405 protein-coding genes, 4 tRNA genes, 1 pseudogene and 1 riboswitch are annotated in these 422,714 nt (G+C 55.1%); of the genes and pseudogenes, 184 read left to right on the top strand and 226 right to left on the bottom strand.

Annotation, left to right across the window (positions count from 1 at the left end; translation table 11 throughout):
* Positions 1–107 precede the first annotated feature (107 nt).
* From ROA7450_RS05340 to ROA7450_RS05350, 3 genes are all read right to left on the bottom strand, one after another.
* Entirely contained in the window at positions 108–722 is a 615-nt protein-coding gene (locus tag ROA7450_RS05340) for a hypothetical protein (RefSeq protein WP_085804666.1), read from the bottom strand.
* 282 nt (positions 723–1,004) lie between these two features.
* Positions 1,005–1,080, bottom strand: a tRNA-Ala gene (locus ROA7450_RS05345).
* 84 nt (positions 1,081–1,164) lie between these two features.
* Positions 1,165–1,491, bottom strand: coding sequence for a TIGR02300 family protein (locus ROA7450_RS05350; RefSeq protein WP_085804667.1), 327 nt, complete (start codon positions 1,489–1,491; stop codon positions 1,165–1,167).
* A gap of 109 nt (positions 1,492–1,600) precedes the next feature.
* Here ROA7450_RS05350 and ROA7450_RS05355 point away from each other — a divergent pair, with 109 nt between their 5' ends.
* On the top strand, positions 1,601–2,293 hold the full coding sequence (locus tag ROA7450_RS05355; protein WP_085804668.1) for a M48 family metallopeptidase: 693 nt from the start codon (positions 1,601–1,603) through the stop codon (positions 2,291–2,293).
* Positions 2,294–2,324: 31 nt separating this feature from the next.
* Positions 2,325–2,972: a GntR family transcriptional regulator gene (locus ROA7450_RS05360; RefSeq protein ID WP_085804669.1), complete on the top strand. Its 648-nt coding sequence runs from the start codon at positions 2,325–2,327 to the stop codon at positions 2,970–2,972.
* Here the strand turns inward: ROA7450_RS05360 and lipB are convergent.
* A complete protein-coding gene (lipB, locus tag ROA7450_RS05365) occupies positions 2,969–3,619 on the bottom strand; it encodes a lipoyl(octanoyl) transferase LipB (protein WP_085804670.1) in 651 nt (216 codons plus the stop codon). The two genes, ROA7450_RS05360 and lipB, sit on opposite strands and share 4 nt — an antisense overlap.
* A 172-nt stretch (positions 3,620–3,791) precedes the next feature.
* Between lipB and ROA7450_RS05370 the strand changes: the two genes are divergently transcribed.
* Positions 3,792–3,877 (top strand) — tRNA-Leu (locus tag ROA7450_RS05370).
* A 263-nt stretch (positions 3,878–4,140) separates the two neighbouring features.
* Here the strand turns inward: ROA7450_RS05370 and ROA7450_RS05375 are convergent.
* The 8 genes from ROA7450_RS05375 to ROA7450_RS05410 form a co-directional block, all read right to left on the bottom strand.
* A complete protein-coding gene (locus tag ROA7450_RS05375; protein WP_085804671.1) occupies positions 4,141–5,175 on the bottom strand; it encodes a succinylglutamate desuccinylase/aspartoacylase family protein in 1,035 nt (344 codons plus the stop codon).
* A gap of 89 nt (positions 5,176–5,264) precedes the next feature.
* Entirely contained in the window at positions 5,265–5,615 is a 351-nt protein-coding gene (locus tag ROA7450_RS05380; RefSeq protein WP_085804672.1) for an H-type lectin domain-containing protein, read from the bottom strand.
* Between the two features lie 161 nt (positions 5,616–5,776).
* On the bottom strand, positions 5,777–6,202 hold the full coding sequence (locus ROA7450_RS05385) for a F0F1 ATP synthase subunit epsilon (RefSeq protein WP_085804673.1): 426 nt from the start codon (positions 6,200–6,202) through the stop codon (positions 5,777–5,779).
* Positions 6,203–6,263: 61 nt separating this feature from the next.
* Positions 6,264–7,688 carry a F0F1 ATP synthase subunit beta gene (gene atpD, locus ROA7450_RS05390; RefSeq protein ID WP_085804674.1) on the bottom strand — a complete coding sequence of 475 codons (1,425 nt, stop codon included), beginning with the start codon at positions 7,686–7,688 and terminating at the stop codon, positions 6,264–6,266.
* 17 nt (positions 7,689–7,705) lie between these two features.
* Positions 7,706–8,584 (bottom strand): F0F1 ATP synthase subunit gamma, encoded by an 879-nt coding sequence (locus tag ROA7450_RS05395; RefSeq protein WP_085804675.1) that lies wholly within the window; start codon positions 8,582–8,584, stop codon positions 7,706–7,708.
* 12 nt (positions 8,585–8,596) lie between these two features.
* Entirely contained in the window at positions 8,597–10,135 is a 1,539-nt protein-coding gene (gene atpA, locus ROA7450_RS05400; protein WP_085804676.1) for a F0F1 ATP synthase subunit alpha, read from the bottom strand.
* Complete coding sequence (locus tag ROA7450_RS05405) at positions 10,136–10,702, bottom strand: F0F1 ATP synthase subunit delta (protein ID WP_234999460.1); 567 nt, start codon at positions 10,700–10,702, stop codon at positions 10,136–10,138. It abuts the gene before it with no gap.
* A 361-nt stretch (positions 10,703–11,063) separates the two neighbouring features.
* The gene (locus ROA7450_RS05410) at positions 11,064–11,528 is read right to left on the bottom strand and encodes an NUDIX hydrolase (protein WP_085804677.1); all 465 of its coding nucleotides are present in this window, start codon (positions 11,526–11,528) and stop codon (positions 11,064–11,066) included.
* A gap of 126 nt (positions 11,529–11,654) precedes the next feature.
* Between ROA7450_RS05410 and ROA7450_RS05415 the strand changes: the two genes are divergently transcribed.
* Positions 11,655–12,005: a VanZ family protein gene (locus ROA7450_RS05415; RefSeq protein WP_085804678.1), complete on the top strand. Its 351-nt coding sequence runs from the start codon at positions 11,655–11,657 to the stop codon at positions 12,003–12,005.
* 7 nt (positions 12,006–12,012) lie between these two features.
* Here ROA7450_RS05415 and aroA read toward each other — a convergent pair whose 3' ends face one another.
* From aroA to ROA7450_RS05435, 4 genes are all read right to left on the bottom strand, one after another.
* Positions 12,013–13,359, bottom strand: a complete 1,347-nt coding sequence (gene aroA, locus ROA7450_RS05420; protein ID WP_085804679.1) for a 3-phosphoshikimate 1-carboxyvinyltransferase — start codon at positions 13,357–13,359, stop codon at positions 12,013–12,015.
* A gap of 81 nt (positions 13,360–13,440) precedes the next feature.
* Positions 13,441–13,815 (bottom strand): RidA family protein, encoded by a 375-nt coding sequence (locus ROA7450_RS05425; protein WP_085804680.1) that lies wholly within the window; start codon positions 13,813–13,815, stop codon positions 13,441–13,443.
* Between the two features lie 75 nt (positions 13,816–13,890).
* Positions 13,891–14,535: an RluA family pseudouridine synthase gene (locus tag ROA7450_RS05430; protein ID WP_085804681.1), complete on the bottom strand. Its 645-nt coding sequence runs from the start codon at positions 14,533–14,535 to the stop codon at positions 13,891–13,893.
* A gap of 78 nt (positions 14,536–14,613) precedes the next feature.
* The gene (locus tag ROA7450_RS05435) at positions 14,614–15,048 is read right to left on the bottom strand and encodes an ester cyclase (RefSeq protein WP_159454005.1); all 435 of its coding nucleotides are present in this window, start codon (positions 15,046–15,048) and stop codon (positions 14,614–14,616) included.
* Positions 15,049–15,271: 223 nt separating this feature from the next.
* On the opposite strand from ROA7450_RS05435, the gene aroC reads away from it, so the two are divergent.
* Positions 15,272–16,375, top strand: a complete 1,104-nt coding sequence (gene aroC / locus ROA7450_RS05440; protein ID WP_085804683.1) for a chorismate synthase — start codon at positions 15,272–15,274, stop codon at positions 16,373–16,375.
* A 12-nt stretch (positions 16,376–16,387) separates the two neighbouring features.
* Positions 16,388–17,233: an EamA family transporter gene (locus ROA7450_RS05445; RefSeq protein ID WP_085804684.1), complete on the top strand. Its 846-nt coding sequence runs from the start codon at positions 16,388–16,390 to the stop codon at positions 17,231–17,233.
* A 3-nt stretch (positions 17,234–17,236) separates the two neighbouring features.
* On the opposite strand, the gene ROA7450_RS05450 is transcribed toward ROA7450_RS05445, so the two are convergent.
* Together ROA7450_RS05450 and ROA7450_RS05455 are read right to left on the bottom strand one after the other, a co-directional pair.
* Positions 17,237–17,938: a response regulator gene (locus ROA7450_RS05450; RefSeq protein WP_085804685.1), complete on the bottom strand. Its 702-nt coding sequence runs from the start codon at positions 17,936–17,938 to the stop codon at positions 17,237–17,239.
* Positions 17,935–18,432: a MarR family winged helix-turn-helix transcriptional regulator gene (locus ROA7450_RS05455; RefSeq protein WP_085804686.1), complete on the bottom strand. Its 498-nt coding sequence runs from the start codon at positions 18,430–18,432 to the stop codon at positions 17,935–17,937. Before ROA7450_RS05455 ends, ROA7450_RS05450 begins: the two co-directional genes overlap by 4 nt.
* 159 nt (positions 18,433–18,591) lie before the next feature.
* Here ROA7450_RS05455 and ROA7450_RS05460 point away from each other — a divergent pair, with 159 nt between their 5' ends.
* Positions 18,592–19,458: a branched-chain amino acid aminotransferase gene (locus tag ROA7450_RS05460; RefSeq protein ID WP_085804687.1), complete on the top strand. Its 867-nt coding sequence runs from the start codon at positions 18,592–18,594 to the stop codon at positions 19,456–19,458.
* A 65-nt stretch (positions 19,459–19,523) separates the two neighbouring features.
* On the opposite strand, the gene ROA7450_RS05465 is transcribed toward ROA7450_RS05460, so the two are convergent.
* From ROA7450_RS05465 to ROA7450_RS05490, 6 genes are all read right to left on the bottom strand, one after another.
* Positions 19,524–20,735 carry an ABC transporter permease gene (locus ROA7450_RS05465; protein WP_085804688.1) on the bottom strand — a complete coding sequence of 404 codons (1,212 nt, stop codon included), beginning with the start codon at positions 20,733–20,735 and terminating at the stop codon, positions 19,524–19,526.
* Positions 20,736–20,740: 5 nt separating this feature from the next.
* Positions 20,741–22,012, bottom strand: a complete 1,272-nt coding sequence (locus tag ROA7450_RS05470; RefSeq protein WP_085804689.1) for an ABC transporter permease — start codon at positions 22,010–22,012, stop codon at positions 20,741–20,743.
* Between the two features lie 100 nt (positions 22,013–22,112).
* Positions 22,113–23,204, bottom strand: a complete 1,092-nt coding sequence (locus ROA7450_RS05475; protein WP_085804690.1) for an extracellular solute-binding protein — start codon at positions 23,202–23,204, stop codon at positions 22,113–22,115.
* A 115-nt stretch (positions 23,205–23,319) separates the two neighbouring features.
* Positions 23,320–24,420: an ABC transporter ATP-binding protein gene (locus ROA7450_RS05480; protein ID WP_085804691.1), complete on the bottom strand. Its 1,101-nt coding sequence runs from the start codon at positions 24,418–24,420 to the stop codon at positions 23,320–23,322.
* Positions 24,421–24,735: 315 nt separating this feature from the next.
* Positions 24,736–26,133: an aspartate aminotransferase family protein gene (locus tag ROA7450_RS05485; RefSeq protein ID WP_085804692.1), complete on the bottom strand. Its 1,398-nt coding sequence runs from the start codon at positions 26,131–26,133 to the stop codon at positions 24,736–24,738.
* A 102-nt stretch (positions 26,134–26,235) separates the two neighbouring features.
* Positions 26,236–26,931, bottom strand: coding sequence for a GntR family transcriptional regulator (locus tag ROA7450_RS05490; RefSeq protein ID WP_085804693.1), 696 nt, complete (start codon positions 26,929–26,931; stop codon positions 26,236–26,238).
* Positions 26,932–27,078: 147 nt separating this feature from the next.
* On the opposite strand from ROA7450_RS05490, the gene ROA7450_RS05495 reads away from it, so the two are divergent.
* The 5 genes from ROA7450_RS05495 (at position 27,079) to ROA7450_RS05515 (ending at position 32,388) form a co-directional block, all read left to right on the top strand.
* Positions 27,079–28,164: a polyamine ABC transporter substrate-binding protein gene (locus ROA7450_RS05495; RefSeq protein ID WP_085804694.1), complete on the top strand. Its 1,086-nt coding sequence runs from the start codon at positions 27,079–27,081 to the stop codon at positions 28,162–28,164.
* A 62-nt stretch (positions 28,165–28,226) separates the two neighbouring features.
* Positions 28,227–29,348 (top strand): ABC transporter ATP-binding protein, encoded by a 1,122-nt coding sequence (locus ROA7450_RS05500; protein ID WP_085804695.1) that lies wholly within the window; start codon positions 28,227–28,229, stop codon positions 29,346–29,348.
* 2 nt (positions 29,349–29,350) lie between these two features.
* On the top strand, positions 29,351–30,241 hold the full coding sequence (locus tag ROA7450_RS05505; RefSeq protein ID WP_085804696.1) for an ABC transporter permease subunit: 891 nt from the start codon (positions 29,351–29,353) through the stop codon (positions 30,239–30,241).
* Positions 30,238–31,053: an ABC transporter permease gene (locus ROA7450_RS05510; protein ID WP_085804697.1), complete on the top strand. Its 816-nt coding sequence runs from the start codon at positions 30,238–30,240 to the stop codon at positions 31,051–31,053. Before ROA7450_RS05505 ends, ROA7450_RS05510 begins: the two co-directional genes overlap by 4 nt.
* Positions 31,054–31,062: 9 nt before the next feature.
* Entirely contained in the window at positions 31,063–32,388 is a 1,326-nt protein-coding gene (locus ROA7450_RS05515; RefSeq protein ID WP_085804698.1) for an NAD(P)/FAD-dependent oxidoreductase, read from the top strand.
* A gap of 9 nt (positions 32,389–32,397) precedes the next feature.
* Here the strand turns inward: ROA7450_RS05515 and ROA7450_RS05520 are convergent, their stop codons facing one another.
* A complete protein-coding gene (locus ROA7450_RS05520) occupies positions 32,398–32,634 on the bottom strand; it encodes a hypothetical protein (protein ID WP_085804699.1) in 237 nt (78 codons plus the stop codon).
* 287 nt (positions 32,635–32,921) lie between these two features.
* Here ROA7450_RS05520 and ROA7450_RS20955 point away from each other — a divergent pair, with 287 nt between their 5' ends.
* Positions 32,922–33,644 (top strand): AbiU2 domain-containing protein, encoded by a 723-nt coding sequence (locus tag ROA7450_RS20955; protein WP_085804700.1) that lies wholly within the window; start codon positions 32,922–32,924, stop codon positions 33,642–33,644.
* A 43-nt stretch (positions 33,645–33,687) separates the two neighbouring features.
* Here the strand turns inward: ROA7450_RS20955 and ROA7450_RS05530 are convergent, their stop codons facing one another.
* The gene (locus ROA7450_RS05530) at positions 33,688–34,611 is read right to left on the bottom strand and encodes a DMT family transporter (protein ID WP_085804701.1); all 924 of its coding nucleotides are present in this window, start codon (positions 34,609–34,611) and stop codon (positions 33,688–33,690) included.
* A 124-nt stretch (positions 34,612–34,735) separates the two neighbouring features.
* On the opposite strand from ROA7450_RS05530, the gene ROA7450_RS05535 reads away from it, so the two are divergent.
* Both ROA7450_RS05535 and ROA7450_RS05540 read left to right on the top strand, forming a co-directional pair.
* Positions 34,736–36,238 carry a malonate--CoA ligase gene (locus ROA7450_RS05535; RefSeq protein WP_085805034.1) on the top strand — a complete coding sequence of 501 codons (1,503 nt, stop codon included), beginning with the start codon at positions 34,736–34,738 and terminating at the stop codon, positions 36,236–36,238.
* Positions 36,239–36,348: 110 nt separating this feature from the next.
* On the top strand, positions 36,349–37,695 hold the full coding sequence (locus tag ROA7450_RS05540) for an 8-oxoguanine deaminase (protein ID WP_085805035.1): 1,347 nt from the start codon (positions 36,349–36,351) through the stop codon (positions 37,693–37,695).
* Here the strand turns inward: ROA7450_RS05540 and ROA7450_RS05545 are convergent.
* The 11 genes from ROA7450_RS05545 to ROA7450_RS05595 all read right to left on the bottom strand — a co-directional run bounded on the left by ROA7450_RS05545 (position 37,692) and on the right by ROA7450_RS05595 (position 50,996).
* Positions 37,692–38,519 carry an alkaline phosphatase family protein gene (locus tag ROA7450_RS05545; protein WP_085804702.1) on the bottom strand — a complete coding sequence of 276 codons (828 nt, stop codon included), beginning with the start codon at positions 38,517–38,519 and terminating at the stop codon, positions 37,692–37,694. The two genes, ROA7450_RS05540 and ROA7450_RS05545, sit on opposite strands and share 4 nt — an antisense overlap.
* A gap of 3 nt (positions 38,520–38,522) precedes the next feature.
* Positions 38,523–39,191 carry an ureidoglycolate lyase gene (locus tag ROA7450_RS05550; protein ID WP_085804703.1) on the bottom strand — a complete coding sequence of 223 codons (669 nt, stop codon included), beginning with the start codon at positions 39,189–39,191 and terminating at the stop codon, positions 38,523–38,525.
* On the bottom strand, positions 39,188–39,787 hold the full coding sequence (gene tmpB, locus ROA7450_RS05555; protein ID WP_085804704.1) for a (R)-1-hydroxy-2-trimethylaminoethylphosphonate oxygenase: 600 nt from the start codon (positions 39,785–39,787) through the stop codon (positions 39,188–39,190). The genes ROA7450_RS05550 and tmpB overlap by 4 nt, the downstream gene beginning before the upstream one ends.
* Entirely contained in the window at positions 39,784–40,926 is a 1,143-nt protein-coding gene (tmpA, locus tag ROA7450_RS05560) for a 2-trimethylaminoethylphosphonate dioxygenase (RefSeq protein WP_085804705.1), read from the bottom strand. Before tmpA ends, tmpB begins: the two co-directional genes overlap by 4 nt.
* 168 nt (positions 40,927–41,094) lie before the next feature.
* Positions 41,095–43,560, bottom strand: coding sequence for a GcvT family protein (locus tag ROA7450_RS05565; protein WP_085804706.1), 2,466 nt, complete (start codon positions 43,558–43,560; stop codon positions 41,095–41,097).
* A 10-nt stretch (positions 43,561–43,570) separates the two neighbouring features.
* Positions 43,571–44,275, bottom strand: a complete 705-nt coding sequence (locus ROA7450_RS05570; protein ID WP_085804707.1) for a hypothetical protein — start codon at positions 44,273–44,275, stop codon at positions 43,571–43,573.
* Positions 44,272–46,257, bottom strand: coding sequence for an oxidoreductase (locus ROA7450_RS05575; RefSeq protein ID WP_085804708.1), 1,986 nt, complete (start codon positions 46,255–46,257; stop codon positions 44,272–44,274). Before ROA7450_RS05575 ends, ROA7450_RS05570 begins: the two co-directional genes overlap by 4 nt.
* Position 46,258: 1 nt before the next feature.
* Positions 46,259–47,299 carry an L-threonine 3-dehydrogenase gene (tdh, locus tag ROA7450_RS05580; RefSeq protein WP_085804709.1) on the bottom strand — a complete coding sequence of 347 codons (1,041 nt, stop codon included), beginning with the start codon at positions 47,297–47,299 and terminating at the stop codon, positions 46,259–46,261.
* A 1-nt stretch (position 47,300) separates the two neighbouring features.
* A complete protein-coding gene (locus tag ROA7450_RS05585; RefSeq protein WP_085804710.1) occupies positions 47,301–48,260 on the bottom strand; it encodes a PLP-dependent cysteine synthase family protein in 960 nt (319 codons plus the stop codon).
* On the bottom strand, positions 48,257–49,453 hold the full coding sequence (locus tag ROA7450_RS05590; RefSeq protein ID WP_085804711.1) for a glycine C-acetyltransferase: 1,197 nt from the start codon (positions 49,451–49,453) through the stop codon (positions 48,257–48,259). The genes ROA7450_RS05585 and ROA7450_RS05590 overlap by 4 nt, the downstream gene beginning before the upstream one ends.
* Positions 49,454–49,475: 22 nt before the next feature.
* Positions 49,476–50,996, bottom strand: coding sequence for a trimethylamine methyltransferase family protein (locus ROA7450_RS05595; RefSeq protein ID WP_085804712.1), 1,521 nt, complete (start codon positions 50,994–50,996; stop codon positions 49,476–49,478).
* A 92-nt stretch (positions 50,997–51,088) separates the two neighbouring features.
* Here ROA7450_RS05595 and ROA7450_RS05600 point away from each other — a divergent pair, with 92 nt between their 5' ends.
* A complete protein-coding gene (locus ROA7450_RS05600; protein ID WP_085804713.1) occupies positions 51,089–51,985 on the top strand; it encodes a LysR substrate-binding domain-containing protein in 897 nt (298 codons plus the stop codon).
* On the opposite strand, the gene ROA7450_RS05605 is transcribed toward ROA7450_RS05600, so the two are convergent.
* The 6 genes from ROA7450_RS05605 to mtgA form a co-directional block, all read right to left on the bottom strand.
* Positions 51,982–53,982, bottom strand: coding sequence for a hydantoinase/oxoprolinase family protein (locus ROA7450_RS05605; RefSeq protein WP_085804714.1), 2,001 nt, complete (start codon positions 53,980–53,982; stop codon positions 51,982–51,984). The two genes, ROA7450_RS05600 and ROA7450_RS05605, sit on opposite strands and share 4 nt — an antisense overlap.
* A 47-nt stretch (positions 53,983–54,029) precedes the next feature.
* Positions 54,030–55,085 carry a tRNA epoxyqueuosine(34) reductase QueG gene (gene queG, locus ROA7450_RS05610; protein ID WP_085804715.1) on the bottom strand — a complete coding sequence of 352 codons (1,056 nt, stop codon included), beginning with the start codon at positions 55,083–55,085 and terminating at the stop codon, positions 54,030–54,032.
* Positions 55,086–55,151: 66 nt separating this feature from the next.
* Positions 55,152–55,790: a cell wall hydrolase gene (locus tag ROA7450_RS05615; RefSeq protein ID WP_143534376.1), complete on the bottom strand. Its 639-nt coding sequence runs from the start codon at positions 55,788–55,790 to the stop codon at positions 55,152–55,154.
* 188 nt (positions 55,791–55,978) lie between these two features.
* On the bottom strand, positions 55,979–57,832 hold the full coding sequence (locus ROA7450_RS05620) for a BTAD domain-containing putative transcriptional regulator (protein ID WP_085804717.1): 1,854 nt from the start codon (positions 57,830–57,832) through the stop codon (positions 55,979–55,981).
* Between the two features lie 583 nt (positions 57,833–58,415).
* Positions 58,416–59,081: an FtsZ-binding protein FzlA gene (fzlA, locus tag ROA7450_RS05625; protein WP_085804718.1), complete on the bottom strand. Its 666-nt coding sequence runs from the start codon at positions 59,079–59,081 to the stop codon at positions 58,416–58,418.
* Positions 59,082–59,137: 56 nt separating this feature from the next.
* On the bottom strand, positions 59,138–59,857 hold the full coding sequence (mtgA, locus tag ROA7450_RS05630) for a monofunctional biosynthetic peptidoglycan transglycosylase (protein ID WP_085805036.1): 720 nt from the start codon (positions 59,855–59,857) through the stop codon (positions 59,138–59,140).
* 99 nt (positions 59,858–59,956) lie between these two features.
* Here mtgA and ROA7450_RS05635 point away from each other — a divergent pair, with 99 nt between their 5' ends.
* The 6 genes from ROA7450_RS05635 (at position 59,957) to ROA7450_RS05660 (ending at position 65,976) form a co-directional block, all read left to right on the top strand.
* Positions 59,957–60,889 carry an AEC family transporter gene (locus ROA7450_RS05635; RefSeq protein ID WP_085804719.1) on the top strand — a complete coding sequence of 311 codons (933 nt, stop codon included), beginning with the start codon at positions 59,957–59,959 and terminating at the stop codon, positions 60,887–60,889.
* An 85-nt stretch (positions 60,890–60,974) separates the two neighbouring features.
* Positions 60,975–61,808 (top strand): S-formylglutathione hydrolase, encoded by an 834-nt coding sequence (gene fghA, locus ROA7450_RS05640; protein WP_085804720.1) that lies wholly within the window; start codon positions 60,975–60,977, stop codon positions 61,806–61,808.
* Between the two features lie 3 nt (positions 61,809–61,811).
* Positions 61,812–63,242: a Si-specific NAD(P)(+) transhydrogenase gene (sthA, locus tag ROA7450_RS05645; protein ID WP_085804721.1), complete on the top strand. Its 1,431-nt coding sequence runs from the start codon at positions 61,812–61,814 to the stop codon at positions 63,240–63,242.
* Positions 63,243–63,262: 20 nt separating this feature from the next.
* Positions 63,263–63,715: a YaiI/YqxD family protein gene (locus ROA7450_RS05650; protein WP_085804722.1), complete on the top strand. Its 453-nt coding sequence runs from the start codon at positions 63,263–63,265 to the stop codon at positions 63,713–63,715.
* Positions 63,712–64,656: a DMT family transporter gene (locus tag ROA7450_RS05655; RefSeq protein ID WP_085804723.1), complete on the top strand. Its 945-nt coding sequence runs from the start codon at positions 63,712–63,714 to the stop codon at positions 64,654–64,656. The genes ROA7450_RS05650 and ROA7450_RS05655 overlap by 4 nt, the downstream gene beginning before the upstream one ends.
* 9 nt (positions 64,657–64,665) lie before the next feature.
* Positions 64,666–65,976, top strand: coding sequence for an MFS transporter (locus ROA7450_RS05660; protein ID WP_085804724.1), 1,311 nt, complete (start codon positions 64,666–64,668; stop codon positions 65,974–65,976).
* A 135-nt stretch (positions 65,977–66,111) separates the two neighbouring features.
* On the opposite strand, the gene ROA7450_RS05665 is transcribed toward ROA7450_RS05660, so the two are convergent.
* From ROA7450_RS05665 to ROA7450_RS05675, 3 genes are all read right to left on the bottom strand, one after another.
* Positions 66,112–67,227 (bottom strand): site-specific DNA-methyltransferase, encoded by a 1,116-nt coding sequence (locus tag ROA7450_RS05665; protein WP_085804725.1) that lies wholly within the window; start codon positions 67,225–67,227, stop codon positions 66,112–66,114.
* Positions 67,228–67,317: 90 nt separating this feature from the next.
* Complete coding sequence (rnhB, locus tag ROA7450_RS05670; RefSeq protein ID WP_085804726.1) at positions 67,318–67,950, bottom strand: ribonuclease HII; 633 nt, start codon at positions 67,948–67,950, stop codon at positions 67,318–67,320.
* Between the two features lie 113 nt (positions 67,951–68,063).
* Entirely contained in the window at positions 68,064–68,657 is a 594-nt protein-coding gene (locus ROA7450_RS05675; protein ID WP_085804727.1) for a hypothetical protein, read from the bottom strand.
* A gap of 183 nt (positions 68,658–68,840) precedes the next feature.
* On the opposite strand from ROA7450_RS05675, the gene ROA7450_RS05680 reads away from it, so the two are divergent.
* Both ROA7450_RS05680 and ROA7450_RS05685 read left to right on the top strand, forming a co-directional pair.
* Complete coding sequence (locus tag ROA7450_RS05680) at positions 68,841–69,074, top strand: hypothetical protein (RefSeq protein ID WP_085804728.1); 234 nt, start codon at positions 68,841–68,843, stop codon at positions 69,072–69,074.
* Between the two features lie 9 nt (positions 69,075–69,083).
* Complete coding sequence (locus ROA7450_RS05685; RefSeq protein WP_085805037.1) at positions 69,084–69,788, top strand: winged helix-turn-helix domain-containing protein; 705 nt, start codon at positions 69,084–69,086, stop codon at positions 69,786–69,788.
* On the opposite strand, the gene ROA7450_RS05690 is transcribed toward ROA7450_RS05685, so the two are convergent.
* The 4 genes from ROA7450_RS05690 to ROA7450_RS05705 all read right to left on the bottom strand — a co-directional run bounded on the left by ROA7450_RS05690 (position 69,789) and on the right by ROA7450_RS05705 (position 72,335).
* Positions 69,789–70,640: a glycosyltransferase family 10 domain-containing protein gene (locus ROA7450_RS05690; RefSeq protein WP_085804729.1), complete on the bottom strand. Its 852-nt coding sequence runs from the start codon at positions 70,638–70,640 to the stop codon at positions 69,789–69,791. It abuts the gene before it with no gap.
* 147 nt (positions 70,641–70,787) lie between these two features.
* A complete protein-coding gene (locus ROA7450_RS05695; protein ID WP_085804730.1) occupies positions 70,788–71,675 on the bottom strand; it encodes a PhzF family phenazine biosynthesis protein in 888 nt (295 codons plus the stop codon).
* Between the two features lie 17 nt (positions 71,676–71,692).
* Positions 71,693–71,917 (bottom strand): DUF1150 family protein, encoded by a 225-nt coding sequence (locus ROA7450_RS05700; protein WP_085804731.1) that lies wholly within the window; start codon positions 71,915–71,917, stop codon positions 71,693–71,695.
* 4 nt (positions 71,918–71,921) lie between these two features.
* Positions 71,922–72,335, bottom strand: a complete 414-nt coding sequence (locus ROA7450_RS05705) for an Hsp20 family protein (RefSeq protein WP_085804732.1) — start codon at positions 72,333–72,335, stop codon at positions 71,922–71,924.
* A gap of 162 nt (positions 72,336–72,497) precedes the next feature.
* Here ROA7450_RS05705 and ROA7450_RS05710 point away from each other — a divergent pair, with 162 nt between their 5' ends.
* From ROA7450_RS05710 to ROA7450_RS05720, 3 genes are read left to right on the top strand one after another with little or no spacing between them, the layout of a single operon-like run.
* On the top strand, positions 72,498–72,722 hold the full coding sequence (locus tag ROA7450_RS05710) for a YdcH family protein (protein WP_085804733.1): 225 nt from the start codon (positions 72,498–72,500) through the stop codon (positions 72,720–72,722).
* 46 nt (positions 72,723–72,768) lie between these two features.
* A complete protein-coding gene (gene purE / locus ROA7450_RS05715; protein WP_085804734.1) occupies positions 72,769–73,257 on the top strand; it encodes a 5-(carboxyamino)imidazole ribonucleotide mutase in 489 nt (162 codons plus the stop codon).
* Positions 73,250–74,317, top strand: coding sequence for a 5-(carboxyamino)imidazole ribonucleotide synthase (locus tag ROA7450_RS05720; RefSeq protein WP_085804735.1), 1,068 nt, complete (start codon positions 73,250–73,252; stop codon positions 74,315–74,317). Before purE ends, ROA7450_RS05720 begins: the two co-directional genes overlap by 8 nt.
* 551 nt (positions 74,318–74,868) lie before the next feature.
* On the opposite strand, the gene ROA7450_RS05725 is transcribed toward ROA7450_RS05720, so the two are convergent.
* Together ROA7450_RS05725 and ROA7450_RS05730 are read right to left on the bottom strand one after the other, a co-directional pair.
* Positions 74,869–76,014: an alpha-D-ribose 1-methylphosphonate 5-triphosphate diphosphatase gene (locus ROA7450_RS05725; RefSeq protein ID WP_085804736.1), complete on the bottom strand. Its 1,146-nt coding sequence runs from the start codon at positions 76,012–76,014 to the stop codon at positions 74,869–74,871.
* On the bottom strand, positions 76,014–76,709 hold the full coding sequence (locus tag ROA7450_RS05730) for an esterase/lipase family protein (protein ID WP_234999453.1): 696 nt from the start codon (positions 76,707–76,709) through the stop codon (positions 76,014–76,016). The genes ROA7450_RS05725 and ROA7450_RS05730 overlap by 1 nt, the downstream gene beginning before the upstream one ends.
* An 89-nt stretch (positions 76,710–76,798) precedes the next feature.
* Here ROA7450_RS05730 and ROA7450_RS05735 point away from each other — a divergent pair, with 89 nt between their 5' ends.
* Entirely contained in the window at positions 76,799–77,248 is a 450-nt protein-coding gene (locus ROA7450_RS05735; protein WP_085804738.1) for an NUDIX domain-containing protein, read from the top strand.
* Here ROA7450_RS05735 and ROA7450_RS05740 read toward each other — a convergent pair.
* The 3 genes from ROA7450_RS05740 to ROA7450_RS05750 are packed head-to-tail and all read right to left on the bottom strand — an operon-like array spanning position 77,245 to position 79,476.
* On the bottom strand, positions 77,245–78,093 hold the full coding sequence (locus ROA7450_RS05740; RefSeq protein ID WP_085804739.1) for a DMT family transporter: 849 nt from the start codon (positions 78,091–78,093) through the stop codon (positions 77,245–77,247). The genes ROA7450_RS05735 and ROA7450_RS05740 overlap by 4 nt on opposite strands.
* Complete coding sequence (locus ROA7450_RS05745; protein ID WP_234999454.1) at positions 78,093–78,581, bottom strand: GNAT family N-acetyltransferase; 489 nt, start codon at positions 78,579–78,581, stop codon at positions 78,093–78,095. The genes ROA7450_RS05740 and ROA7450_RS05745 overlap by 1 nt, the downstream gene beginning before the upstream one ends.
* 1 nt (position 78,582) lies before the next feature.
* The gene (locus ROA7450_RS05750) at positions 78,583–79,476 is read right to left on the bottom strand and encodes a DMT family transporter (RefSeq protein WP_085805039.1); all 894 of its coding nucleotides are present in this window, start codon (positions 79,474–79,476) and stop codon (positions 78,583–78,585) included.
* Between the two features lie 265 nt (positions 79,477–79,741).
* Here ROA7450_RS05750 and ROA7450_RS05755 point away from each other — a divergent pair, with 265 nt between their 5' ends.
* The 3 genes from ROA7450_RS05755 to ROA7450_RS05765 all read left to right on the top strand — a co-directional run bounded on the left by ROA7450_RS05755 (position 79,742) and on the right by ROA7450_RS05765 (position 83,301).
* Positions 79,742–80,914, top strand: a complete 1,173-nt coding sequence (locus tag ROA7450_RS05755) for an aspartate aminotransferase family protein (protein ID WP_085804740.1) — start codon at positions 79,742–79,744, stop codon at positions 80,912–80,914.
* A 71-nt stretch (positions 80,915–80,985) separates the two neighbouring features.
* Positions 80,986–81,912: an ornithine carbamoyltransferase gene (gene argF / locus ROA7450_RS05760; protein WP_085804741.1), complete on the top strand. Its 927-nt coding sequence runs from the start codon at positions 80,986–80,988 to the stop codon at positions 81,910–81,912.
* 363 nt (positions 81,913–82,275) lie between these two features.
* On the top strand, positions 82,276–83,301 hold the full coding sequence (locus tag ROA7450_RS05765; protein WP_085804742.1) for a helix-turn-helix domain-containing protein: 1,026 nt from the start codon (positions 82,276–82,278) through the stop codon (positions 83,299–83,301).
* Positions 83,302–83,335: 34 nt separating this feature from the next.
* On the opposite strand, the gene ROA7450_RS05770 is transcribed toward ROA7450_RS05765, so the two are convergent.
* Entirely contained in the window at positions 83,336–83,938 is a 603-nt protein-coding gene (locus ROA7450_RS05770) for a nicotinate-nucleotide adenylyltransferase (protein ID WP_085805040.1), read from the bottom strand.
* 122 nt (positions 83,939–84,060) lie between these two features.
* Here ROA7450_RS05770 and nthA point away from each other — a divergent pair, with 122 nt between their 5' ends.
* From nthA to ROA7450_RS05785, 3 genes are read left to right on the top strand one after another with little or no spacing between them, the layout of a single operon-like run.
* Complete coding sequence (gene nthA, locus ROA7450_RS05775; RefSeq protein WP_085804743.1) at positions 84,061–84,702, top strand: nitrile hydratase subunit alpha; 642 nt, start codon at positions 84,061–84,063, stop codon at positions 84,700–84,702.
* Position 84,703: 1 nt separating this feature from the next.
* Positions 84,704–85,357 carry a nitrile hydratase subunit beta gene (nthB, locus tag ROA7450_RS05780; RefSeq protein WP_085804744.1) on the top strand — a complete coding sequence of 218 codons (654 nt, stop codon included), beginning with the start codon at positions 84,704–84,706 and terminating at the stop codon, positions 85,355–85,357.
* Positions 85,350–85,679, top strand: coding sequence for a nitrile hydratase accessory protein (locus ROA7450_RS05785; protein WP_159454006.1), 330 nt, complete (start codon positions 85,350–85,352; stop codon positions 85,677–85,679). Before nthB ends, ROA7450_RS05785 begins: the two co-directional genes overlap by 8 nt.
* Here the strand turns inward: ROA7450_RS05785 and ROA7450_RS05790 are convergent, their stop codons facing one another.
* Positions 85,680–87,008 carry an alpha/beta hydrolase gene (locus ROA7450_RS05790; protein WP_085804746.1) on the bottom strand — a complete coding sequence of 443 codons (1,329 nt, stop codon included), beginning with the start codon at positions 87,006–87,008 and terminating at the stop codon, positions 85,680–85,682.
* 79 nt (positions 87,009–87,087) lie between these two features.
* Between ROA7450_RS05790 and ettA the strand changes: the two genes are divergently transcribed.
* The 4 genes from ettA to ROA7450_RS05815 all read left to right on the top strand — a co-directional run bounded on the left by ettA (position 87,088) and on the right by ROA7450_RS05815 (position 91,286).
* Positions 87,088–88,755 carry an energy-dependent translational throttle protein EttA gene (ettA, locus tag ROA7450_RS05795; RefSeq protein WP_085804747.1) on the top strand — a complete coding sequence of 556 codons (1,668 nt, stop codon included), beginning with the start codon at positions 87,088–87,090 and terminating at the stop codon, positions 88,753–88,755.
* 755 nt (positions 88,756–89,510) lie between these two features.
* Positions 89,511–90,368, top strand: coding sequence for a DUF7946 domain-containing protein (locus ROA7450_RS05805; protein ID WP_085804749.1), 858 nt, complete (start codon positions 89,511–89,513; stop codon positions 90,366–90,368).
* A gap of 95 nt (positions 90,369–90,463) precedes the next feature.
* Positions 90,464–91,033, top strand: a complete 570-nt coding sequence (locus tag ROA7450_RS05810; protein WP_085804750.1) for a DUF4329 domain-containing protein — start codon at positions 90,464–90,466, stop codon at positions 91,031–91,033.
* Between the two features lie 67 nt (positions 91,034–91,100).
* Positions 91,101–91,286 (top strand): CTP synthetase, encoded by a 186-nt coding sequence (locus ROA7450_RS05815; RefSeq protein ID WP_085804751.1) that lies wholly within the window; start codon positions 91,101–91,103, stop codon positions 91,284–91,286.
* 1,037 nt (positions 91,287–92,323) lie between these two features.
* Here ROA7450_RS05815 and ROA7450_RS05820 read toward each other — a convergent pair.
* The 3 genes from ROA7450_RS05820 to ROA7450_RS05830 are packed head-to-tail and all read right to left on the bottom strand — an operon-like array spanning position 92,324 to position 95,214.
* Positions 92,324–92,836, bottom strand: a complete 513-nt coding sequence (locus ROA7450_RS05820; RefSeq protein ID WP_085804752.1) for an HdeD family acid-resistance protein — start codon at positions 92,834–92,836, stop codon at positions 92,324–92,326.
* Between the two features lie 16 nt (positions 92,837–92,852).
* Positions 92,853–93,368, bottom strand: a complete 516-nt coding sequence (locus tag ROA7450_RS05825; RefSeq protein WP_159454007.1) for an HdeD family acid-resistance protein — start codon at positions 93,366–93,368, stop codon at positions 92,853–92,855.
* 34 nt (positions 93,369–93,402) lie between these two features.
* Entirely contained in the window at positions 93,403–95,214 is a 1,812-nt protein-coding gene (locus ROA7450_RS05830; protein WP_085804754.1) for a glycerophosphodiester phosphodiesterase family protein, read from the bottom strand.
* Positions 95,215–95,334: 120 nt separating this feature from the next.
* On the opposite strand from ROA7450_RS05830, the gene ROA7450_RS05835 reads away from it, so the two are divergent.
* On the top strand, positions 95,335–95,778 hold the full coding sequence (locus ROA7450_RS05835; protein ID WP_085804755.1) for a hypothetical protein: 444 nt from the start codon (positions 95,335–95,337) through the stop codon (positions 95,776–95,778).
* On the opposite strand, the gene ROA7450_RS05840 is transcribed toward ROA7450_RS05835, so the two are convergent.
* Complete coding sequence (locus ROA7450_RS05840; protein WP_085804756.1) at positions 95,775–96,536, bottom strand: alpha/beta fold hydrolase; 762 nt, start codon at positions 96,534–96,536, stop codon at positions 95,775–95,777. The genes ROA7450_RS05835 and ROA7450_RS05840 overlap by 4 nt on opposite strands.
* Positions 96,537–96,627: 91 nt before the next feature.
* On the opposite strand from ROA7450_RS05840, the gene ROA7450_RS05845 reads away from it, so the two are divergent.
* Together ROA7450_RS05845 and ROA7450_RS05850 are read left to right on the top strand one after the other, a co-directional pair.
* Entirely contained in the window at positions 96,628–97,002 is a 375-nt protein-coding gene (locus ROA7450_RS05845; protein WP_085804757.1) for a hypothetical protein, read from the top strand.
* Between the two features lie 72 nt (positions 97,003–97,074).
* Positions 97,075–97,998: a PhzF family phenazine biosynthesis protein gene (locus ROA7450_RS05850; protein ID WP_085804758.1), complete on the top strand. Its 924-nt coding sequence runs from the start codon at positions 97,075–97,077 to the stop codon at positions 97,996–97,998.
* Positions 97,999–98,080: 82 nt separating this feature from the next.
* On the opposite strand, the gene ROA7450_RS05855 is transcribed toward ROA7450_RS05850, so the two are convergent.
* The 3 genes from ROA7450_RS05855 to greA form a co-directional block, all read right to left on the bottom strand.
* The gene (locus ROA7450_RS05855) at positions 98,081–98,536 is read right to left on the bottom strand and encodes a universal stress protein (protein ID WP_085804759.1); all 456 of its coding nucleotides are present in this window, start codon (positions 98,534–98,536) and stop codon (positions 98,081–98,083) included.
* Between the two features lie 72 nt (positions 98,537–98,608).
* Complete coding sequence (locus ROA7450_RS05860) at positions 98,609–99,628, bottom strand: hypothetical protein (protein WP_085804760.1); 1,020 nt, start codon at positions 99,626–99,628, stop codon at positions 98,609–98,611.
* Positions 99,629–99,642: 14 nt separating this feature from the next.
* Positions 99,643–100,113 (bottom strand): transcription elongation factor GreA, encoded by a 471-nt coding sequence (gene greA / locus ROA7450_RS05865; protein WP_085804761.1) that lies wholly within the window; start codon positions 100,111–100,113, stop codon positions 99,643–99,645.
* 268 nt (positions 100,114–100,381) lie between these two features.
* Here greA and ROA7450_RS05870 point away from each other — a divergent pair, with 268 nt between their 5' ends.
* From ROA7450_RS05870 to ROA7450_RS05880, 3 genes are all read left to right on the top strand, one after another.
* Positions 100,382–102,028 carry an electron transfer flavoprotein-ubiquinone oxidoreductase gene (locus ROA7450_RS05870; RefSeq protein ID WP_085805041.1) on the top strand — a complete coding sequence of 549 codons (1,647 nt, stop codon included), beginning with the start codon at positions 100,382–100,384 and terminating at the stop codon, positions 102,026–102,028.
* 107 nt (positions 102,029–102,135) lie between these two features.
* The gene (locus ROA7450_RS05875) at positions 102,136–103,854 is read left to right on the top strand and encodes a tetratricopeptide repeat protein (protein ID WP_085804762.1); all 1,719 of its coding nucleotides are present in this window, start codon (positions 102,136–102,138) and stop codon (positions 103,852–103,854) included.
* Positions 103,841–104,668 (top strand): 4-(cytidine 5'-diphospho)-2-C-methyl-D-erythritol kinase, encoded by an 828-nt coding sequence (locus ROA7450_RS05880; protein ID WP_085804763.1) that lies wholly within the window; start codon positions 103,841–103,843, stop codon positions 104,666–104,668. Before ROA7450_RS05875 ends, ROA7450_RS05880 begins: the two co-directional genes overlap by 14 nt.
* Here ROA7450_RS05880 and ROA7450_RS05885 read toward each other — a convergent pair.
* Positions 104,661–105,662 (bottom strand): polyprenyl synthetase family protein, encoded by a 1,002-nt coding sequence (locus ROA7450_RS05885; RefSeq protein ID WP_085804764.1) that lies wholly within the window; start codon positions 105,660–105,662, stop codon positions 104,661–104,663. The genes ROA7450_RS05880 and ROA7450_RS05885 overlap by 8 nt on opposite strands.
* A 55-nt stretch (positions 105,663–105,717) precedes the next feature.
* On the opposite strand from ROA7450_RS05885, the gene ROA7450_RS05890 reads away from it, so the two are divergent.
* The 3 genes from ROA7450_RS05890 to ROA7450_RS05900 all read left to right on the top strand — a co-directional run bounded on the left by ROA7450_RS05890 (position 105,718) and on the right by ROA7450_RS05900 (position 106,980).
* Positions 105,718–105,933 carry a putative signal transducing protein gene (locus tag ROA7450_RS05890; RefSeq protein ID WP_085804765.1) on the top strand — a complete coding sequence of 72 codons (216 nt, stop codon included), beginning with the start codon at positions 105,718–105,720 and terminating at the stop codon, positions 105,931–105,933.
* Between the two features lies 1 nt (position 105,934).
* Complete coding sequence (locus ROA7450_RS05895) at positions 105,935–106,705, top strand: tRNA1(Val) (adenine(37)-N6)-methyltransferase (RefSeq protein WP_085805042.1); 771 nt, start codon at positions 105,935–105,937, stop codon at positions 106,703–106,705.
* 104 nt (positions 106,706–106,809) lie between these two features.
* Complete coding sequence (locus tag ROA7450_RS05900; RefSeq protein ID WP_085804766.1) at positions 106,810–106,980, top strand: YdcH family protein; 171 nt, start codon at positions 106,810–106,812, stop codon at positions 106,978–106,980.
* 59 nt (positions 106,981–107,039) lie between these two features.
* On the opposite strand, the gene phbB is transcribed toward ROA7450_RS05900, so the two are convergent.
* From phbB to ROA7450_RS05915, 3 genes are all read right to left on the bottom strand, one after another.
* Positions 107,040–107,762, bottom strand: a complete 723-nt coding sequence (gene phbB / locus ROA7450_RS05905) for an acetoacetyl-CoA reductase (protein WP_085804767.1) — start codon at positions 107,760–107,762, stop codon at positions 107,040–107,042.
* 190 nt (positions 107,763–107,952) lie between these two features.
* On the bottom strand, positions 107,953–109,128 hold the full coding sequence (locus ROA7450_RS05910; RefSeq protein WP_085805043.1) for an acetyl-CoA C-acetyltransferase: 1,176 nt from the start codon (positions 109,126–109,128) through the stop codon (positions 107,953–107,955).
* A 131-nt stretch (positions 109,129–109,259) separates the two neighbouring features.
* Positions 109,260–110,099 carry an EAL domain-containing protein gene (locus ROA7450_RS05915; protein WP_085804768.1) on the bottom strand — a complete coding sequence of 280 codons (840 nt, stop codon included), beginning with the start codon at positions 110,097–110,099 and terminating at the stop codon, positions 109,260–109,262.
* A gap of 158 nt (positions 110,100–110,257) precedes the next feature.
* On the opposite strand from ROA7450_RS05915, the gene rlmN reads away from it, so the two are divergent.
* The 8 genes from rlmN to ROA7450_RS05955 all read left to right on the top strand — a co-directional run bounded on the left by rlmN (position 110,258) and on the right by ROA7450_RS05955 (position 117,427).
* Positions 110,258–111,439, top strand: a complete 1,182-nt coding sequence (rlmN, locus tag ROA7450_RS05920; protein ID WP_085804769.1) for a dual-specificity RNA methyltransferase RlmN — start codon at positions 110,258–110,260, stop codon at positions 111,437–111,439.
* A 272-nt stretch (positions 111,440–111,711) separates the two neighbouring features.
* Positions 111,712–112,959, top strand: a complete 1,248-nt coding sequence (locus tag ROA7450_RS05925) for an MFS transporter (protein ID WP_085804770.1) — start codon at positions 111,712–111,714, stop codon at positions 112,957–112,959.
* 266 nt (positions 112,960–113,225) lie between these two features.
* Positions 113,226–113,411, top strand: a complete 186-nt coding sequence (locus ROA7450_RS05930) for a hypothetical protein (RefSeq protein WP_085804771.1) — start codon at positions 113,226–113,228, stop codon at positions 113,409–113,411.
* A gap of 83 nt (positions 113,412–113,494) precedes the next feature.
* On the top strand, positions 113,495–114,367 hold the full coding sequence (locus tag ROA7450_RS05935) for an S-methyl-5'-thioadenosine phosphorylase (RefSeq protein ID WP_085804772.1): 873 nt from the start codon (positions 113,495–113,497) through the stop codon (positions 114,365–114,367).
* Positions 114,368–114,434: 67 nt separating this feature from the next.
* A complete protein-coding gene (locus ROA7450_RS05940) occupies positions 114,435–115,064 on the top strand; it encodes a LysE family translocator (RefSeq protein WP_085804773.1) in 630 nt (209 codons plus the stop codon).
* A complete protein-coding gene (locus ROA7450_RS05945) occupies positions 114,989–116,344 on the top strand; it encodes an SDR family oxidoreductase (RefSeq protein ID WP_085804774.1) in 1,356 nt (451 codons plus the stop codon). The genes ROA7450_RS05940 and ROA7450_RS05945 overlap by 76 nt, the downstream gene beginning before the upstream one ends.
* Positions 116,344–116,817: a DUF2269 family protein gene (locus ROA7450_RS05950; RefSeq protein ID WP_085804775.1), complete on the top strand. Its 474-nt coding sequence runs from the start codon at positions 116,344–116,346 to the stop codon at positions 116,815–116,817. The genes ROA7450_RS05945 and ROA7450_RS05950 overlap by 1 nt, the downstream gene beginning before the upstream one ends.
* A 70-nt stretch (positions 116,818–116,887) precedes the next feature.
* The gene (locus tag ROA7450_RS05955; RefSeq protein WP_085804776.1) at positions 116,888–117,427 is read left to right on the top strand and encodes an adenine phosphoribosyltransferase; all 540 of its coding nucleotides are present in this window, start codon (positions 116,888–116,890) and stop codon (positions 117,425–117,427) included.
* Between the two features lie 41 nt (positions 117,428–117,468).
* Here the strand turns inward: ROA7450_RS05955 and creD are convergent, their stop codons facing one another.
* A complete protein-coding gene (creD, locus tag ROA7450_RS05960) occupies positions 117,469–118,896 on the bottom strand; it encodes a cell envelope integrity protein CreD (protein ID WP_085804777.1) in 1,428 nt (475 codons plus the stop codon).
* A 147-nt stretch (positions 118,897–119,043) separates the two neighbouring features.
* Here creD and ROA7450_RS05965 point away from each other — a divergent pair, with 147 nt between their 5' ends.
* The gene (locus ROA7450_RS05965; RefSeq protein WP_085804778.1) at positions 119,044–119,910 is read left to right on the top strand and encodes a DMT family transporter; all 867 of its coding nucleotides are present in this window, start codon (positions 119,044–119,046) and stop codon (positions 119,908–119,910) included.
* Here ROA7450_RS05965 and ROA7450_RS05970 read toward each other — a convergent pair.
* From ROA7450_RS05970 to ROA7450_RS06025, 12 genes are all read right to left on the bottom strand, one after another.
* A complete protein-coding gene (locus ROA7450_RS05970; protein ID WP_085804779.1) occupies positions 119,907–121,544 on the bottom strand; it encodes an FAD-binding dehydrogenase in 1,638 nt (545 codons plus the stop codon). The genes ROA7450_RS05965 and ROA7450_RS05970 overlap by 4 nt on opposite strands.
* Positions 121,545–121,635: 91 nt before the next feature.
* On the bottom strand, positions 121,636–122,418 hold the full coding sequence (locus ROA7450_RS05975; protein ID WP_085804780.1) for a succinate dehydrogenase iron-sulfur subunit: 783 nt from the start codon (positions 122,416–122,418) through the stop codon (positions 121,636–121,638).
* 17 nt (positions 122,419–122,435) lie between these two features.
* A complete protein-coding gene (locus ROA7450_RS05980; RefSeq protein ID WP_085804781.1) occupies positions 122,436–123,326 on the bottom strand; it encodes a hypothetical protein in 891 nt (296 codons plus the stop codon).
* Positions 123,323–123,679, bottom strand: coding sequence for a succinate dehydrogenase (locus ROA7450_RS05985; protein WP_085804782.1), 357 nt, complete (start codon positions 123,677–123,679; stop codon positions 123,323–123,325). The genes ROA7450_RS05980 and ROA7450_RS05985 overlap by 4 nt, the downstream gene beginning before the upstream one ends.
* Before the next feature lie 34 nt (positions 123,680–123,713).
* Entirely contained in the window at positions 123,714–124,502 is a 789-nt protein-coding gene (locus tag ROA7450_RS05990; RefSeq protein ID WP_085804783.1) for a glycosyltransferase family 32 protein, read from the bottom strand.
* Between the two features lie 12 nt (positions 124,503–124,514).
* Positions 124,515–126,320, bottom strand: a complete 1,806-nt coding sequence (gene sdhA, locus ROA7450_RS05995; RefSeq protein WP_085804784.1) for a succinate dehydrogenase flavoprotein subunit — start codon at positions 126,318–126,320, stop codon at positions 124,515–124,517.
* Between the two features lie 22 nt (positions 126,321–126,342).
* Complete coding sequence (locus ROA7450_RS06000) at positions 126,343–126,714, bottom strand: succinate dehydrogenase, hydrophobic membrane anchor protein (protein ID WP_085804785.1); 372 nt, start codon at positions 126,712–126,714, stop codon at positions 126,343–126,345.
* An 11-nt stretch (positions 126,715–126,725) separates the two neighbouring features.
* Positions 126,726–127,109 (bottom strand): succinate dehydrogenase, cytochrome b556 subunit, encoded by a 384-nt coding sequence (gene sdhC / locus ROA7450_RS06005; protein WP_085804786.1) that lies wholly within the window; start codon positions 127,107–127,109, stop codon positions 126,726–126,728.
* Positions 127,110–127,373: 264 nt separating this feature from the next.
* Positions 127,374–128,405 carry a MaoC family dehydratase gene (locus tag ROA7450_RS06010; protein ID WP_085804787.1) on the bottom strand — a complete coding sequence of 344 codons (1,032 nt, stop codon included), beginning with the start codon at positions 128,403–128,405 and terminating at the stop codon, positions 127,374–127,376.
* 1 nt (position 128,406) lies between these two features.
* A complete protein-coding gene (locus tag ROA7450_RS06015; protein ID WP_085804788.1) occupies positions 128,407–128,610 on the bottom strand; it encodes a DUF1737 domain-containing protein in 204 nt (67 codons plus the stop codon).
* Positions 128,611–128,616: 6 nt separating this feature from the next.
* Entirely contained in the window at positions 128,617–129,162 is a 546-nt protein-coding gene (locus tag ROA7450_RS06020; RefSeq protein ID WP_085805044.1) for an NnrU family protein, read from the bottom strand.
* A 5-nt stretch (positions 129,163–129,167) separates the two neighbouring features.
* On the bottom strand, positions 129,168–130,028 hold the full coding sequence (locus tag ROA7450_RS06025; protein ID WP_085804789.1) for an HpcH/HpaI aldolase/citrate lyase family protein: 861 nt from the start codon (positions 130,026–130,028) through the stop codon (positions 129,168–129,170).
* A gap of 259 nt (positions 130,029–130,287) precedes the next feature.
* Between ROA7450_RS06025 and ROA7450_RS06030 the strand changes: the two genes are divergently transcribed.
* The 14 genes from ROA7450_RS06030 to ROA7450_RS06095 all read left to right on the top strand — a co-directional run bounded on the left by ROA7450_RS06030 (position 130,288) and on the right by ROA7450_RS06095 (position 144,895).
* Entirely contained in the window at positions 130,288–130,593 is a 306-nt protein-coding gene (locus ROA7450_RS06030; protein ID WP_200812928.1) for a hypothetical protein, read from the top strand.
* 285 nt (positions 130,594–130,878) lie between these two features.
* Positions 130,879–131,841, top strand: coding sequence for a malate dehydrogenase (gene mdh, locus ROA7450_RS06035; protein ID WP_085804791.1), 963 nt, complete (start codon positions 130,879–130,881; stop codon positions 131,839–131,841).
* Between the two features lie 305 nt (positions 131,842–132,146).
* Positions 132,147–133,046 (top strand): D-alanine--D-alanine ligase, encoded by a 900-nt coding sequence (locus ROA7450_RS06040; RefSeq protein WP_085804792.1) that lies wholly within the window; start codon positions 132,147–132,149, stop codon positions 133,044–133,046.
* Positions 133,047–133,245: 199 nt separating this feature from the next.
* Entirely contained in the window at positions 133,246–134,439 is a 1,194-nt protein-coding gene (gene sucC / locus ROA7450_RS06045; protein WP_085804793.1) for an ADP-forming succinate--CoA ligase subunit beta, read from the top strand.
* A gap of 4 nt (positions 134,440–134,443) precedes the next feature.
* On the top strand, positions 134,444–134,860 hold the full coding sequence (locus ROA7450_RS06050) for a hypothetical protein (protein WP_085804794.1): 417 nt from the start codon (positions 134,444–134,446) through the stop codon (positions 134,858–134,860).
* A 55-nt stretch (positions 134,861–134,915) separates the two neighbouring features.
* Positions 134,916–135,797 carry a succinate--CoA ligase subunit alpha gene (gene sucD, locus ROA7450_RS06055; RefSeq protein ID WP_085804795.1) on the top strand — a complete coding sequence of 294 codons (882 nt, stop codon included), beginning with the start codon at positions 134,916–134,918 and terminating at the stop codon, positions 135,795–135,797.
* A gap of 69 nt (positions 135,798–135,866) precedes the next feature.
* Positions 135,867–136,391 (top strand): DUF805 domain-containing protein, encoded by a 525-nt coding sequence (locus ROA7450_RS06060; RefSeq protein WP_085804796.1) that lies wholly within the window; start codon positions 135,867–135,869, stop codon positions 136,389–136,391.
* On the top strand, positions 136,388–139,342 hold the full coding sequence (locus ROA7450_RS06065; RefSeq protein WP_085804797.1) for a 2-oxoglutarate dehydrogenase E1 component: 2,955 nt from the start codon (positions 136,388–136,390) through the stop codon (positions 139,340–139,342). The genes ROA7450_RS06060 and ROA7450_RS06065 overlap by 4 nt, the downstream gene beginning before the upstream one ends.
* A gap of 3 nt (positions 139,343–139,345) precedes the next feature.
* Positions 139,346–140,866: a 2-oxoglutarate dehydrogenase complex dihydrolipoyllysine-residue succinyltransferase gene (gene odhB, locus ROA7450_RS06070; protein WP_085804798.1), complete on the top strand. Its 1,521-nt coding sequence runs from the start codon at positions 139,346–139,348 to the stop codon at positions 140,864–140,866.
* Between the two features lies 1 nt (position 140,867).
* Complete coding sequence (locus ROA7450_RS06075) at positions 140,868–141,137, top strand: hypothetical protein (RefSeq protein ID WP_085804799.1); 270 nt, start codon at positions 140,868–140,870, stop codon at positions 141,135–141,137.
* Between the two features lie 229 nt (positions 141,138–141,366).
* Entirely contained in the window at positions 141,367–141,852 is a 486-nt protein-coding gene (locus tag ROA7450_RS06080; protein ID WP_143534378.1) for a hypothetical protein, read from the top strand.
* Positions 141,849–142,259, top strand: a complete 411-nt coding sequence (locus ROA7450_RS06085) for an MAPEG family protein (RefSeq protein WP_085804801.1) — start codon at positions 141,849–141,851, stop codon at positions 142,257–142,259. Before ROA7450_RS06080 ends, ROA7450_RS06085 begins: the two co-directional genes overlap by 4 nt.
* A 119-nt stretch (positions 142,260–142,378) precedes the next feature.
* Entirely contained in the window at positions 142,379–143,767 is a 1,389-nt protein-coding gene (gene lpdA / locus ROA7450_RS06090) for a dihydrolipoyl dehydrogenase (protein ID WP_085804802.1), read from the top strand.
* A gap of 78 nt (positions 143,768–143,845) precedes the next feature.
* Positions 143,846–144,895 carry a PLP-dependent cysteine synthase family protein gene (locus tag ROA7450_RS06095; RefSeq protein WP_085804803.1) on the top strand — a complete coding sequence of 350 codons (1,050 nt, stop codon included), beginning with the start codon at positions 143,846–143,848 and terminating at the stop codon, positions 144,893–144,895.
* Between the two features lie 30 nt (positions 144,896–144,925).
* Here ROA7450_RS06095 and ROA7450_RS06100 read toward each other — a convergent pair whose 3' ends face one another.
* Genes ROA7450_RS06100 through ROA7450_RS06115 form a run of 4 tightly spaced genes read right to left on the bottom strand, consistent with a single transcriptional unit; the run spans position 144,926 to position 147,831 of the window.
* Complete coding sequence (locus ROA7450_RS06100) at positions 144,926–145,528, bottom strand: pyridoxamine 5'-phosphate oxidase family protein (RefSeq protein WP_085804804.1); 603 nt, start codon at positions 145,526–145,528, stop codon at positions 144,926–144,928.
* Positions 145,515–146,255, bottom strand: a complete 741-nt coding sequence (locus ROA7450_RS06105; protein ID WP_085804805.1) for a lysophospholipid acyltransferase family protein — start codon at positions 146,253–146,255, stop codon at positions 145,515–145,517. Before ROA7450_RS06105 ends, ROA7450_RS06100 begins: the two co-directional genes overlap by 14 nt.
* Complete coding sequence (locus ROA7450_RS06110) at positions 146,252–147,157, bottom strand: cell division protein FtsX (RefSeq protein ID WP_085804806.1); 906 nt, start codon at positions 147,155–147,157, stop codon at positions 146,252–146,254. Before ROA7450_RS06110 ends, ROA7450_RS06105 begins: the two co-directional genes overlap by 4 nt.
* Complete coding sequence (locus ROA7450_RS06115) at positions 147,154–147,831, bottom strand: cell division ATP-binding protein FtsE (RefSeq protein ID WP_085804807.1); 678 nt, start codon at positions 147,829–147,831, stop codon at positions 147,154–147,156. The genes ROA7450_RS06110 and ROA7450_RS06115 overlap by 4 nt, the downstream gene beginning before the upstream one ends.
* 147 nt (positions 147,832–147,978) lie before the next feature.
* On the opposite strand from ROA7450_RS06115, the gene ROA7450_RS06120 reads away from it, so the two are divergent.
* From ROA7450_RS06120 to ROA7450_RS06130, 3 genes are all read left to right on the top strand, one after another.
* The gene (locus ROA7450_RS06120; RefSeq protein WP_085804808.1) at positions 147,979–149,022 is read left to right on the top strand and encodes a zinc-ribbon domain-containing protein; all 1,044 of its coding nucleotides are present in this window, start codon (positions 147,979–147,981) and stop codon (positions 149,020–149,022) included.
* Positions 149,023–149,222: 200 nt separating this feature from the next.
* A complete protein-coding gene (locus ROA7450_RS06125; RefSeq protein ID WP_085804809.1) occupies positions 149,223–150,470 on the top strand; it encodes an aminotransferase class V-fold PLP-dependent enzyme in 1,248 nt (415 codons plus the stop codon).
* A 60-nt stretch (positions 150,471–150,530) separates the two neighbouring features.
* Entirely contained in the window at positions 150,531–152,942 is a 2,412-nt protein-coding gene (locus tag ROA7450_RS06130; protein WP_085804810.1) for a GcvT family protein, read from the top strand.
* A 41-nt stretch (positions 152,943–152,983) separates the two neighbouring features.
* Here ROA7450_RS06130 and ROA7450_RS06135 read toward each other — a convergent pair whose 3' ends face one another.
* Together ROA7450_RS06135 and ROA7450_RS21260 are read right to left on the bottom strand one after the other, a co-directional pair.
* On the bottom strand, positions 152,984–153,646 hold the full coding sequence (locus tag ROA7450_RS06135; RefSeq protein WP_234999463.1) for a LysR substrate-binding domain-containing protein: 663 nt from the start codon (positions 153,644–153,646) through the stop codon (positions 152,984–152,986).
* Between the two features lie 57 nt (positions 153,647–153,703).
* Positions 153,704–153,907, bottom strand: a pseudogene (locus ROA7450_RS21260) (LysR family transcriptional regulator); the annotation flags it as partial.
* A 173-nt stretch (positions 153,908–154,080) separates the two neighbouring features.
* Between ROA7450_RS21260 and ROA7450_RS06140 the strand changes: the two are divergent.
* From ROA7450_RS06140 to ROA7450_RS06150, 3 genes are read left to right on the top strand one after another with little or no spacing between them, the layout of a single operon-like run.
* Positions 154,081–155,454, top strand: a complete 1,374-nt coding sequence (locus tag ROA7450_RS06140) for an MmgE/PrpD family protein (protein WP_085804811.1) — start codon at positions 154,081–154,083, stop codon at positions 155,452–155,454.
* A 30-nt stretch (positions 155,455–155,484) separates the two neighbouring features.
* Entirely contained in the window at positions 155,485–156,450 is a 966-nt protein-coding gene (locus ROA7450_RS06145; RefSeq protein ID WP_085804812.1) for a D-2-hydroxyacid dehydrogenase, read from the top strand.
* A gap of 1 nt (position 156,451) precedes the next feature.
* A complete protein-coding gene (locus tag ROA7450_RS06150; protein WP_085804813.1) occupies positions 156,452–157,990 on the top strand; it encodes a trimethylamine methyltransferase family protein in 1,539 nt (512 codons plus the stop codon).
* Between the two features lie 53 nt (positions 157,991–158,043).
* Here ROA7450_RS06150 and ROA7450_RS06155 read toward each other — a convergent pair whose 3' ends face one another.
* From ROA7450_RS06155 to ROA7450_RS06170, 4 genes are read right to left on the bottom strand one after another with little or no spacing between them, the layout of a single operon-like run.
* A complete protein-coding gene (locus tag ROA7450_RS06155; RefSeq protein WP_085804814.1) occupies positions 158,044–158,784 on the bottom strand; it encodes a maleate cis-trans isomerase family protein in 741 nt (246 codons plus the stop codon).
* 2 nt (positions 158,785–158,786) lie between these two features.
* Positions 158,787–159,848, bottom strand: a complete 1,062-nt coding sequence (locus tag ROA7450_RS06160; protein WP_085804815.1) for a pyridoxal phosphate-dependent aminotransferase — start codon at positions 159,846–159,848, stop codon at positions 158,787–158,789.
* Positions 159,845–161,494, bottom strand: coding sequence for a hydantoinase B/oxoprolinase family protein (locus tag ROA7450_RS06165; RefSeq protein ID WP_085804816.1), 1,650 nt, complete (start codon positions 161,492–161,494; stop codon positions 159,845–159,847). Before ROA7450_RS06165 ends, ROA7450_RS06160 begins: the two co-directional genes overlap by 4 nt.
* The gene (locus ROA7450_RS06170; protein WP_085804817.1) at positions 161,491–163,590 is read right to left on the bottom strand and encodes a hydantoinase/oxoprolinase family protein; all 2,100 of its coding nucleotides are present in this window, start codon (positions 163,588–163,590) and stop codon (positions 161,491–161,493) included. Before ROA7450_RS06170 ends, ROA7450_RS06165 begins: the two co-directional genes overlap by 4 nt.
* 340 nt (positions 163,591–163,930) lie before the next feature.
* On the opposite strand from ROA7450_RS06170, the gene rpsO reads away from it, so the two are divergent.
* Entirely contained in the window at positions 163,931–164,200 is a 270-nt protein-coding gene (gene rpsO, locus ROA7450_RS06175; RefSeq protein ID WP_085804818.1) for a 30S ribosomal protein S15, read from the top strand.
* A gap of 232 nt (positions 164,201–164,432) precedes the next feature.
* Here rpsO and ROA7450_RS06180 read toward each other — a convergent pair whose 3' ends face one another.
* Entirely contained in the window at positions 164,433–165,593 is a 1,161-nt protein-coding gene (locus tag ROA7450_RS06180; RefSeq protein ID WP_085804819.1) for an amidohydrolase, read from the bottom strand.
* A gap of 130 nt (positions 165,594–165,723) precedes the next feature.
* Between ROA7450_RS06180 and ROA7450_RS06185 the strand changes: the two genes are divergently transcribed.
* Complete coding sequence (locus tag ROA7450_RS06185; RefSeq protein WP_159454008.1) at positions 165,724–166,683, top strand: LysR family transcriptional regulator; 960 nt, start codon at positions 165,724–165,726, stop codon at positions 166,681–166,683.
* Between the two features lie 197 nt (positions 166,684–166,880).
* On the opposite strand, the gene ROA7450_RS06190 is transcribed toward ROA7450_RS06185, so the two are convergent.
* Entirely contained in the window at positions 166,881–167,840 is a 960-nt protein-coding gene (locus tag ROA7450_RS06190) for an L-malyl-CoA/beta-methylmalyl-CoA lyase (RefSeq protein WP_085804821.1), read from the bottom strand.
* 229 nt (positions 167,841–168,069) lie between these two features.
* Here ROA7450_RS06190 and ROA7450_RS06195 point away from each other — a divergent pair, with 229 nt between their 5' ends.
* The 5 genes from ROA7450_RS06195 (at position 168,070) to ROA7450_RS06215 (ending at position 173,615) form a co-directional block, all read left to right on the top strand.
* Positions 168,070–169,353: an alkene reductase gene (locus ROA7450_RS06195; protein WP_085804822.1), complete on the top strand. Its 1,284-nt coding sequence runs from the start codon at positions 168,070–168,072 to the stop codon at positions 169,351–169,353.
* Positions 169,350–170,606, top strand: a complete 1,257-nt coding sequence (locus ROA7450_RS06200) for an MFS transporter (protein ID WP_085804823.1) — start codon at positions 169,350–169,352, stop codon at positions 170,604–170,606. Before ROA7450_RS06195 ends, ROA7450_RS06200 begins: the two co-directional genes overlap by 4 nt.
* Before the next feature lie 107 nt (positions 170,607–170,713).
* A complete protein-coding gene (gene dgcN / locus ROA7450_RS06205; protein WP_085804824.1) occupies positions 170,714–171,715 on the top strand; it encodes an N-acetyltransferase DgcN in 1,002 nt (333 codons plus the stop codon).
* A 69-nt stretch (positions 171,716–171,784) separates the two neighbouring features.
* Positions 171,785–172,750, top strand: coding sequence for an N-acetyl-D-Glu racemase DgcA (gene dgcA, locus ROA7450_RS06210; RefSeq protein ID WP_085804825.1), 966 nt, complete (start codon positions 171,785–171,787; stop codon positions 172,748–172,750).
* 1 nt (position 172,751) lies between these two features.
* Positions 172,752–173,615, top strand: coding sequence for a D-amino-acid transaminase (locus ROA7450_RS06215; protein WP_085805046.1), 864 nt, complete (start codon positions 172,752–172,754; stop codon positions 173,613–173,615).
* Between the two features lie 68 nt (positions 173,616–173,683).
* Here the strand turns inward: ROA7450_RS06215 and ROA7450_RS06220 are convergent, their stop codons facing one another.
* The 3 genes from ROA7450_RS06220 to ROA7450_RS06230 all read right to left on the bottom strand — a co-directional run bounded on the left by ROA7450_RS06220 (position 173,684) and on the right by ROA7450_RS06230 (position 180,973).
* Positions 173,684–174,478 (bottom strand): mechanosensitive ion channel family protein, encoded by a 795-nt coding sequence (locus ROA7450_RS06220; RefSeq protein ID WP_370738200.1) that lies wholly within the window; start codon positions 174,476–174,478, stop codon positions 173,684–173,686.
* A 195-nt stretch (positions 174,479–174,673) separates the two neighbouring features.
* Positions 174,674–177,517 (bottom strand): matrixin family metalloprotease, encoded by a 2,844-nt coding sequence (locus ROA7450_RS06225; RefSeq protein WP_085804827.1) that lies wholly within the window; start codon positions 177,515–177,517, stop codon positions 174,674–174,676.
* A gap of 123 nt (positions 177,518–177,640) precedes the next feature.
* Complete coding sequence (locus tag ROA7450_RS06230; RefSeq protein WP_159454009.1) at positions 177,641–180,973, bottom strand: calcium-binding protein; 3,333 nt, start codon at positions 180,971–180,973, stop codon at positions 177,641–177,643.
* 210 nt (positions 180,974–181,183) lie between these two features.
* Between ROA7450_RS06230 and ROA7450_RS06235 the strand changes: the two genes are divergently transcribed.
* From ROA7450_RS06235 to rfbA, 5 genes are all read left to right on the top strand, one after another.
* A complete protein-coding gene (locus ROA7450_RS06235; RefSeq protein WP_085804829.1) occupies positions 181,184–182,170 on the top strand; it encodes a DUF2793 domain-containing protein in 987 nt (328 codons plus the stop codon).
* A 98-nt stretch (positions 182,171–182,268) separates the two neighbouring features.
* The gene (gene rfbC / locus ROA7450_RS06240; RefSeq protein ID WP_370738201.1) at positions 182,269–182,853 is read left to right on the top strand and encodes a dTDP-4-dehydrorhamnose 3,5-epimerase; all 585 of its coding nucleotides are present in this window, start codon (positions 182,269–182,271) and stop codon (positions 182,851–182,853) included.
* Positions 182,850–183,887, top strand: a complete 1,038-nt coding sequence (rfbB, locus tag ROA7450_RS06245) for a dTDP-glucose 4,6-dehydratase (protein ID WP_085804830.1) — start codon at positions 182,850–182,852, stop codon at positions 183,885–183,887. The genes rfbC and rfbB overlap by 4 nt, the downstream gene beginning before the upstream one ends.
* Complete coding sequence (gene rfbD, locus ROA7450_RS06250; RefSeq protein ID WP_085804831.1) at positions 183,887–184,753, top strand: dTDP-4-dehydrorhamnose reductase; 867 nt, start codon at positions 183,887–183,889, stop codon at positions 184,751–184,753. Before rfbB ends, rfbD begins: the two co-directional genes overlap by 1 nt.
* Positions 184,754–184,793: 40 nt before the next feature.
* Positions 184,794–185,666 carry a glucose-1-phosphate thymidylyltransferase RfbA gene (gene rfbA / locus ROA7450_RS06255; protein WP_085804832.1) on the top strand — a complete coding sequence of 291 codons (873 nt, stop codon included), beginning with the start codon at positions 184,794–184,796 and terminating at the stop codon, positions 185,664–185,666.
* Positions 185,667–185,755: 89 nt separating this feature from the next.
* Here the strand turns inward: rfbA and ROA7450_RS06260 are convergent, their stop codons facing one another.
* From ROA7450_RS06260 to ROA7450_RS06270, 3 genes are all read right to left on the bottom strand, one after another.
* Positions 185,756–187,195, bottom strand: a complete 1,440-nt coding sequence (locus tag ROA7450_RS06260) for a mannose-1-phosphate guanylyltransferase/mannose-6-phosphate isomerase (protein ID WP_085804833.1) — start codon at positions 187,193–187,195, stop codon at positions 185,756–185,758.
* 121 nt (positions 187,196–187,316) lie between these two features.
* A complete protein-coding gene (gene glmM / locus ROA7450_RS06265) occupies positions 187,317–188,657 on the bottom strand; it encodes a phosphoglucosamine mutase (protein WP_085804834.1) in 1,341 nt (446 codons plus the stop codon).
* Between the two features lie 172 nt (positions 188,658–188,829).
* Positions 188,830–189,210 (bottom strand): hypothetical protein, encoded by a 381-nt coding sequence (locus ROA7450_RS06270; RefSeq protein WP_085804835.1) that lies wholly within the window; start codon positions 189,208–189,210, stop codon positions 188,830–188,832.
* Positions 189,211–189,497: 287 nt separating this feature from the next.
* On the opposite strand from ROA7450_RS06270, the gene ROA7450_RS06275 reads away from it, so the two are divergent.
* Complete coding sequence (locus ROA7450_RS06275; protein ID WP_085804836.1) at positions 189,498–190,928, top strand: MFS transporter; 1,431 nt, start codon at positions 189,498–189,500, stop codon at positions 190,926–190,928.
* Here the strand turns inward: ROA7450_RS06275 and ROA7450_RS06280 are convergent.
* The 3 genes from ROA7450_RS06280 to ROA7450_RS21140 all read right to left on the bottom strand — a co-directional run bounded on the left by ROA7450_RS06280 (position 190,888) and on the right by ROA7450_RS21140 (position 193,113).
* Complete coding sequence (locus ROA7450_RS06280; RefSeq protein ID WP_085804837.1) at positions 190,888–192,150, bottom strand: glycerate kinase type-2 family protein; 1,263 nt, start codon at positions 192,148–192,150, stop codon at positions 190,888–190,890. The two genes, ROA7450_RS06275 and ROA7450_RS06280, sit on opposite strands and share 41 nt — an antisense overlap.
* Positions 192,151–192,232: 82 nt before the next feature.
* On the bottom strand, positions 192,233–192,850 hold the full coding sequence (locus ROA7450_RS06285) for a TetR/AcrR family transcriptional regulator (protein ID WP_085804838.1): 618 nt from the start codon (positions 192,848–192,850) through the stop codon (positions 192,233–192,235).
* Between the two features lie 104 nt (positions 192,851–192,954).
* Positions 192,955–193,113, bottom strand: coding sequence for a hypothetical protein (locus ROA7450_RS21140; protein ID WP_200812929.1), 159 nt, complete (start codon positions 193,111–193,113; stop codon positions 192,955–192,957).
* 155 nt (positions 193,114–193,268) lie between these two features.
* Between ROA7450_RS21140 and mbfA the strand changes: the two genes are divergently transcribed.
* From mbfA to ROA7450_RS06310, 5 genes are all read left to right on the top strand, one after another.
* On the top strand, positions 193,269–194,246 hold the full coding sequence (gene mbfA, locus ROA7450_RS06290; protein ID WP_085804839.1) for an iron exporter MbfA: 978 nt from the start codon (positions 193,269–193,271) through the stop codon (positions 194,244–194,246).
* Between the two features lie 52 nt (positions 194,247–194,298).
* Positions 194,299–194,862, top strand: a complete 564-nt coding sequence (locus ROA7450_RS06295) for a TetR/AcrR family transcriptional regulator (RefSeq protein ID WP_085804840.1) — start codon at positions 194,299–194,301, stop codon at positions 194,860–194,862.
* Between the two features lie 8 nt (positions 194,863–194,870).
* Entirely contained in the window at positions 194,871–195,164 is a 294-nt protein-coding gene (locus tag ROA7450_RS06300; protein WP_085804841.1) for a YciI family protein, read from the top strand.
* A complete protein-coding gene (locus ROA7450_RS06305; protein WP_085804842.1) occupies positions 195,161–195,769 on the top strand; it encodes a DNA-3-methyladenine glycosylase I in 609 nt (202 codons plus the stop codon). The genes ROA7450_RS06300 and ROA7450_RS06305 overlap by 4 nt, the downstream gene beginning before the upstream one ends.
* Before the next feature lie 182 nt (positions 195,770–195,951).
* Complete coding sequence (locus ROA7450_RS06310) at positions 195,952–197,022, top strand: SMP-30/gluconolactonase/LRE family protein (protein WP_085804843.1); 1,071 nt, start codon at positions 195,952–195,954, stop codon at positions 197,020–197,022.
* Between the two features lie 192 nt (positions 197,023–197,214).
* On the opposite strand, the gene ROA7450_RS21145 is transcribed toward ROA7450_RS06310, so the two are convergent.
* Positions 197,215–197,385 carry a hypothetical protein gene (locus ROA7450_RS21145; RefSeq protein ID WP_200812930.1) on the bottom strand — a complete coding sequence of 57 codons (171 nt, stop codon included), beginning with the start codon at positions 197,383–197,385 and terminating at the stop codon, positions 197,215–197,217.
* Positions 197,386–197,716: 331 nt separating this feature from the next.
* Between ROA7450_RS21145 and ROA7450_RS06320 the strand changes: the two genes are divergently transcribed.
* Together ROA7450_RS06320 and ROA7450_RS06325 are read left to right on the top strand one after the other, a co-directional pair.
* Positions 197,717–198,358 carry a DUF1326 domain-containing protein gene (locus tag ROA7450_RS06320; protein WP_085804845.1) on the top strand — a complete coding sequence of 214 codons (642 nt, stop codon included), beginning with the start codon at positions 197,717–197,719 and terminating at the stop codon, positions 198,356–198,358.
* 2 nt (positions 198,359–198,360) lie between these two features.
* Complete coding sequence (locus ROA7450_RS06325; RefSeq protein WP_085804846.1) at positions 198,361–199,191, top strand: DUF2182 domain-containing protein; 831 nt, start codon at positions 198,361–198,363, stop codon at positions 199,189–199,191.
* Between the two features lie 185 nt (positions 199,192–199,376).
* Here ROA7450_RS06325 and ROA7450_RS06330 read toward each other — a convergent pair whose 3' ends face one another.
* The 3 genes from ROA7450_RS06330 to ROA7450_RS06340 form a co-directional block, all read right to left on the bottom strand.
* Entirely contained in the window at positions 199,377–199,874 is a 498-nt protein-coding gene (locus ROA7450_RS06330; RefSeq protein ID WP_085804847.1) for a GNAT family N-acetyltransferase, read from the bottom strand.
* A gap of 66 nt (positions 199,875–199,940) precedes the next feature.
* Positions 199,941–204,473, bottom strand: coding sequence for a glutamate synthase large subunit (gene gltB, locus ROA7450_RS06335; RefSeq protein WP_085804848.1), 4,533 nt, complete (start codon positions 204,471–204,473; stop codon positions 199,941–199,943).
* Positions 204,474–204,631: 158 nt separating this feature from the next.
* Positions 204,632–206,065, bottom strand: a complete 1,434-nt coding sequence (locus tag ROA7450_RS06340; protein ID WP_200812931.1) for an NAD(P)-dependent oxidoreductase — start codon at positions 206,063–206,065, stop codon at positions 204,632–204,634.
* 216 nt (positions 206,066–206,281) lie between these two features.
* Here ROA7450_RS06340 and ROA7450_RS06345 point away from each other — a divergent pair, with 216 nt between their 5' ends.
* Positions 206,282–207,085, top strand: a complete 804-nt coding sequence (locus ROA7450_RS06345; RefSeq protein ID WP_085804850.1) for an undecaprenyl-diphosphate phosphatase — start codon at positions 206,282–206,284, stop codon at positions 207,083–207,085.
* On the opposite strand, the gene ROA7450_RS06350 is transcribed toward ROA7450_RS06345, so the two are convergent.
* Positions 207,086–208,066, bottom strand: coding sequence for a complex I NDUFA9 subunit family protein (locus ROA7450_RS06350; RefSeq protein ID WP_085804851.1), 981 nt, complete (start codon positions 208,064–208,066; stop codon positions 207,086–207,088).
* Between the two features lie 149 nt (positions 208,067–208,215).
* Here ROA7450_RS06350 and ROA7450_RS06355 point away from each other — a divergent pair.
* From ROA7450_RS06355 to ROA7450_RS06385, 7 genes are all read left to right on the top strand, one after another.
* Positions 208,216–208,301, top strand: a tRNA-Leu gene (locus ROA7450_RS06355).
* A 27-nt stretch (positions 208,302–208,328) separates the two neighbouring features.
* Positions 208,329–208,940, top strand: a complete 612-nt coding sequence (locus tag ROA7450_RS06360; protein WP_159454010.1) for a ribonuclease D — start codon at positions 208,329–208,331, stop codon at positions 208,938–208,940.
* A 2-nt stretch (positions 208,941–208,942) separates the two neighbouring features.
* Complete coding sequence (gene lptC, locus ROA7450_RS06365; RefSeq protein ID WP_085804853.1) at positions 208,943–209,557, top strand: LPS export ABC transporter periplasmic protein LptC; 615 nt, start codon at positions 208,943–208,945, stop codon at positions 209,555–209,557.
* Positions 209,558–209,562: 5 nt separating this feature from the next.
* Positions 209,563–210,066, top strand: a complete 504-nt coding sequence (lptA, locus tag ROA7450_RS06370) for a lipopolysaccharide transport periplasmic protein LptA (RefSeq protein WP_085804854.1) — start codon at positions 209,563–209,565, stop codon at positions 210,064–210,066.
* Position 210,067: 1 nt separating this feature from the next.
* On the top strand, positions 210,068–210,850 hold the full coding sequence (gene lptB / locus ROA7450_RS06375; protein WP_085804855.1) for an LPS export ABC transporter ATP-binding protein: 783 nt from the start codon (positions 210,068–210,070) through the stop codon (positions 210,848–210,850).
* A 241-nt stretch (positions 210,851–211,091) separates the two neighbouring features.
* Complete coding sequence (gene hpf, locus ROA7450_RS06380; protein ID WP_085804856.1) at positions 211,092–211,655, top strand: ribosome hibernation-promoting factor, HPF/YfiA family; 564 nt, start codon at positions 211,092–211,094, stop codon at positions 211,653–211,655.
* Positions 211,656–211,699: 44 nt separating this feature from the next.
* The gene (locus tag ROA7450_RS06385; protein WP_085804857.1) at positions 211,700–212,164 is read left to right on the top strand and encodes a PTS sugar transporter subunit IIA; all 465 of its coding nucleotides are present in this window, start codon (positions 211,700–211,702) and stop codon (positions 212,162–212,164) included.
* A 3-nt stretch (positions 212,165–212,167) separates the two neighbouring features.
* On the opposite strand, the gene ROA7450_RS06390 is transcribed toward ROA7450_RS06385, so the two are convergent.
* The 8 genes from ROA7450_RS06390 to cysQ form a co-directional block, all read right to left on the bottom strand.
* Entirely contained in the window at positions 212,168–213,556 is a 1,389-nt protein-coding gene (locus ROA7450_RS06390) for a sulfotransferase family 2 domain-containing protein (RefSeq protein ID WP_306372424.1), read from the bottom strand.
* Between the two features lie 44 nt (positions 213,557–213,600).
* Complete coding sequence (locus ROA7450_RS06395; protein ID WP_085804859.1) at positions 213,601–215,298, bottom strand: DUF5927 domain-containing protein; 1,698 nt, start codon at positions 215,296–215,298, stop codon at positions 213,601–213,603.
* Between the two features lie 19 nt (positions 215,299–215,317).
* A complete protein-coding gene (locus ROA7450_RS06400; protein ID WP_085804860.1) occupies positions 215,318–216,304 on the bottom strand; it encodes a glycosyltransferase family 2 protein in 987 nt (328 codons plus the stop codon).
* Between the two features lie 105 nt (positions 216,305–216,409).
* Entirely contained in the window at positions 216,410–217,471 is a 1,062-nt protein-coding gene (locus ROA7450_RS06405) for a glycosyltransferase family 2 protein (protein ID WP_370738202.1), read from the bottom strand.
* On the bottom strand, positions 217,461–218,444 hold the full coding sequence (galE, locus tag ROA7450_RS06410; RefSeq protein ID WP_085804861.1) for a UDP-glucose 4-epimerase GalE: 984 nt from the start codon (positions 218,442–218,444) through the stop codon (positions 217,461–217,463). The genes ROA7450_RS06405 and galE overlap by 11 nt, the downstream gene beginning before the upstream one ends.
* Before the next feature lie 17 nt (positions 218,445–218,461).
* Positions 218,462–219,358 (bottom strand): UTP--glucose-1-phosphate uridylyltransferase GalU, encoded by an 897-nt coding sequence (galU, locus tag ROA7450_RS06415; RefSeq protein WP_085804862.1) that lies wholly within the window; start codon positions 219,356–219,358, stop codon positions 218,462–218,464.
* 168 nt (positions 219,359–219,526) lie between these two features.
* Entirely contained in the window at positions 219,527–220,327 is an 801-nt protein-coding gene (locus ROA7450_RS06420; RefSeq protein ID WP_085804863.1) for a 3-deoxy-manno-octulosonate cytidylyltransferase, read from the bottom strand.
* Positions 220,327–221,124: a 3'(2'),5'-bisphosphate nucleotidase CysQ gene (cysQ, locus tag ROA7450_RS06425; RefSeq protein ID WP_085805049.1), complete on the bottom strand. Its 798-nt coding sequence runs from the start codon at positions 221,122–221,124 to the stop codon at positions 220,327–220,329. The genes ROA7450_RS06420 and cysQ overlap by 1 nt, the downstream gene beginning before the upstream one ends.
* Before the next feature lie 127 nt (positions 221,125–221,251).
* On the opposite strand from cysQ, the gene ROA7450_RS06430 reads away from it, so the two are divergent.
* Positions 221,252–222,073, top strand: a complete 822-nt coding sequence (locus ROA7450_RS06430; protein ID WP_085804864.1) for an ABC transporter permease — start codon at positions 221,252–221,254, stop codon at positions 222,071–222,073.
* Between the two features lie 319 nt (positions 222,074–222,392).
* On the opposite strand, the gene ROA7450_RS06435 is transcribed toward ROA7450_RS06430, so the two are convergent.
* Positions 222,393–223,529, bottom strand: a complete 1,137-nt coding sequence (locus ROA7450_RS06435) for a glycosyltransferase family 61 protein (RefSeq protein WP_085804865.1) — start codon at positions 223,527–223,529, stop codon at positions 222,393–222,395.
* 259 nt (positions 223,530–223,788) lie between these two features.
* Here ROA7450_RS06435 and ROA7450_RS06440 point away from each other — a divergent pair, with 259 nt between their 5' ends.
* A complete protein-coding gene (locus tag ROA7450_RS06440; RefSeq protein ID WP_143534380.1) occupies positions 223,789–224,010 on the top strand; it encodes a hypothetical protein in 222 nt (73 codons plus the stop codon).
* 439 nt (positions 224,011–224,449) lie between these two features.
* Here ROA7450_RS06440 and ROA7450_RS06445 read toward each other — a convergent pair whose 3' ends face one another.
* Positions 224,450–225,058 (bottom strand): alpha-ketoglutarate-dependent dioxygenase AlkB family protein, encoded by a 609-nt coding sequence (locus ROA7450_RS06445; protein WP_085804867.1) that lies wholly within the window; start codon positions 225,056–225,058, stop codon positions 224,450–224,452.
* A 207-nt stretch (positions 225,059–225,265) separates the two neighbouring features.
* Between ROA7450_RS06445 and dnaK the strand changes: the two genes are divergently transcribed.
* From dnaK to ROA7450_RS06460, 3 genes are all read left to right on the top strand, one after another.
* On the top strand, positions 225,266–227,179 hold the full coding sequence (gene dnaK / locus ROA7450_RS06450; RefSeq protein ID WP_085804868.1) for a molecular chaperone DnaK: 1,914 nt from the start codon (positions 225,266–225,268) through the stop codon (positions 227,177–227,179).
* 73 nt (positions 227,180–227,252) lie between these two features.
* Positions 227,253–228,398 (top strand): molecular chaperone DnaJ, encoded by a 1,146-nt coding sequence (gene dnaJ / locus ROA7450_RS06455; protein ID WP_085804869.1) that lies wholly within the window; start codon positions 227,253–227,255, stop codon positions 228,396–228,398.
* A 109-nt stretch (positions 228,399–228,507) separates the two neighbouring features.
* Positions 228,508–229,041, top strand: a complete 534-nt coding sequence (locus ROA7450_RS06460) for a hypothetical protein (protein ID WP_085804870.1) — start codon at positions 228,508–228,510, stop codon at positions 229,039–229,041.
* 26 nt (positions 229,042–229,067) lie between these two features.
* Here the strand turns inward: ROA7450_RS06460 and ROA7450_RS06465 are convergent, their stop codons facing one another.
* Positions 229,068–230,021, bottom strand: coding sequence for a homocysteine S-methyltransferase family protein (locus ROA7450_RS06465; RefSeq protein WP_085804871.1), 954 nt, complete (start codon positions 230,019–230,021; stop codon positions 229,068–229,070).
* Between the two features lie 128 nt (positions 230,022–230,149).
* On the opposite strand from ROA7450_RS06465, the gene radC reads away from it, so the two are divergent.
* Positions 230,150–230,917, top strand: a complete 768-nt coding sequence (radC, locus tag ROA7450_RS06470; protein ID WP_085804872.1) for a RadC family protein — start codon at positions 230,150–230,152, stop codon at positions 230,915–230,917.
* On the opposite strand, the gene ROA7450_RS06475 is transcribed toward radC, so the two are convergent.
* The 3 genes from ROA7450_RS06475 to secA all read right to left on the bottom strand — a co-directional run bounded on the left by ROA7450_RS06475 (position 230,914) and on the right by secA (position 235,794).
* Positions 230,914–232,473: a substrate-binding domain-containing protein gene (locus ROA7450_RS06475; RefSeq protein ID WP_085804873.1), complete on the bottom strand. Its 1,560-nt coding sequence runs from the start codon at positions 232,471–232,473 to the stop codon at positions 230,914–230,916. The two genes, radC and ROA7450_RS06475, sit on opposite strands and share 4 nt — an antisense overlap.
* Positions 232,474–232,613: 140 nt before the next feature.
* The gene (locus tag ROA7450_RS06480) at positions 232,614–233,033 is read right to left on the bottom strand and encodes a hypothetical protein (protein ID WP_143534381.1); all 420 of its coding nucleotides are present in this window, start codon (positions 233,031–233,033) and stop codon (positions 232,614–232,616) included.
* A 67-nt stretch (positions 233,034–233,100) separates the two neighbouring features.
* Positions 233,101–235,794, bottom strand: coding sequence for a preprotein translocase subunit SecA (gene secA, locus ROA7450_RS06485; protein WP_085804875.1), 2,694 nt, complete (start codon positions 235,792–235,794; stop codon positions 233,101–233,103).
* A 191-nt stretch (positions 235,795–235,985) separates the two neighbouring features.
* On the opposite strand from secA, the gene ROA7450_RS06490 reads away from it, so the two are divergent.
* The 4 genes from ROA7450_RS06490 to ROA7450_RS21410 all read left to right on the top strand — a co-directional run bounded on the left by ROA7450_RS06490 (position 235,986) and on the right by ROA7450_RS21410 (position 238,790).
* Positions 235,986–236,846, top strand: a complete 861-nt coding sequence (locus tag ROA7450_RS06490) for a peptidylprolyl isomerase (protein ID WP_085804876.1) — start codon at positions 235,986–235,988, stop codon at positions 236,844–236,846.
* Between the two features lie 3 nt (positions 236,847–236,849).
* Complete coding sequence (gene argJ / locus ROA7450_RS06495) at positions 236,850–238,079, top strand: bifunctional glutamate N-acetyltransferase/amino-acid acetyltransferase ArgJ (RefSeq protein WP_085804877.1); 1,230 nt, start codon at positions 236,850–236,852, stop codon at positions 238,077–238,079.
* Positions 238,076–238,474: an 8-oxo-dGTP diphosphatase MutT gene (gene mutT, locus ROA7450_RS06500; RefSeq protein ID WP_085804878.1), complete on the top strand. Its 399-nt coding sequence runs from the start codon at positions 238,076–238,078 to the stop codon at positions 238,472–238,474. Before argJ ends, mutT begins: the two co-directional genes overlap by 4 nt.
* Positions 238,475–238,655: 181 nt before the next feature.
* On the top strand, positions 238,656–238,790 hold the full coding sequence (locus tag ROA7450_RS21410; RefSeq protein ID WP_268808448.1) for a hypothetical protein: 135 nt from the start codon (positions 238,656–238,658) through the stop codon (positions 238,788–238,790).
* Between the two features lie 78 nt (positions 238,791–238,868).
* Here ROA7450_RS21410 and infB read toward each other — a convergent pair whose 3' ends face one another.
* Genes infB through rimP form a run of 4 tightly spaced genes read right to left on the bottom strand, consistent with a single transcriptional unit; the run spans position 238,869 to position 244,235 of the window.
* Entirely contained in the window at positions 238,869–241,373 is a 2,505-nt protein-coding gene (gene infB, locus ROA7450_RS06505) for a translation initiation factor IF-2 (RefSeq protein ID WP_085804879.1), read from the bottom strand.
* Complete coding sequence (locus tag ROA7450_RS06510; protein WP_085804880.1) at positions 241,370–242,002, bottom strand: RNA-binding protein; 633 nt, start codon at positions 242,000–242,002, stop codon at positions 241,370–241,372. The genes infB and ROA7450_RS06510 overlap by 4 nt, the downstream gene beginning before the upstream one ends.
* Positions 242,003–242,026: 24 nt before the next feature.
* Positions 242,027–243,658: a transcription termination factor NusA gene (nusA, locus tag ROA7450_RS06515; protein ID WP_085804881.1), complete on the bottom strand. Its 1,632-nt coding sequence runs from the start codon at positions 243,656–243,658 to the stop codon at positions 242,027–242,029.
* Between the two features lie 4 nt (positions 243,659–243,662).
* Positions 243,663–244,235 (bottom strand): ribosome maturation factor RimP, encoded by a 573-nt coding sequence (gene rimP / locus ROA7450_RS06520; protein ID WP_085804882.1) that lies wholly within the window; start codon positions 244,233–244,235, stop codon positions 243,663–243,665.
* Positions 244,236–244,436: 201 nt separating this feature from the next.
* Between rimP and ROA7450_RS06525 the strand changes: the two genes are divergently transcribed.
* Together ROA7450_RS06525 and ROA7450_RS06530 are read left to right on the top strand one after the other, a co-directional pair.
* Positions 244,437–245,300 carry an NAD(P)-dependent oxidoreductase gene (locus ROA7450_RS06525; protein ID WP_085804883.1) on the top strand — a complete coding sequence of 288 codons (864 nt, stop codon included), beginning with the start codon at positions 244,437–244,439 and terminating at the stop codon, positions 245,298–245,300.
* 31 nt (positions 245,301–245,331) lie between these two features.
* The gene (locus tag ROA7450_RS06530; RefSeq protein WP_159454011.1) at positions 245,332–245,724 is read left to right on the top strand and encodes a nuclear transport factor 2 family protein; all 393 of its coding nucleotides are present in this window, start codon (positions 245,332–245,334) and stop codon (positions 245,722–245,724) included.
* 4 nt (positions 245,725–245,728) lie between these two features.
* Here ROA7450_RS06530 and hmuQ read toward each other — a convergent pair whose 3' ends face one another.
* Positions 245,729–246,049, bottom strand: a complete 321-nt coding sequence (gene hmuQ / locus ROA7450_RS06535) for a heme-degrading protein HmuQ (protein ID WP_085804885.1) — start codon at positions 246,047–246,049, stop codon at positions 245,729–245,731.
* Positions 246,050–246,129: 80 nt separating this feature from the next.
* On the bottom strand, positions 246,130–247,104 hold the full coding sequence (gene pip, locus ROA7450_RS06540; protein ID WP_085804886.1) for a prolyl aminopeptidase: 975 nt from the start codon (positions 247,102–247,104) through the stop codon (positions 246,130–246,132).
* Positions 247,105–247,154: 50 nt separating this feature from the next.
* On the opposite strand from pip, the gene ubiG reads away from it, so the two are divergent.
* Together ubiG and ROA7450_RS06555 are read left to right on the top strand one after the other, a co-directional pair.
* Positions 247,155–247,901 (top strand): bifunctional 2-polyprenyl-6-hydroxyphenol methylase/3-demethylubiquinol 3-O-methyltransferase UbiG, encoded by a 747-nt coding sequence (gene ubiG, locus ROA7450_RS06545; protein ID WP_085804887.1) that lies wholly within the window; start codon positions 247,155–247,157, stop codon positions 247,899–247,901.
* A gap of 254 nt (positions 247,902–248,155) precedes the next feature.
* Positions 248,156–248,605, top strand: coding sequence for a GFA family protein (locus ROA7450_RS06555; RefSeq protein ID WP_085804889.1), 450 nt, complete (start codon positions 248,156–248,158; stop codon positions 248,603–248,605).
* Positions 248,606–248,669: 64 nt separating this feature from the next.
* Here the strand turns inward: ROA7450_RS06555 and hmpA are convergent, their stop codons facing one another.
* Positions 248,670–249,860 carry an NO-inducible flavohemoprotein gene (gene hmpA, locus ROA7450_RS06560; RefSeq protein ID WP_085804890.1) on the bottom strand — a complete coding sequence of 397 codons (1,191 nt, stop codon included), beginning with the start codon at positions 249,858–249,860 and terminating at the stop codon, positions 248,670–248,672.
* A 118-nt stretch (positions 249,861–249,978) separates the two neighbouring features.
* On the opposite strand from hmpA, the gene ROA7450_RS06565 reads away from it, so the two are divergent.
* The 3 genes from ROA7450_RS06565 (at position 249,979) to ROA7450_RS06575 (ending at position 252,266) form a co-directional block, all read left to right on the top strand.
* A complete protein-coding gene (locus ROA7450_RS06565) occupies positions 249,979–250,425 on the top strand; it encodes an RrF2 family transcriptional regulator (protein ID WP_085804891.1) in 447 nt (148 codons plus the stop codon).
* 185 nt (positions 250,426–250,610) lie between these two features.
* The gene (locus ROA7450_RS06570; RefSeq protein ID WP_085805050.1) at positions 250,611–251,030 is read left to right on the top strand and encodes a hypothetical protein; all 420 of its coding nucleotides are present in this window, start codon (positions 250,611–250,613) and stop codon (positions 251,028–251,030) included.
* Positions 251,031–251,033: 3 nt separating this feature from the next.
* Positions 251,034–252,266, top strand: a complete 1,233-nt coding sequence (locus tag ROA7450_RS06575; protein WP_085804892.1) for an HlyD family secretion protein — start codon at positions 251,034–251,036, stop codon at positions 252,264–252,266.
* 374 nt (positions 252,267–252,640) lie between these two features.
* Here the strand turns inward: ROA7450_RS06575 and ROA7450_RS06580 are convergent, their stop codons facing one another.
* The gene (locus tag ROA7450_RS06580) at positions 252,641–253,564 is read right to left on the bottom strand and encodes a LysR family transcriptional regulator (protein ID WP_085804893.1); all 924 of its coding nucleotides are present in this window, start codon (positions 253,562–253,564) and stop codon (positions 252,641–252,643) included.
* Between the two features lie 89 nt (positions 253,565–253,653).
* Between ROA7450_RS06580 and ROA7450_RS06585 the strand changes: the two genes are divergently transcribed.
* Both ROA7450_RS06585 and ROA7450_RS06590 read left to right on the top strand, forming a co-directional pair.
* Positions 253,654–254,517: an NmrA family NAD(P)-binding protein gene (locus tag ROA7450_RS06585; protein WP_085804894.1), complete on the top strand. Its 864-nt coding sequence runs from the start codon at positions 253,654–253,656 to the stop codon at positions 254,515–254,517.
* 175 nt (positions 254,518–254,692) lie between these two features.
* The gene (locus tag ROA7450_RS06590; RefSeq protein ID WP_085804895.1) at positions 254,693–255,187 is read left to right on the top strand and encodes an anthrone oxygenase family protein; all 495 of its coding nucleotides are present in this window, start codon (positions 254,693–254,695) and stop codon (positions 255,185–255,187) included.
* A gap of 135 nt (positions 255,188–255,322) precedes the next feature.
* On the opposite strand, the gene ROA7450_RS06595 is transcribed toward ROA7450_RS06590, so the two are convergent.
* The 4 genes from ROA7450_RS06595 to ROA7450_RS06610 are packed head-to-tail and all read right to left on the bottom strand — an operon-like array spanning position 255,323 to position 257,636.
* Positions 255,323–255,766, bottom strand: a complete 444-nt coding sequence (locus ROA7450_RS06595) for a MarR family winged helix-turn-helix transcriptional regulator (protein ID WP_085804896.1) — start codon at positions 255,764–255,766, stop codon at positions 255,323–255,325.
* The gene (locus ROA7450_RS06600; protein ID WP_085805051.1) at positions 255,766–256,596 is read right to left on the bottom strand and encodes a carbon-nitrogen hydrolase family protein; all 831 of its coding nucleotides are present in this window, start codon (positions 256,594–256,596) and stop codon (positions 255,766–255,768) included. The genes ROA7450_RS06595 and ROA7450_RS06600 overlap by 1 nt, the downstream gene beginning before the upstream one ends.
* A 6-nt stretch (positions 256,597–256,602) precedes the next feature.
* Complete coding sequence (gene grxC, locus ROA7450_RS06605; protein WP_085804897.1) at positions 256,603–256,860, bottom strand: glutaredoxin 3; 258 nt, start codon at positions 256,858–256,860, stop codon at positions 256,603–256,605.
* A 35-nt stretch (positions 256,861–256,895) separates the two neighbouring features.
* Positions 256,896–257,636 carry a double zinc ribbon domain-containing protein gene (locus tag ROA7450_RS06610; RefSeq protein ID WP_370738203.1) on the bottom strand — a complete coding sequence of 247 codons (741 nt, stop codon included), beginning with the start codon at positions 257,634–257,636 and terminating at the stop codon, positions 256,896–256,898.
* 30 nt (positions 257,637–257,666) lie between these two features.
* Between ROA7450_RS06610 and ROA7450_RS06615 the strand changes: the two genes are divergently transcribed.
* From ROA7450_RS06615 to ROA7450_RS06625, 3 genes are all read left to right on the top strand, one after another.
* On the top strand, positions 257,667–258,482 hold the full coding sequence (locus tag ROA7450_RS06615; RefSeq protein WP_085805052.1) for a methyltransferase domain-containing protein: 816 nt from the start codon (positions 257,667–257,669) through the stop codon (positions 258,480–258,482).
* Positions 258,483–258,537: 55 nt separating this feature from the next.
* Positions 258,538–259,569 (top strand): ferrochelatase, encoded by a 1,032-nt coding sequence (gene hemH, locus ROA7450_RS06620; protein WP_143534382.1) that lies wholly within the window; start codon positions 258,538–258,540, stop codon positions 259,567–259,569.
* A gap of 242 nt (positions 259,570–259,811) precedes the next feature.
* The gene (locus ROA7450_RS06625; protein WP_085804900.1) at positions 259,812–260,462 is read left to right on the top strand and encodes an OLD family protein; all 651 of its coding nucleotides are present in this window, start codon (positions 259,812–259,814) and stop codon (positions 260,460–260,462) included.
* Between the two features lie 99 nt (positions 260,463–260,561).
* Here the strand turns inward: ROA7450_RS06625 and ROA7450_RS06630 are convergent, their stop codons facing one another.
* Together ROA7450_RS06630 and ROA7450_RS06635 are read right to left on the bottom strand one after the other, a co-directional pair.
* Positions 260,562–260,750: a hypothetical protein gene (locus ROA7450_RS06630; protein ID WP_085804901.1), complete on the bottom strand. Its 189-nt coding sequence runs from the start codon at positions 260,748–260,750 to the stop codon at positions 260,562–260,564.
* A gap of 146 nt (positions 260,751–260,896) precedes the next feature.
* Complete coding sequence (locus ROA7450_RS06635) at positions 260,897–261,496, bottom strand: L,D-transpeptidase (RefSeq protein WP_085804902.1); 600 nt, start codon at positions 261,494–261,496, stop codon at positions 260,897–260,899.
* Between the two features lie 176 nt (positions 261,497–261,672).
* Between ROA7450_RS06635 and dalA the strand changes: the two genes are divergently transcribed.
* Entirely contained in the window at positions 261,673–262,188 is a 516-nt protein-coding gene (gene dalA, locus ROA7450_RS06640) for a divisome-associated lipoprotein DalA (protein ID WP_085804903.1), read from the top strand.
* 81 nt (positions 262,189–262,269) lie between these two features.
* Here the strand turns inward: dalA and ROA7450_RS06645 are convergent, their stop codons facing one another.
* The 5 genes from ROA7450_RS06645 to ROA7450_RS06665 all read right to left on the bottom strand — a co-directional run bounded on the left by ROA7450_RS06645 (position 262,270) and on the right by ROA7450_RS06665 (position 266,619).
* Entirely contained in the window at positions 262,270–262,791 is a 522-nt protein-coding gene (locus tag ROA7450_RS06645) for a L,D-transpeptidase family protein (RefSeq protein WP_200812932.1), read from the bottom strand.
* 237 nt (positions 262,792–263,028) lie between these two features.
* A complete protein-coding gene (arfB, locus tag ROA7450_RS06650; protein ID WP_085804905.1) occupies positions 263,029–263,445 on the bottom strand; it encodes an alternative ribosome rescue aminoacyl-tRNA hydrolase ArfB in 417 nt (138 codons plus the stop codon).
* A gap of 306 nt (positions 263,446–263,751) precedes the next feature.
* Positions 263,752–264,564 (bottom strand): penicillin-insensitive murein endopeptidase, encoded by an 813-nt coding sequence (gene mepA / locus ROA7450_RS06655; RefSeq protein WP_234999464.1) that lies wholly within the window; start codon positions 264,562–264,564, stop codon positions 263,752–263,754.
* Between the two features lie 115 nt (positions 264,565–264,679).
* Positions 264,680–266,029 (bottom strand): MFS transporter, encoded by a 1,350-nt coding sequence (locus tag ROA7450_RS06660; protein WP_085804907.1) that lies wholly within the window; start codon positions 266,027–266,029, stop codon positions 264,680–264,682.
* Between the two features lie 53 nt (positions 266,030–266,082).
* Positions 266,083–266,619 carry an acyl-CoA thioesterase gene (locus tag ROA7450_RS06665; RefSeq protein WP_085804908.1) on the bottom strand — a complete coding sequence of 179 codons (537 nt, stop codon included), beginning with the start codon at positions 266,617–266,619 and terminating at the stop codon, positions 266,083–266,085.
* Between the two features lie 128 nt (positions 266,620–266,747).
* On the opposite strand from ROA7450_RS06665, the gene ROA7450_RS06670 reads away from it, so the two are divergent.
* The 5 genes from ROA7450_RS06670 (at position 266,748) to pbpC (ending at position 277,491) form a co-directional block, all read left to right on the top strand.
* Complete coding sequence (locus ROA7450_RS06670; RefSeq protein ID WP_085804909.1) at positions 266,748–267,032, top strand: YggT family protein; 285 nt, start codon at positions 266,748–266,750, stop codon at positions 267,030–267,032.
* 78 nt (positions 267,033–267,110) lie between these two features.
* Positions 267,111–269,150 carry a DNA helicase RecQ gene (recQ, locus tag ROA7450_RS06675; RefSeq protein ID WP_085804910.1) on the top strand — a complete coding sequence of 680 codons (2,040 nt, stop codon included), beginning with the start codon at positions 267,111–267,113 and terminating at the stop codon, positions 269,148–269,150.
* Positions 269,151–269,180: 30 nt separating this feature from the next.
* Entirely contained in the window at positions 269,181–269,945 is a 765-nt protein-coding gene (gene yaaA, locus ROA7450_RS06680; protein WP_085804911.1) for a peroxide stress protein YaaA, read from the top strand.
* 67 nt (positions 269,946–270,012) lie between these two features.
* On the top strand, positions 270,013–275,439 hold the full coding sequence (locus ROA7450_RS06685; RefSeq protein ID WP_085805053.1) for an alpha-2-macroglobulin family protein: 5,427 nt from the start codon (positions 270,013–270,015) through the stop codon (positions 275,437–275,439).
* 3 nt (positions 275,440–275,442) lie between these two features.
* Positions 275,443–277,491, top strand: coding sequence for a penicillin-binding protein 1C (gene pbpC / locus ROA7450_RS06690; protein ID WP_085804912.1), 2,049 nt, complete (start codon positions 275,443–275,445; stop codon positions 277,489–277,491).
* Here the strand turns inward: pbpC and ROA7450_RS06695 are convergent.
* The 3 genes from ROA7450_RS06695 to ROA7450_RS06705 all read right to left on the bottom strand — a co-directional run bounded on the left by ROA7450_RS06695 (position 277,488) and on the right by ROA7450_RS06705 (position 281,573).
* Complete coding sequence (locus ROA7450_RS06695) at positions 277,488–278,672, bottom strand: acetyl-CoA C-acyltransferase family protein (protein ID WP_085804913.1); 1,185 nt, start codon at positions 278,670–278,672, stop codon at positions 277,488–277,490. The two genes, pbpC and ROA7450_RS06695, sit on opposite strands and share 4 nt — an antisense overlap.
* A gap of 87 nt (positions 278,673–278,759) precedes the next feature.
* Positions 278,760–280,355 (bottom strand): phosphoglycerate dehydrogenase, encoded by a 1,596-nt coding sequence (serA, locus tag ROA7450_RS06700; RefSeq protein ID WP_085804914.1) that lies wholly within the window; start codon positions 280,353–280,355, stop codon positions 278,760–278,762.
* A gap of 60 nt (positions 280,356–280,415) precedes the next feature.
* Positions 280,416–281,573: a phosphoserine transaminase gene (locus ROA7450_RS06705; protein WP_085804915.1), complete on the bottom strand. Its 1,158-nt coding sequence runs from the start codon at positions 281,571–281,573 to the stop codon at positions 280,416–280,418.
* A 155-nt stretch (positions 281,574–281,728) separates the two neighbouring features.
* Between ROA7450_RS06705 and serB the strand changes: the two genes are divergently transcribed.
* Positions 281,729–282,595 carry a phosphoserine phosphatase SerB gene (serB, locus tag ROA7450_RS06710; protein WP_085804916.1) on the top strand — a complete coding sequence of 289 codons (867 nt, stop codon included), beginning with the start codon at positions 281,729–281,731 and terminating at the stop codon, positions 282,593–282,595.
* A gap of 100 nt (positions 282,596–282,695) precedes the next feature.
* Here the strand turns inward: serB and ROA7450_RS06715 are convergent, their stop codons facing one another.
* The 3 genes from ROA7450_RS06715 to ROA7450_RS06725 all read right to left on the bottom strand — a co-directional run bounded on the left by ROA7450_RS06715 (position 282,696) and on the right by ROA7450_RS06725 (position 285,035).
* Positions 282,696–283,130, bottom strand: coding sequence for a 6,7-dimethyl-8-ribityllumazine synthase (locus tag ROA7450_RS06715; protein ID WP_085804917.1), 435 nt, complete (start codon positions 283,128–283,130; stop codon positions 282,696–282,698).
* Positions 283,131–283,208: 78 nt separating this feature from the next.
* Positions 283,209–283,359: riboswitch (FMN riboswitch) on the bottom strand.
* A 104-nt stretch (positions 283,360–283,463) separates the two neighbouring features.
* Complete coding sequence (locus ROA7450_RS06720; RefSeq protein ID WP_085805054.1) at positions 283,464–283,832, bottom strand: hypothetical protein; 369 nt, start codon at positions 283,830–283,832, stop codon at positions 283,464–283,466.
* A gap of 207 nt (positions 283,833–284,039) precedes the next feature.
* Positions 284,040–285,035, bottom strand: coding sequence for an asparaginase (locus ROA7450_RS06725; RefSeq protein WP_085805055.1), 996 nt, complete (start codon positions 285,033–285,035; stop codon positions 284,040–284,042).
* Positions 285,036–285,227: 192 nt separating this feature from the next.
* Between ROA7450_RS06725 and ROA7450_RS06730 the strand changes: the two genes are divergently transcribed.
* Positions 285,228–285,743, top strand: a complete 516-nt coding sequence (locus tag ROA7450_RS06730) for an invasion associated locus B family protein (protein ID WP_143534391.1) — start codon at positions 285,228–285,230, stop codon at positions 285,741–285,743.
* 6 nt (positions 285,744–285,749) lie between these two features.
* Here the strand turns inward: ROA7450_RS06730 and ROA7450_RS06735 are convergent, their stop codons facing one another.
* Positions 285,750–286,745: a P1 family peptidase gene (locus ROA7450_RS06735; protein WP_085804919.1), complete on the bottom strand. Its 996-nt coding sequence runs from the start codon at positions 286,743–286,745 to the stop codon at positions 285,750–285,752.
* Between the two features lie 165 nt (positions 286,746–286,910).
* Between ROA7450_RS06735 and ROA7450_RS06740 the strand changes: the two genes are divergently transcribed.
* Both ROA7450_RS06740 and ROA7450_RS06745 read left to right on the top strand, forming a co-directional pair.
* On the top strand, positions 286,911–288,152 hold the full coding sequence (locus tag ROA7450_RS06740) for an aminopeptidase P family protein (protein ID WP_085804920.1): 1,242 nt from the start codon (positions 286,911–286,913) through the stop codon (positions 288,150–288,152).
* A gap of 237 nt (positions 288,153–288,389) precedes the next feature.
* Positions 288,390–289,760, top strand: coding sequence for an FAD-binding oxidoreductase (locus tag ROA7450_RS06745; RefSeq protein ID WP_085804921.1), 1,371 nt, complete (start codon positions 288,390–288,392; stop codon positions 289,758–289,760).
* An 81-nt stretch (positions 289,761–289,841) separates the two neighbouring features.
* On the opposite strand, the gene ROA7450_RS06750 is transcribed toward ROA7450_RS06745, so the two are convergent.
* The 3 genes from ROA7450_RS06750 to ROA7450_RS06760 all read right to left on the bottom strand — a co-directional run bounded on the left by ROA7450_RS06750 (position 289,842) and on the right by ROA7450_RS06760 (position 291,534).
* Positions 289,842–290,129: a hypothetical protein gene (locus ROA7450_RS06750; RefSeq protein ID WP_085804922.1), complete on the bottom strand. Its 288-nt coding sequence runs from the start codon at positions 290,127–290,129 to the stop codon at positions 289,842–289,844.
* A 45-nt stretch (positions 290,130–290,174) separates the two neighbouring features.
* Positions 290,175–290,873 carry a PspA/IM30 family protein gene (locus ROA7450_RS06755; protein WP_234999456.1) on the bottom strand — a complete coding sequence of 233 codons (699 nt, stop codon included), beginning with the start codon at positions 290,871–290,873 and terminating at the stop codon, positions 290,175–290,177.
* Positions 290,874–290,934: 61 nt separating this feature from the next.
* The gene (locus tag ROA7450_RS06760; protein WP_085804924.1) at positions 290,935–291,534 is read right to left on the bottom strand and encodes a TetR/AcrR family transcriptional regulator; all 600 of its coding nucleotides are present in this window, start codon (positions 291,532–291,534) and stop codon (positions 290,935–290,937) included.
* A gap of 332 nt (positions 291,535–291,866) precedes the next feature.
* On the opposite strand from ROA7450_RS06760, the gene ROA7450_RS06765 reads away from it, so the two are divergent.
* Positions 291,867–292,448, top strand: coding sequence for a DUF1523 family protein (locus ROA7450_RS06765; RefSeq protein WP_085804925.1), 582 nt, complete (start codon positions 291,867–291,869; stop codon positions 292,446–292,448).
* Positions 292,449–292,809: 361 nt separating this feature from the next.
* Here ROA7450_RS06765 and ROA7450_RS06770 read toward each other — a convergent pair whose 3' ends face one another.
* From ROA7450_RS06770 to pdxR (ROA7450_RS06800), 7 genes are all read right to left on the bottom strand, one after another.
* Entirely contained in the window at positions 292,810–293,697 is an 888-nt protein-coding gene (locus ROA7450_RS06770; RefSeq protein WP_085804926.1) for a dimethyl sulfoxide reductase anchor subunit family protein, read from the bottom strand.
* Entirely contained in the window at positions 293,697–294,461 is a 765-nt protein-coding gene (locus ROA7450_RS06775; RefSeq protein WP_085804927.1) for a 4Fe-4S dicluster domain-containing protein, read from the bottom strand. Before ROA7450_RS06775 ends, ROA7450_RS06770 begins: the two co-directional genes overlap by 1 nt.
* Positions 294,458–297,256, bottom strand: coding sequence for a molybdopterin oxidoreductase family protein (locus ROA7450_RS06780; protein ID WP_085804928.1), 2,799 nt, complete (start codon positions 297,254–297,256; stop codon positions 294,458–294,460). The genes ROA7450_RS06775 and ROA7450_RS06780 overlap by 4 nt, the downstream gene beginning before the upstream one ends.
* 25 nt (positions 297,257–297,281) lie before the next feature.
* On the bottom strand, positions 297,282–298,313 hold the full coding sequence (locus tag ROA7450_RS06785; protein ID WP_085804929.1) for a YeiH family protein: 1,032 nt from the start codon (positions 298,311–298,313) through the stop codon (positions 297,282–297,284).
* Positions 298,314–298,382: 69 nt separating this feature from the next.
* A complete protein-coding gene (gene pta / locus ROA7450_RS06790) occupies positions 298,383–299,381 on the bottom strand; it encodes a phosphate acetyltransferase (protein WP_085805056.1) in 999 nt (332 codons plus the stop codon).
* Positions 299,382–299,400: 19 nt separating this feature from the next.
* Entirely contained in the window at positions 299,401–301,176 is a 1,776-nt protein-coding gene (gene xsc, locus ROA7450_RS06795) for a sulfoacetaldehyde acetyltransferase (RefSeq protein ID WP_085804930.1), read from the bottom strand.
* Between the two features lie 110 nt (positions 301,177–301,286).
* Positions 301,287–302,750 (bottom strand): MocR-like pyridoxine biosynthesis transcription factor PdxR, encoded by a 1,464-nt coding sequence (gene pdxR / locus ROA7450_RS06800; RefSeq protein ID WP_085804931.1) that lies wholly within the window; start codon positions 302,748–302,750, stop codon positions 301,287–301,289.
* A 1,157-nt stretch (positions 302,751–303,907) separates the two neighbouring features.
* Here pdxR (ROA7450_RS06800) and ROA7450_RS21150 point away from each other — a divergent pair.
* The 7 genes from ROA7450_RS21150 to ROA7450_RS06835 all read left to right on the top strand — a co-directional run bounded on the left by ROA7450_RS21150 (position 303,908) and on the right by ROA7450_RS06835 (position 310,945).
* Entirely contained in the window at positions 303,908–304,045 is a 138-nt protein-coding gene (locus ROA7450_RS21150; RefSeq protein ID WP_200812933.1) for a hypothetical protein, read from the top strand.
* Between the two features lie 291 nt (positions 304,046–304,336).
* A complete protein-coding gene (locus ROA7450_RS06810) occupies positions 304,337–305,383 on the top strand; it encodes a rod shape-determining protein (protein ID WP_085804933.1) in 1,047 nt (348 codons plus the stop codon).
* A gap of 31 nt (positions 305,384–305,414) precedes the next feature.
* Positions 305,415–306,341 (top strand): rod shape-determining protein MreC, encoded by a 927-nt coding sequence (gene mreC, locus ROA7450_RS06815; RefSeq protein ID WP_085804934.1) that lies wholly within the window; start codon positions 305,415–305,417, stop codon positions 306,339–306,341.
* Between the two features lie 88 nt (positions 306,342–306,429).
* The gene (locus ROA7450_RS06820; protein WP_234999457.1) at positions 306,430–306,930 is read left to right on the top strand and encodes a rod shape-determining protein MreD; all 501 of its coding nucleotides are present in this window, start codon (positions 306,430–306,432) and stop codon (positions 306,928–306,930) included.
* The gene (gene mrdA / locus ROA7450_RS06825; RefSeq protein ID WP_085804936.1) at positions 306,927–308,870 is read left to right on the top strand and encodes a penicillin-binding protein 2; all 1,944 of its coding nucleotides are present in this window, start codon (positions 306,927–306,929) and stop codon (positions 308,868–308,870) included. The genes ROA7450_RS06820 and mrdA overlap by 4 nt, the downstream gene beginning before the upstream one ends.
* Positions 308,867–310,006: a rod shape-determining protein RodA gene (gene rodA, locus ROA7450_RS06830; RefSeq protein WP_085804937.1), complete on the top strand. Its 1,140-nt coding sequence runs from the start codon at positions 308,867–308,869 to the stop codon at positions 310,004–310,006. The genes mrdA and rodA overlap by 4 nt, the downstream gene beginning before the upstream one ends.
* Positions 310,007–310,012: 6 nt before the next feature.
* Positions 310,013–310,945 carry a 2-hydroxyacid dehydrogenase gene (locus ROA7450_RS06835; RefSeq protein ID WP_085804938.1) on the top strand — a complete coding sequence of 311 codons (933 nt, stop codon included), beginning with the start codon at positions 310,013–310,015 and terminating at the stop codon, positions 310,943–310,945.
* A 485-nt stretch (positions 310,946–311,430) separates the two neighbouring features.
* Here the strand turns inward: ROA7450_RS06835 and ROA7450_RS06840 are convergent, their stop codons facing one another.
* The 11 genes from ROA7450_RS06840 to ROA7450_RS06890 all read right to left on the bottom strand — a co-directional run bounded on the left by ROA7450_RS06840 (position 311,431) and on the right by ROA7450_RS06890 (position 320,421).
* Positions 311,431–312,543: an alpha-hydroxy acid oxidase gene (locus ROA7450_RS06840; protein ID WP_085804939.1), complete on the bottom strand. Its 1,113-nt coding sequence runs from the start codon at positions 312,541–312,543 to the stop codon at positions 311,431–311,433.
* Positions 312,543–313,097, bottom strand: a complete 555-nt coding sequence (gene comE / locus ROA7450_RS06845; protein ID WP_085804940.1) for a sulfopyruvate decarboxylase subunit beta — start codon at positions 313,095–313,097, stop codon at positions 312,543–312,545. The genes ROA7450_RS06840 and comE overlap by 1 nt, the downstream gene beginning before the upstream one ends.
* Positions 313,094–313,600 carry a sulfopyruvate decarboxylase subunit alpha gene (gene comD, locus ROA7450_RS06850; RefSeq protein ID WP_085804941.1) on the bottom strand — a complete coding sequence of 169 codons (507 nt, stop codon included), beginning with the start codon at positions 313,598–313,600 and terminating at the stop codon, positions 313,094–313,096. Before comD ends, comE begins: the two co-directional genes overlap by 4 nt.
* A 38-nt stretch (positions 313,601–313,638) precedes the next feature.
* Complete coding sequence (locus ROA7450_RS06855) at positions 313,639–314,052, bottom strand: universal stress protein (RefSeq protein ID WP_085804942.1); 414 nt, start codon at positions 314,050–314,052, stop codon at positions 313,639–313,641.
* A 28-nt stretch (positions 314,053–314,080) separates the two neighbouring features.
* Positions 314,081–315,061, bottom strand: a complete 981-nt coding sequence (locus ROA7450_RS06860; protein WP_085804943.1) for an alcohol dehydrogenase catalytic domain-containing protein — start codon at positions 315,059–315,061, stop codon at positions 314,081–314,083.
* On the bottom strand, positions 315,058–315,822 hold the full coding sequence (locus ROA7450_RS06865; protein WP_085804944.1) for an SDR family NAD(P)-dependent oxidoreductase: 765 nt from the start codon (positions 315,820–315,822) through the stop codon (positions 315,058–315,060). The genes ROA7450_RS06860 and ROA7450_RS06865 overlap by 4 nt, the downstream gene beginning before the upstream one ends.
* Positions 315,815–317,122, bottom strand: coding sequence for a histidinol dehydrogenase (hisD, locus tag ROA7450_RS06870; RefSeq protein ID WP_085804945.1), 1,308 nt, complete (start codon positions 317,120–317,122; stop codon positions 315,815–315,817). Before hisD ends, ROA7450_RS06865 begins: the two co-directional genes overlap by 8 nt.
* Before the next feature lie 14 nt (positions 317,123–317,136).
* Complete coding sequence (locus ROA7450_RS06875) at positions 317,137–318,465, bottom strand: TRAP transporter large permease (protein ID WP_085804946.1); 1,329 nt, start codon at positions 318,463–318,465, stop codon at positions 317,137–317,139.
* 10 nt (positions 318,466–318,475) lie between these two features.
* Complete coding sequence (locus ROA7450_RS06880; protein WP_085804947.1) at positions 318,476–318,988, bottom strand: TRAP transporter small permease; 513 nt, start codon at positions 318,986–318,988, stop codon at positions 318,476–318,478.
* Positions 318,989–319,064: 76 nt separating this feature from the next.
* Entirely contained in the window at positions 319,065–320,213 is a 1,149-nt protein-coding gene (locus tag ROA7450_RS06885; RefSeq protein WP_085804948.1) for a TRAP transporter substrate-binding protein, read from the bottom strand.
* Positions 320,214–320,232: 19 nt separating this feature from the next.
* Positions 320,233–320,421: a hypothetical protein gene (locus ROA7450_RS06890; RefSeq protein ID WP_085804949.1), complete on the bottom strand. Its 189-nt coding sequence runs from the start codon at positions 320,419–320,421 to the stop codon at positions 320,233–320,235.
* 136 nt (positions 320,422–320,557) lie between these two features.
* Here ROA7450_RS06890 and ROA7450_RS06895 point away from each other — a divergent pair, with 136 nt between their 5' ends.
* Positions 320,558–321,580: a LacI family DNA-binding transcriptional regulator gene (locus ROA7450_RS06895; protein WP_085804950.1), complete on the top strand. Its 1,023-nt coding sequence runs from the start codon at positions 320,558–320,560 to the stop codon at positions 321,578–321,580.
* Positions 321,581–321,614: 34 nt separating this feature from the next.
* Here ROA7450_RS06895 and ROA7450_RS20750 read toward each other — a convergent pair whose 3' ends face one another.
* Entirely contained in the window at positions 321,615–321,797 is a 183-nt protein-coding gene (locus ROA7450_RS20750) for a hypothetical protein (RefSeq protein ID WP_143534383.1), read from the bottom strand.
* Between the two features lie 260 nt (positions 321,798–322,057).
* Here ROA7450_RS20750 and ROA7450_RS06905 point away from each other — a divergent pair, with 260 nt between their 5' ends.
* A complete protein-coding gene (locus ROA7450_RS06905) occupies positions 322,058–322,669 on the top strand; it encodes a TetR/AcrR family transcriptional regulator (RefSeq protein ID WP_085804952.1) in 612 nt (203 codons plus the stop codon).
* Between the two features lie 64 nt (positions 322,670–322,733).
* Here ROA7450_RS06905 and ROA7450_RS06910 read toward each other — a convergent pair whose 3' ends face one another.
* The 6 genes from ROA7450_RS06910 to ROA7450_RS06935 form a co-directional block, all read right to left on the bottom strand.
* On the bottom strand, positions 322,734–323,180 hold the full coding sequence (locus ROA7450_RS06910; protein ID WP_085804953.1) for a hypothetical protein: 447 nt from the start codon (positions 323,178–323,180) through the stop codon (positions 322,734–322,736).
* Between the two features lie 127 nt (positions 323,181–323,307).
* The gene (locus tag ROA7450_RS06915) at positions 323,308–323,937 is read right to left on the bottom strand and encodes a sulfotransferase family protein (protein ID WP_085804954.1); all 630 of its coding nucleotides are present in this window, start codon (positions 323,935–323,937) and stop codon (positions 323,308–323,310) included.
* Positions 323,938–324,010: 73 nt separating this feature from the next.
* The gene (locus ROA7450_RS06920) at positions 324,011–324,535 is read right to left on the bottom strand and encodes a DUF3833 domain-containing protein (RefSeq protein ID WP_085804955.1); all 525 of its coding nucleotides are present in this window, start codon (positions 324,533–324,535) and stop codon (positions 324,011–324,013) included.
* A 138-nt stretch (positions 324,536–324,673) separates the two neighbouring features.
* The gene (locus ROA7450_RS06925; protein ID WP_085804956.1) at positions 324,674–325,168 is read right to left on the bottom strand and encodes a fasciclin domain-containing protein; all 495 of its coding nucleotides are present in this window, start codon (positions 325,166–325,168) and stop codon (positions 324,674–324,676) included.
* 299 nt (positions 325,169–325,467) lie between these two features.
* Positions 325,468–326,559: an aminomethyl transferase family protein gene (locus ROA7450_RS06930; protein WP_085804957.1), complete on the bottom strand. Its 1,092-nt coding sequence runs from the start codon at positions 326,557–326,559 to the stop codon at positions 325,468–325,470.
* A 12-nt stretch (positions 326,560–326,571) separates the two neighbouring features.
* Positions 326,572–328,122, bottom strand: coding sequence for a trimethylamine methyltransferase family protein (locus tag ROA7450_RS06935; protein WP_306372425.1), 1,551 nt, complete (start codon positions 328,120–328,122; stop codon positions 326,572–326,574).
* A 106-nt stretch (positions 328,123–328,228) separates the two neighbouring features.
* Here ROA7450_RS06935 and ROA7450_RS06940 point away from each other — a divergent pair, with 106 nt between their 5' ends.
* Complete coding sequence (locus tag ROA7450_RS06940) at positions 328,229–329,101, top strand: LysR substrate-binding domain-containing protein (protein ID WP_085804958.1); 873 nt, start codon at positions 328,229–328,231, stop codon at positions 329,099–329,101.
* 100 nt (positions 329,102–329,201) lie between these two features.
* On the top strand, positions 329,202–329,843 hold the full coding sequence (locus ROA7450_RS06945) for a class I SAM-dependent DNA methyltransferase (RefSeq protein ID WP_085804959.1): 642 nt from the start codon (positions 329,202–329,204) through the stop codon (positions 329,841–329,843).
* Between the two features lie 27 nt (positions 329,844–329,870).
* Here the strand turns inward: ROA7450_RS06945 and ROA7450_RS06950 are convergent, their stop codons facing one another.
* The 5 genes from ROA7450_RS06950 to ROA7450_RS06970 all read right to left on the bottom strand — a co-directional run bounded on the left by ROA7450_RS06950 (position 329,871) and on the right by ROA7450_RS06970 (position 333,474).
* The gene (locus tag ROA7450_RS06950) at positions 329,871–330,215 is read right to left on the bottom strand and encodes an antibiotic biosynthesis monooxygenase family protein (protein ID WP_085804960.1); all 345 of its coding nucleotides are present in this window, start codon (positions 330,213–330,215) and stop codon (positions 329,871–329,873) included.
* An 81-nt stretch (positions 330,216–330,296) separates the two neighbouring features.
* Positions 330,297–331,019 carry a type 1 glutamine amidotransferase gene (locus tag ROA7450_RS06955; RefSeq protein WP_085804961.1) on the bottom strand — a complete coding sequence of 241 codons (723 nt, stop codon included), beginning with the start codon at positions 331,017–331,019 and terminating at the stop codon, positions 330,297–330,299.
* Positions 331,020–331,206: 187 nt separating this feature from the next.
* On the bottom strand, positions 331,207–331,434 hold the full coding sequence (locus tag ROA7450_RS06960; protein ID WP_085804962.1) for an HP1242/YdcH family protein: 228 nt from the start codon (positions 331,432–331,434) through the stop codon (positions 331,207–331,209).
* A 110-nt stretch (positions 331,435–331,544) separates the two neighbouring features.
* Entirely contained in the window at positions 331,545–332,732 is a 1,188-nt protein-coding gene (locus tag ROA7450_RS06965; protein WP_085804963.1) for an MFS transporter, read from the bottom strand.
* Positions 332,733–332,736: 4 nt separating this feature from the next.
* The gene (locus ROA7450_RS06970; protein WP_085805058.1) at positions 332,737–333,474 is read right to left on the bottom strand and encodes a GNAT family N-acetyltransferase; all 738 of its coding nucleotides are present in this window, start codon (positions 333,472–333,474) and stop codon (positions 332,737–332,739) included.
* Between the two features lie 120 nt (positions 333,475–333,594).
* Here ROA7450_RS06970 and pdxR (ROA7450_RS06975) point away from each other — a divergent pair, with 120 nt between their 5' ends.
* Positions 333,595–334,986, top strand: coding sequence for a MocR-like pyridoxine biosynthesis transcription factor PdxR (gene pdxR / locus ROA7450_RS06975; RefSeq protein WP_085805059.1), 1,392 nt, complete (start codon positions 333,595–333,597; stop codon positions 334,984–334,986).
* Positions 334,987–335,021: 35 nt separating this feature from the next.
* Here pdxR (ROA7450_RS06975) and yghU read toward each other — a convergent pair whose 3' ends face one another.
* The gene (yghU, locus tag ROA7450_RS06980) at positions 335,022–335,897 is read right to left on the bottom strand and encodes a glutathione-dependent disulfide-bond oxidoreductase (protein WP_085804964.1); all 876 of its coding nucleotides are present in this window, start codon (positions 335,895–335,897) and stop codon (positions 335,022–335,024) included.
* A gap of 235 nt (positions 335,898–336,132) precedes the next feature.
* Between yghU and ROA7450_RS06985 the strand changes: the two genes are divergently transcribed.
* Positions 336,133–336,528, top strand: a complete 396-nt coding sequence (locus tag ROA7450_RS06985) for a hypothetical protein (protein ID WP_085804965.1) — start codon at positions 336,133–336,135, stop codon at positions 336,526–336,528.
* A gap of 46 nt (positions 336,529–336,574) precedes the next feature.
* Here ROA7450_RS06985 and ROA7450_RS06990 read toward each other — a convergent pair whose 3' ends face one another.
* Positions 336,575–337,687 carry an S-(hydroxymethyl)glutathione dehydrogenase/class III alcohol dehydrogenase gene (locus ROA7450_RS06990; protein ID WP_085804966.1) on the bottom strand — a complete coding sequence of 371 codons (1,113 nt, stop codon included), beginning with the start codon at positions 337,685–337,687 and terminating at the stop codon, positions 336,575–336,577.
* A 156-nt stretch (positions 337,688–337,843) separates the two neighbouring features.
* On the opposite strand from ROA7450_RS06990, the gene ROA7450_RS06995 reads away from it, so the two are divergent.
* A complete protein-coding gene (locus ROA7450_RS06995) occupies positions 337,844–338,125 on the top strand; it encodes an I78 family peptidase inhibitor (RefSeq protein WP_085804967.1) in 282 nt (93 codons plus the stop codon).
* On the opposite strand, the gene ROA7450_RS07000 is transcribed toward ROA7450_RS06995, so the two are convergent.
* Positions 338,126–338,596 carry a c-type cytochrome gene (locus ROA7450_RS07000; protein WP_159454012.1) on the bottom strand — a complete coding sequence of 157 codons (471 nt, stop codon included), beginning with the start codon at positions 338,594–338,596 and terminating at the stop codon, positions 338,126–338,128.
* Between the two features lie 108 nt (positions 338,597–338,704).
* Between ROA7450_RS07000 and ROA7450_RS07005 the strand changes: the two genes are divergently transcribed.
* Both ROA7450_RS07005 and ROA7450_RS07010 read left to right on the top strand, forming a co-directional pair.
* The gene (locus tag ROA7450_RS07005; protein ID WP_085804969.1) at positions 338,705–339,049 is read left to right on the top strand and encodes a DUF2794 domain-containing protein; all 345 of its coding nucleotides are present in this window, start codon (positions 338,705–338,707) and stop codon (positions 339,047–339,049) included.
* A gap of 26 nt (positions 339,050–339,075) precedes the next feature.
* The gene (locus ROA7450_RS07010) at positions 339,076–339,777 is read left to right on the top strand and encodes a DUF1194 domain-containing protein (RefSeq protein ID WP_159454013.1); all 702 of its coding nucleotides are present in this window, start codon (positions 339,076–339,078) and stop codon (positions 339,775–339,777) included.
* Between the two features lie 25 nt (positions 339,778–339,802).
* Here the strand turns inward: ROA7450_RS07010 and speB are convergent, their stop codons facing one another.
* The 4 genes from speB to ROA7450_RS07030 all read right to left on the bottom strand — a co-directional run bounded on the left by speB (position 339,803) and on the right by ROA7450_RS07030 (position 343,466).
* Positions 339,803–340,759: an agmatinase gene (gene speB, locus ROA7450_RS07015; RefSeq protein ID WP_085804971.1), complete on the bottom strand. Its 957-nt coding sequence runs from the start codon at positions 340,757–340,759 to the stop codon at positions 339,803–339,805.
* Positions 340,756–341,640 (bottom strand): C40 family peptidase, encoded by an 885-nt coding sequence (locus tag ROA7450_RS07020; protein WP_085804972.1) that lies wholly within the window; start codon positions 341,638–341,640, stop codon positions 340,756–340,758. Before ROA7450_RS07020 ends, speB begins: the two co-directional genes overlap by 4 nt.
* The gene (locus ROA7450_RS07025; protein WP_085804973.1) at positions 341,637–343,016 is read right to left on the bottom strand and encodes a leucyl aminopeptidase family protein; all 1,380 of its coding nucleotides are present in this window, start codon (positions 343,014–343,016) and stop codon (positions 341,637–341,639) included. The genes ROA7450_RS07020 and ROA7450_RS07025 overlap by 4 nt, the downstream gene beginning before the upstream one ends.
* A gap of 69 nt (positions 343,017–343,085) precedes the next feature.
* On the bottom strand, positions 343,086–343,466 hold the full coding sequence (locus tag ROA7450_RS07030) for a hypothetical protein (protein WP_085804974.1): 381 nt from the start codon (positions 343,464–343,466) through the stop codon (positions 343,086–343,088).
* Positions 343,467–343,610: 144 nt separating this feature from the next.
* Here ROA7450_RS07030 and ROA7450_RS07035 point away from each other — a divergent pair, with 144 nt between their 5' ends.
* The 3 genes from ROA7450_RS07035 to ROA7450_RS07045 all read left to right on the top strand — a co-directional run bounded on the left by ROA7450_RS07035 (position 343,611) and on the right by ROA7450_RS07045 (position 345,629).
* Positions 343,611–344,258, top strand: coding sequence for a carbonic anhydrase (locus ROA7450_RS07035; RefSeq protein WP_085804975.1), 648 nt, complete (start codon positions 343,611–343,613; stop codon positions 344,256–344,258).
* Positions 344,259–344,338: 80 nt separating this feature from the next.
* A complete protein-coding gene (locus ROA7450_RS07040; protein ID WP_085804976.1) occupies positions 344,339–345,316 on the top strand; it encodes a sodium-dependent bicarbonate transport family permease in 978 nt (325 codons plus the stop codon).
* Position 345,317: 1 nt separating this feature from the next.
* Positions 345,318–345,629, top strand: a complete 312-nt coding sequence (locus tag ROA7450_RS07045; protein ID WP_085804977.1) for a P-II family nitrogen regulator — start codon at positions 345,318–345,320, stop codon at positions 345,627–345,629.
* Between the two features lie 3 nt (positions 345,630–345,632).
* Here ROA7450_RS07045 and ROA7450_RS07050 read toward each other — a convergent pair whose 3' ends face one another.
* From ROA7450_RS07050 to ROA7450_RS07060, 3 genes are all read right to left on the bottom strand, one after another.
* Positions 345,633–347,261: a DUF4139 domain-containing protein gene (locus tag ROA7450_RS07050; RefSeq protein WP_085804978.1), complete on the bottom strand. Its 1,629-nt coding sequence runs from the start codon at positions 347,259–347,261 to the stop codon at positions 345,633–345,635.
* A gap of 161 nt (positions 347,262–347,422) precedes the next feature.
* Entirely contained in the window at positions 347,423–348,445 is a 1,023-nt protein-coding gene (locus ROA7450_RS07055; protein ID WP_085804979.1) for an aspartate-semialdehyde dehydrogenase, read from the bottom strand.
* A 128-nt stretch (positions 348,446–348,573) separates the two neighbouring features.
* Positions 348,574–349,746 (bottom strand): thiolase family protein, encoded by a 1,173-nt coding sequence (locus ROA7450_RS07060; protein ID WP_085804980.1) that lies wholly within the window; start codon positions 349,744–349,746, stop codon positions 348,574–348,576.
* Positions 349,747–349,836: 90 nt separating this feature from the next.
* Between ROA7450_RS07060 and ROA7450_RS07065 the strand changes: the two genes are divergently transcribed.
* The 3 genes from ROA7450_RS07065 (at position 349,837) to ROA7450_RS07075 (ending at position 352,456) form a co-directional block, all read left to right on the top strand.
* The gene (locus ROA7450_RS07065) at positions 349,837–350,175 is read left to right on the top strand and encodes an STAS domain-containing protein (RefSeq protein ID WP_085804981.1); all 339 of its coding nucleotides are present in this window, start codon (positions 349,837–349,839) and stop codon (positions 350,173–350,175) included.
* A 14-nt stretch (positions 350,176–350,189) separates the two neighbouring features.
* On the top strand, positions 350,190–350,666 hold the full coding sequence (locus ROA7450_RS07070) for an ATP-binding protein (RefSeq protein WP_268808449.1): 477 nt from the start codon (positions 350,190–350,192) through the stop codon (positions 350,664–350,666).
* A gap of 212 nt (positions 350,667–350,878) precedes the next feature.
* A complete protein-coding gene (locus tag ROA7450_RS07075; protein WP_085804983.1) occupies positions 350,879–352,456 on the top strand; it encodes a gamma-glutamyltransferase family protein in 1,578 nt (525 codons plus the stop codon).
* A gap of 60 nt (positions 352,457–352,516) precedes the next feature.
* Here ROA7450_RS07075 and hspQ read toward each other — a convergent pair whose 3' ends face one another.
* Entirely contained in the window at positions 352,517–352,843 is a 327-nt protein-coding gene (gene hspQ / locus ROA7450_RS07080) for a heat shock protein HspQ (RefSeq protein ID WP_085804984.1), read from the bottom strand.
* Positions 352,844–352,927: 84 nt separating this feature from the next.
* Here hspQ and ROA7450_RS07085 point away from each other — a divergent pair, with 84 nt between their 5' ends.
* Together ROA7450_RS07085 and ROA7450_RS07090 are read left to right on the top strand one after the other, a co-directional pair.
* Positions 352,928–353,809 (top strand): AEC family transporter, encoded by an 882-nt coding sequence (locus tag ROA7450_RS07085; protein WP_085804985.1) that lies wholly within the window; start codon positions 352,928–352,930, stop codon positions 353,807–353,809.
* A gap of 90 nt (positions 353,810–353,899) precedes the next feature.
* Complete coding sequence (locus ROA7450_RS07090) at positions 353,900–354,487, top strand: transglycosylase SLT domain-containing protein (protein ID WP_085804986.1); 588 nt, start codon at positions 353,900–353,902, stop codon at positions 354,485–354,487.
* A gap of 48 nt (positions 354,488–354,535) precedes the next feature.
* On the opposite strand, the gene ROA7450_RS07095 is transcribed toward ROA7450_RS07090, so the two are convergent.
* The 4 genes from ROA7450_RS07095 to ROA7450_RS07110 form a co-directional block, all read right to left on the bottom strand.
* Complete coding sequence (locus ROA7450_RS07095; protein ID WP_085804987.1) at positions 354,536–355,141, bottom strand: LolA family protein; 606 nt, start codon at positions 355,139–355,141, stop codon at positions 354,536–354,538.
* Between the two features lie 76 nt (positions 355,142–355,217).
* Positions 355,218–358,193, bottom strand: coding sequence for a DNA translocase FtsK (locus ROA7450_RS07100; RefSeq protein WP_085804988.1), 2,976 nt, complete (start codon positions 358,191–358,193; stop codon positions 355,218–355,220).
* 19 nt (positions 358,194–358,212) lie between these two features.
* A complete protein-coding gene (locus ROA7450_RS07105; protein WP_085804989.1) occupies positions 358,213–359,391 on the bottom strand; it encodes an aminotransferase class I/II-fold pyridoxal phosphate-dependent enzyme in 1,179 nt (392 codons plus the stop codon).
* A gap of 158 nt (positions 359,392–359,549) precedes the next feature.
* Complete coding sequence (locus ROA7450_RS07110; protein ID WP_085804990.1) at positions 359,550–360,878, bottom strand: amidase; 1,329 nt, start codon at positions 360,876–360,878, stop codon at positions 359,550–359,552.
* Positions 360,879–360,966: 88 nt separating this feature from the next.
* Here ROA7450_RS07110 and ROA7450_RS07115 point away from each other — a divergent pair, with 88 nt between their 5' ends.
* From ROA7450_RS07115 to ROA7450_RS07125, 3 genes are all read left to right on the top strand, one after another.
* Positions 360,967–362,181, top strand: coding sequence for an FAD-dependent monooxygenase (locus ROA7450_RS07115; RefSeq protein ID WP_085805060.1), 1,215 nt, complete (start codon positions 360,967–360,969; stop codon positions 362,179–362,181).
* 459 nt (positions 362,182–362,640) lie between these two features.
* Positions 362,641–362,970, top strand: coding sequence for a hypothetical protein (locus ROA7450_RS07120; RefSeq protein WP_085804991.1), 330 nt, complete (start codon positions 362,641–362,643; stop codon positions 362,968–362,970).
* Positions 362,971–363,439: 469 nt separating this feature from the next.
* Positions 363,440–364,156, top strand: coding sequence for a hypothetical protein (locus ROA7450_RS07125; protein WP_143534385.1), 717 nt, complete (start codon positions 363,440–363,442; stop codon positions 364,154–364,156).
* Here the strand turns inward: ROA7450_RS07125 and rsmD are convergent.
* Together rsmD and ROA7450_RS07135 are read right to left on the bottom strand one after the other, a co-directional pair.
* Entirely contained in the window at positions 364,131–364,688 is a 558-nt protein-coding gene (rsmD, locus tag ROA7450_RS07130; RefSeq protein WP_085804993.1) for a 16S rRNA (guanine(966)-N(2))-methyltransferase RsmD, read from the bottom strand. The two genes, ROA7450_RS07125 and rsmD, sit on opposite strands and share 26 nt — an antisense overlap.
* Positions 364,685–365,896 (bottom strand): NAD(P)/FAD-dependent oxidoreductase, encoded by a 1,212-nt coding sequence (locus ROA7450_RS07135; RefSeq protein ID WP_085804994.1) that lies wholly within the window; start codon positions 365,894–365,896, stop codon positions 364,685–364,687. Before ROA7450_RS07135 ends, rsmD begins: the two co-directional genes overlap by 4 nt.
* Positions 365,897–365,985: 89 nt before the next feature.
* On the opposite strand from ROA7450_RS07135, the gene ROA7450_RS07140 reads away from it, so the two are divergent.
* On the top strand, positions 365,986–366,474 hold the full coding sequence (locus tag ROA7450_RS07140) for a peroxiredoxin (RefSeq protein WP_085804995.1): 489 nt from the start codon (positions 365,986–365,988) through the stop codon (positions 366,472–366,474).
* 90 nt (positions 366,475–366,564) lie between these two features.
* Here ROA7450_RS07140 and ROA7450_RS07145 read toward each other — a convergent pair whose 3' ends face one another.
* The 5 genes from ROA7450_RS07145 to ROA7450_RS07165 all read right to left on the bottom strand — a co-directional run bounded on the left by ROA7450_RS07145 (position 366,565) and on the right by ROA7450_RS07165 (position 373,163).
* Positions 366,565–367,419, bottom strand: a complete 855-nt coding sequence (locus tag ROA7450_RS07145; RefSeq protein ID WP_085804996.1) for a hypothetical protein — start codon at positions 367,417–367,419, stop codon at positions 366,565–366,567.
* Positions 367,420–367,463: 44 nt separating this feature from the next.
* Complete coding sequence (locus ROA7450_RS07150; protein ID WP_085804997.1) at positions 367,464–368,243, bottom strand: maleate cis-trans isomerase family protein; 780 nt, start codon at positions 368,241–368,243, stop codon at positions 367,464–367,466.
* A 12-nt stretch (positions 368,244–368,255) separates the two neighbouring features.
* Positions 368,256–369,806 carry a hypothetical protein gene (locus ROA7450_RS07155; protein ID WP_085804998.1) on the bottom strand — a complete coding sequence of 517 codons (1,551 nt, stop codon included), beginning with the start codon at positions 369,804–369,806 and terminating at the stop codon, positions 368,256–368,258.
* A 142-nt stretch (positions 369,807–369,948) separates the two neighbouring features.
* Complete coding sequence (locus tag ROA7450_RS07160) at positions 369,949–372,384, bottom strand: tetratricopeptide repeat protein (RefSeq protein WP_159454015.1); 2,436 nt, start codon at positions 372,382–372,384, stop codon at positions 369,949–369,951.
* An 86-nt stretch (positions 372,385–372,470) separates the two neighbouring features.
* Positions 372,471–373,163: a sugar transferase gene (locus ROA7450_RS07165; RefSeq protein WP_085805000.1), complete on the bottom strand. Its 693-nt coding sequence runs from the start codon at positions 373,161–373,163 to the stop codon at positions 372,471–372,473.
* Positions 373,164–373,688: 525 nt separating this feature from the next.
* Between ROA7450_RS07165 and ROA7450_RS07170 the strand changes: the two genes are divergently transcribed.
* The 4 genes from ROA7450_RS07170 to ROA7450_RS07185 all read left to right on the top strand — a co-directional run bounded on the left by ROA7450_RS07170 (position 373,689) and on the right by ROA7450_RS07185 (position 380,256).
* Positions 373,689–374,837: an ExeA family protein gene (locus tag ROA7450_RS07170; RefSeq protein WP_234999459.1), complete on the top strand. Its 1,149-nt coding sequence runs from the start codon at positions 373,689–373,691 to the stop codon at positions 374,835–374,837.
* A complete protein-coding gene (locus ROA7450_RS07175; RefSeq protein ID WP_085805001.1) occupies positions 374,834–376,390 on the top strand; it encodes a GumC family protein in 1,557 nt (518 codons plus the stop codon). The genes ROA7450_RS07170 and ROA7450_RS07175 overlap by 4 nt, the downstream gene beginning before the upstream one ends.
* A 19-nt stretch (positions 376,391–376,409) precedes the next feature.
* A complete protein-coding gene (locus ROA7450_RS07180) occupies positions 376,410–377,258 on the top strand; it encodes a CpsD/CapB family tyrosine-protein kinase (RefSeq protein ID WP_085805002.1) in 849 nt (282 codons plus the stop codon).
* Between the two features lie 343 nt (positions 377,259–377,601).
* On the top strand, positions 377,602–380,256 hold the full coding sequence (locus ROA7450_RS07185; protein WP_085805003.1) for a calcium-binding protein: 2,655 nt from the start codon (positions 377,602–377,604) through the stop codon (positions 380,254–380,256).
* 144 nt (positions 380,257–380,400) lie between these two features.
* On the opposite strand, the gene ROA7450_RS07190 is transcribed toward ROA7450_RS07185, so the two are convergent.
* On the bottom strand, positions 380,401–380,592 hold the full coding sequence (locus ROA7450_RS07190; protein WP_085805004.1) for a hypothetical protein: 192 nt from the start codon (positions 380,590–380,592) through the stop codon (positions 380,401–380,403).
* Between the two features lie 350 nt (positions 380,593–380,942).
* On the opposite strand from ROA7450_RS07190, the gene ROA7450_RS07195 reads away from it, so the two are divergent.
* From ROA7450_RS07195 to ROA7450_RS07210, 4 genes are all read left to right on the top strand, one after another.
* Positions 380,943–381,569 carry a polysaccharide biosynthesis/export family protein gene (locus ROA7450_RS07195; protein WP_085805062.1) on the top strand — a complete coding sequence of 209 codons (627 nt, stop codon included), beginning with the start codon at positions 380,943–380,945 and terminating at the stop codon, positions 381,567–381,569.
* Positions 381,570–381,588: 19 nt separating this feature from the next.
* Positions 381,589–382,986 carry a TonB-dependent receptor gene (locus tag ROA7450_RS07200; protein ID WP_085805005.1) on the top strand — a complete coding sequence of 466 codons (1,398 nt, stop codon included), beginning with the start codon at positions 381,589–381,591 and terminating at the stop codon, positions 382,984–382,986.
* A gap of 56 nt (positions 382,987–383,042) precedes the next feature.
* Complete coding sequence (locus tag ROA7450_RS07205) at positions 383,043–383,675, top strand: rhomboid family intramembrane serine protease (RefSeq protein ID WP_085805006.1); 633 nt, start codon at positions 383,043–383,045, stop codon at positions 383,673–383,675.
* A gap of 187 nt (positions 383,676–383,862) precedes the next feature.
* A complete protein-coding gene (locus ROA7450_RS07210) occupies positions 383,863–384,978 on the top strand; it encodes a hypothetical protein (RefSeq protein ID WP_143534386.1) in 1,116 nt (371 codons plus the stop codon).
* Between the two features lie 10 nt (positions 384,979–384,988).
* On the opposite strand, the gene ROA7450_RS07215 is transcribed toward ROA7450_RS07210, so the two are convergent.
* The 3 genes from ROA7450_RS07215 to ROA7450_RS07225 form a co-directional block, all read right to left on the bottom strand.
* Positions 384,989–386,392: an efflux transporter outer membrane subunit gene (locus ROA7450_RS07215; RefSeq protein ID WP_085805008.1), complete on the bottom strand. Its 1,404-nt coding sequence runs from the start codon at positions 386,390–386,392 to the stop codon at positions 384,989–384,991.
* Between the two features lie 171 nt (positions 386,393–386,563).
* The gene (locus tag ROA7450_RS07220) at positions 386,564–387,871 is read right to left on the bottom strand and encodes an HlyD family type I secretion periplasmic adaptor subunit (protein ID WP_085805009.1); all 1,308 of its coding nucleotides are present in this window, start codon (positions 387,869–387,871) and stop codon (positions 386,564–386,566) included.
* 2 nt (positions 387,872–387,873) lie between these two features.
* The gene (locus ROA7450_RS07225; protein ID WP_085805010.1) at positions 387,874–389,607 is read right to left on the bottom strand and encodes a type I secretion system permease/ATPase; all 1,734 of its coding nucleotides are present in this window, start codon (positions 389,605–389,607) and stop codon (positions 387,874–387,876) included.
* Positions 389,608–389,815: 208 nt separating this feature from the next.
* On the opposite strand from ROA7450_RS07225, the gene ROA7450_RS07230 reads away from it, so the two are divergent.
* The 3 genes from ROA7450_RS07230 to ROA7450_RS07235 all read left to right on the top strand — a co-directional run bounded on the left by ROA7450_RS07230 (position 389,816) and on the right by ROA7450_RS07235 (position 391,581).
* Positions 389,816–390,562 carry a metallophosphoesterase gene (locus ROA7450_RS07230; protein ID WP_085805011.1) on the top strand — a complete coding sequence of 249 codons (747 nt, stop codon included), beginning with the start codon at positions 389,816–389,818 and terminating at the stop codon, positions 390,560–390,562.
* Between the two features lie 157 nt (positions 390,563–390,719).
* Positions 390,720–390,881 carry a hypothetical protein gene (locus ROA7450_RS20960; RefSeq protein WP_159454016.1) on the top strand — a complete coding sequence of 54 codons (162 nt, stop codon included), beginning with the start codon at positions 390,720–390,722 and terminating at the stop codon, positions 390,879–390,881.
* 1 nt (position 390,882) lies between these two features.
* The gene (locus ROA7450_RS07235; RefSeq protein WP_085805012.1) at positions 390,883–391,581 is read left to right on the top strand and encodes an imm11 family protein; all 699 of its coding nucleotides are present in this window, start codon (positions 390,883–390,885) and stop codon (positions 391,579–391,581) included.
* Positions 391,582–391,821: 240 nt separating this feature from the next.
* Here ROA7450_RS07235 and ROA7450_RS07240 read toward each other — a convergent pair whose 3' ends face one another.
* Positions 391,822–394,119 carry a primosomal protein N' gene (locus tag ROA7450_RS07240; protein ID WP_085805013.1) on the bottom strand — a complete coding sequence of 766 codons (2,298 nt, stop codon included), beginning with the start codon at positions 394,117–394,119 and terminating at the stop codon, positions 391,822–391,824.
* A gap of 13 nt (positions 394,120–394,132) precedes the next feature.
* Between ROA7450_RS07240 and fsa the strand changes: the two genes are divergently transcribed.
* From fsa to ROA7450_RS07260, 4 genes are all read left to right on the top strand, one after another.
* On the top strand, positions 394,133–394,786 hold the full coding sequence (fsa, locus tag ROA7450_RS07245) for a fructose-6-phosphate aldolase (RefSeq protein WP_085805014.1): 654 nt from the start codon (positions 394,133–394,135) through the stop codon (positions 394,784–394,786).
* A 39-nt stretch (positions 394,787–394,825) separates the two neighbouring features.
* A complete protein-coding gene (locus ROA7450_RS07250) occupies positions 394,826–395,533 on the top strand; it encodes a DUF484 family protein (protein ID WP_085805015.1) in 708 nt (235 codons plus the stop codon).
* Complete coding sequence (locus ROA7450_RS07255; RefSeq protein WP_085805016.1) at positions 395,530–396,444, top strand: tyrosine recombinase XerC; 915 nt, start codon at positions 395,530–395,532, stop codon at positions 396,442–396,444. The genes ROA7450_RS07250 and ROA7450_RS07255 overlap by 4 nt, the downstream gene beginning before the upstream one ends.
* Positions 396,445–396,536: 92 nt before the next feature.
* Positions 396,537–397,229 (top strand): CDP-alcohol phosphatidyltransferase family protein, encoded by a 693-nt coding sequence (locus ROA7450_RS07260; protein WP_085805064.1) that lies wholly within the window; start codon positions 396,537–396,539, stop codon positions 397,227–397,229.
* A gap of 5 nt (positions 397,230–397,234) precedes the next feature.
* Here ROA7450_RS07260 and ROA7450_RS07265 read toward each other — a convergent pair whose 3' ends face one another.
* The 4 genes from ROA7450_RS07265 to ROA7450_RS07280 form a co-directional block, all read right to left on the bottom strand.
* Complete coding sequence (locus ROA7450_RS07265; protein ID WP_085805063.1) at positions 397,235–397,693, bottom strand: methylated-DNA--[protein]-cysteine S-methyltransferase; 459 nt, start codon at positions 397,691–397,693, stop codon at positions 397,235–397,237.
* A 16-nt stretch (positions 397,694–397,709) separates the two neighbouring features.
* Positions 397,710–398,612: an OmpA family protein gene (locus tag ROA7450_RS07270; RefSeq protein WP_143534387.1), complete on the bottom strand. Its 903-nt coding sequence runs from the start codon at positions 398,610–398,612 to the stop codon at positions 397,710–397,712.
* Positions 398,613–398,766: 154 nt separating this feature from the next.
* A complete protein-coding gene (locus tag ROA7450_RS07275; RefSeq protein ID WP_085805017.1) occupies positions 398,767–399,495 on the bottom strand; it encodes a GNAT family N-acetyltransferase in 729 nt (242 codons plus the stop codon).
* Positions 399,492–400,214 (bottom strand): competence/damage-inducible protein A, encoded by a 723-nt coding sequence (locus ROA7450_RS07280; protein WP_085805018.1) that lies wholly within the window; start codon positions 400,212–400,214, stop codon positions 399,492–399,494. The genes ROA7450_RS07275 and ROA7450_RS07280 overlap by 4 nt, the downstream gene beginning before the upstream one ends.
* 46 nt (positions 400,215–400,260) lie before the next feature.
* Here ROA7450_RS07280 and sfsA point away from each other — a divergent pair, with 46 nt between their 5' ends.
* The 3 genes from sfsA to ROA7450_RS07295 all read left to right on the top strand — a co-directional run bounded on the left by sfsA (position 400,261) and on the right by ROA7450_RS07295 (position 402,471).
* Positions 400,261–400,962: a DNA/RNA nuclease SfsA gene (gene sfsA / locus ROA7450_RS07285; RefSeq protein WP_085805066.1), complete on the top strand. Its 702-nt coding sequence runs from the start codon at positions 400,261–400,263 to the stop codon at positions 400,960–400,962.
* Positions 400,963–401,035: 73 nt separating this feature from the next.
* The gene (map, locus tag ROA7450_RS07290; RefSeq protein WP_085805019.1) at positions 401,036–401,848 is read left to right on the top strand and encodes a type I methionyl aminopeptidase; all 813 of its coding nucleotides are present in this window, start codon (positions 401,036–401,038) and stop codon (positions 401,846–401,848) included.
* 56 nt (positions 401,849–401,904) lie between these two features.
* Positions 401,905–402,471, top strand: coding sequence for a TetR/AcrR family transcriptional regulator (locus ROA7450_RS07295; RefSeq protein ID WP_085805020.1), 567 nt, complete (start codon positions 401,905–401,907; stop codon positions 402,469–402,471).
* Positions 402,472–402,623: 152 nt separating this feature from the next.
* Here the strand turns inward: ROA7450_RS07295 and ROA7450_RS21415 are convergent, their stop codons facing one another.
* The 9 genes from ROA7450_RS21415 to ROA7450_RS07340 all read right to left on the bottom strand — a co-directional run bounded on the left by ROA7450_RS21415 (position 402,624) and on the right by ROA7450_RS07340 (position 417,627).
* Complete coding sequence (locus ROA7450_RS21415) at positions 402,624–402,749, bottom strand: hypothetical protein (RefSeq protein WP_268808452.1); 126 nt, start codon at positions 402,747–402,749, stop codon at positions 402,624–402,626.
* A gap of 203 nt (positions 402,750–402,952) precedes the next feature.
* The gene (gene bchE, locus ROA7450_RS07305) at positions 402,953–404,446 is read right to left on the bottom strand and encodes a magnesium-protoporphyrin IX monomethyl ester anaerobic oxidative cyclase (RefSeq protein ID WP_085805067.1); all 1,494 of its coding nucleotides are present in this window, start codon (positions 404,444–404,446) and stop codon (positions 402,953–402,955) included.
* A 193-nt stretch (positions 404,447–404,639) separates the two neighbouring features.
* On the bottom strand, positions 404,640–408,887 hold the full coding sequence (rpoC, locus tag ROA7450_RS07310; RefSeq protein ID WP_085805022.1) for a DNA-directed RNA polymerase subunit beta': 4,248 nt from the start codon (positions 408,885–408,887) through the stop codon (positions 404,640–404,642).
* A 53-nt stretch (positions 408,888–408,940) separates the two neighbouring features.
* Positions 408,941–413,077, bottom strand: a complete 4,137-nt coding sequence (rpoB, locus tag ROA7450_RS07315) for a DNA-directed RNA polymerase subunit beta (RefSeq protein ID WP_085805023.1) — start codon at positions 413,075–413,077, stop codon at positions 408,941–408,943.
* Between the two features lie 255 nt (positions 413,078–413,332).
* Positions 413,333–413,710: a 50S ribosomal protein L7/L12 gene (gene rplL, locus ROA7450_RS07320; RefSeq protein ID WP_085805068.1), complete on the bottom strand. Its 378-nt coding sequence runs from the start codon at positions 413,708–413,710 to the stop codon at positions 413,333–413,335.
* A gap of 74 nt (positions 413,711–413,784) precedes the next feature.
* Positions 413,785–414,303, bottom strand: a complete 519-nt coding sequence (gene rplJ, locus ROA7450_RS07325) for a 50S ribosomal protein L10 (protein WP_085805024.1) — start codon at positions 414,301–414,303, stop codon at positions 413,785–413,787.
* An 806-nt stretch (positions 414,304–415,109) separates the two neighbouring features.
* Entirely contained in the window at positions 415,110–415,808 is a 699-nt protein-coding gene (gene rplA / locus ROA7450_RS07330) for a 50S ribosomal protein L1 (protein ID WP_085805025.1), read from the bottom strand.
* Between the two features lies 1 nt (position 415,809).
* The gene (gene rplK / locus ROA7450_RS07335) at positions 415,810–416,235 is read right to left on the bottom strand and encodes a 50S ribosomal protein L11 (RefSeq protein WP_085805026.1); all 426 of its coding nucleotides are present in this window, start codon (positions 416,233–416,235) and stop codon (positions 415,810–415,812) included.
* A 210-nt stretch (positions 416,236–416,445) separates the two neighbouring features.
* Positions 416,446–417,627: a glycosyltransferase family 4 protein gene (locus ROA7450_RS07340; protein WP_085805027.1), complete on the bottom strand. Its 1,182-nt coding sequence runs from the start codon at positions 417,625–417,627 to the stop codon at positions 416,446–416,448.
* Positions 417,628–417,888: 261 nt separating this feature from the next.
* Between ROA7450_RS07340 and ROA7450_RS07345 the strand changes: the two genes are divergently transcribed.
* The gene (locus tag ROA7450_RS07345; protein ID WP_085805028.1) at positions 417,889–418,245 is read left to right on the top strand and encodes a cupin domain-containing protein; all 357 of its coding nucleotides are present in this window, start codon (positions 417,889–417,891) and stop codon (positions 418,243–418,245) included.
* Between the two features lie 59 nt (positions 418,246–418,304).
* Here ROA7450_RS07345 and nusG read toward each other — a convergent pair whose 3' ends face one another.
* The 6 genes from nusG to ROA7450_RS07375 form a co-directional block, all read right to left on the bottom strand.
* Positions 418,305–418,838: a transcription termination/antitermination protein NusG gene (gene nusG, locus ROA7450_RS07350; RefSeq protein ID WP_085805029.1), complete on the bottom strand. Its 534-nt coding sequence runs from the start codon at positions 418,836–418,838 to the stop codon at positions 418,305–418,307.
* Between the two features lie 198 nt (positions 418,839–419,036).
* On the bottom strand, positions 419,037–419,234 hold the full coding sequence (gene secE / locus ROA7450_RS07355) for a preprotein translocase subunit SecE (RefSeq protein WP_085805030.1): 198 nt from the start codon (positions 419,232–419,234) through the stop codon (positions 419,037–419,039).
* A gap of 121 nt (positions 419,235–419,355) precedes the next feature.
* Positions 419,356–420,111, bottom strand: coding sequence for a hypothetical protein (locus ROA7450_RS07360; protein WP_143534388.1), 756 nt, complete (start codon positions 420,109–420,111; stop codon positions 419,356–419,358).
* 196 nt (positions 420,112–420,307) lie between these two features.
* A tRNA-Trp gene (locus tag ROA7450_RS07365) sits at positions 420,308–420,383 on the bottom strand.
* A gap of 86 nt (positions 420,384–420,469) precedes the next feature.
* Positions 420,470–422,392 carry a DUF3604 domain-containing protein gene (locus ROA7450_RS07370; protein ID WP_085805032.1) on the bottom strand — a complete coding sequence of 641 codons (1,923 nt, stop codon included), beginning with the start codon at positions 422,390–422,392 and terminating at the stop codon, positions 420,470–420,472.
* Positions 422,393–422,589: 197 nt separating this feature from the next.
* Positions 422,590–422,714, bottom strand: a 125-nt coding sequence (locus ROA7450_RS07375) for an EF-Tu C-terminal domain-related protein (protein ID WP_503128370.1), incomplete at its 5' end; no start/stop codon positions are given.

Consider the following 422,714-nt stretch of genomic DNA (forward strand, 5'->3'; position numbering starts at 1 on the left):
AAACAACGCGAAAGGATCAAACTGAAGACGCTCGAAGCGCGGCGCTTGCATCACCGCAAACACGCCGCATAATCAAACCAACAAGATGAGCCAAACTCTCACTTAGTTTAGGCCCACATTGGTTCCAAAAACTCTGGTGACGGACACGGGCGATCACCCTGCAATTCAATGAGCAGGTCTGTCCAAACCTGATAATCGTTCACCAGCTTCAGTGTCCATTGGCCTGTCTGCTCAGCCTCATTTTTCCTTTGCTCGAAGAGAACTGACAGCAGCGGCCCGGAAGCTGTTTCTGAGGGACCTCTTGCAACTTCGGTAGGGTTAAGGCCCGGATCGGGTCGCGCCCATTCTGGGTGGCTCCAAGGCGCACTGAGCGTCGCGTCGAAGTCGTATTTCTCAAAAGTTTTATCATGTTCCAGCAACGCCTTATTCAAGCCAATCGTAGCCTTGCGGATTTCATCAAGGATGGCCCAAAGAGTTTCTCTTGGCTGCTCCTGAGGAACGCCAGTTGCACTGCAAAATGATTGGAATTGCTGAGTGGCAAAGTCCTTCTTCATCAAATCCCAGAAGTCTTCATTGTCCATCTCATAGACTTGGATGGTATTAACCAAGAGTTCTTTCTCAGCTCCTGTATAGGGGCCGAGTTCATTCCTCCGTGCCTTTGCCTTCTCCAGTATACCCTTGAAGTGATCATACACCTTTGTGCGCAGTTCGCCGTGGTTCATGCCCGATGCTTCTATGTGCTTTGTTATTGTGTCGCCGTACACTGCAAGACGCCGTGCCAGAGTTCCAGCCTCTTTAGGGCACCTTGTACGCAATGACACCCGAAGGGTCCTACGTGTGGTGTTTGGTTTAGTGTGGGGTTTTGGTCCTGTGTCGGGCAGGGGCCAACGGAAGTAATAAATGCCATGTCTGGAAAGTGAGAGATATGCATGCTGCTTCATTTTGTGTCACACCTGTGTGTCACACTGCTCTAATGCTTGCTATCTAGTTGAACTATAAGGATTTGGTGGAGCCTAGGGGGATCGAACCCCTGACCTCTTGCATGCCATGCAAGCGCTCTCCCAGCTGAGCTAAGGCCCCAAACCATTAGGCGTCACCGCCTGTGCGCCGCTATTTATGAGAAGCGGCAGGCAGGATCAAGAGAAAAATCCTGCCCGTTGTTGGTTAATTATCATCGTCTTCCTGAGCGACATCAGCGATCTCGTCCAGCGAGACGTTTTCGTCGTCGTCATCGTCCAGAACATCATCGCCCAGATCGACATCAACGTCGTCATCATCGTCCAACACGTCCGCGTCATCGCCCATATTGGCGGCTTTCAGCTTTTGTGTTTCGCTGTCTTCAGCGTCCGCAATAATCGAGCGGTTCTTATTGTTTTCGATCTCCACGATCTCGCCGCTGTAGGGGCTAATGATCGGGTTCTTGTTCAGGTCATAAAATCGCTTTCCCGTGGTTGGGCAGATGCGTTTTACACCCCATTCTTCCTTGGGCATGGTTATCCCTTTCAAACTATCAAGTCATATCGACAATCTGCGCCACCTGCCATAACTGTAACAGGGTGTCAAAGGCTTTACGCCGCAGATCACAGATTCAGGAGGCGGTATGGGCCAACACGTGCTTTGGGGCAAGCCCAATGTTGAAATATTACTGCGCAAATCAGCAAAAGCACGCCGGATTTCCTTGCGCATCTCCGGATTAGATGGCCGCGTAACCCTGACCGTGCCCAAAGGCGTCTCTGAGCGTGAAGGCTTGAAGTTTGCCCGCCAAAAGGAAAGCTGGATTCGAGACCAGCTTTTGACGCGCCCCAATACTGTTGATGTGAGGTTTGATGCGACGATCCCGATCCAGGGGGAGCATATTCGAATCAAACCAAGTGCCGGGCGGCGTGTCGAATTATTCGACGAAATATTGCATGTCCCCGGTTCGGATGAAACCGTTGGTTCCAAGGTTCGGGCGTGGCTTAAGGCCCGGGCACGCGATCAATTGGCCGCCGCCTCTGACCACTACGCCGCACAATTGGGACTTGGCTACGCTCGCATCAGCATCCGCGACACGCGGTCCCGTTGGGGCTCGTGCTCTTCCGCCAAAGGACTGATGTATTCGTGGCGGCTTTATATGGCCCCGCCAGAGGTATTGAATTATGTGGCCGCACATGAGGTCGCACACCTTAAGGAAATGAACCACAGCCCCGCTTTCTGGACAGAGGTGGATGAGCTTTATCCGGGATATGAAACACCACGCCGTTGGCTGCGCGATTACGGATCAGACCTGCATCTCTATCGCTTCGGCGATTGACCTTATACGCAATTGTGATCACAAATAGACAATGTTGATTACTTCCCGACCAGATCCCTCCCCTCCCGCTCATGACCGCGTGTATCGCGGGCTGCGTCAGCGCATCATGCACGGCGAAATCGCGCCTGGCCAATCCATGACCATTCGTGGCGTTGGTTCTGAATTTGACGTATCAATGACCCCGTCACGCGAAGCAGTGCGTAAGTTAGCCGCCGAAGGGGCGTTAAACGTTTCCGGCTCGGGTCGTGTCTCAACACCCATTCTCAACAATGATCGGATCGAAGAGCTCGCAGCCCTACGCTCTTTGATTGAGGTCGAGCTAGCCAGCCGTGCCCTGCCCCGTGCGCACATCGCCCTGATCGAACGGCTGCAAAGCATCAACAGCCGGGTGAACGAGAGTATCCTGCGCCAGGATGCCGTAGGCTACATTAAAAACAACCTCGAATTTCACCGCACTCTGTATCTGCGGGCTCAGGCTCCAGCAATGCTGGCAATGGCTGAAACTGTCTGGCTACAGCTGGGCCCTACCATGCGCGCACTTTATGAACGCCTGCACCGCAAATCGCCGTCACAACATCATCCGATGATCATCAGCGCGCTTAAGGCCGGGGATGAACCCAGCCTGCGTCTTGCCGTCCGCTCAGATGTTACTCAGGGACTCAGAATGCTTCTGGCTTAGTTGCCAAACACCTCGGCAAATCGGCGCTGCAAGGCCACATCAACATCGCCGATCGTCACCGGCAGCCCAAGGTCGACAAGACTGGTCACCCCGTGCTCGGAAATGCCGCACGGAACGATGCCGCTAAAGTGCTCCAGATCTGGTTCCACATTGATCGAGATTCCATGGAAGCTGACCCATTTGCGCAGGCGGATTCCGATTGCGGCAATCTTGTCCTCAGGCCTTTGGCCAGTGACGGTTAAGGGCTTGTCGTCTCGCTCGACCCACACACCCACCCGACCAGCGCGGACCTCACCCGTGACGTTGAACTCGTCCAATGTCGCGATCACCCATTCTTCCAACTGACGCACAAACTGGCGCACATCCTTGCCGCGTTTGCCGACGTCCAGCATGATATAGACCACTCTTTGACCGGGTCCGTGATATGTATATTGCCCGCCTCGTTTACTGTCATAAACAGGAAATCTCTCAGGGTCCGTCAGATCATCAGAATTAGCAGATGTTCCCGCAGTATAGAGCGGCGGATGCTCCACCAGCCAGATCGCCTCGGAGGCTTCCCCTGCCGAAATTGCCGCAACCCGCGCCTCCATAAAGGCAACGGCGTCATCGTAACCCGTCAATCCGGTGGATGTTATCCACTCTACCATGCCCTGGTGCTCCAATTCTCGGCCCTTCGCCGCTTCTAAAACGTTTTCATGTTCTCGGAAAGTCGAAGATTGCACCAGCAAAAACGACTACGAAACAAGTCATCGCAATATACTCATTTTGCGCTTCACAAGCTCGAAGCGATTGCGTATAGACCCTGTCATCTGATCACGTGCGGTCGTGGCGGAATGGTAGACGCGCAGCGTTGAGGTCGCTGTGGGGTAACACCCGTGGAAGTTCGAGTCTTCTCGACCGCACCATCAGATTGATTTTACCTGAAAATTCAGATTATTACCTGCTTTAAAGGAGTTGCTTCGCCCCCTCGCTACAAAGGGCGCTACAAATGACAATCAAAATACCGCGCCAATCCAGCATGTGATGTTCGTAATTTTCCATGATGCCCGCCTATGCTTTGATGTGACCGGCAGCTGTCTTAGCCCCGTATAGCCTCAATTCGGGGCCAAGAAGGACGCGGCTCACAAATTACCCCTCTGCCCCTGCACGACGTAAAAACGTTAGGCCATCAGATGATTTCGTCTTCATCATAAAGTGGAGCCGCCTCAATCTGGGCATTGACGCCTTCTGCAGCTGCGTCCGCCCGCGCGGTTTCTGCAATGTGAAATAGTGCATCCCCTTCATAGACCACAGGCATGTTGGTGCGGCCGATAACAATACCATTGGTCTCAGACAGCACTTCGGCCTCGACCTCTCCAAATGGATCCGAAATCGCACCTAAAACTGTGCCAGACTGCACCACATCGCCAATGGTGACATACCCTCGAAACACGCCACCGGCAGGTGCCCTGTGCCAGCTGGAATCTCCGGCCAAAACGGGCGCATGCTTGACCTTAGGTACCCCCTTGCTCCCGATCATTCCAAGTTTATGCATGACACGCAAAATGCCGCTGACACCCGAGCGTGCTGCCAGTTCATCAAAACGCAACCCTTCTCCACCTTCGAAAAGCAACACATCCACCCCTGCCTCCTCTGCCGCCATACGTAAGGACCCCTCGCGTAGCTTCGATTGCATCATCACTGGAGCCCCAAATGCCTTACCCAATTCTGCCAACCGCTGATTTCCGGTTGTTAGCCGAATTTGCGGTAGGTTGTTGCGATGAATGGCCGCTGAGTGAAGGTCGATGCCGACGTTTGAGCGGTGCACAACTTCCGCCATGAAAATATGAGCAAGGCGCGACGCCATAGACCCCTGGCTGCCCCCTGGGAAACTCCGGTTCAAATCGCGCCGATCCGGCAGATAACGCGAATGATTCAAAAATCCGTAGGTATTAACGATTGGTACGGCCAGCAGAGTGCCAGCCATGGTTTTCAAAGCAGTAGCCTTAAGCAGCCTACGAACGATTTCTACCCCAATAACTTCGTCCCCGTGAATTGCGGCTGAGACGAACAGCACAGGACCCGGCTTGCGCCCGTGCACCACATGTACCGACAAATTCACTGGAGTGTGATCGCTTAGCGTGCTTACTGGGATATCAATAGTTTTTCGAACCCCGGGCGCGATGGAATGGCCACCGATTTCAAAGGGTTGACGTTTCAACATGAATAACCTGCCTTATGCTGCTTCAGGCAGCGTTAGGCAATAAACACGACGTTGTCTATCCCACCCTGATCGCTTCGCGCCGGGCTGTGTCAGTAAAGCTCCCAATCATCCGCATGTCCCAATGGCCCAATTGCCAGCCAGCCAACACGAGCTCGGGCCACACGCGTATCCCCCCACGTACGGAACACCACATCAAATCCTTCGACGGTGACGTTTTCGCTTGTCACATCAGCCCGGGCATTTGCCACTGTATCCATATCCCACATAGATAAGGATACATGAACACAAGGGGGCGCCTTAAAGGCATTACTAAAAGCAATCGACTTCCGTCTCAGGCGCGGACCCTTGCCGGTCCACATATCGCCGCCTTCTTCGAAATCTGAAAACAGGATCGTATCTCCCTGATCAATTCCGATAATCTGATTAATCAACTTCTTCATATAAGTTCACAACACACCAAATTTAAAACACTTTTAAAGTGCAATACAAAGTTCTTCGCACCGCTCGTCAATCTTCCTAAACCTGATTTTCGTCAAAAATTTGATAAAATATAGAAAAGGCCCGCCAAAGGCGGGCCACAATCTTGAGTATTTAGCAATACTTAGTTTGCGCTCAGGCCAATCTCGTCACCAATGGCCACCATGTCAGACAAAAGCTTGGCTGCTTCGTCAACCGGGCCAGGCTCATTCTGATAAGCGTCTTGGGCATTGCTCAGACGGGCATTCGCCTCTGCAATCATTGACGAGAAGTCTTCTTGAGTAATGGTTTCACGCGCCACGGCACGTTCCGCCAGGATCGAAATGCTGCTGCCATTAATTTCGGCAAAGCCGCCGGTCACAATATATTCGCTGGTGCCGGATTTACCGGTCACTTTGACGATACCGGGGCGCAGCGTGGTGATCAAAGGCGAGTGATCAGGCATCGCTGTCATGTCACCTTCCGATGCGGGGATCTGCACCTCGGTTGCCTCAACCGAAGTCAACAGGCGCTCGGGCGATACCAGATCGAATTGCACTGTGTCAGCCATAAGGCCCTCCTTGTGGTGTTCGTCGGGGCCCGTGAACCAGGCCCCGCCTCACATCGCTATCTTAAGCGGCTTCCGCTGCCATTTTTTCAGCTTTTGCGATCACGTCATCGATGCCGCCAACCATGTAGAAGGCGCCTTCTGGCAGGTGATCATATTCACCGGCAACAACGGCCTTGAACGAGTTGATCGTGTCTTCCAGTGGAACCTGAACACCGTCTGAACCGGTGAACACTTTCGCAACGTCAAACGGTTGTGACAGGAATCGTTCGATCTTACGCGCACGGGCGACGGCCAGTTTGTCTTCTTCTGACAGTTCGTCCATTCCGAGGATGGCGATGATGTCTTGAAGCGACTTGTAGCGCTGCAGGATCTGCTGAACGTCGGTTGCCACTTTGTAGTGCTCTTCACCGATGACCAGCGGGTCCAGAAGACGCGAGGTCGAACCCAGTGGATCCACAGCAGGGTAAATACCCTTTTCTGAAATCGCACGGTCCAGAACGGTTGTCGCATCAAGGTGCGCAAACGATGTCGCAGGCGCGGGGTCAGTCAAGTCATCCGCAGGAACATAAACGGCCTGAACCGATGTAATCGAACCATTTTTGGTCGATGAAATCCGTTCCTGCATCGCGCCCATGTCAGTCGCCAGCGTTGGCTGATAACCCACAGCCGAAGGAATACGACCCAACAGGGCCGAAACTTCGGAACCGGCTTGTGTAAAGCGGAAGATGTTATCAACAAAGAACAGAACGTCGGAACCGGATTGGTCACGGAACTGCTCCGCCAGTGTCAGACCTGACAGGGCAACACGCATACGCGCACCTGGAGGCTCGTTCATCTGGCCGTAAACCAGCGAAATTTTCGATTCTGACAGGTTATCAGGAACGATAACGCCGGATTCGATCATCTCGTGATACAGGTCGTTCCCTTCACGGGTCCGTTCACCAACACCAGCGAACACGGACACACCAGAGTGCACCTTCGCGATGTTGTTGATCAGTTCCATGATCAGAACGGTTTTGCCAACACCGGCACCACCGAACAGACCAATTTTACCACCTTTGGTGTAAGGGGCCAGAAGGTCGATAACTTTGATACCTGTTGTCAGGATCTCGGTTGCAGTTGACTGCTCGTCAAACGCTGGTGCGTCACCGTGGATAGCACGTGTTTCAGTTGCAGCAACCTCACCCTGTTCGTCAACCGGCTCGCCGATAACGTTCATGATGCGGCCCAAAGTAGCGTTTCCGACAGGAACGGAAATCGGCGCACCGGTGTCGGTGACTTCCTGGCCACGAACCAGACCTTCGGTCGCATCCATCGCGATGGTCCGAACAGTGCTTTCACCAAGGTGCTGAGCAACTTCCAGAACCAGTGTCTTGCCATTGTTGTCGGTGGTCAAAGAGTTCAGAATTTCGGGCAGGTCGCCGCTGAACTGAACGTCCACCACGGCGCCGATGACCTGGGTCACTGTGCCTTTTGCATTTGCCATGTTTCGTCTCCGGTCGTTTAGAGCGCTTCAGCGCCCGAAATAATTTCAATAAGCTCGTTGGTGATCACAGCTTGACGTGAGCGGTTAAACTGAATTGTCAGCTTGTCGATCATCTCACCAGCGTTACGTGTCGCGTTATCCATTGCCGACATCCGCGCGCCTTGCTCGGATGCGCCGTTCTCCAGCAGAGCGCTGAAAATCGCGGTGGCAACACCACGCGGCAGAAGGTCAGCCAATATCGCGGCTTCATCAGGTTCGTAGTCGTAGAACGCGCCGTCACCCTCATCCGTATCAAACGCGCTGACATCCGCTGGGATAATCTGCTGAATGGTCGGGATTTGGGTCACAACGTTCTGGAACCGTGAAAAGAAGATCTTCGCTACGTCAAACTCGCCTGCATCAAAGCGCGACAGAATATCGGCAGCAATGCTTTGTGCATTGGCGTAGCCCAATTTCTTGACCTCGCTCAGATCGACATGATGGATAAAGTGATCGCCCAGATCGCGTTTGATCGCGTCCCGGCCTTTTTTACCCACGGTGACAATCTTGACGGTCTTGCCTTCAGCCAGCAGTTTTTGAGCTTCAACACGCGCCATCTTGGCGATGTTCGAGTTGAACCCACCACAAAGCCCGCGCTCGCTCGTCATCACAACCAGCATATGCACCTGATCCGAACCGGTTCCAGACAACAGTTTGGGCGCACCAGCGCTATCGCCAACTGACGATGCCAGCTTGCCCATGACGTTGTTGAACCGCTCCGTGTACGGGCGCGATTGTTCGGCCGCTTCCTGGGCCCGCCGCAGTTTTGCGGCGGCCACCATTTGCATGGCCTTGGTGATCTTGCGGGTCGATTTGACCGACTCGATCCTGTTTTTAAGGTCCTTAAGGGACGGCATGCCTGTCTCCCCTTATGCGAAGTCTGCTGCGAACTCGTCCAGCGCTGCCTTGATCTTGTCCTCGGCTTCCCCTTTAACTTTCGGGTCTTCCTTGGTGATGTAATCCAGCAGATCGCTGTGCTTGCCACGCAGGTGCGCCAGCAAACCGGCCTCATAACGCCCAACTTCTTTCACATCGATCTTGTCCAGATACCCATTGGTACCAGCGTAGATCATGCAAACGATTTCGGCGTTGGTCAGTGGTGAATACTGCGGCTGTTTCATCAGCTCGGTTAGACGCGCACCACGGTTCAGCAACTGCTGGGTCGCGGCGTCGAGGTCTGAACCAAACTGCGCAAAAGCAGCCATTTCGCGGTACTGAGCCAGCGACAATTTAACCGGACCAGCAACCGATTTCATCGCGTTTGTTTGCGCCGAAGAGCCAACACGCGAAACTGACAGACCAGTGTTAACCGCAGGGCGGATACCTTGGTAGAACAGTTCGGTTTCAAGGAAGATCTGACCGTCGGTAATCGAAATCACGTTGGTTGGAATAAACGCCGAAACGTCACCACCTTGGGTTTCGATGATCGGCAGAGCCGTCAGTGAGCCAGCACCATTGTCTTCGTTCAGCTTGGCCGAACGCTCCAGCAAACGGGAGTGAAGATAGAAAACGTCACCAGGATAGGCTTCACGACCGGGTGGGCGACGCAGAAGCAGCGACATCTGACGATACGCAACCGCTTGCTTGGAAAGGTCATCATAGATGATCAGAGCGTGGCGACCGTTGTCACGGAAGTGCTCGGCCATCGCTGTCGCCGAATATGGCGCCAGGAACTGCATCGGAGCCGGGTCAGACGCGGTTGCCGCAACAACGATGGAATATTCCATCGCGCCGCTTTCTTCCAGCTTCTTCACCAGCTGCGCAACGGTGGAACGCTTTTGGCCAACCGCGACATATACGCAGTACAGCTTCTTGCTTTCATCGTCGCCAGCGGCTTCGTTGTAAACTTTTTGATTCAGGATGGTGTCCAGCGCGATGGCTGTTTTACCTGTCTGACGGTCACCAATAATCAGCTCGCGCTGGCCACGGCCAACCGGAATCATCGCGTCAACTGATTTCAGACCAGTCGCCATCGGCTCGTGAACCGATTTACGCGGAATAATGCCAGGCGCTTTGACGTCAGCCAGACCACGGGTTGTGGTCTCAATCGGGCCTTTGCCGTCCAGCGGGTTACCCAGACCGTCGACAACACGACCCAGCAGGCCGTCACCGATTGGCACGTCCACGATGGATTTGGTGCGCTTGACGGTGTCACCTTCTTTAATCTCACGGTCGGAACCAAAAATAACGATACCGACGTTATCGGCTTCCAGGTTCAGGGCCATCCCCATAACGTTACCGGGGAATTCGACCAGCTCACCAGCCTGAACATTGTCCAGACCATGAACCCGTGCAATCCCGTCACCAACAGACAGAACCCGGCCAACTTCGGCGACTTCCGCCTCTTGACCGAAATTCTTAATCTGGTCTTTCAGGATCGCAGAAATCTCTGCAGCTTGGATACCCATTTATCCGACCTCTTTCATTGCATTCTGTAGGGAGTTCAGGCGCGAAGCGATCGACGTATCGATCATTTTCGAGCCCACCTTAACGACAAGACCGCCGATGAGACTTTCATCAACGGTCGCACTAATCTTGACGTCCTTGCCAACGCGCGCTTTCAGCGTTTTGGCCAGTTTTTCGGACTGCGTCTTGGTCAGCGCCTTGGCACTGGTCACTTCGGCAGTCACTTCGCCTTTGTCCTCGGCGATGCGCGCGCTCAGCTGCGCAACAAGCTGCGGCAGAACAAACAGACGACGCTTTTGCGCCATCAGGCTCAGGCCGTTTTGCAGTTCTGGGACAAGTTTCATCTTCTTGCCTACCGCTGCAATCGCCGTGCCTTGTTCTGCACGAGGCACAACCGGGCTTTGGATCAGGTCGCGCAGTTCAGCACTGTCATCTAGTGCTGCGGCAAGATCAGTTAAATTCTTCTCGAGTTTCGTCAAAGAGCCGGACTCTTTCGAAATCTCGAAGATCGCGGTGGCATAGCGCTCGGCAATGCCTGATGAGATCGAAGCTGGTTCGGACACGTCCACCCTTCCGATTTTTGGCCCCGGTTTTAGCTCTTGCTGGCTCGATCCGGGGGCGTTGAACACAGTGCTCCATCCTGAACACCGATTTTCCGCGTGGGTGTAGCAGAGCCTTGCCCACCTCGCAAGCTAGTTGGCGTAGAGTTTGCGACAGTGAATATTTATATATTTCAGAACCTTAACCAGACTGCGACCGAATGTGCCGAATTTAAATCTTGAAAAACCACTGGTTTCCACATGTTTTCTGCGATTCCTCTTTATCGATCCCCACAGCTGGTAGCGTTAGCAGCCTCAATTTACGTTACACCCCGCATACCTCCGACGGGGTATATCAAACCTTGATTTGCTTCCTATCAAAGCATGATGCCTAGTTCTTTTGTATCAAGAGATGCGGATGTGCCTCACGCACGATGAATTCCTCTTCAACATGACGCAGCACATTCCTATGCCCGGCAAAGGGCACCATGTCTCTGGCCTTATCAAAGGGCACCCAACGACTCTCGCTGTGTTCTTGGTTCAAAACGACGGCGTCGCCCTCATCAATAAACGCAACGAACACCGGGGCCATGGTGATGGCATTGCGATCAGTTTCATAGAACTGCTCGCAGATGTCGGCAGAATACAGCGCCTGCGCCTCCAACCCGGTTTCTTCGCGCAATTCACGCACTGCAGCCTGCCAAGCCGTTTCGCCCTCTTCGATGCTGCCCGCAATCTGGCACCATTCCCCGACCAGTGTTTCATTCCGCTTCAAAAGCAACACTTCAACTCTGGCCGCCGTCCGCCTAAGGGCAACTAGAGACACCATAAAGGCACGTATAGGGATTTCTGGCATTCGAGAGCGACCTACATTCTATTGATCTGCCAGATTAGAGGGATGGAATTTATTCTTCAACGCTCTCAACAGACAACGTTCCATTTCTGCCTTTTCGCGCTCAGGCGAACAGTATAGGTCATCACCATGAAACATTCCGTCGCCATTGCCCTGACCTGTGCCACCGCCTTGTTGATCGCATACGGGACTTTAAAGCCATCCGAACCTGGCGGGACGCCGTTGTTCCTTACCGATAAGCAAATGCACTTTCTTGCCTTCGCCTTGCTCACGTTGCCGTATGGCTGGGTGCGTCCTAAAGCCATTTGGTGGCTGGTACCTCTAGCAGTTCTCTATGGTGGAGCAATTGAGATGATCCAGCCCGCTTTTGAGCGTGGCGCAGAATGGCTGGACCTATTGGCAGATAGCCTCGGGGCGTTAGCTGGAGTGGCCCCGGGGCAACTTAGGGCGCGTATCAGGGCACGTAGTCGCACAATATAGAACCGATTTAAGAGCGACGAACATCCGCCCCCAACTGCGCCATCAACGGCTCGAAGATCGGAAAAGAGGTCGCGATTGGACCTCCATCGTCAACGCTGACAGGTGCCTTAGTCGACAGGCCCAGCACCATGAATGACATGGCGATCCGGTGATCCAGATGACTTTCACAGGTGGCCCCGCCGGGGACATTGCCTATACCTTTGCCGGTCACGATCCACCAGTCTTCGCCCTCTTCGACCTCAACGCCATTAGCACGCAGACCTGTGGCCATAGCATCGATGCGGTCCGATTCCTTCACCCGCAGTTCTTTTACACCGCGCATCACGGTTTGCCCTTCGGCATTGGCCGCAACAACAGACAACACTGGATATTCATCAATCATGCTGGCCGCACGCCATTCGGGCACCTCGATGCCCTTCATATTCGGCGAATATTTTGCGCGCAGATCGGCAACCGGCTCACCACCCTCTTCTCGCAGGTGTTCATAGGTCAGATCCGCGCCCATTTCGCGCAAAGTATCGAACAGACCTGCGCGGGTTGGATTCAGGCCAATATTGGGCACCAAGACATCCGACCCTTCAGTGATCAGAGCCGCACAAACCGGAAAGGCTGCACTTGATGGATCGCGTGGTACCGCAATGGTCTGCGGCTTCAACTCAGGTTGTCCTGTCAAGGTAATCACCCGACCATCGTTGGTTTCTTCGGTGCTGATTTTTGCACCAAACCCCGCCAGCATCCGCTCAGTATGGTCGCGCGTGGCTTCCTGCTCGATCACCACGGTCTGGCCGGGCGCATTCAAACCTGCCAACAAAACCGCTGATTTCACCTGCGCGGATGGCACAGGAACCGTGTATTTCACCGGCACAGGGCTATCGGCACCGACGATGGTCATAGGCAAGCGGCCACCGGAACGGCCGACCGTCTGCGCGCCAAACAAGGCCAGCGGATCCGTGACCCGCGCCATCGGGCGTTTGTTCAGGCTCGCATCGCCGGTGAATGTCACCGAAATCGGACAGGTCGCCATTGCGCCCATGATCAGGCGCACACCGGTGCCCGAGTTGCCACAATCAATCACCTGATCCGGCTCGGCAAAGCCGCCAACGCCAACGCCATGCACCGACCACGACCCATCATCGTGTTTGGTCACCTCGGCGCCAAAAGCCTGCATGGCCTTGGCTGTGTCCAGAACGTCCTCGCCTTCCAGCAAGCCAGTGATTTTGGTCTCACCCACAGCCATCGCGCCCAAGATCAGTGACCGATGCGATATCGATTTGTCCCCCGGCACATCCGCCACCCCGGACAGGCCGGTCGATTTGTAAGATGTCATCGGGATGGGAGTACCGTGGCCAGACATGGGCGCACCTTTCTGTCTAAAGTTCCGCGACGCTGATAGCGCAACCACTGGGCCGCGTCCATCAGCATCACAGGGCTAAAGTTATTTGCGCGATTGTTCCGGTTTCGGAGCTTCCGCCGCGATCACCAGAAACTCGACCTTGAGCACAGGTCGCGCCAGTTTGGATTCACCACAGGCTCGCGCGGGCGCATGACCCGGAGCAACCCAGTTGTCCCAGACCGAATTCATCTCGGCAAAGTCATTGATATCCGCCAGCCAGATCGTAGTGTGCAGAATCCGGGTCTTATCCGATCCCGCCTCTTCCAACAGCGCCTCGATCTTTTCAAGACAGGCCCGCGTCTGGCCCGCTACATCCTCATGAGTGTCGTCTACCTGACCGGTCAGATAGATCACGCCGTTAAAAGAAACGATTTTGCTGGAACGCTGGCCAACATGGTGGCGCACGATATCACTCATGGTCTGATGTCCTTTGATAGATGTTCACGCATTCCCTGCCCGATCTGACGACAAGGGGCAAGAGAGCATCACCAATCAGAACGGCACTTTCGCCCGAAACGACATGCCGCGCCCGCTTTCAGGGTGATTCACCCGTAATTCCTGTGCGTGCAACATCATCCGCTCATGATCCGCAGCAGCGCCTTCGGCATAGAGCGGATCGCCTAGAATCGGATGCCCCAAGGCCAACATATGCACCCGCAACTGATGGCTACGCCCGGTTTGTGGCAACAGCCGCACGCGGGTCTCGTCTTGTGCGGTTTTCAATACCCGCCAATCGGTGATCGCCTCTTTGCCAGTCTCGTGGCACACCATCTGGCGCGGGCGGTTTTCCCAATCCACGATCAGCGGCAAATCAACGGTTCCGGTCTTTTCTTCGATCTTTCCTGCCACGCGCGCCACATAAGTTTTCTTAGTCTTGCGCGTTTCAAACTGCATCGACAATGAGCGCTGCGCATGGGGTGTCAGGCCAAACACCATCACACCCGACGTATCGCGATCCAACCGATGCACTAATAACGCCGTCGGAAACGCCTCTTGCACGCGGGTCAGCAGGCAATCGGCCAGATGCTCCCCCCGCCCCGGCACGGACAACAAGCCAGCCGGTTTGTTGACGGCCAGAATCTCGTAATCCTCATGCAGGACATCAAGCGGCGTATCGGGGGGAAAGTAATTTGACATATGGTCCGACTACAGCAAGAACACACTCAAGAGCCAGCCTTTATTGTACAATCACGGCTATGCGGACGAAGAGGCCGCTCAGTTTGCTTGATGAGCAATAAGTTGTTTTCTTAGTGCTGTCTCGTCCTGCAAGCCCCAGAACTCGGCTAGCCTGCCATCTTTGATCTTGTAGATACTAATTATCTTGAATTCGACGCGATTTCCGCTGGCTGGAAATCCTAGCCATTCACCTGAGTGGGTTGCTGTAAGGGTTTTGTAAGCTACAACCGTATCGCCTTCAGAAATCAACTTCTCAACATCTGCATGCAAGTCCGGGAAAGCTTCCAAGAAAAAAGCATAGCCTTGTTTTAGCCCTTCGATCCCGCCGACGAATGCTCCGCCACCACTTGCGGTATGATCGATGAAGTCCTCAGCGAAAACTTCTGCGATTGCTTCAAGCGAATGACCATTTTGAATTTCGTCAACGTAGCGCTGAACGACGGCTTTATTGGCTTCGGTGTCCGAGCTTTCCAAACCTATCCCCCTGGTGCCCATTCTACACAATGAGGCTGACTACGGTGGGTCTAGTCAAGGTTTTCTTTAAATTCAGACGGCTGCTCTGCGCTCAAAGCAGACCTTTCTTGCATAGCAGCATCCTGCATTGATAAATCCTTATCAAGGCCAGAAAGCAGATTACCTAAAACCGCTTGAGGCGCAGCGCACGCAGATATACACCGCTCTCAAAGGAGCCCCGCTTATGAGCCTGAATACATTTGGTCATCTCTTCCGCGTCACCACTTGGGGTGAAAGCCACGGACCCGCCTTGGGCGCCACGGTTGATGGCTGCCCTCCGGGCGTGCCGATTACGCCAGAGATGCTGCAAAAATGGCTCGATAAGCGCCGCCCCGGTCAGAACAAGAACACCACCCAACGCAATGAGCCTGATGCGGTTGAAATCCTGTCGGGCGTGTACGAGGGTCAAACCACCGGCACGCCAGTACAGTTGATGATCAAGAACACCGATCAGCGTTCCAAGGACTACGGTGAGATCGCCAAGACATTCCGCCCTGGTCACGCTGATATCACTTATCACCAGAAATACGGCCTGCGTGACCCGCGTGGCGGTGGTCGTAGTTCGGCCCGTGAAACCGCCGCCCGCGTTGCGGCAGGAGGACTGGCTCGTGCAGCACTCGCCGAACTGGCCTCAAACGTCGAGATCAAAGGCTACATGACCCGTATGGGCGATCTCGAAATTGACCGCAGCCGGTTTGACTGGGATGCCATCGAAGGCAATGACTTCTGGATCCCAGATGCCGAGGCCGCCCCGGAGTGGGAGGCTTACCTACAAAGCATTCGCAAGGAACATAACTCTGTCGGGGCCGAGATCGAAGTTGTCGCCCGCAATATCCCCGCCGGTCTGGGCGCGCCGGTCTATGGCAAGCTGGATACCGATCTGGCCGCCGCGATGATGTCGATCAATGCCGTCAAAGGTGTTGAAATTGGCGAAGGTATGGCCGCCGCCCGCCTCAAGGGCACGGAAAATGCGGATGAGATTTACATGGGTGCAAATGGCCCTGAGTACAGCTCGAACCATTCAGGTGGCATCTTGGGGGGCATCTCAACCGGTCAGGATGTGGTCGTGCGTTTCGCTGTCAAACCCACCTCTTCGATCCTCACGCCGCGCAAATCCATCCGCATCGACGGTAGCCCCACGGAAGTGATCACCAAAGGCCGCCACGACCCCTGCGTCGGCATCCGCGCCGTGCCGGTGGCCGAAGCGATGATGGCCTGCGTGATCCTTGACCATCTGCTGCTGCATCGCGGCCAAATCGGTGACGACCCCCGCGGCAGCATCGGTTAAAAGGAATTGCCCATGTCCCTGATTGTCTTTGTTGTGATCATCGGGGCGGCACTTCTTCACGCCTCTTGGAATGCCATGGTCAAGGGCAGCGCGGACAAGCTGACCAGCATGGCCGCCGTGGTCTTTGGTCATGCACCCTGCGCCATTGTGGCCCTGTTCTTCGTGCCCACTCCAGCTGCGGAATCCCTGCCCTACCTGCTGGCGGGCATCGGCCTCCACTTCGGCTATCAGCTGTTTTTGCTACAGTCCTACAAACTGGGTGATCTCACCCAAGTCTATCCGATCGCGCGCGGCTCAGCCCCATTGATGGTAGCCGGATTTTCTGTGGCGGTTCTGGGAGTCACGCTCAGCCAATCTGAATTGCTAGCGATTGGCCTAATTGGCATCGGCATCCTCAGCCTCACGCTGGTGCGTCGCGCCGATGGGCAACGCAATGCCGCCGCCGCGCTGGCCGCCCTCGCCACCGGCGGCTTCATCGCCTCCTATTCGCTGGTTGATGGCTTGGGGGCGCGGCTTGCAGGCACCTCTTTGGGCTTTTTTGCATGGCTCGCCATTGGCAACAGCATCCTGATGGCGCTCTACATCGCCGCCCGCTCGCCGCAAACCTTCAAGGCCGTCGCCACCCGTGGGCGCAAACTGTTCCTGATTGGCGGCAGCGCGTCATTTATCGCCTATGCTCTTGTCACATGGGCCTTCACGCAAGCGCCGATCGCCGTGGTCACTGCCCTACGCGAAACCAGCATCATCTTTGCTCTGCTGATAGGCGTGTTTTTTCTCAAGGAGCGGCTGGATCTGACCAAAGTGCTGTCCACGATGGTGACCCTGATCGGTGCCGCGCTGCTCAGATATGCGCGGTAAACCTCAATCCGGAATCAACATATACCCTTCACCGCGCACTGTTTGAAGATAACGCGGCTGTTTGGGGTCACTCTCGATTTTGCGGCGCAATCGAGTGATCTGCACATCAACTGCGCGCTCCTGCGCCTGCCCCTTGTCACGGCCCAGATCCTCGACCAGCTTGGCGCGGCTCACTGGCTCGCGCAGGTTTTCTGCAAAGATACGCATCAGTTGCACTTCGGTCGCGGTCAGGCGCACGGGTTCATCGCCGCGCATCATCTCAACCCGTTCAATATCAAACCGCACCGGCCCCATGGTCAGCATCTTGGGCGCAACTTGCTCGGGTTCGGGGTCTGGCATCCGGCGCAGGATCGCATTGATCCGCAGCAGCAATTCTTTCGGTTCAAACGGCTTCGGCAGGTAATCATCAGCCCCCGCCTCAAGTCCAGCTATACGGTCGTCAGTATCACCTTTGGCCGTCAACAGCAGAATCGGGGTTTGCAAAGTTTCACGCAGACTGCGGGTCAAGGCGACGCCGTCTTCGCCCGGCATCATCACATCCATGACGATCAGGTCGAACTCCAAGCCCGACAGGATTCGCCGCGCATGCCCTGCATCCCGCGCCACCGACACCAAAAATCCATTGCGCGCCAGAAACTTGCGCAGCAACCCGCGAATGCGCTCATCATCATCCACAATCAACAAGTGGGGGGCCGGTTCACTCATACATCTTTCTCCCTGATGGCCTGATAATGCCTGCGCATCTTTGCGTCCATCATCTGCTCAAGTACAGCGCGAAACCCTGCCACGGCCTCGGGCCCTGCATTGCGATACGCCGTCCGCATTCGGACCCTTTGCGCATCGCTCAGCTTCTTTTCCAACGCATCCCCCGCTTCTGTAAGAAACAGGTGCCGTTCCCGTTTATCCGACTTTCCCACCCGGCTTTCAACCAATCCGTCTTCAACCAATGTACGCAACACCCTGTTCAAGGATTGCTTGGTCACCCCGAGAATGCTCAGCAGGTTGTTAACAGTCGTGCCAGGACTACGTGAAATAAAGTGGATCGCCCGGTGATGGGCCCGCCCATAAGCCATGGTTTCCAGAATGCGATCAGGATCAGCCGTAAACCCCCGGTAAGCAAAGAACATTGCCTCGATCCCCTGCCTCAGCTTTTCATCCGTCAGAAAGAGAAGATCGTCACCGCTTGATCGACTGGTCATCCTGCACTCCGGTTACTTTCACTTAACGATACGATAATATGTCAGCTTTGTTGACATTCCAAGTGTGAACTGGTACCGAATCGCAGTTTCTGAGCAATTTTATGTCCGATGTGGACCTTACTCACGCAACAAATGAAAATATGGCCAAGGAGAATGGAAATGGCTGCTTATGATGACCGCGATGGCAAAATCTGGATGGACGGGGCGCTCGTCGAATGGCGCGATGCCAATGTGCACCTGCTGACACATGGGTTGCACTACGCCAGTTCGGTCTTCGAAGGCGAGCGGGCCTACAATGGCAAGATCTTCAAAAGCCGCCAACACTCCGAGCGCCTGCACTTCTCGGCTGGCCAGCTGGACTTTGAGATCCCCTTCTCGGTTGACGAAATCGAAGCCGCCAAAGAACAGGTTTTGAAAGTAAACGGCTTCACCGATGCCTATGTTCGCGCCGTTGCATGGCGGGGTGCCGGCGAAGACATGGGTGTCGCCAGCGCGCGCAACCCGGTACGTCTGGCCATCGCGGCCTGGGAATGGGGCAACTACTATGGCGACGCCAAGATGAAAGGCGCCAAGCTGGACATCGCCAAATGGAAACGCCCAAGCCCCGAAACCATCCCAAGCCACGCAAAAGCTGCTGGCCTGTACATGATCTGCACCCTGTCCAAGCACGAGGCCGAGGCCAAAGGCTGCTCGGATGCAATGATGTTCGACTATCGCGGCTACGTGGCCGAGGCGACCGGTGCAAACATCTTCTTCGTCAAGGACGGCGAAGTTCACACCCCAAAACCGGATTGCTTTCTCAACGGCATCACCCGCCAGACCGTCATCGGCATGCTGGAAGATCGCCAGATCAAGGTGCATGAGCGCCACATCGAGCCGGGCGAATTGGAAGGCTTTGAACAATGCTGGCTGACCGGCACTGCCGCGGAGGTCACCCCCGTAGGCCAGATCGGCGACTACACCTTTGAGGTTGGCGCTCTCGCCCGCGAAATCGCTGAGGGCTACGAGAAACTGGTCCGCGAATAAACTAGCACCTTACAAAGAAAAGGGCGCCAAATTCGGCGCCCTTTTTTTGTTTCTCTGTTTCGACCTTACTGCGGTGTCATCCCACGCAACCGCTCGGAGCGGCGGCGCAGGAATTCCAGCGTAATCAACAGGGCAATCGAAATCCCGACAAGGATCGTTGCCACAGCCAGAATGGTCGGGCTGATCTGTTCGCGCAGGCCGGTGAACATCTGCCAAGGCAGAGTTTTTTGGCTGGCCGAGCCAACGAAGAGCACCACAACCACCTCGTCGAACGAGGTGATAAAGGCGAACAGGCCGCCAGAAATCACACCCGGCAGGATCAGTGGCATCTGCACCCGGAAGAAAGTTGTTACCGGGTCCGCACCCATATTCGATGCGGCGCGTGTCAGGGACCGGTCAAAGCCCACAAGCGTGGCGGTCACTGTGATAATCACAAACGGAATCCCCAGAACCGCGTGCGCAAGGATCACTTTGACATAACCTACGAAGTTTTTGTTAAAGCCAAGCGTGCCTTCCATCCAGTTGCCGATTTGCGCATAGAAAAAGAACATGCCCGTGGCCGAGATGATCAGCGGCACGATCATCGGCGAAATCAGAATGGCCATGATTGCCCTGCGTCCCGGTACGTGGGATTGCGACAGGCCGATCGCCGCCAACGTTCCAAGGCTCACAGAGATGATCGTGGCTATGGGCGCGATCAGCAGAGAGTTCTTGAAGCTGCGCTGCCACTCATTGTTGGTAAAGAAGTCTTGATAGTGCTTCAGGGAATAGCCTTCCGCCTCAAACCGCAGCATTTCGGGCGTGAAGGTAAAGAAGTCCTGAGAGTTGAATGACAGTGGCATCACCACAAGGATCGGCGTGATCAGGAAGATAAAGATCGCCCCACAGATCACCCGAAACCCATAGTGCCACAGCACCTGACCGGGTGTGAGATAGGGCAGCAGGCGTTGGCGATAGCGGCCTTCGTACAGCCAGTAGATAAACCAGCTATAGAACCACCCCGCCAGTGCGCCGATGATGGCTGCAGGAATGCCCCCGAGGACAAAGCCCAAGGCCGCCATGCCCACAATGGAGATCCATTTCGCCAGTTTCTCGTTCTTCAGTACCTGCGTGTAGACAAACGCCAATCCGGCGATGGCGGCTGCCCCGATGATTATGCCCATAAGACCAGAACCATTCGCGGTTCCGACGAAGAGACCAAGAATGGCCCCCGCGGCGGCGACAGTTGGCAAAACCAGTGACAGTGGCTTGCGTGAGATCGGTGTTAATGCTGCCATCTGCCTTACCCCAGTTTAACGTTATCGATGCCAACGATCTTGTCGTAGGCCCAGTAGAGAATAAGGACCACCACCAGCAGGATCGTTCCCAATGCGGCCGCAAGACCCCAGTTGAGCGAGCTGGAAATGTGATAGGCAATCCGGTTCGAGATAAAGACACCTTTGGTGCCGCCAACGATTTCAGGCGTGATGTAGTAACCAATCGCCAGAATGAAGACGAGGATCGAGCCCGCGCCAATCCCGGGGATCGACTGCGGGAAATACACCCGCCAGAAGGCTGTCCAGTTGGTCGCCCCCATTGACTTGGCCGCGCGCAGGTACGTCGGCTGGATCGTCTGCATCACCGAATACATCGGCAAGATCATGAACGGCAGCAGGATGTGCGTCATCGCCACGATGGTACCAAACTGGTTGTTGATGATCACAAGTCGCGATTCATCCGCTACAAGGCCCAGCCAAACCAGCACCTCGTTGATCACACCTTGCTGTTGCAACATCACCTTCCATGCGGATGTCCGCACCAACAGCGAGGTCCAGAACGGCAGCAACACAAGGATCATCAGCATATTTGACTGCCGTGCTGGCAGGTTGGCCAAGATCCAGGCAATGGGATAGCCCAGCAATATACAGGCCCCCATGATCACCAATGACATGATCAACGTGCGAATAAACAGCTTCACAAGGATCTGTTTGTTTTCCGGCTGCGCCTGTGCCCCTTCGGGCGTTTTCTGCATATCAATCGCGTTCAGGAAATAGCCGTTCGTGTAAAGACCAGAGTGGGTCTGTATGGTTTTCCAGACGTCCATATCACCCCAGCCCTTATGCAGGTCGAGGAACTTTTCCTTAAACGGCGCATCCGCTTCGGGATCCCACTTTTTGATCGTCCGGCCTGATTTGCGGAACATCGAGGCGATGCCGGTTTTCTCGTAATTCAGGCGCGTCGCCAACTTGGTATGTTTTTTAGCCTCAACCGCCTTGATCATATCTCGCGCCATCGCGGCATAGACTTCCTCAGACGGTAATTCTCCGGTCGAGGAATCCCACTGGGCCAGAATCGGAACGGTTTCCGGTAGCGTATTCACTACAATGTCGTTTTCGACAGAGCGGAACAGCATAGACAGGATCGGGATGATAAAGGAAACCAGCACAAACAGCAGCAGCGGTGCAATCAACAACATCGCGCGCGTTTTCTGAACTCTCAAAGCACGATTAAGGCTGCGCTTTAACGGTGTCCCGTCAGCGGCCAGAACCGGGCCATTTTCGGCGGTGTCACTCATCTATATCCCCATCGGTTCTTGTTATTCTTTTATGGTGCCGTCGTTGGTGCGGCTGTGGAAAGGGCCGGAACCAGCCCTTCCCCATATCAGTCAGCAATAATTATTGCGCCAACCAAGCCTGGAATTTGGCTTCGATGTCGTCGCGATAATCCGCCCAGAACTCGTAGTTATAAAGGAACGTGTTCGCCGCATTGTTCGGATCGGTTGGCATGTGTGGCGCCATGTCGATACCCAGATCGGCGTGCTTACCAACCAGTGGGGCCGAGGACTTGCGTGCCGGACCATAAGAGATCCACTTGGCTTGGTCGGCCAGACGCTGTGTGTCTGTCGCGAACATGATGTAGTCCAGCGCACGTTCTTTGCGCTCATCGCTCAGGCCAGCAGGGATAATCCAACCGTCAAGGTCAAACACCTGCGCGTCCCAAAGCATCGCAACCGGCTGGTTTTGCTCTTCGATTACGCTAAACAGACGACCGTTGTAGGTCGAACCCATGACAACTTCGCCGTCAGCCAGAAGCTGTGGCGTGTCCGCACCAGCAGACCACCAGACAACGTCGTCTTTGATGGTGCCCAGTTTGGCCAGAGCTTGGTCTTGACCTTCTTCGGTCGCCAGAACGTCATAGACGTCTTCTTTGGCAACACCGTCACAAAGCAGCGCCCATTCCATGTTGTTAATCGAACGCTTTTCCAGCGACCGCTTACCAGGATAGGTTTCGGTATCAAAAACATCACAGATCTTGCTTGGTGGTGTGTCACCTACCAGATCAGTGCGATAGCCGAATGTGGTCGAATAAACGATCTGCGGAATAAAGCAGTCGCCAACCAGCAAGTCACCGAAGTCTTCGGATGCTGGTGTGCCATCCGGTGCAGGGGCCAGCATCGTGTCTGGATCGATTTCCATCGCCAGACCTTCGTCGCACAGACGCAGTGCGTCCGCCGCAACCACGTCTACAACGTCCCATGTGACGTTGCCCGCTTCGTCCATTGCGCGCAGTTTCGCAACCGCTTCAGCCGAGCTGTCATCGTTGATGATGGTGATGCCGGTCTTTTCCGAATACGGGTCGTGATACGCATTCTTTTGTGATTTCGTATAAGCGCCACCCCAGGAAACGATGGTCATTTCCTCGGCTGCAACCGCGCCTGCCGCAACAGTCAGTGCTGTCGTTGTAAGCAGTGTTTTGGTCAGTGTCATACAATAGTCTCCCTAATTAACCCGCTGTTAACTATGCAGAGCCCCCGTCACGGGCAAAACGTTTGAGCTCTTTGTTCATCGCACGCCGCAGGCGCCGTGCGATATTCCTTAGCCCTTAGGCATCTAGTGCCCGGCAATCTTGTGGCAACCAGCCAATCTCGATCTGCTCGCCCGGCTGCAGACGCACCTGATCCGGTGCGTTCCGGGTTTTGACGATGAACTCGTCATTTCCTGCCACCCGCAGACGCGTGCGGAAAATGTCACCCATATAGATGAATTCCAGCACCTCGGCCTTGAGCGTATGCGCACCTGCTTGCAGGCGATCTTTGTTGAATTCAACCCGCTCTGGGCGGATCGACACACGGGTACGATCACCCACGGCGCTCACGTTCACCGGCTTACAGTCAATCAATTCGCCATCATCCAACTGAACAACAGCCTGATCGCCTTTCAGCTCTTTCACCGTGCCTAGCAGCGTGTTGTTCTCGCCAATGAACTGGGCCACAAAGCTGTTCTTTGGTTCTTCATACAGGGTATCCGGCGGATCAAGCTGCTGAATACGACCATCGTCAAACACCGCGACGCGATCTGACATGGTCAATGCTTCAGTCTGGTCATGGGTCACGTAAACCGTAGTAATCCCCAAATTATGCGCAAGATGGGTGATTTCGAACTGCATCTTTTCACGCAGCTGTTTGTCCAGCGCGCCCAGAGGCTCATCCATCAAAACTAGCTCGGGTTCAAACACCAGTGCCCGCGCTAGGGCGATCCGCTGTTGCTGACCACCAGACAACTGTGCCGGACGACGCCCCCCAAAGGCGCCCATTTCCACCATATCCAAAGCGCGTTTGACCTTTTCCTCACGCTCCGACTTACCGATCTTGCGCACTTCCAGCGGAAAGCTCAGGTTCTCGGCGATGGTCATATGCGGGAACAAGGCGTAATTTTGAAACACCATGCCAATGCCACGCTTGTGCGGAGGAATGTTGTTGATCGAAACACCGTCCAGCTTGATCGCCCCATGAGTCGCCGTCTCAAAACCGGCCAGCATCATCAGGCAAGTTGTCTTGCCTGAGCCGGAAGGCCCAAGCATCGTCAAAAACTCGCCTTTGGGCATTGTCAGGTTGAGATCTTTTACGACCAGTGTTTCGCCGTCATAGCTCTTTTGCACACGTTCAAATTCAACGAACGCATCGTTGTTCTGCGACTCGGCCAACTGTGTCTCCCTATTGTTTTATCGCGGTTTGCCCACGTTATATCGCAAACTAAACTCCTAAAAACGCCGCCATGCAAGGCCAGCGCGACAGTTTCTTTAACATTTACGACACAATTTTTTTCGCACTTTCAAATGTGTTTCCTGCCTGCCCCCTAAAGGCAGGAGTAAATAAAGCAGATTTCTAAGTGTGAACATCTATATGATTAGAAACAATAATCACCAGATTCCCAGCAAATATTTGCCCCAAATATATAACAAGAAAATCCGCAAGCGAGGCTCCACTTGCGGATTTCAATGGTTACTAGTTAGTACGACTCAGCTTGCGGCCTTCAACAGACCTTCGTCCTTCAGTTGCGCGTGCGCCTGATCCAGCGCTTTCCACGCCCGCTCGACCAAAGTGTCGATCTCGGCATTTGTGATCACCAGAGGTGGCGAAATCACCATGCGGTCGCCCACGTGACGCATCACCAAATTGTTGGCAAAGCAATGTTCACGGCAGATCAGGCCTGCAGTCCCCGCCTCAGCAGCAAAGGCCGCCCGGCTATCTTTGTGCGGCGTCAAAGCCATCGAGCCCATCAGGCCACACAGCTGCGTTTCGCCCACCAGCGGGTGTTCATTCAGGCTCTCCCACTTTTTCTTCAAGTACGGCGCGGTTTCCTTGCCTACCTTTTCAACAATGCCCTCTTCGTCCAGCAGGCGCAGGTTTTCCAGCGCAACAGCACAGGCCACAGGATGGCCCGAATAAGTGTAGCCGTGGTTAAACTCGCAGCTGTTCATCACTTCAGCCACTTCATCGCAAACGAGCGATCCGCCAATTGGCGCATAGCCCGAGCTCAGACCTTTGGCGATGGTCATGATATGTGGCTTGATGTCAAAGGTCTCGCAGCCAAACCAATTGCCAGTGCGACCGAACCCAGTGATCACCTCATCCGCGATCAGTAAGATGTTGTATTGCTCGCAAATGCGCTGAATTTCCGGCCAATAGGTTTCTGGCGGGATGATCACCCCACCGGCACCCTGGATCGGCTCACCGATGAAGGCCGCGACCTTGTCTTCCCCCAGCTCCAGAATCGCCTCTTCCAGCGCGCGGGCACGCTGCAGGCCAAATTCATTTGGATCGGTGTCACCGCCCTCGGCATACCAATTTGGCTGATCGATATGGTGAATATCCGGGATCGGCATACCGCCTTGTGCGTGCATACCTGTCATTCCACCAAGTGAGCCGCTGCCAACAGTCGAGCCGTGATAGCCGTTCTTGCGCGCGATAATGGTTTTCTTTTCAGGATGGCCCTTCTCGGCCCAATAGGTTCGCACCATACGGATATTAGTATCATTGGCCTCAGACCCCGAACCGGCATAGAATACATGGTTCAGATCATGCGGCGACAGTTTTGCCAACCGTTCCGACAGTGCAATCGCAGGCACATGCGAGGTTTGGAAAAACGTATTGTAATACGGAAGCTCCAGCATCTGGCGCGCGGCGACCTCAGCCATCTCCTTGCGGCCATAGCCAACATTCACGCACCACAGGCCGGCCATACCGTCCAGAATCTCGTTGCCCTCGCTATCCGTCAGGGTCACACCCTTGGCGCGCGTGATGATCCGCGCGCCTTTCGTGTTCAGCTCGCCGCCATTGGTAAACGGGTGCAGGTGGTGGGCCGCATCAAGCGCCTGAAGTTCGGCTGTGGGCATGTGATTGGAAATGACTGTCATGACAGACCCTTCTCAAAAGTAAAAATGACAGAATCAGTGCCTCGGCGCTGATCTGATTTGCTCGCGACCAGAATATGATCAAATTTTTCGCTGTCAATCGAATCAGCGCTGCGCTGCTTCCAATTCTAATGCGATGCGCACCTGTTCCATCCCCTGGATCACATCTTCCCGAATGGCCCGCGCCGCGGCTTCCGCATCCCGGGCATGCATCGCATCCAGTACTTCTTTGTGTTTATCTGGAAGGTTTTGCGTGCCCATCCGCCCACACACCACACGCAAGGACGGGCCAAATCGCAACCACAACCCATCTGCCAAATCCGCCAAAATCGGCGCATCCGCAATTTTATAAAACCGTTTATGGAATTTATAATTCAGCTCCAAATAGCTCTGTAGATCCCCCTGACTTATGGCTTTGTCGTGTTCCGAATCAATTTTCGTGAGGATTTCCAGGTCATCCAACGTCGCCCGCTCTGTCGCGCGCAGTGCCAAATGAGGGTCAAGCCATTGTCTTGCAAGGATTAATTCACTGATATTATCCGCATTCAAAAGCGGCACACACACACGACGGTTACCTTGAAATTCCAACGCACTTTCTGCGGTCAGACGCCGGATCGCCTCGCGCACAGGTGTCATTCCGGTGTTCAATCGCTCCGTCAGGCCCTGAATTGTTACGGGCTGGCCCGGTGCAAGATCGCCAAACAGAATCAGGTCCCGCAACCGACGATACACCACTTCATGCGCAGGTAATCTCCCAGCAGTTTGAGCAGCTTGGCCGATTTCCTTGTTGGGTTTGTTCATAACTTTGAGCCTTTGTAGCGCGTCGGTAATTCTAAATTCTTGCGAGTTTAACCTCTGCGTGAAAACATTACCATATTGCCAAACGCGATCTAATTTGATCAAATCCGCGCAAGGCGTCAACGATATGCCGACCAACGGGAGAAAACTATGAAAAGACTAATCCTGACCACAACAGCCGCTCTGGCCCTTGGTGCACTGAGCGCCACAGCCGAAGAAGTGCGCGTTTACAACTGGTCTGATTACATCGACGAAGAGCTGCTGACCAAATTCGAAGAAGAAACCGGGATCAAACTGATCTACGACGTCTTCGACAGCAATGAAGTCCTGGAAACTAAAATGTTGGCTGGCGGCTCGGGGTACGACGTTGTTGTGCCGAGTGGCTCATTCCTTGCGAGGCAAATCGAAGCTGGAGCATTTCAGAAACTCGACAAGTCGCAACTGCCGAATTCTGAAAATATGTGGGGTGCCATCGAAGAACGCACCGCTGGGTATGACCCAGGCAACGAATACTCCATCAACTACATGTGGGGCACAACTGGGATCGGGGTGAACACTATCAAAGTGGCCGAAGTCCTTGGTGAAGACGCACCGATCGATTCGCTGTCACTGCTTTTCGATCCCGCAAACATGGAAAAACTGGCGTCATGTGGCGTCTACTTCCTCGATGCCCCAGATGAAATGATTCCTGCAGCGCTGAAATACATCGGTGAAGACCCCAACAGCGCGGACCCTGATGTCATCGAAAAAGCAGAGGAAGTCTTCACTGCTGTTCGTCCGTACATCAAAAAATTCCACAGCTCTGAATACATCAATGCGCTCGCAAATGGCGATATCTGCGTGGCCTTTGGTTGGTCAGGCGATGTCTTGCAGGCGCGTGACCGTGCCGCCGAAGCGGACAACGGGGTTGAGATAGCCTACAACGCGCCGAAAGAAGGTGCCCTGATCTGGTTTGACCAAATGAGCATTCCGACAGATGCCCCAAACCCAGAAGGCGCGCACAAGTTCCTGAACTTCATTATGGATGCGGAAAATATGGCGGCTGCATCGAACTACGTCTATTACGCGAACGGAAATGAAGCCTCGCAAGAGTTTCTGGTCGAAGACGTGATCGACGATCCAGCGATCTACCCGAATGAAGAGACAGTGAAAAACCTCTACACCAAGGACGCCTATCCACCAAAGGTCCAGCGTAAAGCGACACGGTTGTGGACCAAAATCAAATCAGGCACCTAACAGCCTTTGAATAAAGCCCGCGCAAGACACTTGCGCGGGCTCTTTTTTATCCGGGGATAGTGATGAACCAGACCGTCTTTGCACCGTGGGAAGATCCCGCTGCCAAACCGCTTATTCAGTTCAAAAACGTGACCAAGCGCTACGGCGACTTCACCGCGATCGACAATCAGTCGTTTGATATCTACGAACAGGAATTTTTTGCCCTACTTGGCCCATCGGGCTGCGGCAAGACCACCATGATGCGGATGCTCGCGGGGTTTGAAACCCCGACCGAAGGCACCATCTTGCTGGGCGGCGAGGACATCGCCCCTATCCCCCCGAACAAACGCGCTGTGAACATGATGTTTCAGTCCTACGCGCTGTTCCCGCATCTTTCGATCTGGGAAAACATCGCCTTTGGCCTGCGTCGCGATAAAAAACCAAACGACGAAATTCAGGCCCGGGTTGAGGAGATGCTCAAACTCACACGGCTTACGCAGTTCGCAAAACGCAAACCCCACCAAATTTCTGGTGGCCAACGCCAGCGCGTTGCCTTGGCCCGCTCACTGGCCAAAGCACCAAAACTCCTACTTTTAGATGAACCGCTGGGCGCGCTGGATGCCAAGCTGCGCCAAGACACTCAGTTCGAACTTATGGACATTCAGGAAAAGACAGGCACCACCTTCGTGATCGTGACCCACGACCAAGAAGAGGCGATGACCGTCGCCAGCCGAGTCGCAGTGATGGACCACGGCCAGATAATTCAGGCCGCTCCACCGGCACAAATCTACGAAGCCCCGAACTCTGTCTATGTCGCCGATTTCATCGGTGATGTAACGATTATCGAAGGCGCCGTGACCGCCAAGGACAACGGCTATGATATTGCCTTTGCCGAAGGTCAATCGGTCTACGCCGAGTCCACACTCAACTTGACCAATGGTCAAACGGGCTATATCGCAATCCGCCCGGAAAAGGTGGCGATCTCGTCTGAAAAACCTGAACGCGTCCGTAACGCCGTACAGGGTAAAATCATTGATATCGCTTATCTGGGCAATCTTTCGACCTACTATGTCGAATTGCCAAACGGACAAACCGTCAAATCGCAAACCGCCAATACCCGCCGCCTGTCACGGCGCAGCTTCACTTGGGAAGATGAGGTGTGGCTTTCGTGGACAGATACCGCCGGTATCTTGCTGGAGCGCTGATCATGCGTCGCGCTGTCCTGATCCTTGTCCCATATCTTTGGCTGCTGGCACTGTTCCTAGTGCCGTTTCTGATCGTTCTAAAAATCAGCCTAAGTGATACCGCAATCGCGATCCCGCCCTATACCCCAACACTTGATTTTTCTGCAGGCTGGCAGGGAATAAGAGAATTCTTTTCAGAGTTGGATTTTGAGAACTTCATCTTCCTGACCGAAGATGATCTCTATTGGAAAGCCTATCTTTCCTCACTCAAGATCGCCGTGGTCGCAACCTTCCTGACCCTGCTCGTCGGTTACCCCATGGCCTACGGCATGGCCAATGCCGCTGAACATTGGCGTCCAACACTAATGATGTTGATCATCTTACCGTTCTGGACCAGCTTCCTGATCCGGGTTTATTCTTGGATGGGCATCCTCTCGACCGAAGGATATCTCAACCAATTCTTAATGGGGATCGGTGTTATCTCGGAACCGCTGGTCATTCTGAATACCAACATCGCCGTCTACATCGGCATCGTCTACACCTACCTGCCCTTCATGATCCTGCCGATCTATTCGGCGCTTGAACGGCTGGATGGCTCACTCCTGGAAGCCGCTGAGGATCTCGGCTGCTCACGTCTGTCCGCCTTCTGGCTGGTGACGATCCCCCTCAGCAAGGGTGGTATCATCGCCGGCTGCTTTCTCGTCTTCATCCCAACCTTGGGTGAGTTTGTCATTCCATCGCTGTTGGGCGGATCCGAAACCCTGATGATCGGTAAAGTGCTTTGGGAAGAGTTCTTCAACAACCGCGATTGGCCGGTGGCCAGTGCGGTGGCCGTGATCCTGCTGCTGATCCTGATCATCCCGATTGTGCTGTTCCAGCGCAACGAGCAAAAGCAACGGGAGGCCGAAGGATGAGGCGTCTAACCTGGTTCAACACCACCTCCCTCACGCTGGGCTTTGTGTTTCTGTATCTGCCGATGGTCATCCTGATCATCTTCAGCTTCAACGAAAGCAAACTCGTTACTGTCTGGGCCGGTTTCTCAACCAAATGGTACGGCGAAGTGATCCGGAACGAGGCGTTTTTAAGCGCTGCTTGGGTCACCCTTCGTGTCGCTGTGGTAAGCTCCACCATTGCCACCGTATTGGGAACCATGGCCGCCTATGTTCTGGTGCGCGCAGGTCGCTTCAAGGGACGCACGTTGTTTTCCGGCATGATCTACGCGCCCCTTGTGATGCCCGAAGTGATCACCGGTCTGTCGCTCTTGCTGCTCTTTATCGGGATCGGGCTCGATCGCGGGATCTTCACCATCATCCTCGCGCACACCACGTTTTCGATGTGCTATGTCTCGGTGGTGGTTTCCTCGCGTCTGGTCAGCTTTGATCAGTCCCTGGAAGAGGCGGCATTGGATCTGGGCTGTACCCCGATGGAATCCTTCCGTCTGGTCACGCTCCCGATCATTGCCCCTGCGGTCATCTCCGGCTGGCTGCTGGCCTTCACCCTGTCGCTTGATGATCTGGTCATCGCCAGCTTCACTGCCGGCCCTTCGGCCACGACCTTGCCGATCAAGATCTGGTCCTCGATCCGCCTTGGTGTTAGCCCAGAAATCAACGCGCTTTCGACCCTTATGATTGGGGTGGTCACGGTCGGCGTGATCACCGCCTCGATCATCTCGAAACGGGCCACCTTGCGACAACAGGCCGAAGAACGCGCTGCCGACCAACCCTAAAGGGCGACCATGAAGCGTATCTTCCCGGCCTATACCTATAGCGAAGCGCCCCGCGCGCGTTGCTACTGGCCCACAACCGCAGACCTGCCGGACGTTGAAACAGCGTCGGGCACTTTACATGCTGACATTGCCATTATCGGTGCAGGCTACACCGGGTTGAACGCTGCCCTGCGTCTGGCCGAAGCTGGCGAAGATGTCATCGTGTTGGAGACCCACGCCCCCGGCTGGGGGGCCTCTGGCCGAAACGGGGGCTTTTGTGGTTTGGGCGGCTCCAAGGCCAGCGACCCGATGCTCAAGCTCATGTTCGGAGAAGCAGCCCGTAAAGAATACCGCTTGGCCGAGTGGGAGGCGGTCAAACACGTCACCCGCACGCTGGAAAAATACACCATCGGCGTTGATGCCCATTCTCATGGCGAAACGGTGGTGGCCCACACCCCCAAGGCCTTCAAAGGCTTCGCGGCTGAGGCCAAACAGACCGAGGCTGACCTTGGCGTCACGCCGACAATTATCACCGCCCAAGACATGCCCAAACACGGGCTCGGCACGCATTTTCATGGCGCGATGACCACCCCCATCGGCTTTGCCATCAACCCTCTGAAATACGTGCGCGGATTGGTCGATGCCGCCACCAAGGCAGGCGTTCGCCTCTTTGGCCATTCCCCGGTGCAGCGCATCGATCACGGCCAGGGCTTCACCCTCACCACCGACGCCGCCCAGATCAGCGCCAAGCGTCTAGTTGTGGCCACCAACGGCTATTCTTCGGATGACCTGCCCGACTGGCTGCGCAATCGCTATCTGCCAACGCAATCCAACATTCTGGTCACCCGCCCGCTCAGCGACGATGAAATCGCCACTCAGGGCTGGACCTCGCACCAGATGTGCCACGACTATCGCACCCTGCTGCATTACTTTCGCCTGATGCCCAACAAACAAATGCTCTTCGGCATGCGTGGCGGCATGTTCAGCTCATCCGGTGCAGACGCCCGCATGTACAAAACCATCCGGCGGCATTTCGACACCATGTTCCCGGCCTGGGCCCATGTGGAAACCCCCTACAGCTGGAACGGTCTGATCAGTATGGCGCAGGACCTGACGCCCTATGCTGGCCCGATCCCGGAATTGCCCGGCGCCTATACCGCGCTCTGCTACCACGGCAATGGCGTCGCCATGGGCAGCTATGCCGGGGCCCTATTGGCCGACCAGATGCAGGGAAAAACCGGAGACCTCCTCCACCCCAAAGTCATGCACAGCCCACACAAGAAGTTCCCCCTCGGCCGCCTGCGCCGCGCCACCCTCTGGCCGGTCTATGCCTACGCTGGGATGACGGGGAATTAGAGCCCCGTCTTAAGTCGCTTGTTTGTTCTTAGCCATTTTAACCAGTAAGCCGATCACGAGACCGACAACGAAAACAATCATACCTTCGTTGATCGCCTCTCCGGAGTTGGGTGCTGCAAGATATCTTTGAGCATAAAATGCATTTTCTTCGCCGCTGAATTTTATAGCGACATAAAACCCCATTGCGATTTTTAGGGTTCCAAAAGCAAGAAGTAACCAAGCAATGATCGAGCCAACTCTAATCAATTTTCTTTCTCCAATTCGATGTCATTAGGAGTATCTGATCCGCGCGAATATTCAACCTCCCGCCCGGCATCGCCGGGCAGCGCCCGACCTCCCCCCGGAGGGCGCTTTTGCACCCTCACTCCATACGGAAACGCCCTGAGTGTCGCGCAGTCTTATCATCCGACTAAGGGAACTAACGCCCTCCAAGTCGGTCGCTACCCTAGTGTTGTTAAAAGATAATTAACCTCTCCACCTATCGCTGTATAAAGTTAGCCAAATCAACTGTCTTCATCATAAGCTTACCCGATATGCACAAAGAAAAATCGCTCAAAGAGATACATAAAGTGTCACCCCAAGAAAGGTGGCAATTAGCTTGCAAAAAACTTCGGGGAGAGGACAGCACCGGTGCTGTCTCTTCTCTACTTCAACACATGCGAGAGCATGAAAACACCCAGTGGGTTGTGTACACTTCCCAACTCTCTGGCCAGTTACCTCGGTCTTATGCCGCGCATGCATTCTCCCAACTTCAGAACACACTACTAGAATATGAAATCGTTAGATTGTGCACATTCTGGGACCCAATCGATCTTGATAGTCAAAGCATCCCAACAATAGTTGCATTAGCCGATTGCCAAGGGGTCTCAAACTGCGTGTATGAAGATCACTTCTCACACTATGCAAGTTTTGATCTTAGTTTAGCTAAGAATTGGAGTGCAAAAGCCCGCCGCCAATTGCGCACAGGAATACGAGGTGCGTACTCAATTGAAGAATCTGATATTCTAAAAAGTGTGAAAAATTTCCGGGATAAACTTGCCCATCAACTAGAGCAAACTCGTGAAGAAAAGAGAGGCGCTGTACCTTTGCCCAGATATGGTGACGAAAAAAAGCTGCTTCGCAAAACGATTACTGTAGTTAACAATCTATATCTTAGCCTCAACGCTACCGGGTTCGATTGGCAGGGAGCAAAGGAAATAAATCGTCGGAATGCTAAAGCATTCTGGAAGGGTGTGACAATTCAAGTAAAACAATAATAATTCAGCACCCGATATTGTCGAAGAAATATTTTCACCCTCCCTACCCCTGCGGCGTCTTTAACGGCCTTGCCTTGCCCCGTTGCAATCCCAACTGCCGTTCGCGCCAGATGATGATGCAGCCCGCCAGCACCACCAGTGACGCGCCCAACAGCATCGTCTTGGTCGGCACCTCGTCAAAGATGAAATAGCCAATCAACAACGCAAAGATCATCGAGGCATAATCAAACGGCGCCACCACGCTGGCATCAGCAAATCGATAGGCCGAGGTCAGGAAAATCTGCGCCAACCCGCCGATCAGCCCGGCCAGCACCAGATAGACCCATTCGGCCTGCGTCGGCCAGACCCAGCCCAGCGGAAGGGTCAACAGCGATAGCAAGGTTGAGGTCAGCGAGAAATAAAACACAATCGCCGCCGTCTGCTCGGTCGCGACCAGTTTGCGGATATAGATCTGCGCCAGCGCCGCGCACAGCGCCCCCATCAGCACCAGCACCGCCCCCACGGCGGCGGCGGTCTCCACCGTCGGCCCGCTCAGGGTGCTCAGCCGGGGCATTAGCACGATCATCACACCCACCAGTCCCAGCGCCACCGCACCGATCCTGAACACACCGACCTTTTCGTTCAGAAACATCGCCGCCAGCACCACGGTCATCAGCGGCGCGGCATAGCCCAGCGCCGTCACCTCAGGCAGCGGCAACAGCCCCAGCCCGGCAAACATCATCCCCATCGCCGCTGTACCCACAAACCCGCGCCAAAAATGCCCCATCGGCGACTGTACCTTGAGGCCCGTCGACAGCTCATGCCGGTACCACAGCCAGATCAGGATCACCGGAATGGCAAAGAACGACCGGTAGAACACCGTCTGCCCGGCGGGCACATGATCAGACGCCGCCTTGATCAGTGCCGACATCACGATGAACAGCATGACGGCGATGAGTTTCAGAAGGATGCCTTTGATCGGCTGCATAGTGAATTTCCTCTTATCCCCGATGCATGATCCGATCCCGGCAAAAGGTCAATCTCAACCCTTGATTTTAGGGGGCAGGCTCAGGCAAAGAGTTTGTACAAAACTGGGGGTCAAAATGTACAACTTGTACAAAAATAATCACTTGCTCAGCCAGCTTTCCGTAGCGGGTGATCCTGACAAGATCTTTGCCACCCGCCCCGGTCTGCCTGATGTCAGTTATCGTGATTTATTCGCTGGGGCCGAGCGCATGGCTGCCACGTTAGCGGGCCTAGGTGTGACCCCGGGTGATCGGGTTGCAGTGCAGGTGCCTAAGTCTATTGAAGCAATCCAGCTTTACCTTGGCACCGTCATGGCGGGGGGCGTGTTTCTGCCCCTCAACACCGCCTATACCGGTGCGGAATTGGCCTATTTCTTTGGTGATGCCACGCCTGCGGTAATCGTCTGCGATCCTGCGCGTCTTGGAGAAATCACTCCGCTTTCCGGACAGGCTTCGGTCCTCACCTTGTCAGGCGGTGGCAGTGGCACATTAACAGACGCATCCAATGCGCAACCCTCTGGTTTCATTTCGGTTTCTCGCGACCTCGATGACCTCGCCGCGATCCTTTACACTTCTGGCACCACGGGTCGTTCCAAGGGCGCAATGCTCAGCCATAACAACCTGTCTTCGAACTCCGCGACCCTGCGCGATTACTGGAAATTCACCCCCGATGACGTGCTGATACACGCCTTACCGATCTTTCACACGCACGGGCTGTTCGTGGCTACAAACGTGGCGCTTCTGGCCGGGGCTTCGGTGCATTTTCTGCCGGGGTTTGATGCCGACGCGATCATCGCAGCCATGCCCACATCGACATCCTTGATGGGAGTACCCACCTTCTATACCCGTCTATTGGACCACCCCGGCCTGACGCCCGAGGCAACCCAGAACATGCGGCTCTTCATCTCCGGCTCTGCCCCGCTCTTGGTCGAAACCCACGAACGCTGGGAGGCGTCCACAGGCCACCGCATCCTTGAACGTTACGGAATGACCGAAACCAATATGAGCACCTCCAACCCCTATGACGCTGAACGCCGGGCTGGCACCGTCGGTTTCCCCCTGCCCGGTATCGAGCTGCGTGTCATGCAGGATGGCCTAGAGCTACCACAGGGCAATATTGGAGTACTTGAAGTCCGCGGACCGAATGTATTCCAAGGCTACTGGCAAATGCCCGAAAAAACCGCCGAAGAACTACGCCCCGATGGATGGTTTATCACCGGAGATCAAGGTTTCATTGATAACCTCGGTTATGTCACCATCGTCGGTCGCGAAAAGGACATGGTGATCTCTGGTGGTTTCAACGTCTATCCCAAAGAAGTTGAAAACCTGATTGATGACATTGAGGGCGTCAAAGAATCCGCCGTCATCGGTGTGCCCCACCCAGACTTTGGCGAAGCCGTGGTTGCCGTGATCGTACGCACAAACGAATGCCTAACTGCAGGCCACATCGCCGCGGTCCTCAATGACAACATCGCCCGCTACAAACAGCCCAAATCGATCCAGTTCCTTTCTGAACTCCCCCGAAACACGATGGGTAAAGTTCAAAAGAAGGCCCTGCGGGAACAGTACAAAAACCTCTTCGTTTCATAGCTCCTGTTGACCTGACCACCCCCCAGCATATACCAAGGGGCACGCTGGTTCTTACCCGTTTTCCACCAGCCACACACTCCACTGAGGCGGGCAAAGAAGGAGTGTTTGATATGACTGGATTCCTGATCCGCAACGCCAATATCATTCTGACAATGGACGATGAACGACGACAGTTCTCCGGGGCAGATATTTTGATCCGAGATGGCGTGATCGCAAACATCGGGCATGACCTTGAAACTACGGGTGAAATTCACGATGCCAAAGGCTGTGTCGTCACGCCGGGGCTGATCAATACCCACCACCATCTCTACCAGTCCCTGACCAAGGCGGTTCCAGGCGGGCAGGATGCGTTGTTGTTCGGCTGGCTTCAGACGCTCTATCCGATTTGGTCCCGTTTTGGCCCCGAAGAGATGTTTATCTCCGCACAGATCGGACTGGCAGAACTGGCCATGTCCGGTTGTACGCTCAGCTCGGATCATCTCTATCTCTTCCCAAACGGGGCACGGCTTGATGACACCATCGCCGCCGCACAAGAGATCGGCCTGCGCTTTCACCCGACACGCGGCGCGATGAGCATCGGTGAAAGTGACGGTGGCTTGCCGCCCGATAGTTTGGTGGAATTCGAGGCAGCCATATTGGAGGATTCCATTCGCGTGATTGACGCCTTCCACGACGCTTCGGAGGGTTCGATGCTGCGCGTCGGCCTAGCCCCCTGCTCACCATTCTCAGTCGGCCGCGATTTGATGCGCGACGCTGCCCTGTTAGCACGCGATAAACAGGTCATGTTGCACACGCACCTTGCAGAAAATGATGAGGATATCGCCTATTCTGAACACAAGTTTGGATGTCGCCCCGGACAATACGCCGAAGACCTGGGATGGACCGGACCAGATGTCTGGCACGCGCATTGTGTCAAACTTGATGGCAAGGAAATTGACCTGTTCGCGCGCAGTGGCACAGGAGTTGCTCATTGCCCGTGTTCCAACTGCCGTTTGGGCAGTGGCATCGCTCCGGTGCGGCAGATGCGGGATGCGGGGGTCAACGTCGGCCTTGGTGTGGATGGATCAGCCAGTAACGACTGTGGCAACCTGTTCTCTGAGGCACGTCAATCGATGCTGCTGCAACGGGTGGCCAACGGAGCCGATGCCATGTCGGCCCGTGAGGCGCTTGAGATTGCCACCCGCGGTGGTGCCGATGTCCTGAACCGGCCAGACTGCGGCCGGCTAGCCGTGGGTAAACGTGCAGACATAGCGATTTGGGATGTGTCTGGCGTTGAGAGTGCGGGCAGTTGGGACCCTGCCGCCCTGCTTCTGGCCGGCCCGACAAAAGTCAAACATCTCTTTGTCGAAGGTCGACAGGTTGTACGCGATGGGCATCTCACCACAATCGACCTGCCCCGCGTGATTGAGCGCCAGAACAAACTGGCTCTCAGTCTGCGAGAGCATTCAGGGCTTTAGCACAAGGTGGGTGCCCGCATCGTGTCGGGTAAATCCACGCCCAGCAGTTTCAACACTGTGGGAGCTATGGATTTTTGGTCCAGCACCTCCCCTGCCGGGGCATCCACCAGATCGCTGAACACATAGAAGGGCACCTGGCGCAGTTCTGGTTGATCACCGGCGTGGTGATGGTCGGAATTGATGCCGTGGTCGGCAGTCACAAACACCTCATACCCGGCCTCGCGCAGGCGCGGGACCAGACGGGCGAGGGCAATATCCACCTTACTCGCCTGAATCCGATACTCAGAGGATTCACCGCCAAACCAATGCCCCAGCGTGTCGCAGCTTGAGGTGTGAAACAGCAGGTAATCCGGTGCGTGATCACGGGCGATGCCCCAGACTTGCGCGCACAGGTCGACCTCGGCTGGCATGGCCGAGTTCTCGGGGCAATATCCTTCCATCGAATAGTACCGCGCATGCGGGATCGGGGCGTCCGGGTCGTTAATCTCACCATGCTCAAAAGGGTCAAACGACGAGCCGCCATAAAGCGTGTGATAATAGCAATGCGCGACCGACCCGGTCACGCGACCCGCCTGTTTCAGGATCGAAAACAGGTTGGGTTTGTTTGAGGGGCGGATCATTTCGTTGCCGATAATCCCATGTTCGACCGGCGGCAAGCCGGTGTGGATGGTTTCGTACAAAGGCGCGGAAATGGTCGGCAGTTCGCTTTGCATTTGCCACAGGCGGGCATGGCCTGCCTCAACAGCAGCTTGCAGATAGCCGCAATCAGAAAGAGCCGTGTCATAGCGCAGGCCATCGACGATGATCAGGCAGGTTTTGGTCATGTTTTACAGGTCTTTGACTTTGGAGGGATCAAGCGGGCAGGACAGGTAGACTCCGAATTCCTGGCCGATATCGGCGCTCACGCGGGCATGCACAGCCCCCTGACGATCAAGGAAGCGCTGGTCATCCTGCACCGGGAAAATCCCCTCGTGCCAGATACCGGCGTGGATATAGAGGCCCTTATCCCCGTCGCACCAGAAGGCCACCACCTTGTCCAGGGTAAGGTTGTCGCCCGGCAGGGCAACCGGCACGATGAAGGGCTTGTTGTCGATCGGCCAGAACATCTGCCCACCATCGGGGTGATAATTCATGTGCCACAGCAACACCTGATCGCGTGGTGCAGTTTGTGCTTCGGTCTTGGCCTGCTGCGGGTCGGTGGACCAGCCCAGAACATAGTTGCCATTGACCGCCTCGTTCTCACCATAAAGAACATCGCCCTGCCAAGTTCCCTTGAACACACCTTCGACATAGCCACCCTCGTCACCGGTGCCCTCGTCAATCGGACGCCAGCCCTGTTGTGGCCAGCGGGTGATTGTGATCTCGAACGAATCCGGATCATCAACCAGACAGCCATACCCTTCGACGCTTTTCTCGGTCGCGCGGATCAGCGGCACCTCATGCCATGGCAAAGAAGGTTTGCTGGAGGCTTCAAAGATGTATTCGGGGGCGTTCATGCGATTACCTCTTCAAAGTGCCTATCCACCATGCGTTTGACCATCGGTGCAAAATGCCAGTAGTCCGGCGTTTCCATGCCCGCACGTTTGCCCGCCTCGTCCAGATAGCGCACCGCGATGATCTGCTTGAGGTTGGGGTTTTGCTCGAACTCGGCGACTTCCTCGGTATTCATCGGCCCGCCTTGCAGGTTCAGTGAATGAATCGAAGCCTCTGACAGGCGGCCGAAATACTCGGGCTTGGTGGCACACAGGTACCGCTTGGCCGCCACGTGATAGCGGCAGCAATCGGTGATCACGCTCGGAAAGAACCGCTCGAGAACCTCGGCCCCGGCATCTTCGTGATGCCGGTCCTCGGTGTCGTCCATGGTGAAAGTGCCGAACTCGGACGTGAAATGCCCGATGTCGTGCAACAGTGCGCCAACGATGATTTCCTCGGGTTGACCATTCTGTTCGGCAATGGTGGCACCTTGCAACATATGCTCGCCCATGGTGACAGGCTCGCCAAGGTATTCCTCGCCACCGCGCCGATCAAAAATCGACCCGATGAAATCGACGATGTTATCACGATTCAGGTTTTCGATATCTGGCTTGCTCATTCTGCGGCCATCCCGGTTTGCTGTGCCAATGCCGCGTAAGTGGACCGCAAGCCGTCCATGTCGGCATAACATCCTTGGAACCAGCGGGTGCCTGTTCCGGAATAGGCTTTGCGCGCATGCAGAACCCGTGTGTTATCCACGATGAAACTCTCGCCCGGCTCCAAACGAAAGGTGACTTCCATATCCGGGTCATCAATGATTTCGCCCAACCGACGATAAGCCGCATAATAGGTTTCCATCTCATCAAATGGCACATCCGTAACTGCAGCCAATGACCGGTTGTTGAACCGTACGCCGACCAGTTCCCCATCAGGGGCCAGTTCAATCATCGGGCGGCGCGATTGCAAGCAGACACCTTCTTCGCCCGCGTATTCAAAGCGCGCGCAGTATTGGCTCAGGACGCGGAAGTATTCCTCATTTTCTTCGCGCAAGCGCAGCGCAGCAGCAAACCCATCAACCACCATGTTTTCACCGCCTGCAGCAGAGCTTTCGAGGCAATAGAGCACCTGCACGGACGGCACGGGATCGCGATACGGGTTGTCAGTGTGCGCCTGAAGCCCCAGCCCAGTGAAGGCCAGATTTGTTGGGTTCACTTCGGTGCGCACCTCAAAATGCTTGCCGTAGTTGGTATCGCGGACAAATCCAAACAGATCGACCACGTCGAACAAAGCCCCATCTTTGATCGGGCCATTTTCAATTTTGCCGAAGCCATAGCGCGTGACGGCCCCCAACCAGTCCCGCAGGGCATCCCCGCCTCGTGAAAGTGCCTCAAAGTCGCCTGTTGGCACGGCTGTCTGAAGTTTCGCGGTCCAGGGCTCAACATCATCACCTATCCAGCCGGCTACACGAACTTCAGCGCGATCATAGGCATGATCCATTAGCCACGCTGGATCAAAGGCAATCTCGCGGCCTTCCGGCGCGAAGGTCACGGTCACCTGATCGCCGTCCACTTTCGCATCTGCGATATGCGTATCAGCCGGGATGTCGCGCAGTGCGATCAAACGCTGGCCATTGCCGGGTGCGCGGGTTTTTTCGTCCCACGCGTTGTCCCGCAGCCACATGGCATGGAACCGCGCCTGAACCGGCCCGGTTGTCAGCCGAATCGCACGACCTTCATCAATAATTTCTACGGCATTCATCGCTTATCTCCTGTACGCAAGCTGGCTCGCCAATGTCCGTTCGCCTTTAGCATCGGACAGTAACGGCTTTGCGTCATTCAGGGATGCGACGTCCTACTATGTCCAAAAACGACAAAAGCAGGTCTGTTTTGCCCGGGTCGACGATGATTCGACCCGGGCGGTTTTTTACTAGGCGCGCATGTTCGCACCGTTGGCGTCATAGATCGGCGCGCCCAGAACCTCAGCGTCATACATCTCGCCCAGGATCTCGACCTGCAGTTTTGAACCCGCTTCAGCGTGCTCTGAACTGACATAGGCCATCGCCATGGATTTTCCTGCATGGTGCGCATATCCGCCCGAGGAAATGTATCCCACAGCCGCGCCTTCGCTCAGCACCGCCTCGTCATTGCTGACGTCAATGCCGTCAACATCGATGGTCAGGATCACCAGCCTGCGCGCCACACCTTCATCGCGGAATTTCTGCGTCGCTTCCTTGCCAACAAAGTCCTTCTTCCAGTTAATGAAGACGTCCATACCGGATTCAACCGCGTTGAAATCAGGACGGAAATCAAGCGTCCAGACACCCCAGCTCTTCTCAAGGCGCATCGACATCAGTGCCCGCGCACCGTACCAGCGATAGCCCAGATCGTCGCCGGCCTCTTCGATCGCCTCGGCCAATTTGATCAAGTACTGCGGCTTGCAGTAGATCTCATACCCCAGTTCCCCCGAGAAGCTGATCCGGTTCAGGATCACCGGCACGCCGCCAACGTAAGTCTGGCGCAGATCGCGGAATTTGAACGCCTCGGCCGAGACATCATCACGGCTGATCCGCTGCAGCAACTCGCGCGATTTCGGCCCCGACAGTGCAATCCCGTGCCAATCATCCGAGACATTTTCATAAGACACATCGCTTGGCAGGTCTTTTTCAAACCAGCGGCGGTGTGCTTCCTGCATGGCACCCGACCCAAATAGGATGAAATGCTCTTCATTCAGGCAGGCCACAGTCAGATCACCGTAAAGCTTTCCGGCAGGGGTCAACATCGGGGTCAGTGTCAGGCGGCCCGGCTTGGGCACATAGCCCGCCAGGGTGCGGTCCAGATAGGCGCGTGCGCCTGCGCCCTTGAACTCATGCTTAGCAAAGTTCGCAATCTCGATCCCGCCGACAGCTTCGCGCACCGCTTTGACCTCGCGCGCAACGTATTCATGACTGCGGTTGCGCTCAAATGTTGGCTCTTCGTGGGCATCCTCTGGGCTGTCGGCAAACCACAGGGCATTTTCAAGGCCAAAGCCCTGCCCCATCCGCGCGCCTTTAGCGATCAGGCGATCATAAAGTGCTGTGGTTTTCTGCAAACGACCCTTTGGCAAGGTTTCGTTCGGGAAGGTCATCACAAAGCGACGCTCGTAGTTTTCGGTCGACTTCACGGTGCCCCAATCGGGGGTTGCCCAATCACCAAAGCGCGCCACATCCATGGCCCAGACGTCGATGGATGGCTCACCATCGATCATCCACTCCGCCATGGTCAGGCCGACGCCGCCACCCTGACAGAAACCAGCCATGACACCCACTGCACACCAGTAGTTCTTCATGCCCGGAACCGGTCCGATCATCGGGTTGCCATCAGGACCAAAGGTGAACGGCCCGTTGATCGCATCCTTGATGCCCGCATTGCCGATGGTTGGAATACGTTCAAAGGCCAGTTCCAGCCGGTCAGCGATCCGATCCAGATCGGGTGCCAGCAGTTCGTGACCAAAGTCCCAAGGTGTACCACCGACCTTCCAGGGCGTGCCTTTAGGCTCATAAGTGCCCAATAACATGCCCTGCCGTTCCTGACGGAAGTAAATGTTAGCCTCATAGTCGATGCCCGCAGGCAAACGACCCGCGCCTCCGGGTTTCATCCGCTCAACGATTTCAGGGATCGCATCGGTGATCAGGTAGTGGTGCTCCATCGGTTGCACCGGGATATTGATGCCCTGCATATGGCCAACTTCGCGTGCCCAAAGGCCACCACAGTTGACGATATGTTCGGCGTTGATCACACCCAACGGCGTTGTCACATCCCAAGACCCATCAGGGCGTTGCTCAGTTTTTGTTGCCGCGCAATGGGTGAAATACTGCGCGCCGTGGACCTTTGCCGCCTTGGCAAAGGCATAGGTCGCGCCAGATGGGTCAAGATCACCGTCCTGATCATCCCACAGCGCTGCATAGTATTGGCTGGTGTCGATCAGAGGGTGCCGCTCGGCCAGTTCCTTGGGGCTGATGAACTCCTGATCCAGCCCCATGTAGCGCGCTTTTGAACGCTCACGCTTAAGGTAGTCATACCACGTCTTGTTCGAAGCCGCGTAAAACCCACCGGTCATGTGGAGGCCGACGGAATGACCCGAGGTCTCCTCAATCTCTTTATAAAGATCAATGGTATAACCCTGCAGACGGCTGATGTTGGGATCCGAACTGATAGTGTGGATCTGCCCCGCCGCGTGCCAACTGGAACCAGAAGTCAGCTCATCGCGCTCCAGCAGAACAACATCTTTCCAGCCAAACTTGGCGAGGTGGAACAGGATCGAGCAGCCGACAACACCACCACCAATCACCACCACTTTGGCGTGCGATGGCAGTTTTTTGGCGCCAGTGCTTTCCTCTTTTTGAATCTCAGGCATGATTGTCCTCTTAGTTTTCAAGTTGTTCGATGATGAGCGCGTGGAACGACCACAAGCCACTCAGGTTATAATCTTCGCAATTCAATGGAATCAGACTGATGCGCTCCGTGATCCGGCTCAGGGTTTGACCTGCCCCGCCAACGCGGCACTCCCAATCACCTTCCGCATAAAGGTCATAGAAATCGATGCGGTCCTCGCGGCGATAGTCTTCTTCGCTTTCAAATAGCGGGTATTCCGCGCGCAAAATCGCCAGTTGCGCCCGCCCTGCGGCGCGGATTGCGAACGGCGTCAGCACCTGCGTCTCCCCCTTCATCAACGCACCCTCGACCAGCGCAAAATCCTCAACTTCCCAGGGCGACGGCACCAACGGTTCCGCGCCAAGCTCGCGCAGAACTTCCATCATGTCATAGGTGTCACCTTCGCGTTCGGTGATCGCGCCGGGAAACAGAAAGTCATCGGTTTCCAAATGATTGACCCCGATCCGACGCAGAGGCCAGTATTGCGTGGCTTCCCCCGTATCCAGGCTGATCTCGATCAGGTGCTGATCGTGCAGCCCATGAAAGTGGGATCCAAGATTATCGGTGATGTCTCGCAAGACATAGAAATGTGACTGCGTGGCTGCCAATATGCGATCATCCGAAAACGTCACCCGCGGTGGGGTCGCCATGGCCACTCCGGCCAACAGACAAAGTAGAACAGTCAATAATCGCATCATTTTGCGCCTCCAATCTCCAATCCGGCTTTACGGCCTTCGTAAAATGCGTAAGGCGCTTGGCGCGGGGCGGCCGCATCGCCAATCAGCAGTGGATTCCGCTCTTCGATCTCGGTTGAAATCGGATCAAAGGCGCGGTTGGTCGTCGCCATTACCAAGGCAGAGGCTGCGATCTCCTGCTCGCTTCCGTCCAACAAGTTGCGCACCGTTGCCCCTTGCCCGTGCCAAGCGGCGATCGCGCTTTCGGTGATGAACGACACGCCCAACTGCGCCAAACGTGCGCGGATCGGTATATCCGCGCTGGTGCGGGCCAACTCCTTGCCCACATACGGATCAGGCGTGACAATTGTCACCTGCTTGCCTGCTTCGGCCAGATGCCATGCTGTGCCAATGCCACGCATGTTGCCGCCCTCATCATAAACGATCACGCTATCACCTAGTCGCGCGTCGCGACGCATCACCTCTTCGGGCGCATAGACATTGCCATGCTCCGACCCCGGCAAGGGTCCGAGCTGCGGGAACCAGCGTTGGGTCGCGTCCTCATCCGGCAAGGAGCCAGTCGCAAGAATAACCTCGTCGAACTCGACCTCTTGCAGGTCTTCCGCATCAAGGTAGGAGTTCAACATCACCTTCACGCCCAGCTTATCTAACTGCCGTTCATACCAGTCCATCAAATCGATGATTTGCGCGCGACGCGGCTGTTCTCCAGCCAACCGAAACTGACCACCTATCATGGTGGAGGCCTCGTGAATTTCCACGACATGCCCACGTTCAGCCGCGACCCGTGCCGCTTCCAACCCAGCCGGGCCAGCGCCGATAACCAGCACGCGCTTGGGGGTGTCAGTTTTTACAAACCGATCTCCACCCCACACGTGTTCGCGCCCCGCCGAAGGGTTGATAAGACAGGAAATCCAGTAATCCCTTGAGCGCCGCCCCCAGCACATTTGATTGCAGGAGATACAGCCTCGAATGTCCTCCGGGCGGCCCTCTGTCACTTTGCGCGCCAAATGCGGGTCGGCAATTTGCCCGCGCACAATCGCCACCAAATCAGCCTCGCCGGAGCTCAAAACCGTTTCGGCATTTTCTGGAGTGCGGATACCACTTTCGGCCTGCACCTTAGCATGCGTCAGTTCGCGTTTCAGGACTTCAGTCGTGGAAACGGTAAGCTTCTCTCCTACTGCAAAGGTCGGCATCAGGTTTTCGAAATCCATGTATCCGCCAGAACCGCAGGTCACGTAATCCAGATGTCCGGTGGTGTCATGCAACGCGACAATCTCGGTCAGGGCCTCGGTCGCACTTAGCACTGGAACGGCGGATGAGCTGACCGACATCCCAACAATGAAGTCCTCACCACAAGCCCGGCGAACTCCTTCTAAGATACGCATCGACATGCGCGTGCGGTTTTCCAGCGATCCACCCCACTGATCATCGCGCCGGTTGCTCCAGGGCGTCCAAAACTGCTCCAGTAATGAATGGTAAGCCGCCCAAATCTCGACCCCATCAAAACCTGCTTTATGACACCGCACCGCCGCCGCAATGAAGGCAGCGATCATTTCTTCGATCTCAGGCTCGGTCATCGCATGGCTGCCATCGCTATCGTGATAGCTGGGCAGACCCGAAGGCCCCCAATGTGGCTGGTAGCTCAGGTCAGAATCGCCGTGTGCGCCCACATGGTAAAGCTGTTGCAACACCACTGCGCCCGCGTTCTGTACCGGCTCCACGATCTTGCGAAAGGCCGGGATCACCGTGTCATCTTCGGCGAGGAAATTCCCGCGGGTCAGAACGCCCGTGCGATGCACCGGCATCGGCTCGGCCACGATCATGCCCGCTCCGCCAATTGCGCGTTCCAACAGATACGCGCCGAATTGTTCCCCCGGCAGACCGCCCTCTGACATATTTGCCGTATGCGCGCCAAACGTGATCCGGTTGCGCAACACCTTGTGGCGCAGAGCAAGCGGTTCAGTCAGGCGCGGGAACTGGCTCATCTCAGGCGTCCCAATCCATGACAACCTTGCAGGCAGAGCCATCGTGCATGGCTTCAAAGCCGCTCGCAAATTCATCGATCCCAATGCGATGCGTGATCAGGCCGGACACGTCCAAGCCCCCCTGCACCAACGCGATCATCTTGTACCAGGTTTCAAAGATCTCGCGGCCGTAGATGCCCTTGATGTGCAGCATCTTGAAAATGACCTTGTTCCAGTCGATCTCAAAACTGGCCGGCGGGATTCCCAACAGGGCAACACGCCCTCCATTGTTCATCGCAGATATCATATCGCGAAATGCAGGGGCCGCACCTGACATCTCCAAGCCGACATCAAACCCTTCGGTCATTCCGATACGGGGCATGATGTCACGCAGCGATTCCTGATCGGCCCGGATAGTATGCTCGACCCCCATCTCCCGCGCCAGTTCAAGTCGCCCGGGATTGATGTCGGTGATCACGACCTTGCGCGCGCCGACCTGTTTGGCGATCATTGCTCCCATGATCCCAATAGGACCGGCCCCGGTCACGGCGACGTCTTCACCTACTAAGTCAAAGGACAACGCGGTATGCACGGCATTGCCCAACGGATCAAAGATCGCAGCAATCTCATCCGAAATATCATCCGGGATCGGCACGACATTGGTTTGTGGAAGACACAGGTATTCCGCAAAACTGCCGGCCCGTGTCACGCCCACACCTTCGGTGTTGCGGCACAAATGACCCTTACCCGCACGACAGTTGCGGCAATGGCCACAAATCACATGTCCTTCACCAGACACGCGCTGCCCGACCTCAAAGCCAGCCACTGCCGAACCGATCTCGACAATCTCGCCGCAAAACTCGTGACCCGTCACCAACGGCACAGGCACAGTTTTCTGCGCCCATTCATCCCAGTTCCAGATATGCACATCGGTCCCGCAGATTGCGGATTTCTTGACCTTGATCAGCACATCATTTGGCCCCGGTTCGGGCACTGGCACATGTTCCATCCACAGGCCGGTTTCGGGCTGGGCTTTCACCAATGCTTTCATCTGGTTTTGCATGTCATGCTCCCCATAAATCTGTCGACAGATATTTCAGACCGCTGTCGCACACGACCATCGCCACTGTTCCACCCGTTTCAGGCCCGCGCAGCAACTTTACCGCCGCTGCCAAGTTGGCCCCGGCAGAATAGCCGCCAAAGATGCCTTCTCTTTGGGCCAATAGCCGTGCGTGGTCTCGCGCTTCTTTCCCGGACACTGTCAGCACGCCAGACAGTTCGACACCGTTCAGGTGCTCAAGGTCCGAAATCAAATAACCGCCACCTTGAATTGGATGGTCTGGTTTGGAAACCTTTCCGCCCGCGATGGCCTCGGCTCCTTCAGGTTCGACCCCGTAGCAGTTCACACCTTTCGGCATGAAAAACCGCGCACATCCCCCCAAGGTGCCACCGGACCCTGCAAAATCACAAAAGGCCGTCACCTTACTCTGTGTCTGCCCCCAGATCTCCGGCGCTGTACCGGTTTCATGCGCCTTTGGGTTGCCATCTCGCATAAACTGATCAGCCCGAAAGGCTTTGCGCTCTGCTGTTGTCCGCTGTGCAGTCTCATCAACCAGCGCCAGATCAGCACCCGAAACTTCACCCTTCCGGCTTCCCTCCGCTTGCTGTACCAGAATAACCTCGGCCCCTAGCGCGCGCATCATTCGGGCACGCTCTTCGGAATTGCCTTCGCTCATGACAGCAATGAATGGATGCCCTAGAATGCCGCAGACAATGGCCAAACCGGTCCCCATGTTGCCTGAGGTCAACTCGACAACAGCCTGCCCCTCAGCCAAATCGCCCGACGCACGCGCCTCTTCAATAATGGCTTTCGCCGCACGGTCCTTCTTGGAAAGACCTGGCAAAAGATAGTCCAATTTGGCAACGATCCGGCCATCCAGACCCAAGGTCTCTACCACGCGGCTCAGGTTCACCAACGGTGTCTCTCCGATCGCATCTATGGCCGAAGGCAGCAGCGGTTTCACTTGATCACTCCCAACTCGCGGCCCACAGCCTCGAAAGCATCAATCGCCTGATCCAGCATTTCACGGGTTAACGCTGCACTCATCTGTGTGCGAATTCGGTCTTGGTCACGTGGCACAACCGGGAAGCTGAAGGCGGTGACATAAACGCCGCGCTCGTTCAGCTTGGCTGCCATCTCCTGCGCCAGTTTTGGATCGCGCAGCATCACGGGAATGATCGCATGTTCCCCCGGCAGCAGTTCAAACCCCAGCGCGCCCATACGTTCGCGAAAATAAGTGGCGTTTTCCCACAGCTTTGCGCGCAGGGCATCGCCATTATCCAATATGTCGAACACTTTCAAAGACGCGGCCGCAATGACCGGAGCCAAGGTGTTTGAAAACAGATAGGGACGTGACCGCTGGCGCAGCCAATCGACCACCTTGGCCGAGGCGGCGGTGTACCCACCCGAAGCTCCGCCCAACGCCTTACCCAAGGTTCCGGTGATGATATCGACGCGGTCCATCACGTCGCAATGCTCGGGTGTGCCACGCCCATTGGGGCCAACGAACCCCACTGCGTGGCTGTCATCCACCATGACCATGGCATCGTATTCTTCGGCCAAGTCGCAGATCTCTTCGAGCTTGGCAAAGTAGCCATCCATCGAGAAAATCCCATCTGTGGCAATCAGCCGGTGTTTCGCACCCGACGCTTCCTGCAAACACCGTTCCAGATCGGCCATGTCGGAATTTGCATAGCGATACCGCTGCGCCTTGCACAGGCGTACGCCATCGATGATGCTAGCGTGGTTCAAAGCGTCTGAAACAATCGCGTCCTCTGGGCCCAAAATAGTCTCGAACAGACCAGCGTTGGCATCAAAGCAGCTTGAATAAAGAATGCAGTCTTCCATCCCAAGAAAACCAGCGATCCGCTTTTCCAACTCTATATGTTCTTCCTGCGTGCCGCAAATGAAACGCACAGACGCCATGCCATAACCATAACGATTTAGTGCATCACGCCCAGCCTGAATGATGTCTTCGTTATCCGAAAGCCCCAGATAGTTGTTGGCACACAGGTTGATCACCTGATCACCCGAAGCTAAGGCCACCTGCCCCGCCTGTTTGCTGCTGATCACCCGTTCGGATTTGTACAGCCCGTCGTCACGCAGCCCGTCCAGCCGCCCCGCAATGTCTTGGTCAAATCTGTCTGATGCACGCATGGTCTGTCCTCCCTTTGGTCTTTTAGTACCATGCCTCAGGTATTTCTGATTTGCGACGGGCAACGTAATCGCGCAGTTCTTCGTCCTTGGCTTCATCAAGCTTGGGCGCTTCATACTGGTTGAGCATGGCGTTCCATTTTTCATAGGCGCGCTGACGCATGTCTTTTGATCCACCCTCTTCCCAGCTTTCGACATTTTCGCTGTCACTCAGCGCGGGTTCATAGAACGCGGTGGTGTAGTTGCGCATCGTGTGGGCAGATCCAAGGAAGTGACCACCCGGGTCAACTTCTTCATAAGCATCGCGTGCGAACGCCTCGTCCGAGATATCCAATCCTTCACCCAGCACCTTTTGATAGCTCCCCAGACGATCCGCATCCATGATCAGTTTTTCAAACCCGGTACAGAGGCCGCCCTCCATCCAACCGGCAGAGTGCAGAACAAAGTTCGCCCCGGCCAGCATGGTTGAATGCATCGAATCCGCGCTTTCGTACGCTGCCTGCGCATCCTCGATCTTGCTTGCGGTCAAAGACCCACCACAGCGCAGCGGCAGACCGGCCCGGCGGGCCATCTGGCCGATGGCGTAGTTCGAAATTACCGGCTCGGGCATGCCGAATGTTGGCGCGCCAGACTTGAGGCTCATCGAACTGAGGAAGTTGCCCAGAATAAACGGAGCCCCCGGGCGCACGACCTGCGCAAAGGCACAGCACATCATCGCTTCGGCCATTGCTTGCGTGACACTGGCGGCTGTTGAGACCGGCCCCATTGCGCCCGACAGGATAAACGGCACCACAACGATCCCCTGCCCACGTCCGCAATAGACCCGGATCGCCTCGGTCACCACGCGGTCGACCAGCAGCGGCGAGTTTGTGTTAACGTTGCCCATGATGACGCAATGCTCGTCCATCACATCCTTACCATGCAGGATCTCGGCCATATCAACGCTGTCCTGCGCGCGGCTCATCTCGGTGATGGCCCCCAGATGGGGCTTATCACTGCGGGTCATGTGGGTATAAACCATATCCAGATGGCGATGGCTGACCGGCACATCGCACGGCTCGCAAATCACCAGCCCGGTGTGATGCAGGTTTGGGTGCATATAGGCCAGCTTCACCAGCTTCTCGAAGCTTTCCATATCGCCATAACGCCGCCCACATCCGACATCGCGTACGAAAGGTGCGCCATAGATCGGGGCAAAGACCTGATTGGTGCCACCGATGGTGACATTGCGCGCAGGATTGCGGGCCACTTGGGTAAATTCGCGCGGTGCCTTGGCACACAGGCTACGAATCCAGTCGGCAGGTGCCTTGACGATGTCACCTTCGATCTGTGCACCGGCTTCCTTCCAGATCCGCAACGCCTCGGGGTCATCGCGAAAGGCGATGCCGATCTCTTGCATGATCCAGTCAACCTGCGTCTCCAGCTTGACCACCGCCTCTTCGTCCAAGATGTCATAAAATGGCAAACGCCGCTGCACATGAGGCGAGGCCGGGGCGACAAAAGCCTCTGTTTCTGTGGTGCGTCTGCTTCTTGCGCGTCGTGCCATGTGCCGAGTCTCCTATGTCTTAAAATCAATCTAATACAGTTTTTTTATCCTGTGATCCTTGCAAATATCATGGGTTTGCATAACCTGTGTTTATGCAAGAACTTTGGAAACTTGTCTCATCCCCCCGTCATTTGTTGGTGTTCGAGGCCGCCGCCCGCACCGGGTCTTTCACCCGTGCGGCGCAGGAACTGAACGTGCAACAGCCCGCGGTATCCGCCGCAATCAAGCAGTTGGAAACAGCTTTGGGCGTGCAACTCTTTGCCCGGGCGCATAAGTCCGTGCGGCTGACACAATCTGGCGAACGGCTCTTTACCGACGTCACCGCCTCGTTCGACCGGATCTATCAAACCGCCAGCATGCTCAGCCAACGCCATGCTCAGGAACATGTGACGCTCTCGGCCTCCACCGCCTTTGCCCACTATTGGATGGTGCCCAAGCTCACGCAATTTCACAAAGCTCATCCTGATGTCGATTTGCGATTGCAAACTTCGGATCGCGAGCCCGACATCGGGGCCGAGGGCATCAGCCTTGCCATTCGGCGCGGTCACGGAATTTGGGAAGGCTGCCACTCTTCCCTCATCGCGCCAGAGGTGATATCCCCGATCGCCTCCCCCCGCGTGATGGCTGCAGCGGTGAACCTCAAGACCATCGCCAATCTAATGCACCAGCCTCTGATCCACCTCGAAGAACCTGTGCGCGACCGCCCCGGATGGGCTGAATTCTTTGCTCATTGGAATGTACCCTATGCCGAGCCACGCTCAGGCCTGCGATTGAACGACTACGCGCTGGTGTTGCAGGCCGCCATTGCTGGCGAAGGTTTCGCCATAGGCTGGCATCACACTGTTGATAACTTAATCGCACAAGGCTTGCTGGCAGCACGCGAGGAATGGACCTGGCGCACTGATGCAGGATTTTATCTGGTTTGGTCGTCAACGACACCGCTTAGCCCACAGGCAGAAAAGGTGCGCGACTGGCTAGTCTCGCTTTAGGCAGCGATCCGCGGACGACCCGAAGCCTCAACCGATATCTCGGCTTCCAGAAACACTTCGCGTGCTTCAGCCTCTGCCGTGCGCAAGTCACGTGACATCGATACGGAAATATCTTCTGCTCCGGCAACTTCAGCCTCATGACGCGCGTCCTTCGACAAGACCGCTTCCAGAGCCTCCATTGCCTGCTCGGCATCTGAGAAATCCTCGGGCCCAGTTTCAAAGTGCACCCGGAATCGCCCCTCCGCCGGGCTAGTCACGGTCCCGCTTCGGCGAATCGTCACCCGGCCAACCACCGCACCAATCGCATTGGCCACACCGGCATGCTCAGGCAAGATCATTTCGCAATCTAAGCGATCACCCACAGCAGGATAATAGCTGGGCGCTGACGCCCCGAGACCGATCACCGGCACGTTGATACCAGTATCAATCCGCACCAAACCTTTGTGTTTGTCCAAGCCGCGTTGCATCAACACATGCCGCGCCAGTTCAGACGGGCGCAGACCGAAACTGTTTTCTTCCTCATCAAAAGCCGCCTCCAGCAAGGCCAGCGATGTCTGATGCGTCAGCTGATCAATGATCATCTGCGCCATCTTCTGCGGTTCCGGGTTCAGCATATTGCCCGAACCGGTGCGTTTGCGTCCGGTCAACTCCAGCGCTTTCAGTGCCGCCTCGCCGTCCCAGCTGTTCAAACGGCCAAGAACGTGGCTGGCATCCGACGGTGTCACGCCAGACACCTGCACCAACCCGCGTGAAACCAGACGTTTCAGCGCTTGCCCTTCCATCCGAGTTTTCAGTATCTTGGCGACCGGATGCACCTCGGTGCCGATCCGTTCCAGCAACGCCTCATCACGATCCTGCAAACCGCCTGCTTCAATTCCGGGCACAGCACGTACAAATTTCGTGTCATATTCACCCGGTGTCGAGCTGCGCACCTGCTCATCCAGCACCGCATGCACCACTTCCGGGGCCTGCATCGCCATCAGGCTGACTGGTACGACACGTCGAGGGCCAAGCGTGACACCCCCGATAAGCCCCTCGTCATTGACGTGCACTTCACTGTCACCCCCAAGGCCTGTGGTGCGCATCGCCACCGCCTCGACCATAGTCCGCCACGGCCCAACCCGCGCACCCGCCGGGTCAATCGCCGGGCGGCCATCGCGCAGAACGGCCACATCGGTGGTGGTGCCGCCAATATCCGAGACCAGAGCAAAGTCAGCGCCCGTCATCCAGCGTGCGCCAACGATGCTGGCCGCCGGACCACTCAAAATTGTCTCAATGGGGCGTTCCCGCGCCTGCTCGGCTGAAATGAGCGCCCCATCGCCACGTACCACCATCAACGGCGCATCAATGCCCAGCTCATTCAGCTTGCCCTCGGCCTTTTCGATCAGCCGCGCAATCATGCCGATCAGACGTGCGTTCAAAACGGCCGTAAGGGCGCGCTTAGGGCCGTTCAGCTTCGCAGACAATTGATGTGAGCACGACACCGGACGCCCGGTGATCTCTCGGATCATCTCGGCGGCTGCCAATTCATGTGCCGGATTGCGTGTTCCAAACTGCGCCGCCACAGCAAAGGCCGATGCTCCGTGATCTGAGGCCAGCCACTTGGCCAGCGCCTCTCTATCAAAGGCCTTTGCTTCGCCACCTGCGTGGTTATGTCCGCCCGCGATCACTATCGCAGGATCACCCGCCAAAGCCTCACTCAGTCCGTGCGTTTCAAGGTCACGCTCGCGAAAACCAATATAGATCAAACCAACACGACCACCCTGCCCTTCGACCAATGCATTCGTGGCCAGAGTGGTCGACAAGGACGCCATGCCAATGTCCGTGATATCCGCGCCGCTTTCAGCCAGAACCGCCTCGACCGCTTTGCCAATGCCTTCGGCCAGATCGTGGCGGGTGGTCAGGGATTTGGCAGATGCGATGACATCCTTTTCATCGCGGATCAGCACCGCATCGGTATAGGTTCCACCTGTATCAACACCTAATAGCAATGCCATTTGTCCCGCTCCCTCACTCTGTTCGCAACAGGCCGTTTAACGGGTTTTCACGGGCTTTCCATCCCCTTTGCGTCATTTTCCAGTCGCAGAACCGCCCAGCGCGCCGCATCGGCGATTGTTTCGTCCGGATCCTCACATAAATCCTGCGCAAACCTGCGCAAATCCGCCCGCCCGGAATTACCAATTGCATAAAGCACGTTTCGGACGAATCTATCCCGCCCGATGCGTTTAATCGGGCTGCCGGAAAATTTGGCCCGGAACGCGGTATCATCCAGTTGCACCAGATCCGCCAACTCCGGCGCGATCAAATCTTCGCGCGCATGATAACGCAGTTCGCGCGCTTCAACTGCAAACTTGTTCCACGGGCAGGCCGCAAGGCAATCGTCGCAGCCGTAGATACGGTTGCCCATCAATGAGCGTAGTTTCGGATCAATCGGGCCTTTGTGCTCAATCGTCAGATAAGAAATGCATCGGCGTGCATCCAATTGATAGGGCGCCGGAAAGGCATCGGTCGGGCAGGCGTCCAGACAGGCCCGGCATCGACCGCAGTGATCAACTTCCGATCTATCCGTTGGCACCTCCAGCGTCGTAAACACCGACCCTATAAAGAACCAACTGCCCAAGTGCCGACTGACTAGATTTGTATGCTTACCTTGCCAGCCGAGCCCCGCCGCCTGCCCCAAGGGTTTTTCTGGCACCGGTGCAGTATCGACAAAAACCTTCACCTCACCGCCACCCTCGGCAATCAACCAACGCGCTAACCGTTTCAGGCGCTTCTTGACCAGATCATGGTAGTCTTTGTTGCGAGCATAAACCGATATGGTGCCGATATCCGGCTGGTCTACAGTCGCCATAGGATCTTCATTTGGCGTATAACTTTCGCCCAGTACAATCACTGACCGCGCCTCGGGCCACAGCATAGACGGATCACCCCGCCAATGACTGCGCTCTTCCAACCAACCCATCTGGCCTTGGTATCCCTGTTTGAGAAATTCCGCCAACCGTTCCGGCACCCGCGGCACATCCCACGGCCGGCAGACCCGGCAGGCGTCGAAACCTTCAGATAATGCCTGCGCAACCAGAGCCTGTTTCAATGACTCCATATCGCGCACTCTCCTGTCAGTCTGATTTCTAAGGCCTTTCGCACATAACGCGTACGACTTTGACCATCAACCTTCGCTCTCTTCGCTGGGCGGATCATCTGGACCCAGAAAGAGGTGGTTGCCAATATTGGCCAGAGGTTTCATCTTCTTCGCCCAGCTTGGAGAGACGGAGTGCGCATGGTAATAGATCGCCCCATTGGTGAAGCCCCACGCGCCATGCTCTAGCAAAAACGCAGCCACACGCTGCGCACGCTCATATGCCCCAGCCTCAGAGTATTCCTCAGGCAATCCATCACAGGCATAGCTAAACTGACAGGCGTTCTTGTTCTTGCTGCCTTGATAGATCACATCACAAACAGAATCGGGAAACGTCGAATGATCCACACGGTTCAAAATCACCTCGGCCACCGCAATTTGCCCGCGCACCGTTTCGCCACGCGCCTCGAAATACAGCGCTTCGGCCAGACATTTTTGATCTTCCGTCATCTTTTCGGGGAATGGCAGCCCGGCCACCCAAATCGAATCCAGTAAGGAAATCTCATTCAACGTCGGTGCAGGAGGCAGATCGTCCCGCTCTGGCCGCTCCAACTCATAGGTTCCAACCAATGGCGTATCCGAAGTGGCGTGTCTAACTAAAGCGGCGACCAACATCAGGCTTGTCGTGGCGACAAGTCCGGCAAAAATAAACTCACTGCGTAGCTTCATCCACATCCTCCCGCCCTCAGGTTAGAGGACTCCGCGCCAAAATAGCAAGACATCGGGAATGGGGCGAATTTGTGGAGCTTGTAAGAGAAGCGATCGAGACCATCACCTGCTTAGAGTTTTATTGCCCGTATTGAGCGGCGGACAAAGCGGACACTGACGTTCTTGGGGGCCGAAGTTTTTGCGATCTATCAATCCGGCAGGCCAGCCAAACGAAGGCCCTGAGCGATATGCTCCCAATCTTCTTTTCGGCGCCACAAGACACGGTGTTCACCCAGAGCAGTTTCGATTGTATTTGCGCCAACCTTCATTCCTGACAGTCGCTGATCTCGAGTGCGTGCATCTTTGAATTCCGCGAGAGTAAACTGCGCTTCCTTAAGCATTCCCAATCGAGCCTGTGACCCAGCTCGAAACGCAAGCCCTGTGGAATTTAAAAGAGATGCGCCATTTAGCGTACTAACAACCTCCGCGTCGCGGCCTTGAAACGAAAAAAGCTGCCCCAGTATCCACTCGAAAGTTGGCGGTAACGTCGTCCTCCGTTTGGCCACGGCTTGGATGATTTCAGCAGCTTCGTCGTGTCTTCCCAACATCAACAGCGCATATCCGCACCAGGACATGGATTCGATTTCATTCTTAGCCAAAGATAACGCGTTTCTTATTTGCGCTTCGGCCGCGTCCCAATGCCCCATGGTGTGAAGGGCGAAGCCCAGATGGTCCTGAATGTGAACGTCAAACCGATCCAGCGCCACAGCCCGGCGGGCATGATAAAGCGCTTTCTCTTTCTCGCTCGCGTCCAGCTGACCAAACCAGTGTTGTACAACATAGCTGTCTGATAGATACATGTGTGACCGGGCTAAGCCCTGATCCTTTTTTACCGCAAGCTCTAGGAGGCTTCTGGCCTCCAGATTGCCTTCAAGGCTCAAGGTATCGCGCAATCGCTTCCCAAGGATCATCAACTCGTAAGCCTGCAATTGCTCAGCAGATTTTTTCTCGGCCTTTTCTGCGACATCCTCTTCAATTCGATATGGGATCGCACCAACAAGATAACGTGACACGTCATCCTGAAGGTCAAACAAATCCGATATCTTGCGGTCCAATCGCTCTGCCCATTTGACTGATCTACTCGCAACCTCAATCAACTCCACTGACAAGCGAAACCGTTCTCCAAGCCAGCGCACGCTGCCCGTCAATAGGTAATCCGCGCCGTTTTTTACCGCCCGCGAAAGCTGATCTTCTGTAGCATTTTCGGACAAGTTTGCTTGACCTGACAGAACCCCAAGCGTTGAAAACTTTGACAGTTGTGTGATGACATCCTCTGCTAGGCCTTCCGAAAAATACCGATGTTCGGGAACATCGCTGAGTGTTTTGAACGGCAATACCAATATCGAGGGAACGCTTATTGCCGTCGTTTTGTTTACCTGCTCGTCAGCGACAGTTAACAGTTTCGTCTTCAGGGTGACCAAATCCGAACTGATTTCTAAGTTCAGCTCGCTTCGAAGCAAGCACTCAAATTCGTCAAATCTGATTTGCACTTGGCTGCGCTCGTCATTCGCTGCAAGCGCCTTCAAACATAGCGCCATACCAGCTTCCTCGAATGGATCGAGGGTTAATATACGGTCTGCTGCCTGCAGCGCCCGTTTTGATTGGTCCGACTCTAAGGCGAAGTTGCCGACATCAAACAAGATATCTCTCACTATTCTGCCGTAATTGGCTCGATTTGTAGCCAGCCATTCTTCAAAAGGCGGTTCATTTATCGAAAGCCCGTCAAGAAATGGCCCCCCGAAACCGGTAATATTTTCGTCCAGATCAAAGGCCTTGTCGTCCAGCGCATCAATATCCAGCGAAACCAAATCCCGATTCACCGCCAGCATTTCACCTTTTGACAGAATGATGTTTTCCCCCGTCGTGGCTCGTAAAATCGACAATGCTTGGCGCAGATTTGTACGGGCCTGAGCCTCGGGGCTTCGGCTCCAAAGCGTTGCCGCCGCTAGTTCTCGACGCAGCCCGGTGCTAGACGAAGTCGCAATCATGGCAAGAAGGGCCATACTCTTCTGCGTTGTCAACTGAATGGTATGGCCAGTTCGATCTATGATCGACGGAGTGCCCAACAAGCGAAAAGCGTATTTTTTTTCTTTTTCCAATCGATCACACCGTTATCGGTGCGTTTTTTATGATTGGCTTGCCCGATTTTACGAATTCGGAACGCCGCATATCACACCGTCAGAACGCAGCATCGCCAAAATAGGAGGCAGGTACAACGAAAACTTGAAGGAAACAAAAAATGTACGACCAAAACCCACTACTTCACAAATTGAACATCGACGACCTGGCTCAAAGCTATCAAGTCAAGCCTGCTACGCACCGGAATTCAACTTTCCTGAGTCGGCTTACTTCAATCGCCATCACGCTCACTGTGGTCGTGGCCGCCGTCTTTGTAACAAATTTCGTTTAAGGAAAGCATCTGTTCTGGAAAGGCCGATCAGAAATGGCGGCCTTTCTTACTATGCCAAGCATTCGCGGAGATAAACTCAGCCATTACAAAAGTCCATTTTGTCCGCATTGCCGTCGTTCCGAAAATCGAATATTTCAGCATCGATGCAACCAACGCTTCAGCGCATTGGGTAACTTTCAAAAATCCAAATCCGCATAATGCGCTGGAGGAGGGAAACCCGGCACCTGATCAGTGAGGATTCGCCGGAAGGCCGGGCGGGATTTGATCTTGGCGTACCAATCTTTGACCACCTCCGAGCGATTCCAGTCGACATCGCTGATATAATCCAGCGCACTCAGGTGAGCGGCAGCGGCAAAATCGGCCAGGGTCATCACATCCCCCGCCAACCAGCGGCGACGGTCCAAGAGCCATGCCATATAATCCAAGTGATATTTGATCGCCTTGGCCCCGGCTTTGACGTTGGTGCTGTCAGGAAAGCCCTTTTTCATGACTTTCTTGTTGACGCGCTCATAAACCAGCTTTGAGGTGACTTCATGATGGAACTTGTCATCAAACCAGCTCACCAACCGGCGCACTTCGTAGCGCTGTTTGGGGTCTTTTGGCATCAACTGCGGATCTGGGTATGCCTCTTCCAGATATTCGCAAATGGCGCTGCTTTCCGCCATGGTCATGCCGTCGATTTTCAACACCGGCACTTTGCCTGCCGGGTTACGGCGTAAAAAATCCGGATCTTGCTCCCAATACCGTTCCTCGGTCAGCTCGCATTCAATCCGCTTTTCCGCCAACGACAGGCGCACCTTGCGGCAGAACGGGGACAGCGGAACATGATACAGCTTGGCCATGGCAATCTCTGGAAAATCTCAAATCTCATTCTCAATGCCCGGATTGAACAACTTTTTCAATCCTCGAAACAATCTGCCCGGCCATCCCGGTCAATTGTTGCCGCCCCGTCCATGATCGAACGGGCGCGTTTCTTCATCCAATCACTTGGGTGTTTTGCCGAGCGATCCTTGGGGTCTGGCAGCACCGCCGCCAACAAGGCCGCCTGCCGAGCATCCAGCTTTGACGGGGGCACACCAAAGTAATGCCGCGATGCCGCGCCCACACCAAAGACACCGTCGTCAAATTCTGCGACATTCATATAGACCTCGACGATCCGCCGTTTGTCCCAAGCCAATTCCATCAACGGGGTGATCGAAGCCTCGAGGGCTTTTCGTAGCCAACTGCGCCCGTGCCACAAATATGTGTTTTTGACCGTCTGCTGCGACAGGGTCGAAGCCCCACGCCCACCTCCATCCTCAATCGCGTCGCGGATCGCATTCATGTCAAAGCCCCAGTGGTTGCAGAAATTTGCATCTTCTGCCGCCACGATCGACCGTGTCATCACCGGCGCCACATCATCGATGTCTTCCCAACGGTAGGAAATCTTGCCCAATCTTCGTTCTTCTTGCCCCATATAGTAAGTTTCGGGTGGCGTGACCCATCGATGCGCCACGACCACACCCGTAACAACGACCGCGCACAGGGTCGTGATCCGAATGCCCCAGCGACGCAGAAACCGTATCGGACGGATACGAGGGATTTTGCGAGATTTCTTTGACTTACGCGACTTTGCCATATCCTCTTTGCTAGCCGCCACTGGCGCCAGATGCAAACGCAGAAATTGTGCAATGGTTTCTGATTTGTCTTTGTGGCCCACCGTGTTAACAGATATTTCATGCAGGATATCTTTTTCCAGACGCTGCCGTTTTTCCTGATGATCGGACTGGGGTTCGGGGCCGGACGCACCGGCTTTTTTAATGCCGAGGCAACTGCCTATCTCACCCGGTTTGTATTTTACTTCGCCCTCTCGGCGATGCTCTTTCGATTTGCCGCCAATCTCTCGTTGGCCGAACTGTTCGATCTGAACTTCGTGCTTGCCTACCTCAGCGGCACGGCCGCGGTTTATATTCTGGCCAGCGTCATCGCCTATCTGCGCGGGGTGAATGTTGAAGAAACCGCAGTCGAGGCACAATGCGCAGTCATCGGTAACGTCGGCTTTCTGGGCGTACCGATGCTGACGCTGTTGATGGGGGCCGAGGCCATCGGGCCGGTCATGTTGGTACTGGCTGTCGATCTGATCGTGTTCGGCTCGCTAATTGTCATCCTGATCACCGGATCACGCGATGGTCGGATGTCCATCGGCATTCTGGGCAGCGTCACGATAGGCCTACTGAAAAACCCGATGATCGTCTCCATCAGCCTCGGCCTGATCTGGTCGGCATTAGAGCTGCCTGTGCCAGGGCCGATGAACGATTTTCTTGCTATTCTCGGCGGGGCCGCCACACCCTGCGCGCTTTTCGCCATCGGGGCCTCGCTGGCGTCAAAATCCGCGGAACGCCCCTTTGTGGCCGGGTGGTTGTCAACCTGCAAGCTGCTCCTGCACCCCGCCACAGTGGCCATCGCCGCGCTCGCCATCTTCTCCGTCGATCCGTACGCCGCCTCGGTCATGATTGCCGCCTCCGCCCTGCCCGTGGCCGGAAACGTCTACATTCTGGCACAACACTATGGCGTCGCCCCGCAGCGAGTGTCCGCCTCGATCCTAATCTCCACAACGCTTGCTTTGATCACAGTGTCGCTGGTAATCGGATGGGTAACGCTGATTTATTGACAATAGCGACCGATGTCAGGGGTTGTCACAGACCCCTTAAAATGTTGACTGTGCTCGGAACATATAACCTAGGGGAAGTTTCACCATGCAAATCGTCTCGGAAAATGCCTGCTTTGGCGGTGTTCAAGGGGTTTACACTCATAGCTCTGACGCCTGCAATTGCGACATGACCTTTGGCTTGTTCCAACCCGCCGAGGCCAAGGACGGCCCGGTTCCGGTGCTATGGTATCTGTCCGGTCTGACCTGCACCCATGAAAACGCCATGACCAAGGCTGGTGCACAGGCTTGGGCAGCAGAACAAGGTATCGCATTGGTTTTCCCGGACACTTCCCCACGCGGCGACGGTGTGGCCAATGATGAGGCGTATGACCTAGGTCAAGGCGCTGGGTTCTACGTCAACGCCACACAAGACCCTTGGGCGCCGCATTTTAAAATGTGGGATTATGTCGCCGAAGAGCTGCCAAACCTGATCACATCGGATTTCGCCATTGATGCTGATCGTCAGGCCATCACCGGCCACTCCATGGGGGGGCACGGCGCGCTGACGCTTGCGATGAACCTTCCCGGCCGTTACAAATCGGTCTCTGCATTTTCGCCAATCTGTAACCCCACCGCCAGCGACTGGGGTCGCAAGCAGCTGTCGGCCTACCTTGGCGACGACGAGAGCACATGGGCGGCGCATGACGCCTCGCTCCTGATGCGCGAAAAAGGTTTTGAGGGGCCAATCCTGACCGACACCGGCACCAACGACCAATTCGGCGACCTGCTGAAAACCGAAAGCCTGTTCGAAGCCTCCGCTGCCCGGCGCCAGCAGGCCACGCTGCGCATGCAGCCAGGCTATGATCACAGCTATTTCTTTGTTTCCACCTTCATGGAAGACCACGTCACCTTCCATGCCGAGGCTTTGTATACGGGGTAAACCATGTCGCATTATGATCTGATCGTTATTGGCTCTGGCCCCGCGGGACGTTCTGCCGCCATTCAGGCCGGCAAACTCAAACGCCGGGTGCTGGTGATCGACCGCAAGGACCGTCTGGGTGGAGTGTCGGTGCACACTGGGACCATCCCATCGAAAACCCTGCGCGAAACCGTGCTGAACCTTTCGGGCTGGCGCGAGCGCAGCTTCTACGGCAGATCATACCGCGTCAAAGACGATATCGAGGCGCAAGACCTCAAGATGCGCCTGCATAAGACCCTCGATTACGAGGTCGATGTGCTGGAGCACCAGTTTAACCGTAACCATGTCGAAACCCTGCTGGGCATGGCCAAGTTTCTTGACGCAAACACGATCGAAGTCGCCACTGAGGCGGGGGAAACCACGGTTCTGACAGGCGATAAGTTCCTGATCTCAACCGGAACCAAAACCTATCGTCCTGATACTGTACCATTCAATGGCTCCACTGTTGTGGACAGCGATGAGTTTCTCGAGTTGGGACGCATTCCGCGCAGTCTGATCGTCATTGGTGCAGGCGTGATTGGCGTTGAATACGCCACCATGTTCTCGGCACTTGATGTGCGTGTCACGCTGATCGAGCCGCGCGACAGCTTCCTTGATTTCATCGACCGCACCATCATTCAGGAATTCACCCATCAGATCCGCGACAATGGTGTTGACCTGCGCCTGGGGTCGGCGATTGAAAGCATCGAAGATGCGGGCGAACATGTCGAGGTCACGCTTTCCAATGGTCGCCACATCCGATCAGAGATGTTGCTCTTCGCTGCCGGTCGCATGGGGGCCACGGTCAAGCTTGATACCGAAGCCGCCGGCTTGAAAACCGATCACCGCGGCCGGCTGGACGTTAATCGCAAAACCTATCAGACCAATGTTCCGCATATCTATGCGGCCGGTGATGTCATCGGCCACCCCTCCTTGGCCTCAACGTCATTGCAGCAAGGCCGAATCGCCGCCTGCCATGCACTGGAAACCCCTACCCTGCCCGAAAGCCCATGGTTCCCCTATGGCATCTATTCAGTGCCAGAAATCTCGACCTGCGGCATGTCCGAGGAAGAGGCACAGGAACGCGGCATCCCCTATGAGGTGGGCGTCGCCCGTTTTCGCGAAACCTCACGCGGGCACATCATGGGTCTGGAACAGGGTATGTTAAAAATGCTGTTCAGCCTGAAAACCCGCAGGGTTCTGGGCGTACAGATTGTAGGTGAGGGTGCAACAGAGCTCATTCATATCGCACAAGCGGTGCTGAACCTCAAAGGCACGGTAGATTACTTCGTCCAGAATACGTTCAATTACCCGACGCTGGCTGAAGCCTATAAGATCGCCGGATTGGATGCCTTCAACCGCATGCCGATCCCCGAGGCATACAAAGTCAAACGCGACTCCAAGAAAAAGAAGTAGTAGTCACAAAAGAGGGCAGCATGATCTATGTTGATGCCGATGCCTGCCCTGTCCGGGCCGAGGTCGAACGAGTCGGAACCCGCCATAAGTTGAAGATGTTCGTCGTCTCCAACGGCGGCCTGCGCCCCTCGGCCAATCCGCTGGTGGAAAACGTGATCGTGCCCGACGGGCCCGATATCGCCGACATGTGGATCGCGGATCGTGCTCAGCAAGGCGACATCGTCATCACCGGTGACATCCCCCTGGCCGCCCGTTGCATTGAAAACGGTGCGCAGGTTTTGCGCCACAACGGCGAGGCGTTCACCCAGGCCAATATTGGTCAACAACTGGCGATGCGGGATCTGATGACGGATCTGCGCGCGGCAGATCCGTTTCGACAGGGAGGCGGTGGCAAACCCTTTGGCAAGGCCGACCGCTCGCGGTTTCTCAACGCATTGGAACGCGCGGTGCGCAGCGCCGCAGCGCAAGGATGAGCGCGGCCCTCCGACGCGCCAACCTTTTGGGGGCAATGTTCGGCATGGCTGCCGTTTTTTGCTTCTCCCTCAATGACCTGTGGATCAAACAACTCTCGGATAACTATGCTCTGCATCAGGTGGTGTTGATCCGCGCCTGCATCGGCACGTTAACATTCTTTGCCTTCGTCATGCCCTTCAATGGCGGCTTCAGAGTCTTCCGCACACGGCGCCCCAGTGCCTTGGCCCTACGTGGCATGTGCGCGGTTCTCGCAAATACCTTCCTATTTCTCGGCCTTTGGGCGCTACCCATTGCAGATGCAGTTGCTATTTTCTTTGTCTCCCCTTTGATCATCACTCTGATGTCGGTCTTTATCCTGCGCGAAACCGTCGGGCCGCGCCGCTGGGCCGCCGTGATCATTGGCCTTATCGGGGTACTGATCATCATTCGCCCCGGCACCGAGGTGTTTCAGATTGCCTCGATCTTTCCGATCTTAGCAGCCACACTGTATTCCTGCATGCACATCATTGCACGCCGCATCGGGCAAACTGAAAGCGCGGCCACCATGGCAATCTACACCCAACTGTCGCTGGTTCTCGTGGCCAGTCTGGTAGGGCTTGCATTGGGCGATGGCCGCATGGCCGCCTCCAGCATCCCAGCGTTGGAACTCCTGTTTCGCGCATGGACTGCTGTTGACCCCGCCGACTACCTGACATTCTTGTTGCTGGGATCAACCGGCATGATGGGCAGTTTCCTAATCTCGCAAGCCTTTCGTCTGGGCGAGGCTGCCTTTGTCGCCCCGATGGAATATATTGCAATGCCCATGGCGATCTTCTGGGGGGTCACCTTTTTCAATACATGGCCCGATGGTGGCACATGGATCGGCATCGCCTTAATCCTCGGTTCCGGCCTCTACATGGTCTGGCGTGAGACACTTAACGACCCACCCGATCCGGCATAAGGTCAGTCCATGTTTTCCGTACTCGCCAACCGGACCTACCGCCACCTGCTGATGGCGCAGATCATCGCTCTGATTGGCACCGGGCTGGCCACCGTGGCACTTGGCCTTCTCGCTTGGGACATTGCCGGAGATCAGGCCAGCCTTGTTCTGGGCATTGCATTGACGATCAAGATGATTGCCTATGTCACGCTTGCTCCGATTGCAGCTGCATTCGCCACGCAAGTCCCCCGCCGCACCATGCTGGTCGTACTTGATTTCATCCGTGCGTCCGTGGCATTTTGCCTGCCTTTTGTAACTGAGATCTGGCAGATCTACGTTTTGATCTTTCTGCTGCAGGCGGCTTCAGCCGGGTTCACCCCCACGTTTCAGGCCACCATCCCCGATGTCCTACCGGATGAGGAGGACTATACCAAAGCCCTGTCTCTCTCGCGCATGGCCTATGACATGGAAAGCCTGCTCTCACCCATGCTTGCTGCTGCTTTGCTGACCATCGTCAGCTTTGAGGTCTTGTTCTCAGGCACCGTCATCGGCTTTGCCGCCTCCGCGCTGCTGGTGCTCAGCGCAACCCTGCCTGCCCCACGCCCGACGCCGCACCGCCCAGTATGGGAGCGCACCACCCGCGGGCTTCGCATCTACCTCGCGACGCCCCGGTTACGCGGGTTGTTGGGCCTGAACCTTACTGTAGCTGCGGCAAGCGCAATGGTGATCGTCAACACCGTACTGATCGTCAAAGGCCAGATGGCACTAAGTGAACGACATGTTGCTCTCGCGCTTGCAGCTTTCGGTGGTGGTTCCATGACGGCTGCGCTCCTACTCCCCAAACTCCTGCACATCCTGCCAGACAGAGCGGTGATGTTCACAGGTGCGGGATTGCTGGGCCTTGGATTAATTGTCGGACCGTTGGCGATAACTCTGATGCACTTGGCACTTTTATGGTTGGTCATCGGTTTTGGTTTCAGTCTGGTGCAAACCCCCAGCGGTCGTCTGCTGCGCACTTCCGCCAGAGCAGAGGACCGCCCCGCAGTCTTTGCCGCACAGTTTTCCCTTAGTCATGCCTGCTGGCTTCTGACCTATCCTCTGGCCGGATGGTTGGCCACGCAAATGGGACTGACGACAACTTTCCTTGTACTCGCCGCGCTGTGTATCCTTGGTATCTTTGTCGCGTGGCGATTCTGGCCCTCGAATGAACCTGTCCTCCTGCCGCACACCCACCCCGAACTATCCCCTGACCATCCGCATTTGCAGCGCCATGGGAGCGGCGAGCACCGCCATGCAATCATCATCGACGACCTACATCAGCACTGGCCCAGCCGGTATTGAACCGCGCTCTTGCTAAGTCACAGCTTTATCTCTGACCGCGCCGAAACCAAAAAAGCCCCGCCAAAGGGCGGGGCAAGGTAAGTGCCCTGTGTCAGGCACAGGCACCGGCGGTAACACCTTGTTATTCTATTGTGCTCAGTTTGGGCGTTCGGCCATCTCTGCGCGTATCTGTTGACGGAAGATGTCGATCGATACTGGCTTGCCCTCGCGCTTTATGCACCAGTAAGTCCAGCCGTTACAGCTTGGCGCGCCTTCCAGTGCCGCCCCAACCTGGTGGATTGAGCCTTTAACGTCATCCCCGATCAGCGTGCCATCGGCACGAACCTTGGCCTTGTGACGTCCATTCATCGAATACAACTCTTCGCCCGGTCGCAGCATGCCACGCTCAACCAACTGGCCAAAAGGCACGCGGGGTTCAGCGCGCTTGCTGACCGAGACCTGCAATGCTTCGCGGTCAAACTTGCGGGTGTTGGCGATGCGTTTTTCCGCGACTTTGCGGTACGCAGCCTCGCGCTCAATGCCGATAAAATTCCGGCCCAGCATCTTGGCCACGGCCCCGGTTGTACCGGTGCCAAAGAACGGATCCAGGATCACATCGCCCGGATTGGTCGACCCAACCAACACGCGGTGCAGCAGGCTTTCAGGTTTTTGGGTCGGATGGGCCTTGTCCCCGTTCTCGTCCTTTAGACGTTCGTGCCCCGTGCAAATCGGCAGGACCCAATCGCTACGCATCTGAATGCCTTCGTTCAAGGCTTTCAGCGCCTCATAGTTAAAGGTGTACTTGCCACCCTCCTCCTTGCTGGCCCAGATCATCGTCTCATGCGCATTGGTGAAACGTTTACCCCGGAAATTCGGCATCGGGTTAGATTTGCGCCAGATCACATCATTCAGGATCCAGTATCCTTCGTTCTGCAGGGCCGCACCAACGCGGAAAATATTGTGATAGGAACCAATCACCCAGATCGCCCCATTTGGCTTGAGCAGGCGACGCGCCGCCTTGAGCCAATCACGGGTAAACCGGTCATAGGCTTCAAAAGAGGCAAATTGATCCCAGGCATCGTCAACTGCGTCGACCTGACTGTTGTCCGGGCGATGTAAATCACCCTTTAACTGCAGGTTATACGGTGGATCCGCAAAAATCAGGTCAACGGATGCCTCCGGCAGGCTATTCATCATTTCGATGCAATCGCCATCCAGAATCGTGTTCAATGGGAGCGTTTTTACGCTCTTCGCTTTGGTCTTCGTCGTCATGTGCTGCCTCGTTTCCCGGCGCTTTTTGCGCTCTGGTTCTTGACAACTAAGATGATTCAAACCCGATTCGGCGTCAATTTCTTTTTTGAATCAATCACTTATAAAATGTTCTTGATACAAGATGTTGTGTACCGGTTTAAACGAACGTCTATGGTGTGGGGTCACCCCAAGACTTTGAAGCGCCTCTTTGTGCTGTTTTGACGGGTAACCGGCGTTTCTTTCCCATCCATAGCCGGGAAACTGTTGCGCCAAGTCCTCCATGATCCGATCACGTGTGATTTTTGCCACAATCGAGGCCGCGGCAATCGACACAGAAACCGCGTCACCCTTGATCACCGCCTGCGCTTTGACTGGCAAATCCTTCGGGATCATATTGCCATCAATCAGGGCATAGTCCGCCGTAGTTTTCAATCCGGCCACCGCCCGCTCCATTGCCAGATGCGAAGCGCGTAGGATGTTAAGCTCATCAATCTCTTCGACGCTTGCATGCGCCACGGACACATCCGCGCATTCCATCAAAACGTCGAACAACATCTCACGCCGCTTCGGTGTCAATTTCTTGGAATCGTTCAATCCTTCGGGAATACGCCTTGGATCCAGAACCACCGCGGCTGCCGTCACCGGCCCGGCCAATGGCCCGCGCCCCACTTCATCAACGCCTGCGACGCATCGCGCACCGCGTTTCAGTGCTTCGGTTTCATAGGAAAAATCAGGTTTGCTCATAACACCGTCAAACCACAGCCCGGCCGCAATTGCAAAGCGGCAGACTTTCCAAAAGAAAGGAGGGCCAATGGCCCCCCTTCCCCTGCTCGATTTTCATGGTGTTTTAATTTGTGTTACCGACGGCCCTGCACCCAGGGGCTGGATGAATCGATTTTATTGAAGTTCGGTTTGGTGTGTGAGTGCTTTTGTGTGTGTTTGTATTTCTTGGCCTTCGCCCGTTGGAACCCGTGCTGACTCAGGCAGTTTTCCCGCCAAATTTTTCCTCGATACCCTTCAACCTTTTTGGCACAATGTCTTGGCAGGTGATCAAAGGCGGAATAGTTCCGCTTTAGACACCGGCCATTATAGCCAAATCGCCGACCGTTCTTGGTATCGCGGTAAATGCGACAGGCCTCGGGCAGTTTTGGGCGTTTGACAGGCTGGTACGAGCTGTGTTTTTTCTTATGCTTTTTCTTTGGCTTGCTCCATTGGCTGTTATAGCCGTCGCCATAGCTGTTATATATATTGTGATTATTGGTGACATGCTGAGGCGCATCATCGTCATCATCCCGCGCTGAAATGATCGCAGCCCCAAGTATGGCCAGTGCCGCTGCGCCCACCACCACCTTGGCGACATCATCCTCAGCCGCACGGGCAGGTGTTGCACTTGCCCCTGTAACGGCAATTGCCGCTGCCAGGATCATTCCGATAAAGCCTCGATAGGTCATTTTTATTCCTCTTGCAGGTTTGATTTTTTTCACCCAAACAACGCGCCGGGCTCTGGGATCAAACTGGGGCACCCTTTGCAAGACAGGCAATATCGGCTGAATGTTATCGAATAACGCCGCCGATTTTGTCCTTAAAACCCGCTTGTTATTGAATAGCCATGCCACTTTACGCATGTTGGCGATATGAAACAGATTGCTCTCTCCCTCGCCATTCTCGTGGCCCTGGTGCTACCGGCTCAAGCCGCCTGTACCGTTGAATACAAGGCCAAGCGTGACAACCCGCTTGAGCTGTTCTTTGAAACAACCCAAATCAGCGGCGCCTGTACCAAGGAAAACGCTGCCCAGACCCTTGCGGCGCAATTGGCCGAGAAAGGCCTGACCTTGCTCAAGATCGTGTCGGTGACGGAGCAAGAATAATCCATGGTCATGAATCCGTTTGCCGCCTCTGCCACCGACGCCCGCCGCACTGGCAATCGTGTAGTCACTTTGGGCGTTACCGCCATCATTGCCATCCTCGCGTTGGCTGCAGTGTTCCTGTTCCTGACCTTACCGGATGCCAATGCCTTCAACGCACGGGTTGAAAAAATCTTCGTCGAAAACGATGCTCTGACCACCGACACCAATATCAAATTGTTGGAAATTCTTGCGCTCTCGGGAACAGCCTTTGCCGAAACCCTGACCAGTTATCGCATGGTGATCTTCGTGCTGCTGATGTTTTCCGCCGCACTGCTGATTGCGACACTGGTGTTCCTGATCATGCTCGTCACCATGAACCGCCGCATGGCCCAGATCGAGCGCTCGGGTATTCAGGTCAATTCCTTGCTGATCAGCCGCGATGAAAAGACAGCCTATCTCAACGATATGGGCTTCAAACTGACTGATGCTGCGATTGAGACACTGTCGATCTTGGCAGAGGCGCGGATGGATGATGACGTCCTAACCGGCGCGCAGATCGAAGCAATGATTTCCGGCCGCAAAGCCGAAGACTGCGAAGAAGCCGCCGGTGCCACTCGCATCAAACGCCTGCGCGATACATTGGGCAATCAGATGATCAGTGAACTTTTGGTAAAAAACATTGCCCGCCGGGGTTATGTTCTGGCAATCGACAAAACCGTCATTCGGATGATGTGATCACCCGGCCAGCACAGCCTCTGCCGCCCGGCGTTTGAATTTTGCATAGTACAGCGCCGTCTCAAGGCTAGCGTCCAGCGCGGGTCTGACTTGTTCATAGTGTTCCGCGCTCATGTTTTGCACAGCAACGCGGACCTCTTCTGCCGTCTCGCAGATGATCATCGCATTTGTATCAAAAAAGTCCCGGATGTTGGGGCAGCCCCAGTAGATCGGGACAGTGCTGCACAAGAGAGCATCTATCAGTTTCTCTGTGAAATAGTTCCGCTCTCGGACGTTTTCGATCACAATCGAAAATCGATACGGGGCCAGCCCGTCGATCTTTTCTTCAAACGGCTTGTATCCCCGCCCCATCACATCGACGTCCAGACCCTGCGTCTGAATCCACTCCACCATGTCATGGCGCAGCTTGTGCCCCTCTTGCGACCGTTTGTTCGATGCAATCAGCGAGCACATTTTGGTCTTGGTGCGGTCCGCCGTCTTCCAGTTCCCCGCCCAGGTGTCCCCCGCAGGAAAGAACGCCCCATTGGGAATGCGGGACAGCAGATCTTCGTTGCAGGTCAACACCTTGTAAAACAGGCGATGAGACCAGCGCAGCTTGCGCATGTGTTTACCGTGGATGACACCGGGCTCCATCACAAGTATCGACACCTTAGCCTTAATCCCGAACCCGGGGCGAAAATGCACCAGATCTTGTGGCAGCATAATTAGATGGTCCTCAGGGCCCAAATCCCGCAGGCTCTTACCCGCCAGACCTTCTGGCTCACCCAAAGGCCAGTCCAGCTTTTCCAGCGGGAAGCTCCCCGGCCTTAGGCCCAGCTTTTCCCCGTATTTCAGAAACGCCACGTTTGGCATACTTTCTGCCCTCGTTCATAACGCACAGCACATAAGGTCAAGTCAAAGCCGAAGCAAGGTGTGCTTCGTATAGGCCGCTCCCCAGTGCTAACTGTTGAACAAATTCACGCCCGAACCTTCAATTTTTTTCACGAATTCGTTGCTTAACTACAAATGCAGATCGCCAGACATCAGTAGCCAACCCTGCCCAGCCACCTCGACGCCAGTAATAGCATCGCTAGGGCCTAATACACGCACCTGAGCCTGTCCGGGGCGGCCCAGCCAATGGCCTTGTTGGGCTGTGAATTCTGGCGTTTGAATCATACCGTTCCGCCACAGGTAAGAGGCCATGGCCCCGGTGGCTGATCCGGTGAAGGGGTCCTCCGGGGGACTCGGAGGAGCCAGCAACAGGCGAGAGAAAGTATCACCTGCCTCGGCCACCCCATCCAGCGTCACCCAAAACGGCTCCAACATATCTGTACCACTGTATCCGTGCCGTTCCGCCATCCCGACCAACGCGGCACTGTCGAGTTTCACCCGGCGCAACACTTCGTGATCTTTCACCACAGTGATGCAAAACGGCAGGCCAGTAGAGACCAGTTGCGGCTGGCCGACAATATCCTCGGGATCAATACCGCCAATCCGCGCCACTTCCTCAATCGGGATCTTGGGCCCAAACTCAGGCGCAACCTGCGTCATGAAGACCAGAGGCATGGCATCTTCAGACCGCTCAACCCTGATCGGAACAATGCCCGCGCCGGTTTCCATAGTAAATTCGCCTCCGCTCACCACACCGCGATGCAAAAGCGACACCACTGTCGCAATGGTCGGGTGACCAGCAAAGGGAATTTCACGGCTCGCCAGAAAATATCGTACCATCACATCGGCCACATCCGATGGTCCAACAAAGGTGCATTCCACCAATGATGTTTCGCGCACGAACTTCAGGCAGGTCTCGACATCCGTCACCCCACCATCATGCACCACAGCACAGCCATTGCCGCCAAAGGGTTGATCAGAAAAGGCATCGACCCAGTCGACGGGATAGCTTGGCATTCGCGCCTCCGATACTCTTAGTGAACCGTCACCGGGTCCATATTGTTCTGGCGGGCCAGAACAAAGGCCAGAGCCCGATCACGCACCACGGCCAGACGTTCTCCATCGGGCGAATGCACGGCATACAGCGTGTCCAGGCCTTCGGCCTGCTCGCGCATGTCCTCAGGTAGGTCTTCCACCTTTACCGACCGCACATAAACGATGCCAGTTTCTCCGGCTTCAAAATCATATTCTGTGTTCATCTGCTCAGCCCTTATTGATTTTTATACGTTGCACCACGGTTTCCGGCTGCGCCCGGGTCAGGTCTACGTGCAGCAGACCGTTTTCCATCGCCGCATCTCCGACTTCGACCCCATCCGCCAGCACGAAAGAGCGCTGAAACTGCCGCGCGGCAATCCCTCGATGCAAATACATGCGCGTGTCCGTATCATCATGCTGCCGTCCGCGAATCACCAGTTGGCGATCTTCGACAGTAATCACCAGATCTTCTTCGGCGAATCCAGCGACAGCCAGCGTAATCCGATATGAATTATCCGAGGTTTGTTCTATATTAAACGGGGGATACCCTTCGTTGCCCGATTTGGCCGAACGCTCCAAAAGGCGCTCAAGCTGTTCAAATCCCAGCATATAGGGGTGAGACCCCAAAGACAGTTTCGTCATCGACACGCCCTTCTTTAGTAAAGCGACAGTCCGTTTTGTTTGGCCCCGTTATGGCAACCACAAAAGAAATATGGGGCTTTGTTGTCGCAGGTGCAAGGGCTTTGCGAAATTGAAGGATAACAGTATTCTAGCAGCCAAGCAGGCAAGGGAATCACCAAGCATATGAACATCTACCGTGACCTGTCGATGAAATCCGAGGAAGTGCTGCGCTATGAGCTGACTGAATATCAGCATCAGCACCGCGATCTGGACGAGGCGATCACCGCCCTGCAGGAAAAAGGCACCGCTGATCCGCTGACAATTAAGCGTCTCAAACAGCAAAAACTGCGGCTCAAAGACCGCATCTCCTTTATCGAAGACCGGCTCATTCCAGATATCATTGCATAGCGGTTCAAGCTGCGTATAGTGCGCGCTCCACGGGAAGGGGCGCATTATGTCAAAGGTCATCGTAGGCATCATCATGGGCAGTCAATCAGACTGGCCAACAATGAAAGAAGCCGCCAATATTCTGGATGAGCTTGGTGTTGAATACGAGGCCAAGATTGTCTCAGCTCACCGTACCCCTGACCGCCTGTGGAACTACGGCAAAACTGCCGCTGAACGTGGGTTGAAGGTCATTATCGCAGGCGCAGGTGGGGCCGCCCATCTGCCTGGCATGGTCGCCTCCAAAACCCGCGTACCCGTTGTGGGCGTCCCCGTCCAGACCAAGGCGCTCAGCGGTGTCGACAGCCTCTATTCTATCCTGCAAATGCCTAAGGGCTACCCGGTCGCCACTATGGCTATCGGCGCTGCCGGGGCCGCCAATGCGGGCTTGATGGCCGCTGGCATTCTCGCAATCGAAGACCCTGGCCTTGCTGAACGGCTCGACGCTTGGCGCGCCGCCCTCTCAGCATCCATCCCGCAGGAGCCGCAAGATGACTAACGCACTACCCCAAGGCGCGACCATCGGAATCTTGGGCGGCGGCCAGTTGGGCCGCATGCTCTCGGTCGCGGCCTCACGACTGGGGCTAAAAACCCATATCTTTGAACCCGGTGCCAATCCCCCCGCCGGGCAGGTTGCGGATGCGGTTACCACCGCTGGATACGAAGACGAAGCCGCGCTGAAAGCCTTCGCGGCCTCTGTCGACGTCATCACCTACGAGTTCGAAAACATCCCGACCGCCGCTTTGGACATCCTCGAATCCCTGCGCCCAGTTCGTCCGGGGCGCGAAGCGCTGCGCGTCAGCCAGGACCGCATCACCGAGAAAGACTTTCTCACCGGTCTGGGCCTAAAAACCGCGCCATATGCCGCCGTGGACGACAAGGTCAGCCTTGACGACGCGCTGCAATCCGTCGGTACGCCAGGAATCCTCAAGACCCGTCGCTTTGGCTATGACGGCAAGGGCCAGTCCCGCATCATGGCCCCAGAAGACGCGGACAAGGCATTGGCCGATATGGCCGGTGCGCCATCGGTGCTCGAAGGGTTCGTCAATTTCAGTCACGAGGTGTCGGTCATCGGTGCTCGCAGTGCCGACGGACAGGTCGCCTGTTTTGACCCCGGCGAAAACGTCCACCGCAACGGCATCCTGCACACCACCACCATCCCGGCCCGGTTGAACATATCGCAACGGACAGAGTCGGTTATTCTTGCCGGTCAGATCCTCAATGCGCTGGATTATGTCGGCGTGATGGGCGTGGAGCTTTTTGTCACGCCCGAAGGCCTGATCGTGAATGAGATCGCCCCGCGCGTGCACAACTCGGGCCACTGGACACAGCAAGGCTGCACCGTGGATCAGTTCGAGCAACACATCCGTGCCGTCGCCGGATGGCCACTGGGCGATGGCAGCCGCTATGCCGACGTGGTGATGGAAAACCTGATCGGTGACGACGTCGACCGCATCCCCCAGATCACGATGGAGCCCTGCAGTTCTATCCATCTTTACGGCAAAGCCGAAGCCAAGCCCGGCCGCAAAATGGGACATGTGAATCGGGTGGTTAAGTAAATACCTACTGAACTAACCTATGCCCGGAATCCGGAGCGTAGCGCCCCAGGAAGCGCCCGACTGTCTCAATAGACGGGCGCTTATGCCACGTCACATCAAAGAACTACGATCTTGTCTCAGTCTGCAATCTCCTTACAAGCATCTATGAAAATATAATCAAAAATTAGGAAGCTATTTATTGCGCCATATGTGTTTGCGTGTGCTTTGGTTACCTATTTAGGAAGCAAGCTCGTGATCTGGGTCGAGAAACGCAATCTAACAGTTCCACCCGGGCATTCTGTTTGGGTAAGTTTCCTTTTTGGTGAGGATTAAGCGCGCCAATCAGCACAGTAGTTCATTTCACTAATTCGATATTTTCTGAAAAAATTACCCATATAATATGAAAATACTTTCATTTATCGAATAATTTGTAAGTTTATTTGGTAGTTTTGCTTTTACGGTGCCGTATTGGGTGGGTTTCATCAAAGGTATTGGCCGACAGCTTAGTCATATGTGGAAAAGTGAACTCAAACACTTCCTTTTATAACCTCAAAAACGGCCCCAACCACCACTCATCCAATAAACCGCCGCGCCACCTCGCCGCGCATATGGCTGACCTGACCGCCGGAGATCGTGGCACAGACATCGCGGCTCTCGGCGTCAAGAATAACCAGATCGGCCCGCTGACCAACTGCCAGTTCGCCGCGATCTACCAAACCAAGTACGCGCGCAGGCCCGCTTGAAATCATCCCCCAGGCCCCGGCAAAGTCCAACACGCCCGCCTCGGCCAGAAAAAACGCAGCCCGGCGCATTGATGGATAGTGATAGTCTGACGCCAGCCCATCGCACAGCCCCATGGTGATCAGGTCCAACGCGCTGGCGTTACCATTGTGCGAGTTGCCTCGCACCACATTTGGCGCGCCCATCACCACGGCATCTCCAGCCTGTCGTGCCGCCTCTGCCGCCTCAACCGTTTCCGGGAATTCAGCAATATGCACTCCCATCGCATGCCAGTCCTGCCGCTGCACCTTAGTTCGGTCATCATGGCTGCCCAAGCGTACACCCATGTCGCTTAGCTGATCCGCAAGAATTTCCAACGCAGCTGGCACTTCATCCATCCGTGAATGCAACATCTGCATATAGGCCAGATATTTCTCAGGGTTCTGCCCGATCCGAAGCGCCTGCCCAGTCAGGCGCTTGGGGCGCTTACCCTTTTCCAGAACGTCATGCTGCAGGTGGTCATTGAACACCACATAGGGGATATCAAACCGCTCCACCATATCGCGCGCGGCGTCGTAATCCTCCAGCATCGGCGTCTCGAACCGTAACTGCGTACGTAGGTCAGTGGCCAAACGCGGCTGCACATCGCGCACAGCGGAAAACACCCGCTCGGCAAAGGTTGGGCCGCGCATGCCGCCTTCCCAGCTATAAAACTGCGCCAGTGTAGCCGTGGTGATGCCATTGGCCGCCAGTTCCGCTTCGGCCGCAACAACACCCAGCCCCATGTCTTTCATCGCGCCGCGTCGTGGGGCTAGATGCTTTTCAAACCCGTCACCATGGGCATCGACCATGCCCGGCAGCACCATAAATCCACTCAGGTCAACCTCGCGCATCGGCGCGTCATCCATGATTCGCCCTTCGGACAGGCACACCACCTGCTCGCCATAGCCCTCTGGCGTCAACGCCTTGGCACCGACCAGCCGAAGATCCGGCAGCATCAGTCCTCGTCGCCCCAAATAAGGTCGGTCAAATCCAGTTCGGGATCAAACTGCCCAGTGCTGAGAAAGTGTCGTGTCTGCGCGATAACCATCGGGTTGTTCATCATGAAGGTATGGGTGACGGGTAAGGTGATATGGTCGCTCATACCGTCTACACGCGTCGATGCAACCGAAACTTTGCCATCATCCGGTCCTTCTATAAGGGTAGAGAAGTAGGGGTTGAGCGACCGCGTCCCCGCAATGACCCCCAAATCAAAGTCCACCGATGGTAACTGTTCGGGCACGCCCTCGGGTCCAGTAACCAATTCCCCCCCGGCTGGTCCGTTCATCCACTGAAAGAGTTCGATGCCTCCCAATTCGTCCACTACCTCTGATCCATGGTTCGGGGGGGCCAGCATAACCACGCGGCCCAGATTTTCGGGGCGGTTGTCGCGCAGCCATTCGCGCAGCATAATCCCCCCCATTGAGTGGGTCACGAAATTCACCTGCTGATCGCCGCATGACGCCATCGCAGCGGGCAAAGTGGTATCGGCCAACTCCTCGATATGCTCTTTGGTTGATGGATACTCAGGCGCTATCACCATGTAACCATCGCGCTCCAACACCTGCTGCATGACCAAAAACGAAGCCTCAGTGCGCGCCAACCCATGCAAAAGCACGGCGCATTCTGCCGCAGCAGAGACCGGGAGAAACATACACGCTATAGACACCAGTACTCTCATACCCCTTGAGATAGGCTTAAAACACGCGTTACAAAACCCCTCAAACAATGTGACGAGGGGTCATGTCCACCTACCAATCTGTTCGGCTGGCCGTGCGCGCCCTCATTCTTCAGAGCAACCGCCTTTTGCTGGTCAACGCCTATGCCGACCAGACATCCGATCTTTGGTGCGCCCCCGGTGGCGGGGTTGAAGCAGGTGCGTCCCTGCCCGAAAATCTCAAACGCGAGGTTCTTGAGGAAACCGGATTGCAAATCGATGTTGGCGCGCCCTGTCTAGTTAACGAATTCCACGACCCCAAGCGCGGTTTTCATCAGGTCGACGTCTATTTCCGCTGCCGCGTCATCAGCGGTGTGCTGGATAACGACTGGCAAGACCCGGAAAACATCGTCAACCGCCGCCGGTTCTTCTCAAGTTCTGAACTGGAATCCATCCGCTTCAAACCCGACAGCTTGCCACAGGTCGCCTTCTCCGACAGCATCCTCTACGACCCACTGGAAATGATCGTGCCTTAGCGGCGCGGCCGCTGGACAGACACCACAACACCCCCCAACACCAGCACCGCCGCCACAACAAACTGCCACGTCAACGCCTCGGACAGCAGAACCATGCCTCCGGCCATTGCAATCACCGGCACCGTCAGTTGTGCCACTGCCGCCACGGCGGCGGGCAACTTCGGCAACACACTGTACCACAGAGCATAGCCCATACCCGAGGTCACAGCCCCCGATAGCACCGCTAACCAGATCCCAGAATTCGATGCGTCAGCAATCCCCTGCGTGCCCTGCGTCACCAACATCAAAACCACCCCAACGGGTGTGGCCCAGATGAAATTCGCCGCCGTCGCTTGCAGCGCATCGCCACCCCGCCTACCGTTCAGTGAATACAGCCCCCAGCCGAAACCAGCCAATGCCATCAAACCACCGTGCATGGGGCTGATTTCTGCACCACTTCCCGGCCACAGTAACCACGCCAACCCGGCAAACGCCAAGCCCGCCCCAAGCCACCGTCGCGGTGGCACCAGTTCCCGCAAGACCAAGGCCCCGGCGAACATTGTAATCTGCACCACGCCAAACAGCACCAGCGCGCCCAACCCGGCGTCCAAGCTGTCGTAGGCCAGTGAAAACCCAAAAATATAGAGCAGCAGCGAGACAACGCCCAGCGCTCGCCCCGGCCCGCGCAAGGCCAGCCCGTCACGCAATGCGAAACACAAAATCGCCAGCATCACCGCCCCGGCCAACAGCCGCACCGCGCCAAAGCTCACTGCATCAATCGCGTCCTCGGCCAGTGCCATCCGGTTCAGCACCGAATTGGCGGCAAAGGCCAGCATTGTCAGCGCGGTGAGCAAGAACAGTCGCATTACAAACCGTCAAACGCTTTGGGATAGATCAGTTCAGCCTCCGGTGCATCCTCCCCCGGCCCGGCCAGCAAGGTGTGCTCAATCGGATAGGGCGATTTCAACAGCGCTGCGCGTTCAGAATCGAAGCCAGCGCGCGCATAAAATCCAGCCTGCCCAAGCACCACCACCGTATTATGCGACGCCTGCGCCCAAGCTGACAGCATGCCGATCATCCGCCGGCCATACCCACGACCCTGAACATCTGGGTGCACAGCAACTGGCGCCAGACAGAGCCAGCCTTTGGGTGCAACAAACTGCGACAGCGCGTAGTAGCCAACCAGAGAGCCCTCCAACGCCATCACCATCTCCCCGGCAATCACCCGATCCTTGCGAAGCTTCTGCACCAGACGCGCTTCATCATCTCCGCCAAAGGCCAGACGTAACAGCTCTTCGACCTCGCCTTCTTCTCCACGTCGCATCTCTCGGCTAAAATCCGGCCCTTTGACCACCTCACACCTCCTTACGCGTGCGCGCCACACCTTCGCGCCACGCCAACAGCGCCGCGCCAGTCAGGATCGTCATTGCTCCGAAAACGGACACCCAATCCGGAATCACCCGAAAGATCACCGCATCATAGAGCGCGGCAAACACCAGGGCCGCATAAAAAAACGGCGCCACAAAACTTGCATCCGCACGCGCCATCGCATTGACAAAACAGGCCTGCGCCATTGCCATCAACACGCCAATGCCAATCAAAGCCGCCCATTGCGCAGGTGTCGGCATCTGCCAGACAAAAAGCACGGCCACCGTCGCAATGCACAACCCGATCAGGTTGTTCACCAGCAACACCTGCAACGGCTTCTCGCGCCCGGCCAGCAACTTGATCAATATAAGTTCTGCTCCCAGCAACAGCGCCGACCCCAGAGCCAGCAAGGCCCCCGCCTGTATACTACCCGCGCCGGGCCGCGTCAGGATCGCTGCTCCGACCAGCGCCACAATCGCTGCGAACCAGCGCCACTTGCCAACCTTCTCACCCAAAAACGGTATCGCAAGCATCATCCCGAACACCGGGTTCAAAAAACTGATCGCGGTCGCATCCGACAGCGGAATGAAGGCGGCGGCAGCAAACATAAAGGTCACCCCTCCCCAACCCAGTGCAGAACGGCCGATATGCAGCTTTAGATTCGGTCGGGTGAACTTTGGCCGCAACACCAGCACGCTGATCCCGATCGCTATCAAGGCAAACAAGAACCGTCCGTGGCTGATCTGCAACGCATGCATCTCAGGGCCCAACACGCCAGTTCCCAGCGCCTTCGCCAGCAAAGTGGTCCCCGCCGCAAAAGCCGAAGCCGCTAGTGTCAGGCATGCGGCCATAGCCGGATTATGCGCAGGGCGTTCAGACATGTCCCAGCAGTGGCGGCAAACACGCGTTTCGACAACCCCGAAAGCACCGCTGCAAAATTTTTCTTTCCCAAGCAGACTCAACTCGCTAAAGGGGCATCATGAACAAACGCATGACATATACTGCTACCCGACGCCGACGCATCTGCGCCTGACGTCCCGCCCGTTTGTTCCCGTGGCTCAATCCGCCACATCCCTTCATCATAATTGACATGACCGTATTGCTCAGGCACTCAGCCTGTGCCGTACCGCAAAAAGGATAACCGTAATGATCCCGTCCGTTCTGCCCACCTATAATCGTGCGCCCCTGACCTTCGTCAAGGGCGAAGGCTCTTGGCTGATCGAGGCAGACGGCCGACGTTTTCTGGATCTCGCCGCCGGGATCGCTGTGAATGCACTGGGTCACGCTCACCCAGCCTTGGTGCAGGCGTTGACGGAACAGGCCAATACCCTTTGGCACACTTCGAACCTCTATCACATCCCACAGCAAGAAACTCTGGCTGATAAGCTGGTCGAGCACACCTTTGCCGACACGGTGTTCTTCACCAACTCGGGCACGGAAACCTGCGAACTGGCGGTCAAGATGGCGCGCAAATATTGGTTCGAAAAAGGCCAGCCAGACCGCGTGAACATCCTCACGTTCGAGGGCTCGTTCCACGGCCGGTCTTCTGCCGGTATCTCTGCGGCAGCGTCTGAGAAAATGACCAAAGGATTCGGCCCGATGTTGCCGGGGTTTATCAGCCTGCCTTGGATGGATATCGACGCGGTCAAAGCGGCCATCGGCGACACTACCGCGGCCATTCTTCTGGAACCCGTTCAGGGCGAAGGCGGCATTCGCCCTCTGCCCGACGAACTGCTCAAGGACATCCGTGCACTTTGCGATGAACATGGGTTGCTCCTGATCCTTGACGAAGTGCAATGCGGTGTCGCCCGCACCGGGCGGCTTTTTGCCCATGAATGGGCGGGCATCACGCCTGACATCATGATGGTCGCCAAGGGTATAGGCGGCGGCTTTCCTCTGGGTGCGGTACTCGCCACCGAAGACGCGGCGCAAGGCATGACCGCGGGCACGCACGGTTCTACTTATGGCGGCAATCCACTGGCCTGTGCAGTCGGCTGCGCCGTGATGGATCACGTCACCGACCCCGTATTCCTTGAGAACGTCAACCGTAAGGCTGGCCTGCTGCGGCAAAAGCTCGAAGGTCTGGTGGCCTCCCACACTGAAGTGTTCGAGTCTGTGCGCGGCAGCGGTCTGATGCTCGGCCTTAAATGCAAGGTTGCCCCCGGGGATGTCGTCAACGCCGGCTACGATCAACTGATCGCCACCGTGCCCGCCGCCGACAATGTGGTGCGCCTGTTGCCCCCGCTCACAATCACCGACGACGAGATCGCCGAGGCCATCTCCCGCCTCGATGCAGCCGCGAGCCAACTGGGATCCTGATTTCATCTGACCAACAATATCTCGGGGTAGGAGGGGCAGTGCCCCTCCCCCGTCAACCGAAAGTATCCGACATGAACCATTTTCTCGACATCTACAAAACTGATCCCAGCGACCTGCGCGGCATCATCGACAACGCCAAAGCGATGAAAGGTGCCCGTGCGGGCCGCACCCGTGGCGCGCAAGACGATGAACAGCCGCTGGCCGGTCATATGGTTGCGCTGATCTTTGAAAAGCCCTCCACCCGGACACGGGTGTCGTTTGATGTCGGCGTACGCCAAATGGGCGGCCAGACCATGTTGCTGTCGGGCACCGAAATGCAACTGGGCCATGGCGAGACAATTGCCGATACCGCCCGCGTGCTTAGCCGCTATGTCGATCTGATCATGATCCGCACCTTCGATGAATCTGTCCTGATCGAGATGTCAGAATACGCCGATGTGCCGGTCATCAATGGTCTCACTGATCGCACCCACCCCTGCCAGATCATCGCCGATGTTCTGACGTATGAGGAACACCGCGGCCCGATCAAAGGCAAAAAAGTGGTCTGGTCCGGTGACGGCAACAACGTCTGCGCCTCCTTCCTGCATGCCGCTGGCCAGTTCGGTTTTGATCTGACTTTCACCGGCCCAGCACAGCTCGATCCAGAAGACGAATTCATCGGGCTGGCCCGCAACGCCGGCAGCAACATCCGTATCGAACGCGATCCGTTCAAAGCCGTCGAAGGCGCCGATCTGGTGGTCACTGACACCTGGGTCTCGATGCACGACAGCCAATCGACCAAGGAACGCCGCCACAATTTGCTGCGTTCTTATCAGGTCAACGAAGAGTTGATGTCCCATGCCAAACCGGATGCACTCTTCATGCACTGCCTGCCCGCCCACCGCGAAGAAGAAGCCACCAGCGCCGTCATGGATGGCCCGAACTCAGTGGTTTTTGACGAAGCCGAAAATCGCCTGCACGCGCAAAAAGCCATCATGCGCTGGTGCCTCGGCGTTTAAGTCCACCTCGCGCGAGGTCGTATTCTACTGTAAAAAGCGGCACCGGATTTGACATCCGGTGCCATTGGTAAATACGGCGTCTGCTATACAGAGGCGTCCATTCCTCTGCATCCGTGAATGGTGTGTTCCGACGCCTTTCTAAACCAAATGAAGTTGTTGAATGTGATTTCTAACGAATCTTGATCATAAAATGGTGGGTTCTTGACGTATCGTTTTTTGAATGTGAGCCATTTTGTTTCGAGAGGATGCCATTCTCAAAAAACATCAGTTCCTATGCGAGTTCGAACTCACATGCTATTATCGTTATCAATACCTTAACGTTTGAATTCTTCACATGTTTAAAAGCGAAAATTAGAGCAGCTCATGCCGACCTCACCCAAGGAAATGGTTTCAGCCCACCGTCTTAGCCACCTAGCGGCAGAGTTGAAAAGACGAACGAACGATCCAACAGCTTTGCCACGCGCCCTTCAAGCAGCAAATTTGTCTAAAAACGATTTAGGGCAAGAAGGCCATCAGATTTACGCCGAGGATGAGGCACGCTTCATTCAAGAGGCCGTCGCAATCGTCCAGGACAAGACGTTTGCGGCAACCGCAGGTTTGAATTTCACAAAAAACACCAGCATTCCGGTCTATATTGCTAAGTGCTCCGAGAACCTGAGAAGTGCTTTGCAAAATGCCTCGCGATACACTGTGCTGGCGGACGGGCATTTCACTTACCATACTGAAACCTCAGAAGATGACGTGACCATCATTTTGTGTGAATACAATCCTTTTCTGGAATTCGGTGACCGCGTTCGTGAATTTATGGTGTTCACCATTTTGACCGCAATGCGAAACCTGACGGGTCGCAGCTTCAACCTTCGTGAAATCAAGTTTTCACATGAACCACCAGACTGTCATGATGCAATCGCAAGACTCGCAAAATGCCCAGTCGTGTTTGGCGCTCGCCGGACAGAGCTCAAGTTATCTAACGCGATATTGGATTTGCCTTTAACAACGTATGATCCAAGTTTGCTTCGGCACCTGGAACGTTACGGTGACTCCCTCCTTGCGGAGTTGAAACAGCCCGAACCGAGTTTGCGCTTGCGGGTGGAGGCGCTCTTGATCGATCACTTGCCTGAACGTCTATTGCCCGCCCCCGAAGTGGCCGCAGAGCTAGGGCTGAGCAGTCGAACATTCACTCGGCGGCTTTCACAGGCTGGTCTGACATTTTCCGGTATATTGGACGAACTGCGCGGAAAACTGGCGAAAACCTATCTGGCGCAAAGCGAGACCTCGATATCACAGATTGCTTTTCTGCTAGGCTACGCAGACCAAGCCGCATTTACCACCGCCTTCAAACGATGGTCTGGGCAAACGCCCAAGGCCTATCGTGAGACATCAATCTAAAGAATGTTTCGCCGAGCACGCTCAATAGCTGGGCTTATTGTGTCCATGCCCCTTTCTGACGCAAGTGCGTTGAAGAAATGTCCATCATTGGCACATTCACAAAGCACCACGCCGGGGGTTGTTGATGCCCCAGCACCCGACTATCCCGCATATCAAGGCGGGCAAAATCATACATCCGAGCCGCCTTGGACATACGGGCTGAAATACGCTGCCCTGGGCGTGCCAGCACGCCTATTGGCACGCATTTCATGATCTGTCGCCAATCCTGCCATTGATCAAACTGCGCCAGATTATCTGCGCCCATCAACCAGACAAACTGCGCAGCCGGGCGCGCCTTTTGCAGCGCAGCCAAGGTCTGCGCCGTATACCGCGTGCCTGCTTGTGCCTCAAAATCGCTCACATGAATACGCGGATGACGCACCAAGGTACGACAGGCCGCCATGCGCTTTACCAATGGCGCAGGCCCGTGTTTCTTCAGCGGATTACCCGGGCTGACCAGCCACCAGACCTGATCCAGTCCGAACCGCTTCAGCGCCTCGCGACTAATATGCACATGCCCCGCGTGCGGCGGATCATATGATCCGCCCAACAAACCAATGCGCTGGTTCGGACTGTGATATGGTAAGTCAAACGTCATTGTCCCTCTTTCACCAGCCGCACCTTCGTTGTCCAGCATTTTCACACACTGGGATGTGCGTTGACATGCAATCCCCACCAGACCTACGTTCAACTCACCTCTGATCAGCAAAGGCCAGATCCATGTCCACCTATGATCCTGAAAAAGCCGCGCAAATTCATCGTGATCTTCACACTCATCTGCCGCCAGACCCGGCGCTTAGGGTTAAGACGCTCGAAAGCCTCGTGGTTGAGCGTGGCCTTGTTCAGCCCGAGATCGTTGATGCCTGGGTCGAGGCCTATTCCGAACACATCGGCCCCAAACGTGGTGCGCAAGTCGTCGCCCGCGCCTGGACGGACCCAGAGTTCAAGGCACGCCTGATGGCAGATGCTTCTGAGGCCATCAAGGATTTCGGCTTTGAGGGTCACGCCACCGGCCACCTCAAGGCCATTGAAAACACAGACACGCAGCACAACCTTGTCGTCTGTACACTCTGTAGCTGCTACCCCTTCTCAATCCTTGGCATGTCCCCTGCTTGGTACAAATCATCCGAATACCGTGCCCGCGCCGTGCGTGAGCCGCGCAAGGTATTGGCGGAATTTGGCGTCACCCTTGCTAAAGACGTTTCTGTCCGCGCCTGGGATTCCACTGCTGAGGTGCGCTATATCGTGATCCCCCAACGCCCCGCAGGCACCGAAGGCTGGGATCAAGACCGGCTCGCGGCCATTGTCAGTCGAAACTCGATGATCGGCACCGACCGCGATCTAGATACAGGAGGCGAATGACATGGACTCCCTCCACGATCTTGGTGGCAAAGAGGGCTTCGGCCCCATCCCTATTAAATCAGGCGATGCCGGTTTCAGCCACGAGTGGGAGCGCCGCATGTGGGCACTGAACCTCAATCTGCGCGGCAACACCGGTAGCATCGACTGGTTCCGCCACGGTTTGGAGCTGATGGTCCCCAAGGACTACATCACCTATGCCTATTTCCACAAATGGTGTGCCAATATCCTGATGCTATTGATCGATGCCGGTTACTTTACGGTCGAAGACGCTGCAAAAGCCGCCAAAAACCTTCGCAACCAAGATCCCACCGGCAAAGCCCCAAGCGTAACCGAGCTGCTCGAAAATTATCGAATCCGTAATACCGACTTCACCGTCACACTCGACACGCTCCCCCGCTTCGCCCTCGGCGACGCCGTGCAGACCAAACGTTTCGCCCATTCCGGCCATTCCCGCCTGCCCGCCTACGCCCGTAATCGACAAGGGAAGGTCATTACCTATCACGGCGCGCATTTGCTCGCCGACGACGGGGCCAAGGGCAATCATTTGGGTGAACACCTCTATACCGTTTCCTTCGCTGCCCCAGAGCTTTGGGGCCTAGATGCTGACCCGCGCGATACGGTCACGCTTGAGCTGTGGGAGAGTTACTTTGTTTAACCCCGACGATCCCCTCGCCCCACCAGAAAAGGCCTTTGACCAGCCCTGGCAGGCGCAGGCACTGGCGCTGGCTGACACGATGGTCCGCGCGGGTCATTTTACGCCAAACCAATGGGCACAAACCCTCGGTGCTGCTCTCTCAAAATCAGAACAAGACGGAGCCCCAGACAACGCGGAGACCTATTACAACGCCGTTATCACCGCGCTGGAACAACTGACCGAGGCCCATACCGACATCACCGCCCCCCAGCGCCAAGTGCGCCGCGCCGCTTGGGAAGCCGCCTATCTTCGCACCCCACACGGACAACCCGTTAAACTCTGATCAGCGTTCCGGTCCGGATAGATCCAAAATCTCTGGCAATTCTTCCCCGGGATAGTTCTGATGCAACGCCCAGGTCGCGACACCCGCTGGTTCCAGTGGTCGGAACTCGGTCCCGGGTAATTGCCTGGTCCGCAGTGCCAGTACGATATCCGACATCACGGCCGGGTTCTCTCGGAAATAGGAATGGCCAAGTTCTCCACGTGAATCTTCAACCAGAATGTAATGCACCGTCCCCGTGCGCGCCGCGTTCTGAATCTGCGCGTCCGTGAAACTATCTGCGTCAATCCCGCCAAGACGTGTGGTCTTGCCAATCACTTTAGACAACGCCAAAGCGCTATCATCAGGGTTGGCATAGATGCTGACTTGCTCAAAGGCTTCTGCAAAGCGCTCTGCCACTAGCCTTTGCTGCGTCACGCCAATATCCAGATCCGGCGCGGCCATCACCAAAATTCCGGTCTTGAGGGCCTGTTTCGGTACCTGCCCCGACGCCCGCGCCTCGATCAGCAATTCCCTCAGCGCACTTGTGATCACCACATTGCCACGTGAATGCGCCACGATATCGATGGTTTTGACCTCCGGAATGCTCGCCAGCATCCGCAAATATTCCTTCACATGAAAGACCGAAAATTCACCCGACTCCACATCACGAAAATAGGCCAGCGGTCCGGTGTTGCCCGCCGGCCAGGAATAGACCATCGGCAAGCTCTGGCGCCCGGAATAATGCCAGATGTTGGCCAACGCCCCGATGCCATCGTTAAAGTCGTTATTGAACCCATGGATATAGACCATCACCCGGTCCAGCCCATGCGTCCGCAAACGCTTGCCAATCTCACTCGCCATCACGTCACGGCGCTGATCATAGGCCCGCTGCGCCTCATCCCGCACCACCAAACGCCTACCCTGCCGCTCAATCGGCAACGGCGTCTCCGGGAAGCGGGCGATCTCTTGCATGTACACCGGGTCCAGCCGCGTCAGACCTCGGTTATCGTCGGAATGGGTCCGTTCAATCAGATCACCCCAATCCTGCAAGTCGCCATATTCCACCAGACTGACGCCAAAGGCCATCGAATCGCTGCGCGAACTGCCATAACTTGTGATCGCTCCATCTTCCGCACGGTCCGGCTTGCGGTCTGTGACATAAAGGATCTCGGTTGTTATGCGCCGCAAGCCCTTGGGGACCTTGCGTGCGGGATAAAGATCTCCGGTTTCAAAGGTATAAAGATTAGGCGCCGGGGCCAGAATTTCGGTTGTATTGAACCCCGCGCAGGCTGCCAAACACAGCATCACCACCCCTAAGGCCATCTTTTTCGCATATTGAAGGCCTTTCATGATGATTTCCCTGTTTGAATTTACCGCCCGCCCCGGTTACATGCGGGTTGGTTTATCTTAGTCCGAAGAGAGCACAGACATGGCAGCCTATCAATACGTCTATCACATGCAGGGTGTTTCCAAGACATACCCCGGCGGCAAGAAATGCTTTGAGAATATCCACCTCAGCTTCCTGCCCGGCGTAAAGATCGGCGTGGTCGGCGTGAACGGTGCCGGTAAATCCACCCTGATGAAAATCATGGCTGGCCTTGATACCGACTTCACCGGCGAGGCCTGGGCGGCCGAAGGTGCCAAGGTTGGCTACCTGTCGCAAGAGCCACCGCTGGACGACAGCCTTACAGTGCGTGACAACGTCATGCTTGGCGTCGCCAGCAAAAAGGCCAAGCTCGACCGCTTCAACGCCATCGCCATTGAGATGGCCGAGAATTACTCTGATGAGCTGATGGAGGAAATGACCGCGCTGCAAGACCAGATCGACGCGGAAAACCTCTGGGATCTCGATGCACAGATCGACATCAGCATGGAGGCCCTGCGCTGCCCACCAGATGACGCAATGCCCGGCAATCTGTCTGGTGGTGAGCGTCGCCGCGTCGCCCTGTGCAAACTGCTGCTCGAAGCGCCAGAAATGCTGCTGCTGGACGAGCCGACCAACCACCTTGACGCCGAAACCATCGCCTGGCTGCAACAGCACCTAATCGATTACAAAGGCACCATCCTGATCGTTACCCACGATCGCTATTTCCTTGACGACATCACCAGCTGGATTCTGGAACTCGACCGGGGTCGCGGTATCCCCTATGAGGGCAACTATTCCGCATGGCTGGAACAAAAGGCAAAACGCCTTGCGCAGGAAGCCCGCGAAGACAAATCCAAGCAAAAGACGCTGGAACGCGAGCTGGAATGGATGCGCCAGGGCCAAAAGGCCCGTCAGGCCAAATCAAAAGCCCGGATCGCCGCCTATAACGATCTGGCCAACCAGTCCGAGCGTGAAAAGATCGGCCGCGCCCAGATCGTCATTCCCAATGGCCAGCGCCTTGGAGGTAAGGTGATCGAGGTTGAAAACCTCAACAAGGCGATGGGCGACAAACTGTTAATCGAAGACCTGACCTTTAGCCTGCCCCCGGGCGGCATTGTCGGCGTTATCGGCCCCAACGGCGCGGGTAAATCCACGCTGTTCAAAATGCTGACCGGACAGGAAAACCCGGACAAAGGCACCGTTGAATTTGGCGATACCGTGCAGCTGTCCTATGTCGACCAGTCCCGCGATGACCTCAACGATGGTGACACCGTGTGGGAGGCGATCTCTGGCGGTGCGGAAATCATCCAATTGGGTGACGCGCAGGTCAACTCGCGCGCCTATTGCTCGTCGTTCAACTTCAAAGGCGGCGACCAGCAGAAAAAACTCTCGCTGCTGTCAGGTGGTGAACGCAACCGCGTCCACATGGCGCGCCTGCTGAAAGAAGGCGGCAACGTCCTGCTGCTCGACGAGCCGACCAACGACCTGGACGTTGAAACCCTGCGCGCGCTGGAAGACGCGCTGGTCGACTTCGCCGGCTGCGCCGTGGTCATCAGCCACGACCGCTTCTTCCTCGACCGGATCTGCACGCATATTCTGGCGTTCGAGGGCGACGCCCATGTCGAATGGTTCGAAGGCAATTTTGAGGACTACGAAGAAGACAAAAAACGCCGCCTCGGCCCGGATGCTCTGGAGCCCAAACGCCTGAAGCACAAGAAGTTCGCGCGGTGAGACGCCTTACATTAAGGTTGTTCACCACTTAGTAATAACGCCTTTACATTGTCTCAAAATGCAATCAACCTTAGAGAAATAATCTCTCTAAGGTTGATACATGCTAACGTTCTCCCTCAATACTTTTATCAAAATTTGCCTTTTAGATACCGGCGGTAGGATATCGGAAATTCAAAGGAAGCTGGATAACAGCGGCGGATACGATTTCTACAACTCATTTCAGAGAGCAATGCGGGCCTCTCTAAATGGTATGCCAGAAAATCACATCGACAACATCCTGAACACCCCTTCAAAAGAAGTCGAACGGAAACACAATTCAAAAGCTTTTCGTATAGTCAAAGGCAAGTTTGGAAATATCCGGTCTATATAGGAGGTTACTTCGAAAAAGTCACTGAAGATTAGATCTTCCGGTATTCAAATTTCTGTAGACCCACTTTTCAGGTTCGAGAAATCTGGATCAATCAAAGTGTATTCAGTTTGGCCCACTCAAAACCCTGAACTAACCCAAAGATACGCTGCTGTAGCATGCTACATAATGCGTGAAGCATACAAAACATCCACTTTGGCGAATGCAAACTTTCACTACTACGATTGTGTGAGAGAAAAATCATACTCCGAAAAGCAGATATCAAACAACACAAGCCTAATCTTCAATGCCGATATTGCGAGTATAGGGAATTTAATAAAGGAGCTCTGAACACAGAGTGCCTTTATGCCCAAAGGCAGAAGTATTTATTACCTTGAGGAAATTAAACTTGGCTCATCTTGCTCAACACAAAATTAAGATTCGTTACACTGGCGGGCTGGCTGATCAGAATACGCTTCCGGCGTATGATGGAGCTACCTCTATAGATGGAATTACTCGAGCACTTCACATTGCCACGCATGCCTACATGACAGGTGAAGTTGTATCTCGAGCAACTGCGCTCAGGGGAGCCTCTTTGGTGTTGAAACCTGCTCGCCCGGGTAGTTTCATTTTTGAAATCATAGCCCTTTTAGAGGCTAATCCCGCAACAACCGGCGCCGCTGTTGGATTGGCCGCTGCGCCATTTTACGACTTCATCAAAACAGCATTCAAGCGTGCAACAGGTTGGTTAGATGCGGAACCAGAAACACGGCATTTACAAAAGTTATACGAGCGGAAGCAACCACCTAATTTATTAAAAGCGCCAGCTGATTTGGATGAATTAGCCGAGACGTTGGAAGGCAGCCTTCAAGCTGCGCATCGACCAATAGGCGCAGAAGGAACGATTGGCTCGATAGAGATCGGCAGCTCGCGTCAAAATCTATTAACTTTCGATGAAGAATCAAAAGGTTGGGTCAATACCCGAGAAGAGGCTGCAGCGCTAACCGTCTACCAAGGGAACATAACTCGATACAACGCACTCTCTAGAAATGGTCGGGCCTTCATTGACCAGTTAGGCCGAGTAATCCCACTCCGACCTGATGGAGACTTTCCCGTCGGCGATCTTTCGCATCTGACTTGGTCACTTCATGGAAGCAACGTAGGAGCTAGAAACAAGCTCTTATTGAGGGCTCGAACAGTCACGTCGGCAAATGGTAAAGTAAAGAGGTTACTACTTTCTGACTGCCAACGTGCTCCCGAAACTTAAGAAAGCCTGCTGTAACCTCTCTAGCGGCATCATGGAGGGTGCCAGCCCACCATTCCCCCATTGCCACCCTGCCCCCCCTCCGCCATAACTAACTCATGTCATTTGCAAAACTCCCCCTGCTGGCCATCGGGCTGACGTTGCTCATCACCTGCTCTGGATTGGAAGATCCAGGAGCAGTTCGGAACCGCAGCACACCGCAGACGGCCGAGGAGATTGCCTTTGCCAAATCCGTGTTGAACGACTTGCAAGCTCAGTCAATTGCACAGAACCGCGAATTCTGCGGCTTTATCGGCCTTGATGAGGATGGTGACTATATCTCGACCACGCCGACCCGCGGGCGCAAGGGATCTTGTCAGCCAGAAAGGGAAGATGACTTTGAACCGCTTGCCTCGTTCCATACCCACGGGGCGCATTCGGCGGATTATGACAGTGAATTGCCCTCAACCGATGACCTACTGGCCGATATGGACGAGGGAATTGACGGCTACATCGGCACCCCCGGCGGGCGGGTCTGGTTCAACGATTCATCCGAAGAGAGTGCCATGATGCTCTGTGGCGAGCGCTGCATCAATTCAGATCCGGGATATGACCCGAACGATGCCCCGCCCCCGGCCAAGGAATACGATCTGGACGGTCTTTATGACCGCGAAAACAGCCCGATCTGATCTGGATCAAGGCTCCTTGCCCGCGCCAACGCTATCATGACGACACATCAACACTTGGAGGTGTCTCATGTTCCGACTGGCCGCAATTCTGCATCTGTTCATCGGCTCCACCCTTGCCGGGTCCGGGGTCATCGCTGCCCTCGTTTCGGGCTTTGACACGCTCTATGGAATTTCCATTGCTGCTGCGTTGGGGTTTCTGGCGTCCTTCCCTATTACCCTCCTGGTCGCCAGAAAGTTGACTGTACAGCAATAGTCGGCCTGCACCGGCCGACCTTTCGGGTGGTAGGGTGGCACAATGGGCCACCCGACTGCCCGTTTTTGAGGGCATTTCATCCAATTTGCCTATAAACCCCTTCGCAGGTGCAGCAAATCGGACGCGAAACGATATTTTCGTTTAAAAACCACTTATCCTTTGGCAACTGCCCCATGCGGCACGGCAAATCCAACTTATCCACAGGATTTTCCAGCCAGATATCAACAGGTTATCCCCAAGAAATTTCAATGCTGCAGTGCTATTTTCTTGCCAGAATCGCACCTCTGGGCAAAGTTAAACCCATCGCAGCGGTTCAATGAACCAACGCGGTTCGCAGATCTCCCCCGGATCTTTGATCTGGGTCTGGATGCGGCGGGTTGCGGGTCCTTCGGGATTAACGCCCCTCCGCACCGGATTATGGAAGCGGCCCGGTCGTGAGGGTCTTCGGATCACCACGAGCAGGCAGTCTCCGTTAGGCGCTTTGCGGGCCACAAGCCACCTTCGGGCGGGGCGTGGCGGCGGTGGGTCTCCGGATCTGCTGCACTTGCGGTGAGCCTCCGGGTTTGCTGCAACCGTGGTAGATCTTCGGATCTGCTGCACACGCGGTGGACCTTCGGGTGTACTGCAACCGTGGTAGGTTTTCGGATCTGCTGCACAAACTGGATCGGTGCCTCTTGGGGTGCGTTGATCCGGCGAGGCGTCAGGGTGTGGAGCAATCCACGATGCAAAGACCGCGTCTGAGCACCTGACGCCTTTTCCTTTTTTGGCCACCACTCCATAGCGAATTACATCTCAGATAAACGGGCAGTGACACGAAAACGGGGTTCAAAAGCGTTTTGGCTTTTGAACCCCGTCGTCAGTTGATGCTGTTTTCCGCGTCTATGCACCTGTGGGCTTAGGCATAGCCGAAGAAGGTCAAAAAATCAACAGTATGTTGTTACGTGCATGTCCCAAGCCACCAAACTTATGCACGCCGTCAAAATATAGAGTAAGGAAAACCCCGTTCAAAGCTTTGAACGGGGTTCTTGGTTTTAAGATTATGCACCGGTTTTCTTTTTTCGACGCAAAGACAGGATTATCAGCGTCACACCCAGCGCCAGAAGCTCCAGTGCCACAATCAAGCCAAGGGCGATTCCCAAACCGCCCAAGAGGACAATCACCCCCAGAACAGCGGACACGGCCGCGGCCATCATGATGTATTGCGCAAGGCTATCTTCCTTGATTTCCCGTGCCGCCATGAACTTTCCAATACCGGCTCCAACCAGCAATCCCCCTACGATCCAGCGCAGAACGGTGCCATCGCCAAACGGGCCCAGCACCAACGAAAGCCCCAGAAACAGCGCAACAGCCGCCCCCAGAATGGCCCCACCGCGCGCCTTGAAGCCCTCGCTGGTATAAGCCGCATATCCTTGCAGCCCACCAACAACCAGCAGCCCCCCGCCGACCAGAACTTCAGTCGTCGTGCCCGCAGCGCTTGGATTGATCAACGCCCACACGCCGCAGACCACCGCAATAATTCCGGCCAGCAGCCATAACATCCAATGTTTCATATCCTCTCTCCTTGTGTCAGGCCGCCTTGCGCGATGCTAGCGACAGAACAATCAGCGATACGCCGTTTGAAATCAGCTCGATTGCCAGGAAAAGACCCAGGACAACCGTCGCCGACTGCGGGAAATTCGCCAGGATCATGCCACCCAGCAACAATGAAATGATCCCCGAAATAATCAGGATCATCCGTACCTGCCCGCCATCAACCGCGAAGGCCATGAGAATGCGAAAGATACCCGCCGCCAGCAGCAAAATGGCCGCTGCAAAGGTCAGCGTTAATGTGCCTTTCAAAGGTTCTCCAACAATGTGGAAGCCCAAGAACAGCATCACCAAACCAAACAAAATCGCCCAGATCCGACCGCCCCAACCCTCGGTTTGAAACGCCGACACCATGGTCAGCGCACCGACCACCATAAACATATACCCCGCCAGCAAGGTTGCCGAGAAGGTCGCCGCCAACGGATTTGCCAAGGCAAAAAAACCACCCAGCAAAGATATGATCCCAATGATCAGCCAGAGTCCCCAATTTTTCATCGTTCTTCCTTTCACAATGTCCTGTTGCGCCCCACTATGGCGACGCGTCTCGATAGATTTTCTCTGGGCTGGCAAAGCCCACGACATCCGCCACTTCAACAAGCAAACGTTCAACCACACTCATTTCGCTGCGGGCCTTGATGACCTGATGCGCCAGCCCTGGCTCATCGGTGATCAGCCCATCCACACCGCGCGACAGCATCTGCGACATTGTCATCGCGTCATTGGGCGTCCAGACATACACGTCCTTTCCTGCCGCTTGCGCGCGGGCAATGAACCCGGGCGAGGCAATCGCGCTATTCACCGCAAGAAAGTCCGCATCATATTGTGACAGATCTCCGATTGCCGTCGCAGCAAGCAGACCGCGCCGCCATTCCGGACGCACACGTTTGATGTCCTCAACCTGCTGGGTCTTGAGCGACATCACGGCAGTCCGATCAACCATGCCGGCCTCTTCGATCACCTCTGCCACCCGTTCGGCCAGTTGATCGTCGTGGCCATAGTATTTCAGCTCAACCAGCACCTTTGCCCGCCCTTTGGCCAGCAACAGCACATCACGCAGGGTCGGCACGCGTTCACCAGCGTATTCCGGGGCAAACCAACTGCCGATATCGATATCAGCCAGATCTTCGGCTGTGGCGTTCCAAACCTTGAGTGGATTTCCCGCCAGCTTCATGAAATCACTATCATGCACGACGATAACCTCGCCGCCCGCATCCTCCTGCACGTCGATCTCGAGCCAGTCCGCGCCCTGCACGATCCCCTCTTCCATAGCCGCCAGTGTATTTTCTGGCCGCACTCCTGCGGCCCCTCGGTGGGCGATCACCACGACCTCTTCGACCGTACGTGCCTGTTGCAACAACGCCCAGCCCGTGCCAGCGCCTGACACCACGATAAACCCCGCCATCGCCCAAAGCAGCACCCCGGCAAACCGGTCCCCATCCGCGTCAAACGCAGGCATACGCGGGATGATCTGTTCGCTCAGCGTGTCAATTGCGGCGGCAAGAACGCCTGCACTCACCGCCCCGCTCAGCAAAAGCAAAGCGCCCCAAAGCAGCAGACTGAGAAATGCCAACACCGCCACCCGCGCCAGACCGGCATCCACCGGCGGAGCTAACAGCTGCACACCTACCGCTATCAGCCACGCACTCAACAGCGCCACTAAAACTGACGTCCCAGCCCAAACAGCAATCGCAAGCCCCACCTGAAACCTGCGACCTCGAGTCAACGCCACACTTTGGGCAAAGCTGCGCCTTGGGCTGCATTCGGTAAACAGGATCAGCGGTAATGCCATCACCCACCCAGCCAAGAGCCACAGCAAAGCCAAAACCAACGCCACCACCAGTGGCGCGGCATAGACAATCGCGCGGATGAACTCGGGTGGATGGGTGCTTAGGTAATAATTGATGTCATAGTCGCCGATCTGGCTGAACACGATCCAGGCGATCAGCCCTGCTGCCGGCAGAACAACAGCGAATACCCGCAGGATCAGCCACCCGGCAAAGACACAGACCGCCACAAACTTCTGCCGCAGCCGCGCAAACACCGCCCGCACCGAACTTGCGCCGCGAAACTCGATCAGCAGGCCTGACAGTTCCAGAACCGAGGCGGCGATGATGATCGCCCCCACCACGACCAGCAGGCCAAAACCCAAGGGTGAAACCAAGTACTTCGCGATATCCTGATCGGTCAGCGCGGCTTTGCCCGAAAAGGACACGGCCAGTTGAATCACCGCCTGGCACAGGGGGAAAATCACCGCAGTTGATAGGGCCACGAACAGAATATGCAGCATCAAAATGCTGCGCCGCTCACGCCACGCCTTGTGCAAGATGGCTTTCATCTGCATTCCGGTCCCCAATATCTTCGCGCGATCTACACAACGAATTATCCGTTATACGCGAACAGACTCGCAGAAGATCACAAAATTATCAATTGTTTTCAATTTTCTGCGTAAATTGGCTATCATATGAAATTGTCGCACCCTGCACATGTCAGCCAGCAAAAGGCACCGATCATGACCCAACGCTCTTTTCCCAAAACCTTGCGTGATCTCGCGCTCGCCTTGCTCAATGCCACGGTGATGCTGGTGATCATCGCCCTGATCTGCGCCACCTTCATGCTGCGCGAACTCAATGAACTGCGCGACAGCGCCGCTGAAATCGCCCGCACCGCCCTTGCCCCGCAAAGCGAACGTCTGAACCAGATTCGCGACCGCGCCGACCGTCTTGAGGCGAGATTAGCCGCAGCAGACACCGTTGAGATGATCGAGATCCGGGATGAGGTCCGTGCCCTGCGTGAGGCCCTGCCCGAATTGTCCGATGTGGCTGAGCTCAGCACCCGCGCCTTTGCAGATCAATTGCTTAACTCCCTCGCCGCGCGTCTCCAATCCGTGACCGGAAATCATCTTTAATCCCGGTTCAGCCAAGCCCGCACTGCCGCCTCGAATTCTCGCGGCTTTTGGGCGTGCAGCCAATGTCCTGCACCGGGGATTTTCATAAACTTGGCTGCCGGAAACAGAGCCTTAATTCGGTCGCGATACTCTGGCTTCACGTAATCCGATTGGGCCCCTGACAAGAACAGCACCTGCCCGTTGTAAGCGCCATCCAGATCGGGAAAGCCCATGATCTCCGGCATCTCCGCCTCAAGCGTCTCAAGGTTCAGCACCCATCGCTTGTTCGGCGCATCCAGCGATTGCAGGAAAAATGAAACCAGCTGCGGGTCATCCACATAGGTCTCCAGCATCGGCACCGCATCAGTCTTGCGGCTGACCTTGGACAGGTCCACCGATTGCATCGCCTTCACATATTGCAGTTGCGTATGCGAATACGCCACCGGCGCGATATCCGCCACGATCAGCCGGTTGATCAATTCGGGTTGCGTCAACGCCAGCGTCATCGACGCCTTGCCCCCCATCGAATGGCCCAGCACATCATACGGTCCATCCAATGATCGCAGAACCTCCGCAAGATCCTCGGCCATCTCGGGGTAATTATGCGTCTTTGTCCATTTGCTGGCCCCATGGTTGCGCATATCCACCGCAACCACATGTCTCTCGTCCGACAGGCGCTTGGCAATCACGCCCCAGTTCCGACCTGAGCCATACAGCCCATGCACAATTACAAGGCCGGGTTTCTCCGTCGGGGCGCCGTGTTCGATCATATTCAACATGTCATCTTGATAGCCGTGCCACCCAGAACCTGCCAGCCCCCTATTGAGACCTGCATCGAAAGCCCCTAAATTCAGCACCGGAGGACTGCCCGTGATTGACGTCGACAAACTGGACCAGCGCACCAAACGCCTGAATGACAAGCTGAAAGAAAAGCTTGGCCTTCGCGGCAAAACGCTCGAAAAACGACTCAAACGCGCCGGTAGAACTTTGCCCAAACATCTGCGCCGCGAAGGGGCAATTATTGTTCAGGCTCAAAAACAAGTCGCCAACCCCAAAATGGCCCGCCTGATTGATCAGGCGGCATTAGACCGGTCCTTTGCCATGTTCCGGCATTATCTCAAAGACATCGACCCGGTTGAGCGCCGTAAAGACAAGATCATCAACTTCCTCGGCTTGCTGGTGTTCAATTTGGTGGTCATCGCTGCGCTCTATCTGCTCTTCCTGCTGTGGAAGGGGTTGGTTTGACGATCCCGCCTTGCCGCCCCCGGGCGCGCTGTGTCACGTTGACTGAAAGCATGACCAGACAGGGCCGCTTTCATGACAAACATCACTGATCTGCCTTTTGCGATGTATGACGCCTTTACCGATGTGCCCTATTCCGGCAGTCAGGCCGCCATCGTATTGAACGCCGGACGAATCAACACAGAAAACCGTATTCGCATCGCCCGCGAAATCGGAGTGCCTGCGACATCCTTTGTGGATCGGGTTGAAGGCACCACCGTGACCCTACAATTCTTCTCAACAGTTATGGAGCTGCCAATGTGTGGCCATGGAACGCTCTGCCTGATTACCCGGCTGATTGATGCGAACCTGCTACCCTGCGACGGGGGTAAATGGCACCACGCGGCACTTGATCTACCGAAGGGCAAAGCCACGGTTGAGTACCGTCGCAATGCCACCGGTCGAATTGAGGTGATGCTCGATGTCGCCACAGCCACATTTGCCCCCGCCGCGCTCGATATGAACAGATTGGCCACTTTTCTGGGAATCACTCCGGACCACTACTCACCTTCCCTACCGGCCGAGGTTGCTAGCGCCGATTTCGTTCATCTGTGTTTGCCGCTCCGCGATCTTGACGCGATGAACCGCCTGCACCCCGATTTTGCCGGATTGGCAGCCTTTTGCATCGAAAACGGGTTGGAAACCGTCGCCGCGTTTTCCACCGATGTCACCGCCGCTGACCGCCACCTACATGTGCGCGACTTCTGTCCCGCCGTCGGCGTTTCCGAATCTGCTGCTGCGGGCACCACCAATGCAGCGCTGGCCGTCTATCTATGCCGGCATGACCTGGTAGATCATGACGGCGCAGGCTCTTTTGAAGTCCGCGCCGAGCAAGGCCTCAAGCTGGGCCGGCCTAGCCAGATCACCAGCCGAATCACGACTTCGAACGACGGAAACACACGGCTTCAGGTTGGCGGGATTGCAACACAGGTAATTGAGGGAAAACTGAGCCTGCCATAACCTGAGAGAGGACCTTCACCCTGCAGTGATTTGTGTACGTTTTAGGTCCCAAAACCTGCATGTTACAAACAGATTGACGGGCTTAAGTGATCGCTTCTAGCCGCTCTTTCGACAAATCACCCGGCACGATCGTGATCGGAATTGGCAGCGAACCCGAGTTCTTCGACAGCTGTGTCACCAGTGGCCCCGGGCCCTTCTTGTCCGTACCCGCACCAAGCACCAACACGCCGATTTCAGGATCATCCTGCACCTGTGCCATGATCTCAATCACCGGCACTCCTTCGCGAATGACCAGCTCGGGCTCAACCCCCTGCTTGTCGCGCATCCATTTGGCAAACACTTCATAATGCACCTGAATTCGCTCGCGCGCTTCTTCACGCATGATGTCGCCAACACCGATCCAGTGGTTGAATTCTTCTGGTGGGATCACCGCCAGCACCTCGACCCCACCATTGGTGTGTGCCGCCCGCATCGCGGCGAACCGCATCGCATTCAGACATTCCCGGCTTTCGTCCAGAACGACAAGAAACTTACGCATGATGATCTCCCTCAGTCCGGCATCATTGCCGAAAAGATTTGTAGCCGCAACAGGTTATCGACTCGTACCCAATTAGTTAAAGGTGCCCGCAACACGCCCCAGCAACATAAATGCCCGCGCTGTACGCGTATTTGACAGCTCGGAAATCTCGGCATCTGTCGCCGTTTCAGCAAACTGAGCGAACATGGTATCGAACCTGCGCAAAAAGTGGTGGGCGGCATCTCTAAAGATCCCGTCATTGCGCATTCTTGCCCCCGTCAACGCCAAGGATGATCGATCTCTGACACCGCCAAGCGCCGCAATCGAACGTCCCCGCTCACCTTCCGCAAACCGGCGCCAAACCTCGGGGCGTATCAGATCTGGGCGCAAGTCATCCATGTATATACCTTCCTGCGACAGCAACGTTAGAACGTCCTGTGACGCCTGAACCAGCTGCGAGGCCGAACGATCCTTGAGTGCCCGGCGCAAGGCAGCAAACCCCTCTTTGTCGTTCACGGTCTCGGGGAAGTTCAATGCCCGAATGAAATCTTTCCGCTCCAATGGCGGTTGGATATCTTCGGCACTTGTTCCCAAGGGCAAAGCAACCTGATCTTCCTTGCCAATTGCTGATACGCTTTTCGTGTTGGGCTTAAATACCGGCGTCGACCCACGCGACGTCGAAAACGTAGCAATTGCCGTTTCCGTTTTACGTTGAGCCGCAGCGATTTCATCCAGTTTACGCGCCACAGAGGCATCAGACACCGTGTTACGTGTTTGATTTTGCGCCACATATGCATGGCGAATGGCATCAATCGCCGCCTGCAGGCGTACGCTTTCTTCACGCATCACACGTGTGGACCGGGCTGCAACAGCTGCCACCCAGATCATCGCAAGGGGCAGAAAGATCGCCAATATGGTCATGACAAACTGCAGCAAACTTCCAGGCGATCCTGTGTTTCCTTCAGAAGGAATCAACAGAAAAAACAGCCCTGCAGCACCTAGCCACAGAACCGAAAGCACCAAAGCAATCACCTCTACGCCCGTGATCCGGGCTTTGCTTAATCTGTCATAAATTCCCAACGACGTCGGGGATGTCTCAGGCCGGTCCGACATATTTTTTGCCTAAATCAAATGAAGGCAATCTTTAGCACTTCATAAGACTTTTCGCCACCCGGCGTGCGCACTTCTACGCTATCACCCTCTTCTTTGCCGATCAGGGCACGGGCAATCGGCGACTTTATGTTCAGAAGGCCGTTTTCGATGCTGGCCTCATATTCGCCAACGATCTGATAGGTCTTCTCTTCGTCAGTATCCTCGTCAACCAAAGTCACGGTTGCGCCGAATTTGATAGCGCCGTTCAGGCTGGCGGTATCGATCACATCTGCAAGGCTGATCACGCCTTCCAGCTCTTTGATCCGGCCTTCAATAAAGGACTGCTTTTCTTTCGCAGAATGATACTCGGCATTTTCTGACAAGTCGCCGTGCTCACGCGCCTCGGCGATGGCCCGAATGATCGCAGGACGATCCTCAGATTTCAGTTTCTTCAGCTCTACCTCAAGCTCAGCATAACCCTTCCGGGTCATCGGAATTTTTTCCATTTTGAGCGTCCCCCGTCTGTACCAGCCATCCAAATCTGGCCGACCATAAATTCACAAATCTTCACGCCAGATTGCCCCAAGCGAAACAGCGATTGCAATAGAGGAAGGTAACGTTGCGTGCAATCTGCTTCTGATGCGCGTCAAAATGCCGTTTTCTGCCGTTTTTAGCCTCATCTTTCAATTGACGATATGCTTCACTGCGCGCTACCACAGCGCAACTTTATTGCCAGCCGGAATACCGGCCCGCCCTGAGAAAGGATTTGGAGTAATGTCCGAGATCGAACGCGAAGCCATGGAATACGATGTGGTCATCGTTGGTGCCGGCCCTGCGGGCTTGAGTGCGGCGATCCGCCTCAAGCAGCTGAACCCGGAACGCGAAGTTGTGGTTCTGGAAAAAGGCTCTGAGGTTGGTGCGCATATTCTGTCAGGTGCAGTTCTTGATCCCTGTGGTCTGGACGCGCTGATTCCCGACTGGAAGAAAAAAGGTGCACCGCTGAACACAGAGGTGAAAGAAGACAACTTCTACATGCTGGGTGAAGCAGGTCAGATCCGCATCCCGAACTTCCCAATGCCACCGCTGATGAACAACCATGGCAACTACATTGTTTCCATGGGCAACGTCTGCCGCTGGATGGCAGAGCAAGCCGAGGAAATGGGCATCGAGATCTTCCCCGGCATGGCCTGTTCCGAGCTGATTTACGGCGAAAACGGCGAAGTCAAAGGCGTCGTTGCTGGTGAGTTTGGCAAAAACGCAGACGGCACCCCCGGCCCAGCCTATGAGCCCGGCATGGAATTGCACGGCAAATACGTTTTCCTGTCGGAAGGTGTCCGCGGCAGCCTGTCAAAAGAAGTTATTGCCAAATACAACCTGTCTGACGGCAAAGAGCCACAGAAATTCGGCGTTGGCATGAAAGAGATCTGGGAAGTTGACCCAGCCAAGCACAAAGAGGGCACTGTCACCCACACCATGGGTTGGCCTTTGGGCTCGAACGCAGGTGGTGGTTCGTTTGTCTACCACTTGGAGAACAATCAGGTTTACGTCGGTTTCGTGGTTCACCTGAACTACAAGAACCCATACCTGTTCCCGTATATGGAATTCCAGCGCTTCAAGCATCATCCCATGATCGAAGAGCTGCTGAAAGGCGGCAAGCGTGTGGCCTACGGTGCGCGTGCAATTTCCGAGGGTGGCTACCAGTCGATGCCGAAAATGGTTGCGCCTGGCGTGGCCCTGCTGGGTTGCTCGGTTGGCATGGTTAACGTGCCGCGCATCAAGGGCAACCACAACGCCATGCTGTCGGGGAAAGCCGCGGCCGAAGCGGCGCATGTCGCGATTGAGGCAGATCGCGCCGGTGATGAGCTGAACGATTACGAAACCGAAGTGCGCACTGGCGCCATAGGCAAAGACCTCAAGAAGGTGCGCAACGTGAAACCGCTTTGGTCAAAATACGGCCTGCTGGCGTCGCTCACGCTGGGTGGCATGGACATGTGGACCAATACGCTGGGCTTCTCGCTCTTCGGAACGGTCAAACATGGCAAAACCGATGCTGCGGCGACCGAGGAAGCCTCAAAGCACAAGCCCATCGATTATCCAAAGCCCGATGGCAAGATCAGCTTTGACCGCCTGACCAACGTCAGCTTCTCGATGACTAACCACGAAGAAAGCCAGCCTGTGCACCTACAACTGGCTGATGCGACAACTCCGATTTCGGTCAACCTGCCGAAATACGCAGAACCCGCGCAACGCTACTGCCCAGCAGGCGTGTACGAGATCGTGGAGAATGAGAACGGGCCGGAGTTCGTGATCAACTTCCAGAACTGCGTCCACTGCAAGACCTGCGACATCAAGGACCCAAGCCAGAACATCACCTGGGTCACACCGCAGGGTGGTGACGGTCCAAATTATCCCAACATGTAAAAATGTGGTGAAAATCGGCTTGCGGGGCGCTCAATTGAGCGCCCCGCATTGCTTTGGCCAGTATCGCATACTACGTTTGCCCTGAAACCAGACATGAGGCTATTCGCGTGCGTTTGAAACTCCTTCTCACCCTCGCCCTGATCACCGGACTGCACGGATTAGCGCAGCCAGCTGCCGCTGAAGAAGCCGTCGGTGCATATTTGGCCGCCACACAAGCGCGCTACAACAGCGACTACGACGCGGAAGCCAAGTATTTCAGCGAGGTTCTGGTCCGCGATCCGAATAACCCGGCAGTGTTGGAAAGCGCCTCTGCCGCATATCTGCGTCTTGGCCAGTTGGACAAGGCCCTGCCAATGGCCCAAAAAATCGAAGAGGCCGAGTTGCGCAGCCAGGTGGCGAACATCGTTCTGACCGCCGCAGACGCCAGCACCGAAGATTTCGACGCCCTGATCAAGCGCGCCGAGGACGAACGCGGAATCGGCGACCTAGCCGACGGGCTGATGGTTGCATGGTCACATCTTGGCAAAGGGGATATGGACGCCGCCCTTGCGACATTTGACGAGGTGTCAAAGCAACGCGGTGTCAAAAACTTTGTCTTGTACCACAAGGCGCTGGCCCTGGCCTCGGTTGGCGATTTCGAAAGTGCCGATGCGATCTTTTCCGGGGCAGAGCAAGGCCCGGTTCAAAACACCCGTCGGGGCATGATCGCATGGTCACAGATCTTGAGTCAGTTGGACCGCAATCAAGATGCCTTGGATCAATTGGGAAACGCCTTTGGCAACAATCGCGACCCGGAAATCTCGGCACTGAAAGACCAACTTGCCGCCGGTGAAAGCATCCCATTCTCACTGATCCAAAGCCCCAAGGATGGTTTGGCTGAGGTGTTCTATTCAATCGGGCAGGCACTGGCTGTCGATTCCGGTGAAAATTACACTCTTTTCTATTCGCGAGCCGCGCAGGCGCTCAAACCCGATCATATCGATGCTATCATCCTTTCGGCTGAATTGCTGGAAGCCTTACAACAGTATGATCTGGCCACCGCCGCCTATAAGTCTGTGCCCACTGATCACCCCGCATTTTTCATGGCCGAGCTGGGCCGCGCCGACGCGCTGCGCCGCTCCGAGAAAACCGATGCCGCCATCGAAGTTTTGTCCCGCCTGAGCGAAAGCCACGCAGACCTGCCTTTGGTACATGTCTCAACCGGCGATCTGCACCGCCAGCTAGAACAATTTGCCGAAGCGGTACCCGCGTATGATCTGGCTGTTGAAATTTACAGCGAGCTCGAAAACGAACAATGGTTTGTCTATTATGTGCGCGGGATTTCGCATGAGCGACTAGGGAATTGGGAAAACGCCGAAGCCGATTTTCGCAAGGCGCTGGAAATCAACCCAGACCAACCTGATGTGCTCAACTACCTTGGTTACACCATGGTGGAAAAACGCGTCAATTTTGATGAGGCCTTAAACATGATCGAGCGCGCTGTCGATGCCCGCCCTGACAGCGGTTATATTGTCGATAGCCTGGGTTGGGTGCTTTATCGACTGGGGCGCTATGACGAATCCATCGGTCATATGGAGCGCGCAGCAGAGCTGGAGCCGGTTGACCCGATCCTGAATGACCACTTGGGTGACGTGCTTTGGGCCGTGGGCCGCAAGACCGAGGCGATTTTTCAATGGAAACGTGCTCTGTCGTTCTATGATGAAGACAATCCTTCGCCAGACATCGACCCCGACCGCGTTCGGCGCAAGCTAGAAGTTGGGTTGGATGAAGTTTTGGCAGAAGAGGGTGCTGAGCCCCTCGCAACCTCCGCCAATGACAACAATTGAGGCTTTCGCCCCTGCCAAAATCAATCTGACCCTACATGTCACAGATCGTCGTGCGGACGGATATCATCTATTAGATTCGCTGGTCGTTTTTGCCGGTATAGGTGACAGGTTAATTCTGAAGTCTTCGGACACGACCGAACTCGAGGTTTCTGGTCCCTTTGCTGGGGGTGTCCCGACAGACAACAGAAATCTGGTTAAAAAAGCTGCCAAGTTGATGGGCGCCACCGCAACCATCAACTTAGAAAAGAATCTGCCTCATGCCGCTGGCATCGGTGGCGGTTCAAGCGATGCGGCAGCAACCATAAAGGCGTTATCCCTGCTAAATAGTCTGTCATTGCCCAATGGTGCTGCAGTACTTGGCGCTGATATACCGGTTTGCCTTGCGGCGCAGGCCGCCCGCATGCGCGGGATTGGTGAAATTATTGAACCATTGCCAGATTTCCCCATCCTCCATGGCGTACTGGCAAACCCTAGACTACCGATCGAAACTAAGACGATCTTTGCAAATCTAAAAAGTCCGCAGAATTCAGCGATGCCGAGCTCTCTACCCGCCTTTGATACCTCCGACGATTGCATCACCTTCCTTCAAACCATGCGGAATGATCTGGAAGCTCCTGCTATCAAAGCTCAGCCGGTTATCGAAGATGTGCTACATGCGCTTACTCAGACAGCCAGCTGCCGGCTCGCGCGCATGTCCGGCTCTGGCGCGACCTGTTTTGGCTTATACGCTGATGAAATCACTGCAAAAATAGCAGCACGCGACCTGCAAAGAACCCATCCTAACTGGTGGGTCACTGCAACTACGCTTAACTAACCCGCGACACCACGAAATCTGCCAGATTTGTCAGCATGTCCCGTACAGGGTGGGCTGGCAGCTTGGCCATCGCCACCTTGCCCTGCTCGGCCCATTTCAAGGCATCTAGGCGTGTCCGCTCAAGGGCATCGTATTTGCGCAAAAGCTCTAGGGCATGTTCCAAATCGCCATCACGCTGATCACCCTTTTCAATGGTACGTTGCCAAAAGGCGCGCTCTTCATCTGTGGCTTCGGCCACGGCCTTGATCACCGGCAGGGTCAGCTTGCGCTCGCGGAAATCGTCTCCGATGTTCTTGCCGGTTTTCTGGCTTTGTCCCTGATAATCCAACAGGTCATCCACAATCTGGAATGCGATCCCCAAGGCATCGCCATAATCATAAAGAGCCTTGACCTGCTCTTCGGGTGCCCCGGCAATCACGCCACCCACCTCGGTTGCTGCGGAAAACAGCGCCGCCGTTTTGCCCCGTACGACCTGCAGATAGATCGCTTCATTGGTGCGCAGGTCCTGCGCAGCTGTGAGTTGCAGAACTTCGCCTTCGGCAATCGTTGCTGAGGCATTGGCCAGAATATCCAACACCCGCAGTGACCCTGTTTCGACCATCAACTGGAACGAGCGTGAAAACAGATAGTCCCCCACCAACACGCTGGACTTGTTGTCCCACAGAAGGTTGGCGGTCGGGCGGCCCCGGCGCTTGGCACTTTCATCAACTACATCATCATGCAGCAAGGTCGCGGTATGTATGAACTCAACCGTCGCTGCCAAGTGAACATCGTATTCACCCGTGTAGCCGCACAAGTCCGCCGCCGCCAAAGTCATCAGAGGACGCAAGCGCTTACCACCCGCCCCAACCAGATGTGCAGTTACCTCAGGGATACGTGGGGCATGGCGCGACGCCATACGAGTTTGGATCAGCCGATTTACAGCTTCCATCTTGCCCGACAGGTGTCGTGCCAGATCTTCATGCGGTTTTGCTGTGGCCTGCTCAAGTCCCATCACACACCTGTAACTTTGCTCGACATTTCTGTGTCGGTGCCTTTATGTCATCCCCATGAAACAGTTGCTACGTACAAACGACACAACCTCAATTGCATTCGCCAAGGCACTGCTTCAAGGCGAGGGTATAGACTGCTTTGAAATCGACGTAAATATGAGCATCCTCGAAGGATCGATTGGTGTCTTTCCACGCCGATTGATGGTGGCTCCGCAAGATTTCGAACGTGCTTTGCGCGCCATGCATGACAACGGAATCGAGACCGATGGCTGAGATGTGGCCAGAGCGCGAGTTAAGCCAGGATGATTTCCTCGGCGGCCGCCTGAAACTGTTCCAGCCACGTCAGGGGTATCGGTCGGGCATGGACGCCGTGCTCCTTGCCGCCAGTGTCCCGGCACGGTCTGGTGACAGTGTTCTGGAACTGGGCTGTGGGGCAGGTGTTGCGATTTCTTGCCTTGGGCACAGAATTCCCGGAACACAGTTAACCGGCCTAGAACTGCAATCACACTATGCAGCGCTCGCCACCCGCAATGCACAAGCCAATAGCCTAACACTCGAGGTCACAACCGGGAATTTGACCCGGATGCCAGAGCTCTTGAAGCAGCAGCAATTCGATCACGTGATGGCCAATCCTCCGTATTTTCTGCGTGAACAAAGCACCGAAGCCCCGGATCAGGGACGGGAAACCGCGATGGGAGAGACAACACCACTGGCAGATTGGGTTGCACAAGCGGCCAAACGCACCAAACCCAAAGGCACCGTAACCTTTATTCAAAGAGCGAATCGCTTGCCTGAACTGCTTTCACACATGTCCGCTCATCTGGGCAGTTTGACTCTGTTGCCACTGATTCCCCGTACCGGAAAACCCGCGCGGCTTGTTATTCTACAGGGCCGCAAGAACGGGCGCGCCGCATTCAAATTTCTAGATGGTTGGGTTTTGCACGATGGTACACAGCATGATGGCGACCGCGAAAATCACACCAAAGCAACCACTTGTATCCTGCGCGACGGACAAGCCTTGCCGCTGGGTCAAATCACTTTGTAAATTTTACGTAACATTTTTTCGCCGATGCTGCGCGTGCAGCGTGACAGATGGCAAAATATGTGGTGCACTCGTTCCGTTATACAAAAATCTAGAGGAGATCGCCTATGAGCTTGAGTTCACATGTTGAGGAACTGAAAAAGAAACATCAAATCCTCTCAGAACAGGTTGAAGTGGCGCAACGCGCCCCCGGGACAGATGATCTCGAAATATCAGAGCTCAAGAAACAAAAGCTGCGATTAAAAGAAGAAATTGAACGACTATCAGTCGACGCATAATCAAGCCAAACATAAAAAGGCCGGTCAAATGACCGGCCTTCGCATTTTCACAACAGCCGTTAGACGAAGAACTGCGCACCGTTGGCCGAGATCGTTGAGCCGTTGATGAACTGTGAATCGTCGGATGCCAGAAACGCCACACAACGGGCAATCTCCTCCGGCTCACCCAGACGACCAGCCGGGATCTGGCTGATGATGCTGTCGCGGACTTTCTCTGGAACCGCCATAACCATTTCGGTCGCAATGTAACCTGGGCAGATGGCGTTTGCAGTAATGCCCGCGCGCGCGCCTTCTTGCGCCAGTGACTTCACAATCCCCAAATCACCTGCTTTGGTCGCGGCATAGTTCACCTGCGCAAACTGACCTTTTTGACCATTGATCGAGCTGATCACGATCACACGGCCGAACTTGCGCTCACGCATACCAGGCCAGATCGGATGCACGGTGTTGAATACACCTGTGAGGTTGGTGTCGATCACCTGATGCCACTGCTCTGGTGTCATCTTGTGGAATGGAGCGTCCCGGGTGATGCCTGCGTTGGCGACAACGATGTCGATGGGACCTACTTCGGCTTCGACCTTGGCGATGCCAGCAGCGCTTTCGTCATAGTCAGCCACGTTCCATTTATAGGTGCTGATGCCAGTTTCTTCTGTGAACTTGGCTGCGGCCTCATCATTGCCAGCGTAAGTCGCGGCAACATTGTAGCCTTCGGCCTTCAGCGCTTTTGAAATTGCTGCGCCAATCCCGCGGGAACCACCGGTAACTAGTGCTGTTCGAGCCATGAAATCCTCCAATATGGCAAAATGCGTTGGTAACTCTATTACTATTCAACAATCAAATGAGCAATTATATTGCGCGAATAATTTGCCGCACTGCAGCAGATTTTTCACCCGTTCCGCTCAATTTGTTTCCTTTACGAAAAAGGGGCGCCCTGTTGGACACCCCCTATCAAATGCGATTCGCACGTGATTCTCAGGGGCGCTCAAGGCACATTGCCACGCCCATGCCACCGCCGATGCACAGGGTCGCCAAACCCTTTTTGGCATCTCGGCGTTTCATCTCGAACAGCAGCGTGTTCAGAACGCGACACCCCGAGGCACCGATGGGGTGACCAATGGCAATCGCGCCGCCGTTGACGTTCACGATATCCGGATTCCAGCCCATGTCCTTGTTCACGGCACAGGCCTGCGCGGCGAAAGCCTCATTGGCCTCAACCAGATCCAGATCACCAACTGACCAACCCGCTTTCTCCAGCGCCTTACGGCTAGCGTGAATCGGACCGACACCCATAATCGATGGGTCAAGACCAGCGGTGGCATAAGACGCGATGCGGGCCAATGGCTCGATACCACGTTGTGCTGCATCATCTGCTGACATCAGCAGAACAGCTGCCGCGCCATCGTTGAGGCCTGAAGCATTGGCCGCAGTCACGGAACCGTCTTTGGTGAAGGCCGGGCGCATCTTTTGCATGGCTTCCAGATTGGCACCGTGGCGGATGTATTCATCCTGATCGACCACGATGTCACCCTTGCGGGTTTTCACAGTGAATGGCGTGATCTCATCAGAAAATTTCCCCGCTTTTTGAGCAGCTTCCGCCTTATTTTGGCTGGCAACCGCAAATTCGTCCTGCATGTCGCGGGTGATCTGCCATTGGTCTGCTACGTTCTCGGCGGTCTGACCCATGTGGTAACCGTTAAAGGCGTCCCACAGGCCATCACGGATCATCGAATCAATGTATTTCACATCGCCCATTTTGTGGCCGGCCCGCAGGTGTGCGACATGCGGGGATAGGGTCATATTTTCCTGACCTCCGGCGGCAACCACGCTCGCGTCACCCAGCTGGATATGTTGTGCGCCCAATGCAACGGCACGCAGACCAGATCCACACACTTGGTTCAGTCCCCAAGCAGAGCTTTCGACTGGCAGGCCCGCATTGACATGCGCTTGACGGGCCGGGTTTTGGCCTTGGCCAGCACTCAGCACCTGACCCAGAATTGTTTCTGAAACGTCGGCTTTGTCGATGCCGGCACGTTCCACGATCGCTTCCAATACGGTCGCGCCCAAATCGTGCGCCGGTGTATTGGCAAAAGAGCCACCAAATGAGCCAACAGCCGTCCGGGCTGCCGATGCAATCACTACGTTTGTCATAGAGTCCTCCACCAGGGTTTGTTTCTCCAGAATCCCCTGCCGCTGCACGCGCAAAACGATCAAAAGACTCTGCCTTCCCCGGCAGGCATAGACTAGTTGCCGCAACGCGGCAACTGATCCTGTGTCGCAGGTCAGCCTTTTGCTTTGCGGGTCTTCGACTGGGCCCAAGGGGGTTGAATGGTGGGGGCACCGAAATGGTATCCTTGCAGGCAATCAACCCCAAGCAGTTCAAGATAGGCCACATCAGCCGCCGTCTCGACGTTTTCGGCCACGGTGATCATATCGAACTGGCGCCCAATGGCGATCAAGGCCGCCGCCAGCACCTGATTGTCAGGGTTTTCGGCGATGCCGCGAATGAATTGTCCCTCTATCTTGAGCACATCGAAGTAGAAATTCTTAAGGTAACGAAACGACGTAAATCCCGCCCCAAAATCATCCAGCGCAAAACTCACACCTTGTTTTTGCAAATCCTGCATGAAGCTTGTCACCAGTTCCGGTACCAACATGGCCGACCGCTCGGTAATCTCCAGAATCAACCGCTCGGCCAAGGTTGGGTCCATCTTAAACCCCTTTTGCAAAATCTCGGACCAGCGGGGGTAGCCGATTGATCGCGCGGACATATTTATCGACAGGCGCAACCCCGGAAACTGTACCAAGGTCTCAATCCCCTTCTCCAACGCAAGACAATCAATCAATCGCCCGGTCTCGGTCTCTTCGATCTCGTTGATAAACTCCGCCGCCGGTATCACCCGGCCCGTGGCATCCAGCACCCGGATCAGCCCCTCGTAAAACGCGGGCCGATCGTGATGACCAGCAGGAACAATCGCCTGATAGGCAAGCCGCACCTCGCCATGGCGCGCCGCCCTGTCGACCATGTCGATCACACGCCTGTCGCGTTGCGACACAGCATAATCAAGCGCATTGTCCTGCCCCGCCGGAATACCGGCCCACTTTTCCTTGTCTCGCCCCATCTGATTCTCCACCTGTGGACGCGCACAGCTTTACGCACCGACGCTAAAGAACCCTTAATTGCCGCCCGCGGCATCAAATCCATGCAGATCTCAAAACCCTTTGGATTCGGCGCAGGAATACTATATGGAGGCACATCTGACCCATAAGACGTACCAAAATGACCAATTCAGCTCCGATCACCCAAGATGTCCTGACCATCCCCCGCAAGCTGCCCGAGGGGCCGACGAACCTTGTCGGGCTCACCCGCGCGCGCCTGCGCGAGGTGCTGATCGAAAACGGCACACCGGAAAAGCAGGCCAAAATGCGGGTCAACCAGATCTGGCAATGGATCTACCAGTGGGGCGTGCGTGACTTTGCACAGATGACCAACCTCTCCAAAGCCTACCGCGCCGAACTCGCCGAAAAATTCGTCATCGCCATTCCCGAAATGGTCAGCCGACAGATCAGCGCCGATGGCACCCGAAAATATCTGGTCCGCATCGCCGGCGGGCACGAGGTTGAGGTGGTCTATATCCCCGAAACCGATCGCGGCACGCTTTGCATCAGTTCGCAGGTCGGCTGCACCCTGACTTGTTCCTTCTGCCACACCGGCACGCAAAAACTGGTCCGCAACCTGACCGCTGGGGAAATCATCGGCCAGGTGATGATGGCCCGCGATGATCTCAATGAGTGGCCCGAGCCCGGCAAAGGCACCGATGAAAACGGCCCGCGCCTGCTGTCGAACATCGTGCTGATGGGCATGGGCGAGCCGCTGTATAATTTCGAAAACGTCCGCGACGCGATGAACATCGCCATGGATGGCGAAGGCATCAGCCTGTCGCGCCGCCGCATCACCCTGTCGACCAGCGGCGTCGTCCCCGAAATCGCCAAAACGGCCCAAGAAATCGGCTGTATGCTGGCGGTCAGCTTTCACGCCACCACGGATGAAACCCGCGATAAACTGGTCCCGATCAACAAGCGCTGGAACATCGCCGCGCTGCTCGATGCCCTGCGCGCCTATCCGAAACTGTCGAATTCCGAACGCATCACCTTTGAATATGTCATGCTCAAGGATGTGAACGACAGTGACGAAGACGCCCGCCGTCTGGTGCAGCTGATCAAAGGCATCCCCGCCAAGATCAACCTGATCCCGTTCAACGAATGGCCCGGCTCGCCGCATGAACGCAGCGATTGGGACCGGATCCAGAAATTCGCCGACATCATCTACAAAGCCGGCTACGCCAGCCCAATCCGCACCCCGCGCGGAGAGGACATCATGGCCGCCTGCGGGCAGTTGAAATCCGCCACCGAGCGCGCCCGCAAATCCCGCAAGGAAATTCAGGCCGAAGCCGGGCTTTAATCCGCCCAATCTGCTCACCTGCGGGGAACGGTGGTTATCTGGCCGCCGCGCATCGCGAACGAGTTTCTGCTTGCATTGAAATAACGATTGGAGCCCGGTTTTCGGGCTTAAAAGAAACGCCATTTGTTCGGTCCAATTGGACACAAAACATTTAAATCAATAGTATGAAAATTAATTATTGGCGTTCAATCAGCATTCTCGGTGGCATGAGTTGCCGGTAGGGCTTTATTTCCGAATTGAACCGCTTAAAACCTTTAGTTGAGGGATTTGACATGAATCTATCACGATTGTCACTTTTGCTTGTCGTATTCATTGATGTCATGGGCTTTGGTCTAATCGTACCGATATTCAATACGATCCTTCTGGACCCGCAACAAACTTTCCTGTCGCATGGAACACCCACAAATATCCGCCAACTCGACTACACGATTTTGATTGTTGTATTCTTTGTGTTCTACTTCTTCGGGGCTGCGTTTATCGCAAAACTGTCAGACTACATCGGACGCAAGAACGGCATTTTGATTTGTCTGGCAGGGGATTTGATCGGTTATGCTCTGACAGTGGTTGCGATCATGTCGTCCAGCTATTGGCTGTTGCTGATTGGGAGAGCGATTTCCGGCTTCACGACCGCGAACCAACCTATAGCCCAGGCTGCGTTGATCGATATTAGTCATGATGAGCAGGAAAAATCCAAAAATCTGGGAATGATTGTGGCGGCTGCCGCTTTGGGTTTGCTTGGCGGTCCGCTCATTTCCGGGTTGCTCAGCGACCAAAACTTGATGGGTTCTGCCGCATCACTTGAACTGCCATTTTATGTCGCAATCGGTCTTATCCTGATCAATATGATACTTGTCATCTTTTTCTTCTTCGAACCCGATTTCAAAAAGCAAAAGATCGACTTCGGTCCCATGGATGTGGTCTCTAATCTGTGGAAAGTGAAATCGAATCCTGTCGTGCTGCGGCTTTCCGTTGTCATGTTGTTCTCGCTTATGTGCCTGAATGCGTTTTTCTTTTTCATCGACACCTATCTACTGACAAGGTTTGACTTCGGCACACTTCAAAATAGCTTGGCACTTGCAGTGTTTGGTGGCTCCATGGCCTTTGGCAGCGCCTATCTGACAGCACCATTGCATGAGCGGTTCAAGAAGTTCCGCATATTATATATCTCTATCGCCGCGATGGGCATTGGGATACTTGTGTTCATGCTCAACCCTGTGGCCGATCTTTCCTATATTTTGATTGTCCCCATAACAATCGCATTCGCGATCATGTACCCCACGATGTTGTCTTTGTTCTCCGGAAGCGTTGGACCGACCGAGCAGGGCTGGGTGATGGGTGTGACAGTTGCAATCTACGCATTTGGCTCCGGATCAATTACAGCTTTGAGTGGTTCTCTCTTGGCCATCAATCTGCGGATGCCTTTCATGATTGCCATCATCTGCTGCATCCTGGCATTGATCTCTATGGCAAAACTGTTTCGGCATCCGGGGGTTCAAGCCTTGGATACCAAAGGTAAATAGAATCCGCCGCAATACCCTAAATGGCAGACCACTTGCATTGCTGCTTGGTGTAGAAAAAGTAGGCTTCCCGCCCAACTGTTGAATTGCAATTTCCATTCTTGACTGCTTGCAAACAATCAAGCTTGCCACATTCCCTAGAAACCACTGTCCTCAGATCATAAACAAGCCCAGATTTGACCACAGACTGTCTCTAATATCGCCACAAGGGCGGTTCAGCTTGGCCAAGTTAGACACGACAAGACATCACTTCTTGAAGGACCAAGAATATGCAAACGACAGATTATATGGATAAAGACGTTTTTGAATTGGTACAGCGCGAGCGCGAGTTGGCGGTATCAGACCGCGAGTGGAAGCACCGCCTGCGCGGCTATGGATACGCCATCCGAGATTACCGCGAAGGTACCTTTGTCACGCCGCTTTACGGCCTCAAGCGCCTTGTTCGTCTGAACTAAGCAGTCCCGCCAGATTGCCCATTTTCAATCCCACCTACCCCGCGTAAAACCAACGCAGAATTCAGGGCAGAGGAAGAAAATCCATGGGCAAAACGGTTATCGGGGTCATCGGCGGCTCGGGCGTATATGACATCGACGGGTTGGAAAACCCTGAATGGGTCACAGTTGATACCCCTTGGGGCACCCCCTCTGACCAGCTTTTGACCGGCACGCTGGACGGCGTGACCATGGTCTTCCTGCCCCGCCACGGGCGCGGGCATGTACACAGCCCCAGTTCAGTTCCCTACCGCGCCAATATCGATGCGCTGAAACGCCTTAGCGTGACCGACGTGATCAGCGTCAGCGCCTGCGGGTCCTTCCGCGAGGAAATGGCCCCCGGTGATTTTGTAATCGTTGATCAGTTTATCGATCGGACTTTTGCCCGCGAAAAGTCCTTCTTCGGTCCCGGCTGCGTGGCGCATGTCAGCGTTGCCCACCCGACCTGCCCACGTCTGAGCGATGCCTGCGAAGTTGCCGCCAAAGCATCGGGGATTGCCGTCCATCGCGGCGGCACCTATCTGGCGATGGAAGGCCCGCAGTTTTCCACCCTCGCCGAATCCAAAATGTACCGCGAAAGCTGGGGCTGCGATGTCATCGGGATGACCAACATGCCCGAGGCCAAACTCGCCCGCGAGGCCGAGCTGTGCTATGCCAGCGTGGCCATGGTCACCGACTATGACAGCTGGCACCCTGACCATGGCGAAGTGGATGTCGCCCAGATCATTGCCACTCTAACGGGGAATGCCGACAAAGCCCGCTCCATGGTCAGCCGCCTACCCGGTCTGCTTGGCTCTGAACGCGCCCCCTGCCCCCACGGCTGCGACCGCGCCTTAGAGTTCGCGATGCTAACCGCTCCCGACAAACGCGATCCTGATGTTCTGGCAAAGTTGGATGCTGTTGCAGGGCGCGTGCTCTGACCGCAACCCCTTGCAGACATCTGCATGATCGGTCTTTACTCGCTCCGAAACATTCGGAGTACTAACCATGCCCTTTGAACTCTGGCTCGCCTTTGTCGCCGCCTCCACCGCGCTGCTTTTGATCCCCGGCCCCACGGTTCTGCTGGTGCTCAGCTATGCCCTTAGCAAGGGGCGGACCGTCGCAGTGGCCAGCGCCACCGGCGTCGCCTTGGGAGATCTGGTGGCCATGACCGCGTCATTGCTCGGGCTTGGTGCGCTGGTACTCGCCTCTGCTACGTTGTTTACTGCGCTCAAATGGATCGGCGCGATTTATCTGGTTTATCTCGGCATCAAGCTGCTGCGCAGCGCTCCGACCGAAGGGCTAGAGGCCAGCGTGCCTGATCGCGAAATCACCAGCCGCAACGTGTTCTGGCACGCTGCTGCCGTGACCGCGTTAAACCCCAAATCCATCGCCTTTTTCATCGCCTTTGTGCCGCAGTTTATCACGGTGAACTCTCCCCTGCTGCCTCAGTTCGCCATCCTGATTGCCACCTTCGTCGGATTGGCAGCCGTCAACGCATTGGCCTATGCTCTGCTCGCCGACAAGCTGCGCCAAACCATCCGCCGCCCTTCGGTGCTGACATGGCTCACCCGCAGCGGCGGCGTCGCTCTGATCGCAATGGGCGTGATGACCGCAACGCTGCGACGGGCAAGTTGAGCGACAATCCCGGCAAAGTTCTAGTCCTCGGCGCCGATGGTTTCATCGGTCGCCATATCGCCTTTGGTTTACGCGAAGAGGGATGGCAGGTTCTGGCCTCGGCGCGCAACACCAATTCCCTGTCACACATGGGCTTTGAGACGCTCAAAGCCGATCTGACAGATCCGCAAACGCATGATCCAGACTGGTGGCGCCCACAGATCGCAGACATCAGCCATGTGGTAATTGCTTCCGGTGTCTTGGATGCTTCTGATGCCGTATATGAGGCCGTTCACGTGACGGCACCAAAAGCCCTTTGCGAGGCTTTGCCTGACGACGCAAATGCCGTGTTGATCTCTGCCGTCGGCATCGATCACAGCGAAACCCGCTTCGCCCGATACCGTCAGAAGGCAGAGGCATTGGCTCAAGATCACAATCTCACCGTACTTCGGGCAGGATTGGTATTGGGCGGGACCTCTTATGGTGGGTCTTCCCTAGCGCGGGCCTTGGCTGCCATGCCTTTTTGCATCCCTGTCGTCGGCGATGGGAAGCAAACGTTCAATCCCATCCATGCCGCAGACCTGTCACGTATCGTGTCGCATGCGTTGAAGTCAGACCCGAGTCCTACTCCGACCGACATCGGCGGCCCGGAAACCATCACCCAAGAGCAAATACTTCAATCCTATCGTCGCTGGTTCGGGCTTGCTCCGGTACGCGCACTCAAATTACCCCTTTGGTGCGCCTATTTGCTGGGCAAGATTGGCGACAAGATGCGTCTCGGTCCGATTTCCTCCACCGCAGTGGCGCAACTTCAATCAGGCGTGTTGGCCAAGCCGGATTTCACAAACTTACCCGGAACCATCCACCCGCGCGGTTTCAGAACCTTTCTCAATGCTCGTCCTGCAGGCACGCAAGACCTATGGCACGCGCGGCTCTATCTGATGCGCCCGGTCTTACGAATCGTGTTGGCAGTGCTCTGGCTGGCCTCGGGTCTGATCGGTTTGTTTTTGCCAGCCACGGAATTCCTACCGCTGATTACCAACGCCCCTGTCAGCGATGCTGTATTGATCGCCCTTGCCCGCATTGGCGGTGTTGCTGACATTGTGTTGGGCGTTTTGATCCTGCGTGGGTGGCGACCACGCCTCACCACACTCCTGCAGGCTCTGCTTGTTCTGGGATACACAGCGGCATTCACACTTCTAGCACCTTTACTCTGGCTGCTGCCGCTTGGGGGGCTGTTGAAAAACCTGCCCATCCTCGCGCTCATCGGCATCTTGGCAATACTCGAGAAAGAGCGCTGATGTTTGATCCGTATTTCATCGCCAAATGGATCCATATCCTCAGCTCAACCGTTCTGTTTGGCACTGGCATTGGCACGGCGTTCCAGATGGTCTGTGCCATGCGTACTGGCAGGCCCGAGGTCATATACCCTGTGTCCAAGGCCGTGGTCTGGGCGGATTGGCTGTTCACCACACCAGCGGGCATCGTCCAACCCCTGACGGGCCTATGGCTCATCCACCTGCTGGACTATTCCTTGACGGAACCCTGGTTGATGGCCACCTATGCTCTCTACCTTCTTGCTTTTGTCTGCTGGGCTCCGGTAGTGCATCTGCAAATCAAGATCCGCGACCTTGCCGAACAGGCATCACAAGCGGGTACCGAGCTGTCGCCAGAGGCCCTGCGCGTCTATCGCGTCTGGTTTGCACTTGGCTGGCCCGCCTTCATCAGCCTGACCGGTATTTTCTGGCTGATGGTCACCAAGCCCAGCCTGTAGTGACCCGTCCCCTTGTCATGACATCTGATTTGCGCCACATCAGGTGCGACTTTCTTGAACAGGTGTCCTCATGCCAAACAGCAAAACCGTCAGCGACTATATTCGCGCCATCCCTGATTTCCCGCACGAAGGCATCATCTTTCGCGATGTGACGACGCTATTTTCCGATCCGCGCGGATTTCGCATGGCGGTGGATCAACTGGTGCATCCCTTTGTCGGTCAGCGGATCGACAAAGTTGTCGGGCTAGAGGCGCGTGGCTTTATCCTGGGCGGTGCCGTGGCGCACCAACTGTCGGTTGGTTTCGTACCGGTACGCAAACAGGGTAAATTGCCCGGTGATGTCCTGTCCGAAGCCTACACGCTGGAATACGGCAAGGCCGTGGTTGAAATTCACACCGATGCAATCCAACCCGGCGAGCGGGTTCTGGTGGTGGATGATCTTCTTGCCACGGGCGGCACCGCCACTGCTGGCATCAAGCTGATCGAACGTCTGGGCGGGGAAATCACTGGCTGCGCCTTTGTGGTTGATCTGCCTGAACTGGGCGGCCGCAAACGGCTCGAAGAATTGGGCATGTCCGTGCACACCCTGTGTGAATTCGACGGCCTCTGAAGGGGAAGGCCACCCAGCAAATGCAGGTGGCCTTATTGAAATTACTTTGCCGGGGCTTGCGGCAAAGGCTGAGCAACCTCTCGTTTCCGCCACCAGCCAGATTTGGCTTTCTTCTCAGGATCGCCGTACCAATCCTCATTGCGGGTGGCGAACATCGTCCCGGCGATTGCAGCAAACAATAAGATTGAGCCCGCCAAAAGCGCATAGTCCGCGCTGCGCAGTATCAGGTACATCACCGTATAGAGCACCGCCTGCGCCAGCCCGAGCACCAATGCGCGTTTTCCCAGCCGCAAGGCCACCACGCCAAAACAGGTAATCAGCGCCACGGTTGCCCCGGCCGATACCAGATAGGCCATGGCAAAGCCGATTTGCTCAGACAGGGCCAGCATCAGCAAAAAGAACGCCGACTGCGCCAGACCCACCAGAATGTACTGCACCGGATGGGTTGGGCGTTTGGATGCGCCTTCAACCAGAAAGATCGTCAGGAACGTCAGGCCGATAAACAACATCCCATAGCGCGCGGCACGGTAGGCTTTCTGGTAGAAGTCATTCGGCTGATAGAACCCGACACCAAACCCACTGCTCCGGCGCGCAGCCTCATCCGTGTCTTCGCGCGAGACCTGCGGGATACTCCGTGCCAGATGTGGAATGGTCCAGTTCGCAGCGAACCCTGCCTCAGTGACCTCATGCCCATCCGGCAGGAAGTTCCCGCGAAACTCCGGGTGCGCCCAATCACTCGTGACTGAAACTTCACTCGTGCGCCCTACCGGCGTGAACTCCAGCGCCTCGGTCCCGTTCAGACCCAGCTTGAGGTGATAACGCTCGTGTTCACGCGGATCACCCGTCAGCGCCTGGATACCACCTTTGCCGTGGATCTCGCTGGCGGAAGGCTCCAGTGGCAGCGCTTTCCCATCTGCTAGCAATTCAGTTGCCCCACGCAAGGCCCGGTTGGAGGATACATGAAACCGCACTTCGGCTTTGTCCCAAACCAGAACCTCCTTGGCCTTCAGCACCTTGGTCGCCTTGTCATAGGGGAAATCAAACTGCATTTCGGCTTGCGCGCTGTAAACGGGCACGGTGAAGATCCCACGGCGCCGCTCTTGGCTCTGACTCTCGACATCCACACTCAGGTTATCTGGATAAATATATACCGAATCTTGGTTGTAGGTGCGCTCAACATCCTTGTAACGATAGAGCGGTTTGTCATTGACGTCCGTCATTTGATGCCCGGTGACAGGGTCCAGAACTTCGATCTTGTCGCGTACACTCACCGTCTTTTGCACGGGGATAACCAGAACAGGGCCGCTCAGCTGCTGACGCCCACCCCATTCATGGCCAATCTCGTATCGAGTGACCCGATTGTAATCGGCGCGCTTATCGATGACACTGCCGACAAAGAATACCGGGACGGTCATCAATACGACCAGCACCGACAATATGAAAAATCTGTATCCGGGGGATTTGTGCATGAGGTTTGCCTTTCTACTTCTGTCTCTTTCCTCTCATGCCCGCCCGAATTGCAGGTCCTGCGCGCAAGTTCTGCAGTTTTTGCGCAAATCGCAGATTTTGTCGGGAACAGAACAGATTAGCCTGCGCGGCCATGGCCCAGTAGTACTATGACAACTGTGCCTAAAATCGGCGTGCGCGATGCGCTCCTTGGTGTCTGCGTCGCGCTGACGTGGGGCATGGGCATTGTTTTCGCCAAAGCGGCGATCACACATTTCCCACCGATCCTGCTGATGTCGATCCGCTTTGCGATTACGGCGCTGGCGCTAGTTTGGTGGGTGAAGCCACCGGTCGGCCAGCTCAAGATGCTCGGGCTGATCGCCTTCATTTCGGCAGCGATGCAATACAGCTTCACATACACCGGTCTGAAAGGTCTTGATGCCTCCGCCGCCGCTCTGATTGTACAGCTTGAGGTGCCGTTTCTCACTCTGTGCGGCATGGTGGCCCTCAAGGAAAAGACCAGCCTGCGCAAATGGCTGGGCATCGGCATTGCCTTCTTCGGCGTCTGGAAAATCAGCGGCACACCGCATATCGCTGCGGCTTGGATTTCGGTTCTGATGGTCATCGGCGGCGCAGCGGTTTGGGCGGTCGGACAGGTCATGATCCGGCAACTTCATGACATCGACGGCCTTACCGTCATCGCGTGGGTCGCCGTCTGGGCCGCCCCGCAATTGCTGGTGATGTCGTTGACCTTTGAAACCGGCCATGTCGAAGCGATTACCAGCGCCACTTGGGTGGTCTGGGGGGCCGCCTTCTACATGGGCCTCGTGATGACCGCGCTCGGCTATGGCATCTGGTACACGCTGATACGGCGTAACCCAGTGGGCCAGGTGGCACCGTTCTTGCTGCTCTTGCCTCTGTTTTCCGTCGCTGGTGCAGTGATTTTCCTCGGCGAAAGCCTTAGTCTACAAGTGATGATCGGTGGTGCCATCGTGCTTGCTGGCGTCGCGATCATCATGTTCGATAAAAACGCTTAGGCCTCCATCCCCGCCGCGCGGCCCGAAAAAATGCAGCCACCAAGGAAAGATCCCTCAAGCGCGTTGTAGCCGTGATACCCCCCACCGCCAAAGCCCGCGACTTCGCCCGCAGCATAGAGCCCATCGAACACCATTCCATCCGGGCGCAACACTTGCCCCTGAACATTGGTGTGCAACCCACCCAGCGATTTACGTGTCAGGATGTTCAAACGTACAGCAATCAGTGGCCCGTTCTTCGGGTCCAGAATGGCATGTGGCTTGGCCGTACGGATCAGCTTATCCCCGCGATAAGCCCGCGCCTGCCGGATCGCGATGATCTGCGCGTCTTTGGAAAATTCATTCTCTAGCTGTGAATCCCGCGCCTCGATCTGTGCTTTCAGTTTTGCACCATCCACCGGTACATCCGGGGTGATCTTGTTCATGCCCTCAACCAGCGTGTCAAAATCATCGGCTACGACAAAATCCTTGCCATGCTCCTTGAACGCCTCAACCGCGCGGGTCGCGCCCTTGCCAAGGCGCTCTTTCAACACTCCGCTCCATGTGGCATTGGTCAGGTCCGGGTTTTGCTCACTCCCCGATAGGGCAAACTCTTTTTCAATTATCTTTTGGGTCAGAATAAACCAGCTGTGCTCGTGCCCCGTAGACAGAATCCGTTTCAACGTCGACAGCGTGTCAAATCCTGGCATGCAAGGCGCTTCCATCCTGTCGCCATTGGCGTCAAACCACATCGAGGACGGCCCCGGCAGAATGCGAATGCCATGTTTGGGCCAGATCGGATCCCAGTTCTCCAGACCTTCGGTATAATGCCACATCCGGTCTTCGTTAATCGCACCGGCCCCGGCATCTTTTGCCGCCTGCTGCATCTGGCCGTCGACATAATCCGGAACACCCGCCACCATCTTCTTAGGCGCAGGACCCAAACGATCAGTTGGCCAAAGGGTGCGCACTTTGTCGTGGTCACCACCAATACCACCCGAAGTGATGATCACGCTTTCACCAGAAAAATCAAACTGCCCCACAACCTCGCGGTTGGTCGAGGCCCCGCGCACAGCATCGTCATCGGCCAGAATGTCGCCTTTGACACCCGAAGCCCGCCCATTGGTGACCTCAAGGCTGGTGACCTTGTGGCGATGCGCAAACCTCAACAAGCCCTCCGCTTCGGCTTCTTTCGCCAGTTTCACAAACGGCGCAACCACGCCCGTACCTGTCCCCCATGTCACATGGAATCTTGGCACTGAATTGCCGTGCCCATTGGCGTAGCTGCCACCGCGTTCGGCCCAGCCCACAACTGGGAACCAGCGCAACCCAATGTCGTGTAAATAGCCGCGCATCGGCCCGGCAGCAAAATCCAGATAAGCCTGCGCACATTTTCGGGGGTTTTCATCCTCGGGGCGATCAAACTGAGCACTGCCCATCCAATCAACCTCGGCCAAATCTCGGCTGTCACGGATGCCCATCCGGCGCTGCTCGGGCGTGTCAATCATAAACAAGCCACCCAGCGACCAGAACGCCTGCCCACCCAGTGATTGCGGCCCTTCCTGATCAATCAGAACAACGCGGCGCCCGCGTTTGGTTGCCTCATGCGCGGCCACCAGCCCGGCCAATCCGCCGCCAACAATAATGACTTCGTCCATGCCCAATCCTCCTATTGCCGAAAGTAGGCATGAACAAACTGGCCCGAAACCGAAACGCTACGTCATGAATTTGATCATAATTGAGGTCGCGTTAAACCGCGCGATCCACCATCATCTTCTTTATCTGTGCAATCGACTTTGCCGGGTTCAATCCCTTGGGACAGGTCTTTGAGCAATTCATGATGGTATGACAACGATAGAGCTTGAACGGATCTTCCAAATAGTCCAGCCGCTCCCCTGTCGCCTCGTCCCGGCTGTCGATGATCCAGCGATAGGCGTGCAAAAGCGCGGCGGGGCCAAGGTATTTGTCTCCATTCCACCAATAGCTGGGGCAAGAGGTCGAGCAGCTTGCGCACATCACACACTCATACAGACCATCCAGCTTCTCGCGATCCTCGATGGATTGCTTCCATTCTTTGGCCGGGCGGTTAGTCTTGGTTTCCAGCCATGGCATGATGCTGGCATGCTGGGCATAAAAATGCGTCAAATCCGGGATCAGGTCCTTGACCACCGGCATATGCGGCAGCGGATAAATCTTGACCGTGTCACCGCGCACCTCGTCCATGCCATAGATACAGGCCAACGTGTTGATCCCGTCGATATTCATAGCGCAAGATCCGCAGATACCCTCGCGGCATGACCGGCGGAACGTCAGCGTCGGGTCAATCTCATTCTTGATCTTGATCAGCGCGTCCAAGATCATTGGTCCGCAAGTGTCCATATCGACAAAATAGGTATCAACCCGCGGATTCTGGCCATCATCCGGGTTCCAACGGTAGATTTGGAACTTGCGCACATTTGAAGCGCCTTCCGGCTTGGGCCATGTCTTGCCCGAAACCATCCGGGAGTTTTTGGGGAGTTTGAACTGAACCATGGGGTCGTCTCCTTCACTTACCTAACGCGCAGGGCGCGTTTGGGGTTGAGCAAATCTTTGAACCAACCGGATCGGGAGCCCGAGCGTTTTACGCTCCCAGCTGCCAATGCGGCATCTTGCGGCGTCAGCCGCTCTAATAATTTCATCAGGTGTAGATCTTGCCGTGCTGCACTCAACACAATCTGGTATTCAGGGTCGCTTTCCATCGCCGGCCACCGCCGCAGAACATCGAGCTCTTCAGCCGTTTTTGCATTTGGCTGAAAAGACGATCCACCACCGTATTTCTGCACGCGTCCCAGATCATCGTCACAATTCTCCAATTCCAAGCTCTCTAATGTTGCCACACGGTATTCTGCCGAGCCACACCAGCCATCATAGTGAATCGCTTGCATGTTGTGACCGCGAGGTTCTTCAACCAATGTGAGCATATGCTTATATTGCTCCAACGCGCCCATCATGATCCGCAAGCGCCCGAGCGGGGTATGGCTGGGGTTGCCCTGCAATTTCTTAAGCAACGATGCAGACCAATTCGTGAAATTGCGATAAATCACAATCTCGTGGCTCACGTCGTCAGCATTGAATTCCGCACTCACGAGGTCCATCAAATCTTCTCGCCCAACCGGGGCAAAATCTTCGTAAGACAGCAAAAGCACTGCACCATCAGAAACATGTTCTGCAATAGGCTGCCCATCCTCTGGCTTGTGAATGTGGCGTTCGCCATTCACTTCGCAGCCCTGAAACGTCTCCAACACAGATGCTTTCCGGCGGCAGTTGTTTAAAAACACTGAATCCCCCGGAGCATTTCGCTGCAACCAGTTGATGATGGCATGATTGCCAGACCGGCGCATCCCAAAAACCCGCAGAATTCTGCCGGGCGTAAACCCGAGTATCTGCAGAACATCCGTCATGCCTGAGTCTTCCCCAAATTTGCTACATTTGGCACGGCAGCAAACAAGTTTAAGCCATTTTCAGCGATACAATTCACAGCTTCTGGCCGACTGGCAATTTCCAAGACCTTCTCAACAGTTGACTGCGTCACCCCCGTAACCGAAGCGCTACCGATTGAGACGATCTCGCTGGCCGATGCCGCATCAATCACACAATCCGTGACCGGGGCCACATTCACACCGGGGAACTTGTCTTCAACTACGCCATTCACAACCGTCTTCGCCCGATCACGCGCAACATTATCAACCGCATCATTGGCTGCAGCACAGGCCGTCAGTGTACAGATTGACATCATCGAAACAAAGGCACGCATCAGCTCTGCCCTCCCACTTGTAAACTCAATAACCTCATCCTTGCGGCATCCATCGGTTAACCTCTTGAAAAACACCTGTCCGGCGATTCACGCAGCGGTCGTTAAAGGCATCAATGCGCTTTTGCCGTTCTTTCTTTGCACGACGTTCTGCGAAACTCAGGCGCTTGTGTTTCTTTTCCTTACCATAGGCCGATCTGGTCGAACCAAATGTCTGCATGGCATAAACTTTATCCGCGCCCTCGTAGACGATCCCGGTGTGATGCACTGGAATCATCGTATGCGACGGCAAGATCTCGATATCAGGCTGCAGTTCTTCGATCATCTTAGCAACAAACAAGTTACCAGTCGAAATCCAAGGATGGACCAACTCATCTGCCGTCACAGTGCAGAGCCTGTCAATCAACTGACCAACAAATTCATTACCCGGTTCACAGGCCAGAATGGGTGAGACCAGCTTGCCGCGGATCATTTCATTCTCGTAAACCGTATGTGCCTTGGCACCGTTCAAAAGCTCATCAATCGGATGCAGGCAAATGCAGTCTGCTGGCGCCAAATACCCGCCATGTTCGAATAGGATCTCATAGCGCATCAGATCAGCCACGCCCGCATACATGGCGACATCAAGATAAAAGTCGATCAGTCTCTGCGTCTTGAAACTTGTCCGCTCAAGATAATCGTTATCATAGATCCTGTAGTCCCAATCCGGATGCTTTTCCTGCCAGGTCTGCATCCACTCGATGGGAGCCGGTTTGGGGCCAATCCAGATGTGCGACATCAACTTAGGAATGCCGGCACTGGATTGAGAGGTATCCGCACGCGTCATATAAATTAACCCTTAGAACGTCCGCTCTTTCGGAGCGATTTTCTTCAGGCTAATGCCGCCTTCATCTTCGGTGGTCAGCGGATCGACCACAATGGGGCGGTAGCTGAGCGAGGTTTTGTTACCATCAACTCGCGCCACGGTGTGGACACGCCAGTTTTCGTCATCGCGGGTGCTGAAATCCTCATGCGCGTGGGCGCCGCGGCTCTCTTGGCGCGCTTCGGCACCATAAATCGTCGCCAAGGCGTTCGGCATCAGGTTGGTCAGCTCCAGCGTTTCCATCAGATCGCTGTTCCACACCAATGAACGGTCGGTGACGTGCAGGTCATCCAGCTTACCGGCGATCACATCCATCTTCTCAACGCCGTCGGCCAGCGTCTTCGAGGTCCGGAATACGGCCGCATCTGCCTGCATCGTACGCTGCATCTCAAGCCGCAGATCAGCCGTGGGGATTGCACCTGTCGCATTGCGCAGACCGTCAAAACGATCAAACGCCTTGTCGACCTCACCGGTATTTGTCGATGGGACCGCGCTATCACGATCCACAACTTTACCGGCGCGAATGGCTGCAGCTCGACCAAAGACCACCAGGTCAATCAAAGAGTTCGACCCCAAACGGTTCGCACCATGGACTGAGGCACAGCCCGCCTCGCCCACGGCCATCAGGCCGGGAACAACAGCGTTGGGGTCTTTTTTGGTGGGGTTCAGAACCTCACCCCAATAGTTGGTTGGAATACCGCCCATGTTATAGTGCACCGTCGGCAGAACCGGGATCGGCTCCTTAGTCACGTCAACACCCGCAAAGATACGCGCGCTTTCCGAAATTCCAGGCAAGCGCAGATGCAGTGCCTCGGCCGGCAAGTGCGACAGGTTCAGGTGGATATGATCACCACCGTCGCCCACACCGCGGCCTTCACGGATTTCCATGGTCATCGACCGGCTGACATAGTCGCGTGGCGCCAAGTCTTTGTACTGGGGCGCATAGCGCTCCATAAAACGCTCGCCTTCGGAGTTGGTCAGATACCCACCTTCGCCGCGCGCACCTTCGGTGATCAGACAACCTGAACCGTAGATACCGGTTGGGTGGAACTGAACGAACTCCATGTCCTGCAGGGCCAGACCCGCACGAGCCACCATACCGCCGCCGTCACCGGTGCAGGTATGGGCCGAGGTCGCGCTGAAATAGGCCCGACCATAACCGCCGGTCGCCAGCACGACCATCTTGGCGTTGAAGACATGCATCGTGCCGTCATCCAGCTTCCAGCAGACAACACCAGTGCAGGCACCATCATCGGACATGATTAGATCGATGGCGAAATATTCGATATAGAATTCAGCATTGTTTTTAAGCGATTGACCATAGAGCGTGTGCAAAATCGCATGACCGGTCCGATCAGCCGCCGCACAGGTGCGCTGCACCGCAGGGCCTTCGCCAAACTCGGTGGTGTGACCACCGAATGGGCGCTGATAAATCTTGCCTTCTTCGGTGCGCGAGAACGGTACGCCGTAGTGCTCCAACTCATAAACAGCTTTTGGGGCCTCACGTGCCAGATATTCCATCGCGTCGGTATCGCCCAGCCAGTCAGAGCCCTTGACCGTGTCATACATATGCCATTGCCAGCTATCGGGGCCCATGTTGCCCAGACTTGCAGCAATTCCACCCTGTGCCGCAACCGTATGCGAGCGGGTCGGAAACACCTTGGTCACACAGGCCGTGCGCAGCCCCTGCTCCGCCATTCCCAACGTGGCACGCAAACCAGCGCCCCCCGCTCCAACGACCACGACGTCATAGTCATGCGTCTCGTATTCGTAAGCAGCCATTTCTGAAGTCTCCGGTCGTAAATTAAAGGGCCAACTTGGCGATGGCGAATAGCCCCGCCGCGATCAGCGTGTAACAAAAGGCGCGCAAGGCAACGAGCGTCAGCTTCTCGGCAACGCCGTGAACATAATCCTCGATGGCTTCCTGCGCTTCATACATCAGGTGAATGAGCCCCACTATCAGGCCCAGCGCCAGAACAATCGCCGGGAACGGTCGGCTGAAATACTCCTGCACCTCGGCAAAGGAACCACCAATGCCATGGCCCAGCGCACAGATGAACAGTGGAACCAACACCACCATGATCATCGAGCGCACCATCATCTGCCAATGTCCCTGGGTGCCTGAACTTCCAGCTCCCAGCCCCTGTGCGCGTTTGCGATCCGTCAGATATTGCATGAGCTTTCTCCTTACACCACAAGCACGGTCAGAATGGTCAGGACTGTGGCACCGATGAACATGCCCATCCCCATCTTCTCGGATATTTCCACATCAAGGCAGTAACCAAAGTCCCAGATCACATGGCGCAGGCGTCCCAGCGTGTGATACCACAGCGCCCAGATCCCGCCGAACATGATCAGCTTGCCAAACCAACTGCGCAGGAACCCGTCAATTGCAGCAAAGCAACTTTCGGATGTTGCCGCCGCTAATAACCACCCGACCACTAACGGCGCCAGTGCGAGCAATGCCAAGCCGGACATCCGAACCATGATCGAAGACATCGAAGTCATTTGTGGGCGATAGATCAACAAATGGGGTGAAAGCGGGCGATTGCCCCGGTTCACATCAGCCATAATTACATTCCCTCTGGTTGGCACATGGAGCTATTTCCCATGCAGAGCTGTCCTTTTGTGGAATCTTTTATCGCAAGTGTCACCCTTTCAAAGCCGTTTTAACGCTTTTGAGGTACAAATGGCCGGATTTTTTACATTTTGTGATCACACGAAATTTCATGTGATCACGAATCCCAAAACTCCGCTACAAGACTCAATAGAATCTTGAAAAATTAGACTTAATGCCCTCTATCAGACAGTTTCCAGGATGAGGGGAAAGCTACATTACATCGGCATCAATGCCCAGTAATCCAGATCCAGCATCACATGCGGTAAATATTTTCCATCGTCGCCCTTTAGGGTAAACGGCTCGCCACCCTTGGTTGCCACCAGGCGCAAACGCAGTGCACCAACTCCCGGTGCAGCGGTTTCTGCCTTGTCCAACACTTCGGACCAAACCTTGATTGTATCTCCGCTGTAGCACGGATTGGCATGTGTCCCGCCATTCAGGCCCGCCACGATCTGTGCGTTAGCCAAACCGTTAAAGCTTAGGGTCCGTGCCATCGAAATCACGTGCCCGCCGTAAATCAGGCGTTGCCCATCTTCGCGCAGGGTCGCATCAAAATGCACCTTGGCTGTATTCTGCCACAGTCGCGTGGCCATCATGTGCTCAGCTTCTTCCACGGTCACACCGTCAACGTGGTCGATCACCTCGCAAACCTCATAATCACCCCAACGGTGCGGCTCACCGGCAAGCGTGAAATCGTAATCAGTGAAATCCAACCCCTCGGGCACGACTAGGTCCTTAGACGCCACAACCTTGGCCAGATCGGGAATGACAGTTTCCGGTGCGGGCGCATCAACATCGCGTTTGCGCACCATGGCCCAGCGCACATATTCCAGCACGACGTCATCATGTTGATTCATGCCCCGTGTACGCACCCAGACCACACCAGACTTGCCGTTTGAGTTCTGCTTGACGCCGATCACTTCAGAAGTCGAGCGGATGGTATCACCGGGCCACACCGGTTTCAGCCAGCGCCCTTCGGCATATCCCAGGTTGGCCAAGGCATTCAGTGAAATGTCTGGGACAGTCTTGCCAAACACGACGTGAAAGGCCGCGATGTCATCCAGTGGGCTGGCCGACAGGCCACAATTACGCGCAAATTCGTCCGAAGAGTACAATGCATGACGCGCCGGATAGAGCGCGTGATAAAGCGCCCGCTCGCCCCCCGACACCGTGCGTGGCACCGCGTGATGAATAGTTTCGCCTATAGTATAATCCTCAAAGAACCGGCCCGGATTCGTCTTCGCCATGTCACTGCTCTCCTAATTTTGTGTCCGGGGTGTATTCCCCATCAGTCTCTTTCACCACGGCCTGTCCGCACCGCATAATTCCGTTTGCCTGATCAAAGGCATATGTGGGTGAGCCGTGTAACTCCCACCCTTTGTTCAACGCCTCTGTCACCTTGTGACAAAAGTCCGACGTGTCGTCCGCACTGAGAAAACGATAAAGCTTCATGATTTCTTACCCGAATGTTGGATAGCCAAGTGCCGTATGGATCCCGGCGATTACCCCATAGACCACCAGCGTTCCGACCAGCGCCATGATTTCTTTGCGCATCGGTACCACTGGCGGCGGTGTCCACTCTGGTTCGGCGCGATTAATCACAATCATTTCGACCACGGCCCAGACCAGCATGCCACCAAAGAGCACAAAAGATGGCGCATCCCCATTCACCAACAGGTGCGCCAACGCCCAAACCTTGACGCCCGCTAGCATCGGGTGGCGCATCTTCCGCGCAATCGCGGTTTTCATCCCTGAGGCTGCGAATAAATACACGGCCAGTAGCATCAACAGGTTGTTAATCCCCACCAGCGCCGGACTACGCCCCCAGAACACCGCACCATCAGCCATACGGTAGCCCAAGACCATCAGCACAATTCCGACAACCATCGTAATTGCCAAGCTTTTGCGCCCGGCCTCGCCCATCGCGGCACGTCGCGCAGGTGCGAGGCGTTTGAACAGATGCGCGCCGCTCCACAAAAGCAGACCCAAAACAATCAAAAACATGCCCATCACTCCGCCGCCATCTCAGCCACGGCATGCGCCTTGGCCAGAACCCGTTTCGCTGCAACCACATGCAGATTTTCAACGATCTGCCCGTCAACCACCGCGATTCCCTGCCCCGAGGCTTGGCTTTCCTCATAGGCCGCAATCTGGCGCTCGGCCACTTCAATCTCTGAATTGGTCGGAGCAAAGGCGGTATTGGTAATTTCGATCTGCGCCGGGTGAATCAAAGTTTTCCCGTCAAAACCCAGATCACGCCCCTGCTCACATTCCGCCTTCAACCCGTCGCCATCACGAAACCGGTTATAGACCCCGTCCACGGCCACAATTCGTGCTGCCCGCGCCGCCATCACGATGCTTTGCAATGCCAGCATCAACGGCAAACGATCCGCGCGGTAGCGCGCTGCAAGATCCTTGGTAAGGTCGTTGGTCCCGGTGACCAACCCTTCCACCTGACGGTGCGCCGCGATCTCACGCGCATTGAACACGCTTACTGGCGTTTCCATCATCGTCCAGATCGGCATATCCGATCCGACCAGATCCGCCAGCACGTCCACGTCTGAGACAGAGTTTACTTTTGGGAGCAAGATCGCATCAGCGCCTACATCCTTAAGCGCGCGCACATCTTCCCACCCCCATTCAGTGGTCAGCGCGTTGATCCGCACGATCTTGGCGCGTTTGCCATACCCGCCAGTTTTCAGCGCATCCGCCAACGTCTGACGCGCGCTCGCTTTGGATTCCGGGGCAACCGCATCTTCGAGGTCAAATATTATGGCGTCCGCTGGCAGATTGCGCGCCTTGTCCAGCGCGCGCTCTTTCGATCCAGGGATATACAGAACAGACCGAAACGGGTGGGTGCTGCTGTCCATTGGCTGTCCTCTCCAGTTCGCGTCAGAAATATTCTTGCGCAGGAATGGCATTTTTTGCCTGAATAATTCAAGCCTTTTTACGCCGCAGCGCAGAAACACCGGCACACAATCGGCATCGATCTGCCCTTAAAATATAGCAAATTCGCCCAGAAAAGGCGTGAAACGCATTGTACCGTCCTGAGTGTTAACCGGGCATTGACACCTCCTCTCGCAGGCTTTTCGCATCTGGCAAAGCAAATCACCCGGAAAGGATATGACCATGAAAGGTAAATTGATTCTTTACGCCGTCGTCGCGATGGGCCTCCTGTCGCACCCCGCCACAGCACAAAACAACTGCGGGCAGCGCGATATGGTGCTGGACCGTCTGGCCAGTAAATACCGCGAATCTCGCCAATCCGTCGGTCTTGGCGCGAACAACACGATGATCGAAGTGTTCGCCTCTGATGAGACCGGCACCTGGACCATCACCGCCACCAATGCACGCGGCATCACCTGCCTGCTGGCCAGCGGCCAGGCCTTTGAAACACTGACCGAAGCGTTGCCCGCCATCGGTAACGAGCTTTGAAAGCTCGCAGCACTTGCGCGACTCACCAAGATTCGCTGAACGCTGTCGATGCTCGCAAAACTAACGGTCTGAAGTGGCAGCCGTTCACATCTTTGTGCCAACTTCAGCCCTTACCGGCGGGACAATAAACATCCCGATCCCCTCTGTTTTATAGCACCGTTAGCGCTCAACAGCACCTAAGCAACGGGACATACAGAATTTCGCCGCAGTGCAGCACCCTTGCGCGCGGGGGGTTTTCCGACTACCCAAAACAACGAAATTCTAACCATTCCGGAGATTTTTCCCATGGCCCGACCCAAAATTGCCCTCATCGGTGCTGGCAATATCGGCGGTACGCTCGCCCATCTTGCTGCGATCAAAGAACTCGGCGACGTCGTTCTCTTCGACATCGCGGACGGCCTGCCTCAAGGCAAGGCACTCGACATTGCAGAATCCGGCCCGGTTGAAAAAATCGATGCTGCCATGTCCGGCACCAGCGATTACGCCGACATCGCAGGCGCTGACGTCTGCATCGTCACCGCCGGTGTGGCCCGCAAGCCGGGCATGAGCCGCGATGACCTGCTGGGCATTAACCTCAAAGTGATGAAGTCCGTTGGCGAAGGCATCGCCGCGCACGCGCCTAACGCTTTTGTCATCTGCATCACCAACCCGCTGGACGCGATGGTCTGGGCGCTGCAAAAATTCTCAGGCCTGCCCGCCAACAAAGTCTGCGGCATGGCCGGTGTTCTGGACAGCGGTCGCTTCCGCCACTTCCTGGCCGAAGAATTCAACGTCTCGATGCGCGACGTCACCGCCTTCGTTCTGGGCGGCCACGGCGACACCATGGTACCATCGCTGCGCTATTCCACCGTTGCTGGCATCCCACTGCCTGATCTGATCGAGATGGGCTGGACCACGCAGGAAAAAATGGATGCGATCATCCAGCGCACCCGTGATGGCGGTGCTGAAATCGTTGGCCTGCTGAAAACCGGTTCCGCTTTCTATGCGCCAGCCTCTTCTGCCATTGAGATGGCCGAAGCCTATCTGAAAGACCAAAAACGCGTCCTGCCCTGCGCCGCCTATTGTGACGGCGATCTTGGCGTCAAAGACATGTACGTCGGCGTGCCCACCGTGATCGGGGCTGGCGGGATCGAGCGGATCGTCAACATCAAGCTCAACAAAGAAGAGCAAGAAATGTTCGACACCTCGGTCAATGCCGTCAAAGGTCTGGTTGATGCCTGCGTCGCCATCGACGGCTCACTCGCGTAAATCCGCGCAAGGTCAGGATTTCCTGACCTAAAAATTTGCGTGAAACGCGCCACATAAATAGTGTGGCGCGTTTTTATTTTGGGGGCAGTGAATACGTGAATGAGTAACCGCCATGGCCTGTACTCTTGCCTTCTGAGCACAGGCCGCCCTTTTTATACGAAAGAAAAAAGAACCGCCTTTGTTCGCTCTCGCCTCTCAAAGCGCAAAATCTGGTTAACCATTTGTTAACAAATGATTTGTTGCCAGAAATGTGTCGCTGAAATACACTTTTATGGAGATTCTACTTAAAACACTCACGGTGACCTATGCGCATTGCTATCATGACGGGCGGACACTCTCTGGAGCGGGAATTATCCTTTCGCTCAGGAACCGAAGCCGAATGGGCCATCAAAGAACTGGGACATGACTGCAAAACATTCGACGTAGGCTCTGCTTTTGTCCATGACCTGACGGCATACGCCCCCGACGTCGCCTTTTGTGCTCTGCTCGGCGCGCCGGGAGAAAACGGCGAACTGCAGGGTCTGCTTGAACTGTTGGAAATTCCCTATACCCACTCTGGCACGCTTGCCACCGCCCTCACCATGGATAAAACTAAAAGCAAAGCCGTGCTAAGTGAATCTAATCTGCCGGTACCCAAGGGCAAACTGGTCCATCGCCAAGATATCGAAGCCGAACATCAGATGGATGCTCCCTATGTCATAAAACCCAATGATAACGGCTCTAGCTTGGGCGGGCTTTATCTTGTCGAGAACCTCGACAATCCTCCTCCAAAGATCAAGGAAAATGGCCGCGACATTTTTATGATCGAAGAGTACGTTCCCGGTCGCGAGCTTACGGTCAGCGTTTTGGGGGACCGCCCCCTTGCGGCGAGCCAGTTCGAATTCGAAGGCGTCAACGATTACGTCACCAAGTATCATCATGCATCTGAAAATCACACCGTCCCGGCGCAACTCCCCTGCGATGTCGAAACTCGCCTAATGGATCTCGCACTCGCGACACACAGAGCTCTCGGATGCCGGGGTCTGACCCGCACTGACTTTCGCTGGGATGAAGCTCGAGGGCCAGACGGCCTTTATATTCTCGAACTCAACTCACAACCGGGCTTTCGCCGAAATTCATACTCTGGACTGCACGCTAAGCATTGTGGAATTGACTTCCCACAGCTTTGTGATTGGCTGATCCAGGACGCGTCTCTCATGCGCTGACAGTGTGCACAGCCCGATTTTACAGTAAAAACGCCCGATTCGCCGCGCGTGATATTTTTTGTGATCACAGGTTTTTTTCGTGTGATCACATATATGAATAATTCTCCCTATTTGACAATAATTTCAAAAAAACACTTTATTCCGCATGCAATCCTGCAAGGATACAAAATAATTAATCGCAGCAACACGGGATAGGTTGATGAATATCCACGAATATCAGGCGAAGGCTCTACTTCGCTCTTATGGCGCACCGGTTTCAGACGGACGCGTCGTTCTTCGTGCCGAAGAAGCCAAAACAGCAGCCGGTGAAATGGACGGCCCACTTTGGGTGGTCAAGGCGCAGATCCACGCAGGTGGACGCGGCAAAGGAAAATTCAAAGAGGCCGGCGCTGGCGAAGAGGGCGGCGTTCGTCTGGCCAAGTCGGTTGAAGAAGCCGCCGACGAAGCCAAGAAAATGCTTGGCCGCACATTGGTCACCAAACAGACCGGCCCGGCGGGTAAACAGGTCAACCGCGTCTACATCGAAGACGGCGCAGGGATTTCAAAAGAATTTTACCTCGCCCTGCTGGTTGATCGTGGATCGTCGCGCGTCAGCTTTGTTGCCTCGACCGAGGGCGGCATGGATATCGAAGAAGTTGCTGAAAGCACACCAGAGAAAATCCTCAGCTTCTCGGTTGATCCAGCAACCGGGTATCAGGCATTCCACGGACGTCGCATCGCTTTCATGCTGGGCCTTGAGGGTGCACAGATCAAACAATGTGTTGGCTTGATGGGTACGCTGTACAAAATGTTCTTGGAAAAGGACATGGAGATGCTCGAGATCAACCCACTGATCCTGTCAGACAAAGGCGACCTCAAGTGCCTTGATGCCAAGATGGGTTTCGACAGCAACGCCGTCTACCGCCACCGCGACATCTCAGAACTGCGCGACGTAACCGAGGAAGACCCTAAAGAGCTTGAGGCTTCCAAATACGACCTCAACTATATCGCGCTGGATGGCGAGATCGGCTGCATGGTCAACGGCGCGGGTCTGGCGATGGCCACAATGGACATCATTAAACTCTACGGAGCCGAGCCCGCCAACTTCCTTGATGTGGGCGGTGGCGCGACCAAGGAAAAAGTCACCGAGGCCTTCAAAATCATCACCTCAGACCCTCAGGTCAAAGGCATTCTGGTGAACATCTTCGGCGGCATCATGCGCTGCGATGTGATTGCCGAGGGCGTTGTGGCAGCCGTGAAAGAAGTCGGCCTCAAGGTGCCGCTGGTTGTTCGTCTCGAAGGCACCAAGGTGGAAGAAGGCAAAGCGATCATCAACAACTCCGATGTTGACGTCATCGCCGCCGACGACCTCAAAGACGGTGCCGAGAAAATCGTGAAAGCGGTAAAGGGTTAAATCGTTGCGTCTGACCAAAACACTTCTCGGCCTTGGCCTCATCGCCGCCCTCGGGGCCTGTGCAGGCAAGTCGTCCCTCAAGGCCGACAGCATCCGCGCCCTGCCCGAGGTTTCGATGGATCAGGCGATGGATGCTTTCCGTCAGGTCTGCATCAATAACGGTACAGATCCGACAGGTGGTAAGGTGAAGTTCGCTCGGGGCAAGACACCCGGTGGGCGGCAAGCCTGCACCATGCGGGCCCGTCCCGAGGCGGGCGTGGATGTTCTGCAGGATCTGCAATCTCGATTTGGCAATACGCAACAGGTTCCCGACACCATTCTCATCCAGTTCCCCGGCTATCCGAACGGGCCGCTGACATACGTCGGTGGCAAGGACGGGACAGCCGAGGAAGGTACATATCAGGTCGGCGTCACGTCGTGATCCGATCATCCCAGGGCCATGAGGCCCGACACATTTTTTCAAAGGAGAACGCCACATGGCAGTCCTCGTAGACAAAAACACCAAAGTCATCTGTCAGGGTCTGACCGGCTCGCAGGGGACTTTTCACTCGGAACAGGCCATCGCATATGGCACACAGATGGTTGGTGGGGTCACCCCCGGCAAGGGCGGACAGACCCATCTGGACCTGCCGGTTTTCGACAGCGTGCACGAGGCGAAACACGCCACCGCCGCCAACGCATCGGTGATCTACGTGCCGCCTCCATTTGCGGCGGACAGTATCCTCGAGGCGATCGACGCCGAGATGGAACTGATCGTTGCCATCACCGAAGGCATCCCGGTTCTGGACATGCAGCGTGTCAAACGCGCCTTGGAAGACAGCAAATCCATCTTGATCGGCCCCAACTGCCCCGGCATCATCACACCCGACGCCTGCAAAATCGGCATCATGCCCGGCCACATCCACAAGCGTGGCTCGGTCGGCGTTGTTTCTCGCTCGGGTACTCTGACTTACGAGGCGGTGAAACAAACATCGGATGTGGGCTTGGGACAATCAACTTGTGTTGGTATCGGCGGCGACCCGATCAAAGGCACCGAGCACATCGACGTGCTGGAATGGTTCCTGGCGGATGATGAGACGCAGTCGATCATCATGATCGGCGAAATCGGCGGCTCGGCCGAGGAAGAAGCCGCGCAATTCCTGATCGACGAGGCCAAGAAAGGCCGCTCCAAACCCGTCGCGGGCTTCATCGCTGGCCGCACCGCCCCTCCGGGCCGCCGCATGGGCCACGCCGGTGCCATCGTTGCCGGTGGCAAAGGCGGTGCAGACGACAAGATCGAAGCCATGCGCGCCGCAGGCATCATCGTCGCCGACAGCCCCGCGGGCCTTGGCGAAGCGATGCTTGAGGCGATTGGCTGATTTCGAACAAAATAGTAGGCCGAGCTTCAGCTCGGCTTACACAAATCATCACAGTACTATGAGTTTATAATGGGTCCAATTGAAGCAATCACGACATGCTTCCGCAAATATGTCACCTTTTCTGGCCGTGCGTCTCGCGCTGAATTTTGGTGGTTTGCGCTCTTTTTTATACTAGTGGATTACGGTCTCTCTCAGTTGGACAAAGCACTATTCACGTACCCGGTAATTGACCTACCATACATCACCATGTCAGGTGCTAACATGACCTTCACGTTGAGCTTAGGTTCAGGTTTTTTCTCCCCTATATGGTCATTTCTGATTTTGCTTCCATTTCTGGCAGTAGGTTGGCGGCGGATGCAAGACGCAGGTCGCCCCGGCTATTGGTTTGCATTACTTCCGGTATGTCTTACCGTGATCGTGGGCGCGGTTTTCCTTCTAGCCACTATCGGTGCAACCATACTCGCGCATTTCCTTTTGAAATCTAGCTTTCTCATATTGATTGGAGCGTTCGTTACTACGCTGATCAATCTTCTCGGTAGCAGCCAACAAAAAACAAACAAATACGGCCCCAACCCAAGTGAGGTAACGTCATGACCGACCAATCCCCCAACGACCAGTTTCATGCCTCGTCCTTCATGCAGGGGCACAATGCGGAGTATCTGGAGCAGCTTTATGCCCGCTACGCCAATGATCCGAATGCGGTAGATGAAGCCTGGCAGGCCTTCTTTGCCCAGCTCGGTGATGACGAAGTATCCGTCAAGGCCGAGGCGGCAGGCCCTTCATGGACCCGTCCCGATTGGCCCCCGGAACCCATGGATGACATCACCGGCGCACTGAACGGCGAATATCCGGCCGAGGCCAAGGACGCAGGCAAGAAGATCAAAGCCAAGGCAGAGGCGGCTGGGGTTGAGGTGTCTGACGAGGCCATCAAACAGGCGGTTCTGGATAGCGTCCGCGCCCTGATGCTGATCCGCGCTTACCGGATTCGTGGTCACCTGATCGCCAATCTCGATCCGCTGGATCTACGTGAAAAACCCTTCCGGCCTGAACTCGACCCGAAATCCTATGGCTTTGCCCGCGAAGATATGGACCGCCCGATCTTCATCGACAACGTGCTTGGGCTCGAAATGGCCTCGATGCGCGAGATCCTGTCGATTGTTCGCCGCACCTATTGCGGCACCTTCGCCCTGCAATACATGCACATTTCTGACCCCGAGCAGGCCAACTGGCTCAAGGAACGGATCGAAGGATTTGACAAGGAAATCCGTTTCACCCGCGAAGGCCGCAAGGCGATCCTGAATAAGATGGTCGAGGCCGAGGGTTTCGAGAAATACCTCCACGTCAAATACATGGGCACCAAGCGTTTCGGTCTTGATGGTGGTGAAAGCCTGATCCCGGCGATGGAGCAGATCATCAAACGCGGCGGCTCACTTGGTGTGCAAGATATCATCATTGGCATGCCCCACCGGGGTCGTCTGTCGGTGCTGGCCAATGTAATGGGCAAACCCTATCGCGCCATCTTCAACGAATTCCAGGGCGGCAGCTTCAAGCCCGAGGATGTTGATGGTTCTGGTGATGTGAAATACCACCTCGGGGCATCCTCGGACCGTGAGTTCGACGGCAACAATGTCCACTTGTCGCTGACTGCCAACCCGAGCCACCTTGAGGCGGTGAACCCGGTCGTCATCGGCAAAGCCCGTGCTAAACAAGATCAGATGGGCGACACAGACCGGATCAAGGTTCTGCCGATCCTGCTGCACGGTGACGCGGCCTTTGCCGGTCAGGGTGTTGTGGCCGAATGTTTTGGCCTCTCGGGCCTCAAGGGTCACAAAACCGGCGGCACCATGCACATCGTGGTCAACAACCAAATCGGCTTCACCACCGCTCCGCACTTCAGCCGCTCTAGCCCCTACCCGACGGATATCGCTTTGATGGTCGAAGCGCCTATTTTCCACGTCAACGGCGACGATCCAGAAGCGGTGGTTCACGCGGCCAGAGTGGCCACCGAGTTCCGCCAGAAGTTCCACAAGGACGTCGTGCTCGACATCATCTGCTACCGCCGGTTTGGACACAACGAGGGCGACGAGCCCATGTTCACCAACCCGATCATGTACAAGAAGATCAAAAAACAAAAGACCACGCTCAGCCTCTACAGCGACCGTCTGGTTAAAGACGGGTTGATGCCCGAGGGTGAAGTCGAAGACATGAAGGCCGCTTTTCAAGCGCATCTGGCAGACGAGTTTGAGATCGGAAAAGAATACCGGCCCAACAAGGCCGATTGGCTGGATGGCAAGTGGTCACACCTTGACAAGAAAGACGAGGATTACCAGCGCGGCGAAACCGCGATGAAGCCCGAAACCATGGCCGAGATTGGGAAATCCCTGTCCTCGGCGCCCGAAGGCTTCCCACTGCACAAAACCGTTGCCCGCCTACTCGACACCAAAGCCAAGATGTTCGAAACAGGCACCGGCTTCGACTGGTCCACCGCCGAGGCCATGGCCTTTGGCTCGCTGCAGCTCGAAGGCTACCCGGTCCGGTTGTCCGGTCAGGACTGTACCCGCGGCACCTTCAGCCAACGCCATTCGGGCCTAATCAACCAAGAAACCGAAGAGCGCTACTATCCCCTCAACAACATCCGCAAAGGTCAGGCGCATTACGAAGTCATCGACTCGATGCTCTCGGAGTATGCCGTGCTCGGCTTTGAATACGGCTACACGCTGGCCGAACCCAACGCGCTGACCCTGTGGGAGGCGCAATTTGGCGACTTCGCCAACGGCGCGCAGATTATGTTCGACCAATTCATCAGCTCGGGCGAAAGCAAATGGCTGCGCATGTCCGGTCTGGTCTGCCTGCTGCCCCATGGGTTCGAAGGGCAAGGCCCCGAACACTCCTCGGCCCGTCTGGAACGGTTCTTGCAAATGTGCGGTGGTGACAACTGGATCGTAGCGAACTGTACGTCCCCAGCGAACTACTTCCACATCCTGCGCCGGCAGATGCACCGCACCTTCCGTAAACCGCTGATCATGATGACGCCGAAATCACTGCTGCGCCACAAGCTCTGCGTTTCAGACGCCGAAGACTTCACCACCGGCTCCAGCTTCCATCGTGTCTTGTGGGATGACGCCCAAAAAGGCCATTCCGACACCGAGCTGGTCAAGGATGGCAAAATCAAACGCGTCGTCATGTGCTCCGGCAAGGTCTATTTTGATCTGCTCGAAGAGCGCGACAAACGCGGCCTTGATGATGTTTACCTGATGCGTCTGGAGCAGTTTTATCCGTTCCCGGCCATTTCGATGGTGAACGAACTCAGCCGGTTCAAACAGGCCGAGTTTGTCTGGTGTCAGGAAGAGCCGAAAAACCAAGGTGCCTGGTCCTTCATTGAACCCAACATCGAATGGGTCCTGCAACGGATCAAAGCCAAAAACACCCGCGCCGAATATGCCGGTCGCCCGGCCTCGGCCTCGCCTGCCACGGGCCTGGCCGCACAACACAAAGCACAACAAGAAGCGCTGGTCGACGCCGCGCTGACCAGCAAAGGGAAATAAGAGATGCCAGTAGAAGTCCGCGTACCCACCCTAGGCGAATCCGTGACCGAGGCCACCGTTGCCACATGGTTCAAGAAACCCGGCGATGCCGTCGCCGCCGATGAAATGCTCTGCGAGCTGGAAACCGACAAGGTCACCGTCGAAGTGCCCGCCCCCGCCGCTGGCACCATGGGCGAGATTGTCGCCGCGGAAGGCCAGACCGTTGGCGTTGATGCCCTGCTCGCCATGATCAACGAAGGCGAAGGGGCCGCCCCGGCCCCCGCCGCCGCAGCGCCCGCCGCTGCAGCGCCTGCTGCCACAGGCGGGGGAGACAGCATCGACGTCATGGTCCCCACGCTGGGCGAATCTGTGACCGAAGCCACCGTTGCCACTTGGTTCAAAAAGGTCGGCGATGCCGTCGCTGCCGATGAAATGCTCTGCGAGCTGGAAACCGATAAAGTCTCGGTCGAGGTGCCTGCCCCTGCCTCAGGCGTGCTGGCCGAGATCGTTGCAAACGAAGGCGACACCGTACAGGCCAACGGCAAATTGGCGGTACTATCGTCTTCGGGCGGAGCCGTCGCCGCAGCCCCAGCAGCAGCCGCTGCGGCTCCCGCTGCCTCCGCCAATACCGGCAAGGATATCGAGAACGCACCATCGGCGAATGTCGCCATGGCCGAAGGCGGCCTGAGGCCTGATCAGGTACAGGGTACCGGGCGTGACGGTCGCATTATGAAAGACGATGTCGCCCGCGCCGCCGCAGCTGGTGCAAGTGCGGCACCCGCCGCAGCACCAGCCCCGGCACCCGCTGCCGCAGCACCGCGCCCGGCCTCTCCGGCAAACGATGCCGCTCGCGAGGAACGCGTCCGCATGACCAAGCTGCGTCAGACCATCGCGCGCCGTCTGAAAGAAAGCCAAAACACCGCCGCCATGCTTACCACCTATAACGAGGTCGACATGACCGAGGTGATGGCCCTGCGCAACGAATACAAAGACGAGTTTCTCAAGAAACACGGTGTCAAACTGGGCTTTATGTCCTTCTTCACCAAGGCCTGCTGCCACGCCCTGAAAGAAGTGCCCGAGGTCAACGCCGAAATCGATGGCACCGACATCGTCTATAAAAACTTCGTCCATATGGGCATTGCCGCTGGCACGCCCACCGGTCTGGTGGTTCCGGTCATCCGCGACGCCGACGCAATGTCATTTGCAGGCATAGAAAAAGCCATCGCCGAAAAAGGCGCTCGCGCCCGTGACGGTAAGCTTAGCATGGCCGAAATGCAGGGCGGCACCTTCACCATCTCCAACGGTGGTGTCTACGGCTCGCTGATGTCCTCCCCCATCCTGAACCCGCCACAGTCAGGCATTCTGGGCATGCACAAGATCCAGCAACGCCCGATGGTGGTGAACGGAGAGATCGTCGCCCGCCCGATGATGTATCTGGCACTTAGCTACGACCACCGCATCGTCGACGGCAAAGGTGCCGTTACCTTCCTCGTCCGCGTCAAGGACGCGCTCGAGGACCCACGTCGTCTATTGATGGATCTCTGATATGGCTACTCATGTTTTATGGCAGGCCGATGTCGCCGATTTCGATGTCTGGCTCAAGGTTTTTAACGAAGACAAATCTGTCCGAGAGGCCGCGGGCATCCGCGACCTCCACATCTGGCACGATCCGGATCAACGCAACCATGCCATCGCCCTATTCGAGATCACCGATCTGGACAAGGCGACAGCCTTCCTCGAATCCGAGGCACTGGCCATGCACCACGAACGCGGCGGTGTGGCACATATCGAGATCAAGGTGCTGAAAGAGTCCTGAGCTTAGGGCGCACTTGATCAAAAGGTGCTCGTAGGGTGGGCAATTTGCCCACCTAATCCATATTTCTGGCGGATCGCTGTAATTCCAGAGGACAACATTCATAGTGTCAAATCGCTCGCAATACTGGCTAACGAAGAAGATAGAGTCAGCTCTGCCTCCACTTATGTTGATACCCTTGGCGGCCCCATCGCAAAATGCTGCTATGGACATGGCAAGCCTTCGCTTGTCCATGAACGAGGCCGCCCCGATGGAAGCTTCTGGAAAGGTTCGACTTTTTACAGGAGTACGCCTTACCATAATATTATGCGCACTAGCACTTGCAATTGCATATGCACTTGGCTTGGACGCAGCTTCAAAGATTCCCGGCCAATTCGTAAAAATCTCATTAGTTGTGGCTATCGCCGCCGCCCATGGAAGATACGGCGAATTTTTCATGGCCTCCACTCAGCTGTGGAAAAACCTATTTTGGTATATAGCCATGGTTATCTCTGGTGCCGCCGTAATTCTTTTGCCAGCGGGGCCGCTGATCCCCATAGCTGCAGCCGTCTTCTCACTGATTTTACTTGTACCGCTTACTTACGGTGGTTGGGTTTGTTTCACGAATGTTAAGCTGGCTTTATTTGCCCGCCAGCTGTCTCGATTTTCGAAAACGCTTTCCAAATCTGACAAGGCTGAATTTCAGGTTCGTATGAAACGCAACGTTAATGCATTATGACCCCCGAACTCACCGCCCTCACTCTCGCCGCGCTCCTTCAGGTCATCCAGTTCGTCCTGATGTCCGTGCCCGCCAATCTGGAGCTGGGGCCGGGCAAAACTACTTCGGCGCGGGATCGCTCGAAACTGGGCGGTAGTCTCGAGGATCAGCTCAGCGATAAAACAGCGCGGCTCTATCGGGCGATGAACAATCATTTCGAAGGGCTCATTCTCTTCTCCATCGCCTGTGTGGTGATCACGCTATCTGATCAGTCCACATCTTACACGGCTTTCTCAGCGTTCACTTACCTCGCCGCGCGCATCCTCTATATTCCAGCCTATTACTTCGGCCTGCGCCCCTGGCGCTCTGTGATCTGGTTGATCGGTTTTGGTGCCACAACCCTCATGTTGATTGCGGCGCTGGTCTGACCTCGCGCACCCCCAAAGACCGATTTGTACATTCCCGACACCTCGGGTAACAATTGCGTACATAATCCGCGTATATGTTGTACCACTGGTACATAAATCAGACCCGACAGGAGACCTAAATGGCAAATTATGACGTCATCGTAATTGGTGCAGGCCCGGGCGGCTATGTCGCCGCAATCCGCTGTGCCCAGCTGGGCCTGAAAACCGCCTGTGTCGAAGGGCGCGAAACCCTCGGCGGCACTTGCCTGAACGTTGGCTGCATACCGTCCAAGGCGCTTCTGCATTCCTCACACATGCTGCACGAGGCCGAGCACAACTTTGCCAAAATGGGCCTAAAGGGCAAGTCGCCCTCGGTCGATTGGAAAGAGATGCTGGGATACAAGGACAGCGTCATCGAACAAAATACGAAAGGTATCGAATTTCTGTTCAAAAAGAATAAGATTGACTGGCTTCAAGGCTGGGGTTCCATCCCCGAAGCGGGCAAGGTTAAGGTGGGCGCCGAGGTCCACGAGGCCAAAAATATCATCATCGCATCGGGATCTGAGCCGTCGTCGCTGCCGGGTGTTGAAATCGACGAGAAAGTCGTCGTCACCTCCACCGGCGCGCTGGAGCTGGGTAAAATTCCAAAGAAAATGGTCGTCATCGGTGCCGGCGTGATTGGTCTGGAACTTGGTTCGGTCTATTCCCGATTGGGGGCCGAAGTGACTGTTGTTGAATTCCTCGATGCTGTCACCCCCGGCATGGACGCCGAAGTGCAAAAAACCGTCCAACGCATGCTGAAAAAACAAGGCATGAAGTTCGTCATGGGCGCTGCGGTGCAAAAAGTCGAGGCCACCAAAACCAAGGCCAAAGTGCACTACACACTGCGCAAGAACGACAAGGAAGGCATGCTTGAAGCTGATACCGTTCTTGTCGCCACCGGCCGCAAACCCTTCACTGATGGGCTGGGCCTTGCCGAGCTTGGCGTTGAAATGACCGAGCGCGGCCAGATCAAAACCAACGCGCAATGGCAGACCAATATTCCTGGCATCTACGCCATCGGAGACGCCATCGAAGGCCCGATGCTGGCTCACAAAGCTGAAGACGAGGGCATGGCCGCCGCCGCACAGATTGCGGGCAAACATGGCCATGTGAACTACAACGTGATCCCCGGTGTGATCTATACGCACCCCGAGGTCTCAAGCGTCGGCGAAACCGAAGAAACTCTGAAAGAACAAGGCCGTGCCTATAAGGTTGGCAAGTTCTCTTTCATGGGGAATGGTCGTGCCAAGGCAGTTTTCGCGGGCGAAGGTTTTGTCAAACTGATCGCCGACAAGGAAACCGATCGCATCCTTGGCGCCCACATCATTGGACCTGCTGCAGGCGATTTGATCCACGAGATCTGTGTCGGAATGGAATTCGGCGCCTCTGCCGAGGATATCGCCCTGACCTGTCACGCGCACCCGACCTTTTCCGAGGCCGTGCGCGAGGCCGCACTGGCCTGCGGCGACGGCGCGATCCACGCCTGATCAATCAACAAAGGCCGGTGATGTTTTTCACCGGCCTTTTTTATTCACAGCGCAGGCCGCAACAACGATAGGTTAAACATGCCAAACTGGGTTTCCGACGCAATCAGGAAAATCGAAGCAGACTACCAGCGTTCAGCGGACACCCACTTGTTTAAATTGCCGATTCCTAGTCTTGATGGGATCGACATCTATCTTAAAGACGAAAGCACGCACCCCACTGGCAGCCTGAAACACCGTCTGGCACGCTCGCTGTTTCTCTATGCTCTGTGCAATGGAAAATTGCACGAAGGCAGCACTGTTGTTGAAGCGTCCTCTGGAAGTACCGCGGTGTCTGAGGCTTACTTTGCCCAGATTTTGGGTTTGCCCTTCATTGCCGTGGTGCCCCGCAGCACCGCCCAAAGCAAGATCGACAAAATCGCTCTGTTTGGCGGCAAGTGCCACTTTGTCGACAGCGCCCCACAAATGCATGATGCCGCGACCAATTTAGCGACTGATATTGGCGGCTATTTCATGGATCAATTCCTCTATGCCGAACGAGCTACTGATTGGCGCGGTAACAACAACATCGCCGAAAGCATCTTTTCGCAGATGGCGAGTGAGCCCCATCCAGTTCCTCACACCATCGTTATGAGCGCCGGTACCGGCGGGACCTCGGCCACCTTAGGGCGCTTTATCCGCTACAAAGGCCATGGCACGCAACTGGTTGTGGTCGACCCGGAACACTCTGTTTTTTATGACAGTTATCAGAGTGGCGACACAACACTCACCGCCGATTGCTCCAGCCGGATTGAGGGGATCGGGCGACCCAAAGTCGAGAAATCCTTTCAACCCGATATCATTGATCGGATGTTAAAAATTCCCGACGCTGCCAGCGTTGCCACTATCCACTGGCTTGAAAGGTTGATTGGGCGCAAGGCAGGTCCTTCGACCGGAACGAACCTCTGGGGGACGTTGAAAATCGCACAGGAGATGGTTGAACGCTGTCAAAAAGGTTCCATTGTTTCGCTGATGTGCGATAGTGGAGAACGGTATCTCGACACCTATTACAACCTGGATTGGGTTGCAGAGAAATTTGGCGACATACAGCCTTATCATGAAACTCTGAAAATCTGGAGCAAACGCGGCTAAGATAGGAGCCGCCGAAAATGACGACCTCACTTACCACATGGTTTTTGCCGCACGCGGCCCCCACTCGGTGTCGTACGTTTCGCCACCTTCTTCACCATCCGTTTGCTCGGCCAGTATTTCGCCAACTGTTGGCAGGCCTTCGCTATCGTCGCGCGACCAGAGGCCTGCACGCATTGGCGCCCGGGCACATTGTGTATAAATCTCGCCAATGCGGATCACGATCACCGTCGTAGGTTGGCGGGCTTTGTGTTCAAACCGTGCTCGCAGATCGGCATCTTCGGTCAATTTGGCTTGACCATTCAGGCGCACAATCGTGTTCAATCCGGGCACTATAAACATCAGCGATACACGACCATCCGACACGATATTGCGCAGCGAATCCAAACGGTTGTTGCCCCGCCAATCCGGCATCGCCAGCGTCTGTTCGTCCAGCTCGGTCACGACCGGTCCGTCATCCCCACGCGGGCTGCCATCGGTACCGCCCGGGCCGACGGTGGTAAGTACGCAAAAGCGCGATGCCATGATCCACTTTCGATATAGAGGCGTCAGGCGTGTGGCCACCTTTCGAATAGCAGCCGATGGGGGCTGACCGTAAAGCGCTTCCAGATTTTCGACATCCTCAATCCACTGCATCAGGATCAAACCCCGCTTCCCGCATCAAAGCATTCGATTTGGTTTCAATGATCTCTTCCAATGTCGCCAGAAATTCTCGGCGCGATAACCCAGCCTCGATCCGAGGTAAAAATTCCACCACCGCCGTGCCCGGTTTACGCATGATCCCTTTGCGCGGCCAAAACAGGCCGACGTTCGCAGCTACTGGTACGCAGTCCTGTTTGAGTTCCTCATACAATACAGCGGTGCCAACCTTGTAGGGGGCTTTTACGCCGGGTGCGATCCGGGTGCCTTGTGGGTAAATGATCAATTGGCCCGGATGCTGTTTGCCCTTGGCAACATCAACCACCATTCTCTTGATCGCCGCGCTGCGTTTGCCGCGATTAACCGGCACACATCCCAACCGAAGCCCGTACTGCCCGATCACCGGGGCCCACATGAGCTCGCGCTTCATAATAAATTTACCCGAAGGAACGCTTGCGAAGATTAGAATGATATCGAGGAAAGACTGGTGTTTACCCGCGACGACAACCTCATCTGTCGGGGGTGTTCCGCGCACTTCGGTCTTCAAACCCACCATCCAACGCGCCGTCCAGCGGACCCACCAGCACCAGGTTTTGCACGCCGCTAGCGCCCCACGGCGACTGATCAATGCCCAAGGGAAAAATAAGATGCCTAGCACACCCATCATGATGTAGATCTGCCCAACAAAAATCAGGGATCGCACCCATTGAACTGCGTCTTTCATGGTGTCTCCCTCAGAATCCTGGTTGCGGCTATACGGGTCGCCACAAAGGCCACACAACCCGCCAATAGGGGCACGATCAGTGGCCACAACCATTGTGCCCCCACAAAACCTAAGTCGGTCAGGAACCCGCCTTCGGCCTGCGGCGTAGGCAACAACAAAATCGCGAAACTGGCAAGCAACATGCCAACGGCACCGCCGGTCAAGGCCCGCAAAGTAAACCTGCGGACAAAGGCATGAACGATGTATGTGTCGCGAGCACCAACCAAGCGTAATACATCAATCACTTGCTTGTTGGCCACCAGGGCAGCATTGGCCGCCAGAGTGATGATTGCGCCTACTGATGCCGCAATCAAAAGCAGTGACATCCAGCCAAAAAACCGGAGCCTGTTCGCCGCCTTGATCAGTGGTTGTCGCCATCTGGTGTGATCATCCAAGGTGGCCCCCGGGGCCTCGGCAGACAGACGCAGTCGCAGGCCGTCTGAATCAAAGCCTGCGCTGCTCTCGATTACTTCGATAAGGCGCGGAATTGGCAATGCATCCACCGGGACATCCGGCCCAAACCATGGCTCCAACAGCGCGCGTTGTTCATCATCAGTCAATGCACGGGCACCGGCGACGCCGGGAGTTGTCTCCAGAACTTTAAGCACGGCAGCGGTTTGACTATCGAGCTGGTCCTGTGGCGCAGAAATCTTGATCGTAGAGCTGCGCGACAGGTCAGCCCCCCAGTGTTCCGCCAGTTTCCCCGTTGCGAACGAAAAGGCCAGAACAAAAACCGCCAAAAACGCCATTGCCCCGGCACTGAACAAGGTCAGCCAAGCTGTGTATCCGGTCGGTGGTACAACCTTATCGGCCTGCGTGTCGCCCGCGAAAAATTCTGTTACTTTGGTCCAATCAATATTCACAGATCCGCCCCCGCAAGTTGCACCCGACGATTGGAAATGCGCAGCACCCGCGCCTGAACCTGCGATTTTGCAGCGCGGATCAGGCCAAGATCATGGGTGGCAATCATGATTGTCTTTCCCATACGGTTCAGCTCGACCAGCAGGCGTAAAAGGCGCTGAGACATTTCCCAATCTACGTTGCCCGTGGGCTCGTCCGCCAACACCACATCCGGCGACATAATCAAGGCCCGCGCCAAAGCTGCGCGTTGACGCTCACCACCTGACAGTTCTGGCGGCAAAGCCTGCGCGCGCGATGCCAGACCAACCCAATTGGTCAGCTCTTTGAGGTTCACCGCCTCGGCCAGAAGATCACGATTTGAGACCATCAACGGCAGGGCAATATTGTCAGATACACTCAGGTGATTGAGGAACTGGCAATCTTGGTGCACCACTCCGATCCGCCGTCGCGCCTGTGCAATGTCATCACGCTCCATCGTCCGGCGATCTTGGCCAAACATCTTCAGTTGCCCGGTCGTCGGAACCAACGCGCCATAGCACAGTTTTATCAGCGTCGTTTTCCCGGCACCGGACGGTCCCGTGAGGAAATAGAACCCCCCCGGTGACAGCTCAAGCGACACCTCGCTCAGCAACTCTCCGCCGCCATAATTGTAGGCGATGTTTTCTAGCTCGATCACAACAATGCAGCCCCTTTTGCTCTTGCACACTAAATGCCTGACCGGGCACATTTGTGCAACGATTAGAGCGAGCTTTTGCTTTGGCCTTTTCCATGGCCAATTTTCAGCCTATGGTTCGAACAACTGTCGGCAGAAACAGGTGGGACTATGCGGCTGACTTGCCCAAATTGCGGAGCTCAATATGAGGTTCCTGCTGAGGTTATTCCTGAAGCAGGACGCGATGTGCAATGTTCGAATTGCAACGATACTTGGTTTCAACCTCATCCAGATAGCGAACCTGACATTCAAGATGAGTCACTGCAGGCGCACTTTGCGCGCCGTGATTCGGAATTGAGTGGGAGTACTGAAGAGGCAGAACCGGAAATCTTCGAGCAAGAATCTGGATCTTCGCAGGAAGAAATTGCAACCACGCTCAATGACGATATGGCACAAAGTGTGGCAGACGCCGAAGCCGAACTTTCAGAAACACTGCCTGACGAATTTGAAAGCGATGAAGCGGCTGAAGATCTGGGGCAGGTAACGCCAAATTGGGACGAACCTGAAGAGGTCCGTGCATCGACCAAAGAGGATACCGCTGAAACCGAAGATGAGCATGGGCCTGATCTGGAAGCGGAGCCTGTTCATCCGGAACCCACACCGGCACCTGCCCCTCGTGATATCGATCCAGCGATTGCACGAATTTTGCGCGAGGAAGCCGAATGGGAACAAGAAGCCCGAAAAAAAGAGGCCGCAGGCGGGCTTGAGGTGCAACAAGATCTGGGATTGCCCTCACCTCAAACAGCGCTCCCTGAAACAGAGACACAACCACGTGTCGTTCAAGTTGCAGATCGTACCGAAGCCATTGCCGATGAACCTGCCTATTCCTCGCGACGGGATCTGTTTCCAGACATCGAAGAGATCACCTCGTCTCTGGGCAGCGACGAAGATCACGTGCCTATGAGGGAACCCGAGGCAAGCTCTGCCGAAAAGAAGCGTGGGTTCAAAAGCGGCTTTCTGCTCGCGGTTTTGGTATTCGTCACAGCAACAGTGATTTACGTCACCGCAGATGACATAGGTCAAAGTTTCCCCTCTATGGAAGGTGCGATGTCCTCATATTCAGACGCTGTTGATGCCGGGCGCCTGAAGCTTCAGGAAAGCGCGAGTGGCCTAAAGGGATGGTTCAGCCAAATGTCAGAGCCGACTGCGGAATAATATCGAACACTGCAGATAATCAAACGCGCTTGGATGCCCTGCTTGGGGCTGAACGAACTTTTGCGCCGTAGTCTCTGTATCCTCCGCAAACCGCGCCAATTTTTCAACGGCTGAGCCCCGGTTTTCTTTGCGTGTTCTTAGAAAGCGATGATCATAGTTTGTCGCCAGACTGCTAACTTCTCCTGTGGAACGCCCTAAACATGATCACCGACATTCTTCTTCACCAGATCCGGGACCGCTTCGCACTGATCGACTCTTGCCCCCAGCAACCGTCTCGTGTGTTTTTCGAAAATGCCGGTGGGTCACTGACATTGAAGTCCGTGACTGAAACCTCTGCCCAATATGCCGCCATCCCCGACAACCAAGGCCGGGCGAACACAGGTAGTCAGGAACTGGTGCGCGTGATCGATCAGGCCAAGGACGATATGCGCGTGATGATGAATGCACCGGGCGGGCAGTTCTTTATCGGCGAAAGCGGCACCGAACTGTTGTTCCGCCTGATCATGAATGCCTGTCTTGGTACAGCAACAGGCGGCACTGTGCTCGGATCAACGCTTGAGCATCCGGCGACCCGTTCTGCCTGCGATCGCTGGGCGCGTGTTGCAGGCCAGAACCATGTTCTGATTACCCATGCTGATGCGACAGGCACGATAAAACCAAAAGCCTATGCCACCGCAGTCACTGCCGACACTGTTGTTGCTACCATTGTTCACACCTCACCTGTTACTGGCATGGGTGTGGATCTGCCGGCCATCGCTGCGGAAATCCGTAAAGTGGCCCCTGACTGTTTTATCATCGTTGATGGTATCCAGCATGCCGCGCATGGTCGGATTGATCTGACTGCTTATGACATCGATGGGTATGTCATCTCGCCCTACAAAATGTTTTCACGTCACGGCTATGGACTGGCATGGATTTCTGATCGCCTGACCAAGCTTCCGCACAATAGCCTGATTGATGGCCCCGCAGACAACTGGGAAATGGGAACCCGCGATACCGGCAGTTACGCAACACTCAGCGACGTCGCAAACTATCTCGAGTGGCTTGGCGGCGAAGTCAGCGACAGCACGAACCGTCGCGAGAAGTTTGTCGCGGCTGGTGAAGCAATCCATGCACAGGAAAAGGTGTTGACCGATGCGATGCTGCACGGGGCAGGTAACCTGCCCGGTTTGGCCGAGATGGAGAACGTCACCATTCTGGGCGGTGTCGACAACCCCGCGCGCGAAGGGCTTGTTTCCTTCCGGTTGGAAACCATGCCATCGGTTGAGGTTGTCGAAAAGCTAAACGCGGCGGGCATTCGCACCCACGTCCGCAAGGCCGACCATTATTCCGGCAACATCCTAACGCCGCTCGGCATGGACAGCTGCATTCGTGTGTCGATGTGCCATTACAACAACGTCGAGGAAGTCGCCAAGTTTCTGGCCACTGTCAAAGAGATGAATGGCTGAGGCCAATTCTAAAATCCATACCACTCACGGGCCAATGCCCGAAACCCAAGGACCCACACAATGAAAACCCACGCACAGGCAGTTGTCATCGGCGGCGGATTAGCCGGCTGCTCGATCCTGTATCACTTGGCCAAACTCGGCTGGGCCGACTCCGTGTTGATTGAACGCGATGAGCTGACTTCGGGATCAACCTGGCATGCGGCGGCCAACATTCACGGCCTGCACGACAACAACAACATCACTCGCATCCAACACTATACGATGAACCTGTATAAAGAGCTGGAAAAGGAAACTGGTCAGGGCTGCGGCGTGTTTCAACCCGGCTCGCTCTATCTGGCACAAACCGAAGCACGTGAACATCAGTTGCGCCTGCAAGAAGCCAAGGCAAAGTTTTACGGCCTGAACTTCTTTGAGGTTAGCAAAGAAAAAGCCAAAGAATTGCATCCACTTGCGCAATTCGATGACGTGCGCTGCATCATGTATGAACCTGATGGCGGCAACGTTGACCCGTCGGGTGTGACCATGGCCTATGCCGCTGGCGCACGACAGCTGGGGGCGACGATTGAACGGTTCTGCCCAGTCATTGGCAATGAACAACAGCCCGATGGCAGCTGGATCGTCAAAACCGAAAAGGGTGATATCCACACCCAGTGGGTGATCAACGCCGCAGGTCTTTGGGGGCGCGAAGTGGCTGCACTGGCAGGAATTGAACTGCCACTTCAACCAACCGAGCACCAGTATTTCGTGACCGAAACCATTGACGAGGTCGAGCAACTGGGGCGTCGCCTGCCCTCCATCGCCGACCGTGATGGCGAATACTATTTCCGGCAAGAGGGCAACGGCCTGCTGATCGGTGCCTACGAGAAAGACATGAAGTTCTGGGCTGAAAACGGCACGCCGCTGGACTTTGCCCATGAGCTGTTCCCCGATGATCTTGACCGGATCATGGACAACGTGATCCGAGCGACCGAGCGTGTGCCCGCGGCGGCCACAGCTGGTGTGAAACGCGTGATCAACGGCCCGATGATCTGGTCGCCAGACGCCAACGCGATCTGGGGGCCGGTGCCTGAACTCAAAAACTACTTCGTCTGCGGCGGCATCATTCCCGGCTTCTCGCAGTCGGGTGGTTTGGGCTTGATGACGGCGCAATGGATCATCGAGGGCGAACCGCAATATGACATGTTCGCATGGGATCTGGCGCGCTTTGGCGATTGGGCCGACAAGGCGTTCACCAAAGCCAAGGTCGAAGATCAATACACGCACCGCTTTGCCATCCACTTCCCGAACGAAGAGCGCTCTGCCGGACGGCCTGCGCGGATGCGGCCCGCATATCAAATGCAAAAAGATATGGGCGGCGTGTTCGGCTTGAATGCCGGGTGGGAGCATCCACTGTATTTCGACCTCGACACACCAGATTCTGCGGGCTTCACGCGTCAGCCCTGGTGGAAAAGTGTTGAGCGTGAAGCCAAGATACTGCGTGACCATGTCGGCGTGATCGATATTTCGAACTTTGCCAACTATGTGATCAAAGGACCCGGTGCGCACACGTGGCTGGACCAGTTGATGGCCAACCGCATTCCAACAGAAGTGGGTCGGTCTTGCTTGACCCCAATGATTGGCGTGCGCGGCGGCATCGCTGGCGATTTCACCATCACCAAAGTGGCCGATGACGAATATGTGATGGTCGGCTCAGGCATGGCAGAGCGCTATCATCAGCGGTTTTTCAATATGATTGAGCTGCCCGAAGACACGATCTTTGAGAATGCGACCAACCGCATCACCGGCTATAACGTCGCTGGCCCCAAAGCGCGCGACCTGCTGCAACGTATGACAAATGCGGATCTCAGCAACGAAACCTTCCGTTTCATGCGCTCTCAAACCATCACCGTGGCCGGTGTCGAGTGCCTTGCCATCCGCGTCAGTTTTACCGGCGATCTGGGGTGGGAGCTGCATTGTGCACAGGACGATCAAGTCACGCTTTACTCTGCACTCATTGAAGCCGCTAAATCCATGGAAGGTGGCCCTGTCGGTGGTCGTGCCCTTGGAAGCTTACGGATCGAAAAAGGTTACGGGTCATGGGGTCGCGAATACAGCCCGGAATATTGGCCACAAGAGGTTGGCTTGGACGGTCTGATCAAGCTCGACAAGGATTTCCTGAACAAAGATGCCTATCTGGCGATCAAGGACAAAGCACCGCGCGAGGTTCTGGTCACCTATGACATTGACATTAGCCATGATGCCGATGCGACGGGCGGAGAGCCGATCTTTACGCCAGACGGAAAGTCTGTTGGCCGAGTGACTTCAGGCTCATATGGCTACTACGTCGGAAAATCTCTGGCGCTTGGCTATGCCAATCCCGAGGTGGCCAAGGCGGGTGATGAGGTTGAGGTTATGATTCTGGGCATTCCGCACAAGGCCCGCATCCTGCAAGAACCGCCTTTTGATGCCAAAGGCGCACGCCTGCGGGCATAATAAGTTGGCAAGCGGGCGCACAGATTTGAGCGCCCGTTTTTCTAATTGCCGTCCAGGTTATCTTGCATTTCTTTAGACTTGGTCGTCAGCCAATCCAGACAGCGCCGTACGGATTGTGGCGGATTGGAATCCGCGACTTGCAAAAAGTAATTCCACGGGCTTGCGATATTCAGTTCAAACGGCTCTCGCAACAACCCACGCTGCACATGTGCCATAACCAGAGAGCGCGGCAATACGGCACAACCCAGGCCATTCACCACCATTTCAATGGCGATATTTGATGAATTGGTCTTGGCCCCGCTTCGGGCTTCCAGCTCCGCCAGATTGAAATGGTTCGAGATTAGCTTCCAATAGACCGGGCGGCCTAAAATATGAATCAATTCCGCCTCAAGCAATTGCTCGGGCCGGGTCAGAAGCTCAGCACCCGCCTCGAAATCCGGCGCGCAGACCACGGTCAATTGGTCATCCCACAGCTTTTTCAATTCCGGCGTGGCTTCACTATCATGTCGTACTGTGATCGAAATATCCGAAACCCGCTCGGCCACGTCATCCCAGATCGTGCCATGCACCGTCAGCCCAACCTCAGGATGCGCTTGGTGGAATCCATCCAATACATTCGGTAACCAGCCGCCCGCCAAAGCGACGGGGCAGGACAGCACCACCTCGCGTTTGAGAGTTTGCGTCATCAGAGACTGCGTCGCCATGTCGATCTGAACGAGAGCTTGCCTCACAGATGGCAAATACGCGGTTCCCAAGTCCGTCAAAGATAAGGATTGCGGATGGCGCACAAACAAGGGGCGCCCAAGGTACTTTTCCAAAGATCGAACATGGTTGCTTACTGCAGACTGCGTACAGTTCAATTCCTCTGACGCGCTGGTGAAACTCAAATGCCGTGCCGCCGCTTCGAACGAGCGTAAATAAGACAAATGGGGAAGGTTCATCATAGAGCCATGCATGACAGCCATTTACCCGCGCCAGTCAATTGATTGCAAGGGCCACCCCACCGAAATCCACCCCATCGCATAGCGCAAAAAATACCCCCCCAAAGACCTAGATTAATTTTCGCGCCACGCTGTTCTGTTTCGCCTTACGATAAGCAACAATACGCCCCAGCGCTCCGCAATACTCAGGCCCTGACATGACCAACACCTTCGACAAAGTCGCTGCCTTTTCTCTTGATCTTGCACCGCGGGACATTCCGCAATCGACACTCGAATCCGCCGCACTCATGCTTCTGGATACGCTTGGCATCACCATCGCGTCTGGCCCGATGGACGCTGGCCGAATTGGGCGGGAAACCGCAACGGCGCTCTATGGTGCGGGGGATCCTTCCACTGCGGCCCGGATGATGTTCGATGGTCGGCAAGTGAGTATGGCAGGCGCAGCCTATTCTGCCGCCACGCAAACGGATAACCTTGATGGGCATGATGGCTACAACCCAAGCAAGGGGCATATCGGAGTTGTCGTCATACCAGCGCTTGCCGCCTTGGCCGAAACCGTACCTGATTTTTCCGGCCCTGAGGCTCTGACAACCATCACCATTGGTTACGAAGTCGCAGGGCGCGCGGGCATTTCGCTGCACAAAACTGTGAGTGACTATCACACCTCTGGCGCGTGGAATGCTTTGGGTGTGGCCGCCATGGCCGCTCGCCTGCGGGAGCACACCCCTGAACAGCTGCGTCAATCCATGGGGATTGCCGAATACCACGGCCCACGCAGCCAGATGATGCGCGAAATTGCCAATCCAACGATGCTACATGACGGGTCCGGTTGGGGCGCGATGGTGGGCATATCCTCCGCGATTCTAGCAGAGAAAGGCTTTACCGGCGCCCCGGCCATCACCATCGAGGAAGAGCGCGTGGCGCAGCATTGGGCCGATCTGGGTCATTTTTGGCAAATGGAACATCAATACGTGAAGCCATATCCCGTTTGTCGCTGGGCCCATGCCGCAATTGACGCGGTACGTGCACTAATGTTGGATCATAGTTTCACGGCAGATGACATCGCGAAATTGCAGGTGAACACCTTCAACGAAGCGGCCTGCCTGTTTCAAGGCATGCCAAATGATACATCCTCGGCGCAATATTCGCTGCCGTTCGCGGTGGCGACCATGGCGCTCTATCGCCATATTGGCGTGGAGTATATCACCGGCGCGGGGTTGAGCGATCCAGCGGTCGCAACTTTCTTGGACAAAATCAACGTGTCCGAGGTGCAAGTGCACAGTGAACGCTTCCCGCAGTATCGCTACTCGGATGTTGAGATCACACTAAACAACGGTCAAGTGTTGGCGTCGGGAGATGTGCATGCCCGTGGCGGCCCCGAAAGCCCGATGAGTCGTGATGAAGTTGTCGGGAAGTTCATGAAATTCGCCGCACCAACCATTGGAGAAACGCGTGCCGAAGCCATCCGCGATGCTTGTTTTGCCTTGCTGCAGCCCGACAGTCAGTTCTCAGATCTGGGACAGCACCTGTATGACCCGCCCCATGCTTCAAACCCAGAACATACTCTCTGATCGAGTCCTCATTGAACCAAAGGATAAACGATGAAATCCCCTGTTGTGATCCTGCACACCGACAACCCGGAGCCGGCCCATGCCATTCTGCACCGCGAGCATGGCGACCTGGAAATTCACACCTGTGACACCTACGAAGGGCTCCCGGATCTGGTGACACAAACAAAGGCGGAAGTGATATTTTCGGTCCGTTTCAATGGCACGCCCACTTTCCCCCGACAGGCCTTGATTGATGCGCCCAGTGTCAAATGGGTCTCGGTCGGCGGCTCTGGCATTGATCATCTGATTCCGTGGAACCCCGGTGAATTGGACGTGACGAATGCCGCCGGTGTGGCCGCCGACATGATGGCGCAATACGCGCTTGGAGGCATGCTCCATTTCAGTCTGGGCCTGCCATGTTTTCAGGCAGCGCAGGCCCGGCGGGAGTGGATTTCGGGCAAAGTTGAACCAATCGACGGCAAAACCGTTCTGATCATTGGACTGGGCAAAACCGGCGAGGCCGTTGCCGCACGTTGCAAAGCGATGGAGATGCACACCATAGGTGTCCGTGCGCGCCCAAAGGCAACTCCGAATGTCGACCGGGTTTGCGGGATGGAGGATCTTTCAAGCCTATGGGGTCAGGCCGATTTCATCGTGACTTGTGTACCTCTGTTGGACAGTACGCGCGGAATCGTTGGGCCGGATGCCTTTGAAGCAATGAAGGACACGGCTGTTATTATCGACGTCTCTCGCGGCGGCGTGATCGACGAGACTAGTCTCATCAATGCCCTTGAAAACAAGCGTATCCGCGGCGCGGCGCTGGACGTCTTTATGACCGAGCCCCTGCCCTCGGATCACATCTCTTGGGGTTTGGACAATGTGATCATCACTCCGCATTGTTCCTCGGTTTATGATGGCTGGGACCTCAAATCGGTTGAGATGTTTTCTGAAAATCTGATGCGCTATCGCAAGGGCGAAGCGCTGAACAATATCGTCAACCCCGAAAGAGGATACTGACATGGCACGAGAAAGACGTGGCGGTGGCCGTCGCGGCAAAGCCGGACGCAGCGGCGGAGGCATCAGCCAGCTGCCCTGGAGCAACGTGGTCAACACCGCCCCCAAGGTGGAATTGCTCAGCCCCGATCAACTGGATCAGCTCCACGCCACCTCCATGCGCATCCTGTCCGAGGCGGGTATCCGCGTGATGGGCGACAACGTGATGGACCTGTTTGAAAACGCTGGTGCCATCGTCGACCGTGATACCAAAACGATCCGCATTGACGAAAGCATCGTCATGGAAGCGCTGAAGACAGTCCCGAAAACCTTCACCCTGACCGCCCGGAATCCAGCAAAGCGGATTGCGCTCGGCGGTAACAACGTCAACTTCGGCCTCGTTGCTGGCCCACCGAATGTGCATGACTGCATCAATGGTCGCCGGCCCGGAAATTATGAGGATTACTGCAACTTCATCAAACTGGCGCATCACTTCAACGCCATTCACCTGATAGGCAATCAAGTGACAGCACCGCAGGAAATGCCAGCCAACAACCGGCATCTGGATACTTATAACGCCAACCTCACTTATAGTGACCTCAGCTTTCACGCCACTGCGATTGGCCGAGGTCGGGCCATGGACGGCATCAACATGATGGCCATATCGCGCGGTATCTCGGTTGAGGAAATGCGCCATGATCCCGGTGTGATCACCATCATTTCTGTCAACTCTCCCCGCCTGTTTGATGATGCAATGGGCGATGGCTTGATTGCTATGGCGGAACATGGCCAGCCGGTGACAATTACGCCCTTCACCTTGATGGGGGCGATGACCCCGGTGACATTGCCTGCCGCTTTGGCACAACAGAACGCTGAGGCTTTGTTTGGCGTCACTCTGACCCAGTTGGTCAACCCTGGCACGCCGGTGATGTATGGCTCTTTCACCTCGAACGTGGATATGAAATCTGGCGCGCCTGCCTTTGGGACACCGGAAAACAGCAAAGCCAACATGATCAGCGGCCAGCTATGTCGTCGCTATGGCATCCCCTATCGGACATCGAATGCCAATGCCTCGAACGTGGTGGATCTTCAGGCTGCCTATGAGACGATGATGGCCACTTGGGGCGCGGTGCTGGGCGGGGCCAATCTGGTCTATCACGCGGCGGGCTGGCTCGAGGGCGGATTGACGGCGTCGTATGAAAAACTGGTCATGGATGTGGAGATTCTACAAAACATGATGGAGTTCCTCAAGCCGCTGGAATTCAATCAGGATGAACTTGGGCTGGACACAATCAAGGATGTGCCTACGGGCGGGCATTTCTTTGGAACGGATCACACGATGGAGCGCTATGAAACCGCCTTTTATGCGCCGATGCTGTCCGACTGGCAAAACCATGGCGCGTGGGAGGCCGCAGGCTCGAAAACCGCACTGACCCGCGCCACCGAAATATGGCAACAAGCCCTGCGCGAATATGAGGCCCCTGAAATGGACCCGGCTATCCGCGAGGAGCTGGATGCCTATATGGCCAAACGCAAAGAAGACATTGGCACTGATGAGCCGTAAACCAAAAGGCCGGGCAATCAGCCCGACCTTTTCTTTCAGAAACACACTGAACTTTAGAGCAGATCAAACAGCCGTCCCGGCAAACCATCGTGACGTGGCAGGTTCAGCGCTTGCATGAGGCAAAACATCATCGCTTGATTTGAGGTGACGACCGGTTTGCCCAACGTGACCTCAATGCGCTCCACCGCCTCAACTGATCGCATGTCGGTACAACTCAGGACAATTGCATCGGCCTCTGGGGCATCGGCCTGAAGCGCAAGGTCATAAACCTCATCCGGGGTCAGTTCACCCTGTCCGTAATTGCCCAGTTCGCGCCCGACATCCGCTCGTTTGACGACATCTATGCCATTTTGCCCTAGAAAATCTGCAGCCTGTTCGTTCACCTCACCAACATAAGGCGACGAAAATCCAACTTTGCTGACATTCAGTGCCTTCAAAGCGGCAACCAAGGCCCCCGCAGCAGTCAAAGATTTAGCACCAGATCCGGCTTTGATTTTCTCCGCCAGATCCGCATCAAAAGATGGTCCGTGCGTCAAGGTGGCCGACGTGCAGCCATAAAGCACCACATCGGGCCGCGCGCCAGAAATCATCCGCAAATCATTGGAGATATCGGAGGCCCCCAGGCCAGCCATCTGATCTGATCCTGGAATCTCATCCACGTCATAGCCGCCCATGCGTTGAAAGTGCACGGTGGTATTGGGCGGGCGCATCAGCATCATATCGGGTTCAAGATTGGTATTGGTGAAAGGCACTAGCACCCCGATCTTGGCCAGCGTTCGCGTTTCATGTGTCATGATCAAACCTCTCTCAACACTGTCACACAGCGCCGCATGACATCCTCATTGCAGATGGTGGCGCGCAGACAGTCCGCCAGACCATAGCCCCCCATTCCCCTCATCAACAGCTTATTGGCGCGCAAGGCAGCATCTGCTTCTTGCGCCTGCTTAACATTCTCAAATCTTAGAAGAGCGAAATTGGTATGGCTTTGCGGAACGGTTAAACCCAGCTCCCGGCAATCTGCAGCGAACCGATCTCTTATTGCCGCCGTCTGTTGCACGACATTCTGCATATGTGCCTGATCCCGCAGTGCAGCCGCCGCCATAGCCTGCGATGGGATTGAGATGTTGTTGGGGTTCAACAACTTGCGTACTTCATGCGCAATTTCTGCTGGGAAGTACCCCCAACCGGCGCGTGCACCGGCCAAACCGTACGCTTTGGACAAGGTCCGCATCACCACCGTATCGCCGCGTGCCGCCAAATCGAAGATCGCTTTTGGGTTTTCGACCACATCGGAAAATTCGGCGTAAGCCTGATCAACAACCAAAAGCACGTCGCTGGATAGATTTTCACGCAACCGAATAAGTTCAGAATTTGCAATCAAGGTCCCCGTCGGATTGCCCGGATTGCAAACGAATACGATCTGCGTATTCGGTGTCACAGTCGACAGAATGTCATCCACGGAAACCGTCAAATCGATCTCGCGCGCTTTGACATAGTCCGCTTGCACCTGTGCTGTCGCCGACGCAATGTAGGCGTAACCGTAGTCGGTGCCAAGCACCCGATCCCCGACCCCGGCGTATGCCCGTATCAGGCAACCGATCAACTCCATTGAACCTGCCCCACAAAGAATGTTCTGCGGGGCCAGTCCATGTACATCTGCAATGGCCGCACGCATCTCGGGCCACTCTGGATCAGGGTAGAGCGGCATCTGATCCAGCGCCTTTTGCCCCGCCAATATCGCTTGTGGGCTAACAGGAAAGGCGCTTTCATTCTGGGCCAGCGATATGATGTCTGGATCGCCAAGATCCGCCAGCGCATAGGCGGCCATATCGGCCACATGGGGAACCGGGCGGATCATGACGCCCCCTTATAGGCCTTCTCGCCTTCCTTAGTGACCAAGCCGCGCTTGAGGTCTAGCGCCAGCGCATCCGGGTCGCGTTCAGTCACCGGGCCAAAGCCTCCGCCCCCTGGCGTTTCAAGGATCAAATAGTCACCACCTTCGACCCGCAATTCGCCTTTGCCCGGAATATCCGTGTCGCCATCCCGGAAGCGGATGCGCCCGGGTGCACCCGCCTGCCCGCCCATTCGGCCGAGTGCCGGGAACTTCAGTCGTTCCACAGAAAGGAACACGATGAACGGCGCATCGTTTGAGGCTGTCATTTCGATACGTTGACCAAGGCCTCCGCGGTACTTGCCTGCACCGCCTGAATCAGGCCGCAGCTCGCGCCGCCACATGACGACCGGAGCCACCGCCTCGGTAATCTCAACCTGCGAACCAAACACCCCAGACGGATATGCCGTAGCCGACAAGCCATCAGAATGAGGACGCGCGCCGGTACCACCATTGTGGACCGGCTCAATAGCAAACTCCCGCCCGCCATCACGAGCCACCTCGGGCGCATGACGCATCGGCAGGTCGAACATGCACGATGCCCCCTCCGCTGGCACCTCATCTGGCAAGGCCTGATGCAGGCAGCCCAACACCAGATCCGGCGTCACCTGCCCCAAGGTATGGCGCATCGCCACCGGCACAGGGCGTTGCGCATTCAATATGCAGCCCTTCGGTCCATCCACCGTAAACGGCGCTAGCGAACCCGCGTTGTTGGGAATGTCTGATCCGACAATGCAGCGCAGCGCAAAGACGGTATAGGCAGTGGCATAGTTCAGCGGCACATTGATGCCCTTAGAGGAGCATCCGGACGTGCCACTGAAATCCACATGCATGCTCTCACTGGTCACGGTCAGGGTCGCGTGAATTTCCAGTTCAGTCTCATAACCGTCCATACGCAGAACGTTCTTGTAAACGCCTTCTGGCACCTCCTTGATCGCTTCAATCGTACCCCGACGCGAGGTGTCGATGATGTAGGCTCCCAGCGACTCCAGATCATCAAGCCGGAACTCTTCCATCATATCCAGCAGCCGTGTCACCCCTGCCTCGCAGCAGGCAATCAATGCGTAGATATCCCCTTCATTCGCAATTGGTTCGCGAGAGTTTGCACGGATGATATCGAGCAGCAGGGCATTTGGCTCGCCTGCTTCAACCAGCTTGCACGGAGGAATCAACAGTCCTTCGTCATAGATATCCGAGCCTTCTGGCCCCATGCCCTGACCACCCAAGTCGACAAGGTGCGAAGTGCAGGAGGTAAACCCGATTACCTTGCCATCCTTGAACGCGGGCATCATCAGCAGAAAATCATTCAAATGCCCCGACGCCAGCCACGGATCATTGGTCATATATATATCACCCGGCTTCATCATCTGGGTTGGAAAGACCGCCCGCAGATGCTGCACCGCCTCGGCCATCGTATTGATGTGCCCCGGCGTGCCGGTCACAGCCTGCGCCAGCATCCGACCATCAGCATCAAAAATCCCGGCAGAGATGTCACCGCATTCTCGTACAATCGGTGAGAACGCCGCACGGATTAAGGTTTGGCCTTGCTCTTCAACCACGGCCAAAAGCCGGTTCCACATCACTTGCAGGCGGGCGGGGGAAAGATCAGTCATTGTGCGGCTCCTTTCTGGTCCTGAACTAGAACAAGGTTTCCGATCGCATCGACATGGGCCGAGAAATCGGCCGAAACCAAAGTGGTGGTCTGCGGCTCTGTGATAAGCGCTGGCCCCGCGACATGATCACCGGGGTTCAGATCCGCACGTGCGACGAATGCCGCACGTTTGGCTGTGCCGTCCACATCGCAAGTAATTGGACGTGTTGATTGCACCGTGATTTTCTTGCGCTCCGGCGCCTGAGGCATCGCGGGCACAGCTTCTTCTTTGGTCGCCACACGCACTGCCCAATTGAGGATCTCAATCTTCATGCCCGGCACCGGGCGCGAAAACTGCTTACCATATTCAGTTTCAAACGCGGCGGTCAGCGGCGCGATATCCGTTGACGTCAGCGCACGATCCGGCAGGGTAATTTCAATCTCATGCCCCTGCCCGTTATAGCGCATGAAGGCCGTGCGTTCCGTTAAGGTTTCTGCAACGCCGGCACCCTGTTTCACCACATGACTGGCCTCAGCAATCATGTCGTCGAACAGATCATTGATGCTAACCACATTCATCTCATCCAGCAGTGCATAACGCGAGCGCACGATTTCGAACGACACGGGCGCAAACAGGAACCCCACGGCAGAGCCAACGCCTGGATTGGGCGGGATGACGATGGTCTTGACCCCAGCAGACCTCGCCACACGGCTGGCATGCAGCGGGCCGTTGCCACCAAATGCTATCATCACCCGAGATCCCAGATCCTTACCGGATTCGACTGCATGCATCCGACCAGCACTGGCCATGCTTTCATCGACAATCCGGCTAACCCCATCAGCAGAGCCAACAGCGTCCAGCTCCAGTCGCTCACCAATCACCCGTTCCAGTGCGAATTTTGATGCATTTGGATCCAGCGCTATATGGCCCTCGGCAAAGGTGTCGGGCACGATATAGCCAAGCGTTATATCACTGTCCGTCACCGTTGGAGCTTCGCCGCCCCGCATGAAGGCCACCGGTCCGGGTTCAGACCCTGCCGACTGCGGGCCAACGGTCAGACGCCCCAAACGATCAACACCCGCAATGGAACCGCCCCCCGCACCAATCTCGATCATCTCGATCACCGGAATACGTACCGGCATGCCCGAACCTTTAACAAACCGCGCTGCGCGAGCGATTTCGAACTGGCGTGAGGTTTGCGGACGAGCTTTATCGATTAGGCACAGCTTGGCTGTGGTACCTCCGACATCAAAGGACACCACCTCATCAATCCCGGCCCGCGCCGCAATGCGTGCAGCAAGAATGGCCCCACCCGCCGGACCGCTCTCCACCAGGCGGATCGGGAAACGTGCAGCCGTTTCAATGGTGCACATGCCTCCACCTGCAGTAATCATTAGGATCGGGCAGTTTACGCCCTCCTCAGCGAACCGCGCGCGGAACCGCGACAAGTAGCTTTCCATCAAGGGCTGGATATAGGCATTGGCCACGGTGGTGCAAAGCCGATCAAACTCGCGCGCTTCGGGGCTGACCTCAGATGAGATCGAGACCACCAAATCGGGACGTTTTTCAGCCAACACCTCTCGCAAACGACGCTCATGTCCAGCGTTGGCGTAGGAATGCATCAGGCAAATCGCAACGGCATCGGCCCCAGTTTGATCCAGTTCCGCAATCAACACATCAATCGCCTCATCGGTCATCTCGATCAGGACGTTGCCCTCGGCCGACATGCGTTCCCTTATCGTCAAGCAACGCTCACGCGGCACCAGATAGTCAGGCTTTTCCAGATTGATGTCATACTGCAGATAACGACGCTCATAGGCGATCTCAAGAATGTCCCGGAACCCTTCGGTCGTGACCGTCGCCACAGTCGCCCCGCGCTTTTCAATCAGCGCGTTGGTCGCCAGGGTGGTGCCGTGAATGAACCCAGTGACTTGATCCAACGCACGACCTGTTTGCGCCATCACCCGCGCCGCGCCCTCCATCGCCCCGTCTGCCGGGTTCTGATGCGTGGTCAGCGTCTTGGTCGAGGCGATGATCTCCTCCCCGTCAACCAAGACCGTGTCTGTAAATGTTCCGCCGATATCGATGGCGAGGCGTATATTTGTGGTGATTGTCATTTCCCATCCCGATCAGATAACCTTGTTGCATGCGAACCCAAAAGGGCGCGCGGTTAGGCGACGAGGTCTGATCCGGTTGCACGGCGGTCCATGCGTTTTGGGATGGTGAAACTTTTCATGACAAATTGATGGCGCGCAAGCAGCTTCAATGCAATCCCGAAAACGACAAAACCTTGTCTGTCTGAACTGCATACCCGCCGGATTTCGAATTTACTTCCCATTCGCGGATATTTCGCCTATACGCGCGCATCTACCAGAGAATCTGGTGGATTTCTCCATAGGACCCTGCTGGACGACATCCCGGCTTGCGCCCTTCACCCTTAATGACAAGGAGACCCCGATGTCGATTACTGCTGAAGAAAAAGCACGCGTCATGAAAGAATTCGCAACCAAAGAAGGCGACACCGGTTCGCCTGAAGTACAGGTTGCCATCCTGACATCGCGCATCACCACCCTGACCGAGCACTTCAAAACCCACAAAAAAGACAACCACGGTCGTCGTGGTCTTTTGATGATGGTTGCTCAGCGTCGTAAACTGCTGGACTACCTGAAAGGGAAAGAAGAGCAGCGTTACAAAGACCTGATCCAGCGTCTGGGTATCCGCCGCTAATCAGCGCGCAAACGAATTAAAGAAGCCGCGCCCGGGACCTCCCGCGGCGCGGTTTTCTTTTGGGCATACCGAAAAACTATCTGGTCAACTTTGCGGAACATTCCTGCTGCTCGAAACACGAAGAGTTCCTCATATCTTCTGCTCTTGTAGTCACAACTGACGTCAGGGCATAGTGCGCCAACCGCTCAGCTTCTACACATTGGCAAGTGGATATCAAAGTTACTGAGCGTTTTCACTGTTTGTGGGTGGATTCGATCATGTGCGCGAAAAATGATGCTCCAATGGGCGCAACATCATCATTAAAGTCGAACTTTGAAGTATGCAGACCAGGACCATCGCCCTGGCCTAGAAAGAGAAAGGCACCTGGTCTTTCCCGAAGCATGTAGGCAAAATCCTCAGCACCCAAAACCGGATTGACTGAGGTGTCCACGCTGTCTGATCCAACAATATCACTGGCGACGCCGACAGCTACGCTCGTTTGATTGTCGTCGTTAACAACCGGCGGGTAGTATGTGACTATATTGACTTCGGCAGAGGCACCAAATGCCTGAGCCTGGCCATGTGCAATCTCTTTGATGCGCTCACGTACCATCACCTGCATTTCCGGTTGCAGGCAACGGATCGTCCCCGCCAAGCGCACGCTGTCAGGTATGACATTGGTCGCATTCCCGCCATTGAAACACGTAAGCGAAACGGTCACCTGGGTACTTGTCGGCATGTTGCGTGCGACGATACTGTTCAGGGCTTGCCCGATCATCATTGCGGGCTGAAACGGATCAATCACTGTATCGTGAAAGGCAGCGTGCCCCCCTTTACCGGTTACAACAATTTCGAAATCGTCAATTGCACCAAGCATTGGCCCTGGTCGGGTCTGGAAAATACCTTTCGGTATGTTGGGCCATGTATGCAGGGCGAAAACCCTTTCGATGCCGAAACGGGACATGACGCCTTCTTCGACCATAATACGCCCGCCGCCACTGTCTTCCTCGGCAGGCTGAAACAAGAGAACAACTTGGCCCGTAAAATTTCGGGTGCTGGCAAGATACTTAGCCGCGCCGAGCAACATCGTGGTGTGACCATCATGACCGCAAGAATGAGCGATACCTTCATTTTTTGACTGCCAAGGCAGATCAGAGTTTTCTAGAATTGGCAGAGCGTCCATATCAGCCCGTAGACCGGTAACCGGACCATCTCCGTTGCCGGGGATGACGGCAACCACTCCAGACGTAGCGATACCTGTATAAATTTCTGTGATTCCAAATTCTCGCAACCGCTCGCAAACGAATGCGGCTGTCTCATGGCAGTCAAGGTCAAGCTCGGGGTTCGTGTGGATATGGCGTCGCCATTGAATCATTTCGTCGGCATATGCCGCAATGTCAGGAAGTACAGGCATGTAACGCTCCTATTCAAATTTTGGTTTTAGTGCGAACAACAGACGACACCATGCCGCTTGAATTCGCTCACATTCCTGCACTTTTTTCAAAAAATTATGTTGCAATAAACAACAAATTAAGAAACATCAGTTGCAGTCAAATGAAACCAACAGCAGATATCATATGGCTCAACGCACAACAAAGCTGAACGTAACGAACGGAGATTTGCGTCTCGCCAGGATCTTTTTGAAGATTGTCGAGAACGGCGGCATTTCCGCTTCCGAAGAAGAACTTGGCGTCAACAAATCAACGATTTCACGGCATTTGGCCGATTTTGAAACGCGATTGGGACTGACCCTTTGTGAACGAGGTCGAAGCGGTTTTCGCCTAACGCTGGATGGAGAGCGGGTTGTTGAGTTTGTTGAGCGATTGCTGGCCTCGGTTGACGATTTCTCAACCAATATTTCCGGGTTGAACGAAGCGGCCGAAGGACATCTTCGTATCGGCGCAATGGACAGTTGCATAAATGACCCGGACAACCCGACCAAACAGCATCTATATAATTTCAAAAAATCTCACCCCAATGTAAACTTCTCCCTCAAAATTGGCAAAATAACGAAGCTTGAGCGTGCTGTGATGGACGGGCGGTTACATGCAGCTATTTTGCCGTTGTATTGGCAAAATGATAGCTTTGACTATTTCGAACTTTATCAGGAGCGTGTGGGCCTTTTTGCAGGGCAAAAGCACGCTGTAACGCAAGCAAAACGCAATGGTCAAAAACTTACGGTAGATGATGTTTATCAGCACCCTTTGATATCTCGCGGCTCCAGAGAGCCTCCTTCGATCAGGTCGCGCAAAGCAAAATTCGCGATTGGTCCAACTGTCCCTGATGGAGAAGCAATTATGGCCTTGGTTACCTGTGGTCTGTATCTGAGCTTTATGCCCACATACGCAGCAATGGACAGCAGTCGAGGCCTCGTTGAAATCCTGCCAGACAAGTTCGCGTATAAAATGCCGGTTTGCTTGGTTTCGAAAAAGACGCACCAACACTCTACTTTGGTTCAGCGCTTTCTAGAATTTGTAGCTCAGGGAATTGAGAAAAGTAGCTGACCTTTCCAATACGCGTCCCAACTCACAATGCCTGCGAGAGGCGAAAGTAGCTTCGTTTCATGTCCTGAACAAACGGCGCCTTGGAGAGAAATGAAGACCTGGTTAGAGCTAAAAGTGGGCAATTGCTAAAAGGGCGTGTGAACATTGTCTTTACTTCGGCGCGGAATGCTGCGGCACCATAGCACCGCAGCTATTGTTTACTTCCCAGCGATCATTTCCGCTTGGTTCACAATCACTTCGGCCTGTTTGATCGAGGCAATATCGACAAGGCGACCTTTGTAGACAGTCGCACCTTCACCGCGTGCTTTGGCATCGGCCATAGCTTGCAGGATCTCGCGGGCTTCTTGCACAGCTTCGTCGGACGGGGTGAACACCTCGTTCGCCAGTGCGATTTGTTTGGGGTGGATCGCCCACTTACCGACCATGCCCATGGTCGCAGCGCGTTTGGCCTGTGCGCGGAAGCCTTCGTCATCCGAGAAGTCACCAAATGGCCCGTCAACTGGCAGCACGCCATGCGTCCGGCAGGCCGCCACAATCGCGGCTGTCGCCCAGTGCCAAGCGTCACCCCAGTAGTTCTGGCCATCACGCACCATGTAATAGTTTTCCTGCGTGCCGCCGATGCCGGTGGTCGCCATGCCCATGGATGCGGCAAAGTCCGCCGCGCCCAAGCTCATCGCCTGCAAGCGTGGGGACGACGCAGCAATTTCTTCAACGTGCGCGATACCTGCCGCCGATTCGATGATCACCTCGAAACTAATCGGCTTGGTGCGGCCTTTGGCGGTTTCAATCGCCGTGACCAGCGCATCAACGGCGTACACGTCTGCTGCACAGCCGACCTTGGGGATCATGATCTGATCAATGCGATCTCCGGCCTGTTCCATCAGATCCACCACATCACGATACCACCAACCGGTATCCAGACCATTGATCCGCACCGACAGGTACTTGTTGCCCCAATCAATCGTGTTGATCGCCTCAATGGTGTTGGCGCGAGCAATATCTTTATCCGTTGGCGCAACAGAATCTTCGAGGTCGATATTGATCACATCTGCCGCCGAGGCCGCCATTTTTTCAAACAGCTTGGTATTTGAGCCAGGGCCGAACAGTTGGCAACGGTTAGGGCGTTCGGGGGCTTGGGGTTGCAGGCGGAAGCTCATCTTAGGCACTCCTTTGAGCAATGAAGTTGCGTAAATTCTCGGGCCATCGATATGAAATTACGCAAAGGGGGGCAAGTTTATTTTGCACCTGCAGCATTCTACCGTGGCGTCGGGCTGGGAAAGGGCGAAAACCGATCAGGCGGTCGTAAAACGTCCCGATGGTTCGGAAACGACCGCCATGTCGAAAACAGAAGCGTCAACGCAGGAATTTTCTGAGACGGCTTGAACTATGGATGCGACCCCTTTGTTCGACCCGATCACAATCGGCAAGATCGCGTTAAACCACCGCGTGGTTCTGGCGCCGATGACCCGTATCCGAGCGGATGAAGCCACGCTCGCCCCGACCGATCTAACCGCGCTCTATTATGCCCAACGCGCGAGCGAAGGTGGATTGCTGATCACCGAAGCCGTTCACATCTCGCCTGAGGCCACGCCCGTCTGGTCAATCTACCCGCGCGTTGCCGAGGTTGGCGGTCATGTTCCTGGCATCTGGACCGACGTGCAAACGCAGGCGTGGAAGGAGGTAGTCGCGGGTGTGCATGCCAAGGGCGGCAAAATCTTCTGCCAGCTGTTGCACACGGGCCGTGTCGCACAGCCGGAGATTGGTCAGCATCCATTGGTGACAGGCACCGGTGCGCCCCTGCCTCCAGTGTCCTCCTCGACCACCGCAATCGAAGCCACCAGCGAAGAAGGCAACCAATACAACTGGAACAAAGCAGCGATACCACCGCGCGCCTTATCCGAGGACAACATCCAACGGGTCATCGGAGACTATGCGCGTGCTGCCCAGAACGCACGAGTTGCGGGATTCGATGGCGTTGAGCTGCACGCCGCACATGGCTACCTGATCGAGCAATTCTTGAATAACGGCGTAAACAACCGCACTGACCGATATGGCGGTTCCATCGAAAACCGCTGCAATTTGCTGTTCGAAGTGGTTCAGTCGTTGATTGATGTCATGGGTGAGGGGCGTGTTGGCGTCCGCCTGTCCCCCACCCACATTGATCCGCAAACCGGCAAATCGCAGCAGGTTTACTTTGGCGTTCGCGACAGTGATCCTGTTTCGCTTTACTCAGTAGCTATCGAATGTCTGAACACCTTTCCCTTAGCTTACCTCATGCTCACCGAGCCACGCGTTGGCGGATTGGGCGATCATGTCGAAGAGGAACGCGCCTACCAGCATCCCTTGGCCAATTCCCGTTATCGCAGTCTCTATAAAGGCACCCTGATCGGCGCTGGCGGCTTTACCCCGACAACGGCTGCGCAAGCAGTTCGGGACGGGGCTTACGATTTGATCGCCTTTGGCCGATGGTTTTTGTCCAACCCCGATTTGCCGGAGCGTCTTCGTCTTGGGACGCCGCTCAACGTTTATGAACGCAGCACCTTTTATGGTGCAGGCGCCGAAGGCTACACTGACTATCCAACCCGCACTGGACCCAAGGGGCGCTTCCGATTAATGGAGCCAGCTCAAATAGGCACATCCCTAGCCACCAGCAGAAAGACAATACAATGAAACGTGCACTCTTTGAAAACTGGGCCCTGTTTTTGGGCATGATGATGTTGATGGTGGCCAACGGATTGTTGGTGACCCTGCTGACCATCCGTGGCAATGATCTGGGCTTTAGCGAGTTTACGATTTCGATCATGCAGGCCTGCTATCCGCTTGGGGCCTTGCTGGGCACAGTGATTGCCCCGCTCTGGGTCGAAAAGGTTGGCCACATTCGGGTGTTTTCAGCGCTGGCCTCTCTGGTCTCGGTCTCGGCCATTGTGCACCTACTGACGAGCGACCCGATCAGCTGGAGCGCCATGCGTTTCTTTGCCGGTTTCTGTTTCCCGGGCCTCTACGTGGTGACTGAAAGCTGGTTGAATGCGAAATCTGAAAACCGGATCCGGGCGCAGGTTCTGTCCATCTATTTCATCATCCAGCTTGCAGGCCCGGCCCTTGGCACCGCCATGGTGGGCCTGCCGGATCCCAGCGGCAATCTGCTCTTTGGGATTGTATCGATCCTGATTTCGCTAGCCATCGTGCCGTTGCTTTTGTCCAACAACAAAGCGCCGGAATATACCGCTCCTGAGCGTATGTCTGTCGGCAAGCTTTACAAAGTCTCGCCCATGGCCGTGACCGGGATCGTGTTGATGAGCGCGGGCGTTTCTGCCTGGTTCATTGCATTGCCCCTCTACGGTTTGCAAAACGGATTTAACGATGCGCAGGCATCGGGTGCACTGGTGATCGCGATGATTGCGGCCGCGCTTGTACAGTATCCTCTTGGCTGGCTCTCAGACAACACAGACCGACGTTATGTCGTGATCGGCCTCGGCGTAGTCTCAGCCCTCGCCGCACTGTGGATGGTCGTGGACACATTGCCATCCCATATCGTCTTTGGCTTCGCAATCATCGCGGCCTCCACCCTGCCGGTTTACTCCATCCTTGCCGCACACGCGAATGATCAGCTTAGCGCAGGCCAAATCGTTCCGGCCAGCGGCACAATGGTGTTTTTGCTGCAGTTGGGACAGGTATTCGGGATGCTGCTCGGGCCGAACGCCACGCAGATGGCGGATGGTCGTGGCCTTCAGATCATGCTGGCAGTAATTGGAGTTGGTGTCGCTTTGATCGCCATCGCACGCCGCGTCACAACCGAGGCTCCAGAAGATACAGGCGAGGTTCAACCCACTGGCGTTCTTGGCATGGCGCAACCCGGCATGCTGCAAGCTGAAGTCATGGCAGCGGAAGAGGTCGAAGATAATTCTAATAATGTAACCCAATAGGGTTATATCTTCGACATTTTCGTCATAAAAAGGTGAATTCAACAAAATTTCGCACGCATTCCATCAGATTATACCTTGAACCTCGATTCTGGGATGGGAGACGCGCCATGATTGAAACACCTTATCTGCTTTTCCTGGGCGATGCGCCCGACATGTTGGCCGCCAAGGTGGCCATTGGCATTCGCGACTGGCGTCCTGAAAACGCCCTTGGTCAGATCCGTCTACCCGGTTGCGGCGCGGACCTTGGGCTTAAGGACATGACACTGACCGAGGCGCGCGAGGCTGGCGTGAAAACCGTCGTGATCGGAGTCGCCAACCGGGGTGGCGTGATCAGCGCGGCGTGGAAAGAGGTTCTGATCGAAGCGCTAGAAATGGGCTTTGATCTGGCATCTGGCCTGCACAACCTTTTGCGTGATGAGGGTGATCTGGTTGCCGCTGCTCAGACCTTTGGCGGCACGCTGCATGACGTCCGTGTTCCCACTGTCGGCTACCCAATCGCCAACGGCGTCAAACGCACAGGAAAGCGCTGCCTTGCGGTCGGCACCGACTGTTCCGTTGGCAAGATGTACACCGCCATGGCAATGGAACGCGATATGGCGGCACGCGGCATGAAGACCACCTTCCGCGCGACAGGCCAAACCGGCATCCTGATCACCGGCCACGGTGTGCCGCTCGACGCGGTTATTGCTGACTTCATGGCAGGCTCCATTGAGTATCTGACACCAGACAATGACGCAGATCACTGGGACATGATCGAAGGTCAAGGCAGCCTGTTCCACGTTTCATATTCTGGCGTGACCATGGCCCTGATCCACGGCGGCCAACCCGACGCGTTGATCCTATGTCACGAACCAACCCGCGAACATATGCGCGGCCTTCCCGGTTATTCCCTGCCCAGCCTCGAAAAACTGCGCGATACGGTCCTACCGATTGCTCAGGTGGCCAACCCCGGTTGTCAGGTTGTCGGCATCTCGGTCAACACGCAGCACATGTCCGAGGGAGATGCGCGCGCCTATCTGGCTGAGGTCGAGGAGCTCATGGGCCTGCCCGCGACAGATCCTTATCGCTTTGGATCGGACAAACTGGTGGACGCGCTCGCCGCGATCTGATCAGAAACAAGCATTGGCGGCACTTAGCGGTCGCCAATGCACTTTCGATATTGAGACAAGGCCGCCACAATGCAGATTGCCGTCACTCGCGACACCTTCAAACTCGCTCAGGTATTTACCATCAGCCGCGGCTCTCGTACCGAAGCCAAGGTTCTGACTGTCCGTATCACCGATGGCGCGCACAACGGATGGGGTGAATGCGTGCCCTATGCGCGTTATGATGAAACACTGGACAGTGTCGAAGCGGAGATCGCCGCGCTGCCTGAAACCCTCACCCGTGCTGCGCTTTACGATCTGCTGCCTGCCGGGGCTGCCCGCAACGCGGTCGACTGCGCGCTTTGGGATCTTGAGGCCAAGAAAACTGGCAAACGTGCGTGGGATTTGGCAGGCGTGTCTGCTCCTGGACCCGAGATCACCGCCTATACTCTGTCCCTAGACACGCCGGAAAAGATGCAAACGCAGGCGGCTGAAAACGCCTTTCGCCCATTGCTAAAAATCAAACTTGGCACACCGGATGACATGCCCCGACTTGAGGCGGTCCGTGCCGGGGCGCCCAAATCAACCATCATCGTTGACGCCAACGAAGGTTGGAGTGCTGCAGTCTATGCTGATCTGGCCCCGCATCTGGTCCGACTAGGCGTGGCTTTGGTCGAACAACCCCTGCCTGCTGGCGAGGACGACGCTCTGATCGGAATGGAGCGCCCCGTTCCTGTCTGTGCGGATGAGAGCTGCCATGATCGTACCAGCCTACCCAAACTCAAAGGCAAGTACGACGTTGTGAACATCAAGCTCGACAAAACCGGTGGGTTGACCGAGGCCCTCGAGTTACGCCGCGCAGCGTTGGCCGAAGGGTACAAAGTCATGGTCGGCTGCATGGTCGGCAGCTCTCTTGCCATGGCCCCTGCAACATTGGTTGCACAGGGTGCCATGATTACAGACCTTGACGGGCCGCTTCTCTTGGCCGAAGACCGAGACAACGCTTTGAAATTTGATGCCGCCGGGGTGCACCCCCCTGCCGCCGAACTCTGGGGATAATGTGATGCGCACAGTTTACGTGAATGGCGAATACCTGCCCGAAACCGAGGCGAAAATCTCGATCTTTGATCGCGGCTTTCTGATGGCCGATGGCGTTTATGAGGTGACCAGCGTGCTGGATGGCAAATTGATCGATTTCGAAGGCCATGCTGTGCGTTTGCAACGTTCGCTTGATGAGCTCGACATGCAATCGGCGTGTAGTAAGGAAGAGCTGTTGGAGATCCACCGCGAGCTGGTGCGGATCAATGAAATTGATGAGGGTCTGATCTATCTGCAGGTCACCCGTGGCAGTGACGGGGATCGCGATTTTGTATTTCCTGACCCAGTAACAACCAAGCCCACAATCGTTTTGTTCACCCAGAGCAAACCCGGCCTGGCTGACAATCCCGCCGCCCAAAAGGGTGCCAAGATCATCTCGATCGAGGACATCCGCTGGGGTCGCCGCGACATCAAAACCGTGCAACTACTCTATCCTTCGATGGGCAAGATGATGGCCAAAGCTGCTGGATGTGATGATGCGTGGCTGATTGAAGACGGCTATGTCACAGAGGGCACTTCAAACAACGCTTACTTTGTGAAAAACGGCAAAATCGTCACCCGCCCGCTGTCAAACAACATCCTGCACGGGATCACCCGCAAAGCTGTCCTGCGTCTGGCAGCCGAGGCCCAGATGGAAATCGAAGAACGGCTGTTCACCATTGATGAGGCCAAGGAAGCAGATGAGGCTTTCACCACTTCCGCCAGTGCGTTTGTCATGCCCGTGGTAGAGATTGATGGCGTAGCGTTAGGCGATGGCAGCCCCGGACCCATCGCCCAGCGTCTGCGCGAAATTTATCTAGACGAAAGTCGCAAAGCGGCGATCTAAAAAACCCTAGATATAGCGTCAATAGTCACCCAACCGGGTGGCTGTTTGCTTTTGGAATACTAAGACCCTTAGCCTTCTTTGTGAATTTCCACAGAATGAGGATAAGGAATAGTAACACCACCTTTGTCAAAGGCTTCCTTGACGGCTTGCGTCATCTCAAATTTCAGTTCCCAGTAATCTGCACCGTTGCACCACAGGCGTGCTGTCAGATCGACAGAGCTGTCACCAAGATTTGTCACGCGCGCCCATGGCTCCGGATCTTTGAATACGCGTTCATCCGCAGCTGCCTGATCCAGGATGATCTGCATCGCCTTATCTGCATCATCGCCGTAATCAATCCCAAATGTCAGATCCAGTCGGCGGGTATCGTGATGTGAATAGTTCGTGATGATCGAACCCCAAGCTTGGCCGTTAGGGATGATGATCTGAACGTTATCAACTGTCACCAGTTCAGTCACAAACAGATTGATGTCCACAACGGTACCAGATGTGCCGCCAATATCGACAAACTGATCGATCTTGTACGGGCGAAACAGGATCAACATGAAACCGGACGCCAAATCGCTCAACGTGCCCTGCAAGGCCAGACCAATGGCCAATGTCGCGGCACTGAGCATGGCAACAATACTGGTGGTTTGAATACCAAAGACAGCCAGCACAGCTGCCAAAACCATCAACAAAATAACCCATTTGATGATACTGGCGACAAAATTGCCCAACGTCTTGTCAATGTTCACATTCTTGTTGATACGGCTGCGCACCATACTGCTTAAGATACCGGCCGCCACCCATCCCACGATAAGAATAAGCAGCGCTTTGCAGACATTGATCACCACCGGTAAAAAACCTCCAAGGCTTTCCATTATCCCTTCCATTTCGACCTCTCAGACTCGAATGTTCCAGTGCTGTTTGCACCACTCATCACGCGCATTTTAGATATCTGCAATACCGCAAAGCGCCTTCAATTCTCCTATACGAAATACCCCAGCCATAACGCCAGACATTTCCCCCACCTCATGAAGGGGAAAATTCAGCGCGCAAACTCATACGCCCCACCCTCAAAAGATGAAATCTGTGCCATCAAGGGCGGTGAGGTCACGGTTCATGAGGGTGATTGAGTTGCCGTCGCCGGTTTGGATGAACGTGTCGTCGCCCTCCTGGCTGGATGCATTGATCACGGCCTCAAAGTCGTTGAGTGTGCTCAGGCTGCTGAAGTCGATCTTTTCCGAGCTGCGGGTCGAGAAGAAGGTGACCACATCGTTGCCGTGGTTGTCGGCAAAGACAAAGGTGTCGCTACCGAACGAGCCGGTCAGCGTGTCGTCGCCCACGCCGCCCGTCAGCGTGTCATTGCCCGCGCCGCCATGCAGGCTGTCATTGTCGGCCCCGCCATCCAGCTGATCATCGCCATCCCAGCCCATCAGCTTGTCATTGCCGGTCCCGCCGGTCAGTGCGTCGTTGCCGGTCCAGCCGCTCAGGCTGTCGTCGCCTGCGCCACCATCTACGCTGTCATGCCCGCTTGAGCCGAACATTGTATCGTTGCCCTCACCGCCCGACAGCGTGTCGCTGTTCGAGCCGCCGTGCAGCCAGTCGTCGCCGTCACCGCCCTCAAGCGTGTCATTGCCGCTCCAGCCGCGCAGGCTGTCCGCGCCATCACCACCCGATACGCTGTCGTCACCGCTCCAGCCGCTCAGGCTGTCGTTGCCATCGCCGCCCAGCACCGTGTCATCGCCGGTTGAGCCGGAAATGGTGTCGTTGCCGATCCCGCCCAGCAAGGTGTCATTGCCCGAGCCGCCATTCATGCTGTCGTGGCCTTCGCCACCTTCCAGCCGGTCATTGCCGCTCCAGCCGCGCATGATGTCGTCGCCAGCCTCACCGGTGACCAGGTCATTGCCGCTCCAACCGCTCAGGCTGTCATTGCCATCGCCGCCCGACACGCTGTCGTCACCCGTCGAGCCCGAGATCGTGTCGTTGCCATCGCCACCTTCGATGGTGTCATTGTCCGCGCCGCCGTTGATGTTGTCGGCCCCGTCACCGCCATAGATCAGGTCATTGCCGGCCCAGCCCTTGACTCGGTCAGCCCCGGCATTGCCCGTGATCGTGTCGTTGCCGCTCCAGCCGCTCAGACTGTCATTGCCCACGCCGCCGATCACGCTGTCATCGCCGCTCGAGCCGTAAAGCGTGTCGTTACCATCGCCGCCCAGCACCGTGTCATTGTCATCACCGCCGCTCAGCCAATCGTTGCCATCGCCGCCATTCAGGTTGTCATTGCCCGCCTGACCATACAACCGGTCATTGTCCACGCCGCCATCCAGGCTGTCATTGCCCGTCCCGCCATATAGCGTATCGCGCCCTTCGCCGCCCTCAAGCGTGTCAGCGCCGTCGTCCACAGAGCCGTCAAAGCTGGATCCGTAGCCTTTGAGGGAATCATTACCAGTGCCGCCATCAAGACTGTCATCACCGTCCCCGCCATAGAGGCTGTCCCAACCGGCGTCCCCAAGCAGCGTATCGTCGCCAGCCTGGCCGTAGATCAGGTCGCTATCAACACCACCGTCCAAACTGTCGTTGCCATTGCCACCGTAAAGCGTATCACGTCCCTCACCGCCCTCAAGCGTGTCAGCACCGTCATCTTCAGCCGACGCATAGCGAAGGCCATAACCCTTCAGTAGGTCATTTCCGGTACCACCAATCAGACTGTCGTCGCCAAACTCGCCATACAAACGGTCATTGCCAGCCCCGCCGTCGATGGTATCAAGACCAGCCCCACCATAAAGGGTGTCCCGACCTTCAAGGCCAGTGATATCATCAGAAAATACGCCACCACGTAAAAGTTCTGAACCACTGGTCCCTACAAGTGGATTTGGCCCACCGTCAGATCCTGATTTTGCTAAGATCGTGTTAAATGACGAAAAATCAGAGGTAACCAGCGATCTGCCGCCTGAACTACGCAATTGATAGGTTTCTTCACCATAAGTGATTTCCACCCCCCAACTCCGCTGCGTAATGACCAAGTCATCAAAGCCAACTTCGTTCCCCAGACTTGTCAAATTCAGCTTGTCAGACAGTGGTTCAAAATCCATAATGACGTCGATCTGCCCATCGGCACTCAACTCAAATTGATCTGCACCGTCACCGCCGGTCAAACTGTCTACGCCGCCACCGTCGATCAATGTATCATTCCCCGCCCCCGCAGAGATATCATCGTCCCCGTTCTTGCCGTCTATTTTTTGCGTACCTTCTCCACTCGAGATCGTATTGTCGCGGTCGTTCGCATTTATCGTGATATTTTCAGGGGTATCATAGATTGTCAGGTTGTTCCGAGCTGACGCAAAGTCATACACCACAGGTCTATCGTCTTGTGCGCCATAGATTTCTCGTATCGTCGAAATATCAAGAGGCCTTAATTCAGTTGCACTCAGTGTTGGCGTCATCACCGAATCTTGCCCTTGATCCGCGTGATCCAGCCCAATTGCATGGCCTATTTCATGCAGCGCCAACGCGTCGAATTGCGATTGGCTGGTCCGAACTATGAAATCCTTGTCCAACAGAATATCGCCTGCGATTGCTGAACCATAAGAGGACGGGTAATACGCAATCCCCGCTGTGCTCCCCGGTATCGGGCCAAAGAAAATTCGAATATCTACAGTATTGGTCGATCCAGGGTTTCCCCCGGGGTCTGCGACTTGCATAAACTCAATATTGCCTTCGTCGAACCAAGCATCGAACGCGGTCCTGAGCCGTGCCTCAACGTCAAAACCAGAATTGATTGGCACATTTGTTGATCGACCACCTGTCTCGACAAACTCATCAAGCTTGTAACCAGATCCCGCAATGCTCCACGTCACTACGCCGGCGGCATCTCCCAGCCCCGGTGTCCCCCAATTGCTTCCTGACACCAAGCTCATGTTATTTCCCACAGCGCTATCGTTTCCCGGTGTTTTCAATCACATATGTGGCGAAATACGGAACTTATTCGTGTCTAAAATATGCCTTGGTATCGTTGGCGTGAATACGCCCCCCTAAATGAGTCAAAAGATGAAATCTGTGCCATCAAGGGCGGTGAGGTCACGGTTCATGAGGGTGATTGAGTTGCCGTCGCCGGTTTGGATGAACGTGTCGTCGCCCTCCTGGCTGGATGCATTGATCACGGCCTCAAAGTCGTTGAGTGTGCTCAGGCTGCTGAAGTCGATCTTTTCCGAGCTGCGGGTCGAGAAGAAGGTGACCACATCGTTGCCGTGGTTGTCGGCAAAGACAAAGGTGTCGCTACCGAACGAGCCGGTCAGCGTGTCGTCGCCCACGCCGCCCGTCAGCGTGTCATTGCCCGCGCCGCCATGCAGGCTGTCATTGTCGGCCCCGCCATCCAGCTGATCATCGCCATCCCAGCCCATCAGCTTGTCATTGCCGGTCCCGCCGGTCAGTGCGTCGTTGCCGGTCCAGCCGCTCAGGCTGTCGTCGCCTGCGCCACCATCTACGCTGTCATGCCCGCTTGAGCCGAACATTGTATCGTTGCCCTCACCGCCCGACAGCGTGTCGCTGTTCGAGCCGCCGTGCAGCCAGTCGTCGCCGTCACCGCCCTCAAGCGTGTCATTGCCGCTCCAGCCGCGCAGGCTGTCCGCGCCATCACCACCCGATACGCTGTCGTCACCGCTCCAGCCGCTCAGGCTGTCGTTGCCATCGCCGCCCAGCACCGTGTCATCGCCGGTTGAGCCGGAAATGGTGTCGTTGCCGATCCCGCCCAGCAAGGTGTCATTGCCCGAGCCGCCATTCATGCTGTCGTGGCCTTCGCCACCTTCCAGCCTGTCATTGCCGCTCCAGCCGCGCATGATGTCGTCGCCAGCCTCACCGGTGACCAGGTCATTGCCGCTCCAACCGCTCAGGCTGTCATTGCCATCGCCGCCCGACACGCTGTCGTCACCCGTCGAGCCCGAGATCGTGTCGTTGCCATCGCCACCTTCGATGGTGTCATTGTCCGCGCCGCCGTTGATGTTGTCGGCCCCGTCACCGCCATAGATCAGGTCATTGCCGGCCCAGCCCTTGACTCGGTCAGCCCCGGCATTGCCCGTGATCGTGTCGTTGCCGCTCCAGCCGCTCAGACTGTCATTGCCCACGCCGCCGATCACGCTGTCATCGCCGCTCGAGCCGTAAAGCGTGTCGTTACCATCGCCGCCCAGCACCGTGTCATTGTCATCACCGCCGCTCAGCCAATCGTTGCCATCGCCGCCATTCAGGTTGTCATTGCCCGCCTGACCATACAACCGGTCATTGTCCACGCCGCCATCCAGGCTGTCATTGCCCGTCCCGCCATATAGCGTGTCGCGCCCTTCGCCACCCGACAGCGTGTCGTTGCCGTCATTGACCGACGACACATACCGCAGCCCATACCCCTTGATCCAGTCGTGGCCCCCTCCCCCAACCAGACTGTCACCATCATTGCCGCCATAGAGCCGATCCTTCCCCTCTCCACCCGTCAGCGTGTCCGCCCCCGTGTGACCGAAGATTCTGTCGCCATCTGCACCACCATCCAGGCTGTCATCGCCATTGCCACCGTAAAGCGTGTCACGGCCCTCACCACCCGAGAGCGTATCAGCTCCATCATCCTCGGACGGCGCATATTGCACCCCATACCCCTTCATCCAGTCGTGGCCATCTCCCCCAACGAGACTGTCGTCGCCCGACTCCCCATACAAACGATCATTCCCAGTCCCGCCCTGCAACGTGTCTAGGCCAGCTCCTCCGTAAAGACTGTCCTTCCCTGCAAGACCAGAGAGCAGATCATCCGTGTCAGCACCATTTATTCTTTCATTTCGATCAGTGCCTGTGGCACTGGTTAATTGGGACTGTGGATTCAAAATCACCCCACTCGCACGATCCGTGGAAATGAAGTTTACGCGCATCAGGTCGCTGGTTGATAAGATATTTCCCCCCGCACCACGTATTTCAAATCTCTCATCCCCATATCTCAGTTCAACACCCCAGTCGCGTTGCAACTTGACCAGCGCAACGAAACTCCAATGCACCCCCAAACCCGTAAAATCGAGGCGATCTTGTGCGTGATCAAAATCATCGACTCGGTCAATCTCGTTGTCGGCTATAAAAATAAAATCATCCGTACCAGCACCGCCAATTAATGTGTCCGCACCCCCTCCATCAATGATGATGTCGTCACCAGCATGCCCTTCGATCCGCTCATCGCCATCCAGACCGGATAGAATATCATCTCCTGCACCTCCTTGAAGCAACGTGCTTCCACTTGACGCTAGTTGCACAGCCTGGACTACGGATAACTCTACTTCGAAGGCGGAAAGATAAGGTACTGACTCGGTCGACACCCATATTGAGAGGCCACCATTGTGTGCGATCATCTCGATATTGGTGATCCCTCGAAGTGGCACCTCGGCAGTGACTGCAAAACTTTCCAGATAATGCAGGCGCCCATCGGGCAAAACAGTTAAGAGAGACAAGCCATTGTCGTTTCCGGCGGCCAGTACAAAGTTTTGCCCATTGATTTGAACCACCTCGATGAATTTGGCATTGGCAAACCGCGTGTCCTGATTGTCCAAGATGTGATCCACCGCATGAAGCTGCCCATCGATCATCATGCGAAATACTGTCAGCGAGCCACTGCCCGAAGCCGCAGCTATAATGTAGCTGTGCCCTGCAACTTGAACATCGGCAATCGCCTCGAGTGTTGTGGCGGCAAACAGCTCTGTATCAGCCGTGACCAAAGACACTTGGCTCAAGCTGCCATCTGGATTTTTGCGAAACACCGCGATGGCTTCTTCGACGAACCAACTGGCAATCGCATAATCAGATACTCCAACTCGCAAGGACAACAAGTCTGAGACTCTATCTTGTCGCAGATGTTCAGAAGTTGTGAGCGAAGTAGCCGATAGTGCCCCCTGAGCATCAAAACTGAGTTGAACCAACTCTCCCGTTCGCAGTGCACCAATTGCTACATTCGAAAACCCACCTTCAAAAATTGCCATCTCCATCAGATTGAAGGCGTCCACTCCGGCAACAGTACCCGCATGAAATTGTAATGAATCTTTCGATAAGCTCTGTAGCGATGGGCTGTTCAACCCAATGAGCAGTAAGCCCTCACCGGCTTCACCAGATCGTAACACGAGATCTGTCCGTTCAAGCTGTAGCCAGTCCTCGCCGATCTCAAGATGATCAAAATATGTTAAATTTCCGGTCGCCGCATTAATTTGATAGCGCACGAGCTGACCGCCCCCTCGAGTGACGGAAACAAGCATTGGTCCCCCTGCACCATTCACCACAGCAAGGTCAGTGATCCCCACTAACCCGTTTTGCGCAGCCCCCTGAACGGGCCCGATCATACTGAACTTTGTGCGCGCCACATCCATCCTCATTTGTTCGTATCACTGGGAATGAAACGCTGACACGGTGACGTGAACAAACAGTGAATATTTTTATTCAAATCCGTCGAATCTCTGCTTCCAGGCTATCCCTAAAATTCGGCATCTCGTCACCGCGCACGTCCAATTAAGTTACTGTTAACGCTTACGAAACAAGGTCATGCTGTTCAGTCACCCACGAAAGGACGTTCAATGTCAGAGTCTTCGCCCGTGTTATCCCTGCCCTACATTCAACCATCGCAAGCGCAAAAGCACGTCACACATAACGAAGCGCTCCGAATCCTGGACGCCGTCACACAACTATGCATTTCAGGCTATGAAAACAGCGCACCTCCGGCTGCTCCTGCACATGGCGAACGGCACATCGTGGCGACCAGTGGCAATGGCGATTGGGCTGGGCACGACGGTGAAATTGCAGTTTTCAGCACCGGAGGATGGGTTTTCTTCTCTCCTCAAAACGGTTGGCGGGCAGACATTATTGCGACGGGCGAGCAACTGCGTTTTGACAGCGCCGGCTGGACCTTGGTTGAGCCCAACACACAAAACCTGTCCGGTGTTGGCATCGCCACTGCATCCGATTCCGCGAACCGTTTGGCAGTCTCCTCTGAAGCCACGCTTCTGACCCATGATGGCAATGGTCATCAACTCAAGATTAACAAAGCCAACACCTCTGACACTTCCAGCTTGCTGTTTCAAACCGGGTGGTCAGGCCGGGCAGAAATGGGCACCACCGGATCGGATAACTTCGCCATCAAGGCGAGCGCCGATGGCAGTACCTTTCATACCGCTCTGTCAGTTGAAGCCAATGGCGGAGCTCTGCATACGCCGCAGGGTCAGATCTACTTTGACGACACGTTCATCACGAGTGACTCCGTGCATTCCATCGACATTCCCTGGTCCGACCCGGCACGAATGCTGCTTTGGCTCGGCGTGGACTTGCCCGGGCATAGTTACCTCTTTGCGGTTACCGGCGCGCTAAGTGGGGTCGCTAATTTCACTGCCATGTTCGTGAACCCTGCTGGGACATTGAATTTTCAAACAGGTGCGCTGACAGGCACCACTGGCCCGGCCGCAGCGATTAATCTCGCTATCGATATCAGTGGCTCTGTGCCTCAGCTCCATATTGAAAACAGACTGGGCAGTGACCAAACCTTCACCCTCGCGACTTTGGGCAAATAACCCTTCGCCAAGAGGCCAAGATAACGTATTGATTTTGCCTCGCGTCTGCGTGACATTCGTATCTCTGACTGCTAAGGCAGCAAAAAAGTACGGTACGTATGTTCACGGAGGGCGCGTTGAAAATTACACAAACAGCTTTGCCAGATGTTCTGTTGTTGGAGCCTGCGCGTTTCGGAGATGAGCGTGGTTTTTTCAGCGAAAGCTGGAGCCGCAAGACACTTGCCAACCATGGCATTGAGGTCGATTTTGTACAGGACAATCATTCATTGTCGGCAACACTTGGCACCGTGCGTGGTTTACATTTTCAATCGCCCCCACATGCGCAGGCTAAACTGGTCCGTTGTGGCAGAGGGCGATTGCTCGATGTCGCCGTTGACGTCAGAAAGGGAAGCCCAACTTTTGGACAGTGGCTCGGAGTTGAACTCAGCTTTGAAAACGGGCGTCAGCTGCTAATACCTACGGGCTTCTTACACGGCTTTGTAACGCGCGAGCCCGATACCGAGATCATATACAAGTGCTCCGATTACTACGCACCCGAATGTGACGGGGCGGTACGATTTGACGACCCAGACATAGACATTGATTGGGGCCTGACCGCCGATCCCGTGCTTTCCCAAAAAGACATCGATGCGCCTCGACTCAAGGACTTTGACAGCCCTTTCATCTATGAGGAACAACAATGAAAATCCTCATCACCGGAGGTGCAGGCTTCATCGGCTCCGCAGTTGTTCGGATGGCCGTCAGTCTTGGTCATGAAGTGGTCAACCTCGATGCCCTGACCTATGCTGGGCGACCAGAAAATGTAGCCCCTGTAGAGGACAGCCCGTTATACGCGTTTGAACACGCAGACATTCGCGACCGAGATACGCTGGACCATATTTTTGCTAAGCACAGCCCAGATGCAGTCATGCACCTTGCGGCTGAAAGTCATGTCGACCGTTCCATTGACGGTCCTGGCGACTTTGTCGAGACCAATGTCACCGGCACCTACAACATGCTTGAAGCGGCGCGCGCCTTTTGGATCAAACAAGGCCAGCCCGACAATTTCCGTTTTCATCACATTTCAACAGATGAAGTTTATGGCTCACTGGGCGAAAGTGGCATGTTCACAGAAGACACCCCTTACGATCCCCGCAGCCCTTACTCTGCGTCCAAAGCCTCATCTGATCACATGGTTCGGGCCTGGCACGAAACCTATGGCCTGCCCGTTGTATTGACCAACTGCTCCAACAATTATGGCCCCTATCACTTCCCTGAAAAGCTGGTACCCAAGGTGATCCTAAATGCTCTGTCAGGTAAAGAGATCCCGGTCTATGGTCAGGGTCTGAATGTCCGCGACTGGCTTTATGTCGAGGATCATGCCGAAGCTCTGCTGTGCGTTCTGGACAAGGGGCAACTTGGGCGCAGCTACAACATCGGCGGCGAAAACGAACGCAGCAATATCGACCTGATAAAGACGATCTGCCGCCTGCTCGACCAAAAGCGCCCTGGTACAGCTCCTTATGAGGACCTGATTGCCTTTGTCACTGATCGTCCCGGGCATGATGCGCGTTACGCGATTGACCCGACACGTATCCGGACCGAACTGGGTTGGCGTCCGTCTGTCACCGTCGAAGAAGGGCTGGAACGCACCATCGATTGGTATCTTGAAAACGAAGGTTGGTGGCGCCCCTTGCTGGAACGCGAAGGTGTTGGCACCCGACTGGGTCACGGCTGATGACGGCTCCTCTCCTCATATTCGGTCAAACCGGTCAGGTCGCTCGTGAACTGGCCCAACTTGCCCCGGATGCCATCTTCTTGTCGCGGGCCGAGGCAGATCTTTCGAATCCAGAAAGCTGCGCCAAGGCCATACACACCCACGTCCCGCGCGCCGTCATTAACGCTGCAGCCTATACAGCCGTCGACAAAGCCGAAGAAGAAGCGCAGGCTCAAGTCATAAACGGCGAAGCTCCCGCAACGATGGCCCGGGCCGCTGCGGAACTTGGCTGTCCCTTCGTGCACATCTCAACGGATTATGTTTTTCAAGGGCACGGAGATGCCCCGTGGACGCCCGACGACCCAACCGCACCACAAAATGCCTATGGGCATAGTAAACTGGCCGGCGAAGACGGCATACGTGCATCTGGTGCTACTTACGCCATCCTGCGCACATCCTGGGTCTTTTCCACGCATGGCAACAACTTCCTCAAAACCATGCTGCGGTTGTCTGAAACCCGCGACGCCCTCAGCATTGTGGACGATCAGATTGGCGGCCCTACTCCGGCGCAATCCATTGCCGAGGCCTGCCTGAGCATTGCAGATCAGTTGCAGAAAGACCGCGGCAAGTCAGGCACCTATCACTTCTCCGGGGCGCCGGATGTCAGCTGGAAAGAGTTTGCCAAAGAAATCTTTGACACGGCAGATCGCAAAGTGGCTGTTTCTGGAATTCCGACCTCGAATTACCCAACCCCTGCCACGCGCCCGCTGAATTCGAGACTGGATTGCAGCGCATTGCAGAGTACCTTTGGCATTCTTCGACCCGATTGGCGCATCGCAACACAGACCATCATTGATCAATTGCGCCGCATGGGCGAGATTGAGTGAAATTCATTTACCCCATTCGATAGGCTGCAAGGAGCACAAGGTGACAGATCGCAAAGGCATTATTCTGGCAGGGGGCTCTGGCACGCGGCTCTATCCGATCACCATCGGGATCTCAAAGCAGCTACTCCCGCTCTATGACAAGCCGATGATCTATTACCCAATCTCGGTCCTAATGTTGGCCGGAATCCGTGACATCGCGATGATCACCACGCCGCAGGACCAAGAGCAGTTCAAGCGTACTTTGGGTGACGGCAGCCAGTGGGGTATCTCCCTCACCTATATCACCCAGCCTTCTCCGGATGGTTTGGCGCAGGCTTATTTGCTCGCCGAAGATTTCCTCGATGGCGCGCCCTCTGCCATGGTGCTGGGTGATAACGTCTTTTTCGGCCACGGCCTGCCCGACATTCTGGCTCAAGCCAACCGGCAACGTGATGGCGGCACAGTCTTTGGCTACCACGTCGCTGACCCTGAACGCTACGGGGTTGTCAGCTTTGATGCCGACGGCAATGCCAAACAGATCATCGAAAAACCCGAAGTTCCACCATCAAATTATGCCGTGACCGGTCTCTATTTCCTCGACAGTGACGCACCAAAATTGGCCCGCGATGTCCGCCCGTCCGCACGCGGCGAGCTGGAAATCACCACCTTGCTGGAAATGTACCTGCATGCCGGCAAGCTGACCGTCCAACGCATGGGGCGTGGCTACGCCTGGCTCGATACTGGCACCCATGCCAGCCTTTTGGATGCGGGCAACTTCGTACGGACATTGGAACAACGTCAGGGGCTGCAAACCGGTAGCCTCGAAGAGATCGCCTTTGACCAAGGCTGGATCTCTGCCGATAACCTCGCTGAACGTGCCAAGATGTTCAGCAAAAATGCCTATGGTCGCTATCTGGCAAATCTGCTGGATTGACCTTCAAAGCCGTTTTTCAGGCCGAACTGGTCATTTGACCAAATTCGGGATAGTTGATGGGGCCGCAATTGTTTGTCGCAGCCTAAAAGTTACCCTTTCGCGCCCTGCCCCCGAGAATAGACATCCTCGTAGCGGATGATGTCATCCTCCCCCAGGTAGCTGCCGGTCTGAACTTCGATCAGTTCCATCGGCACCTTGCCCGGATTCTCCATCCGGTGCACAGCCCCCAGCGGGATAAAAACCGATTGGTTTTCTGTGACCAACTTGACGTCATCATCAATCGTCACCCGCGCAGTACCCGAGACCACAATCCAATGCTCGGCCCGGTGCACATGACTTTGCAGGCTCAGCGCCGCACCTGGATTGACCACGATGCGTTTGACCTGAAACCGCTCGCCCAAAGTCAATGTCTCAAAGAAACCCCAAGGCCGGTGATCCTTTGGAAAGGTATCTGCCTGTACTACATTTTCAGCGCGCAGGGTTTTCACCACCTTGCCCACATCCGGCACCCGAGAGCGATCTGCCACAAGCACCGCATCGGGCATGGCGATGGCAACGATATTGTCTAGCCCGAGCCCAACCAGTTGTTGCGCATCCGACTCTGAGCGCAGCAATGTGTTGGAACATTCGACCGCCGTCACCGGGCCGGATGTCGCCAAACCGTTCTCATCCGCATTGCCATGCTGACGTACAGCTTCCCAACCGCCCAAATCTGACCAGTCACCATCGTGGATCACCACCGACAGGTTGTCAACTTTCTCCATGATCGCGTAGTCGATGGAAATATCTTCGCTCTCGCCCCATGGCTCGGGCGCCAAGCGCAGGAACCCCAGATCAGCCTGCGCTTCCTCCACAGCCTTGCGAACGTTCGACAACAATTCGGGCTGATACGTTTCAAAGGCCGCAATCAGTGTTTTCGCGGAATAAAGAAAAATCCCCGAATTCCACATGAAGTTGCCAGCCGTCAACATTTCAGTCGCGCGCACTTCATTCGGCTTTTCCACGAACCGGGTCAACGGATGCACCGCCGCCCCCTCGGCCATTTCTCCCAGCTCAAGATATCCGTAACCGGTTTCAGGCCTGTCGGGAGCGATGCCAAAAGTCACGATCCGACCCTGTGCCGCCGCTTCGGTCCCGCGTGCCACGGTTTGGCGAAACACCTCGGGTTGCTCTATGTAGTGATCAGAGGGCGCCGCCAGAATCAACCCTTCTGGATCACTCTGAGCCACCACAAACGCCGCTGCCAGCAAGGCGGGCGCAGTATTGCGCGCGTCAGGCTCGATCAGGATCGCTCCTGGATCGATACCCTCAGAAGCCAATTGCTGCGTGACAATGAATCGAAAGTCAGAGTTCGTCACCACAACTGGGGCATTATACCCGTTCCCATGGCAGCGTTTGGCAGATTGCTGAAACAGGCTACCATCGCCAACTATCGGCACAAATTGCTTGGGGTAGCTACGGCGTGACAATGGCCAAAGCCGTGTCCCCGATCCACCGCACAAAATGACCGGTGTAATGTTGTTCGCCATATCTCTGCCCACTCTGCAATTCGTTCAATTCACCGAGGCCCATCCGGCCAAGTGCTTCAATTCATTCATATGCTGCATTCTTCGCAAGAAAAAGTGCAATTCGGTCACCAAAAACTTACATTCAACTCGCGCGTTTCACTTCGGTGACCACCTTGTCCAGCACAGAATCCATCAGTGCCGGATCCAAGGCCTCGGCCATCACACGGATCAGCGGCTCGGTCCCGGATTTGCGGATCAAAAGGCGCCCGTCACTACCCAGCGCCTTTTCACCATCAGCAATGGCCTGCTGAACCGCATCGGTATCCAACGGCGCCTGCCCCGCTTCATAGCGCACATTGATCAATTTCTGTGGTACAGGTTCAAACACCTGCGTCAGCTCGCTGGCCTTTTTGTCCTGCTCAACCATGCACGCTAAAAACTGCAAAGCCGCGATCAACCCGTCTCCGGTGGTCGAATAATCGTTCATCACGATATGGCCGGATTGTTCACCACCAAGGTTGTAACCACCCGCGCGCATCTCTTCGACGACATAGCGATCCCCAACAGAGGTTCGCTTAAGGTCAATCCCCTTAGCATTCAAATGCCGCTCCAATCCAAGGTTTGACATCACAGTGGCCACCAGCGTATCGCCAGACAGCCGCCCTTCTGCCGCCCAACGCGTCGCAATCAATCCCATGATTTGATCGCCATCGGCGACCTTGCCATTCTCATCCACAATTACGATACGATCGGCATCTCCATCCAGACAAATCCCCAGATCCGCGCGCGATTCCAACACCTTCGCCGCTGCCGCTTCTGGATGGGTTGACCCACACTCCAGATTAATGTTGTGGCCATTGGGTTCTACGCCAATCGGGATCACTTCCGCGCCCAACTCCCACAACACCGCAGGCGCTGTGCGATAGGCCGCCCCATTGGCACAATCGAGCACAATCCGCAATCCATCCAAACGCTTACGATTTGGGAATGTCGTTTTGGCATATTCGACATAGCGCCCTCGCGCATCTTCAAACCGGCGCGCACGGCCAATGTTTTCCGGGGCAGCAAGTCGCGGACCTTCATCCAAAATCGCTTGAATTCCGGCCTCTGCTTCATCACTCAGTTTGTAACCATCCGGCCCGAAAAACTTGATCCCGTTGTCACCCGCAGGGTTATGGCTAGCTGAAATCATCACGCCAACATCAGCCCGCAAACCGTGTGTCAGGTATCCCACTGCTGGTGTTGGAACAGGCCCCAACAAAAACACGTTCATCCCAGTTGAGGTAAACCCAGCCGTCAGCGCGTATTCGATCATATAGCCAGACAAGCGGGTATCTTTGCCAATTACGACACGGTGGTCTTGCTGATCCCGGCGAAAATACCGTCCTGCAGCCGCCCCCAGCTTTAGCGCCATTTCCGCGGTCATTGGCCAGCGGTTTGCCTGTCCGCGAACACCATCGGTGCCAAAAAGCTTGTCAGCCATATATGTGTGCCCTCAAATCAATCTCGTGGAATTACAACTAACCTTTTTCATAGCCGGTTCACCCCGGCAACGCAATTTGCAGGATTGGTCAATGCGCCAATATTCACGCTCGCTTGCAAATCGCAATAAATGGCGAGGATTGTAGCGTTTACAAAATAGTTGATTGAGGAGGTCACCAGCTGACCTGCCTGCCATCTAAAACTTCAAAGTGCTGCAGGGTTTCGCCATTCACCCACGCCAGACCGTCATCGGTTTCGACAACCGTGTAAGGTGTCCAATTTGTCATGTGCCACCAGCTTTCATACTGATTTGTCTCATGGTTCACCCGCCAGCGCCCCTGATCCGGCGGTCCACCTTTGGGCACATACATGGTAAAGCCCCCCTCGCCGTAATATTGCTTATAAGGCGTCCCAGACCACGTGCCCGAAACGGTATTGCCAGTCAAAAGCACCTCAATTTCTGATGCGGTCAATTGGCGCTCTTCTGCCTGAACCGGAATAGCCCAGAAAACAACGGCAGTTATTGCTGCCAGCAAAAGGTCCTGACGCTTCACGTGCCCTCCTGATGAACGAATGTTTAAGCCAATCTTAACCTTGCTGAATCTATGCACATCTCACGTCAAAATCCAATTGAACCGTGCATTCGATCAGCCAAGATGACATGGAAGTGATAATGTAGAACGATGTTTCGAAAACACAGAAATGGGGCATTCGCTCGGCGTAAAAAGCTTAACCTATTTATTTTATTAAATTTAATAAATTTGACCTCAAGTTACCTTTAAGAATTACAGTTCAAAAGCATGAACAGACATAGATCCGCAGAAACAACGGAATTAAACGATTGGCACAAACAGAACTTCCCCCCGCTGCGCTATCCAAAGATCAGCGAACCAAACTGGCGCTGTTGTGCTTTGCCGTCTGGTTGCACGCCGCCAGCAGCATGCTGGCGGCCACCACGCTGCCCAGTGCCGTGCGGGAATTTGGTGGCGGTCACCTGATCGGCTGGGCCTTTGCACTCTATCTCCTCGGTTCGATCATTGCCGGATCCTCGACCAGCCTCTTGACACGTCGCTTAGGACTACGTGCTGCTGTCAGCCTTGCCGCGCTTCTCTACGGCATCGGAAGCATGATCTGCGCCATCGCCCCCAATATGATCATCGTACTGGCCGGGCGCCTGGTTCAGGGCGTGGGGGGCGGTTATCTCGTGGCCATTGCCTTTGTCGCACTGCGGCACTGGTTCGCCCCCAATCTGGTGCCAAAGGTTATGGCGCTGATTTCCGCCGTCTGGAGCCTATCGGCATTCGCCGGGCCATTGGTCGGTGGATCATTCGCCACCTTTGCCAATTGGCGCATGGCCTTTGTTGCGGCAGCAGTGCAAGCCGCTCTTTTCTTCGCGTTCGCACTCAAAGTCGCGCCCAGATCAACTGACCGAGCCACAGACGAAAGACCAAGCATCCCCCTGCTCCGCCTTGGCCTGATCAGCGGCGCTGTCCTGTCACTCGCCTTCGCCGGGGCCGAGGTTCAGCCCCTGCGCTCCACGCTCCTCTGCATTCTGGGCATTGGGATGTTTCTGCTTATGCTCCTGCAAGACAGAAAACGCCCAAACACCCGCCTCTTCCCCAGTCGGCCCTTTGCCACCTCTACTCCGGTGGGCGCAGGCCTCACACTGGTTCTCAGCGCATCATTCGCCTCGGTGTCTTTCATAGTTTACGGACCGATCCTGCTGGAAACCCTGCACGGGCTCAGCCCTCTTGCCGCTGGCTACATCGTTGCCTTTGAATCAGTCTGCTGGGGTCTCGCCGCTGTCATCGTCGCTTCCTTCAAATCGGTTGATGATGCTTGGCTCATCCGCACAGGCACGGTGATCCTGTCCATCTCTCTTATCGGATTTGCCCTGCTCATGGCCAGCGGCCCGGTCTGGGCCATCCTCGCCTGCGCCGGGGTTCAGGGCGCGGGCTTTGGCATCATGTGGGCCTTTGTCTATCGCCGCATTACCGATCACGCAGATCCGACTGAAGCCGACACCGCCGCCTCGGCCATCCCTACCATCCAGCAGATCGGCTTTGCCTGCGGCGCGGCCGCCTCGGGGCTGGTTGCAAACGCGTTGGGTTTTGGAGAAGACGTCGGTCTCGCAACCGCTCACAGCGCTGCGTTCTGGGTGTTCTTCGCCTTTGTTCCCTTTACCGTGATTGCCGCTATCGCGGGGTGGAGGCTGGCAAAAGCCCAGTGCCTCATCCCACGTAGCGACACAGAATCGCGCGGAAGTCATTGACGTTGGTCAGGGTCGGCCCTGGCACCACCTGATCACCCAGATCTCCAAAAAATCCATGTGCATCATTGTTGACCAGCGCCGCAACCGCATCGCGCCCGACCTCAGTCGCCTTGGCCAAGGTTCCCGGCCCGATGATTGCTCCTGCAACCTCGGCAGCGCCATCAACACCATCGGTATCACAAGCAATTGCATCAATGCCCGCAGCCCCATCCAAGGCCAGAGCTAGTGCCAGCGAATACTCCGCATTTGGGCCACCGACGCCATCGCCAGTACGTGTCACGGTCAGCTCGCCACCCGACAAAAGCACCACAGGCGCATCGCCTTCCGACAATCCGGCCTGCACCTCGCGCGCCAATGCAGCATGCTCTGCAGCCACCTCTCGCGCTTCGCCTTCCAAGGCATCACCCAAAATGCGCGCTTCAACGCCTGCAGCTTGCGCCACCTCTGCCGCTGCGGCCAAAGACTGCGACGGCGCCGCGTAAATCACATTCTCGACATTCGCCAAACGCGGATCATCCGGGCGCACAGTTTCCACACCAGATGCCAGATAGTCAGCAATAGACTGCGGCGGCGTGACCCCCCAGTTCTTCAGCGTCTCAACCGCCCGCCCCGCATCGTCTTCATGACCCACGGTCGGCCCGCTGGCGATGTCAGATGGATTATCCCCCGGCACATCCGAGATCATCAGCGCCAGCATCTTCGCCGGATGCACACGCGCCGCCAGATTGCCACCTTTTACGGCCGAGATCTGCTTGCGAATACCATTGATATCACCAATCGGCGCACCCGAAGCCAGCAACGCCTGCGTCAGCGCCTGCTTTTCCTCCAGCGTGATATTCCCTGCCGGGGCACTCAGCAGGGCCGAACCCCCGCCCGAAATAAGCGCCAGAACAAAATCATCTTCGCCCAGACTATCCACCAGTCCCAGCATCCGTTTGGTCGCCGCTTCTCCTGCCTCATCCGGAACAGGGTGTGCAGCTTCGACAATTTCGATCCCTTGACAGGGACGCGCATAACCATACCGCGTGATCACCAAGCCCTCACAAGGGCCGTATTCCGCTTCAACCGCTTCAGCCATCCGGGCCGACGCCTTGCCCGCCCCAATCACAACCAACCGCCCTTCAGGGCGCGGGGGCAACGCATCCTTCAGGCTTTGCATGGGATCGGCAACTTCAACGGCTCGATCAAACAGGCTGCGCAGAAAGGAGGCGGGATCGGTCATGGCGGAACTCCAAGTCAAAAGGTCCTGCCTTTTGACGCAGAACACCCAAGCATATCAAGCTCAACCAGATTTACAGGATTTATCAGGCTAGGTAACGCGACAAAAAGACATCAACAACACCTTTCACGACCCGCTCAATGTCAGCCTCGGATGTATCATGTGCCACCCCACATAATTTGCGGACGAACAGATCGGACTTGCACAGTTCAGCAAACTGGCTTGTTGCCAGTTCCATATCATCAATCTTCAGGATGCCCTTCTCGACATAAGGAGCGAAGATTTGAGACAGCCGTGATCGAAGCAAAGCTGGCCCCGAGTCATAAAACCGCTGCCCCAATTCTGGGAACCGATAGGATTCTGCCACGCAAATTCGAAAGACCTGCATGCCAAATTCCGAAAGAAAAAACCGCACAACGCGGCTCGCGGCTTCATGCAGGACAAGCTCAATTGGGGCACCAATTCCGATAACTTCAAAAGCTTCTTCAGCCTGCCGATTGCACTCTTGGCGTGACACTTCGGAAAACAGCAGCCGCTTATCGGGAAAATAGCTGTATAAGGTCGCCTTGGAGACACCCGCCTCGCGGGCGATATCGTCTACGCTGGCCCCCTCGAAACCGTCACGCATAAACACAGTACGCGCGCCCTCAAGGACCTGATCGAACTTACGTCCTTTTTTGATTTCCGCGGCCATTGCCGTCATGCTTGCTCTCCAATTCAGTTTGGCCATTTTAAGCGCCACCCCTGTGAATACGCAAGCATTACTGCGATTTAGCGGAAATTACGGTCCGTCATTTGCCCAAAATTTCAGCGCTCGGTTTGCGTGGTATCCCGTGTAACAGGCTCCGGTGTGGGTTCCGGATAGGTGATGGTTGGAAACAGGCTTCCTGTATTGAAACTCAGGGCCTGCATTGGGGTAATAACCACTCCGCATGCAAGGATTGCGATTGCCAATGGTCTGATCATCGTTTCACTCCGATTCTAAACTACGTGGTTTAGTTTAATAAACTATTTAGTTTAGTTATCAAGCTCATTGTTGAAATACGGTTCATTATTCAATTTATCGCTTGCGTATATCTGCCGCCTCAGTAGCTTAGAATTATTCTAAAAAGGATAACCCGATGATTCCCGGTCATTTTCATCGCCGCCGCTTCTCGGACCTGTCAGAGCAAGAGGTTCTCGCGCTCGCAATTTCATCCGAAGAAGACGACGCCCGCATCTATCGTAGCTACGCAGAAAAACTGCGCACAGATTACCCTGATACGGCGGAAATCTTTGATGGCATGGCGCAAGAAGAAGATCATCACCGTCAGGCGCTCATCGACCAGCATGAAGCGCGATTTGGGTCAATCATTCCGCTCATCCGCCGAGAACATGTCGCTGGGTTTCATCACCGCCGCCCTGTCTGGCTGATCGAAAATCTGGGAATTGACCGCATTCGTGAAGAAGCCGCAGCGATGGAGCGGGACGCAGAAAAGTTTTATCTCAAAGCAGCCCGACAAAGCACTGACACATCAACCCGCAAACTGCTCGGGGATCTGGCCGCCGCCGAAGCCGGGCACCAAACGCGCGCCAACGACCTGACAAACACTCACCTCACAGAAGATGCGCAAGAACAGGAAGCCAAAGCTGCCAATAGACAATTTATTCTCACTTGGGTGCAGCCAGGTCTTGCGGGATTAATGGATGGCTCTGTCTCCACCCTCGCCCCAATCTTCGCCACCGCCTTCGCCACACAAGACACTTGGACCACCTTCCTCGTTGGTCTTGCCGCCTCCGTCGGTGCAGGTATCTCCATGGGTTTCACTGAAGCCGCCAGCGACGACGGCGAACTTTCCGGTCGCGGCAGCCCGGTCAAACGCGGTTTCGCCAGTGGCATCATGACCACCATTGGCGGATTGGGGCACGCCCTGCCCTATCTGATCACCGATTTTTGGACCGCCACGAGCATCGCCATCATTGTAGTGTTTATTGAACTCTGGGCCATCGCATGGATCCAGAACCGCTTCATGCATACCCCATTTTTCCGGGCTGCCCTGCAGGTGGTTTTTGGCGGCGCGCTGGTTTTTGCTGCAGGCGTAATCATCGGCAGCGGATAGCAGACAAAAAGCGGGATTTGACAAATTAGGACAACCGTCCTAATTTTCACTCATGACCTCGACGCGCGAGACCATAACCTTGCAGGCTGACACCTTGTTTTATGAAAACGGGTTCGAAGCCACCTCCTTTGGCGACATCGCCAAGGCGGTTGGTATTTCGCGCGGCAATTTCTATCACCACTTCAAATCCAAAGACGCGATTCTGGATGCGGTGATTGAGCTACGCCTCGCTAGAACCCAAACGATGCTGGACAATTGGAGCGCAGAGGCCGACCCACAAGAGCGCATCTTGTCTTTCGTCCGCATCCTGATCACCAACCAAAGCAAAATCATGGCCTTTGGCTGCCCGGTTGGCACACTCAGTTCCGAACTGGCCAAGCTCGAACACGCCGCCCACCCGCGCGCGGTCGAAGTGTTTGACCTGTTCAAAACCTGGCTGGTTACGCAATTTACTGCCCTTGGCCATGGCGATAAGGCTAAAGATCACGCTTTACACGTGCTCGGACGGTCCCAAGGCGTGGCTGTCATGGCCGCCGCCTATCAGGATCCCGACTTTGTTCAGGCCGAAGTTGACGCGCTTGAAGCTTGGCTCAACACCCTCACTCCCCACAATTAGGAAAGCCCATGTTTATCGTCTTTCTCAAATTCTCATACAACAAAGCCGCAGTCACCGAGCACATGTCCGCCCACAACGACTGGATCGCGCAAGGCTTTGCCGACGGCGTGTTTCAATGCGTGGGCTCCATCACCCCTGCGGCTGGCGGGATGATCCTTGCGCTTGAGGACGATCTGGAGACCCTGCAGGCCCGTATCAATCAGGACCCGTTTGTCATACACAACGTCGTCCATGCCGAAATCACCCAAATCGACGTCAAAAAAACCACCCCAGCCCTCGACCATCTGAAAGGTGCCGCATGAGCACGCTGATCACTGGCCCGGACGGGCAAAACCGCTGTTCATGGTGCGGCGACGTGCCCGAATTCCTGCCCTATCACGACAATGAATGGGGTTATCCCGTGGACGACGACACCCGCCTGTTTGAAAAGCTCTGCTTGGAAAGCTTCCAGTCCGGCCTCAGCTGGCGCACCATCCTGAACAAACGCGAAAACTTCCGCGCCGCCTTTGCCGGATTCGATTATCGCGAAATCATGAAGTTCACCGATGCAGACCGCGAGCGCCTACTCAATGATCCCGGCATCGTCCGCAACCGCCTCAAGATCGACGCCACAATCAACAACGCTCACCGCATGGCCGAAATGGTCGAAGCCGAAGGGTCCCTCGCTGCCTTCATCTGGCGGTACGAGCCACCAGCAGAGGAACTGGGCGAACCGCAAACCGCCTCCATCTCGCCCACCTCTATAGCCCTGTCAAAAGAGCTGAAAAAACGCGGCTGGAAATTTCTCGGCCCCACCACGATCTTTGCCTTCATGCAGGCCATGGGCCTGATCAACGATCATGCCATCGGCTGCGCCATGCGCGAAAAAGCCCGTAAAAACCGCGCGGCGTTTACGCCGCCCAGATAAATGTGAAACGCTACTCCCCTTGGAGGTATCACTGCGAAACTCGCATGTCTAAAGCACGTGGCTAGATGGCTCCATTGAACCCAGTTTGATCCATGCTGCGTAAGTCTTGAATGACGGCTTTCTTTCGCTTTTCAGGCAGATTAAGTGTATTTTCATGCGTTGGGAGAACTTGGAGGCCCGATATGAGACCGCTTTTTGTGTTAGTTGCTGCGGGGCTGGTCGGATTGCTGGGATATCTTTTTTTGTGGCCGGTTCCGGTCAGGCCCGTTGCTTGGATCGCCCCTCAAAACCTAGGGTACATCGGAGAATTCCAAGCCAATGATCGTCTGGCAAAGCTCGAGTTTATTGAGCTCGATGGCCGTTCAGGTCCAGAGGACGCCGATGTCGGACCGGATGGTCTTATCTATCTCGCCATGCACGGCGGAGAAATCTTGCGCATTGGTAATGATGGCAGTGTCACGTCGTTTGCCCAAACAAACGGTCGCCCATTGGGCATTGAATTTGGCGCTGACGGGACACTCTTTGTGGCAGATGCCTACCTTGGGCTGTTGGCGATTGATCGAGACGGGCGCGTAACACTGCTTGCCAATGAAACAAGGGATGGCAGCCCTATTCGATATGCTAACGATTTGGACATAGCAACGGATGGAAAGATCTACTTTTCAGACGCATCTACCCGATTTGGCGCGCAAGAAAACGGGGGAACGTTAGCCGCTTCGATTCTGGATTTGGTTGAACATTCCGCGAATGCACGTGTGCTGAAGTATGACCCCTCATCTAAGACAACAACGGTGTTTGCAGAGGGGCTTACATTTGCCAATGGTGTTGTCGTTAATGAAGCGAACGACGCATTGCTCGTGGTCGAAACCGGCGAGTATCGTGTGTGGCATTTTCCTTTGGATGGTAGTCAGGGAAAGGTTATTCTAGCCAATATTCCCGGCTTTCCCGACAATCTGAACCACGCGTCCGATGGGACGTTCTGGCTCGGCGTTGTCAGCCCGCGCAATGCCATCATGGACCGGTTGTCCGGCTCGCCTTTCCTTAGACGTGTTGTCATGCGATTGCCTGAATCGATAAAACCAAAGCCGACACGCTACGGATTTATCCTCCGCTTCGACGATAAAGGTAACGTTGTTGAAAGCCTGCAAGATCCGACAGGAGACTTTGCGTTGACGACCGGAGCGGTCACTCTTCCAGACGGCGGCATTGCCGTGACCTCACTTACAGAGCCCCGCTTGGGGCTGCTGAAGTGATCTTTCTGGCAACTTAGTTACGCCGCGCGACTATTCCGATCAACTCCCAGTCCTCTCAAACGGTGCGCATAGCTGATCCTAGCGCAAACATCGCGAATGCTCACTTTGTCTCTTCCGCTGCTGTTAACCCCTTTGCTGAAATTCTCATTTGATACCGTTGCAATGCTTAGCGGCCAAAGATTTGTGAACACTTCATTTCGACCCACCTAGCAATGGGATCATCCAAATCAGATACGAAGTCACCCAGATCACGCTTCCAATAATCGTTAGCGGATCGCCAAAATTTATCCCCGCCGCGATAAAAACCAGACCGGCAATGATAAAGCCAATGAGGCCAAAAAGCTGGCGGCGTTGCTCAGTCATACCGGTTACCGTCCAAGCGTGGTTTTCCAGTACAACTCTTCAATGTCAAACCGGCATAGTGATGTGTTTTCTCTGAAGCCATCATCAAAATTCCGTTTCCCCCAATTACACACAATTAATGTCGACCACAGTGCACGAGTATCTGACGGGATTCGACTGGATGGCAGGCTTTCCTCCTTTCCTGCGCTTCACCACCATCGTCGAACATCCATTAACAAACGAAAACGGGTCCATTTTTGGGAAAACCCAATCTCTGTGTTATCCTGCCCGATATTTCAGTTCCAAAATTCAACAGTGACATTTCAACACCAGACCATTTGGGGGGATCAAAATGGCTTATATCGACTGGAAGATCAGCGGGCCCAAGATTGGCGTCTGTAGCTGCGACTATGGCTGCCCTTGCGAATTCAACGGCAAACCGTCACGCGGCGTTTGTGAAGGCGGCGAGGCACACCTTATCGAAGAGGGCTTCTTTGGTGATGTCCGTCTTGACGGACTGGTCATCGGGGCGTCGTATCGCTGGCCGGGGCCGGTACACGAAGGTGGCGGCTGGGCGCAAGGCATCATCGACAAACGCGCGACCGACGAACAGGTCGACGCGCTGTTCAAAATCCTCGGCGGCGAGGAACAGGAACCCACAACCGTCTTCAACATCTACGGCTCCACGATGGACGGCGAGGATGATCCGCTCTTTGCTGATCTGGAGTTTGAAGCCGATATCGAAGCGCGCACCGGCAAGTTGGTGGTCGATGGCAAAACCATGCTCAACATCACCCCTATCAAGAACCCGGTCACCGGGAAACCCCACCGCGCCCGCATCGTTCTGCCCGAAGGATTCGAGTTCCGCGAAGCCGAGATGGGATCGGGCGATATCACCATCACCGAAGGCCTCAAGATGCAGTACGAGAAAGTTTACGGCGTCCTCTGGCATGCCTCCTACGGCCCCTACGGCGTGATTGAAACCGCCGCCTGAGCGTGGACACCCCGGCCCTCGAGCGATTGATCCGCCGCGACCGCGCGCTTTTGCTCGGCGGTCTCACTCTGATCTGCGCGCTGTCTTGGCTCTGGGTCATTTCCGGGGCCGGTATGGGCATGAGTGCGCTGGAAATGACCCGCACCGGCCTTTTCCCCCACCTCGGCCAGCCCCTGCGCTCAATGCAGATGGGCACGCCTCTGGCCAACGCAGGCCTGCCCTATTTTATCCTGATGGTCTCGATGTGGTGGATCATGATGATCGCGATGATGCTGCCATCAGCTGCGCCCACGATGCTGCTCTATGCCCGCACCCTGCGCCACGCCCAACGCAAGGGCCGCCTGCAACAGGGCCCGGTATCAATCACGCTTTTCCTGTTGGGGTATCTCACTATCTGGCTGGGGTTTTCCGTGCTCGCCACAGCCCTGCAGATGCTGCTGGTCAACACCGGCAGCCTGTCACAAATGATGCTCTGGTCCACCGGCCCAACCTTCAGCGCGCTGATCCTATTCATCGCCGCTGCCTATCAACTGACTCCGCTAAAACAGACCTGCCTGCACCACTGCCAAAGCCCGGCGGAATGGCTGTCACGACACTGGATCAAAAGCGGTTGGGGCACGTTCAGAATGGGGCTCCATCACGGCACCTATTGCGTCGGCTGCTGCTGGGCGCTGATGCTGCTGTTATTTGTCGGCGGGGTGATGAACCTGATCTGGATCGCCGCACTGGCTGTCATCGTCCTGCTCGAAAAGCTCAGCATTCCCGGCTTCAAAACCGGTCACTTCTCCGCCGCCCTGCTCGGCCTTTGGGGCGTTGCCACCCTCCTGATCTGATCTGCTACACCGAATTGATCCGGTTTAAGAAACAGGCCCTCAACGCCGACGTCTCATAAGACGTGATGCACAACATGCTGATCAACTTCTCTCACGGCTTCATCTTTGCAGACGTCGCCGCGGCTTCTGACATCGCCCCGATCCTCGCCAAACATGAACGCAGCCTGGTTTGGATTCTGTCGAGCTCATAGTGTCAATGTCAGCCGCAGCTCCCAACCAACCCGCCCCATATATGGCGCGCCCACCTCCTGCATACCGGTCCCGCGATACAGGGCAAGCGCGGCATGATTGTCAGTGTCCACCGCAATGGCCAGTTCCTTGATATCAGGCCAGCGTAGCTTAAGTTCCGCAATGACCAATCTCAAGACAGGCCGCCCTAGGCCCTTGCCCTGAAACGGGGCTGCAATTTTCAAGGCATGCATGGTCGCCGCGTCTGCTTCCGCCCAGTCCGGTGCAAGTAACCCGCGTTTCAAAAGCACCAGGCCAACCGGATCCGCACCGAGGTAAAAACTCAAACCGATGATCTGGTCTTTCGGGGCGGCCTGCCACGCTAAAATCGTATCAGCAAAAGATCCGGCAAACTTTTCCTGTTGCCGCGAGATCTCGAGCCCACGCAAGGCACGCACCTCCGCAACAGACAGCGCGGACAATTCCTGCGCAACAGGTACATCGCTTGTATTCATGGCAACACTGTTCCAAAACGCAACAAGGCGGGCAAGCCCGCCTTGTGTGTAAAATTTAATCCAGACTTACTCCGCCGGGATGGCTTCAGCTACATTTCCCAACGGATGGGGCAACTTATCCAGCATCTCAACCGGACAGAGCTGTACGAAATTGCCCACCTCAGCCTCCCAATGCTGCAGGATCTCCTGCGCCTTGCGGCTGCCGGTCTCTCTAGCGTGACGTTCCACCAACGCTTTCAACTCGTCCTGCCAATAGGCCTCGGACACCGCACCGCTGACCAATGTTTCATGGTTCATCAGGGTCGCCGCACGCCTGTCAGGATCATAGAGATAAGCCATCCCCCCGGTCATGCCTGCGCCAAAGTTGGCCCCAATCGACCCAAGGATCACCGCAACCCCGCCGGTCATGTATTCACAACCATTGCTGCCACAGCCCTCAATCACCACCTTGGCGCCCGAATTACGCACGGCGAACCGCTCCCCCGCGCGACCGGCAGCAAACAGATAGCCATCGGTTGCGCCATACAAAACAGTATTGCCGATGATGGTATTTTTCGATGCTTCCAGTGGGCTGCTTTGCGGCGGATGCACCACGATGGTGCCGCCTGAAAGGCCCTTGCCGACATAATCGTTGGCATCGCCGGACACTTCGATCTTAAGCCCGGGTGCAGCAAAGGCTCCTAGCGATTGCCCGGCACTGCCCGACAGTTTCACCGTCAGGTGGTCCGGCTGCAGCGTGTTGCGCATGCCAAAGTTCCGCACAATATGGCTCGACACCCGTGTGCCTACGGTCCGGTGCGTGTTCTGCACCGCGTAATGCAACTGCATCTTCTCGCCGTCATTCAGGAACCGGCTCGCATCACGCACTATCTCGGCATCCAGCGTATCGGGTACCTCTGTCCGGGGGCGACCACGGTCATAGTCGGCAATGCCCGCATCCCCAACTGTGATCAGCATCGGGTTGAGATCCAGATCATCCAGGTGCGCCGAACCACGCGACACCTGCGTCAGCAGATCCGCCCGCCCGATCACCTCATCCAATGAACGCGCACCGATGCTGGCCAGTACCTCGCGCACTTCTTGGGCATAGAAGGTGATCAGGTTCACCACCTTGTCGGCGTTGCCGGTGAACTTGTCGCGCAACGCCTCATCTTGCGTACAGACACCCACGGGGCAGGTGTTGCTCTGGCACTGACGCACCATGATGCATCCCATCGCAATCAGCGCTGCAGTGCCGATACCATATTCCTCGGCCCCCAACATCGCGGCCATCACAATGTCACGCCCTGTGCGCAGGCCGCCATCGGTGCGCAGGGTCACGCGATCACGCAGGTTATTCATGCTCAGCACCTGATGCGCCTCGGTCAGGCCCATCTCCCACGGCAAACCGGCATATTTGATCGAGGTCGCTGGGCTGGCCCCGGTGCCACCATTGTGGCCAGACACCAGAATGACATCGGCCTTCGCCTTTGCCACCCCGGCCGCAATTGTGCCCACGCCCGACTGCGCCACCAGTTTCACACAGACCTTCACCGTCGGATTGATCTGTTTGAGGTCATAAATCAGCTGCGCCAAATCCTCGATTGAATAAATGTCATGATGCGGCGGCGGTGAAATCAGCGTCACGCCTTTGGTCGAATGCCGCAACCGCGCGATCAAATCGGTGACCTTCATCCCCGGCAACTGGCCACCCTCACCAGGCTTCGCGCCCTGCGCCACCTTGATCTCCAGCTCTTCGCACTGGTTCAGATACTCCGCCGTCACCCCAAACCGGCCCGAGGCCACCTGCTTGATCTTCGCAGACGGATTGTCCCCATTCGGCTCTGGCACAAAATGCGCTGGATCTTCGCCGCCTTCGCCACTGTCCGAGCGCGCCCCAATCCGGTTCATCGCCACATTCAGCGTCTTATGCGCCTCCGGGCTCAGTGCCCCCAGCGACATGCCCGGCGTCACAAAACGTTTGCGGATCGCAGTCACGCTTTCCACCTCTTCCAATGCAATCGCATCGCCCATCGGCTTGATTGCCATCAGATCACGGATATGGATCGGTGGATTGTTCTGCATCATCTTTGAATAGCGCTGCCACAACGCATAGCTTGCGTTATTACAAGCCATCTGCATCATATGCATCGTACCCGCGCCCCAGGCATGGGTCTCACCCGATTTGCGCGCCTTGTAGAATCCACCAATCGGCAAAATGTCCTGCCCGTTGGCAAACCCCTTGGCATGCACCTCTTCCAGCTTGGTCTGAATGCCTGACACCCCGATGCCGCTGATCCGGCTGGTCAGACCGGGGAAATATTCCGCACACATCGCCCGGCTCAGGCCCACGGCCTCGAAATTCAGACCGCCACGATAGGACGACACAACCGAGATTCCCATCTTCGCCATGATTTTTAGCAAACCCTGATCAATCGCACCGCGATAGCGCGCAATGTTTTCGGTCAGCGTGCCATCCAGCAATCCGCGTTCAATCCGGTCAGCAATGGAATCTTCGGCCAGATAGGCATTCACCACGGTCGCGCCGGCGCCAATCAGAACGGCAAAATAATGCGGATCAATACATTCCGCCGCCCGCACGTTCAGCGAACAGAAGGTACGCAACCCCTTGCGTGTCAAATGGCTATGCACCGCTGAGGTCGCCAAAATCATAGACATGCCGATCTTCTCGGCATCCAGATACTGATCGGTCAGCACGATATGCCCAGCGCCTGAGCGCACCGCATCTTCGGCCTCCGCCCGGATCCGTTCCAACCCGGCCTGCAAGGCACCCGGCCCCGATACAAAAGTACAATCAATTTCGGCCACATCGGCAGTAAAGCTGGACTTCAACTCTTCCCACTGCGCGTTGCCCACAAACGGGCTTTCCAACACAATGATGTCAGTCTGCGCACTGCTCTCATCCAACACGTTTTTCAGGTTCCCGAACCGCGTCTTCAGGCTCATCACCCGATATTCGCGCAAGCTATCAATTGGTGGGTTGGTCACCTGCGAGAAATTCTGTCTAAAGAAATGGCTCAATGGACGATACTGCGCCGACAAGACTGCCGAGGGCGTATCATCCCCCATGCTGGCCAGCGCCTCTTTCCCATCTTCGGCCATCGGGGCCAGAATTTGCTCCAGCTCTTCAATGGTATAACCCGCCGCGATCTGGCGTTGGCGCAGGTCCGCCCCGGTGAACAGCGGCTTTTCGGTCACGCCGCCCAGCTGCTGTTCCATATCGTTGATCCTGCTCACCCAGTCGCCAAACGGCTGGGCCGCCGCCAGCTTGTCCTTGATCTCGTGATCGCGGTACATCACGCCCTTTTGCATATCCACGGCCAGCATCTGCCCGGGGCCAAGCGCGCCTTTTTCCTTCACGGATGCCTCATCAATCGGCACCATCCCGGCCTCGGACCCGGCAATCACCAGCCCATCACCGGTCAGAACATAGCGCATTGGACGCAATCCATTCCGGTCCAGTCCCGCACAAACCCAGCGCCCGTCAGTCATCGCCAACGCGGCCGGTCCGTCCCACGGCTCCATCACCGAGTTGCAATAGGAATACATATCGCGCCACGCCTGCGGCAGTTCTTCAGCCTGCTTGGACCAGCTTTCCGGCACCAGCATTGTTTTCGCCATCGGGGCCGAACGTCCCGCGCGCACCAGAACCTCGAACACGGCATCCAAAGCCGCCGAATCTGACGAACCACCGGCGATAATCGGTTTGATATCCTCGGCCATATCGCCAAATGAATTACTCGCCATTCGGATCTCATGGCTTTTCATCCAGTTCATGTTGCCCTTAAGCGTGTTGATCTCGCCGTTATGCGCCAACATGCGGAACGGCTGTGCCAACCACCACTGCGGGAAAGTGTTGGTCGAATAGCGCTGGTGATAGATCGCAAAGGTCGAGATGAACCGCTCGTCCAGCAGGTCGGGGTAGAATACCGCCACCTGCTCCGCCAGCATCATACCCTTGTAGATGATCGACCGGCATGACAGCGAGGCGATGTAGAAGCCATTGATCGACGCCGCGACCACGGCTTTCTCAATCCGACGACGGATCACATAAAGCTCGCGCTCAAACGCCTCTTCATCAATCTGCTTGGCGTTCGAGATCAGGATCTGCTCAATCTCGGGCCTGGTGGCATTGGCCTTCTCCCCAAGGCAGCTCACATCCACCGGCACATGCCGCCAGCCATAGATCGTGTGCCCCATGCGCAGCACTTCGGTTTCCACGATGGTCCGGCACGCCTCTTGCGCGCCAAAATCCGTACGCGGCAGGAATACCTGTCCGACAGCGATCAGCTGATCAGTGCGCGGCTCGTGCCCTGTGCGACGGACCTGATCATAGAAAAACGGCACCGGGATCTGCACGTGAATGCCCGCGCCATCGCCGGTTTTGCCATCGGCATCCACTGCACCGCGGTGCCAGATCGCCTTGAGCGCATCGATGCCCGCCTGCACCACCTTGCGACTGGCAAGCCCGTCCGCTGAAACCACGAAACCCACCCCGCAAGAGGAATGCTCTTCCTCTTCCTTATAGAGGCCATTCTCAGCCAACCACTTGCGCTTGGCCTCTTCTTTGGCCGCCCAGTTAAGATCCAGTTTCGTCATCGGTCTTTACCCTTCCTTTACCCGGTGGGTCAGGGCCACTGCCCTAATCTCGTATTTTTCGCCCGCTTTGCGTTTGCTCATTCATGATCTTGAGCAGTCTGATAAGCGGGCAGATTTTGTACAAAACTCACGTACAACTTGTACAAGTTGTACAGGTTTTATTCGGCGGCCACGGCCTGTTTGCTGTTCAGATAATCCAGTATGGCAGCGGCTGAATCGCGTCCGTCCTTGATGGCCCAAACCACCAATGAGGCCCCGCGCACAATGTCGCCAACCGCAAACACACCGTCCATTGAGGTCTGACCCGTCGTGAACTGCGCTTTAACGGTGCCCCAATTGGTCACCTCCAAATCGCTTTCATTCCAGAGGCTTGGCAGGTCTTCCGGCTCAAATCCCAGCGCCTTGATCACCAGATCGGCAGGCTCATCCACCTCTGCACCATCAATCGGTTCCGGGCTTCGGCGGCCACTGGCATCAGGTGCCCCAAGGCGCATTTGCTGAACCTTGACAGAAGAAACAGGATCACCTGAAAACGCCAAAGGCGCACTAAGCCACTGAAACTCAACACCTTCCTCTTCGGCATTTTGGGTTTCACGCTGGCTACCCGGCATGTTTTCTCGGTCACGACGATACAGGCATTTCACCGAAGTTGCCCCCTGCCGGATCGCAGTACGGACACAATCCATGGCGGTATCACCACCGCCAATCACGACAACCCGCTTGCCTTCGGCATTCAGTTCACCGCTTTCAAACTCTGGCACCGTGTCCTCAAAGCTCAGCTTGTTACTGGCGGTCAGATAGTCAATCGCCCGCACGATGCCTTGTGCACCCGATCCCGGCCCCTGCAAATCACGCGATTTGTAAACGCCCGTGGCGATCAGTACCGCGTTGTGTTTATTACGCAATTCCTCAAATGTGATGTCCGTTCCGACATCGCAATTCATTACAAATTCAACACCAGCCTGCACCAGTTGATCCACTCGGCGCAACACCACGTCTTTTTCAAGCTTAAAACCCGGAATGCCGTAGGTCAGCAATCCACCTGCCCGGTCATGCCGGTCATAAATCGTCACCTGCACACCGGCCTGCCGCAGCACATCTGCCGCCGCCAAGCCACCCGGCCCAGCGCCAATAATGCCAACGGATTCAATACGTTCCTGCTGGGGCACGATCGGCTTGACCCATCCATTTTCCCACGCGGTATCGGTCAGATACTTCTCAACAGAGCCAATCGTCACCGTGCCATGGCCCGATTGTTCGATCACGCAGTTGCCTTCGCAAAGGCGGTCCTGCGGGCAGATACGACCACAGATTTCCGGGAAGGTATTGGTCATCTGGCTGGTCTGATAGGCCTCTTCCAGACGCCCCTCTGCCGTCAGCCGCAGCCAATCCGGGATATTGTTGTGCAGTGGGCAATGGCTCTGACAGTACGGTACACCACACTGGCTACACCGGCTCGCCTGCTCTTTCGCCTTTGCGTCGGCATATTCTGCATAGATCTCATGAAAGTCTTTGCTCCGCTCATTCGCCACACGCTTTTCCGGCATGTCGCGATCCACAGATACAAATTTTAACATCGGTTGCTTTGCCACAGCATGGCCTCCGGAATTTCCCTCGTCAGGCCTGTCTAGAGGATACCCAAAGTAAAATAAAGTCACAAAAGCTTACCTATTATCAAAAATTCAGGAAGGCAGCGTTCGTATAGGAAACAAAATTTCAATAAAATATAACCGATCCGGACTTAAATGCGATCTTCCCAATAAATCTCAATGGGTTATAGCTGTATCTGCAGATCAACAGGACCACGCATGCCATTACTCCATCTGATCCTCATTGCCGCAATTCAGGGCATCACTGAATTTCTGCCCGTTTCGTCATCAGGGCATTTGATTCTTTTGCCCGCCCTCACCGGACTTGAAGACCAAGGTCAGGTGATCGATGTCGCGGTTCACCTTGGCACACTTGTCGCCGTGATTCTCTATTTTTGGTCCGACGTCAAAATCGCCATCCTGGGCCTACCACAGCTCTTTATGGGACGGTTCGACACGCAAGGGGCAAAACTCGCCCTTCTACTGGTGGTCAGTTCAATTCCCGTCGTGGCTCTTGGTCTGATCCTGCACATGACGGGGCTCGATTACATGATGCGCTCGATCAAGGTGATTGGATGGGCCATGTTGGCCTTTGGCGTGCTGCTCTATTGGGCTGATCAGATTGGCGAAACCAATCAGAACCAGAAAGACTGGGGGATGCAAGACGCAATGATTTTGGGTGTCTGGCAATCTATTGCCCTGATCCCGGGCACATCTCGGTCAGGCATCACCATCACCGGCGCACGGTTTCTGGGCTATGCCCGGCGCGATGCGGCAAAGCTCTCGATGTTGATGTCGATCCCCACGATCATCGCAAGCGGCGCCTATCTGGGTAGCGAGGTCATCATGACCGCCAACACCGCCCTAATCCGCGACGGGGCAATTGCGGCCTTCTTTGCCTTCTGGGCTGCCTTACTGGCACTCAGCCTGATGATGCGCTTGCTGAACAGCGTTAGCTTCACACCATACGTGATTTATCGGTTCATTTTGGGGATCGTGCTTTTGGTAATTGCCTATAGCTGATCAACTGCCCAGCTTGCCCGCAGATTCCTTGATCGCTTCGTATTGACCAGCCGGACGGAACCGCCACAGATAGTCTGGCAAAACTGCCTCGGACGCCATAGGTTTGATACCTAGGTCTGAAAAACTGCGCGCACCATCAGAAACGACATTGTCACACCGCAAGCTTTTAATCTGATCCCGCGTGATCTGTGCGGGGATGATACCAAGCGTTAGTGTCTGAAGAAGCTCCATCGCACCGCCCAGAATGCCTGCGATCCAGAATGGGATATTTAGCACCAAACGACGACGACGGACAACGCTCAACATTTCCTGCATCAGTTCCCGGAAGCTTTGCACATCGGGGCCACCCAGCTCATAAATACCCGCCTCGGCCCGGCCTTCAGCCCCCAGTGCGGCGACTTCCGCCACATCATCGACGTAGACCGGTTGGAACCTGGTCTCACCGCCAACCAATGGCAACACTGGCCCCCAACGTGTCATGGCGGCAAAACGGTTGAAGAATCCGTCTTCCGCACCAAAGATTACCGAAGGGCGCAAGATCACGGCAGAAGGGAAATGCTCCAGAATACCCGCCTCGCCCCGCGCTTTGGTCTGACAATAGATACTGTCTGATTCCGCATCGGCTCCGATCGCAGAAATATGCACCAGTTGCGCAACGCCGCTTGCTGCCGCCCAGCGCGCGATCCGCTCGGCACCTTCGTGTTGAACGGCATCAAAGTTGTTGCGCCCCTTGCGATCAAAAGTGCCAACGCAGTTGATCACCGCATCGGCCCCCAGCATCGCGGCGCGTACGCTGTCTTCGTCGCGGATATTACATAGAACTGGCTCGACCTGACCGACCACACCGCAGGTCTTCACATGCATCGCCTCGTTTGGACGGCGCACCGCAACCCGCACCCGCCAGCCTGCTTTAGCCATGCGACGCACTATATAACGCCCAACAAAACCCGATCCGCCGTAAATGGTGACAAGTTTTGACATCCGAAGCCCCTTTGATACTGGCAATCTTTCGCTATCTTCCTACCCGTCCACGCCGCGTTGGACAAGACAGGACAAAGAATGTGACAAAATGCCGAAATCGTCGTTGACACCATCTCGGCGCACGTCTAAATGGCTGCCTCACGACACCGGCCCAGGTGGCGGAATGGTAGACGCGCTAGCTTCAGGTGCTAGTGTCCGTATGGACGTGGAGGTTCGAGTCCTCTCCTGGGCACCATTCTCTCCACACACAGGAGAGAAGAGTATGGCAAATTTTCTTTACAAAAATGACCTTCCCGATGATCTTGATCTGGGGCCTGTCGTCGCGATTGATTGCGAGACCATGGGATTGAATCCGCATCGTGATCGTCTGTGTGTGGTGCAGATGTCAGGCGGCGACGGCAATGCTCATCTTGTGCAGGTTGAGCTGGGTCAGACTGAAGCGCCAAATCTTTGCGCAATGCTGGAAAATCCAAACGTTCTTAAGCTGTTTCATTTTGGCCGTTTTGATATTGCCGCACTCTACAATGCCTTTGGCGCACTGACAGCACCGGTTTACTGCACCAAGATTGCCAGCAAACTGGTCCGCACTTACACTGATCGGCATGGATTGAAGAACCTGCTGCAAGAACTTCTGGCTGTCGACATCTCGAAACAACAACAATCGTCAGACTGGGGCGCACCTGAATTGACCGCCGCTCAACTAGAGTATGCAGCATCGGATGTTCTCTATCTGCACAAGCTTCGCGATGCCCTGAACACCAACCTCACACGCGAAGGCCGGATGGAATTGGCTCAATCTTGTTTTGATTTTTTACCTACACGCGCCCGCCTCGACCTTGCAGGATGGCCTGAGCAAGATATCTTTGCACATTAGAGATGGCACACGGAAACAAATTTCACTCGCAATTTGTGGCTTGGATGAAAATTGTCCTGCCTTTGATTGCACTTGGCATGTTGTCAACTTTGTTTCTGCTATCGGAAACGATTGACCCGACCAAAACCATCCCATTCACCAAAATTGATCTTAAACAACGAGCACAGGATGCAGGGGCCACCAATCCATCATTTTCTGGCTTGATGAACGCTGGCCATGAAATGGCTGTGCAGGCCGTTACTGCCATTCCTGACAAAGAAGACAGCCAAAAAATTAACGCGACAACAGTGACGGCACAAATCAAAATGACCAGCGGCGAACTGATTGACATCGTATCCGACGAGGGTGACCTGCATCAAGCAAACGACACCGCCACATTAATCGGCAACGTGAACATTACAACAGCAGATGGCTATCATGTTGTAACGGACTGGTTGAATGCCAGAACAGATGTTTTATATGCTGATACGCCAGGCACAGTGACCAGCACCGGTCCCTTGGGCGACCTCGAAGCCGGGCGCATGGTATTGACCTCGGATCCCGACACCGGGGACGCACATTTACATTTCACCGACGGCGTGACGGTGGTATACCAACCGCAAACCAGTAAGGAATAAGTAACGTGTTCAGGCCTCTGCAAGCCCTCGTGGCAGCACTCGTGTTTCTTTCAGCAGGTGCCGTTTGGGCACAAAGTGGTCAAGTCGCTTTTGGTTCCGAGCCGCATGACAATGAACAACCCGTTGAGGTGACGTCAGACAACCTCGATGTCGATCAAACCGCTGGCACGGCGGTGTTTACTGGTGACGTCGTGGTCATTCAGGGCGAAATGCGCCTGTCTGCCCCCCGTGTTCTAGTCGTCTATAACGAAGATAGAAGCGGCATAAAACGTCTCGAAGCCACCGGCGGCGGCGTTATATTGGTCAACGGACCGGATGTGGCCGAAGGCAACCGCGCAGACTATGACGTCGAGACTGGCCTGATGGACATGCATGGCAATGTGATCCTGGTACAAGAAGGCGGCAACACGATCACCGGCGACAAGCTCCATGTCGATACGCTCGCTGGTACGGCCAAAGTTGACGGTCGCGTCAAAACGATTCTCCTCCCGTCCGAGGGAGAAAACTGAGATGAAACAGCCTGATCTCACAGTTGCGCATGATAGCGCGACACCAAAGCAAACCCTAAACACGGGTCTGGTGGTTGAAAATCTACGAAAAAGCTATCGCAAAAGAGTGGTGATCCGCAGCGTTTCGCTCAATCTGCAACAAGGCGAAGTCGTCGCCCTTCTGGGTCCAAACGGATCAGGCAAAACCACAACATTTTACACAATCGCCGGCCTGGTGAACCCAGAAGGCGGCCACGTCTCGATTGATGGTGAAGAAGTTACCAACCTCCCAATGTATCGCCGTGCCAGAATGGGTATCGGATATCTTCCGCAGGAGATGTCGATTTTCCGTGGCATGTCAGTTGAAGACAATATTACGGCCATTTTGGATATATCGATTCGCGACAGGCACAAACGCCGCGAACGCTTGGAAGAGCTACTCTCTGAGTTCTCAATCGAGCACCTACGCCGCGCGCCAGCGCTGGCATTGTCTGGCGGTGAGCGTCGCCGGGTTGAAATCGCGCGCTGCTTGGCGGCGAATCCCCGCTATCTGTTGCTGGACGAGCCCTTTGCTGGGGTTGATCCGATTTCGGTGGGCGACATCCGCCATCTGGTGGCAGACCTCAAGAAACGGGGCATCGGCGTCTTGATCACGGACCACAACGTACGTGAAACCCTGGAAATTGTGGATCGGGCATATATTCTGCATGATGGTCAAGTACTTATGTCTGGCAGCCCGGACGAAGTCGTTGAGAATGAAAATGTGCGCCGTGTCTATCTGGGCGACAATTTCCGCATCTCCTGACTGCAGTCGAATTTACAAATTCCGGTCAAGCCCCCGAAATCGCATTGACATCCGACACAGAAAACGCCTCAATTGGGGTATGACATTGAAGCTTTTGAACGCTGCTAAGGTTTCGATCCCGTCTTCATGGGACCCTTTAGGGCAAGCAAACTCAATGTCTCCCCTGAGCCTTTACTAAAGCCTGATGCGCCTATTTTGTGCGTGATTGATTAGTATTGGTTCCAACAATGAAGGAGAAAAAATGCGCTATCAAATCAGTGGAAAACAGATCGATATCGGTGATGCGCTGCAGGTCCATGTCAAACAGGAACTCGGCTCCATAGTCGAAAAATATGCAGAACGCCCAACCGACGCACATGTGATTTTCTCCAAAAGCGCTAGTGAATTCGTCTGTGAAACCATTGTTCACCTGTCAACAGGGTTGACGACCCAAGCCAAGGCTCACGCGCATGACATCTATGCAGCATTCGATCAATGCTGTGACAAGATGGAGAAACAATTGCGTCGCTATAAGCGTCGCCTGAAGGATCACCACCGCGACCGTGAAGAACCCGTTGCACAATTTGGCGCTTCCTCGTATATCCTCGCCTCTGAAAGCGAAGGACAGGACGCAGAACCCGACAGCCTGAAGCCAATCATCGTCGCCGAGATGGAAACCAAGATCCCATCCTTGTCTGTCGGTGAAGCGGTGATGCAAATGGAGCTGGCCGGGGCACCGGTTCTGATCTTCCGTAACGAGGGAAAAGACGGGTTGAACGTCGTGTATCGCCGTGATGACGGTAATATCGGATGGATCGACCCGTAAGAGCAGTGAACGGTCGATGACCGTTTCATCGGAGCGACATAACGATGGATATTGAAACGATCCTAAAACCTGAAGCCGTTCGGGTCATCTCATCGGCTTCAAGCAAGAAACGTTTGTTGCATGAACTTGGGGGCATCGCCGAAAGCGTTTATGGCGTGCCTCAATCCACGGCGGTCGACGCCCTGTTGGAACGTGAAAGCCTTGGTCCAACAGGCGTAGGTAAAGGCGTGGCCCTGCCGCACGCCCGTTTGCATGGACTTGATCAAGTTGTGGGCGCGTTAGTTCTTCTGGAAAAGCCAATTGATTTCGATGCAGTTGATCGGCAGCCGATTGATCTGGCCTTCGCGCTCTATGCGCCGCATAATGCCGGGGTTGAACACCTCAAGGCGCTGGCACTGATTTCGCGGACTTTGCGCAGTGGGTCTGTTTGCACCAAATTGCGCGCCAATCTGGATCCGGCTACGCTTTATACCATCATCACCGAAGCGCAGACCGCACAGGCTGCCTGAAGATTATTTCCAGCGATCAAACCCAAACATGACATAGTCTCGCTGATATACCATTTTGGCGAGGTTTTCGATTTCTTCATCGTAAATTTCGCTGAGCGCGTAGGGCTCATCGACACTTCGAATCGGGGCATAGGGCTGACGTCCATATCCTATCGCCTCTGACAGTGCGGGCAGCTCGGTCTCCAACTCCTCTTCATGATACACGCGATGCGGAATTGCAAAATTCGACATGCCTTGCAAGACAGCCGCCTGCGTCGCCCAGTGAGCATCGACCCTGATATCTGTTTGACCCGCAAGATTTGCCCTCAGAAACTTAAGAAAGGCCTTGAACGCCTCCTTGTGTGTTTTACGCCCGTAGTCAGGATGCGGAATTCGCCCCGGGATCTGGAGCTTATAAAAATTCCGCAATTTCTTTCTGATCATGCCGAAGTTATCCGGCCCGGTTGATAGAATCTTCGAACAAAACACCGCATGCGCACGCACGACAGGGTGCCGCAAAACAGAAAAACTGCGGTGCCCTACATTCTGCAATTTCCACTGACGCAATTCCTTCGGGGGCAGCTTGCTCGGCAGGCAATCGGCGGTATATCCATCCAGATCAGCAAGCCAGCTGCACACTTGATCTTCGACCCCTGAGCGCACCGGCATATACATCAATGGGGCCTTCGCCGCCAAAACATACGACGGCACAGCTGGTGGTCGTCGAGGTTCGAAATTGGGTGTTCGGCTAAGACTAAAATAATCGAACTTTGCCAGCGCTTGCTTCATCTCGTCGTAATTGGAGACTTTATCCTCGAGTGGGCTCGGATTTTGCTTCTTCAGAGTATTGTCGAACTTTTCCAATCGTTCCGCTACACCCAGAAACTGCGTGAGACCATTAATGACATCGAGGTCTTGCAAATCTTCGTAAGACAAATAGTACGCCGTTTGCCCACTGGCTTGTAAGCTCTTGAGAAGCTTGAGTTGAAACGTCTGCAACTGAGTCAGATATTGTTCAAATTCGGCATCTTCAAAAGTCGCCTGTCCCTCTTTACGCCGTTTAACATTCGTCAACTTCCATTGCCCGGTTGATCTGGCAATCCCGAGCGACACGTAACTTTCCAACGGATTGCGCGTCAGGATAATTTTGGCACAGCGCGTGTCATTCAGAACAGTGCTAAGGATGCGAGGGTCATGGTCATTGAAGTATCTAAAGCCAGCCAGAACATCTGGTTGATCTTTGATCGCAGCCAGTAACAAAAATGGATCAAGATCTCGACCTTCACGAGTAACGCCCAGCACTTCATCGCGATTTGGATAGCCAACAAAGCTCGGATTGAATGCCTCGCCATGGCATTCGATGTCAGCAAAGCCATTCAAGTTGCTCTCCAGCAAATTGGAACCGGTTCGCATTTCTGCAAACACCACGAAATAATCAAAACGTTCAGACATATGCGCTACTGCACCAAATAGGGCTTGGGTTTTGGTTTTTGTGGTTCAGCCGTATCATGGATCACCGGAAAATTTCCCATCAGATAGGGATGCATGCCCTGATTTCTCAAGTTTTGCAGAAATTGACCGAACCCGGTCAAATCCACCATTTTCGGAACCTCCGCCAAACCGCTTCCTTCACGGGCCACTTCTTCAATGATCCCTTGCAGAGGTTCCATCGGAGCTTCAATGAACTCTGCCATATTCCAAATTTTCACCTGAGCTTTAGTCCACTGCGATTTTAGAATTTCCAGATGCTTGCTTTCGATTTGCTGCAAACGCGCGGCTTCACGGCGGACCTCGACAAAACTTGCACTGGATTTGAAAAGCGGCACAGCCCAAGCACCCGCGATCACTGAAATCCGCGCATTGATATCCTTGGAGATATCCCATTCAATTTCTTTTATGACGTCCCGTGGTCCGAGCTGAAAACACTGACGCTCTCCACGGGTATTCCACAGCAGGTTAGCTAAAAACGCCCGCGGATTATAATTTCGCAAAGCGGCACTATCACTCAGAGCGCCGCTAATAACAGGCAACCCATCTGCAAACTCAGCTTTTTCCTGTGCAAACAAATGCCCATGAACACGTGCCCCCGTTTGCTTGGCCAACCACGTTTCAAAATCCTCAAATAAGTCTGAAAAACCTTCAAAGACAGAATACGGCGCGCAGGTTAGGCCGTTTTCTCGACCCGCTACAGGAAACCGGCTCTGCATATAGAGTCCAGAACGCCCGTGCACCCGTCTGTCCACAGCTTTGGAAAATATCCTGTCAATTTTCCCGGGGTTTGGCTCCCGCCGTTGCGCATTGCCGTCTCCCGCATTTAGAAAAGCCTCGTACAGCCGGTCAGCATAGGGCCAGATTTTACGCGCCACAAAGCAATCTGAGCGGCGAAGTAACTGCAGGTGGTCATCATAAAAGATGTGGGGCTTACCTTGATAATCGAACTTCGACAATGTGAGAGACCGGCTCTCCACCCTTGTGGAAAAAAGCCGCACCAAAGTTTGAAAATAACTTTCATCCGGAATCCAGACCCGCCGGAAATAGGCATCATAGATAGGTCGATCAGGGTCTTGCAATATTGACGTCAAGGTGTTGCGCGTGAGGCACCACCATTGGCTTCCCATATGCGGCACAATTCCATTCGGGATTTTGCGCTCATACCCAACAAGCCTCTGTAGCTTAACGCATTTATCAAAAAGAAACCGATTCTTGCGCCAAGAGAACGGAAACCTCAACGTGAACCGTTCCTCGTCTAGCCCCCCCATCGTCCACGGTACATCCGCCGTTGTGACCGATTCAATGAAATCCGTCTTTGGATGGGCAGCCAGGTAATCTTGCAACTCTTGTACCGGGCGCAACGGCATGCAGGACCCCGATGCCGTAAACACGTGACCGACGTGTGGAAATTCGTCCAGCATAATTTGCGCCGCATCCTGCGTTGCCGCAACAAGACCCCACGTCCCCCATTCACACCGGTGCCTTTTGGAAAAGCGAACATCTGGCAAATCTGACAAAGATTCAACAAAGCCATTGTAGGTTTTGTTATGCACATTTTGATCCACATGGAGGACCAGCGGGCAGCCAGCCTTGGACCAATGCCGCGCCACCTGTTCGGCCCGATCAAAGGCGGTATGGACCAACATGACAATCCCAACGTTCATGTCGTTTAATATCCTCCGCTCACGCCCAGTTTCCTTTGGACATCAGGCCTAAAATTTCCAACTGTCGCCAGTTTATATATTTTTCTGACCAATTGCACCAAAGCTCGGGATTTTCCTGAACGCTTTGCGCGTAAGCCTTGTATTCACTACTCTGTGCATAGTGCTGTTTGCGCTTTAGTTCCTCTGCAGCCTTTGACGTAAAAGTATCAAGAAACTTCACATGCAAAAGCGCGCCGCTAGCCTTTTCGCCTCCCCATTCATCATAAGTCAGATTCAGGCCACGAGGCAGCAGCATATGGGTTGAGCTAACATAAGCATATTTTCGGTCCCATTTAACCAGTGGGATTTTGTTCAGCGCCGGTGCTTTTTTCGGTTGGTCCGGGAAAAACACGCGCGCTCGCGCCCCTCCTTGTATCCAAAGATTCCCGTACTGATTGTTCTTTGAGATGGTATAGTTTCCAGGATCAAACCAAGAGGCAATCTCGATCGGGTCCTGACCTGCCCGATATTGCACCTGATCAATCCGACCTTTGGGATACATGTCCAGCAACATGGCTCCAAAAGATCGCACTTGCGAGACATCCAGCCAGTCAGTCAACGCCCGGATCGACCGCGTGTCACAAAACGGATAAACAAACAGTTCATCCGGGTCGACCACAAGCGTCCAATGCCCATGCCCGTACTTTCGCTGCAGCCAGTTCAACCAATCCACACCGAAACGCGATTTCAGGTAACTGGCCTTAGTTGTCCAGAGTGAGACATCTTCCTGCTCAGCCAGATACTCGCGGCTGCCATCCTCGCTTCCATTGTCGACGATCAAAAAATGCGCGACTCCCCGATCGCGATAATATTCTAAGAAGTATGGCAATCGCACCTTCTCATCACGCAATGTTGAAAAAAGTAAGATATCTAAAGATCGGATTTTTTTTGTGCGGTTGGTAACAGATTTCAACTCAAAATGTTTGCGCCAGGACCGGGCCTGAAACCGTTTGCGCCGCAGCCGCATCCGATATGATTGCGCAATACTCAACTTCTGTTCCTATCCATGCCGGGCGTCATGCCAATACCGTTATGCAACAGCGTGAAATCACTTTGTTGCGAAGCACTTCACTCATATCCAGTTTCCCTTAGACATCAAGCCCATCGCCTCCAATTGACGCCAACCCCGATACCGTGCGGACGAAGCGCACCATAGGTCCGGATCGCGTATCAGAGTATCATAGTAGGCATCATAAAGAACGCTGTTTGCAAAGTGCTCCTGGCGGCATTTTTCCTCTTCTGATTTCTGCACAACAACGTTGAGAAACTTGGTGTGCAACAATGCACCCGAGATCATCTCACCGCCCTGCATGTCGTAGACATGGTTCAAGCGGCGCGGCAGTATCGAATGCGATGAACTGACATAGGCATACCGTCGGTTCCATTTCACCAATGGCACCTTGCCCATCGTAGGCGCACGCCTTGGGCGATCCGCGAAAAAGCATCGCGCCCGAACGCCGCCTTGGATCCACAAATTTTCCAGATCCTGTTTTTGGCTGATCATGTAATTTCCGGCATCGAACCAGCACAGGTTGGCAAAGGGATCATCTCCTGCTTCGTATAGATGCTCCGATAATCGCCCCTTGGGATACATATCCAGCATCAAGGTTCCAAAAGACTGTCGTCCATGCCCCTCTAACCAGTTGACTAACGCAGGCAATGGTCGCGTATCGTGGTGCGGATAGATCAAAATTTCATCTGCATCCACCGTCAGGCACCAATGTTTGTGAGCGTATTTCATCTGCAGATAAGTCAGCCAGTCCATGCCAAAGCGTGACAGTCGATAACTGTGCGAAGTTCGCCAAAGCGAAACGTCCTGCTGCTGCTCAAGCAACGCCCGTGTGCCATCCGTACTATCGTTTTCAATGATTACAAAATGCCCCACCCCCAGTTTCCGGTAGTGATCCAGAAAATAGGGCAATCGCACTGCCTCGTTGCGTACGGTCGCGAACAGAAGAATATCTTCTGGCTGGACTTGTTTCATTCGGTTCATGACTTCCGTCAATTGATGCCGCTTACGCAAGGCGCGCAACAGAAGCCGTCGTCGCTTCCACCGCAACCGATACGCCATCACCGCACGTTTCAAGCCAGACTGCCCATTGCTCATGGCATCAGCTTTGTTGTTATATTTCATAATGTCCAGATTGGTGCCAACGCCACGCGTCCGAGACCATGGTTTTCAGATCAGATCTTTGCGGTGTCCATCCCAGCTCGACCTTGGCACGCAACGACCCAGACACCAATTTGGTACAATCACCCGGGCGCCGCGGTCCTTCCGTAATCGGCACCGGCCGATTGCTGACAGTTTGCGAATGTTCAATCACTTCGCGCACCGAGAATCCGTGCCCTGTTCCCAGATTGAACGCCCGGCTACCCTTACCTTCTTCGAGCCATTCCATACCTAAAATATGTCCCTCAACCAGGTCCATGACATGCACATAATCTCGGATGCAGGTCCCATCTGGGGTATCATAGTCGGTACCATGAATTGTTAACGTATCTCGGCGGCCATCCACGGCGTCCAAAATTAACGGAATGAGATGCGTCTCAGGCTGGTGAAATTCTCCGACTTCCGCTTCGGGGTCGGCACCTGCCACATTGAAATAACGGAACACAACATGTTGCAGCCCATTCGACGCCTCAAAGTCACGCAGGATTTCCTCAACAGCTTTTTTTGACCCACTATAGGCGTTGATTGGCTGCTGGGCGCTGTCCTCATCAAGCACCACGTTGTCCTGATCACCATAGACGGCACATGTCGAAGAAAAGACAAACTTTAAGCAGCCAGCGGCGACTGCTGCCTCGATCAAATTCAAGGATCCTAAAACGTTGTTGCGCCAATACAAGCCAGGCAACTGCAAGCTTTCGCCAACCTGAGTCAGCGCGGCAAAATGCATAACTGCCACCGGCTGATATGCGGCAAACACTGCATCCAATTTTGCACGGTCCTGCAAGTCGCCTTTCTCAAAAGGGCCAAATTTGACGGCCTCTTCCCAGCCGGTGCTTAAATTATCAAAGGTCACAGGTGTATAGCCTGCAGCCTTCAATGCTTTGCATGCATGGGATCCGATGTATCCAGCACCACCGGTAACCAGAATATTTGGCACCCTGCCCCCCGGGTTGATTATTGCGCAGCTTTTTGTGCGTAGACCGTATCGTTCAAGAAGTTCATCAGATCTTCCCGCAACTCATCGCGAGCGAGCGCAAAGGCCACGGTGGCCTGCAAAAAGCCCGCTTTGGATCCGCAATCGAACCGCTGGCCCGAAAAACGAAATCCGTAAACTTCCTCACCCGCTTCCTCGCGCGCATCTGCAATCGCATCAGTTAGCTGGATTTCGCCGCCTGCACCGGCTTTTTTCTTGTTGAGCTTCTGCAAAACGGTCGGGGTCAAGATATAGCGCCCAATGACGGCCAGATTGGATGGCGCCTCACCGCGAGCTGGTTTTTCAACCATCCCTTTAGTTGACACGATCTGCCCCATATCTTCTTTGATATCCAGCACGCCATAAGCTGACGCCTTGTCTTCAGGCACCTCCATCGCGGCCACGATGTTGCTTTGCGTTTCCTCAAACGCTTCAACCATCTGGGCAAGGCAAGGCTTGTCGGCTGCAATTACGTCATCCGGCAAAATGACCGCAAAAGGTTCATTCGCGATTAGACGTCGCGCGCACCAGACCGCATGTCCCAGACCGAGTGGCTTATGCTGTCGCATATAGGCCACTTCACCACTATCCATATTGGTATTGCGCAAAATATCCAGAAGCTCATCTTTGCCCTTGCGGCGCAGCTCTTGCTCCAACTGTGGGGCGTTGTCAAAATAATCCTCAAGCGCCCCTTTGCCCCGCGAAGTCACAAAGATAAATTCCTTAATCCCAGCGGCCCGCGCCTCATCAATCGCGTATTGCACCAAAGGGCGATCAACCAATGTCATGATCTCTTTTGGAACGGATTTAGTGGCGGGCAAAAACCGGGTTCCCAATCCTGCAACCGGAAAGATCGCTTTTGTAACCTTGCTACGCATGAGGCCTCCTGAAATTCTCTGTCAGTCACTGTCTACCAAGTGATTTTGGCAAATGCATGGGCGTATGATGACAAATCAACGTTATCATAACGTAATATTTTCAATATTAGTATGGTGGTATTCCTCACCATATCACGGGGAAAATATAGCACAATAAACGCATAAGCGTTAATCCATCCCCATATCTGACATCATCTTTTCCAACCGAGGGACGTCTTCGGGGTTGTTCAATTCCCAAAACTGCCGATCACGAGCTTCTACCTCAACGCAAAGAACTGAGCGTCCTTGTTCCAGAAACCGTAGCTGTTCCAAACCTTCCAGCCGCTCCAATGGACCCGTTGGCCAATCGCAATACAGTTTCAGTGCATCTGGCCGGTAAGCATACACACCAACATGGTGGAAAACGGGTGTTTCAGCGTCATTTGCGTAGCGCTCCGGCGTGTACGGAATGACCTCTTTTGAGAAATAGAGTGCTCTGCGTTCCTGAGTGAACACTGCCGTCGTGCCGCCCACTCGTCCTTCAGATCTGTCATGCAAAAACCCGTTAAGCGCTTCTCCATCGCAACGCAACACAGGCGTCGCCACTTCAGCCTGCACATCCGCCTGCAATCCCTGCACCAGATCTTCGACAAACCAATGTGGCGTCAGCGGCGCATCCCCCTGGAGGTTGACCACGATGTTATACCCCCCGCCCAGCGCATCCAGCGCAGCGGAGCAGCGTTCTGTCCCGTTGGCGCAGCTCTCCGGGGTCATCACCACTTCCGCCCCAAAGGCTTCGCAGGTTGCCTTGATCCGATCGTCGTCCGTAGCCACCACCACGCGGTCGACACCCTGAACCTGTAGCGCAGCTTCCCATGAGCGTTGCACAAGACTTTTTGCAACACCTGATGCCCCGGTCAAAGCCACAAGCGGCTTGCCCGGATAGCGAGTTGAGGCGTAGCGGGCGGGGATCACAATCAGAACACTCATCAGGCTTCTTTCAGCTCAACGGTCGGGGAGTAGGCGATGAAAAATGGATTGGCATAGCCGTCCTTACCATATGTCAGCGGGGTATGATCATCAAAACGGACCACTTTTCCGCCAGCACCCTGCAAAACCGCATGTCCAGCGGCCGTGTCCCACTCCATTGTGCGACCGACGCGCGGATAAATGTCTGCCTCGCCCGTGGCGATTAGGCAGAATTTCAGCGAAGATCCCGCGCTTTTCATGTCGGCAACCGCGTATTTCCCGATGTAGTCATCTGTCGCCTGATCACGGTGGGATTTGCTGGCGACAACCAATAGCGCGGCATTATCTGGATCAGACACACGAATGGGCGCGGTCGTGCCAATCACATCCTTAGCAAAGGGTCCAGCTTCCTCCACGGCGCTGCCATCGGCCAAGGTATAAAACATTCGTTCTTTCGCCGGGGCATAAACGACCCCACGGGTTGGAACACCGTTTTCCACATAAGCAATGTTCACGGTGAAATCACCACGGCGATTGATGAATTCCTTTGTACCGTCCAATGGATCAACAATCAGGAATGTCTCAGCCCTTTCGCGATGCGAATCCGCTTGCTCTTCCGTCACCAACAAGACTTCCGGAAATGCCTGAACCAAACCTGCTGAAATCAAAGCATCCGCAGCTTCATCGGCTTCGGTAACCGGGCTGTCGTCCGATTTGGCCTTCACCTCGAAGTCATCTGAGTTGTAGATTTCCATGATCTTGTCACCGGCCTCAAGCGCCAGCCGACGAATTACCGGAATGAGCGTTTCAAAATCCAAATCAAACTCCTTTTCACCTGCTGCCGACACAGATTGTTTACGGGTGCAATTCGCAACCTTATGATACGTCGGTAACCAGACGGCAAGACTTGCGTGAAAAACTCGACCAAAGAGATAAAGGTACATCATGTTTGAGACCCGACGCCCGAGTTCCAGGCTACGCGCCGCCGCGCATATCGCAGATCTAGTCTTTCTTGAAACCTCGAACCAACTGCGTAAGGGGCATAAAAGCGCATTTGTTTCGCTGGCAATAAACATCATGCAGTCAGTCGCGTTGCTTGCTGCTTTTTATGTCACGTTCACGCTTTTGGGTCTCAAAGGCGCAAACATTCGAGGAGATTTTCTGATCTACCTTATGAGCGGGATCATGCTCTACATATCCCACATAAAGACAGTGAGTGCCATTTCCGGCGCAGCCAGTGCGTCAAACGAAATGCTCAAACACGCCCCCATGCAGCCAATTATTTTGATCATTTCCGCAGCATTGGGGGCGCTTTACATTCAGGTGCTATCAATTTTCATTGTACTATTTTTCTATTACGTGTTGATTACACCATTCGAGATCGACCAACCTGTAATGGCGTTTTTCATGTTCATTTTAGCATGGTTTACAGGAATCGGCGTCGGATTGATCTTACTCGCGCTCAAACCTTGGGCTCCTAAAGCCGTACAGGTTTTTCAACTCATTTACACACGTGCAAATATGATCGGCTCGGGCAAAATGTTCGTCGCCAATTCCTTGCCCCTCTTTATGCTTTCGATGTTTGATTGGAACCCTCTGTTTCACGTCATCGATCAATGTCGAGGGTTTATCTTTATCAACTATTTCCCACGCAACTCCTCGCTGGAATATCCTTTTATCGTCAGTATTGCATTGATCGTTATAGGCATGATGGGCGAATTCTATACGCGGCAGTATGATTCTCAAAGCTGGTACGCGGCCCGATAAATCTGTAGCGGCTTATCTGGATGGTCCGCCTGCTGCCTTGCAATGCCCACGGTGATAGGCTGCTGGCATTCGCTGATGTCAAAGGGTTGCCAGAAATGGCATGATCGACATTCGATAGCGCTCCGCCCCCAACACCTATTTTCTGAATAGCGTAACCGCAACTGATGCCAATGCAGTCAGCTGTTAGGAAATCCCCGTATTTATAGATTTCCAACAATGGCACTTCCAAACAAGGCGGGGAACAATAGGTTACAGAAGTATCATCGATAGAGACCGGAAGCGGAAAGTGTTAATTTAAGTGATTAGAACCACTAAATCGTCACTTCTGAAATTCGACCAGCTCATAGGGTGTACCAACATTGCTCTCGATCTCATGAATATGACCCTCTACTTCCTCTGTTGTCGGAAAGAATTTTTGACAAGAAGGTTCCAGAAATCCACCATCAACTAAATCTTGATACATTTCACCAAAATCCAAAACAGAAAAATTTAAATTTGGATTTGCAACATCACGAGGTCGCCATTCCCCTTTAATGTGATGAATAATGCTGGAGGGCGTTCCAATTGCAGCCTCAAACTGACCCGAAAAGTTAACAACTGGGCCTCCATCGTGATTGCGCCTTGATATTATGGCGACTTTAATATTCTTGGGACAGACAGAGGGGATAAGATGGAAGGGCGTTCCGTCAAGTCCCACGATAACGCTTGCGGTCTGGTATTTCTCTATCTGCTCAGATAGTGAAAATTTCTCTGGCGAATAAATCTCGTACCCGGCCGCAGCAAAAGTTTTTTCCAGTGCAGATTCACCGACGATACCGCGTCTCTTGACGCTAAGTTTAGAACGCGTAACATAAATTTTCGTCCGTGATTTTTGTCTAAGTGCATGTCCGTGCAGTGCATTCCTTTCGCGTAAGAAGCGATGATAGTACGATGAGCCCTGAGCGTTTTTGTAGGAGGCGATGCCGGGCTCTGACAGGATCAGGTGGTCGACACAGGTTGGACCCGTTACCGTATGAACGGGCAAATCGATACCCAATTGTTCAAGGTAGGAGCACATATTTTCCTCGTCTCTTTTCGTTTTGTCAGGAGTGTTTGCCACTATCCTGAAGCAAAGGATTGCGTCGATATGGTCCTTCACGTGATCCATCGCCCAAAGTGGTCCAAGGGTGCCCGTCAGAAAATGACCTAAGTGGGATGAAATATAGCCGCTTAGGATATAGGTCCCTGAAAGTTTCTTGGCCGGGAGGTTGAGACTCTTTGCAGCGTATTCACTTAAAGGCCGGTCACAAATATCGCGATGCTGGTAAATCATTTTGTTGTTGCCTGTATCTGTGACATGGCAAATTTCTTCTTGTCTATTCTCCCCCCATGGAACAAGCAGTGCATTGTCACAGGAAATCAAATTGCCTTTATAGCCTTTCGCAATATCCAATTTTGTCAGAGCGGGGACGACCATCTTAACCTCTGAAATTACCGTGGACTTGTATCTTCATAGTCTCAAACTCTCATCCCGTTTAAGCTGTCTTTCTCTTCAAAGGCAATGAGCATATTCCGCCGAATGTTGAGTTTTTACTCTTATGGGGAGTGTCTGGATCTCTGTTGAAGCTTTGATTTAGGGTGGCGTTACTTCTCCCTGAGTATTCGACCCGGAGTGATTAAACCAAGTTGAAGTCGTTGAAAGAATACGATAGCGCAAGCCATTCTTGGATGCGTGTTTGGAAAATTATGCTGATGATCCTTCGGTAGATGAAGTTTACTTACACCAACCTGTAAATTATTTGCTCAAAGCTTCTGGTCGTATCGAAAAACTCGCAGATCTTACGCCGGTTCGCAAACTGTCAAACATTCCGTTGGATCAACTGAACGTATTTTTGAAGCTCATTAATCTGTTAGCGAAACAGCCTGAATTGGTTTTCCATAAATCAGGCTGGCGTTAGTCCTCGCCTCCCTGTTGATCCTTACCTTTTTCGGTGAGCTAGTGCTTTTCAGGGTGATCGTGAACGACAGTATGGTGACGACACCCTGGTCAGCGTCATTGTAGCTCGCTGTGTCAAGGTCGCTGCCACCAATCAACTTTTCGGCGCCGCTACCGGACAAAATTGGGATTGAAGTAATGATTCTCAAAATTTCTGACTATTGATGGAAACCAACCTGGAGGTAGGCTAAGGCTGGATTTTCATGCATTTACTTAAGCGTCTCGATCAATCTGAGGGGTACAGGAGCCAACCATCAAGACGCAACGCCGCTTGGGAAATTTTTCTCAGACAGAATATCCAACCGGATCTATGATATTCGAATCAGCTTGATCAAGACAACCGTTGAACCAATACGTCCTGACTGTCATCTATACAGCTGCGGCTCCCATTTGCGCTGAACTCAGTCAACCACCCGCAAGGTCAGATTCAGCCGCCCCCCTTTGGGCAACAATTGCGATGAGCCATACCTGATCCGGTCGATCCCGTGATAGGTCAGGCGCGCGTCGCCACCCATCACCACCACATCACCCGATTGCAGCCAGATCGATTCGGTTGATCCACCCTTGGTTGGGTTGCCGATTCGAAACAACCCGTCATCTCCCAATGACACTGAAACGACCGGCCAGCTGAAGTCCGCCTCATCACGGTCTTGATGCAGTCCCATCCGGGCGCCTTCACCGTAGAAATTGGCCAAACAACAATCCGGCAAACGCTCAAAACCCACCACCTGCCGCCAAATTTCAATCACCAGATCAGGAATCACGGGCCAAAGTGCCCCATTTGGGTGATGTGTTTCATAGCGGTAGCCCGATTTATCGGAAAACCAACCATATTTCCCAGCCGAGGTCATCTTGACAGTCATAGGCTTGCCATAGGGCGTCATCGGTGAAAATGGCGGTGCGCAAGCCGCAACATTCCGAATTTCCGCAAGAATCTCAGCCTGCAATGCTGCATCCAGAAACCCTTTAAAAATGCGAAATCCGCGTAGTTCCAGTACTGTTGTTTCCATTCTTCCACAGAACTCCTGCATCGTTGATGCATTTCCGCCAAAATTACGCATTCCTAGCCTGCCGAACGCTTGCAGCAAGGCACTCGCCTCCCTATATACGCCCGGAAGCGTCGCACTGAGCAACCAGTACGGCAGATTCAATTTGGGGCTTGATGCCGTAACGGGTCAGGTATCCAGACCATCGCCTAAAGTAGAAGGGATTAAAATATGTCGAAAGTTATCGGGATTGACCTCGGAACCACCAATAGCTGTGTGGCCATCATGGATGGCAGCCAGGCACGTGTAATCGAAAACTCCGAAGGTGCACGCACAACGCCTTCGATCGTTGGTTTCGCAGAAGACGAGCGCCTTGTTGGCCAACCAGCCAAACGCCAAGCTGTTACTAACCCAGAAAACACCGTCTTTGGCGTCAAGCGTCTGATCGGCCGTCGCGCCGATGATGCCGATCTGGCCAAAGACAAGAAGAACATGCCATTCAACGTCATCGACGGCGGCAATGGCGACGCATGGGTTGAGGCCCGCGGTGAAAAGTACTCACCTTCACAAATCTCCGCTTTCATCCTCGGTAAGATGAAAGAAACCGCCGAGAGCTATCTTGGCGAAGAGGTGACCCAAGCCGTCATCACCGTTCCTGCCTATTTCAACGACGCCCAGCGTCAGGCCACCAAAGACGCCGGTAAAATCGCCGGTCTCGAAGTGCTGCGCATCATCAACGAACCAACGGCTGCCGCTCTGGCCTACGGTCTGGACAAAGAAGAAACCCACACCATCGCGGTTTATGACCTTGGCGGTGGTACCTTTGACGTGACCATTCTGGAAATCGACGAAGGTCTATTCGAAGTTAAATCCACCAACGGTGACACATTCCTGGGTGGTGAAGACTTTGACATGCGCATCGTCAACTATTTGGCAGGCGAGTTCAAAAAGGAAAACGGCGTCGACCTGACCAAGGACAAGATGGCCCTGCAGCGTCTGAAAGAAGCCGCTGAAAAAGCCAAGATCGAACTGTCCAGCAGCTCCCAAACCGAAATCAACCAGCCGTTCATCTCGATGGGCAAAGACGGTGCACCTTTGCACATGGTCATGAAACTGACCCGTGCCAAGCTGGAATCACTGGTTGCTGACCTGATCAAAGCCTCGATCAAACCTTGCCAGGCCGCGTTGAAAGACGCCGGCATGTCCGCCAGCGAAATCGACGAGGTTGTTTTGGTCGGTGGTATGACCCGCATGCCACGCGTCATCGAAGAAGTGACTAAATTCTTCGGCAAAGAGCCGCACAAAGGTGTGAACCCTGACGAAGTGGTTGCCATGGGCGCCGCCATTCAGGCTGGCGTTCTGCAAGGTGACGTCAAAGACGTTGTTCTACTCGACGTGACCCCACTGTCGCTGGGTATCGAAACTCTGGGCGGCGTCTTCACCCGTCTGATCGACCGCAACACCACGATCCCGACCAACAAGTCGCAGATCTTCTCGACCGCTGAAGACAATCAGTCGGCCGTGACCATCCGTGTCTTCCAGGGCGAGCGTGAAATGGCGGCGGACAACAAGATCCTCGGCCAGTTCAACCTCGAAGACATCCCACCTGCGCCACGTGGCATGCCTCAGATCGAAGTGACCTTTGACATCGACGCCAACGGCATCGTCTCGGTTGAAGCCAAAGACAAAGGCACCGGGAAAGAGCACAAGATCACCATTCAGGCCTCAGGTGGCCTGTCGGATGACGACATCGAGCAAATGGTGCGTGACGCCGAAGAGAACGCCGAAGCCGACAAAGCTCGCAAAGAGTTGGTGGAAGCACGCAACCAGGCAGAAAGCCTCATCCACTCGACTGAAAAGTCGATGGAAGAGCACGCCGACAAGGTTGACCCGACCACCATCGAGGCAATCGAGCTGGCCATCGCCGCGCTCAAGGACGATCTGGAAGACGAGAAAGCCACTGGTGAGAAGATCAAAGCTGGTGTCCAGAACGTCACAGAATCGGCAATGAAGCTTGGCGAAGCCATCTATAAGGCCAGCCAAGAAGAGGCCGACGATGAGCCAACTGCTGCTGATGCAGGCCCAAGCGAAGACGATATCGTCGACGCTGACTTCGAAGATCTCGACAACGACAAGCGCGCCTGATGCGCTGACGGAAACTTAGGGGGCGTTCTGGTTCGCCAGATCGCCCCCGACGTTCCCGCAAAGGGAGATCCCGATGGCAAAACGCGATTATTATGAAGTTCTTGGCGCCTCCAAAGGGGCCACGGCGGAGGAAATCAAAAAAGCCTACCGCCGCAAAGCCAAAGAACTTCACCCCGACCGCAACAAAGACAACCCCGGATCAGAAGCCGCCTTTAAGGAGGTCGGCGAGGCTTATGATGTCCTGAAGGACGCCGATAAAAAAGCGGCCTATGATCGCTATGGCCATGCCGCATTCGAAGGCGGAATGGGTGGTGGCGGCGGACGTCCCGGCGGCGGGCATGGTGATTTTGCCAGCTCGTTTTCAGACGTTTTTGATGATCTCTTTGGTGATTTCATGGGTGGTGGCCGCGGTGGCGGCGGACGTCAGCGCGCGGCGCGCGGCTCGGATTTGCGCTATAACCTGCGTGTAACGCTGGAAGAGGCTTATAACGGCCTGCAGAAAACCATCAACGTGCCCACGACAGTGTCCTGCGACTCGTGCAACGGCACCGGTGCTGATGGCGGTGTTGAACCCACTACCTGCCCGACCTGCTCCGGCATGGGCAAGGTGCGTGCGCAGCAAGGCTTCTTTACTGTTGAACGCAGCTGCCCGACCTGTTCGGGCCTGGGGCAAATCATCAAGAACCCGTGCAACAGCTGTCATGGCCAGGGCCGCGTAGAAAAAGAGCGCTCGCTCAGCGTCAACATCCCCGCAGGTGTGGAAACCGGCACCCGTATCCGTCTTGCCAACGAAGGCGAGGCCGGCATGCGTGGTGGTCCATCAGGGGATCTCTATATCTTTATCGAGGTCTCCAAACATGCGCTCTTTGAACGCGAAGACTTGAATCTTTTCTGCCGTGTGCCCGTGTCCATCGCGACTGCAGCACTTGGTGGTGACATCGAGGTTCCGACCATCGATGGCGGTCGTTCGCGGGTGAAAATCCCGGCCGGGTCGCAATCCGGTCGCCAGATGCGCTTGCGCTCCAAAGGCATGCCCGCACTACGTGGGGCGGCCAGTGGGGACATGTTCATTGAGCTGGCAGTCGAAACCCCCGTCAACCTGACCTCGCGACAGAAAGAGATCTTGCGCGAATTTGATACGCTGTCCGAGGAAAACAACCCCGAAAGCAGCAGTTTCTTCAAATCGGTCAAATCCTTCTGGGATTCGATGAAAAGTTAAGGTCTTAAACGCCACCGAAATTCAAATCGGTGGCGTTTCACATGCTCCCGACACAACTAGATTGAGTTTCTCGCATATCCGTACATCATAGGGTGAACGGAGGGCGCTGATGAAACTTTTGTCCGGCATCGCACTGACAATGCTACTGTTATCCACCAGCTTCGCTCAGGCAAACGAAACTCGTATGAGTTGGTTGGCGGACTCCTACCTCATTGATAACCTTGAGAAAGGCGGAACTTGGGAGGTGGAAGCCTTCGACACAAAAATCGAATATTTGTGTTTGAAATGTGATGGGAAGGTTGCGGCCACGATTGAAGTGATCGCTCCTTATGAGGCTCTACAACATGTATCCAAACAAGCGCGCTATCTTTCAGAGCGAAAATCATATTGCGCCAATTTGGCAATCAAAAATGAAGGCCGTTGCATCAGCACATCAGAAATTGGGTTTCGAGGTGGCGCACTTTCAGGCTTTGAATCGCGCCACATAGCAGACGGCGAAGGAAAGATTGAAGTCGTTTTCTTTTATACAGAAGGACAACGAGATCCCGAGCTTATCAAGGGAACGATCACCGACAGTGGGGCGATTTCTGATCCGCGCGAACTTCTTTTATGGCATATGGCGAAACTCACTCTTTGGTGGTGACGAACTTGGCCCGAGTTTGACCGCTCTCATACCGCATGCGCCTTACGAACGCTCTGCGCGATCTGATCCAGATGTTTGTCCCAGGTACCACAGCACCCGCCCCACATATCGACAGCGGGATAGCGCCGTGCCAGATCGCCCATCAATTCGCCAAGCTCAACCGGATCCCCCTCTTCGATATGGCCCAGCTTGCAGAGCGATATCTTATCCATCTTGGCCGCATTCGGGCGCAGTGATCTGATCCGCTGGCTCCAATCGCCGGGTTCCAGCGCGGGTTCAAATTCAACAGGGTGCGAGCAGTTGATTCCATAGGAATCAGGCCGCGCCTCCCCCGCCTCGGCATCCGTCGCCTCAATTGCCTCTTGAAGGCTTGGCCCTGACTTCAGCTTATGTGTGCTGTCCAACGTAAATGACATATTCACCGGCAGGCCGACAGAAGCCGCCGCCCGACTAACACCAACGGCTTCAGGAACATTATTGAATGTCGCAGCCCAAACTATATCCACATCACATTCTTTCAACGTGTGCATCTGAGTGGCGTGATATTCTTCTGCATCTTCCGCTGTAATATCACGGTTCAAAGAATACGCGTCCCCACGTGGGCCGATGCAGCCAGCAATAACCACCCGAGGAACCTGCTCTCGGTAAGGCGCTGCAACATCGTTCAAAAACGCGATGCATTTATGCTGCACTTCACGCAATCCTTCAGCGGAATACCCAAGCTTTTCGCCCCAATCCGGGCTGGCCCGATAATCAAAACCGGCCAACATCGCGCCAAACCCGTGTTTCGCTGCTATATCAAGATAGCGTCGGTACATGTCCTTCAGATCTTGAGCTGCCGACGGTTTCTCGATCAATTCGAACATGGCAAATTCACGGAGTTCATGACCATGGCGATACATGGCTTCGGTCTCGGTTCCCCCTTCCATAAGGAAAATAATTCCATCCTCTCGAGGAAAACTTACTGCTGATAATGTCATTGTTGCCCCCAGGCCAAATCTAATTTTCAAAGAATACCATAGAAATAAGCTTCACCAAAATCGGCCCGCGAGCACCTCCCAGTTGATGTTTAACCATTTCCTAACCAACTCTGCGCAATACTCGCGATATGGCACAGACACACGCCTTCTCAGACACTCCGCTTTTGCCTCTGTTTGATGCCGACGAGGCGGTGGTTACGGAACGCCCTCCCTCAGGGCGGTTTCCCTCCTACATCCGCGATCACCGCAAACGTCTGCGCGAACGGTTCCTGTCCGGTGGGGCGCAGGCCATGCCGGACTATGAACTACTGGAACTTGTCCTGTTCCGCGCCATCCCCCGCCGCGACGTCAAACCCTTGGCGCGTGCTTTGATCGACCAGTTTGAACAGTTCTCCAACGTCATCTCGGCCCCGATCGAACAACTGTCCGAGGTACCGGGCGTCGGCGACGCCGTTATTTGCGAGTTGAAAATCATCGAGGCTGCCGCCCATCGCCTGTCGCGCGGAAAAATCCTGCGCCGCCATGTATTGTCGTCTTGGAATGCACTGTTGGAATACTGCCAAACGACCATGGCCCACCGCGACACCGAACAGTTCCGGGTCTTCTATTTGGATCGCAAGAACACCTTGATCGGGGACGAGGAACAAGCCAGCGGCACCGTCGATCACGTCCCGGTCTACCCGCGCGAGGTGGTCAAGCGCGCCCTCCACCTCAATGCCAGCGCGCTTATTCTGGTTCACAACCACCCCTCTGGTGACCCCACACCATCAGACGCAGATCTCGCCATGACACAACAGATCAGAGCAGCAGCCGAAGCCCTGAACATCACGCTGCATGATCACATCATCATCGGAAAATCTTGCGAACTTAGCTTTCGTGCAGAGGGCCTACTTTAACGCACCCAGACCTCAACCCGCCGATTGATCTGCCGCCCCCAAGAACTGTTGTCACAGGCCATTGGGAGCGCCTCTCCAAAGGCTTCCGTCTCCAACTCAATATTCTTCAGGTCTGCGGTCTCAGCCGCACTCAACACTGCCTGCCGGACCGCCGTCGCCCGGCGCATAGCAATGCTTCGGTTCGCCGCTGCGCCACCGTCCCCATCACTAAACCCGACAAAGACCAGACGCCGCGCATCGTAACGACCTGCTTCCATCGCATGTGCCAATTGCAACACATTCGAGCGCGATTGCGCATCCAACCGGCTGGACCCAGCTTCGAACCGAAAAGTCGTGCTCAGCCGTTTCAGTGGCGTCAGTACATCAACCATTCGCTGTAGTTCCTTCAGGCTCACTTCGCTCCCCGCCCGCGCAATGGCATTGGCAAATCTGTCACCTTGCGCATTGATCGCAATCTCTTCGGGACTTTGATCCACGAACCCCGCCCGCCGAATGATCAACTGCGCCGAGGGTTCGCTCAGGAAGTTCACAAACTCCCGCCCGACCTTGGGCAGGCGTCGTGCCGGGAAATACAAAAACAGTGGCGCAGTCAGCGGGTAATCCTCGGTTTTCATAGCCGTCCGCGAGGCTTTCATCGAAAAGCCGCATTCCCCGCTCAGCCCCAGTTCCTGACTGTCTCCCAGTTCCGAACGACTCGTGATCCCCAATGCGAATGACCCTGCTGCAACCGCCTCAGCAAGAGATTGATTGTTGGCATGGCGGTAGATTTCTGCGCGCAGATCCTGAGCCACTGGTACTAAAAGCTGATCAAACGTCGCCTGACCAAGCCCTGATTCACTATCTCGAATATGCAGGTCAATCGGCGCGTCCACACCACCCAAATCTTGCCAGTTGGTGATCTCGCCAGCTAGCACACGCGACAACTGCGTTGGCGTCAAATCTTGCACCGGGTTTTCCGGTGCGACCACCGGCACCAGCGCGTCCAAAGCGATTACGCGGCTGCGCCCCTGACCTTTCAGGTCCCCAAGGCCGCGTTCACGCGCGCGATCTCTCTCTTGCGGACGTACTTCGCGAGCGGCCATGACAACGTCAGCCTCGTTGGCAAGAAGATCGGCAAAGCCTTCATCGGTATTGGTCAGGTGAAAGGTAAATTCCGCCAGCAAGCGGTTATCTTCTTTCGCGCTCAGACCATAAAGAGTTTGCCCCCCCACCAGATCGTCACGCATGAGCTCAAGGTCATTGCGCGAGGCATAGGCTTCAAGCAGGGCTGGCATTAAAACCCGACCAACCACCGGCGCCCCTGAAAAGGAAAGGCGCGCCACATAGTTTTCCAGATCGGGGCATCCCGGACCAGAGCACACCACGCCAGATCCATCAACGGTCAGCTCTCCGTAGATGGTATCAACACGGTAAAATTCACCGTCGAACCCCAGCAAATCACCGGTGATCTCAATCTTTCCGTCCTGAGAGGTCAGGCTGACATCCTGCGCGTCAGCGACGATAGCACCTCCAAAAACAAAAAGTGCCGCGAATTTCGCCGCGCGTGCCCACTTCATGTGTTAACTCCTGGTGCTTAAACGATCTTGCGCGCAGTTTTCGGGTGATTGGCAGTAATATTCAACACCCTTATAACGCCCTGCGACAAACATCACACAGGTGAGGCATCGGTGAAACGATTCAGGTGCCTACGGACGTCTCACATTGACAGAGCCATCAGATCAAACTGCGGGGATGGCACTTCGCTTGGGAACTCTATGATCGGCATGTCAGATGAAATATCTCTGGTATGGATCACTTGGGCATATGGGCTAAGACGCTCCTGCCTGTCAGCAGCCTGATTTTTCTCGCCTGCCGTCTGTACCACGCTCATAAGTGCGTAAGTTTCTGTGTCGTGGGCATGTTCATGGGAGCTAAAAGTCGTATGCACGAAATTTTTGATTTTCGAATAATGATCATGCATTTCCGGTTCATGTGAAGGATCATGTGAATCATTTTGCATTATGTGCCCTAAACCAAAGGCACAAAGCAGAGTTGCCACAACTTTAGCACTTCTAAAAGTGTATGATTCGCCCAGAATCATTGTCCCAAACCCTTCACCCCCAAGGCTTTGGGACATTGATTCACAATCGTGGCGATGGTGTGGCAACATCAGGGCAGCAATTAGATCAGGCCGCCAACGCTTTTTATGCTAACCGCCCATGGCAATGCTTGAACTTCTTGCCCGAACCACAGGGGCAAGGGTCATTTCGGCTTGGGTTGCCCCAGGTTGATGGATCATCCTCGATAAACCCATCAACGACTTCGCCTTCAGGCTCGACTGGCTCAGAATTCGCGTCGTCAGCGATCGCCTGTTGCTGCTGAACCAGTTGTTGCATCATCGCCTGTTGCTCATCTTCCGAGATCGGACGCACTTGCGACAGCTTCTGCGTCACCTCATGCCGGAGACTGTCCAGCATAGTCTCGAACAACTGAAAGGATTCGTTTTTGTATTCGTTCAGCGGGTCCCGCTGCGCATAGCCCCGAAACCCGACAACACTGCGCAGGTGTTCAAGCGTCAGCAAATGTTCACGCCATTTGGTATCGATGGTCTGCAACAAAATCTGTTTTTCGATCATGCGCATGTTTTCCGGTCCGAACTGCGTCGCCTTTTGCGCCATCATTTCGTCCGCAGCGTTTTCCAGGCGCTCGATGATGTCTTCGTCGTCCACACCTTCTTCGTCAGCCCATTCGCCGACCGGTGCGTCAAGCGTCAACTGTTCGATCACCGCATTGTGCAGACTTTCGGTATCCCATTGATCCGCATAGGTTTTAGGCGGCATATAGGTATCAACCAGATCACCAATAACCTCATGGCGCATTTCCTGCGCGACGTTAGACAGATCCTCGGCCTTCATGATGTCCAGACGCTGCTTAAATATCACTTTGCGCTGCTCGTTCATCACGTCGTCGAACTTCAACAACTGTTTGCGGATGTCAAAGTTGCGGCCCTCGACCTTGGCCTGCGCGCGCTCCAGCGATTTGTTCACCCACGGGTGAATGATCGCCTCGCCTTCTTTCATTCCCAGGGTTGAAAGAACTTTCTCAAGTCGCTCTGAACCAAAAATACGCATCAGGTCGTCATCAAGGCTCAGGAAAAACGCCGAACGCCCGGGGTCTCCCTGACGACCTGAACGGCCACGCAGTTGGTTGTCGATCCGGCGAGATTCGTGGCGCTCTGTTGCCAGAACGAACAGGCCACCAGCCTCCATGACCGATTTTTCCGCGGCTTCATGCTCCGCTTCGATCCGATCACGGATCGCCTGATGATCTCCATCGGGGTCGGCCTCGATCGCCTCCATAATCTTGAACTCGACATTGCCGCCCAGCTTAATATCGGTCCCGCGGCCAGCCATGTTGGTTGCGATGGTCACGGCATTCAGCTTACCCGCATCCGCGACAATCTGGGCTTCCTGCTCGTGCTGGCGTGCATTCAGTACGTTGTGCGTCACATCCGCTTGCGTCAGCAACTGGCTCAATTGCTCGGACTTTTCAATCGAGGTTGTACCAACAAGAATCGGCTGGCCCTTCTGATGCGCCTTGCGAATTTCTTCCAGGATCGCTTTGTATTTCTCTTCTTGCGACTTATAGATCGCATCGTCTTTATCGATCCGCGCAATCGGCTTGTTGGTTGGGACCTCGACCACACCGAGATTGTATATCTCGCCAAATTCCTCGGCCTCGGTCGCCGCTGTGCCGGTCATCCCGGCCAGTTTGTCATACAGGCGAAAATAGTTCTGGAAAGTCACCTGAGCCAAGGTCACGTTTTCGGGCTGAATGTCGCAGCCTTCCTTAGCTTCAATCGCTTGGTGCAAACCATCCGAAAGACGCCGCCCCGACATCATCCGGCCGGTGAACTCGTCAATCAGCACAACATTGCCATCACGCACGATATATTCTTTGTCGCGCGCAAACAGCTTGTGCGCCCGCAGGCCTTGGTTGACGTGGTGCACAATCGTGGTGCTTTCCGGGTCATAGAGAGACTGTTCGCCCTCTAGCAGGCCGTGCTGTTGCAGTAGCTCTTCCAGAAACTCGTTGCCCTCATCAGTAAAGGTCACATTGCGGGATTTTTCGTCCAGCTTGTAGTGCTCTTCCGCCAGCTCAGGGATCAGCTTGTCGATCGCGGTGTATAGCTCGCTGCGATCCTGCGCTGGTCCGGAAACGATCAGTGGCGTACGGGCTTCGTCAATAAGGATCGAGTCGACTTCGTCCACCACAGCAAAGTGGTGGTCCCGCTGGTTCATCTCTTCGAGCGACGATTTCATATTATCGCGCAGATAATCAAAGCCCAACTCATTGTTGGTGGCATAAGTCACATCCGAGGCATAAGCCTCTTTCTTCTCAGCATCAGGCTGCTGCGGGTACACCACCCCGGTGGTCATCCCCAGAGCCGTGTAAACCTTGCTCATCCATTCCGCGTCACGACGCGCCAAATAATCGTTGACGGTCACAATATGCACGCCGCGACCCGTTAGCGCATTCAGATATGACGGGAAGGTCGCCACAAGCGTTTTACCCTCACCCGTCTTCATCTCGGAAATATTGCCCTGATGCAGGAAAATCCCACCCATCAACTGCACATCAAAGGCGCGCAGGCCCAATGCGCGGCGGGCCGCTTCGCGGCAGTTGGCAAAAGCCTCCGGCAAAAGCTGTTCCAGCGTCTCGCCGGCCTCATAGCGTTTTTTGAAATCTGAAGTCTTTTCAAGCAGGCCTTCGTCAGACAGGGCCTCAAATTCGGGCTCCAGCGCGTTGATCTTTTGCACCAGCGGGCGCGTCGCTTTGACTTTGCGGTCATTGGGGGTGCCAAAAATCTTCTTAGCGACAGTTCCTAAACCCAGCATATTTTATCCGTTCTGGCCTATTATCTTTTTGTGCCGGACATCTGCTTGCCTCATCCGCATTCCACCCATAAGTATCAGGGCGAAAGCCAGTAGTCCCGCTTGGTCATAAGGCGATGTAAGGGGCCGCCGGTAGAGTGTCAACGCCGCGCGCCTGCGCCCAACCCAAGACGTATCCATAAAGGGACATTTTCATGCTATTTTCTCGCCCTCTCCACCCGGTCTTTTCACTTGTGGCCGCAGGTTTTTTGGCCTTTCCAGCAGCTGCACAGGAAAGCACTGACGTCGATCAGGTTCTGGCCGAGGTCAACGGCGTGAAGATCACATTGGGTCACGTTATCGCGCAACGCTCAACTCTGCCGCAGCAATACGATCAGGTCGACAGCAAAATCCTGTTTGATGGCCTGCTGGAACAGCTGATCCAACAAACCCTGTTAATGCAGTCCGTTGATGCAGAGCCTTCCAAATTGATCAACCTTCTGATCGAAAACGAACGCCGCGGCATGATCGCCAACCAAAACAGCCGCGACGTCCTGTTGGCCCCGATTGCCCCTGCAGAAGTTGAAGCGGTTTATAACGAACGCTACCAATCCGGCCCGAAGGCAGAGGAATACAACGCCGCACATATTCTTGTTGAACAGGAAGACGAGGCCAAAGCGATTATCGCTGAACTTGACGGTGGTGCCGACTTCGCTGCACTGGCTCAGGAAAAGTCCATCGGCCCTTCCGGCAAATCCGGCGGCGAATTGGGCTGGTTCGGCGCTGGCGCGATGGTCGAACCCTTCTTTAATGGCGTCACTGCTTTGGACGTTGGCTCATATACCGTCGCTCCCATCAAAACTGACTTCGGCTGGCATGTGATCCTGCTCAAGGAAACCCGCGAAGTTGAGCCTCCAAAACTCGAGGAAGTGGCCCCTGCCATCGAAGAAGAGTTGCGCACCCTCGCATTAGAAGCTTATCTGACCGAGCTGGAAAGCAAAGCGGACGTAACCCGCGCGGACACAACTGAGCTTGATCCCTCCGTGGTCAACAACTTCGATCTGTTGGAGAACTAAACAATGGGCGGCACCCCTCCTCTTTCGCCACTGGCACCCGCAAATTTTCCTGAACTTCCCGTCATCAACGGCGTGCGTTTCGCGACCATCGAGGCTGGCGTTCGGTATCAGGGTCGTCAGGACGTCATGCTGGCCGAACTGGCTCCCGGTTCCGCCGTTGCAGGGGTGTTCACCCAATCCGCCACACGCTCGGCTGCTGTGCTTGATTGCCAGTCTAAAATCTCAGGCCATAGCAATCAGGGCGCGGCCATTTTGGTCAACTCGGGCAATGCCAACGCCTTTACCGGGCGTAATGGAGCAGAGGCAGTGCAGGCCATCACCAACGCCGTTGCTAAAACGCTGAACCTGCCCGAGGCGCGTGTTTTCACCTCTTCGACCGGTGTCATCGGGGAATCCCTGCCGCACGACCGCATTCGCAACAAGCTTGCGGATCTGTCAGGCGCGCTTTCAGAAGGTGCGATTGACCAAGCCGCGCAGGCGATCATGACTACTGACACTTTCCCCAAGGGCTCCAGTGCGACGGTCGAAGTTGATGGCGCATCTGTGCAGATCGCAGGCATCGCCAAAGGCTCGGGCATGATCGCGCCGGACATGGCCACCATGCTGGTCTACATCTTCACCGACGCCAAGGTCGAAACCTCGGTCCTGCAATCCATGGTCTCGGCCCTGAATGACACCACCTTCAACTGCATCACCGTCGACAGTGACACCTCGACCTCCGACACGCTGCTGGCCGCTGCCACCGGGGCGTCGGGTGTTGAAATCACTGAGAACAGCGTTGGCTTCATGGAAGCGCTGCGCAGGGTGATGCTGGATCTGGCACATCAGGTCGTGCGGGACGGCGAAGGTGCGACTAAGTTTGTCGAGATTGCCGTCACCGGGGCCACCAGCGACGCTGACGCCAAAACGCATGCGATGGCGATTGCGAATTCTCCACTGATTAAAACAGCCGTCGCAGGCGAAGATCCCAACTGGGGCCGCGTCGTGATGGCCATCGGCAAGTCCGGCGCACCTGCGGATCGAGACACGCTGTCGATTTCGTTTGGCGATATCTCGGTCGCGCGCAACGGTTGGGTCGATCCAGACTACAATGAAGATGAAGCTGCGGCCTATATGAAAGGCCAAAACCTTCAGATCCGCGTCGATCTAGGGCTTGGCGGTGGCAAAGCCAAGGTTTGGACCTGTGATTTGACCCACGGCTACATCGAAATCAACGCCGACTATCGCTCATGAAGGTAGTCCTTGTTTCTGCCGTCGCGTTGATCGATGTTGACGGTCGCATCCTGCTCACCCAAAGGCCCGAAGGGAAATCCATGGCCGGCCTTTGGGAGTTTCCCGGCGGCAAAGTTGAACCGGACGAAACTCCGGAAAACGCCTTGATCCGCGAGTTGCAGGAAGAGCTGGGTATCAACACTTGGGCCAGTTGCCTCGCCCCATTAACCTTTGCCAGCCACAGCTACGAAGACTTCCATCTTCTGATGCCGGTATTCGCCTGCCGCAAGTGGGAGGGCATCCCAACAGGCCGCGAAAATCAGGCCCTCAAATGGGTGCGCTCCAAGGATCTCTCCAGCTATCCGATGCCGCCAGCGGATATTCCGTTGATTCCCGTATTGCGAGATTGGACTTAAATTTTACACCCAGCACTAAAAGGCATATTAGGCTCTACATTCCCAACATATTGTTTCACAAAGAATAGTTTTTCTATGCGACGCGCCTGCAACGCACTATATTCAGGCCCACAAGTACCTGTTTGACTTTTTCCCAGTATTCCTACCACTCATTTCGCACCTTCTGTCGGGGGCTTATAAGATGTTGCGCACAATCAAACTTGGAAGCTGTGTTTCCGTGCAGGGGATCTTCCTCGGTATGCTGCCAAACGGCATGATGCAGGTTCGCGTCGGCGATCACGTATTTCAGGGAACACCGATTTCGAAAGCGGCCTGAACCACCGTAACTTCAAGGCTTCTAACGAAAAAAGGGCAGCTTTCGCTGCCCTTTTCGCATTCTATAGTTTGAACGGCCTCACAGCGTGCGCGTGACTTCCTCTCGTTCAAAGATCTCGATCACATCATTCTCACGAATGTCGTCATAGTTTTCAAACGCCATACCGCATTCCTGACCGGACTGTACCTCTGGCACTTCGTCTTTGAAGCGCTTCAGAGTTTTCAGCGTGCCTTCGTGGATCACAACGTCATCGCGCAGTAGACGTACACCTGCCGAACGACGGGCCACACCTTCGGTGACCAGACAGCCAGCAACCTTGCCGATGCCAGTGACCTTGAAGACCTCTTTGATCTTCGCGTAGCCAATGAAATGCTCGCGGATTTCTGCACCCAGCAGACCCGAAGCCGCCGCTTTCACATCATCCACCAGATCGTAGATGACTGAGTAATAGCGGATCTCCACACCCTTTTGGTTGGCCGTGTTACGTGCCGAAGCATTCGCCCGGACGTTAAAGCCCAGAACCGGTGCGCCTGACGCTTCGGCCAGACCGATGTCGGATTCGGTGATTGCGCCGACGCCAGAGTGCAGAACCCGAACGCGCACTTCGTCATTACCGATTTTTTCCATCGCCTGAACGATGGCTTCGGCACTGCCTTGCACGTCGGCTTTCATCAAGATTGGCAGCTCACTGACATTTTCGTCCGCCTTGGCCTGCGCCAAAAGCTGCTCCAGCGATGTACCAGCACCAACAGCGGCGCGTTTCTCCTTGCTGACCTGCTCACGGTAGGACGCAATTTCACGTGCTTGCGCATCAGTATCGACAACGTTCAGAACGTCACCCGCTTCTGGTGTGCCATTCAGACCCAGAACCTCAACCGGAACCGAAGGACCAGCCTCTTTCACACGTTCACCAGCATCGTTGATCAGCGCACGCACTTTACCGTGTTGCTCACCCACAACGAAGATATCGCCTTGCTTCAGCGTACCGCGTTGCACCAGAACGGTGGCAACCGGACCACGGCCAACATCAAGTTGGGCTTCGATCACCGCGCCCTCCGCCGCCCGGTTCGGGTTGGCTTTGAGTTCCAGAATTTCCGCTTGCAGCGCAATCGCTTCCAGCAGTTCATCCAGACCTTGGCCAGTAATTGCTGAAACTTCAACGTCCTGCACTTCACCGGACATCTTTTCAACAATCACCTCGTGCTGTAGCAATTCTGCCCGCACTTGATCAGGGTTCGCTGCCGGACGATCGATCTTGTTGATCGCCACGATCATCGGAACCCCAGCCGCTTTGGCGTGATTGATCGCTTCAACGGTTTGCGGCATGACCGAATCGTCCGCAGCCACAACCAGAACTACAATGTCCGTTACCTGCGCACCACGGGCCCGCATGCTGGTAAAGGCCGCGTGACCAGGCGTGTCAAGGAAGCTCAGAACCGCGCCGCCGTCCGTGGTGATCTGATAGGCACCAATGTGTTGAGTGATCCCGCCGGCTTCACCCGCGACAACCTTGGTTTTGCGAATCGCATCCAGAAGCGATGTTTTACCGTGGTCAACGTGACCCATGATCGTAATGACCGGAGGACGGGCAACCAGATCTTCATCTTTGTCATCAACTTGATCAATGACGTCTTCGACATCAGCATCAGATACCCGGACAACCTTGTGACCGAACTCATCGATGATCAGTTCTGCGGTATCCGCATCGATCGATTGGTTTTGTGTAACCATCATGTCGTTTTGCATCAAAGCTTTGACAACATCACCAACACGTTCCGCCATCCGGTTGGCCAGTTCTGACACAACGATGGTTTCTGGCAACTGCACTTCCCGCACAACCTTTTCGCGGGCCTCAACGCCACCCATGGCTTTTTGCCGGGCACGCTCCTGCTTACGCTTCATCGCAGCCATTGATTTCTGACGTCCGCCTTCGCCACCAGTCAGCGCCTGATTCAGCGTCAGCTTGCCGGAACGGCGCGCATCATCACCACGGCCCTTACCTCGGCCACGGTTTTGGTCGCGTTCTTTATCTTGCTTTCGCGGTGCGGTGGCGGCCGGTTTTGGAGCTCCGCCAGTCCGGTTTACCGGAGCAGACGTTTCAGGCTTGGCAGCAGCGGCCTCAGCAACTGCAGCTTTTTCAGCCGCTTCTGCTTCAAGACGCTTGCGCTCATCTTCTTCTTTTGCCCGAACACGCTCTTCAGCTTCACGTTGTTCGCGTTCTTTTGTTTCCGCTTCTTCGCGGCGGCGCTTACGCTCTTCTTCACGCTGGCGTTCTTCGGTTGCCCGACGCTCGGTCTCTTCAGCTTCACGTGCTTTCGCAGCCTGAAGTGCCTTCAACCGGCGCTCCATCTCCGCGTCAGAAATCCCGGCTGGGCGTTTACTTGATCCACCCGCCCCTGCACGCACACCTGTGCCGATGCTCGTGGATGCCGCACCCGGTTTGGCGCCCGGCTTAACGACCCGCTTACGCTTCGTTTCCACCACGACGTTTTTGGTCCGGCCATGGCTGAAGCTCTGCTTCACATTCCCGGCCCGGGGACCACCACGCACACCCAATGTCTTTTTACCGTCGTTGTCGCTCATCTCGTCTTCTTTCCTTTCCGGTGTACCGCGTCACCGTCCAAGACACGTAGGCCTTTTAGCCTTGCCGCATCCTCTACAACACGTTGCGCCAAACCACCAGCGCCCAGTGTCGCGTGAATTGTTGTTTGTCGCCCAAAGGCCCGGCCAAGTTCATCCGCCGTCAGCCAACCAATATAATAACCACGATGGGGCGTGCTCAATTTCGATTTGCCCCGCTCTGAACCATCGCTGGCCTGAATCAAAATCAGGGCCTCTTCCTTATCCAAAGAGGTTTTGACCTTTTCATAGCCAGAAACCGCTCTGCCGCCTTTGCGCGCCAAGCTAATCAGATCGACCACCCGCCGCGCCAACTGTTCCTCGACCTGCTGCACCAGATCCTCAGGCACGGTCACCGCTTGCTTGGCTGCACGGGAAAAAAGCCCCTTCTTTACAGCCAATTCAAGTGCGGATCGATCCGCCGCCACCCAAACACCTCGTCCGGGCAGTTTTTCCATCAGGTCCGGAAAGATTTGATTCTCCGGCCCCACAGCAAAACGGATCAACCCATATTTAGGTTGAACTTCGCCCGTGGCAATGCACTTGCGTTCGGGACCGTCTTGCCGATCTTTGGGTTGCCCACCGCGCCCCATGTGTTGACCTCGAGGCCTGAAAAATCAGGCCTCGGCCTCCTCTGAAGTCTCCTCAGACAGCTCAAGCTCTTCACCTTCGCTCTCGTCTTGCTCCAGATCGGCGGGATCAACCCAGCCCAACATGATTCGTGCAGTCATCACCATATCCCGCGCCTCATCCAGCGAGATATCATAGGGTTCCAAAAGTCCGTCATCTTTGATGCGTTCGCCGTCAACTGTGGTCCAACCACCGGCCAGTTCCCAGTCGGCACAGGTTGCAAAATCTTCCAGCGACTTCACACCATCTTCGGCTAGTGCCTGCACCATACGCGGAGTCAGACCCTCAAAGGCGAACAGGCTGTCCTCGGCGCCCAGCGCACGGGCAGCTTCAACCGCTTTGCGTGCCTGCTCTTCCAAAACATCACGCGCACGGGCCTGCAGCTCGTTCGCAGTGCCTTCGTCAACACCATCAATCACCAGCAGTTCATCCAGCTCGACATAAGCAACCTCTTCAAGGTTGGTGAAGCCTTCGGAGACCAGCAATTGAGCAAAAAACTCGTCCAGATCCAGTGCCGCCATGAACAGACGGGTGCGCTCTTCGAATTCTTTCTGACGGCGCGCAGAATCTTCGGCCTCGGTCATGATGTCGATGTCCAGATTGGTCAGCTGGCTGGCCAGACGCACGTTTTGACCACGGCGGCCGATGGCAAGGCTCAGCTGCTCTTCGGGAACAACGACTTCGATGCGCTCAGCTTCTTCATCCAGAACAACCTTGGACACTTCTGCAGGTTGCAGTGCATTCACAAGGAACGTCGGCTGATCATCATTCCATGGAATAATATCGATTTTCTCGCCCTGCAGCTCGTTCACAACGGCCTGAACACGGCTACCACGCATACCAACGCAAGCCCCGACAGGATCGATTGAGCCATCATAGGAAATTACGGCAATCTTGGCGCGCGAGCCCGGATCACGGGCTACGGCTTTGATCTCGATGATACCATCATAAATCTCAGGCACTTCCATCTTGAACAGCGCAGCCATGAATTCAGGTGCGGTCCGGCTCAGGAAGATCTGTGGCCCACGGTTTTCGCGACGCACATCTTTGATGAAGCAACGAATTCGGTCATTCGGGCGATAGCTCTCGCGGCCGATCTTCTCGTTGCGGCGCAGGATCGCTTCGCCACGACCCACATCGACGATGACGTTGCCATACTCTTCACGTTTGACAACACCGTTGATGATGGTGCCAGCGCGGTCTTTGAATTCTTCGAACTGACGATCACGTTCCGCTTCGCGAACCTTCTGCAAGATCACCTGCTTGGCGCTTTGGGCGGCAATCCGGCCCATGTCCACTGGCGGCACTTCTTCGATGAACTGATCGCCTACTTTAGGGTCTTCCAGATACTGACGTGCCTGCTCAACCGTGAACTCGGCCTGATAGTTTTCAAGCTCTTCGTCCTCAACCACTGTGCGCACACGAGTGAACGTCGCGCGGCCGGTCTTACGGTCAATACTGACGCGGATGTCCATCTCAGCGCCGTAGCGGCTCTTCGCGGCACGGGCGAGCGATTCTTCCATCGCTTCGACCACCAGACCGGGGTCGATCATCTTTTCACGTGCGACCGCTTCTGCGGTTTGTAGCAGCTCCAGCTGGTTTGCAGATGTAATTGCCATAATCTCAGCCCTCCTCGGACTCGTCAGTCTCGATATCGTCGAATTCGTCTTCGTTAATTGCGCCGGACGCCTTGCGCGCCCGCAGCATTTCTTTGATCAACTCATCGGTCAGCACCAGCTTTGCATCCGACAGCCAGTCGAATTGCAAGCCAACAGTGCCTTCTTCGATGTTGATCAGCACTTCTTCGCCTTCCACACCGGCCAAAACGCCCTTGAACCGCTTGCGCCCGTCGATCAGCTCGCTGGTTTCCAGCTTCGCCTCATAGCCTTCGAATTCTTCGAAATCCTTAAGACGGGTCAACGGTCGGTCGATGCCGGGGCTGGACACTTCCAGTGTGTAAGTCTCAACAATCGGGTCTTCGACGTCCAGAATGGCGCTCACCGCGTTTGAAATGTCAGCGCATTCATCAACTTCGATCCCGCCATCGGCGCGTTGCGCCATGATCTGCAGGATGTGCGTCTTGCCGCCCATCAGGCGCACGCGCACCAGCTCAAACCCCAGATCCTCGATCACGGGGGTAATGATCTGCGCCAAACGGCGATCAATCGCTGCTTTTGCAATCAGGTCGTTGCTCATGGTTTCCTACATAATGCAGACACAAAAAAACGGGCGCGCGGCCCGTTGCTTATTCCGGTGGAGCCTTCGGTTTGGACCCGTCAGCGCCGCTGTTGAAGTGCATATACGCATCTTCATCCGAGTCTGCAAGAGAATAGAGTCCAAGACATACAGCTATCATTCTACTAGGGTTATTTGATTATCTATTTTAGGGGAAAATTTATGTCGGATATTTCAGTAATTGGCCTCGGCGCCATGGGCAGCGCTTTGGCCCGCACGTTAATCAAAAACGGATACATCGTCACAGTTTGGAATCGTAGCAAAGATAAAATCGGCCCTCTCGTTTCTGAAGGGGCGATTGCTGCTGGATCTGCTTCCGAGGCAATAGATGCCAGCCTCGCCACAATCATCTGCATCAAATCACATGATCAAACTCTTGAGTTATTGCAAACCTGCAAGACGTCGCTCAACGGCAAAACCATTATTGAACTCAGCACCGGCGGCGCATCCGAAGCAGACGCCCTTACTCAGTTCATTGCCGCGCAGGGTGGTTCTTGGCTGGTTGGCATCATCAATTCCTATCCAACTGCAATTGGCGGGAAAGACACGGTGTTAACCGTCGTCGGGGAACCTGCCCTTTGGGAAAAGTGGCAACCGCATATCACGGCCCTTGGCGGCGGCTCAATTCACGTCGGCACAAATGCAAGCATGCTGGCCGCACTCTTTGCAGCACTATTCACAACCCGCCAGGGCTTCATGTTCGGCATGCTCTATGGGGCACTGGTATGTCAGAAAGCCGGGATTCCTCTGGACAATTTTGCAAAACTCATTCCGGTTTCGATGGGGGTTCTTCCCAGCTACCACCAATATTTCGCGGACACTGCGCCGACCGGGAACTTTGATAATCCTCCTGCAACCATGGCGACCTACACGGCAGCCCTTGATGACGCCCTGAAAACGTTCGATGAAGTTGGCGCTCCAAATGAGCTCCCGAAACTTTTCAGCGATGCCGCGCACAAAGGGATGGACGCTGGGTTAGAAGACAAGGCTCTGACCGCGTTGGTCGAGTTATTCAACCGAAATTGACCCTATGAATTCTTTAAAGGTGGAAACCAAAATGCCTTCGCAAGTTGAAAAAATTCAAAACATCATCAATGCCCATATCAACGCATGGTGCCGTAAATCCGCCGAGGGTGTCGCCAATACCTATACCAAAGACGCCTGCTTTATCATCAACCATGGTGAGCCCATGAACGGCCATCAAGACATCGCCGATATGGTCAATGGATTTTGTGACGAATTTCCTGACGTGGTGCTTAGGCTTGATCACAGCTTTATTGCGGGTCTTCACGCGGTCTACGTCTGGACTTTCTTAGGCACACAAGTTGGCACAGGCAAATACGTCGAGTTCCAAGGCTGGGAAGAATGGGAATTGGATGAAAACCTCAAGGTCACGTCATCTCTTGGCTGGTATGATGCCGAAGATTACGAGCGGCAGCTACAGGCCTGAGCATTCAACCTTCGTGCAAAACCGTCTCAAACCCTTCAAACTGCGGCGGGCCCATCAATTCGTATTTCTTGGTTTGGCTGCCCGCGTTCTTATGAGCCTCGCGGAATTGCTCGGATTTGGTCCATGCTTCAAAATCACTGCGGCTGTCCCAGATCACGTGGCTGGAATAGAGCGTGTAACCTTCGCCCTCGGGCCCCTTCAGCAGGCGAAACTCCCGAAACCCGTCAAGTTCCTTCAGTCTGCTTTCGCGGGATTTCCAGACAGTCTCAAACTCTGCCTCGGACCCCGAACAGACCATAAAACGATTCATTGCGATAAAACTCATGACTTACCTCATGTATCAAAGTTGAAGGCTGGCCGGCGGCGTATGTTGACTTCATTTCAGCCAAAAGGTCCAGCAACCTGTTACTGTCCGCGCGCAATACGATCCATCGCACTGACCAGCTCGGCACTGATGCCCGGCTCTGACAGCGCATGCCCGGCCATAGGAATCATGCGTAAATCCGCATTGCCCCACGCATCAGCCAACGCATAGGCTGATTTCGGAGGGCAGATCATATCGTACCGCCCCTGCACGATTACCCCGGGAATGTGCTGGATCTTGTCGATATCCCGCAGGATCTGACCATCTTCGGCCAAAAACCCGTGATGTCGGAAATAATGATTCTCGATCCGCGCAAAGGCCCGTACATAATCAGCTGGCCCTTCGGGGCTGCGCCCGGTTGAATTGACCGTCGCCAGCGCATTTTCCCACGCGGCCCAGGCCTTGGCATAAGTCGCCTCAACCTTCGCATCCCCGCAAAACAGACGCCTGCTGTAGGCCTCGATCATATCACCGCGTTCACCCTCAGGAATCAGCTTTTCAAACCGCGCCCAGGTTTCCGGCCAGAACGCCCCAGCGCCACCGCCGTAGAACCAGTTCAATTCGGAATAGGTCATCAAGAACACACCGCGCAGCACCAGATGGCGCACCCGGTCCGGGTGTGTTTCGGCATAGATCAGCGCCAGCGTCGCCCCCCAGCTGCCACCAAAGACAATCCAGCTATCGATACTGAACATCTCGCGCAGCGCCTCGATATCCGAAATCAAATGCCAGGTGGTATTCGCCTCCACACTGGCATGTGGCGTTGAGCGCCCACACCCGCGCTGATCGAACAGAATGATTCGATAAACCTTCGGGTCAAAATACCGCCGCATCGCCGGGCTGCACCCACCACCGGGGCCACCATGGAACACCACCACCGGCACGCCATCAGGCTTGCCAGATTGTTCAACATAGATGGTGTGGCCATCGCCCATATCTACCATTTTCCGATCAAATGGCTCGATCGGAGGATAGAGGTACTGGACTGCGCTCTTTTGGCCTGCGTATTTATCCATAACCGTCCTATATACTTAGGGCAGAACCACATGAGCATATGGAGAGCAAAATGCAAGCGGCTCAAACCACAATTGATCCCGCCGAGGTCGCCAAGTTCGAGGCCATGGCCGCCGAATGGTGGGATCCCAATGGAAAATTCAAACCGCTACACATGCTCAACCCCTGCCGGCTGGATTATATCACATCCCAGATCGCCGCCGAATTTGACCGCGATCTGAACGATGCTTTGCCCTTCAAGGGCTTGCGGATCCTCGATATCGGCTGCGGTGGCGGCCTGCTCAGCGAACCGATGGCGCGCCTTGGGGCCACCGTCGTGGGCGCCGACGCTGCCGAAGGCAACCTTCCCGTCGCCCGCATCCACGCCGAACAGTCGGGGCTTGAGATCGATTATCGCCACACCACCGCCGAAGCGATGGTCGAAGCAGGCGAGCAATTCGATGCGGTCCTGAACATGGAAGTGGTCGAACACGTCGCCGACCCGCAGGCCTATATCAACGCCTGCCAGCAATTGCTCAAACCCGGCGGGCTGCACCTGTGTTCTACCATCAACCGCAACCCCAAAAGCTTTGCCATGGCCATCATCGGCGCCGAACACATCATGCGCTGGCTGCCCAAGGGCACGCACGAATGGAACAAATTCATCACCCCCGACGAGCTTTACACCCTGCTCGAAAACGCAGGCCTTTCGCCAGTGGACCGCAAGGGGTTCGTCTTCAACCCGATCACCTGGAACTGGTCCATCTCCGCCAAAGACCTGAGCGTGAACTATGTGACGGCGAGTTTGAAAGCCTCCTAACATTTCGGCAGCCAGACCGCGGGATGGCGATCAAAGGTTTTGCAGGCCCGTTTATGCCAGCCATGTCCGAAAGACCCATTGCGCACCGCAGCCGTAACCAAATCGCCGACCCTTGCGGGCGGTCTGGCGATCGCGCGGCGGCCTGCGGCCTCGATTCCGCGCGGTGAGAACAAACCATCGCCAATCACATATCTTGCCTGCGACGCTCATTCATCGCAACCTTCACCAAGTGACGCGCCAAACAGGACGATAGAATGACAATCCACACCGGCGGCTGCCAATGCGGCGCAGTGCGATACGAAATCTCCAGCGCGCCCCTTCTGGCCTATTGCTGCCACTGCACCGATTGCCAGCAGCAATCCAGCAGCGCTTTCGGTATGTCGGTCTGGTTTCCGGGCTCTGCCTTCAAGCTGACGTCCGGCGCGCTCAAAACATGGGTCACACATGGCGAGAGTGGCAATCAAAAATCCTGCACGTTTTGCGCCGACTGCGGTACGAGGATCTATCACGCCTTTCCCGATGAATCTGACACCCTCAGTGTCAAAGGCGGGTCCTTAGAACGGATCAAGGACATTACCCCAATTGCGCATATCTGGACCAAGAGCGCCCAGCCTTGGCTCAAGAAGCGTCTGGCAGCAGAACACTGCTTTGAAACCGAGCCAGCAGATTTCGAGGGTCTGATCGCCGAGTTCCACAAGAGCTGAGCGCAAAACACCCCGACCGCGGGCAAGCAACGCGGCCGGGATGTCTTTTGTTTTCGGCGTTTCCTTATGCCACGTCCAAATCGGACGCGGGCCCGAAGAACTCAAAATGAATGCGCTCCTGCGGCACGCCAGCGGTTTTCAATCCATTCACCGCCATCACCATGAAGCCCTTTGGTCCGCAGATGTAATAATTGGCCTGATCCACCGCCGTATTCGCCGCCAGCCAATCGGGCGAAATTCGCCCCTCCACGTCATAGTTGCTGGCTGCACGATCTGAGTCATTCGGAGTTTCAAAGAATGTCACGCTGCGACCCGCCAGAGATTTCGCAATATCCCCCATCACCAACTGCGTGCCATCCACGGTCGCATGCAGATAAGTTGCAGACTGTCCCCGCTCCGCCAATGTCTCCAGCATCGACACCATTGGGGTCAGACCAACACCGGCCGACAACAAGACCACTTCGGACCCTGCAGTGTCCTTCAACATAAAATCACCTGCAGGTGGTGCGACACGTAGTATCGTACCTTCATCGGCCTGTTCATGCAGCCAGCCTGAAACTGCGCCACCCGGTTCCCGCTTCACGGTGATGCGATAATACTCACCATTTGGCTTGGACGAGATCGAGTAATTCCGCCGATGCCGCCCCACCCCGGGCAGATCAAAATCAAACGACAGGTACTGGCCCGGCTGGTGTCGCAGTACCGCCCTGCCATCCACCGGTTTCAGGATGAACGACATGACAGACCCGGACTCCTGCCGACGCTCAGAAATCCGGAACTCCCGCCAGCCTTCCCAGCCGCCATCAGCCTGCGCCTTGTCCTGATACAGCTGCTTTTCACGCCCGATCAGGATCCCCGCCAGGAACCAATAGGCCTCACCCCAGGCGCTCAAAACCTCGTCTGTGGCCGCATCACCTAAAACATGCGCAATCGCGCCGATCAGCGCGTTGGCCACATGTTCGTAATGCTCTTCCTGAATCTGCAGCCCGACATGCTTGTTGGCGATCCGCTCAACCGCGCCGGCCAGCGCGCCCAGATTATCGATGTTCTTGGCATAGGCCAAAATCGCATTGGTCAGCGCCTCATGCTGCGGTGAACTGCCGCCCTGATGCGACTGGTTGAACAACACGCGGATCTCATCGTCCGCCAGCAGGCGCGCATACATTTCAGTCACGATGCTGCGCCCATGCGCCTCCAGTGCCGGCACGGTGGCCGTGACGATGGCCTTGGTGGATTCGCTGATACTCTGTGCCATTGGCTTCTCCTTCGTTGTGGGTCGATTGCGATTAATCATTCCGTTAAAATGAATGTATTATCGTGCAGCTTGAAACATTCAACCAAAATGAATATTAAACCGCGACCGAGGGCCAATTATGAAACTGAATCTTTCCACCGATTACGCACTCAGAGTGTTGATTTTCTTAGGCTCAAAGCCTGATGAGTTGCACTCGATTGAGACATTGAGCCGCACCTATAATTTACCGCAAAGTTCACTGATGAAAGTGGTCAGCGAACTGGTCCGCCATGGCTATGTCAGCAGCACAAGGGGCCGCGCCGGGGGGATTCGCCTTGGCAAAGATCCAAGCGATATCAACATTGGCGATGTCGTCCGGGCGATGGACGAAAACCTCGACATCATCGACTGCACCAACTGCATTCTCGACCAGCGCTGCCGCCTCAAAGGTGTCCTGTCCGAGGCCACCGCCGCCTTCCTCAATGTGCTTAGCAGCTACAGCCTCGCCAATCTCATTTCGACAAAAGATGATTTCTTAGTGTTGTTTGCACTCCCGGAAACTCCACAGCATTTGACCCAGAAATGAAGATTCGCATGGTCAGTTCACAACGCGACCTTCCCGCTCACCAAACTACGAATACTAGCCATTCTAAGAACTACGGGTAAAATTGCGGTTCCAAATCCCCGATCTACAGAAAATCCAAATGAAATAGAGAATTTGGGTTGCGGGACGCTCTCATTTGATTTTCAAAGAGTCCATTGTTGCAGGAGATTAATGTGGCCGATCCAAAAATTCATCCATTGGCACCGGAGCACATCCCATCCTATGTCGTGCAAGCGGACGGAAGTGATTTCCTCTTCAACTTCATGATCGTTTTCACCGTCGGGATGATCCTGCTGATCGGGGTCGCCTATTTCACCTTGCATTCCGTACCAGAAAAGATGGCACATGAATCCAATCATCCCCAATTCCAGCTTGTGGGTATTTTGGCATTGCTCGCGCTGTTTACACACAATGGTTTGTTTTGGGTTGCCGCTATTCTTGTCGCCGGTTTTCAAATTCCTGACCTTGCAGCACCTCTTAGATCGATTGCCGATGCAATCAGATCATTAAGACCGGTTCCACCACCTGAAAAGAGTGTGGATATAGAGCCTGCCGACGTTCCTGAAACATCGACACAGGAGTCCTGATTAATGTTGGAAACAATGATGTGCGCTCTGATCACGGTGCTCCCTGATTTTCTGTTTCGGCGCTTTGTACAAGGCAAACGGATCGGCTATGAGCTCACGCTGTTTACGATGTGGTATGAATTGCGTTGGGGTTTGACGGCCTGTGCAATTCTTGCGCTGACAGTCATCACAACTCTGTTCTATTTTCACCCGGCCACTGGCAGCGTTGCTTCCTATTTCAGGACGGTTACCATTTTACCCCAAGTCGGCGGGCGAGTGTCTGAAATTTATGTGAAAAACAACGAGCTGGTCACACTCGGCCAACCAATTTTCAGGCTTGAGGATTTCACTCAGCAAGCCCAAGTCGAAGCCGCCAATGCACAAATTGCCCAGGTTCAGGCCTCTCTCAAAGTTGCCAAGACCGATCTGGCCGAAGCAGATGCTGGCATTGCCGGTGCTAAAGCCTCGCTGGCGCAATCCGTCGAAGATTTAGAGCGCAATCAAACATTGCGCGACGAAGGCTCCAGTGCGGTGCGCCTTACTGAAATTGAACGCTTGGAAAACCTTGTTGCCGAAAGAGAAGCGCAAGTCGTTGCAGCTCAAGCGAACAAAGCCGCCGTAACGCAGCAGATAGAAGAACTCATCCCCGCCCAATTAACCAGTGCAGTTGCGCAATTGGATGCAGCGCATGCAGAACTGGACAAAACGGTCATCTATGCCGGCGTTACCGGCACCGTTGAACAATTCGGATTGCAAGTGGGCGACTATGTCAGCCCGCTTCTTCGCCCTGCCGGTATTATGGTGCCCTCAAATTCTGGTCGTGATCGCTTTCAGGCGGGGTTCAACCAGCTGTCCGCTCAGGTCATTAAACCCGGCATGGTGGGGGAGTTGGGCTGCATGACACGTCCCTTCAAGGTGATCCCAGTGGTTGTCGTCAATGTTCAGGATGTCATTCCATCCGGGCAAATTCGACCAAGCGACGAATTGCGCGATCCGCAAAGAAATGTGACCCCCGGATCAATCACCGTCTACATGGAACCGCTCTATGAAGGGGGCGCAGACCATATTCCGCCCGGCAGCAATTGTCTGGCGAATGTTTATACTGACAACCACAAGGCGCTGGAAGAAGAAAACTTAGGCTTTTGGGATAAAGCATTCCTGCATGTCGTCGATACCATCGGTGTGGTCCATGCCGCAGGCCTACGGCTCAGACTGATCCTCATGCCGGTGAACACATTGGTTCTCAGCGGACACTAAAACAGTGTTCGCAGTTCCATTTTATGGAACCTTCGATTCAATAAACTGTTGGTGGCGAGAGCGGAGACGCTTTAATCGACTTCCAACTTGATCCGCAGTTCGCGCAAAATTGGCAGGGTCGCACACACGCGACCTTCGCCCAGCTCATTCACCAGATCACCAATCATGGAGGCCATGACTGACAGCGCCGCGATCTGGAAAATGCCTTTTCCAAGGCTCCCGTCCCCTTCTTCAAAGTGCTCTGCAGCTAAGGCTTCGCAGATTTGATTGCGACAAGAGACGACTTTCTTTCTCTGTTTGTGCTTCCCGGAACGTCACAGGACACAAAACGGAAGTAGCGATGTCCGGTTCGTGCTCGATATGCGAATGCGCTATTACCACTGGATCTTTTGACATGCAGATTTGACCAAACGTCTAAACCATTGATGGGCAGGGTCCTTTGTAAAGCGTTCGTGCCAGATTTGTGAGACTGTGAAGGAAGGTGTCTGGAGTTCATCAGGCAGCGACATAACTTGGAGCTCACTAGTCATCACCTGTTGGGCGAGTCGCTCTGGAACAGTGATGATCAAATCCGTGGGCGAGATTACTGCGCTAATAGTCATAAACTGCGTAATTCTAAGAGCTATCGTTCGTTTGAGGTCGTGTTCTTGCAACACATCGTCAATCCTGCCACCGCCTCTACCTGTGATGCTTAGCTGGGCATGTGCCGAGGCCGAATAACCTTCAAGGCTCATACCGTCTACGATCAGCGGGTGCTCCTTGCGCATCAGGCAGACTTGGCGGTCTTCGAATAAAGACTGTGAAGCAACATTGTAGAGAGTCGGGCCGTCATCGACGACACCAAATCCTAGCGATATTTTACCTTCACACATATCCGAAATACCTGTCGCTGAGAGGTTTTCTAAGTCGATCTGAACTTGCGGTGCCAGTTTGAATACCTGCCCAAGGACCGTTGGCATGATCATTTGTGCAATGTAGTCGGGTGCCATGATGCGGAAGTGGTCCTGCGCGTTAGATGGATCAAACACATGCGGTTTGAAGACATGGTATACCTGCGCTAGCGCGTCTCGAACGGGAGTACGAAGTGCCTCGCCGCGAGGAGTCAAAACCATTCCCCGGCCCGAACGAATAAGCAAGGGGTCCTTTATTGTATATTGTAGGCGGTTGAGCGCGCGACTCATGGCGGGCTGTGAGAGGTTAGTAAGCTCTGCGGCTTTGGTCACACTTTCTGTTTCCAATAAGGCATCGAGAGCCTTCAAGAGGTTTAGGTCGATGTTAGAAACATTCACTTGGTGCATGTATTATATATAAAACATGCATTAGAGTAATTCAATGATTGCTCCTAGATTTGGCCCATCACATTCACACCAAACAAGGAGAAATCATCATGTTTGTCATTTCAGGAGTTACCGGAAACACAGGTTCCGTTGCCGCTCAATCTCTCATCGACCAAGGTCATCCTGTTCGTGTCATCGTGCGCTCTGAAGAAAAAGGCACGCCCTGGAAGGCAAAGGGGGCAGAAGTCTCCGTCGCTGAGATCATGGACATCGACGCAATGACCAAAGCACTTGAAGGGGCCAGCGGCGCTTATTTTCTGTTGCCGCCTGACCTCACGAACGAGGACTTCCTAGGCGACAGTCTCAAGCGAGCAGAAGCGATTGTTGAAGCCGCGAAAGCAGCGCGCCTACCGCATGCCGTCATTCTTTCGTCAGTTGGCGCGCAACACGGTGACAAGGTCGGCCCGATATCCACAATCGGCCAAATGGAGAGGCTGTTCGTTGCAACTAACATTCCTCTGAGTGCTGTTCGACCAGCCTATTTCCTTGAGAATATCAACGACCTGATGCCGGCAGTGCTTCAGGATGGCGTTTATCCCAGTATGATTCTGCCGCTGGATCACAAGATTGATATGGTCGCAACAAAGGACATTGGATTGACGGTGGCCGATGCATTGATCAATCCACCTGCCGTTCCACACCGTGTGATTGAGCTCAAAGGTGCCAAACAGTATTCCGCAAAAGACATTGCCGCCGCGCTTTCCAAATCTCTGGGCCGCCAAATCACCCCAGTCCCGGTACCACAGGAAGCTTGGGTCGACACGTTCAAACAAAGCGGGCTTTCCCAGCAGTCGGCCGAAACCATGGCGGAGATGCACGAGAACATAAACAACGGGCGCATCGAATTTCTGGATCCAAATGCCAGAAAGGCAGGCGTCGACTTGGCAAGCTTTATCGAAAAATTGGTCGCATAGACCTACCGGCTAGAGAAGGCTCCGCTTGTATCGTCCAGCGGGGTCATCCCGCCTGCTCAGCCCAAGTAGTGATGCGATGTCATAGCATCGGGCTAACTTGTTTCCCAAGATTAAATTCTGGGACGTCACCTGCGAATTGTAGGGGCATGAAAGAAATTTTAACGGAGGCGTAGTTATGGAATTACTTCAACTGGCAGTCCTAATTTCTGCTCTGCTTTGCTCGCTGGTTGCGGGTTTCGTGCTCTGCTTTGCAATCATCGTCATGCCCGGCATCAAAACGCTTGGCATCCGTGATTTCTTCAAATCCTTCAAAGCAATGGATCGTATAATTCAGAACAATCAGCCATTTTTTATGGTAGTCTGGCTCGGTTCAACGTTGACACTTGTCACATCCACCATGCTGGGTATCTGGCGACTGGAAGGCCCCGACCTCAGCCTCCTGATTTTCGCCTGCGTGATGTACCTACTTGGCGTTCATCTACCAACGATTACTATCAATATCCCACTCAACAACCGTCTCCAGTCTCTCGATCTCGACGCGACAATGGAATCCGAGTTGCATGAAATTGCAGAATTGTTTGAGTCTCACTGGTTGCGCTGGAACACCATTCGGACGGTGGTTGCGACGCTAACAACCTTGATGTTGCTTGTGTTGCTCCTCAGGCTTTGACGAAATATTTCAAGAGTTAGGCGTCAACTTCGATGGTGCATATTCCTTAGTATGGTTAGCACAAGCGGGCATTCAATATTTAACATGACTGTTCCGCTTGGGGCTCGGAGCAGACATTCAAGGCCCTATCTAAGCTTACTCGTCTTCGAGCTTGATCCGTAGTTCTCGCAAAATTGGTAGCGTAGCACGCACCCGGCCTTCGCCCAGCTCATTCACCAGATCACCAATCATTGGGGCCATGGCAGATAACGCTGCCTCGCGCGCTTGCCGTCCGGCTGGGCTGATGGCAATTTTTTTGCGTCGGGCATCGTCCCAATCGGGGCGGATGTGGATATAACCTGCCCATTCCAGCTTGCTCAGCGTGTTGGTCATCGCACCGCGTGTGACGTGAAAGCTCTTGGCCAGTTGCGCCGGGCTGCGTTCATCCTTGGCCCGTGCCAGATGGTTCAGCACTGAAAAATGCGAGATTTCCATGCCCTTGGGCAGCACCCGGCTCAGACGGCTGCGGATCAGCTGCTCATTGGTCATGATCTCGCTAAACAGCGCAACCGCCAGAGAATTTTCAACAGTATCGTTCATCAAGGTCCGGTAAACTGGGCCGTATGGCGCAAGGATGGAACACGTCCCCGTGCTTGTGCCACTTCCATGGGGTCCAGATCAACGATTATCACGCCCGGCTCCGTTCCACCGTCCGCCAAAACCTCGCCCCATGGCGCCACCACCATGGAGTGCCCATAGGTCTTGCGCGGCGCGCCCCTGCTTACCTCATGGGTGCCGGTTTGTCCCGGGGCCAATACGTAACAGCCGGTTTCAATTGCCCGAGCTCGCAGCAAGGGCTCCCAATGTGCTGCGCCCGTCACGGGTGAAAACGCGGACGGGATCACCAGCACCTCGGCGCCGGCCTCGGCCAAAGCGCGATACAGATAAGGAAACCGAATGTCATAACAGACGCTCATCCCGATCTTGGCAAAGCCCGCGTCATGCACAATCGCGCGCCCACCGGGGCGATAGCCCTTGGACTCGCGGTAGCTTTCAGTTTCCGAGACCTGCACGTCAAACATGTGGATCTTGTCGTACCACGCCGCAATCTGCCCATCGGGCGCAATCAGGAACGACCGGTTGGCAAACCGTCCATCGGGGTCATCCGTTTTCAATGCGAGCGATCCGATCAACAACCAGATCTTCAGCTCTGCCGCTTGTGCACGCAAGGCCACAAGGGTTTGATCTTCATCCTGATGCCGCAACACATCGTTTTGATGTGTCCGGCTGCCTGACACGCAATTTGTCACCTCAGGCGTCAGAACAAATCTGGCACCCCGCTCTGCAGCCTCGGCGATATAGCCTTGAATATCAGGCAAATTGCGCGCTGGATCATCGCTGCTATTGAGTTGAATGAGACCTGCGCGCATTGTCATTTAGGCGACCAACAACGAGTCGAGCTTGCCCGCGCGTTCCAGCGCATAAAGATCGTCGCAACCACCCACATGGGTCTCGCCGACAAAGATTTGCGGCACGGTGCGGCCACCATTGGCTCGTTGGATCATCTCTGTTTTTCGTGCAGGCTGCGCCAGCACGTTCACCTCGGAGAAGCTCACGCCTTTTTCGTTCAGTAGACGCTTAGCGGCGTGGCAAAACCCGCAGAGCGGGGATGTATAGATTTCAACCAGTTTCATTCGTCATGATTCCTGTCAGTCGCGTTTCGGCGTATTTAAACATCCTTTGCCACGCGCGCCAGTGTAACAATTCTAACATCTTCGGCACCGGCCTCCAGGCAGGCCCGCGCCGCCGCCGCCAGTGTCGCGCCCGAGGTCATGACGTCATCTACGATCAGCACAGATCTCCCCTTCAAGAGGTGACGTCTCTTGGGGTGCACCACCAGTGCCCCCTCCAAAATCGCAAATCGTTCTTTCGGGCTCTTTCCATCCAAAGATTGCGTGCGCCTTCGACGCAATAAAAGATCCGGACAATACGGCCGATCGACGACCTTTGCCAGTTCCGCTCCTAGCAGGGCCGATTGATTGTACCGCCGACGCAGCATCCGACTCCAATGCAAAGGCACGGGCGCTACGATCGTATCTCTATCAATCAGTGGAGCTGCAATCTGTGCCATCCACCCCGCTGCCGGACGTGCAATATCCTGACGGTCTCCATGTTTTAGCGCCAAGACCAGCCTACGTGCCTGATCTCGATAAATCAGTGCTGCCCGCCCCTTGCTCCAAGGACGCAGGACTGACAGGCAATCGTCACAAACCTCTTCAAACCCCATATCTTCTCCGGGCAAGGGCACGCCGCACAGATCACAACACAGCCCCGAAATGAACGGTACGTCTTTCCAACAGGCCGGACACAGGCCAAAAGCGCTCTCCACCTGTTCTCCGCAAATCAAACAACCGGGTGGATAGATCGCTCGGGTCAACACCTGAAACCGGGCCCGAAACTGCGTTTGTATTGCCGACCTGTCCACCCTATTGTCCCCGCGATGACCCAATCTCTGACCGATCGCCCAGCCCTGCTCAGAAACCGCCGCCGCGCTTTGGCGGATCCGGCGTTGTTCCTGCATCAAGAAGCCATGGCCGAGATCAAGGATCGGCTCTTGATGGTTAACAAATCCTTTACGGATGTCAGCGTGATCAGCGGCTTTCCCAAAATCTGGCGCTCGGAATATCCTGATGCCACCCATCTCAGTGACGAAGATACCCTTGACCTCAAATCCGAAAGCCAAGACCTGATCATTCACGCCATGGCTTTGCACTGGGCTGCCGACCCCGTCGGCCAGCTTATTCAGGCCCGCCGTGCCCTGCGCCCCGACGGGTTGTTTCTTGGTGTCTTTCTGGGCGGCGGTACACTCAACGAGCTGCGCACATCTCTTGCACAGGCCGAATCCGATCTCACCGGTGGCCTCTCTCCCCGTGTGCTTCCGATGGCCGAAATCCGCGATCTCGGAGGCCTGCTGCAACGCGCCGATTTTGCCCTGCCCGTCGCCGATGTCGTGCCCCTGACGGCAACTTATGAAACTCCGATCAAGCTGTTGCATGATCTGCGCCAGATGGGCGAGGCCAATGCCATGGCCGCCCGCCCCCGGCATTTCACCCGCCGCGCGATCCTGCTGCATGCCATGCAGATCTATACGCAAACCTTCCAAACCTCCGATGGTCGCATCCCCGCCACGTTTGAGCTCATGGTCCTCACCGGCTGGGCCCCCAGCCCGGATCAGCAACAACCCCTGCGCCCTGGCTCTGCGGCACAGCGTCTCGCACAGGCGCTTGGCACCTCCGAAACCACGGTCAAAGATTGACGCGCCGCCAAACTTCACTATGTCCAACGGCAATGCCAAACCAAAAGTAGCCAACATGCCACACGCCCCAGCCGATCACCCCAGCCTCCCAGCCGCCAAAACCGGCATCCTGCTGGCCAACCTTGGCACCCCGGACGGCACCGATTACTGGTCGATGCGCCGCTATCTGAATGAGTTTCTGTCGGACCAGCGCGTCATCGACTATCCGCGCTGGAAATGGCAACCCCTGCTGCAACTTATCATCCTCAGCAAACGCCCGTTTTCCAGCGGCGCGGCCTACCGCTCGATCTGGAATACGGAGCGCGACGAAAGCCCGTTAATGACCATCACCCGCGACCAGACGGAAAAACTCGCCGCCGCACTGCATGATGAATACGGTGATCAGGTCATGGTCGATTTCTGCATGCGTTACGGCAACCCCTCGACCAAATCCAAGATCCGCGAAATGGTTGATGCTGGCTGCCGTCGCATCCTGTTCTTCCCGCTCTACCCGCACTATGCCGGGGCCACCTCGGCCACCGCGAATGATCAGTTCTTCCGTGCGTTAATGAACGAGACCTGGCAACCCACCGCCCGCGTGGTCGAGCCGTATTTCGAGCACCCGCGCTACATCGAGGCTCTCGCACAATCGGTCGAAGCCGCCTACGCCAAGCTTGATAAAAAGCCCGACATCCTTGTTGTCTCTTATCACGGCATGCCCAAACGTTACCTGATGCAAGGTGATCCGTACCACTGCCAATGCCAGAAAAACACGCGCCTGCTGAAAGAGCGCCTCGGCTGGGATGACACCCAGATCACCACAACCTTCCAGTCTGTCTTTGGCCCCGAAGAATGGCTCAAACCCTACACGGTTGAGGAGGTCGCGCGTCTGACCAAAGAAGACGGCAAGAAAAACATCGCCGTCATCGCCCCCGCGTTTTCCGCCGATTGCATCGAGACACTGGAAGAGATCAACGAAGAGATCCGTGAAAGCTTTGAAGAGGCGGGCGGCGAAGATTTCACCTATATTCCCTGCCTCAACGATAACGATGCCCACATCGACGCGCTAAAATCCATCGTCCAATCCAATCTCGCAGGCTGGCTCTAATCTGTAGGGTGGGTGCCAACCCACCAACTACGACAAGTTCTACGCCTGACCCTGGGTGGGCGTTCGAAAATTAACTGCAAGGCAACACCCTTAAACGGCCGCAAAGGCTTTGTTTGCCGATACCGCACTAAACGCCCTTCCGCGTCGAAAACGACGGCGTACAAACCTAAGTCACACCCGCCCTCACCCAAAGCGACCAGTGTAGCATTCTGGATGATCTTGGTTGTCAGGCGTCGGACATTTTGCAATCCAACGCCATCATCTGGGTCGAAGGGCCCTCAGACCGGATTTACCTTAACCACTGGATCAAAGCTGTTGATGAGCGGCTGATCGAAGGCATCCATTACACCATCATGTTCTATGGCGGCGGCTTGCTCAGCCACCTCAGTGCCTCGGACGAGGCCATGGATCAATTCATCCAACTCCGAAAACTCAATCGCAACATGGCCACCGTCATCGACAGTGACCGCTCCGAAGAAGGCATGCCCCTCAAACCCCACGCGCAGCGCCTGCTGGAGGAGATGGACGGCGAAGACGGAGTGGTCTGGGTCACCGCAGGCCGCGAGATCGAAAACTATGTCGACGGCAACAAACTCCAAACCGCCCTGAAACAGCTCCACCACCGACTGTACAAATCACCCGGCAACACCGGCCCCTACGATCACGCTTTCTATTTCTATCGCGACGATCCCAAAAATCCCGGCAGAAAGATAACACACAAAGATGGAGACAAAGTTGGTGCCGCCAATCTTATTTGCGAAGGCGATGCTGAACTCGACATCTTGGATTTGCGTAACCGAATCGAACGCTTGGTTCAGATGATTTTAAAAGCCAACACTATGGCTGATTCGCAGGCGAGTCCGGAAGACATTTCAGACGAAACTCTGGCCTGACCGCGTTTCGTACAAAACCCACGTACAACTTGTACAAGTTGTACATAAAAAAGGCAGCGTCAGACGCTGCCTTTTTCAAGAATTCTTGTCTGACTGAAATTAGTCAGCAGCAACAACTGCGGCAACGATGGCCAGCAGCAGCAGTGGGATCCAGATGCCCGCTGAAGAAGAAGATGCTTGTGTTTCTTCAACGATTACTGGCTCTTCAACAACTGGCTCGGACAGGTTGCCGGCGAAAGCTGTGGATGCGGCGGCTGACATTGCAGCGGCGAGAACGAGTTTTTTCATAGTATATCCTCCAGGAATAATGGCCTGACGTCACACACGCAACGGCAAGCATAAAGACTTACCTCGTATTTTTGTCTCTACCCATGAAAAAGGGCATGTTGCAATTGCAACATGCCCCTTCTGGTGCAGTTCCAGATTGATTGTCGTCAAATTAGCAACACTTGAGTGCCTACCTTGGTGTTGGCAAAAAGCTCCGCAATGTGTTGATTATAAAGGCCAATACAGCCATTCGAAGATCGGCGGCCGATCTTGCGCGTGTCATGCGTGCCGTGAATGCGGTAATAAGTCCAACTTAGGTACAGCGCATGGGTGCCCAGCGGGTTATCCGGGCCTGGCCCCACAAATGCAGGCCAATCCGGATTACGTTTCAGCATTGAAGGTGTAGGTCGCCAGCTTGGCCCTTCGACCTTGCGCACAACCTTTGTCCGGCCGCGGCGTGTCAGCTCCTCAGACAGCGGCACACTCGAAGGGTAAAGAGTATATTGTCCCGCTTCGCTCCAATGGTGCAAGGCGCGCGATGATATATCGACCAAAATTGCACCATTGTTCAAATTGGAAAAGTATGGCTGCCAATCAAGCGCACGAAAGCTGGAAATATTCCGCCGCACTGAGCTGGTGATTTCCTGTTCAATCTCGATACTAGTAGCCCCGTCAAGATCCTGCGCGATCGCCGGGACACCCAGCGAAGCGGCAGTTCCGGCAAGAAAGGATCGGCGGCTCAATCTATTTGTAAAAACTTTGGCCATGTCAGCACTCCGACGTTCAATAAGCATTCTGATTTTGGCAACTATATGGCTGGAAAGCCTCAGTCGCAAATCAAACCAGCAACATTTTGCAAAGGATCCACCAACTGGGTTTGAATAACGCGGCCAGTCACGCTAGAGCAGAACAGTAATATACAACAAAATAATGGCGATAAACGATGCTGCGGATATTTGGACTTTTACTTTCGGCACTATTGGTGCTTTCTGCCTGTGCACAAACACCAACATCATCGCAGATCGGAGCCGACGGCAAACCCCTCCCCAAAGTTTATAAGATCCGCGCGGGGGACACAAATGACATTCAATATCGGATGCTCGATTCGGTTAACTCTCTTCGCCAAGCGGCGGGTCTTGCACCTGTTGATCTCGACTCGAAGCTAAACGCTGCTGCTGCAACCCATGCCCGCGACATGTCGATCCAGAACCGCCCTTGGCACTTTGGTTCAGACGGCTCTTCTCCAATCGATCGCGTTAAGCGCGTTGGTTATTCCGGCCAACTGGTAGGTGAAAATATCTCCGAAACCTACGAGACCGAATTAGAAACTTTGGCAGCTTGGATGGATACTCCCAGCACCCGCACAGTGATCCTGTCCCCTAATGCCCGCAAGATGGGGTTTTCTTGGGAACAAGAAAACAACGGCAAGATTTGGTGGACCATGGTGATGGGAAGCTAATGTACGCGCCAATCTAGAAAAGAGAAAAGCGCCTGCGATCTGATCGTCAGGCGCTTCTTTTTTGATCCTCTGGCAGAGCGATCAGGGGCGTAGCGTAATCGGCGTACCGTCCTTGATCATAGCGTAGATACGCTCCATCTCTTTGTTGGTCACCGAAATACAACCAGCCGTCCAATCCGGATCAGAGGCTTTTTTTCGGCTGCGCACCAATTTGTTGGGCTGACCATGTATAAAGATATCGCCGCCCGGACTTTTACCCTCAGCTTCGGCGTAGGCAATATCGGCTTCATTCGGATATGAAATTCCAAGTGACAGATGGAAGCTGCTATCTGGATTGCGGCGATCAATCACATACTCCCCTTCCGGGGTTTTGCCGTCCCCTTCGAATTGTTTGTGGCCAACAGGCGCAAACCCAAGTTCCATATCATAAGATTTGAGCACCTTATTGTGGTGAATCAAAAACAGCTTACGATCACCCTTGTCTACGATCACCCGAGTGACCTCTGGGCCATTGTAGCGTTTGAATTTGGAACTACTGCAGCTTGCCGCAATACTCAACACGAGCAACATCGCGACCGTGACAGCGCTTTTTCCAAGCCTCATTTTTGTTTCCTGCATTTCTTGCCTCATATCACTTTAACAGCAAAACTGCTGCCAAGCACCTACCGTTTAAAAGTCTCACCTTTTAGTGATGAGCTACTGCACAATTGAAAGCGTCATATCAATTTCCAGATTCAAAAACAACGTGCCGCTTTGCGAGCTGAAGTACCGTGTTGTAATTTAGAACCTCTTCAGAATGGACGAAGAGTCTCTCTTTCTAGTCCTGATCGTTTTGCAAAATCACTCATCCACCCGACCGCGCAGCGATTTAACTTCTCCGCGCACTTTTTTGGCCTTCAGTCTTCGGTTCTTTGATCCCAATGTTGGACGGGTCGGGATACGGCGTTTAGGCTTTTCGGTTGCCTTGCGGATCAATTCAGTTAACCGCTCTCGTGCAATTTCCCGGTTCCGCGATTGATGCCGGGTTTCATCACATTGGATTACAAGCGCACCTTCCTTGGTCCAGCGCCGCCCAGCTAATTGCCGAAGCCGCCTCTTTACTGACGGTGGCAAATTTGGAGAGCGCTCTGCCTCGAACCGCAATTCGACAGCCGAGGATACCTTGTTCACATTCTGCCCTCCTGGCCCACTCGCGCGCATAAAGCTCTCAGTCAGCTCCCAATCGGCGATTGTGATGGTATCGGTGATTATTAACATGGCTTCAGAACGACACGGTTGGGTCAAAAAGTTTTTCAAATCGAAAAGGCCGCCCGCAGTGCGGTACGGCCTTCTAGAAGCTAGCGAAAGTGGGCCGGTTAGGCGCACCAATTCAGATAAATCTCACGCAAGGGCTGCCTCAGGTGTGATGTCTCCGAACTGTTCCGACACCTCTCTCCAATACCTCTATAGACACTGGCCACCTCCTTTCGCTTGATTATTTTGACTTATCCATAGCCTGCCACATATTTTGTATTTGTCAACAAAATGATGTGGTTTTTTTCATATTGGCCGCTTCATGCGGTATCAATTAGACTGCAAAACTGACACGCATTGCCCCGGCAAATTGGCCATTGTCAGCTCACCACGCGGCTTGGGCTTCGGCTTGGGTGCGGTCGGATCCGGTGCTGGAGGATTGAGGATATTGTTCACCCATTGCTGCGCATCGGCGCATCCATCACCCTCCGGCGGTAGGTCCTGATTAACGCACCCTTTGGCGTTGGCAGGGCACTTCAGACGGACATGAAAATGATAATGGTGTCCCCACCATGGACGGACCTTGCGCAGCCATGCGCGGTCACCAGTTTCGTCATTGCACATCTGCACTTTGGCACCCGGGAATACAAAAATCCGTGCCGTACGCGGATCTTTGGCTGCAGCTTTCAGAATTTCATGGTGCTGCCGAGTCCAGTTGGAATTGGTGTAGGCCCCCTTGGCACGACGCATGGAGATCGACGAGATGTTCTCACGTTCAGTAACAGATAGGTTCAACCGGTCCGCTGGGCGCATCCAAATGTCGATATCCATCCCGATTTGGTGGCTGCGATGACCGGATAGCATCGGCCCTCCTCGTGGTTGACTGATGTCTCCGATATAGAGACCATTCCACCCCGGCTGTGCTGCGGCCTTGCGGGACAGCGTCTTGATGTAATCAATCGTGTCGGGATGCCCCCAGTTGCGATTGCGGCTCAAGCGCATTGCCTGCCATGTCGGGCCGGTCTCAGCCAGTCGTTCGCCTCCAGCAAAACAGCCTTTGGAGTATCCGCCAAAAGGCTCCGCCTGTTGTGCCGAACCAGATTTCTTTTTGCCAAAGAGCTGCTTGGCCTGAATGCCCTGCATCGACGCCGGCACGCTTTGCGATGAAATCACTTGCGTCAATTGGGCAGGTTGCGTGGCTTTCGGCGATTGAGAAGACCCGCTGCAGCCAACCAATACTAAGGATGCCAAGATTAGTTTAAGATGCCTGCCCATGCTCTTCACCTCCCTCAGGATGCACCCAGCGTAACAGCACCAGACCCAACAGGAAAAGGACTATCAATGGAGCCACGCCAATCTGCTGACTCCCGCTTATATGTGTGGCGATCCCAATCGCTATTGGTGCCAAAAAGCTCGTTGCTTTCCCTGCAAGTGCATAAAGCCCAAAAGCTTCGTTCATCTGTTTTGGATTTGCTTGTCTTACCATCATGGTTCGGCTGGCAGATTGAATGGTTCCACCAACGGCCCCGATCACAGCTCCCAGAACATAGAAGATGTGGTCAGGCAATTTGGATGCTGGATCGACTTCCACGCCAAAGACACTCTCTCGCGAAACAAAGATCACACAAATTGCAACTGCTATCAGAAGCAAAATCGAGACTCGGATCACCGGTTTAGGCCCCAGCCGCATATCCACGCGCCCCCCGATCCAGGCAAACACAGCACCAGAGACGATAGCTATAATCCCAAACACACCGGTTTGAACGACGTTCCACTCTAAAACACCAGCGGCATAGAGGCCACCAAAAACGTACATTCCATTCAATGCATCGCGATAAAACATCGATGACGCCAAGTATGCGAACAGCGATGGTGTTTTGGGTAAACCTCGAATGGTTTTCACAACTTGGCTCAAGGAATTTTTCAACGCCCCTTCTGGAGGAGTCTCTGGTTTCGGATCTCTTACCCAAAGGAAGAACGGGATCATAAAAACCACATACCAAAGCGCCGAAAACGGACCTACGAATCGCGTTCCCTCGCGAGCATCTGAGTTCAATCCAAAGAACGGCTTAAAACCCAAAAATGTTTTCCCCGTTGCCGCACTTTCCGCGAAAAACCCCAGTGTGATTACCAAAGCAATGAAGCCTCCGAGATAACCGAAAGCCCAGCCCGAGCCAGAGATTTTCCCGATCTCATCACGCGTTCCCAGATCAGGTAAAATCGAATTGGTGAAGATGGTCGCAAACTCCATCCCAATCAATCCCAACCCGAACAGCGTCAGCGCAAGGATAAGGTGATTACCATCCGGCATGGCAAACCAAACTCCGCAGGCGCCGATCACGTATAGTAACGAGAACAACTTCACCCACTTCAATCGATTGCCGTATGTATCGGCCACAGCCCCCAGGATAGGGGCGCAGAGCGCAATTATCACTCCAGCACAGCCAACCGTGAAGCCCCAGAGGGATTGGGCTTTGACGCCGTCACCCACGACCTCAGTCACATAAGGCGCAAAGATGAAGGTCAGAAGCAGCGTATTGTAAGGCTGACTTGCCCAATCAAAAAAGAACCAGCCCCAGATGCGCTTGCGTTGTGAAATCTTAGCCATTTCATCCCCCGGTGTTACGGTGGGTATGACAGGCTTGCCGCGTCAGAGGCAAGTCAATCCTGCATCGGAGGCCAGGGACGCTGATCCTCGGCCGCGATCCAAGCGGCAAACCATGCCGGCATCTCAGGGTTGATGTTTGCCGCTCCCAAGGCTTCCATCACCTTAATCGGGGGTACGATCCCATTCTTGTCAGTGATCGCTGTGCGATACATCGCATGGTTGGCACATTCACCGTTTTTCTTCCACATCGATTGCTCAAGATAGAAAAATTTGTCATCCCAGCACACGCCGCGCGATTTCATTTCAACCACTTCAAACATTCGGATCCGGCGACGATACCGGACAGAGCTGCCCGCGACGGTCAGCCCCCACCTATGTTCTTTCAACAAGGTCGTCAGCCCCACACGGACCGCCAGCGGAATACGACCCAGATCAAAGATCGTCAGCGTACGGCCATTATTGAGCTCCAACCAGATATCAAGATCCCACGGCATGCACATGTGTCGCGAAACATGGGTTTCCGTCACGCCGATGCGGGGCAGGTTACGGATTGTGATCAACTGAATGATCATGCGCAGGAATGGGTACATGGGGCGATCCTTTCTAAACCAATTAGTTTACTTGAAAACTCCACACGTCAAGCGCAACCTCGCGTCAGACTTGCGCTTTTTTGCTTCAGCGCTTAGGTGATTGCGACCACAGGAAAGGACCCACAAAAATGATGGCAATCTATGGACCACTCGCGCTCATCCTTGATGTCGCGTTCTATTTCATTTTGGCCCATGTCATCATGAGTTGGCTGATCAGTTTTCAGGTTCTCAACCTGCATCAACAGTTTGTCGCCCAGCTCTGGTACGGGCTAAACAAAGTACTCGAGCCAATCTACGGTCCAATCCGCAGAATTATGCCCGACACACGTCCGCTCGATCTGGCTCCACTCGTAGCGATCATCATCATTATTTCGCTGCGTAATTACATCTTGCCTGCAATTTTGCTGGGCTGATCTGCGCCGTGGGCCTTGCCCCACGATTCCCAGTGTGAAACATTGCCTGCAAGAGCAGAACAACCTTGCAGGCCCTTTATGCCCGACACAGCCACGCTATTGCGCGATGTCTTCGGTTTCGACACGTTTCGCGACGGTCAGGAAGATATCGTGGATGCCGTCGCTGGCGGTGAAAACGTGCTCGCCATCATGCCGACAGGCGGCGGCAAATCCCTGTGTTTCCAACTCCCAGCATTAATGCGCGATGGTGTCACCTTGGTCGTCTCTCCTCTGATTGCCTTGATGCGCGATCAGGTGCGCGCGTTGCAGGCGGCTGGCGTCACTGCGGGTGCGCTCACCTCTGCCAATACAGAGGAGGAAAACACGGCAGTCTGGCAGGCTCTAGATGAAGACCGGCTCAAACTGCTCTATATCGCGCCTGAACGCATGGCGTCGGGATCGGCCCTGAATTTCCTGCGCCGGATCAACGTCAGTCTGATCGCCGTGGACGAGGCGCATTGCGTTGCCCAATGGGGACATGATTTCCGCCCCGATTACCTACGCATTGGAGACCTTCGTCGTACCCTGAAAGTACCCCTTGCCGCCTTCACAGCCACGGCTGATGCAGAAACCCGCACCGAGATTATCGAGAAACTGTTTGATGGGCACCAACCAAAAAGTTTTCTGCGCGGTTTTGATCGTCCCAACATTCGGCTGACCTTTTCGGCCAAGGACGGCCCGCGCAAGCAGATTATGAACTTCGCCGCCGCCCGCAAAGGTTCATCCGGCATCGTCTATTGCGGCACCCGTGCGAAAACTGAATCACTAGCTCAAGCCCTGCGTGAAGGCGGGCACAATTCCTGTTGCTATCATGGCGGGATGGAGCCGCATGACCGGCGTGAGGTCGAACATCGCTTTAACACCGAAGAGGGTCTGATCGTTGTCGCCACAGTTGCCTTTGGTATGGGCGTCGACAAACCCGACATCCGCTGGGTTGCGCATGCGGACCTGCCCAAATCAATCGAAGCCTACTATCAAGAAATCGGTCGCGCCGGACGCGATGGCGCCCCTGCCGAAACTTTGACGCTCTATGGCGCTGACGACATCCGCCTACGCCGAAGCCAGATCGACGAAGGGCTCGCCCCACCAGAACGTCGCGCGGCGGATCACGCAAGACTGAATGCTCTGCTTGGATTAGCCGAAGCCTATCAATGCCGCCGCGTGAACCTCTTGCGGTATTTCGGGGATGAGGCCGAAACCTGTGGCAACTGTGATCTATGTGAAACCCCGGCGGACACATTTGATGGTACCAAGGACGTGCAAAAAGCCCTTTCGGCAATCCTGCGCACCGGCGAATACTTCGGCGCGGGTCATCTGATCGATGTCCTCACCGGCAACCTGACAGATCGCGCCCGTGAACGCGGCCACGATCAACTGCCAACCTTTGGCGTCGGCAAGGATATCAGCCGCCGGAACTGGCAGGGCATATTTCGGCAAATGATGGGTCATGATCTGGTGCGCCCCGACCCCGAGCGGCACGGGGCATTGCGAATAACCGAGACCGCCCACCCTGTCTTGCGCGGTGAAACCGCCGTGACTCTCAGACGGGACACGCTCGCTCCGAAAACCCGCCAGCCAGCGGTCAAGGCTTTAGTCTCGGACGAAGATGCGCCGCTGTTGTCCGCGCTCAAGGCCAAACGCCGTGCCTTGGCCGAGGCGGCACGAGTTCCACCTTATATTGTCTTCAATGATCGCACCCTAATCGAAATGGCCCAGTCCCGCCCTTCAACACTTGACCAAATGGCACATATCAACGGGGTTGGCGCGAAAAAGCTCGAACAATACGGACTGGCCTTTCTAGAAGTGATCTGTGGCGAGGCGAAGGACCTGCATCCCACCCGTCGTAAGCTGGCCGGTCGCGAAGCCGGAAATATCTTTGACCGCCTTTTGGAAGTTCAAACTGATCTGGCTCGAGGTTCGGAGGGGTACGACAAGCAACTCAGTTGCTCCACTTCCGTCCTCGCCAAAGTGGCCGAGATGCGTCCCAAGGACCTGTCCAGCCTATCCCGCCTGCTTGGTGAAAAGCGCGCAGAACGATTTGGCGCGGCTTTTCTGGATGTTTTGGCTGAGACGCCCTAAATCACACGAAATGTCAAAAGGACCGCTGCCATGCAAATCGTGATTTCCCCGGCCAAAAAGATGGATATGAACCCGGTCGAGGCTCCCCTGATCACATCACCGCAGTTTCAGAAACAAGCGGACGAGTTGGCACTGGTCGCAAAGTCCTTGACTGCGGCAGACCTTGGGAAATTGATGAAGATCAGTCAAAATTTGGCCGCGATGAATGCCGAGCGATTCCAGTCCTTTGGCACCATGGGCGAAAAACCTGCAGCGCTTGCCTTTGCCGGTGATACCTATCAGGGCCTTGAAGCTTCGTCTTTGGATCACGATGAGCTGAATTGGGCGCAAGACCACCTGGGCATCCTGTCCGGACTGTATGGGTTGCTGCGCCCGCTGGATGCGATTCAACCCTACCGTTTAGAAATGGGCAGTCGACTAAAAAACCCGCGCGGCAAGAATCTCTATGAATATTGGGGGGATACGATTGCCATGACCCTCAATGACCGGGCGGAGAGACTTGGCTCTGATGTACTGGTGAATTGCGCAAGCCAGGAATATTTCGGTGCCGTTGACCTTAAAGCGCTGAAGCCATGCGTCATTACCCCTGTCTTCATGGAAGACAGGAACGGCACCGCCAAGATTGTCAGCTTCTACGCAAAAAAGGCGCGCGGTGCGATGGCACGTTACATCATTCAGCACCGCCTGACCGATCCCAAAGCCTTGCTGGATTTCGACACTGGTGGCTATGCCTATCAACCCGACATGTCTGAACCCGACAAACCGGTTTTCCTACGCGATTATCCGACTCCTTAAGCGACCCTGACATTGTCAGACAGCCAGCAGCATGGCACCATGGCCCCATTGATTGATGGAGATTGCCATGCGCCGCTTGTTGATGCCCTTTGTCGTCCTGTCTTGTGTTAGCGCACAGGTCCATGCCCAAAGCGCAGTCCCTGAACGACGGGAGCTCGTCACAAACGATGTTGATTATTACGGCGCGGACCTTCAGCCGCTGTTCGACACCACACTGCAAGCCTGCCAAAACACCTGCCTGAATGATCTGGCCTGCAAGGCCTATACGTTCAACAAACGCTCAAACGCCTGTTTCCCCAAATCTGAGATCACCGAGATCAAACCTTTTGAGGGCGCGGTGTCTGCGCGCATGATCGAGACCGACATTCAGGTGTTGCATCGTGCTGAAAATCGGGCGAAGGATCTGGCATTTCTGAAAGACTCGGATTTCGAACAGGCCCGCCGCTACGCCCGCGGTATCAGCACGCGGCATCCGGCCGGTCAGTGGGGGCTGTCCGATCTGTTGAATGCAGCTCAGGATCGGCAAGCGCAGGGCGATACGCTGAACGCCATGCGCTGGACGGGGGCCGCCGTAGCGCAGGCAGATAGCAGCGATCTGTGGGCGGAGTACGCCCGCCTATTGCTGGCAATCAATACAAACTCTAGTTCGGACAAACGCCGTTATGCCAACTGGGCGCAAGGGGCCGCGTTCAACGCATACTTGCGGGCACCGAATGACCCTGCGCGTGTGTCTGCCCTGCAGGTGATGGCCGAAAGCCTTGAGCGCAACAATCGTGGTCGCGACATGATCCCAGCGCTGCGACTGGCACAATCGATCCAGCCACGTGATGACATTCAGGTTGCGCTTGAAGCTGCCGCCGCCAAATACGGCTTTCGCATCATTGAGCATCGCGCCGACAACGAAAGCAGCGCGCCACGCATCTGTGCGGAATTCTCTGAACCCTTGGTGAAGGCCGGGCTGGACTATACGCCCTATGTGCGCTTACCCGATGCCGGGCTCGTGGTGCAGGCTGAAGAGCGCCAGCTATGCATTGATGGCGTGCAACATGGTTCTCACTACCGCGTGACCTTCCGCCAGGGTCTACCTGCGGCGAGTGGCGAAACGATGTTGAAGGATGTCGAACTGGCACTTTATGTGCGCGACCGCAGCCCGCAAGTGAATTTTTCCGGCCGGTCCTATGTGCTGCCGCGTGCTGCTGATGCCGCTCTACCAATTGACACGGTCAACCTTGATGAGGTTGATCTGTCTCTGCGCCGTGTTAGCGACCGCAACCTGCTGCGCGCCATTCAGGATGATTATTTCGCACGCCCGCTGAGCCACTACCAAGAAGCGGCATTTGCTTCGGACATCGCTGAAGATGTCTGGACCGGCGTGGGTGAGGTGCAAAACACCCTCAACAAAACCATGACCACCCGCCTGCCGATGGGAGAGGTGCTCGCAGATCAGCCTCCCGGCATTTATGCATTGACCGCGAATGCCCCTGATGCCGATCCTTACGATGATCCCGGTGCAACGCAGTGGTTTATCCTGACCAACATAGGCTTAACTACAATGCAGGGCACTGATGGTCTGCATGTTTTTGCACGCGGTTTGGCCGGTGCAAAGGCTTTGGACGGGATTGAGCTGACCTTGTTGTCACGTGCCAATCGAGAACTCGGCAAAACTAGCTCTGACGCAGAAGGCCACGCTCTCTTCGCACCTGGCCTGACGCGCGGCACTGGCGCGACTGCCCCGGCGTTGCTGATTGCCCGGCAGGGAGATCAGGACATTGCATTCCTGTCGCTGACCGATCCGGCCTTTGACCTGTCAGATCGCGGCGTCGAAGGGCGCCCCCCTGCCCCACCCGTTGATGTCTTCCTGACTACGGATCGCGGCGCCTATCGCGCAGGCGAAATGATCCACGCCACCGCATTGGCGCGTGACATACAGATGCAGGCCATTGCTGATCTGCCCCTAACGGCCATCCTGACCCGCCCGGATGGAGTAGAATACACACGCGAAGTCTCGGCCAGCGGCGTCGCAGGGGGGCATGTCTTCAGCTTATTTATCGGCAACAGTGCGCCGCGCGGCACGTGGCAGCTGGCGATCATGGCTGATCCGGATGCCCCGGCGCTGGCGCAAACCAGCCTGTTGGTCGAAGACTTTCTGCCAGAGCGAATTGATTTTGAACTCTCCCTTCCAGACGCTCCTCTCCGCCCCGGCGACACCCCGCCTTTATCAGTTGAAGCACGTTACCTCTTTGGTGCGCCCGGTGGAGGCCTTAAAACGGATGGAACCCTGCGCTTGGTCCCACAGCGTACTCTTGAGAGTTTCCCCGGTTATTTCTTCGGCCAGCATGATCTTAGCGTGACACCTGTTGCAAGCTACATCGATGGCGGCACCACCGGGGATGACGGCACATTGGTCTTGCCGGTCAAGCTACCACTCACAAAGACCAATGATCGCCCCTTTGAAGCTCAGGTCACTCTGCGTGTCAACGAAGGCTCTGGCCGTCCGGTTGAACGCCAGTTGACCAAGGCGCTTGCCCCTGCTGGACCGATGATCGGCCTCAAACCAGGATTTTCGGATGTTGTGCCCGAAGGCGACAAGGCCAGCTTTCAAGTCATCGCGATTGATAAAACACTTGCGCCTGTGGCAATGAACGTGCGCTGGACCGTGAACCGGATTGAAACCCGGTATCAATGGTATCAGCAATACGGCAACTGGAATTGGGAACCGATCACAACCCGTCAGCGCGTGGCAACTGGTGAGGTCGCATTGGGCGATGCGCCCACACAAGTTTCGACTCCCGTTCAATGGGGGAAGTATGAATTACTCGTCGAGCGTTTGGACGGCACCTACGTGGCCAGCTCCAGCGATTTCTACGCCGGTTGGTACGCCCCTGCAGATGCCTCCAGCACACCAGACACATTGGAGCTCTCATTGGACAAGCCCGGCTATACCCCGGGAGAAACCGCGCAACTTCGCATCGTGCCACGCTACGCTGGAACGGCACTGGTGAGCGTCATGTCCAATCAGGTTATCGCGCGTCAGGTGGTCGAGGTTTCCGCCGGTGAGAACCTGATCCCTGTTCCCGTGACCGGAGATTGGGGCACTGGCGCTTATGTCACCGCGCAGGTTCTGCGTCCCATGGACGTTGCCGCTGGACAAAACCCGGCCCGTTCCCTTGGTTTGGCTTATGCAGAAATTGAACCAGGAGATAAGCAACTGTCGGTCAGCATCGACGCCCCAGAGAAGACCTCTCCACGCGGCAAACTCGATACCAACGTTTACATCGAGGGATTGGCCGAGGGCGACACGGCCCACCTCACCCTTGCTGCGGTCGATCTGGGCATTCTGAATCTGACAGGCTTTGAAGCCCCTGACCCATCGGTTCACTATTTTGGCCAGCGGCGTCTCGGCGTCGAAATCCGCGATCTTTATGGTCGGCTGATCAATGGCATGAACGGTGCCGCCGGGCAGGTCCGCTCAGGCGGGGACGCGGGCAACGGAATGCAACGCCAATCACCGCCCCCCACCGAAAAGCTGGTCGCCTTTTTCTCGGGACCTGTCACGGTTGGGTCTGATGGGTCTGCAAAGATCAGCTTCGACATCCCTGATTTCAACGGAACTGTTCGCCTGATGGCTGTTGCATGGTCAAACAAGGCTGTTGGACAAGCCAGCCGGGATGTTTTGATCCGCGATCCGGTCGTCGCCACCGCATCGCTGCCACGTTTCATGGCCCCCGGGGATCAAAGCCGTCTGCTGCTAGAATTGGCCCATGCCGAAGGCCCGGCAGGTCGTGTCGGGTTGGACATCACGGCCGAAGGCGTCACGCTTGAGGGTGATATCCCATCCGGCCTTGACTTGGCTGAGGGTGGGAAAGCCTCGCTCACCGTACCGATCCGCGCAGAAGTCACGGGCGATCAAACCCTGCGTATCGCTTTGACTACCCCGGACGGTAAGCAACTGACCAAAGAACTCACATTGCCGGTGCGGTCAAACGACCCCACCACCTCGACCACACAAAGGTTTAGCTTGGCGGCAGGAGCAACCTTCACTTTGGATCAAGAGGTCTTTGCTGGCATCCGGCCGGATGGCGCGGAACTGCTACTCTCGGCTGGCCCCATGGCTAAGCTAAACACACCCGGCCTGCTGAGAGCACTGGATCGCTATCCATATGGCTGTACCGAACAGGTAACATCTCAAGCACTTCCTTTGCTGTACTTCGGCCCTGTTGCCGAAGCTTTGGGGTTGGGCAACCAAACGCAAGTGGTTGAACGCATTGATCAAGCGGTTGACTTAATCCTGGCCCGACAATCCAGCAACGGGGCCTTTGGCCTCTGGCGTGCAAACTCTGGCGATTTTTGGCTGGATGCTTATGTCGCCGATTTCCTGTCCCGCGCCCGCACGCAGGGATATGAGGTTCCGGATCAGGCCTTTGCCATGGCAATGGATAACCTGCGCAATCGGATCAACTACGCGCCAGACTTCGACCTCGGCGGCGAAGACATCGCCTATGCTCTGATGGTTCTGGCCCGCGAGGGGGCGGCCCGCATTGGCGATTTGCGTTATTACGCTGATGTTAAACTTGAGGCGTTCGCCACGCCACTGGCCCTCGCGCAATTGGGGCATGCGTTGGCGTCCTATGGCGACCAAACCCGTGCGGATCGGATGTTTGCCTCCGCAATGCAGCGTGTGGAGGCCGGAAATCCTGAAGGCGGCCGGTATTGGCGTGTCGATTACGGGACACCCAAACGTGATAGCGCCGCAGTGCTAGCACTGGCGGTGGAAGCAGGCAGCAACGCGGTTGATGTGCAGGCACTCAGCAGCCTTGCGGCCACCACCGGCCCTGAAAGCTCGACACAGGAACAGGTCTGGACGCTTTTGGCCACGAACGCTCTGATGAGCGAGCCTGCACAGTCCAGTTTGTCTCTCAACGGTGAAGCCATTTCCGGCCCGTTGGTCAAACGATTAGCCGCAGAAACGCTCAGCACACAGAGTCTAACCAACACAGGCGGCCAACCCACTGACATCACGCTCACCACCTTTGGCGTGCCGAACGTCCCAGCGCCCGCTGGCGGGTATGGCTACCAGATCAGCCGCAGCTATTTTGATATGGACGGAAACGAGGTGCAGCCTGATCAAATGCAGACAGGGACGCGGTTGGTTGTCGTGCTTACCGTTTCTCCGTCAGAGGCCGGGTCCGCCCGCCTGATGGTGGATGATCCTCTGCCTGCGGGGCTGGAGATCGATAACCCAAATCTGCTTCGCGCGGGCGACATCCGGTCACTGGAATGGCTGGATTCGGCTCCAACGCGGTATTTCGAGGCCCGCTCTGACCGTTTCCTAGCCGCTGTCGATCGACGCGACGACAAGCCGTTTCAATTGGCCTATATCGTTCGTGCTTTGACCCCAGGCACCTACCACTATCCCGCGGCCGTGGTCGAAGACATGTACCGCCCGCAATACCGCGCCAACACGGCGACGACACAGTTGACGGTTTCGGAGTAACCCATGTCCCGGCGCGCGATGATCACACTTGGTCTTATTGTGGTGCTGTGTGTCAGCATCGCAGGCAAGCTGTGGCTTGCGCGCTGGATCGAAAGCACTGAATTGCCACCAGTATTAAGCGAAACATCTACTGAAATTCGGGATCGAAATGGTGCTTTGCTGCGAGCCTACACGGTTGAAGATGGCCGCTGGCGCTTTGGTGTCGCAGTGGATCAGGTCGACTCTACTTATGTAGATATGCTCATCGCGTATGAAGATCAGCGGTTTTACACACATTCCGGTGTCGACTTCTTGGCGTTGGCACGCGCTACCTGGCAAGCACTCCTCAATGGTCAGGTTATCTCTGGTGGCTCCACGCTGACAATGCAAGTTGCGCGCCTATTGGAAAATGGCGGCACCGGACGCTGGCCGGGAAAGCTGCGCCAGATGCGCGTCGCCTGGGCGTTGGAGCAACAGTACAACAAAGACCAGATCCTGCAGATGTATCTGACCCACGCGCCCTATGGTGGCAACCTTGAAGGGGTGCGGGCCGCAACTCTGGCGTGGTTCGGGAAAGAGCCGCAACGTCTGACCTTGGCTGAATCCGCGCTGCTGGTCGCCCTGCCACAATCCCCCGCAACGCGGCGACCGGATCAATCACCAAAACTAGCCCAAGCGGCCCGGAACCGCGTATTGGAACGTATGGCAAGCGATACCATTCTGCCTGAGGAAGCAACACAATCGGCTCAATCTGAGCCCTTGCCGCACCAGCGCCGCGCTTTCCCTGCACTTGCTCCGCATATGGCGGACAAAGCACGCTCTGCTAACCCCACTTTGTCGCGTATCAACCTGACATTTGAGGCCAAGCTTCAACAAAAACTCGAAACGCTTGCCCAAGCTGCGCTTCGCAATGTCCCGGCTGAGGCCTCGATTGCCATTGTCATGGCAGATCACCAAACCGGTGAAATCCTCGCCTCGGTCGGATCTGCAGGTTACGACAACACAAACCGGCGCAACGGTTATGTCGATATGGCGAATGCTGTGCGCTCGCCCGGTTCGACCCTAAAGCCTTTTATCTATGCCATGGCATTTGACCGGGGTTTGGCTCACCCCCAGACCCTGATCGATGATCGCCCCGTGTCTTTCGGCCAATATGCCCCACAAAACTTTGATGGTCAGTATCGTGGGCAATTACCTGTGGCAGATGCGCTGCGTTTGTCTCTAAACATTCCGGCCGTGGCATTGCTCGATCAGATCGGTCCTGCGCATTTGATGGATCTGATGCGCCGAAGCGGCGTACAGGCGCGTCTCCCCGGCGATCATGCTGGGTTGGCAATTGGATTGGGCGGTGTGGGTGTCACGCTGACGGATCTTGTGCAACTTTATGCGATGCTGGCCAACCAGGGCCAAACCCGCCCATTGGTTTGGCAGCCGGATCAAAATCGTCATGCAAGCACCGAAGTACTTTCGCGTTCCGCTGCCTGGCAAGTGGGCGACATACTTGCAGGACTGTCTCCTCCCTCCGGCGTACAACAAGGAAGACTCGCCTATAAAACCGGCACCTCTTATGGCCACCGTGATGTCTGGGCCATCGGGTTTGACGGGGCACATGTTGCCGGTGTCTGGGTCGGGCGCCCGGATGGCACGCCGCTTCCCGGTGCCTTTGGCGGGGACTTGGCGGCACCTATTTTGTTCGACGCCTTTCAACGCCTGAAATCCAAGCCAGACCCTCTGCCCACTCCGCCACCAGAAACGCTTCTGCTCTCCTCCGCAGAACTTCCCGCGCCATTACGCCGGTTTGCAAGTCGCAACGCGCCATTCGAGCCCGCGCCGGATGCGCCCAAGGTAATCTTTCCGCCAAATGGCGCACAGCTGCGCCTTGAAGCCGGCGAACTGCCGGTCAAACTCCGCGATGGCGCACCCCCCTTTGTTTGGATGGCCAACGGCATACCGGTGCTTCGAAACCAACACCGACGTGATGCCTCATTGCCAGCGCTAAGCGCCGGATTTTCCGAAATCACGGTGATAGACGCCAAAGGACGCGCCGCGCGGGTGACAGTGCGGCTCGATTAATTTCGCTCAAACCGCTCGAGCGCCAAGGCAATCCCTTGACCGCCACCGATACACATGGTGATCAGCGCGCGTTTGCCGCCGATGCGTTCCAGTTCATACAAGGCTTTGATGGTTATGACCGCACCGGTCGCGCCTACCGGGTGCCCCAAGGCAATTGCACCACCATTCGGGTTCACCTTTGCCGGATCAAGACCCAAGCCTTTGTTCACTGCCAGCGCTTGTGCCGCAAAGGCCTCGTTCGATTCAATCACGTCGAAATCATCCGCTGACAGGCCGGTTTTGGCAAATAGGTTTTCCACTGCAGGCACCGGGCCGATGCCCATTACCTCTGGCCGCACCCCTGCGTGGGCATATCCTATGATCCGCGCCTTGGGCTTCATTCCAGCAGCCTCGGCCGCATCAGCACGAGCCAAGACCATCGCCGCGGCACCATCATTGATGCCACTGGCATTGCCTGCTGTGACTGTGCCGTCTTTCTGGAACACCGCCCGCAAACCTGCCAGTGCCTCCACTGTTGTCGCTTTCAGATGTTCGTCCTTTGCAAACGGAACCAAGTCCCGTTTTACCTTGACCTCAACCGGCACAATCTGGCTGTCGAAATGTCCTGCCTCAACCGCATTGGCCGCGCGGTTTTGGCTCTCAACGGCAAACGCATCCTGTGCGTCGCGCGAAATATCATGCTCGGCGGCAACATTTTCCGCCGTTACACCCATATGGCCGGTGCCGAACGGGCAATTCAGCGCCCCCAGCATCATATCAAGTGTGCGCACATCGCCCATCTTTGCGCCCCATCGTTGGTCCGGGATGACAAAGGGAGATCGGCTCATGTTTTCCGCACCACCTGCTAACGCAAACTCAGCATCGCCCAACATTAGGGATTGCACCGCCGACACAATCGCCTGCACCCCGGATCCACACAAGCGATTCACGTTCATGGCCGGGGTGGTGTCGGGAATACCGGAGGCCATCGCAGCAACGCGGCTGAGGTACATATCTTTGGGTTCGGTATTAATCACATGGCCGAAAACCACATGGCCAATCTGTTCCGGTGCAACACCAGAGCGAGCCATCGCAGCATCAGCCACCTTCGCCCCCAATTGCGTGGGTGGCACGCCAGCCAGCGAGCCACCAAACGTGCCAATTGCAGTACGTGCGCCATCAAGCAGAACAATATCGGTCATTTTGAAACCCTCGGGACTGTCAAAGTTGCCAAAAGGCTACTGACAATCCCGAGGGCCGTCCATGACTACGTTCCGTCACAGAGTTTTCTAGACGCCTGAAAACTCCAACGGTCTGATCTGTTGGAACTTTCCAGTATCATCGAGTTTCTCGACCACCTCGTCGGGCACGCGCGCGTCGACATAAAGCAATGCTATTGCCTCACCCCCGGCAGCATTACGACCCAAAGTGAAGTTGGCTATATTCACACCGTTTCCACCCAAAGTTTGCCCCAAAGTACCGATAATGCCAGGCACATCATCATTCGTCGTGTAAAGCATGTGTTGACCAATTTCGGCATCAATATTGATCCCTTTGATCTGGATAAAACGTGGCTTCCCATCGGAGAAGACCGTGCCACCGATGGAGCGCTCGCGCTTATCAGTCACAACCGTCAGCTTGATATATCCCTCGAACGCGCCGGATTTATCTTGCTTGGTGGTTGAGATCTGAACGCCGCGTTCCTTGGCAATCACCGGGGCGGAAACCATGTTCACCTCGGGGTTCACGGATTTCATAATCCCGGCGACTGCCGCACAGGTCAATGCATTCAGATTCATATCTGAAACAAGGCCATCATAAAGAATGTTGATCGCCTTGATCGGCTCATCCGTCATTTGGCCGATGAAATCCCCCAAGTGCCCCGCCAGCTTGATCCAAGGAGACATGACCTTGGCCTCTTCTGCCGTGACCGACGGCATGTTGAGCGCATTGGTTACGGCACCAGTTAGCAAATAGTCAGACATCTGCTCAGCCACCTGCAAGGCCACATTTTCTTGTGCCTCGGTTGTCGCAGCGCCAAGGTGCGGAGTGCAGACCACGTTGGGCAGGTTAAAGAGCACATTATCCGTGGCTGGCTCTTCACTGAAGACATCAAAACCAGCGCCTGCGACGTGGCCTGATTTGAGCAGTTCTGCAAGCGCTTCCTCATCCACCAAACCACCACGGGCACAGTTGATGATACGCACGCCTTTCTTGGTTTTGGCAAGGTTTTCGCGGCTTAGGATATTACGAGTCTGATCCGTCAACGGAACGTGCAAAGTGATGAAATCGGCGCGCGGCAACAGATCATCCAGCTCGACCTTTTCCACGCCCATCTTGTCGGCCTTTTCCTCGCTCAGGAATGGATCATAAGCGATCACTTTCATCTTGAGTGCGCGCGCGCGGTCGCAAACGATACCGCCAATATTGCCTGCACCGATCACGCCAAGCGTTTTGCCGGTCACCTCGACCCCCATGAACTTGGACTTTTCCCATTTCCCGGCGTGGGTGGAGGCACTGGCCTCGGGCAATTGCCGCGCGACGGCAAACATCATCGCAATTGCATGTTCGGCCGTGGTGATCATGTTGCCAAAAGGCGTGTTCATCACGATCACACCTTTTTTGCTGGCGGCTTCTTTGTCTATGTTGTCGGTGCCGATGCCCGCACGGGCAATGACCTTGAGGTTGTCAGCCGCCTCAAGAATTTTCGGGGTGACCTTGGTGGCTGAACGAATAGCAAGGCCATCATACTGACCAATGATTTCGCGCAGTTTCACCTTATCCTTGCCCACATCGGGCATGAAATCGACATCGATGCCGCGATCACGGAAAATCTGCACGGCGGTTTCAGACAGTTTGTCGGATACGAGTACTTTGGGAGCCATGGTTCTGGTCCTTCCTCAAATATGTTTGGAGAGGATGCGCGAGGCCGCGCATCTGGAAATTCAGGCCGCTTCGGTGAGCGCGGCGATTTCTGCTTCAAAGGCCCATTCTATCCACGGCATCAATGCTTGGACATCCGAGGTCTCGACCGTGCCGCCACACCAGATCCGCAGACCCGGAGGGGCATCGCGATAAGCGCCGATATCAAAAGCCACGCCTTCATCGTCCAGCCGCTTGGCAACGGCTTTGGCGAAGGTGGCCCCATCTTGAATGCGTGCATCAGTGAACTTCAGGCAAACCGACGTGTTGGATTGCGTCACACAATCCTCGGCCAGATTGGCGATCCAGTCTCGAGTCTCTACAAAATCAGCAATAGCTTTTGCATTGGCATCCGCACGGGAAATCAAGCCTTTCAAGCCACCAACAGACCGCGCCCACTCCAGCGCATAAAGATAATCTTCGACTGCGAGCATTGACGGCGTATTGATCGTCGCGCCTTCAAAAATGCTTTCATTCAGCTTGCCATTCTTGGTCATCCGGAACAGCTTTGGCATTGGCCAGGGTGGCGTGTAGCTTTCCAATCGTTCTACGGCGCGCGGGCTCAGCACCAGCATCCCATGGGCGGCCTCTCCCCCCAGCACTTTCTGCCAGCTAAAGCTAACAACATCGAGCTTGTCCCATGGCAGATCCTGCGCAAAGGCCGCAGACGTAGCATCACAGATGGTCAGACCAGCGCGGTCATCCTTGATCCAATCGCCATTGGGCACCCGAACACCAGCAGTGGTTCCGTTCCAAGTGAAAACAACGTCATTGTTGGTATCAATTGTTGTAAGGTCGACGATACGTCCATACTCGGCGGTCTTAACTGCGGCATCCAGCTTCAGCTGCTTCACCACGTCCGTGACCCAACCAGCGCCGAAGCTTTCCCAGGCCAGCATCTCAACCTTGCGCGCCCCAAGCAAACTCCACAGCGCCATTTCCACCGCACCGGTGTCCGAAGCAGGCACAATTCCGATACGGTAATCCGCAGGAATACCGAGGATCTCGCGCGTACCTTCAATAGCGCTTTTCAGCTTAGCCTTACCAACCGCCGCGCGGTGGCTGCGGCCCAGGGGCGCAGACGCAAGCGTTTTCAAATCAAATGTGGGGTATTTGGCGCAGGGGCCCGATGAAAAACGCGGATTGGCCGGCCGCGTTGCCGGTTTTTCGAACTCTGTCATGGTATCCTTCCAGATAAATGCCCCTCGTTGGGGAGGGGTGTCCCACTCACGGGCTTACGCCCCTGACGGGTCTTTCGCAAGTGCAGAAATGGGTCTATAGCGGCAATTGAATCGCGAAAAGCGACGCAAATGACTACGATCGGAAACTTGCTCTCATGTACATCGCCTCTTTGATCGCCCCCGCTGGTGCGCTGGATCCCGCCCTTGTTGATGCGTTGCGGAACGCTTGGGGTGGCGGGGATGTGACATGGCTGAGCCAGGATGAAGCGGCAGAGTTTGCGGTCGAAAAGATCCCCGACAACCGTTGGGATGTCTGGGCGGACTTGCAGAAGCAGCGTGTCGATCTTGTTGCGCAACCATCTGAAAACAGAAGAAAAAAGATGCTCTTGGCGGACATGGATAGCACCATGATCGATCAGGAATGCATTGATGAACTGGCTGATGAAGCCGGGGTTGGTGCGCATGTCAAAGACATCACCGCACGGGCGATGAATGGCGAGCTGGATTTTGAGGAGGCGTTGATCGAGCGGGTTGGATTGCTCAAGGGGCTGAATGCATCCGTCATTGATGACGTTCTGCGCAATCGGATCACCTATGCCGCGGGGGGAGCGACCTTGCTGGCGACGATGCGGGCCAATGGGGCCTATGCGGCACTCGTGTCAGGTGGGTTTACGGTCTTTACGGAACAAGCCTCCAGCGATTTAGGGTTTCATGAGAATCGCGCCAACACATTGATTATGAATGATAATACGATGACTGGAGAGGTCGGCCGCCCTATATTGGGACGCGAGGCTAAAATACAGGCGCTGGAAGAGATCACCACCAGATTAGGCCTTTCCGAGGATGACGTGATCGCCGTTGGCGATGGGGCTAATGACTTGGGCATGCTGCATCGCGCGGGCGCGGGCGTTGCGCTGCATGCCAAGGAAAGCGTCGCGGCGCAGTGCGATATTCGGATCAATCATGGTGATCTGACGGCGTTACTTTACCTGCAAGGGTATCATCGCGACGCGTTCAAATAGCGGCCAAAATTTTGGTACAACTTGTACAACTTGTACGCAGGTTTTGTACAAAACTTGGCTGGCGAAAATGGTGGGCAAAAATGCCCACCCGGGAATTCTCTCAAGCCGCCAATTGCGCGCGGGTTTTCTGCATCATCAGGGCTGCGCGGGCGGCTTCGCGGCCTTTTTCGGCAAAATGCGCTTTGAAGATCGCATTGTGATGATCGGTTTCCTGATATTGATGCGGGGTGAGAGAGACCGAAAGGACCGGAACACCGGTATCCAGCCCAGCGCGCATCAGGCCATCGACAACAGCTTGCGCCACAAAATCATGGCGGTAGATGCCGCCATCGACCACGAAGGCGGCGGCGGCCACGGCGGCGTAGCGGCCGGAGACGGCGAGGTCACGGGCCAGCAAGGGCATCTCGAACGCGCCGGGGGTGTCAAAGACATCGACCTGTTCGGCGGGGATCAATTCGCAAAACCCTTCAAGCGCGCGGGAGACGATGTCGGAATGCCAGTTGGCCTTGATAAATGCATATCGGGTGGGTGTCATGGTTCAAATCCTTTCCTATCGACACTTTCACCCAAGGCGCAGGACGACAGGACAAGGGGCATGCGCCCCGGTTGACCCTGACGTTCTCTTTCATCCGGACTATGACCGTCGGCTCTGGAGTTGCACCAGATCTGCTGACACCTCATGGGTAACCATGAGGCCGCTCGCGGGCTTGGGGCTTGCGCCCTTTACCGCCGGTGGGGAATTTCGCCCCGCCCTGAGAACACGCGCAGTATTCTTAGAACACAAAGGATTCGGCAAGTAAAATTTTGTACTGCAGGTGCGCCTGATTTCGAGATCAAACCACCGCTTAAGCATCACCTCTCGCGATGTTTAATCGGTGCTCTCATCCGTCGGCTGAATATTACATTGTGATTCAGTTTCAGCGATTCTGGCGTCGATTTTCTTTTCATATTCACCGGTCAACATTTGAAGACGTTTGCCTTCGGTTCCGGTGATCAAGCCAAGCAGTGCCCCGGCTGGGGTAATCGAGGCCACATTGCGCACGATCTGGTCTTGCGCGTGTTTTTTTTCGGCCTTCAACGCACGGATATCGCCCTCAGCGGTGGCACAATTAATCGGATGTGTCATCGGATCAGAAGCCTCGGAATCTGCCATCGCGGGAGCAGCCCCCAAGCTGATCATCCCAACTCCAACAACAATTGTCCACGCTTTGTAAGTATCTAAAATTCCAAAAGCCATCTGTACCATCCCATATTTGCGTATCACCCGAGAACGATAGGCATCACCGCGCTCGACTAAAAATTGTACGTCAAGTTAGGCACAAGGATTTCTTTTTGCAATGATGCCTTAAACCATAAGCACTCGCTTCATTCCACGCCTTTCGGTCGCAGAGGGGTCTCGCCCATAAACGTTGGTCTCTCTCTACATTCAGAGAATGTTCAGACCTTACACCAAAGTTGCAGCCGGTTTGATGATGCCGGTGTCAATGCCGCGCCGGCTCAAGACGGGCGTGTTCATGCGTTTGAGAGCGGCGGGGTGGTCGGCGTCGAGCAGGCCAAGGCGGACCAGAAGGGCGGCGATGGTGCATTCTGCCGCACGGGTGGAGCCATCGACGATTTTCAGGGCGATGCCCAGTTTGCGGGTCGGAATGATGGCGATGAAGAAGGCCTCGGCCCCGGTTTTGAGCGCAACGGGTTCTTTGCAGGCGCGCATCAGCTCGGTGCAGGCACGGCCTTCGCCAGCGACCAATTCGGGGTGTTTGTTCATCGCTTGCCACAGGCGCACGGCGGCGGATTGACGGGTGTCTGCACCCTCTTCAGCCGATGCAAAGAAAGCCATCGCGCGGGCCATGCCATGCAGGCTGGTGGCGAAGTTCGGGGCGGAACAGCCATCGATGCCAAAGCCGGGGGAAGTTTCACCTGTCACCCCCTCGAAGGCATCCAAGCAGGCCTTTTGCACCACATGTTCTGGATCAATGTATTCAGCGTCACCCCCGAGATGTTGGTTCAGGGTCAGGAAGCCTGCGTGTTTGCCCGAGCAATTGTTGTGCAATTGGCAGGGGCTTTCATCCGCCAATATCAATGCATCGCGGGCAGGTTCATCATCGGGCACCTGCGGGCCGCAGCGCAAATCGGATTCATTCAGCCCCAGATCCGTCAGCCAAGCCTGTACCGGATCGGTGTGGATAGCCGCGCCATTGTGCGAGGCGCAGGCCAGCGCCAGTTGCGCCGAAGTCAGGCCGCGCGCATCTGCGGCACCACTTTCGATCAAAGGTAAGGCCTGGATCATCTTGGCCGAACTGCGCGGCAGGATGGTGGCGTTTGGATCGCCCCAGGCCTCGACAATCTGGCCGGAGCCATCGCAGATCACCGCGTGGCCTGCGTGCACGCTTTCAAGGATTGGGCCGCGCCAAACCTCGGTCAGTAAAACAGGTGCTGTCATGATCGGTGCCTCCGGGCTTACAGGGTTGCGGATTTCCGCCAATTGCGTCTTTCACATCTCGTCTGTTTCAGTCTATTGTTGCACTGTTGAGCAAGACTTGGCCGTATCTCGCAAATAATCCAGCAATGGACAAGGCGGCCAGATGAATTTGAGGCAAAGGACAGCTGGGAGGCTGGACATATGGTACGACGGATGACACGCGGATTGGTGGGCGCAGTTCTGGCGCTGGCAGCAACCGGCGCGGTGGCACAAGAGACAAGCACCAATCAGGTGGCGGCCAATACCGCCTGGAGCGTGTTTGAAGAAAAGAACCCCAAGGAATGCTGGGCGGTGTCGGCCCCGACAGAGACGGTTAACACCAAGGATGGCCGCACGGTTGCGGTGCGTCGCGGTGACATTCTGTTGATGGCTTTTTATCGCCCGGATGCTGGCGTGAAGGGCCAGATCGGATTTACCGGCGGCTACCCGTTTGCTGGCGGATCGACGGTGAATATCAACATCAGCGGCAATGAGTTTGAGCTTTTTACCGAGGGTGAATGGGCCTGGCCTGCCAGCACGGCGGATGATACCAAGATCATTGCGGCGATGAAACGTGGCGCAAGTGCTGTTCTGACGGCGCGGTCCGGACGCGGCACGGTGACCAAAGACACATTTTCGCTGTCGGGCTTTACCGCTGCGATCGAAGAAGCGGCCAAGCGCTGCCCTTAATCGTTTTCATGTGAATTTGCCCTGCCAACATGGCAGGGTGTCACCCGCCACCGGAGAGGCCGCATAAATGGCGCGCGCGATGGCGCGGGCCATGCATTGGGCTGCAAAGTGGCCAAGCAGCAGTAGCTCTTTTGCTTCGGTGATGGGTGGCCCTTCTCCCGTGCTGGCGGCAAAAATCAGATCCCCATCGAACGGCGTATGTGACGGCACAAGCGCGCGGGCATAACCATCATGTGCGGCGGTGGCCATGCGGGTGCATTGCGCCTGCGTCAGCGGGGCATCGGTAGCGACGATCCCGATGGTGGTGTTGGCGTGTTGGTTGAGTTTGGTCTGTGGAATCTGAGACGTTGAGAAATCACTCGCAACGCCTTGGTTGCCATATTCTTCGTTCATCTCAAACGGTGCCGCCCAGAAATGCGCGCCATCACCCACTGTCGCCTGACCCAGAGCGTTGACGGCCACCAAAGCACCAACCGTGTGGCCGGAGGGCAAGACAAACGAGGCGGAACCCAGCCCGCCCTTGAGATTGGCCGTGGTGGCACCAGTGCCTGCCCCAACAGAGCCGATCGCAAACTCGGTTCCGGTCTGTGCGAGGGCGGCTGCACCCAGAGCTTTGTAGGGGTTTTCAATCCAGCCTTTGTCCCCGCCGTTGATCAGATCAAACAGGATGGCACTCGAGACAATCGGGACATTCTGATCTCCGACGGCAAAGCCACGCCCTTGTGCGCGCAGGGCATCAGCCACGCCAGAGGCCGCATCCAGCCCAAAGGCCGAACCGCCGGACAGCACCAACGCATCGACCTGCTCAATCGTTTTGTCGGGGGCCAGCAGGTCGGTTTCGCGGGTACCCGGTGCGCCGCCCATGACCGAGACACCCGCGGTAAATGGCGCATCACCGATCAGCACCGTCGTGCCGGTTTTAATCGTGTCATTCTGCGCATTGCCGACTTTGAGGCCTGCAACATCGGTGATCAGGTTCAGAGCGCCGGGTTTTACCTGCATAAGAAATCCATCTGCATAAGTTGAAAATTTATCTTGCCAGAATAAACGGAATGCGCAAGAACAGGCACAGGCCGGGGCGATGGCGTCGCCCGCCCGACACGGGCAAGGCTCACATATTCAAACAGTCCTGAACGCCGGGACCTTTCTTTTACAGGAGGGTCAAATATGACTGCACATCCAGAATCCAACCAATTCAGTGGCACTGCACGCCCTGAAATGTATCGTTTCCACAATGGGGAAAAGGCGCCGCTGCCTTTTGCTAGTTCTGAATATGACGCACGCCTAAGCGGCCTGCGCGCCATTATGGCCGAGGCTGGCGTTGATGCCGCTGTCTTCACCTCGATGCACAACATCGCCTACTACAGCGGTTTCCTCTATTGCGCCTTTGGTCGGCCTTATGGCTTGGTTGTGACCGCGACGGAAAGCGTGACAATCTCTGCCGGGATTGACGCGGGTCAGCCTTGGCGTCGGAGCCACGCAGACAACATCACTTATACCGACTGGCAGCGTGACAACTACTGGCGCGCAATCCTGTCTGTGACCGGCGAAGGCAAAGTGATCGGTTACGAGGGTGATCACCTGACCTTGATGCAGCGCGATAAACTGCAAGGGTTCCTGAAACCGTCGTCCACCGTGGACATCGCGGGCCACACGATGCGCCAGCGGATGCACAAATCAGCCGGTGAGATTGCGCTGATCCGCAAGTGTACAGCGATTGCCGATGTCGGTGGTTACGCGATCCGTGATGCCGTCAAGGTCGGCACGCGCGAGATTGATGTGGCGATGGCCGGGCGCGACGCGATGGAAGCTGAGATTGCCCGCGTCTTCCCCGATGCGGAATACCGTGACACTTGGGTCTGGTTCCAGTCGGGCATCAACACCGATGGGGCGCATAATCCGGTCACCGCGCGTCAGTTGCAACGTGGGGATATCCTGAGCCTCAACACCTTCCCGATGATTTCGGCCTATTACGTGGCGCTGGAACGCACCATGTTTGTCGGCGAAGTGGACGATGCCAGCCTGAAGATCTGGGAGGCGAACATTGCCGCGCATGAGTACGGCATGAGCCTGCTGAAGCCTGGTGTCAGTTGTGCCGAGGTAACCCACAAGATCAACGACTTCTTTGAAGAGCGCCAGCTGCTGCAATACCGCACATTTGGTTACGGCCATTCGTTCGGCGTGCTGAGCCACTATTACGGCCGCGAGGCCGGGCTGGAACTGCGCGAAGACATCGACACGGTGCTGGAGCCGGGCATGGTCATTTCGATGGAACCGATGCTGACCATCGCCAACGACCAACCGGGTGCCGGCGGATACCGCGAACACGATGTTCTGGTCATCACCGAAGATGGCAACGAGAACATCACCGGATACCCGTATGGGCCCGAGTTCAACGTGGTTGGATAAGACAACGGAAGGCGGTCCAATGGGCCGCCTTTTTTCTGATGGGGATATCGTAACGTCCTCAACATGAATTCAGCCACAAAACATGCTATGATCCCGCCAGATATTGAGGCCTGAGTCTGCGATTGCTGATGCGGCTGTAGTTTTTGCTTAGTTTTCATTGATCCTTAAAACGTTCCTTTAACCAGATTGTGCGCAATCGAAGTGCTCTCGCCCCGCAGCGAAGAGGGGGAATTCGATATGGCTGCCAAAACTGCAAGTGAACTACGTGATCTGGTGCGGGGGGATGTGATCACCCCCGAGGATCAGGGTTATGAGGACGCGCGCAAGGTGCACAACGGCATGATCGACAAACGGCCCGGCGTGATCGTGCGTGTGGCCAATGCCGGGGATGCGATGACGACCGTCAATTATGCCCGCGACAACCAGCTTGATCTGTCGGTGCGGGGCGGCGGCCACAGTGGACCGGGGTTTGGCACCAATGATGGCGGTGTCGTACTAGACCTGTCCGGCATGCGCGGGGTTCGGGTGGATCCGAACGCGCAAACCGTGCGCGCCGAGGGCGGCACCACCTGGGGGGACTTCAATGCCGCCACCCATGCCTTTGGCCTGGCCACGACCGGCGGGGTGATTTCCACCACCGGCATTGCCGGGCTCACCCTTGGCGGTGGCATCGGCTATCTGTCACGTGGGCATGGGCTATCGCTGGACAATCTGATTTCCGCGGATGTGGTGACCGCAGATGGGCAAATGCTGATCGCGAATGAACATGAGAACGCCAATCTGTTCTGGGCCCTGCGCGGGGGTGGTGGGAACTTTGGTGTTTGCACCTCGTTCGAATACAAGCTGCGGCCAGTGGATACGGTGTACTGGGGGCCCATGTTCTATGAGCTGCAAGATACTAAAACCATCTTTGAATTCTACCGCGACTACATCAAGGACGCACCGCGCGGAATGGGGGCCTTTCCGGTCTTTCAGATTGCACCGCCCCTGCCCTTCATTCCTGAGGACCGGCATGGCGACATGTTTGTCGGCATTGTCGCCTGCTGGTCGGGCGATCCGGCCGCGGGGGAAGAGCAGTTCAAACCGTTCCATGATGTGGCCGAGGTCAAGGCCGAGATGGTTGGGCCGCTGCCCTACCCCGCGATCAACGCGGCCTTTGACGGGCTGTTCCCAACCGGCATTCGCCAATACTGGAAGGGCAATTTCGTCAAAGAACTAAGTGACGAAGCCATCGCCGCGCATATCCAACACGGGCCAAATGCGCCGACGGTCAGTTCGACCATGCATCTCTATCCGATCAACGGCGCCTGTCATGATGTGGCGGCGGATGCGACGGCCTTTGGCCACCGGGATGCGGATTTCTCGATGGTGATTCTTGCGGCGTCGGATGATCCAGCAAATGACGCAGCCCACACCAAATGGGTGCAGGATTATTCGGATGCCGTGGCACCGTATTCGGAGCCGGGCGGTTACGTAAATTTCATGGATGACGATGACAGCGTTCGGGTACAGGACAATTACGGTGGCAACTATGACCGCCTAGTCGATATCAAGCGACGCTTTGATCCCGACAACTTGTTCCATGTGAACCAGAATATCGCGCCCTGAGAACCTTCATCCACATTGAGTTGGCCCATAAAATACAAAACCCCGGCGTGATGGCCGGGGTTTTGCGCGTTCATGAGGTGATCAGCTGTCTTTGCTGTCGCCAACGTAGTCTTCGAGCAGCTTTTCGTTTTTGGCCTCTTCGATCTGGTTAATGCGGTCGATCCGGGCCTGGTTGTCGAAACGGTATTTGACGAAGTTCACAAGGCTCAGCGTCAGCAGAATGATCCCGATAGCCCAGTAGCCCTTGGTCGCCAGCGGCACGTCGGTCGATAGATAGAGCGAGATGCCCAGCATCACATAGGCCAGAACCACACCGGCCAGATTCAGAAGCATGATCACGTTGTTGTCGGGTTTTTCGTTGGTATACATTTCAATAGTCCTTCGTTTTCAAGTTTGGTTTTAATTGGGAGCGTCTTATTTCAGGCGGTTCAGCACATCTTGGGCGGTGACCTTTGTGGCAGGGCCGAAACCCTGTGCCGCCATGCGGTCCTCTAGCGTGTTGTGGTTTAGATCATCATTGATCTCGGCCAGAATTTGCGACTGCTCGAACGGATCATCCTTGCCGATGACCTTGGCGATCAGCTCTTCGGCTTCGTCCGCGCTGGAGGTGCTGGCGATGGTTGAATTCAGGCGGCTTTGCATTTGCTGTTCGCGGCGCATGGCCTTGGCGGTGATGGCGCCTTGCTTGAGGTCGATGATCCGACGGTGCGCGGCCCCGACCGACGTTTTCAGGCGGGTGATCTGCATCTCGAGGCGATCAAGGGTGTCTTTGCGCAACTGCGCCTCGTTTTCCATCGTGGCGATGGCTTCGGCGGCTTGGGTGGCCATGTCGTCCCGGCCCTCTTTTAGCGCGGCCTGCGCGCGGGTCAGCATGGATTCGATCCGGCCGGTGACGGCCTCATAGAGGCGCTGCTCGGACCGCTCTCGCTGCATCAAAGTGGCCAGCGTTGCCTTGGCGGCTTTCAGTTGCGATTCTGTTTCGCGAATTTTCTGGTCAATCAATTCAAGGGCAAAGGTGTCGCGGACGCACTCCTCGGCCCGGGCGTTTGCGCCAGTGAAGAGGGTTTTCAAAGTGGCTAACATTTTCAATCTCCATTCGTGAACGTTGTTCATGGATTGGATGTAGAAAAGAAATGAACATTGTTCAATAACTATTTTGAACAATGTTCAGAAACTATTTGTTTCCAGTTAACTGCTGCAACGTGATCGAGATCATGCGCTTGATCTGATCATCCGGCACGCCGGAGATCCGGTTTTCCAATCCCAGCAGCACAATACCATGCACAGAAGAGAACAGCGCCCGGGTCATCAGGCTGACGTCTTCGTCCGACGTATCCGGGAAGCATTCCCGAACCGGGCCGGCGATGAACCCGAACAGGCGCTCCAGTTCCGCAAGATACCAGGCCGGGATTTCCATCTCGGTCGACATACGCGCGTCAAACAGCGTGCGCCAGGTGCGCGGGTTGGCTGCGGCGAATTCGAGATAGGCATGCGACATTACAATCAGCCGCTCAGTTGGCGGCGCATTTTCGTTGCCTACCAGACTGGCGGCCACCGCCTGCCCGAGATGTTGGAAGGTGATACCGTTCACGGCAATCACGATGTCAAAGAGATCATCAAAGACATTATAGATTGCACCGACGGCACAGTTCGCCGCTTTCGCGAGGTCGCGCGCCTTAATGGCAGAAATCCCTTCTTCCTTGATCCGCTGTTCGGCAATGGAGATCAGCTTCTTGCGCAATTCCTCGCGCCGTTTTTCAACTTTACCTGCCATATTCCCCTCGTTGAACTGCGTTCATGGCTTACTCTAAAATGGATTTGAACCCAAGTGCCCTTTGTCAACGGATCATTTTAAATGTGCCTGAACATTGCCTAGAGCCCGGGCAACCCCAAGACCACCAGTCATCGAACAATGCGAAAGTGACAGAAGACTGGAATTCTTACAGCTCAACCCCTTGTGCAGAAACGAAGATACATTTTATTTAAGGCGGGAGGCCTTTCTCTGGCAGCGCTGAACCATGATTTGATGCTGCAAATCCCATTTTACCCGTCGCCGCGGACACGGCGATCCTATATCGTTAGGACATAATCAGGAGCGAACTCGGAATGATCTATGTAAAACGTACACTTCAGGCATTGATCTTGCTGCTGGTGGTGTCGTTTCTACACTACACGTTGCCCCATTATGACGTGGTGCGGATTACCGACACCTATGAAAAGCGCGTCGATCCGGGCAGTAATTCGATATTCTGGAGTAGCGGGGATGCTGGCAGCAGTTCCGAAGTGGCCAGCCGCGATGTATTTTTCATTCAGGCATTTTCACCCAAAGATAAGCCGCGCATTTACCGCAATGAAGACACGGGTTGGGGCTGGCCGCCCTATATGAAGTTTGACACGGCCAACCTACAGGCCGAAGCGTCCGACCTGATTTCGAAGAAAAACGCGGAAAATGCGCAGTGGGTTGCGGTGAAACACTATGGCTGGCGGATTGAGATGATGTCGGTCTATCCCAATGCTCTGAAGATCTGGCCAGTTAGCGGCCCGGATGTGCGCATTATCCCTTGGTTCAACATCGTCTTCCTGATCGTACTGTTTGCCTTGTTCTGGGCGGTGCGTGTGCGTTGGAAACGGTTTCGCGAGAACAAGATCAACCCAAAGGTTGATGAGTGGACCGACGGGTGGGGATGAATCTTGATCACCTCGAAACCCTCACCGTTCTAGGCAACTGTATTATCAGCATACTTCGTCGTTGGAGGATGCGGAGAAATAGCGACCGCTTAACGAAACCCATCGACGCCCTGCCCGAACCACAGTTTTCGGCAACAACACATTGGCGGCGAATTATAACTCGATCTCGAAGAATAAAATGCTTCGCGCTGCAGAGGACACATGCTCTGCGCCATCGGGAAGTGCCGAAAACACGATACCGTATATTGAGCCTATGGGGTTGGGAGGTAAGTGGTTTTTACATTTGCCTGCCCTGTTGCAAATCAGGGCGGCGAACAAAATTAACTCAGACGGCGCGCTTTGAGTACGCCGCCTGAAAGATTCAGTGCTTGCCGTAGTACAATCCGACCACATGCTCGGCCTGTGCAAAGAACAGCCAGCGTGATGTGGCCACACCAGCGAGATGTGACAGCACGGCAAAGAATGGCAGAACGTGGTGCCCAGTGTTGGCCAATATGGTCAGCAGCAGGATCGCGAGCGGCAGCACGAAGGCCAGTGCAAAGGAGATCACCCGCAGTTTGGCGGCGTGTTTGCGGCCGACAACATGTACGAATTCACGCAGCAGATAGTTGGTGCCGGTGTGGGGTGGCTCGAACGCGCGGACTTCGCCTCGATCACCAAGACCAGTGGCCGTGCCCAGATTGGTGCCAGAGACAGCCAGAGCCATGTCACCCTGTTTCCAATAGGCGAGTTGCACCAGCGCCGCGATCAGCAGCAGCACAATCGCCAACCGAACCTGACCGGCCATCAAAGCCCCGCCTGCAAGGCTGAACGACAGGAACATTACTGGGGTCAGACCCATGTTCCAGCGCGGAATGGTTTTCAGCTGAGTGTAGATCATCGAGGTGGTGAAGACGGTCAGCAGGGACAGCAGCGCGCCGATCCAGCCCAAAAGGGTCCAGGTTTGGCCAAGGAACACAGCGCCCAGCGCATAGAGGCCCATTACGACCAAGGCGCCCACGGCGCAGCAACCTTCGCGGCTGAGCCAGCTGGAGCGCCATTGGCTGAAAGCTTTCATCGCCCGTTCAGGGTGTCCAAGGTGAAAGGTCGACGCCAACAGGCCACCCACCGCCATGGCATAGGCGATGGCGAACATGACAAAGGCAACCCAGCCGGTGACCGCTGGCAGGCCGAGACCCAGCCAGAACAAAAGACCAAAGCCCAGACCGGACAGGGTGGTGAAGACAATTACTGAGGGTGCGGGATGCATCAGATTTTCTCCAGCATTTTATCAAGCCAACCGACAAAGCCCGCAGGCTCTTCGGCAACCGGGGCGAGGAAAGGTGCCAGAACATCGATCTGGTCCATTTCGTCTTTGGGCCGGGGTGGCAGGTATTTGTTGACGGGTTTGGTGCCTTGTTCAGGCATCAGGTCCATGCCGCCGCGTTCGGCGGTCAGCTTGGACACGTTGCTTTCGGGATCGGCAAAGTCGCCAAAGTGGCGCGCGCCTGCGGGGCAGGTTCGAACACAGGATGGCACACGGTCCACCTCGGGCAGGTTTTCATTATAAATCCGGTCGACGCAGAGCGTACATTTCTTCATCACGCCTTCGGCCTGATCCAACTCGCGCGCGCCGTAGGGGCAGGACCACGCGCAAAGGCCGCACCCGATACAGTCGCTTTCGTTGACCAGAACGATCCCGTCCTCGACCCGTTTGTAACTGGCCCCGGTGGGGCAGACAGTAACGCAGGGCGCGTCCTCGCAGTGCAGGCAGGACTTCGGGAAGTGAATCAGCTGCGCTGCAGGGTGTGGTTTGTCGCTGGTGGCCAGCGGCTGCACTTCGTAACTGTGCACCCGGTTCAGAAAGGTACCCGAGGGATCGCCACCGTAAGGGTCCTGATCCGACAGCGGCGCGCCGTAGTTTTCAGTGTTCCAGCCTTTGCAGGAAATCACGCAGGCGTGGCAGCCAACGCAAGTATCCAGATCAATGACAAGGCCAAGCTTCTTTTCGGTCTTTCCGGGTAGCGTTGTCATTTGCCCACCTTCCATGTCAGTTCTTTTGGTCCCTGCCCGACCGGTGATTTGATCGGTGGGAAGGCCGGATCACATTCCGCAGGTGCGGCGGATTTTTCGATCTTCACGCGCAGGTCAAACCAAGCCGCCTGCCCGGTGATCGGATCAGAGTTGGCCCACCTGAGTCCATCGCCTTTGGGTGGCAACAGCTCGTGAATAAGATGGTTGAGCAGGAAGCCCTTGGTCGCCTCGGGTGCGTCGTTTTCCAACGCCCAAGCGCCCTTGCGCTTGCCAATAGCGTTCCACGTCCAGACCGTGCTTTCGTTCAGCGCAGCCATATGGGCCACTGGCACGGTGATGGATCCGTGGGCCGAACTCACCTTGGCCCAGTCGCCATCTTCAAAGCCGTTCGCCTCCCAGATCTTGGTTGGGATGTAGAGCGGGTTGCGGCCATGGATCTGGCGCAGCCAAGCGTTTTGCGTACCCCAAGAGTGATACATCGCCATCGGGCGCTGTGTCAGGGCATGCACAGTGAACTCATCCGTGTCGACATGGCTGTCCTCAAACGGGGCATACCAGATCGGCAGCGGGTCCATCGTGGCCTTGACCCGTTCGCGCAAATGTTCAGGCGGTTGGCGGTCGCCATGACCTTCGGCCGCGCGTTGGAATTTGCGCATCGGTTCAGAGTAGAGCGAAAACAGGTACGGCTCGGGCTTGTCATAGATGCCCATGCCGACCGCCCAGTCCTGATAGGCGCTGTTCCACGGCTTATAGAAATCAGCCCCTTCCGGGATATGCTCCACATAGAAGCCACCGTTTTCAATATATTTATCCAGCTGATCCGGGTTTACTTCACCACGACCAACCTTGTCGCCGCCCTTGCCGCGGAAGCCAGCCAAGGGGCCGATGCCGGGTTTGCGTTCGTGATTGACGATATAGTCGGCGTAGTCCTCGTATTTCGCAGAGCCGTCCTCGTTGACGAAACCCGGCATGCCCAGACGGTTGGCCAGATGCACCAGCGTGGTCTGGAAGCCGCGCACGTCGCGGTCAGGCTCGATCACCGGCCAGCGGATGGCGTCAGCGGCGGCTTCGGCCTCGCAAATTGGACGGTCCAGAAGGCTGATGCAGTCATGACGCTCCAGATAGGTGGTGTCAGGCAGGATCAGATCGGCATAGGCGACCATTTCCGAACTGTAAGCATCGGAATAGATGATGTTCGGGATCACGTAATCGCCGTTCTCATCCTTTTCGGTCAGCATCTCCATCACACCGCCGGAATTCATCGAAGAGTTCCAGGACATGTTCGCCATATACATGAACAGCGTGTCGATCTTGTACGGGTCACCGGCATGGGCGTTGGAGATGACCATATGCATCAGCCCGTGGCTGGACATCGGATTTTCCCAAGTGAACGCCTTGTCCAGGCGGATCGGCGAGCCGTCACCATTTAGCATCAGATCATCCGGGCCATGCACGAAACCCAAGTGCGGACCATCCAGCGCCGCGTTGCAGGTCACTTTGCCATGTGGCTTGGGGTGGGCGCTGACCGGCTTGGGATAGGGCGGCTTGAACCGGAAACCGCCGGGAACCTCGACCGTGCCGAGGATGATCTGCAGCAGGTGCAGCGCGCGGCAGGTCTGGAACCCATTGGAGTGGGCGGAAACACCGCGCATCGAGTGGAAGGAAACCGGGCGGCCAACCATCTTGTCGTGCGTGTCGCCGCGGAAATCGGTCCAGCTTTGATCCAGTTCAAACGCCTCATCAAAGGCGACGCGGGCCAGTTCCGATGTGATTTTCCGGATGCGGTCGGCAGAGATACCGCAACGCTCGGCCACAGCATCGGGTGCGTATTGCGGATCCAGGTATTTTTCCGCCATCAGCTGGAAGACCGTGCGGTTGCCTTCATGGTTGGCGGCAAGGTCGGGTAGGATGCCCTTTTGGTCAAAGGCGACCAGTTTGCCAGTACGGCGGTCGATGACCAGTTCTTTGCCCGCGTCATCGCGCATCAGCAGGCCGGTCTCGGCATCGATCAATACAGGTGCGTTGGTGAAGCGTGAGAGATATTCCAGATCCAGCTTACCGGCGCGGAACAGCTCATGAACCATCGCCAGGATGAACAGACCGTCGGTGCCGGGAGTGATCCCCACCCATTCATCTGCCACGGCGTTGTAGCCAGAGCGGATGGGATTGACGCCGATGATCTTACCACCACGGCCTTTGACCTTGCCGATGCCGATTTTGATCGGGTTGGAATCATGGTCTTCGGCGACGCCAAACAGCATGAAGAGTTTGGTGCGGTCCCAATCAGGTTGGCCAAATTCCCAAAAGGCGCCGCCCATGGTGTAGATGCCGCCTGCGGCCATGTTGACGGAACAGAAGCCGCCGTGCGCCGCAAAGTTTGGCGTGCCGAAGTTTTGCGCCCAGAACCCGGTGAAGCTTTGTGATTGGTCGCGGCCGGTGAAGAAGGCTAGTTTCTTGGGGTCTTTTTCGCGGATCGGCTTGAGCAGGCCAACGGCCATGTCCAGTGCTTCGTCCCAGCTGATCTCTTCAAACTCGCCTGATCCACGGGGGCCGACACGTTTCATCGGGGCCTTGAGACGAGACGGCGCGTTGACCTGCATAATGCCTGCGCTGCCCTTGGCGCAGAGTACGCCTTTGTTCACCGGATGATCGCGGTTGCCCTCGATATAGGCGACCTTGCCGTCCTTCATGTGGACGTTAATACCGCAGCGACAGGCGCACATATAACAGGTGGTTTTTCGGATCTCGTCCGAGACCTTGGGGGAAGTATCTATTTTCGGTTGCTGGATATTCATCTGGCTATTTTTTCTCCCCGTTGGACTAACTCAGGAACATTATTCCTGTAAGCATAAGAACCGCAATGAAAATAGTTTCCACGACAATCAGGGCAATTGCTGCCCCTCCGACAGAAGCTACTTGCTTGAGGTTTGTTTTCATTCCGACCGCCGCGATGGCGATCAACAACAGCCAGCGCGAGGTCTGACCTGCGAAATCAGCAACAGCTGTCGGGATCACCCCGAAGGAGCTGAGGGCCGCCAATACGATAAAGCCAATCACGAAACCCGGAAGGATGGGCGGGCGTTTGTCGGACCCATCTTCCGCTGCATAATGGCGAATGGCCAATGACGCCACGAGGACAATCGGTGCTAGCATCGCAACGCGTACCAGTTTGACCAAAGTTGCGGTATCGCCTGCTTGTTCAGAGATTGAGAAACCAGCGCCGACAACCTGTGCCACATCGTGGATCGTGGCCCCCAGGAAAACGCCCCCGGCAAAGTCATCCATCTGCAATGTGGAGACTAGAATCGGGTAAACGATCATCGCCACGGTCGACAGAACAGTCACGCCGACGACTGTAAAAATCAGTCGCTCTTCGGAGCGTTCATCGCGCGGTAGAATAGCACTGATCGCCATGGCGGCAGAGGCCCCACAAATGGCCACCGAGCCTGCGGTCAGAAGTGAGAACCGCCACTTATGGCCGAACAGTGGGCCAACCAGCAGCCCAAACCCGATGGTCAAAACCACCCCTGCGATGATCAGAGCAACAAGCTGAATATTCAGTCCGGCCATCAGGGTCATGGAAACACGCACACCAAGCAACGCTACGCCCAAACGCAGCAAAGTACGGGATGAAAATCCGATACCCGGGACGGCCTTGCCCTCTTCGCTCAGGAAGCTGACCGCGATACCAAGCAACAAGGCCAACAACATCGCGGGGGTACCGTAATGCTCGGACAGGAATTTGGCCGTAACCGCGACGATGATGGACATCATCACGCCCGGAAACAGCACGCCAATCTGTGCCCGTGCCTCCGCGATCCGACCGGAAGGGTTTGAAAGTGCCGACGCCATATCTTGCTTCGTCCTTTACTCAATATGGGTGGCATCACTCAGCAGGGCCGAGGATCTGCTGCCTTGGTTTCAGTCTGCCAGCGCCTGCAAGGCGGTTACGGCGATCATTTGGGTGACATCCTCGGCGACACATCCGCGCGAGAGGTCGTTGGCGGGTTTGTCCAACCCTTGCATAATGGGCCCGATGGCCGCGTATCCGCCCAGTCGCTGGGTGATTTTGTAACCGATGTTACCCGCATCCAGATTTGGGAAGATCATAACATTGGCCAGCCCGGCAACCTGCGAGCCGGGGCTTTTCTTTTCGCCCACCGACGGCACAAAGGCCGCGTCAAATTGTAACTCGCCATCAACATTCAGGTCTGGGCGATTGTCACGCAACGCTTGAGTCGCAGTTTCAACCTTGGCGACCGCGGGGTGACTAGCACTGCCCTTGGTCGAAAAAGATAGCATGGCAATCTTTGGCTCCTGCCGCAGAAGCGACTGACAGGATTTTGCGGAGGCTTCAGCAATCGAAGCCAACTCTTGCGCACTCGGATCAATAACCAGACCGCAGTCTGAATAGAGCATTGTGCGGCCATCCTCGGACGGCGGGTACATCAGAAAGAATGACGACACCATCGCGGCATCAGGGGCCTTTCCGATCACCTGAATGGCGGCGCGCACGATGTCGGAGGTGGTATTGACCGCGCCCCCAACGGTGCCGGTTGCATGGCCCAGACGCACCAGCATGGCGGCATAGGTCACGGGGTTCAGCATGGCGACTTGGGACTTGGCCTCGTCTACGCCTTTGTGCTTGCGCAGATCAAAGAAGGCCGCGGCAAAGCCAGCTGTCAGGTCGGATGTGGCAGGATCGTGAATAGAAAGATGCGAGCTGTCAGATGCGCTTTGCGCTTCAAGCTCGGCTTGAATGTCGGCCTCGGGGCCGACCAGAATGATATCGGCAATATCTGCCGAAATGGCGGCCAGCGCCCCCGCGACAACGCGGGGATCACTGCCTTCGCTTAATGCGATGGTTGGGCGGCTGACAGGTGCCAGCGATTGTAGAAGTTCAACCGGGCGTAATGTCATACCGTCCAACATCCCAATCTTAGACTTGCTGTTCGCGCATGTCGGCTTTGTCGATGCCAGCAACTTGAACTGGCTTCTTCATCGCGTCGCGGCGGAATGGCTCACCCAGTTCTTGGTTGATCATGGCTTCGATCAGGGTGGTGATACCTTTTTTCTGATCTTCACAAGCTTGCGCCAGCGCATCTGTCAGCTCGTCCATGGTGCGGGCGACAACGCCTTTGAGACCACATGCGCTGGCGATACCTGCGTAAGACACTTGAGTGTCCAGCTCGGTGCCGACGAAGTTGTCGTCGAACCAAAGAGTCGAGTTACGCTTTTCAGCACCCCACTGGTAGTTGCGGAAAACAACTTGGGTCACAGCGGGCCATTCTTCACGGCCAATCGCAGTCAGTTCTGTCACAGCGATACCGAAGGCACCGTCGCCAGAAAAGCCAACAACAGGCACATCAGGGCAACCGATTTTCGCACCAACAACCGATGGCAGACCGTAACCACAAGGACCAAACAGGCCAGGTGCCAGATATTTGCGGCCTTCTTCGAACGAAGGATAGGCGTTACCGATGGCGCAGTTGTTGCCGATGTCGGACGAGATGATCGCGTCTTTTGGCAGAGCGGATTGAATCGCACGCCATGCTTTGCGTGGTGACAGCCAGTCAGGCTTGGCGTCGCGGGCACGCTCGTTCCAGGTTGTACCTGGGTCGTCTTGCTCGTGATCCATCGAGGTCAGCTCTTGCGCCCAGCGCGATTTTTTCTCAGCGATGTTCGCTTTGCGCGCGTCGCGGCCTTCGTCACCGGCGCTGTCTGACAGCTGTGCCAGGATGTTGTTTGCAACGGTGGCAGCGTCGCCAACGATACCAACAGAAACCTTCTTGGTCAGGCCGATGCGATCAGGGTTGATGTCAACCTGAATGATTTTCGCATCTGCTGGCCAGTACTCCATGCCATAACCCGGCAGTGTGGAGAATGGGTTCAAACGGGTGCCAAGGCAGAGAACAACGTCGGCTTCCTTGATCAGTTCCATACCGGCTTTGGAGCCGTTGTAGCCCAGAGGACCGGCGAACAGTGGGTGCGAGCCTGGGAAGGCGTCGTTATGCTGGTAACCAACGCAAACTGGGGCGTCGAGACGCTCAGCCAGTGCTTTGGACGCTGCGATGCCGCCTTTCGACAGAACGGTACCGGCACCGTTCAGGATGACAGGGTTTTTCGCGCTCGACAGCAGAGCAGCCGCTTCGGATACGGCTGTTGCACCACCTTGAGGCAGTTCAAACTCAACTACCGCTGGCAGCTCGATGTCGACGACCTGAGTGAAGAAGTCACGTGGGACGTTGATTTGCGCAGGAGCGGAGGCGCGCTTGGCGTTCATGATCACCCGGCTCAGAACTTCGGCCATGCGGGATGGGTCGCGAACTTCTTCCTGGTAGCAAACACAGTCAGCGAACATGCGCATCTGTTCCATTTCCTGGAAACCGCCCTGACCCATGGTTTTGTTCGCGGCTTGTGGTGTCACCAGCAGCAGCGGCGTGTGGTTCCAGTAAGCTGTTTTAACTGCAGTTACAAAGTTGGTGATACCAGGGCCGTTTTGTGCGATCATCATCGACATTTTGCCGGTGGCGCGGGTGTAACCGTCTGCCATCATGCCGCCGGAGCCTTCGTGCGCGCAGTCCCAGAAAGTGATTCCGGCATCTTCGAAGATGTCCGAAATTGGCATCATGGCCGAGCCAATGATTCCAAAGGCGTGTTCAATACCATGCATTTGCAGTGTTTTTACAAATGCTTCTTCCGTGGTCATTTTCATGGGGCGTCTCCTGAATTGGAAATGGATCGGACTGGTCCGAGTGGTTAACGCGAAACTACGGTGTGGTGGCGACTGGCAGTAGGGCCAGATTGAAATCCGAATAAAGCCAGTTAGCTATAATTCTTCAACACTTCGGCCAAACGCGAGATCCCTTCTGGGATTCGGCTTGCTGGAATCGAGGAATAGGCCAGACGGTAATAATTCTTGGGCGGGTTCGGACCATCAAAGAACGGGTGGCCCGGCTCGATCAAAACGCCCTGCTCTCGAAGCATAAAGTCCAGCCGTTCAGTATCAACATGCTCTGGCGCACGCATCCACATCGAAGACCCACCATATTCCCCCTGCCCCCCAATCCGAAGGGCGTGATCGGCAAGAGCAGTTTCCATGACTTTACGACGTTCCGAAAACACCAACCCCATCTTGCGGATCAGGCTGTCATAATGACCCATCGATAGAAAATAGGCTGCAGTGCGTTGAATATGCCCCGGAGGGTGGCGCAATACACTGGCGCGCAATGCGCGTGCCTCGCGGATGAACGGTTTGGACCCGACGATGTAGCCCAGCCGCAATCCGGGAAATATCGACTTTGAGAAACTGCCGATGTAAATCACACGCCCATCCGAATCGAGAGACTTCAAGGCTGGCAGAGGCGAGCGCAGGAATGAAATCTCGAATTCGTAATCATCTTCGACAATCACGGCGTCCATGTCTGCCGCCTTGGCCAGTAACTCCTTGCGTCGGTCCAGCGGCATCGTCGCATTCGTTGGCGACTGGTGGCTGGGTGTGGTGAAGATCACATCAGCCTGTTCGGGCAGTTTTTCCGGCGGCAGCCCATCGTGGTCCACATCGATCGCGGCCAGATGACAGCGTGATTGCATCAGAATGTCCCGCAGGGCGTGGTAGCAAGGGTTTTCACTGACTGCGGTGCGGCGCTGCGTCAGCAAGACCTGCGCCGTTAACCAAAGTGCATTCTGCGCGCCCATAGTGACCAGAATTTCATCTGGCTCGGCCAAAATCCCGCGCCGTGGCAAAGTGTGGCGCATGATGAATTCAAGCAAACGTGGATCATCTTGATCATAGTAATCGGCTGTCAGCGCGCGGAAGTCTTTCTGTCCCAAGGCCTGTAAAGCACAATGCCGCCAGTTCGTGTGATCAAATAGCGCCGGGTCAGCCTGCCCGTATATGAACGGAAACTTGTACCGCGACCAATCTTGCGGCTTGACTGGCATAACCCCCCCAGTAAAGCGATGACCAATCGCGCGGGCCCAATCAACCTTGTCTTGCTTTGGATGTCGCGCCTCAAGCTTGGATGGCTCAGGCGCATTGCGAGAGACGAAATAGCCAGACCGATCCCGTGCCTCGAGGTAATCGTTCGCCAGTAGTTCGGTGTAAGCTAGCGTCACCGTGATTCGGCTCACACCGAGATGCGACGCCAACTTACGAGACGACGGGAGCTTCTCGCCTTTGCGCAAACGACCCGACAGGATTCCTTCGGCGATCATTTGCTGAATTTGCGCCTGTAAAGTCCCCCGCGCTTCAGGGTCCAAAAAGAACGTTTCAATTGATATTGCCATAGGATCACTCTGATTTGGACTTATATCGGGTGTAATTTGGACTTACACATTTTTTACCTATTAGTGAACCGCACCCCGCACCGATACAAATGGCAATCAATTGTCATTGAACTGCGATTAGTATTTCACCGCGCCCCAGAATCGGGCGAATCAATTGTAAGACCTCAACATAACCGGGTGCATTTTCCTCCAAATGCATAGAATTTATCCAATTTAGGCCCTAAATCCGCATTCAATCGGAACGCAAAGCGCAAGAAATTCGAGAGCATGGTAAATTTGCCATTGCTGCGTTCTTGAGCCGCACAATGTTCTTTGGATGGAACATCTTACGAGGAAACAGATTGGCTCACAGATTGAAGCGTGCAAGGAATCAAGCAAACCGTAGCGGCCGGTGTTGCCGGCAAGGCGTGATGTGATGTTCCAGCTATCCCGTGTAACTTCTCTGCAAACGTGGGAAGAGCAATTTCACCACATTGATGCTGTAACTTGATTACGACAGAGAAAACGGGCGCATGCATTCTTCTAAGAACACGATTTCTCCAAATCAGATTCTCTCCAGCACAATCAAATTTCACGCCGCCACCCGGAACATGCGTGGTGCTCAATAGACTATATTCATCTAAGATACTGTTTTAATTAATTAAACTTAGAATTCAATTTTCAAAGCAAACAGCTGTTCTCGCTGACTTGAATTCGAATCGGTTTTGGTTCAATCGTTTATTCAAATCACCTTTGGCGCGAAATTTGGCGGTGATTGCGAATGAATTGGTCGCGCTCTAGCGGTTCTCAGAGCGGGGAAATTACCGCGACCATTCTCCGTAAAGGTGCTGCAACAAAGATCTTTTTCCGCTTCGCCCCATTCAACAAATACCAAGTGGAAGTACAATTTTATTTGCCATGATGACACGCCGTTCAATCAATGCAGCAACGCTCAAACGGTTTGTTCATCGATAAATAATTCCGCCTCAAAAACAGTTTTATCACTTCTGTGCATGCAAAGTCTGCAACCTTCGCAACACGGCTTGAACAGCAAATTTATCTCGGTGGTTCGCGCAAATTTGCCGTATTTGCATGTAAGGTATTGAAATTCGCTGCAAGATGCTGAAACATGTTTCTGCGCCAATTCGACTAATCAGTCGCATTAGAGGGAGAATACTATGTCGCGTAAACCTATCATGCTCGCACTGGGTGTTTGCTTTGCTGTTCTGGCAGGCTGTGCCCAACAAGAAGAAGAAGTTGTAGTTGTCACACCTGAACCAGTGTATGACAAATACGGCAACGAAGTCGTAGAGTAATATCAGTTTGCGCAGGCCAAAGCCGCTTTTCTAAGCGGCTTAGCGATCTGCACATTTCTAGATATGCATTGATTTAGAACAACGGTTTCAGACCAGAGTTCTGACATTTCGTTAAAGAATTAGAAGCGCGAGCCATTGGTTCGCGCTTTTTGCTTGCCACAGTGGCGAATTGATGCTGATCAGATATGATTCTGGGCCTTTCACACTTCGCCGCAGATGCTTATAAGAACGCAATCCACGGCGCATCGTCGCCAATACCAAAATACGTTTCCGGACAGGACGCATACGCATATGTCGATTTTTTCAAGAATCCCTGGTTTGTTTTCGTCAGACATGGCCATCGACCTCGGGACAGCTAACACGCTGGTCTATGTCAAAGGCCGCGGCGTGATCCTCAGTGAACCTTCGGTCGTCGCTTATCACGTCAAGGATGGTCAGAAAAAAGTGCTGGCAGTTGGCGAAGATGCGAAACTGATGCTTGGACGCACCCCGGGCAGCATTGAGGCGATCCGCCCGATGCGCGAAGGCGTCATCGCCGATTTCGATACCGCCGAAGCGATGATCAAAGAATTTATCCGCAAAGTGCACCAACGTCGGATCCTCGGCAAACCCAAAATCATCGTTTGCGTTCCACACGGCGCAACCCCGGTGGAAAAACGCGCCATTCGCCAATCGGTTCTATCCGCAGGCGCCGGTCGCGCCGGATTGATTGCGGAGCCGATTGCAGCGGCCATCGGAGCAGGCATGCCCATCACCGACCCAACTGGCAACATGGTTGTTGATATTGGCGGCGGCACGACCGAAGTTGCTGTGCTGTCTTTGGGCGACATTGTTTACGCGCGCTCGGTTCGCGTGGGTGGCGACCGCATGGATGAGGCTGTCATCAGCTACTTGCGTCGCCAACAGAACCTACTGGTTGGCGAAGCAACCGCCGAGCGAATCAAGACATCTATCGGCACGGCGCGTATGCCGGACGATGGGCGTGGAAGCTCAATGCAAATTCGTGGCCGTGATCTGCTGAATGGCGTGCCCAAAGAAATCGAAATATCTCAAGCCCAAATTGCCGAAGCACTATCTGAGCCCGTGCAGCAAATTTGCGAGGCCGTTATGACTGCGCTTGAAGCAACCCCACCTGATCTGGCCGCGGACATCGTTGATCGTGGCGTCATGCTAACCGGCGGTGGTGCGCTTCTGGGGGATCTGGATCTGGCGTTGCGCGAGCAGACTGGTCTCGCGGTCTCGATTGCTGACGATAGCTTGAACTGTGTGGCGCTTGGCACTGGCAAGGCGCTAGAATTTGAAAAGCAACTGCGCCACGCGATTGACTACGACAGCTGACCTGCGCACCCTTTGACCAAGGGGAGCAAAATTGGCAAAGGACCGATCACAAAGCAGCACCTATTCTGGCCCGCTTCGGCGGCTTCTTTTAGGCATTCTGTTACTCTTTTTGATTGGACTGTTTCTGCTTTGGCGAATCGACAGCCCACGTGTAGAACGTTTCCGCGCTCAGATCGTGGACAGTGTCATGCCAAGTTTTGACTGGGCCATGGCACCTGTCACCGGACTGGTGAACATCGTACGTGATTTCGAAAGCTATCAACATATCTATCAGCAAAATCAGGATCTTCGTCAAGAATTGCAACAGATGAAGGCGTGGAAAGAAGCGGCTCTTCAGTTGGAACAGGAAAATGCCCGCCTGTTGGACCTGAACAATGTACAGTTGGATTCCCGGCTGACCTACATCACTGGCGTGGTTATCGCAGACAGCGGCTCGCCATTTCGTCAGTCTGTTTTGATCAACGTTGGCGCGCGCGACGGTATTGTTGACGGCTGGGCAGCTATGGATGGCTTAGGTTTGGTGGGGCGCATTTCGGGAGTAGGGAAAAACACCGCGCGTGTCATCCTGTTGACTGACACCTCAAGCCGCATACCTGTTGTCATCCAGCCTTCGGGCCAGCGTGCCCTACTAATCGGGGACAATACACTCGCCCCTGTCATCGATTTCATTGAAGATTCTGATCAAGTTCGCCCCGGTGATCGAGTCATGACCTCAGGCGATGGAGAAGTATTTCCCGCCGATCTATTGGTTGGTCAAGTGGCAGAAGATCCGGGTGGCCGTTTACGGACGCGTCTACTGGCTGATTATGGGCGGTTGGAGTTTCTCCGGGTGCTACGCGACTTTGGCCGCGTGTCCATCGATGACCCGGGAAGTTTGCTCATTCCAGACCTGATCGCGGATGAGGAACTAACACCACCCAGCGACGCCCCGCTTGGAGCGGAAGAAGAAGATGGTTGAAGCTGCCCCACGAAAGGTATGGGCAAAGCGTGTTCTATATCTTGCGCTCTGCTTTACCCTGATCTTTTTGCACTTACTGCCGCTCGATATGCTTGCATTTCGGGGCATTTCAGAAAACGCTGGCGATTTGATTGAACCTCGCTTGTTGCGGCCCATCCGCTGGGCCGGGCCAGATTTGATGCTCGCGTTTACTCTGGCCTGGGTGCGCCGACGTCCCGATTACATTCCAGCGATCTTGGTTGCTTTCGTCTTTTTGTTGGCCGATCTATTGTTCCAACGACCACCGGGGCTGTTGTCAGTCATCGTCGTGTTGGCATGTGAACTTCAGCGCAGGAGAACCATGCTCTTCCGAACACAACCGCTTTTGGTGGAATGGTTCAATGTGGCCATTGTGGTCGCTGCCATCGCCCTCGCGAACCGCTTGGTATTGAGCGTGACATTTGTCGACCAGGTGCCATTGGGGTTGAATCTGATGCAAGTGATTGCCACAGTGCTGGTTTACCCTCTGGTCGTTTTCGCGACGCAGGTTATTTTTGGGGTACGCAGGACGACGAAGAAAGACATCGCCGCCATGGGAGTGGGGATATGAAACGCCCACCAAAAGATAATGAAGCCAGCCAGAAAATCATGACCCGTCGGGGTTTGATTCTGGGTGGGGCTCAACTTGGCCTTGTAGGGGTGCTGGCTGGGCGTATGCGCTATATGCAGGTAGATCAGGCGGATGAGTTTCGCCTGCTCGCAGATGAAAACCGCATCAACCTGCGTTTGATCCCGCCATCACGCGGACGGATATACGACCGCAATGGTGTGATCATTGCAGAAAACGCACCGAGTTACCGAATCAATATGATCCGTGAAGAGGCCGATGATGTCGAAGAGGTCATTGATCGATTGGCCCGTATTATCGAACTCGATCCGGATGAATTGGAGCGCGCACTCAAGGACCTAAAGAAGTTGCGCGGCGATACACCCGTTACAGTCGCAGACCGCGTCAGTTGGGATGATGTGAGCCGGGTCGCCGTGAACACACCTGCCCTGCCCGGTATCGTGCCTGAGGTGGGCCTGTCGCGTCATTACCCCACCGGATACGACTACGCTCATGTCATTGGCTATGTTGGGCCGGTGAACGACCGCGATCTTGAAACCATTGATGCTCCTGATGCGTTGTTGCTGATCCCTCGTTTCCAGATCGGTAAGATCGGGCTGGAGAAACGGCGCGAGGACACGTTGCGTGGCAAGGCAGGAAACAAGCGGGTTGAGGTGAACGCCGCTGGCCGGGTCATGCGCGAATTAGAACGTGTTGAAGGCCAAGCAGGTGCTGATATTCAGGTCACAATCAATGACCAACTACAAGCCTACGTGAATTCTCGTCTCGAAGGACAAAGCGCTGCCGCAGTCGTCATGGATTGCGAGAACGGTGACCTACTGGCCTGCGTCTCTGCCCCCAGCTATGATCCCAACTTGTTTGTGCGGGGTATTTCCAGCACTAACTACAATGCGCTTCTCGAAAACAAATACCGCCCACTGCCCAATAAAGTTGTACAAGGGGTTTACCCACCTGGATCCACCTTCAAAATGGTCACAGCGCTGGCCGCACTGGAAAGCGGGAATGCCAATTTAGGCGAAACGGTCTATTGCCCAGGCCACCTACAAGTCAGTGGGCGCCGCTTTCACTGCTGGAAACGCGGTGGACATGGCAGTGTCGATCTGCTCAGATCTTTACGCGAAAGCTGCGATGTCTATTACTACGAAATGGCGCGTCGCACTGGTATCGAAAAAATCAGCGAAATGGCCCGCCTGTTGGGGCTGGGCACGGTGCACGATCTCCCGATGACCAGCGTCGCCAAGGGCCTTGCCCCCACCAAAGATTGGAAACAGATCAATCGCGATGAAGCTTGGCAGGTTGGTGATAGCGTGAACGCCTCTATCGGCCAGGGCTTTGTCCTTGCTTCACCTTTGCAGTTGGCTGTCATGTCAGCGCGTTTGGCAACTGGACGCTCGGTTGAGCCTCGATTGATCAAATCCATTGATGGAGTTGAACAGCCGCCTCTACCGGGAGAGGATTTAGGTCTGAACCCCAGATATCTTCATGCGGTGCGCGAAGCGATGTTCGAAGTCTCAAACAGCCGCCGAGGCACAGCATATCGTAGCCGCATCATTGAAGAAACCCTGCGCATGGCCGGCAAAACCGGCACCAGTCAGGTGCGTAACATCTCGGCCGCAGAACGGGCCGCAGGTGTACGGCGCAACAGTGATCTGCCATGGGAGAGACGTGACCATGCACTGTTTGTGAACTTCGCCCCCTACGACAATCCAAAGGTCGCTGTGGCCGTGGTGGTGGAACACGGCGGTGGCGGGTCCAAAGCCGCCGCCCCGATCGCCCGCGACATCACTTTGCAGGCGCTTTACGATGGCGATCCACCGCTCGAGGCATATCCGGCCAAAGACCGCGAAAACATCGAAGCCCAGCAAGAGGAATACCAGAAAAAGCGCCCGAACCGCTCGAAGCCGCGGCAGGATCGCGCATGAGCTATCTTGAGAATACCGTCAAAACCGTCCCCAGCGGGTTCGGGAAGGTACTGTATCTGAATTGGGGACTGGCGCTATTACTGACTGCTGTCGCCTCCGTCGGTTTCCTGATGCTCTATTCGGTTGCCGGTGGGTCTTTCTCGCCCTGGGCAGAGCCGCAGATGAAGCGCTATATACTCGGGTTTGCGGTCATGTTGGTTGTCGCGATGGTGCCCATCTGGTTTTGGCGACATATGTCGATCGTGGCCTATATCGTATCGATCTTGCTGTTAGTTGCTGTGGATCTGGTCGGTGTGACCAGCAAGGGTGCTCAGCGCTGGATCGACCTTGGTTTCATGCGTCTGCAGCCCTCAGAGCTGATGAAAATCACGCTGATTATGCTGCTGGCGGCCTACTATGACTGGCTCCCGCTCAAACGCGTCTCGCGTCCAATTTGGATTATAATTCCTATTATAATCATTCTTTTGCCGGTTGCACTGGTGCTGCGCCAACCTGATTTGGGCACGTCTATTCTCTTGCTCGCGGGGGGCGGGTTGGTGATGTTTGTCGCTGGCGTACATTGGGGCTATTTCGCCGCGGTTTTTGCAGCTGTCGTGGGGCTGGTCAAAGCGGTGTTTTCCAGCCGTGGGACGGATTGGCAGCTGTTGAAAGACTACCAATACAAGCGGATTGATACGTTTCTGGATCCCTCAACGGACCCATTGGGCACCGGGTACCACATCACCCAATCCAAAATTGCACTTGGATCAGGCGGTTGGACCGGCAAGGGGTTCATGCAGGGCACGCAATCGCGGCTTAACTTTTTGCCGGAGAAGCATACCGACTTCATTTTCACGACACTCGCGGAAGAGTTTGGATTCATTGGAGGATTCTCGCTCCTCGGGCTGTATGTGCTGGTCATCGTCTTCTGCTTCGCCACAGCGATGACCAACAAGGATCGGTTCTCTTCTCTGCTCACCATGGGTGTGGCGATTACGTTTTTCCTGTTTTTCGTGGTCAACATGGCGATGGTCATGGGGCTGGCGCCAGTAGTGGGGGTGCCGCTGCCGATGGTGAGTTATGGGGGGTCGGCGATGTTGATTTTGATGATTGGATTTGGTCTGGTGCAGAGTGCGCATGTTCATAAGCCAAGGTAATCGTTAATGCCGATCAATGTTTTGTTCTCTGCCCGCCCGGAACGGTGGGACACCTATCAGGCGCCTTTGCATAAAGCGTTCAAGGACAATGGGTTAGAGGTGAACCTGGCGCGCGACATTGCACCAGAAAAAGTTGATTATATTGTCTATGCCCCCAATGGGGACCTGAATGATTTCACCCCCTACACAAACTGCAAAGCGGTGCTGAGTCTATGGGCAGGCGTGGAAAAAATCGTTGTAAATCAAACACTCACACAGCCACTGGCGCGGATGGTGGACCATGGGCTGACGCAGGGGATGATCGAATGGGTCACAGGCCATGTGTTGCGGCATCACCTGAATACCGACCTACATGTTGTGGGTCAGGATGGGGTTTGGCGTGATTATGTGCCGCCATTGGCACAAGACAGACCAGTGACCATTCTGGGGCTTGGGGCCTTGGGCACATCCTGCGGGCAGGCGCTGGCGGGGCTGGGATTTCCGGTCACGGGGTGGAGCCGGACGGCGAAAGAGGTCGAAGGCCTCACCTGCTTGCACGGCGAGGACGGGTTGACACAGGCACTGCAAAGCGCTGAAATCATTGTGCTTCTCCTGCCCCTGACCGCTGGAACAGAGAACCTGATCAACGCCGAGCGAATGGCCCAGATGAAAAAGGGTGTGTGTCTCGTGAACCCGGGGCGCGGGCCGTTAATCGAGGATGAGGCCCTGCTGGCGGCCTTGGACAACGGAACCGTGGGGCATGCCACGCTGGATGTGTTCCGAGTGGAACCGCTGCCACCAGAACACCCCTACTGGTCGCACCCAAAGGTCACCGTCACGCCACATATTGCGTCTGAAACCCGGCCCGTGACGGCGGTCCAAGTAATTGCACAGAACATCCGCCGGGGGGAAATGGGCGATTCGTTCCTGCATCTGGTCGACCGCACGCAGGGCTACTGACCCGCCCCAAAATTTATTTACAAGTTATACAACTTGTACGCGGGTTTTGTACACAAGTTGGAAAAAGATTTACGGTAATCCTTTACGCCAATTGCGGTTAAAGATCGATTTGAGCTCTGGTGTATCGAATATTGCGCCATGATCCGACGACTGCTTTGCGCAGAGAGCGGACTTTGCAAAGCCTTCGGGTTTCTGACCGGGGTGCGGGCCTAGTTGCCGTTTGCCCTGCGCGGTGAATGGAGGCCAGCGCCTGGGCAGGCGACCCAAAGCCAGTTTCAACGCACTTTATGCCAGCCAAGCACATCCGACAAAACAATTGAAGCGCCTAGGTTAGACATATCGCCAGCCCAAGGGAGGGGCTGACGATGGCCGGGCCGCTTGCGCGGCTGTTAACCGGCTGGTTTTTTGCATCAGCAACGTCTGCACTGGGCTCTTAGCGGCCATTGGCGGCATTCAGAACCAAGGGCTGCTTTAAGGTGCGGGTTCTAAGGGCTTTGCTCGGTGCCCACAGACGGCAGCTGCGTCAGGCCGGTTTGGGCCATGGCGATGCTGAGTTCGTCACTAAGGACCTCCCACAGTTGATCGAGCCCTTTGGCCCCAGCGGCGGCGATGGCGAATTGCATGGGGCGACCCAAAAAGGTGAAATCGGCCCCGGAGAGGAGGCATTTCAGAACATCCTCGCCCGAGCGAAGGCCGCTGTCATAGAAGAGAGGGAAGCCCTCTCCGACCGCGGCGCGGATCTGCGGCAGCAGGGTGAAGGGGGCGGGCGCGCTGTCGAGCTGGCGCGCGCCGTGGCTGGAGATCTGGATGGCATCAACGCCGTGGTCCTTGAGGGCGACGGAGTCTTCGACATCAAGCACGCCTTTAACCACCAGATTGCCTGGCCAAGCGTCGCGCAGGCGTTTGAGGGTGTCCCAGTTTGCTTTGGCGCGGCTTTCGGTGCGGTCAAACTCAAAGCCGTCCATCAGGAAATTGGCCATCTGTGGCTTGCCCTTGAACAGGGTGTCCAGTGACCAGCGCGGGTGCAGTGCGAAGTCGATGAATTGGCGCGGGCCGATGCGGAAGGGCATTTTGAAGCCGTGGCGCAATTCGCGCGGGCGGCGGCCAACCTCGGGCACGTCAACGGTGAGCACGAGAGTTTGGTATCCAGCGGCTTTGGCGCGATCGACCAGTTTGAAGGTGCCGGTGCCGTCGCCGCTGAAGTAGAGCTGGAACCAGGCGTGGCCCTGGGCGGCGTCGATCAGGTCTTCCATCGGGGTGGAGGCGACGGTGGAGACGCCCAAGGGGACAGCGTAACGTGCCGCCAGACGGGCGAGCATCAGGTCTGCGCCGAGGGCAGAGAGATTGCACATGCCCATGGGCGCGATGCCAAAGGGGCGCTGCGAGGGCGTGCCAAAGAGGGTGGTTTTGAGCGAGCGGGTGCTGACATCGGTGAGGATGCGCGGGCGCAGGGTCATCGCATCAAGGGCGGCGCGGTTGCGGTTGGCCCCGGTCTCTGCGCCCGCCGCGCCATCGATATAGTCGAACACCATCCATGGCAACCGCCGCCGCGCCAGTCTTCGGGCGTCGGCGACGCTATGGATGTAAGATGCGGTCATCAGGCGCTGACGGCCTTCATAAAGCGATCACGGATGATCACCGGATCCATGGTGATGACAGGGAATTTTGCGTTCCCGCTTTCACATTTCACCACGATGACGGTCATCTGATTGCTGGCGATTGCGGACTGTAGCGTACTGCCTGCGTCTTTCCCTTCGCAGGTGATGACGTTTTCGCAACCGCAGGCTTTGGCGACTTCTTCGAGGCGGGTTTTCTTGCCAGCATAGGTTGGTTGATCGCCAGTGGAGCCGTAAGAGCCGTTGTCGATCAGCAGCAAAATAAAGTTGTCGGCAACGTTGTTGGCGATGGTGGGAAAAGTGCCAAGGTTGGTCAGGACCGAGCCGTCGCCATCAATCGCGATCACCGGTTTGGGTTGTGCAAGCGCCAGCCCCAGCCCAATCGAGGATGCGAGGCCCATGGTGCCCAGCATGTAAAAATTGGTCGGCTGGTCATCGATGGCGTGGAGTTCCTGCGACGGGATACCGATGTTGCAGATCACCAGCTGGTCGCGCAGGATCGGAGCGATGTCTTTGAGAATTTCTGAGCGGATCATTGGTCTCCGTAGCCTCCCCAGAAGTTGGCGTCGGTCAGGATCGCGACGGGTTTGTTGCACATGAAGGTGTACTTTAGGATCATGTCCAGTTCCTCCACATCAGATTGTTTATGGAAGTGGTAAGTCGGGATGTTCATCTGGGCCAGCAGCGCCTTGGTGTGCACTGCCATTTCGACCTGACAGGCAACGGGCTCACGCAGCTCGCCGCGGTATGAGATCAGCATCGGCAGTGGCATGCGGTAATATTGGATCAGCGTCGCCAAGGTGTTGATCGTCACCCCGATGGCGGTGTTTTGCATGATGATGGCGGGGCGCTTGCCACCCATCAAAGCCCCGGCGCAGAGGCCCATGCCCTCATCTTCTTTGTTAGCGGGCACGTGGTGAATTTCGGGGTGCGCATCAATTTCATCAATTACACCGGCCAATTGTTTGCACGGAACGGTGGTGATGAACGAAATATCATTGGCGACAAGATCATCGGTGATCTTCTTGTCGATATTCATCTTGGATTTCCTTTTGTTTGGCGCAGCATTCGCGCCGATTAAGAATCGTCTCGTTGAACATGTACGGCGCAAGGCGCGTGGCGCACGACCCGGCTGGCCGAGGAGCCTAGGAAATAGTCGCTTAACCCCGGTTTATGAGAGCCGATGACAATGCAATCGACGCCATTTGCCGCCGCATAGTCTATGATAGTGCGCGCGGCATGCCCCTTGGTGATCACGGGTGTGATATTGTAGAGACCTTGGAGTTTCTGTTTCAGAAGCGCTTCGGATTGTGTGTAGGCCGCCTTGACCACCTCTTCATCCAGATAAACGCTGGCCGTGCCGTGTGGTGCTTCGTGCACGTGAAGGGCGATAATCTCACCTCCTTCTTTGCGCAATGCTTCGGCGATCCGCAGCGTTTTGGGTGAAAGATCATGGTCCAGTGCCATCGCGACAAGAATTTTGTTGTACATTTTGCTTCTCCTGTGAGGCGTTATCGGGTTACGCCCATGGGTCTAATATAATTTTAGGGGCAGAGACGCGGCCAGACTTCAAATCCTGAAAGGCCTCAGCTCCCTCTGCCAAAGAACGGGTTTCAAACCAGTCAAGCTCATCAAGGCGACCGTCAAAGATTGCCTGCGCGGTGTCGCGAAAATCCTGATCGGTGTAGGTGTAGGTGCCGATGAAGGTAATCTCCTGCAAGGTCAGCCGGCGCACGTCGATCCCGCCAGTGTCTTCGCCCAGCCCGACATGGGCAATAGCCCCGCCGGGTTCAGCCAGTTCCGAGGCCTTGGCGCGTGTTGAGGCATAGCCCACCGCATCGATCACAACGTTGAAGCCCTCGTTTGTGTCGGCGACCGCCTTCTGCTGGCAGGTGTCGACCAAAAATGCGCGGCGGGCGGGGTTAGGCTCAATAATGGTGACATCTTCGAAATCCATGGCTTTGAGCGCCAGCGCGGCGGCCAGTCCGATGGCACCCCCACCGATCACCAAGGCGCGGTGTTCAGATTGAGGATGAAGCGCGTTCAGCACCAAGCGCGCCGCATGCCAGCTGACGGCCAGTGGTTCAGTCAAGGCGGCCTTTGCGATGGACACACCATCGGGCACCGTCACCAAGTTGCGGTCGGGCATGGTCAAGTATTGCGCGAAGGCCCCTTCGCGCGGGGGCATCGAGATGATTTGGCGGGTTTTGCACAGGTTTTGCCGCCCGCTTTCGCAAGCCGGACAGGTCTGGCAGGTCACCAGCGGATTGACGGTGACACGGCGGCCATCCTGCGCGCCTCCGACGATGGTTCCGGCGGCCTCGTGCCCCAAAATAAGCGGCGCGGGGCGGCGGTTGTCATGCCCAAGGTAGGCGTGCATGTCTGAGCCGCAGATACCAACCGCCTCGACCCGGATCAGAACCTCATTTTCGCGCGCCTCTGCACTGGCAACCTCGCGATAGCCAAGCTGTTGTTCGCCGTCGTAAATCAGAGCCTTCATTTCGCTGTGAACCCCCCGTCGACCATCAGAACTTGCCCGGTGACATAAGCCGATGCTTCGGAGCACAGAAACAGCAAGGGGCCGTCGATGTCTTCCATCCGGCCATTGCGGCCGATGCAGGTTTGTGCGGCATTGCTATCTGCCCGGTCAGGATCGGCAAATACCGCCTTGGTCAGCTCGGTTGGGAAAAAGCCCGGGCCAATGGCATTTGCAGTGATGCCCTGCGAGGACCAGGCTTCGGCCATGGCGCGTGTAAGCTGCCCGATCCCAGCTTTTGACGCCCCATAGGCGATGCCACCAGGAAAGGCACGGGTGGTCTGGAGCGAGGCAAAGTTTACGATCCGCCCCCAGCCCTTTTCCTGCATCGCAGGTACAAGATCCTTTGTCAGAAAGAACGGCATTGTCAGATTCAGGGCGATGGTTTTGTCCCAGCCCTCAACCGTCACATCGTCCGCCGCTTCGCGCGTGTTCACGCCCGCCGCGTGGATGATGATATCCGGGGCTCCGAAAGGTTGTGACACCTTATTTGCAAGGGCTGCAACCTTGGAGCGATCCGCCAGATCAGCCACGACATAGGCCATGGTCTGCGTGCCAATCTCGTCTTGTAGTTTCTTCAGTTCTTCGTCTCGACGGGCGATGCCAACAACCTTGGCACCCGCCGCCGCGAGGGTCAGCGCAGCGCGCCGCCCCAGCCCGGAACTGGCCCCGGTTACACAGGCCACCCGGCCCGCCAGATCAAAGAGAGTGCGCGGGTCATTCATCAGCGGTCAGATCAAAGGTTTCATCGGGGAAATACTTGGCCAGCCTTACGTCGGCCGCACGTGCGTGACCTTCCATACCTTCGAGACGGGCAATGCGCGCCGTGGCCTGCGCTACCGGTTTGGCCCCTTCGCGGGTGGCGCGCTGCCATGTCACGATTTTCATGTATTTGTGCACACTCAGGCCGCCAGTGTAGCTGGCCGCGCCAGACGTTGGCAAAACGTGATTGGTTCCGGTTGCCTTGTCGCCAAAGGAGACGGTTGTTTCTTCCCCCAGAAACAATGAACCATAGCAGGTCAATCGATCCAGCCACCAATCCAGATCCTCGGCCTGCACGGTCAGGTGTTCAGGTGCGTAGTCATCAGAGGTCGCGGCCATTTCTTCGCGGTCTGCACAGAGGATCACCTCGGCATAATCGCGCCAAGCGGCACTTGCGTTTTCGCGGTTTACATCAGGAAGATCGCTAATCAATTCCGGTACAAGCTCCATCACTTTTTCCGCAAGCACACGGTTGTCGGTGACGAGCCAGACAGGTGAATTGTACCCATGTTCAGCCTGACTGACCAAATCGGTTGCGACGATATGCGCATCGGCCCTTGCATCGGCGAGGATCAGGCTGTCGGTTGGACCCGCGATCATGTCGATGCCGACGCGGCCAAATAGGATCCGCTTGGCCTCGGCCACGAACTGATTGCCCGGGCCGACAAGGATGTTAGCCTGAGGCAAACCAAACAGGCCAAAGGTCATCGCGGCAACGCCCTGAACGCCGCCCATGGCCATGATCTTGTCTGCACCGCAAATGTGCGCGGCATAAATGATCGCTGGTGCAACACCGACTCCGGGGCGCGGTGGCGAACAGGCGGTGATATGGCGGCAACCGGCGACCTTGGCCGTGGTGACTGTCATGATCGCGCTGGCGATGTGGCTGTAACGCCCGCCCGGCACATAACAGCCTGCGGCATCCACCGGGATGGCCTTTTGTCCTGCGATCATGCCAGGAACGATTTCCAGTTCCACGTCTGAGACAGTTGCTTTTTGTGTCTGGGCAAAACGTTTGACGTTGTTGTGGGCGAACTGGATGTCCTGCTTCAGCTTCTCGGGAACAAGTGCACTGGCGGCCTCGATCTCTTCAGGCGTAAGCAGAATGTTGCCCTCGTACTTGTCAAACTTTTTGGCGTACTCGATCGCTTTTGTATCACCCCCTGCTTCAATGTCGGTCAGGATCGATTGGACAATCTCATGGACTTCAGAAGCATCCGAAGTTGAAGTCAGGCTTGCCTTTTTCAAGTATTCACAGGTCATTTTAGGTTGAAATCCTACTTATAGATATCAGGAAGGAAGGTGGTCGACAGTGCCGGAATGTACGCGATCATCAGAACCACAACGAACATGCACAGAACGAACGGAACGGCACGAGCGGCGATCTTGAGGATGGATTCGCCTGTTATCCCGGACACCACGAACAGGTTGAGGCCTAAGGGTGGTGTAATGAACCCTACGCCCAAGGCAGTGATCATCATGATGCAGAACTGAATTTCGTTCATACCAATATTGTCGGCCAAAGGTTTTAAAATTGGGGCCAGTATAACGATATTGGGTGTCGTTTCCATCACGCATCCGGCAGCGATCAGAATGCCGATCATCAGTAGGATGAGTAACCAAGGCTCGTTGGTGAGAGACGTGACAGAAGTGACGAAGCCCTGCGGTACGCCCATGATCGCCAATGCTTCGGCCAGAGGGGCCGAGAAGGCGATAATGGGCAGGATCACACCGTTGACCTTGGCTGAGCTGACCAGCATCGCCGGGAAATCCGCGAGCTTAAGCGTGCCAAGGATGAAACCCATGATGATGGTAACAACTACGGCTGTCGCACCAGCCTCGGTTGGGGTCAGACGTCCCGAAAAGATGCCGTAGAAGATGATGCCGGGCACGATGAAAGCATACCAACCCGATTTAAGCGCGCGACCAAGGTTGGCGAACCATTCACCGGCGGTCAGCATGCCACCACCTTCGTACAGGTAGATGCGGTTGACGATCAGGTTGGTGATCAGGATCGCGAACAGGATCGCTAGACCGGGGATCAGCGCGGCAAGGAACAGCGTCGAGGCTGATATGCCCAGCACCAAGCCGATGATGATGTAAGCGATTGAGGGCGGAATAAGGATACCAGTACAGGCACCCGCCGCCACCAGCGCACAGGCATAGGGGCGTGGGTAACCGCTCTCAACTAGGCGGTCGATGGTCATCCGGCCCACAGCGGCAGCCCCGGCAGCGTCAGAGCCTGAGATCGCGGCAAACATACCGCAGACCAAGACGGTCGCTGAACCAAAGCCCCCTTTAGCGAAGCAGGTCAGGGCCTCGGCCACGTCTAGGAATTTTCGAGACAGTCCAGTTCGAACAAGCACATCGCCGGTCAGGATGAACAAAGGCACCGCGGTCAGAGCGAAGGCGTCGATGCCGGCAAACAGGCTTTCGCCAACCAGGCTGAGCGGCAGGTCGCCGGACATGATCAGCATGGTGATTGCGGCGGATCCGATGGCGGCCCAGACTGGCACAGCCAGCGCGATAAGCGCCACGAACATGATGACGGGCAGATAAAAATCCCAGCCCAACTCAACGGTTTGATTGAGTGTATTCCAAAGCATGATTTAATCCTCAATCAAACAGTTTGTCACCTTCGAAGACGGGCGTGCCGTCGCGAAGGGATTTAAAGTCACGTACGAAAGATTGCAGAAGACGCCAGATCATCAGGCCAAAGCCCGCAGGAACGGCCATCAGGAACCAGACCTTGGAGATCCGCAGACCATCGGTCACAGAGCCGAACTTGGCTGAGATATGCACAGCCTCAAACGACCAGTAGAGCGCGATGATCGCGACAATGAACATCACCAGGTCGCCAAAGATATAAAGCAGGGCTTTGGCGCGTGGCGGAATGTAGTGCATGATCACATCAATGCGGATGTGGGCTCGTTCTTTGACCGCGGCAGCGGCCCCGATCCAGGCCAGATAGATGAATGAATACCTTACAATTTCTTCTCCCCAGATCGAGGAGTAAGAGAAGACTTCGCGCCTCAGCACCTCAATGGCCATCGTGATCACAAGCATCACGTAAAAGATGAGAAGCAACCAGCGCTCTGCATCGCGATCTATTCTGCGAAGTAAATTCATGTCCTGTCCATTCGTTGGGGAACTGCCAGATCGGCGAATTTAACGGGCACTCATGGGCTGAGCGCCCGTTAAAATTTTAGGCGTCGTGAACGTAGTATTTGCCTTGGGTGCCTGCAGCTTCTTCCAACTTGGCAAAGGCCTCCATGGAACCGGCCAGTTCGACCTTGAATTCGTCCCATTCGGATCGTTGATATCCACCGGCCTCTTGCCATTCAGCAAGTTGGTCACCCGTGAGCGAATGAAATTCGACGCCTGCCTTGTTCAGTTCCGCCATCGCGTATGCACGCGCGGATGGCACCTTTGACAGATTCTGGTGCGCTGTCATTTCAGAGCCCCACATGACTCCCTCTTGCACATCTGCAGGCAAAGAGTTGAACCATTCAAGGTTGCACGAATAGACTTGGCTATCCGGCACGGCCTGCGTGAAGGTCACATGGCTGAGGATGTCTTTGAAGCCAAAGACAAACAGTGCCCCAACCGATGGATCAAGCGCATCAGCAACACCCTGCTTGATCGCAGACGGTGTTTCGCCCCAAGCCACCGGTGTTGGGTTGGCCCCGACCATGCGGTAATATTGCTGCAGCATTTTTGAACCGGGCACGCGGAATTTCACGCCACCCAGATCGCCAGGGCTAAGGACCGCTCCGGCACCGCCTTTGCGCACGGCGACAACACGTGGGTCAATGTTGACATAGAACAGCGCCTTAAAACCCGCCGCTTCGATCTTGGGGTGCACCTCGGTGTTCCAGTGATCCGAGTTGACCAGATTGGTGAAGCGTTGGTTTGAGCCGCACAGATAGGGCATGTTGATCAGGTCAACGGTCGAGGCAAATGGCGCGAAGTTTGACAGAGAGTGTTGAGCTGCCTGAATGGTCCCACCCTGAACCTTTTGCACCAAGGCACCCCCTGCCCCAAGCTGCCCACCGGGTGCCAGCTTGACGTAGACTTTGCCGTTGGTGGCGTTTTGAATGTTTTCCTTCAGGTCAAGCTGCATGATCGGATAGCTGCGCGAGGCCCCCAGCACATAGGCCGTGGCCAATGTCATGATATGTTCGGCCGCTTTTTCACGGTCGCGCTCTTCGTTGGCCGTTTGCGCGGTTGCCTCAGACGACCAGAGCACGCCCCCGGCCCCGGCCACCATCGCAGCTGTGAATGCGCCGCTTGATACGAGTTTTAGGAAATTTCGGCGTGAAGCCGATGCAAGTTCCTTTTGATCTTTATCCATTGAACGTCCTCCCGATGGACTATTTGCCGCCGTTCTTGTTTTTGCGGTCAGCTTCTTTTTTCAAAATCGCGACGACAAACAGGATCGACGCGGCGAACAGAACCAGCATTTCACCGACATCACCCAAGAATGCGCTTCCGGCAAAGGCCCCCAGTGCAACGTTTGTGAAATACACGAGGAACACTGCGAGTGAGGCGGCAAGAAACATGGGTGAGGCTCCGTTTGAATCGGTTGTGCGGTAATGTAAGCGCTTACATGACTCAAATGCAAGCGCTTACATTCATTTGGTTTCAAACCCCCTTAATTCTGATAGAATTGCACTGCTTATTCTCGAAAGGCAGTTCATGACAGAAATCAAAGGCGCCCCGACACTGGACGATGTGGCAAAGGCGGCAGGCGTCTCGACAGCGACCGTTTCGCGTTGTCTGAACAGTTCAGGTCGGGTTGTCGCGGCAACACGTGATCGGGTCATGCGCGCAGTTTCTGAACTGGGTTACACCCCAAATTTTGGGGCGCGGGTCATGGCTGCCAAACGCACCTACACGATTGGGGCAATCATTCCGACAATGGAAAACGCTATCTTTGCCCGTGGGCTGCAAGCCTTCCAGGAAGAGCTGCATACAAAGGGATATACCTTGCTTGTGGCCAGTTCCGCCTATCGGCCCGAAATCGAAGAAGAGCAGATACGCGCGCTGGTCTCGCGCGGTGCGGATGGATTGCTTTTAATCGGACATGATCGCGCGGCATCGATCTATGACTATCTTGAGCGACAGAACGTTCCCGCACTGGTTTCCTGGTCTTATCAAAGTGATGCACGCGTGCCTTCGGTCGGGTTCAGCAATTCCGACGCTATGCAGGAGTTGGCCGAGGAGGTGATTCGAGCCGGACATCGAAATGTAGCCATGATTTCAGGGATTTGCGAAGGAAATGACCGCGCCAAAATGCGCGTACAGGGATTGAAGAAAGCCCTCAAGCAATATGACATAAACCCTGATGACGTCCCGATTATAGAGACCCCATATGAAATTGATGGCGGCGCAGCGGCCTTTGCCAGCCTGATGGAATTAACACCACGACCCACTACTGTTTTATGCGGTAACGACGTTCTGGCAGTGGGTGCATTGCGCAAGGCGCATGACTTGGGATTGGACATCCCGGGGGATGTTTCGATAACGGGTTTCGACGACATAGAGCTGGCCCAGATCGTCAACCCGCCCCTGACTACAGTACACGTCCCCCATCGGGAAATGGGCTGCAAAGCCGCGTGCGAATTGGTCAATCTGGTCGAAAAGACTAGCGATGGCAAATCCATCAAATTGCAGACCTTCGTGAGTAAACGCAATTCTCTTGCGCGTAATCAGAATTGATGCGAGCAAAGAACGTTTCAAGAATGCAAAGCAATCACTGAAAGACCCGCAACAGAGCACTGGCCTGCAACTCTTCCGCTTCGGCCAATTCATCCAACATGAAATCGACCTCCAGCAATCCAACCTCAGAAACCTCGATCTCAATGTGATCTTCGAAAAGCGAAGCGCCCCGGTCAGCGTGTGCAGATGCCTTTATGAAATTTGCAAATAGGGTCATTGTTTCAATTTCCTTATGTGTCAGAAGACAGGCTCCAGCCCGATCTTCAAATTTGTTCGATACAAACTGAATACGTCCCGGATGTTTCAATTTAGGTTCGCGGCATGGCAAATTGGGTTTCAATTTTTTCAATGGTCGTCTGTTGAAGCCTCGAGCTCCGAGGGTTCTGACTATTTTCGAGCGGGACGTCATCCGGGGACATGCACATGCTATCTTCCCACCATTGTGATACTGGTCAACATGAAAGGGACTGAACCATCATGGATTTTGATTCAGAGAATCTCAGGGAAAGCATTCTGGAAGCCTCGGAGCTGATCATTCTGGAAGGAGGATATGTCTCTTTTGATCTGAATGTCGTTGCAACAACGTTGGATATCCCTGCGCAAACGATCATTGAAGTCTTCCCAACAAAAGAGGCCCTCGCCGAAGCAGTGCTTGAACGCTATGCGCTCAATGATATGGCGTTGTTTCAACGTTTATCGCGCCAAGCCGAGATCAAGACAGATGATCCACTGGATCAGGTGCTGCTGTTTATCGGGTACTTCAATGACTTTCTTGACGATCTCGAAGACCCCATTCCCGGGTGCATCTTTGCCTCGTACACCTATTCGCGAAAGCATTTTGGCCCCGAGACGCGCGAATTTATCGACAAAAGTCTGGACGCCTGGAGCAAGCTATTTGAAGATAAGTTTGACGCTTTGATCCGGCATCGGACGCCGCGTATCGCCATCACCGCGCGGGAATTGGCAGAAATGATCACCACGACGATTGAGGGTGGCTTCATCATGACCAATGCGAAGAATGATCCGAAGTGGACGCAGCGACAAGCGCAGCAGTTTCAGAAGTTTGTCGCCCTGGTGTTTGCAGAGTAGTCGCCCGGATCCTACCCGCGGAGAACGTTACGCTGCATCTAAAGCTCTTGCAAACGGCGCACTGTTATCCCGCGTAGTTCGTGTAATGAAACCGCTCGACATTACCGTCCTTAATGGCACAGCGCACTTTGATATAGCTGCGAGCGTCGTAGTTTGTGTTGCTCGAGCGGCCAACCTCAAGCGTGATGACGGTAAAGCCCTCGACATCGGCCACATACGACAGGGTTTGTTCGAAATCCACATGGTGGTAGCCCTGATTTGACATTGCCTTGTGGGTGCGGTGCATGCACAGGCCAATGGCGTTCTCTTCGGTCGTAAGGTTTGGATGGGGCGTAAAGGCGCCACCGTTCTTGTGCTGTGCCTTGGCCACCGCCGAGCCAAGCACACCGAGCGCCACACCGGCGATGAAATCGCCCACGCCATCATCATGCGCCTGCACGGGTGCGGCGGTTACGGTGCTGAAGGCCAAAGCCGCGCATAGGGCTGCGGTGGAAATTCGTTTGAAGCGCATCACGTTTATATCCTTGTGTTCTTTGCGTAAAAAATTTCTGCTTATATTGGGGAAAGCGTAGCGCACTGTGGACGCGCGAGGCCAGACTTTTGAAAATTGGACGTCATAAGAGAGCTTTGCATCACTCTTATTGAGTGCCTTGCGCCATGAGCTCAAAAAATTCTTCGCGGCTATTGGACCGCGGGTAAGGCTCAAGAGGGATAGGTTTGCCGAGGAACGTGCACAGCGGATCCCACCCGTCGCGGGCCCGAAAGACCAGCAGACGATCAGAAGATAGTGTTTCTTTGACTTCAATTTCCTGATGGTGGAACGCCTCGAGCACACCTTGCCGGTCCGTATGCCCTTGCAAACTGCGGCCCAGCGCGAGCTTGGACACCATGGTGAGCCAGTCCACCTGCTCAGCGGGCCAGTCGTCAGGGGAGGTTAGAACTTTGAGAATGGTTTGCGAAATGCTTTTGTACCAGTTTTGGGGATTGCGGGTGGAGAGGATGATTTTGGCATTTGGGTAATATTCACTCAGTTCCCGCCAAAAGGTGGCGGTGGGCCAGTCGACAGCCGAATGAAACCCATCATAGATTGCGCGCCAATTCGGATCTCCGTCCAAGGCCGCGTTCCATTGTGGGACGCGGGTGGGCATGTCCTGCAGGACGTCCTCCATGTGGTAAGTCGGGCCCAGACCCAGCGTGTTGAGTGCCATCCGGAGTGACATTGTCCCCGTCCGGCCGAACCCTGCGCCAATCACTTCGAGTGCCATCATATCCCCCGAGCTTTGTTGGTTGTTTTGCAAGTATAGCACGGATTGGGTTGATCTGCCGGGCAGATGCGCGTGGCTACTGTTTCTCAAAGAAAATAACAACTTCGCCGACCTTCACGCCGAATTTCTCCATATAAGCGATGTTTAGGACACGATTATCTGAGAGCTTCCACATCCAGTCGTCAAAACTGACTCGGGTGGTTTTGCCGTCCACGGGCAAATCAATTGTGTATTTGAAATTGAAAGTATCTCCGGACTCGGTTCCTTTGGCGGTGCCCAATACTCCGGGGGCGGTTCCATCCCATGTGTCAGGGCCGGTTTTGGTCAGAGTCCAGATGCGTTGTTCTGTGGTTTGGTCAGAATAGGTGAAATCTTCGACCAGACGCAGGATGGAGCCATCCCAGACGCCGTCAATTTCAACCACGAAACGCCGCGAGACATTGCCGAGCACGTCCTTGAATTGGCCATGGGCGATGACCCCTCCTTCGAAAAACTCTTCAAGATTGAGAGTGTCTTGAGACAGCTTCTGTTGCTCCAATGTCGGGCGGTCATTACAGGCCGTCAGCATAATAAGAGCGAGGACAACAAGGGCGCGGAGCATCTACAGGTATCTTTGGACCAAATGAGGTTGATTGGGTTGCGTTGAGATGGCTTTTATTTTCATAACGCCCCCACCCAGAAGCTGAGTGGAGGCGACGTCAAGTTATGGCCTTTGCCAGACCATTGAAGTGATCGGCAGTTACCCTTCTGGGATCAAAACCTTGTCGATAACATGAATAACGCCGTTGCTGGCTTCGACATCCGCCGCAACCACTTTGGCTCCATCTACTTTGACGCCATTTCGGGCATCAACGGACAGTCGATCACCCTCGACCGTCAAAACCTGTGCCTTTTTCCCGGCGATATCACCTGCCATGACTTTCTCCGGGACGACGTGGTAGGTCAGAATGGTGATTAGCTGGTCTTTGTTCTCGGGCTTGAGCAGCGTTTCAACTGTGCCTTCGGGCAGTGCGGCAAAGGCTTCGTCTGTTGGTGCAAATACCGTGAACGGGCCGTCGCCCTTGAGCGTGTCAACGAGCCCAGCGGCTTGAACCGCGGCGACGAGGGTGCCAAAAGATCCGGCTTCGACCGCCGTATCAACGATGTCTTTTTTGGCTCCGGCAAAGGCTGAGGTCATGCTGACCGCGGCCAGCGAGACACCTGCAATTACACTAATGAATGAACGTCGTAGCATTGTCTTCTCCCAATTTAGATTGTGGCCTGATTACGGGGGCTTTGGTTTGTTGGATCACAATAATTGAGAAGATCAGCTGAAGTCGGATTGGGATAACCGTGCTTGCGCGCGCCGGAAGAGCAGACTGTTCAGACCTGCCGATTCTTAGGCCAAATAGTTGTTTTATAATATAAAATTAAAATGACACTTTTACGCTGTACGGCAGCAGCAATCGCACAGAAAATCCCCATAAAAATATTTTCGGGTCTTTACAGTTTTGCACTAATTGGAGCGTCGAATTGAGACGCTCCAAGACAAATTCAGGCGTGTGTGCGGGACTTGCTTGGGTCATAGATCGGGCTGTCGACCACGGTGGCGGTGGTCTCGATCCCATCACCGCTGACCTGCAAGACAGTGCCAGCATTGTGGCAGGGTTGGATGTGGGCCAGCGCAAGGGACTTGCCCATCCGGTGCGAATAGCAGGGGCTGTTGATCACACCGACCTCGGCCCCATCTAGCGACAAAGTTTCGCCGCCTGCGACCATGTCAGGGTGGGCGATGTCGAGGCACACGTTGTTCAGCGCTTCTTTCCCCTGGGCGGCCGCGAGCGCGGATTTACCGCGAAAATCGCCCTTGTCCTTGCTGATGGTGAAGCCAAGGCCAACCTCCCACGGGGTGTTGGCATCGGTCATGTCGTAGCCATAGAACAGCAGTCCCGCCTCGATCCGCACCTTATCGAGCGCAGTGAAGGAACAGGGCATGACGCCTTTAGCGACGAGCTGATCCCAGATGTCGGTGATGACCGTGCCGTCGGCAAACACCTCGTACCCGCGTTCACCGGAATAGCCGGTGCGTGAGATGCGGCAGGGATGGCCAAAGAGCGTGGCAGGGGCGTGTTGGAAATAGCCTAGTTCAGCAAGGTCAATGTCCGTGGCCGCATTGAGGGTGGCGAGCGCATCGGGACCTTGGACCGAGAGATCATGCAGATCGTCGGCAAACGTAATGTCGACATTGCGGCCCTCGGCTGAGGCCTCGAGCAAGGCCATGGTGTCACCAGAACCGTGCACGATCATCCATTCGTCATTGCCGTTGTTCGACACGATAGCATCGTCGGCAATCCCGCCCTGTTCGGTCAGCACACAGAGGTAGGCCGAAGACCCCGGCGCGATTTTGGACATATCGCGGGTGGTCAGGTGATCGAGTGTGGCAGCGGCGTCGGGACCGCGGACAAAGACCTTTTTCAGCGGGGACATATCAAACATGCCGACCCGCTCGCGCACGGCATCATGTTCGTCGTTGGGGTCGGTGTTGTAGCTCCAGGCGGTGCCCATGCCGTTCCAGTCTTCGAGCCCCGATCCAAGCGCGCGGTGACGGGAGGCAAGGGCTGAGGTGCGGCTGAGTTCTTGGGTCATATACGGTCCTTTCTAGTACCATTCATCAGGCATCAAGGCCTTTCGGTCGGAAACAAAATCGGTGAGGGCTTGCAGCGTGGACGGGTCCATCGTCGGTGGGGTGTAATCCGCCAGCATCTGTTGCCAGCGCGGCGTTGCCCGGTGGGCCGAGGTGGGGCCTCCGTTTTCGGCCCAGGTTTCAAAAGGCCCACCTTCGGGGATGTCGGGCTGAAAGTTAGCGGTGGCGTAGTGGCGCATGGTGTTCTGGGTTGAGAGGAAGTTTTTCCCCGGTCCAGTCTCGAAATAGGCGTCCTGTCCGAACGCCTCGGCATCGGTTTCGAACCCTTGCAACATGGTGAGCATCGCGCCGCAATGGTCGAGATCCATGATGAATTTTTCATAGGACATCACCAGCCCGCCTTCGAGCCAGCCCGCCGCATGCCAGACCTGATGTGCGCCAGACAGGAGTGTTGACCACATCGCGCCGGTGCTGTCCTGCATCGCCTGCCCGTCTGGCGCGTTAGAGGCGGTGATTTGGCCGCCCCCCGAACGAACCGGCACACCAAGGCGGTGACCGAGTTGCGATAGCGCCATGGTGGCAAGGTTGGCCTCGGGTGAGCCAAAGGTCAGCGCGCCGCTTTTGAGGTTCATGGTGGAATGAAAACTGCCCATGACCACCGGGCAGCCGGGGCGGACTAGCTGGGCCAATGCGATTCCGACCATCGCCTCGGCCAGAGTTTGCGCGGCAACGGCGGCTGGGGACAGCGGCCCCATGGCGCCCGCAAAGATTGCCGGCGAGACACAGACGCATTGGTTGGCTGCGGCATAGACCCTGAGCGCGCCGGACATCGTATCGTCATAGACCAACGGAGAGTTGACGTTGATATTGCCCTGCATCACCGCGTTTTGCTCCATGAACTCTGCGCCAAAGACCAGCCGAGCCATGGCGATGCTGTCCTCGGCCCGCTCAGGCGACGTGACACCGCCCATGAAGGGCTTGGTTGAGAGCGTCAAATGCGCCAGCACCATATCAAGATGACGTTTATTGACGGGCACATCAGTGGGTTCACAGACCGTGCCCCCAGAATGGTGTAGCCAAGGCGACTGGTAGGTCAGCTTCACGAAGTTCTGGAAATCATTGAGCGTGGCATAGCGGCGACCTTGGCGCAGGTCCGTGACGAATGGCGACCCATAGCCGGGCATCAGCACGACATGGTCGCCGCCAAGGGTGACGGTATTTGCCGGATCTCGGGCGTGAAGCTGGAATTCAAATGGAGCTGTGCTGCATAGCTTACGCACAAGTCCGGGTTCAAACGTTACGCGTTGCTCCGCGACACGTGCACCAGCAGCGGCAATCAGGTCAAGCGCTATCTGATCGCCGCGAAACTCGACGCCGATCTTGTCGAGAATCCAATCGGCCTGCTGTTCGATTGCCTGTAGGGCAGTTTCGTCCAGCAGGGCGTAAGCCGGAATCTTGCGCCGATTGGTTTGTTTATTCACAGGTGCCGCGGATTGTCGGGCGAAACGGCCACGACGAGCAGGCCTTGTACATTTTCCAGACGTGTCTTCGTACAATATTTCCAACCCTTACTCTTCCTGATCGGTATATAAAAAGGAAAATATCGCTATATTGGCGCGTAACAAGTGAGTTTACCTGTACTTATCGTTCAATGTTTTTATACGTTAAGACATGGCAAAACTATTTCGACATCATGATACACTGCGGCTGTTTATCGAGATCGCACGGCATTTCAGTTTTTCGGATGCCGCCGCGGCGCTGAACATGACCAAAGGGGCGGTCAGTTATCAGGTGAAAACGCTGGAGGAGGATCTGGGCGTGGCGTTGTTTCAGCGCCAACCCCGCGGCGTGGCACTGACGTCCGAAGGGCAGTCTGTGCTCCAGAGCTGCAAAGCGCATTACGAAGGCATCGAAACTGCGCTGGAGATCTATCGTGGTGCCGAGATGCAGATGCTGACGGTGGGTGTGTCTACGTATTTCGCCTCGCGCTGGCTGTCACCACGTCTGATGGATTTCATGCAGGCGCATCCCGAGATTCAGCTGCGCATTCAACCGATGACGCGCCTGTTTGACCTGCAAGCCCAAGGGGTTGATCTAGCGATCCGCTGGGGGGATGGCGCGTGGGATGATGTTGAAATCCTCCCTTTCATGCCCTGCCCCGCTTGGCCTGTTGGTAATAGGGACACGGCGGCGCAGATCGTGCGTTTGGGGTGGTCTGAAGCGATGCCGCATCTGACTCTGTTACGCGATCATGATGACAGCAATGCCTGGTCAGATTGGCTGGACGTCGCAGGGCTGGAACGTCAGGGGCGTCAGGACGCACTCATTGTGCCTGATCCGAATGTGCGGGTGCAGGCGGTGATTGATGGACAGGGCATTGCCTTGAACGACGATCTGGTTGCGCAAGAGGTGGAAAATGGAAAATTGGTTCGCCTGTCAGACGTGGAATTGGCTCAGTACGGGTATTTTCTGGCCATTCCGCCGCAGCGGCGGAAAAAGCGCAGCGTTACCGCATTTGTGGAATGGATATTAGAACGCAATTAAACAACCAATAACTGCCATATTTGCTCCTTTGTTCCAGTTGGGATAGGCTAATGATCGCTCCGTTTCGACCGGGCGTCACGCGCATAACGGGAATAAATTCATGAGCGAAAACGAATTACCCGACACCAAGGCCGGTCGTGTGGATTGGGTCATACGTGCAGAAACGAATGAGGAAATGCGGCGGCGCTATGATCTTTGGGCGCAGGATTACGACAGTGATGTCGGATCCTATGACGACTATCTCGTGCCATGGGAAGCCACCAAGGTTGCCGAAATAGTGTTAAGTAAGGAAGCGCTCATTCTGGATGCGGGCGCGGGCACCGGCCTTGTTGGGCAGACGCTGAAAGAAGCCGGTTTTCAAAGGCTGATTGCTGTCGATTACTCCGAAGGGATGCTGGACATTGCACGAAAAAAACAGGTTTACGAAGACGTCCACCAATGCGACCTGAGCCGTCCTACTCAATTTGAGACGGGATCAATCGACTGTGTCATAACCTGTGGAACCACGACACAGATGCCCTGTGCCAGCTTGCGTGAATTTGCGCGGATCGTTCGACCCAAGGGGAAAATCATCTTTGCCGTTGTGCCAGATGCGTGGGTCGATTTTGGATATGCGGATATCCTGTCAGAGCTTGAAGCACAGGGAAAGCTTTCCGTTAAAAGCCGTGGTGAACCATTTCAGATGCTCCCAACGACCGAGCCAGACTTCTATTGCGAAATCTGGGTGATTGACGTCCGCTGAAAACACTATTGCGGGGCTTTCCAAACGTTAGCCGTGATGTCCTTGACTGTCATTTGGGGCCTGATCACGTTCGAACATGCCGTAATCGCGAATGACGGAAGAAACGCGTAAGCGGTAGTTGCTGAAGATCCCGGTGCGACCGCGTTCCTGCCCGGAACGATGGGCCGTCAGGTTGCGCCAGTTTTGCACGGCTTGCTCGTCACGCCAAAACGACAGTGACAGGAGCTTGTCGGGGTCGGTCAGGCTTTGGAAGCGTTCAACCGAGATAAACCCGTCGATCTGTTCCAGCAGCGGTTTCAGACCGGCCGCGACATCAAGATAGTTGTCTTTCTGGCCAGAGGTGATTTCGACCTCGAAAATGACTGCGATCATATGGCACCCTTTCTGGCTGGTTGGAATTGATGGATGCATGCCAGGTTGGTGAAACGCAAGGTGGCGGAGGTCACAATCAGGTCAGTTTGTTTTTCTGATCTCAGCAAGGAAGTTGATGAACAGCCGCTCTGCCGTGTTCAGAAAGTCCGGCATGGCCTTCTCCGCCTGCGCTCGCATCAAATCCAGCCCCCCTTCTCCCATCGTTTCAATCAGGGCATCGCGATAGGCCGGGATGGTGGCCCAGTTGTCGACGGTGTCGGGCTCAACTTCGACATGGTATTGCATTGACCATGCATTTTGACCAACACGAATGGCCTCGACGCTGGTGTTTTCAGAGCGCGCCAGAACGGTCGCCCCTTCGGGCGCCTGTGCCACACGGACACCGTGCCATTGCAGGCAGGTCTGGCGATCAGGAAGACCCTGCATCAGCGGATCAGCACGGCCTTCGGGGGTAAGCGTGACTTCTTTTACGCCAATTTCGGCTGGGCGTTGCGGGCCACAGGTGCCACCTAGGGCATCAGCCAAAAGCTGATGCCCCAGACACAGGCCGAGGAAGGGTTTTTGCAGATCTTGCACCCAATGACGAATGGCGGCTTTTTCCGTGATTAGCCACGGGTGCTCCTCGACATCCCAGACATCCATTGGCCCGCCCATAACCCAGAGGGCGTCATAATCCGCAAGGTCGGGAATGGGTTCACCTTCATCCAGTTCAACCGCATCCCATGCGATGCCTGCACGCGTCATCAAAGCTCGTAAGGAGCCGGGGTGTTCACAGGAGACATGCTGGAAGACGAGAAATTTCATTGATTACTCCGATCCGGTGCAAATATTGGGTAGAGCACATACCGCGAGAACAATACTAGCCGATATCTGTACTCTTGCATTGGTCCACCTTTAAATAAGGCTTGGGGCGCAACCTAAACTTCAGGTTTCGCCCCGGCGGCCATTCTAGAATTGGCCTGACTTTATATGAATTTAGCTGGCTGATATCTCAAACCGCATGCGGAGGACGCATACCAATGCGCGAGAGTGTCACCTTGGTTGTTCGGATCGCATCCTTTAAACCCAGCCTCTCTTGCTTGAGTTGCTTGAGCAGGTTGCTATCGGGAACGGGTCGCAGGTTCTCTTTATCAATTCTGGAATTGATCAAAATGTGGCGGTTTCGCAATGTAGTGATCCGATTGAACAAGGATCTTGCAGATACTTTCCGGTTTTTCATCGAGGTCTCCTCTGTTGAATTGTTGGACAGCTTATGCGCCGGTACACTTGAATTGGGGGCGGCAATGCGCGAAATAAAGTGACAGTATTAGATTTCTTGATAGTATTTTCCTATTGGCGCAAATCGGCCAAAGAAGGCCGTTTTCCTACGCTGCGATTAAAAGCCATGGTCGCCTCGATCCCCGCCAATACAGCCGATACGATGAGGAGCGTGGCAGAGCCGGCTTCGACAATTAACCAACCTGCGATCAGAGGGAAACCGAAGATGCCGATGAAATATGTCAGCGCAAAGAACTGCAGGGTCTGTGGCAGAAGGTCTTCATTCGCATCGTTGGCCGCCATCGCAGCCAGGATCGGATACGACACCCCGTAGCCAATGCCAAAGAGGAAGGCGACCAGAAGATAAAGCGGGACATTCGCACCGCTAAACAGGAACAAAACAACCGAGCCGCACATGATGTATTGCAGGGCGGCGATGGTACCGTAGGGATTGCGCCCGCCTTTGAACCGCGCCAATGCCACACGAAACAAGACCACGGTGATGGTATAGGTCAGGAAGTAATCGGCGTAAGCCAGCCCGCGTTCATCGGCAAAAACTGTCTGAAAGTTGTTCATCCCGGCGAAGACACTAGCCCCAAGGCAGACCATAATCACCGGCAGACGCGCGGGAGACCGCATGATGTTAGCGATGGCTGAAAGGGAGAGATTTGATCTGGCCTCGGGACCTTTGGCCGCACTGAGTTGGCGGATCGGGGTGGTGAGCGTGAAGAAGATAAGGCCCGCCAAGGCGCAAAGTGCAGCCGTGATATAGAAAGCGTCTGCGATGGTCAGGCCTGCATCCTCGAGTATTGAAGCCAGCACTGGCGACAGGCCAAAGCCGGTCATCACCGCAACGCTGAGAATGGCGAAGTAACGCACGCGGTCCTGAGCCGAGATCAGCCGTGTCAGAACGACAGGTGGCAGGGCATAAGTCAGGCCCCAGCCCGCCCCCAAAAGGATGCTGGCAGAGATCAGCAAGACGCCGACGCCTTGCGCCATGCCGTAGAACGCCAGCGCAACGGCAATGGCAAAGCAGGCCCCGCCGAGGGTGCGCAAGCGGCCAAAACGGTCGGCCAAGTGGCCGGAATAATAAACGGCAATCAGTGTTGAGATGGTGGTGACGAAAAGCATCACGCCAACCACCTTTTCATTGGCACCGAAGGCGTCAAACAGGCGCGGCAGCATGAAGGTCAAGCCGTAAGCGCCCGCCTGCAGGAAAACGGCGAGATAGAAGAGCGTAAAGAGGATGGGGCGTGACATAAGATTATCCCGCGTCTGTAAGTTCGGCGCGCTCTTGCGCGATCAGGTCATTGAGTTTCTGGCGTTGCAGGCCTTGGGCGTCGAAGTTTTCGGCTGACAGCCAACGCTCAAATGCGCGTTCGACCGGCGGCCAATCTTGATCGAGCATAGAGAACCACGCGGTGTCACGGTTACGACCTTTGTAAAATGCTGCCTGACGAAAGATACCGTCATGCGAAAAGCCCATGCGCTCTGCCGCGCGGCAGGAGGGTGCATTGAGGGAATCGCATTTCCATTCGTATCGGCGATAACCCAACTCGTTGAACACGCGCGACATCATCAAGTACATCGCTTCGGTTGCTGCGCGGTGGCGTTGCAGCAGCGGCGAATAGGTGATGCCGCCCACCTCGATCACGCCAGCAGCTTGTTGAATGCGCATGTAGCTGGCGATGCCAACCGCCCGATCGGTTTCCAGATCGATAATCGCGAAATACGGCTGATCATCGACACCACTGGCGCCTTCGATCCAAGCGCGCAGATCATCCTCCTGCGTGAACGGGCCGATATAGTTGTAGGTCCAGAGCGCGCCGGTCTTGTCAGTACTGTAGGCTGCGAACAGATCGGCGGTGTGCTTGCCGGGTTCGAGCGGTTCGATCCGGCAATAAACGCCGTCCATCGGGACATGACCAGGATGCTGCGCGCCGGTCCAATCGGGCATTTCAAATCCGATGGGTTGGCCGTGTTCGTTCAAACGCTCCGACATTTCAGGCATCCTTTTTTGCCCACCCTACCGCAGACAGGATGGGAATTGACTTCTGATTATGTGTCGCACAAATTTGGACGGGCTTTAATGGCCAATAATGCACAAAAAGAGCATACCAATATGAAACAAACCTCTTGGCTTGGGTTCAGGATTGATCGCAAAAGCGCGGTGCCGGTGTTTGAGCAGATCTGTGTGGACATTCGTGCGGCGGCTCACGCTGGAGAATTGAAGGAAGGTGATCGCGTGCCCCCGACCCGTAGCTTTGCCACCGATCTGGGGGTGTCACGGTCAACCGTAGTGACAGCTTATGAACAGTTGGTGGCCGAGGGCTATTTAAACAGTTTGCAGGGATCGGGTTATACCCTGTGCGCGACAGGTGAAGTGGAATTGATGCGCGCCAAGCCAGAAGAGTACACGAAGCCTACCCAGCCTGAAACCACGTCAACCGGGATCTTCCGCGCGGGGCAACCAGATATGCGGCTGTTTCCGCATCGGCAGTGGGCCAAGACAGTGGCGCGGCTGTGCCGGGCCAATCCGCAATCCATGCTGGATGGGAGCGATCCGATGGGGCAATTGGAGCTGCGGCAGGCGATTGCAATGCATGTCGCCGAATGGCGGGGCATTGAAGCAAGCCCAGAGCAGATCATCGTGACCACAGGGTCAATGGACGCGCTCGAGATCTGCCTGCGAACGTTGACACAGCCAGGCGATGGGATTGGTTTGGAAAACCCAGGGTACCTGCCGCTGCGCCGTTTTGTTGAGGGGATGCAGCTGCGGCCCGAATTTATGGAGTTGGATGAAAATGGCGCGGTGTTACCGCGAGGAGCGCCGAGTCTGGTGGCATTGACGCCGTCACACCAATATCCGTTGGGGGGCGCGATGTCGCCCAATCGTCGGCTGGAGTTCATCCGCTGGGCCGAGGCGCACGACAGTTGGGTGATCGAGGATGATTACGACAGTGAGTTTCGTTATTCCGGGCGCCCCATTCCCGCGATGGCAGGGTTTGACCAGCTGAATCGGACAATCTATATTGGCAGCTTTTCCAAGATTTTTTCGAATGCGCTTCGGTTGGGATACCTGATTGTGCCCGAGGGAATACTGGACCATTTCCATGAAACAGTTCGGCGACAAGGTCAGCGGGCCAGCTCCATGCCTCAGCCCGCGCTGGCAGATTTCATCAAAAGCGGAGAGTTCTACCGTCATCTGCGGCGGGTCCGACGGATCTATGGCGAGCGGCGCAAGGATCTGCTGGAGCGATTGTCAGAGGAGTTTGCAGATTGCGGCCATTTTGCCGATCATCATGCCGGAATGCAGGTGGTACTTCATCTGGTCAGACACCTGAAAGATACAGACGTGTCGGCGCGGGCCGAGGCTCTGGGTCTTTCCACCTCACCTTTGTCGTCCTACGCCGCTGGCGATGTCCAGATGAACGGGCTGCTTCTGGGATTTTGCGGATACAGTGAAGCGGAAATGGCAAAGGGGTTGCACTTGCTACGCAAGGCCATGGGTTAACCCGCCCGGTCAGTGCCGAACGGGTTAGAAGCATCTTATTCAGCGGCTTTTTCGCCGATCTTGTCCTGCGTCCTCAGATCAAAGTCCGAGGCATCATGGCGTTCATGCAATTGCTCGCTCAGATCCCCCATGGTGCGATTTACCATGCGGCCACGCTGTACAGCCGGGCGGGCATCGATTTTTTCGGCCCATGCGACAACGTTTTCGTACTCATGGACGCTCAGGAACTCGCCCGCATTATATTGGCGGCCCAGCACCAGATTGCCGTACCAAGGCCAGATCGCAATGTCGGCGATGGTGTAATCGTCGCCTGCAACATAGGGGTTTTGAGCCAATTGCCGGTCAAGGACATCCAGCTGACGCTTGGTTTCCATGGCAAAACGGTCAATCGGATATTCCCATTTTTCCGGCGCATAGGCGTAGAAGTGACCAAAGCCACCGCCCAGATAGGGCGCGCTGCCCTTTTGCCAGAACAGCCAGTTCAGTGCGGCTGTGCGTTCGGGTCCTGACTTTGGCAGGAAGGCGTCGAATTTTTCGGCCAAATGCATCAGGATTGACCCAGATTCGAACACATTCAGCGGAGCATCACCGGTGTGATCCACCAGCGCCGGGATTTTCGAATTGGGATTTACATCGACAAAGCCACTGCCGAACTGATCACCGTCACCGATGCGGATCAGCCAGGCGTCATATTCAGCGTCATGACCTGCGTCGAGAAGCTCCTCGAACATCACGGTGACCTTGACGCCATTCGGGGTGCCCATGGAATAAAGCTGGAACGGATGCTTGCCGACTGGCAGTTCCTTGTCATGGGTAGCCCCAGCAATGGGTCGGTTTGTGGAGGCAAAGGTACCACCGTTTTCCTGTTCCCATGTCCAGACGGCGGGGGGCGTATAGGTGTCGTTGCTCATAAGAGTAATCCTCGGGTTCGCTCGGGTTGCACAAGAGGTAGCCATCTGGCGCGCGGATGCAAGGTGCAAGGCTGCACATTGGTCTGTGCATCGCCAAGGAAGATTTGGCTCATCGCAGATAACGCCCAATGACACGATCAACACAAGAGCGTCAGAATAGCTTGGCATCTGAACTTGACGCCCCAAATCAGAGGAAGACGATATTCATGAGCGCAACCGCGAAGGAGGATTGATCATGAAACGACACCACTTCATTGCCGCCATTTTAGGCTTGTCGATTGCCACCAGCGGATTTGCTGCCGCACCCGCTCGAGCAGATAATGATACTGCTAAGGTTATAGCCGGGATCGCGACACTGGCGATCATCGGTTCAGCGATTGCGAAATCAAATAATGACCACGAGTATGATGGGGTTACCCTACACAAGGCCGGGTACAAAACCTACGGTGGCCACCATTACAAAAAGAAACATCACAAGAAAAAATACGGCCATAAGCGCTATAAGAAACACTACGGCCACAAGTCATACAAAAAGGGGTATGGCTATCGCTCTTATAAAAAGCACGGTTACTACAAAAAGGGCTACCGCAGCCATCGCGGTAAATATTTCAAACCCGCCTATGCCTATTGATCAAGGCATTCAGGTGCGCGCAACAGTACGCGCACCTGATAATTGATCAGAATTCGACAACAGCGCGGATTGATTTACCTTCGTGCATCAGATCGAAGCCATGGTTAATCTCATCCAACGACAATTTGTGGGTGATCATCGGATCGATCTCAATCTTGCCGTCCATGTACCAATCAACGATTTTTGGCACATCGGTGCGTCCCGATGCGCCGCCAAAGGCAGTGCCGCGCCAACTGCGGCCAGTGACCAATTGGAATGGGCGCGTGGCAATTTCCTGACCTGCGCCAGCCACACCAATGATGATGCTTTCACCCCAGCCTTTGTGCGCGGATTCCAACGCCTGACGCATAACGTTCACATTGCCTGTGGCATCAAACGTATAGTCGCCGCCACCGCCGGTCAGTTCGACCAAATGCGCAACAATATCACCGTCAATTTTAGTCGGGTTCACAAAATCGGTCATGCCAAAGTGGCGACCCATTGCTTCTTTGTCGTCATTCAGATCAACACCAACGATTTGATCCGCGCCAGCAAGCCGCAAGCCCTGAATCACGTTCAGGCCGATACCACCAAGACCGAACACAATACCGGTTGAACCAATTTCAACTTTGGCCGTGTTGATCACTGCGCCGATACCTGTGGTGACGCCGCAACCGATGTAACAAATCTTATCAAACGGCGCATCTTTGCGGACTTTGGCGAGCGCGATTTCTGGCACCACCGTGTGGTTGGCAAACGTTGAACAGCCCATATAGTGGTGGATTGGTGTTCCATCCAACATCGAAAACCGCGTTGATCCATCTGGCAACAGACCCGCGCCTTGGGTCGAACGGATCGACTGGCACAGGTTGGTTTTTGGATTCAAACAGTAATCGCATTCGCGACATTCCGGCGTATAAAGTGGGATCACGTGATCGCCGACTTCCAAAGAGGTCACACCTTCGCCGACTTCGATCACAACGCCCGCGCCCTCATGACCAAGGATCGCAGGGAAAATCCCCTCGGGGTCATCACCCGAACGGGTAAACTCATCCGTGTGACACAGGCCGGTCGCCTTGATCTCAACCAAAACCTCACCAGCTTTTGGTCCTTCAAGGTTCACTTCCATAATTTCAAGTGGTTTGCCCGCCTCTAGGGCGACAGCAGCGGTGGTACGCATGATGCTATTCCTCCAATAATAGTCTAGGCGACTTTTATCCAATGGGCCGCCTAATTCAACAAAATAAGTAGCCCAAGTGGCTTGCCTTTCATCGGAAATTTCTTAGTCTGATTAGGAATTTCTTAAGTCACACATGGATTTAAAGGAGACTGTCAGATGAGAATTGCTGCCGCTGCCCTCTTGGCCCTGACAGCTTGCGGGCCGACTGATGACTCCGCAGACACGGATCTAAACTTGCCTCAGGACGAGACAGAATGCGGGGCCTATGCGTTGCGCTATCTCGAAGGGGAGCCGCGAGAGAGCTTTGATTTCGACGAAATCGACGGTGAGGTCAGGATTTTGCATCCAGATGCGATCGTGACGCAGGATTACAATCCAAAACGTCTGAACGTACACGTCGGAAAATCTGGCATCATAAGCAAATTGACCTGCGGCTGATCATTGCCCCGCTTGGCGATAGGCACGATGACAAGCCTGGCATGCGTTTTCCAGAGCGGGCAACCCCGTTCTGAGAGACGCAACAGAAGATACATTCAAACCTTTTGATGCCTTTTTCATTTTGTTCGATTTGACCTTGAAATCGCGCCAATTGCCCCAAATCACCTGCAAAGCTGTTGTTTTCGGATCCATCTGTGGGGATTTGAACAATTTGGGCAGGTCTGCGCTTTGCTGAATAAGACGAGCGCGCGCACGTTCTGCAGAAAGCGCATCAAACCCACGCAACCCCTGCGCCATTTCTGACAAAGTCAAACGCGCTTCTTCCATATCCTCCATCGCGTGAACACGCTTAAGGACAGTGGGATTCTCGATCTCTGAATGTGCAAGCGCAAATGACGCCCCCAACGCAAGGCAAATCATTGAAATCTGAAAAGGGTTTGAAGTGAATTTGCGAACAATTGAATTCATCATGCTCCAAGCATTCCTTACACTCATGCCCGATGCAACACTCTTGCGCGATCTGGATGAAGCACTTTCGAATTTTCTTGATTTAACAGGGGGAAACGGCAAAGCTGAGGTATGAGCTATCAATCGATAAGCCCGTTTACCCCCCACATGGGGCAAGAGCAGGTCGCGTTTCACAGGACCGAACTTTCCGTCATTCTATCGCTTTATGGCCGCATGGTTGCCGCTGGGGAATGGCGTGACTATGGCATATCCTGCCTACGCGACATGGCGGTGTTTTCCGTCTTCAGGCGCACGGCCGAAAACCCACTTTACCGCATCGAAAAACGTCCCAAGCTGCGCGGGCGGCAAGGGCAATATGCGGTCGTGGGTATAGATGGTCAGGTGTTGAAACGCGGATCGGACCTGCGCACGGTATTGCGGGTGTTGGAACGTAAATTGATCCGGGCGGTGGAATAACCGGCCCGAGTTTGGAGACACGAGCAGTGTTTCGGAGATGTCTGGCATTTCTGTGCTATGGCCTTGGGTTTGCCTCAGGCAGTGCATATGCCGCTTGCAACTCCTCCCCCTATGTCTCGACCGAACTGGTTTTGGCCGTTGATACCTCGATCAGCATAAGTACTGCGGAATATCAGCTACAGATGCGTGGTATCGCGGATGCGTTGCGTAGCCCTCAGATCATTAAATTGATTGAGGACCAACCCGGCGGGGTTGCGATGGGATTGGTGCATTGGAGCGTGGGCGGTTTAAACAAGCTGGCGGTCGACTGGCATCGCCTCTGTGATCTGGCGTCAGTCGCGCGTTTTGCCCAACGGGTTGAGGTGGCGGAGCGCAGTGGCACGGCGCGTGGCACTTCGATCAGCGCGGCGCTGCGGTTTTCGGCCAAACAAATCGAAGAGAACCAGTTTTACGGCGATCTGCGCAAAATCGACATTTCCGGGGACTCGCGCAGCAACTCTGGCCCCTCCCCCGTATTTGCCCGTAACGAGATTGCGGCCAGCGGGGTCACCATCAACGGATTGGTGATCAAGGATGGTGACCCGGAACTCGACGCCTACTATCTGACCAACGTGGTCGGCGGGAAGGACAGTTTTGTCCTGTCCATCACCCGCCACGGCGATTTTGCCGAGGCAATGCAGCGCAAGTTGGAGCGAGAATTGACGATTGAGTTGTCATCAATCGAGTAACAACCAACTCTGCAATGCTCTTTGCTCACATCTGCGCAGACATCACACAGAGCAGCTCGAACATGATCGACACGCCAAGGAAGGCCGTACCGCCGGATTGGTCAAACGGTGGTGAGACCTCGACCATATCCGCGCCAACGATGTTCAGCCCCGCCAATTCGCGCACAACCTGCACCGCCTGGAACGAATTCGGACCACCGATTTCAGGCGTGCCGGTGCCTGGGGCAAAGGTCGGGTCAACAAAGTCGATGTCGTAGCTGACATAGGTCTCTTTATCGCCGACGATCTCACGTGCCTCGGCCATCACATCTTCGACGCCGCGGGCGTGGAATTCTTCGATCAGGATCAGGCGGATGCCGTTGGCCTTGGCGAAATCGCGATCTTCCTCGTCATACATCGTGCCACGAATACCAATCTGCACCACGCGTTTGGGATCCAGCAGTCCCTCTTCGACCGCGCGGCGGAACGGGGTGCCATGGGTGTACATAGTGCCGCCGAAATAGGAATGCATCAGGTCGGTGTGGCTGTCGAAATGCACCATGCCGACAGGGCCGTTTTTGGCCACAGCGCGCAGCACCGGCAGTGATGTCAGGTGATCACCTCCCGCCGTGAGGGGCATAATGCCCGCCGCCAAAGCCTCGTTATAAAACGTGGTGATCCGGTCCATGCTGTCCATGATATCGGCGGGGTTCGGACCAACATCGCCAAGGTCAGCACAATTGGCCGCCTCAAATGGGCGCGTGCCGTTAAACTGGTGTTGCGCGCGCATCATGGTCGAGGCATCCCGCAGTTGACGGGGCCCATGGCGGGGGCCAGGGCGGTTGGTGGTGCCCGAATCCCACGGCACGCCAATCAGACCAATCTGAACGTCACTAAACCGTTCATGCCCCGGCGGCACATAAGGCAGGCGCATGAAGGTGGGCACACCGGCAAAACGCGGCAGGTCAAAGCCCGAAACCGGGTGAAAATATGTGTCGCTCATGTCGTTCCTCCCAAACGTTTGCGCGCGGTCACCGGGCCGTCACCCTGATCCGCAATTCTTTTGATGGCTTCATCGAGCGGTTCAAACGCTACTGCCATGTGATAGGCATTGGCATGCAGTATCGTGTTTGGGTCAGAAACCCAAGCCACATGACCTTTCCAGAATAACAGATCACCGCGCTTCAACTCGGCATCATCAGAAAGTAGCCTGCCGAGATCAGCTTGCTGCATATCGCTGTCGCCCGGGCAATTGATGCCGCAGGCCAGGCAGCCCATCTGCACAAGACCCGAGCAATCAATCCCAAAGGCGGAATTGCCGCCCCAAAGATAAGGCGTGCCCATCAGAAGTTGGGCCACATCAACGGAATCGGACATCGTTGCTGGCAGGGGCCGAAGGTGAACCGTCGGCACATAGAATTTATGACCTTCAGGCCGCTCATCCGTGCGCAACATGATGATTTCCGACCAACCATCGATATCTTTGGTCACCGTCACCTTGGCACCGAAGGACAGTTGCGTAGTCTGTGCCGTGGATTTCAGCCCCGGCGTTTCCTTGGCATAGCTGCGCGGGGCCACAACCATGTGTGTTGGCGTGTCTGGCAAGACCAAGTTATGACGTGGGACATAGCCGACGTAGCCGTCTTTTTCAGAAATACCAAAGGCGCAACGGTCGTCATATTCCAGAACGGTAAAGTAATCGCCGGTGATCAGCTCGCGATCCCGCGCGCATTTAGGGTCATCGATATGGTGATCATAGATCGCAGCCGTGGTGCCGCCGATCTGCCGCAGGTGGCCATCGGTGAAGCGTTTGGCCTCGACCTTTCCCTCAAGCGAGGAATGCGCAACGCGACCGTTGGCCGGGGTGAGACGGCGGTCGGTCATAGGTCCAGCATCTTTGGCAGCGCTTCCAGCAGAGCCCGCGCGCCCATACCAACGCCACCTTTGGGGCGCGCCGGAGCCGGAGTCGGGTTCCAGCCGTAGATGTCAAAATGTGCATAGGGCGCATCCCCGGCAAAGCGGCGCAGGAACAGGGCGGCGGTGATCGATCCGGCGAAGCCGCCCTTGGGGGCGTTGTCGAGGTCGGCGATGCCCGGTTCGATCATTGCTTCATAGGGGGCGTGGAACGGCAGGCGCCAGACAGGATCAGCCACGCGGGTGGCCGCCTCTTCCAGTGCGCCGGAAAAGGCCGAGTCGTCCGAATAGTATGGTGCCAGATCGGGGCCGACAGCCACCCGGGCTGCGCCAGTCAACGTAGCCATGGAGATCATAAGGTCGGGCTCATCCTCGGCCCCCAGCGCCAATGCATCGGCCAACACCAGCCGCCCCTCGGCGTCGGTATTGTTGATCTCGACCGTCAGACCATTGCGGGCAGTGAGGATATCACCGGGGCGGTAAGCATTGGCGCTGACAGAGTTTTCCACTGCCGGGATCAGGACGCGCAGTTGCACGGGCAGTTCCAGAGCCATGATCATATGGGCAAGACCCAAAACAGTGGCGGCCCCGCCCATGTCCTTTTTCATCAGACCCATCGAGGACCCGGGTTTGAGATTCAGCCCGCCGGTGTCAAAACACACACCCTTGCCGACCAGCGTCAATGTCGGGCCTTCATTGCCCCAATGCATGTCGATCAGGCGCGGGGCCTGATCGGCAGCACGACCCACCGTGTGGATCATCGGGAAGTTCTGCTCCAACAGCGCCTCGCCCCGGATGACGGACATTTCTGCCCCGAAGTTCGAAGCCAAATCGGCGCAGGCGGCTTCCAGATCGGCAGGCCCCATATCAGAAGCAGGTGTATTGATGAGGTCGCGGGTCAAAGCCTCGCCTGCGGCGATCGCCTCTGCCCGCAGTGCCTGAATGTCGTCGGGGGCAACCAGCTTTGCGACCGCCGGCTTTTGTGCGCGATAGCGGTCAAAGGCATAACCAGACAAAAGCCAGCCGAGCGCCTCTTCCTCAAGGCGATCTTCGGCCAGATCTGATAATTGATAAGTCCCTTCGGGCAGACCAGCGGCAATGCTCGCCAGATGGAAACGCCCCCGACTGCGCGCCTTGGCCGTGCCATAGCCTGCCAGGACCATGGCGATGCCGCCTTCTTCTGAGGGGATCAGGCAACTGCTGCCCAGACCAGCAGCAAACCCATTCGCCGCCACCCAACCCTGAATGTGCTCGGGCTGATCCTTCAACCAATCTTCCAGCGCATCCTGTTCAATCACATGAACCGGAATGGCCGCTGGATCGGGCGCAGCAAAAACAAGGGACATTGAGGGCACCTTTCACATCGGGAAATTCAGTACCCCGAGCCTAACGTCACCAGCGCTGCCTGCAAGCCATCAAATGGGCATATCTTTCAAATCCCAAATCTCGACCAGAGAATGCTCACCTGCACGCACCAGCCGCGACAAGGTGGCCGCCAGCGGCACCGTATGACCAGTATCGATGCAATTGATCACATCGCGTGCGACCCTCGCGACAAGCGGCAAGCCAATCTGTGCGGCTAGTTGCGATAACGTGTTCACATGTCGGCGCATATCCTGCCGACGCCCTTCACGATAGCAACGCTCGACCATGGACAGCAAGGTCGCCAGCTCCTCAAGCACCCCGCAGATGACATCGTCGGCACGAGCCTGCCCCAGTTGCTGATACAATTCTTCCAATTGGCGTGTATCAAAGGCCTCTGCCACACCAAGATCGAGCCTTACAATCTGTTCCACACTTCAACCCACATTCTGTTACCCAGCCCCATCTTGTCAGCATCAGGTTTTAAATTCGTTTCAAGAAAAACATTTATCTCTCGAATTCTATGTAATTTGCCTTTAACTACACGCGAAACGCACGATTTGAGTCAGGGGGAGACCATGAAACACGCACGCCCATTGCCCGGCTATCTTGTCAAACGCTTTCATGGCTGGAAGGCGACAACCTACTCCGAAAATGCAGCGTGGTATCGTAAGCTCGCGGAAGGGCAGCACCCTCGCGCAATGATCATTTCGTGCTGCGACAGTCGCGTGCATGTGACCTCGATTTTCGGGGCGGACCAGGGCGAGTTTTTCATTCACCGCAATATCGCCAACCTCGTGCCCCCCTATCAACCCGACGGTCATCAACATGGCACATCCGCAGCAATTGAGTACGCCGTTACTGCGCTCAAGGTTGCGCATGTGGTTGTGATGGGCCATTCAAGCTGCGGCGGTGTTCAGGGATGTCTGAGCATGTGTTCCGGTCAAGCCCCAGAGCTCGAAGAGAAATCCAGCTTTGTTGGTCGCTGGATGGATATCTTACGCCCAGGATACGAGCGCGTTCAGCATTTAAAATCCGAAGAAGAACAACGAGACGCTCTTGAAAAGCAGGCGGTTATAGTCTCCCTCGAAAACTTGATGACGTTCCCATTCGTTGCCGAAGCCGTAGAACAAGGCAACCTAACCCTGCACGGTGTCTGGCACGACATCGGTGGAGGTGGCTTAGAAGAATACCAAGCTGAATCGGATCGGTTTAACAAGATCTGATATAACGCCGCACCCCTATTGAGTAGGGGACATTAAATCCTAAATACCATTCAATCTATGCTTTCGCTTAAGGGGATCGAATGCCTGAAATTTTCGCGCTTGCGGCGGACAACCTTATTTCACCAATTGTTTTGTCATTTGCATTGGGGCTTGCAGCGGCTCTTGCGAGATCAGACCTGTCTATCCCCGAAGCCATCGCCAAGGGAATGTCGATTTACTTGCTGTTTGCCATTGGTTTTAAAGGAGGTGTAAGTGTTGCCGATCATGGGATTGATGCAACCTTAGGGTTGTCATTGGCCGCCGGCATCGTATTGTCTGCCATTTTACCTCTGGTTGCCTTTGCCCTGTTGCGCGTTTTAAGCGGGATGGACCGACTGAACGCAGCAGCCGTCGCCGGCCATTATGGTTCAATCTCTATCGTGACGTTTGTCGCGGCAACCTCTGCCCTGGAAAGCAGTGGGATTGCTGCAGAAGGTTACATGGTCGCCGTCGCCGCGGCAATGGAAGCCCCTGCGATTCTGTCAGCGCTCTGGTTGGTCTCACGTGGCGAAAAAGATGGGCGGATGGATTCCGGCTTATGGCGGGAAATTCTGCTGAACGGATCAATCGTTTTGTTGATCGGGGCCTTCCTGATTGGCTGGGTAACAGGGCCCGAAGGCCTGGCAGAAATCGACAGCTTTATCGTAGCCCCCTTCAAAGGCGTGTTGTGCTTGTTCTTGTTGGACATGGGGCTCGTGGCTGGGCGCGGCATGCAAAAAGGGCGCGGAGCGCTTGGCCTAGGGGCCGTCAGTTTTGGGGTCTTGATGCCAGTAATTGGCAGCGGTTTTGGCTTGGCTGCGGCCCTGTTGCTAGGGCTCTCAAGCGGAGGCACAGTGCTACTGATGGTACTGTCAGCCTCAGCCAGCTACATTGCCGTACCTGCCGCCATGCGAGTGGCTTTGCCAGAGGCCAACCCCTCGGTCTACCTAACGCTGTCGTTGGGTGTTACATTTCCTTTTAACCTGACTTTGGGCATTCCGTTCTATATTGCTATCGCGCAGATGATCACAGGAGGCTGATATGCAAACTCACCAGGCCAAACGTGTCGAGATTACAATCGAAAAAGTCATGCAGTCGCGGTTGACCGATGCGATGCAAGAGACCGGGGTCAATGGCTACACGATCCTACCAGTTTTCGGTGGCTCGGGCAGATCCGGAGAATGGACACGCTCTGGCCAGATCAGCCGCGCTGAAGGGATGGTACAAGTCGTTTGCATCATCCGACCAGAGCGACTGGATGCCCTGCTCGAAGCCGCATTCTCAGTCGTAGAGCGCCACATTGGCGTGGTCTGCGTCACCGATTGCGAAGTCCTTCGGGCAGAACGGTTTTAGTATCTACTGCAAGATCTGACCATCCGGCCAATCAATGCTGTGGCCTAGCTTGATCTGTTGGGTTTCACCTGCAGGCAGGTCAAAATCCCAAGCCAAAACACCACGTTTGTTGTCGTAATCGGTCTCGGAAGGTTTCGGGCCGGCAGACCAGTCAATCTCTAGATCTTCCTGCTCGGAAAAGGGCACACGGTCCAGGACGCGCACGGCCCAATTTTCGCCGGTCAGGTTTTCAACTTCGATCCGCACCTCTTCGGTGAATTCGTTGGAGCGGGTCAGAACGCCACGGTCCCCTTCGTTGCGGTCTAGCACGGTGCGCGTCAGGCGCAGGCCATCGATGGGGCCGAAGGACAGGTCAACATCTCCGCCCGCCGGGATCAAAATCAGATACTGGCGACCGATGAAACGCCCATCGAGATAAAAACTGGCCTCATTCGACGGCAAGATCAACTCGCCAGAGTCGTTTTTCAGGTTGGCCATAAGAAATGCGGTCTGATCGCTGATGGGCACAGCCTGTGCGATCAAATCAACCTCAGCTTCAAGCGTACCAAGAGTGACCCGCGAACGGTCTGCGCCTGAAGCAACCGAAACGGGTTGCGGATAGCTGTATGTCACGGCAAGACCGTTGAAGCTGGCCTCCGCGACCATCGGTTCAGGTGCGACCGCTTCGGCCATGACCTGCCCGGAAAAGGCCCCCAAATCCGCTTCGGCGATGCCTTTGGTGCGGCGCTGGATTTGCTCAGGATCATAAATCCGGCGCAGCCAGGGCCAGATCTCGCTGGGTGCGGTCTGCTCGGAAGGACGTACGGTCGAGAGGGTCAGAGCGACATCCTCCCAGTTCTCGCCAGTATTTTGTTGGATGAACGCCCCGCGTTCCAAAGCCAATGCACCTGTATCGCGGGCCAAATGCAGATCATAGACCGGCTGCCACGCTGCTTGTTGAATGTTGTAGGTCACAGTCACCGAGCCCTCGCCTGCCTCCGCCGCATCTACAGCAATGGATAACATTGCGCGCTCTTCGACTTCTGGCACCAAGGCGCGCAGTTCGGCCCGGGCCTTTTCCAACTCAATCTGCAGGTCTTGCAGATCAGCGCGCGCTGTATCGGCGCGATAGTCGGCATCCTGAGCCGCCTGCAAAGCGCTAAGTGTTTCATCGCCCACGACACCGATCAATTCTCGCAAGGCGGTAGCGTCCAATCCAGCGACACCTTCGTTGTCGCCCAATTGCGCGAGGAATGCTGCGCGAGTCCGTGCTGCCTCGGCCTCAAGCCGGATACGTTCGACCCCGGCCAACCCTTCGCGCAGCTCTTCTTCAAGCTGCTCAACCTTGTCCTCGGCGGCTTTGATCGCGGCATTGGTATCCTCATCACGCGGGATGACAAAGTCATTGCGCGCGCTGACACTGCCCATGCGGGCACCTTCGACAGCAACACGGACAGATTGCAGAGGGGTCGAGCGTGGCAGATCTGACAAGATCAACTGGTGCTGGCCCGCCGGGGCCGCGAAAGGCACCTCGCGCGTGATCGTCGCCCCTCCGGGGTAAAGTGTCACCGCGCTGACGTCGCTTTGTAAAATGATGTCTTCCGCCCAAACAGATGTGGGCAACAAAGCCAATCCCGCCACTAAATACCGCATTGATTACGCCTCCTAATGCAATTGATTGAAGTATCAATTACTTAAAGGGACGAAGGCAAGCAGATCGCCGGATCTGTGCGGAATTACGCCTTTGATCCATAGCGCATACAAAGCGGGCGTCCTGATAGGAAGCCCGCTCAAAACCTGTAGGTTGGCTAAGCTTAGCCTTTCTTCAGAACTCGATTGCCCAGTGTTTCCGCGATCTGGACAGCATTCAGAGCAGCGCCCTTGCGCAGGTTGTCGGACACACACCATAGGTTCAGACCGTTTTCGATGGTGCTGTCTTGACGGATGCGGCTGATGAAAGTTGCGTAATCGCCAACGCATTCTTTTGGTGTGACGTAGCCACCATCTTCGCGCTTGTCGATGACCATGATGCCGGGGGCCTCGCGCAGAATGTCGCGGGCTTCGTCTTCGTCGAGGAACTCTTCGAATTCGATGTTCACTGCTTCCGAGTGGCCAACGAAGACCGGCACGCGTACGCAGGTGGCGGTGACCTTGATCGCCGGGTCGACGATTTTCTTCGTCTCGGCAACCATCTTCCACTCTTCCTTGGTGGAGCCGTCTTCCATAAACACGTCAATGTGCGGGATCACGTTGAACGCGATTTCCTTGGTGTAAACCTTGGCCGGCACTTCCTGCGTAGGGTTGTAGACCGCCTTGGTCTGATCCCATAGCTCGTCAATTGCGTCTTTGCCCGAACCGGACACTGACTGGTAGGTCGAGACAACAACGCGTTTGATGGTCGCACGGTCGTGCAACGGCTTCAGTGCCACAACCATTTGCGCGGTCGAGCAGTTAGGGTTGGCAATGATGTTTTTCTTGCCATATTGCTCAACCGCTTCCGGGTTGACCTCTGGCACTACCAGCGGCACTTCGGGATCATAGCGGTACAGCGATGAGTTATCGATCACGACACAACCTGCTGCCGCAGCTTTCGGCGCAAAGGTTTTGGTCGCGTCTGAGCCGATGGCAAACAGCGCAATATCCCAACCCGTGAAGTCAAAGGTTTCAAGATCCTTCGTGGTCAAAGTTCGGTCGCCAAAGCTGATTTCGGTGCCTAGCGAACGACGGCTGGCCAAGGCCACGATCTCGTCCACAGGAAACTGGCGCTCGTCCAGAATGTTCAGCATTTCGCGGCCCACGTTACCGGTGGCGCCCACGACAGCGACTTTGTACCCCATCTCGGGAATCCTTCTTGTTGCGTTTAAACGTGGCGCTCATAGCGCAGCACGCGCATATATTAAAGCGGATTCGCCGCGCAATCTGTCACAGGGCGGTGATTTGGCGACATAAGACCGCAAATTGCGGGTTATATGCGCTCAATCGCGATAGCCGTACCCTCACCACCACCGATACAAATTGCAGCAATCCCACGCTTGAGGCCACGTTTCTCCAGCGCATTCAGCAAGGTCACAATGATCCGCGCGCCGCTGGCCCCGATAGGATGACCCAAGGCGCAAGCACCGCCATTTACATTCACCCGGTCACGCGGCAGGGACATCTCCTGCATGAAAGCCATGGGCACAACAGCAAAGGCCTCGTTCACTTCCCAAAGGTCTACATCGCCTGTGGACCATCCCAGTTTCGCCAATAGCTTCTGTGCGGCGGGCACAGGCGCGGTGGTGAACCAATCGGGGGCTTGCGCATGGCTGGCGTGCCCCAGGATGCGTGCCCGGATATTTAGGTCACGAGTCTGCGCAGCCTCGTGCGAGGCCAACACCAGCGCCGCCGCGCCATCCGAGATCGACGAGGCATTGGCTGCCGTCACGGTGCCCCCCTTGCGAAAGGCAGGTTTCAGCTGCGGGATCTTTTCGGGGCGGGCTTTGCCGGGTTGTTCATCTTCGGTGATGATCACCTCGCCTTTGCGGGTTTGCAGGGTCACCGGGGTAACCTCGCCCTCAAATTCCCCAGACTTTTGCGCCTGCAAAGCTCCCGCAAGTGACCCGAGAGCGTATTCATCCTGCGCCTCCCGGGTGAATTGATATTTCTCGGCGCAATCCTCGGCAAAAGTGCCCATCAGGCGGCCCTTGTCATAGGCATCCTCCAACCCATCGAGGAACATGTGATCCTGCGCGCCAGTGTGACCGATGCGCGCGCCGCCACGCATATTCGGCAGCAGGTATGGCGCGTTGGACATGCTCTCCATCCCACCCGCGACCATCGTATCCGCATGGCCCAAAGCGATCTGATCAAACGCCATCATCGCCGCTTTCATGCCAGAGCCGCACATTTTGTTGAGCGTGGTGGCGGGCACGTCTTCGCTCAAGCCGCCAAGGAACCCGGCCTGACGTGCGGGGGCCTGTCCCTGCCCTGCGGGCAGAACACAGCCCATCAGCACCTCATCAGCAGTTTCGGTTCGCGCATCTGCCAGTGCAGCACGAATTGCAGCACCGCCCAGAATCGGTGCAGCAACCCCGTCAAAATCTCCTTGAAATCCACCCATTGGTGTCCGGGCAGCCCCGGCGATCACGACCTCATTCATGGCATTTCCTTTCGATCTGACCCTTCCATACCAAATCGTAACCAATCCGGTCTAGCATCCCCATACTACTATTTAGGGGCTATGAGAAATATGCGATTGAACAGTCGGATTATAAGTAACGTCAACGTCGTGACGGTCAAGGAAACACGGATCGATGCCGCCGTAGCAATTCAGTTCAAAGACGAGATGCGCGCCATCACTGATGAAGGGCCAGATCGTGTGGTTCTTGATCTATCAGAGGTGGGCTTTGTAGATTCAAGCGGGCTTGGCGCGATTGTTGCGATGAAAAAACATTTTGGCACCGAAAAGACGTTTGAGCTGGCAGGGCTGACGCATGATGTCGCCAAGGTGTTTCAACTGACACGGATGGACATGATTTTCACCATCCATGACAGCGCTGATCCCTTCACCGCGCAAGCCGCCGGATAGAAAGGGGGCACCTAGTGTCAGGGCATAACAGAACGGCGGTTTCGAAACAGCCCCCAAAGACGCGGCGTATCGATGGGATCGCCACGGATCTTGGGACTCGAGAGTTTTTGTGCACCATTGCCGAGTGGCTGAGACGGGAGGATGTTTTGAACAGTACAGTCGCAACTGTCGAACTGGTGTTGGCCGAAGCCACCAATAACATCATCGAACATGCATATACGGGCAATGCTGGCCCGGGCGTTTTTTGGGCAGAGCTGTCTTTGCTGGAATCAGACCTGGAGGTGGCATTGTGTGATCTAGGGCGCGCCTTTCCCGAAGGATTACTGCCCTCGGGTGACCTACCAGATCTGGACGTAGCTTTGGAACAGTTGCCCGAAGGAGGGTTTGGCTGGTTCTTGATATATTCCCAAACCAAATCCGTGCATTACACGCGAGAAACCGGGCAAAACACTCTATTACTTTCATTCGAATTGGGCACAGATCAGAAATAGTGCCCGGTGAAAACCCCAAATTCGCCCAATTCTTCACGAAAATCCGCCGGAATCGACTGTCAGTTAAATCCTGTAGCTGGATTATAGCTTCACTCGGCACCGCGTGAAACAGCCCCCACCCAGCGCGCGGTGCCGAGGTATTTACCAAGCAAACAATTGGCAATCGATAAAAGCCATCCTAGTGTCTGGTCACGCCAGAGACAGGAGACACCATGCGCGATTTTCATTTCCCCGGACGGTCCCCGGTATTGGCCACCAACGGCATGTGTGCGACCTCGCACCCGCTGGCCTCAAAGGTGGCGATTGATCTCCTGTCGCGCGGCGGTAACGCCATGGACGCCGCCATCGCCGGGGCGGTTCTACTCGGGATTTGCGAGCCACAAATGACTGGCATCGGCGGTGATTGCTTTGTTCTGTTCAATAAGCCGGGCAGTACTGAGGTTCAGGCTTTCAATGGCTCGGGTTGCGCACCTAAAGCCGCAAATGCTGCCGTACTGCGTGCCAAAGGGCTTGTAACGATCCCCCCATCTTCAGTTGATGCCGTGACCATTCCCGGTGCCATCGATGCCTTTTGCGCATTGAGCGAAGATCACGGGAAGATTGGACTTGATGCAATTCTCGCGCCCTCCATCCACTATGCCGAGGCAGGTGTACCACTCGCCGCTCGGGTCGGAGCCGACCTGCAAGATGACAGCAATGTTTTGCAAGGCCATGGTATCGCGCATTACTCAAAAGCTGGACAACCCTTTCAAGCCGGTCAGCTTTTCCGCGCGCCCGGACAGGCCGAAGTCTTGCGCCGGATCGCCAAGGACGGCCGCAAAGCATTTTATGATGGTGAGATCGCCGAGGACATGTGCAACGCTTTGCAGGCTTTAGGTGGGATCCATACCCTGACGGATTTCAGCACCCATTCCGGCCATTACACCCAACCAGTCACAGGCAGTTACAAGGGCACTGATCTGGTTGAGCATCCACCCAACGGACAGGGTGCAACCGCGATTTTGCTGCTGAACATTCTGGCGCAGTTCGATATCGCCGCGATGGACCCGTTTGGTGTGGAACGTGCGCATATAGAGGCGGAAGCCACCAAGCTCGCCTATGATGCGAGAAATCGCTTCATCGCCGACCCTGATCATGTGGACTGTCTGGATCACATGCTGTCGATGGACACTGCTAAAGCGTTAGCGGCCCTGATTGATCCCAAGAGGGCCATGCCCGCCGCAGCGCCGATCACCGAGGCGATTCATCGTGATACGGTCTATATCACTGTCGTTGATCGCGACTGCATGGCCGTGTCATTGATCTATTCCATTTTCCATGGCTTCGGGTCTGGCATCGCCTCGGAAAAGTTCGGCATTTTGATGCAAAACCGTGGGGCTGGTTTCACTTTGCAGGAATGTCACCCCAACGAGTTGGGCGGTGGCAAGCGGCCCATGCACACCATTATTCCCGGCATGTTGCGCGAAAACGGCCAGATCCGCATGCCCTTCGGCGTGATGGGCGGGGCCTATCAACCTTGCGGTCATGCGAGATTTCTCTCGAATTTACAGGATTTCGAAATGGACCCGCAAAGCGCCATCGATGCCCCGCGTTGTTTTAGCGACAATGGAAAACTGAAAATCGAACGTGGATACAGCGCCGAGACCCGGCAGTCCCTCTCGGATCTGGGACATGACGTGGTCATCCCGGATGAGCCACTTGGCGGAGCACAAGCCATTCAGATCCGTCCTGACGGGGTCTTGGAAGGCAGCAGTGACCCGCGCAAAGACGGTTGCGCATTGGGGTATTGAAATGAGAAAGGGCGGCCTACGCCGCCCAACGTTCAGTTTTCCGTGTTCAAATCGCTGTCTTCAATTCATCGCAAAATGAAGCGGATAATGTCCATCCTCAAAAGGGCCGAACATGTCAGGGATATCTGGATGATCGACCGGCTCGCCGGAATAGTCGGCGGCAAGGTTTTGTTCGCTCACATAAGCGACGTAATAGCTTTTCTCGTTCTCCGCCAGTAGGTGATAGAACGGCTGAGCGCGATCAGGCCGCGCCTCTTCTGGAATGTTGTTGTACCATTCTTCAGTATTCGAAAATTCGGGATCAACATCAAAAATCACCCCCCGAAAAGGATGCTTTCGGTGGCGGACGACTTGCCCTAAACAATATTTTGCACGCGTTTTCATCATAACAATACTACCTAACTGTCAACAACTTACCCCGCTCACATAGGTGATGTCCAACTTTTTGCCACATTTCAGAGGAAACAGTCTGTGAACCTTACAGTAACAGTCCTGAACATCGTTGCACCGGTCTTCTGCCTTGCGGGCGTCGGATACGTTTGGGTCAAGCTGGGTTATGATTATCCAGTACAGTTTATCACCCGGCTGGCCATGACAATTGCCGTGCCCTGCCTGATTTTTACGGCGCTGATGCAGTCTCAGGCTGACCTTGGGGCACTTAGCAGGCTCTCAATTGCCTCAATTTTGTCACATTTCGCAGTACTGGCGCTCTTTACCGTACTGCTGTCGCTTTGGGGGCTGAACCGGCAGACTTACCTTGCACCAATGACCTTCGGCAACACCGGCAATCTGGGCTTACCCCTGGCTTTATTTGCCTTTGGACAAGTCGGACTGGAGATGGCTGTTGTCATTCTGGCGATAAGCGCGGTCTTTGGTTTCACCATCGGGATCGGCTTGGTCGCCGGGCAAGGCGCCTTTGGCAAGATGCTGCGCGAGCCGATGATCTGGGCCACGCTTTTAGGGGCTTTATTCCTCTGGCAGGGCTGGCAAACGCCGCAGGCTTTGACCCGGACACTGGAATTGACCGGGCAGATGGCAATTCCGCTCATGCTGATGACATTAGGCGTGGCCATTGGGCGGTTAAATGCTGCGCGCTTGAAACTGGCGGCGGGCCTCAGCCTGATCAAACTGCTGGTCTGCGTGGTCGTTGCCTGGGGAATCGGACGCTGGTTTCAGCTCGACCACATTGCCTTTGGCGTGCTGGTGCTGCAAACCGCAACGCCCGTTGCGGTGACCTCCTACCTGCTTGCTGAAAAATACAAGGCCGATTCCGAGGCCGTCGCGGGTTTGGTGATGGTCTCGACCCTGATGTCAGTGCTCGCCATGCCCGTGTTACTGGTGATTTTGTTGTGAAACGCTGTGTTTACGGGTGCTTTTCACCATTCCCACGCCAGGCAAATTGGGTTAAAATATCCACAATAAACAAAAAAGAGCGAGAGGCAGATGAGCAGAAAGCTTCGCGCATTCGTGTTGATGACCGTGCTAGCGGCCTGTGGCGGTGGTGGATATGACACCCCTCCCAGCCGATTGGATAATGCCTGCACGATCCTTGACCAGCGCCCCGAATACAAACGTGCATTCCGCGCGGCTGAACGCCGCTGGGGGGTGCCAATCCACGTGCAGATGGCCACCATCTATCAAGAGAGCAAGTTCGATTCCGACGCGCGAACGCCTTACCGGTTTACGCTTGGCGTGATCCCAATGGGGCGGCAAAGCTCGGCCTTTGGCTATTCTCAGGCGCTTGATGGCACATGGGATGAATACAAGGCCTCAACCGGCAGTCGCTCGGCCCGCCGGGATGACATCCGCGATGCGACTGATTTCATCGGCTGGTACATGGCCGAGAGCAATCAGCGCCTTGGTATCTCAATGTACGACACCCGCAATCAGTATTTGGCCTATCACGAAGGGCGCGGCGGCTACTCACGCCAAAGCTACAATGGCAAACCATGGTTGGTGCGCGTCGCCTCCTCGGTCGAAGAACGCGGCTACACCTATCGCTCACAGCTCAAGGGCTGCGGAGTAATCTAAACCGAAACAGAGCGGGCTTTGCCCCCGCTCTGACAGTTCCATTAAAAATCAGTTCCGAGTGTTAGCACCCAATCCCGGGATGACAAACTTGTCGTTTCCCAGTTGCACGTTCTTCTTGAGGTCCCCCAAGATCACCGTGGTTTGGCTACCGCTACTGTCATTGATTACCCATTGGCGCAATTCAACCGGGTTACCGGTGAACACCAGATCGATACTTCCATATTCAGGATGTTCCGGATCTTGCGCTCGGACAGTTGTTGTCTTGCCGTCGCTTTTGTGTCCTGTAACCATGCGTGCGCGGCTAAAATCAACCTTGCGCGCCAGAATGATCTTGAGCGGGGTTTTATTGAGCGGGTAACCCTCGGGTCCTGTGTTCGACTTGGGATCGATCACCCCAACCGTGCTGCCATCTGCGACAACCAGCGTTTTTTCAGGCGGGTTGTATTCGAACCGCACTCGCCCGGGGCGTTTGATATAGATCTGCCCGGTGCTGATTGTGCCATCATCATTGATCTGTGTGAACTCCCCCGAAGCTGACTTGAAGCTGTTGAGGTAGTTCGAAAGCTGGCCAAGCGAGAGGCCCTGCGCCCATGCAGGCGCAGCCAATGTCGCTGTGGTCAGGGCCGAGGCCAGAATAATACGTATCTTGTTCATATCTCTTACATAAGTAGAAAGGGCCGGATGTACACCCGGCCCTATTTGGTTTTTTCTGATATGGCAACGATCCGCCTTATTGTTCAGGAACCAGGATTTCGCGCTTGCCAACGTGGTTCGCCGCGCTGACAACACCCTCGTCTTCCATCTGCTCCACTAGCTTCGCAGCCTTGTTGTAGCCGATCGACAGCTTGCGCTGGATGTAGGAGGTGCTGCATTTGCGGTCTTTAATCACAATCGCGACGGCCGTATCATAGAGCGCATCCTCGCCATCGGTATTGCCCCCAAGCCCCAGAACCGCATCGATGTTGCTGGCTTTTTCCTCTTCCGGGCCTTCAACAACGCCACCGACATATTCAGGTGGACCGTAAGCTTTGAGGTTATTGACCACTTCTTCAACTTCTTCGTCCGAGACAAACGGACCGTGACAGCGGGTGATTTTACCGCCACCGGCCATGTAAAGCATGTCGCCCATACCTAAGAGCTGTTCGGCGCCCATCTCGCCCAGAATGGTACGGCTGTCGACTTTCGAGGTCACCTGGAACGAAATCCGGGTGGGGAAGTTCGCTTTGATCGTACCGGTGATCACGTCCACCGAGGGACGCTGTGTCGCCATGATCAGGTGAATACCCGAAGCCCGCGCCATCTGCGCCAAGCGTTGAATACAGGCTTCGATTTCTTTGCCAGCAACCATCATCAGGTCGGCCATCTCGTCAACTATAACGACGATATATGGCATTTTTTCGGGAATGATTTCCTCGGTCTCGAACACTGGCTCGCCGGTCTCATCATCAAAGCCGGTCTGCACCGTACGGCTAAAGGTCTCACCTTTGGACAGGGCTTCTGCCACGCGGCCATTGTAACCATCGATGTTGCGCACACCCATCTTGGACATCTTGCGATAGCGATCTTCCATCTCGGCCACGACCCATTTCAAGGCGACAACCGCCTTTTTCGGGTCAGTCACAACCGGGGACAGCAGGTGCGGAATGCCATCATAAACCGACAGTTCCAGCATCTTGGGGTCAATCATGATCAGACGACATTCATCCGGCGTCAGCTTATAGAGCAGCGACAAGATCATCGTGTTGATCGCCACAGATTTACCTGATCCGGTGGTCCCCGCGATCAACAGGTGAGGCATCTTGGCGAGGTTTGAAATCACCGGATCACCACCGATGTCTTTGCCCAGTGCCAGTGGCAGCTTTTGATTGCCATCGCCAAAGTCACGGGTCGACAATAGTTCGCGAAGTGCGACCATTTCGCGGTTTTCATTCGGCAATTCAATCCCGATTACGCTGCGCCCCGGCACCGTGGAGACACGCGCAGACAGTGCACTCATCGAGCGCGCAATATCATCTGCCAAACCAATCACACGGCTGGCCTTTAGACCCGGTGCAGGCTCCAACTCGTACATGGTGACGACCGGACCCGGACGAACCGAGACGATCTCGCCCTTGACCCCATAGTCATCCAGCACGTTTTCCAGCATGCGCGCATTTTCTTCGAGCGCTTCATCACTCAGGTGATGGCGTTCTATATTGATCGGATTCGACAACAAGCCCAAGGGCGGCAGCTCATATTCCACCTTGTTCTTTTCTTCGAATTGCAGCGACGGCTGGGCCTCGGCCGCAGCGCGTGCGGATGGCTGAACCGCCTTGCGTGGCGTATGCTGAACCACAGCGCGCGCCTCGGGCATTGGCAACCGTTCCGGCACCACGTGCGCATCGGCTTGCATGGTGTTTTCCGGTGTCATCATCGCTGCATCGATGTCAGCCTCGTCGACCACATCAATGTCCATCGGGGCTTCAAAGGCGTCTTCATCAAGAACCGGTTGCTCGTGCGCCGTAAATGGGGTTGCCGCTGTCAGTGGCGGCTCAGCCGGAATCCCCCGACGACGGGTTGTGTCCAGAATAAGTGGGTCGGGCCCACGACCACGCCCCTTGGTCAGCGGCGCAACGCTTTCGACCTGCACGGCAGGCGACTGGCGCACGCGGGATTTGATGATGCTAGAAATCTTGGCCTTGATCCTGTCATCAGTCGGGCCTTCCATCTCCACTAGATCTGCCGGGATGTGCGCCTCGACCAATTCGGGCTCCGGCATCGGTTCGGGTTTGCGCATCAGCGATGGCATCAGGGCCCGCAACCCACCAGATTTTTCCGGCTCAACGGTCTCTTTGACGATAGGCTCTGCTGCCTCTTCGCGCTGACGCGACAGGACCGGCTCGACCGCGCGGCGGACCACTGGCGAAGGCACTCGTGGTGCCGCTACCTCTGGTGCATCAAATTCGACGTAATCGACGTCATCTTCAAGAACGGCATCCTGCACATTAGCGCGTGCTGCACGACGTTCGGCCATACGGGTCTGTGCTCCTTGCGCCGCGTGAACGGCACCCGACGCCCCTCGGCCCAACAGGTTCATCAGCCGGGCATAGGTCATGATCACGCCCACCAGCAGGAAACGCCAGATGCGCGCCAGCTCAGGCTTGGTGAAGCCCAGTACAAACGCCCCCAATGCCAGCATGGAAATGCCCAGCACCAAGGACATCAGCTTGATGCCCAGACCTGCGCTTACCGGCAGAATGCCCAACAGCGCGCCTAGAATCGTATCCCCAAACAAGCCACCCAGGCCAAAGCTATGGGTCGCGGCCCATTCTGCGCCCGGTGTGAGGGTTGAGGCATAGAGCGCCAGCACCGCGATCCAGATCGGCGCAAAAATCAGACGGGACACGGCGCGTTCTTCTCCCTTGTGCAAGGCAAAACGCAAACCCCAAGCAGCCAGAACCAGCGCAACGCCCCAAGCGCCGCCACCAACGATCATGAACAAAGGCGCGGCAATCGATGCACCTAACCGGCCAAGCGCATTTTGCACCGGCGCGTCCGTCGCCGACAGCCAGCTAGGATCATCAGGCGTGTAGGTCGCGATCATCACCGCTGCCAGTGCGGCAAGTGCCAACAGGCCCAGCCCCAGCATTTCCTTGCCGCGTTTTTCGATAGCTTCAGCCATCGAGCTATCCAGCAATGGTTCGCGTCCACGTGTCTGATATGCCATGTTACCCTCGTCCTCGTTCTTACTTATAAAGACAGTCACGCAGGCGGATCAGGCCTTGTTCTGTCTCTTCTTTTGGGGCCACCAATGCGACCCGAATAAATTCTTTTCCGGGATTGAACCCGTTTACCTCGCGGCTGAGATAAGCGCCGGGCAGCACCCGCACCCCAGTTTCAACCCAGGCCTTTAGTGCGGCTTTTTCACCGTCATTCACTGGCAGCCACAGGAAAAACCCGGCCTCTGGTCCACTGTATCCGGGCACCTCGGTCATGATCTCATCCGCCATATCGTATTTTTCGCGGTAAAGGCGGCGGTTTTCGATCACATGGGACTCGTCCGCCCAGACCTTTTCAGCCACATGTTGAAGCGGCATTGGCAGCGGGCTGCCCGAATAATTCCGTAGCTGACGAATACGCGTAATGTTTTCAGGCCCACCGGCAACAAAGCCGCTGCGCAACCCCGGCAGGTTTGACCGTTTCGACAGGCTATGGAATGCCAGCACCCGTTCAGGATCAGCGCCCAGATCATGCGCGACCTGCAAGGCCCCGACAGGCGGCTCTTCACCACGGTAAATCTCGGAATAACACTCGTCAGCGAAGACCTTGAAATCGTATTTCTCAGCCAGCTGAATCAAGTCTACCCAGTAGTCCCGGCTCGCCACAGCCCCTTGCGGATTACTGGGGGAACACAGATAAGCCACCGCCACTTGATTGAGCAGATCCGGCGACAGCGCCGTGAAATCGGGCATGTACCCGTTGTCAGGTGTGGCGTTCAGCAACACAGGCTCTGCCCCCACGCTGATCGCCGCAACCATATAAACTTGATAAAAAGGATTGGGCAACAGCACTTTGGGCTGACCATTCTTCACCTCGGGGCAGACCGCCATCATGGCGTTATACAACCCTTCGCGTGTGCCATTTAACGCCATCACGTTTTTCGTCGGATCCATCACCACACCGTAGCGCTGGCCGATCCAGGTTGTGATCGCCTCCAGCAGCTCAGGCTTGCCCTCGTTCACAGGGTACTTCCCGAAACCCGCTGCATTTTCTTTGATGATATCAACGATCCACGGGGGAAAGTTGTGCTTTGGTTCTCCAATTGTCATATGCACAACGTCACCACCGGGCGGATGCACATCAAGCAAACGCCGCAAACGCGGAAATGCATATTCCGGAAGGTTCGAAAACCGCTTAGGGAACATTGGTTACTGCCTCAAAATCCGGGGACTTTTGTCCCTCTTGACCCTGAATCTACCCAAGGTGAGGCTTTAGGTCCAGCAAAACCAATGTCTTGACATGTGATTTGTGGCAAATATGGCGATCCAGCCATAGCGCCACAAAATCACACGCCACCAATAAGTTAGCTAAGCGCCTCTTCGGCCGCATGCGAGACGCGCAACAGCGCCTCTTCGCCAAAGGGCTTGCCGCAGAGCATGATGCCGCAGCTCGGCACGCCGGTGGGCAAAGTCACCGCACATAGGCCCAACAGATTACCCACACGCGTGTTGCGCAGCGCCAGCAGGTTTTCGGTGACATAGTATTCGTCATCACTCAGCAAGCGATCATGATTGGGCGGCAGAATCGGCGCCGTCGGCATCAACACTGCATCAAATTCCGCGACGCGCGCGTTCCAGATGGCACGCAATTCGTCCAACCGGTTCCATGCTGCAATATAGGCCGGCGCGGTGATCTCTTTACCCAAACGGAAACGCTCCAGAATTGGCGGGAACATCTTTTCGGGCGCGGCTTCAATCGTGTCCTGCCAGATGCCATAAGCCTCGGCGGTGAAAATCACGCCAGACATCGACAGCGCCTCTTCAACCTCCGGCACTTCAATTGGCACAATCTCGGCCCCGGCCGCCTGTAGACGCGCCACGGCACTTTGATACGCATCGCGCGGTGCTATACGAATATCATCCAGAACGCCGGTTTGAAGCGTGGCAAAACGAACACCTTTCAGCGATGTGCCCTTAAGATCCGCAGCCTGACCGCCTTCCAGCGCGGCCAACATCAAGGCACAATCCTCTACCGTGCGACAAAGCGGCCCTACGGTATCGAACTTGGAACATAGGGGCACGGCCCCATCAAGAGACAACCGTCCACTGGTCGTTTTCAATCCAACCAAATCATTCCATGCCGACGGAATTCGCACCGATCCCCCGGTGTCACTTCCAATCCCGCAAGGCGCCAGATTGAACGCCACGCTGGCCCCTGCCCCGGATGATGATCCACCAGGCACAGCCCCTTCGTCATTCACGCAAGGCGGCGTGGCGGTCATTGGGTTCAGGCCAAGCCCTGAAAAGGCCAACTCGCTCATATGGGTTTTACCCAGACAGACCAACCCTGCCATCGTCGCATTGCGCAGCACTTCTGCATCGCGCGCGGGCGTGCGACCTTTGAGCAGCGCACTGCCGGATTCAGTGGCAATGCCTGCCGTATCAAACAGGTCTTTCCAACTAACAGGCACACCGTCCAAGGCACTCAATCTCTGTCCCGCTTTCGCGCGGGTCTGCGCCGCCCCAGATTCAGCCAGAGCGCGCTCATGCGTCACCTCGGAATAAATCCGATCACGATGCGGGTGCGCGTCAATCGCATCCAGATAGGTCTGCGTCAGGGCCACTGGGTCAATCTCACCCTTGCCAATACCTCGGCCCAGATCTGCCGCTGTCATGGTCAACCACTCTTGCATCACGCTGTCTCCTGAATCTCTCGTCGCGCAGACGGTAGCGGCAACACAACACATGGACAATCCCACATCGCGCAGCATATTGAAGGACATGACGCATGAGAACGATATCCTGATCGTAGGGGGCGGGTTGAACGGCCCAGCTCTGGCCTTGGCTCTAGCACAGGCAGGGCATGGCGTGACCGTCATCGATGCTCAAACCAGCGAGATCCGCAAGGATGCGGCTTTTGACGGGCGTGGCTATGCACTGGCCTTGGCTTCGGTCCGCTTGTTGCGCGCAATTGAAATCTGGGATCGGGTTGCGGAGAACGCTCAGCCGATGTTGGAAATCAAGGTCTCAGACGGTCGCGCGGGCGAGGGACCATCGCCGTTTTTCATGCATTTTGATCACGCCGAGATCGAAGAAGGCCCCATGGGCCATATGCTGGAGGATCGTTTCTTACGCCGCGCCTTTCTGGAGGCAATGGATGCCGAGCCTCGCATTCGCCAGATCACCGGCAAGGTGGTCGCACAGGCAGTCGAAGGCGCTGGTGTCGCCCTGACGCTTGACAATGGTGATGTCTTGCAGGGTTGCATGGCTATCGGATCGGACGGACGGGCCTCGGAAACCGCAACCCGTGCCGGGATCAAACGCACCGGCTGGGGTTATCAACAAACCGCATTGGTCGCTGCAATAGAACATGAACTGCCCCATAACGGCATCGCACATCAGTTCTTCATGCCTCCCGGCCCGCTGGCCATTTTACCCCTGCCCGGAAATGTCTCCTCTATTGTCTGGAGCGAAACCGCCGAGACGGCGGCGCAATTTGATGCGCTGGATGACGACGAGTTCATGGAAATTCTGCGCCCCCGCTTCGGCGACTTTCTGGGCGATATCAAACTGCGCGGCAAACGTTACACCTATCCTCTGGGCCTGACACTCGCTGACAGCTTCATCGCCCCACGTCTCGCCCTGATCGGCGACGCCGCACACGGTATGCACCCCATCGCGGGCCAAGGGTTGAATGCAGGTCTGCGCGATGTCGCTGCACTCGCGCAGGTCATTTCCGAGGCTTCCAAACGCGGCGAAGACATCGCCGCGCCAGATGTTCTGGCGCGCTATCAACAATGGCGGCGGTTTGATACCGCCACCTTGGCGATGGTCACCGATGTCACCAATCGGCTCTTTTCCAACGACAACGGGTTGCTGCGCCTGGGACGTGATCTGGGAATGGGCTTGATCGGATCAATGCCGGGTCTGCGCCGCAGCTTCATCCGCGAGGCGGCCGGTCTCACCGGGGAGCTTCCGGATTTGATGAAAGCCTGAATCAGGCGTTCTCCACCTTACACAACCCAGGAATGTCCACTGGCGTCGGTTCCCGATTTGATGACCTTCGCCGGTTTGGCATTGAGCACGCCCCTGCTGTGAATCTAAGTGTAAACCAAAAATGCTAAATACAGTGAATTTCCAACTTGAGGACAATTGCCCAAAATGTGTCAAAAATAAGGCGGATTTACTCAATCTGTCGCCCCCAATGAAACAAAACCACCAGTCCAGTAGGGAACATCCCCAACTGGGAAACCCGCATTTCAGCTGGTCGATTTAGGTGGGGCACCAGGACAACCTGAAGACGTCAATCCCATTTAAAGGACTTCCAGTCCCAAATTCAGTCATGTATATAAATATTACGGTAACAGGCGACAGATTAAAGCCTGGGGGAAATAAGTTTAACGAGTGACGCGTACCGAGTGTTTGTAGTGAGTATAAAGATAGCGAGTGATTGTAATGAGTAAGCAAAGTGAACCGTCGACCTTTAGGGAAAATGCGCATCCTCGCCAAGAGGATTGCGCAGCCCACCTTTCCGCTGAACCAGACTACGCAAACAACCCACTGATCATGCATGTCGACCTGAGCGAAAAGTGCCGTAAAAAGCGTGAAAGCCTGCCGCTCCTGCCACCTTGCGAGCCTGTGATCATCGAGCGTGCCCCTGAAAAGGAGCTATCTCTCTTCTCCCGCATGGCACGGGCGCTTCACGCCAAGGGCAAAGACTACATCCAGTCTCTGATCTTTCCGGCGGATGCCGTTGTGGTGCGCTGCAACGAAATTAAAGATTAAGCCGAGCATCACACATCTTCGTGGCAAACGTCTGACAGTCGGCTTACTCGCTAATACCATTCCGTATTCAGCGCGAATTTGGACGTTCTAAATATCGGATATTATCTTGGTGAATTATAAACCAAGTCACCTTGCTGCCACACGACCACAGTCTTACATCCATAGGGGCGCTCTCAAGCCATTGACACCCTATGAGGATATGTTGTTCTCTTGAGTACCGCCAACCCAACAAACCATAAATATGACATTTCGAAAATACCAAGCGTTGCACGATTTACAATGTGCCGCATCCCAGCTTCTTGGATCGATCCAGCGTGATCTAACCGCTTATGAGCGTTCGATTAATGAAAAGTTAATCCCACATTCAACTAGCCGCATCCCACATTGGACCTTGGGGCTAACTCAACAGTACTGGTCGTCACTCATATCAAAATCTTGCACACCAACAGAAAGCGACTTGGAATTTCTGTTGGCTACATGTTTGCTGCTGCTTGATCGCTTTGAAAATCCTGACAGGAGCAGCGATTTCGAGTGGGAGTGGGATGAATGCGCCGACATCTACCGCAGCGCGCCTGCGCCCATTCGGTCGGCCCTGATGAACGGGTTTGAGGTCGCGCGACAATATGATCTGGTTTCCGAGCAGATCCGCCCAACAAAGGGCGACCTAACGACCTACTCAACATCAGAGATCATAGCTCCCCTCTTAGATATAGCCCGCGCTTTGACCAATGAAGAGCGTGCCGAAATCGCAACAGCGGATTACGGCTGCAATATTGACAAACATCGGTCCGCCCTTGATGCGCTTTTGAACTCCGCTGATTGCCGCTTTCACGACTCATGGTTTCCAACCGAGGTCGTAAGTCTAGTGGCTTACGTTTCTGGTGCAACGGGTTTCGAAGGGTGCAGTGCGCTGATTCTCGCGAATGCAATATACAATAATGATAATTCTGACAGCGCTTCTTACAGATGGCAAAGCAACAAATTCAGTTACCTTGATTTACCTCTAGCAGCGGGCAAACCGATCATTTCTGCGTTCCGCCACCTGTACGAAACTATCACTGATTGGGATCCATTTTTCGATACGTTCGCACCAGAACGGTTACCACTGCACAGCTATATCCCTTGGAATTCGGATAAAGATCCTGAACGTCCCGCGCTCCCTAAACCCGTTCCAAAATCCGAATAACCGTATCGCCATAACTGCGCTCGTCCAGCAACGTCAGCCCTTCAGGCACGGCCACAACAGCACTCTCCTCCCAGACAATCAGCGCCGTATCAGCAAGCCACCCGCCTTTAAGCGCTGCGGCTAGTGCTTGCTCTCCCATCCCTTTGTTATAGGGCGGGTCAAGAAAAATCAGATCAAACGGCGCGCCAGGATTGTCGCCCAAGCGCCGCACATCGCGGGTGATCACTTTGGTCGCGCCTTCCGCCCGGCACAGGGCGATGTTTTCCCGGATCAGCGATAGCGACTTGCGGCCGTTTTCGACAAAGCTCACATGCTCTGCCCCGCGCGACAGCGCCTCCAGCCCCAGTGCGCCGGTGCCGGCAAAGAGGTCCAGTACACGTGCGCCCTCAAAAGGGTCGCCATAGGCATTGGTTAGCACATTAAACAAGCTTTCGCGCACCCGGTCAGCGGTGGGGCGCAAGTGCGCTGCACTATCGCCCTTGCCCACCGATGCCAATCGGCGGCCACGAAAATCGCCGCCGATGATTCTCACGCTTTCAGCAGGCTCTTCAACTCTGTCGTGGGGTCTTCAATCGCTGCCGGCCCCGGCGATTTCCCCATGTCGATCAGGCGCTTGCCTACCATATACGCGCGCGCATCGTTCATGGCGTCAACTGCCAACAGTGTCTCCCCATGATAGTACCAAAAGGACACGCTATTCTCATTATCGCCCGGACGGGTGATAATCCGGTCGTAACCGGTATTCAGCCCGGCGATCTGCAACTTCACATCGTACTGATCTGACCAGAACCAGATCGTTGGTACATATGTTTTGTCTGCGCCCAACATGTTTTCGGCCACAATCTCTGCCATGTCGATGGCATTGGGCACGCTTTCCAGACGCAACCGGCCATCCCTGAATGGAAAGGATGCGCAATCGCCCGCCGTCCAGACTGACGGATCACTGGTCTGGCCCAGCTCGTTGGCCTTAATGCCGTTGTCGATCTCCAATCCTGCCGCTTCAGCCAAGCCTGCCGACGGCATAATACCGACGCCAACGATGGCAAAATCAATCTCAAGCTCGCTGCCATCTGACAGGCGCGCTCCGGTGACACGACCGTCGCCCAAAAGCGTCTCCAGCCCAACACCTTCGTGAATATCCACGCCATGCCCCTTGTGCAGCGCGCGGAAATAATCGGATGTCTCTGGCGAGGCCACACGTTGCAGGATCCGGTCGGCCATCTCAACCACAGTCACTTGCAGCCCCTTGGAGGCCGCGACCGCTGCCGCCTCAAGCCCGATATAACCGCCACCGATGATCAGCACGCGTTTGCCTTCGACACACTCCGGCGCCATGGCATCAACGTCTTTCAAGTCACGCACCACATACACGCCGTCCAGATCGCCACCAATCGCGGCAGGCAGATAGCGCGGCGACGACCCGGTGGTCAGTGCCAATTGGTCATAAGGCACGGCTTCAGCGCCAATCATTACTTGTTTGTTTGTGGTATCGATGCCGGTCACTGTCGTGCTCAGGCGCAGCTCGATATCATTCTCGGCATAAAAACTCTCGGGCCGCAGATACAGCCGCTCCAGTTCCATTTCACCCAACAGGTACTTTTTCGACAGCGGCGGGCGCTGATACGGGGGGGCCGCTTCCTCACCGATCAAGGTGATCTTACCGTCAAACCCCAGATTGCGCAGCTTCGCCACCAAGGAAGAGCCCGCCTGACCGGCCCCGATTACGACGATATTCGACATGTCCCTCTCCTGTGTTTTGGGTGGCTTTGGCAGCCAATGCACCTATAACTAATTCAGAGTTCAACGCAATTGATATACAGGAAACGACAATGAGTATTTCTACTGGCGACAAACTTCCCGAGGCCACGCTGACTCGCATAGGTGCCGAAGGCCCCGAGGCAGTGAACCTTTCCGAACTGACTGCGGGACGCAAAGTGGTGATCTTTGCCGTGCCCGGCGCCTATACCCCCACTTGCCATTCGGCGCACGTGCCCAGCTTTATCCGCACCAAAGATGATCTGGCCGCCAAAGGCATTGACGAGGTGATCTGCGTCTCGGTCAATGACCCGTTTGTCATGGGCTCCTGGGGTGAAGCCACGGGTGCAAGCGCTGCTGGTATCGCCATGCTGGGCGATGCTGAGGCGACATTCACCAAAGCCATCGGCATGGAATTTTCCGCTCCACCCGCCGGGCTGATCGACCGCTCAAAACGCTATGCCATGGTGGTGGACGACGGCACCGTGATCCTCCTGCAAGAAGAGGAAAACCCCGGCGTCTGCGAAGTCTCTGCCGGTGAGGGGATTTTGGCAGCCCTGTAAGGTGCTACGGCTTGAGCAGGCGCGTGATGCGCCTGCCGCTTTCTGATACATAGTGCTGGGTTAACACTCACCCTACGGCACAAGATCGGGTTACTTTCTCTCCGGATGCTGGCTTGCACGTTGCAGCAGCGTGTCAATTTTACGGATGTATGTCGCCAAGTCTTCTAAGGTTTGGATCGTGATCTCAGGAACGAATTGATGCTCGCTAAATGCACGCCAATCGTCGATAGAGCCAAATTTACGTCTATAGGTCGTGCTGGAGATATAAACGCTAAGCGCCGGGCGTTTTGCTCCACCTCTAGGGCGCAAGGTCCATACTTTGCAAACGACAGTACAAGACGCGAATACATAACTTCCCGCTAAAATGGGCTCTCTCGACACCAAACCGAGAGCACCTTGCCTGTCGAATAGCATCCAAAAGGACGGGCTGATCGGAAATTTCAAATCTGCTGGCAACTGGGTCGGAGCAATTTCCTCACCCAGTTCCGGCAGCTTATTGTGAACGCGAGCATAAAGTGATCTCGCATCATATTGCGAATTCCGAGGTGTATAGGGATTCACTGTTACAGAATTTACATGACCGTTTTTGCGATCTTCGCGCTCGATTCCAAACCAATCGAACAACTCATCGCAACAGCGTTTCAGCCCGCCACCTGCACCACTATATGTGCGCCGGGGATCATCAATCGAATTCCCAATCTGATAGCTCACAATTTCTGGAACATCCCCATCTAATGCACGCTCTTGCCAATTTGGCAAAGACAGTCGGCGCATAGGAAAATACAAACGCTGCTTGGGGAAATCGAAGGTATGATAGCCAAGCGGGAATTCGTCGCAATTTTTCTCAGCGCAAAGCTCAGCCCACAGGTCTCTTGCATGTGCCGTGGCTACCAAACCTATTACGAAGGTCAAAAACACAGTCACAGTTTTGATGAATTGAGACATATGCAGCGTGCCCTTTAAATCGCAACACCACACTTAAACGGGAATTAATACTCCCGCAACAACCGCCCCAGCCCCGACAGCTTGTCATCGACTCCGGCCAGCCGCAGGCAATCCCACAGCATGGCTTGGTTGGAACAGATCACCGGCTTGCCCAACTCCTGCTCAATCGCATCGACCACATCAATACTGCGCAGCGCGCCGCAGCTGAGCAGCACCGCATCGGCATCGGGCCGGTCGATGGCGCGAGCGTAGTCGGCGATGTACTCGGGGGCGACGCGGATCATCTCGGTGTCATAATTCAAGCCCATGCCATGCGCCTCCAGCACCGTGAAACCGGCCCCTTCCAGATAGGTCGCGACATTGGTATTCAGCTCGGCCACATAGGGCGAACCCAGCACAATTTTCTGCGCGCCCATGGCCGCCAGTGCCTTGCGCACCGCGCCCGCCAATGTGGTTGTTTGCGCCCCCGGTGCGCCCTTGGCCAGTTCCGCGCAGGATTCCTCCTCGCCCACCGCCACGGTGCCCGAGGTGCAAGCAAAAGCCACCACATCCAGCCCGTCATCGGGCAGGATCCGCGCCGCTGTTTCCGCCAATGATCCACGCAACTGTGCCAAGCTCTCGGTTGAGATTTCCCGTGGCATCGTGGCCCGGCTGAAATACGCCCCGACACCCGCAGGCAGATAGCGGACCATGTCATCCTCAATGGTTTGCTCATTCGGGATCAGCACAAATCCGATCTTGCCACGCGCATTGCGCCCGGCGTCGAAGCGCACGTGATTCAAGATGTCCTGACGTTTCTGCTCCGGCAATACATGCTTGTTCATCACAGTGCTCCCTTACTGAGTGTCTCGCCGCACCAATCGCGGGCCATATTGTGACTTCTCAAAATCATATCTGGCAGGCGGGGCATCTGCGGCGTGGATCTTGGTTGTGCCATCCGGCTGCATCCGACGCCAACCCACAAGTTCCCCATCGGTATCATATTCAAACTCATCGCGCCAATCTGCCCACCAGTGCAGCCGCGGATCAAAATGTGGGGCCTGACCGTTTGTGTAATCGACCGACGTTAACAAGACCCGCCCCGATGCATTCGAGTTTTCATAGATCCGTTTCTGATGCGTTGGAAAGCTGACCGAGATAAACGCAGGGGCACTGTCATGCATGCCGTTAAAGGCAAAAACACCAATATCAATACGATGTGACAGGATGTCGTTTTGCGGCACCGACAGGGGCATATTTTGCCATTGCATCTCGATCCTCGCACGAGTGCCCGGCCCGTCTAAAAGCGTGATCTTCACCCGCTCGGGATCACCGCGCAACACGACCCATTCAAACCGCAGATCGCGTCCGTTTGGATCTTTCGTATCAACAGCGGACACCACCATGTCTTGTCGGTACTGATGTCCGCGCCAGATTCGGGCAATTGCCGAGGGGGTGTCAAACAACTTCTCCGACATACCGCCCAGCCCGGCCAGCTTGTTGAAGCTTTCCTCCTCGACTTTCAACCGGACCATCGGTGGAATATCTCCCAGTTTAAGATCTGCGGCAAAGGCCACCATGCGCTCGGGCGCGAGTTGCTCCTTGGAAAAAACGGTCGGGTGGGCACGGGCCGTATAATAAGCCTCGCGCTTGTATATCCCGGCCAGATTACGACGTAAGATCATTTGCAGGGTTGGCGCTAGCAGCTTTTGCTCGCGTAGAAATTTGCGAGTCTCCTCCGGCAAGGCTGCAATCGTCATGAAAAAGGCTTCTAAAAACGGCCTGTCTGACCCCGAAGAGCCCTGTGAAATCACCATATAGGGCCAGTTTGCGGGAAACATGTCAGCCCCATCGTGATCGCGATGTTCAGGGTACATATAGATATGGTTATTGGAATAAGTCAGATAAGCACGTGCCGGACCGCCATTGCCGGTCATACCCAATCGCGCCTGACTACGCCCCGTGAGCCAATGGGTCCCAGCCGTCGATGAATTTCCAATCACCGGAAAGGGATAAATGATCTGCCCAGCCAAGCCAAAATCGATGTTGGCGTTTTGCAACTCAGGCCCATATTGCAACCGAGGGAGCGACGGAAACTTGTTGCGCGCTACCTCGGAATGGGCTCGGTCACGATTGTCATAGGCAACAACAGGATTGCGGCCACCGTGCTTAAGCTGCAAACGCCGGACCAGTACGGCAGAAGGCGTTTCATCGGTGGGGGTGACCCAAGGGGACGTCAAATCCCCTATTGGAAACGTGATGTTTGGCGCGATCCACCCCAATGGGCCGATCTGCTTGAGGTCCTCGCGCAATATGTTGATGTTTTCAGCCGCCCGCAGCCCCGCAACAGGCAGTGCCGACAGGAAAGCCAAAAGGCAGAGATAGAATACCGTCTTTCGATCATTCATCGTAAATCCCTGAGCTTTCGAACGGATTGGGTGCCTTGCCCTACATTAAGCCAAGAACCGTCTTCTTCAACATCCATCAACCCCAACACGAAAAGGCCCCAACAATTATGCTGAGGCCCGTTCCTTTGATCGAATTTTCCATTTATTGGCCTTGCAACTCTGCAAGCTTTTCCCGCGCTTTTTCAAACTGTGGCAAGGGATCTTCACCCGCCATTTCAATTGCTTTGGTCAAAACCTCTTTGGCTTCATCGAACCGCTCAAGTGCGACATAGGTCATCCCCAAGTGATATTGCACCAATGCATGTTCCGGCAGGCCCTTCGCAGCAGGTTCAAGATACTTAACCGCTTCATCGAAATTACCACGGCGGTACTCAATCCAACCATAAGTGTCTTGCAACGCGGGGATTTCATAGTTTTGCAAGCGGCGGGCAATTGCATACGCGCGATCCAAATCTTCCGCGCTATCGCGATGAGTCGTGATCAAACTGGACAAGTTATTCGCGACAACGACATTTGCACTGTTTTGTGCATATAGGCTTTCGTAAATCGCAATCGCCCCCTCAAAGTCCTTTTCCTTTTCCAATCGTTCCGCCTTGAGCAGATAGGCCGCCGTTGGGTTTGGGGCCTTTGCAATCTGCTCATCAATCAAAGCCGCGGCCTCTGCTTCTCGGCCATCTGCGATCATGATGGCATTCAAAGTCCGCAGCGCATTTGTATTTCCAGGCGCTTTTTCCAGAACCTTAACGTAAATCGGCTCGGCCAGATCACGTTCATTCTGAATCATATGCAGGCCAGCTCTCATGAACTGTAGCTTTAGGTTGTCCGGATCACTCGCCAACCTTTCTTCTAACAGGGCGACGGCCTCATCTGTCTGTTGCGCTGCGATTTTTGTCCGCAACAGCGCAACAAATGCCGCATCACCTTCATTTCCCCCCTCCGCCGACAGACTTTCAAGCAAGGCAATGGTTTCATCAACACGTTGCTGTCGCAGCAACTTGTCTGCTTCAAGCCCATTCGCGGCATTCAGCGCTGCTGTAGTTTCCAACGCTTTCAAGCGCCAGATCATGCGCGTCGCTTCATTCCAGTCTTCGGTTTGAACATGCAGCGCGCCCATGCTGCGCAGCAAATCCACATTTTCCGGTGCCTTAGTTAACGCTTCATCCAAAACCGCTTTGGCGGCATCAACACGCCCTTCTTGCGTCAAATAGGTTGCATACCGCAAAGATTCAGGCACGGCTTGAAGCGACACCTCAACGGCCAAAGCATAACGTTCACCCGCCAGATCCCGCGAACCTGCCCGTTCGTGCGCCTTTGCCATCAAAGTCAGGATATTGGCATCTTGCGGTTCCTGCGCCAGCGCCGTTCGCAAATCAATAATCGCGTCATCCGGTTTATCTTCGTCCACCAACCACGCCGCCCGCATCTTTAGCCCGTCGACGTTTGACGGATCTTCCAGCAGCACTTCTTCAATCGCCGCTCGGGCCCCCACAGCATTCCCGTCATGCAATAACATCTGCGCCAAAATTACTTTTGCTTTCAAAGCTTCCTGCGTTGCCTCAGCTTCGGCCAAAAGCGTTTCCAGTTTGGTGATGGCTTCAGCTTTGTTACCTTCCTCAAAGTCCATTGAGGCCAACAAAGTTTCATACGTGATTGTTTCTGCTTCTGTCGCAATCAAACGTTCCAATTCCGCCCGTGCCGCGTCCTTACCTCGTGTGTCCAGTAGAAATCGTACGACGGTCAGTTTGGCTGTAGATGTCGCCCCTTCGGCATCAGCAGCTTTGCGCAGATAAGTTTCGGCGTTATCTACATCGCCACGCTTCAGATACCACGCGATCAAAGAGTTCCGGATATTTTCATTTTCGGGGAATTTGTCGGCCATCTGTTCAAGCGTTTCACCCGCAGCTTCGAAATCTCCTTCGCGCAATTGCAGCTGCAACTTTGTTGCATTCAGCGCCAGATCATTCGGATGAATCACCAGTGCCTCATTTAGCAGCTTCAGAGAGGCCAGATTTTCTCCTGTTCGCAGCTTCTGATCGATCACGATGCGCCATGCAATCATGCTTTCGGGCATCTCTTCGAGAATATCCATCGCCCGCTCTGCCTGCTCCGCGGCAACCGCATTGTCCTCACCCCGCTGTGCTTGTGCATAGGCAAGAGCGATGTCGATCACTTCGACCTTGGGGTTTTCAGGATCTAATTCGATTGCCGCCTTGCCATGGCGCTCAGCTTCTTCCCAATTCTGGACATCGATCGCCATTTCGGCCAATTCGATCTGCGCTTCCAGCGTATCAGGATAGCTCTCAACAACCTTCAGAAAATGACTGTAAGCGCTCGCGCGCTCCCCCAACTCCAACTGGCTCCGTGCAAATACAAGTCGCGCTTCTTTATGTTCAGGATCTAGCTGAAAAACATTCCGGAATTCAACAGCGGCTCGGGCAACATCCCCCTCTTCCAGCAATTCCAATGCCGTTTCAAAATGTCTCTGAGCGCGCTCTTCTGAGCTTTCACAAGCCGAGACAAGAAAAAAGGCCGACATTGCAAGGGCGCAAATTCGACCACGACCAGAGAGGAAGTACATTCTAGTGTCCTTTGACGCTGTCATGGAAAGACGATGTTACTATAGCAGCAATAAACCGAAACCTGTCACCATGAAAGCCCGCAGGCTTAGCATCCTGTCCCACGCAGCATCACAACAACTGTCCGGGTAATCACGCGCAGATCCGCGGCCAGTGAGACACTTTTGTAATACAGATCGTCAAAACCAGCGCGCGCGGCAAATGACGTATTGTTGCGATCAGAGATCTGCCAAAAGCCCGAAATACCAGGGCGCATGCTAAAATAAGTGCTTCCGGGGTACAGCATTTGCTGCTTGGGCATCATTGGACGCGGCCCAACAAGGCTCATATCACCGATTAAAACGTTCCAAAGCTGTGGGAGCTCATCTAAAGACGTCTTTCGAATAGCCGCACCAATTGTCGTAATGCGTGGGTCGGCTGACAGCTTTTGCATTTCATCCCACTCGCGTCGCGCACAGGAATTGACTTCAAGATATTGCTCAAGCGCCTCGTCAGCATCAGCAACCATCGTCCGGATCTTCCACATCGTGAAAATGCGGCCGTTCCGACCGACGCGTGACTGCTTGTAGAATGGGCCGCCGCCATCAAAAGCAGTCAGCACTGCAAGCAAAAACACAACAGGCAGAGCAATTGGCGCAGCCAACAAGACCAGTGCAATATCCATGGCGCGCTTGCCAAAATGGCGATAAACACCACGACGGACATTTTTGGGGGTTCGGCTTGGAAATAGTTCAAGCGCAGCACTATGATCGGCTACGAATTTGTCATTTTGAACAGTCATAAAAACACGCTCTCTACATACAACTCATTAAAAACCTTGTTTCACTCGCAAACTGGAGAACAAGCCACTATTCGCTCTGATCAATTGGTTGATTATGATACTATCGAAGTACATCTTCGCCCTACATCGACCACTCTTAACTCACAATTCGAACATATTTGCTTTAGCACCGCTTCTCAACATGTTTAATAAAAATACATCATTTTCTGGATATTGATCGGGCGCACCCCCCTAAATATTGCACATTTGTTTCGACTCGCCCCAAAAATGCCCCATTTCGACCGGCTTTGTTTCGCCGACAAGTCAAATTCAGCCAAAACATCGAATCAAAAGTTAATTAAATTGCTCATTTGCGAGATCTCAGACACATATTTGCCTCGCCTACGTCTTCATATTGCCTGCGGCCACCTATATTAGGTAGCGTTGCAATGAATACGGGCGCAATGTGCCCACAATTTCGCCGTTTGACGATTGAACCATACGCTTCTGCCAAAGCATATTGTTAATGATGTGGGACTAAACAAAATGAGTGGCCAGGAGTCCAAGATCAATCCCCTTACAGCCGTAAACCGTCGGCTGTCGCGGTTGTTTGCGCCACGAAAGCCTCCCATAGATCCTCCTGCCAAACACAACGATAGCGATCCCACACGTCGCATCCAACAGGGACAAGAGTCTTCTCAAGTATATGACAAATCAAAACAAGCGACGTATATACTGAAAAAGCAAGAGCTTGCCGACGTACGCGATGGCGCCTCTGCCAGCTTTGACAATAATCCTCCCGAGATTGGGGCAATGGGGCAAAACAACGAAATCAACAACGCTCTCGCCATTTACGCTGAGCACTTCAACCTGAAAATGCGCCCGTTTTCATTGTTACCAGATCCGGACTTCATGTTCTGGTCAACCGAACATCGACGTGCCTATACGATGTTGGAATATGGCATCGTGACCTGCGCGCCGATCACCTTGATCACCGGGGATATCGGTTCGGGCAAAACCACCCTCTTACGTCATTTGCTGAATAATATGGAAGTGGGTATCAAGGTCGGTCTGGTGTCAAACGCGCACGGATCACGCGGTGAACTGTTGCGCTGGGTGCTCATGTCGCTAGATCAAACTGCACCGAAGGAGGCAACCTATGTTGATCTGTTTGAGCAGTTTCAAACCTATTTGATCCAGGAATATGCACAGGGCAACCGAGTCGTCATTATTTTCGACGAAGCCCAAAACCTGAGCCGTGAATCGTTGGAAGAGCTACGCATGTTCACCAACATAAACGCCAATAAAGATGAGCTGATCCAGCTAGTATTGGTTGGCCAGCCAGAGCTACGCGACATGATCCGCCGTTCGGATCTGCGGCAGTTCGCCCAAAGGGTTGCGGCGAACTTCCACCTTGGCCCGATGGATGCCGCGTCGGTGCAGACTTACATCGGTCACCGCTTACAAAAGGCCGGCGCGAAAAAGAACCTGTTTACTAAGAACGCCTGCACCATGATTTTCCAGCAAACCCAGGGTGTTCCGCGACTGATTAACCAGCTATGTGATCTGGCAATGGTATATGCGTTCACGAACAACCAGAAAACAGTCACCGAACGAACGGTTCAACAGGTGCTAGATGATGGCGCGTTCTTTTGCGCCGGTGCGTTTGAGACGGAAGATGACGAAGTGCAATGACTGAAGACGGCAAGTTTTACATTTCTCTTTTCCTAAGACGCCTGCATTATTTTCTGCTGATCGTCTTTGCGATATCCGCGACCGGACTGACCGTCGCGTATACTCTGCCGCCCGTTTACAAGGCCGAAGCGCAGTTGTTGGTCGAGTCACCCCAAATCCCCGGGGATCTTGCCTCTTCAACTGTTGTGGTTGACGCCTCTGAAATCCTTCAGATCATCAAACAGCGCATCCTGACACGGGCCAATATGCTGGACATTGCACGCGATTTCGACGTGTACGACGACCCTTCGGACATGTCGGCTGACGATATCGTCAAAGACATGCGCAAACGCATTGGTTTCAGCCTGCCCCGCAACCCCACCGGCGCATCCTTCGTGACCGTTTCGTTCGAGGCCGACAACGGGCTTCTCTCAGCACAGGTCACCAATGAGCTGGTGACGCGTATCCTCGAAGAAAACGTCTCGATGCGGCAAGCAGCCAGCGGACAGACTCTGGATTTCTTCAAACGCGAAGTTGCGCGGCTGGATCTGGAACTTGCGGATCAGGGGCAGAAGATCCTGGAATTCAAGCTCAGGAACAAGAACGCCCTGCCTGACAGTCTGGATTTCAGACGCACGCAATTGTCTGCGGTTGAAGAGCGCAAATTACAAATCGATCGCGAATTGGTCAGTCTGAACGACCGGCGCACCCGCCTAGAAGAGCTTTATGAAGCCACCGGCGAAACCTTCGGCTCTGAAGGCAACTTGAGCGATGAAGAACGCCGACTGGCTGCGCTGCAGGATCAATTGGCCTCGGCTTTGGCGATTTACTCGGAACAGAACCCCAAGATTAGCCATTTGAAAGCCCAAATCGAAGTGTTGGAAGAGCGTCTAGCACGTCAATCCGGTGCCTCAGGTGGAACTGGTGCGAAACTCTCCCCCTATGACCTCCAGATGGCCGACCTTCAAAGCCAGATCGATTTCCTAACCGAGCAAAGAGCAACCATCGAAGACGAATCGAAGCTCCTCGAACAAAGTATCGACCAAACACCCGCAAACGCGGTGACCCTCGGTGTTTTTGAACGGGACTACGAAAACCTGCGCATTCAGTACAATCAGGCAACCGCAGATCTGGCCGCAGCGCGGACTGGTGACCAGATCGAGGCGCAATCGCGTGGACAACGCATCACGGTCATTGAACAGGCCATTCCCCCACGGGAGCCAACAGACCCCAATCGTAAGATGATCGCAGCCGCCGGCGTTGGCGGGGGCATCATGGTCGGGCTGGGCCTGATCGTTTTGTTGGATTTGCTCAACACCTCAATTCGGCGCCCCGCTGATCTGTCAAACAAGCTGGGCATCACCCCATTTGCAACCATCCCCTACATCCGGACCCGCCGGCAAGTTCTGGCGCGGCGCATCATCATATTCTCGGCCCTGTTTGTTGTGGTTGCCGGAATTCCGCTGTGCCTGTACTGGCTGCATACCTATTATCTGCCCATGGATATGATGATAGATATTGCGATGGATAAATCTGGCCTGCGCAACCTTTTTGACCAATTTAACCCGAGATAAGATTGAAGAGGCAACACTCATGGAACGCATTCAATCTGCCATCGAAAAGGCGCGCAAGACACGCAACGAGCAGGCGCAAGGCGCAAATCCACTTGCTGCACGAGGCTCTGCACCCGCCGCACGTCCGGTAAATGCTGAGACGGGATCCGAGGATGCTTTGTGGCAGGCCCTCCCTCCTTTCTCAGCAGACGTCACGCTTTTGGAGCGTAATCGCATCATTGCAGACGCCACCAGCCACCATGCCGCACCCTATGACATCTTGCGCACCAAACTTTTGCAGCAGATGCGCAAGCACAACTGGCGCCGCGTGGCAATCACCTCGCATGGCCCCAGCAACGGCAAAAGCATGACAGCGATGAATTTGGCGTTCAGCCTGGCAAAGCAATCTGAGCTGCGCACCATGGTTATAGAGCTGGATATGCGCCGCCCGTCGATTGCCAGAATTCTGGGCGTGAACGAACCGCTTCAGTTTTCACAGGCCCTTGCCGGAAGAGACGAAGCCGAAAACCATATGCTACGCTATGGCGACAATCTGGTCATCGCCATGAACCAGACAGGTATTCGCAACTCGGCAGAGATGCTCCAAGGGGTGACAGCGGCCCGGATGCTTGATGAAATCGAGGCCAGATACAAACCCGACATTATCATTTTCGACACGCCCCCCCTTATGGTCAGTGACGACACGCTCGCCTTTCTAGACCAAGTGGATTGCGCGCTTTTCGTGGCCGAGGCGGAGAAAACCACCCCCGACAATGTCGACAAGGCCGAACGCGAACTGGCCTCGCGCACAAATGTGCTGGGTGTCGTCCTGAACAAGTGTCGCTACATGGGCCAGAACGAAAACTACGGCTACTATTATGGCGACTGACACCACAGTTTGACGTCGCCAAAAACCTTTGTATTTCTTAATATTAGAGTGATGCAGCACAATGCATTGATTTTGCCGTTGCACCTTTTCGCTTTTCGACAGGTTTTAAATCAATCTTTGCTCCACGCCCTGAATTCTCCTTATTGGAGTCCCAAAACCACCCACAAATAAACCGAGCCTACCTTCCGGAAAATTAGTGAAGGGCAAAAATTCGTGGTAATTTCGGAAACACACCCATTTAATATTAAGGACTGTTTCCAAAACTGCCCGACTTTCGCACTCTCTCAAGTGTTGCTCACATCTACAAAATAGTGCCGCCTGTAAAACGGAGTTCACCAAGCTATTGACCATTTATAACGCCCCAACACAGGCCCTTGGAAACAGCAATCCAACCGTCGCCTTTGGCCTGACCCCCGTGACTTACTACGAGTCGCAACTGCCATTCATAGACCTGATGAAGTCAGCCCGAAGCTGGTTGGGTCACTCATCGACAAAATGGGGCGAGTTGTCAACGCAGGACATCGAAGCAGGCGGGCATTTGGATGAAGATGGCTGGGTCAAGGACATCCCCGAAGGCATGAATTCCATCGGCACCGTCTGGGACCTGAACGGCGCATATGATTTATCCGAAGGACCGGAGATTTTCGTCGTCAAGTATGAAGGTGCGGGCACAGTCAAAATTGGGGGCCAGCACGTTAACGTTCTATCGCAGAAGGACGGCGAAATTACCTTCAGCTACAGCGGTGGCAATGTACTGCTGGACATCTCAGAAACAGACCCTTCGAACACCGGCGACTACATTCGCAATATTTCGGTCGTAAATCAGGATCATGTCGAACTGCACGAGGCGGGTGCGATTTTCAATCCCGAATGGCTTGATGTGGTGGCTGATGCCCGGCAACTGCGCTTCATGGATTGGATGGATACCAATGCATCAACCGTAACATCATGGGAAGATTACCCCACTGCAGATGCCGTAAACTGGACCCCAGTACCCGTAGAGGTGATGGTGCAACTGGCCAACGAGGCCGGCATCGATCCTTGGTTTAACATGCCACACACAGCAAGTGATGAATTCGTCCGGGAATTCGCGCAATACGTTCGCGACAATCTTGACCCCGAACTGACTGCTCGCGTGGAATGGTCAAATGAAGTGTGGAATTCCGCCTTCGGCCAAAGCAATTGGGCCAAGGACCAAGCCATCGAAGAATGGGGCGAAAGCGGCTATGACGGTGTGCTGTCCTATCAGGCCAAACGCGCCACCGAAGTTGCCCTGATTTGGGAAGAGGTCTTTGCAGAAACCGAAGGCAGTCCTGAACTGATCAATGTGTTGGGCTCCCGGCCAAACCAGACCTGGAGTAACGAACAAGTTTTGACCGCTCCCCTTTGGGAAGACAATGAACCCGAAGGTTACGTCGCACCGCACACCGTATTTAATGAGCTGGGTATCACAACCTACTTCGGCAACAACATAATCGCTGACGAGGCCACACGGCTTGAATTGATTGACAAAATTCAAGACCCGTCTGCTGATGCGAGCGCGTGGTTAACGGAAAAACTATTAGATCCCGAGCATTCCAAATCCATCCCCGACATCTTGCGCGGCCTCGAACAGGCAAAGGTGGTTGCCGACCAGTATGGCGTCAAGCTTGTCGCCTACGAAGGTGGGCAACACGTACACCACAGCTTTGCTGTCGATGGCCTCTCGCAAGAGCAGATTGACGCCGTGAATGCCTTTATGACCGACTACGTCAGAAGTCAGGATATGGCTGATCTCTATGAAGAGCTGTACAACGGATGGGCAAATGTCGCTGAAAACCCGTTCATGCAGTTCGGAGACGTTGGCCGGCCCAGCCAGTGGGGCTCATGGGCGATATTGTCAGATCTCGATGATAGCAATCCGCGCGCAGAGTACCTGCTCGATAAACTTGCGAGTGACACCGCATGGTGGGACAGCGAAGGGAATGATGCCTACCTCCAAGGCAAAACAGAGATTGGGACCGCTGGGAATGATCAGCTTGTCGGCACAGATGCCGAAGACTACCTAATAGGCGGCGAAGGCGACGATGATTTCTACGGAGCCATGGGCCGTGATGGTATCAATGGCGGCACCGGAAATGACCGCTTATACCTCTCAGGCACACGTTCTGAATACAGCATCAAGGCTGACGGCAACGGATATCTAATAACCGGCCCAGACGGAGATAAATTTGCCATCAACATCGAAAGATTCGCCTTCCTCGATGGCGAAGAAGTCTCTCTTGAGGATTTTCTGGATGGAACAACTGATACAGTTTCAGAAAACCCCGACGAAAACGCTGAAACTGGGGACCAAGGCGATTCAGCTGGGGATAGTTCCGAAGACTTGGAGGGGCCGGCTCCAGAGAGCGACGGCTCAATCGAGAACAACGTGGAAGACGACCAAGCCTCAAATGACAATTATGATCCAGAAGCTATATATATGACCAACGCCGCCGATGAGTTTCTTGGCAAAGGCGATGATGACATCGTCTACGGCCGAGCCGGAGCCGATATCCTCCGCGGCCGCTCAGGGGATGACAGGTTGGATGGCGGGGCAGATCATGATCTCGTCGACGGCAACAAGGGCAATGACTCCCTAAGTGGAGGTCATGGAAATGACACCTTGAGAGGGGGGCCAGGAGAGGATGTTCTGCACGGGAATAACGATCAGGATATCCTGGTCGGCAAATCCGGGGACGACCAGTTAAACGGTGGTCGGGGCAACGACACATTAAAGGGCGGCGATGGCCATGATCGCTTTTACTTCACAGCAGGGGACGGTCAGGATGTTATCGCTGATTTCGATCAGTTCGATTCACTAGACCTTGAAGGCTACTTCCTGGACGGCCGATCATTGTCAGCGGAATTGACATCTGAAGATGACAAAGGAAACGCTGTCATCTCCAACGGAAGCGACAGCATCACCTTGCTAGGCCTCAGCGAGTTCGAACTGGACAATTGGTTGTTTATCGCCTGAACTCTACATTTTGGGGCCAAGGTTACTGATATGATCTTTCCTTTGCTTTTTGCAAAGCCCGAGAAAGCACCCAAACTGCTGTAATTCACACTGAACCGATTCGAAGATCGGAGCGTCAATCAATCGCGGAATTGGAATGCAGATTTAGGTGTTACGGCTCAACTCTGGGCGCGGCACTGGATTCGACATGAGGGCCAAAACAACCACGACTAAAATCATCATAACACCACAGGCAACATATGCGAATAATGCAAACCAGATCGAGGCACCTGACAACAATGCAGTTGCTGACGCAATCAAACCAATCAGAATTGATAAGAATACGATCCCAGCCATTGCATCACTCCTCTGTTTTGCACACGTCGGGTTCCACCCCGGCTTGCATACAATTTTGCTTCTCCAGAGTGTCCCCACTCATTGCGGCAATAATTGGGCGCAAACGTGCAAATTCGCCTCAATTCACGTTTTAATACAAAGAACGTAACATTCACAGCGGCACGTATTTTCACCTTTAAAATCGGCGGAAAACCTCTTGGAGGGGGATAAGGAATGTTGCACAAAGAGCACGTTCATTCTGCAGGAAAGTAGCCGCACGCAACATTTTTGCGAATTTGGACAATATTTACAGTAACATGGTCTCTCGAAGTTAAACGCCCATTCAACGTGAAGCCTATAGAACCATGATTATGAAACGGATTATCACGCTTTTATTCACACTGACGCTGGTCCCGCTGTTCGCTGCTGCAGGACAGGCCCAAGAGAGTTACCGAATCAAACCCGGTGACGTCATTCGAATCGAAGTTCTGGAAGACAGCAGCATCAACCGCGACGCGTTGGTACTCCCCGACGGCCGGGTTTCAGTTCCCCTCGCAGGTACTGTTCAGGCTGGTGGTCGCACGCTCAGCCAAGTCAAAAGCAGCGTTATAGATGAGTTGAGCCCCAACTTCGCCAGCCCTCCTACCGTTTTTGTTTCACTGGCGCGGCTCGCTGAACCCGAAATCACTTTCCCAAGCGCAAGCACCGCAGCCGTCGAAGACACAATTCCTATCTATGTTTTGGGACAGGTCGCGAATCCAGGCAAAGTACAAGTGGCCGAAGGTACAACGCTCTTGCAAATGCTGGCCGAAATTGGCGGTTTTTCTAGATTTGCTGCAAAGAAACGCGTACAGTTACGTCGCAGAGATTCATCAGGCAAAGAACGCGTATATAATGTGAACTATAGAAGCATCCTCGAGGGGAAATCCAACATCGGCATGACCGTGATGGCCCCAGGAGATGTCATAATCGTACCGGAAAGACGCCTGTTCGAATAAACTAACGAACGAGAGAGCAGTGAAAATCAGGCCCCTTTTTCCCCTCGCACTTGCGGGTATCTCAGGCTGGATCACCTACCCGCTAGTCGCACAGGAAGCCCGTCCTATTTCAGCGACCCTGGATTTGAGCCAACGTTTCGAGAGCGGTGACAACCTCGCTCTCGAAAGCCCGAGCGAGGGCACCACAAATCTGTCAACAACCTCGCTGACATTCAACCTCAACTCGGCGACTGAGACACAGGCGTTGGATTTTTCCGTAGGCGGCTTGCTGCGTCTTGGGGATCTCCCCGAAAATTCGGATGCCTCAACTGGTTTTGGCGAACCGCACGTGCGCCTTGGGTATGATCGCAATACCGGCAATGCTGCTCTGTCATTCGATACTTTCTATCGCCAGAACGAAGTCGGCTTTTTACGCCCTCTGGACGATTTCACTGATGCAGATGGCAACATCAATCTTCCGCCGGATTTCAATGATCTTAACGGAACAGGCACCCGTGATCGGTACGGATTTGATACATCTCTTGAAATTGGCCAGAACGCGCCGCTTGGATTTATTTTTGACGCAAGTGCTGACGCACTTGAATACAATGATGTCTCCGCGGGCAGTGACTTAAATGATAACTGGCGTGCCGCTGCAGGCATCACCACACTCTTCCGCGCTTCAGAAACGACGACCGGTCGTCTGGAACTGGATTACAGCCGGTTTGAGGAAGAAAATGACGAAGACACCAAGCGCGATCGTTATTCCGCTTTGGCTGGCGTCACTTATGAGCTCGATCAAATCACGACGCTGGATTTTGGCCTCGGCTACGAAGAGATCGTCACGCATGAAACCACGGGCACTGAAACCGAGGCTGGCCCCATTGGAAGAATAGGTTATGCCCGCATCATGCCAAATGGCACTGCCGACGTATCGTTAGAATCAACCCGCGACCAAAGTGGTCAACGCTACACCTTTGAGGCCGGGCGCAGCTTGAATTTGGCACTTGGGCAGGAGCTTTCGACATCTCTTGGCGTTACCACACTGGATGGCGAAGATCCGAATATCATTGGCGGGATCGAATTCCTAAGAGAACTCGACAGCAGCCGCCTCCGCTTCAGTGCTAATCGTCAGGTGTTGACCGATAGCGATGACGAAGAGCGCCTGACCAACCGCGTTGGCCTTGGGTATGATTATGACATCAATTCAATTTCCGGCCTGGGCATTAATTTCGGCTACTCACTTGCCGAGGGTAACGCCTTTTCAAATGAAGTCGAGCGCACATCGACCGAAATCAGCTATAGGCGGTCCCTTACAGAAGAATGGTCTTTGCGTTCTGGTGTTTTGTACGAATACCGGGCTGAAGAAAACGATGACGATGCGGATTCAACGTCAATATTCGTGACTCTGGACCGCACCTTTGATCTTTTGAATTAACCTCTCCCGGTCCGGCGAACTTGTTTCTGGGACACAATGCTGTTTTGCAAGATAACATGCGCCAGACGCCCTACCAAATTCGAGCGATGCCCCTGCTGTTGTGGGCACTGCTGCTGGCCTGCGTCGTGCCTGAATGTATCTTGATCGGTGCTGATCAAGGGTGGTGGGGCACCAATCGCTGGCGCCCCGACAGCTACGCTTATGGCGCGTTTTGGGCGGGGCTTCTAAAGGGCTGGCTGCCCAACTACCCGTTTCAGCCGTATGTGATGTTTATCAGCTATGCATTCCTGCACGCGGGATTTTGGCATCTCCTGGTCAACATGGTCGTTCTGATGGCATTAGGACGACACACCATTGGGCGGATCGGACCTTGGAAATTCACTCTTTTCTACTTGCTGTGCATTCTGGGGGGGGGCATCGGCTTTGCCGAAATGACCAACACTCTCCAACCAATGGTTGGGGCCTCTGGCGCCCTGTTCGGCCTGATCGCGGCGAACCTAGTATGGCATGTGCTCGATAATCAGGACGAAAGTACACCACTTTACAAAGCACTCCTGCGACCAGTTTTCGCCTTGCTTATTATTAATCTCGGCAGCCTCTTGATTGCATCTGGACAAGTAGCCTGGGAAACCCACCTTGGCGGAACAATCACCGGCCTAGCGTTGGCCCCTCTGTTTCGAAAACCATGAAGCTGCACCCTTATTTAGGTGGCGCAAACTCGGCTTCGATGCGAACTCGATCTCAATCCACCTTAGATTAACAGTTCGTTTACCCATGTGAGCCCACAATCAGGGTGTCATGATTTCTGTCTCCAATATTCAGACCAGGCAATCCGAGAACAGGCGTGTCACTCGTTGTAACATATCTGGTGCAGGTTTGCCTGAGCAATTGGTGTTCGACGGCACGACAAACCGCATTTTGCCCGCCAGCCCTACACGGCAGGACTGGATAGCAGTTGCCCTCATCTATCCTGCCATGCTGCGCGGCCAGCCGCTCCATATCGACGGGCCGGTTTCTCCGACCCTGCTCTTTAATCTTAACAATGACATTCAGGCGCTGCTTCAGTACTTCAATCCTGAACTCTCCAAGGTAACGGTCACCGCCCACCCCACATCTCTAAAGTCAGCAGCCCAAGGCACCGATACCGGCACCGGATTTTCCGCCGGGGTCGATTCCTTTGCAACGCTTGCCACCTTCACCGAGCCAAATACCCCACCTTTTTACCGCCTTTCCAGCCTTTCCACCTTCAACGTCGGCGCGATGGGTTCGGTCAGCGCCTCGGCCCCGCTTTATCATCGCTACAGTCAACGCGTCAGGAACTTCGCGAGCCAACATCAGTTGAATTGGAACACTTTGGACAGCAATCTGGCCGATTTCTACTTCGAAGCATCCGCGAATTTTGTGCGCACCAGTTGCCTGCGCAATGCAGCTGCCGCGTTGTTCTTTCAGGACCTGCACAAATGCTACCTCTATTCGTCAAGTTACCCCTACCCTGACACGAACAAATCGCACGATGAACTGGGGTATCTTGAGTCAGTTCTCCTCCCACTGCTTTCAACAGAAAACATCACCTTCCCACTCGCTGGTGCTGGACTGAAACGCACGGAAAAGATTTCCAAGGTGGCGCAATTCCGGCCAGCGCACAAGGCATTGGATGTATGTGTTGCTCCCGCCAGAACACGAATGTCATCGGTGCAGATCAATTGTTCGCGCTGCCGCAAATGCACGCGAACCATGCTCAATCTAGACATCCTCGGTAACCTTTCGGCCTTTTCAGATGTGTTCGATATCGCATTCTTTCATAGAAATCGCAGCGCCATCATCAAAGAATACGAAATCGGCGCACTTAAGGGCTGGCCCTTGGATTTGGATGTCATCGAACTGATGCGCAGAACGGAATATGAAGGGCGTTTGACCATTCCTGCTCAGCTTGAACTCACGGCACACAAGGCCAAAACGATACTGCGCAGGGTCATTCCCCTCACAGCGTAATTCGAGAAATTTACTGTAGGTCCACCTGCGCGCGCGCCACTTCATCTTCGGGATCATCTGCCTCAGCCTTCACCAGATCCTCGGTGGTCAGTGGATGACCCCGACCCAGCGCAGATTGCAGTTCAATATATCCGATTGCAATGTCTCGCTGGCTTTGCGCCAATGATGTCCGTGACGATGCCAGAGAACGCTCGCGATCCAGCACGTCCAGAACCGTGATATTGCCGCCACTTGCCACCAGTTCACGCGAAAGGGCCAACGAGCGCTGGTCCAGATCAACAGCCCTTTGCGCGGCTCGTGTCGCCCGTTTAGCAGCACCAAGCAACGCCTGCGCATTCTCCACTTCTTCAACCGCCTGAATGACGGCGGCACGCCACTGCAGATAAGCTTGGCTTGCGCGCGCATCTGCGGCATCGACTTCAGCCGCCAAGGCGGGTTGCGTAAAGACGGGCAATACCAATCCCGCCAAAATCGTTTCCAGCGGCGCACTCGGCCCGTTGTAACCCCCCGAAATGATCCCGCTCAGAGTCAGGCTGGGATAGCGCGCAGCATTTGCAGCACTCATATCCGAGATGGCCGCCGCATAAAGACGCTCTGCTCGCTGAATATCTGGGCGTGCCCGCAACAGATCTGCCGGAATGCCTGGATCCGTGACCCCCGATGGCAAGGGTTGATGGCCTTTGTATCCCAGATCAACATTCAATAGGCCGACAGGTCGGCCAAGAAGCGTCGCCAGACGATTGCGCTGACGGATAATGTTACTTTCAATCAGCGGAATCTCAGATTCCGTTTCCGCCAGCAGTGACTGCGCGCGCAACAGATCAAGCTGGGTCGCCTCGCCTGCGTTCAACTGCTTTTGAATGTCATTGATCGTTTTTTGCCGTGAAGCTTGGTCCTGTGCACGACGCTTACGCGTGGTCTGAAAGAACCTGAGCTCAGTATAGGCGTTCGAGATCTCGGCGAGAACCGCACGCTGGGCTTCCCGTTCATCGTCCTCAGCGGCCTCAAGACGTGCTTGCGCCGCTGCGCCACGATGCCCTGCTTCATTTGCCAAATTGATCTGCGCTTCAATGCTGGCTTCGATCCGCTCTTGTCCTGGATCGCGACCGCTAAATTCAACCGTACCGTCACCCGTGACCGCAACACGCGCGCCGCGCAAATTGGCCTCGGCTTCCTTTAACCGGGCCTGCGCTTCGGCAATGGACAGGTTGTCAGCCAGCCCACGTGCGACCAGACCGTTCAAAACCGGATCATTGAAATTCAACCACCATTCCGTATCTGCGCGCGACGGCGCCTTGACCGGCGCGATGACGCTATAGACATCCGGCAAATCTATCTCGGGCTCGGTATATTGCCCCATATCCCCACAAGCCGATAAAGCGACCGCAAGCGGGATCCACTTCAAACATTTCATTGAGCACTGCTCTCAAACTGCCTCGTGCATCCGGCGTGGCCACATCTGACGGTGGCCTACTGCGCGAACGCTTTCCCAACGGTACCATGAATTTGGCAAATTGCACAAATTTCGCCACAATTACGGCGCTTTGTGCACAGGCTGTTGTAATCTTGCGGCACCGTTGATGGCTTATTCCCGAAAGGCCCGGCGGAAAAACACAGTCATTGGCTCTATCAAATATGCCAAGGCAGAGCGCTCAGTCGTTTCGATAAACGTATCCACCGGCATCCCCGGCAACAGTTTTTCGTCACCAAGCTTGGCCAATTCTTCCTCGAACGGCATGATTTCTGCGTTGTAATAGTTCATGCCGGTGTTTTCATCTTTCACAACATCCGCCGACACCCGCGTCACTTCGCCCCTCAACTCGGGGATTTCGCTTTGATCCAACCCCGGGAACCGAAGCGACGCTTCTTGACCAACATAAACGTTATTCACATTCACCGCCTCGATCTTGGTCGACACGATCAGGTCCTGATCCTGTGGAATAATATAGAGGAGTGGTTCCGCCGCCCGCACCACCGACTGTTCCGCAAAAACTTGTAGGTTGTAAACAATCCCATCCATTGGCGAGCGGATATCAAGCCGTGAGAGCGTATCCTCCAAATCAATGCGACGCTCAACCAGTTCGATCTCACGAAATTGCAGGTCGCGCAGCGTGGTCACCGCTTCTTCGCGTCGCTCGGTTTTCAGCTGCAGCAACGCGATATCGTTACTGGTGGCCTGCCCCCGCAATTCGGCGATTTCCGCCTCGAGCCGGCCAATCTGCCCCGTCAACCCGGCATGTTCACGCTTTAGCTCGTTCACGCGCGACGCCTGGATCAACTGGTTCTTCAAAAGCTCCTTTTGGCCGTCCAACTCGGACTGCATCAGATCCGATTGCACCTGAAGAGAATCTAGTTGCGCATTGATCCCTTCAATCCGTTTGTCGATCTGATTGTTCTGTTCACTCAACAGACGCGCCTCTTGTTCCAGACTTTGCTTGCGCGCCTCAAATAGAGTGCGCCCGCCCTGCATCATGCGGTCAATTTCCTCGTCACGTTTTGCAATTTCCAAAAGTTCCGGTGGAAACTCAATTTCACCAGCCGAATCGCGCTCTGCCTCAAGGCGTGATTTTCGGGTGGCAATTTCATACAACTGCCCATTTACAATCGCCAGTTCCGACCGCAATTGCCGCCCATCCAACCGGATCAGGATGTCGCCCTTTCTGACTTCGTCACTTTCGTCGATCAAGATAGCCCCTACAACGCCCCCATCGGGATGCTGAACCACTTGCCGGTTGGTTTCGACCTCGATCATACCCTGACTGACAACAGCACCAGACAGACGGGCCTTAATGCTCCACACACCCAAACCACCAATCAGTGCAACCAGTGCGATGGCACCGGCCACCAATGGGCCAGTGGCACGCCATACCTTTACCGGATCTGGTTCCTGCATGGTCAATTCGCCACCTTACTCTTCAATGTTTTGCGCAGCGGCTCAACATTTCTGAGCTTCTTTTGCATCACTTCATCACGAGGGCCAAAGGCTGTGGCCACGCCATTCTCGACCACCATCAGCAAATCGCATTCGGCAATCGCTGCTGGGCGGTGTGTCATCAATATGATCGACCTGCCAGAGCTTTTGAACTCACGCACAGTCCTGTTAAGCGCTTCTGATCCTTCTGCGTCCAACATTGAATTCGGCTCATCCAGAATCAATAGAACCGGATCACCGAACAGCGCGCGCGCCAATGCGATCCGTTGCCGTTGCCCGCCCGACAGCTGATTTTCGTTGCCATCCAAATAGGTGTTATAACCCTTGGGCAATTGCATGATCATCTCATGCGCGTTCGCTCCTTTGGCGGCCTTCACCACCATCGACGAATCCGGATTGGTTGACATCCGTGCAATGTTCTCGGCCACAGTCCCAGGGAAAAGCGAAACCGACTGCGGCAAATACCCGATGTGCGCGCCCAGCGCATCAGGGCTATATTGATCCAGCGTCGCGCCGCCAAGGCGGATCTCACCCGCAACAATAGGCCAATATCCCATCAAGGCACGTGCCAAGGTCGACTTGCCCGAGCCGCTGCGCCCAATCACACCAAGCGCCTCTCCGGGACGGAGGTCAAAGGTTACGTTGCGCAGAGTCGGTATATTCTGTCCCGGTGGGATGACTGTCATGCTTTTGGCGGCAAGCCGAGGGTTTGGCACCGGCAGTTCCGTCAACACGGGCCGTGGCGGAACTTTTTCCAGAAAACGACCCAATGATTTCCAACCGCTGCGCGCGCGCTGGATCACTGGCCAGTTGCCCATCGACTGTTCAATCGGGGCCAGCGCACGCCCCATCAGGATAGATCCGGCAATCATTGACCCCGGCGTCAATTGCCCCCGGATCACCAGCAATGCACCTGCGCCCAGCATCATCGATTGTAAAAACAAGCGAAATGACTTGGTCACAGACGTAAAGCTTCCTGTCCAGTCATTTGCCTGAACCGCTTGCGACAATGCTGCATTTCGCAAACTCACAAACCGATGGCGCATATTCGTCGCCAAACCTTGGCTCAGAACAATCTCGCTTCCCGCACGCGCCTGATCGGCAAAGTTATGTGCCTGCTGGCTGGCGTTTTGCGCCATACGAACCTGGTCGCCGGTCATCGACTGGTTGATCAGCGCCAACACGATAATCACCAGCCCGCCGCAAACCGCTAACCACCCCAGCAAAGGGTGAAACAGAAAAATCGCCGCAATGAATATCGGCGCCCAAGGCATATCAAAGATCGCCAGCAACACGGGCGATATAAATAGGCCTTGTAATGAGTCGAGGTCACGCAACGCCCCAGACGAAGCCGCATGCTCCTGAGGATCGGCCGAGCGATACAAGGTCGCCTCAAACAACCGACCATCCAGTGTGGCCTGAAACCGTGCCCCCACCCGAGCCATCACTCGCCCCCGGGCGTAATCAAGGATCGCCATCAATAAATACAACGCACCCACCAGAATGGTCAGCGCTGTCAACGTCTCCAACGATCTTGAGGCTAGCACCCGGTCATAGACCTGCAGCATATAGAGCGGCCCGGTCAGCATCAGCAGGTTCACAAAAATCGAAAACACGAAGGCCCAAGCCAAAAGCGTAAGCCCCTTGCGCCGCGCGGCGTGCAATTCTGGTAAACCAGGAGTCATCTGTTCTTGCATAGTGTCGATCTAACCTTGAGGCATCTGTTGGCCGCCTTCAGGATCACCCTGAAGGATAACGTGGAAACATTTTATTAAACGTCACCAGATTACACGGATACTCAATCACAATTTCTGCGTCTCATAAAGTCTTTCACTTCCGCGCGCCATTCCATAGCATGCCAAAAAGCAGCGAACTCTTGCCAATCCCCTATCCGGTGCCCTCTGAATGACGCTTTGGACCAGATTATACGATAAGTTGACCGGACGCGAAGCGACGTTCCAGTCGGTACTCGCACCTGATTCTCCCTTTGTCGCCATCGGTGACATACACGGGCGTCTCGACCTACTTGAGCCTTTACTGGCAAAAATTCAGCAGAACGCCCCAGATCTGCCGCTGATCTTCTTGGGGGATTATGTTGATCGCGGGCCAGACAGCGCGGGTGTGCTGGCGCGGCTTAAGTCTCTCGAGGAGACCTCAAAACAGCAAGTGGTCTCCCTGCTTGGCAATCATGACGTGATGATGCTCAGCTTTCTCGACACTCCCGAGCAAGAAGGGCCGCGCTGGCTCAGATATGGCGGTGAACAGACGCTGGAAAGTTTCGGGCTCTCTACAGCCAATCAATCGATGACCACGCTCCGCGATCAATTACTCGAAAACATTGATCCCGCGCTGTTGGAGTGGCTTCGTGCGCGCCCCGTGGTCTGGCAAAGCGGCAATGTGATCGCCTCCCATGCCGGTGGCAACCCCAACCGCCCGATCGAGCCGCACCGCGGACACAGCCTGTTATGGGGTCACGCTGACATCCACACCACCCCCCGCACAGATGGCCTTTGGATGGTCCACGGTCATTTTGCCGGCGACGAGGCCTATGTCAAAGACGGCCGCATCTGCATCGATACCCGCGCGCATAGTTCTGGGGTGCTCACGGCAGCAATCATTTCACAAGAAGGGATCGAATTTCTATCGACGTAACCCCAATCCACTTAACCGTAGCGCACCTCTTTCAGGGGTGCACCTGAAGGGTGGGCAATTCCTGCCCACCTCTCCACCACATGAGCAGATAAAGAGTTACTATCGGCCTCTGCCTTGCATCTATAGATTGCACCCAGCGTATCGTCAGGACATAATCTTGAGTATGCAGATTCTCGGCACAACTTCCCTATCCAACGTCGCCCTCAACATCTTGATCATCGATGGAGACCTGCGCCTGCACCCAATCATCACCCGGTTGGTGGATGCTGAAACGCTGCAGAAAATGGGCGCCAAACAGGCTCGGTCAGGGGAAAAGTAATATGGGTGTGATTATAGAACCGTCTGAAGATGCGGCGATTGATTTTGCCCGGTTAACCGCTTCGGACGGGCAGGGTGAAACGTATTTCAAGAAACAGCGAGAGTTTCTGGACAGTGAGAAAAATCGAATTCGCCGCGAGAGTTCTCGCGAGCTCTTTGAGGCAGCTCAGAAAGCTGGCACAGTTGCAAAAGCATATGAATCCGATATCTGGAGAAACTTGAAAACCCCAATGCCAGCCGAACTATACCCGGACCGGCTGCTATTGGGCAAAGGGCTGAGGTTGTTTGATTATGATGGGGCCTGCGCTTCCGGCCCCTTCGTCAGCAGCCGCTTTCGGGATGTCGTCGAAGAGTTTGACCCTGACATGCATGATTTTTGTCCAGTTGCGGTCGAAGGCCATGATGGCGAAGAACTGGGCACACATTATTTTTGTCGGTTCCTGCAGCCCCTGAATACGATCCGGGTTGAGCGCAGCAAGAACGTCAAACAGGTGATGGAAGGTGGTTCCCGTGGGGACCTTTCGGCTCTACGTGTCAATGATCTGTCAGAGTTTTCTGTCTATGCGGATAGGATTGAAGGCCGCGGTGCCTGGCGAGATATGCGCGCGCCGTACTTCGATTTCGTTTCAAATGCGTTGTGGCAACGGATGCAAGAGGCGGGCCTGAGCGTCGGGACCTACGTGCATTTCGACGAATATTGATCTGCGAATTCATAAAGTTTTAAGCATGTTTTGGGGTCAGCAATTTTGCCCACCACCTAACTGTCTCAACTCCAATTTCCCCCGTTTTATCTGACCACAAATACCTCCGCCGGAGGCAAACCCCGAGGCGGAGGCCAAAGGCCGACAACGAGACATCCTGCGCGCCGCAGGCGCACACTTTCTTCCCCGCGGACTTTTGTACAAAACCCGCGTACAACATATACAAGTTGCACACAATTTTTAGTAAAAACTCTGTGGGTCGATGTCCACGCTCAGGCGAAATTGATTGGATTGTTTGACCTGCGAAATCCACGCTTTGATGGCGGGCTGCAACGCCGCCCCTTTCGGAGCTTTGACCAACAAACGCACCCGGTGCCGCCCCCTGATCCGGGCAATCGGGGCTGGCGCAGGGCCAAACACCTGCGCCCCAATCTGCCGGATCGGCCCATCGCGACGCGCTAATTCCGCCCCGAGTTCAAACACTTCCTGCAAATCCGGCGATGACAGAATGATCCCGGCCATCCGCCCAAAGGGCGGCACGCCAACCTGTCGCCGCTCGGATGCCTCGGTCTGCCAAAACCCTTCTTCATCTCCCGCCAAAATAGCACGAATGACCGGATGTTCGGGCTGATAGGTCTGCAACAGCGCCGTCCCCGGAGTTTCCGCCCGCCCGGCACGCCCCGCAACCTGCCGCATCAATTGAAAGGTTCTTTCCGCCGCCCGCATGTCTGAGCCCTGCAAACCAAGATCAGAATCGATCACCCCAACCAGTGTAAGCCTGGGAAAGTTATGGCCTTTTGCCACCAGCTGCGTCCCGATAATGATATCCGCACCGCCTGCGGCGATGTCTTCGATCTGCTGTTTCAACGCCCGCGCCGACGCATAAAGGTCCGACGACAGCGTTGCCACACGTGCTTGTGGAAACAAACTCACGGCCTCTTCACTCAACCGCTCCACACCCGGCCCAACAGCCGCCAAACGATCCTCGGCCCCGCAACTTGGGCAAACTTCTGGAATCGCTTCGCTTTCCCCACACTGGTGGCAAATCAGACGCTTCTGAAACCGGTGCTCGACCAATGTGGCGTCGCAGTCTTTGCAGCCAATCTGGTGCCCACAGGCCCGGCAGATCGTGACCGGCGCATAGCCCCGTCGGTTGATAAACAAAAGTGCCTGCTCTCCTTTTGAGATCCTATTACTCACTGCCTTTTCAAGGCTTTGCGAAATCCAACGGTTTGAAGGCAGTTTTTCCAACCGCATATCGATGGCCCTGAAATCCGGCATAACCGAGGGGCCAAAGCGCGATGTCAGCTCAATCTTCTTATACTTCCCCGCTTCAGCATTCGCCCATGTCTCCAGACTGGGCGTAGCCGAGGCTAACACCACCTGTGCCCCACAGATGGAGGCCCGCAAAACGGCCATGTCGCGCGCATTATACAGCACGCCATCCTCTTGCTTGTAAGAGGTGTCATGCTCTTCATCGACCACGATCAGGCCAAGGTTCTGATAGGGCAAAAACAGCGCCGATCTAGCACCGACCACAACCTGACAACCGCCCTGCCCGACCATTTTCCACAATCGGCGCCGCTCAGTCATGGTGACACCCGAGTGCCACTCCCCCGCTCGCGCCCCGAACCGCGCCTCGAACCGTTTGAGAAACTCCGCCGTCAGAGCGATTTCAGGAAGCAAAACCAGTGCCTGCCGCCCGTGCTTCACCGCCTCCGCCACGGCCTCAAGATAGACCTCCGTTTTCCCAGACCCAGTGACACCGCGCAAAAGCGTGGTGCCATAGTCGCCGCCTTTGACACCTTCGCGCAACAACTCTGCCGCAGCGGCCTGATCGTCACTCAAAGTCTTTCCTACACGTGTTGAATCCAGTCGGGCGAAAGGCAGATCGCGGGGGGTGTCCTCTTCCAAGACACAACTCTGTGCTACGAGCCCTTTGATCACTGAGGACGACACTCCGGCCTGTTTGGCCAGTTCTCCAAGCGTAAATGACAATCCGCCGTATTCTTCCAACACATCCAGCACGCACTTACGCGCCTCTGTCTCGCGGCTCGGTCGCCCCGAACCAAGGCGATAGATCTTTTGCATCGAAGGGGGATTGCTCAGTCCCGGCGCGCGAGTGGCCAGCCGCAACATTGATGAAAGCGGCGTCAGCGTATAGTCCGCCGCGCGCTGCAAAAACACCTGTAGTTCTTCCCGCATCGGTACGGCGTCCAGCGCACGGATGACTGACCGAATGCGCCCCTTGTGGTAATCACCTTTTCCCGCCCCCCAGACGACGCCAATCACTTTGCGCGGGCCCAAAGGCACTTCTACGAATGCGCCGACAAAACACCCACCTTCGGGCGCGCGGTAGTCCAACACCCGGTCCAGCGGTTGCGCGGTAAGCACGCCAACCAGTTCACCTTCATCAAAAAAGCCCGATACGCTCACCGGCCCGCTGGCTGTCACCTTTACTGCCCTTTCAGTTTCATCGGGGGTTTCGGCCTCCCACTCTATGCGGTAAATGCAAAAGAGAAAAACCCCAACCGGCATAAAGGGCCCCGTTATGAAATTTTTCGTAGATACCGCCGAAGTCGATGAGATCGCAGAACTGAACGCCTTGGGCATGGTTGATGGGGTCACAACCAACCCATCACTGATTATGAAATCGGGCCGCGACATTCTGGAAGTCACCAAAGAGATCGCCGAGATGGTTGAAGGTCCGGTCAGTGCCGAGGTGGTTGCGTTGGAAGCCGATCAGATGATTGAAGAAGGCCGCAAATTGGCCAAGATCGCACCGAACATCGCCGTGAAAGTGCCTCTGACATGGGCCGGATTGAAAGCCTGCAACGTGCTGACTGACGAAGGAAACATGGTCAACGTTACCCTGTGCTTCTCAGCCAATCAGGCACTTTTGGCTGCTAAGGCGGGTGCAACGTTTATCAGTCCCTTCATCGGCCGTCTGGACGACATCAACCTTGATGGGATGGAACTGATCGCGGATATCCGCCAGATCTATGACAACTACGGTTTTGACACGCAGATCCTTTCGGCCTCTATCCGCACGGTAAACCACGCCTATCAGGCCGCCATGGTTGGATCGGACGTAATGACCGCCCCGCCAAAGGTCATCAAGCAAATGGCCGAACACCCGCTGACCGACAAGGGCCTTGCGTCGTTTATGGCCGACTGGGAAAAAACAGGGCAGAAAATCCTGTAAGGCATGTTATAAAGGCCTCAAAAATATATCGAGGCCTAAATGAGCAGTACGCCCGAAACCCTAGATGCGTTGCGCGATAAAATTATCGCGCATCCCGATTTTATATTGGAAGATCAGGAGCTGATGCATGCCCTGATCGCCGCGAATGAACGGGCCATGGGGGCCAACATCGTTGACCTGCGTGGCATCGCCATGAAACGGCTTGAGGCGCGGCTGGACCGATTGGAAGAAACCCACCGCAGCGTCATTGCCGCCGCTTATGAAAATCTGGCAGGCACCAACCAGATCCATCGCGCCATTTTGCGGATGTTGGACCCTGCGGATTTCGAAAACTTCCTCAAAGACCTCGGCACCGAGGTCGCAAATATCCTACGTGTGGATTACGTGAAACTTGTCATCGAATCGATGCAAGACGAGGAAGACACGACAATCAGTAAGCTTGGCGACGTTCTAGTGACCGCCAAGCCAGGATTTGTGGCCGAGTATACGCAAACCGGCACATCCCCATCCGGGCGGGTCGTGGTTTTGCGCCAGATCGAACAGGGCAGCGCCAAGGTGTTTGCCGATGATGCCTCATTCGTGCGCTCAGAGGCCTGTTTGCAATTGGAATTCGGACGCGGGCGCCTGCCTGGCCTTCTGGTGATGGGGGCCAAGGATCCGCAACAATTTACTCCGCAACAAGGGACGGATTTGTTGGCATTCTTCGGCGGAGTATTTGAACGCGCCATGCGTCGCTGGTTGTCATGATTGCACCCGCCGCACGCGATGCCTTGCAAAACTGGCTTGCAACGCAAAAGGCCCTGCAGGGGGTCTCAGATCATACGATCTCAGCCTATAGCGGCGACTTAACTGAGTTTCTGACCTTCATGACCGAGCACAAAGGACAGTCTTTGGGATTGGCGCCACTTTTGCGGATCACCGTGCAGGACATGCGCGGTTGGATGGCCTTTATGCGAGGTCAAGATATTGGCTCGCGGTCGCTGGCGCGAAAGCTCTCTGCCGTGAAAGGATTCTATCGGTATCTGGCGGAAAAGGAGGGTTGTGACCCAACCGCAGTTCTATCCGCGCGTTCCCCCAAGTTTCAGCGTAAATTGCCGCGCCCGCTAGCACCTGACGCGGCGCAAGATTTAATCGATACGATCGACCTGCAATCGCAAACGCCTTGGGTGTCTGCACGTGACCAAGCGGTTGTAACACTGCTTTATGGTTGTGGTTTGCGAATTTCCGAAGCTCTTGGCCTTTGCGGTCGAGACATCCCAATTGGCCCAACCCTGCGCATTATTGGTAAAGGACGCAAAGAGCGTGTCGTGCCAGTGATCGCCCCTGCCCGTGAAGCCGTGAAAAAGTATCTGGAGCTATGCCCCTATCGGGTTGAGCCAGAGACACCCATCTTTCGTGGTGTGCGAGGGGGTGCATTGAATCCGCGCGCCATTCAAAGGGTTGTTGCAGCGGTACGGATGCAACTGGGCCTACCGGCCACCGCCACCCCGCACGCTATGCGCCATAGCTTTGCGACACATCTGCTGAATGCTGGCGGAGATCTGCGCGCCATCCAAGAACTTCTCGGACATGCGTCATTGTCAACAACTCAGGCTTATACAGCTGTGGACACTGCGCGCCTGATGGAAGTGTACAACCGGGCCCACCCCAAGGCTTAGCCCCCAAATTGAGGGATCACAATCTGTACATCTTTGCCGCATCGAACAACTGACGCTTGTCATTTTGGCCCTGATCGGTCATGTCACGCCGCATGACTGATCAGATGAAAGCCCTGTCCGTTCACCTGCTAACCGCCACCGGCGCTGTGTTTGCAATGCTGTCCATGCTGGCCGCAGCTGATGGCAAGTGGAGCCTGATGTTTTTGTGGTTGGTTGTGGCCTTTGCAGTGGATGGCATCGATGGCCCACTGGCACGCAAATACCACGTTAAAAAGAACGCGCCCGAATTTGACGGTGTCTTGCTTGACTTGATCATAGACTATCTGACGTACGTGTTTATCCCCGCCTTCGCCCTGTTCAAATCCGGCCTGATGGACGGATGGACCGGTTGGTTCGCGATCATCATCATCACCTTCTCATCCGCGATGTATTTTGCTGATACACGGATGAAGACCAAAGACAACTCATTCTCGGGCTTTCCGGGATGCTGGAACATGCTCATTCTGGTGATTTTTGCGGTCGAGCCAAACTTCTGGGTCATCTTGTTCTTGGTCACCGCGCTGGCCATCGCGATGTTCTTGCCGCTCAAGTTCATCCACCCCGTCAGAACCGAGCGCTGGCGCTCGGTCTCTTTGCCCATTGCCTTTGCCTGGACGTTTTTTGCCGGTTGGGCCGCTTGGGTCGACTTCCACCCTGAAAGTTGGGCGCATTGGGGGCTGGTGCTGACCAGTATCTACCTAACGTTGGTCGGGATCGCACAACAGATCATTCCTGAGAAAAAGTAGCCTCCTCAGATTAGCAACCCGGCTGCCTTTTCATGCTTGAGCAACCAAACTTTGCTCTCGACTCCGCCTGCACCCGAGAACCCACCCAGTGATGTCGCCCCCAGCACGCGGTGGCATGGGATGATAATCGGAATTGGGTTGCCGCCGCATGCATTGCCAACGGCTTGTGCGGATGCGTCAAGATCATGGGCAAGATCTCCATATGTTCGGGTTTCCCCCAATGGGATGGCCAGCATCGCATCACAGACAGCTCTTTGAAAGTCAGATCCATTCACATGCAGTGGCAACTCAAAGACCATGAGTTCACCATTAAAATACGCCTCAAGCTGGCGTTGCGCTTCGACAAGCACAGGTGTGCAGTCATTGCCAAGCTTCGCTTTTTGACCCCAATACAGCCCAGTAATCTTACCATCCCGACTGTCGACCGAGACCAAACCCAATGGGCTTTCAAAGCTCGCGCGCAAGGTCTCCAAAATCTCTTTACTCCGTATTCAACAAAATCGCTTCGACGCGTCGGTTCGCCTCGCGTCCTTCTGCAGTCAGATTAGACATGACGGGAGAAAGATAGCCTGCGCCATCCGCTTCCAGCTGTAACCGACCTACACCATACTGGTTCACCAATCGCTCCAAAACAGAAGCAGCTCGCTGGCGCGACAGTAAGACATTCGCCTCTAAACTGCCTGTTGTATCCGTATGCCCAACTAAAGCCACCCGTCGAGTAGAGTCCTCATTTAGATACCGGGCCAGATCAGCCAATGAAGCATAAGGACCTGCCCCGAGCGCTGTCGCGCCGCTCTCGAACTCCAGATCATCCAATACGGCATGACCCCGATCAACAAGCGTTGCAATGGTTTCCTCTTGTACCTCGGGTGAAGCAATAGTCTCGCTTGTCGCGATTGATACCACAACATCTGGTGGTGCAGCATGTACAACTTGAACGTAGCCATTGGCGCCGCTACGACTAACAAGAATGGACACATATTCGTCGTCAGTTTCGTTATGTGTTTTGCGGGCAGATAAATACCGATAATCGTAGAGGTCCACAAACATCTCAGGCGCATCAAGCACTGAGATGCCAAACCGAAAATCAAAGATTCCACATTCAACATCAGAGCACTCAAACAACATTTGATAACCCTGTTGTTCAAGATGCGCTCTAATCGGCGACAGTATCTGCAGGGTCGTTAAATCACTCCCTTCCAACCGCCAGGCTTGCCGCACGACGCGCCCAGTGCTCTTTATCGATGGCACGGTGAGCCCATTATAAGACCCTACTGCAAAGGAATAGTCATCAAGCTCTGATTGCGTTTCATGCGTGAGCCGGGCGTGGCCCGGAATCGATAGTTCAAGCGCGTCCGCGTGCCACCCCGATGCGAAGAGCACGCAAACCAGCCCAGATTTTATAACGTTTCTGACTTTCACTACTTGGCCCGCCTACAAATAGCGGTCTGAATGCCGCGGCAATGCAGCCGATTGAGCCGTGCAATTCGACATATTGAAAAAGCCAACAACACTAGCGACATCCCAGATCTCGCGGTCATGCTGTTGTTTCCTGTTTTTGTCGGTAGTGATACCCGCCAACCAATGACATGCCCAGATTGGCATAGAGTCCATTGGCTCCGGTATTTTCTTGAGTACACACTGCTGAAATATATCGCGCACAGTTATCCTGCGCCCAAAGAGCCGCCTGTTGCATAAGGTATCTGCCCATCCCAGACCGACGGTGACGTGGCAGAACTTCAAGCGCGTGAACCATCGCCACACCCTCATGCACGGCCACAAACCCGGTGGCAGCCGGCCGGCTGTCGGCGCGCCCGAAAAGTGATGTTCTTGGACCCTCTACACGCCACATTACATCCAGGCGCGCGGGTCCGATGCCGCCTTGATTCCAGATATCGGCCTGGATCGCCATCGGCTCCCAAATCGCAAAGCTAGCGGTACGCGGTGGCTGCACAGCAAGCGGGTTAACGTCGCCGACATAGATGTTTACAGGATCAATGACCTCATATCCTTGCTCCTCCAGCAGCGCATCAAATGCGTCCTCACCCTTTCGGATCATAAAGAGCTTTCCCTGCCCCAGCGCCTGCATTTCGTTTTCGGCTTGCACTAAAACAGAAGGATCCAGATCCCCAACAAGCGTCGCGGCGGAAACACGCTTTCCGCCACCCTGACCATCCCTTATCTGCCACGGCCCAAGTTGTGCGTGACTGGCGGCGGGCCAAGTGTGTTCAAGCGCTTTGTATAGCGTCTCAATTGTCGGCATCATTGCGGGAAAATCCTGTTTAGCTCGGCCATGGCCGCATCAATCTGTGACCCGTCTTGACCACGCACAACGATATTGGCACCAAACCGGCCGTCCATCTGGAACGGGTAGGAGCCAATGGAAAGCGCATCGAAACGGGCAGCAATTTCCGCCAGTGGCCCCGCGATATCACCTTCACCGCGGAGCACTTGGATCGATTGAGACAAAATAGGATCTCCGCCCGTCAGCCGGGGCAAAAGATCTGCAAGCATTGCCTCAAAGATCTTAGGGACACCTGCCATGACATGGACATTTTCCAGAGTGAACCCCGGTGCAGCACTGATCGGATTACCGATCAGCGTCGCGTCCTCGGGGACACGGGCCATGCGTAGGCGCGCCTCATTAATCTCTAATCCCGTTCGCGCATAATGCGCCTCAAGCAGTGCCCGTGCATCAGCACGAACATCAATCGGGCGCTCAAATGCGCGGGCAACATTGTCGGCCGTAATGTCATCATGCGTGGGCCCAATGCCGCCGGATGTAAACACATGGGTGTAGGTCTGACTCAGCGCCTTCACCGCCCATGTGATCGCATCCGGGTCATCACTGACAACGCGCACTTCCAGCAAGTCAATGGCGGCCTTAGTCAGCTCGGCCGCCAAATGATGCATGTTGGCATCACGGGTCCGGCCCGATAGGATCTCATCTCCGATCACAAGCATGGCGGCGGTTGGGTTGGGCATCACGCACTCCTTGAATGGCGGTCCTGATCGGTATAGGCCGCTTGGCATGCGCTTTCAAACCCCTCTTATCCCCGCTACGCTGATCCGTCGGTATAAACGCTTCCTGGCCGACATCCGGCTGGAAGACGGGCGCGAAGTGACCGCCCACTGTGCCAACCCCGGATCCATGATGGGGCTAGCCAAGCCGGGCATGCGGATCTGGGTGGAGCCCAATGACGACCCGAAGAAGAAACTGAAGTACGGCTGGCGGTTGGTTGATCATGAAAACGGCCATTTCACCGGTGTTGATACCAGCCTGCCCAACCGTGCGCTGCGGGCGGCCCTAATGGACAGGGAAATCCCTGAGCTAGCAGAATATGAAACCGTGCGTCCCGAACAGAAGTACGGCGAAAACAGCCGGATCGACTTCCTGATGCAGCAAGACGGGCTGCCTGATGCATATGTTGAAGTGAAATCTGTCACGCTCAGCCGCCAAGTCGGCGTCGCAGAATTCCCCGACAGTGTCACGGCACGCGGTGCCAAACACTTGGGAGAGCTCACACAAATCGCGAATCAGGGTCATCGCGCCGTTTTGCTTTACCTTGTGCAGCGCACAGATTGCGAGACCGTGACTATCGCAGATGACATCGACCCCACCTATGCCGCAGCATATCAAAGCGCACGCGGTGCCGGCTTGGAGTGCATCGCATACGACACCGCGATCTCTCCGCAGCAAATCCTGATCCGGAACCGCCTGCCGGTGGAGTGACCGCGCGCTCTGGCCCTTTGCCCTGATCCATCCTACATAGGGCTAAGATTGACACCTTCGGCGAGGATTCGACGTGAACGAAGAGCACCGCGGCAGACTGACACGCGACGGCATCCGCATCCACAGCGATGCTGACTTTGCGGGCATGCACAAAGCCGGCGAACTGGCGGCCCGTATTCTGGATGAAATTGCCGAGCACGTGTTTGTTGGTCAATCCACGGGTGAGATAGACCGGCTCATTGAAGAAAAGGTCAATGCCGCTGGAGCGAAATCAGCGACCATCGGTTACAAGGGCTACCGTCATGCCAGCTGTATCAGCGTCAATCATGTGGTCTGTCACGGCATTCCCGGAGACAAGAAACTGAAGGATGGCGATATCCTGAACATCGATGTCACCGTCATCGTTGACGGCTGGTTCGGTGACACCTCGCGCATGTATGTCGCTGGCAAGCTAAGCCGCAAATCCGAACGCCTGGTTCAGGTGACCCACGACGCCCTGTTCAAAGGGATTGAGGCCGTGAAGCCAGGCAATACCTTCGGCGACATCGGAAACGCCATTCAAACCTTTGTCGAAGGTCAGCGTATGTCCGTTGTGCGCGATTTTTGTGGCCATGGATTGGGGCGCGTGTTCCACGCCCCGCCAAACGTTCTGCACTATGGTCGCAAAGGCACTGGGCCAGTGCTGGAAGAAGGCATGTTCTTCACCATCGAGCCGATGGTCAACTTGGGGCGTTCAGAAACCAAGGTACTGGCAGACGACTGGACTGCCGTCACACGCGACAAATCTTTGTCAGCACAGTTCGAACATTCCATCGGCGTAACCGCCGATGGGTTTGAGATCTTTACGCTGTCCCCCGCCGGGCGTTATCACCCAACCTGGGGCTAGACTTTGAAAGTCTGTGCATTACCCTGAAGGGAAGCTGACAAAGTAAGGAGCGTTGAATGCGCCCCAACAAGCGCGATGAGCTGGTTCGCAAAGCACTTGATGTTTTCTACCGCCACGGATTTCATGCCACCGGCATGGATATGCTGGTTGTTGAAACAGGCGTTTCCAAAACGTCTATGTATAAGCACTTCAAAACCAAGGATGACCTGATCCTGGCGGTGCTGAAATTGCGCGACGAACGCTTCCGAGAATGGCTGTACGCACGCATCGAAGAGCTGTCCAACACCCCGTCAGGGCAGATGATAGCCGTCTTCGATGCTTTAGGTGAATGGTTCGACACGCCGGATTTTCGCGGCTGCATGTTCATCAAGGCAAGCTCTGAGTTTCAGGAAACCGATAATCCGATCTATCAGCAATCATCCGAACACAAACGACTGTTACTGGAACATCTGATAGGACTGGCGCGACGTGCAGATCTAGCCAATCCAGAACAACTCGCCCGCCAACTAATCATTCTGAAGGAAGGCGCCATCATCATGGCCGCCATGGGATTTGGGGACACCCCTGCACAGGATGCGAAGGCAGCGGCAGAGGTCTTGTTTGCTTCCTCGCTGCAAGATTAGCGATGAAAGTTTCCCCACAATTTCTGATGGTCGCGCTGATTTTCTCTTGTGCACCAGCCAATGCACTAGAAGAGGCCGCAATCCCGGCGGATCTGCCAGACGAGTATCATCAGTGCCATTCTCTTTTGAATTCTGAGCCGTTGAACACATTGTCAGAATTTGTCGATGTTGGGCGAGGTGCGATGATCAGTGATGACGATTTGGGAAAGCGATTGATTGGTGTCTCGTGCACCGATGAGCAGATCATTGATTACATGGAAAATCATGGGTTTGAACATGGCCAGACACTGTCTTGGCCAGAGCCAAAAGAACATGTGCTTTTAGGCCAATACAACAAAGTGATGAGCTTTAGCACAAGAAGCAAAAAAAATTGGCTCCACAGGAAATTGTACGGGGCCTTCGCTGTGGGTTCCCGATTTATGATGCGAAATGACACTATAGTCCGCATTTCTGGGGCGGCACATAAATAGCTAAAGGAGTTTTAGAGGGTTTTTCTCATCGCAGCCTCAGCGAACGACTTCTCTCCCCCCAGGTATTGGCTTACCTTTTGTTCATTGCTCCGGCGTTCACGAAAGAAGAAATCCAATGTTTCTTTCACCGCCACACGCCGACCCATTTGTGTGTACCACCGCATGGCGTGTCGGATAGCCGGATCTGGATGAAAGTAGGTTCGCCACAATGCCTTTGGCCGTGCTTGCAAACGTAGTTCTATGACTTTCACCCATAAGAAAACCCTCCATGCTGGCACATTTCGTGTTTCCATGACCTGATGTTTATAGTCCCAGAGTCGCAGGTCCTGTTGAATAACCATACGATCCTTTGACACGTGGAAAAATGGTGTCCAGCGATGTGGCGTCGCAAAGACCGACATGATCTGATCAGGATCATATTTTAGCAGTTGTCGCATCAAGGCCAGATAGTCCCGATCCGTCTCTTCTTCGAAACCAACTGCGAAAGTACACAATCCAATCATGCCGTGTTCGCGCATCAACCTGATGGCAGCCTGATCGGTTGTCGGGGTCGAACCTTTCCGAATTTTCACGAGTGTGCTTTCGCTCATGGCCTCCACCCCAAGAAGAAAACGCAAAACCCCTGCCTTTTTATAAAGGTGCAAAATGTCTGCATCCCGAACAATGTCTCCCGCGCGCGTGGATCCAATCAAAATCACCGGGACATCTTCCGCAATGAGCGCTTCCAGAAATTGCTTCCACAGGCGACGTGACGAGGTCGGGTTTTCGTCGGCAAAATTGATTAGCTCCACGCCGTGTTCTCGGTGAAGCCATGCAATTTCCTTGGCCAGCAAAACCGGGTCGCGATGTCTCCACTTGGTCCAGAACCCCCTTTGGCCGCAATAGGTACACAGATGCGGGCAGCCGCGCGAAAACTGTACAACTACCGACTTTTTGCCACCCCAGTAAGAATACTCATCGAAATCGATCAGCTCCCAGCCAATGCGGTGAGTATCCAAGTTCTTGATGATCGAAGCGGGGCGCGTGGCTTTAGGTGAATCTATTTCTCTTAATGCGATGCCGGGTATAGTTGAGTATGAGGCCCCCTTCTGAAGGGCGTCCATTAATTGAACAACGGTCTCTTCACCTTCGCCGCGTACGATGATGTCGATCTCGGGGCAGTCCTCCAGTACATCTTTCCAATGATATGTCGGGTAAACCCCGCCGTAAATGATCGTGATCTCAGGCAGCGCCTGTTTCAGACGGCGGGCAATTTGTACCACAGTGGGATGCGCCGACGTTGACCCGGAATGCCCGATCAAGACGGCATCCGGTGATTTGTGGACAACTGCGTCGACAATATCCGAGATTGGCAGATTGTCTGGATCTACGTTCAGTAAATTAACGCAATGTCCAGCGTCGATGAGAGGACCACCAATTGATAGTAGTCCAAGCGGTGGCAGGTTCTCACGCGGAATGCGGCTTCCAATCGCGGTGTGTGGCGGGTGTAGGAGCAAAATATTCATATAGGCCAGCTGTGCAGAGCTTAGTTCTGGTTCAAGCTGGCGAGCGCCAAATGCGGCAAAGCTGCACAAAGAACCAAGAGGTTCTGCACGTGGGACCAACGGAACGGGAACAAAAACGCGTCTTAGTGCAGTGGCGTAATCGCAAAAAAGCCCCACCAATTGGCGGGGCTTTCTTTGGTCTTCTTAACGAAGATTAGTCTTCGCGGCTCTCGGCCTGATCCATGAAGGCTTCGAAATCGTCGCCGGCTGCCGACAGGTCGTCTGCAGACGGGGCAGCCAAGGCTGCTGCGATTTCAGCTTCTTCACGGCGCGCCTCGATCACGACGTTGTCACGCTGCTGGGCGATCTGGCGCATATCAAGCGTAGCACCACCTGTACCCGCTGGGATCAGGCGACCCACGATGACGTTCTCTTTCAGGCCGACCAGTTTGTCGCGTTTGCCCTGAACCGAAGCTTCGGTCAGAACGCGTGTGGTTTCCTGGAACGATGCTGCCGAGATGAACGAACGTGTCTGCAGGCTCGCCTTGGTGATCCCCAGAAGGATCGGCTCACCCTGTGCTGGACGGCCACCTTTGGCGAGAGCTTTTTCGTTGGCAGTATCGAACTCGATCTTGTCAACGTGTTCACCCTTCAGCAGCGTGGTATCGCCGCTGTCCAAGATCTCCCACTTCTGCAGCATCTGGCGAACGATCACCTCAATGTGCTTATCGTTGATCTTCACACCTTGCAGGCGATAGACGTCCTGAACCTCGTCGATCATGTAGTTCGCCAGCGCCTCAACACCCATGATGCTCAGGATGTCGTGCGGTGCCGGGTTACCGTCCATGATGTAGTCACCCTTTTGCACGAAGTCACCTTCGACAACCGGGATGTGCTTACCCTTGGGCACCATGTATTCGACGGGCTCCATCGTCTCGTCTGCTGGTTCGATGCTGATGCGGCGCTTGTTCTTATAGTCGCGACCGTAACGCACGTAACCATCGATTTCAGCGATGATCGCGTGGTCCTTTGGACGGCGCGCTTCAAAGAGTTCAGCCACACGAGGCAAACCACCGGTAATGTCTTTTGTCTTGGCACCTTCACGTGGAATACGTGCCACAACATCACCTGCGTGAACCTCTTGGCCTTCTTCAATCGACAGAATAGCATCTACCGACATCGGATAGGTCACTGGGTTACCTGCATCGTTACGAACAGGCTCACCATTGTTATCGGCGATCAGGATCTCTGGCTTAAGCTCGTTGCCTTTTGGCGCCGCGCGCCAGTCGGTCACGATCTTTTGTGTCATGCCTGTGGCGTCATCGGTCACGTCACGCACGGCAACACCCGAGACCAGATCAACAAACTTCGCTTTACCGCTCTTCTCGGCCAGAATTGGCAAGGTGTACGGGTCCCACTCAAACAGCTTGTCGCCGCGGCCGATCTTGTCGCCATCTTTGACAAACAGCTTCGAACCGTAGCCCACTTTGTGATTGGCCAGTTCTGCACCGTCTTCGCCCATGATCCGCAATTTCATGTTACGGCCCATGACCAAGGTTTCACCACGAGAGTTCTCAAGGGTTTGCGCCCCTTCGAACGAAATGGTGCCTTCTTGGCTGGCTTCGAGGTAGGACTGCTGACCACCCTGAGCAACGCCACCGATGTGGAAGGTCCGCATCGTCAGCTGTGTACCAGGTTCACCGATCGACTGTGCCGCGATGATGCCGACAGCTTCGCCAGTGTTGACCATTGTACCGCGCGCCAGATCACGACCATAACACGTTGCACACACTCCATCTTCGGCTTCACAGGTCAGCGGGCTACGGATACGTGCTGTTTGAACTGCGGCAACATCGATTGCATCTGACATCAATTCGTCGATCAACTGGCCTTCCGAAACCAGAACTTCTCCGGTCGATGGGTTGACGATATCTTCGGCAGCCACACGACCCAGCACCCGCTCGGCCAGAGAAGCAACAACTTCGCCATCATTGACAGCTGCTTCAGCAGTGATCGCACGGTCGGTACCGCAATCGATTTCGCGAACGATACAGTCTTGCGCCACGTCAACCAGACGACGGGTCAGGTAACCCGAGTTCGCCGTTTTCAGAGCGGTATCCGACAGACCCTTACGGGCACCGTGGGTCGAGTTGAAGTACTCAAGAACGGTCAGACCTTCTTTAAAGTTCGAGATGATCGGTGTTTCGATGATGTCGCCGTTTGGTTTGGCCATCAGGCCGCGCATACCGCCCAGCTGTTTCATCTGCGTTACTGAGCCCCGAGCGCCAGAGTGAGCCATCATATAGACCGAGTTTGGCTCCATGACAGCGCCGTTTTCATCTGTGCGCTCAGCCGAGATCGATCCCATCATGGCATCCGTGACCTGATCGTTACACTTCGACCACGCATCAACCACTTTGTAGTACTTTTCACCCTGAGTGATCAGGCCGTCCATGTACTGTTGCTCGAATCCTTTGACTTGTCCGCGGGTTTCTTCAACGATTGGCCATTTGGTGTCTGGGATGACCATGTCGTCTTTCCCGAAGGAAATCCCGGCTCTGAAAGCCTCACGGAAGCCCATGGTCATGATCTGATCACAGAAGATAACCGACTCCTTTTGACCGCAATAACGGTAGACGGTGTCAATCACCTGTTGCACTTCTTTCTTGCGCAGCAGTTTGTTGACTAGGCTAAATGGTGCCTTGGCGTTCTTTGGTAGCAACGCGCCCAGACGAACACGACCCGGAGTGGTTTCCACACGTTCAAACACCAGATTGCCTTCCCCATCAAACTGGGGAATGCGCGCGTTGATTTTGGCATGCAAGTGCACTTCGCCAGCATCTAGTGCGTGTTGTACTTCGTCAATGGAGGAAAAGATCATGCCTTCACCTTTCATGCCTTCACGCATGATCGACGTATAGTACAGACCAAGGATCATATCCTGTGACGGAACAATGATCGGCGCGCCGTTTGCAGGCGACAGAACGTTGTTCGTCGACATCATCAGAACGCGCGCTTCCAACTGAGCCTCGAGGCTCAGAGGGACGTGCACGGCCATTTGGTCACCATCAAAGTCAGCGTTAAAGGCCGAACAGACCAGCGGGTGAAGCTGGATCGCTTTACCTTCGATCAGGACCGGCTCAAACGCCTGAATGCCAAGACGGTGCAGCGTCGGCGCACGGTTCAGCATGACAGGGTGTTCGCGGATCACCTCGTCGAGGATATCCCACACTTCGGGACGCTCTTTCTCAACCAGTTTCTTCGCCTGTTTCACGGTCGAAGACAGACCCTTGGCTTCAAGGCGCGAGTAGATGAATGGCTTGAACAGCTCCAATGCCATCTTCTTGGGCAGACCACACTGGTGCAGCTTGAGTTCCGGACCGGTCACGATGACCGAACGGCCCGAGAAGTCGACCCGTTTACCCAAAAGGTTCTGACGGAAACGACCCTGCTTACCTTTCAGCATGTCCGACAGCGATTTCAATGGGCGCTTGTTGGCACCCGTGATCACGCGGCCACGACGGCCGTTGTCGAACAGTGCGTCAACAGATTCCTGCAGCATCCGCTTTTCGTTGCGGACGATGATGTCAGGTGCACGCAATTCGATCAGGCGCTTAAGACGGTTGTTCCGGTTGATCACACGACGATACAAATCGTTCAGATCCGATGTTGCGAAACGACCGCCATCCAGCGGCACCAGCGGGCGCAGTTCTGGTGGGATCACCGGGATCACAGTCAGAACCATCCACTCGGGGCGGTTACCGGATTCGATGAAGCTTTCGACCACTTTCAGACGTTTGATAATCTTCTTCGGCTTCAGCTCACCTGTGGCTTCTTTAAGTTCGGCGCGCAGCTGCTCGGCCTCGGCTTCGAGGTCGATGTTCTGCAGCATCTCGCGGATCGCTTCGGCACCAATGTTCGCGGTGAAGGCATCCATGCCATACGCGTCTTGCGCATCCATGTACTCTTCTTCTGTCAGCATCTGACCATAGGTCAGGTCGGTCAGGCCGGGCTCGATCACGACGTAGTTCTCAAAGTAAAGAACACGCTCCAGATCACGCAGTGTCATGTCCAGCATCAGGCCGATGCGCGAAGGCAACGACTTCAGAAACCAGATATGGGCGCAAGGTGCGGCCAGCTCGATGTGGCCCATACGTTCACGGCGGACTTTTTGCAGCGTCACTTCAACACCACATTTTTCGCAGACAACGCCGCGATATTTCATCCGCTTATATTTGCCACACAGACATTCGTAATCTTTGATCGGGCCAAAGATACGCGCACAGAACAGGCCGTCACGCTCTGGCTTGAACGTGCGGTAGTTGATGGTTTCCGGCTTTTTGATCTCGCCATAAGACCAGCTGAGTATACGCTCGGGGCTGGCCAATGAGACGCGGATCTCGTCGAATACCTTTGCAGGGGCATTCGGGTTGAACGGGTTATTTGTCAGTTCCTGGTTCATTTTCAAATCCTTGAATTCGGTCAGAGAGTTGGGAGGGGGCGATAGGCTCGCCCTTACTCTTCAACCTCCGAGTCCAGGAGTTCCATATTCAGGCCAAGGCCACGTACTTCTTTCACCAGAACGTTGAACGACTCGGGCACACCGGCCTCGAAGTTGTCTTCGCCCTTGACGATCGACTCGTACACCTTGGTCCGGCCTGCCACATCGTCCGACTTCACTGTCAGCATTTCCTGCAGGGTGTATGCAGCGCCATAAGCTTCTAGAGCCCAGACCTCCATTTCCCCGAAACGCTGACCACCGAACTGCGCCTTACCACCCAGCGGCTGCTGTGTGACCAGCGAGTATGGGCCGGTGGAACGTGCGTGGATCTTGTCATCGACAAGGTGATGCAGTTTCAGCAGGTATTTCACACCAACGGTGACCGGACGCGCGAATTGCTCACCAGTGCGACCATCAAACAAGATTGACTGACCGCTTTCGCTGAAGCCTGCGCGTTGCAGCGCATCGTTCACGTCCGCCTCTTTCGCACCGTCGAAGACCGGCGTTGCAATTGGAACACCTTTGGTGACGTTACCAGCGGCTTCGATCAGCGTGTCCTCACTCATGTCGCTAATGCCTTCTTCGTAGACATCATCGCCGTAAGCAATACGCATGGCTTCACGAACCGGTGTCAGGTCGCCAGAGCGGCGATATTCCTGCAACGCTTCATCAACGTTGATCCCCAATCCGCGTGCGGCCCAACCCATGTGGGTTTCAAGGATCTGACCAACGTTCATCCGCGAGGGCACACCTAGTGGGTTCAAGCAGAAGTCGACTGGCGTACCGTCGGCAAGGAACGGCATGTCTTCCATCGGCACAACCTTGGAAATAACACCTTTGTTCCCGTGACGACCGGCCATCTTGTCACCCGGCTGAAGCTTACGCTTCACCGCGATGAAGACTTTGACCATCTTCATCACACCTGGAGGCAAATCGTCACCACGACGGACCTTCTCGACTTTGTCCTCGAAACGGGCATCCAGAACACGCTTTTGCGCTTCATATTGCTCGTTCAGGGCTTCGACGATCTGTGCGTCTTTTTCGTCTTTCAGCGCCAACTGCCACCACTGACCTTTGGTTAGGGTTTGCAGCAGCTCTTCGGTGACTTCGGAGTTCGACTTGACGCCTTTTGGACCTTTAACAGCCACTTTGCCCAGAACCATCGATTTCAGGCGGGCGTAGATGTTGCGGTCCAGAATGGCCAGCTCGTCGTCACGGTCACGGGCCAGACGTTCGACCTCTTCACGCTCGATCTGCAGGGCACGCTCGTCTTTTTCAACGCCGTGGCGGTTGAAGACACGAACCTCAACAACGGTACCAAAATCACCTGGCTTCACGCGCAGAGAAGTATCACGCACATCGCTGGCTTTTTCGCCAAAGATCGCACGCAGCAGTTTCTCTTCCGGGGTCATTGGTGATTCACCTTTGGGGGTGATCTTACCAACCAGAATGTCGCCCGGCTCAACGTCCGCACCGATGTAAACGATGCCCGCCTCGTCGAGGTTGCGCAGCGCTTCTTCACCGACGTTCGGAATGTCGCGAGTGATTTCTTCAGGACCCAGCTTGGTGTCACGGGCTGCGACTTCGAATTCCTCGATGTGAACCGAAGTAAAGACGTCATCACGTGCGATACGCTCGGAAATCAGGATCGAGTCTTCGTAGTTGTAGCCGTTCCAAGGCATAAACGCGACGACCACGTTTTTACCCAGAGCCAGTTCACCCATATCGGTGCTTGGACCGTCAGCAATAACTTCGCCTTTGCCAACCGTGTCACCCACTTTCACCAGCGGACGCTGGTTAATGCAGGTGTTCTGGTTCGAACGCTGGAACTTGCGCAAACGGTAGATGTCTACGCCCGCGTCACCCAGCTCCAGATCCTCAGTCGCACGAACAACGATACGCTGTGCATCAACTTGGTCGATGATACCGCCACGTTTTGCCATGATCGACGCACCAGAGTCGCGCGCCACAACACCTTCGATCCCGGTACCGACCAACGGTGCCTCGGAACGCAGGGTTGGAACCGCCTGACGTTGCATGTTCGAGCCCATCAGAGCCCGGTTAGCGTCATCGTTTTCCAAGAACGGAATAAGCGAAGCTGCAACCGAGACCAACTGCTTGGGTGAAACGTCGATCAGGTCAACATTCTCGCGTGGGGCAAGCATGTATTCACCGGACTGGCGTGTTGAAACCAGATCGTTGATGAAGTTGCCGTTCTCGTCCAGCGTCGCGTTGGCCTGCGCCACGGTGTGACGCATTTCTTCGGTCGCTGACATGTACTGAACGTCATCGGTCACATGGCCCTCAACCACCTTGCGATAAGGGGTCTCAATGAAGCCGTATTTGTTGACGCGCGCAAATGTCGCCAGCGAGTTGATCAGACCGATGTTCGGACCTTCCGGCGTTTCAATTGGACACATACGGCCATAGTGCGTGGCGTGGACGTCGCGCACCTCAAAGCCCGCACGTTCACGTGTCAGACCGCCGGGCCCAAGGGCCGATAGGCGGCGCTTGTGTGTTACCTCAGAAAGCGGGTTGGTCTGGTCCATGAACTGCGACAGCTGTGAAGAGCCAAAGAATTCACGGACAGCGGCAGCAGCTGGTTTCGCGTTGATCAGATCCTGCGGCATTACAGTGTCAATCTCGACACTGGACATGCGCTCTTTGATCGCACGCTCCATACGCAGCAGACCAACGCGGTACTGGTTCTCCATCAACTCGCCAACAGAACGCACACGGCGGTTACCAAGGTGGTCGATATCATCGATGTCACCCTTGCCGTCACGCAGTTCAACCAGCGCTTTGATACAAGCCACGATGTCTTCGCGACGCAGGGTGCGCAGCGTGTCAGGTGCATCCAGATCAAGACGCATGTTCATCTTAACCCGACCAACAGCCGACAGATCATAGCGCTCGCTATCAAAGAACAGCGTGTCAAACAGAGCGGAAGCTGCTTCTACGGTGGGCGGCTCGCCCGGGCGCATAACGCGGTAGATATCCATGAGCGCGGTTTCACGGCCCATGTTTTTGTCTGCCGCCATGGTGTTACGCATGTACGGCCCAACATTGATGTTATCGATGTCCAGAACAGGGATATCGGTCACACCAGCATCCAGCAGTTCCTGCAGGGATCCACCAATGACATCACCGTCTTTGTCACGCTCCAGCGTCAGTTCATCACCGGCTTCGACATAGATCGCACCGGTTTCTTCGTTGATGATGTCTTTGGCAACGAACTTGCCGACGATATGCTCGAATGGAACCAGAAGATCAGTGACTTCACCTTCGTCGATCAATTTCTTAACCGCACGAGGGGTGACTTTCTTGCCAGCTTCGGCAATCACTTCACCCGATTTGGCGTCAACCAGATCAAACAGAGGGCGTGTGCCGCGAACCCGCTCAGGGAAGAACTTGGTTGCCCAACCTTTGTTCTTCTTCAGTTTGAAGTTTACCGTGTCATAGTAGGCATCCATGATGCCTTCTTGGTCCAGGCCAAGAGAATACAGCAGAGTTGTAACAGGCAACTTCCGACGACGGTCGATACGCGCAAACACGATATCTTTTGCGTCGAACTCAAAGTCCAGCCAGCTGCCGCGGTATGGGATAATGCGGCAAGCAAACAACAATTTACCGGACGAATGGGTTTTGCCTTTGTCATGATCAAAGAACACACCGGGCGAGCGGTGCATCTGGCTAACGATCACACGCTCGGTGCCGTTTACAACGAATGTGCCGTTTGGTGTCATCAAAGGCATGTCGCCCATGAAGACATCTTGCTCTTTGATGTCTTTGACCGACTTCGCGCCAGTATCCTCGTCGATATCAAACACGATCAGACGCAGGGTCACCTTAAGCGGCGCGCTGTAGGTCATGTCGCGCTGCATACATTCTTCGACGTCATACTTCGGCTTTTCCAGCTCGTAGTTGACGAATTCCAGAACGCTGGTTTCGTTGAAATCCTTAATCGGGAAAACCGATTGGAAAACCCCCATGATGCCTTCGCCATCTGCCGGCTGGGCTTGATCGCCTGATTTCAGGAACAGATCATAAGAGGATTTCTGAACCTCGATGAGGTTTGGCATGTCCAGAACTTCGCGAATTTTGCCGAAGTATCTGCGCAAACGTTTTTGGCCAAGATAGCTTTGAGCCATGGTCGATGTCACCTTTCATTTCTCACCGGTTACGCATGTCGTCGGGCTCCGACACCGTAACCATCCGAGACAGCGGGTTTGATCCATTCCCGGCCCCTGTCCCACCAGAAGCCTCCCGATCATTAAACCGCGCCTTAGAAAGGGCTCCATACAACTGGAGGTATCCAGGGGCATAAAGCCCTTTCTAAGACAGGTTCGGCTGGACCCGGGAAACCCCCAGGTCCAGCCTAAATTTCCGGGTTACCCCGGACTGAATTACTTCAGTTCGACTTCAGCGCCAGCTGCTTCCAGCTTGCCTTTGATGTCTTCTGCTTCGTCTTTAGAAACCTGCTCTTTGACAGCTTTTCCGCCGGCTTCGACCAGCTCTTTGGCTTCTTTCAGACCCAGGCCAGTGATGGCGCGGACTTCTTTGATGACGTTGATTTTCGACGCGCCTGGTGACTTCAGGATTACGTCAAATTCTGTCTGCTCTTCAGCAGCGTCACCACCTTCGCCAGGTGCAGCAGCCATCATGACAGCGCCACCAGCAGCAGGCTCGATGCCGTACTCGTCTTTCAGGATGGTTTTCAATTCTTGTGCTTCGAGAAGCGTCAGACCAACGATCTCTTCAGCAAGTTTTTTCAGATCAGCCATGTTCAGCTCTTTCCGTTTTACAATTTGTGTTCCAACGTCGGGCATTTGCCACTACGCGGTTCTTTCCAGTTGCGTTATGCCGCTTCGGCCTTCTCTTCGATGGTCGAAAGGATGCTCGCGATGTTCGAAGCAGGGGCGCCAATTGCACCGGCGATGTTCGAAGCAGGCGCACCGATACAGCCAACGATCGAAGCGATAAGCTCGTCACGCGAAGGCATTTTCGATACGGTTGCAACACCGGCCCGGTCCAGAGCGTTCTCACCCATTGCACCGCCGAGGATTTCAAATTTCTTGTTATCCTTGGCGAAGCCCTCGGCGACCTTGGCAGCTGCCACAGGATCTTCCGAGAAAGTCAGAACGGTCATGCCCGAAAGGTAGTCAGCAATGCTGGAGCACGGCTTACCCTCAAGGGCGATTTTGGCGAGCCTGTTTTTGGCAACGCGAACAGATGCTTCGGACTCGCGTGCGCGAGAGCGAAGATCTTGCATTTCAGCAACTGTCAGACCCTCGTAGTGGGCAACCACTACGACGCCAGAGCTTTCGAAGATCTGGCCGAGCTCGTCGACCAATTTCTCTTTCTGGGCTCTATCCACAGTTTCACTCCAAATTTGGGGGTCTCCCCCCGGCTCAGTTCTGCCCCGGTTTAACCCGAGGCGTTCGGGTCCGTATTACGGGGTGGAGCCAAAATCACCCGAGAGCTAAGCCCTCGTAATTCTTGGGTCTTTCCCGTCTCAGGCAGGAGATTAAGACCCCATTTGAGGCCACCCACCGTCTTGGACGAAACAAAATAAAGCGCACGACGAATCGCACGCTTTACTCCGTGCCCGTTATGTAGGCCTTTTGAAAGGAATTTCCAAGGGGTAATTTGCGGATTTTGCCGGGCCGCCCGCCCCCCGGATTTATGTACAACTTGTAAAAGTTGAACAAGAGTTTTGTACGAAACTCCACCGGGGGCCAAACCTGCTCAATTTGAGACATCTGATACGCGTTCGCATAGCTCAGAATTAGGTAAGGATTGCGCGGCAATCTCGGTGTTAAATCAGAAACCCCGTGTCAATCCGTTCAGATCAGAATGGTGGGTTGGCACCCACCCTACGGAAGAGTGCAGAGGTTAGAAATGGTTGGAGAACCTCATATACACAATGGACAGTCCCGCTAGAAAAATTGCGATTTGGACAGAGAGCTTGAGAAAGTTCAGAACCGGCTTGCCAGATTGAGGCGACAAATACCTATCAGACAAACGAGAGAACAGGATGCGAAGGAATGTCATTGCTGAAACAACTATCGAAGGGTTGGGACAGTGGTGGGCAGAAATTGCCCACCCTACGGCTTACCATAAAACAAAAACCCCGGAGCGGTTGCGCGCTCCGGGGTTTAAATTTCACACTGAGGTGTAAGCTTATTCGGAAACGGCGTTTGAGACGTCGATGCTTACGCCTGCGCCCATGGTGGAGCTCAGCGAGATTTTCTTCATGTAGGCGCCTTTGGCACCGGCTGGGCGGGCTTTGGCAACCGCACCAACGAAGGCGCGAACGTTTTCAACCAGTTTGGCTTCGTCGAACGATGCTTTGCCAACACCGGCGTGTACAACACCGGCTTTTTCAGCTTTGAACTGAACCTCGCCGCCTTTGGCGTTTTTCACCGCGTCTGCAACATCCACGGTCACTGTACCAACCCGTGGGTTTGGCATCAGGTTGCGTGGGCCCAGAACTTTACCCAGACGGCCAACGATTGGCATCATGTCAGGTGTGGCGATGCAGCGATCAAATTCGATTGTGCCGCCCTGGATGGTTTCCATCAGGTCTTCGGCGCCAACGATGTCTGCACCGGCTTCTTTCGCTTCGTCCGCTTTTGGACCGCGAGCGAAAACAGCAACGCGCACGTCTTTACCTGTGCCGTTTGGCAGGCCAACAACACCACGAACCATTTGGTCGGCGTGACGTGGGTCAACACCAAGGTTCATAGCGATTTCTACGGTTTCATCGAATTTGGCGGTTGCATTGGCTTTGACCAGTGCGACAGCGTCTTCGATGCTCAGGTTCTCTTTGCCAGCTGCGGCTTCGCGAACGGCGGCTGTACGTTTTCCAACTTTTGCCATCTTACTTCACCTCGATGCCCATGGAACGTGCCGAGCCCTGAATGATTTTCATGGCTTGCTCTACGTCGTTTGCGTTCAGATCTTTCCACTTGGCTTCTGCGATTTCGCGCAGTTGCTTTGGTGAAACAGAAGCAACGGTTTCACGACCTGGGTTGGTCGCGCCGGATTTCAGCTTGGCGGCTTTTTTCAGATAGTAGGACGCAGGAGGCGTCTTGATGTCCATGTCAAAGGACTTGTCCTGATAGTAGGTGATCACGGTTGGGCATGGGGCGCCTGGCTCCATGTCTTGCGTCTTGGCGTTGAATGCCTTGCAGAATTCCATGATGTTGATGCCGCGCTGACCCAGTGCCGGGCCAACTGGTGGGGATGGGTTTGCTTGTCCGGCTGGGACTTGCAGCTTCATCTTACCTGCGAGTTTCTTGGCCATGTGGCCTCTCCTTTTTCCAACCCCCTTGGAACGCGTTCCGCGGGGTTACATGTTGCTGTGGTCCGGTTTGCACATCGCGATGCGCGCCCCTCCCACATATCGCGAGAATCGCGACGGTGCTGTTTAAGCAATCTGTAGGGATAAAGCAAGCGACCTAAGGTGAAAATGCGCGTCATAGATCTGGGTTGGTCGCGCCCCGGCTGCCCCCCTTCAGAGCCCCTCGTAAGCCTTTTGCCAGGAGGCCGCAACCGTGTCCCAACTGAAGTGTCGTTCAGCCCGCTTACGGGCGGCCTGAGCCAGCTGGTTGGCACGTTCAGGGTTCTGGGCGAGATCGGACATTGCGGTGGCAATGTCGGCAATGACCGTTTGCTCATTGGTGGGGTCGATTAAGATTGATTCTTGCCGGTTTGCAAGGCCTTGCGGGCCTCCCCAGTTAAGCGTGACGACAGGCAATCCCAGCATCATCGCCTCTTGCATGACGATTCCGTTGGCTTCGGCCAGGGTTGGGAAAATGAACCCGCGATAGCGCGCAGCGGTCTCGATTATTTGGTCATGCGGCAACCAATCGATAAATTTGACATATTCTTTCAGCCCCAGGTCAGCGCTCAGTTGCTTAAGACCCGGCAGCATTGGACCTTTGCCATAGATCGTCAGGTTCACTCTAGGAGTCGTCTGTGCAACGGCGCGAATGGCAAGATCTGCGCCTTTATATTCGACCAACCGCCCAAAGAAGATGAATTGTTTGTTGACACCTTCATGGACCGGCAGGTCTGATTTCACGAGGGACTCTTCCAACCCGCTGTCGGCGACATCCATCATCTGATCTTCGTTTGCACCGGACCATTTCAGCGCTCGCCGTGTCCGTTCATATCCTGACACAAGCAAGCGGTGTGCGCCTTTCTTCTCTTTGAACAGAACGCCGTTCAGCCGTTGCAGGGGCTTGTAAATCCGCTGCTGTATTTTCTCGGAACGCGCCATCCGGGATCGAAACGCAGGCGGGTGGAAAATGTTGCCCGACAAGGGGCCAATCACATAGCGGTAGCCTTTAGGTGGATGGCGGCGGATCATCGGGGAAATCGGGCAAAGATAGTGCAGGACACAGCCTGACGGCGCGAATCTTTTGACCAACCGCGCTGCGGCCAGATGAAAGCAATCGCCTACAAATCGGCGCAAAATCCGGCTTTTCCAGAAGAACGCCTGCCAGGCATCGTCTTCGACGTAGATCAAACGATCCGGCGGGAAATGGCCATCGAGCCCAGCACAGCATCTGGCGTGTGTGAGCAGATAGGCATCCTGGCCCTGCTGCAACAGATAAGAAAAATACTGGTAGGCCTTGATTGCCTCGCCGCCCATGTGGGTGCCAGCGTTGGTCGAAATCACGATGATTTTCATTGATGAGACGATCCGGACCTAAAACCTGAGTATCGCGAAGATTACCGAACAGGACGCTAGCATTCGCACAAATAAAGGGCAACGTTCAGCGGATCAAACCATTCTGAGCGAGATGAGGCTGGCAATAAGACAGTCTATGACACGGCGGATTTTGGCGAATATGAAGTGTACGGAAAATTTAGTTTCCAATCCCTGTATTATTATGAATAATTAATTCCCAGTATGAAAATACTTTGTTTCGCCAACAAGAGGAGTTTAAGAATGCCACACCCCGCATTTTCGAAAATTGCCAATCGGCAAGTGGAACCCGTTTTGGATGATCTAGACGGTTGGAAAAAGGTGAGCGGCGATCCCAGCATGACAACCTGGATCGAATACACCTCAGAAGATGAAAGTCTAATGTGTGGATGGTGGGAGGCGACCCCCGGGGTGTATCACGCCACCTATGCGGCTTGGGAATTCGTCCACTTGATGGAAGGCAAGATCACGATAACGCCAGACGGTGGCGAGCCCAACGAAGTTGGACCCGGAGACGCATTTGTTATTGAGGCTGATTTTTCTGGAACTTGGGAGATCAAAGAGAAAGTGCTTAAGCACTTTGTCATCAGGCTCAAATGATGACGGTCCGCTCTGCAGTGACTTAAATCGCCCAACCGCAGAGCAGCTTAGTAAAGCGCTTAACCCTGTTTTGTGACCTGCGTGTATTCCAGTTCGACAGGGGTTTCGCGACCAAAGATCGATACGGTGACCTTGAGGCGCTGGTTGTCTTCGTCGACTTCTTCGACCAGACCATCGAAGTCTTCGAACGGGCCGTCGTTGACCTTGACCTTTTCGCCAACTTCGAAGCTGATCAACAGCTTCGGCGCTTCTTCACCCTCTTGGACACGGTTCAGAATCGTGTTTACTTCAGCGTCACGCATCGGCATTGGGCGGCCTTGAGGACCCAAAAAGCCAGTGACGCGGTTGATCGAATTGATCAGGTGATAACCCTGATCAGACATTTCCATGCGCACCAGAACGTAGCCCGGCATGAATCGACGTTCGGCGGTGACTTTCTTACCACGGCGCACTTCGATCACTTCTTCAGTTGGAACGAGGACCTCTTCGATCGAGTCTTCGAGACCGTTCTCGACCACTGATGTTCTGATCTGTTCAGCGATCTTTTTCTCGAAGTTCGAGAGAACACTGACCGAGTACCACCGCTTCGCCATGTTTGACCTACGTCCTTGCCTTGCGCGTATCGCGCAGAATTTCATCCTAATGTCAGAGACTTAAAAGAGATCAGCTCTGACCACCTGAAACAAAAAATCGGCGCGTAACTTGATTCGCCACGCGCCACATTTCTTAATCAGCTGCGGATTAGCCCGAATTCCACCCGATTTCAAGAGGAAGCCGTTCTTTATCGCGCCTTAGCCGAAGAGGCCCAGGAGTCCCTGCACGCCCGAACGGATCACCAGATCAACCAAAGCAAAAAAGATGGCCGTCAGGATCGCCATGATCAACACCATGATAGTTGTCAGCATAACCTCGCGGCGGGTCGGCCAGACGATCTTGCTGGTTTCCGAGCGAACCTGCTGGATAAACTGAAGCGGATTTGTGAGGGCCATGCGCCTGTCTTTCTCGGAAATATAAACGTTCAGGCCCGCGACATACGCTGCGGGCCTGCGAATTTCAAGCCTAAAGGATGCTGGCGATTATCCTGAGTACAAACTGTTGCCAGAAATGATCCTAACTGCGTCCTGATGATTTGATCTGGTCGAAGGGCGGCACCTTTGCGTGATTGCGGTAAGTCCGGCTTGAGTTTTCAGAGGCATCGCGAGAACTGCAGGGCACTGAATCTCGCTGAACAACAAGCCCGTTCGATTGGATCGCACTCTTCTTCTCGTGGTGCTCAGGAATACGTGTTGTTACTGAGCGAAGGCGCGGTAGCGCCTGCCATCGACTACGTACAAATTTTGAAAACCGCTGCGGACCAACGGAAAGATACCCGATCAATGCTACCCAGAACGTCACCAACAAAATAGTTGGGATAAGTAAGGGTAGCAAAAACATCACCACGGCCAATAGAATGATCCAGCCATAGGTTTTGAACGCATCGACCGCTTCAGTTTCCCTCGGGTCAGATCGACCAAAAGCGGGCAAGACCTTCTTAAATATCGAGCGCCCGCCAGCGCGATTTCGAACTCTTCTTGGAGGCTGCGCATCAAGAATCAGATTGGCGGGCTCCAACTCGGGCAGGCAATCGCGCTTCAGTGGCTGGTTTTCCCGCGCCATAAATTTTCGGACAGATTTTTCGATACGCTGGGCGTCATTCACCAACGCATCTCTGGTTGCTCGGGACATGCCGTCAGATCGCGACAAGTCGGTCTTCGAGTTTAATGTATGTGTGTTCACGGATCTTCTCTTTAATAAAGTATATTTAAAATTGTATGCACAAGCGCCGTTCCCCCAACGCATGAACACCATGTCATTGTTGCGCCCCAATCATGTCCAAATAAAGGCGCCATCGCGGCGGAATTGCGTAAATTGTCAAAACTACGGCAATACTACATGATTTCAATACATTAACTTGAAAATCGCGCAATTGTTTCCCCAGTGACCCGGGAGCAATGCAATTGAAGCCAGCACTGCCAAAATGCCGCAGAAACACTCTACGATATATAGTTGTCTGTTGAAAATTTGGCAGGGGCAGCAGGGTTCGAACCCGCGACCTACGGTTTTGGAGACCGTCGCTCTACCAGCTGAGCTATACCCCTAAGGCCGGGCTTCGGATTACGACACCTTGCCGGAGGAATCAAGCGCCGTTTGGGCGCTTTTCCAAGAAATAAACTGCCCTTGGCTCTTATTGCGCTGGCGTGTACCAGATCGGCGAGGAATAGGCGCGCTCCTGGTGGGCAAGTTGGGCGTCGGGTGGCAATTCGATTCCGTAACGCACTTGATCATAGACAATCCAGCGTGGCGTCGGAATCTCAAGCACACGGACATAGTAGAACGCCCGCTCGGCTGGATCGAAATCAGGGTCACTCCAGACCGTCGCCAGTTCAGAGGCTCCGATGGTGTTGCTCCAACTGGCGGTGTCCAGATCGACGGTATCGCCAACCTCGGGTAGTTTGCCATTGCCATCTGGTTCACGGTCACCAGACCAGGCCACATCATAGACCTTTTCTTGCAATGCGCCATCAGCGTCCATCCAGCCCTTGACCACTTGCGCACGGTCCAAATTTGCCCCAACTGGATCTCGCAGAGCAGCAATCATGAACGTTGGCGCACCTTCTCCCTCGCGCGGGCGCAAGTCACTGCCCATCGGCACACCGCGCGTATAGCCTGCTTCCGCGATTGACCGGGTGCGTAGATCATCGTCGTTGAAGTCCCAGCCGCCAAAGAACCGCAGCCCTATACGTGGGCCGGTGGTTGCGTAGGTCTCGCGGCGTTTGAAGGCATCAAATATTGCCGAACGAGTGTTCTCGGATGCCCAGACAGCCGTGTAGCCAGAAGCCACAAGCAAATCGCCTGGGATCTCGCCCAGTTCATTGGCAATGAACGGGTGCGTTATCCGCGTCGCAGAGGGTTCCACGCTGACGGATTTGCCGAAGAAGTTATCCTCTTCCGCCGTCGCCAAAGAGGTATGGCTGTCGGTCGCGCCACCCATGCCGAATTTATAGGGGTTCACACCGAACTTTTCCTCGAGCATCAAACCCTGCTTGAGCGCCTCGCGAGCGTATTCCCCCGCCAGCATGTCTTCTGTTTTCAACTCGGTAATATCGAGGTTGCCAACATCCCAGTTTTCATAGTCGGCAAATTCGTCATCGGGGCTCAGGTAAGGGTGGGCTTCTCCGTCGCCTTTAATCTGGGTGACCTCGTAATGCGGCTCCCACTTGGCGCGGGCGTTGACATAGTCTTCGTCCACCTTACCGCCGTGGTAGGTATCGTCAGTCGGGAACATCCAACCATTCGACAGGTTACCGTTGTGGGCGAAAGCCACAGCACGTCCGCCGGTTTTACCCTGATATTCTTCAAGCCAGGCATAAAGCGCCTTGGGATCCGTGTCGCCATAGGGCGGCTGTGTCACCGGCGGCACCATCTGCAGCGCCCGGACCGGGCCATCGCGCAGCATCACGTTGCGGTGCAGGTTGAAGCCTTTGGGCACGCTCGTCCACTCGAACCCGATAAAGGCGGTGAAATTGCCCGGGTCATTGTGTTGCTCAGCCGCCATGACAATGTGCTCCCACGTGAACGCAAAGGCATCCGCGCCGGGGCTGTAGGATTCGAGCAGAATTTCAGGCAGCGTCATTTGCGAAAAGTTGGTGATGATATCAAAGGCTGCCTTCCCGGCCTCTTCGCCGCCCGCCGAGTACCCCTCGTACCATTCCAGCCCTTTAGGGTCAGAAAGCACACCAGGTTTGCCTGCTTGAAGATCCGGGGCAAAACCCATCAGATCGGTGTGATCCGTCAAAACCATCCAATCGAGCGGGCGCGCTAATCGAACCGGCTGACCCGTCGACGAGATAACTTGCTCCCCTTTGGCAAAACGCCAAGCTTCATCGGGAAGCAATGTATTGCCAAATGCACCCGCATCCAATGAGAGGCCAGTGTGCAGATGCGAATCCCCCCAGAGTGGTCGTTCTGGAAAGTTTCGATTCGCATAAGGAGAAAACGGACGCTCTGCAAAGTTGCCCTCTGCCGCTGCCTCGCTTGGGACGCCATCGGCGAACGCTGGAATTGAAAGTGATGCTGCCAAGGCAGTCGATATTAAAAAACGAAACATAGTCTCCCCCAAAATGTGTCGTTGTGTCAGTTCACTATTAACAAGCTCAACTAAAAAGAGTGCACGTTACCGTCTACAGTATGCACAAAATTGGTCATTTTCAAAATTTGGGGTATTTTGGGAACGTCGGAACTAGAATAGCCTACAAAAAAGGCCGCTCTGTTGAGCGGCCTTTTGCTTGAGTATCTTAGGAAAGATTACTCGATGATTTTGGACACAACGCCGGCGCCGACGGTGCGGCCACCTTCGCGGATCGCGAAGCGCAGGCCGTTTTCCATGGCGATTGGGGCGATCAGCTCAACGTTGAACTTCAGGTTGTCGC

Source organism: Roseovarius albus, from assembly GCF_900172335.1.
Classification (GTDB): domain Bacteria; phylum Pseudomonadota; class Alphaproteobacteria; order Rhodobacterales; family Rhodobacteraceae; genus Roseovarius; species Roseovarius albus.

Excerpts from the sequence above, each read along its gene's own strand:
- ROA7450_RS05700 (WP_085804731.1), bottom strand. The coding sequence starts at position 71,917 with ATGAACACAGAATATGATTTTGAAGCCGGAGAAACTGGCATCGTTTAT.
- ROA7450_RS07140 (WP_085804995.1), top strand. The coding sequence starts at position 365,986 with ATGAGTATTTCTACTGGCGACAAACTTCCCGAGGCCACGCTGACTCGC.
- ROA7450_RS05725 (WP_085804736.1), bottom strand. The coding sequence starts at position 76,014 with ATGCTGCCGGATCTTCGGCTGGTCGGTGCCAAGGCGTTGACGCCAGAG.
- grxC (WP_085804897.1), bottom strand. The coding sequence starts at position 256,860 with ATGAAACTGGTTGAAATCTATACATCCCCGCTCTGCGGGTTTTGCCAC.
- ROA7450_RS05720 (WP_085804735.1), top strand. The coding sequence starts at position 73,250 with ATGACTAACGCACTACCCCAAGGCGCGACCATCGGAATCTTGGGCGGC.
- ROA7450_RS05710 (WP_085804733.1), top strand. The coding sequence starts at position 72,498 with ATGAACATCTACCGTGACCTGTCGATGAAATCCGAGGAAGTGCTGCGC.
- ROA7450_RS21150 (WP_200812933.1), top strand. The coding sequence starts at position 303,908 with ATGTCGCGTAAACCTATCATGCTCGCACTGGGTGTTTGCTTTGCTGTT.
- ROA7450_RS07150 (WP_085804997.1), bottom strand. The coding sequence starts at position 368,243 with ATGAACAAGCATGTATTGCCGGAGCAGAAACGTCAGGACATCTTGAAT.
- dgcN (WP_085804824.1), top strand. The coding sequence starts at position 170,714 with ATGATTGAAACACCTTATCTGCTTTTCCTGGGCGATGCGCCCGACATG.
- ROA7450_RS05395 (WP_085804675.1), bottom strand. The coding sequence starts at position 8,584 with ATGCCGTCCCTTAAGGACCTTAAAAACAGGATCGAGTCGGTCAAATCG.
- ROA7450_RS06915 (WP_085804954.1), bottom strand. The coding sequence starts at position 323,937 with ATGATGGCACTCGAAGTGATTGGCGCAGGGTTCGGCCGGACGGGGACA.
- ROA7450_RS06985 (WP_085804965.1), top strand. The coding sequence starts at position 336,133 with ATGAAACGACACCACTTCATTGCCGCCATTTTAGGCTTGTCGATTGCC.
- ROA7450_RS05635 (WP_085804719.1), top strand. The coding sequence starts at position 59,957 with ATGCAGGATATCTTTTTCCAGACGCTGCCGTTTTTCCTGATGATCGGA.
- rfbB (WP_085804830.1), top strand. The coding sequence starts at position 182,850 with ATGAAAATCCTCATCACCGGAGGTGCAGGCTTCATCGGCTCCGCAGTT.
- ROA7450_RS05890 (WP_085804765.1), top strand. The coding sequence starts at position 105,718 with ATGAAACAGTTGCTACGTACAAACGACACAACCTCAATTGCATTCGCC.
- argJ (WP_085804877.1), top strand. The coding sequence starts at position 236,850 with ATGGGCGGCACCCCTCCTCTTTCGCCACTGGCACCCGCAAATTTTCCT.
- ROA7450_RS06750 (WP_085804922.1), bottom strand. The coding sequence starts at position 290,129 with ATGTATACCAACGAAAAACCCGACAACAACGTGATCATGCTTCTGAAT.
- rodA (WP_085804937.1), top strand. The coding sequence starts at position 308,867 with ATGAGCTATCTTGAGAATACCGTCAAAACCGTCCCCAGCGGGTTCGGG.
- ROA7450_RS05955 (WP_085804776.1), top strand. The coding sequence starts at position 116,888 with ATGCCAAACAGCAAAACCGTCAGCGACTATATTCGCGCCATCCCTGAT.
- ROA7450_RS06595 (WP_085804896.1), bottom strand. The coding sequence starts at position 255,766 with ATGAACGATACTGTTGAAAATTCTCTGGCGGTTGCGCTGTTTAGCGAG.
- nthA (WP_085804743.1), top strand. The coding sequence starts at position 84,061 with ATGTCCACCTATGATCCTGAAAAAGCCGCGCAAATTCATCGTGATCTT.
- ROA7450_RS07250 (WP_085805015.1), top strand. The coding sequence starts at position 394,826 with ATGAGCAGTACGCCCGAAACCCTAGATGCGTTGCGCGATAAAATTATC.
- dgcA (WP_085804825.1), top strand. The coding sequence starts at position 171,785 with ATGCAGATTGCCGTCACTCGCGACACCTTCAAACTCGCTCAGGTATTT.
- ROA7450_RS07110 (WP_085804990.1), bottom strand. The coding sequence starts at position 360,878 with ATGCAAGAGTGGTTGACCATGACAGCGGCAGATCTGGGCCGAGGTATT.
- ROA7450_RS05495 (WP_085804694.1), top strand. The coding sequence starts at position 27,079 with ATGAAAAGACTAATCCTGACCACAACAGCCGCTCTGGCCCTTGGTGCA.
- ROA7450_RS06615 (WP_085805052.1), top strand. The coding sequence starts at position 257,667 with ATGACCCAATCTCTGACCGATCGCCCAGCCCTGCTCAGAAACCGCCGC.
- ROA7450_RS05460 (WP_085804687.1), top strand. The coding sequence starts at position 18,592 with ATGGCTGCTTATGATGACCGCGATGGCAAAATCTGGATGGACGGGGCG.
- ROA7450_RS05970 (WP_085804779.1), bottom strand. The coding sequence starts at position 121,544 with ATGGACGAAGTCATTATTGTTGGCGGCGGATTGGCCGGGCTGGTGGCC.
- ROA7450_RS06105 (WP_085804805.1), bottom strand. The coding sequence starts at position 146,255 with ATGAAAGACGCAGTTCAATGGGTGCGATCCCTGATTTTTGTTGGGCAG.
- pip (WP_085804886.1), bottom strand. The coding sequence starts at position 247,104 with ATGGATAAATACGCAGGCCAAAAGAGCGCAGTCCAGTACCTCTATCCT.
- ROA7450_RS06905 (WP_085804952.1), top strand. The coding sequence starts at position 322,058 with ATGGATTTTGATTCAGAGAATCTCAGGGAAAGCATTCTGGAAGCCTCG.
- ROA7450_RS06890 (WP_085804949.1), bottom strand. The coding sequence starts at position 320,421 with ATGTTTCTTGCCGCCTCACTCGCAGTGTTCCTCGTGTATTTCACAAAC.
- ROA7450_RS06645 (WP_200812932.1), bottom strand. The coding sequence starts at position 262,791 with ATGAGGCTTGGAAAAAGCGCTGTCACGGTCGCGATGTTGCTCGTGTTG.
- ROA7450_RS06970 (WP_085805058.1), bottom strand. The coding sequence starts at position 333,474 with ATGTCGGAGCGTTTGAACGAACACGGCCAACCCATCGGATTTGAAATG.
- phbB (WP_085804767.1), bottom strand. The coding sequence starts at position 107,762 with ATGGCTCGAACAGCACTAGTTACCGGTGGTTCCCGCGGGATTGGCGCA.
- ROA7450_RS05540 (WP_085805035.1), top strand. The coding sequence starts at position 36,349 with ATGACTGGATTCCTGATCCGCAACGCCAATATCATTCTGACAATGGAC.
- ROA7450_RS07060 (WP_085804980.1), bottom strand. The coding sequence starts at position 349,746 with ATGAATGAGGTCGTGATCGCCGGGGCTGCCCGGACACCAATGGGTGGA.
- ROA7450_RS06225 (WP_085804827.1), bottom strand. The coding sequence starts at position 177,517 with ATGAGCTTGGTGTCAGGAAGCAATTGGGGGACACCGGGGCTGGGAGAT.
- ROA7450_RS06780 (WP_085804928.1), bottom strand. The coding sequence starts at position 297,256 with ATGAATATCCAGCAACCGAAAATAGATACTTCCCCCAAGGTCTCGGAC.
- ROA7450_RS05950 (WP_085804775.1), top strand. The coding sequence starts at position 116,344 with ATGTTTGATCCGTATTTCATCGCCAAATGGATCCATATCCTCAGCTCA.
- ROA7450_RS07280 (WP_085805018.1), bottom strand. The coding sequence starts at position 400,214 with ATGCCCAACCCAACCGCCGCCATGCTTGTGATCGGAGATGAGATCCTA.
- ROA7450_RS06170 (WP_085804817.1), bottom strand. The coding sequence starts at position 163,590 with ATGACAATCACCACAAATATACGCCTCGCCATCGATATCGGCGGAACA.
- mtgA (WP_085805036.1), bottom strand. The coding sequence starts at position 59,857 with ATGGCAAAGTCGCGTAAGTCAAAGAAATCTCGCAAAATCCCTCGTATC.
- sfsA (WP_085805066.1), top strand. The coding sequence starts at position 400,261 with ATGCGCTTTCAAACCCCTCTTATCCCCGCTACGCTGATCCGTCGGTAT.
- ROA7450_RS06510 (WP_085804880.1), bottom strand. The coding sequence starts at position 242,002 with ATGGGGCGCGGTGGGCAACCCAAAGATCGGCAAGACGGTCCCGAACGC.
- ROA7450_RS05450 (WP_085804685.1), bottom strand. The coding sequence starts at position 17,938 with ATGAGTGAACCGGCCCCCCACTTGTTGATTGTGGATGATGATGAGCGC.
- ROA7450_RS06010 (WP_085804787.1), bottom strand. The coding sequence starts at position 128,405 with ATGGCGAAGACGAATCCGGGCCGGTTCTTTGAGGATTATACTATAGGC.
- mutT (WP_085804878.1), top strand. The coding sequence starts at position 238,076 with ATGAAGGTAGTCCTTGTTTCTGCCGTCGCGTTGATCGATGTTGACGGT.
- ROA7450_RS06630 (WP_085804901.1), bottom strand. The coding sequence starts at position 260,750 with ATGAAAAAACTCGTTCTCGCCGCTGCAATGTCAGCCGCCGCATCCACA.
- ROA7450_RS05930 (WP_085804771.1), top strand. The coding sequence starts at position 113,226 with ATGCAAACGACAGATTATATGGATAAAGACGTTTTTGAATTGGTACAG.
- ROA7450_RS06765 (WP_085804925.1), top strand. The coding sequence starts at position 291,867 with ATGATCTATGTAAAACGTACACTTCAGGCATTGATCTTGCTGCTGGTG.
- ROA7450_RS06220 (WP_370738200.1), bottom strand. The coding sequence starts at position 174,478 with ATGGAAAGCCTTGGAGGTTTTTTACCGGTGGTGATCAATGTCTGCAAA.
- ROA7450_RS05895 (WP_085805042.1), top strand. The coding sequence starts at position 105,935 with ATGTGGCCAGAGCGCGAGTTAAGCCAGGATGATTTCCTCGGCGGCCGC.
- nusG (WP_085805029.1), bottom strand. The coding sequence starts at position 418,838 with ATGGCGAAGCGGTGGTACTCGGTCAGTGTTCTCTCGAACTTCGAGAAA.
- serB (WP_085804916.1), top strand. The coding sequence starts at position 281,729 with ATGTACATCGCCTCTTTGATCGCCCCCGCTGGTGCGCTGGATCCCGCC.
- ROA7450_RS05825 (WP_159454007.1), bottom strand. The coding sequence starts at position 93,368 with ATGAAAAATTGGGGACTCTGGCTGATCATTGGGATCATATCTTTGCTG.
- ROA7450_RS06715 (WP_085804917.1), bottom strand. The coding sequence starts at position 283,130 with ATGACACCCACCCGATATGCATTTATCAAGGCCAACTGGCATTCCGAC.
- aroC (WP_085804683.1), top strand. The coding sequence starts at position 15,272 with ATGAGCCTGAATACATTTGGTCATCTCTTCCGCGTCACCACTTGGGGT.
- ROA7450_RS06145 (WP_085804812.1), top strand. The coding sequence starts at position 155,485 with ATGAAATCCCCTGTTGTGATCCTGCACACCGACAACCCGGAGCCGGCC.
- ROA7450_RS07115 (WP_085805060.1), top strand. The coding sequence starts at position 360,967 with ATGACGCATGAGAACGATATCCTGATCGTAGGGGGCGGGTTGAACGGC.
- ROA7450_RS05945 (WP_085804774.1), top strand. The coding sequence starts at position 114,989 with ATGGCTCACCCGCAGCGGCGGCGTCGCTCTGATCGCAATGGGCGTGAT.
- ROA7450_RS06385 (WP_085804857.1), top strand. The coding sequence starts at position 211,700 with ATGGATATTGAAACGATCCTAAAACCTGAAGCCGTTCGGGTCATCTCA.
- ROA7450_RS05935 (WP_085804772.1), top strand. The coding sequence starts at position 113,495 with ATGGGCAAAACGGTTATCGGGGTCATCGGCGGCTCGGGCGTATATGAC.
- bchE (WP_085805067.1), bottom strand. The coding sequence starts at position 404,446 with ATGAATATTTTGCTCCTACACCCGCCACACACCGCGATTGGAAGCCGC.
- ROA7450_RS07275 (WP_085805017.1), bottom strand. The coding sequence starts at position 399,495 with ATGATGCCGACAATTGAGACGCTATACAAAGCGCTTGAACACACTTGG.
- infB (WP_085804879.1), bottom strand. The coding sequence starts at position 241,373 with ATGAGCGACAACGACGGTAAAAAGACATTGGGTGTGCGTGGTGGTCCC.
- gltB (WP_085804848.1), bottom strand. The coding sequence starts at position 204,473 with ATGACGAAACTGGATCTTAACTGGGCGGCCAAAGAAGAGGCCAAGCGC.
- ROA7450_RS06400 (WP_085804860.1), bottom strand. The coding sequence starts at position 216,304 with ATGCGGCTGCGGCGCAAACGGTTTCAGGCCCGGTCCTGGCGCAAACAT.
- ROA7450_RS06100 (WP_085804804.1), bottom strand. The coding sequence starts at position 145,528 with ATGCAGTGGATTGAGGATGTCGAAAATCTGGAAGCGCTTTACGGTCAG.
- ROA7450_RS06360 (WP_159454010.1), top strand. The coding sequence starts at position 208,329 with ATGGCAAATTTTCTTTACAAAAATGACCTTCCCGATGATCTTGATCTG.
- lipB (WP_085804670.1), bottom strand. The coding sequence starts at position 3,619 with ATGGTAGAGTGGATAACATCCACCGGATTGACGGGTTACGATGACGCC.
- ROA7450_RS05705 (WP_085804732.1), bottom strand. The coding sequence starts at position 72,335 with ATGACGAAACTGTCTTTGGGGTCTCACCCCTATATGCTGGGATTTGAA.
- ROA7450_RS06685 (WP_085805053.1), top strand. The coding sequence starts at position 270,013 with ATGCGCCGCTTGTTGATGCCCTTTGTCGTCCTGTCTTGTGTTAGCGCA.
- rlmN (WP_085804769.1), top strand. The coding sequence starts at position 110,258 with ATGACCAATTCAGCTCCGATCACCCAAGATGTCCTGACCATCCCCCGC.
- dnaJ (WP_085804869.1), top strand. The coding sequence starts at position 227,253 with ATGGCAAAACGCGATTATTATGAAGTTCTTGGCGCCTCCAAAGGGGCC.
- creD (WP_085804777.1), bottom strand. The coding sequence starts at position 118,896 with ATGCACAAATCCCCCGGATACAGATTTTTCATATTGTCGGTGCTGGTC.
- nthB (WP_085804744.1), top strand. The coding sequence starts at position 84,704 with ATGGACTCCCTCCACGATCTTGGTGGCAAAGAGGGCTTCGGCCCCATC.
- ROA7450_RS05650 (WP_085804722.1), top strand. The coding sequence starts at position 63,263 with ATGATCTATGTTGATGCCGATGCCTGCCCTGTCCGGGCCGAGGTCGAA.
- ROA7450_RS05860 (WP_085804760.1), bottom strand. The coding sequence starts at position 99,628 with ATGTCGGACCGGCCTGAGACATCCCCGACGTCGTTGGGAATTTATGAC.
- ROA7450_RS06885 (WP_085804948.1), bottom strand. The coding sequence starts at position 320,213 with ATGGATAAAGATCAAAAGGAACTTGCATCGGCTTCACGCCGAAATTTC.
- ROA7450_RS05980 (WP_085804781.1), bottom strand. The coding sequence starts at position 123,326 with ATGACGGATGTTCTGCAGATACTCGGGTTTACGCCCGGCAGAATTCTG.
- ROA7450_RS07230 (WP_085805011.1), top strand. The coding sequence starts at position 389,816 with ATGACGCTTTGGACCAGATTATACGATAAGTTGACCGGACGCGAAGCG.
- ROA7450_RS06095 (WP_085804803.1), top strand. The coding sequence starts at position 143,846 with ATGCCAAACTGGGTTTCCGACGCAATCAGGAAAATCGAAGCAGACTAC.
- ROA7450_RS05455 (WP_085804686.1), bottom strand. The coding sequence starts at position 18,432 with ATGACCAGTCGATCAAGCGGTGACGATCTTCTCTTTCTGACGGATGAA.
- ROA7450_RS06390 (WP_306372424.1), bottom strand. The coding sequence starts at position 213,556 with ATGCGAACCGGTTCCAATTTGCTGGAGAGCAACTTGAATGGCTTTGCT.
- ROA7450_RS07075 (WP_085804983.1), top strand. The coding sequence starts at position 350,879 with ATGCGCGATTTTCATTTCCCCGGACGGTCCCCGGTATTGGCCACCAAC.
- ROA7450_RS20750 (WP_143534383.1), bottom strand. The coding sequence starts at position 321,797 with ATGACCCTATTTGCAAATTTCATAAAGGCATCTGCACACGCTGACCGG.
- ROA7450_RS06000 (WP_085804785.1), bottom strand. The coding sequence starts at position 126,714 with ATGCAATATCTGACGGATCGCAAACGCGCACAGGGGCTGGGAGCTGGA.
- lptC (WP_085804853.1), top strand. The coding sequence starts at position 208,943 with ATGGCACACGGAAACAAATTTCACTCGCAATTTGTGGCTTGGATGAAA.
- ROA7450_RS07215 (WP_085805008.1), bottom strand. The coding sequence starts at position 386,392 with ATGAAATGTTTGAAGTGGATCCCGCTTGCGGTCGCTTTATCGGCTTGT.
- ROA7450_RS06955 (WP_085804961.1), bottom strand. The coding sequence starts at position 331,019 with ATGAAATTTCTCGTCTTCCAGCATGTCTCCTGTGAACACCCCGGCTCC.
- ROA7450_RS06190 (WP_085804821.1), bottom strand. The coding sequence starts at position 167,840 with ATGAGCTTCCGCCTGCAACCCCAAGCCCCCGAACGCCCTAACCGTTGC.
- ROA7450_RS06200 (WP_085804823.1), top strand. The coding sequence starts at position 169,350 with ATGAAACGTGCACTCTTTGAAAACTGGGCCCTGTTTTTGGGCATGATG.
- rpoC (WP_085805022.1), bottom strand. The coding sequence starts at position 408,887 with ATGAACCAGGAACTGACAAATAACCCGTTCAACCCGAATGCCCCTGCA.
- ROA7450_RS06920 (WP_085804955.1), bottom strand. The coding sequence starts at position 324,535 with ATGCTCCGCGCCCTTGTTGTCCTCGCTCTTATTATGCTGACGGCCTGT.
- rimP (WP_085804882.1), bottom strand. The coding sequence starts at position 244,235 with ATGAGCAACGACCTGATTGCAAAAGCAGCGATTGATCGCCGTTTGGCG.
- mdh (WP_085804791.1), top strand. The coding sequence starts at position 130,879 with ATGGCCCGACCCAAAATTGCCCTCATCGGTGCTGGCAATATCGGCGGT.
- ROA7450_RS05695 (WP_085804730.1), bottom strand. The coding sequence starts at position 71,675 with ATGCCAAGCTATCCCGTCGACTGGGTCGATGCCTTTTCTGATCAACCC.
- ROA7450_RS06025 (WP_085804789.1), bottom strand. The coding sequence starts at position 130,028 with ATGGACAGCAGCACCCACCCGTTTCGGTCTGTTCTGTATATCCCTGGA.
- ROA7450_RS07100 (WP_085804988.1), bottom strand. The coding sequence starts at position 358,193 with ATGGCATATCAGACACGTGGACGCGAACCATTGCTGGATAGCTCGATG.
- ROA7450_RS07240 (WP_085805013.1), bottom strand. The coding sequence starts at position 394,119 with ATGCCGGTTGGGGTTTTTCTCTTTTGCATTTACCGCATAGAGTGGGAG.
- ROA7450_RS06910 (WP_085804953.1), bottom strand. The coding sequence starts at position 323,180 with ATGCGCTTCAAACGAATTTCCACCGCAGCCCTATGCGCGGCTTTGGCC.
- ubiG (WP_085804887.1), top strand. The coding sequence starts at position 247,155 with ATGCAAGCGGCTCAAACCACAATTGATCCCGCCGAGGTCGCCAAGTTC.
- ROA7450_RS05430 (WP_085804681.1), bottom strand. The coding sequence starts at position 14,535 with ATGTCAAATTACTTTCCCCCCGATACGCCGCTTGATGTCCTGCATGAG.
- sdhA (WP_085804784.1), bottom strand. The coding sequence starts at position 126,320 with ATGGCTGCTTACGAATACGAGACGCATGACTATGACGTCGTGGTCGTT.
- ROA7450_RS05975 (WP_085804780.1), bottom strand. The coding sequence starts at position 122,418 with ATGGTTCAGTTCAAACTCCCCAAAAACTCCCGGATGGTTTCGGGCAAG.
- mepA (WP_234999464.1), bottom strand. The coding sequence starts at position 264,564 with ATGCAGGGCATTCAGGCCAAGCAGCTCTTTGGCAAAAAGAAATCTGGT.
- ROA7450_RS06310 (WP_085804843.1), top strand. The coding sequence starts at position 195,952 with ATGAGACCGCTTTTTGTGTTAGTTGCTGCGGGGCTGGTCGGATTGCTG.
- ROA7450_RS07345 (WP_085805028.1), top strand. The coding sequence starts at position 417,889 with ATGCCACACCCCGCATTTTCGAAAATTGCCAATCGGCAAGTGGAACCC.
- ROA7450_RS06745 (WP_085804921.1), top strand. The coding sequence starts at position 288,390 with ATGGCTGCCAAAACTGCAAGTGAACTACGTGATCTGGTGCGGGGGGAT.
- ROA7450_RS05605 (WP_085804714.1), bottom strand. The coding sequence starts at position 53,982 with ATGGCATTGCTATTAGGTGTTGATACAGGTGGAACCTATACCGATGCG.
- rfbC (WP_370738201.1), top strand. The coding sequence starts at position 182,269 with ATGTTCACGGAGGGCGCGTTGAAAATTACACAAACAGCTTTGCCAGAT.
- ROA7450_RS05355 (WP_085804668.1), top strand. The coding sequence starts at position 1,601 with ATGGGCCAACACGTGCTTTGGGGCAAGCCCAATGTTGAAATATTACTG.
- ROA7450_RS05835 (WP_085804755.1), top strand. The coding sequence starts at position 95,335 with ATGAAATTGTCGCACCCTGCACATGTCAGCCAGCAAAAGGCACCGATC.
- ROA7450_RS06810 (WP_085804933.1), top strand. The coding sequence starts at position 304,337 with ATGTCGATTTTTTCAAGAATCCCTGGTTTGTTTTCGTCAGACATGGCC.
- ROA7450_RS06475 (WP_085804873.1), bottom strand. The coding sequence starts at position 232,473 with ATGAAGTGGGCACGCGCGGCGAAATTCGCGGCACTTTTTGTTTTTGGA.
- ROA7450_RS06080 (WP_143534378.1), top strand. The coding sequence starts at position 141,367 with ATGAACGAGGCCGCCCCGATGGAAGCTTCTGGAAAGGTTCGACTTTTT.
- ROA7450_RS05470 (WP_085804689.1), bottom strand. The coding sequence starts at position 22,012 with ATGAGTGACACCGCCGAAAATGGCCCGGTTCTGGCCGCTGACGGGACA.
- ROA7450_RS05985 (WP_085804782.1), bottom strand. The coding sequence starts at position 123,679 with ATGCGTGCCTTTGTTTCGATGATGTCAATCTGTACACTGACGGCCTGT.
- ROA7450_RS07260 (WP_085805064.1), top strand. The coding sequence starts at position 396,537 with ATGACTGATCAGATGAAAGCCCTGTCCGTTCACCTGCTAACCGCCACC.
- rplK (WP_085805026.1), bottom strand. The coding sequence starts at position 416,235 with ATGGCCAAGAAACTCGCAGGTAAGATGAAGCTGCAAGTCCCAGCCGGA.
- ROA7450_RS07135 (WP_085804994.1), bottom strand. The coding sequence starts at position 365,896 with ATGTCGAATATCGTCGTAATCGGGGCCGGTCAGGCGGGCTCTTCCTTG.
- ROA7450_RS06075 (WP_085804799.1), top strand. The coding sequence starts at position 140,868 with ATGGCTACTCATGTTTTATGGCAGGCCGATGTCGCCGATTTCGATGTC.
- ROA7450_RS06140 (WP_085804811.1), top strand. The coding sequence starts at position 154,081 with ATGACCAACACCTTCGACAAAGTCGCTGCCTTTTCTCTTGATCTTGCA.
- ROA7450_RS06820 (WP_234999457.1), top strand. The coding sequence starts at position 306,430 with ATGCTTGCATTTCGGGGCATTTCAGAAAACGCTGGCGATTTGATTGAA.
- ROA7450_RS05915 (WP_085804768.1), bottom strand. The coding sequence starts at position 110,099 with ATGGGGCGAGACAAGGAAAAGTGGGCCGGTATTCCGGCGGGGCAGGAC.
- ROA7450_RS06990 (WP_085804966.1), bottom strand. The coding sequence starts at position 337,687 with ATGCGTACCACCGCTGCTGTCGCCCTAGAGGCGGGCAAACCACTTGAA.
- ROA7450_RS06660 (WP_085804907.1), bottom strand. The coding sequence starts at position 266,029 with ATGGCTAAGATTTCACAACGCAAGCGCATCTGGGGCTGGTTCTTTTTT.
- ROA7450_RS05965 (WP_085804778.1), top strand. The coding sequence starts at position 119,044 with ATGACAACTGTGCCTAAAATCGGCGTGCGCGATGCGCTCCTTGGTGTC.
- mrdA (WP_085804936.1), top strand. The coding sequence starts at position 306,927 with ATGAAACGCCCACCAAAAGATAATGAAGCCAGCCAGAAAATCATGACC.
- ROA7450_RS06880 (WP_085804947.1), bottom strand. The coding sequence starts at position 318,988 with ATGAATTTACTTCGCAGAATAGATCGCGATGCAGAGCGCTGGTTGCTT.
- ROA7450_RS05790 (WP_085804746.1), bottom strand. The coding sequence starts at position 87,008 with ATGAAAGGCCTTCAATATGCGAAAAAGATGGCCTTAGGGGTGGTGATG.
- ROA7450_RS07220 (WP_085805009.1), bottom strand. The coding sequence starts at position 387,871 with ATGCAGGAACCAGATCCGGTAAAGGTATGGCGTGCCACTGGCCCATTG.
- ROA7450_RS06950 (WP_085804960.1), bottom strand. The coding sequence starts at position 330,215 with ATGATCGCAGTCATTTTCGAGGTCGAAATCACCTCTGGCCAGAAAGAC.
- ROA7450_RS06670 (WP_085804909.1), top strand. The coding sequence starts at position 266,748 with ATGATGGCAATCTATGGACCACTCGCGCTCATCCTTGATGTCGCGTTC.
- ROA7450_RS20955 (WP_085804700.1), top strand. The coding sequence starts at position 32,922 with ATGCACAAAGAAAAATCGCTCAAAGAGATACATAAAGTGTCACCCCAA.
- ROA7450_RS05870 (WP_085805041.1), top strand. The coding sequence starts at position 100,382 with ATGTCCGAGATCGAACGCGAAGCCATGGAATACGATGTGGTCATCGTT.
- ROA7450_RS05570 (WP_085804707.1), bottom strand. The coding sequence starts at position 44,275 with ATGATGCGATTATTGACTGTTCTACTTTGTCTGTTGGCCGGAGTGGCC.
- fghA (WP_085804720.1), top strand. The coding sequence starts at position 60,975 with ATGCAAATCGTCTCGGAAAATGCCTGCTTTGGCGGTGTTCAAGGGGTT.
- dalA (WP_085804903.1), top strand. The coding sequence starts at position 261,673 with ATGCTGCGGATATTTGGACTTTTACTTTCGGCACTATTGGTGCTTTCT.
- hmpA (WP_085804890.1), bottom strand. The coding sequence starts at position 249,860 with ATGGCACAGAGTATCAGCGAATCCACCAAGGCCATCGTCACGGCCACC.
- ROA7450_RS05735 (WP_085804738.1), top strand. The coding sequence starts at position 76,799 with ATGTCCACCTACCAATCTGTTCGGCTGGCCGTGCGCGCCCTCATTCTT.
- ROA7450_RS06525 (WP_085804883.1), top strand. The coding sequence starts at position 244,437 with ATGTCGGATATTTCAGTAATTGGCCTCGGCGCCATGGGCAGCGCTTTG.
- ROA7450_RS06600 (WP_085805051.1), bottom strand. The coding sequence starts at position 256,596 with ATGCGCGCAGGTCTCATTCAACTCAATAGCAGCGATGATCCAGCGCGC.
- hspQ (WP_085804984.1), bottom strand. The coding sequence starts at position 352,843 with ATGATGAAAACGCGTGCAAAATATTGTTTAGGGCAAGTCGTCCGCCAC.
- ROA7450_RS05675 (WP_085804727.1), bottom strand. The coding sequence starts at position 68,657 with ATGACCTATCGAGGCTTTATCGGAATGATCCTGGCAGCGGCAATTGCC.
- ROA7450_RS06235 (WP_085804829.1), top strand. The coding sequence starts at position 181,184 with ATGTCAGAGTCTTCGCCCGTGTTATCCCTGCCCTACATTCAACCATCG.
- nusA (WP_085804881.1), bottom strand. The coding sequence starts at position 243,658 with ATGGCAATTACATCTGCAAACCAGCTGGAGCTGCTACAAACCGCAGAA.
- ROA7450_RS06965 (WP_085804963.1), bottom strand. The coding sequence starts at position 332,732 with ATGTCACGCCCCATCCTCTTTACGCTCTTCTATCTCGCCGTTTTCCTG.
- ROA7450_RS05660 (WP_085804724.1), top strand. The coding sequence starts at position 64,666 with ATGTTTTCCGTACTCGCCAACCGGACCTACCGCCACCTGCTGATGGCG.
- ROA7450_RS05770 (WP_085805040.1), bottom strand. The coding sequence starts at position 83,938 with ATGACGTTTGACTTACCATATCACAGTCCGAACCAGCGCATTGGTTTG.
- xsc (WP_085804930.1), bottom strand. The coding sequence starts at position 301,176 with ATGAAAATGACCACGGAAGAAGCATTTGTAAAAACACTGCAAATGCAT.
- rpsO (WP_085804818.1), top strand. The coding sequence starts at position 163,931 with ATGTCGATTACTGCTGAAGAAAAAGCACGCGTCATGAAAGAATTCGCA.
- ROA7450_RS05550 (WP_085804703.1), bottom strand. The coding sequence starts at position 39,191 with ATGAACGCCCCCGAATACATCTTTGAAGCCTCCAGCAAACCTTCTTTG.
- ROA7450_RS06085 (WP_085804801.1), top strand. The coding sequence starts at position 141,849 with ATGACCCCCGAACTCACCGCCCTCACTCTCGCCGCGCTCCTTCAGGTC.
- ROA7450_RS07095 (WP_085804987.1), bottom strand. The coding sequence starts at position 355,141 with ATGAACAAGATACGTATTATTCTGGCCTCGGCCCTGACCACAGCGACA.
- ROA7450_RS07225 (WP_085805010.1), bottom strand. The coding sequence starts at position 389,607 with ATGCAAGAACAGATGACTCCTGGTTTACCAGAATTGCACGCCGCGCGG.
- queG (WP_085804715.1), bottom strand. The coding sequence starts at position 55,085 with ATGGAGTCATTGAAACAGGCTCTGGTTGCGCAGGCATTATCTGAAGGT.
- ROA7450_RS06585 (WP_085804894.1), top strand. The coding sequence starts at position 253,654 with ATGTTTGTCATTTCAGGAGTTACCGGAAACACAGGTTCCGTTGCCGCT.
- pbpC (WP_085804912.1), top strand. The coding sequence starts at position 275,443 with ATGTCCCGGCGCGCGATGATCACACTTGGTCTTATTGTGGTGCTGTGT.
- arfB (WP_085804905.1), bottom strand. The coding sequence starts at position 263,445 with ATGTTAATAATCACCGATACCATCACAATCGCCGATTGGGAGCTGACT.
- ROA7450_RS06065 (WP_085804797.1), top strand. The coding sequence starts at position 136,388 with ATGACCGACCAATCCCCCAACGACCAGTTTCATGCCTCGTCCTTCATG.
- ROA7450_RS21410 (WP_268808448.1), top strand. The coding sequence starts at position 238,656 with ATGTTGCGCACAATCAAACTTGGAAGCTGTGTTTCCGTGCAGGGGATC.
- ROA7450_RS07195 (WP_085805062.1), top strand. The coding sequence starts at position 380,943 with ATGAAACGGATTATCACGCTTTTATTCACACTGACGCTGGTCCCGCTG.
- ROA7450_RS06130 (WP_085804810.1), top strand. The coding sequence starts at position 150,531 with ATGAAAACCCACGCACAGGCAGTTGTCATCGGCGGCGGATTAGCCGGC.
- ROA7450_RS05900 (WP_085804766.1), top strand. The coding sequence starts at position 106,810 with ATGAGCTTGAGTTCACATGTTGAGGAACTGAAAAAGAAACATCAAATC.
- ROA7450_RS07050 (WP_085804978.1), bottom strand. The coding sequence starts at position 347,261 with ATGCGGTATTTAGTGGCGGGATTGGCTTTGTTGCCCACATCTGTTTGG.
- ROA7450_RS06180 (WP_085804819.1), bottom strand. The coding sequence starts at position 165,593 with ATGCCTGTACTTCCTGACATTGCGGCATATGCCGACGAAATGATTCAA.
- ROA7450_RS05755 (WP_085804740.1), top strand. The coding sequence starts at position 79,742 with ATGATCCCGTCCGTTCTGCCCACCTATAATCGTGCGCCCCTGACCTTC.
- ROA7450_RS06855 (WP_085804942.1), bottom strand. The coding sequence starts at position 314,052 with ATGTACAACAAAATTCTTGTCGCGATGGCACTGGACCATGATCTTTCA.
- ROA7450_RS05855 (WP_085804759.1), bottom strand. The coding sequence starts at position 98,536 with ATGCGTAAGTTTCTTGTCGTTCTGGACGAAAGCCGGGAATGTCTGAAT.
- ROA7450_RS06555 (WP_085804889.1), top strand. The coding sequence starts at position 248,156 with ATGACAATCCACACCGGCGGCTGCCAATGCGGCGCAGTGCGATACGAA.
- ROA7450_RS06395 (WP_085804859.1), bottom strand. The coding sequence starts at position 215,298 with ATGAACGTTGGGATTGTCATGTTGGTCCATACCGCCTTTGATCGGGCC.
- sucC (WP_085804793.1), top strand. The coding sequence starts at position 133,246 with ATGAATATCCACGAATATCAGGCGAAGGCTCTACTTCGCTCTTATGGC.
- ROA7450_RS06725 (WP_085805055.1), bottom strand. The coding sequence starts at position 285,035 with ATGACAGCACCTGTTTTACTGACCGAGGTTTGGCGCGGCCCAATCCTT.
- recQ (WP_085804910.1), top strand. The coding sequence starts at position 267,111 with ATGCCCGACACAGCCACGCTATTGCGCGATGTCTTCGGTTTCGACACG.
- hisD (WP_085804945.1), bottom strand. The coding sequence starts at position 317,122 with ATGACCTGTGAATACTTGAAAAAGGCAAGCCTGACTTCAACTTCGGAT.
- ROA7450_RS05340 (WP_085804666.1), bottom strand. The coding sequence starts at position 722 with ATGAACCACGGCGAACTGCGCACAAAGGTGTATGATCACTTCAAGGGT.
- lpdA (WP_085804802.1), top strand. The coding sequence starts at position 142,379 with ATGGCAAATTATGACGTCATCGTAATTGGTGCAGGCCCGGGCGGCTAT.
- ROA7450_RS07035 (WP_085804975.1), top strand. The coding sequence starts at position 343,611 with ATGAAACACGCACGCCCATTGCCCGGCTATCTTGTCAAACGCTTTCAT.
- ROA7450_RS06480 (WP_143534381.1), bottom strand. The coding sequence starts at position 233,033 with ATGTCCCAAAGCCTTGGGGGTGAAGGGTTTGGGACAATGATTCTGGGC.
- ROA7450_RS07065 (WP_085804981.1), top strand. The coding sequence starts at position 349,837 with ATGCGATTGAACAGTCGGATTATAAGTAACGTCAACGTCGTGACGGTC.
- ROA7450_RS05665 (WP_085804725.1), bottom strand. The coding sequence starts at position 67,227 with ATGACGACGAAGACCAAAGCGAAGAGCGTAAAAACGCTCCCATTGAAC.
- rplL (WP_085805068.1), bottom strand. The coding sequence starts at position 413,710 with ATGGCTGATCTGAAAAAACTTGCTGAAGAGATCGTTGGTCTGACGCTT.
- ROA7450_RS05500 (WP_085804695.1), top strand. The coding sequence starts at position 28,227 with ATGAACCAGACCGTCTTTGCACCGTGGGAAGATCCCGCTGCCAAACCG.
- ROA7450_RS05475 (WP_085804690.1), bottom strand. The coding sequence starts at position 23,204 with ATGACACTGACCAAAACACTGCTTACAACGACAGCACTGACTGTTGCG.
- rnhB (WP_085804726.1), bottom strand. The coding sequence starts at position 67,950 with ATGAGCAAACCTGATTTTTCCTATGAAACCGAAGCACTGAAACGCGGT.
- ROA7450_RS06575 (WP_085804892.1), top strand. The coding sequence starts at position 251,034 with ATGTTGGAAACAATGATGTGCGCTCTGATCACGGTGCTCCCTGATTTT.
- ROA7450_RS05465 (WP_085804688.1), bottom strand. The coding sequence starts at position 20,735 with ATGGCAGCATTAACACCGATCTCACGCAAGCCACTGTCACTGGTTTTG.
- ROA7450_RS06695 (WP_085804913.1), bottom strand. The coding sequence starts at position 278,672 with ATGACCGATATTGTTCTGCTTGATGGCGCACGTACTGCAATTGGCACG.
- ROA7450_RS06940 (WP_085804958.1), top strand. The coding sequence starts at position 328,229 with ATGGCAAAACTATTTCGACATCATGATACACTGCGGCTGTTTATCGAG.
- odhB (WP_085804798.1), top strand. The coding sequence starts at position 139,346 with ATGCCAGTAGAAGTCCGCGTACCCACCCTAGGCGAATCCGTGACCGAG.
- ROA7450_RS05380 (WP_085804672.1), bottom strand. The coding sequence starts at position 5,615 with ATGAAGAAGTTGATTAATCAGATTATCGGAATTGATCAGGGAGATACG.
- ROA7450_RS05750 (WP_085805039.1), bottom strand. The coding sequence starts at position 79,476 with ATGTCTGAACGCCCTGCGCATAATCCGGCTATGGCCGCATGCCTGACA.
- ROA7450_RS06925 (WP_085804956.1), bottom strand. The coding sequence starts at position 325,168 with ATGCTACGACGTTCATTCATTAGTGTAATTGCAGGTGTCTCGCTGGCC.
- rplA (WP_085805025.1), bottom strand. The coding sequence starts at position 415,808 with ATGGCAAAAGTTGGAAAACGTACAGCCGCCGTTCGCGAAGCCGCAGCT.
- ROA7450_RS06150 (WP_085804813.1), top strand. The coding sequence starts at position 156,452 with ATGGCACGAGAAAGACGTGGCGGTGGCCGTCGCGGCAAAGCCGGACGC.
- ROA7450_RS05530 (WP_085804701.1), bottom strand. The coding sequence starts at position 34,611 with ATGCAGCCGATCAAAGGCATCCTTCTGAAACTCATCGCCGTCATGCTG.
- ROA7450_RS05620 (WP_085804717.1), bottom strand. The coding sequence starts at position 57,832 with ATGGCCCTTCTTGCCATGATTGCGACTTCGTCTAGCACCGGGCTGCGT.
- ROA7450_RS07040 (WP_085804976.1), top strand. The coding sequence starts at position 344,339 with ATGCCTGAAATTTTCGCGCTTGCGGCGGACAACCTTATTTCACCAATT.
- ROA7450_RS07180 (WP_085805002.1), top strand. The coding sequence starts at position 376,410 with ATGGAACGCATTCAATCTGCCATCGAAAAGGCGCGCAAGACACGCAAC.
- ROA7450_RS06160 (WP_085804815.1), bottom strand. The coding sequence starts at position 159,848 with ATGATCCGCCCGGTTCCCCATGTGGCCGATATGGCCGCCTATGCGCTG.
- ROA7450_RS06195 (WP_085804822.1), top strand. The coding sequence starts at position 168,070 with ATGGATGCGACCCCTTTGTTCGACCCGATCACAATCGGCAAGATCGCG.
- greA (WP_085804761.1), bottom strand. The coding sequence starts at position 100,113 with ATGGAAAAAATTCCGATGACCCGGAAGGGTTATGCTGAGCTTGAGGTA.
- ROA7450_RS06740 (WP_085804920.1), top strand. The coding sequence starts at position 286,911 with ATGACTGCACATCCAGAATCCAACCAATTCAGTGGCACTGCACGCCCT.
- ROA7450_RS05595 (WP_085804712.1), bottom strand. The coding sequence starts at position 50,996 with ATGGCACGACGCGCAAGAAGCAGACGCACCACAGAAACAGAGGCTTTT.
- ROA7450_RS07255 (WP_085805016.1), top strand. The coding sequence starts at position 395,530 with ATGATTGCACCCGCCGCACGCGATGCCTTGCAAAACTGGCTTGCAACG.
- ettA (WP_085804747.1), top strand. The coding sequence starts at position 87,088 with ATGGCAGCCTATCAATACGTCTATCACATGCAGGGTGTTTCCAAGACA.
- ROA7450_RS05545 (WP_085804702.1), bottom strand. The coding sequence starts at position 38,519 with ATGACCAAAACCTGCCTGATCATCGTCGATGGCCTGCGCTATGACACG.
- ROA7450_RS06015 (WP_085804788.1), bottom strand. The coding sequence starts at position 128,610 with ATGAAGCTTTATCGTTTTCTCAGTGCGGACGACACGTCGGACTTTTGT.
- dnaK (WP_085804868.1), top strand. The coding sequence starts at position 225,266 with ATGTCGAAAGTTATCGGGATTGACCTCGGAACCACCAATAGCTGTGTG.
- argF (WP_085804741.1), top strand. The coding sequence starts at position 80,986 with ATGAACCATTTTCTCGACATCTACAAAACTGATCCCAGCGACCTGCGC.
- ROA7450_RS06165 (WP_085804816.1), bottom strand. The coding sequence starts at position 161,494 with ATGACTGATCTTTCCCCCGCCCGCCTGCAAGTGATGTGGAACCGGCTT.
- galU (WP_085804862.1), bottom strand. The coding sequence starts at position 219,358 with ATGCGTAGCAAGGTTACAAAAGCGATCTTTCCGGTTGCAGGATTGGGA.
- ROA7450_RS05925 (WP_085804770.1), top strand. The coding sequence starts at position 111,712 with ATGAATCTATCACGATTGTCACTTTTGCTTGTCGTATTCATTGATGTC.
- ROA7450_RS06580 (WP_085804893.1), bottom strand. The coding sequence starts at position 253,564 with ATGCACCAAGTGAATGTTTCTAACATCGACCTAAACCTCTTGAAGGCT.
- yaaA (WP_085804911.1), top strand. The coding sequence starts at position 269,181 with ATGCAAATCGTGATTTCCCCGGCCAAAAAGATGGATATGAACCCGGTC.
- comE (WP_085804940.1), bottom strand. The coding sequence starts at position 313,097 with ATGATCCGCTCAGAAATTCTCAAAGACATCGCTCCGATCCTGCGCGAC.
- ROA7450_RS07105 (WP_085804989.1), bottom strand. The coding sequence starts at position 359,391 with ATGTTCCCTAAGCGGTTTTCGAACCTTCCGGAATATGCATTTCCGCGT.
- atpD (WP_085804674.1), bottom strand. The coding sequence starts at position 7,688 with ATGGCAAATGCAAAAGGCACAGTGACCCAGGTCATCGGCGCCGTGGTG.
- ROA7450_RS07235 (WP_085805012.1), top strand. The coding sequence starts at position 390,883 with ATGGGTGTGATTATAGAACCGTCTGAAGATGCGGCGATTGATTTTGCC.
- ROA7450_RS05360 (WP_085804669.1), top strand. The coding sequence starts at position 2,325 with ATGTTGATTACTTCCCGACCAGATCCCTCCCCTCCCGCTCATGACCGC.
- hemH (WP_143534382.1), top strand. The coding sequence starts at position 258,538 with ATGCCACACGCCCCAGCCGATCACCCCAGCCTCCCAGCCGCCAAAACC.
- ROA7450_RS21145 (WP_200812930.1), bottom strand. The coding sequence starts at position 197,385 with ATGACTGAGCAACGCCGCCAGCTTTTTGGCCTCATTGGCTTTATCATT.
- ROA7450_RS05730 (WP_234999453.1), bottom strand. The coding sequence starts at position 76,709 with ATGTTTCTCCCGGTCTCTGCTGCGGCAGAATGCGCCGTGCTTTTGCAT.
- ROA7450_RS06020 (WP_085805044.1), bottom strand. The coding sequence starts at position 129,162 with ATGTTTTTGATTGTTTTGGGTCTGCTTTTGTGGAGCGGCGCGCATCTG.
- lptB (WP_085804855.1), top strand. The coding sequence starts at position 210,068 with ATGAAACAGCCTGATCTCACAGTTGCGCATGATAGCGCGACACCAAAG.
- ROA7450_RS06995 (WP_085804967.1), top strand. The coding sequence starts at position 337,844 with ATGAGAATTGCTGCCGCTGCCCTCTTGGCCCTGACAGCTTGCGGGCCG.
- glmM (WP_085804834.1), bottom strand. The coding sequence starts at position 188,657 with ATGGCTGACAAGCTTTTTGGCACCGATGGTGTTCGCGGACAGGCAAAC.
- ROA7450_RS06120 (WP_085804808.1), top strand. The coding sequence starts at position 147,979 with ATGCGGCTGACTTGCCCAAATTGCGGAGCTCAATATGAGGTTCCTGCT.
- ROA7450_RS06770 (WP_085804926.1), bottom strand. The coding sequence starts at position 293,697 with ATGCATCCCGCACCCTCAGTAATTGTCTTCACCACCCTGTCCGGTCTG.
- ROA7450_RS07295 (WP_085805020.1), top strand. The coding sequence starts at position 401,905 with ATGCGCCCCAACAAGCGCGATGAGCTGGTTCGCAAAGCACTTGATGTT.
- ROA7450_RS05820 (WP_085804752.1), bottom strand. The coding sequence starts at position 92,836 with ATGAAACATTGGATGTTATGGCTGCTGGCCGGAATTATTGCGGTGGTC.
- ROA7450_RS06875 (WP_085804946.1), bottom strand. The coding sequence starts at position 318,465 with ATGCTTTGGAATACACTCAATCAAACCGTTGAGTTGGGCTGGGATTTT.
- ROA7450_RS07160 (WP_159454015.1), bottom strand. The coding sequence starts at position 372,384 with ATGTACTTCCTCTCTGGTCGTGGTCGAATTTGCGCCCTTGCAATGTCG.
- ROA7450_RS06445 (WP_085804867.1), bottom strand. The coding sequence starts at position 225,058 with ATGGAAACAACAGTACTGGAACTACGCGGATTTCGCATTTTTAAAGGG.
- ROA7450_RS06405 (WP_370738202.1), bottom strand. The coding sequence starts at position 217,471 with ATGAAATATAACAACAAAGCTGATGCCATGAGCAATGGGCAGTCTGGC.
- ROA7450_RS07165 (WP_085805000.1), bottom strand. The coding sequence starts at position 373,163 with ATGACTGTTCAAAATGACAAATTCGTAGCCGATCATAGTGCTGCGCTT.
- ROA7450_RS07340 (WP_085805027.1), bottom strand. The coding sequence starts at position 417,627 with ATGAAAATCATCGTGATTTCGACCAACGCTGGCACCCACATGGGCGGC.
- ROA7450_RS06300 (WP_085804841.1), top strand. The coding sequence starts at position 194,871 with ATGTTTATCGTCTTTCTCAAATTCTCATACAACAAAGCCGCAGTCACC.
- ROA7450_RS06840 (WP_085804939.1), bottom strand. The coding sequence starts at position 312,543 with ATGACCGCATCTTACATCCATAGCGTCGCCGACGCCCGAAGACTGGCG.
- ROA7450_RS06125 (WP_085804809.1), top strand. The coding sequence starts at position 149,223 with ATGATCACCGACATTCTTCTTCACCAGATCCGGGACCGCTTCGCACTG.
- ROA7450_RS07025 (WP_085804973.1), bottom strand. The coding sequence starts at position 343,016 with ATGTCCCTTGTTTTTGCTGCGCCCGATCCAGCGGCCATTCCGGTTCAT.
- radC (WP_085804872.1), top strand. The coding sequence starts at position 230,150 with ATGGCACAGACACACGCCTTCTCAGACACTCCGCTTTTGCCTCTGTTT.
- ROA7450_RS06835 (WP_085804938.1), top strand. The coding sequence starts at position 310,013 with ATGCCGATCAATGTTTTGTTCTCTGCCCGCCCGGAACGGTGGGACACC.
- ROA7450_RS06420 (WP_085804863.1), bottom strand. The coding sequence starts at position 220,327 with ATGAGTGTTCTGATTGTGATCCCCGCCCGCTACGCCTCAACTCGCTAT.
- ROA7450_RS06030 (WP_200812928.1), top strand. The coding sequence starts at position 130,288 with ATGAAAGGTAAATTGATTCTTTACGCCGTCGTCGCGATGGGCCTCCTG.
- ROA7450_RS06135 (WP_234999463.1), bottom strand. The coding sequence starts at position 153,646 with ATGGCGACGCAGTCTCTGATGACGCAAACTCTCAAACGCGAGGTGGTG.
- ROA7450_RS07205 (WP_085805006.1), top strand. The coding sequence starts at position 383,043 with ATGCGCCAGACGCCCTACCAAATTCGAGCGATGCCCCTGCTGTTGTGG.
- ROA7450_RS06960 (WP_085804962.1), bottom strand. The coding sequence starts at position 331,434 with ATGAAAAACCGGAAAGTATCTGCAAGATCCTTGTTCAATCGGATCACT.
- ROA7450_RS06735 (WP_085804919.1), bottom strand. The coding sequence starts at position 286,745 with ATGCAGGTAAAACCCGGCGCTCTGAACCTGATCACCGATGTTGCAGGC.
- ROA7450_RS06320 (WP_085804845.1), top strand. The coding sequence starts at position 197,717 with ATGGCTTATATCGACTGGAAGATCAGCGGGCCCAAGATTGGCGTCTGT.
- ROA7450_RS06895 (WP_085804950.1), top strand. The coding sequence starts at position 320,558 with ATGACAGAAATCAAAGGCGCCCCGACACTGGACGATGTGGCAAAGGCG.
- pdxR (WP_085804931.1), bottom strand. The coding sequence starts at position 302,750 with ATGGCAATATCAATTGAAACGTTCTTTTTGGACCCTGAAGCGCGGGGG.
- ROA7450_RS06945 (WP_085804959.1), top strand. The coding sequence starts at position 329,202 with ATGAGCGAAAACGAATTACCCGACACCAAGGCCGGTCGTGTGGATTGG.
- secE (WP_085805030.1), bottom strand. The coding sequence starts at position 419,234 with ATGGCCCTCACAAATCCGCTTCAGTTTATCCAGCAGGTTCGCTCGGAA.
- ROA7450_RS06060 (WP_085804796.1), top strand. The coding sequence starts at position 135,867 with ATGGGTCCAATTGAAGCAATCACGACATGCTTCCGCAAATATGTCACC.
- ROA7450_RS07090 (WP_085804986.1), top strand. The coding sequence starts at position 353,900 with ATGAGCAGAAAGCTTCGCGCATTCGTGTTGATGACCGTGCTAGCGGCC.
- pdxR (WP_085805059.1), top strand. The coding sequence starts at position 333,595 with ATGAAACAAACCTCTTGGCTTGGGTTCAGGATTGATCGCAAAAGCGCG.
- ROA7450_RS06280 (WP_085804837.1), bottom strand. The coding sequence starts at position 192,150 with ATGACCGATCCCGCCTCCTTTCTGCGCAGCCTGTTTGATCGAGCCGTT.
- ROA7450_RS06460 (WP_085804870.1), top strand. The coding sequence starts at position 228,508 with ATGAAACTTTTGTCCGGCATCGCACTGACAATGCTACTGTTATCCACC.
- ROA7450_RS05445 (WP_085804684.1), top strand. The coding sequence starts at position 16,388 with ATGTCCCTGATTGTCTTTGTTGTGATCATCGGGGCGGCACTTCTTCAC.
- ROA7450_RS06785 (WP_085804929.1), bottom strand. The coding sequence starts at position 298,313 with ATGGCGTCGGCACTTTCAAACCCTTCCGGTCGGATCGCGGAGGCACGG.
- ROA7450_RS06705 (WP_085804915.1), bottom strand. The coding sequence starts at position 281,573 with ATGACAGAGTTCGAAAAACCGGCAACGCGGCCGGCCAATCCGCGTTTT.
- ROA7450_RS05385 (WP_085804673.1), bottom strand. The coding sequence starts at position 6,202 with ATGGCTGACACAGTGCAATTCGATCTGGTATCGCCCGAGCGCCTGTTG.
- ROA7450_RS06530 (WP_159454011.1), top strand. The coding sequence starts at position 245,332 with ATGCCTTCGCAAGTTGAAAAAATTCAAAACATCATCAATGCCCATATC.
- ROA7450_RS05685 (WP_085805037.1), top strand. The coding sequence starts at position 69,084 with ATGAATCCGTTTGCCGCCTCTGCCACCGACGCCCGCCGCACTGGCAAT.
- ROA7450_RS06755 (WP_234999456.1), bottom strand. The coding sequence starts at position 290,873 with ATGAACAACGTTCACGAATGGAGATTGAAAATGTTAGCCACTTTGAAA.
- ROA7450_RS05690 (WP_085804729.1), bottom strand. The coding sequence starts at position 70,640 with ATGCCAAACGTGGCGTTTCTGAAATACGGGGAAAAGCTGGGCCTAAGG.
- ROA7450_RS05910 (WP_085805043.1), bottom strand. The coding sequence starts at position 109,128 with ATGACAAACGTAGTGATTGCATCGGCAGCCCGGACGGCTGTTGGCTCA.
- ROA7450_RS07175 (WP_085805001.1), top strand. The coding sequence starts at position 374,834 with ATGACTGAAGACGGCAAGTTTTACATTTCTCTTTTCCTAAGACGCCTG.
- ROA7450_RS05740 (WP_085804739.1), bottom strand. The coding sequence starts at position 78,093 with ATGCGACTGTTCTTGCTCACCGCGCTGACAATGCTGGCCTTTGCCGCC.
- ROA7450_RS06330 (WP_085804847.1), bottom strand. The coding sequence starts at position 199,874 with ATGAATACAAGCGATGTACCTGTTGCGCAGGAATTGTCCGCGCTGTCT.
- ROA7450_RS05485 (WP_085804692.1), bottom strand. The coding sequence starts at position 26,133 with ATGACAGTCATTTCCAATCACATGCCCACAGCCGAACTTCAGGCGCTT.
- ROA7450_RS06260 (WP_085804833.1), bottom strand. The coding sequence starts at position 187,195 with ATGGCGAACAACATTACACCGGTCATTTTGTGCGGTGGATCGGGGACA.
- comD (WP_085804941.1), bottom strand. The coding sequence starts at position 313,600 with ATGAATATCGACAAGAAGATCACCGATGATCTTGTCGCCAATGATATT.
- ROA7450_RS07155 (WP_085804998.1), bottom strand. The coding sequence starts at position 369,806 with ATGAATGATCGAAAGACGGTATTCTATCTCTGCCTTTTGGCTTTCCTG.
- purE (WP_085804734.1), top strand. The coding sequence starts at position 72,769 with ATGTCAAAGGTCATCGTAGGCATCATCATGGGCAGTCAATCAGACTGG.
- sthA (WP_085804721.1), top strand. The coding sequence starts at position 61,812 with ATGTCGCATTATGATCTGATCGTTATTGGCTCTGGCCCCGCGGGACGT.
- yghU (WP_085804964.1), bottom strand. The coding sequence starts at position 335,897 with ATGAGCAACGACACCTATACGCCCCCCGCCGTCTGGACATGGGAACAG.
- ROA7450_RS05815 (WP_085804751.1), top strand. The coding sequence starts at position 91,101 with ATGTTCCGACTGGCCGCAATTCTGCATCTGTTCATCGGCTCCACCCTT.
- fzlA (WP_085804718.1), bottom strand. The coding sequence starts at position 59,081 with ATGGCCAAGCTGTATCATGTTCCGCTGTCCCCGTTCTGCCGCAAGGTG.
- ROA7450_RS05505 (WP_085804696.1), top strand. The coding sequence starts at position 29,351 with ATGCGTCGCGCTGTCCTGATCCTTGTCCCATATCTTTGGCTGCTGGCA.
- ROA7450_RS07005 (WP_085804969.1), top strand. The coding sequence starts at position 338,705 with ATGAGCTATCAATCGATAAGCCCGTTTACCCCCCACATGGGGCAAGAG.
- ROA7450_RS06285 (WP_085804838.1), bottom strand. The coding sequence starts at position 192,850 with ATGACGGCAATGGCCGCGGAAATCAAAAAAGGACGTAAGTTCGATCAG.
- ROA7450_RS06635 (WP_085804902.1), bottom strand. The coding sequence starts at position 261,496 with ATGGCCAAAGTTTTTACAAATAGATTGAGCCGCCGATCCTTTCTTGCC.
- aroA (WP_085804679.1), bottom strand. The coding sequence starts at position 13,359 with ATGTCTGGCCACGGTACTCCCATCCCGATGACATCTTACAAATCGACC.
- ROA7450_RS05840 (WP_085804756.1), bottom strand. The coding sequence starts at position 96,536 with ATGTTGAATATGATCGAACACGGCGCCCCGACGGAGAAACCCGGCCTT.
- ROA7450_RS05490 (WP_085804693.1), bottom strand. The coding sequence starts at position 26,931 with ATGAACAAACCCAACAAGGAAATCGGCCAAGCTGCTCAAACTGCTGGG.
- ROA7450_RS05940 (WP_085804773.1), top strand. The coding sequence starts at position 114,435 with ATGCCCTTTGAACTCTGGCTCGCCTTTGTCGCCGCCTCCACCGCGCTG.
- tmpB (WP_085804704.1), bottom strand. The coding sequence starts at position 39,787 with ATGAGCAAGCCAGATATCGAAAACCTGAATCGTGATAACATCGTCGAT.
- ROA7450_RS06930 (WP_085804957.1), bottom strand. The coding sequence starts at position 326,559 with ATGACCCAAGAACTCAGCCGCACCTCAGCCCTTGCCTCCCGTCACCGC.
- ROA7450_RS06430 (WP_085804864.1), top strand. The coding sequence starts at position 221,252 with ATGTTTGAGACCCGACGCCCGAGTTCCAGGCTACGCGCCGCCGCGCAT.
- ROA7450_RS05565 (WP_085804706.1), bottom strand. The coding sequence starts at position 43,560 with ATGCCTGAGATTCAAAAAGAGGAAAGCACTGGCGCCAAAAAACTGCCA.
- ROA7450_RS06465 (WP_085804871.1), bottom strand. The coding sequence starts at position 230,021 with ATGACATTATCAGCAGTAAGTTTTCCTCGAGAGGATGGAATTATTTTC.
- ROA7450_RS07020 (WP_085804972.1), bottom strand. The coding sequence starts at position 341,640 with ATGACCGACCGCCGTCTCACCCCGGCCAACGGTCGCGTTGCGCATTCC.
- ROA7450_RS05765 (WP_085804742.1), top strand. The coding sequence starts at position 82,276 with ATGCCGACCTCACCCAAGGAAATGGTTTCAGCCCACCGTCTTAGCCAC.
- ROA7450_RS07145 (WP_085804996.1), bottom strand. The coding sequence starts at position 367,419 with ATGTCTCAATTCATCAAAACTGTGACTGTGTTTTTGACCTTCGTAATA.
- ROA7450_RS06350 (WP_085804851.1), bottom strand. The coding sequence starts at position 208,066 with ATGTCAAAACTTGTCACCATTTACGGCGGATCGGGTTTTGTTGGGCGT.
- ROA7450_RS07170 (WP_234999459.1), top strand. The coding sequence starts at position 373,689 with ATGAGTGGCCAGGAGTCCAAGATCAATCCCCTTACAGCCGTAAACCGT.
- ROA7450_RS06775 (WP_085804927.1), bottom strand. The coding sequence starts at position 294,461 with ATGACAACGCTACCCGGAAAGACCGAAAAGAAGCTTGGCCTTGTCATT.
- ROA7450_RS07055 (WP_085804979.1), bottom strand. The coding sequence starts at position 348,445 with ATGGGGTACAAAGTCGCTGTCGTGGGCGCCACCGGTAACGTGGGCCGC.
- ROA7450_RS06665 (WP_085804908.1), bottom strand. The coding sequence starts at position 266,619 with ATGTACCCATTCCTGCGCATGATCATTCAGTTGATCACAATCCGTAAC.
- sucD (WP_085804795.1), top strand. The coding sequence starts at position 134,916 with ATGGCAGTCCTCGTAGACAAAAACACCAAAGTCATCTGTCAGGGTCTG.
- ROA7450_RS06720 (WP_085805054.1), bottom strand. The coding sequence starts at position 283,832 with ATGGCTTTTGGAATTTTAGATACTTACAAAGCGTGGACAATTGTTGTT.
- ROA7450_RS21415 (WP_268808452.1), bottom strand. The coding sequence starts at position 402,749 with ATGTTCAAACCCATGATTTTCCATGTAATCAATGATCTGCTCATCGGT.
- ROA7450_RS05590 (WP_085804711.1), bottom strand. The coding sequence starts at position 49,453 with ATGCGTGCATCAGACAGATTTGACCAAGACATTGCGGGGCGGCTGGAC.
- ROA7450_RS05990 (WP_085804783.1), bottom strand. The coding sequence starts at position 124,502 with ATGACGCGTGCGGATACCTCTCAATCCAGTGCCGGCATTCCTAAGTTG.
- mbfA (WP_085804839.1), top strand. The coding sequence starts at position 193,269 with ATGATTCCCGGTCATTTTCATCGCCGCCGCTTCTCGGACCTGTCAGAG.
- tmpA (WP_085804705.1), bottom strand. The coding sequence starts at position 40,926 with ATGAATGCCGTAGAAATTATTGATGAAGGTCGTGCGATTCGGCTGACA.
- ROA7450_RS05515 (WP_085804698.1), top strand. The coding sequence starts at position 31,063 with ATGAAGCGTATCTTCCCGGCCTATACCTATAGCGAAGCGCCCCGCGCG.
- ROA7450_RS07370 (WP_085805032.1), bottom strand. The coding sequence starts at position 422,392 with ATGTTTCGTTTTTTAATATCGACTGCCTTGGCAGCATCACTTTCAATT.
- ROA7450_RS06590 (WP_085804895.1), top strand. The coding sequence starts at position 254,693 with ATGGAATTACTTCAACTGGCAGTCCTAATTTCTGCTCTGCTTTGCTCG.
- speB (WP_085804971.1), bottom strand. The coding sequence starts at position 340,759 with ATGAGCGACACATATTTTCACCCGGTTTCGGGCTTTGACCTGCCGCGT.
- ROA7450_RS05655 (WP_085804723.1), top strand. The coding sequence starts at position 63,712 with ATGAGCGCGGCCCTCCGACGCGCCAACCTTTTGGGGGCAATGTTCGGC.
- ROA7450_RS07190 (WP_085805004.1), bottom strand. The coding sequence starts at position 380,592 with ATGGCTGGGATCGTATTCTTATCAATTCTGATTGGTTTGATTGCGTCA.
- ROA7450_RS05510 (WP_085804697.1), top strand. The coding sequence starts at position 30,238 with ATGAGGCGTCTAACCTGGTTCAACACCACCTCCCTCACGCTGGGCTTT.
- ROA7450_RS06295 (WP_085804840.1), top strand. The coding sequence starts at position 194,299 with ATGACCTCGACGCGCGAGACCATAACCTTGCAGGCTGACACCTTGTTT.
- ROA7450_RS06565 (WP_085804891.1), top strand. The coding sequence starts at position 249,979 with ATGAAACTGAATCTTTCCACCGATTACGCACTCAGAGTGTTGATTTTC.
- rpoB (WP_085805023.1), bottom strand. The coding sequence starts at position 413,077 with ATGGCTCAAAGCTATCTTGGCCAAAAACGTTTGCGCAGATACTTCGGC.
- ROA7450_RS05830 (WP_085804754.1), bottom strand. The coding sequence starts at position 95,214 with ATGCAGATGAAAGCCATCTTGCACAAGGCGTGGCGTGAGCGGCGCAGC.
- ROA7450_RS07000 (WP_159454012.1), bottom strand. The coding sequence starts at position 338,596 with ATGATGAATTCAATTGTTCGCAAATTCACTTCAAACCCTTTTCAGATT.
- serA (WP_085804914.1), bottom strand. The coding sequence starts at position 280,355 with ATGGCTCCCAAAGTACTCGTATCCGACAAACTGTCTGAAACCGCCGTG.
- ROA7450_RS06155 (WP_085804814.1), bottom strand. The coding sequence starts at position 158,784 with ATGACACATGAAACGCGAACGCTGGCCAAGATCGGGGTGCTAGTGCCT.
- ROA7450_RS05885 (WP_085804764.1), bottom strand. The coding sequence starts at position 105,662 with ATGGGACTTGAGCAGGCCACAGCAAAACCGCATGAAGATCTGGCACGA.
- sdhC (WP_085804786.1), bottom strand. The coding sequence starts at position 127,109 with ATGGCTGATGTGAACCGGGGCAATCGCCCGCTTTCACCCCATTTGTTG.
- ROA7450_RS05350 (WP_085804667.1), bottom strand. The coding sequence starts at position 1,491 with ATGCCCAAGGAAGAATGGGGTGTAAAACGCATCTGCCCAACCACGGGA.
- hpf (WP_085804856.1), top strand. The coding sequence starts at position 211,092 with ATGCGCTATCAAATCAGTGGAAAACAGATCGATATCGGTGATGCGCTG.
- ROA7450_RS05415 (WP_085804678.1), top strand. The coding sequence starts at position 11,655 with ATGAAACATTCCGTCGCCATTGCCCTGACCTGTGCCACCGCCTTGTTG.
- tdh (WP_085804709.1), bottom strand. The coding sequence starts at position 47,299 with ATGCAAAACCAGATGAAAGCATTGGTGAAAGCCCAGCCCGAAACCGGC.
- ROA7450_RS06040 (WP_085804792.1), top strand. The coding sequence starts at position 132,147 with ATGCGCATTGCTATCATGACGGGCGGACACTCTCTGGAGCGGGAATTA.
- ROA7450_RS06860 (WP_085804943.1), bottom strand. The coding sequence starts at position 315,061 with ATGAAGGCTCTGATTTACGACGGCGAACAACAGCTTGGCTATCGCGAG.
- ROA7450_RS05425 (WP_085804680.1), bottom strand. The coding sequence starts at position 13,815 with ATGAGTGATATCGTGCGCCACCATGTTGGCCAGCGTTCCAGCAAAATC.
- ROA7450_RS05375 (WP_085804671.1), bottom strand. The coding sequence starts at position 5,175 with ATGTTGAAACGTCAACCCTTTGAAATCGGTGGCCATTCCATCGCGCCC.
- ROA7450_RS05600 (WP_085804713.1), top strand. The coding sequence starts at position 51,089 with ATGCAAGAACTTTGGAAACTTGTCTCATCCCCCCGTCATTTGTTGGTG.
- ROA7450_RS06865 (WP_085804944.1), bottom strand. The coding sequence starts at position 315,822 with ATGAATGACCCGCGCACTCTCTTTGATCTGGCGGGCCGGGTGGCCTGT.
- ROA7450_RS05810 (WP_085804750.1), top strand. The coding sequence starts at position 90,464 with ATGTCATTTGCAAAACTCCCCCTGCTGGCCATCGGGCTGACGTTGCTC.
- atpA (WP_085804676.1), bottom strand. The coding sequence starts at position 10,135 with ATGGGTATCCAAGCTGCAGAGATTTCTGCGATCCTGAAAGACCAGATT.
- ROA7450_RS05850 (WP_085804758.1), top strand. The coding sequence starts at position 97,075 with ATGACAAACATCACTGATCTGCCTTTTGCGATGTATGACGCCTTTACC.
- pta (WP_085805056.1), bottom strand. The coding sequence starts at position 299,381 with ATGACATTACGCCCGGTTGAACTTCTACAATCGCTGGCACCTGTCAGC.
- ROA7450_RS05575 (WP_085804708.1), bottom strand. The coding sequence starts at position 46,257 with ATGAGCCAGTTCCCGCGCCTGACTGAACCGCTTGCTCTGCGCCACAAG.
- ROA7450_RS06760 (WP_085804924.1), bottom strand. The coding sequence starts at position 291,534 with ATGGCAGGTAAAGTTGAAAAACGGCGCGAGGAATTGCGCAAGAAGCTG.
- ROA7450_RS06305 (WP_085804842.1), top strand. The coding sequence starts at position 195,161 with ATGAGCACGCTGATCACTGGCCCGGACGGGCAAAACCGCTGTTCATGG.
- fsa (WP_085805014.1), top strand. The coding sequence starts at position 394,133 with ATGAAATTTTTCGTAGATACCGCCGAAGTCGATGAGATCGCAGAACTG.
- hmuQ (WP_085804885.1), bottom strand. The coding sequence starts at position 246,049 with ATGAGTTTTATCGCAATGAATCGTTTTATGGTCTGTTCGGGGTCCGAG.
- ROA7450_RS06730 (WP_143534391.1), top strand. The coding sequence starts at position 285,228 with ATGACACGCGGATTGGTGGGCGCAGTTCTGGCGCTGGCAGCAACCGGC.
- ROA7450_RS05680 (WP_085804728.1), top strand. The coding sequence starts at position 68,841 with ATGAAACAGATTGCTCTCTCCCTCGCCATTCTCGTGGCCCTGGTGCTA.
- ROA7450_RS21140 (WP_200812929.1), bottom strand. The coding sequence starts at position 193,113 with ATGATCAGACCATTGGCAATCGCAATCCTTGCATGCGGAGTGGTTATT.
- ROA7450_RS05410 (WP_085804677.1), bottom strand. The coding sequence starts at position 11,528 with ATGCCAGAAATCCCTATACGTGCCTTTATGGTGTCTCTAGTTGCCCTT.
- secA (WP_085804875.1), bottom strand. The coding sequence starts at position 235,794 with ATGCTGGGTTTAGGAACTGTCGCTAAGAAGATTTTTGGCACCCCCAAT.
- ROA7450_RS07045 (WP_085804977.1), top strand. The coding sequence starts at position 345,318 with ATGCAAACTCACCAGGCCAAACGTGTCGAGATTACAATCGAAAAAGTC.
- ROA7450_RS06490 (WP_085804876.1), top strand. The coding sequence starts at position 235,986 with ATGCTATTTTCTCGCCCTCTCCACCCGGTCTTTTCACTTGTGGCCGCA.
- ROA7450_RS06435 (WP_085804865.1), bottom strand. The coding sequence starts at position 223,529 with ATGGTCGTCCCCGCTCTGACAAAATTGGATATTGCGAAAGGCTATAAA.
- ROA7450_RS05880 (WP_085804763.1), top strand. The coding sequence starts at position 103,841 with ATGACAACAATTGAGGCTTTCGCCCCTGCCAAAATCAATCTGACCCTA.
- rfbD (WP_085804831.1), top strand. The coding sequence starts at position 183,887 with ATGACGGCTCCTCTCCTCATATTCGGTCAAACCGGTCAGGTCGCTCGT.
- ROA7450_RS06345 (WP_085804850.1), top strand. The coding sequence starts at position 206,282 with ATGCCATTACTCCATCTGATCCTCATTGCCGCAATTCAGGGCATCACT.
- ROA7450_RS07120 (WP_085804991.1), top strand. The coding sequence starts at position 362,641 with ATGAGTAAGCAAAGTGAACCGTCGACCTTTAGGGAAAATGCGCATCCT.
- ROA7450_RS05615 (WP_143534376.1), bottom strand. The coding sequence starts at position 55,790 with ATGAAGCTACGCAGTGAGTTTATTTTTGCCGGACTTGTCGCCACGACA.